Origin of the sequence: Geodermatophilus pulveris (assembly GCF_900188375.1) — a bacterium.
Classification (GTDB): Bacteria; Actinomycetota; Actinomycetes; order Mycobacteriales; family Geodermatophilaceae; genus Geodermatophilus; species Geodermatophilus pulveris.
Genome location: NZ_FZOO01000003.1, coordinates 57,153 through 506,744 on the forward strand (window position 1 = coordinate 57,153; position 449,592 = coordinate 506,744).

Here is a 449,592-nt window from a genome sequence, read left to right on the forward strand (position 1 = left end):
CGGTCGGCGCCGGCCGGCGCTGAGCCGCTGCCGGCCTCAGGCCGCGAGCGGGTGGTGGTGGCAGCGCCCGCCGGCGGTGGCCCGTGCCGCGCAGGGCGCGCCGGCGCGGGTGCGGCCCCCGCTGTCGCCGCACCGGGCCGGCGCGGCCGGCGGCGCGGCGACCGGCTGCGGGAAGGGCAGGACGACGGCGTCGTGCTCCTCGGCCGGGGAGGCGGTGAGGCGGGTGAGGACGCCGGGGGCGGCCGGCGCGGGACGGGTGGCGCGGCGGTGCAGGACCGTCGCGACGGTCGACCCGGCGAGGAAGGCGACGAGGGCGGTGGCGACGTGGCTGGCGCGCATGCCCGGCTCATCGGCAGCCGCCGCGCCCGGTCGGGACCGCGGACGTCCCGCGCGCCCCGTGCGCCCCAGCAGTGCAGGTGGCGCCGACGTGACGTGCATCGCACGCAGGCAACCGGGGTAGCGCGTCGTGGGGGACACCTGCGACGAGGGAGGACCAAGCGATGACCACCAAGGTGGAGAAGTCGATCCAGGTCGACGTACCGGTCAACCAGGCCTACAACCAGTGGACGCAGTTCGAGGACTTCCCGCACTTCATGGGTGGGGTCCAGGAGGTCCGCCAGCTGACCGACCAGCGGCTGCACTGGGTCGCCGAGATCGCGGGTGTCCGGCGGGAGTGGGAGGCCGCCGTCCTGGAGCAGGAGCCCGACCGCAAGGTCGCCTGGGCCGCGACCAGCGGCGCGACCAACGCCGGCGCCGTGCGCTTCGAGTCGGCCGGGCCGATGTCGACGATCGTGTACCTCTCCCTGGAGTACGAGCCCGAGGGTGTCGTGGAGCAGGTCGGCGACAAGCTGGGCATCGTGGAGCGGCAGGTCACCTCCGACCTCGAGCGCTTCAAGCGGCTGATCGAGGACGAGGGCTACGCCACCGGCGCGTGGCGCGGCTCGGTGAACGAGCACCTCGACGTCGGCACGCCCGGTGTCGGGGACGCGGTCGGCTCGCACGGGGACGACGGCAAGGCGGGGGTGTCCGGCAAGGCCGTCGCCGCCGGCGTGGCCGCCGTGGCCGGTGTCGTCGCGGCCGGCGCCGCCGTCGCCTCGTCGGGGGGCCAGCAGGAGGAGCGGCCCCGGCCGCCGCAGCCGCCGCAGCCGGAGGGCGTGCGCCAGCCCCAGACGGTCACCGTCGTCGAGCAGCCGCCGGCCGACGTCGTCCGCGACGACACGCTGACCGACGAGGCGAACCCCGCGGGCTACACCGCGCCGTCCTCCACCGAGGGTGTGGAGCGCGGCGTGCGCGAGGGCGGGGACGACCCGATGATCGGCGGCGGCAGCCGCTGAGACCGGCGGCCGGTGGTGGCCGGATGCCCCCACCGGCCGCTCACCCGCCGGGCAGCGCGACGTCGAGGAGCGTCGCGGTGGCCGGGTCCAGCGCCGGGAACGGCGCGCCGAGGCCGAACACGGCCACCTGGCCGGTGCGGAAGCCGGTCTGCACCTGCCGCCGCAGGCCCGGGTCGCCGCGGCCGTCGTCGAGGATCCCCGCCAGCTCCCCGACCGAGGGGCTGTGGCCGACCACGACCAGCGTCGCGACGTCCTGCGCGGTGTCGCGCACGACGGCGAGCAGGTCCTCGACGGTGTTGTCGTACACCCGTGGGTCGACGACCGGCTCGGCCGCGCCCGCCAGCGCCGCCCGCGCCCGCTCCCAGGTCTGCACCGTCCGTCGGGCGGGCGACAGGACGACGCGGTCGGGCACCAGTCCGGTCCCCGCGAGCCAGGAGCCGATCGCCGCGGCGTGCCGCTCCCCGCGCGCGGTCAGCGACCGCTCGGCGTCGACCGGGCCGCCCGCGGCCTCGGCGTGGCGGACCAGCAGGAGTCGGCGGGGCGGCATCGCAGGAGTGTGGCACCGGCCGCTCAGGGGACCAGCACGAGCTTGCCGACGACCTCCCGGTGGGCCAGGGGGGTGAGGGCCTCGGCGGCCCGCTCGGGCGGGAGGCCGGTGGGCTCCGGCGGCCGGAGCTCGCCGCGGGCGACCCGGCCGAGGACGCCGGTCAGCAGCGCGACCGCGTCCTCCGGCCGCGTCCGCGCCCAGTCGCCCCAGTCCACGCCGACGACGCCGCGGTTGCGCAGCAGCACGAGGTTCGCGGGCAGGCGGGGGATCTCCCCGGCGGCGAACCCGAGCACGCAGTAGCGCCCGTACGCGGTCAGGGAGCGCAGCGCCGGCTCGGCCGGTGGCCCGCCGACCGGGTCGACGACGACGTCCGCCCCGCCGCCGGTGACCTCCCGGACGCGGTCCTTGAGCGCGTCGTACCCGACGGCCACCTGGGCGCCCGCCGCACGCGCGGCAGTGCGTTCGGCCTCGGTGGAGGCGGCGGCGACCACGCGGGCGCCGGCGGCACGGCAGACGTCCACCGCCGCCAGGCCGATGCCCCCGCCGGCGCCCAGCACCAGGACCCACTCGCCCGGCCGCACCCGCACCCGGTGCTCGAGGGCGAACGCGAGCGTGCTGTAGCTCTCGACCGCGGCGGCGGCCACGGGCGCGGCCACGCCGTCCGGCAGCGGTGCCACCGCCGCCACCCGGCCGGCCACCGCGGACCCCGGCGTGTGCGGCAGCGGCGGGCGCACCTGGTAGCGCCCTCGCACGACCAGCCCGTCGACGAAGGAGACCGCGGCCGCCGCCACGGCGACGAGCACCTCGCCGGGACCGGGGGAGGGGTCGGGCTCCTCGACCACGGCCAGCCGGTCCACCGGCCCGAACTCCCGGCACACGATGCGGCGCACGCCCGCAGTAGACCAGCTCCGGTGGTGGCCGGCCGCCCCGTGCGGCACCGTGCGGGACGACACCGAGGACGGGAGCACGCCGTGGAGTACCGCACGCTCGGCCGCAGCGGCTGCTCGGTCTCCGCCCTCGCCCTGGGCACCATGACCTTCGGCGCGGAGACCGACGAGGCCGGCGCGCACGAGCAGCTCGACGTCTTCGCCGAGGCCGGCGGCACGCTGGTCGACCTCGCCGACGTCTACTCCGCCGGCGCCGCCGAGGAGATCACCGGGCGCTGGCTGGCCGCCCGCCCGGCCGACGTCCGCGACCGGATCGTCCTGGCCACCAAGGGCCGCTTCCCGATGGGCACCGACCCCAACGCCCTCGGCGCCTCCCGCCGCCACCTGCGCCGCGCCCTCGACGACTCGCTGCGCCGGCTGGGGGTCGACCACGTCGACCTCTACCAGCTGCACGCCTGGGACCCGCTCACCCCGCTCGAGGAGACGCTGCGCTTCCTCGACGACGCGGTCTCCGCCGGGAAGATCGGCTACCCGGGGCTGTCGAACTTCACCGCCTGGCAGCTGCAGGCCGCCGTCGACCTGGCCGAGCACCGGCACCTGGCCGTCCCGGTCACCCTGCAGCCCAGCTACAGCCTGCTGGTGCGGGACGTCGAGTTCGAGATCGTCCCGGCCTGCCTGCACAACGGGCTGGGCGTGCTGCCGTGGGGGCCGCTCGGCGGCGGCTGGCTGTCCGGCAAGTACACCCGCGACCAGCGGCCCGAGGGCGCCACCCGGCTCGGCGAGGACCCCGGCCGCGGCATCGAGGCCTACGACCGGGTCGGCGCCCGGCAGCGCACCTGGGACGTGCTCGAGGCCGTGCAGGACGTCGCCGAGCAGCGGGGCGCGTCGATGCCGCAGGTCGCCCTGGCCTGGCTGGCCGACCGGCCGGCCGTCACCTCGGTCATCCTCGGTGCCCGCACCACCGACCAGCTGCGGGACGACCTCGGCGCCGTCGACGTGACGCTGGCGCCGGAGGACCTCGCCCGGCTCGACGCGGTCAGCGACCCCGGCCGGGCCGACTACCCGTACGGGGACGTCGGCGCCGAGCAGCGCAGCCGCGGGCCGGCCGGACCCTGACCCACCCCGGGTGCGAGGACCAGGGACGGATCCGGGTCCTCCCCGGTACCCCGGGCACCGCGGCGGCGGCAGGCTCGTGCCATGACCAGCACACCCCCGCTCCCCGCCCCCACCCGTCCCGAACTGCGCCGCAGCGGCACCGACCGCATGCTCGGCGGCGTCTGCGGCGGCCTCGCCGAGTACAGCGGCATCGACGCCGTCCTCTGGCGGGTCGGTGCCGTCGCGCTGAGCCTCGCCGGCGGCGCCGGGGTCGTCGTCTACCTGCTGCTGTGGGTGCTGGTGCCCTCCGCGCCCCTGCCCGCGGGCCGCCGCCCCGGCGTGCTCGAACCGCTCGTCGACCGGGTGCACGCGGTGCTGACCGCCCGAGGGCCCGGCGGCGGGGCGTGACCCGATCCGGGACGCCGTCCCCGCCGGGGAGCGGCACGGCGCCCGCGTGGGCCACGATGGCGCCCGAGCACCCGCCCCCCGACCCGCACGGGAGACCCGACGTGACCGTCCCGCCCGCAGCGCAGCCCGCCCCCATGGTGGTGCCCGCCTTCTTCGTGAAGCAGCGGATCACCCTCATGGTCAACCGCTACGAGGTCGTCGGCGCCAACCCCGACGGCTCCGAGGGGCCGCTGCTGGCCTTCGCCGAGCAGAAGCGGATGAAGCTCAAGGAGGAGGTCGTCTTCTACGCCGACCCCTCCAGGAGCCGCCCGGTGTTCCGCTTCAAGGCCCGCCAGCGCCTCGACGTCGCCGCGCAGCACGACGTCTACGACGAGTACGGGACGGTCCTCGGCAGCTTCAGCAAGCAGTTCGGCGCGAGCCTGCTCCGGTCAACCTGGAACCTCTCGGTGCCCGGCCTCACCGCCGTCGGCCGGGAGCGCCGGCTGTCCGTCGCGCTGCTGCGCCGCGGCTGGGAGCTGCTGCCCTACGTCGGCGACGTGTGGGTGCCTTTCGTCTTCCACTTCGACTTCGTCGACACCGCGACCGGGGCGCCGGTCATGGTGAGCGAGCGGCAGAAGGCGATCCGCGACCGCTACGCCGTGACCGTGCCCGACCCGCGGCTGGACTTCCGCGTGGCGGCGTCCATGGCCGTCGCGCTGGACGCGCTGCAGAGCCGCTGACGCGGGCGGCACCCGTTCGGCGGGTGTTCACCCCCGTGCCGCCGGGACGTGCGGGGCCGTTCGCCCGCACGCGATCGGCTGCGTCGCGCACGACGCGACGGGAGGAGCCGGCGTGACCGACGAGCGACGCGTCCTGGTCCTGGCCAACCAGACCCTCTGCGGTGACCGGCTGGTCGAGGTCGTCACCGAGCGGGTCGCCGCCGGGCCGCACGCCTTCCACGTCGTCGTGCCGGCGACGCCGGTGCGCGAGCAGGAGGGGCCGCCGGGCACCGGGGACGACGACGTGCTCACCGCACCCGTCCGGGCCTACGCGCTGGCCCAGCAGCGCCTGGACCGGGCCGTCGAGCAGATCCGGGCCGCGGGCGCGTCGGCGTCCGGCGAGGTCGGGGACGCCGACCCGCTGGTCGCCGCGGAGCTGGCTCTCGAGCACTTCCCCGCCGACGAGGTCCTCGTGCTCACCCTGCCGCAGCGGTTCTCCCGCTGGCTGCGCGGCGGGCTGCCCTCGCGCGTCGGCAGGGCGTCGGGGCTGCCGGTCCAGCACGTCGTCGAGGAGGCCGTGATCGGCTGACCCAGCGTCACTATGCGACCCCGTTCGGTGAGAGGCGTCCGGCCCTCGGCTCCACCGGCTGAAGGCGCCCGGCCGGGTGGCCGATGCTGTCCCCGTGGCCCAGGTAGTCGCGCGCGCCGCCCGGCCGCGCCGCACCCCGCGACCGGCCGACCGGTCGCTGCGGGTCGTCCGCGCGCCCGCGGCCGTGCTCGTGGCGGTGTACCTCGCGTCGCTGCTGGCCGTCGGGGTGGGGGACGACGGCGTGCTCGCCACCCTGGGGGTCGGCGGGAAGTGGTCGTTCCTCGTCGGGCTCACCGGGCTGCTGGTTCTGCGAGCGGTCGTCGTCCGCGACGACCGGGCCGTCTGGTTGCTGTTCGCCGCGGCGGTCGGGTCCTACGGGATCGGCTCGCTCGGCTATGCGCTGGCCGATGCCGCGCCCGGGCCGATCTCGCGGCCCGCCTGGTTCGACCTCGCCTTCCTGGGCTTCCACCCGCTGGCCTGCGCCGCGCTGTTCCGCCTCCTCCGGACGCGGGTGCGGCGGCTGACGTCGAGCACCTGGCTGGACGCCGTCGTGACCGGGCTGACCGCGGCGGCCCTGGCGGCGGCGCTCGCCATCGGCGACTTCCTGGTCACCGCGCTCGACGGTGCCCTGCTGATCGCCGTCTACCCGGTCGCCGACCTGTTGCTGCTGGTGTCCATCGCCGGCGCGCTCGTCGTCATCGGCCGGGGCGCCGGCGCGGTCTGGTGGTGGCTCACCGCCGGCACGGCGCTGTTCGTGCTGACCGACACCCTGTACGCCTACCAGGTCGTGAACGGGACCTACGTCGTCGGCGGCCTGCTCGACGTCGGCTGGGGGATGGCCTTCCTGTGCTACGGCCTGGCCGCCTGTCAGGTCCCCGCGCCCCAGGGAGGTGACCAGGTGCCGCGCGTGGGTGTGCTGGTCGTCCCCGCCCTGTGCGCGATGACCGCGCTGGGCCTGCTGCTGCACGGCTACCTGCGCGTCGGGGACCCGCTGGCCGGCGTCCTGGCATCCGGCGCCGTGGTCACCGCTCTCGCCCGGACCGCGCTGACCTTCCGCGAGGTGCGGGCCCTGGCCGACAGCCGCCACCAGGCGCGGACCGACGAGCTCACCGGCCTGGCCAACCGCCGGCAGGTCTTCGAGACCCTCGGCGCGGCCGGCGCGCGGATGGCCGCCGGCGGCTCCGTCGCGGTCCTCGTGCTGGACCTCGACCGGTTCAAGGAGATCAACGACTCGCTCGGCCACGCTGTCGGCGACGCCCTGCTGCGCGAGGTGGGGCCGCGGCTGGCCGGCCAGCTCCGCGGCGGCGACCTGCTGGCCCGGCTCGGCGGTGACGAGTTCGTCGTCCTGGCCACCGGCCTCGGGGACGACGGCGCCCGCGCCCTCGCCGAGCGGCTGTGCGCCACGGTGGAGCAGCCGTTCCACCTCGGGGGGATGTCCCTGGCGGTGGACGCCAGCGTGGGCATCGCGGTCGGCCCACGGCACTCCCGGGACGCCGAGGAGCTGCTGCAGATGGCGGACCTGGCCATGTACGCGGCCAAGGCGGCCCGCACCGGCCCGGTGGTCTACGACGAGGCGCAGCACGGCTCCGGCCGGTACCGCCTGGACGCCGTCGCCCAGCTGCGCCGGGCCATCGACGGCGGCGAGCTGGTGCTGCACCACCAGCCCAAGCTCACCCTGGGCACCGGCCGGGTGGAGGGCGTGGAGGCGCTGGTGCGCTGGGCGCACCCGGAGCGCGGCCTGCTCATGCCCGACGCCTTCGTCGAGCTGGCCGAGTCCGCCGGCCTGATGGCCGACCTGACCAGCTCGGTCCTGGACCAGGCGCTGGCCCAGCGGCGGGCGTGGGCCGACCGGGGCCGGGAGCTGACCGTCGCGGTCAACGTGAGCCCGTCGAACCTGGTCGACGAGCGCTTCCCCGCCGAGGTGGCCGCGCTGCTGGTCCGCCACGGCGTCCCGGCGACCGCGCTGGTCCTCGAGGTGACCGAGAGCCTGCTGATGGCCGACCGCGATCGGGCGGTCCGCGTGCTGGCCGGGCTGCGCGAGGCCGGCGTGGGCGTCTCGATCGACGACTACGGCACCGGGTACTCCAGCCTGGCCTACCTCGCCACCCTCCCGGTGACCGAGCTGAAGCTCGACCGCTCGTTCGTCGGCGCGATGACCGGCAGCCCGCGGGCGGAGGCCATCGTGACCTCCACGCTGCAGCTGGCGCACGCCCTCGGCCTGGTCTTCGTCGCCGAGGGCGTGGAGGACCGGGCGACCGTCGAGGCGCTGGCGGCGCTGGGCTGCGACGTCGTCCAGGGCCACCACCTCAGCCGGGCAGTGCCGCCCGAGGAGGTGGAGCGGTGGCTGGCCGCCCGCGAGCCGGCCGCCCCGGCCCTCACCCGCTGAGGACCGGATGTCGGACGCCGGAGGCCCAGGACCGCGACGGTCCCGGGCCTCCGGCGTCCACCGCTCCGGTGCGGGCGCGCCTAGCTCTTCGGGCGGGCCCCGGCGCGCAGGGCGCCGAGCAGGTCGTGGTTGAGCCGGGAGATGGTCTCCATCGAGATGCCCTTGGGGCAGGCCGCGGAGCACTCGCCGATGTTGGTGCACCCGCCGAAGCCCTCGCGGTCCTGCTGGGCGATCATGTTGACCACCCGGTCGTCGCGCTCGGGCTGACCCTGCGGCAGCAGGTTCAGGTGGGTCACCTTGGCGGAGGTGAACAGCATCGACGAGGCGTTCGGGCAGGCCGCCACGCAGGCGCCGCAGCCGATGCAGGTGGCCGCGTCGAAGGCCGCGTCGGAGTCCTTCTTGGACACCAGGATCGAGTGCGCCTCGGGCGCGGTGCCGGTCGGCGCGCTGATGTAGCCGCCGGCCTGGATGATCCGGTCCAGCGCCTGCCGGTTGACCGACAGGTCCTTGATCACCGGGAACGCGGTCGCGCGCCACGGCTCGATGTCGATCGTGTCGCCGTCCTTGAACTTGCGCATGTGCAGCTGGCACGTGGTCGTCTGCTCCGGACCGTGCGCGATCCCGTTGATCATCAGGCCGCAGCTGCCGCAGATGCCCTCGCGGCAGTCGTGGTCGAAGACGACCGGGTCGTCGCCGGCGAGGATCAGCTTCTCGTTCAGGACGTCGAGCATCTCCAGGAAGGACATGTCCGGGGAGATGTCCTCGACCTGGTAGGTGACCATCTTGCCCTTGTGCTGCGGCCCCTTCTGCCGCCACACCCGCAGGGTGAGGGTCATCCCGTGCTTGGCCATGGCGGGGTCGTCGCCCGCCGTGCCGGAGGCGAAGGTGGGGTGCTCCTGGGTGGCTGTCACTTGTAGCTCCGCTGGGCGAGGTGGACGTACTCGTACTCGAGGGCTTCGCGGTGCAGCACCGGCGGGGCGCCCTCCGGGGTGTACTCCCAGGCGGCGACGTAGGCGTACTCCCCGTCGTCGCGCAGCGCCTCGCCCTCGGGGGTCTGGCTCTCCGCCCGGAAGTGCCCGCCGCAGCTCTCGTTGCGGTGCAGGGCGTCGACGCACATGAGCTCGGCGAGCTCCAGGAAGTCGGCGACCCGACCGGCGTGCTCCAGCGTCGGGTTGATGGTGTCCCACTCGCCGGACACCTTGACGTTGGTCCAGAACTCGTGCCGGATCTCGGGGATGCGGTCGAGCGCCTTGCGCAGGCCCTCCTCGGACCGCTCCATCCCGCACAGGTCCCACATCAGCCGGCCGAGCTCGCGGTGGAAGGAGGCGGGGGTGCGGGTGCCGTTGACGGACAGCAGCTTCTGCACCTGCGCCTGCACGCCGCCGAGCGCCTCCGCCACCTGCGGGTGGGTGTCGTCGAGGGGGCCGAACGGGCCGTCGGCGAGGTAGTCGCCGATCGTGTTGGGCAGCACGAAGTAGCCGTCGGCCAGGCCCTGCATGAGCGCGCTGGCGCCCAGCCGGTTGGCGCCGTGGTCGGAGAAGTTGGCCTCGCCGATCACGAACAGGCCGGGGATCGTCGACTGCAGGTCGTAGTCGACCCACAGCCCGCCCATCGTGTAGTGCACCGCCGGGTAGATCCGCATCGGCGTCTCGTACGGGTCCTCGCCGGTGATCTGGGCGTACATGTCGAAGAGGTTCCCGTACTTGGCCTCGATCGCCGGCCGGCCCAGCCGGCCGATGGCGTCGGCGAAGTCCAGGTAGACGCCCAGCCCGCCGGGGCCCACGCCGCGGCCCTCGTCGCAGACGTTCTTGGCCTGGCGCGAGGCGATGTCGCGGGGCACCAGGTTGCCGAACGAGGGGTAGATGCGCTCGAGGTAGTAGTCCCGCTCGTCCTCGGGGATCTCCCGCGGGTCGCGGGTGTCGCCGCGCTCCTTGGGCACCCACACGCGGCCGTCGTTGCGCAGCGACTCGCTCATCAGCGTGAGCTTGGACTGGTAGTCGCCCTTGACCGGGATGCAGGTCGGGTGGATCTGGGTGTAGCAGGGGTTGGCGAAGTACGCGCCCCGCTTGTGCGCCCGCCAGATCGCCGTGGTGTTCGAGCCCTTGGCGTTCGTGGACAGGTAGAAGACGTTGCTGTACCCGCCGGTGGCCAGCACGACGGCGTCGGCGAAGTGGGTGCTCACCTCGCCGGTGATGAGGTCGCGCGCCACGATACCGCGGGCCCGGCCGTCGACCACGATGAGGTCGAGCATCTCGGTGCGGGCGTGCTGCTCCACGGTGCCGACCGCCATCTGCCGCTCGAGGGCCTGGTAGGCGCCGTAGAGCAGCTGCTGGCCGGTCTGGCCGCGGGCGTAGAAGGTGCGCGACACCTGCGCGCCGCCGAAGGAGCGGTTGTCCAGCAGGCCGCCGTACTCGCGGGCGAACGGCACGCCCTGGGCGACGCACTGGTCGATGATGCTGACGCTGACCTCGGCCAGGCGGTGCACGTTGTCCTCGCGGGAGCGGAAGTCGCCGCCCTTGACCGTGTCGTAGAACAGCCGGTGCACGCTGTCGCCGTCGTTGCGGTAGTTCTTCGCGGCGTTGATGCCACCCTGCGCGGCGACGCTGTGCGCCCGCCGCGGGCTGTCGTGGAACCAGAAGGACTTCACCCGGTAGCCGGCCTCGCCCAGCGTCGCCGCCGCGGAGCCACCGGCCAGGCCGGTGCCGACGACGATGACCGTCCGCTTGCGGCGGTTGGCCGGGTTGACCAGCCGCGCCCGGAAGCGCCGGGTGCTCCAGCGCTCCGCGATCGGCACGTCCGTCGGCGCCTTGGTGTCGGCAATCGGGTCACCGACGGCGAACAGGTCGAGAGGCATGGCGATGAGCTCCTTTAGCCGACGAGGCCGAAGAGGACGCTGAACGGGACGACCAGGTAGCCGCCGATCAGCACCACGGAGAACACCAGGGCGAAGAGGTTGACCGTCTTCTCCCGGCGCTTGTTGCTCTGCCCGAGCGTCTGGGTGGCACTCCAGATGCCGTGCCGGAGGTGCATGCCGAGCAGGACCAGCGCGACCACGTACACCGCGGTGATGAACGGGTTGGAGAACCCGGCGATCAGGCGGTCGTACGGCGTCGTGCTGGGGCCCTCGGGGTTCACCACGCCCATCGTGAGGTCGAGGATGTGGTAGACGATGAACAGGCCGACTATCACGCCGCCCCAGCGCATGGTCCGCGAGGCGTAGCTCTGCGCCACGGCCTTCTTGGTGACGTAGCCCTGCGGCCGCGCCCGCTTGGCCTGCCGCCACAGCGACACGACCGCCCAGCCATGGGCGATGACCACGGTCAGCAGCGCGATGCGGATGATCGTCAGCGTGGTCTGCGCCGGGACGACGGGCTCACCGATCGTCCGGATCCACTCCGAGTACCCGTTGAAGGACTCCCGGCCCGCGAAGACCTTCAGGTTCCCGATCATGTGCGCGATCAGGTACAGGACCATGATGATGCCGGTGACCGCCACCACGGCCTTCTTGGCCACGGAGTTGGTCTTCGCGGCCTTGGGGGTCCTGCGCTGTCCCGGTTGCGTCACCGTCACCACGAGGGCAAAGGTAGGCCGATGACGTGGTGTCGGCCACGCCGACACCTGGTGAATCTGCTCTCGTAAGGTCCTCCTAACCCGGACGCGGTAACCTCCGGCCCCCGCGGGGTGGTTGCCCGGTGTCCCCGCAGGGGAGGAGCAGGCCATGGCTGGACCCACACGAGGCTTCCTCGGCCGCCGCCGGCGGGACCCGCGGCTGCCCCCGGGGCAGTACGACGCCGGCCGCGACTGGCCGGTGCTCACCGCCGAGCCGACGCCGCGGATCGCCCCGGAGACCTGGAGCATCACCGTCGACGGCCGGGTGGAGAGCCCGACGACGTGGACGTGGGACGAGGCGCACCGGCTGCCCCGCTCGGAGTACCGCGGCGACATCCACTGCGTCACCACGTGGTCGAAGTTCGACACCTGGTTCGCCGGGGTCAGCGTCGACACCCTGCTGGAGGCGGCCCGCCCGACGGCCGAGGCACACTTCGTCATGGCCACGTCGAAGACCGGCTACACCACCAACCTGCCGCTCGAGGACGTCACCGGCGGGAAGGCGTGGGTGGTCTGGGAGTACGACGGCGGCCCGCTGCCGATCGAGCACGGCGGCCCGGTGCGGCTGCTCGTCCCGCACCTCTACTTCTGGAAGAGCGCCAAGTGGGTCACCCGGCTGACCCTGCTGCAGCGCGACCAGCCCGGCTTCTGGGAGCAGAACGGCTACCACGACCGGGGCGACCCCTGGCGCGAGCAGCGCTACCAGGGTGATTGAGGACCCCCAGGAGGACCCCGCCCCCCACCGCTCGCGAGCTCACGGCGGGACCCTGCGCCGAGGCCACCGGGCCCCTCGCACGCTCGGGGTGAGCCTCTGGACGGGGCCATGACCGGGTGGGGCACCGCGACCGTCGCCGGGGTGCGGCGGCCGGTGCCGCAGGCGGTGGAGCTGCGGCTGGACGTCCACGACCGGGTGCAGCACCTGCCCGGGCAGCACTACGTCGTGCGGCTGACCGCCGAGGACGGCTACACCGCCCAGCGGTCGTACTCGGTGGCCTCCGCGCCGGGCGACCCGCTGGTCGAGCTGTTCGTCGAACGCCTGGACGACGGCGAGGTGTCCACCTTCCTCGCCGACGTCGTCGAGCCCGGCGACATCCTGGAGGTGCGCGGCCCGATCGGCGGCTGGTTCGTGTGGGACGGCGCGGACCCGGCGCTGCTGGTCGGCGGCGGCACGGGCGTCGTCCCGCTGGTGGCCATGCTGCGCACCGCCCGCGAGCTCGGCCGCACCGACCTGCTGCGGATCGCGGCCTCCACCCGCACCCTCGCCGGGCTGCCCTACGCCGACGAGCTGCTCGCCGCCGGGGCGCTGGTGGTGGCCACGCGGGAGGCGCACGGCATCCGCCCGCCCGGCCGGCTGACCGCCGCCGACCTGGTGCCGCTGTGGGAGCCGGGCCAGACCGCCTACGTCTGCGGGTCGTCGGGCTTCGCGGAGTCGGCCAGCAGGCTGCTCGTCGACCTCGGCTTCCCCGCGGCCGACGTGCGGGTCGAGCGGTTCGGCCCCAGCTGACCCGCGCGGGTCGACGGCGCCAGGCCGGCATCGCGTTCCAGGGCCGCCTCCTCGCCGGGTGGCAGCTCCCGCCGGTCCAGGTCGAGCAGGGCGCCGGCGAGGGCCCACAGGAACGTCCGGGTCACCCCCGGGGTGCCGGCGTCCACCAGCAGCCGGTAGGCGGCCGCGGCGCCGAGCGCGTCGAGCTGCTCGGGCGTCCGGACGCCGACCCGGGCGAGGGCCCGCTCGCTGGCCGGGCCGAGGCCGCGCAGGTCCCGGATCCGCCGCGCGGGCGCCTCCCCGGTGTCCACGGCGGCGAGCCTGGCGGCCGGCCCCGTCCGGTGTCCAGGCCCGGTCAGCCGAGCGGGTCGCGGCCGGCCACGGTCCCCTCGGCGGACAGCAGCGCCAGGCGGGCGAACAGCTCCTCGGCGTACCAGCCCTCCCGGGCGGTCCGGGTGACGACGGCGGCGTGCGGGGCGCGGTCGTAGGCGAAAAAGTTCAGCGCCGCCGCGGAGTCCCAGACGCTGAAGGTGCCCTGCAGGCCGAGCGGGGCCTCGCCGATGCCGATGGCCAGCCGCAGCCCGGGGCTCTCGTGCAGGTCGGCCGAGACGGGCGGGACGGCGCGCCAGAAGGTCACCGCCTTGCGGGTGGCCAGCCGGGCGCGGGTGACCGCGGCGACCGGCCCGTCCCAGCGCTGCGGCCGGGGCTGCCCGAACGGCTCCTGCCGCGACCACCGGCCGCGGGCCACCAGCGGGCGCATCCGCGCGCTCCACCGTTCCTCGGCGGCCCGCTCCCACCGGCGGACGACGGCCCCGTGCGCGAAGGCGTCGGCTGCCCGCTCGTCGTCCCAGACCGCCAGCAGCGCCCAGCGGCGGGGGTCGGCGTCGCGCACGGTGAAGGTCCGCCCGCTGCCGGTGCCCAGCAGCTTGGCGAACCGCAGCCCGGGGGACCGGCGCAGCGGGCGCCGGTCGGTGGCCATGCGCACCAGCGCGCCGGGCACCGACCGCCCGGGCACGCCCCACACGTGCAGGGTCACCAGCGGTCCTGTGCTCACCCGCCCGATCCTCCCCGGGCCGGGCGACGTGTGCCGGTCCGCCCGGGGGGTAGGCCCGCCGGGCCCGACGGGCCGGGACCCCGTGCCGGCGGGCGCCCGGAGAGGAGCGGCTCGTGGCCGACCGGACGAGGGAGGAGCTCGGGCACACCGACGCCCCCGAGGAGGACCAGGTCGTCGAGGCGTTCGACGCCATCGTCGACGAGGGCGCCCAGCGGCTGCACCGCTCCTGGCGGGAGGTGCTCACCACCGGCCTGGCCGGGGGCGTGGAGGTGGCCACCGGGGTGGTCGCGCTGCTGGCCGTCTACGCCGAGACCGGCAGCCACCTGCTGGCCGGGCTGGCCTTCAGCGTCGGCTTCATCGCCCTCATGCTCGCCCGCAGCGAGTTGTTCACCGAGGGCTTCCTGGTCCCGGTGACCGCGGTCGCCGCCGGGCGGGCGGGCCCGGCCCAGCTGGCCAAGCTGTGGGCCGGCACCCTCGTGGCCAACCTCGTCGGCGGGTGGGCGGTCATGTGGCTGGTCGTGCACGCCCTGCCGGAGCTCGGCGCGACCGCGGTGGAGTCCGGCCGGGACTTCGTGGAGGCCCCGCTGGACCTGCGCGCGGTGTGCCTGGCGCTGCTGGCCGGCATCGTCATCACGCTGATGACCCGCATGCAGCACGGCGCCGACTCCGAGGCCGGCAAGCTGGCGGCCTCGGTCGCCGGGGCCTTCGTGCTCGCCGGCCTGGTGCTGTTCCACTCCGTGCTCGACTCGTTGATCCTCTTCGGCGCGCTGCACGCCGGTGCGCCCTACGGCTACGGCGACTGGCTGGCCTTCTTCTGGTACACCGCGCTGCTCAACCTGGTCGGCGGGCTGGGGACCATCACCTTGCTGCGGCTGGTGCGCAGCAAGGACCTCATCGAGCGGGAGCGGGACGCCGCGGGCGCCGGGTCCTGACCAGGCGCCGGACGCTCAGCGCGGGGCGACCGGCCGCAGCGCGACGACGGCGCCGAGCGCGGCCAGCGCCACGAACCACACCGTGTGGACCGCCAAGGCCACCGCCGCGACGGCCTCCCCGGCCAGCGCCGGCACGTAGGGCTCGGGCACGACCAGCGGCACCCACGCCGCCGCGGAGGCCAGCCACCGACGGCCTGGTGCGGGTGCACCGGTTCTGTGGCCATGGAGGTGTCCGGCCAGCTGCGGCCGATCGTCCCGGACGCCGGCGCGCTGTTCGCCGAGACGCTGGACGACGTCCTGCGCCGCACCGGCGTCGGGCCGGCCGGCTCAGCGCGGGCCGAAGGCGGCGGCCCGGAGGTCGGCGAACAGCGCGGGCGGCTGCGGTGAGGCCCACATCTGGTTGGTGAGCAGCACCGCGGTGGTGCCGGTGACCGGGTCGGTCCACCAGGTGCCGCCCAGGCCGCCGTCCCAGCCGAAGGAGCCGGCGTGCCGGCCGCCCGGCTCGTCGGTGCGGCGGACGCCGAGGCCCAGCCCCCAGCCGCCGCCCTCGTCGTCCACCGGGCCGGCCTGCTCGGTGGTCATCTCCCGGACCGTCGCCGGCGACAGCACCGGGGTGCCCCCGCCGCGCAGCGCCCGCGCGAGGGCGGCGAGGTCGTCGACAGTGGACACCAGCCCGTCGCCGCCGTCGGGGAAGGCCGGCGGGCGGGCCCACTGGCCGTCGGCGGGGTCGTACACCCGGCGGTCGCCGTCCGCGCCGGGCGGGGTCCAGTGCGGGCCCAGCCGGGCGCGGGCGTGCGGCGGCACGCCGAAGCCGGTGTCGGCCATGCCCAGCGGGTCCAGCACCCGCTCGGCGAGCACCTCGGGCAGCGGGCGGCCGGCCGCCCGGGCGACGAGGACGCCGAGCACGCTGGCCCCCGTGTGGTACAGCCAGCGCTCGCCCGGCTGGTACGCCAGCGGGACCGAGGCCACCAGGCGCAGCCACTCGTCCGGCGGCGGTGCGGCCTGCGGCGCCGGCGGGCCCGCGGGCAGGCCGGCGGCGGCCAGCGCGGCGACCGTCGGCGTCGGCCACGGCGCGGTGAAGTCCAGGCCCAGGCCCAGCCGGCAGGTCAGCACGTCGCGCACGGTGACCGGCCGGCGGGCCGGCACCGTCCCGGCCGTGGCGTCGGCGGGGTCGACGAGCACCCGCCGGCCGGCCAGCTCGGGCAGGTGGTCGTCCACCGGGTCGTCGAGGCCGAGCGTGCCGTCCTCGACCAGCGTGAGCGCGGCGGCCGCGACCACCGGCTTGGTGACCGACGCGATCCGGAAGACGGTGTCCGGCCGCACCGCATCGTCCCCGCCCGGCGTGTGCGTGCCCGCCGCGCCGCGCGCCACCTCGTCGCCGCGGGTCACGTGCCAGGCGGCACCCGGCACCGCCCCGGCGGCCACGTGGCCGCGCACCACCGCCTCGACGTCCTCTGCCAGTCCCATGCCGCTCCGACCCCCGCGCGGGCCGGGACTCAGCGGTCCCGCGCGGCGCGGCGCACCGTGGCGAGGTACCGGGCGGTCGCCGCGCGCTGCAGCAGCCGGCTCAGCGGCCCACCGAGCCGGGCCGCGGGCGTGGCCATGCGGGAGAAGACCCGCAGCGTGAAGACGACGTCGCCGCCGGGGTCCAGCCGCACGGTGAACCCCTCCTCGCCGCTCTCCGGGTGGCCGGGCAGCGTGCCGTAGCCGAAGCCGCGCTCGTCGCCGTCGGTCTGCGCCCACACCACCCGGCAGGGGATGTCGTAGCCCAGCCGCGGCAGCCCGGCGGTGAGGACCACGACGGTGCCGGGCTCGCCGGCCGGGCCGGTGGCCCGCACCCGCAGGCCGAGCGAGCGCTGCATCCGCCAGCCGAACACCGCCGCGGCCGCGCGCTCGAAGGCCGCCCGGCCCGACCCGACGACCACCGAGCGCTCCAGGCGCCCGTAGCCGGCCGGCAGCACGGCCTGCCGGGTGCCGCCCACCTCGGGGTAGGTGAGCGGGACGGTGGTGAGGTCGGCGGGGTCGGTCGCACGGAAGAGGCCCACGGCGCGAGTGTGCCCGCCGGTAGGGTCGCGGCCACTGTGCTGCCCGCCGTCACCGCCACCCGCTACGTCACCCCGCTGCGCGAGGGCGGCTCGCTGCCCGGGCTCATGGAGGCCGACGACCTGGGCACCTACGTCGTGAAGTGGCGGGCGGCCGGGCAGGGCGTGCAGGTGCTCGTGGCCGAGGTGGTCTGCGGCGAGCTGGCCCGGGCGCTGTCCCTGCCGGTGCCGGCGCTGGTCACCGTCGACGTCGCCCCGGAGCTGGCGGTGGGGGAGCCCGACGTCGAGGTGCAGGAGCTGCTGCAGCGCTCCGCCGGGGTCAACCTGGGTCTGGACTACCTGCCCGGGGCGCTGGACTTCGAGGCCGGGGCGGACGGCGTCGACCCCGAGCTGGCCGGCCGGGTGCTGTGGTTCGACGCGCTCGTGGGCAACGTCGACCGGTCGTGGCGCAACCCCAACATGCTGTTCTGGCACGGCCGGCTGCAGCTGATCGACCACGGCGCCACGCTGACCTTCCACCACTCCTGGTCCGGGGCCGCCGCCGCGGTGGCCCGCCCCTACGACGCCGCCCAGCACGCGCTGGTCGACTGCGCCCCCGACGTCCGGGCCGCCGACGCCGCGCTCGCGCCCCGCGTCACCCGCCCGCTGCTGGAGGAGGTGCTGCGCCAGGTGCCCGACGACTGGCTCGCCGGCCCCTCGCCGGACGACGCGCCGGACGCCGTGCGCGCCCGCTACGCCGACCAGCTGCTGGCGCGGCTGGCCGCCCGCGACGCGTGGCTGCCGCCGCTGGTGGCCGCCGCGGCCGCGGGCGGGTCCCGCCGGCGCGCCCCGCGCGGGGAGAACCGGCCGGCGTGGCTGGGCCCGCCGCCGCCGGAGGGGGTGTCCCAGCGGTGAGGGACGAACCGCTGCAGAGGGCGGAGCGGTGAGCCGGGACACCTTCGAGTACGCCGTCCTGCGCGTGGTGCCGCGGGTCGACCGCGGTGAGTCGTTCAACGCCGGCGTCCTCGTCTACTGCCGGCAGCGGGACTACCTCGGGTCGCGGGTGCACCTGGACACCGGCCGGCTGCGCGCCCTGGACCCCACCGCCGACGCCGACGCCGTCCGCCGGGCCCTGCAGGCCGCCGCCGACGTCTGCGCCGCCGACCCGGCCTCCGGTGCGGCCGGCCGCGAGGCGCTGGGCTCCCGGTTCCGCTGGCTCACCGCGCCGCGCAGCACCGTCGTGCAGGCCGGGCCGGTGCACACCGGGCTGACCGACGACCCGGACGCCGAGGCCGACCGCCTCCTGCGGCTGCTCGTGCTCCCCGTCGCCGGGGCATGACCTGGATCACACCGGGCAGACAGGTCACAGTAGTTTCACCTCTCGTCCACCTGATCACGACGGGCGCCTGCCTAGCGTGCCGGAGGCCCTGTCACCCGTTCTGAGGACCCTGATGACGGACATCCGCCCGCCCCGGCGTCGCCTGCTGCCGCTGCTCACCGCCAGCCCGGTGCGCCACGGCACGACCAGCCACACCACGTGCTTCTACAAGTGCGGCAACGCCTGCGACAAGCCGGTGCCCAACCGGACCGACAACCCCACGTTCGCGTCCGTCGTGCAGTCCGCCGTCAGCCGGCGCAACGTGCTCAAGGCCGCCGGGGTCAGTGCCCTCGTCGTCGCGGCCGGCCCGGCCCTGCCCGCGGCCGCCCACGGCCGCCGCAGCGGCACCACGCCGGAGTCTGCCGCCGCGGACGCCCCGCTGACGTTCCAGCCGGTCGAGCAGAACTTCCTCGACGAGCTGGTCGTGCCCTCCGGCTACTCCTACTCGGTGGTCATGCGCTGGGGCGACCCGGTCGAGGAGGGCGCTCCCCGCTTCGACATCGACGCCCAGACGCCGGAGGCGCAGGCCAAGCAGTTCGGCTACAACTGCGACTTCATCGGCTGGCTGCCGCTGGACGACCGCAACGCCCTGCTGGTGGTCAACCACGAGTACACCGACGAGCAGCTCATGTTCGGCGGGGTGGCCGACGAGGAGGGCGCCGGCGACATCAGCGACGAGCAGAAGCGGGTCGCGATGATGGCGCACGGCATCTCGGTGGTGCAGGTGCGCCGGGTCGGGCAGACCGGGCAGTGGCGGCCCACCCGGGACCGCGGCCGCAACCGCCGCATCACCGCGACGACCCCCATGGAGGTGACGGGGCCGGCCGCCGGCTCGGAGTACCTGAAGACCGGCGCCGACCCCACGGGCCGGACCGTGCTCGGCACGCTGAACAACTGCGCCGGCGGCATCACCCCGTGGGGCACCACCCTGCACGGCGAGGAGAACTTCAACCAGTACTTCGGCAGTTCCGCGCCGATCACCGTGGACGCCCAGCTGGCCGCCCTGGAGCGCTACGGCATCAGCGCCGAGGACGTCCCGACCCGGCAGTGGCAGACGGCCGACCCGCGGTTCGACCTGGTGCAGGAGCCCAACGAGGTCAACCGGTTCGGCTGGGTGGTCGAGGTCGACCCGTTCGACCCGCACTCCACGCCGAGGAAGCACAGCTCCCTCGGCCGCTTCAAGCACGAGGGCGCCGACATCCGGATCGCCGAGGACGGCCGGGTGGTCGCCTACTCCGGTGACGACGAGCGCTTCGAGTACGTCTACAAGTTCGTCTCCAAGCGCAGGTATCGAGAGGGCGAGCGGCACAAGGCCCACAACATGACGCTGCTGGAGGAGGGGGACCTCTACGTCGCCCGCTTCACCGGCGACTCCCCGCCCGCCGAGATCGACGGCAGCGGCCGGCTGCCCAGCGACGGCGAGTTCGACGGCACCGGCACGTGGATCCCGCTGGTCCTGGACGGCGAGTCGATGATCCCGGGCAAGGACGTCGCCTGGGTGCTCACCTTCACCCGTCAGGCGGTCGACCGGCTCGGCAAGCGGCTGGACGCCGACGGCGACCCGGTGCTCGACGCCGCCGGTGCCGAGATCGTCGAGGACCCGTCGAAGGTGCCGACCAAGATGGACCGGCCCGAGGACATCCAGACCAACCCGGTCAACGGGCGGGTCTACGTGGCGCTGACCAACAACTCCCGGCGCACCGGGCTCGACGGCCGCCCCGGCGCCGACGAGGCCAACCCGCTGACCCGGTCCTGGGCCTTCGACGAGGGCAGCCCGGCGGTCGCCGCGACCGAGACCGAGGCGGCCGTGGAGGCGGTCGCGGCGTCCTTCAGCGAGCAGCCGGGCAACAACAACGGGCACGTCATCGAGTGGGAGGAGCGGGGCGAGGTCACTGCGACCGAGTTCTCCTGGCGGATCTTCCTGCTCGCCGGTGACCCGGAGCGCCCGGAGACCTACTTCGCCGGGTACGACAAGAGCCAGGTCAGCGCCATCTCCTGCCCGGACAACCTGGAGTTCGACGCGGCCGGGAACCTGTGGATCTCCACGGACGGCACCGCGCTGTCCACCCGCAACCAGGAGGCCGGGACCGTCGGTGGGACCAACGACGGCCTGTTCGCCGTCCCGACCGCCGGCCCGGAGCGCGGGCACCTCAAGGCGTTCCTCACCGTGCCCGTCGGTGCGGAGTGCAGCGGCCCGATGATCCCGGCCGACGGCCGGTCGGTGTTCGTCTCGGCGCAGCACCCGGGGGAGACCGACGGGTCGACGCTGGAGACCCCGTCGAGCACCTGGCCCGACCGGCTGCCCGTGCGCCCGTTCCCGCGGCCGAGCGTGGCCGTGGTCTTCCGCCACGACGGGCAGCGCGTCGGCGTCTAGGGAACGGCCCCACCGGGGCTGACGCGAACGACGGTGCCGGACCCCGCACGGGGTCCGGCACCGCCGTCTGCGGGACCCGCCGTTGCCAGGGATCTCCCAGGGACGGTGGTTAGCGTGGGCAACCGTGTACGACCGCGCGGGGACCCGCCGAACCGGTCCAGGACACCCCGCCGCGCGGTCGGCGGAGGGCGTCGAGGACCCGCTGCTCGCGCGGCCGGCCGGCCCCCGGCTGGCCGGGGTCGACGTGGCCCGCGCCGTCGCGCTGGTCATGATCGTCGGCGCGCACCTCCTGCTGTTCAGCACCGACGACGGCGAGCCGACCTCGGCCTACGTGCGGGGGTCCGAGGGTGCGGCGCTGTTCGCGATGCTGGCCGGGGTGGGCGTCGGGCTCGCCCACGGCCGCCGGCCCGCGGCCGGCGCGCGGGCGTGGGCCGCCGCGGCGGTGGCGCTCACCGTGCGGGCCGTGGCCCTGGTCGCCCTCGGGCTGGCCCTGGGCCACGTGGTCGACTACGAGGAGCACGCCGTCGTCGTCCTGATGACCTTCGGGCTGCTGTTCCTGCTGGCCGTCCCGCTGCTGCGCCTCGGGCCGCCGGCGCTGGCGGCGCTCGCCGTCGTGCTGGCAGTCGGCGTCCCCGTCCTCACGCACCTGCTGCGCCCGGTGCTGCCGACCCCCCAGCTGGTCAACCCCACCGTCGCGGACCTCGCCGCCGAGCCGTGGGCGTGGCTCGCCCAGCTCACGCTCACCGGGATCTACCCGGCCCTCGCCTGGGCCGCCTACCTGTGCGCCGGCATGGCGCTGGGCCGCCTGGACCTCTCCTCGACGCAGCGGAGCGCCCAGCTGCTCCTCGGCGGGATCGCCCTCGCGCTGCTCGCCTCGCTCGCCTCCTGGCTGCTGGTCACCGGCTTCGGCGGGGCCGACCGGCTGGCCGCCGCCGAGTCCCGCCTGGTGGGCACCGACGGCGTCCAGGACGCGCTGGCCTGGGGGCTGAGCCCGGCCGACCCGCGGGGCTCGCTGTGGTGGCTGGCGATCGACGCGCCGCACTCCGGCACGCCCCTGGACCTGCTCCGCACCACCGGCGTGGCCGTCGCGGTCACCGCCGGGTGCCTGCTGCTGGCCCGGGTCCTCCCGGCGGTCGTGGTCCGTCCGCTGGCGGCGGCCGGCAGCCTGACGCTGACGCTGTACACGCTGCACCTGCTGGCGCTGACCTGGTTCCCGGACGCCTGGGGGGAGCCGCTCACCTTCGTCGCGCACGTGGCGGCCGGGCTGGTGCTCGCGCCGCTGTGGCTGCGGGTCGCCCGGCGGGGACCGGTGGAGAGCGTCGTCCGCGGGCTGGAGACGGCCGCCGCCCGCGCCGTCCCCTCTCCTCCGCGATCATGAGGTCCGAGAGGCGACCCGCCGGTCGGCACCGGCGCGCCGCCTCCCAGGCCTCATGATCGTCGCGGGGAGTCGCCCGGGAACAGCGTGTCGACCCGGCGGGCGAGGTCGGCGTCCAGCGCGGTCACCCCGCCCGCGGAGTGGGTGACCAGCGTCAGGTGCAGGGTGCGCCAGCGCAGGTCGACGTCGGGGTGGTGGTCCAGCTGCTCGGCGACGAAGGCGATCCGCACGAGCGCGGCGACGGCGTCCGGGAAGCCCGGGAACCCGATGCTGCGGCGGATGCCGCCGCCGTCCCCGGACCACAGCGGCAGGCCGGACAGCGCGGCGGACAGCTCGTCGGGGGTCAGGGGCGCGGGGCGGGACACGGCGGCCATCCTGCCGCCCGGCCTCGTCCCAGGGGCCCGCGGCGCGCGGAGCGTGTCCTGGGGTGGGGCGAGGTCCTCTACAGGTGCAGGCCGCACTCCGTCTTGCCTCGCCCGGCCCACCGGCCGGCGCGCGGGTCCTCGCCGGGGGCCACCGGGCGGGTGCACGGCGCGCAGCCGATCGAGGCGTACCCGACCTCCTGCAGCGGGTTGACCGGCACCCGGTGCTCGGCGGTGTAGGCGTCGACGTGCTCCTGCGTCCAGGCGGCCAGCGGGTTGACCTTGACCATGCCGCGCTTGGCGTCCCAGTCGACGACCCGCGTGCCGGCGCGGGTGGGCGACTCGTCGCGGCGCACGCCGGAGCCCCACGCGACGTAGCCGGCCAGCGCCCGGGCCAGCGGCTGCACCTTGCGCAGCGAGCAGCACAGGTCGGGGTCGCGCCGGTGCAGCTCGGGTCCGTGCTCGGCGTCCTGCTGGGCCACCGTCCGCTCGGGGAGGACGTTGACCAGGGTGATCGGCATGACCCCGCTGACCCAGTCGCGGGTGCCGATCGTCTCGGCGAAGTGGTAGCCGGTGTCGAGGAAGACCACGTGCACGCCGGGGACGGCCCGGCTCGCCAGGTGGGCCAGCAGGCCATCGGCCATCGACGAGGTGACGGCGAAGCCGTCGCCGAAGGTCTCCCCGGCCCAGCGCAGCACGGCCAGCGCCTGCTCGACGGGGTCGGCGACGCCGGCGAAGCGGGCGTCGGCCTCGGCGGCCAGCTCCGGGGTCGCGGCGATCGCGGTCGTCATGGGTGCTGCACTCCTGTCCCGGTGAGCCGGACGGTGAAGGTCCGCAGGCACGCGGCGCAGTGCCACCCGCCTCCGTCCCCGTGCGGGGTGAGCTCCTCGTCCCCGCAGTACGGGCAGTGGAACACGGGCAGCTGGCGTGCTCTTCCGGGCGACTCCTCGGTCACAGCAGCCCCGTCACAGCAGCCACGACTCCTCCGCGCGCGCGACGTAGGCGGCGAAGCCCTCGCCGTCCTCGCGCCGCTCGACGTAGCCGCGCAGCACCCGCTCGCAGTAGTCCGCGGTCTCGGCCTTGGTCACCTTGTGGCCGCGGAACTTGCGGCCGAACGCCGCCTCGACGCCGAGGTGGCCGCCCAGGTGCACCTGGAAGCCCTCGACCATCTCCCCGGAGTCGTCGCGGACCATCGAGCCCTTGAACCCGATGTCGGCGGTCTGGAAGCGGGCGCAGGCGTTCGGGCAGCCGTTGACGTTGATCGACAGCGGGGTGTCGAAGTCCGGCAGCCGCTTCTCCAGCTCGGCGTAGAGGTCCTGCGCGTGCTGCTTGGTCTCCACGATCGCCAGCTTGCAGAACTCCAGGCCGGTGCAGGCCATGGTGCCGCGGCGGAACGCGCTGGGCCGGACCTGCAGGTCCAGCTCGGCGAGGGCGGTGACCAGCGGCTCGACCCGCTCGTCCGGGACGTCGAGGACGACGAGCTTCTGCTGGGCGGTGGTGCGGATGCGCCCCGCGCCGTGCTCGTCGGCGAGCTCGGCGACCCGCGCGAGCAGGGTGCCGCTGGTGCGGCCGGTGCGCAGCGCGAAGCCCAGGGCGTTGCGGCCGTCCTTCTGCCGCATGACGCCGACGTGGTCGCGCTGGTCGTGCTGCGGCGGCGCGGGCGGCGGGCCGTCGGGCAGCGCGCGGTGCAGGTACTCGTCCTGCAGCACCTGGCGGAACCGCTCGGGACCCCAGTCGGCGACGAGGAACTTCAACCGTGCCCGGTTGCGCTGCCGGCGGTAGCCGTAGTCGCGGAAGACCGAGGTGCAGGCGGCCCACACCTCGGTGACCTCCTCGGGGCGGACGAACACGCCGACCCGCTGGGCGAGCATCGGGTTGGTGGACAGCCCGCCGCCGACCCACAGGTCGTAGCCGACCTCGCCGTCCGCGGTGCGCACGCCGACGAAGGAGACGTCGTTGATCTCGTGCCCGGTGCAGTGGTCCACGCATCCGGACATCGAGGTCTTCCACTTGCGCGGCAGGTTGCTGAACTCCGGGTTGCCCAGGTATTTCTCCACCGTCTGCGCCAGCACGCCGGTGGCATCGACCACCTCGTCCTCGAGGACCCCGGCCAGCGGGCAGTTCAGCATGGTGCGCGGGGTGTCGCCGCAGGCCTCGGTCGTGGACAGGCCCACGGACTCCAGCCGCCGCCAGATCTCCGGGACGTCCTCGATGCGGATCCAGTGCAGCTGGACGTTCTGCCGGTCGGTGACGTCGGCGACGTCGCGGCCGAACTCGGTGCTGATGCCGCCGACCACCCGCAGCTGGTCGCTGCTCAGCTGCCCTCCGTCGATGCGGACGCGCAGCATGAAGTAGGAGTCCTCGAGCTCCTCGGGTTCCAGCACGGCCGTCTTCCCGCCGGGGATGCCCTGCGCACGCTGGGTGTAGAGACCCATCCACCGCATCCGGCCGCGCAGGTCGGAGGGGTCGATGCCGTCGAAGCCGGTGTGCTGGTAGGTGTCCAGGATCCGCTGGCGGACGGTCAGCCCGTCGGCGTCCTTCTTCATCCGCTCGTTGGGGTTGAGCGGCTCGCGGTAGCCGAGCGCCCACTGGCCCTGGCCGCGCTGGGCGGCCTCGCGGCGCGGGGGCCGGGGGCCCGTGCGAGTCGGCCGCGTCTCGGGGGAGCTCGTCACGGTGGTGTCCTCACTGCGCCGCCGCGCCCGCACGCCGGGCACGGGGAGGCGCTGTCGGTTCGGGGAGCGCAGCACGTGCTGCGGGGACCGGGGGTGTCAGCGCGCGGGGCGACAGACGGCGCTGCTGACGCGCGCCAGGTCGATGTGACGACGCGCGACGAGGAGCAGGGCGCGGACGGTCACCCGGCCATGGTCCCACACCGCCGGTGGCGGGCGGACGAGCTCAGCCGACCGGGGCGGGCCGCCCGTCGACCGCGGCGCGGATGCGGGCCACGGACTCCGCCAGCGGGGTGGTCGAGGTGTCGATCACCAGCTCGGCCCGGACCGGCGGCTCGTAGGGGTCGTCGACGCCGGTGAACCCGGTGAGCTGCCCGGCGCGGGCGCGGGCGTAGAGGCCCTTGACGTCGCGGCCCTCGCACACCTCCAGCGGCGTGGACAGGTGCACCAGCACGAACCGGCCGTGCCGCTCGACGAGGGCGCGGGCCTCCTCCCGGGCGGACTCGTACGGGGCGATCGCGGCGACGACGACCGTGCCGCCGTGCCGGACCACCTCGCCGGCGACGAAGCCGATCCGGCGGATGTTGAGGTCTCGGTCGGCGCGGGAGAAGGACAGCTCGCTGGACAGGTGGGTGCGCACGACGTCGCCGTCCAGGACCGTCACCGGCCGGCCCCCGGCCTCCAGCTCGGCGACCAGTGCGTCGGCGATGGTCGACTTGCCCGCCCCGGACAGGCCGGTGAGGAACACGGTGACGCCCTCGCGCCGCGCAGCTGGCATGCCGTCAGTCTCGCCCACCCGGCGTCGTCGCCGGCCGACCGAGGGGGCGCACCACGCGCGGCAGCGCCGGGTACCCCTCAGTCGGCCAGCCGGTGCAGCACGACGATGCCGCCGTGCGCGGGCCGGTCCAGGCGCTCCCGGTCGGTCTGCACGTACTCGTCGAGGACGGCGACGATGCGGCGGTCCAGCTCGTCGGCGTCCTCGGCCGACAGGTGCAGGATGAACCGGGCGAAGGTGCGCACCGACCCGGGGCCGGCCTCGCGCAGCTCCTCCTGGAAGGCCTCGATCGGTGCCAGCCGCTCGTCGGCCTCCGCGGCGTCCAGCGGTGTGCTCAGCCACCAGGACAGCCCGGTCGACCGGTAGGGCTTCTCGAGGGCTCCGCTGGTGCCGGTGCGCACCGGCACCGGCTCGAGGAACCCGGCGTCCACCAGCTGGCGGACGTGGTGGAGCACCGTCCCCGGGTCGCGGTCGAGCCGGTCGGCCAGCTGCTTGTTGGTCAGCTCCTCGTGCGCGCACAGGCGCAGGACCCGCAGCCGCAGCGGGTGGGCCAGGGCCCGGGCCTCCCGGGCGGTCGCCTGCCGGCGCTGCCGGGGGGCGCGGCCGCCGGCCGACGACGTCGCCTCCACGCCGGCAGGGTAGCCGGATGGACTCCGCTCACATCGATGGAGATCTCCCCATCGATGCGGCACGGTGGGTCCGTGACAGACGACGGGGCGGCACCGGCCGCGGCGCGGGTCGCCCCTCGGGCACCCCTGGGGGCGGCGTACTGGCGGCTGTGGACGTCCTCCGGGCTGTCCAACCTGGCCGACGGGGTGCTCAAGGTGGCCCTGCCGCTCGTGGCCCTCGGCTTCACCCGCTCACCGGCCCTCGTGGCGGGCGTGACCCTGGCCCTGACGCTGCCGTGGCTGCTGTTCGCCCTGCCGGTCGGCGCGCTGGCCGACCGGCTGGACCGCCGCCGCCTCATGCTCGGTGCCCACGTCGCCCGCGTGCTCCTGCTCGCCGGGCTCGTCGCCGTCCTGGCCCTGGACCTCGGCTCGGTCTGGGCGCTGTACGTGGTGGCGTTCTGCCTGGGCGCGGCCGAGACCGTCTACGACACCTCGGCCCAGTCGATCCTCCCGGCGCTCGCGCCGCGGGAGCAGCTGACCCGGGCCAACGGGCGGCTGTACGCGGTCGAGCTCACCGCCAACCAGTTCGTCGGCCCGCCGCTGGGCGGCGTCCTCGTGGCGTCGGGCGCGACGCTCGCCTTCGCCACCCCGGCGGGACTGTGGCTGGCCGCGCTCGGCGTCCTGCTGCTGGTGCGCGGCCGCTTCCGGGTGGCGCGGGAGGGCACCACGAGCGTGCGCGCCGACGTCGCCGAGGGACTGCGCTTCCTGGGCCGGCACCGGCTGCTGCGCACGCTGGCGGTGATGGTGGGGGTGTCCAACTTCGCCTCGAGCGCCGTCTTCGCCGTCTTCGTGCTGCACGCCGTCGGCCCCGGCTCGCCCATGGGGCTGTCCGAGCAGGCCTACGGGCTGCTGCTGACCACCCTGGCCGTCGGCAGCCTGCTCGGCTCGTTCGTCGCCGCGGGGCTGGTGCGCGTGCTGGGACGGGCCCGCTCGCTGGCGCTCACCCTGGTCGGCAACGCGGCGCTGCTGGGCACCCCCGCGGTCACCACCGACGCCCGGCTCGTCGGCGCGGCCTTCCTCCTCGGCGGCGCGCTCATCGTCGTGTGGAACGTGGTCACGGTGTCCCTGCGCCAGGGGATCACCCCCGACCGGCTGCTCGGCCGGGTCAACAGCGGCTACCGCCTGCTCGCCTGGGGCAGCATGCCCCTCGGTGCCGCGGCCGGCGGCCTGCTGGCCGACGTGTCCGGGCTGCCCACCGTGTTCGCCACCATGGCCGTGCTGAGTCTCGCGCTGCTGCTGGCCATGCCGGTGGTCACCGACGAGCGGATGGACGCCGCCGAGCGCGCCGCCGCGGCCGGGTGAGGGCGGTCAACCGTCGGCGGGCGCGTCGCCGAAGGACCGCCACGCCTGCTCGAGGGCGGCCAGCTCGGCCACCGGCCCCGGCAGCCGGCCGGCCACGACGTCGGCGAGGGTGACCTCCTCGAGCACCCGGCGGTAGGCCTCCCGGGCGGCCACCCACACCGAGGCGAGCGGGACGGCGGTGCCCGAGTACTCGACGTCCTCCGGGCGCTGACCGTGCACCTCGGCGAGGAAACCCTGCTCCACCCGCATGACCCGGGCGACGGACACCTCCGACGGCGGCAGGGCCAGCCGGTAGCCGCCCTCCCGGCCGCGCTGGCTGGTGACCAGCCGGGCGTGCTGCAGGTCGCCCAGGATCGACTGCAGGAAGCGCGAGGGGATGCCCTGCGCGGCGGCGATGCGGTCGCAGGTCAGGGCACCGGGTGCCGCCGCGGCCAGCTCGACGGCGGCCCGGACGGCGTAGTCGACCCGGGCGGTGATGCGCACGAGGGCCATGGTGCCCTGTCCGGCAGGCTGGCACGGTGCCCCGGCTGAGTTTCACCACCCTGGTGGCGGCGCCCCTGACCGTGGCGTTCGACGTCGCCCGCGCCCTCCGCCGCCCGTGGCCCGGTCCCCTGGAGGAGGTCGAGTCGGTCCGCCCGGTGCGGGACGTGTACGCCGGGCCCGGCCACGGCCGGCGCCGGGTCACCCACACCCGCCGCTACACCGCCACCCGCGCCGGCACGCTGGTCGAGGAGGAGGTCGCCTGGGTGACGGCCGGGCCGCTGGGCCGGCTGGCCGACGCGGTGCTGCGCCGGCGCCTGCGGCGGGAGATGGCCGCCCACCTGGACGGCTACGCCGCCGCGGCGGCCCGCCGGGCGCTCGACGTCGTCCAGGTGGTCGGCGTGGCGCTGGTGGACGGCGACCGCGTGCTCGTCGCCCGGCGGTCGGGCGGGCCCTACGACGGCCGCTGGGAGTTCCCCGGCGGCAAGGTGGAGCCGGGGGAGACGGAGCTCGCCGCGCTGGTCCGGGAGATCCGCGAGGAGCTCGGCGTGGTCGTCGTCCCGCGGGGGTTCGTCGGCGAGGTGGTGCTGGACGGCGTCGTCGCCGGCGGGGCCGCCGGGGAGTCCACGCTGCGGGTCTGGTGGGCCGAGGTGGACACCACCGCCGCGGTCACCGCGCACGAGCACAGCGAGCTGCGCTGGGTGGCCGCCGGCGAGCTGGACTCGCTGGACTGGATCCCGGCCGACCGGCCGCTGCTGCCGGCCGTCCGCGCGCTGCTGGCCGACCGCTGAGCCGGGGCCGGGACGACGGCGGGCGCCGTCCCGGGGGCGGCGCCCGCCGTGACGTGCTGGAACGGCTCCCTAGAGGGCCCCGCCCCGAGCGTGCGTGGGGTGGGGGGTGGCGGGGTCCGTCACTTGAAGACGTCCTTGACCTTCTCGCCGGCCTGCTTGAGGTTGCCCGACGCCTGGTCGGCCTGGCCCTCGGCCTGCAGGTCGCGGTCACCGGTCGCCTCGCCGACGGACTCCTTGCCCTTGCCGGACAGCTCCTGCGCCTTGTTCTTCGCCTTGTCGATGCCGCTCATGCCGACTCCTCTCGTTGGACCGGACGGGGTACCCCGGTCCGGCCCCGCCGACACCCCGGAACGGGTACCGGCCGGTCCGCGCCTGGCTAGGCTGCCGGCTGCGCGGCGACGCGCGGACCGGAGCGGGGGAGGCGATCGGGTGTCCGGCGGGCCGGCCCCGACGCGCGGGGAGGCCGCGGCGGCGGTGCGGGACGTGGTCAAGACCCACCGGACGGCGACCGGGGCGGTGACCGCCCTCGACCGGGTCACCCTCGCCGTCCCGCGGGCGCGGGTGACGGTGGTGACCGGGCCGTCCGGGTCCGGCAAGAGCACGCTGCTGCGGCTGCTGGCCTGCGTCGACCGGCCGGACACCGGGCAGGTGTGGGTGGCCGGGCAGCGGGTGGACGCGCTGCGGCCACGGGCCCGGCGGCGGGTGCGGCGGCGGCAGGTGGCCTACCTCTTCCAGCGGCCGGGGGAGAACCTGCTGCCCTACCTCGGGGCCGCCGAGCAGGTGCGGCTGGCCGCCCGGCTGCGCGGGGTCCCGGTGGCCGACGGCGAGGTGCACCGGCTGCTCGACCGGCTGGACCTCGCCGGCCGCGCCGAGCACCGGCCGGCCCAGCTGTCCGGCGGGGAGCAGCAGCGGCTGGCCGTGGCCTGCGGCGTCGTCGGGGGCCCGGAGTTCGTGGTGGCCGACGAGCCCACCGCGGAGCTGGACACCCGCGCGGCGGAGCGGGTGCTCGCCGCGGTGGCCGGGCTGGCCCGCTCCGGCGTCGCCTTCGTGCTGTCCTCGCACGACCCCCGGGTCCTGGCCGTCGCCGACGGCGTCGTGCGGCTCGACCACGGCCGGGTGCTGCCGTGACCGGCGCCGGCGTCGTCGCCGACTCCCTGGTCAAGACCTACGCCCGCGGAGCCCGGCCGGTGACGGCACTGGCCGGTGTCGACCTCGCCGTCGCCGGGGGCGAGGTCGTCGCCCTGGTCGGGCCGTCGGGGTCGGGCAAGAGCACCCTGCTCGCGCTGCTGTGCGGCTGGGAGAGCCCCGACTCCGGCGTGCTGTCCTACACCGGGCCGTTGGCCGGCCGGCGGCCGGAGACACTCGGCTGGTCCGAGCTGGCCCTGGTGCCCCAGGCGCTGGGCCTGGTCGCCGACCTGCCGCTGGCCGACAACGTGCTGCTGCCGGCCCGGCTGCGCGGGGACGCCGCGGCGGCCGGCCCGCGGGCAGGGGACCTGATGGCCGGGGTCGGCATCGGCCACCTGGCCGGCCGCTACCCGCACGAGACCTCGCTCGGCGAGCAGCAGCGGGCCGCCGTCGCCCGGGCGCTGCTGCTGCACCCGGCGGTGCTCCTGGCCGACGAGCCGACCGCCCACCAGGACCGCGGGCACGCCGACCGGCTGCTCGACGCGCTGGTCGCGGCGGCCCGGGCCGGGACGGCGGTGCTGCTGGCCACCCACGACGAGCAGGCGCTCGACCGCGCGGACCGGGTGCTGGCCATGCGCGACGGCCGGCTCGGCCCGCGGACGTCGCCGTGAGCCCGGGCCCGCTCTGGCGGCTGGCGCCGTGGTCGCGCGCGCCGCGGCTGGCCCTGTCCGCACCCGCCGCCGTCCTCGCGGGGGTGGTGACGGTGGCGGTCCTGGCCTGCGCGCTGGCCTCCGCGCCGCTGTTCCTCTCCTCCGCCCGCTCGGCCGCCCTGCAGGCCCAGCTCGCGCCGCAGTGCGCCGAGGCCGGCTGGCAGCGGACGGCCGTGACCGTCCGGCTCCCCGCGGGGACGGCGCCGGGGACCGTCGCCGCCGCCGTCGACGCCCAGCGCAGCACCTGGGAGCGGCTCGGCCGGGACAGCCGGCGGGCGCTGCTGATCACGTCCTCGGTCGGGTCCGGCGGCAACGCGCAGGCCGGCGTGCTGGTCCGGGACCCGGCCGGCGTGCCGCTGACCCAGCCGGCCACCCTGCTGTGGCAGGCCGGCGTCACCCGGCACGTGCAGGTCGTCGACGGCTCGACGGCGGCCGGGGTCTGGCTGCCCGCGTCCTACGCGGAGGCGGCCGGGGCGGCGGTGGGGGACCGGGTCACCGTGGCGGGGGTGCCGGTCGCGGTGGCCGGCGTCTACACCGACCTCTTCGACACCGACGCCGGCCCGTACTGGTGCGACCACCGCAGCCTCTACCTCAACCCGGGGTCGGCGAACACCCCTCCGCCGGCGCTGCTCCTGGCCTCCGACGAGCAGACCGCCCGCGTCCTGGCCCGGGGCGCCGGGTTCGTCACCGTGGCCGAGTCGGTGCCCGCCGCGGCGGCGGACCTGTCCGCCGGCGAGGCCCGCGAACTGGTGGACCAGCAGCGGGCGGCCGCGGCGGCGGTGCGGCTCCCGGACGGCGTCGGCCTGTCCTGGTCCGGGTGGAACGACCGGCTCGACGACGCCGTCGCGCGGGCCGGGACGATCGAGGCGGGCCTGCGCGGGCCGGTCGTCGCGGTCGCCGTCGCCGGCGGGCTGCTGGCGCTGGCGCTGGTGGCCGCCGCGGGGAGCTTCTGGGCCGACCGCCGGGCGGCCGAGGTGCGGCTGCTGGCCGCGCGCGGCGTCGGGCCGGGCCCGCTCGCCGGCAAGGCGGCCCTGGAGCTGGCCCTGCCCGCGCTGCTCGGCGCGGGCGCGGGCGGGGCGGCCGCGCGGCTGCTGGTCGCCGGGCTCGGCCCGGCCGACGACCTGGACCCCGCCGCCGTGCGGCTCGCCGGGGCCGCCGGCGTGGGGGCCCTCGCCGCCGGCCTGCTCACCGCCGCGCTGGTCGCCGGGCTGCGCGTCCGGGCCGGCGCCGAGCGGGGGACGGCCGGCGCGCGGCCGCGCCGGGCGGCCGCCGCCCCGTGGGAGCTGGCGCTGCTGCTCGCCGCCGCCGGCTGCTGGCTGCTGCTGCGGACCCGGGACCCCGTCGTGGTCGACGCCGGGGTCGCGCAGGTCAACGGCCTGCTGGTGGCCTTCCCGCTGCTCGCCGTCGCCGGTGCCGCCGTCCTCGCCGCCCGGCTGGCCACCCGGGCGCTGCCCGCGCTGCGCCGGTGGGCCGCTGGCCGCCGGCCCGCGGGGTACCTGGCGGTCCACCGGCTGGCCGCGGCACCGCTGGCCGCCGGCACCCTGCTGGTGGCCGTCGCCCTCCCGGTGGCCGTCCTGGGCTACACCGCCACGCTCACCGCCGGCTCGCAGGCCACGCTGGAGGCGAAGGTCGGTGTGCAGGTCGGTGCCGGCCGGGCGCTGGTCTCGATCCGCCAGGTCGTGCCGGACGCCGGCACCGACGCGGTCGGCACGGTGCTGGACCGGTACGACGGCAGCGTCGCGGCGCCCGCCGGGGCTCCGGGGGCCCGCACCGACGTCCAGGTCCTGGCCGTCGACACCGGCACCTTCGCCGGCACCGCGTTCTGGGACGACGGCTTCGCCGACGCGCCGCTCGGGGACCTCGTGTCCGCACTGGCCGGACCGGCGACCGACGGCCGGCTGCCGGTCGTCGCGACCGGGCTCCCGCCGGGGCCGGCCGACCTGCGCCTGGGCAGCCGGCCGGTGCCGGCGGAGGTGGTCGCCACCGCGCGGGTCCTCCCCGGCCGCCGCACGGTGGACCCGGTGGTGCTCGTCGCCGCCGACCGGCTGCCGGAGGTCCCGGCCGGCGCGGGCGCCGACCGGCAGTCCGAGCTGTGGACCGACGGTCCGGCCGGCCCGGCCGTCGAGGCGCTCACCGCCGCCGGCGGCCGGCTCAGCCGCACGGTGGAGCCGGCCGACGTCCTCACCACCGCCGACTTCCTGGGGGTCACCTGGACCTTCGGCTACCTGTCGGCCCTGGCCGTCCTCGTCGGGGTGGTCGCCGCGGGCGGGCTGCTGCTGCACGTCGAGGGGCGCACCCGCCTGGGCGTGGTCGGCCACGTCATGGCGCGGCGGATGGGGCTGTCCCGGGGCACCCACCTGCGCTCGCTGGTGGCCGAGCTGGTCGGTGTCGCCGCCGCCGGGACGGCGCTCGGCGCCCTGCTGGCCGCCGCCGCCGTCGCCGTCGTCTACCGGCGCCTGGACGTGGACCTGCTGCGCGCGCCCACCCCGCTGCTCGAGGTGCCCTGGGCGGCCGCCGCGGCGACCGCGGGGGCGGCGCTGCTCGTCGCCGGGCTGGCGGCGCTGTACGCCCGGGCGGCCGCGGACCGTGCGCACCCGGCCGCCGTCCTCCGCGAGGACGCGTGAGGGCGGGCACCGGACCCGGGCGTCAGTCGCGCGCGGGGTGCTCGGGGTCGGAGCCCAGCAGCTGGGCGAGCCAGAACAGCACCCCCGCCGAGAAGGCGGTGGCCAGCAGGAACCCGGCCACCCCGCTGCCGTCGGCGTAGGCCCACAGCAGCCCCAGGGCCGGCGCCGCGAACGCCAGGACGGCGTCCAGGCGGACCTGGCGGGCCAGCCCGATCGGCGCGGCGCCGGGGTCCGGGCGCGGGGTCCGCTGGTCGCCCCGCGGGGGCGCGGCCCGCACGCGTCCGGAGGCCCACACCTCGGCGCCGCCGACCACCGGCAGCACGGACCGGTCCCGGGCGGGGTCGCCGCGGACCCCGACAGTGCCGCCCGGGACGAGCCGGGCGACCTCGGGTGACCAGTGCACGGGGACCCAGCGCGGGCCCCGGGCGGTGTCCAGCTCCAGCCAGCTCCGCAGCAGCAGCCCCCGCCGCACCAGCAGCCGGGTCGCCGGGAGGGCGGTCTCCGGCCGGCGCCGGAGCCGGCGCACCGCGAGCACCCGCCCGGCCGTGAGGGCGACGCCGGTGACGAGCACGGCGGCCACGACGACGACGCCGAAGACGACGTCCTGCACGGCGTCGGCGGCGGCGTCGCCGTCGGCGTGGACGAGCACCCGGTCGCCCGGGTCGGCGCCGGGGTCGTAGCGGACGCCGACCCGGGTGCCGGCCGGGACGGCCACCGGGTCGGGCAGCACGAGCAGGCCCTCCCGCGGCCGGTCCCGCGCGTCGCGGAAGGCGACCTCGACCTCCCGTCCGCCGGGGCGGACGTCCCCGACCGTGGCCGTCGCCGGCTCGGTGGCCGCGACCAGCGGGGCGCGGGCCGCCGCCAGCTGGACGCCGAGCACCGCGAGCACCGCGACCCCGGTGGTGACCAGGACCGCCAGGCCGAGTGACAGCTGGGCCGCCGCACGACGGTGGGCCCGGACGGGTGCGGCGCACACCCCCGCGATGCTGCCAGCGCGGCCCCGGGAGGCGGGCGGTGAGGGCCGCCAGCACGCCGGGCGGCGGCTCCGACCGGGGCTCCCCGGGGGGCCGCGGCGGGGTGCCCGCGGGCCGGTCGGGGCGAGATCGTGAGCCGAGGTCACAAGTTGGTGACGGGCGTGGACGGTCCCTCCCCGCCTGCCTAGGGTCGCCTGTCGTACCGGTCGGGACCTGCCCGCCGGATCATCGAGGCTCGTACCAGGCAGTCACCGGGCGACACGAGCCGGGCTCTGACGCCCCTCGTCCATCTGGTAGCGCTGTGGGGGACTAGGGAGGCACTGCAGGTGAGATCCAGCAAGCGCGGGAGCGCACTCGTCGCGTCCGGCATGGTCGGCGCACTGGCGCTGTCCGCGTGCGGCGGCGGCGGCGGTGGCGGAGGGGGCGAGGGCGGCGAGGCCGCCCAGGGCGGCCGGGTCGTCTACGGCGAGTCCACCGACTTCCCGGAGAACCTGTTCCCGAACATCGCCGCGGGCAACGCCGTCTCGACGGCGAACATCCTGCGGGGGATCCTCCCGGGGACGCACGTCATCCTGCCGGACTTCAGCGTCGTGTACGACGAGAACCTGCTGGCCGAGGAGCCGACGCTGTCGACCGACGGCGGCACGCAGGTCAACACCTACGTGATCCGGGACGAGGCGGTCTGGAGCGACGGCACCCCCATCACCGCCGACGACTTCGAGTTCACCTGGCGCTCCAGCCGCAGCGGCGACCCCGCCGACGGCGGCTGCGCCTCGGTGCTGTCGACCAACGGCTACGAGCAGATCGCCTCGGTCGAGGGCAGCGGCGAGAACAACAAGACCGTCACCGTCACCTACGAGACGCCCTACTCCGACTGGCAGGGCCTCTTCAGCGGCAACTTCGGCGGCGGCCTCCTGCCGGCCCACCTGATGGACAACCCGGACCCGGTGGCGCTGTGCGACACGCTGACGGCCGGCTGGCCGATCGGCGAGGGCATCGTCGGCGACATCTCCGGCGGGCCATGGCAGCTGCTGGCCGACAACATCGACGCCGGGGCGCAGACCGTCGTCCTCACCCCCAACCCGGAGTGGTGGGGCGAGGGGCCGAACCTGGACCAGCTGATCGTCCAGAACATCGGCAACGACCCGACGACGGCGGTGCAGGGCCTGCAGAGCGGTGAGCTCGGGGTCATCTACCCGCAGCCGCAGCTGGACCTGGTCGACCAGGTCGAGGGCCTGGCGCCCACCGTCGAGAGCGACATCACCTTCGGGCTGTCGTTCGAGCACCTCGACTTCAACACCCTCGACCCGCACCTCGGCGACATCAACGTGCGGCGCGCGTTCACCATGGCGCTGGACCGCGAGGAGATCGTGGCGCAGACGGTCGGCCAGTTCTCCAGCGAGGCCGAGGTGCTGCAGAACCGCATCTACTTCAACAACCAGCCGCAGTACCAGGACACCGCGCCCGAGGAGTACAAGCAGCAGAACACCGACATGGCGCGGCAGCTGCTGGAGCAGTCGGGCTACACCGCCGGCCCCGACGGCATCTACACCCACCCGCAGCGCGGGCCGCTGAACATCCAGATCGACACCACGGCCAACAACCCGCTGCGGCAGCAGACGATCGAGGTCATGATCCCCCAGCTGCGTGAGGCGGGGATCAACGCCACGTTCAACGCCAACCCGGACATCTTCGCCGGCGCGGACAAGCCGACCTCGCTGGAGGCCGGTGGGTTCCAGGCGGCCCTGTTCGCCTGGGTGGGTGCGCCGCTGCGGTCGCCGACCCAGTCGATCTACTCCACGCCGCAGGGCGACAACGTCCAGCAGAACTACTCCCGGCAGGGCACCCCGGAGATCGACGCCCTGTTCCAGCAGTTCGTCTCGCAGCCGGACCCGGACGCGCAGACCGAGCTGGGCAACCAGATCGACGCCGCGCTGTGGGAGCAGGTCGCCACGGTGCCGCTGTACCAGAAGCCGACCTTCATCGCGTACCAGAGCGCGATCGAGGGCGTGGAGGACAACTCCACGCAGGCCGGTCCGCTGTGGAACTCGGAGACCTGGACGGCGGCCCAGTGAGCTGAGGCCGGGGCCCCTGGCGACAGGGGCCCCGGCGCCGGCCCTGCCCGGCACACCTGCGAGGACTGCGGCCCCCGGTGCCCCGCCCCGGGGGCCGCAGTCGTACCGTCCACCGTCGGCCGCGCACACCGGGGCCGAGGAGGCACACCGGCCCGTCCGCGGCACCACCGTGCCGTGGCCGGGCGAGGGCCGCTGACCGTCCGAGTGCCAGCTCTCCGACCGGAGTGGCTCCGCTCCCCGGCGTAAGGTGCACCATGCTGTACTTCACGATCAGACGGCTCGTCGGATCCGTCTTCGTGCTGCTGGCCAGCTCGTTCCTCGTCTTCGCGCTGTGCGCCGCGTCGTTCGACCCGCTGGCGCGGTACTACACGTTGCAGCCGCGGCCGCCGGAGACCTTCTTCGCCAACCTGCGCGAGGAGCTCGGCCTCAACGACAACTTCTTCGTCCGGTACTGGAACTGGCTGACCGGCGTGGTCACCGGCGACTTCGGGCAGACCATCAACGGCACCCCGGTCGCCGACCAGCTCTTCGGCCGCATGCTGGTGACCGGCCGGATGATCGTGCTGGCCATGGTGATCGCGATCCTGCTGGCCGTCGTGGTCGGCGTCATCGGCGCCGTCCGCCAGTACAAGGCGTCGGACTACGTGCTGACCTTCGTCGTCTACCTGCTCATCGCGCTGCCGACGTTCTGGTTCGCCGCGCTGCTCAAGGAGTTCGTGGCCGGCGGCGTCAACGACCTGTTCGGGCAGCAGGTGCTCTACACCATCGGCGAGCAGACCCCCGGCCTGGAGCTGTACGCGACCTCCAGCGAGATCTGGCTGGACCGGCTGGGCCACCTGGTGCTGCCCACGCTGAGCCTGGCGCTGCTGGCCTTCGCCTCCTGGAGCCGGTTCCAGCGGGCGGCGATGCTCGACGTGCTCGGGTCGGACTACATGCGCCTGGCCCGGGCCAAGGGGCTGACCCACCGCCGGGCGGTGCTCAAGCACGGCCTGCGCAACGCGCTCATCCCGCTGACCACCGTCGTCGCGCTGTACGTGGGCACCCTCTTCGGCGGCGCGATCATCACCGAGCAGGTCTTCGTCTGGAACGGCATGGGCCGCTACCTGCTCGAGGACGGCATCAGCAACAACGACATCAACGTCGTGCTCGGCTGGCTGCTGGTGAGCGCGTTCTTCGTGGTCCTGCTGAACCTGGTCGCCGACATCCTCTACGCGGTCCTCGACCCGCGGATCCGGCTCGGCTGACCGGCGCCGGTCCCGAGAGAGGAGAACCCGGACATGGCAACCACCAACCCCCAGCGCACCGACCCCACTCCGGTGGTGCCGGCGACGCCGGGCACCCCGGCCGGCGCGGAGGTCGACGAGTTCGGCGTGCAGGCCCGCAGCCAGCGCCAGCAGATCGCGCGGCGCTTCGTGCGGCACAAGCTGGGCATGACCGGGCTGGTCATCCTGCTGGCCATGCTGGCCTTCGGCTTCCTCGGCCCGCTGGTCTACGGCACCGGCTACGACGAGCTGAACGCCGCCGCCCAGTCGGTGCCGCCGGGCACCGCCGGCTACCCCCTGGGCAGTGACGCGATCGGCCGCGACCTGCTGGCCGGGATCATGCAGGGCGTCCAGCGCTCGCTGTTCATCGTGCTGCTGTTCGTGGTCATCGCCCTGCCGCTCGGCCTGCTGGTCGGCTCGCTGGCCGGCTACTTCGGCCGGTGGATCGACAGCACGCTGATGCGGGTCGTCGACCTCATCCTCACCGTGCCGCTGCTGGTCGTCCTCATCGTGGTCGCCAGCAACTTCCCCGAGGCCCGCACCCCGCTGGGGGTGGGCATCATCCTGGGCCTGTTCGGCTGGCTGGACCTCTCCCGCATCGTGCGCGGCCAGTTCCTCTCGCTGCGCGAGAAGGAGTACGTGGAGGCCGCGCACGCACTCGGCGCGTCCAACCAGCGGATCATCTTCAAGCACCTGATCCCGAACGCCCTGGGCTCGATCATCGTCTGGACGACGCTGGCCGCGGCGGTGGCGATCATCCTGGAGGCGTCCCTGACCTACCTCGGCTTCGGGGTGAACGGGGCCAACCAGACCTCGCTGGGCCGGCTGGTCTCCGACGGCGTGCAGGCCGCGGTCACCCGGCCCTGGCTGTTCTACTTCCCCGGCATCACGCTCCTGGTCATCGTGCTGTCGATCAACCTGATCGGCGACGGGATCCGGGACGCGTTCGACCCGAGCAACCGCCGCGTGCGGTCCTGACAGGAGCGTCATGTCCACCACCGGGACCCAGGGGTCCGGCGCGTCGGCCGCGGGGGCGGGCGGCCCGGTCGAGGTCCTCTCGTCGCGGGAGAGCGCCGCCGCCGGGCTCGCGGGGTTCGACCCGGCGGCCCCGCTGCTGACCGTGAGCGACCTCAACGTGCGGTTCCCGACCGAGGACGGCCTGGTGCACGCCGTCCGGGGCGTCGACTACTCGCTGGAGGCCGGCGAGGTCCTCGGCATCGTCGGTGAGTCCGGGTCGGGCAAGTCGGTGACCAGCCTGGCCATCATGGGCCTGCTGCCGGAGTCGGCGCGGATCACCGGGTCGGTGCGCTACCGCGGCCACGAGCTGCTCGACCAGCGGGACCGCGAGATGTCCCGCATCCGCGGCAAGGGCATCTCGATGGTCTTCCAGGACCCGATGACCTCCCTCGACCCGGTCTACCGCGTCGGGGAGCAGATCGAGGAGACGCTGCGCATCCACGACCGGGACCTGTCGTCCAAGGCCGCCTCCTCCCGGGCCGCCGAGCTGCTCGCCCTGGTCGGCATCCCGCAGGCCGAGGACCGGCTGCGGTCCTACCCGCACGAGTTCTCCGGCGGCATGCGCCAGCGCGTCGTCATCGCGATCGCGATGGCCAACCAGCCCGACGTGATCATCGCCGACGAGCCCACGACGGCCCTGGACGTCACCGTGCAGGCGCAGATCCTCGAGGTGCTGCAGACCGCGCTCCAGGAGACCGGGGCGGCCATGGTGCTGATCACCCACGACCTCGGCGTGGTGGCCGGCATGGCCGACCGGGTCCTGGTCATGTACGCCGGGCGGCCGGTCGAGGTGGGCGGCGTCGAGGACATCTACTACGAGCCGCGGATGCCCTACACGCTCGGGCTGCTGGGGTCCCTGCCGCGGCTGGACAGCTCCACCCGGGAGCGGCTGACGCCCATCCTCGGCTCGCCGCCGTCGCTGGTGAACCTGCCGCCCGGCTGCCCGTTCGGGCCGCGCTGCCCGCTGCACGTCGCCGAGTGCGACGCCGCCGAGCCGCCGCTGGTCGACGTCGGCCCGGCGCACACCGCCGCGTGCATCCGCACCGAGGTCGTCGCCCGCGCCCACGGGCGCGCCGCCGACGTCTTCACCGAGACGACCTCCGACGACCTCCTCACCGACCGCCCGTACCCGGCCGACCTCGCCGCCTCCACCGAGACGGGGGGCGACACCCGGGCCCGCGACACCCGCCGCCGTCGCAGACCGAGCCCGCGGCCGGCGCGGGCGGGGAGACCGGCACCGTCACCACCCCGCGAGGAGAGCGGCCATGAGCGCCCCCACCGCCGACCGCACCCCCACCGCGGGCGGCGAACCGATCCTGTCCGTCCGCGGCCTGAAGAAGCACTTCCCGATCAAGGGCGGCGGCCTCCTCAAGCGGACGGTGGGCGCCGTCCGCGCCGTCGACGGCGTCGACCTCGACCTGTACCCCGGCGAGGTGCTGGGCCTGGTCGGGGAGTCCGGGTGCGGGAAGTCGACGACCGGCCGGGCCATCCTCAACCTGCAGCCGGCCACCGAGGGCTCGGTGGTCTTCCGGGGCCAGGAGCTCGTCGGCCTCGACCGGCGGCGGATGCGGCCCCTGCGCCGCGACGTGCAGATCGTCTTCCAGGACCCGTACGCCTCGCTCAACCCCCGGCTGCCGGTGTTCGACATCGTCGCCGAGCCGCTCGTCGTGCACGGGCTGGCCAGCGGCCAGGACGACCTGCGGCGCCGCGTGCGGGAGCTGGTCCAGCTGGTCGGGCTCAACCCCGAGCACACCAACCGCTACCCGGCGGACTTCTCCGGCGGGCAGCGGCAGCGCATCGGCATCGCCCGGGCGCTCGCCCTGGAGCCGAAGGTGCTCGTGCTCGACGAGCCGGTGTCGGCGCTGGACGTGTCCATCCAGGCCGGCGTCATCAACCTGCTCGAGGACCTCAAGGACCGGCTGGGCCTGTCCTACCTGTTCATCGCGCACGACCTGTCCGTCGTCCGGCACATCTCCGACCGCATCGCCGTGATGTACCTGGGGCGGATCATCGAGGTCGCCGGGCGGGACGAGCTGTTCGACCGGCCGGCGCACCCGTACACCCAGGCGCTGCTGTCGGCGATCCCGCTGCCGGACCCCCGGCGGGAGCGCGCGCGGCGGCGCATCATCATCTCCGGTGACGTGCCCAGCCCGGCCAACCCGCCGTCGGGCTGCCACTTCCGCACCCGCTGCCAGAAGTTCGCCGGGGAGCTCTCCGACACCGAGCGCCAGCGGTGCATCGACGTGGAGCCGGCCCTGGAGGACCGCGGGGTCGGCCACCTCAACGCCTGCCACTACGCCGAGCCCACCCGCGTGCTGTGACATCGTCGTCCTTCCGGACGACACCGCCACCACGTGCCGTCCCCGGCGTGCGCTGAGCCCCACCGTCGCACCCTTCGCGGACCCCTGCGGGGCCCACTCGGGCACGACACCGCAGGTGCCCGTCCCCGGCTCGGGTGGCCGGGGAGAATGGCCTGCCGTGACCGCCTCCCGCCGCCTGCTGCTGGTGCACGCCCACCCCGACGACGAGACGATCAACAACGGCGCCACCATGGCCCGCTACGTCGCCGAGGGCGCCCAGGTCACCCTGCTCACCTGCACCCTCGGCGAGGAGGGCGAGGTGCTCGTCCCCGAGCTGGAGCTGCTGGGCCCCGAGCACGCCGACCAGCTCGGCGGCTACCGGATCGGCGAGCTGCGGGCGGCCATGGAGGCCCTCGGCGTCAGCGACTGGCGCTTCCTCGGCGGCCCGGGCCGCTACCGCGACTCCGGGATGATGGGCACCCCGGCCAACGCCGGGCCGCGGGCGTTCTGGAACGCCGACCTCGACGAGGCGGTGGCGCACGCCGTGGCCGTCGTCCGCGAGGTCCGGCCGCAGGTGCTGGTCACCTACGACGAGAACGGCGGCTACGGACACCCCGACCACATCCAGGCCCACCGGGTCGCCATGGGCGCGGTGGACGCCGCCGCCGACCCCGGCTACCGCCCGGACCTCGGCGAGCCGTGGGAGGTGGCCAAGGTCTACTGGTGCTGCGTGCCGCGCTCGGTGATGCGACGGGGCGTGGAGGCGATGGCCGCGCTGGGGGAGGACTCCCCGTTCGCGTCGCTCGGCGACGTGGACGACATCCCCTTCGCCGTCCCGGACGAGCTGGTCGCCGCCGCGGTCGACGCCCGCGCGCACGCCGGGCGCAAGGACACCGCGCTGCGGGCGCACGCCACCCAGATCACCGTCGACGGCCCGTTCTTCGCGCTGTCGAACAACCTGGGCCTGGAGGTGCTGGGCACCGAGTACTACCGGCTGGTGCGCGGGGACCGGGGTACCGCCGACGGGTGGGAGGACGACCTGTTCGCCGGCCTGGAGACGTGATCCGGCGGGTCGGGGCGGGACTGTTGGTCGTCGTCCTCGCGCTCTGGCTGGCGCTGGTGGAGGTCTTCTGGCTGCCGCTGCGGGTGTTCGGGGTCCTGGTGCCGCTGTCGGTGGCCGCGGCGGTCGGGGGCAACCTGCTGCTGGTCGGGCTGGCCGCGCGGCTGACCGGCTCCCGCGCCGCCGCGGTGTTGCCCGCGCTGGTGTGGCTGGTCGTCGCCGTGGGCGGCAGCATCCGGCGGCCCGAGGGCGACCTGCTGGTCACCGGCCGCGGCGGCCTCGGCGTCGTGAGCCTGGCCTTCCTGCTGGCCGGCGTCGTGGCCGCGTCCTTCGCCGTCGGCAGGGTGCTGGCCGCGCCCCGGGACGGCGTCAGCCCGGCGCGTGCCGGTAGTGGTAGCGGTGGTGCTCGATGAGGCCCGCCCGCCGGTAGAGCGCCCGCGCCGGCGCGTTGGACGCCGAGACCTGCAGGTACAGCCAGCGGGCCCCGCGGCCGGCTCCCCAGCGCTGCAGCGCGGCCATGACAGCGGTGGCCAGCCCCTGCCGGCGGTACCGCTCCTCGACGGTGACCGCCGCGACCCCCAGCCACCCGTCGGTGACCACCCCGCGGCCGACGGCGGCCGGCGGGGCGGGCGGGGGCTCGCGGCGCACCGCGGCGAAGACCACGTCCTCGGCGGTGGTGAGCACCGCGCGGGCCGTCGGCGGCAGCGGCCGGCCGCGGTGGCGGTAGGCGGCCAGCCAGGCGTCGTCCGGCTCGGGGAGCAGCTCCACCGGGACGCCGTCGGCCGCGGCCGGCCCCAGCGGCGCGGTCAGGACCAGCACGTCCTCGTCCCGCTCCCAGCCGGCCGCGGCGAGGGCGGCGCCGGCGGCGCGGGCCTGCCGGCCGGGCAGCATCGCGGCCGGGCGCAGGCCGCGGTCGCGGTACCAGCGGGCCACGGCCTCCACGGCGTCGGGCAGCGGCCGGCCGGGGTCCCCGACGACCAGCGCGGAGTTCGCCCGGCCGGTGAAGCCGCCGCCGGCGCGCAGCAGCCAGTCGCCGAGCCGCCCCTCCTCGGTGCCCCGCCAGCCACGGGCGGCCAGCCGCTCGAGGTCGGTGACGTCCAGGGGTGACCGGCGCTGTCCCACGGAGGGTGATCCTGCGTGGTCCGGTCGCGTCCCACCCGGCCGGGGTCCACCGGGGCCACCCGTTCGGTTTCAGGGCGGGGCCACGGGCCATACTGAGGACCGGAACGACCGGCCGTGCAGGCCGGCGGAGCGGCCCCGCACGTCCCCGGGAGGGAACCACCGTGACCTACGTCATCACCCAGGCCTGCGTCGACGTCCTCGACAAGGCGTGCATCGACGAGTGCCCGGTGGACTGCATCTACGAGGGCGACCGGATGCTCTACATCCACCCCGACGAGTGCGTGGACTGCGGCGCCTGCGAGCCGGTGTGCCCGGTGGAGGCCATCTACTACGAGGACGACGTCCCGGACAAGTGGAAGGACTTCTACAACGCCAACGTGGAGTTCTTCTCCGACCTGGGCAGCCCCGGTGGCGCGGCCAAGACCGGCCGGGTCGGCCACGACCACCCGCTGGTCGCCGCCCTGCCGCCGCAGGGCGACGGGCACTGACGGGCACGGCTCCGGGGACGGCGGCCGCCCGGCTGCCCGACTTCCCCTGGGACTCCCTCGCCGCGGCCCGCGCCACGGCGGCCCGGCACCCCGGCGGGGTCGTGGACCTGTCGATCGGGACACCGGTCGACGACACCCCCGGCCTGCTCGCCGCCGCGCTCGCCGGTGCCGGTAACGCCCCGGGCTACCCGACGGCCCTGGGCACCGCCGAGCTGCGCACCGCGGCCGCCGGCTGGCTGCGGCGCCGGCTCGGCGTCCGGCTGGCCGACCCGCTGGGCGCCGTCCCGTCGGTGGTGCCCACGGTGGGCTCCAAGGAGCTGGTCGCGCTGCTGCCGACCATGCTGGGGCTGCGCGGCGCCGGCAGGGTGCTGATCCCGGAGGTCGCCTACCCGACCTACGAGGTGGGCGCGGTGCTGGCCGGGCTGGCGGTGCGGCGCACCGACACCCCGCCGGACGACGCGGCCGACGTCGTCCTGGTGTGGCTGAACTCGCCGGGCAACCCGCACGGGCGGGTGCTGGCCGACGACGAGCTGCGCGCCTGGGTGGCCTGGGGCCGCGCCCACGGCGTCCCCGTCGTCGCCGACGAGTGCTACGCGACCCTGGGCTGGGACGTCGCGCCGCGGTCGCTGCTGCACCCCGCGGTCGCCGGGGAGGACCACACCGGCCTGCTGGCGGTGCACTCGCTGTCCAAGCAGTCGACGGCGGCGGGCTACCGCGCCGGGCTCCTGTCCGGCGACCCCGAGCTGGTCCGCCAGGTGTGGGAGGTGCGCCGGCACCTCGGGCTGCTGGTGCCCACCCCGGTGCAGGCCGCCATGGCCGCCGCGCTGGCCGACGACGCACACGTCGACGCGCAGCGCGAGCGCTACCGCGCCCGCCGCGACCGGCTGGCCCCCGCCGTCCGGGCCGCCGGTGCCCGCATCGACCACTCCGCGGCCGGGCTGTACCTGTGGGTGACCCGCGACGAGGACTGCTGGACGACGATCGACTGGCTGGCCGGCCGGGGCATCGTCGCCGCCCCCGGGTCCTTCTACGGCCCGGCCGGCGGGCGGCACGTGCGCCTGGCACTGACCGCCACCGACGAGCGCATCGACGCCGCCGTCCACCGCCTGGCGGGGTGACCACCGTCCCGGCCGCCCTGGCCGCGGCGGTGGCCGACCTGCACGGGCGGCTGGGACGGGCGCGGCGCGCTGCTGCTCCAGGCGGTGCGGCCGGGCACCGACCTGTGCGCCCTGCCCGACGAGGAGGCGCTGCCCGCCCTGGCCGCGGTGGCCCGGCGGCTGCGCACCAGCGGCGCGGCGCGGCCCGCGGGCGTCCCCGACAGCGGCCGCCGGTCCTGCGTTTGACAGCCCGCCCGGGCAGCACCTGTGATGGGCGTCACCGGAGGCAGAGCGCTGCCCGGGCCTGGGAGGCGCGATGAGCGACCGGACCGTGCAGCAGGGCGCGACCTGGACCCCCACGGACCGCCGCCGCACCCGCCGGGCCGCGCTCGCCGGCGGCGTCGGCACCCTCATCGAGTACTACGACTTCAGCCTCTACGGCTACCTGGCGGTCATCATCGCGCCGCTGTTCTTCCCCAGCCAGGACCCGGTCACCTCGCTGCTGTCCGCGCTCGCGGTGTTCGGCACCGCCTACCTGATCCGCCCGCTCGGCGGCATCGTGTTCGGGCACGTGGGGGACCGGTACGGCCGCAAGCGCGCGCTGGTGGCCACGCTGGTCTGCATGGGCGTGGGCAGCACGCTCATGGGGCTGCTGCCCACGTACGCCCAGGCCGGTGTCTGGGCGACCGTGCTGCTGGTCCTGGTGCGGCTGCTGCAGGGGTTCTCCGCCGGCGGCGAGGTCGGCGGGGCGGCCACGTTCATCTCCGAGTCCACGCCGCGGCACCTCAAGGCGACCTACGGGGCCTTCACCCCGCTGGGGTCGACCGGCGGGTTCGCGCTGGCCGCCGCCGTCGCCGGGATCACCACCGGGCTGACCACCGACGCGCAGATGGACTCCTGGGGCTGGCGGGTGCCGTTCCTGCTGGCCTTCCCCCTGACGCTGTTCTGCCTGTGGGCACGGGCGCGGGTCGAGGAGACCCACGACGCCACGGGGACCCACGAGGGCCACTCGCCGGTCGGCCACGTGTTCCGGCGGCAGCCGCGGGCCCTGGCCCAGGCCACGGCGATCAGCGCGGCCACCAACGGGACCGCCTACATCGGGCTGACCTACCTGAGCATCCACCTGATCCAGCGGCTGGGCTACGAGCAGACGCCGGTCTACTGGATCGCCACCGCGGCCATCGGCATCTCCGCGCTCTGCATGCCGCTCGGCGGGCTGCTGGGTGACCGGATCGGCCGGGTGCGGCTCGCCGAGATCGGGTTCGTCGGCTACGTGGTGCTCACCTACCCGATGATGGCGCTGATGGACGACGGCCTGGCCGTCGCCGCCCTGGCCTACCTGGTCATCATGCTCAACACGGTGGGCGCGCAGGTGGGCGCCTACACGCTGCTGCCGCTGCTGTTCGACCAGCGGTCGCGGTACACCGGTGTCGCGATGGGGTGGAACCTCGGCGTGATCGTCGCCGGCGGCACGGCCCCCTACCTGGCGGTGTGGCTCATCGAGCGCACGGGCAACGAGCTGGCGCCGTCGTTCTTCGTCGTCGTCGTGGCGCTCGTCGGGCTGGCGGCGCTGTTCTCCGTCCGGCGGGGGTCCCTGGACCGGGTGGAGCACGTCGCCGCACCGGCCGCGGCCCGGGCGGTCGAGCGCACCTGACCGCCGCGTCCCGGCCCCGACCCCCGGGTCAGCGGGACAGCTCCAGGCGCACCGTGTCCGGGCCGGCGTCCGCGGGCCCCCAGCCCTCGACGGGCGTCCACTGCGACCCGGCGAAGGACACCGAGCGCAGCCCGAGCCGCTCGGCGTGCGCGACCGCCCAGGTGGCGGTGGGCCAGCCGGCCGCCGGGTCGACCTCCACCGCGCCGAAGCGCTCGGTGGTCGTCGCACCGAGCTCCCGCTCCACGACCGCGGCGACGGAGGTGACCCGCTGGCTGAGCCGCCCACCGGGGACCGGCGGCTCGTAGCGGCAGTCCAGCCGGCCCGGCTCGTCGGCGGTGAGCGCCGCGGTGAGCTGCTCGGCCAGCGCGGCGTGCTTCTGGTACGCCTCCGGGAAGGCCGAGCGCTGCACCGCGTCGGCCGCCTCGGTGAGCCTCCGGGTCTCCCAGCCGCGCACCTCGACCAGGCCGTCGTAGAACTGCCCCGCCGCGTACACCGGGTCGGTCACCTGCTCGGGGCTGCCCCAGCCCTGCGAGGGACGCTGCTGGAACAGGCCCAGGGAGTCGCGGTCGCCGTAGTCGAGGTTGCGCATCGTCGACTCCTGCTGCGCGGTCGCCAGGGCGATGACGACGGCGCGCTGCGGCAGCCCCCGCACCCGGCCGACCGCCGCGATCGTGGCCGCCGAGGCGGCCTGCTCGGCGCTCAGCTCCAGGCCGGTGCCGGCCACCGTGCAGGAGCCGGTGAGCGCCACCGGCTCCGGTCCGGCCGTGTTCCGCACCAGTGCGACCACCCCCAGCACGACCAGCGCGACCAGGCCCAGCGGCAGCCACGAGCGCCACGTGCCACCCGGCGCGCCCCGGCCCCCGCCGCCGGCCGGCCGGCGACGCGACGATGGCCGGCGGGCGGGGGGACGGCGGGCAGCCGTCGTCCGCCGCACGGGCCGGGCCGTCGCGCCGCGTGTGCTCATCGCCCGCGACTGTAGGTGCGCGCGGCGGCGGAGCGGTGGCGCCGCGTGGGGGGTGTCCGTCGCTAGCGTGGGCCCCCCGCCTGCGAGGAGACCCCATGAGCGACGTCCTGCTGCCCGGCATCGCCGCCACCCGCGTGACCACCCCCCGGCTGGTCCAGAACGTGCTGCACCCCGAGGGGACGGACCCGGCCGGTCCCGGCGAGGCCGTGCTGTTCGTCCACGGCAACGTCAGCTCGTCGCTGTTCTGGCAGCCGACCCTGCTCGCGCTGCACGAGACCGGCCGGGCGCGGCCGCTGGCGGTGGACCTGCGCGGGTACGGCGACACCGACCCCCTGCCGGTCGACGCCCGACGCGGGATGCGGGACTGGGCCGACGACCTGGCCGCGCTGGTGGACGCCCTCGGCCCGGAGCGAGTGCACCTGGTCGGCTGGAGCATGGGCGGCGGCGTCGTGCTGCAGTACCTGCTGGACGCGCCGGCGCGGGTGGCCTCGGTGGCGCTGGTGGCGCCGGTCTCGCCGTACGGCTTCGGCGGGACGGCGGGCCCGGACGGGCGGCGGCTCGCCGAGGACGGCGCCGGGTCCGGCGCGGGTGCGGCCAACCCGGTGTTCGTCGCCGCCCTCGCCGCGGGGGACACCACCGCGGACAGCCCCGCCAGCCCCCGGTCGGTGCTGCGCGCCTTCTACGTGGCGCCCGGCTCGCTGCCGCTGGACCCCCGGCTGGAGGACGTCTACGTCGCGGCGATGCTGTCCACCCGCACCGGGGAGGACCACTACCCCGGGGAGGCGGCCACCTCGGCCACCTGGCCGGGCGTCGCGCCGGGGCGGCGGGGCGTGCTGAACACCATGGCGCCGACCGTCTTCGACGTGTCGGGGGTCGCCGACCTGCCCGCCGGGCCGCCCGTGCTGTGGGTCCGGGGGGACGCCGACGCGATCGTCTCCGACGCGTCGCTGTTCGACCTGGCCCACCTCGGGTCCCTCGGCGCGGTGCCGGGCTGGCCGGGTGCCGACGCCTTCCCGGTCCAGCCGATGGTGACCCAGACCCGCGCCGTCCTGGACCGCTACGCCGCCGGCGGCGGCCACTACCGCGAGGTCGTGCTGCCCGGCGTCGGCCACTCCCCGCACGTCGAGCGGCCGCAGGAGTTCGTCGTGGCACTCCTCGAGCACCTCGACGTCGCGGTCGGCCGGCCGGCCGGCCTCGGCTGAGGCAGGACGGGGTCCGCCGTCAGTTGGCGTGCAGCGCGGCGTTCAGCTCGCCCCAGGTGCCGGTGCGGGGCAGCGCCTCCAGCGCGCCGGACACCGAGTTGCGGCGGAACAGCAGCCCGTCGCGGCCGGAGAGCTCCGCGGCCTTGACCACCGAGCCGTCGGGCAGGGTCACGCGGGCGCCGGCGGTGACGTAGCAGCCGGCCTCGACCACGCAGTGGTCGCCGAGGGAGATGCCGATGCCGGCGTTGGCGCCCAGCAGGCAGCCCGAGCCGATCGACACGACCTCCCGGCCGCCGCCGGACAGCGTGCCCATGATCGAGGCGCCGCCGCCGATGTCGCTGTCGGCGCCGACCACCACGCCGGCGCTGATCCGGCCCTCGACCATCGACGGGCCCAGGGTGCCGGCGTTGTAGTTGACGAAGCCCTCGTGCATGACCGTCGTGCCCTCGGCGAGGTGCGCGCCCAGCCGCACCCGGTCGCCGTCGGCGACGCGGACGCCGGAGGGGATGACGTAGTCGACCATCCGCGGGAACTTGTCGACGCCGTGCACGGTGACCTGGCCGTGCGCGGCGCGCAGCCGGTGCGGGTTGTACGTCGCCGCCTCCACCGGGCCGATGCTGGTCCAGGCGACGTTGGCCAGCAGGCCGAAGACGCCGTCCATGCTGATGCTGCGCGGCGTGACCAGCCGGTGGGACAGCAGGTGCAGCCGCAGCCACACGTCGGGGGCGTCGGCCGGGGGGGCCGACAGGTCGGCGATCACCGTCCGGACGGCGACCACCTCGACGCCGCGGGACTCGTCGCTGCGCACCAGGCCGCCGTAGTCCGGGCCCAGCTCCCCGGACAGCTCCAGCGCGCCGAGCCTGGTCGTGCCGCTGCGGGCGCCCTCGGGCGCGCCGAGCCGGGGCTCGGGGTACCAGGTGTCGAGCACCGTGCCCGCGCGGGTCACGGTGGCCAGACCGGCGGCGACGGCGGAGCGCGGGGCGGGGGCGGTCACGCCGCCGACGCTACCCAGCGCCGCTCGCGCGCCCCCGCGGTGGTCCGGGACCGGACCGGGGAGCACCTGGCCGGGTGGACGGCGCGCGACGGGACGGGGCCGCTGGCGCGCTGCGTCGGCCCGGCGCGAGGCGCGCCCGTAGGCTCGGGCGTCGTGAGTGCCCCGACCGCGCTGGACCCCACCGCCGACGTCCTCTCGCTCACCCGCGCGCTGGTCGACGCGCCGTCGGTGTCGGGCAGCGAGGGCCCGCTGGCCGACGCGGTCGAGGCGGCGCTGCGGGCGCTCGGCGGCCTGGAGGTCGAGCGGGTCGGTGACGCCGTCCTCGCCCGGACCGGCCTGGGCCTGCCCACCCGCGTCGTCCTGGCCGGCCACCTGGACACCGTGCCGATCGCCGGCAACGTGCCCAGCCGGCTCGACGAGGACGCCGGCCTGCTCTACGGCTGCGGCACCAGCGACATGAAGGCCGGCGACGCGGTGATGCTGCGGCTGGCCGGGCGCTTCGGCGTCCCCGGCGCCCGGCCGGCCCACGACCTGACCTTCGTCTTCTACGACAACGAGGAGGTCGAGTCGGCCCGCAACGGCCTGGGCCGGGTGGCCCGGGAGCGCCGCGGCTGGCTCTACGGCGACCTGGCGGTGCTGCTCGAGCCCACGGACGGCGAGATCGAGGCCGGCTGCCAGGGCACGCTGCGCGCCCGGCTGGAGACGACCGGCCGGCGCGCCCACAGCGCGCGCAGCTGGCTGGGCGTCAACGCCGTCCACGCCCTCGCCGGGCCGCTGGCCACCCTGGCCGCCTACCGGGCGCGCGAGGTGGAAATCGACGGCTGCCGCTACCGCGAGGGCCTCAACGCCGTCGGCATCAGCGGGGGCGTGGCCGGCAACGTCATCCCCGACGAGGCCGCGCTCACGGTGAACTTCCGCTACGCGCCGGACCGCGACGAGGACGCCGCCGAGGCGCACGTCCGCGAGGTCTTCGCCGAGGCGATCGCCACCGGGGCCACCCTCACCGTCACCGACAACGCCGGCGGGGCGCTGCCCGGCCTGGCCGAGCCCGCGGCGGCGGCCTTCGTCGCCGCCGTCGGCCGCCCGGCCCGGGCCAAGCTCGGCTGGACCGACGTCGCCCGGTTCGCCGCCTTCGGCATCCCCGCGGTCAACTACGGCCCCGGCGACCCGCAGCTGGCCCACACCCGCGACGAGCACGTGCGCGTCGACCGGCTGCAGCCGGCCGAGGACGCCCTCGCCGCCTACCTCTCCGGCAGCACCGCATGAGGAGCACCGCATGACCACCACACCCCAGCCCGCCGACGCGCGCCGGCCGCGGCCCACCCGGCACCGCGGCCCGGTGATGCTGCGCGGCGGCGAGCCCGACCCCCGCCTGCAGGGGACGACGACCGACTCGCGGCTGCTCGACCGCCGCGGGCCCACCGACTGGGTGCACACCGACCCGTGGCGCGTCCTGCGCATCCAGAGCGAGTTCGTCGAGGGCTTCGGGCTGCTGGCCGAGCTGCCCCAGGCGGTCAGCGTCTTCGGCAGCGCCCGCACGCCGCGCGACCACCCGCACTACGCCTCCGGAGTGGCGATCGGGGCGGCGCTGGCGCGGGCCGGGTACGCGGTCATCACCGGCGGTGGGCCCGGCGCCATGGAGGCGGCCAACCGCGGGGCCTCGGAAGCCGGCGGGCTGTCGGTCGGGCTGGGCATCGAGCTGCCGTTCGAGCAGGAGCTCAACGAGTGGGTCGACGTCGGCATCGCGTTCCGCTACTTCTTCGTCCGCAAGACGATGTTCGTCAAGTACGCCCAGGCCTTCGTCATCCTGCCCGGCGGCTTCGGCACCCTCGACGAGCTGTTCGAGGCGCTCACCCTGGTGCAGACCCGGAAGGTGACCCGCTTCCCGGTGGTGCTGTTCGGCTCGGAGTACTGGTCGGGGCTGGTCGACTGGCTGCGGACGACGATGGTGCCCGCGGCCACGATCAAGGACACCGACCTGGACCTGTTCCGGGTCACCGACGACGTCGACGAGGTCGTGCGGATCGTGCAGGCGGCCGAGCAGGCGCGGAAGGCCGGGGACAACGGCGGCGGCATGCGGGCCGTGCCGGTCGACGACGGCCCGAGCGACGCGTGAGGACAGCCGAGGGAGCATCGCAGCGAGCGCCAGCGAGCGAGGAGCGGACCGCGGCGCGCAGTCACGCCGTGGGGAGGGCCTGAGGTGCTCGACGCGGTCGCCGCCGTCCTCACCGTGCTGGTCGTGGGGGCGCTGCTGTTCCTCGGCGGCTCGGTGCTGCTCGGCCGCGGCGAGGCCGCTCCGCCGGCCGACCCGGACCGCTCGCCGCTCGAGCTGCCGGTCGACCGGCCGGTCACCGCCGACGACGTCCGCGGGGTGCGCCTGTCGGTGACCGTCCGGGGCTACCGGATGACCGAGGTCGACTGGCTGCTGGAGGAGCTGGCCCGCGCGCTCGAGGAGCGCGACGGGGAGGTCGCGGCGCTGCGCGCCCGGCTGCAGGACACCGGGCGCGCGGCGCCCGGTGCGGAGGACGCGCCGTCCGTCCGGGCGGGCGGGAACGGGAGTCACGGGGATGCCTGAACTACGCGTGTCGGTCGACGTCGAGGCGCCGGTGCCACAGGTGTGGCGCGCGCTGGTCGACTGGGAGCGGCAGGGGGAGTGGATGCCGCTGACCGACGTCCGGGTCGTCGGCGGGGACCCGCACGGCGTCGGTGGCCGGATCGAGGCGCGCACCGGCATCCCGACCGGGGACGGCCGGCACGCCGGGCTGCTGGACACCCTGGAGATCACCGGCTGGCACCCGCCGCGCCGGGTCGACGTGCTGCACACCGGCCGGGTGGTGCGCGGCCCCGGCGTGTTCGAGGTGGTGCCCCGCAACGCGGGCGCCACGGTGGTGTGGACCGAGTACCTCGACCTGCCGCTGGGCGCCCTCGGCCGGGCGGCCTGGCCGCTGGTGCGCCCGTTGGCCGGCTACGCCCTGCACCTCGGGCTCGGCCGGTTCCGCGACTTCGCCCGCCGCTACCCGAACTGACCGGCCGTGGGCTCCTCGGCATGTCGACCGCGCCGGCCCCACAGCCCGCGCCGATGACCGCCGAGCAGCTGTTCGAGCTGCGCGACGACGGTCTGCGGCACGAGCTCGTCGAGGGAGTCCTGCACACGATGGCACTCGCCTTCGTCCGCGCCGACCGGGTACCCGACGCCGACACGTCCGGCTTCCCGGCCCTCGCGCCCGACCTGGTGGTCGAGGTGGTCAGCCCGAGCGACCGCGCCACCCAGGTGACCGCCGAGGCCCTGGAGTGGCTCCACGCCGGGGTGCGGCTGGTCTGGGTGGTCGACCCGGAGACCCGCACGGTCACCGCGTACCGGCCGGACGGCGTACGCGTGCTCCGTGGCGAGGACACCCTCGACGGCGGGGACGTGCTGCCCGGGTCCGGCCTGCCGCTGGCCGAGCTCCGGGGCTGAGCCGGTTCAGGGCCGCGCGGAGCGGGTGGAGGCCAGCGCCTCGCGGGCCAGCGGCAGGTCGGTGGCCGGCTCGCCGCCGGTCAGGGCCACCCACTCGCGGCAGGGGCGCCCCCGGCCGTGTCCGGCGGGTCACGCCCGGCTCCCCGGCCAGGGCGTCGACGAGGGCGGTCAGGCGGGCGGCGGCGTCCACGGGCTCATGCTGGCCGGGCCAGGGCCGCCGCGGGGGCCTGCGCGGCGCGGACCGCGGCCCGGCTGACGTACCAGCGCCGCCACAGCAGCGCCGCGGTCAGCAGGGTGACCACCGTGCCGCCGTCCCACATCAGCCGGGCGCCCTCCTCGGCGGCCCGCACCCCCTCCGGCGGGGCGGCGTACAGCACCTTGGCCAGCACGTCGTGCGCGGCCGCCCCAGCGGCGAGCGCGCCGGCGCGCACCCCGACGGAGCGGCGGTGCGGCGCCGGGTCGACGGCGAGCACCGCGGCGGTCGCCAGGTACCCGCTGACCAGCACGTGCAGCGCCACCGCCGCGGCGGGCCCCGGCCGGTGGGCGAGGGCGGCGTGCAGGCCGGTGCCGTAGAGCAGCCACAGCCCGGCGGCGTTGGCCGGGACGGCGACCAGCGGGTCGGCGGCCCAGCGCAGCGGCGGGGTGCGCAGCAGCCGGGCCAGCCGCCGGGCCGCGGGGACCGGCAGCGCGCGCAGCGCCAGGGTGACCGGGGCGGCCGGCACCAGCAGCAGCGGCGCCACCATGCCCAGCAGCAGGTGGCCGGCCATGTGCGTGCGCAGGTCGCCGTGGGCGGCGGACAGGACCGCGCCGGCACCGGCGGCGGCCAGCCCGGCCAGCCAGGACGCCGTCCGGAGCAGCGGCCAGGGCGTGCGCCCCGCAGCCGCGACGTACAGCGCCCCCGCGGCCAGCAGCGCGAGGACGACGGCGCTCATCGAGCCGGGCGCCGCCGGGCGCGCAGCAGCAGCGCCGCGCCGGCGGCCAGCAGCAGCACGGCGCTGCCGTTCCACGCGACGTCGTAGCCGGTGAGGTCCACCCCGTACCGGACCTGGTGCACCCGCAGCACCTTGTGGTCGACCACGCCGTCGAACAGCTGGAAGGCCCCGGCGCCGAGCAGCACCATCGCCCACCACCGGCCGGCGTCGAAGGCGCCGCGGCGGCGCAGGTCGGCCAGCAGCGCCAGCCCGGCCACCACCGCCGACAGCGTGGCCGCGTGCAGCAGGCCGTCGGAGACCAGCCCGACGGTGCCGCCGGCGCGGTCGTAGAACATGTGCCAGGCCAGCAGCTGGTGGAAGACGATCTCGTCGACCGAGCCCATCAGCCCGGCGCCGAGGAGCAGCCCCGAGGCCGCCAGCCGCCGTCCGGACGGGGGAGGGGCAGCGCGCACCGTCCCGCGGTGCCCGGTGCGGGGGGCGGGAAACGCCCGGGCAGGATGGCGCCGTGCGAGGGCAGCGGTGAGCCGGCGGGGCTGGGTGCTCTTCCTCGCGATGTCGCTCGTGTGGGGCGTCCCCTACCTGCTCATCAAGGTCGCCGTCACCGACCTCGCCCCGGTGGTCGTCGTCTTCGGCCGGTGCCTGCTCGGCGCGGCGCTGCTGCTGCCCTGGACCGTCGCCCGCGGCCGGCTGCGCCCCGCGCTGCGGCGCTGGCGGCCGCTGCTGGCCTTCACCGTGCTGGAGATGACCGGCCCCTGGCTGCTGATCGCCTACGCCGAGCAGACCCTGTCCAGCTCGCTCACCGGCCTGCTCATCGCCGCGGTGCCGTTCGCCGCGGCGCTGGCCGGCCGGCTGAGCGGCGACCGGGAGCGGCTGGGCCCGGTGCGGCTGCTCGGCATGGGCCTGGGCGTGGCCGGCATCGCCCTGCTGCTCGGCCTGGACGTCGAGGCGGTCGCGCCCCTGCCGCTGCTGGCGATCGCCCTGGTCGTCGTCGGGTACGCCACCGCGCCGCTGATCGTCACCCGGTCGCTGCCCGACGTGTCCGGCGTCGCCGCCAGCGCGGTGGCCCTCACGGTCACCACCGTGGTCTACGCGCCGTTCGCCGTCCCGCGGCTGGGGCAGGCGGCGCGGGCGCCGTCGGACGCGCTGCTGGCCGTGCTCGTCCTCGGCGTGGTGTGCACGGCGCTGGCGCTGGCGCTGTTCTTCGCGCTCATCCGGGAGGTCGGCCCGCAGCGGGCGCTGGTCATCACCTTCCTCAACCCCGCGGTCGCGGTGCTGCTCGGCGTGCTGCTGCTCGACGAGCCGCTCACCCTGGGCCTGGCCGTCGGCCTCCCGGTCGTCGTGCTCGGGTGCGTGCTGGCCACCCGGCGTACCGCGCTCCGCCGCGCACCCGCCCGGGCGGGGGACGTCGACGTCGTCGTGCCCTGAACCGTCGGCGGCCGCCGCTACCGTGCCCGCGTGGACGAGCGGACCCGCTGCGGGTGGGTGGGCGGCGCGCCGGAGTACGTGGCCTACCACGACGAGGAGTGGGGCACGCCGCTGCACGGCGACGACGCCCTGTTCGAGCGGCTCTGCCTCGAGGCGTTCCAGTCGGGGCTGTCCTGGCTGACCATCCTGCGCAAGCGCCCGGCCTTCCGCGCCGCCTTCGCCGGCTTCTCCATCGACGCGGTGGCGGCCTTCGGGCCCGAGGACGAGGCGCGGCTGCTCGCCGACGCCGGCATCGTCCGCAACCGGGCCAAGGTGGCGGCCGCGATCGGCAACGCCCGCGCCGCGCAGCGGGTGCCGGAGGGGCTGTCCGCGCTGCTGTGGTCCTTCGCGCCGGCCGGTCCGCGGCCCCGCCCGGCCACCCTCGCCGACGTCCCGGCCACCAGCCCGGAGTCGACGGCGATGGCCCGCGAGCTCAAGCGCCGCGGGTTCGTCTTCGTCGGCCCGACGACCGCCTACGCCCTCATGCAGGCCACCGGGATGGTCGACGACCACGTGGCCTCGTGCTTTCGCGCGACCGGGTGACGTCGCGCGGGTGGGCCCGGGTTGGACCTGCGCCGGGGATACGGGATCATTGGCCGGAGCTCACAGCTATCGACGACGCCGCGCGGCGGCCCACGGGCACGCGCGGCCGACGAAGGAGGCACGCATGGCGGCCATGAAGCCGCGCACTGGTGAAGGTCCCCTCGAGGTCACCAAGGAGGGGCGCGGCCTGGTCATGCGGGTGCCGCTCGAGGGCGGCGGTCGCCTGGTCGTCGAGCTGTCGCCCGACGAGGCGGCGGCGCTCTCGGAGGCACTGAAGGGCGCGACCAGCTGAACACCGCAGCGAGCCTGCCCTCGGGCAGCCCCGCCGAGCACGACACGGCCCCGGCCGCCGGCAGCCTGCCTGCGACCGGGGCCGCGCCGTTGCCGCGGGTCGAGGTCCGCACCGCCCTCCCGGCGCTCGGCGGGGACGACGTCCTGGCCGTGCCGGTCGGCTCCGGTGCGGCGCTGCCGGCCTGGCTGACCGGCCCCGCGGCGCCGGTGGACGCCGGGCTGCTGGCTGGCGTGCTGGCCGACACCGGAAACACCGGCCGGCCCGGGACCACCACCGACCTCCCCGTCCCCGGGCGCAGCCCGCGCGGCGTGGTCGCCGTCGGCGTGGGCGACGGCACGCTGCCGGACCTGCGCAGCTACGTGGCCGGCGCCGTCCGCCGCGCGCAGGCCCTGGCCGAGCACGGCGCGCGGCGGCTGGTGCTGCCGCTGGACGACGCCGCCGCCCCCGCGGGCGCCGAGGAGGTGCGCCTGGCCGTCGAGACCGCGCTGCTGGCCGGCTACCGGTTCCGGGACACCTCCACGCCGCACCCGCCGCGGCTGGAGACCGTGACCGTCGTCGCCGCCGACGGCGCGGACCCGTCGGTCACCGCCGGAGCGCGGGCCGGCGAGGTGACCGCCCGGGCGGTGGCCTGGGCCCGCGACCTGGTCAACACGCCCAGCAACACCAAGGACCCCGCCTGGCTGGCCGACCAGGCCGTCGCGCGGCTGGCCGGCCTGGAGCACGTGTCGGTGCGCGTGCTCGACCCCGAGGACCTGCGCGCCAGGGGCTTCGGCGGCGTGCTCGCCGTCGGCGGCGGCTCGGCCTCCCCGCCCCGGGTGATCGCCGCCTCCCACCGCCCGCCGGGTTCGGGACCGGCGCACGTCGTGCTGGTGGGCAAGGGCATCACGTTCGACACCGGCGGGATCTCCATCAAGCCCACCGCCGGGATGCGGGAGATGAAGACCGACATGGCCGGCGGCGCCGCCGTCCTCGCCGCGGTGGACGCCGCGGCCCGCCTCGGGCTGCCGATCGCGGTCACCGCCGTCGTCCCGGCCGCGGAGAACGCCGTCTCCGGCTCGGCCTACCGCCCGGCCGACGTGGTGCGGCACGTCGGCGGCCGGACGACGGAGGTGCTCAACACCGACGCCGAGGGCCGCATGGTGCTCGCCGACGGGCTGGCGTGGGCGCGGCTGGAGCTGGGCGCCACCGTGCTGGTCGACGTCGCCACGCTGACCGGGGCGATGAAGGTCGCGCTGGGCACCCGCACCGCCGGGCTGTACGCGACCACCGACGGGCTGGCCGACGCGCTGCGCACCGCCGCCGGGCACGCCGGCGAGGCGGTGTGGCGGATGCCGCTGGCCGAGGAGCACGCCGACCTGCTGGAGAGCACCGTCGCCGACGCCAACAACGCCCCGGGCAACCCCGGGAGCACGACCGCCGCGCTGTTCCTGCGGCCCTTCGCCGGCGACCTGCCGTGGGCGCACCTGGACGTCGCGGGCCCGGCACGGGCCGGCAGCGACGACGCCGAGGTGGTCAAGGGCGGCACCGGCTTCGGTGCCCGCACGCTGCTGCGCTGGCTGGAGGCCGGTGCCCCCGTGGACGCGCCGGTGGTGGTCGACCGGTGACCGACGCCGGCGTGGTGTTCCCGGCCGGCCCGGACGGGCGGCGCAGCACCGCGGCGCTCGGGCGGGCCGTGGTCGCCGACGCGCTGCGCCCGGTGGACCCGGCCGGTGCCGGCGCCGCCGAGCGGGAGACCACCTGGCGGGCCGGCTACCTGGTGCACTTCCGCCGCCTCGTCGAGGCCGGGCTGCCCTCCCGGCAGGCGGCCACCGGCATCGCCGACGCCGGCCTGGCCGCGCTGCACCGGCGGCTGCGGGTGGCCGGCCCGGACGGCACGGAGACCCCGCTCGGCGAGCTCGCCGGGGCCCCCGCCGGCCGGGTCCTCGCCACGGCGGAGGTCCGCGGCACCGCCGAGGCCGAGCGGGAGCTGTCGCTGCCCTTCCGCGGCGAGCGGCTGCGCGGCGACGCGCTGCGGCGCCGGCTGGACGACTGGGTGGAGCGCGGCATCGTGGAGCCCTCGGCGGCCGAGGCGGTGCGCACCGTCGCCGCGCACCCGGAGTGGCTGGCCCTGCCGGACACCACCGTCGTGGTGCTCGGCGCGGGCGCGGAGATGGGGCCGCTGACCGCGCTGCTGCGCTGGGGCGCCCGGGTCGCCGGCGTCGACCTGCCCTCCCCGCCGCTGTGGGAGCGGGTGCTGGGCACCGCCCGCCGCGGGGCGGGCACGCTCGTGCACCCCGGCGGCGGGGCGGACCTCGTCACCGAGGTGCCCGCCGTCGCGGAGTGGGTCGCCGGCCTGCCGGGGCGCCTGGTGCTCGGCGACTACGTCTACGCCGACGGCGCCACGAACGTGCGCGTGTCGGCCGCCGTCGACGCGCTCACCGTGCGGCTGGCCGCGGCCCGCCCGGACCTCGGCCTGGCCTTCCTCGCGACGCCCACCGACGTCTTCGCCGTGCCGGCCGACGCGGTGGCGCAGTCGGTGCGCGCCTACGCCGGCCGCTCGCGGGGGGCCAAGCTGCTGGGCCGGCCGCTGCGCACGCTGTCGGCGGGGCGGCTGCTGCAGCGCGCGTACCTGCCCGGCAGCGACCCCGGCATCGCCGACAGCCTGGTGCCCCAGCAGGGCCCGAACTACGCGCTGGCCAAGCGGCTGCAGCGGTGGCGGGCGACCGTCGCGCGGGCGGCCGGGACGACGGTGTCGATGAACGTCGCCCCGCCGACCCGCACCCGCTCGGTGGTGCGCAACCGCGCGCTGGCCGCGGCCTACGCCGGCGCCCACCGGTTCGGCGTCGAGGTGTTCGACCCGGCGACGTCCAACGTGCTCATGGCCGCGCTGCTGGTGCACGACCTGCACACCGGCGGCGGCCCGGCGCACGAGCACCCCTGGCAGGACGAGGCGCACGCCGCGGTGCACGGCGGGCTGTGGCGCACCGCCTACGCCCCGCGCAGCGCCCTCGGCCTGGCCGCGGTCCTCGGCTACGGCGCCGCCCGCAGCTGACCCCGACGGACCCCGTGAGGGAGGAGCACCCCGATGAGCCGCCACGTGCAGGTCACCTTCGATGCCCACGACCCCCGGGCGCTGTCGTCCTTCTGGCGCGACGTGCTGGGCTACGTCCACCCCGCCCCGCCCGGGGTCGACCTGCCCCGGGACGCCGACCCGCTGGCCGCGTGGGACGACTTCCTGGCCCGCCTCCGGGTCCCGGAGGACCAGCGCAACACCCAGTCGGCCATCGAGGACCCCGACGGCAGCGGCCCGCGGCTGTTCTTCCAGCAGGTGCCGGAGGGCAAGGTGGCGAAGAACCGCGTCCACCTCGACGTCCGCGCGGCCCCCGGGCTGCAGGGGGAGGACCGGATGGCGGCGCTGGAGGCCGAGTGCCACCGGCTCGTCGCGCTGGGGGCGACCCGGGTGCGCCGCGCCGAGCCGGCCCCGCCCATGAGCGCGGGCTTCATCGTGATGACCGACCCCGAGGGCAACGAGTTCTGCCTCGACTGAGGCACCTCGACCGGGCACCGGCCGCCGCGAGCGGTCCCTCAGCAGGCCGGGCCGACGAGGCCCGCGACGATCTCCGCCGACAGCGCCACCAGGGGCAGCCCGCCGCCGGGGTGCGCGGAGCCGCCGACGAGGAACAGGCCGGGCACCGGGGAGGCGTTGGCCGGGCGCAGGAAGGCCGCGCGGGCGCCGTTGCTCGACGTCCCGTAGATCGACCCGCCGACGCTGCGGGTGCCGCGCTCCAGGTCGGCCGGGGTGCGGGTCACGCACCAGCGCACCCGGTCGCGCACGTCCAGGCCGCGGCCGGCCATCACCTCCAGCACCCCGGCCGCGTACCGGTCGGCCAGCCCGGGGGCGTCCCAGTCCACGCCGCCCGCGGGGTCGTGCCGGGGCGCGTTGACCAGCACGAACCAGGACTCGCTGTCCGCGTCGGGCCGGGTGGCCGGGTCGTCCGGTGCGCTGACGTACACGGTGGGGTCGTCGACCGGCCGGGGTGCCCCGCGGTGCCGGCCGACGCCGAACACCGCGTCGAACTCCGCGTCGTAGTCCTCGGGGAACAGCACGGTGTGGTGCGCCAGCCCGGGGGTGCGCCCGCGCAGCGCGAGCAGCAGCACGAAGCCCGACAGCGACGGCGTGCCGCGGCCGAGGTCCCGGCGCACCCGCCGGGTGGGCCGCGACGGCGGCACCAGGTCGGCGTACAGGGCCGCGGCGTCCGCGCCGGACACCACGACGTCGGCGCGCAGCACCTCGCCACCGGCCAGCCGCACCCCGGCCGCGCGGCCGCCCTCCACCAGCACCCGCTCGACCGCGCACCCGGTGCGGACGACGGCGCCCCGCTCGACCGCCCGCGCCGCGACCGCCTCGCCCAGCCGGTGCAGCCCCCCGCGCACGTACCAGGAGCCGAACTCCTGCTCCACGTGCGGCACGGTCGCCAGCACCGCCGGGGCCCGCCGCGGGTCGGAGCCGGAGTAGGTGGCGTAGCGGTCCAGCAGGGTGCGCAGCCGCGGGTCGCGCAGGTACGCCGTCCCCAGGCCGCGCAGCGTGCGCCACGGCGCGACCGTGGCGACGTCGGCCCGGCTGCGGGCCAGCCGGGCCAGCGTCGCCGCCCCGGCCAGCGGGGAGCGCAGGAACGGCTGCTCGGTGACCCGCCACATCTCGGCGGCCCGGGCCATGAGCGCCGCCCACTGCGCACCGGCCCCGGGCCCCAGCGCGGCGTCCAGGGCGTCCGGGACCGCGTCGGCCCGCCCCGGGACCGACAGCGGGGTGCCGTCGGCGAAGCGGTAGGCGACGGCGGGGTCCAGCCGCACCAGGTCGACGGCGTCCTCCAGCGGGCCGCCGGTGGCCGCGAACAGGTCCCGGTACAGGTGGGGCAGGGTGACCAGGCTCGGGCCGGTGTCGAAGCCGTGCCCGTCGCGGGCGTACCAGCCGAGCTTGCCGCCGACCTCGGACGCCTGCTCCAGCACGGTCACCGCGTGGCCGAGGGCGGCCAGCCGGGCCGCGGCCGCGAGCCCGCCGAGGCCGGCGCCGACCACCGCCACCCGCGCCACGCCGCCACGGTAACCGCGCCCGGGCCGGGCGCCGCGCGACCCCCGCTCGCCCCGGAGGGGTGGGGGCGGTCCGCCCCCCGACCGACACGGGTACGGCGACCGGCGCGGGACCCTGCAGGAGGGCCGGCGACCTCCTCAGGCCGGGACGGCGAGGGCGAGGACGGCGAGGTCGTCGGCCTGGTACCGGGACCCGCGCAGCCTCTCCTCCACTGCCGCGGTGACCGCCTCGACGGTGGCCTCGGCACCGCGCGCGGCCGTGCCGAGCACCTGCAGCAGCCCGTCCTCGCCGAACTGCCGGCCGGCGTCGTCGCGGGCCTCGGTGACCCCGTCGGTGTAGAGGACCACCGTCGTCCCCGGCGGCAGGTCCACCTCCACGACCGGCACCTCCAGGTCCGGGGTGATGCCGAGCGGGCGGCCGGGCGCCCCGACCTCCCGCGGGCCCCCGGGGCCGGTGAGCACCGGCAGGGGGTGGCCGGCGACGCCGACGGTGGCGCGGACGCCGTCCGGTCCAGGGGTGAGCACCAGGCAGCAGGCGGTCACGAAGCGCAGCGGGCCGTCGTCCTGCGCCTGCAGCAGGGCGGCGTTCACCGCCTGCAGCACCTGCGCCGGGTCGGCCGTCGTCCCGCCCACCGGGCCGGCCGCCGCCCGCGCGGTGTGCCGGGTGAGCGCGGTGACGGCGGCGGCCTCGGCGCCGGTGCCGCACACGTCGGCGATGAGCACCATCCACCGCCCGTCGGGCAGGGGCGTGACGTCGTAGGTGTCCCCGCCGACCAGCGCGGTGCCGCCGCCGGGCCGGTAGCGGGCGGCCAGCTGCACGCCGGGGACGGCCGGCAGGTGCGAGGGCAGCAGGCTGCGCTGCAGGGTGTCGGCGAGCCGGCGGACCTCAGACTCCGCGCGCACCCGGCCGAGGAACTGGCCGATCTGGCGGCCGGCGGAGGCCAGCACCTCGACCAGCTCGGCCGGCACCGGCCGCTCCTCGTGGGAGAACAGCTCGCAGACGGCCAGCAGGTCGTCGCCGTGCAGCACGGGGAACGCCACGCCGGTGCGGATCCGGTCGACGCGGGCCGCCTCGCTCCGGAGGAACCGGGGGTCGTTCCACAGGTCCTCCGCGACCACCGGCGCCCGCTGCGCCCAGGCCAGCCCGGGCAGCCCCTGGCCGCGGGTGAAGCGGTGCCCGCAGGACGCGACGTGCAGGGCGCCGGGCCGGCCGCCGTGCGAGCTCCAGGTGGCCGCGTGCCGCAGCTGGCCGGTGTGCCCGTCGGGCTGCCAGAGCGTGGCGGTGTCCCAGTCCAGCTCGGTGCACAGCGTGGGCAGCAGGTCCTGGAAGGCGACGTCGGCGTCGGTGGCCTGGGTGAGCGCGGTGGTGACCCGCTGCGTGGCCGCCAGGTAGCGGCTGACCATCAGCTGCCGCTCCAGCAGGACGGTGGTGCTGGCGTCGCGGAGGACGGCGATCACCAGCGCGTCGTCCGCGGCCGCGTCGGCCCGGGTCAGCCGGGCCAGCGTCAGGTCGACGGTGACCTCGTGCCCGGCGGCGTGCAGCGCCGGCACCTGCGTGGTCGACCCGACCAGCCGGCCCTCACCGGTGGCGCGGAACCGGCTGAAGCCGTCGCTGTGCGCGCCGTGGAAGCGCCGCGGCATGAGCACGGTCAGCGGCCGCCCGGTCAGCTCGGCCGGATCGTGGCCCAGCAGGCCGGTCACGGCCGGGTTCACGTAGGCGATGCGGCCGTCGGCGTCGGCCACGACCACGGCGTCCGGGAGCGCGGCGAGCAGCGCCGGGGCGGCCAGGACCGCGTCGACCGTCTGCACCACCACCACTCCTCCTCCCGGGGACGTCTCCGGCCACGATCCCACACGGGCAGTCAGTAGACGGGCACCGTTCGTCGACGAGTCGCCATGTCGACATGCGGTCAGAACGCGTACCGGATCCGCAGCCACGGGGCGTGCGCGGCCACCAGCTCGTGCACCCGCGCCACGCCGGCCCGCTTGACGTCGTTGCGGTAGCGTACGTTCCAGCTGCCGTTCTGGCTGCGCTTGGGCTGCTGCAGGTCCGGGCGCCACAGCAGCTCCTCGGCCTTGGGGTGCCAGCCCAGGTTGACCTGGTGCAGGTCCCGGTTGTGGGTGAGCAGGATCACCTCGGCCGCCGCCTGCGCCTTGGCCGCGGGGGACAGCCCGTCGTCCAGCTGCTGCAGCAGCTGCGCCCAGTCGGCCTCCCACCCCTCCCGGAGGACGACGGGGGAGAGGTTGAGGTGCACCTCGTACCCGGCGGCGACGAAGTCGTCGACCGCGGCGATGCGCTCGGGCACCCGGCTGGTGCGCAGGTCCAGCACCCGGGCGTCGTCCTCGGGCATGACCGAGAAGCGGATGCGGGTGCGCCCGCGCGGGTCGAGGTCGAGCAGCCGGCGGTTGACGTACTTGGTGGCGAAGGACGCCTTGGCCGTCGGCAGCCCGGCGAAGGTGGCGACCAGGTCGGCGACGTTGTCGCTGACCAGCGCGTCGACCGAGCAGTCGCTGTTCTCGCCGATGTCGTAGACCCAGGCCGCCGGGTCGCACTGGTCGGGCTCGGTCTTGGCGCCCTGCCGGGCGACGTGCCGGCGCAGGTAGCCGGTGATCTGCTCGATGTTGGTGAACACGGTGATCGGGTTGGCGTAGCCCTTCTGCCGGGGCACGTAGCAGTAGGAGCAGGCCATCGCGCAGCCGTTGGCCGTCGACGGGGCGATCCAGTTGGCCGACCGGCCGTTGGGCCGGGCGGTCAGCGACTTCTTGACGCCGAGCACCAGGGTCTCGGACTTCACCCGCACCCAGCGCTCGACGTTGCCCTCGTTGCCGTGCAGCTCGGGGATCTGCCAGTGCGACGGCACCTCGACCACCTCCGCACCCGGGAAGCGGGCGAGCACCTGCTGCCCGCGGGGTGCGGCCAGCGCGGCGGGCTCCGCGTACACCCGGCGCACCGGCAGGAGCCGGCCGAGCTCACCGCCGGGGGAGCTCGCGGGCACGGGCGACGACGCAGCGACGGGGTTCCCCACGCCGGGTGCAGCAGCCGGGTGCCGCGCGGTGTTCCCCCAGGTCGGCGCGGCGCCGGGGTCAGTCGCGGGGAGCGGGCGGGAGCCCGCCGGCCGGCCGCAGGTCCGCGGGGTCGACCCGTCCGGCGACGACGTCCCCGGCGAGGTCGTCGACGGTGCGGCCGGTGGCGCGGGCCGCGGCGCGCAGCAGCTCGACGGCGGCCGGTGCCGACGCGTCCCGGGCCATCGCGACCCGGCCGGCCGCCGTCCACACGTCCCGCCGGCGGCGGGACGCGGGGCCGTGCAGCCACGCCGGCCCGCCCTCGCGGGCCCACTGCGCCCAGACCGCGGCGTCCCCGAGCGCCGAGCAGGCCAGGTCGCCGACGGCCATGGCCTCGAACACGTCGAGCTCGGGGACCGCCGACTCGTCGGTGAAGAAGAGGTCCAGCGCGCCCGGTCCGGCCAGCGTCTCGCCGATCGGCAGGGCGACCACCGCCCGGTAGGGCGTCTGCCCGAGGAGCAGCCCGGCGTAGCCCGGCCAGCGCCGCCGCAGGTCGGTGGTGGCCGCGAACACCGGTTCGCCGTGGCGCTGGGCGGCCGTGCACGGGCCGTCGCCGGCGGTGAACTGCAGCCGCTCGGCCAGGTCGCTGGTCACCGAGCTGGCCCCGAGGGGCAGCCGGGCCGCCCCGGCGGTGCCCACGCTGAGCCCCGCGCCGTCCACGCCCAGCGTCCGGGCGCAGGCGCGGGCCAGCCGGGCGGGCAGCAGCTCCGGGCCGGCGAGGTCGGGGTCGCGGACGTCCTCCAGTGCGTCCCGGAAGCGTGCGGCGATCGACGACACCCCCCGATCATCCGCCGCCCCGACGGGACCGGCCGGGTCGGATCCGGGTCCCACCGGTTGACGTGGTCGGCCGCCGGTCACCCCCGCGCGGCGAGGACGGCGGTGTAGACGTCGACGGTCTGCTGGGCGATGGCCGGCCAGCCGAACTCGGCGAGCACCCGCTCCCGGCCCGCGGCCCCCATCCGGGCGGCCCGCTCCGGGTCGTGCAGCAGCTCGGTCACCCGCGCGGCCAGCCCGGCCTCGAAGGCGGCGGCGTCGTCCGGGTCGTAGGGCACCAGCAGGCCGGTGCGCCCGTCGGCCACCACCTCCGGGATGCCGCCCACCGCGCTGGCCACGACGGCGGTGCCGCAGGCGGCGGCCTCCAGGTTCACGATGCCCAGCGGCTCGTACACCGAGGGGACGACGAACACCGTGGCCCCGGTGATCAGCGGCACCAGCTGCTCGCGCGGCAGCATCGCCTCGATCCACACGACGCCGTCCCGCCGCGCCTGCAGCTCGGCCACCGCGTCGGCGACCTGCTGCCGCTCCGCCGGGGTGTCCGCGGCGCCGGCGCACAGCACCAGGCCGGCGTCGGCGGGCAGCTGCTCGGCCGCGCGCAGCAGGTGGACGACGCCCTTCTGCCGGGTGATCCGGCCGACGAACAGCGCGTAGGGCCGGTCGGGGTCCACGCCCAGCGAGCGGACCACGTCCGGGTCGTGCACCGGCCGGTAGGCCTCGGCGTCCACCCCGTTGCCGACGACGTGCACCCGCGCCGGGTCCAGGTCGGGGTAGGCGTCCAGCACGTCGTCGCGCATCCCGTTGCTGACCGCGACCACCCCGTCGGCGGCGAGGTAGGCGGTGCGCTCCACCCAGGAGGACAGCCGGTAGCCGCCGCCGAGCTGATCGGCCTTCCACGGCCGGCGCGGCTCCAGCGAGTGCGCCGTCACCAGGTGCGGGGTGCCGTGCACCAGCGAGGCGAGCAGGCCGGCGCCGTTGGCGTACCAGGTGTGGCTGTGCACCAGGTCGGCGTCGGCCAGCGCCCCGGCGATCTCGACGTCCACGCCGAGGGCCTGCAGCGCCCCGTTGGCGCCCTGCAGCCCGGCCGGCACCTGGTGGCCGGTCGCGTCCGGGCGTGGTCCGCCGAAGCAGTGGACGTCGAGCTGCGGCCCGCCGGGCAGCGCGCGCAGCGCCGCCGCCAGGTGCTCCACGTGCACGCCCGCGCCGCCGTAGACGTCCGGCGGCCACTCCCTGGTCACCATGCCGATGCGCACCAGGTCACCTTAGGAGGACCACCCTCCCCCCACACCTCGCTCCGCTCGGCGCGGGCCCGGAGGATGGCCTGCCGCGCAGCGCGGTGGAGCGCCCGCGCCGGACAGCGGATACGTTGCGACCCATGCGTGGCGGTCCTCGTGTCCTCGGCATCGTCCTGGCCGGCGGTGAGGGCAAGCGGCTGGCCCCCCTGACCCAGGACCGGGCGAAGCCGGCGGTCCCCTTCGGGGGCAACTACCGGCTCGTCGACTTCGTGCTGTCCAACCTGGTGAACGCCGACATCCGGCAGATCGCCGTGCTCACCCAGTACAAGAGCCACAGCCTGGACCGGCACATCACCACCACCTGGCGGCTGTCGCAGATGCTCGGGAACTACATCACCCCGGTGCCCGCGCAGCAGCGCCTCGGCCCGCGCTGGTACACCGGCAGCGCCGACGCGATCTTCCAGAGCCTCAACCTGATCTACGACGCCCGGCCGGACATCGTCGTCGTCTTCGGCGCCGACCACGTCTACCGGATGGACCCGGCGCAGATGATCGACCAGCACCTGCAGACCAAGGCCGGCGTGACCATCGCCGGCCTGCGGGTGCCGCGGCACGAGGCCACCGGTTTCGGCGTCATCGACGCGGACGCCGAGGGCAGGGTGCGCGGCTTCCTGGAGAAGCCGGCCGACCCGCCCGGGCTGCCGGACGCCCCCGAGGAGAGCTTCGCCTCCATGGGCAACTACGTCTTCACCACCGACGCGCTGCTGGAGGCGCTGCGCGCCGACGCCCAGGACGCGGACTCGGCGCACGACATGGGCGGCTCGATCATGCCCATGCTCGCCGACCGGGGCGAGGCCTACGTCTACGACTTCTCCACCAACGTCGTGCCCGGGGCCACCGAGCGCGACCACGGCTACTGGCGCGACGTCGGGACGATCGACTCCTACTTCGACGCGCACATGGACCTGGTGTCGGTCACCCCGGTCTTCAACCTCTACAACGACCGCTGGCCGATCCTGACCCTGCCGCCGCAGCAGCCGCCGGCGAAGTTCGTGCTCGGCGGGCGGGCCGAGGAGTCGATGGTCAGCGCCGGCGCCATCATCGGCGGCGGCTCGGTGCACAACTCCGTCGTCTCGCCCGGGGTGCGCGTCGAGCGGGGCGCGCGGGTCGAGGACAGCGTGCTCATGGACGGCGTGTACGTCGGCGAGGGCGCCTACGTCCGCCGTGCCATCCTGGACAAGAACGTCGTCGTCCCGGACTGGGCGCGCATCGGCGTGGACCTCGCCGCGGACCGCGAGCGGTACCACGTCAGCGCCGGCGGCGTGGCCGTGCTCGGCAAGGGAGCCCGGGCCCATCGGTGAAGGACCCCGTCGCCCCCCACCGCTCGCAGGCTCGCGGCGGGCTCCTGCGACGGTGCCGTTCCAGCCACTGGTGGTGACGCTGCTGCTGGAGCCGGGGGCGCAGGAGCGGTTCGACCGGCTGCGGGCCGCGCACTTCCCGGCCGGGCGCAACCGCCTGGCCGCGCACGTCACGCTGTTCCACGCGCTGCCCGGTGAGCAGGAGGGGGCGGTGTCCGCCGACCTCGCCGACGCCGCGCGCCGGCCACCGTTCGACGTCGCCGTCACCGGGGTGCGGTCCCTCGGCCGCGGGGTCGCCTACACGCTCGACGCCCCGGAGCTGACCGCGCTGCGGGCCGGGCTGGCCGCGGCCTGGGACCACTGGCTGACCCCGCAGGACCGGCAGCGGCACGCGCCGCACGTCACCGTGCAGAACAAGGTGCAGCCGGCGGCCGCCCGCGCGCTGCACGACCGGCTGGCCGCGGAGTTCACGCCGTACCGGGCCGGGGCCCGCGGCCTGGGCCTGTGGCGCTACCTCGGCGGCCCGTGGGCGCCGGTGGCCGAGCACCCGTTCGGCTGACACCGGCTCCCCGGCACCTGTGAGTCGCCTGTGACGGGAACACCGCCCCGCCGCCGGCCCGTTGGTCCTGACGTGCGCCCCGAGAGAGCTGCCCCCACCCGACCCATCGGCGTCGGGCGGTCGTCGACGGCTCCGGTCTGCGATCCTGGGACCGTGCCCGACACCGCCGACCCCGCCGCCCCCACCGAGGCGTGGGTCGCGCCGACCTGGGAGCAGGTCGTGCGCGACCACTCCGCGCGCGTGTACCGGCTGGCCTACCGGCTCTCGGGCAACCCGCAGGACGCCGAGGACCTCACCCAGGAGACCTTCGTCCGGGTCTTCCGCTCGCTCGCGGACTTCTCGCCCGGCACCTTCGAGGGCTGGCTGCACCGCATCACCACCAACCTCTTCCTGGACATGGTGCGCCGCCGGCAGCGGATCCGGTTCGACGCCCTGCCCGAGGACACCGAGCGGCTGCCGGGGACCGCGCCCAGCCCGGAGCAGGTCTACTCCGACACCCACCTGGACCCCCAGGTGCAGGCCGCGCTGGACGCGCTGTCCCCGGAGTTCCGCGTCGCCGTCGTCCTGTGCGACATCGAGGGACTGACCTACGAGGAGATCGCGGCGACCCTCGGCATCAAGCTCGGCACGGTGCGCAGCCGCATCCACCGCGGCCGCGTGCAGCTGCGCGAGGCGCTCGCGCACCTGGCGCCGCGCCGGCCGGTGTCCGGGCGGGACGCCGTCCCGGAGGGGAGCGCGGGGTGAACATCCCGGAGAGCCACCTGGCCCAGGAGGCGATCGCCGCCCTGGTCGACGGGGAGCTGGCCTGCGGTCCCGCCGCCCGTGCGGCCCGCCACCTCGCCGGCTGCGCCCAGTGCCGGATGGCGGTGCAGGCCCAGCGGGAGGCCAAGGAGGCGCTGCACGCCTCGTCCGACGTCGCCGTCCCCGGCGACCTGCTGTCCCGGCTGCGCGCCATCCCGTTCACCGCCGACGTGCCCGGCCCCGGCTCGCTGGCCGCCGGCCCCGGACAGCTCACCGTCAGCGGGGCCACGGGCGCCTGGTCGGTGTCCCTGGACCCCGCCCCGGCCGCCGCCGACCGGCCCGGGCAGGCCCGCTGGCTGCGGCGCGGCTTCATCGGCGCCCTGGGCGTCCTCGGCGCCGGCGTCACGAGCCTGGCGCTGAACCTGCCCACCGACGGCCCCGACGACGTGCGCCCGTCGACCGTCGCCCGGGCCGGTCTCGAGGAGCGCACCGAGATCGTGCCGCCGGTGGTGCGCACCACGACCGTCGGCACGGGGGGCGTCCAGCGGTCCGCGGACCAGGGCGGGACGCCCTGACCCCCCGCCCCGACGGGACGCCGGTCCCCGAGGAGGCCTTCGCCCGCCCGCGCGACGGCGTCGGCGGCTTCGACCCGCCCGACCGGCAGCCGCCCCCGCCGCCGGGGCCGCCCGCGCCCACCCCCGCCCAGCAGGCCGCCTTCGGGCGGCCCGCCGCCGTCCGGGGCGGCTTCGCCGGCGACCGCCCGCCCGTCGCGGCCCGCCCGCTGCCGCCCCCGCCCCCCGAGGCGGTGCTGCGGGCCTTCGCGCCGTCCGCGGCCGGCCAGCGCGGCCTGCAGGAGCCGCCCGGCGGGCGGCCGGGCCGCCGGCGCACGGCGACCGGCCCGTGGTGGAAGCCCGACGCCCGCTCCGACCCCTGGCGCGACCCGCACGCTCCGGCCGGCCTCACCGGCCCGGCGGTGTTCGAGGAGCCCGAGCGGCAGCCCGGCCCGGTCGTCGTCGACGCGAGCGGACGGCGCCGGCTGCGGCTGGCCGACGTCTCCGTCCGGTTCTCGGTGCTGGTGCTGCTCGCCGTGCTGCTGACCGGTCTGGTCAGCGGCGCCACCGGCTACTGGCTGACCCGCACCGCCGACGAGTCACCGCTGCTGGCGCCCGGCACGCAGCTCAACACGACCGACGAGGGCATCGCCCGCGAGCCCGGCTCGGTGTCCGACATCGCCTCCCGGGTGACCCCGGCCGTCGTCTCCGTCGAGGTGCGCATCGGGCAGGCCGGCGCCACCGGGTCCGGGGTCGTCATCGACGGCGAGGACGGCTACATCGTCACCAACAACCACGTCATCTCCGGCGCCGACGGCGTCGAGGGCGCCGAGATCCGCGCGGTCTTCTCCGACGGCAGCGGCTCCGCGGCGCGCATCGTCGGCCGCGACCCGGCCAGCGACCTCGCCGTGATCAAGGTGGAGAGGCCCGGCCTGCTCACCGCCGCGCTCGGCAGCTCCGGGGCCGTCGTCGTCGGCGACCCGGTCGTGGCCATCGGCTCGCCGCTGGGCCTGGCCAGCACCGTCACCAGCGGCATCGTGAGCGCACTGGAGCGGCCGGTGCGGCTGGCCGGCGAGGGCAGCGACACCAACGCGGTGATCAGCGCGGTGCAGACCGACGCCCCCATCAACCCCGGCAACTCCGGCGGCGCGCTGGTCAACGGCGCCGGTGAGGTCATCGGCATCAACACCGCCATCGCCTCGCTGGGCGGCGGCAGCGTCGGCCTCGGGTTCGCCATCCCCGTGGACACCGTGCGGGAGGTCTCCGAGCAGCTCATCTCCGGCGGGCGCGCGGTGCACGCCTCGCTCGGCGTCAACGCCCGCTCGGTCACCGACGGCACCCGCGACGGCGCGCTGGTGGTCAACGTCGAGCCCGGCAGCGCGGCCGCCGAGGCCGGCATCCGCGAGCAGGACGTCGTCATCGCCGTCGACGGCGAGCCGGTCGGCAGCTCCGAGGAGCTGGTCGTGGCCGTGGACTCCCACGAGCCCGGCGAGACGATCAGCCTCGAGCTGATCCGCGACGGCTCCTCGACGACGGTGGAGGCCACCCTCGACGAGGCCTGAGGGCCGGCCGGCCCGGGCCCCCTACGCTGGGGGTGCCGGACCGGCTCGGGTGAGGACGGGAGCTGCGCGTGTTCGACTCGATCGGCTGGGGCGAGATCCTCGTCCTGGCAGTCCTCGCGCTCTTCATCTTCGGGCCCGAGCGGCTGCCCGACCTGGCCAAGGAGGCCGCCGCCGGCCTGAAGAAGGTGCGCAGCGCCCTCACCGGCGTGCGCGCCCAGGTCGACGAGTCGCTGGGTGACGACTTCGCCCGGCTGCGCGACCTGGACCTGCGGCAGTACCACCCGCGGACCTTCATCACGAACCAGCTGCTCGCCGACGACGAGGACGCGCCGCGGCGGCACAGCGGGGCCACGGCCGCGACCACGGTGGCGGCGGCCGCGGCCCGGGCGCGGGACGACTCCGCCCCGCCCCCGTTCGACCCTGACGCGACCTGAGTCGCCGCTCTCGCGGTCCTCCTCCCGCTCTTGCGGTGGTGGAGCACCGGGAGAGCCGGAGGAGCACCGCAGGAGCGGCCCCGGATCAACCTCAGTGACGGACCGGCGTGAGCCCCAGGGACAGGCCGGACAGCCCGCGCTGGCGAGTGGCCAGGCCGTCGGCGATGCGGGTCAGCGCCTGGGCCGCCGGTGACCCCGGCTCGGCCAGCACGACCGGCGCCCCGGCGTCCCCGGCCTCGCGGACGCGGGTGTCCAGCGGGATCTGCCCCAGCAGCGGCACCCGGGCACCGAGGGTGCGGGTCAGCGCGTCGGAGACCGCCTCGCCGCCGCCGGAGCCGAAGACCTCCATGCGGCCGCCGTCGGGCAGGTCCAGCCACGACATGTTCTCGATGACCCCGACCACCTGCTGGTGGGTCTGGGTGGCGATCGCGCCGGCCCGCTCGGCGACCTCCGCGGCGGCCAGCTGCGGCGTGGTCACCACCAGGATCTCGGCGTTGGGCAGCAGCTGGGCGATGGAGATGGCCACGTCGCCGGTGCCGGGCGGCAGGTCCAGCAGCAGGACGTCGAGGTCGCCCCACCACACGTCGGCGAGGAACTGCTGCAGCGCGCGGTGCAGCATCGGCCCGCGCCACACCACCGGGGTGTTGCCCGGGGTGAACATGCCGATCGAGATGACCCGCACGCCGTAGGCCTGCGGAGGCATGATCATGTTGTCGACCTGGGTGGGCTTGTCGTCGACCCCGAGCATCCGCGGCACCGAGTGGCCGTAGATGTCGGCGTCCACGACGCCCACCGACAGCCCGCGCTTGGCCAGCGCCGCGGCCAGGTTGACCGTGACCGACGACTTGCCCACGCCGCCCTTGCCGGAGGCGACCGCGTACACGCGGGTCAGCGAGCCGGGCTGGGCGAACGGGATGACCGGCTCGGCGGCGTCGGACCCGCGCACCGTGCGGCGCAGCTCCGCGCGCTGCTCGTCGTTCATGACGTCCAGGCCCACCTGCACCGAGGTCACACCGGGGACGGCGGACACGGCCTGCGTGACCCGGTTGGTGATCGTCTCGCGCATCGGGCAGCCGGAGACGGTCAGGTAGACCTCGACGCGGACGGCGCCGTCGGCCCCGATCTGCACGTCCTTGACCATGCCGAGCTCGGTGAGCGGGCGGTTGATCTCCGGGTCCTGGACGGTGGCCAGGGCGGCGGTGACGGCGTCGAGCGCCGGCGCGCCGGTCATCGGGGCGGACATCGCTGCAGCTGTCTCCTTCGACGGGGGACCCGGTCGGTGTCCGCCGAGGGCGGCGGTGACCTGCGTACACGGGCCTCCCGCCACTGTACGGCCGTCGTGGGGACCGGCCGCGGTCCGGAGGGTGATCTGCTACGCAACCCCGAGGGGGCCCGGCGTCCACGGCCCGGCGCGGACGGCGTTGCGGGTCGCCTCGGCGCGGTGGAGGTGCGCGCCGGCCTCGACGGTCAGCCGCTCCGGGACCGCGTCGTCGCCAGCGGCGACCGCCACGCCCGGCGACAGCGTGAGCGAGCCGGGTTCGGCGTCGCACAGGTCCAGGTCGAGGCCCGCGGCGCGCAGTTCCTCGGCCAGGGCCACGGCCCGGCCGAGGTCGGTGCCGGGGAGCAGGACGGCCGGGCGGCCGCTGGCTAGCCTCGCTGCCGTGTCCGCCCGCGCCGCCACCCTCCGGGACGCCGTCGGCCTGGGCCTGGCGGTGGGCCTCTACGGGGTGGCGTTCGGGGCGGCCGCCGACGCGGCCGGCCTGGACGTCTGGCAGGCCCTCGCGCTGTCCGCGCTGATGTTCACCGGCGCCTCGCAGTTCGCCCTGGTCGGTGTCCTGGGTGCCGGCGGCAGCGGTGCGGCCGCCGTCGGCAGCGCCCTGCTGCTGGGCACCCGCAACACCCTCTACGGCGTGCGGCTGGCCCCGCTGCTGGCCCCGCGGGGCCCGCTGCGCCGGGCCGCTGCAGCGCACTGGGTGATCGACGAGACCACCGCGATGGCCGTCGCCGCGCCCGACCGCGAGCTGGGCCGGCTGGCGTTCCGGGCCACCGGGGCGACCATCTACCTCGGCTGGAACGCGACCACGGTGCTCGGTGCGCTCGGCGCCTCCGGGCTCGGCGGGACGGCGCAGGCCGCTCTGGACGCCGTCGTCCCGGCGGCCTTCCTCGCGCTGCTGTGGCCGCGGCTGCGCCGTCCGCACCCCGAAGCGGCCCTGCAGCGGCGGGTCGCCGCGGGTGGGGCGGTCGTCGCGCTGCTGCTCACCCCGGTGGTGCCCCCCGGCGTGCAGGTGGTCGCGGCCGTCGTGGCGGTGGCGCTGGCCGGGCGGCCGCGGCCCGCGGGAGCGGCCGGGTGAGCGGCGGGGCGCTGTGGACGGTCGTGCTGGTGGCCGCCGCCGGCTGCTACGCGCTCAAGCTGGCCGGGCTGTCGGTGCCCGCCGCGTGGGTCGAGGCCCCGTGGGTCACCCGGGTCGTGGAGTTCGTCCCGGCGGCGCTGCTGGCCGCGCTGGTCGCCGTCCAGGCGGCCACCGCCGGCCCGGCGCTGGTCGTCGACGGGCGGCTGGCCGGGCTGGCGGTCGCGGCGCTGGCCCTGGCGCTGCGGGCGCCGTTCGTCGTCGTCCTGCTGATGGCCGGGGCGACCGGGGCACTGGCGCACGTCCTCGCCCCGTGACGGGGGTCCTCGCTCAGCCGGCCGCCTCGCGGGCGGCGGCCTCCCGCTTCTTGCGGGCCTTGCGCTCCCGCCGCTCGGCGTCGTCGGGGCTCTCCCCGGTCACCCGCGTGAGCTCGCTGCGGATGAAGTCCCGGGTCGCCAGCTCGCCGACCGCGATGCGCAGCGCGGCCAGCTCGCGGGCCAGGTACTCGGTGTCGGCGCGGGTGGTCGCCGCCCGGGCACGGTCCTCATCCAGCGCCACCCGGTCGCGGTCGGCCTGCCGGTTCTGCGCGAGCAGGATCAGCGGCGCGGCGTAGGCGGCCTGGGTGGAGAACGCCAGGTTGAGCAGGATGAACGGGTAGGGGTCCCACTGCAGCCGCAGGGCGAAGACGTTGAGCAGGATCCAGACGACCACGAGCACCGTCTGGACGGCGAGGAAGCGCCCGGTGCCCAGGAAGCGGGCGATGCCCTCGGCGAACCGGCCGACCGCGTCGGGGTCCGGCCGCAGCCGGGCGCCCAGACCGGAGGCCCCGCGCGGGACGTCGAGCCGGCGGCGCTCAGCCACGGCGCGCCCGCTCACGCCAGTCCTCGGGCAGCAGGTGGTCCAGGACGTCGTCCACGCTCACGGCGCCGACCAGCCGGCCCTGGTCGTCGACCACCGGCGCGGCGACCAGGTTGTAGGTGGCGAAGTAGCGGGTGACCTCGGCCAGCGGCGCCTCGGGCCGCAGCGGCTCCAGGTCGTCGAGCACCCCGCTGACCAGGCTGGACGGCGGTTCGCGCAGCAGCCGCTGGGTGTGCGCCAGGCCGAGGTAGCGCCCGGTCGGGGTGGCCGACGGCGGCCGGCACACGTACACCTGGCTGGCCAGTGCCGGGGTCAGCTCCGGTTCCCGGACGCGGGCCAGGGCCTCGGCAATCGTGCCGTCCGGGGCGAGCACCACCGGCTCGCTGGTCATGATCCCGCCGGCGGTGTCCTCGGTGTACTGCAGCAGCCGGCGCACCGGGTCGGCCTCGTCGGGCTCCATGAGCTCCAGCAGCCGGTCGCGGTCGACGTGGGACAGCTCGGCCAGCAGGTCCGCGGCGTCGTCGGGGTCCATGACCTCCAGCACGTCGGCGGCCCGGCTCTCCACCAGCGTGCCGAGGATGGCGATCTGGTCGGCCTCGGGCAGCTCGCCGAGCACGTCGGCCAGCCGCTCGTCGTCGAGGGCCTCGGCGACCTCCTGCCGCCGGGTGACCGGCAGGTCCTGCAGCGCGTGGGCCAGGTCGGCGGCGTTGAGCTCGCGGTAGGTGGCGATCAGCGTCTCGGCGCCCTGGCCGGTCTGGGGGAGCCCCAGGCCGCCGACCTCGTCCCAGGCCACCTGGTGCAGCTGCCCGCGGCGGCCCAGCCGCCCCGGCTCCTGGACGGCGAGCCGGGACAGCACCCAGTCGCCGGTGCGGGTCTGCTCGATGCCGGCGTCGACCACGGCCGCCGGCCGGTCGGACTCCAGCAGCTGCACCCGGCGGTCGAGCAGCTCGCCGAGCACCAGGGTCTCGCCGCGGCGCTGCTCGAAGCGCTTGAGGCTCAGCGTGCCGGAGGACAGCACCACCGACGCCGGGTCCAGCGTCGTCACCCGGCCCATCGGCACGAAGATGCGCCGGCGGGCGACCACCTCGACGACCAGCCCGAGCACGCGCGGCGCCGCCGTCCCCACGCGCAGCGCCACGACCACGTCGCGCACCTTGCCGACCCGGTCGCCGTTGGGGTCGAAGACGGGCAGGCCGGCGAGCCGGGAGACGTACGCCCTGCTCACCGTCGTCACGGGGGCCGAGGCTACCGTCGGACCGTGGCCGCTCCCGGGGCAGAGCTCGACTACGAGGTCGTCGACGTGTTCGCGCCGCGTGCCTTCGCCGGCAACCCGCTGGCCGTGGTCTTCGACGCCGACGGGCTGAGCACCGAGCAGTGCCAGGCGCTGGCCGACGAGTTCGCCCTGTCCGAGACGTCGTTCCTGTGCGCCCCCCGCGCCGAGGGCGCCGACTACCGGGTGCGCATCTTCACGCCGTCCGCCGAGCTGCCCTTCGCCGGGCACCCCAGCGTGGGCGCGGCGCACACCCTGGTGCGCACCGGCCGGCTGCCCGCCGGCACGCTGCGCCAGGAGTGCGGCGCCGGCGTCCTCGACGTGGTGGTGGACGAGGACGGCGCCACGCTGTCCGGTGGCCGGCCCACCCTGGAGGACGGCCCCGACCCGGCCGCCCTGGCGGTGGCGGTGGGGCTCTCGGCCGCCGACCCGGTCGGGCTGCCCGCGCCCGTCGCCGGCTGCGGGCTGCCGTTCGCGGTGCTGGCGGTGCGCCCGGAGGTGGTCGACGACGCCGTGCCGGTGCCCGCGCTGCTCGGCGGGCTCGGCGTGGGGGAGGGCGTCTCGGTGCTGTCCTGGGACGCCGCCACCTCGACCGCCCGCGCGCGGGTGTTCGCCGCCGACCTGTCCTGGGGCGAGGACCCGGCGACCGGCTCGGCCGCGCTGGGCACCGGGGTGTGGCTCGTCGCGGCCGGCCTGCTGGCACCGGAGGGGACGTCGTCCTACGTCGTGCGCCAGGGCGAGGCGATGGGGCGGCCGTCGGTGCTGGCGTGCACGGTCACCGCCGCGGCCGGTCGCGCGGTCGCCGCGACGGTGCGGGGCGCGGTGGTGCCGGTCGCCCGGGGCAGGATCCGGGTGCCGTGACCACGGCCGCCCCCGCCACGCCCGCCTGGGCGGTGCACCGGCCCGGCGGGCGGGACGTCGCCGTCATGGCCGTCGCGGTCCTCGGCATCTCGCTGTCCGCGCCGCTGACCACGCTGCTGGCCGCGCCGATGCTGGCGCTGGCCTTCTGGCGCAACCTGGGCGGGGCCGCCGTCCTGCTGCCGCTGCTGCTCCGCGAGCGCCCGGGCCTGGCCGGCCCGCGCCCGCGCGACCTGGCCACCTCCGCGGTCGCCGGGCTGTTCCTCGCCGCGCACTTCGCCGCCTGGCTGCCCAGCCTGTCCATGACGACGGTCGCCGCCTCCACCGCGCTGGTCACCACCACCCCGGTCTGGACGGCGCTGGCCGCCCGGGCGAGCGGCGTGCGGCTGCCCGCGGCGACCTGGTGGGGCCTGGTGCTCGCGGTGCTCGGCGTCGCGCTGATCGCCGGGGTGGACGTCACGGTCAGCGCCCGCGCGCTGGCCGGTGACGGGCTGGCGCTGCTGGGCGCGCTGTGCGCCGGCGGGTACGTGCTGGCCGGCGCCCGGGCCCGGCAGCGGATGTCGACGTCGGCGTACGCGGTCGTCTGCTACTCGGTGTGCGCGGCGGCGATCGCGGTGGCCGCGGTCGCCGTCGGCGACCCGCTCGTCGGCTTCACCGGCCGCGACTGGCTGCTCATCGCCGCCATCACCGTGTGCGCGCAGCTGCTCGGGCACACGCTGTTCAACCGGCTGCTGTCCTCGGTCGGGCCCACGATGGTCAGCCTGGTCATCCTGCTGGAGGTGCCCGGCGCGCTGCTGTTCGCGCTGGTGATCCTGGGGCAGGTGCCGCCGCTGCTGGCCCTGCCCGGCGTCGCGCTGGTCGTCGTCGGCGTGGGCCTGGTGGTGCGGGCCAGCCGCCCGGCGGGCCTGGCCGAACCCGGCACCTGAGGCCGTCCGGAGCCCCTCGCTACCCTCCCGGGGACCCGACCCACCCCCGGAGGACCCGTGGCCGAGCTCCGATCCCGCCGTTCCAACCTGGCCGTCCCGGGCAGCAACCCCCGCTTCCTGGACAAGGCCAGGGGCCTGGACGCCGACCAGGTGTTCCTCGACCTGGAGGACGCCTGCGCGCCGCTGGCCAAGCCCGCGGCCCGCAAGAACATCGTCGCGGCGCTCACCGAGGGCGGCTGGGGGGACAAGATCCGCACCGTCCGGGTCAACGACTGGACGACGCAGTGGACCTACCAGGACGTGATCGAGGTCGTCGGCGGCGCCGGTGCGGACCTGGACTGCATCATGCTGCCGAAGGTCCAGGACGCCGGTCAGGTGCAGGCGCTGGACATGCTGCTGGCCCAGGTCGAGCGGGCGCACGGGCTGCCGGTGGGCCGGATCGGCATCGAGGCGCAGATCGAGACCGCGCAGGGCCTGGTCAACGTCAACCAGATCGCCTTCGCCAGCCCGCGGATCGAGACGATCATCTTCGGCCCGGCGGACTTCATGGCCAGCATCAACATGAAGTCGCTGGTGGTCGGCGCCCTGCACCCGGACTACCCGGGCGACCCGTTCCACTACATCCTCATGCAGATCCTCATGGCCGCCCGCGCCCGCGGCGTGCAGGCCATCGACGGCCCGTTCCTGCAGGTGCGCGACGTGGACGCCTTCCGCGAGGTGGCCCGCCGCTCGGCGATGCTGGGCTTCGACGGCAAGTGGGTGCTGCACCCCGGGCAGATCGACGCGGCCAACGAGATCTACGCGCCGTCGCAGGCCGACTACGACCACGCCGAGCTGATCCTGGACGCCTACGACTGGGCCACCTCGGAGGCCGGCGGGGCGAAGGGCTCGGCGATGCTGGGCGACGAGATGATCGACGAGGCCAGCCGCAAGATGGCGCTGGTCATCGCCGGCAAGGGCCGCGCCGCGGGCCTGTCCCGCACGTCGTCGTTCACCCCGCCCGAGGGCTGACCTCCGGAGTCACGGCGCGAAGCCGCCGGAGCCGGCCGCGACGAGGGCGAGCACGAAGACCAGGAAGGCGAGCACGGCCAGCGCGGTGCCGATGCCGCCGACGATGACCCCGGCCAGCGCCAGGCCGTCGCCCTGCTCGCCGGTCTGCCGGATCTGCCGGCGGGCGACGACGCCCAGCACCAGCCCCACCGGGCTGACGACGAACGCCATCACCAGCGCCAGGACCGCGAGGGTGTTCGTCGGCCGCGGGTGGCCGTAGCCGGGCGGGTGGCCGTGGCCCGCGGGGTAGCCGTGGCCCGGCGGCGGGCCGTAGCCGGGAGGGGGCCAGCCGTACGGGGGCGGGGTCCCGGGCTCGCCGCGGCCGGGGTCGTCCTGCGTCATCGTCGTCCTCCGTCGGTCTCGCGCACCGGTCCTGCGGACGCCGGCCACGGACGTGACCAGGGGAACACGGGGGGTGCCCGGCGGTGCCGCATACTCGCCGGTGACCCGGACACCGGAGTCCCCGAGGAGCGTGCGATGACCCGCCTGGCGCAGACCGCCGACCTGACCGACGTCCAGCAGGAGATCCTCGCGACGGTCAAGACCTTCGTCGACAAGGAGATCATCCCGCACGCCCAGGAGCTCGAGCACGCCGACGCGTACCCGACCGACATCGTCGAGGGGCTCAAGGACCTGGGCATCTTCGGGCTGACCATCCCCGAGGAGCACGGCGGCCTGGGCGAGTCGCTGCTGACCTACGCGCTGGTGGTCGAGGAGATCGCGCGCGGCTGGATGAGCGTGTCCGGCGTCATCAACACCCACTTCATCGTCGCCTACATGGTCATGCAGCACGGCACGCCGGAGCAGAAGCAGCGGCTGCTGCCGCGCATGGCCGCCGGCGAGGTGCGCGGGGCGTTCTCCATGTCCGAGCCCGGGCTGGGCTCCGACGTCGCCGGCATCCGCACCCGGGCGGTGCCGCAGGACGACGGCGGCTACGTCATCGACGGGCAGAAGATGTGGCTGACCAACGGGGCGAGCTCCACGCTGGTCGCCGCGCTGGTGCGCACTGACCTGGGCGCGCCCAAGGCGCACCAGAACCTGACCACGTTCCTCGTGGAGAAGCCGGCCGGCTTCGGCGAGGTCGTCCCGGGCCTCACCATCCCCGGGAAGATCGACAAGATGGGCTACAAGGGCGTCGACACCACCGAGCTGGTGTTCGACGGCTACCGGGCCTCCGCCGACGACGTCCTCGGCGGGACGCCGGGGCGCGGCTTCGCCCAGATGATGGACGGCGTCGAGGTCGGGCGGGTGAACGTCGCGGCCCGCGCGTGCGGCATCTCCATCCGCGCGTTCGAGCTGGCCATCGCCTACGCCCAGCAGCGGGAGACCTTCGGCAAGCCGATCGCGCAGCACCAGGCCATCGCGTTCCAGCTCGCGGAGATGGCGACCAAGGTCGAGGCCGCGCACGCGATGATGGTCAAGGCCGCGCGGCTCAAGGACGCCGGCCAGCGCAACGACGTCGAGGCCGGCATGGCCAAGCTGCTGGCCAGCGAGTACTGCGCCGAGGTGACCACGCAGTCCTTCCGCATCCACGGGGGCTACGGCTACTCCAAGGAGTACGAGATCGAGCGGCTGATGCGCGAGGCGCCGTTCCTGCTCATCGGCGAGGGCACCAGCGAGATCCAGAAGACGATCATCAGCCGCGGGCTGCTCAAGGAGTACGCGCTCAAGCGCTGAGGGCCCGGGTCCGCGAGCACGAGCACCCGGGGAGCGGCCTCAGCCGACGCCGTCGGCGGGCGCGGCGAAGGTGACCTCGACCTGCGCCACGCCGAGGGACCGCGCCAGGCCGGTGAGCATCCCGCGGGTGTTGTCCTCGGCCCGCTGCCGCAGGTCGCTGGCCGCCGCGGCCGCGGCCAGCCGCTCCTCGGCCAGCACGTGGAGCTCGCTGTCGTCGACCGGGTTGTCCCCCAGGGCGTCACCGACCCGCTCGACCAGCCCGCGGTCGCGGTCCAGCACGCGGCTCTCGGCCGGGTCGATGCGCACCTCGCCCAGCCGCGGGGCGGGCAGCTCGATGGTCGCCGACGTCCCGTCGGGGGAGAGGGTGACCCCGCCGGCGTCCAGGCCGTCGAAGTCGACGTACGCGTCCGCGCTGCCGGTGGCCAGGAAGCTCACCCGCTCGCCGCTGATCAGCGACGGCACGTACCGGGTGTCGACCTCGCGGTCGACGACGACCTGGAAGGTGCCCGTGGCGGCGTGGTACTCCGCGAGGTCCTCCAGCGCCAGCAGCAGCGGCGGGGTGCTGGCGTCGACGACGTCCTGCCCCGGCGGCTCGGGTACCCACCCGGCCACCCGGTCGGCGACCTGGAACCCGGCCGGCACCAGCAGGGCCAGGCCGATCCCCGCCGCGACCAGCCGGCGGCGGGCGCGGCGGCGGCGGCGCGGGGCCGGCTCTCCGAGGACGGGGTGGGGCGTCAGCAGCGTGGGCATGCGCGGCCTCTCGGGGTCGGCAGTCGGCGTGCGGTGCTCCCGTCGTACAGCCATCCGCGCGCCCGCGCCATTCCCGCGACGCGCCGGGAGGCGGTCGCGGCGCCCGTCGGCGAGGCTCGGGGGGTGAGAGCCGTCGGGGTGACCGCGTTCGGCGGGCCGGAGGCCCTGCAGGTCGTCGACGTCCCGCCCGAGCCGCTGGGCCGGGGTCAGGTGCGCGTGCGGGTCACCGCGGCCGCGGTGAGCCCCACCGACACGCACCTGCGCGAGGGCGCCTACGCCGGCCGGGACCCGGTGCAGCAGTTCCCGTACGTGCCCGGGATGGACGCCGCCGGGGTGCTCGCCGAGGTCGGCCCGGACACCGACACCGACCTGCGGCCGGGCGACCGGGTCATGGCGGTCGTGGTGCCCTCCGGCGCGCACGGCGCCTACCGGGAGGACCTGGTGCTGCCCGCCGGTTCGGTGGTCCGGTCCCCGGAGGGCAGCACCGACGCCGAGGCCTCGACGCTGCCGATGAACGGGCTCACCGCGCGCCTGGCGCTGGACCTCATGGGCCTGCGGCCGGGCCAGGTGCTGGCGGTGACCGGCGCGGCCGGGGCGTTCGGCGGTTACGCCGTCCAGCTGGGGCGGGCCGACGGGCTCACCGTGGTCGCCGACGCCTCCGCGGACGACGAGCAGCTGGTGCGCGACCTGGGCGCCGACGTCGTCGTCCGGCGGGGGGACGACGTCGCCGCGCGGATCCGGGAGGCGTTCCCCGACGGCGTCGACGGGCTGGCCGACGGCGCCGTCCAGGACGCGCTGGTGCTCCCGGCCGTGCGGGACGGCGGGGCGGTGGCCACCGTGCGCGGCTACCGGGGCGACGGGTCCGGCCGGGTCACGGTGCACCCCACGCTGGTGCGGCGGGTCGCGCAGGACCGGGCCGCGCTGGACCGGCTGCGCGAGCAGGCCGAGCAGGGCGTGCTCACCCTCCGGGTGGCCCGCACGCTGCCCGCCGAGGACGCCGCCGAGGCGCACCGGCTGCTCGCCCGCGGCGGAGTCCGCGGGCGCCTGGTGCTCACCTTCTGAGGTCGCGGGGGCGGCCCCGCACCTGCCAGGGTGGGGGTGTGCCGGGCGGCAGGGCCCGGCGGAGCGCGCGGAGGTCGGAGCAGATGGTGCACAGGCTCGTCGTCAGCTACGGGCAGCCCGACGACCCGGCTGCGTTCGACGCGCACTACCGCGACACGCACGCCCCGCTGGCCACGCGGATGCCCGGCCTCGTCCGGTACACCGTCGGCGCCCCGCAGGCGCTGGACCCCGCCCAGCCCACGCCGTACCTGGTGGCCGAGCTCGACTTCGACTCGGAGCAGGCGATGGGCGCGGCGTTCGCCTCGGAGGAGGGCCGGGCCGCGGCCGGCGACGTCGCCACCTTCGCCACCGGCGGCGCGACCATGACGCACTACGAGGTGACCGAGGTCCCGGTCTCCCGGTGAACGGCGCCCAGGCACTCATCCGGACCCTCGTCGACGCGGGCGTCGACGTCTGCTTCGCCAACCCCGGCACGTCGGAGATGCACTTCGTCGCCGCGCTGGACGACGTCCCGGAGATGCGCGGCGTCCTCACCCTGTTCGAGGGCGTGGCCACCGGCGCCGCCGACGGGTACGCGCGGATGGCCGGGCGGCCGGCGGCCACCCTGCTGCACCTGGGCCCGGGGCTGGCCAACGGCCTGGCCAACCTGCACAACGCCCGGCGGGGCCGCGCGCCGGTGGTCAACGTCGTCGGCGACCACGCCCGCTCGCACAAGCGGCTGGACGCCCCGCTGGAGTCCGACCTCGACGCGCTGGCCGGGGCGGTGTCGGGCTGGCTGCGCCGCTCGCTGTCCCCGGCCGACGTCGCCGCCGACGCGGCCGAGGCGGTCGCGGAGTCCGCCCGGGTCGGCATCGCCACGCTGGTGCTGCCCGCCGACGTCTCCTGGGAGGACGGCGCTGAGCCGGCCGACCCGACGCCGGTGCGCCCCGCGCCCCGGGTGGCGCCGCCGGTGGTCGACGACGTGGCCGCGGTTCTGGGCTCCGGTGAGCCCGCGGTGCTGTTCCTCGGCGGCGACGTCGTCGGCAGCGAGGACGCGCTGCTGGCCGCCGGCCGGATCGCCGCGGCCACCGGCGCCCGGCTCATGGCCGAGACGTTCTCCGCCCGCACCGTGCGCGGCGCCGGCCTGCCCGACCTGCCGAAGCTGCCCTACCCGCCGGAGATGGCGATCGCCGCCCTGGCCGGCACCCGCCACCTGGTGCTGGCCGGGGCCACCTCGCCGGTGCACTTCTTCGGCTACCCGGGCGTGCCCGGCACCCCGGTGCCGGAGGACTGCACCGTGCACGTCTTGGCCGTGCCCGGCGAGGACGGCGCCGCCGCGGTGCGGGCGCTGGCCGAGGCCGTCGCCGCGGACGCCGAGCCGCAGCTGCTGGAGGCGTCCCGGCCCGAGCCGCCGGACGGCGCGCTCACCCCGCGCGCGGTGTCCGCGGTGGTCGGGGCGCTGCTGCCCGAGCGGGCGGTCGTCGTCGACGAGGCGCTCACCTCCGGCGTGGGCCTGGCCGAGCTGACCGCCGGCGCCCCGCGGCACGACTGGCTGTCGCTGACCGGCGGGGCGATCGGCGACGGCCTGCCCATGGCCGTCGGCGCCGCGGTGGCCTGCCCGGACCGGCCGGTGCTCGCGCTGCAGGCCGACGGCAGCGCGATGTACACCCTGCAGGCGCTGTGGACGATGGCCCGCGAGCAGCTCGACGTCACCGTGCTGCTGTACGACAACGGCTCCTACGCGATCCTGCAGCACGAGCTGTCGCGGGTCGGCGCGGCCGAGGACGGCAAGCGCGCCGGCGAGCTGCTGCACCTGGGCACCCCGTCGCTGGACTTCGTCGCGCTGGCCACCGGCATGGGCGTGCCCGCGACGCGGGCCACGACCGCCGGGGAGCTGGCCGACCAGCTGCGGGCGGCGCTGGCCGCGCCCGGCCCGCACCTGGTGCAGGCGGTCCTGCGCGGCTGACCCGCGGGGGTGCGGCCTCGTCGCCCGCGGGTCGCCGGGTGTCCACCGGGGCACCCGCCGCGCGTCGCCCCGACCCGTCACCGTCTCCGCCATGACGACTCCGCGCGAGGTGTCCCGCCGGTCCGTGCTCCAGGGCGCCGGGGCGGCCGCGGCCCTGCTGGCCGTCGGCGGCCTGTCCCCGGAGGCCGCCCGGGCGGCCGTCGCCGAGACCGCCCGCGCGGGGGTGTTCGGCTTCGGCGTGGCCAGCGGCGACCCGACCGGCACGTCGGTGCTGCTGTGGACCCGGGTCACCCCGGACCCCGCCGCCGTCCCCGGCAGCGGGCTCGGCGCGCCGACCAGGGTCCGGTGGGAGGTCGCCGCCGACGAGGGCTTCCGGCACGTGCTGCGCCGCGGGACGGTGCGCAGCGACCCGGCGCGCGACCACACCGTCGAGGTGGTCGTCGACCGGCTGGACCCCTACACCCGCTACCACCACCGCTTCTCGGCGCTGGGCCGGACCTCGCCGGTGGGCCGCACGCAGACCTCGCCCGACGAGCCGGGCACTCCGCACGCGCTGCGGCTGGCCTTCGTCTCCTGCAGCAACTACACCGGCGGCTGGTTCACCGCCTACCGCGGCCTGGCCGCCCGTGACGACCTCGACCTGGTGCTGCACCTGGGCGACTACGTCTACGAGTACGGCAACGGCGAGGACCGCTACGGCCCCGACGCGCTGGCCGGCACCCGGGACCACCAGCCGCCGGCGGAGATGGTCAGCCTGGCCGACTACCGGGTGCGGCACGCGCTGTACGAGGCCGATCCCGACCTGCAGGCCGCGCACGCCGGGCACCCGTGGGTCACGATCTTCGACGACCACGAGATCACCAACGACGCGTACGACACCGGCGCGGAGATCCACGAGCCCGCCGACGACCCGGACACCGCCTACACCGGCCCGATGGAGCCGCCCGGCGTGCTGCCCGAGGGTGACTTCCCGGCCCGCCGCGAGCGGGCCTCCCGGGCCTACCTGGAGTGGATGCCGATCCGCGAGCCCGGCGCACTCGGCGAGCACCCGCACCGCGGCACCCAGTTCTTCCGGCGGTTCCGGTTCGGCGACCCGGCCGCGCTGTCCGTCGTCGACACCCGGCAGAACCGCAGCCGGCAGGTGCCCGCGACCGCCGGCGGCACGCTGAACCCGGCGCTGGCCGACCCGGCGCGGGTGCTGCCCGAGCCCGAGCAGCTGGACTGGCTGGTCGACGGGGTCACCGGCGGCGGCACCGCGTGGCACCTGATCGGCAACCAGACGGTGTTCACCCGCGTCTACGCCGTCCCCCGCGCCGGGGTGCTGCCCGGCCAGGTGTCCAACACCGACCAGTGGGACGGCTGCCAGGACGACCAGGGCCGGCTGCTGGCCGCGATGGCCGCCTCCGGGGACACCGACCCGGTGGTGCTCACCGGCGACATCCACTCCTCCTGGGCCAACGACCTGCCCACCGACCCCGACGGCCACCGGGTCGACGGCCGCTCCTCGGTCGGCGTCGAGTCCCTCTGCCCGTCGGTCACCAGCGACGGCTTCACGGAGGTGCTGGGCAGCGCCGCGGCCGCGCAGACCGCGACGGCGGCGTTCCAGACCGCCAACCCGTGGGTGCGCTACCTCGAGGGGCATCGGCCACGGCTTCGCCGTCATCGACGTGGCGCCCGACCGGGTGCAGACCGACTTCTGGTTCATCCGCAGCGGCGGGGACGAGGGCCTGGTGGTCGACCCGCGGCTGGACCCGCAGGCCACGGTCGGCCACGAGAGCTCCTGGCAGTCGGTCAAGGGCAGCCGCCGGGTCAGCGGGCCGGTCGCCGAGCTCGGACCGCGCTCGGACGAGCCGCGCCGGGCCGGTGACCACCGCGGCCGGGGCCGCCGGGAGGGCCGCTGAGGCACCACCTGGCGGGTGCCGCCCGCACCGGCCAGCATGGGGGTCTCGACGACGCGGGGGAGGCCCGGGTGGACGCCACACAGCTGCGGGAACTGCAGGCACCGGTCAAGCAGCGCTACCGCGACGACCCGGCGTCGGCGTGCGCGACGATGCACGCCGAGGCCGCCTTCGCCGACCCGGGCATCACCGCCACCGTGCAGACCTGGGCCGGGCCGACCCGGGCCGGCCTGCACCCCTCCACCGGCGGGGACGGCGCCGACGCCTGCTCCGGCGACATGCTGCTGCAGGCGCTGCTCGGCTGCGCCGGGGTGACGATGCGCAGCGTGGCCACCGCCATGGGCGTGGAGATCCGCGCGGCCCGGCTGACCGCCCGCGGCGAGATGGACGCCCGCGGCACCCTCGGCGTCTCCAAGGAGACCCCGGTCGGCCTCGGCTCCATCGCCGTGGACGCCGAACTGGACACCGACGCCGACGACGCCACCCTCACCCGGCTGGGCCAGCTCACCGAGCGGTACTGCGTGGTCGCCCAGACCCTGGCGCACCCCCCGACGATCACCGTCCGCCGCGCCTGAGCCCGCCGGCGGTCAGGGACCGTCCACGCGGTCCCGCGCCGGCACCTGGCCGCTCAACACCGGGTCCGCCGGCGGGAACGGCACCACCGGCCCGGCCGTGAGGACCGGCGCCATGGCGTCGTGCCAGATGGTGGCGCCCCTGTCCCCGCCGCCGCCGGGGACCTCCCGGTTCCGCTTGGGGTCGAACACCATGACGCTGGCGGAGTAGGCGGGCGTGAAGCCGGCGAAGGCGACGGAGAACCCGCCCTGCGAGGTCCCGGTCTTGCCGGCGATCTGGTGGCCGGGGACGTGGGCCGCCGCGCCGGTCCGCGTGAGGTCCGGGCCCGGCTCGGCGGCGTCAACGCTGAACCAGCGCCGCGCCGCGGACTGGATGCCGTGGGCGCCGTTGCCGAAGTACACGGTGTTGAGGTAGCGGGTGAGGATCTCCTGCTTGGGGACGGTCCGTTCAGGGCGAGCGCCAGCCGGGCCTCCCGCAGCTTGCGGTCGACGCTGCGCTCGGTGGCCGACGTGCGCTGCCCGGTGGTCTCGGCGCCCTGCAGCAGGCTCTGCTTGACCAGCTGCTGGGTCAGCGTCGAGCCGCCCTGCTCGACCGAGCCCGCGGCGACGTTGATGACCAGCGCGCGCAGGGTGCCCTGCACGTCCAGGCCGTTGTGCTTGAAGAACCGCTCGTCCTCGACCGCGACCACGGCCTGCTCCACGACGTCGGCGACCCGGTCGGCGCCCACCGGCACCCGGTCGTCGGTGTGGAAGGTGGTGAGCAGCGAGCCGTCGGCGGCCAGCACCCGGGTGTTGCCCGGTGGGGCCGCGGTCAGCTCGGCGGGCAGCGCGTTGGCCGGCGGGACGGAGGCGTGCGCCAGCAGGCCCGCGCCGCCCACCCAGGGCAGCACGAAGCAGGCCACCAGGACCCCGGCGACGAGGACCGCCGGGACCAGCCGCCGGAGGGCCGCCGGCCGCGGCTGCGCATCTGACCACACCGGCCGGAAGCTAGGCGGGCGGTCCGGACGCGGGGTGGCCACCGGGTTGCGGACCCGGGAACGGCTGGAGCGACTCCACCCGGCGCGGCGGGGCGGCCCCGCAGGGTGCCCAGCCGGTCACCTCGCGGCGGCGTCGCCTTTTCGGGTGCAGTGCCGGACGGCGGTGCCGTCGTCCAGGCAGGGCCGGACCACGCCGCGCGGCCGCCACGGGAGGGAGGCGCCGGGATGGGCATGAGCGTCACGACCGACGTGGCCGCCCCTCGGCGTCCGGCGGGCGCTGTCCCGGGCCGACGGCTGCTGGGCCGACCCGACGCCGGGTGACACCTGACCGGGTGCCGCGACACCGACCCCTGACCGACCACGGACCCTGCGGCGCTGGTCACCGCCCGGTGAGGGCCTCCACCGGACTGAGCACCGGGCACCGCGGACCTGCGGCGCGGCGCAGTCGGTCATCCGTGGTGACCAGGGGTGCGTCGAGGGCCTCGGCCAGCGCGACGTACCAGGCGTCGTAGACGGTCACGTCGTCGCGGAGTTCCCACACCCGGTCCAGGAAGGGCTCGAACGGGTAGTGCCGGGCGCGCAGGCGCGACGCGTGGACGGCCGCCGCCCGGGCGTCGCCGACACTGAGCAGGCGGCGGGAGGTCATGGCCCTCAGCGCGGAGGTGATCTCCGCCCCCGCCACCGCGGGCAGGTGCAGCCACGACTCCTCGGCGACGAGCCGGCGGGCGCGGTCACCGACGGCTCCACCGACGGCCATCGCGTCGGTCACGACGGACGCGTCCAGGACCCTCACCGGTCGTCGCGATCGGCGCGGACGAACCCGGTCGAGGACTCGGCGCTGAAGCCCTGACCGCCGGTGCGACCGAACTGCCGCCGCACCTCCGCGACCACCTCGGCCGGGGTCCGCGCGCGGGCACCCTCGACCAGTTCGGCGAGGAGGAACTCCTGCAGGCTCATGCCGGCCTCGGCGGCCCGTCGCCGGTAGGTCCGGTGGACGTCCTCGGGGACGTCCCGGATCTGGATCGTCGGCATGCATGCACCGTAGCGCTGCCCGCGCGACTCTGCCTCCGCCAGCGTGCCGCTCCGTGTGTGCGGGATCGGGTTGGCGCCGCCCCGCGGGCGGCCGGGTCCGCCTACCGTCCGTCGTCGTCCTGACCGACCGTGACGAGTGGGGTGCCGTGCCGACTGCGACCAGTGCGCTGGAGGTCGTCGACGGCGAGGTGCGCGAGCTGATCCGCCGGCGCGGGCTGGACCCGTTCACCGACCCGGGTCCGGTGCGGCTGCTGGTGCGCGACGTGGTGGCCGACTACTCCGAGCGGTCGCTGACCTCCGCGCTGCCGGCGATCGCCGACCCGGAGTCGGTGGTCCGCGACGTGCTGGACCGGGTGGCCGGGTTCGGGCCGCTGCAGCGGTGGCTGGACGACCCGGAGGTCGAGGAGATCTGGGCCTACTACCGGCTGTGCCACGGGTGAGCCGTCTCGGTCGCGCGATCTAGCTAGGCCGGGAGAGTTGACAAGCTGCCGCATAGTCGGCGACCACGGACAGGAAAGATGGTGATGCGGACACGGGTGCCCTCCGGCGCTTGGGTGACTTCAGACATCTCCCAAGCACCACAGGACCCGTACCCGCCCACATCTTCTGAGCTCAACGCGCTGCAACACGACTTTGCAGCAGCTCCACACGGTGGAAGACCCTTCCTACGTACGAAGCGCTAACCGTCGCGAAGACACGCGTAGGCCCTGTTGAGCGTTTCGTGTGCTTCAGCTGGCCTCGAGCATGGCGTTCGTCTCAAACAATGTTGCCCAGTAGCTGCCAGTGTGCGCCGAGAGCGCCATCTCCAGCATGCTGTTGGTCACATCCATGTGGTCCATGCCCTCGTACTTGACGCAGTATCCCACCCCGAACTCCGGGTTCCCGAGATACTCTCCGGGAAGCGTCACCCACTCACCATGAAAGGCTTGCACCATTCCCTCGCCCAAGAACTGCTGATAGTCGCGCCGGATCGTCTCGGGGATGGAGGAGCCGTCGCCGAACCGTCGCAGGAAGTGCGACTCAACCGCCCGCAGTGATTGCTGCGACCACGGATCGTCGGCGTCAACGCCGGGGATCTTGTTGCCCAGCTCGGGAGAATCTACCAGCGTTCTTGCCTGCCTCCGCCATTCTGTCAAGTCCACAATCGACCCTCCGTCTGATGTACCAGTACTTCTACCACCCCATGCCCTTGGGGATGAGCACCCAGACCTTGCCAGCCTTGACACACTTGAGACTTCCGCTGTTCGGCATGATGCGCCGAATGTTTTCGCATCCAGCCTTAGTCAAGGCGATCCTGATGACCAGATGCCAGATCATAGGGCGCGCGACGTCTGCCGAGTCGCTCGTCTGCTGCGCCGACGGCGTAACGTCCGCCGACGCCACCCGCACGTCTCCGCTACTGGTTGCAGCCGACAAAGCCGGCACGGCGCCGAGCGCCAGTCCGAATGTCAAGAGGGTTGCGATGAGGCGCTTGCGCGGCTTCTGGTCGTTCATCTCTGGATTCGCCATGTTCTATCCTCAACGCTCGGGGATCTGTGGCGGTGTCTGCAGAGCCGCACGGGTGCGGGGTGAACCCTTGACCACGCCGTTTGACCGTTGCCTGACGGAATGTATCGGGGATCTTGGCTTCTCGCTAGCCCTGACGTGTTGCTTGTCGGTCGATGAGACATCGGGATGCGGCTCGGGGTGCTGCAGGGTCGCGACCAAGTCTGGAAGAGGCGGCTTGACCTGCCAGGATGAACGGTGATCATGTCGCTGTGATGCTGGCCTGGGCGCTGCCAGCGCGCTAGCCGGCCCGGCGTTGGGCGTCGACGATGTTGGCGTGTCCGTCCAACCGGTGCAGGTCGAGCGTGGTGTTGCGCAGCACGGCCATGACCGCCGGTGCCTGTGCCGGTGCCGGTGCGGATGCGCGTGGCTCTTCACCCTGTGTGACGTCGTAGACGCGGAGCACTCATTTCCCGATGTCCCAACGGCCTGGATCCAGGTGGCTAGGCGCTCCGGGTCGGCCTGGCGGGGTGCTGGCGTCGGCAGGCCTTCCCTGCTCCTCGGTCAGGTGGCGCAGGTAGGCCTGGGGTTCGGCGAGGAAGTGCTGCCAGTCGGCGACGAGTTCCAAGGCGTCCCAGGTCGTCTCGCGCATCCCCCACAGGCCCACCTCGAGAAGAGTGGCGCCGGGGAGGGCTGCGAGTAGTGGCGAGTGAGTCGCGAGGAGCACCTGAGCACCGCCGGCGACGAGATCGGACAACAGCGCGATCAGCGATAACGTGCCGGTGAACGACAGCGCCGCGTCCGGTTCGTCGAGCAGGTACAGCCCTCGAGGCGAGGCGCGGTGGCCGAGCAGGCTGAGGAAGGCCTCACCGTGGGACAGTTCGTGGAACCGCGGCTCCTGCCTGCGTGCGGAGGGGTTGCTGTTGGCCTCGAGGTAGCTATAGAGGCCGTGCAGCGTCTCGTCCCGCAGGAAGTAGGCCCAGCGACTGGCACCCGGACTGCGCTCGACGATCAGGTGCAGCGATCCGGGTTCACTGCAGCGGGTGGCGTGGCGAGCGCCGACCGAGCCGCCCTCCGCATTGAGCCCCAAGGCCGCCGCCAGTACTTCTAGCACCGTCGACTTCCCCGAGCCGTTCTCGCCGACCAGCACGGTCACCCCTGGTCCGAGCGTGAGACCTTCACGGGTCAGCTGGGCGACTGCAGGCACGGAGAGTGGCCAGCCGTCTCCCGGGGGCGGCGCGCCCGGATCCTGCCTAAAGCGACGCACTGGCCGACGGTCCACGACGGTCATCTTGCCTCGCGACCACCAACGGCCTCGCCGAGTACGCGGAGTTACGCATGGTGCCTGCCGGTGGCGCTGTTGTCCTTGCCGGCGATGACCTCCGTGACGGCCGGGTGACACCTGACCGGGTGCCGGTCGTCCACAGATCGGGTTGGCGCCGCCCCGCGGGCGGCCGGGTCCGCCTACCGTCCGTCGTCGTCCTGACCGACCGTGACGAGTGGGGTGCCGTGCCGACTGCGACCAGTGCGCTGGAGGTCGTCGACGGCGAGGTGCGCGAGCTGATCCGCCGGCGCGGGCTGGACCCGTTCACCGACCCGGGTCCGGTGCGGCTGCTGGTACGCGACGTGGTGGCCGACTACTCCGAGCGGTCGCTGACCTCCGCGCTGCCGGCGATCGCCGACCCGGAGTCGGTGGTCCGCGACGTGCTGGACCGGGTGGCCGGGTTCGGGCCGCTGCAGCGGTGGCTGGACGACCCGGAGGTAGAGGAGATCTGGGTCAACGAGCCCGGCCGGGTGTTCGTCGCCCGCCGAGGCCGCTCGGAGCTGACGACGACGATCCTGGCGCCCGGCGAGCTGGCCGACCTGGTGGAGCGGATGCTGCGCACGTCGGGTCGACGCATCGACATGTCGACGCCGTTCGTCGACGCGACCATGCCCGACGGGTCGCGGCTGCACGTGGTCATCCCGGACATCATTGACCGGTGAGCCGCTGACCTGCCCAGATCACCCGAACTAGCGCTCTGAGCTGCGTTTATGGGTGAGGAAGGCGATTGGCTCGTGATGGTGGCATACGGGCGTCTTGCGGACTATCTGCGGACTCTGTGCGGACTGCGAGGTGGGCGCCCGGCGGTACGTGCCGTTGCTAGGGACTGGCCGGCCCGCCGGACCCACGCGGGCCGTATATCTCTGGCGCCTCCGCCTTCTCCCGACGCCGGCTGCTGGCAAGGGCGCAGGAACAGCGGTGACGCTGGCGAGGTGGCGAGCCCTGTGGATAAGTGCAGCGGCCCAGGAGCTGGTCTGCTTGGCTGGACGGGCTGGTCGGGTGTGATCCACCCCTGCGGGCGGCCTCCTCATGGCGTAGGAGACCCGTGCCGTCAGGGGCTAAGGAGCCCGGCCAGCCTTTGGCGGTCTCCGCGGCGGCTTGCTGTGGACCCCGATACCGGCCGCCAGCGGCCACTCCGACCGGTGTGCGCAAGGTGGCGCCCGCTCCTCCCCGGCGGAGGATCTCCGGCTGCACCGGCCGCCGGAAGGGCGCTGCGCGTCCCTGCGGGATGGGCCTGCGGCCCACCCTTCCCCCGCCCGGTGCAGCCGGAGGAGAGCCGGTTATGGGGAAGCGAGGGAGGCCCTCGGCCGGCCACGCCAACCGGCCCGGCCGACATGCCACGGCCGCAGGCGGAGAGCCTTCCGGCGCGGCAGCAGCGGCGCTCTGGCTGCTGGCGCGCTGCCTTGGCTTGCCGCGCGACCCGTCGACCGACCCCCGTCCCCCGGTGTGGCTGTCGCCGGCGATCTCGGGCTGGGGCTGGTCTACAAGGCCCGGCCTCAGCCCTGGGTCACCGAGGATTGCTACTGCGTCTTGTCGACAATGGCGGCCGAACCGCCGTCGCGCTCAAGCAGCTCCGCGGCGTTGCGCTCCAAGGCGGTGCCCGGGACGCCGGCCAACGCCGCAGTGCCGCCCCAGGGGCAGGTCGTCAAGCATGGTGCTGGCCGACTGCACCGAGGCGTCGCACCGGTCAGGGACGGCGACCACTCCATGGCCCGCCGGGCCGTTGTCGGGTGTGCTGGTGGCGGTCACGGCTGCCCGTCCTCGGTGCCGGTCGACGCCGCCGGCTCGTGTCGCAGCTGGGGGACCAGCTCCTCTCGCTGGCGGCGCGCGTCGGCTCGCTGCCGGTCCCGCTCGGCGCCGTCGTACACGGCCACCTGCTGGACCCGGTCCGAGCGGGTAGCGGCCTTGAGGGTCCGGTCGATGGAATCGAGGGACGTGGCGGCGTTGTGCAGGGTCTTCTCGGTGATCCACACGCGCTGGCGAAAGACGTCCCAGTCCAAGACCGCCCGGGTGGTGTGGGTGGTGCCCAGCGAGTCGGTGTAGGTCACGGTGAGGTTGTAGCGGTCGGGCAGGCCGAGGAGCTCGCGCTGGGTGGCGAGGTCCCAGAAGGTGCGCCACTCCTGCCCGGGTGCCAAGAAGGGCATCGCGGTGGGCAGGGCGACCTCCTCGGCGTCGCCCTCCCAGTCAGCGCGCATCAGGGGCGGTGAGGAGCTGACGGTGACGTCGCTGGCGCCGGTGGTGCCGAAGTTCTTCACGACGATGTCGCTCGCCTGCGGGTCGACCGGGTTGGGCACGGCGTAGATGACGACGTAGGGCTGGGCCTGCTCGCGGCGCAGCGTGCGGGCCTCCTCGAGCTGGTCGCGCACGCCCTGCACCTGGCCTCTGGCGTAGCGGGCGGCGACGACGGCGATCATGACGGTGGCCACGGCCGCGACGGCGGCCACCGCCGCGCCGACGGCCGAGACCACATCGGCCCACGACGGGTCGCTGGCGGCCACGGCGGCGCTGACGGTGGCTTCCCCCATGCCGGCGACGCTAGGGCAGCGGTCCGACATCGACCCGCTGATGGCGTCCTCTATCCGCGGGTCGCCAGCGATGGTCGGCAGTCGGTCACGGGTCGCTTATAGCTGCGTGCCACGATGCATGCCGTGGTCGATCCGTTTGTCTTCGGTCCGTCGGCCACCAGCGCATCAGCGGCGATCGCTTCTCTGCTCTACAGCATCCGGCGCAACCGTCGAAGCGACGCCGCGGCGGAGTCGCTCGACGAGCATGGTCTCCTCGAGCCGCATGTGGCTTTCCAGCAAGCAGCAGTCTCCGTGCTGTACCGGCTCACATACCTGTCGGCGACGGGCCTGCCGCCGTCACGGCTGGGGATCTTGTGGACGTGGCCCGCATCGTATCGAATGACACGGAATTGCCCGTCAGCAATCGAGTCCTTGCAGCTCACCTTCTCCGCCGCGGCAATAACTGGTCGAGCGGATCTACTCGACCTTTCGGCCGCCGTTTTTGAAGACATCGGGAGAAGCCTCGGCAGCTTTACTAGGCGCGGCTCCGGCAAGGAGGTCTGCAGCGCCCACATGCGCGAGGCGTACCAAAAGCTCGGAGAGTACACCGCGACGTTGCGCGAGCGGATTGCACCGCAGACTGGCGCGGCGTTGGAGTGATACAACACAACGTCCCTTTATGTTGTATCTACCGGAAGCCGCGTGAAGCGGGTCTTCAGTGTTCTTGCCCGCGCCAACTGGTGCACGGGTTGCATGCCCCGGGTTCGAGACCTCGGGCCCCAGGCGACGGGGCCGCGCTACATACACGTCCCTACGTCATCCCGGCGCTGGCGCCTACCGTCCGAGTCAGGCCGCTTCGTCCCATCGCGGGTCGTCCGGCTCGTCCGTGGACGGTCCCGGTTCGTCGGTGTCATCGGTGTCGGATTCCGCGACGTGCGGCGGGTGCCGGCGGCACCAGGTAGCCCGGATGTGGATGGAGAGGGTCAGGACCGCAGCGGCCAGTCCCAGCGTTGTCGTGATTGCGACTAGCAGCGCCCGCCACAACGGTAGCTGCCCATCCGCGGTCTCCAGGGCATGCAGGGTGAAGGCGTAGACAATCCCGCCGAACAGAACCCCTGCCAAGCTGCCGACCGCGACCCAGCGCACGGCCCGAGCGATTCGACGTCCCCAACCGATCATGACGGGGCCCCCTTGGGGTGGAGCGCCGCCAGACGGAGGCGCGGAAGCCGACTATAGGCAGCAGTTGGTTCAGGCGGCAACCCTGGGACGTCGACCGGAGCGAGGCGTCAAAAATCGATCTATGCAACGGCTGCAAGGCGCAAGAAACTTGCTTGGGAGGTGGTCTTGTGCTTTGGGCAGCGGCTCGCTTACCGTCCAGGAGGCAGTGGCGATCACCTGAGGAGGAGCCATGGCTCAGTGGAACAACCCGTCCAGCGCGCAGCCCGGCGGAGAGCAGGAGCAGCCGCGCAACAGGTTGGACGCCGCGATCGGCGCGGACATGCAGGCCCGGAACGTGACTCTGGCGGGCCTGGCGCGGGAGGTCGGCGTCAGCCCGGCTACCCTGCGGAACTGGCGGCAGGGTGGTGGGTGGGACTTCCACGCTCTGAAGAGGATCGCCATCCTCCTGGGGCGCGCCCCGGAGGAGTACTACGTGCTGGCCGGCCTGATGGACTCGGTCTCGGACGTCAAGTTGCTGGACAGCCGAGAGCGGGTCGCGCTCCTGGAGCGTGACATCGAGGAACTCAGCGAACTGGTGGCCGAAGCGAGGATCGGCCTGCCCGAGAAGCAGTTCCGGGACAGCCCCGGGGCTGAGCTCATCGCCAGGCTGGTGTCCGCGGTCCGGGATGAGCCGGCGGACAACGGCAAGCCCCTCGCGCGGCGGGCGCAGGTCATCCAGCTGTTCCGTGGCGTCGAGCGTCCCCTACTGCACAGCGACCTGGTGGTCGTTCCCGGGCAGGACGACATGTCCGGCGTGGAGGACGAGGCGCGGCGGCTGGAGATCCGCGAGAAGAACAAGGCGCGGCTGCTGGCGATGAAGATCGATCCCGGAACGACCCTGCAGGGAACGACCTTCGGTGCGGCCCTCGACTTCGCAGGCGCCTTCATCGAGGACGGCACCGACTTCCTCGAGGACCTAACTGAGGAGTTCGGTCTGGCGCCCCACGACCTCCTCATCATCGTTCCCCGGCTCCTGGCCGGGAAGACCCCGGCAGCCGGCGAGCGCAGCAGCGCAGCGGGCCCCATCGTGGTCACCTCGCTGGCCTGGGGTGGCGCGGCGGACGTGGCCGCCCTGCAGGCCGAGGACAGCGGTCTCGGGTACATCGGGATCGGCCGCCACGTGCGCATGCACCGCACCGACTCGCACGGTGACACGCCCTACGGCGGGTTCACGGTCGACCCGACCAAGGCCGGCGCCATCGCGTACGAGGACCTGGCACGCAAGAAGTCCAGGCTGCTGGCCCTGAACCCGCGCACTGCCCGGAAGAACTACTGCATCGCCCTGGACGAGCCCACGGCCGCCCTCGCGGCCCTCCAGGAACACGCCAGTCTGCCGGAGACGGACAAGCCCGGCGGGGCCCTGGCCATGATCGTCATGAGCGACATCCGACTCAAGTGGACCGCCAAGCGCCGGCACCTCGGACGGTCCGACGCGACAGGCGAGCTCGACACCCAGGCCGTCGACGAGGACTTCCAGCAGCTGCGTCGACTCCAGGACGACCTCCGTGCGGCCGTCGAGCAACTGGGCGACCGCCCCACGCGGGTGTTCACGCTCAAGGACCGCGTCGACTACGACAACGTCCGCGAGGCGACCGTGGACCCCGACTTCGACTCGTTCGTCGAGGTCGCCGCGGAGATCGGTGCCTGGATCAAGCAGACGACGGGCAATGTGGGCCCCTCCGCGTGACGGGGCCCGAGGGGAGGTCTGGTTCCGTGCGCCAGGCCCCCCTCAGACACCGGTTTCCTGGCCACATGGGTTCACACCGAACACACCGGGGACTTGGGCCTCTCACTCCAACAGCTCCTCCAGTGCGGACAGCACGACGTCGGTGGCATCCGGCCCGGCCAACGAGGTCTCGGGAACCGACGGCCGCTTCGCGTAGCCCTTCTCCTCCAGGTCCGCGTACAAGCCGGCCACCTCGGGTAGCTGACGGAGGCGAGTGACCAGCCGCGCCAGCGACTCGGCCGGTAGGCCGGCGCCGCGGCGGTGCATCCAGTCGAAGTTGACCGCCAGCACTCCCTTACCGGCCGGCGCGGTGTAGATGGTCCACACCGGCACCTCAAGGCCACCGACGCGGAACCATGCCGTCACCGACGGGTGCTGCCCCTCGCCCCAGTACCAGTGCGAGTGGGCGCAGTGATCCCGGGCGTGCTCGTACACGGCGGTCAGGACGGCGGCCGCCTGCGCAGAACTGTGCTGCTCGATGGCCGCGAGCAGAGCTTGCTCGTCCCATCGCCGGCGTGGCGCCTCGGCCGCCTTCCGCCGGACCGCCTCCTGGCCGTAGACGGTCGGCACCAGGATCTCCACCTCGCCGTGCCTGACGTAACCCAGCTCGAGCGCAAGTACTTCTAGGTCGGGGCGGGTGCGGTCGTTGAGGAACTCGATGATCCGCTTCAACTCGTCGGTGATCTCGTCCACGGCGATGACCAGACGCATGGCCCCGGTCGACAGGTTGCGCGCCACCGCGCTGCGGAAGGCATCGGCGTCGAAGTCGCCGCCGAGCTCCGTCGCGCGAGCGGCGACGGCTTGCACCAGGGGTCCGCCGGCCCGCGCGGCGAAGGCCGTCTCCAGCTCCTCATACGACATTCGCCACAGGCCCGACGCGTAGGCCAGCGTCTGTCCGACCACGCTGCGGCGGATCTCCGGGTTGGCCCGCAGCTTCACCTCGACGACCGTGATCTCCCCGGCCAGGCTCACGGCGAACAGATCCATCGGCCCGGTATTGGGGACGTACAACTGGCTGGTCACGGTCAGCGGTGATCCGTCGGAGCCGGGCAACAGGTCCGGGGACTCGAGCAGCATGGTCTCAAGCGTCGCTTCGTCGGTGTAACTAGTGACGGACGGGCTCTCCCACCTGCCACCGCCGTGCCGGATCAACACAGGCTCCCCCCTCGCCTTGTTTCACCTTGCCCCGTCGAAGCCCGACACTTGCACAGCGGTCGGGCGCCAGCGCCCCCGGGAGGCCACGCCTAGGCCTCAGGGTCGGGAGATAACGCCCTGTATCAGCCGGTCCCGTGGCTGCGCCTGCGGCGCCACGGCGCCCGCGGATCGGCGAGGGTGTCGAGAATGAACTCGCACCAGAGCCGGGCGCCGGACACGGCGAGGTGCGCGTGCCGAGCGCCCAGGCCGATGCGCGGCGCGCCCTGCCCATAGCCCGTCCCCCCGGGTCGGGCGACAGCGGCAGCCGAGAAACTCGCAGGAGCGCCGTCAGATGATGGCGTGCTCGCGAAGCTGATCCTGCACGTACGGCGGCAGGTTCACGTCGACGAACAGGTCCGAGAGGTTGAGGTACGAGCCGCCTCCCACCGGCCGCGCGCTCACCACCGCCTCCGCGTGGGAGACGTCGACGTCGCACACCTACGCGACGACCGAGGCCGGCGCGGTGTTCAGGTCGACCAGGCCGCCGTCGTCGTAGTCCCGGCGCAGATCGGGGCGGCCGATGCCCAGCTGCCGGGCCAGCGCGGGATCACTCGCACGGAGCTCGCGCGCCTCGACACGTCGCTGCCGCGCTGCCAGTGCCTGTGCGACTGCCGGATGCGCCAGGGCCGAGGCCGCGACACGCTGTCCGTAGACCTCGCGGCGCAGGCCCCGTAGCTGCAGGCAACCGACGATCACCACGGCCAGGACCGTCATCCCGCCGATCGTGCCGATCGTCGAGTCGCCCGAGGTCCCGTCCGGGGTCGGTGGGGGCGTCAGCGCCATGAGGACCATGAGGAGCACGCCGAGCCCGGTGTACACGAGGGCGAGCCGGGTGACGGCTGGCCGGTTCAACCGGCGCGCCGCGTGCCAGAACGGAACGGCGGCGAAGATGCCGCCCGTGTACACGGTGACGGCGAAGTACCAGCCACCGTGGGACAACCGATCGCTGATCGACCGCTTCGTCGTCGCGGCCGGCTGGTCGTTGGCGGACTGCGCCACGTGTGCTCCCCGAGTTGGCTGTGTGCTCGTGCGTTCGTGAGGTGCAGGGGATCGGACGGCGTCAAGGCCGCCGGCCCGCCGCGATGTAGCGGTCACCGCACCTCGGTGCGGACCGGATCGAGGAGGAAGAGCCCCTGCTCGCTGATGTAGTCGCCAACCTCGGCGACGATGCGGAGGTTGTTCCCCGCGCCGATGGTGTCCGGGACGTTCGGGCCGGTGAGGTGCAGGTCGTTCGTGATGTTGACGTCGCGGAATTGGAAGTTCGGCCCGGAGATGGTCGTCGGGCTGTAGTCCCCGGCAAAGATCAGCAGGTCGTACCGCGTCGTGTAGCTGCCGTGGGGCTGCAGGTCAGCGATGTTCCCGTCGAACTCGATGGTCCGGCCCCGGTACCTCGCCGCGAACTCGCCGACCGCCGGCGCCTGATCGTCCGAGAGGGCCAGCAGCGCGGCGAGATCCGCGTTATTCTCCACCGTCAGCACCTCGTCGGCGGCGGGAGTCGGAGGGGCGGCCGAGCTGGTCGCGGCCGGTTCCTGCGCGGGCTCCGCGCCCACCTCGGCGTCGGTCGCTGACGCGGCCGGCTGGGGCGAGCTGGCGCCGCCCCGCGTCCCGACGACGACACCGACGACCACCACGACGGCGAGCAGGAGCACCCCGGCCGACACGGCCAGCAACTGCACCTTCGGCTCCAGGCCGCGGAAGGCCGCCAGCACGGTCCCGGCGAACGTCTTCGGCTTGACGCGGCGGAAGGTCAGCTCCGTCCGGAGCACTCCCTGGTCCCGGCGGTCGACCTGCCAGCCGTCCTTCTCCCACTTCGCGATCGCCTTGGCCTCGGTGCCGCGCAGTGCCTGCACGGACGTGTACTCGTACTGCGCGTCGTCGACCACGGCGGGACCGTAAGCACGTCGGACGGCGCACCGCGGGTGCCGCTCGGCCGGCGCGGCGCCACTTCTTCCTCGCCGGGCACAGCAGGAGCAGCGACCGCCTGACTCCCCAGGGGCGCCACGGCCGTCGCCAGGCGCACGGCAGGCCAGGCCACCGTCACACCCGAGCTTGAGCACCGCGGGGAGGTGCTGTTTCGCCGGGTGTCACGGACCGGCTGGAAGACCGTGCTCGCACCTCTCCCTGCTCCCGATAACTGCTGATCCCGCGGTGGAGCCGGTCGAGGGAAGGGTGGGCCGCAGGCCCATCACGCAGTGACGCGAAGCGCCCTTCCGGCGAGCGGCGGAGCCGCGACCATCCCAGGCAGGGAGCAGTCTCACCCGAAGCCGACAACCGGGAGCAACCGGGAGCAACCGGGAGCAAGCTAGACGGTTGGGTCCCCTGACCGTGGGACCCGGCTGTACAAGATCGCGCCGGGTGGACAGGCTGCGTCGGAGTTCCGCCGCCGGCGGATCGCTGCGCTGGCAGGACGAGCGGGAGGTGCTGTGACCGAGGCTGGCACGGCATTGCAGGCACGACTGCGCCGCTGCCGGGCGAACGCCACTGGCGAGCTGGAGCGTCCATTCCGTCGCGGGTGACCGCCGAGGAGGCCGCGCAGCTGCAGTCGTTGGCCGTTCAGGAGTGACGGTGGCCCGGCTGGTGTCACGGCTGGAGGCCGCGACCGCGCGGGGGTTGGAGCAGGCTGGTGATGCCGAACATCAGCGGGACGCCTCCGACGAGCCGATATCAGGGTGTGCCTGTTACCTGCGTGGGTTCGTATGGCCGACCGATGTCGTTGATCGGCGAGTTGCGGACGTCTTGAAGATTTAGAACGGTGCGGTTCCCTGGCGGCTCGCCAGCTCGGGGCGGCAGCGCAGTCAGTACAGGTAGCGGTCGATGCCGGAGCCGCGCGCCCACAGGTGGTTCATGCGGTCGGCGGTGCGGGCGTGGGCGGCTTCCTCGGCGTCGCTGAGTACGCAGTCGGTGCCGGGCGGGGTGGCCTGCAGCCGGGCGGTGAGCAGTCGGGTGTCGTCGGTGGGGGCGAGGTCGAGCAGCCCGGCCAGCCGTACCAGGAGCGAGACCAGGTCGGTGCGGCCGGCCCGGCGGTAGGTGCCCCCGAAATGCTCGGCGTGGTCGTCGACCAGCTCGGCGATGTCGGCGTCCAGGCCGGGGTGGCCGAGGGCGTCCGCGGTGGCGCACAGCAGGTCGATGTCGGCGGCGCCCACGGTGAGCACGGTCATCGGTGCGTGCTCGTAGCGGCCATCGGGGGCGAGCAGCCGCCCGCACCCTGGGCCCTGGGACTGGGTGGGCTCAAGGGCGATAAGCAGCCGTTGAGCGGCGGCAAGGGCGACCCGGTCAGCCAGCGGCGTTGGCAACCGCAGCGGCTCGGTGCCGGCGCTCAGATCCCGCCGGTCATCGTCCTCCCACGTGCCCAGGCGCAGCAGGATCTCCTCCAGGGCACGCAGCGGCGCCAGCGGCTCGCCGTCGAGGTCGACGACGAGCACGGTCCGTCCCCCTGGAAGGGTCACCTGGCTCGGACCGGGGTGGCCGGCCGGCTGCTCACTCACGGGCAGACCACCGTTCGGCGGCGGTCCGGCCGGTCAGGCCGGCGGCCCGGGCGATGTCGGCCCAGGAGGCCCCGGCGGCGACTGCGGTCTGCACCGCCTCGTCGAGTGCGCGGGTGGCGGCGGCCTGCCGGGCGGCGGCCGCCTCGACGTCTTCGAGGGCTTGCCATCCGGCGATGTGCCGGCGCCACTCGGCGATGACCCGTGTCTCGTCGGCGGCCTCCAGATCGGCCCACGGGCCGGCGACGGCCAGCCGCCGCGCCGCCGGGTCGGCCAGCTCCCATCCGGTCACGCGGGCCCAGGGGGTGCCGCGCCAGCCGCAGGTGCACCCGGCGACCCAGCCGGCCACCTCCGCGTCCGGACGCCACTCCTCGGCCTCTTCGGCCTGGTCGATCACCTCGCAGTGCACCGGGCCGCCGGCGTCGGCGGGCATGATCCCGTGACCGCCGAGAACCGTGCCGTCGGACCAGACGCCCTCGGCGGTGGCACCGTCGCGGTAGGTCAGCCGCACCCGGTCGCCGTCGCGCGGCCCGTCGTCGGGCCGGCGGGCGACCAGCACCCCGCGGGCGCTGGTGGTGCCGGCGCCCTGGGCGCCGTCGGCGAACAGCGGCACCACCCAGCCCTCGTGCTCCTGGCCGCCCACGACCGGGCCGATCCATCCCATCGCTGCTCCTCTCGGTGCTGGGAGCCTCGCCGTTGCGGCGCCGCCGGAGCCTGTCCCGGCCGGCTTCTGTGGACGGCCCGTCGTCGTCCACAGCCGGGGCTGGCCACACGGGCGCACCGTCTGCCGGAAGACCGACGCGGCCCCGTGTCCGGTCCGGCCGCTGTCCGCCGGGCGCGGGGCTATCGGCTCGGGGCCCGGTCTGCTTGGGCGTCGATCCAGGTACGCAGGTCGGCGCGGCGGTAGAGGACGCGCCGGCCGAGCCGGAAGCTGGTCGGGCCGGTGCCGAGGTGCCGCCAGTACCGCAGCGTGGCCACCGGCGCGCGGAGCACGTCGGCGGCCTCGGTGATGGTCAGCAACTCCGGCTCGTGGCCGGCGGTGGGGTCGGCGGTGGGGTCGGGCATGGCTGGCTCCCGGGGGTCGCGGTGGTGGGCGGTGCCTTCACCCCAGAAGGCGCCATTTCGGGCCCGGTGGTGACACCTCACGACCAGCTTTTTCTGGCGGTCTCCGGTTTTTCCCCTGTAGCGGCCACCGTGGCGGGTCACCTGCCAGCGACGGAGACCAGCCGGTGGACAGCCCTCCGGTCCTGCGGCCGGGTGCGGCCCCGTCCCGATCAGAAGGTCGCCCGGGACCGTCCTCCTGTGCGTCTCCGGCCGATCCCCGGTTGTCGCTCCGCGGCCCTGGTCCTGAGCGGCCTGCGCCGCCCGCGCACATGAACCACGTTCCCCGGCCGGGCTTCCTCCGGTTCTCCTCCTGTCGTCCTCCAGCCAGCCGGTGCAGGCCCGGACATCGGGGCGCTCCCGCGCGCACGGACCCTGTGGACGACGGCTCGTCGTCCACAACACCGGCGACGGACGCCCTCGAGCGGGCGCCGGCCTGGCCGCGCTTCACTCATGGCGCACGACTCCCCACCCGGGGCACGGCGAGACGACCGGGCCCGTGACCGGTCCGCCAGGGGCCTCCGCGACGTGTCGGGTGACCGGGGCTCGCTGACCGGTGCGCGCGCCGTCGCTGGTGTCGCGCCGCGGCCGGTGGGGCGGGCCAGAAGCACCCTTCGGGCCACGCTGCGCGTGGCGCCGGCTGCGCCGTCGTCACCGTCCGCCTGCGGGGGGCTGTCCTTGCTGGTCCCCCGACCCGTCCGGCAGCTCAGCGTAGGGACCTCCCGCGCCGTCTCCTCCCGACCGGACCAAGTCCTTCCGCCCTTCGGGCGCTGCGCTGCGGAAGCAATCTTTGTCCGGTCGTCCCCCGCCGGCGCTCCCGGCCCCTGAGCAGAGCTCTTCGCCGGACGGGCCGGGGGAATGGGTGGCAGGACACCTGTTCCGCAGTTCCTCCCGTACCGGTGTCGGCTCCAGTCCCGGGAGGGTCCAGATGACCACCACCAGCACCAAAGCCAGCAACACGGCCAGCGCCACAGCCAGCAGCACGAGCAGCAGTCGGACCAGCAGGGGAAGCCGGACTCGGCGGGCACAGCTGAGCCCGGCGCAGCGGGAGGCAGCCGACGCCGCCAGGGCGGCGAAGATCGCCGCCCTGCACGACCAGATCAGCGAGCGCATCGAGCAGCTGACCGCCGATCCGCAGTGGCGCGCGATGCTCGATGCCGCCGCGAAGTTCCACACCTACAGCCTTGGCAACCAGCTGCTGATCACTGCAGGCCGCGCGGCTGGGCATCAGCCCGACCCGGGTCGCCGGGTTCACCACTTGGAAGGCGCTGGGCCGCAGCGTGGTCAAGGGGTCCACCGGGCTCGCGGTCCTGGCCCCGTGCACCTACAAGCGCAAGAACGCCAGCAACTAGCACCGGGCAGGACACCGACCAAACCGCACCCGCCGCCACGACGGGGACAGGAACGGCAGGGGAGCCGGCCGGCGGGGACGCCGACCAGTCGGCCGGGGCGCGGGTGCTGCGCGGGTTCCGGGTCGCGCACGTCTTCGACATCTCCCAGACCGAGGGCGACCCGCCGCCCGACATCGCACCCGAACTGCTCACCGGTGACGCCCCCGCCGCCCTGTGGCAGGCGCTGGCCGCCCAAGTCGCCGGCCACGGCTACACGCTCGTCCGCGAGGCCTGCGGGCAGGCCAACGGCCTTACCGACCCGGCCGCCCGCACCGTGCGGGTCCGCCCGGACGTGGACAGCGAGGTGCCGATGCCTCGAACCCCTCCCGGCAGAACACGCCTCCGGTGAGCTGCGCGCGATCGGCGCTGAGCGCTTTCTCACCGGGGTTGCGGAACCTCCCGCCCGACAGCTCCAGCGGCCCGCCGATGCTCGCGCCCAGGAGTCGCACCTCCCCCTCGGCCTCGAACCCCTCAGTCGGCAGGACAGGTCGGAGGCGGACATGCCGCAGTCGTGGGGAGTCGTAGACGTCCTCGTGGCAAGACCCGGGCTGTAGCGCTGATCAGTCAACCGGTGACGGCGCTGGTGCTGGCGCGCTGGGGGGTGGTGATGGACGCGTTGCCGGGCGAGTGCAGGACATTTAGCTGGGCTGTTGGACCGCGTAGCGCTACCGGCTTCGTCGTACCGTGACTCAGTGATCACTCTCGAGGGCTCGCCCTACTGCTTCGACGAGGTCGAATCCCCCTTCCTTCAGAGCAGCAGCGCGCTCGCGGAGCGCGTTGCACTGTTGCGGGGCGAAGGGACACTGCGGGACGAGACGCTACGCGCGTACTTCGGCGACAAGCGTTTTGAAGAAGTTGCAGAATCGAACGCCATCGAAGGGAGCACCCTCGACGTTCGTGAGACGCAGCTAGCAGTGCTCTCGGGAATCGCGGTGACCGGGCACGACCCGGCCTACGTGCGCGATGCGATCAACCTCGCACGGGCGCTGGACCGCACCGTCGAATTGGCGTCGCAGCAGCGACCCACCGATATAGAGCAGGTGAAGGAAGTCCACGCGCTCATACTCGGCGAGCGACCGGGTGCCGGCGTGTTCCGTAGCGAAGCGATCAGGATCTCGGGATCTGAACATCGTCCTCCCAAGACTTGGAGGCAAGTGATGGATGCTATGGACGAGTGGGAGCGCTGGTCCCTAGCTAACGTGTCCGCGCCACCGGTACTGCGCGCCGTTGTGCTGCATACGTGGCTCACCCACATTCATCCCTTCCTCGATGGCAACGGAAGGACGGCGAGGGCGATTCTGAACCTAGAGTTCATCAGATCCGGCTACCCCAGCGTCATCCTCCGCAAGAAGGACCGCGTGCGTTACTACGAGGCATTGGCCGAGTCGGACCGAGGCGGCGACTTGGGCCCGATCGGGCAGCTCGTTGCGGACCGTTGCGCGGACGCTTTGGGAGCCCTCGAGCGGGCCGCTCGCGCCCAGCAGGGCTATAACGAGGTCCAGGTGCGCTTGAGGGAGGCTCAGAAGCGGCAGGTCGGGATCTGGAACGACGCCGTGCGCCTTCTCTTCTCGCTCACCGAGGACGCCTTACAGCAGGCCTTCGGCGCCGTCGGCCAGGTCAGGACCACCTGGTATGACGCGGAGCTGAGCTTGGAGGACTATCTGGCTCTACTGAGCAGCGACCCATCTGGCAACTCGTGGATTTTTCGCTTTGATGTTTCTGTGCCGGCCGTAGGCGAAACTTCTTACTTGGCTTGGGCGGGCTTCCGGTCCGATCGAGTAAGGGCCTGGAGCAACATTGGAGCAGGCCCGAGCATCTTCTGGTCGGTTAGAGACGCCACGGGATCGAAGCCTTGGGTTCGTCGAGACGAATTAGCGCCGGGTGGAGCGGAACTGACGCTGAAGGTTCCCGACGTCGATAGGTGGATCGTCCGGGAGGCGAGCGGCGAGATCGGACGGCGCCAACCCAGTGAACTGGCCCGCAGCATCGTCCGGGGTGTCGAGGGGGCACTTGGCGATGGATCGTAGATCGAGAGTCTTGAAGGGGATAGGTGCCGTTAGCCAACTTCTCGCGGGAGTAGCCGGATCGTGCGCTGCCGCGCTGCCGCGCTGCCGCGCTGCCGCGCTGTCCCGCTGGTCGTTCCCGCTGCGGAGCACCGCCGCAGCGGCCCTCAAGTCACGGCAGAGCAGTATGTCCAGCAAATACGGGGTGACAGTCGCCGACGCAGCTACGTTCCGTTGCGAAACTAGATCGGCGTTGGGCATGGACGCGAATCCGCTTCTACCTGGGTCCGCCCGCGTCACGCGCGGTTGGTTGCCGGCGCTGCTACACCGTGGTGCAATCTAATGCCGGGGCGTTGGGAGATTCTGAGGCCCCGTGGCGGGAGCACGCCTGCGTCTTGAGTGGGCAGATCGATAGACGGGCGTGAGAGCTGCAGGGTCCTCCACTTAGGCCTAGCGCCGCCGTCCGCCCTACCGTGCCGCGCGCCAATAGCCCACCAGGGGGTGCCAACGCCGTCGAATGCGGGGTGGGTAGGTGAAGACGCAGAACATGAAGTCGGCCAGTGCCAACTCGCCTGTTGCGCTGGCAACAAATCCCGTTGGTTCCACCAACACCCTGTCGGGAGTCTGCCAATCTCGAACATTGATAAGAGAGTACTTGCCCAATACGACAACCGCATCTGGCCTGTACTCGGGGTGGACGTCCTCCAGTGCTTCGTTCAACCGCGATACGGCAGTGCTGGCACTCAGGGCAGTGTCGAAGCAGAATACCAAGTACGGCACGTGGTCGAGGAAGGAGCGCGCCTCCGACGGAGACTGACTTCTATAGTCGTCATCTTCCGCTCGAAGTTTGTGTAGCATCTTCACAGACATGCAGTTGTCGCGGATGCGCTCGACTTCCGGCCCAGTCAGCCGAGCCTTCACCTGGACGGCTACATCTACGCCTTCGACGATAAGCAGATCCGAGACCTCCTCGTTGCCGAGCAACGGCTGATCTTCGTTACAAACGAGCACGTCTATTTCACCGGACTGCAATCCGGAGGAATCGATGACGCTAGACCTCGTCACCACCCTGCCTCGGAGGGTGGACCGTAGAAAGCCGGCAACGATGTCCTCGTTCTTCCTCCCGAGCACGGCACTGTCGCGGTGAAGGCGGCGCACCATATCGAACTTTGCCTGCAGGTCCGACGCCCTGCCCCTCCAGTAGTTGGCAAGAACGTCTGGCGCATCTGGATCGATAGGCCATCCGAGTGGGCGTTGCGGTAGCGGCCAGCCTTGCTGGCGGGCTTGCCCTTCGGATGGATTCACAACGCGGCCGAGGTGTGGCGCATCGGCAGCGTCCCCCTCACAATTGCGGAGTATAAGGGCCTACGATCCCACGTGGACTTCGATTCAGCGTCGGCCGATAGGACTACCTGCTCAAGGCGGCTCAAGCGTTGCCTCGAGCTGGCCCGTGCACTCTTGCGAGTCGAGGCTGGCAGGGAGGTTGAGCGGGTCCGCAGACCGGCACTGGCGTGGTATCGCCGGGATCGCGACGAAACGTTAGGCACCGCCCGTAGGGGCAGTGGTCGCATGTTCGAACTGCGAACTGAAGACAAGGGTAGTCGCGACCACCATCTCGACGACGCTGGGCTTTGCGGGTCTCCGGTGCGACTTCGCCACGCTCGACACCCTACCGAGCCGGCCACGGGCCGGTAGCGGCTGCGCGGTCTATCGGGAGAGGGACCGGCGCTTCAGCTGACCAAACGCAACCTGGGTGGCATCGCGCCTTGAGTCACCAGCTTGCCCTCGTCGCCCCCACGTAGGCGGTGGGTCGACAGCTCCGCCGCCAGGCGGACGGGCCAGGGCGGCGCGCTTAAGCCGGGGGCACGCTCTCTTGGGCTGATGTCCCGCAGAAGGAAACGCGCACCGGACGCTGGGGGTGTCCTCGATCGGGAAGCCGGGATCACCGCAAGGGGATCCCTATCCGGGCATGGTGAGGTGCTGGGTGATCCCGTCGGGTCCTGCGTCTTCTGTGAACGGCGCTGGGATGGCGTGGCGCCAGTGGGTGACCGCTCTGGGGTTGCCGGGAAGCTCTTGGGTGGATCACCGCCCTGGCCAGTGCGCGAGAAGTTTGCGGGCGGCGTGGGTGCCGAGACTGCCGCGACGGCACTTAGGCAGGACTCGGCAAGCTGATGGGGTGGACCCTCTCGGAGCAGAGCGAACCCGCCCAGGCGGTCGTCGACCAGAACAGCAACGCCGCCCGCCCCGGGGAGCCGTCCCAGTAGCGGTCGAGCAGACCGCCAGCCTCACCGAGGACCAACCGGCGGAACCGAGCCTCGCCTAAACCCGAAGCGGTTCGACTTGACTCCCGCGGCGTAGGAGCGCAAGGGTGTGCGGGCCCTTTGGGCCACGCTCTACCGGCCTTAAGCCGGACCAACTCCCCGGGGTACGTCATGACCACGCCGCCTCCGCGTCCGCCGCCTCCGCCGCCTCCGCCGCCTCCGCCGCCTCCGCCTGTCCGACCCAACACTCCGCCGGGTCACCCCACACCTGGTCGATAGGGGACCCGACTCACTCGTCAACAGTGGCCGCCGTGGTGTTCCGTCCTATGGCGCCGGCCGAGTCGGCGGCTTAGGCCGGTGATGTCGCGGTCGTCGCGTGGCTCGCAACGCAGATGCATTCGAGCCCGTGGCTTCCACGCACGGCAGCGCCCATCTCCTTCGCGCTTTGCACACTCGGCAAGAATGGGGACAGGTTGTTGCCTTCCAAAGCGTCTTCTGGAGAACCCCTGCGAAGTACTGCGGTCCCAACGTTGAAGTTCGGCCGACGAGGGAGCCCTTCAACAATGGACACCATTCGTTGCAACACCATGCATCACGCGCCCGGAACATGGCGCCTGGCACAGATCGTTCTTGAGTATGCGCAGCGCCTTGGTGCTCAGAGGCCGTCGATAGCGACGACTCCCGGCGTGTGCGTATTGCCACTGAGGCGCGACACATGAGTGGAATCGTGACCAACCTATTGTTGGGGACTTTGGCGTCAATCATCGCTGGCGTTGCCATGCTGATCCTCACAAACAAGGACGACATTCGCTACTACCTAGTCGCAAGGCGGCGCCACCGTGTCCTACAGGACACTTGGGTCCACTACCGCCTGACGAGGAGTAAAGGCTCAGCAGAGTCTTTGTGGGTCGGTTCGACGGTGGATCTCCACCTCAATCGCTTCGGGAGGCTCCGAGGTGCGGTTGTGCCCACCATCAAGAGCCCTTCGGAAGCGCCGACGCAAAGCCACGCGTCTGCGTCCGAGCAAGTCGAGCGCGCGACTGATCGCGAGGCGCTCCGCCAGCCGGCACCACTCGAAACTGCAATAGGATCGTTCAACTCGAACTCGGACAGGATGAGTAAGCCAGCATCGCTCGAGTCGCAAGGCGTTGAGCTCGAACTGTCGAGGTACTCGGTCGGTGGAGCAATACGGAATGGTGTGATGAGGCTGCGTCTCGAGAACGAGTGGACGCAGCAGGAACCGATCACGATGACTTATCCAAATCTGCAGTCCCGCCAACTGCTAGGCGTATGGCTGGGACAGGATATGGACCAGCGTTGGACCACCAGTCCGTCGATACTGAGCAGAGACGTTCTTACGCGGGAGGACTTGGACGAAATCGCACTAAGGCAGCGAGTGCTCAGCCGAGTCACCACCAGGCACTTTGTTCGCTTCTTTCCAGGGGAGGTGTCCGCACGATGGTGGACGGAGGTCGGCAGGAGGACCGTTGAGTACGTAGATTCCGAAGGGAGATGTCCTCGTTGCGTTATTGAAGGCGAGGCCCGCGAGGATGGTACGGACAAGTTGGTCTTCGGCCCTTACGAGCGCTTACCTCTCGTAGGCACCTATGAGGTGACGTGGCGACTAGCAGTGCACTGCCCAGACACTGTGGACAAGAAGGCTGAGGTCGTTCGCCTTGACGTCTATGGGCGTGACCGCGCTATGGGGGAGTGGCGGCTCAAGCGCGAGCAGGTGACGGAAGAGTACCGGTATTATTCGGTCAAATTCCCATACAGAAATCCACGTTTGGCGTTGGAGTATCGCGTCTCCTTACTCAAGAAGGGTGTCGTTGCGCGCCTATACGACGTTACCGTCGAGCGACCAGGGGTGAATGACGATTGATCGCACCAAGTCGCATGGGTGGCGCCTGGCCATCCGACCTTCCTGCGGAGTTTGCTGGACAATACGCTGCACTAACGGCCCGCGTTGCCGCTTCCGGGCTGTACGTTCATGAGGTAGAAGAGTTCCACATCGCCGCCCACGCCTATATGATCGTACGCGCACCCCTCGGAATTCAGCAAGATTACGGCACGCTAACGACCGCAGAATCACGCAATCTCGTCCGAAAGGTCAGATTAGACGACGGAACCATCGCCGTTCTAAAGGTCATCGGGAACGTCCGCGAGCCGGGCGAGGGGGAGACCCTGCAACTATGGCGTGACCGAGGGCTTCCCTGTGTAGAGCCTCTGGACTGGGGCTGTCTGCGGGTGCAAGGTCCAAATGGCCGGCGAGCAGCGGCTAGTTGGATTCTCACGCGCTTCGTGGCGGGTACGAGCTTGCAGATGCAGTCCTCAGCGCCCGGGACCGTCGTACGAAGTCTTGTCGCCTGGATCCGTCAGTTTCATATCTCGGACGCTGCAACAGTAAGCGGACGACCGTGGCATCATCGACTTGACGGGCACCTGCGCCAGATCCAGCCGCTTATCCGGTCTGCGGGTCTGTCCGAACCACCACATTGGCAGGAGAAGTTGTTACGGCTGAGTCAGGCCGGCAGCGCTGTCCTTCACGGCGACCCTGCAGGTAGCAATGTACTTGTCGCGGGCGACGACTTCGTCCTGCTGGACCCACCCGGAGCGCTTCGAGGCATGCCGGAAGCAGATGTAGCGCAGATGTGCTGGCATGTGGGGGGTGTGGCTGGCGTCTCATCTATGATCAATGTTGCCTGCGACGTGAACCGGAGGCTGAATCCGGACGCAGTAGCCGCCTTCGCGAGCTTCAATCTTCTTGTCTGGGCCGGCTACGAGCTTGCTGGGCACTACCATCCCGAGAAAGTTGATGCTACGGATGCTGCGAGCCTCGCCCGGGACCGGTCCCAAGCGCTTCTAGATGACGCGGCCGTGTTGCTGCAGGAGTATCGACTGCCATAAGTCGAGCGGAGAGGGGGTATCGCTGTGGGATCAACTGAGGCATGCGAAATCAGCCGCACTAAAGTAGAAACGGCGCTCGGAACGGTAAGCATCGCAAGTGACGAGAAGTTTGTCTCGATCGAGTCATCGCCGCTACTGCTGCCTGAGCGCCACGAGTCGCCGACTTCCGTGCTGCTTAGGCTCGCGGGGGTGGAGGACGTTCGTTGCCTCGGTGACGCCGGGCCGGTACTCGCTTCCGCAGTGAACATGGAGAACGTCGGCAACCCAGAACTGCGAAGGTACGAAGCGGTGTTCGGCAGGGACGCTCTATATACGGCGGAGTTCCTCTCGCAACAATATCCTCAGCTTGAGGCGGGCACCGTGCGTCATCTCGCTGCCTATCAGTCCGAGGGCGCTGACTCTCGCAGCATGTCCTCGCGCGGTAAGGTCCCCAACCACATTCGCCCCCCGGATGACCCCCTGGCGGTCCGGTTGACTGCTGAGACAGGAAGGCGTTGGCCGTGGTACGGCGCAAGCGACACTACGGTCCAGTTCCTGCTTGCACTATGTCGTGTCCTGACCCGCGGTCCAGAGCTCTTCCACGAACTCGTGGTTTATCCGCCTGGTCACGAAAAGGCGGGAGTAAACGTCCGCTGGGATGACGCGCCGCGCAAGCTCGGAGGCGTTGCCCTAGACGCTGGCAGGTGGCTGCTTGGGGAGCTGGGAAGGGGTCCCCATGAGGACCTCTTGTGGGTTCCACTCAATCGTAAGGACTCATTTACGGTGTGGACTGATTCGCCGAATGCCTTCCACCACCGCAGCGGGCGGCTCGCTTCGGTACCAGTTGCACCCGTGCAACTGCAGGGACAGGTGTACGACGCCTTGGTGGCCTTAGCCCAGGTCTGTTACGCGCACGACATTCACGGACAGCTCCCTGAGGCCCTTTCAGCACACGCAGAGCGATTGCGCGTGGCCCTGCCGGAGCTCTTCGCGGTTTCCGACGAGCGTGGGACTTTCATGGCTAGCGCTCTGGATTCCCGACCTCCTAAACCCTCGCCGATGGCCGTCCGGACGGTGAATATGGGGTTCCTGCTTGACTCGGAAGTCCTGGCAGGTTCGGAGCTGCAGGCGCTTCGCGAGGTCATCGTGGAGCAGTTGTTCACGGCCACAATGCTCTCGCCCTTCGGGATTGTCGGGCGGGCTCGAGACGAAGTTCGATTCGAGAAGTTTGATTACCATGCTCAAGTATGGGGTTTCGCGGTCCATAAGGTTGCGAACGGACTCAGGCGCTCCGGCTATCCGGCGCTAGCCCGCGAGCTGGACCGGCGCGTCCTGCTCCAAGCGCGCGACGGGCTGTTGCCGGAGAACGTGGGGGCTGGCCCTGAAGATGAGCTGCAGTACTGCCAGCACGTGCTGACTGTACGTCGCCAGGCAGCTGACGGGTCCGACACGACAACGGTGAAGGAACGCCCTCCTGCGCCATATGCGGCCTGGACTGCGGGTGCCATACTCGAGATTGAAGCGCAGCTCGCCGCCCCTCAGGCTGACGAAGGGCCAGTTCTGGCAAGGCCCGAGCATTCGCACGCCAGCACCTTCGAGCGGCGCATCCTGGACGGCCTGACGAGCTGACTTTCTCGGCTGATGCTGGCCTGCGCCGCAACTCACGCCCCAACGCGACACTTCGGGGTCAAGGCATGTGGCGGGGTGTGTGACGGCGTGCCCCGTCAGACGGTTCGGCGCCTACCAACGTGTCCCATGGTGGGCGCTAGGGGCGACCTCGCGACACGGCTGGACCACCGACGACCTGCAGCCCTGTCCCGCAAGCGGAACCCCAACCGGGAACACCGCAGGACAGAGCACGTGCCCCTCGACCACCGTCCCATAAGACCCGCCCGATAAAGCTTCCCACACGGGGAGGACAACCGGGACGCCCTGCGAGCCGGTCGCAGCCTCGTCGTCTGGCTGCCGCTCGACATCCGCGCCACCGAGTCGCAGGAGGCCGGTGACTCGAGCCAGGGACTCCGGCGCTGTTCGTCATCCGCCCCTGCAACTCGCAGCAAAGCGATCAGTTCGCAGTCGGCAATCGCCGTGAACAATCAACGACGTGACGTCCGCTGCCTCTTCGCGCCCGCCACTCCAGCCTTTCTCGGACAAGCTCAGGTCTTCACCAGCAAACGGCACGCATGCTACCTTCGGAGGTAGGTCGGGCCCCGCTTCGCGGGGCCCGTCGCCGTTTCTAGGGGTGACTTGTTGGTCATTGTCGGGTGGCGTTGAGAATGCATGGCGGGATGAAAATCTACGCCGGCTCGCCGGCGGCTGCCCGCCACTACTTGGAGGCCGACCGGGGCCGGGCGGATGACTACTACCTCACCGAGAGCGCCGGGGTTGCCCGCCGGTTCGCCGTCATCGGAGGGCGGGTGAGCGAGCTGGCGCCGCTGACCGGTGACGCCTACGAGACGTGGGTGGCCGGCTGCGACCCGGGCACTGGGGAGCCGCGGGGGCAGCTGCGCGGCGACGGGCGTGCGGTGCGGTTCGTCGAGGTGGTGGTCAACGGCCCGAAGACGTGGTCGCTGGCCGCGGCGCTGCACCCAGACATCGCGGCGGCGTACGACGCGGCCCAGGCGCGGGCGGCCGAGCAGATCATCGGCTGGGTGGGGCAGCACGCCACCACCCGCGTCGGTCCGCGCGGCGGGCAGGTGCAGGTGCCGGTCGAGGTGGCCGAGGCGGTGACGGTGGCGCACTACACGTCGCGGGCCGGGGATCCGCACCGCCATCTGCACCTGCAAGTCAACGCCCGGGTGTTCGCGGCCGGCAAATGGCGCGGCCTGCACACCGTCGGCGTCCGCGACTCCCTCGCCGCAATCAACGGTATCGGGCACGCCGCGATCGCCTGCGACCCACAATTCCGGGCCGCGCTCGCCGCCCACGGGTACGTGTTGAATGTCGACGGGGAGATCCGGCAGCTGGCGGATCTCGTGGGCGCCTTCAGCGCAAGAGCCGCGCAGATCGCCCGGAACATCGACACCTATGAACGGGAATGGACCGCGGCGCATCCCGGCGAACACCCCGGCCCGGCGTTGCGCCGCGCCTGGGACGCCAGAGCGTGGGCAGCCGGCCGCCCCGACAAGGTCACCCCCCAATCCGGCGAGGACCTCACCGCCCGTTGGCTGGCCGAGCTGACCGACCTTGGGTATCGGGACCGCGACCGGCCGGTGGACCTGGCACCCACGCTGGTCGGTGCACTGGACCGCGACGGGGCGGTCGACCGGGTGCTGACACGGCTGGCCGCCGGCCGCTCGGCGTGGAACGCCGCCGACGTCCGGGGCGAAGTCGAGCAGCTGATCGCCGCCGCCGGCGTCGTGGCGGAGCCAGCGGTGCGCATTGAGCTGGCCGAAGACCTCACTGCCCGCACCCTGGTCCGGTGCGTGCCGCTGCTAGACCGCAACGGCGTGCCCGAGCACATCCGGGCGTTGACATGCCAGCAGGTGCTCGATGTCGAGGCCGACCTCACCGCCCGCCTCGCCGCTCGCGCCACCGAGCGCCCCGCCCGCGTCACGGACACTGCCCCGGCACCGCCGGTCGACGCCGCAGCCGGTGCCACCCGGCTGGACCCCGGACAGGCCGCGGCGGCCGCCGCGCTCGCCGGCCAGCGGCGCCTGGTGGTGATCGAGGGCGTGGCCGGCGCCGGGAAGACCACCACGCTGGCCGCGGCCAGGACTCTGCTCGCCGAGCAGGGCCGCCGGCTGGTGGTCGTCACCCCGACGCTGAAGGCGGCCAAGGTCGCCGCCGCCGAGGTCGGCGCGGTCGCCGGGTCAGCGGCCCGGCTGGCCTTCGAGTACGGCTGGCGCTGGAACGACGACGGCGCCTGGACCCGCCTCGCCGTCGGCCACCCCGACCCGATCACCGGCCGCGCCTACGCCGGACCGGCCGACGGCGCGCGGCTGCGGGCCGGTGACCTGCTCGTCGTGGACGAGGCGGGCATGCTCGATCAGGACACCGCCCGAGCCCTGCTGACGATTGCCGACGAGCGCCAGGTACATGTGGCCCTGCTCGGTGACCGGCATCAGCTCGCCGCGGTCGGCCGCGGCGGCGTCCTCGACCTCGCTGCGGCGCAGGTCGACCCGACCGGGCACCTGACCCTCAAGGCGGTGCACCGCTTCACCCGCATCGATACCACCGGCCGCAGCACTCCGGACACCGACTACGCCGACCTGACCCTCGCGATGCGGACCGGTGAGAACTCCGGCACGGTGTTCGACGCGCTGCTGGCCCGCGGGCAGATCCGGCTGCACCCCGACGACGAGGTGCTGCAGAAGGCGCTCGCGGCCGCCGCGGCCGACGGCCTGCTCACGGGCGAGCGCGTGGCCGTGGTAGTCGCTACCCGTGGGCAGGCCGCCGCCCTCAGCACCGCCATCCGGGACCGGCTCGTCACCGACGGCCGGGTCGATGACCGGCGCGTGGTGGTCACCGGGGCCGGGCAGCGGATCGGCGTCGGCGACCGGATCGCCACCCGTCGCAACGATCGCGACCTCCGGGTTGCCAACCGGGACACGTGGGTCGTCACCGCGGTCGGCCGCAACGGCGGGCTGCTCGTCACCCCCGACGGCACACCGCATGTCACCCCCGACGGCGGCGTGTCACCCGCTGTCACTCCCGCCGTCCCCCCGGCCCACACAGCGGCGCGGGTGCTGCCGGCGAACTACGTCACCGCGCACGTGGAACTGGCCTACGCCACCACCGCGCACGGCACCCAAGGCGACACCGTGACCGCCGCCCACCTGGTCGTCGGCGAGGACACCGGCGCGGCCGCGGCCTACGTCGGGATGACCCGCGGCAGGGAAGCCAACACCGCCCACCTCGTCGCGACCGACCCCGCTGAGGCGCGCGAGCAGTGGATCGCCGTCTTCGCCCGCGACCGCGCCGACCTCGGCCCCGCGCACGCCGCCGAACTCGCGGCCGCCGAGGCCGCCCGCTACGCCCAACCGCCCCCGCTGGAGCAGGCGCTCGCCGACCTGCACTCCGCCTGGACGGCCGAGCAGCGCTGCCTGGATCGGCTCGCCCACCACGTGGCGCGCCGGGACGCGCTGCACCAGATCGTCGCGCTCGAGTCCGCCCACGCCGACCGGGCCGCCGCGCTGGAAGCCCGGTACGAGCAAACGGGCATAGACGCCCGCCATGCCACCGCGCGGGCCGACGCCAGCGGCGCGGCCGTCACCGCCGAGACCGACCGGATCCGCGACACCCTCCTCGACGCCTGGGACACCGGACGGGACGCCGCCCGCCAGGCCGCGCAGGTCGTGCTCGACGGTCCCGGCCGCCTCCGACTCCGGCGAGCGGCGGTGAACCGGGCCGGCGAGCAGCTGGTCGACTGGGCGGACACCTGGCGGCCCTACCTGCCGGCCATGCCCACCGACCCACAGCAGATCGCCCGCCTGGCCGACCGCTCCCACGACCGACCGCGGCTGTGGACCGCCTTCGACTCTCACGCCCGCCACCACGCCCAACACGCGCACCCCGAGCACGCCCAGCTGCGCGCGACCGCGGCCACCACCCAGGAGGCCCACCGGCACGCCGGGGCCGCGCTGACCCACGCCCGCCGTCAGCACGAGGAGCGGCTCGCCCGCTTCGGACGCCTCGCCTGGACCCCCGACCCGGCGGAGCGGCTGGCCGACACCGACCGGGACATCGCCGCCTCCCACACCGAACTGGCCGCCGTCCGCGCCCGCATCGCGCGCCTGACGGCCGAGCCGGCTCTCCTCGCCCAACCGGCCGATCAGCTAGCCAGAGAGCGTGACCGCTGGCGTGCCCGCCACGACCCCGCGCCCGCCGCCACCCGGCCACCCGCCCCCCGGTCGGCGCCATCTCAGCCGGGCGTCCGGTCGCCGCGCCCCGAGGACATCCGACGCCTCGTACGACATCCCGGCCCGGGCCTGGGGATGCCCCGGTGAATCCCCAAGAAGACGGGAGCCGGGAGACAAGGGCCATGCGCGGTGTCAGCGTTCGGGTCACAGACGAGCCGAGACTGCGCTGGCCAGAGCCAGATACACGACCAGGGAGGCGATGAGCGGTGGCGTCGATCGCGAGGCGGCCCGATGGCACGTACCGGCCGCGGTACCGGGATGACAACGGCAAGGAGCACGCCCGCCACTTCAAGCGAAAGGTCGACGCCCAGCGGTGGCTCGACGAGCAGACGGCGGCGTTGGTGCGCGGTGACTGGGTTGACCCGAAGAGGGGCCGGAGCACCTTCCGTGCCTATGTCGAGACGTGGCTGCCGGCGCAGCCGCTGCGGGACTCGTCCCGCCGGGCCTACGACTCCTATCTGCGGAATCACTTGCTGCCCGCGTTCGGGGACAAGCGGCTGTCGGCAGTCACGCGAACTCAGGTGCTCGCATTCCGTCGCGGGCTCGAGGCGAAGCTGTCGCCGACGACCAGTCGGCAGATGATGGCCTTGCTCGCTGGCATCTTCGCCGACGCCGTCGAGGACGGGTTCCTCGCCAAGTCACCGTGCCGGGACACCGTTCCTCCTCGGCCGCACCGGGAGAAGGTCGTCCCCTTGACGGTCGAGCAGGTCGCGGCCTTGGTCGACGCGGCGCCCGACCGGTACCGCGCCCTCGTCGTCCTGGGCGCCGGCTGTGGCCTGCGGCTCGGCGAGGCGCTGGGCCTCAAGGTGAGCAGGGTCCGGTTCCTGGAACGCGAGCTGGACGTCGTCGAGCAGTTGACGCTCATACCGGGGGCGCCGCCGAAGCTTGCACCGCCGAAGACCCGCGGCAGTATCCGCACGGTCCCGCTGGCCGACGTGGTCGCCTCGGCGCTGGCCGAGCACCTGGCGGGCTTCCCGGCCGGACCGGACGACCTCGTCTTCCGGTCACGCACCGGCGGCCCGATCTGGTCCAACACCTTCAACAACTCGGTGTGGCAGCCGCTCCGCAAGCGCGCTGGCCTCCCGACCGCGCGGTTCCACGACCTGCGGCACTTCACCGCCTCGGCGTTGATCCGCTTTGGGGAGTCGGTGAAGACCGTGGCGCACGTCCTGGGCCACGCGGACGAGACGGAGACCCTGCGGACCTACTCGCACCTGTGGCCCGACGCTGACACCCGAACTCGTGCTGCTGTCGACGCGGCATTCGCGCCATCTGCGGACTCCGTGCGGACTGAGGGGGTCGTACACCGCCGCTGACCTGCGCAGAGAGGCCGGGAGCGTGTCATCCCGGACGTCACCCGGCGGCACATGGCGGTCAACATCCGCAAGTTCGTGCTGCAGGCGCACTCCCTCGACGAATTGGTCGCGCTGGGCACGCTGACGTCGCACGCGGCGCGGTTTCTGGAGGCCGCCGTCGTGTCCGGGCTCAACGTGCTGGTCGCCGGCGGTACCCAGGCCGGCAAGACGACGCTGCTCAACTGCCTGTGCGCGGCGATCCCGGCGCGGGAGCGGGTGATCACCTGCGAGGAGGTCTTCGAGCTGCGGGTGCCGCTGCCCGACGTGGTGGCGATGCAGACCCGCCAGCCCAACCTCGAGGGCGCCGGGGAGATCCCCCTGCGCCGGCTGGTCAAGGAGGCGCTGCGGATGCGGCCCTCGCGCATCGTCGTCGGCGAGGTGCGCCAGGAGGAGTGCCTCGACTTGCTCATCGCGCTCAACTCCGGCCTGCCGGGGATGTGCACCCTGCACGCCAACAGCGCCCGCGAGGCGGTCACCAAGATGTGCACCCTGCCGCTGCTGGCCGGGGAGAACATCGGGCACGCCTTCGTCGTCCCCACCGTGGCCGCCAGCGTCGACCTGGTCGTCCACGTGGGCAGCGACCCGGACGGGCGGCGCCGCGTGCGCGAGGTCGTCGCCGTCCCCGGTCGCGCCGAGGACGGCGTCATCGAGCTCGCCGACGTCTTCACCACCTCAGGGGGCCGCCTGGTACGCGCCGGCGGCTACCCGCCGCACCCCGAGCGCTTCGCCGCCCACGGCTTCGACCTGCCCGCGCTGCTCGACGACTCCCGGTGGAGGACATGACCGGCGCGCTCCTCGGCCTGCTGCTGGGGGTCGGGCTGCTGCTCGTGTGGCGCAGCGGACCGCGCGCCCCGGAGCGCCGGCGCCGCCAGCGGGGGCCGTCCCGGCGGCAGCGGCAGCTGGCCGCGGCGGGCCTGACCGGCATCAACCCGGCGCAGCTGGCCGCCATCCAGGTCGCCCTCGGGCTGCTCGCCGCGGTCGTCGTCCTGCTCACCACGGGCACCGTCACGGTGAGCCTGCTGTTCGGCGTCTTCGCTGCGGCGCTCCCGGTCGTGCAGGTGCGCCGGCTCGCCGCCCGGCGCCGCGCGGACCTGCGCGAGGTGTGGCCCGAGGTCGTCGACAACCTCGCCTCCGCCGTCCGGGCCGGGCTGTCGCTGCCCGAGGCGCTGTCGGCGCTGTCGACCCGCGGCCCGGAGGTGCTGCGGCCGCCGTTCGCCCGCTTCGCCGCCGAGTACCGCTCCAGCGGCCGGTTCGGCGACTGCCTCGACCGGCTCAAGGACGACCTGGCCGACCCGGTCGGCGACCGCATCGTCGAGACGCTGCGGGTCGCCCGCGAGGTCGGTGGCAGCGACCTCGGGCGCGTGCTGCGGACGCTGTCGTCCTTCCTGCGCGAGGACGCCCGCGCCCGCGCCGAGCTGGAGACCCGCCAGGGCTGGGTGGTGCAGGCCGCCCGGCTGGCCGTCGCCGCGCCGTGGGTGGTGCTGCTCCTGCTGGCCACCCAGTCGGCGACGCTGGAGGCCTACGACTCCCCGCTGGGCACGGCGATCCTGCTCGGCGGCGCGGCGGTCTGCCTGGCCTCCTACCGGCTCATGCTGCGCCTCGGCCGGCTGCCGCAGGACGTGCGGGTACTGCAGTGACCGCCGCGCTGGCCGGGATGCTCCTGGGCCTGGCCGCGGCCACCGGCGTCCTGCTCGTGGTCACGTTCGTGCCGCCGTTCCGCTCGGTCCGCCTGGTCGACCGGCTGGCGCCCTACGTGCACGACACCCCGCCGCCGTCCAGGCTCTTGGGGACGGTCACCGAGGCCGGCCTGCTCACCGCCGCCCGGCGGCTGTTCGGCCCGGTGGTCGCCGACGGCGCCCGCCTGGTCGACCGGGTGCTCGGCGGCCGGACGGCGGTGCGCCGCCGGCTGGAGGCCCTCGGCAGCGACGCCACCGTCGAGGACCTCCGCGTCGAGCAGGTGGTCTGGGGCGGCCTGGGGCTGCTCGGCGCCGCGCTGGTGGCCGCGGTCGGCTCGTTGCTGTCCGGCAGCGTCAACGTGCTGTCGGTGGCGCTGCTGTGCGTGGCGGGCCTGGTGGGCGGGGTGCTCGGCCGTGACTGGTGGCTCACCCAGCAGGTGCGCCGGCGCGAGGAGCTGCTGCTCGCGGAGTTCCCCGTGGTGGCCGAGCTGCTCGCGCTCGCGGTGACCGCGGGGGAGGGCCCGGCCGCGGCGATCGCCCGGGTCACCCGGCTGTCCGGCGGGGAGCTCGCCCGTGAGCTCGGCGCGGCGCTGGGCAGGGCGCGCGCCGGGGTGCCGCTGGCCGAGGCGCTCCAGCAGCTCGCCGACCGCACCTCGCTGGGCGCGCTGGCCCGCTTCGTCGACGGGCTGCTCGTCGCGCTGGAGCGCGGCACCCCGCTCGCCGAGGTGCTGCGCGCCCAGGCCGCCGACGTACGCGAAGCCGGCAAGCGCCGGCTGCTCGAGGCCGGCGGCCGCAAGGAGATCGCGATGATGGTGCCGGTCGTCTTCCTGGTGCTGCCGGTGACCGTCCTCTTCGCGCTCTACCCCGGCTTGATCAGCATCGTCTCGCTGGCCCGATGAGCCCGCGGACACGACAGGAAGGACGCAGCATGCCTCTGCTCACGGGGGTCCTCGCGGCGCTGGCCGCACTGGCCGACCGCCTGCGCGGCGACGACGCCGAGCGGGGCGACGTCCCCGGCTGGGTCATGATCACGGTGATGACGGCGGCCCTGGTGCTGGCCATCCTGGTCCCGTTCCGCGAGGCCATCGTCGCCGCCGTCACCAACGCCCTGGCCTCCGTCACGGCCGGTGGTTGACCCAGCTCTGCCGGGCGAGGACGCCGGGGAGCGGGGCGGGGCGGTCGTCGAGTTCGTCCTCGTGTCGGTGCTCGTCGTCGTGCTGCTGCTCGCGGTGCTGCAGGTGGCCGTCTACGTGCACGTGCGCAACGTGCTGACCGCCAGCGCGCAGGAGGGTGCCCGGTTCGCCGCCAACGCCGACGTCCCGTCGTCGGCCGCCGCCGACCGCGCGGTGGCGGTCGTGACCCGCGCCACCTCGCAGCAGACCGCCGACGGGCTGGTGTGCACGTCGGCGGAGGAGACCGACCCCAGCGGGCTGACCCTGGTGGTGGTGCGCTGCTCCGGGGCGGTGCCGCCGCTGCTGGCCGGGCTGGGCTCGCTGCTGCCGGTGCAGGTCACCGGCCGGGCGGTCGAGGAGGCCCGGTGATGTGGCTGCGGGCGCGGCTCGGCTCGCTCGCCGGCGAGCGCGGCTCGGCGCTGGTGGAGTTCGCCTTCATCGCCGTCGTCGTCTTCGTGCCGCTCGTCTACGTCGTCGCGGGCTTCTCCGCGGTGCAGCGCGGGGTGTTCGCCTCCACCGCCGCGGCACGGGAGGCCGGGCGGGCGATGGGCACCGCCCCGGACCCGGCCACCGGCGCGGCCCGCGCGCAGGCCGCGGCCCGGCTGGCGGTGCAGGACCAGTCGGTCGACGCCGGGGACGTCCTCGTGGCCTACGCGCCGCCCGGCGCCGGCTGCGACGCCGCGGGCGGGTACGCGCCGACGCTGACCCCGGGGGAGGAGTTCAGCGTCTGCGTGACCGTCACGGTGCGCATCCCGCTGCTGCCGGAGTTCGTCGACGCCAACACCGCCACGGGCCAGTTCGTCGTCGAGCGCGACCGCTACGTCGACGCCTGACCCGCGCCGGCCGGACCCTCACCCGTGGCGGCGACGATGACGGCGGCCCGGCTGCCCGAGCGCGGCCGGCGGCGCGTTGCCCGCGGTCGCGCCCTGCGCGTACTGCGGCGTCGTCACGTAGACGAACTCGAACACGCCGTCCTCGGCGAGCCCGTCGGTGATGACGCCCTCGCCGATCCGGATGCCGTTCTTGACGAGCAGCTCCTGGTGCACCGGGAACACGGCCTCCACCACCGGGTTGCCCAGCACCTCCAGCCCCCAGGTGTCCGAGCCGATGATGGCCGGGCGCCGGTCGGCCAGGTACCGCGACTCGGCCAGGTAGATGCCCGGCTCCTGCGTCAGGTACCGCTCCGGGTCGCTGCGGGCGATCCTGTTCCAGCCGGTGCGGAGGAGCACGACGTCGCCGGGCCGGATGTCCCCGGTGCCGCCCCGCTCCGCCGCGGCCTCCAGGTCGGCGATGGTGATCCGGTAGTTGTCCAGCAGCACCGGGTCGCCGTCGGCGCTCTCCGACAGCGCGTCGCCGGCCCCCTCCTCGAGCTTCAGGCCCAGCACGTCGAGCAGCACGCCGCGGGTGACGACCGGCCCCATGTGCTCGTTGCCGAGCTTGCTCGTCCCGGTGGGCGTGGCGATGTCCGGGCCCTGGAAGCCGTTGTAGAACGTCGCGCCGACGCCGAGGTGGTTGAGCCCGTCGAGCTGGGTGACGATCTGGTACGTGTAGCCCTGCGGGAAGCGCTCCTCGTGGATGCTCACCTTGTTGGCGCCCAGCGGCGTGGTGGTCTGCAGGATGCCGCCGCCCTCGACGAACCCGGCGGGCGGCTGGTAGCCGGTGACGGTGAGCCGCTGCTCGTACACCCGCGGCGGCTCGGTCTGGAAGGCCGGGAAGCCGTTGGTCATCAGCTCGCCCAGGTTGTACGTGCGCACCGGGCCGCCGTCGGCCAGCAGCTGCAGGGCGGCGGCGGTCGTGGCGGCCGTCACCTCGTTGAACGTGCCGCGCTGGTCGCCCGCGCCGTAGCGGGACGGCGCCCAGCCGCCGCCCTCGGCGGAGGCCACGTCGAACATCTCGTCGTCGTAGCCGCCGGCGTCCCCGCCCCCGCCCCCGCGGGGCCCGGTCGCGGCGGCCGGCGATGCGCCGGCCAGGCCGGCGACGCCGAGGGCGGCCGCACCGGCGAGCCCGAGCGCGGATCGGCGGGACAGGGCGGCGTGGGCGGCGAACAGGTCGGCACGCATGGGTCTCCTCAGGGCGGGGGGGGGTGGCCGACGCTAGGGGGCCGGTGTGACGCAGGCAACACGTACCCCGTGCGTCACCGCCCCGTCCGCGGCGCCCGCCCGGCCGGGGGTCACCGTGGGCGGCTCGGGAGCACCCCGCCGTAGTGGCGCGCCAGGGATGGTGACGTTCCGCACACGGCGCCCGGGCGCCCGGACGGCGGCCGGCGATCGGCACACCGTCCCGCTGTAGGCACGCAGCGTGGGAGGCACGCGTCCACGGGGGTCACTCGTCCGCGTGATCAACCCCCTCTGTTCGGCGAGCGGCGATCACTCCCGGTTAACGTCCTCGCCGGCGCCCGACGAGGGCGTCCGAGACAGACGTGGAGAACCGATCGGTCCCACCGACGCCACGCGCAGGTGCACGGGGGAGAAGGCGGTCGCCTGATCATGGGGGGAACAGTGGCGCCACCGTCCACCGGTGCGGTCCACCACACCGCAGCAGGACCGCCGTGACCCGCCCGCCCCGTCCCCTCTCCTCCCGGTCCCCTCGGAGCTGACCGGCCCGACCCCCGAGGACTCCCCAGCCGCCACCGCAGCTGGGCGTGCGCCCGCTCCCGCGCGTCTCGAGCACGCCGACGTGCCCTTCCCGAGACCGGGAGCGCCCTGGTCGCCCCCCGCTGCCCACCTGAAGACAGGTCCCCCGTGCCCCTGAACCTCCCCGCGCTGCAGCGGGCCGCGCCGTCCCCGGCGTCTGGCCCGCCGGCGCCCTCCCAGGAAGGAGGCAGCCCCCTGGTCACGTCCCGGTGTGAGTGAGTGCCCGTCCCGCCTCGCCGCCTATCCCTACGACGACTTCAGCGAGCTCGCCGGCCCGCTCCAGGAGCCGGCCGCCGACGGCCGGGTCCGGTTCCGGCAGGTGACCCGCGGTGCGGCACGTCTGCGGGCGTGGGTGCTGGTCACCGCGGCGCTGGTGTTCGAGGTGCTCTTCCTGCTCTTCCTGCTGCGGCCGGCCAACCACCCCGAGTTCTCCGACGACTGGCCGTCCTACCTGGCCATGGGGCTGATCGGCAGCATCGCGGTCATCGAGGGCCTCCGGCTGGTCAACGTCTTCACGCTGGCCGTCGCGACGCTCAACGCGCGCGACCCGGTGCCCACCGCGCCCCTGACCGGCCAGCGGGTCGCGTTCATCACCACGATCGTGCCCAGCAAGGAGCCGATCGAGATGGTGCGCCGCACGCTGGAGGCGGCCGTCCGCGTCCGGTACGAGGGCACGTTCGACGTCTGGCTGCTCGACGAGGGCGACGACCCCGCCGTGCGGGCCATGTGCGCCGAGGTCGGCGTCCGGCACTTCACCCGGCACGGCGTGCCGGAGTGGAACCGGGAGACCGGCCCGCACAAGGCGCGGACCAAGCACGGCAACTACAACGCCTGGCTGGACGCGCACGGCGACGACTACGACTTCTGGCTGTCCGTCGACTCCGACCACGTGCCGCTGCCCAACTTCGCCGAGCGGTTGATGGGCTACTTCCACGACCCGGACGTCGCCTTCGTCGTCGGCCCGCAGGTGTACGGCAACTACGACAACTTCGTCACCCGCGCCGCGGAGTCCCAGCAGTACCTGTTCCACAGCGTCCTGCAGCGGGCCGCCAACCGGTTCGGCGCCGCGATGTTCGTCGGCACCAACAACGCCGTCCGGCTGTCGGCGCTGCGGGCCATCGGCGGGCTGCAGGACTCCATCACCGAGGACGCCGCGACCAGCATCGTGTGGCACTCCCGCCGCAACCCGGAGACCGGCACGAAGTGGCGGTCGGTCTACACCCCCGACGTCCTGGCCGTCGGCGAGGGCCCCAGCACCTGGCAGGACTACTTCGTCCAGCAGGGCCGCTGGGCCCGCGGGACCGACGAGGTCGTGCTGCGCCGGTTCTGGCGGATGGCCTGGCGGCTGTCGTTCTGGCGGCGGGCGCACTACGGGCTGCTGATGTCCTACTACCCGGCGGCGGCGATCAGCTGGGTCCTCGGCGTCACGAACGTGGTCGCCTACCTGCTGACCGGTGTCGCCGGCCTGCTGGTGCCCGCGCAGCTGTGGCTGATGCTCTACGTCAACGCGGCCGTGCTGCAGGTGGGCGTCTACTTCTGGAACCGCCGGCACAACGTCAGCCCGCACGAGGAGGAGGGCTCCTCGGGCGTCAGCGGGATGGCCATCTCGGTCATGTCGACGCCGATGTACGTCAGCGCGCTGTGGGCCGCCGTCCGCGGCCGCAACATCTCCTTCGCCGTCACCCGCAAGGGCGCCGTCAGCGGCGACCGGATCGGGTCCTTCGCCAAGAACCTGTGGTGGGCCGGCCTGCTGGTGCTCGCACTGGGCGCCTCCGAGCTGCTCGGCAACGACCACCCGGCGATCCGCGCCTGGGCCCTGCTGACCCTGTCCATGTCCCTGCTGCCCGTGGCCATCTGGGTCTCCGGGCTGCTCGGCACCCGGCTGCGCCCGGCGCCCCGGCCCGTCCCGCAGCCCGTCCCGCAGCCCGTCCCCGTCGTCGGCCCCCCCGCGCCGGCCGTCACCTTCGTCGGCAACCACGTCGTCGACGTCCCCGTCCCCCAGGAGAGCACCCGATGACCCGCCGCAAGCCCCGGCCGCTGCGCCGGCTGCGCAACGCCGCCCTCGTCTCGGTGACGGTCGCCGGGCTGGTCGCGGCCAACGGGCCGGTGGTCGCCTCCGTCGTCGACTCCGCCTACACCGACTACCAGCGCAGCCGGCCGGAGTACCAGGCCCGGTACGGCGACTGGCAGACCGTCGAGCTGCCCGAGCGGTACCGCGGCCAGGCCGTGCACGCCGCGCTGCTGCACACCGGCAAGGTGCTGCTCATCGCCGGGTCGGGCAACGAGGCCGAGGACTTCGACGCCGGCACCTTCCGCACCATCGTCTGGGACCCGGTGACCGGGGCGGCCGAGGAGGTCCCGACCCCGGAGGACCTGTTCTGCTCCGGGCACGCCTACCTGCCCAACGGCAACCTGCTCGTCGCCGGCGGGACTCGCAAGTACGAGGTGCTGGCCGACGACGTCAGCCGCGCCGCCGGCATCCTCACCGTGAAGAACGAGCGCCTCGACGGCCCGGTCACCCTGCCCGCCGGCACCCGCTTCACCGCGCGCGGCCTGGTCTACCTGACGACGGCGGAGGTCACCGTGCCGCCGGCGCACACCATGGCCGACGGCACCCACATGGCCGGCCAGCAGGACGTGTGGATCGAGGCCGAGGACGCGGGTGACGGGTACGTCGTCACCGAGGGCCAGCAGTTCCAGGTCGAGGAGTTCGACGCCCGCCAGCGCTCCACCCTGTACGGCCAGGGGGACACCATCACCCTGGACAAGCAGAACTACCGGGGGCTGGACGCCTCCTACGAGTTCGACGTGGCCACCGAGACCTACCGGCGCACCGGGCGGCTCACCGAGTCCCGCTGGTACCCGACCCTCGTCGGGCTGGACGGCGGCCGGGTGCTGGCCGTCTCCGGCCTGGACGAGCACGGCAAGGTGCTCGACGGGGAGAACGAGGTCTACGACCCGGCCACCCGCACCTGGCAGGCCGCCCCGGAGCTGGAGCGGTACTTCCCGACCTACCCCGGCCTGCACCGGCTCGCCGACGGCTCGCGGATCTTCTACAGCGGCGCCAACACCGGCTACGGCCCGGCCGAGGAGGGCCGCCAGCCGGGCATCTGGGACCTCGACGACAACTCCTGGACCGACGTCGACGGCCTGCGCGACCCGGACTTCAACGAGACGGCCACCTCGTTCCTGCTGGCGCCGGCGCAGGACCAGCGGGTCGGCATCGTCGGCGGCGGCGGGGTCGGCGACAGTGAGGAGTCGACGGCGCGGTTCGACGTCGTCGACCTCGACGAGCCCGAGCCGCGCTACCGGCCGGCCGGGGAGTACCCGAGCCCGGCGCGGTACGTCAACGCGGTGACGCTGCCCGACGACTCCACCCTGCTCACCGGGGGGTCGGTCGGCTACCGCGGCAACTCGCAGAGCGACCTGTTCCTGGCCACGGTGTACGACCCGCAGACCGGCCACCTGCACGAGGCGGCGCCCAACGAGGTGGGCCGCAACTACCACGCGACCGCGCTGCTGCTGCCCGACGGGCGGGTCATGACGATGGGGTCGGACCCGCTGTTCTCCGACGAGGAGAACACCCTGCCCGGGACGTTCGACACCCGCATCGAGCTGTACTCCCCGCCGTACCTGTTCGCCGGCGACCGGCCGCGGATCGAGGACGCGCCGCAGGAGGTCACCCGGGGCAGCAGCTTCGCCGTCGCCACCAGCGGGGCCGACGTCACCGCGGCCCGGCTGCTGCGGCCCAGCGCGGTCACCCACCAGACCGACCCGGAGCAGCGGTCCGTGGCCCTCGACGTGCGGCGCACGGGGGCGGGCGGCTACGAGCTGGCCGTCCCCGCCGAGGAGGGCCTCACCCCGTCCGGCTGGTACATGTTGGTCGTGCTCGACGACGAGGGTGTGCCGTCCCCGGCCCGCTGGGTGCACGTCGGATGACGGCCCGACCGGTCCGCCGGCGGTCGGTCCGCACCGCGGTGCTGGCCGCCGCCGCCGGCGCCCTGGTGGCCTGCGGCGGCGGTGGGGGGACCGCGCCGGACGCCGGGACGACGTCCAGCCGGCTCGCGGGGGAGGAGCTGTGGCTCAACCCCGAGGGCCACGCCCCCGTCGCGGTCGAGCAGGCGCTCGCCGAGGGTCGCGCCGACGACGCGGAGACCCTCGCCGCGCTGGCCGAGCAGCCGACGGCCACCTGGATCGCCACCCCGGACAACCCCTACCCGGCGGTGCTGGAGGTCTCCGAGGCCGCGGCCGCCGCGGGGGAGCTGCCGGTGCTCGTGGCCTACAACGTGCCCGGCCGCGACTGCGGCCTCTACTCGGCCGGCGGCGCCGCCGACGTGGACGCCTACCTGGCGTGGGTGGGCGCCTTCGCCGCCGCGCTGGGGGACCGGCCGGCGGTCGTCGTCCTGGAGCCGGACGCCGTCCCGCAGGCCGTCGTCGGCTGCGAGGGGCTCGACCCCGCCGCGCGCTACGGGCTGCTGGCGCAGGCCGTGGACATCCTCGACCGGCAGCCGGGCACGCGGGTCTACCTGGACGCGGGCAACGCCAGCTGGGTGACCGACCTGCCGGTGCTCGCCGACGCCCTGCGGCGCAGCGGCATCGACCGGACCGACGGGTTCTCCGTCAACGTCAGCAACTACGAGACCACCGAGGTCAGTGCCGAGTACGGGCTGGCGCTGTCCGAGGAGCTGGCGCCCGGCGCGCCGGAGGGGACGCCACCCGCGCACTTCGTCATCGACACCAGCCGCAACGGCGCCGGCCCGCCGGAGGACGCCGCCGGCTCCGAGGGCCGCTGGTGCAACCCGCCGGGACGGGAGCTCGGTCAGCCGCCGACGACCTCGCCGGTCCTGCCGCGGGTCGACGCGCTGCTGTGGGTCAAGCAGCCCGGCGACTCCGACGGCACCTGCGCCGGGGGGCCGCCGGCCGGCCAGTGGTGGCCGGAGATGGCCGAGGACCTGGTGCCGGCCGCCGGCTGACCCCTGCTCACCCGGCCGCAGCCCCCCGGCAGGCCCGCAGGTACTCCTCCCAGTCCCAGCCGGCCAGGAAGACCCGGGCCGCGGCGGTGCCCGCGGCGACCAGCCGGGCGCGCTCGGCCTCCCCGACGTCGAACTCGGTGAGGCCGGTGCCGGTGGTGTCGACGGAGAACGCCCGCCGGCGCACGCAGGGCCGGGCCAGGTAGTCGCGGTCGCGGGCGCTGACCGTCGTCGCGACCAGCGAGTCCAGCAGCCGCAGCGGGCCCGGCAGCCGCCGCAGGGCGGGCAGCACCGACACGTCCTCGTCGGACAGGGCGTCCCCGACGCCGACACCGAACGTGGGCCACCGGGGTGCGGCGGCGTCGGTGCGGTCGAAGGTCTCCACCGGGAAGTTGGACAGCACCCCGCCGTCCACCAGGGTGGAGCGGCGCCCGGTGCGGGGGTCGCGCAGCACCCGCGGGGAGAAGAAGTACGGGATGGCCAGGGAGGCGCGGACGGCGTCGGCGACCGGCTGGGCGTCGGGGTCCAGGCCGTACTCGCGGTAGTCCCACGGCAGCCGCAGCAGCCGGCCGCGGGTGACGTCGGTCGCGGTGACCACCAGCCGGTAGCGCTGCCACGGCGCGAGGGCCGGGTCGTCGCCCGGGTCGTCGCGGCGCAGGTCGCCGAAGGTGCGCACCCCCAGGTCGGCCAGCTCGCGGCGGACCCACTCGGTGACCCAGCGCCCCGGGTGCAGCCCCGAGCGGGTCAGCAGCCCGACCGCGGGCGCCAGCACCGGCACCGGCGCCCACCGGTCGGGCACCCGGTCGTACTCCAGCCGCGCGGTGCGCTCGAGCACGCCGCCGGCGTCCAGCCCGGCCGCGAGGAAGGCGGCGAGCAGGGCGCCGGCCGAGGAGCCGGCCACCCGCTCGAACCGGTACCGGCCGAGCAGCTCCGCGGCGGCACCGGCCAGCGCGACGCCCTTGACCCCGCCGCCCTCGAGGACCAGGTCGGCCGGCAGCCGGTCCGCCGGCGTCACCGGCGCCCCGCCCGGGCGCCCGTCCGGCTCACCCGCCGCGCTGCCCCTCCGCGGCCACCACGCCGCGCAGCGCGGTCAGCAGCGACCCGTCGGAGGCGTCCCCGCGCTCCAGGGCGCCGCGGGCCGCCTCGGGCAGGGTGGCGGCGTCGACGTCCTCCAGCCAGGTGGTCTCGCCCCCGACCCGGCGGCCCACGCGCATGCTGCCACCCTCGGGGCGGACCAGGTACTCCTCGCCGTCGACCGTGACGGTCATCTCCTCGCTCATCCTCCGGCCCTACCCCGCAGCCGTGTCGGTGCACCCCGGCAGGATGGACACGTGGGAGAGGACGTCTGCGAGATCGTCGTCACGGGGGGTGACGCCGAGTGGTTGAGCGGGTACACACGGACACTGGTAGAGGAGAGGCTGGTGGCCTGCGGCCACCAGTTCGCCGCGATCCGGTCGGTGTACCGCTGGGAGGGTGCCGTGCACGACGAGCCCGAGGCGCGCGTGGCGCTGCACACCCGCCGGTCCCTGGTGCCGGAGGTCGTGGCACGCACCGCCGAGCTGCACCCGTACGACGTCCCCTGCGTGATCGCGCTGCCGGTCGTCGGCGGCTCCCCCGAGTACCTGCGGTGGGTGGTCCGGGAGACCAAGGAGCCGGAGGGGGGTGATGGGGCATGAGCGCCATCGACCTGGGCACCGTATCCCCGGGGACCGACGGGGGCTACCACCGGGCAGGAGGGCACGTGGGACGACCGGGCGAGCCCGAGCTGCCGCTCGACGTCCGCCGCCGGCCCGGTGCGTCCGACCGCTCCGCCGTCGTGGTCGAGGCCGTCCTCGACGCGCTGCCGTCACCGACCCTGCTGATCGACGCCGACGGCACCGTGCTGCTGTCCAACACCGCCTGGGACAAGGCCGCCGACGCCCTCGGGGACGACCGGGTGCGCGTCGGGGTGGACGGCGACTACTTCGCCATGGTCCGCCGGCTGAGCGGCGGCGCCGGCACGTCGGCCCTCATCGACCAGCTCCGGGCGCTGTCCCGCGGCGAGCAGGCCTCGGTGCAGGCCGACTACGCCGTCGAGCTGCCCGGCGGCACCCACTGGATCCACCTGCAGGCCTCCCGCGTCGACCAGGCCGGCCAGGTCGTGGTCACCCACACCGACGTCACCTCCCGCGTCGCCGCCGAGCGCGCCTCGGACTGGCGGGCCCGGCACGACACGCTCACCGAGCTGCCCAACCGCGCCCACCTGCACGAGCTCATCGACGCCGAGCTGCAGCAGCCCGAGCGCGGCCCGGTCTCGGTCCTCTTCCTCGACGTCGACGGCTTCAAGGACGTCAACGACTCCCTCGGCCACGACGCCGGCGACGCCCTGCTGCGCCAGATCGCCGCCCGGCTGACCGGCTCCACCCGCGCCGGTGACACCGTGGGGCGGCTGGGCGGCGACGAGTTCGTCGTGCTGTGCCGCGACTGCGACACCGCCGGCGCGGAGACGCTCGCCGACCGCTGCCGGGCCAGCATCGACCGCCCGTTCGACCTCGGCGGCCGGCTGGTGCGCCTGGGGGTGAGCATCGGCATCGCCACGGCGGCCGAGTCCGGGTCCGGGGTCGCCCGGCTGCGTTCGACCGACCTCGTCCGCGACGCCGACCTCGCCATGTACGCGGCCAAGGCGGCCGGCCGCAACCGGGTGCGGCTGTTCACCGCCGACCTGCGCGCCGCCGCGCAGCACAAGGCCACGGTCGCCACCGAGCTGCGCGCGGCTGTCGCCGACGGGCAGCTGGTGCTGCACTACCACCCGGTGCTGCACCTGCCCTCGGGCCGGTGGACCGGCGTGGAGGCACTGGTCCGCTGGCAGCACCCGCGCCGCGGCCTGCTCGCGCCGGGGGAGTTCCTGCCCACCGCCGCCCAGCACGACCTCATGACGCCGATCGCCCGCTGGGTGCTGCGCGCGGCCACCCGGCAGGCCGCGGCCTGGGCGGCGGCCGGGCTGCGCCTGGTGACCTCGGTCAACATCAGCGCCCGCGACGTCGCCGCGGGCACCCTGGTCGCCGACGTGCACGAGGCGCTGACCGAGTCAGGGCTGCCGCCGGAGCTGCTGGTCGTCGAGCTCGCCGAGCGCTCGGTGGCCGAGGACGTCGAACGCACCGCCGCGCAGTTCGCCGAGCTCCGGCGCACCGGCGTGGAGGTGTCCATCGACGACTTCGGCAGCGGCTTCTCCTCGCTGGGCCAGCTGGTCGCCATGCCCGCGGGCCTGCTCAAGATCGACCGCAGCCTGATCGCCTACCCCGAGGGGCGGCGCAGCCAGGCGGCCGCGGCGATCGCCGCCGTGGTGGCCCTGGCCCAGGCGTGCGGCGTGCGCACCCTGGCCGAGGGCGTGGAGACCCCTGAGCAGCTGGCGATGGCCGCCGAGCTCGGCTGCACCTTCGCGCAGGGCTTCCACCTCGCCCGCCCGATGCCGGCCGGGGAGCTGGCCGGCTGGCTGGCCGAGCGGGCGCCGTCCGCCGTCCGCTAGCCCGGCTCGCCGCGCGCCTTGCGGCGGGCCACCACCACCAGGTCGACGGCCGCCACCGCGGCCAGCGCCAGCAGCACGACACCCGGCCAGGCCGGCAGGTCGGAGGCCAGCCACAGCAGGCCCGCGCCCAGGCAGAAGACCAGCCCGAACGAGGCCAGCCACAGGCGCAGGGTCAACGCCGACCGGGCCGGCGCGGCACCGCCGATGCCGGCCGTGGGGTCGTGGTGGTCGGGCAGGCCCTGGGAGTAGTCCACCGGGCCACGGTCTGCGCGGGGACGGCGTCGGCGTGGTTCGCTCACCCGCTCCTGCCTACCCCCGGCCGGACGGCACTACCCTGGCCAGACGTGGCCGCTGACTTCTCCGTCGTGCTCGACGAGCTGAACACCACCCTGGCCTCCATCGAGGCGGTGCTGGACGTGGACCGGCTGCGCCGGGAGGTCGCCGAGCTCGAGCAGCAGGCCGCCGCGCCCGACCTGTGGAACGACGTCGAGGCCGCGCAGGCGCTCACCTCCAAGCTGTCCTACCTGCAGGGCGACCTGCGGCGGGTGGAGGAGCTGCGCAGCCGCCTGGACGACGTCGGGCTGCTGCACGAGATGGCCGCCGAGGAGGGCGACGAGGCCACCACGGCCGAGGCGGAGCGGGAGCTCTGGGCGCTGCGCAAGGTCATCGACGAGCTCGAGGTGCGCACCCTGCTCTCCGGCGACTACGACTCCCGCGAGGCGCTGGTGACCATCCGGTCGGAGGCCGGCGGCGTCGACGCCGCCGACTTCGCCGAGATGCTCATGCGGATGTACCTGCGCTGGGCCGAGCGGCACAAGTACCCCGTCGAGCTCTACGACGTCAGCTACGCCGAGGAGGCCGGCATCAAGTCGGCGACCTTCGCGGTCAAGCACCCCTACGCCTACGGCACGCTGTCGGTCGAGCAGGGCACCCACCGGCTGGTGCGCATCTCGCCGTTCGACAACCAGGGCCGCCGGCAGACCTCCTTCGCCGGCGTCGAGGTGCTGCCGGTGGTCGAGCAGACCGACCACGTCGACATCCCGGAGAACGAGATCCGGATCGACGTCTTCCGGTCCTCGGGGCCCGGCGGGCAGAGCGTGAACACCACCGACTCCGCCGTCCGGATCACCCACCTGCCCACGGGCATCGTGGTGTCCTGCCAGAACGAGAAGAGCCAGATCCAGAACCGGGCGGCCGCGATGCGGGTGCTGCAGGCCCGGCTGCTGGCCCGGCGGCAGGAGGAGCAGCGCGCGGAGATGGACGCGCTGAAGGGCGAGGGCGGCAGCAGCTGGGGCAACCAGATGCGCTCCTACGTGCTGCACCCCTACCAGATGGTCAAGGACCTGCGCACCGAGCAGGAGACCGGCAACACCAGTGCCGTCCTCGACGGCGACATCGACGGCTTCATCGAGGCCGGCATCCGCTGGCGGCGTCAGCAGGAGGCCGCCTAGGCACCGGCCGGCGGCCCTGACCAGGCGTCCCGTTCGTCACACCCGTCGCACGCCGGGACGGCGGATGCGTCACGCTGGGCCACGGGCGTCCTGGGCCTGCGGCGGCGCCGTCACGCTCCGTCGCGGCCGGACGGCGGACGACCGCGCGTGACACTCCAGTCTCCCGGGTTCGAGAGGTACCGTGGCCCCCCGTGATCGAACTGCAACACGTCACCAAGCTGTACCCGGCCAGCTCCCGGCCGGCCCTCGACGACGTGTCCACGGAGATCGACAAGGGTGAGTTCGTCTTCCTCATCGGCTCCTCGGGCTCGGGCAAGTCGACCCTCCTGCGGCTGCTGCTGAAGGAGGACGACCCCACGCGGGGCACAGTCGTCGTCAACGGCAAGACGCTGAACACGATGAGCAAGTGGCAGGTGCCCAAGCTGCGCCGCACCATCGGCTGCGTCTTCCAGGACTTCCGGCTGCTGCGCAACCGCACCGTCGCGCAGAACGTCGCCTTCGCCCTCGAGGTCATCAACAAGCCGCAGCGGACGATCAAGCGCGTCGTCCCCGAGGTGCTGGAGATGGTCGGCCTGGAGGGCAAGGGCAACCGGCTGCCCGGCGAGCTGTCCGGCGGCGAGCAGCAGCGCGTGGCCATCGCCCGCGCCTTCGTCAACCGCCCGCTCGTGCTGCTCGCCGACGAGCCCACCGGCAACCTCGACCCGGAGACCAGCGAGGGCATCATGCTGCTGCTGGAGCGGATCAACCGCACCGGCACCACCGTGGTGATGGCGACGCACGACTACCACATCGTCGACTCGATGCGCCGCCGCGTGATCGAGCTCAACGGGGGCGCGCTGACCCGCGACCAGTCGCGCGGCGTCTACGGCGTGGGCCGATGACGCGGCCGCGCCGCGGCGGCCGCTGACCCGGCGTCCCGCCCCTCCTGCCTGACCTCACGACAGGGAACCCATGCGCGTCAACTTCGTGCTCTCCGAGGTGGCCACCGGGCTGCGTCGCAACCTGACCATGACGGTCGCGATGGTCCTCACCACCGCCATCTCGCTCGGCCTCATGGGCACCGGCCTGCTGATCGCCGGGATGATCTCCGACATGAAGGAGATCTACTACGACAAGGTGCAGGTCTCCGTCTTCCTCGCCGACGACGTCACCGACCAGCAGCGGTCGGCCATCGAGCAGGAGCTGGCCGGCTCGCCGGAGGTGGCCGGCTACATCTACGAGTCCAAGGACGAGGCCTACGCCCGCTTCCAGCAGCAGTTCAGCCAGCAGCCGGAGCTGGTGCAGAACACCCCGGCCGACGCGCTGCCGGAGAGCTTCCGCGTCGAGCTGGTCAACCCCGAGCGCTACGAGGTCATCGCCGCGGCCTTCCCGAACGGGCAGGACGGCGTGGACCAGGTGCGCGACGAGGGCGACTTCCTCGACCGGCTGTTCAGCCTGCTCAACGGCGCCCGCAACGCCACGATCGCCGTCGCCGTCGTCCAGGCGCTCGCCGCCCTGCTGCTGATCTCCAACACCATCCAGCTGGCCGCCTTCAACCGGCGCAACGAGACCAGCATCATGCGGCTGGTCGGCGCCTCGCGCTGGTACACCCAGCTGCCGTTCATCCTCGAGGCGGCGCTGGCCGGGCTGATCGGCGCGCTGCTGGCCATCGGCGGGCTGGTGGTCACCAAGCTGCTGTTCGTGGACAAGACGCTGGCCGGGCCGATCCGCGCCGGCATCATCCCGCCGGTCGACTGGGGGGCGATCGCCTTCATCAGCCCGGTCATCGCCGCCGCCGGCGTCGGCCTGGCCGGCATCGCCGCCTACGTCACCCTGCGGCTGTACGTAAGGTTGTGAGCACAGAGCTGAGGTGAGCCGCCCTGCGAGGCGGTCGGAGGAGTGGGGGCCGGAGGCCTCCGCGACGAGGACCGGGACGGGCTCAGCGCAACCGGGGACGGCACCTGATCGCGGTGTCGTCCGGTAGGACGACGGAGGAGCTGTGCCGCGGGAGCAGGGGCGCAAGTTCATCGCCCAGAACAAGAAGGCGCGGCACGACTACTCGATCCTCGACACCTACGAGGTGGGCCTGGTCCTCACCGGCACCGAGGTGAAGAGCCTGCGGGCCGGCCGCGCCTCCCTCGTCGACGGGTTCGCCACGGTGGACGACGGCGAGATCTGGCTGCAGCACGTGCACATCCCGGAGTACACCGAGGGCACGTGGACCAACCACGCGCCCCGGCGCAAGCGCAAGGTGCTCATGCACCGCGCCGAGATCGACAAGCTCATCGGCAAGACCAAGGAGGGCGGCCTGACCCTCGTGCCGCTCGACCTGTACTTCAAGGACGGCAAGGTCAAGGCCACCCTGGCGCTGGCCAAGGGCAAGAAGTCCTACGACAAGCGGCACGACCTCGCCGAGCGTGACGCGCGGCGGGAGATCCAGAAGGTGTTCGGGCGGTACGTGAAGGGACGGCGGTAGTGCGGGGCGTGGCCCACGACCGGTTCGGGGGCCCGGAGGTCCTGACCCTGCGCGAGGACCTACCCGACCCGCCGGTCGGCCCGGACACCGTGCTGGTGCGGGTGCACGCCGCCGGGGTCAACCCGGTGGACGTGGCGATCCGCGAGGGCGCGCTCGCCGGCGCCTATCCGCACCACTTCCCCATCGTGCCCGGCTGGGACGTCGCCGGGGTCGTCGAGGCGGCCGGCCCCGCGGTCACCGCCTTCGCCGCCGGCGACGAGGTGCTCGGCTACGTGCGCCGGGACGACGTCCAGTGGGGGACGACGGCCGAGCTCGTGCCGGCGCCGCAGCGGTGCCTGGCGCACAAGCCGGCGTCGCTGTCCTTCGCCGAGGCGGCCGGGCTGCCGCTGGCCGGGCTGACCGCCTACCAGGCGCTGACCGAGGCCCTGGACGTCGGCGAGGGCGACCGGGTGCTGGTGCACCGCGCCGCGGGCGGGGTCGGCTTCTGCGCCGTGCAGATCGCCGTCGCGCTCGGCGCGCACGTCATCGGCACCGCCAGCCCGCGCAACCACGGCTTCCTGCGCGACGCCGGCGTGGCCGAGGTGTTCGACTACTCCGCCGGGCCGCTCAGCGGGCAGCTGTCCGAGCCGGTGGACGCCGTCCTCGACCTGGTCGGCGGGGACACGCTGGCCGACGCCCCTGAGCAGGTCCGCGACCCGGCCCGCATCGTCTCGGTCGTCGACCCGGCGGTGAACGGGATGGGCGGGCGCTACGTGTTCGTCCGCCCCGAGCACGAGCACCTCGAGGAGCTGGGCCGGATGGCCGACGCCGGGCAGCTGCGGGTGCCGGTCGCCCGGGCGTTCCCGCTGGAGCAGGTGCGCGAGGCCCAGGAGCTCGTGGCCGGCGGCCACGTGCGCGGCAAGGTCGTCCTCACGCTGACGTGAGCGCCCTGCAGCCGCCGGCCGACGACGCCGACGTCCCCCGGTACTGGCAGGAGCTGGGCCTGCCCGGGCTGGTCGACGTGCACGTGCACTTCCTGCCCCCGCGGGTGCAGGAGAAGGTGTGGGCCTACTTCGCCGCGGGCGAGCGGAACTACGGCGCGGCCTGGCCGGTGCAGTACCCGCTGCCGGAGGAGGAGCGGCTGGCGGTGCTCGACCGGCTCGGCGTCCGGGCGTTCCCGACGCTGCCCTACCCGCACAGGCCGGGCATGGCCGCCTGGCTCAACGACTGGTCGCGGCAGTTCGCCGCCGCGCACCCGCAGGTGCTCCAGTCGGCCACCTTCTACCCCGAGCCGGGCGCGCCGGCCTACGTCGGGACCGCTCTGGACGCGGGGGTGCGGGTGTTCAAGGTGCACGTCCAGGTCGGCCGGTTCGACCCGCGCGACGCGCTGCTCGCCCCGGTGTGGGCGCGGCTGGAGGAGGCCGGCACCCCGGTGGTCATCCACTGCGGCTCCGGCCCGCTGCGCGGGGAGCACACCGGCCCGGTGCCGATGGGCGGGCTGCTGGAGCGCCACCCCCGGCTGCAGCTGGTCATCGCCCACCTCGGCATGCCGGAGTACGCGGACTTCCTCGACCTGGCCGAGCGGTACGAGCGGGTGCACCTGGACACCACCATGTTCGCCACCGACTTCGTCGAGCGGCTGATGCCCTTCGACCCCGCGCTGCGGCCCCGGCTCGGCGCGCTGCGCGACAAGGTGGTGCTCGGCAGCGACTTCCCGTCCATCCCGTACCCCTACGCCCACCAGCTGGCCGCGCTGCACCGGCTGGACCTCGGGGAGGACTGGCTGCGCGCGGTGCTGTGGCACAACGGCGCCCGGCTGTTCGCCGTGGCCGGCTGAGCCCAGGGTCCTCCGCCACTGGTCACGAGCCCCTCGCCGGGGTGCCCTCCAGGCGGACCCGCTGTCTGGCCGGGGAGGGCCGGGGATGACCGACGCACCTGCCGTGGGGGCAGCCAGGACCGGTCACGCGGTCGTGGTCGGCGCCGGCATGGCCGGCCTGCTGGCCGCCGGCGTGCTGGCGGGCCACGTCGACCGTGTGACGGTCGTCGAGCGCGACCGGCTGCCGGACGGCGCGCAGCCCCGGCGGGGGGTGCCGCAGGGGTGGCAGGTGCACGCCCTGCTCGCCCGGGGACTGGTCGGCCTGGAGCGGCTCTTCCCCGGGTTTGGACGGGACCTGCAGGGCGCCGGCGCCGTCCCGGTCCGCCTCCCGGGGGACGTGCTCGTCCTCGGCCGGGCCGGGTGGATCGACCGGCGGGCACCCGGGTGGCTGTCGCTGTCGGCCAGCCGGCCGCTCATCGAGGCGACGGTGCGCCGGCGGCTGCTGGAGCTGCCCGGCGTGACCGTCGTGGACGGCTGCGAGGTCACCGCGCTCCGGGCCTCGGACGACGGCCGGGGTGTGCGCGGGGTGGTGGTGCGCGGGGACGACGGCCCGGTCCCCATCGAGGCCGACCTGGTCGTCGACGCCTCCGGCCGGGGGACGCGGACCCCGACCTGGCTGGCCGGACTCGGCGGTCCGGTCCCGGACCGGACGACGGTCGACGCCCGCATCACCTACGCCAGCCGCTTCTACCGGGTCCCCGACGGCTTCGCCGCCGACTGGCGGGGGTTGATCCTCTTCGGTGACCAGGTGGACAACCCGCGGACGGGCTACCTCTACCCGGTGGAGGGCGGCCGGTGGGTCGTCGGGCTCATCGGCGCCCGCGGGGTGCACGCGGCGACCGACGACGCGGGCTTCACGGCCTACGCGCGCCGGCTGCGTTCCCCCGTCCTCGCCGAGGCCATCGCGGCCGCGGAACCGCTCAGCGACGTGCACCTGCACCGCGGCACGAGCAACCAGCGGTGGCACTACGAGCGCCTGCGTCGCTGGCCCGAGCGCCTGGTCGTGCTCGGCGACGCGGCCTGCGCGTTCGACCCGGTCTACGGGCAGGGCATGAGCAGCGCCGTCGTCGCGGCCGAGCTCCTGGACGCGTCCCTGCGCGCCCGGCGGCCCCGGGGCGACCTGAGGGGTCTGGGGAGTCGCTTCCAGCGACGCCTGGCCCGCCGGCTGGCGGAGCCGTGGCTGTTCGCCGTCGGCGAGGACCTGCGGTTCCCGGGCACCACCGGCGGCACCGCAGGCCCGCTGCGGCGCACCCTGCAGTGGTACCAGGACCGCCTGGAGGTGGCCGCCACGTACGACCCGGTGGTGACCGACGTCTACGTCCGGGCGCTGGGCATGCTCGAGCGGCCCACGGCCCTCCTCCGCCCGCACCTCGTCCGGGCCGCCGCGCGGAGCCGGCCGAGCCGCGGGGACGTCGTCCCCGGCCCGGTCCCGCGCGGCTGACGGTCCGGTGGCGGGACCTCGGGCGGCCGCGCACGCTGGCGCCGTGCGGCTCGCGGCGACGGTCCTGGACACCCCCGACCCGCCCGGTCTGGCGCGCTTCTACCAGCGGCTGCTCGGGTGGCCGCTGGTGGAGGACACCCCGCAGTGGGCGAGGGTGCGGCCGGACGGCGGTGGCCCGGGCCTGTCCTTCCAGCTGGCGGCCGACCACGTCCCGCCGGTGTGGCCGGCCGGTCCCGGCGACCCGCGGATGCAGCTGCACCTCGACATCGAGGTCGACGATCTCGACGCCGCCGTCGCGCTGGCCGTGGACGCCGGCGCCACGGTGGCCCGGTTCCAGCCGCAGGAGGGCGTGCGGGTCTGCCAGGACCCCGCCGGTCACCCGTTCTGCCTGTTCCTCCCGGGCTGGTGACCCCGGCCCGTGGGCAGGTGAGGGCGCGGCCGAGGTCCCCCTGACGGCGGTCTCGCCCGGCGGTGGCCCGCCCGCCCGCGGAACCCGGTCGACCGCGCCGGTCGCCGTCCCTACGCTGCCGACCCGTGCACGGACTGCCCGCGGGTCTCACCGCCCGGCCGCTGACCGAGGACGACGTCCACGCGGGCGCCGAGCTGATGGCCGCCGCCGAGCCGGCCGACGACACCGGCGAGCACGTGGACGTCGGCGACCTCACCGAGTGGTGGGTCAACGACCTGGTCGACCTGCCGCGCGACGGCCGTGCCGTGTGCGCAGACGACGGCACCCTCGTGGCGTGGGCGATGGTGTTCTCCCTCGGCGGGGCGCGCGAGGACCACCGCATCGCGCTCGACGGCCGCGTGCACCCCGGCTGGCGGGGGCGCGGCATCGGGCGGGCCCTGCTGGACTGGCAGCTGGGGCGCGCCGCCGAGCTGCACCGGCGCGACCACCCCGACCTGCCCGCGCGGATGACGGTCTCGGTGCCCCCGGGGATGGCGTCGCTGGGGTCCCTGGCGCGCCGGGCCGGGTTCGCCCCCGAGCGCTGGTACGCCGACATGGAGCGGCCGCTGACCGGGCTGCCGGAGGTCCCGGCCGTGCCCGGCGTGCAGCTGGTGCCCTACACCCGGGACCGGGACGACGAGGTGCGGCGGGCGCACAACGCGGCCTTCGCCGACCACCACGGCTCCGCCGAGCGCGACCCGACGGCCTGGGCGAGCTGGTACACCGGCCAGCGGGCCTTCCGCCCGGAGCTCTCCGTGCTCGCCCTGGCCGACGGGGCGGTGGCCGGCTACGTGCTCGCCTACGTCTACGACGCGGACACCCGCGCCACCGGCCTGCAGCAGAGCCACCTCGGGCAGCTCGGCGTGCTGCGCGGCGCCCGCGGGCGGGGGATCGCCTCGGCGGCGATCCTCGCCGCCCTGCACGCCGCCGCGGCCGCCGGTTGCGACACCGCCGGGCTGCAGGTCGACACCGAGAACCCGACCGGGGCGTTCGGTCTCTACCGGCGGCTCGGGTTCACCGGGATCCGCACCCGCGTCCAGTGGGCGTGCAGCCGCCCGCCCGCGCGGTGAGCTGGACCGGTCCGGGCGTCGTCGCGCTGCCCTCCGGCGTCCGGGTCCGCGGCCGCCGGCTGGGTGCCCCGGCCTCCCCGGCCGACCGGGCGGTGGTCCTCGGGCGCGGCCCGCTGCCGCCGTGGCCCGCGCGCCGGGTGCGCTGGCCGGACTTCTGGGTGCCGCTGGACCGCGACGACGCCCTGGCCGCGCTGACCGAGGCGCTCGGCCGGGCCCGGGCGGGGGAGCGGGTGGAGGTGGCCTGCCGCGGCGGGGTGGGCCGCACCGGCACCGCGCTGGCCGCGCTCGCGGTCCTGGACGGGGTCCCGCCCGCCGACGCCGTCCGGTGGGTGCGCGAGCGCCACGCGCCTCGCGCGGTGGAGACGCCCTGGCAGCGCCGGTGGCTGCGCACGCTGCACCGGTAGGTTGCGGCGCATGGTCAGCGCCGATCAGCCGGCACCCGACGTCGCCCGCGCGCACCGCGCCGTCGAGCCGCTGCACAACCAGGTCTACTTCTCCCCCGAGCAGGACGAGTACCTCGGCGCGGTCGGGCTGCGGCCGGGCCGGATGTGCTACTTCGCCGGGCGGGCCGCCGCGATGGGCGCGGTCGGGCCCGGCACGGTGGTCGCCACCTTCGCCAACTTCTCGCCCTCGCTGGTGGCCCGCCACGTGCCGCGGGCGTGGGCCCTCGCCACCCCCGAGCAGGTGCTGGCCGCCCGGCTCGACGGCGCCCGCGCGTCGCTGACCCGGCTGCTCGGCGGGCCGGAGGCCGCTGCCGCCCCGGAGGTGGCCGAGCTGGCCGGGCTGCTGCGCGAGGCGTGCGGCGTGCTCACCGCCGAGGGCCGCCCGCTCTACGCCGGGCACGCCGACCAGCCCTGGCCCGAGGAGCCGGTGCTGTCGCTGTGGCACGGCGCCACGCTGCTGCGCGAGCACCGCGGCGACGGGCACGTGGCCGGGCTGGTGCGGGCCGGGCTGACCGGCCTGGAGTCGCTGGTCACGCACACCCTCACCGGCCGCGGGTTCACCGCCGCGGCCGCGCGGGCCACCCGCGGCTGGAGCGAGGAGGAGTGGGACGCGGCCTGCGCCGGCCTCACCCGGCGCGGCCTGGTCGCCGACGGCGCGCTGACCGAGGAGGGCCGCCGGCTGCGCGCCGAGGTGGAGGCCGGCACCGACGCGCTGTCCGCGGCGCCGTGGGAACACCTGGGGCCCGAGCGCACCGCCCGCGCGGTGGAGCTCGGCAGGGCGCTGTCGGCCCGGCTGGTCGCCAACGGGGCCTACCCGGCCGGCTTCTTCCCCGCGCGGTGAGCGCGCCCCGGGTCCCCGAGACCGACGGCGAGGGCCCCACGGCCGAACTGCTGCGCGCCCGCCGCGGCGGGCAGCTGTCCGCGCTGGACCGGCTGCTGCTGCACAGCCCGCCGGTCGCCGAGGGGTGGAACGCACTCCTCGGCGCGCTGCGCGGCGGCACGACGCTGGCCGCGGACCTGCGCGAGCTCGTCGTCCTGCGGGTCGCCGTCCTCAACGACGCCGCGTTCGAGTGGGCCGCGCACGAGCCGATCGCCCGCCGCGCCGGGCTGGCCGGCCCGCAGCTGCAGGCGCTGCGCCGGCCCGACGCCGGCCGGGAGCCGGTGTGGACGCCGGTGCAGGCCGCCGTCCTCGCCTACACCGACGCCTCCACGCGCGCGGTCACCGTGCCGGAGGAGGTGTTCGCCGGCGTCCGCGCGCACCTGGACGACCGGCAGGTCGTCGAGCTGACCGCGCTGGTGGGCGGGTACGCGATGGTGTCCCGCTTCCTCGTCGCGCTGCAGGTGCCCCCGCCGCCCGGGGAGGTCGCCGGATAGGTCCGGGGTCCCTATGGTCTGGGTCACACCCGAGTGGGGAGGGGCGCCATGACCGCGACCGAACGAGGGCGGGGGCCCGGCCCGCGGACCGACGTGGACGCCGCGTTCCGCGGCTCGGCCACCTACCGGAGCCTGGGCGAGCAGCAGCTCAGCCCGGCGGAGGAGAGGTTCGAGAAGGGCCGCCGCACCGTCGGGCTGTTCCTGGCCCCGGCGGTGACGGTCGTCTTCGCGCTGCTGCCCCTGGACCTGCCGCGTGACCAGCACCTGCTGGCCGCGGTGCTGCTCGGCGTCATCGTGCTGTGGATCACCGAGCCGGTGCCGATCCCGATCGGTGGCCTGATCGGGGTCGGCGCGATCGCCGTCCTCGGGGTGGTGACCGGCGACGAGGTCGTCGCCCCGCTGGGGTCGACGACGGTGTTCACCTTCATCGGCGCGTTCATCCTCGCCCAGGCGATGCTCAAGCACGGCGTGGCCCGGCGGTTCGCCATGACGATCCTGTCGCTGCGTTGGGTCGGCGGCTCGACCGCTCGGCTGATCATCGCCTTCGGGCTGATCACCTGCCTGCTCTCGGCGTTCGTGTCGAACACCGCCACCGTCGCGATGCTGCTGCCCACCGCGATCGGCATCCTGTCGGTGATCGCCAAGCTGCTGCAGCAGAAGGAGATGGTGGCGCCGGACTTCGACCCGCTGCGGTTGCGGGTCGGCGTCGCGCTGATGCTCATGCTGGCCTACGGCGCGAGCGTCGGCGGGCTGCTCACCCCCGTCGGCAGCCCGCCCAACCTGATCGGCCGCGGGCTGATCGAGGAGGCCACCGGCGAACGCATCGGCTTCCTGTCCTGGATGCTCATGGCCCTGCCCATCTGCGCGCTGATGTTCGTCGCACTGGCCCTCGTCCTGCTGCTGCTCAACCGCCCGGAGATCAAGCGGATCGAGGGCGTGCACGAGTACGTCGAGCGCGAGCGCGCGGCGCTCGGGCCGATGTCCCGGGCCGAGAAGAACACGCTCATCGCCTTCGGCGTCACCGTGGCCTTCTGGGTCTTCCCCGGCGTCGTCGCGCTCACCGCCGGCACCGACTCCGACCTCTACACGGCCGTCGGCGACCGGCTCGACGAGGGCATCGTCGCCGTCCTCGGCGCGTCGCTGCTGTTCCTGCTGCCCACCGACTGGGGGAGCCGGGAGTTCACCCTCAACTGGTCGGACGCCGCGCAGATCGACTGGGGCACCATCCTGCTGTTCGGCACCGGCATCATCTTCGGCTCGCTGCTCGCCGACACCGGCCTGGCCGAGACCATCGGCAACGGCTCGGCCGACGCGCTCGGCCTGACCAGCCTCTTCCTGATCACCGTCTTCGCGGTGATCCTGGCGATCATCATCTCCGAGACGACGTCGAACACCGCCTCGGCCGCGGTCGTCGTGCCGATCATCATCCCGGTGGCGGTGGCCGCGGGGGTCAACCCGTTCGTGCCCGCGCTGGCGGCGACGTTCGCCGCGTCCTTCGGGTTCATGCTGCCGGTGTCCACGCCGCAGAACGCCATCGTGTACGGCTCCGGCGTGGTGCCGATCACCAAGATGATCCGCTCCGGCATCTCCTTCGACGTCCTCGGCGCCATCCTCATCGTGCTGCTGCTGCCGCTGCTGATCGGCCTGGTGCTCGACGTGGGCTGACCGCGCAGCGGTCGCCTCCTCGCCCCGGGACGGCGGGGCGCGGACGTGTCATCATGGACGACGGCCCGCGGACGGGCCGGCCTGCGGACGACGGGAGGTGCTGAGCGATGCGCAGCGAACCGCCCAGTACCGGCACCGGGGTCCACCCCGCCTGACGGAGGACCCCGTCCTCCCCACCCTCGCATGCTCGGGGTGGGACCCGGGACGGGGCCGAGGGCGGGCCCCGACGAGGTCCCCCGTCCCCACGCCTGCCCAGGAGACCGCCGTGGTCGACCGCCGTCGTGCGCCCCTCACCGCCCTGACCACCCTGACCCGCCGCCCCCGGCCGGCGGTCACCCTCGCCCCCGTGCCGCCGCCGGCCCCGGAGCCGGCCCCGGTGCGGCCCGCGGTGATCGTCGACAACGCCGTCTACTCCGCCGGCCGCCGGGTGGCCACGCCCGAGTCGCCGCTCGAGAGTCACGAGTGCCTCGTCGAGGACGACGAGCGGCTGGCGTGGCTGGGCCTCTACCGGCCCGAGCCGCGCGAGCTCGGCGAGCTGGCCGAGCTGTTCGACCTGCCCGAGCTGGCCGTCGAGGACGCGATCACCGCCCACCAGCGGCCCAAGTTCGAGCGCTACGGCAGCACGCTGTTCGTCGTCCTCAAGGCCGCGCGGTACCTGGACGCGGCCGAGGAGGTCGAGTTCGGCGAGCTGCACCTGTTCCTCGGCCCCAACTTCGCCATCACCGTGCGGCACAGCGAGTCCCCGGACCTCTCCCGGGTGCGCCGGCGGCTGGAGAGCGAGCCGGACCTGCTGGCCAAGGGCAGCGAGGCGGTGCTCTACGCCATCCTGGACGCCGTCGTCGACGGGTACTCGCCGGTCGTCGCGGGCCTGGCCAACGACATCGACGAGATCGAGACCCAGGTGTTCGGCGGGGACCCGCGGGTGTCGCGGCGCATCTACGAGCTGTCGCAGGAGGTGCTGGAGTTCCAGCGCGCCGCCCGGCCGCTGGGCGGCATCCTGGCGGCCATCACCGCCGGCTTCGACAAGTACGGCGTCGACGAGGAGCTGCGCAGCTACCTGCGCGACGTCGAGGACCACGTCGTGCAGGTCAACGAGCGGGTGGAGGCCTTCCGGCTGCAGCTGCGCGACATCCTCACCGTGAACGCCACGCTCGTCGCCCAGCGGCAGAACGAGGAGATCCGCGAGCTCACCGAGGCCTCGATCGGGCAGGGCGAGGAGGTCAAGAAGATCTCCGCCTGGGCGGCCATCCTGTTCGCCCCGACGCTGGTGGGCACCGTGTACGGGATGAACTTCGAGGTGATGCCCGAGCTGGGCTGGACCCTCGGCTACCCGATGGCGCTGGTGCTGATGCTGGGGGTCAGCCTCGTGCTCTACGCCGTCTTCAAGCGGCGCGACTGGATCTAGCGGGAGGACCGCGGCGCGCCCTGCAGCGGGGCCGGAACAACGCGGCCTGCCGACCCGTTACGCTCACCAGCACAACTACACAGGGGGTGAATGGTCTCGACTGCGGTCGTGTGACCAGGGGAAGCGAGCCGAGGAAGCCGACGATGAGCTCGTTAACCACGCGTCGGAAACCACACAAGCGCCGACCTCAGTCAGCGCGACGTGGCCCTCGCTGCCTGACGCAGCGTAGGTCCGTCTGTCAGCCCGGGTTCGTCATCGGCCCGGATCCTGGCATCAGCTAGATGACTCACCGTGCGCGCCGGTCGCGGGCGCGCGCGGGACACCCAACAGTGACTGGGCCCGTCATCCCGTCTCGTCCGTGAGATCGGGAGGGCCGAGCAGAGACGCAGCGGACTGCGCTCGGAGAAGCCCTGGTGATGCGTCGTAGGACGCGGGTTCGATTCCCGCCACCTCCACCCCTGCGAGAGCCCCGTGCGGACGTCGTCCGCACGGGGCTCTCGCGCGTCCGGGGTCGGACGAGACCCGTGCGTCCCGCTCCGGCCCGCGGGGTAGCCCCGCCGGAGCGCGCCCGCCAGCAGGCGCAGCGGAGGGGTGGGCGTCGTGCGTGCTGTCCGGCTGCAGGGCTCCGGGGACGACACCGTGCCGGTGGTGGTGGACGTCGCCGAGCCGGGTGCTCCGGCCGGTGACCACCTGCTGGTGCGGGTCGAGGCCTCGAGCATCAACGGCACCGACCTCGGCATGTTCGGCACGGGCCTGACCGCCGCCGTCGTCCGCCGCGTCGGCCGGCCCGGCTTCGACGTCGCGGGCGAGGTCCTCGCCTGCGGCCCGGAGGTGACCGCCTTCTCACCCGGCGACCGGGTGATGGCCCTGCTCGGGCACGCGGGCGGGGGACAGGCCGAGCGGGTGGTGTTCCGGCAGGAGCAGGCCGCCCGCGTCCCGGTCTCGTGCTCGGTGGCGGAGGCCGCCTCGCTGCCCCTGGCCGGGCTCACCGCGCTGCAGGCGCTGTACGGGCGGGCGGCGCTGCGCGCCCGCCGATCCCCCCGGGTGCTGGTGATCGGCGCCTCGGGCGGCATCGGTGCCGCCGCCGTGCAGCTGGCCCGCCTGGCCGGCGCGCACGTCACCGGCGTGGCCAGCGGCCCGAAGCTGGCGTTCGTCGCCGGGCTCGGCGCCGACGACCTCGTCGACCGGCACGAGGAGGACGTCACCGCCCTGGGACGCCGCTTCGACGTCGTCCTCGACACCCCGGGGCGGCTGCCGGCCGCCGCCGCCCGCCCGCTGCTGGCGGACGACGGAGTGTTCGTCACCACCCGCGGCCTGGGCCCGGACAGCGCCCGCGAGCTGGTCCCCGGCCGGCTGCGGCGCGGGCCCGGCTTCGCCGCGGTGCGCACCACCCCCCGGTCGGCCGACCTCGCCCACCTGGCCGCCCTGGTCGACGGCGGGCTGCTGCGGCCGGTGGTGGACCGCGTGTTCGCCCTCGACCGGATCGAGGAGGCCTACCGGCACGCCCGCGGACCGGTCACCGGCAAGGTCGTCGTCGCGACGGCGGCCGCACCGGCCGGCCGGACGGCGGCGGCCCGTGCCGGTGTGTCGTCCACCCCCTCCGGGTGACGTCCGTGTGTCACGGCTGGATCCCCCGCCCATCGGTGCCGACCGTCCAGGTACCCGATGGAAGGAGCCCGTCATGCGGAACACGGCGTGCAGGGCCGTGGCACAGGCCTCGCTGGTCGCGACGACGGCCTCGCTGGACGACGAGCAGCCCTGGCCGCTGCTGCTGGTGGCCGGCTGGCTGACCACCGCGGCCGACCTGGTTCAGCAGGCCGACGCGATGGAGGCCGCCCTCGTCTAGCGGGGCCGGCTGCCCTGCTCGGCGGGAGCGGCAGAGCGGCCGCCCGGCCGGTTGGAGCGGACGACGACGAGCACGTCCTCGGCCTCCAGCGTGCCGATGAGCGGGTCGTCGAAGCGCAGCGTGCGGCCGCCGCGGGTCACCGACAGGACGACGTCGCGCAGCTGCCGCGGGCTCAGGCCGACCTCGCCCGCGGTGACCCGCCGCTGGTGCAGGTCGAGGCCCTGCCCGCCGGTGACCAGGTCCTCGACGGTGGCCACGACCCGGGGCGCGTCGGTGGACAGGCCCAGCAGCCGGCCGGCCGTGGCCGACGTGGTGATCACGGTGTCGGCGCCGGACTGGCGCAGCAGCTGCGCGTTCTCCTCCTCGCGCACCGACGTCGTGATCGGCACGCCGGGGTTGAGCTGGCGGACGGTCAGCGTGATGAGCACCGACGCGTCGTCCCGGTTGGCCGCCACGATGACCGCCCGGGCCCGCTCGATCGACGCCCGGCGCAGCACGTCGGTGCGGCTCGCGTCGCCGACGATGCCGGTGAGCCCGATCGAGTTGGCCTCCTCGACCGCCCGCGGGTCGGGGTCGACCACGACGATCTGGTCCAGCGGCGTCCCGCTGGCCTGCAGCGAGCGGATGGCGCTGCGGCCCTTGGTGCCGTAGCCGCACACGATGACGTGCTGGCGCACGGTGGACCTCCAGCGTCGGATGCGGAACTCCTCGCGGGTGCGCGTGGTCAGCGCCTCGAGGGTGGTCCCGATGAGGACGATCAGGAACATCACGCGCAGCGGCGTGATGATCAGGATGTTGACCAGCCGCGAGCCGGGCGTGATCGGCGTGATGTCGCCGTAGCCGGTCGTGGAGAGGCTGACCGTGGCGTAGTAGAAGGCGTCCAGCAGGGTGATGCCGACCTCGTCGCCGTCCCGGTAGGCGTCCCGGTCCAGCCAGACGATGAGGACCGTGGCCAGCAGCACGGCCGCGGCGATGACCACCCGGCGCCACACCTGGCGGAACGGGGAGAGCTCGACGTGCGCCAGGCGCACCCCGGTGTGCTCGGTCACCGCGTCCCTGTTGCCGTCCACCGTCGGGACGATAGTGAGACCCTCCCGGACCCGCGTGGCGCCGCACCCCTCTCGGGTGAGGGCCCCGGCCGGCAGCCCCCGGGGAGGTCACGCGACGCGCCTGCGGCGTGACGCAGCGCGTCGGCGGGCGGTCGGGGCCGGTCACTTCACCTCCTGTTCGCCTGCGGGTCTCGACACCGCCCCCCGCGTCGGAGTGGATCGGCCGGGGCCGACGGCGACGGACGCCGCCCGAGCCCCGGGAGATCCCATGCGACGAGCCCACCGCCGTCCCGCCGTCCTCACCGCCGCCGTGCTCGCGGTGCCGGTGCTGCTCGCCGGTCCCGCCGTGGCCACCGGCCCGGAGGACCGCGCCGGTCGCGACCACGGGCACGACCGGGGCGACGAGGCCGCCGCCGAGCTGCTGGTCATCGGCCACCGCGGCGCGTCGGGCTACCGGCCCGAGCACACGCTGGCGTCCTACGAGCTGGCCGCCCGCATGGGCGCGGACTACATCGAGCCCGACGTGGTGAGCACGTCGGACGGCGTGCTGGTCGCCCGGCACGAGAACGAGATCTCCGGGACGACCGACGTCGCCGACCGGCCCGAGTTCGCCGACCGGCAGACCACCAAGGTCATCGACGGCGTGGAGCTGACCGGCTGGTTCACCGAGGACTTCACCTTCGAGGAGCTGCGCACGCTGCGCGCGGTGGAGCGGCTGCCCGAGCTGCGCGAGGAGAACACCCTCTACGACGGGCTCTACCAGGTGCCCACCCTCGACGAGGTGTTCGCGCTGCGCGCGGAGCTGTCGGAGGAGCTGGGCCGCGAGATCGGCGTCTACCCCGAGACCAAGCACCCGACCTACTTCGACTCCATCGGGCTGTCGCTGGAGGAGCCGCTGGTCGAGGACCTGACCGAGGCCGGGCTGACCGGCGAGGACGCGCCGGTGTTCGTCCAGTCCTTCGAGACGGCGAACCTGCAGGAGCTGGACGGCGTCGTCGACGTGCCGCTGGTGCAGCTGCTGTCGGCGAGCGGCGCCCCGGCCGACCTGGTGGCCGCCGGCGACGAGCGCACCTACGCCGACCTGTCCACCGCCGAGGGGCTGGCGGGGATCGGGGAGTACGCCGACGGCGTCGGGCCGGAGAAGAGCCAGGTCATCCCGCGGGAGGACGACGGCACGCTGGGCGAGCCGACGTCCTTCGTCGACGACGCGCACGCCGCCGACCTGCTGGTGCACCCGTACACCTTCCGCAACGAGAACGAGTTCCTGCCCACCGACCTGCGCGACGCGGGCGAGGAGCCGGGCGACTACGGCCAGGCGCTCGAGGAGCACCTGGCGTTCTGGGCGACCGGCATCGACGGCATGTTCACCGACAACCCCGACACCGGCCTGGTCTCCCGGGAGCTGTTCGAGGACGAGGAGGACTGACCCCCTCTCCGGCGGGTGATCACGGCGCCGTGACCGGTTCCCGCCCCCGCGGGGCGGTCACGGCGCCATGATCGCGGGGGAGGACCCGCAGGCGGGGACGCCCCGGCCGGGATGGGGATGGCCGGCCGGGGCGTTCACCGGGGCGTGAAGGTGGAGATCTGGTCCGACGTCGTCTGTCCCTGGTGCCACATCGGCAAGCGCCGGTTCGAGGCCGCCCTGGCGCGGTTCCCGCACCGCGACGCCGTCGACGTGCGGTGGCGGGCCTTCGAGCTCGACCCCGGCGCGCGCTCCGCGCCCGCGGGCGAGCCGGTGCGGCCCACGGACTACGCCGAGCGGCTGGCCCGCAAGTACGGGACCTCGGTGCCCGGCGCGCAGCAGATGATCGACACGATGACGCAGCAGGCCGCGGCCGAGGGCCTGGACTTCCGGTTCGACCGGGCGGTGCGGGCCAACACGTTCGACGCCCACCAGGTGATCCACCTGGCCGGCGAGCGCGGGCTGCAGGACGCGGTGGAGGAGCGGCTGCTGACCGCGTACTTCAGCGAGGGCGAGGCCGTCGGCGACCGGGAGGTGCTCGTCCGGCTGGCCGCGGAGGCCGGGCTGGACGCCGACGAGGTGCGCGCGGCCCTGGCCGACCAGCGGCACGCCGGGGCGGTGCGGGCCGACGAGGCCGAGGCGTCGGCGCTGGGCATCAGCGGGGTGCCGTTCTTCGTGGTCGACCGGCGGTACGGCGTCAACGGCGCCCAGCCCGCCGAGGCGCTGCTGCAGGTGCTCGAGCGCGCCTGGGCGGACCGGGCGCCGCTCATCCCGGTGGCCGGCGGTGGGGACGGCGCCGCCTGCGGCCCGGACGGCTGCACCGTGTGACGGGGGGCCCTCAGCGGGGGCCGAGGTGGCGCAGCAGGGTCTCGCCGAGGTCGCGCATCGCCTCGACCTGCCGAGGGGTGAGCTGGTCGAACAGGTGCCGCCGCACGCTCTCCACGTGCACCGGGGCGGCGGCCTCCAGCGCGGCGAACCCCTCGTCGGTGAGCACGGCGAGCTGGCCGCGGCCGTCCTCGGCGCACACCTGCCGGCGCACCCAGCCGCGCTCCTCCAGCCGCGAGACGGCGTGCGACAGCCGGCTGCGGGAGGACAGGCAGCGGTCGGCCAGCTCGCTCATCCGCATCATCCGGCCCTCGGTCTCCGACAGGGCGACGAGGATCTCGTAGTAGGCGTGCGAGATGCCGGTCCCGTGGGTGAGCTCGCGGTCGAGCCGGTCGGCCAGCAGCTGGTTGCTGTACAGCCAGGCGCGCCACGCCCGCTGCTCCTCGGCGTCGAGCCAGCGTGGCCCGCCGCCACCCGCGCCGGCGTCCCGGGCGGACTGCGACACGTCGGAGGTCATCCGGTGAGGATACGTCCGGAATGGATGAGTGCTCAACCAGTGTTGGCGACAGCACTTGGTACAACGCTCAACCACCTGGAGGACACCATGACCGCCACGACACTCGTCCCCGGCTACCTCGTCGGCACCTGGGACGTCGACGCGACGCACTCCACCGTCGGCTTCTCCGTCCGACACATGATGGTCAGCAAGGTCCGCGGGTACTTCACCCGCTTCACCGGCGAGCTGCACACCGCCGAGGACCCGGCGCAGTCCGCCGTGACCGCCACGATCGACATGGACTCGATCGACACCCGGCAGGAGCAGCGCGACGCGCACATCCGCTCCGCGGACTTCTTCGACGTCGCCACCCACCCGGTCATGACCTTCCGCTCGACCGGCGTCCGCGCCGACGGCGCCGACTGGGTCGTCACCGGTGACCTCACCGTCAAGGGCACCACCCGGCCGGTCGAGCTGGCCCTGGAGGTCAACGGCTTCGGCCCGGACGCCTACGGCGGCACCCGCGCCGGCTTCTCCGCGCGCACCGAGATCTCCCGCAAGGAGTTCGGCGTCGACATCGACCTGCCGATGGACGGCGGCGTCGTGGTCGGGGACAGGATCACCGTGGAGCTCGAGATCGAGGCCGTCCTGCGCACCGCCTGAAGCACGGCGGTCGGGGGCCGGCCGGGCGGGGGAGACTGGGGCCCATGACGAGCTCCACCCTCGCCCGCGCCGGCACCCGCACCCCCTCCGCCGTCCTGGTCGCCCTGGGCCTCGCGGCCGGCTTCGGCGTCGCGCAGGGCACCGGCGTCCGGGCGCTCGGCGGCGTGCTGTTCGCCGGTGCCGGGCTGGCCGCCGGGTGGCTGTGGCAGCGGCGCCGCGGCTGGGCGGTCGCCCTGGGTCTGGGTGCGCTGTACGTCGGCGCCTTCGTGCTGGCCCACGTGCTGGCCATCGGCGTCGGGATGGCCTCCTGGCTGGCGGTCGGCCTGGTGACCGTCGCCGCCGCCGGGGTCACCTACGTGGTGGCCGACCGCCCCTGAGGTGCCTCCCGCGCCCGAGAGGCACGGTGCGCCCGGAGGGGCCGGGCGGGGCGGCGTGGGCGTGCGCGGCTGTCGGCCGAGCTCGCCGAGCGCCTGGCCCGCCCGAGGGGGTGAGCCTGCTCACGGATCGCCGTTCGGGCGCCGGCCGGCGGCCCGCGACGGCCGGAGGGCGCCCTCCGGGCGCCTATCATGGGAAGGTCGCCGGGCCGGCGGCCGTTGACCGTGGTGTCGAGGCGCTCCGCAACACAGGCGGAGGTGCCCACCCCCGAACCCCTCTGAGGTGCCGTCCCGCATGCCCACCCGCGACGACCTGCGCAACGTGGCGATCATCGCCCACGTCGACCACGGCAAGACCACCCTGGTCGACGCCCTCCTCCGCCAGGCGGGCGCCCTCGGGCGCGCCAAGGGCGAGGGGACGGACAACGACTCCACGCAGGACCGCGTCATGGACTCGATGGACCTCGAGCGCGAGCGCGGCATCACCATCCTCGCCAAGAACACCGCGATCCACCTGGCCGACGAGAACGGCAACCCCGTCGTCGTCAACATCGTCGACACCCCCGGCCACGCGGACTTCGGCGGCGAGGTCGAGCGCGGCCTGTCCATGGTGGACGGCGTCGTGCTGCTCGTGGACGCCTCCGAGGGCCCGCTGCCGCAGACCCGCTTCGTGCTGCGCAAGGCGCTGGGCAGGGGGATGCCGGTGATCCTGGTGGTCAACAAGACCGACCGGTCCGACGCCCGCATCGGCGAGGTCGTCGACGAGACCTACGAGCTGTTCATGGAGCTGCTCGAGGACTCCGGCATGGACGTCGACAACCTCGACTTCCCGATCGTCTACAGCAACGGCAAGACCGGGCAGGCCTCGCTCACCCGGCCGGCCGACGGCACCTCCCCGGACAGCCCGGACCTCGCGCCGCTGGTGAAGACGCTGCTGGACACCATCCCGGCGCCGGTCTACGACGCCGAGGAGCCGCTGCGCGCGCAGGTCACCAACCTCGACGCCTCGCCCTACCTCGGCCGGCTGGCGCTGCTGCGCATCCACTCCGGCACCATGAAGAGCGGCCAGACGGTCGCCTGGTGCCGGACCGACGGCACCATCAGGAACGTCAAGATCACCGAGCTGCTGGTCACCGAGGGCCTCACCCGGACGCCGGCCGAGAGCGCCGGCCCCGGCGAGCTGGTCGCCATCGCCGGCATCGAGGACATCATGATCGGCGACACCCTCGCCGACCCGAACGACCCGCGCCCGCTGCCGCCGCTGACCGTCGACGAGCCGTCGATCTCGATCACCATCGGGATCAACACCTCGCCGCTGTCGGGCAAGTCGGGCAAGAAGCTGACGGCCCGCCTCATCAAGAACCGCCTCGACCAGGAGCTGGTCGGCAACGTCAGCGTGCGCATGCTGCCCACCGACCGCCCCGACACCTGGGAGATGCAGGGCCGCGGCGAGCTGGCGCTGGCGATCCTCGTCGAGCAGCTGCGCCGGGAGGAGTTCGAGCTCACCGTCGGCCGCCCGACCGTCGTCACCAAGACCATCGACGGCAAGCTGCACGAGCCCGTCGAGCGGGTCACCATCGACACCCCCGGCGAGTACGTCGGCACGCTCACCCAGGCGCTGGCCGTCCGCCGGGGGCGGCTGGAGAACCTGGTGCACCACGACACCGGCTGGGCCCGGATGGAGTACATCGTCCCGTCCCGCGGTCTGATCGGGTTCCGCACCGAGTTCCTCACCGAGACCCGCGGCACCGGCGTCCTCAACCACAACCTCGAGGGCTACGAGCCGTGGCTGGGCGACATGCGCGCCCGGCCGACCGGCTCGCTGGTCGCCGACCGGCAGGGCCTGGCGACGACGTACTCGATGTTCTCCCTGCAGGAGCGCGGCCAGCTCATGGTCCAGCCCGGCACCGAGGTGTACGAGGGCATGATCGTCGGTGAGAACTCCCGTCCGGACGACATGGACGTGAACATCACCAAGGAGAAGAAGCTCACCAACATGCGCAAGTCCACCTCCGAGGAGCTGGAGCGGCTGATCCCGCCGCGGGTGCTCAACCTGGAGCAGGCGCTGGAGTTCTGCGCCGAGGACGAGTGCGTGGAGGTCACCCCGGCCACCGTGCGCATCCGCAAGGTGGTCCTCGACCAGACCGAGCGCGGCAAGGCCAAGAACCGCAAGCCGAAGCTGTAGCCACGGCCCAGGGGCCCCGTCCGGCGTGTCGGACGGGGCCTCCGGCATGTCGCCGTCGGGGGGCACCCGCCGCGTTGACACCACCGGAGGGGTCTCCCTAGCGTCGGGCGGCGTTCCGGGGCCGCACCACGGGGGCCGGGCGCACGTCGTCCAGGGCGCGCCCGGCCGTGGCCCCGCCACCGCGCGACGACGCCGGTGGACCGCCACCGACCCCGGAGGCACCGTGCCCGGACAGCTGCCCCTCCCCTTCCGCACCGCGCGCCGCCGCACGCTGGCCGCCGTCCTCGGAGCCGGCCTGCTGGCCGCCGCCCTCGCCGCACCGGCGGGCGCAACCGGCGGCGACGGGCGGCGCGGTGGCGGCGGTGGGGGTCCGACCACGAGCGTCGAGCCGTTCGGTGCCACCCCCGACGGCACGGCGGTCGAGCGCTGGACCCTGAGCCACGGCGACACCACGATGCGGGTGCTCACCTACGGCGGCGTCATCCAGACCCTCGAGGTGCCGGACGGCGCCGGCGAGGTGGGCAACGTCGTCCTGGGCTTCGCCGACCTCGCCGGCTACCTCTCCGAGGACGACCCCTACTTCGGGTCGCTCATCGGCCGCTACGGCAACCGCATCGCCGAGGGCCGCTTCACCCTCGACGGCACGACCCACCAGCTGCCGGTCAACGACGGCCCCAACACCCTGCACGGCGGGCCCGGCGGCTTCTCCGAGCGGGTCTGGACCGCCACCGACGTCAGTGACGACGAGGCGGCCGCCCTGCAGCTGGTGCTGGTCAGCGCGGACGGCGACCAGGGCTTCCCCGGCACGCTGACCACGACGGTGACCTACCGGCTGGAGGCACCGTCGCGGCTGACCGTGCACTACCAGGCCACCACCGACGCGCCGACGGTCGTCAACCTGACCCAGCACACCTACTGGAACCTGGCCGGCGAGGGCTCCGGCGACGTCTACGACCACGAGCTGCGGCTCGACGCCAGCGGCTACACGCCGGTCGACGAGACGCTGATCCCGACCGGCGAGGTCGCCCCGGTGGACGGCACCCCGTTCGACTTCCGCGAGCCCACGCCGATCGGCGAGCGCATCCGCCAGGCCGACCAGCAGATCCTGTTCGGGCAGGGCTACGACCACAACTGGGCGCTGGACCGCGCCGACGACGGCGCCCGGGAGGGCTCCGACAGCGAGGACGCCCTCGAGCAGGCCGCGGTCCTGCACGACCCGGCCAGCGGCCGGACCCTCACCATCTCCACCACCGAGCCGGGCATCCAGTTCTACTCGGGCAACTTCCTCGACGGCACGCTCGTGGGCACCGGCGGCGGGGTCTACCGGCAGGGCGACGGGCTGGCGCTGGAGACCCAGCACTTCCCGGACTCGCCGAACCAGCCCGACTTCCCGTCGACGGAGCTGCGCCCGGGCGAGGTGTACGACAGCACCACGGTCTTCGAGATCACGTCCTGAGCCGGAGGTGCCGTGACCGGTCCATGACCAGCGGTGACGGCGAGCCGGGGGACGCCGACCCGCCCGCGACGCGCGCAGCGGGCCCGGCCCGCCCGGCTGCCTACGTTGTCCTCGGGGCCGTGTGGGCCGGCCCCGGGACCGAGGGAGAGGCACGACGCCGATGAGGACCACCCTGCAGACGCTGGCCGCCGAGGGACACCGGGGCGGGATCGACGTCAGGGTCAGCCTGCGCAGCGACGCGGGGTCCGGTGACGCGGCCTTCGACGGCGCCTGGTTCCCGCGCAGCCGCGACCTCGCCGTCGAGTTGCCCGAGCTGGTGGCCGCGCTGGACAGGCGGGGCCTGCACATCGAGCGCTTCACCTACTCCCTCGACGCCTGGTCCCCGGCGCCGCGCAAGGTCGTCGTCGGCGGGCGGGTGGTGCGCACCGGCGGCTTCCGCAGCATGGACGCCGGCGTGGTGTGCCTGACCTGGGCCGGCGGCACCCGCCGCGCCGACCTGCTCGTCGTCCCCCCGGAGACCGACGTCATCACCGGCGCGCGGGCCCTGCGGCTGTGCACCCGCCGCGGCCTGCCGCGCTCGCCGCAGATGGTGCTGGCCGCCGCCCGGTCGGTCCCGCTGCCGCAGGTGCCGGGCCTGCCCTACACCCGGGCGGTCTGACAGCGGGTCGGACACCGGTCGCCGCGTTCTTCGACCGTCGCGGCGGGCGAGATCGGCGATCTGGTCGCCATACGGCCCGCATGACGGCCAGATTGCCGATCTCGCCCGCTGGCATCGACCCGCCGACCGACTCGGCAACCGCCGTGGAACAGCGCGCGCTGCGCTGACAGTGAACCGGCGGACGGCGGGGGAGCCGACCGGCTGGGCTGAGCGCGTGCGACTGCTCGCCTACGCGACCTGGCCGCCGGGCCCGGTCGGCCCCGAGGACGGCGAGCGGACCTGGTAGACCGACGACGAGGAGTACGGGCCGGTCAAGGCGTACGCCGAGCGGGTGCTCGCCGCGGCGGTGCCCGGCCGGTTCCTCACCGCGCGGGCCGGGCTGATCGTCGGCCCGCACGACCCGCTGCACCGGCTCGGCTGTACGAGGACCCGGCTGCCCCCCACGCCTCGCAGGCTCGGCGTGGGTCCCTGCAGCCGGGCCGGCGCTGGTCGACGCGCGCGACCTCGCCGGCTGGCTGGTGGACGCGGCCGGTCGCGGTGTCACCGGGGCCGTCGACGCCACCGGCCCAGCGGGCATGAGCACCCTGGGCGGCCTGCTCGACGCCTGCCGCGAGGTGACCGGCGGCGACGCGGAGTGGGTGCCGGTGCCGGAGGCCGAGCTGCTCGCGGCCGGCGTCCAGCCGTGGCAGCACCTGCCCCCGTGGCTGCCGGCCGACGTGGCGCGGACGGCGTGGGACGTCGACACCGCCCGCGCCCGCGAGCTGGGCCTGCCCAGCCGACCGCTGCGCGAGTCGGTCGCCGACACCTGGGCGTGGCTGCGCTCCGCGCCGCGGCCCCCGGTGCCGGCGGGCCGTCCCGCCCCCGGGCTGCCGCCGGAGCTGGAGGCCACTCTGCTGGCCGGCCCGGGCGCGCCCTGATGACCAGGTGAGCTGGTCATCGGGGGTCCTGGCTCACCGCCAGCAGTGAGCCAGGGCCCGCAACGGTGAGCCCGGACGGCGCGGGGCACGGGGGCAGACTGCCCGGGTGACCCGCCGCGCCGACGACCTGCTGTCCGGGCCACGCGGCCGGAGGGTGTGCCTGGAGGTCGTGCTCGACGCCGTGGGGGGCGACTGGCGCCGGCTGGTGTGGACGAGGGGGTCGGGCGGCCGGTACGACCCCGAGCAGACCCGGCGGTCGCTGGCCGCCTCCATCGCCGCGCTGGACCTGGCGGCGGTGCGCGCCACCGCTCGGCCGGACGACTGGATGCCCGCCCTGCTGGCAGCCGTCGACGCCGCGAGGTACTGGCAGGAACCCGGCGACGAGGACCGGGCGCTGGCCGGACCGGCGATGGCCGCGGTGCTCGCTCCGCTCGCGGCGGCCGTCGCCCGGGCGCCCGCGTCCCAGTGGTGGGCCGAGCCGATGGCCGCGGACGACCAGCACGCCGTCGCCTTCCGGGACGACGACGAGGCGACACCGGGTGCCCCGCTCCTCACGGGGGCCGGCCCGGCGCTGCGGGAGTGGCGGGAGCAGGCCGCCGCCGAGGAGGACCGGGCCCGCCGGGAGCGGCCGGCGGACCCCCGGGCGGACTGGAGCGGTGAGTGGTGGTCCACGCCCGCGCTGACCGGGCGGGTCGTCACCACCCGGTCCCTGCCCGGCACCACGCCGGCGGAGCCCCGCGCTCCGGTGCGGCTGCCACTCGTCGAGGACGGGATGGGGTGGACCACGGCGCGCAGCTGGCCGGTGCACGTCCCCGGTGACGCCTGCGTGCTGGAGCTGACCGGTCCGGCGGACTGGGTGGCGCTGATCGAGCGGTACCCGCGGGAGGTCACCGCGTCCCGCCGGCACGACTGGTGGCGGGTCGCCGGGTGGGACGGCACCTGGGTCGTCCCGGACTGGGCGGCCGTCGCCGAGGACGTGGACGGCGTGCACCTCACCGTCGACGGCTACCTGTCCACCGCCGGCCGGGCACTGCCGGTCGACGTCCCCGCGCTCGCCGGCCCGGCCCGCACCCTGCTGGCCGGCTGGGACCCGGACGCGACGTGGTGGCTCACGGACGCACCGGCCGGGCTGGGCGCGGCGACCGACTGGCGACGCCGGGACGAGGCCCCGTACTCGACCTGGGTGGCCGCCGGTGCCTGACCCGTCCCCTGGCCGGTGCCCCCGGCCAGCCGGTGGACCCGGACGGCGTGGGGGTCAGTCGCGGGGGTCGGCGGGGCGGCCGGCGGCCACGGTGCGGTCGCGCCCGTCCGCAGGCTCCCCGCGCAGCCGGGCGGCCTGCGCGGCGAGGGCGTCGGCCGACTCGCGGACCCGGTCGCGCCGGTACTCGCGGAGGGAGTGGACGACGGCCGCGGCCCAGACGGCGACGAGGAGCACGTAGACCGCGGAGCGCACCGCGTCGGAGGCGTCGACCCAGTCGCTGCGGAGCAGCGTGCGGGTGTTGGTCAGGACGATGACGCCGCCGACCAGCGAGCCGAGCATCCGCGGTGGGACGTGCCGCACCAGCCACGCCGCGATGGGGGCGGCGACCAGGCCGCCGGCGAGGAGGCCCAGCACCCACAGGACGTCGATGCCCTGCGAGCCGAGGGCGAGCACGAAGCCGAGGCTGGCGGCCACGGCGACGAGGAACTCCGAGGTGTCGATCGAGCCGATGACCGTGCGTGGCTCCATCCGGCCACTGGCCAGCAGCGCCGGCGTGCCGACCGGGCCCCAGCCACCGCCACCGGTCGCGTCGACGAAACCGGCCACCATGCCCAGCGGGCCGAGGAAGCGCTTGCGGACCGGCTTGCCGAGGTGCCGGCGGTCGACACCGCGGAGGGTGAAGCGCACCAGCAGGTAGACACCCAGCGAGAGCAGGACCAGCGACATGACCGGGGCGGCGACCTCGGTCGAGAGATGGGACAGCACGGTGGCCCCGAGGAAGGCGCCGACCGCGCCGGGGATGCCGACCTTGGCGACGACCCTCCAGTCGACGTTGCCGAACTTCCAGTGCGCGAGGCCGGACGCGAGTGTCGTGCCGATCTCGGCGAGGTGGATGGTGGCCGACGCGGCAGCCGGGTTGGTGCCGATGGCGAGCAGCAAGGTGGTCGACGTCACGCCGTAGGCCATGCCGAGGCTGCCGTCCACGAGCTGCGCACCGAGGCCCACGAGGGCGAGCAGGACCAGTGTCTTCACGGGCTGGTTCTCCGGATCCGGGGAGTCCGCGGGCCCGCAGAGAGGCGTGGCGCAGCGCGGGACGTGCGAGGGGAGCGCGGGACGCGAGGGTCAGCAGCCCGGACAGCGCGCGGTGCACACGCGCAGCAGGTCGACGTGGATCCGCCCCACGAGGAGCACCGCCGTCGCCGCCACGGGAAATGTCTACCAGGTCGGTCGGGATAGGCGCCCGGTGCGTCCCGCTGACTGGGACGCCGGCCGCTCAGCCGCGCGCGGCCGCCGCGTCGTCCCCGCCGAGGGCGGCCACCAGGTCCGCCCGCGCCCGCGCCACCCGCGACCGGACGGTGCCCACCGGGCAGCCGGTGACCTCCGCGGCCTCGGCGTAGGACAGCCCGAGCAGCTGGGTGAGCGCGAAGGCCTCGCGCCGGTCGGGGGACAGCCGGGCCAGCAGGTCGGCGACCGCGGCGCCCTCGCCCACCCGGTCGGCGCGGTCGTCCGGGCGGAGGGCCTCGAGGTCGGCGTCCTCCCGGACCAGGGTGAGCCGGCGGCGCCGGCGGGAGCGGACGGCGTCGGCACAGACCCGCCGGGCGATCGACAGCAGCCAGGTGCGCAGGGAGGAGCGGCCCTCGAAGCGGTGCAGCGACCCGAAGGCGCGCAGGTAGGTCTCCTGGGTCAGGTCGTCGGCGGCCTGCCGGTCGCCGAGGGCCGCGCACAGCCGCCAGACCTCGGACTGGGTGGCGCGCACCAGCGCCGCCGCGGCGAGCGGGTCCCCGTCGACGGCGGCGGCCGCCAACCGCTCCAGCTCGTCCACGCCGTCCATCCTCCCCGGTGGCCCGCCGTCCGGGCTGTTGCGCAGCTCACGGGAACCAACCGGGGCGCGGCGACGACCACTCCCTCGTGCAGTGCACCCCGTACCGCGAGGCGGTCTCCGCCCGGCTCGACGGCGAGGCGCCCGGCCTGCCCCCCGGCGAGCTGGACGCCCACCTGGACGCCTGCCCCGGCTGCGCGGCCTGGGCCCGGCAGGCCGAGCTGGTCACCCGCCGCGCCCGGCTGGCCGCCGCCCCGGCCGTGCCCGACCTCACCGCCGCCGTGCTGACCGCGCTGCCCCGCGAGCTGCCCGGTACCGCGGCCGCCGCCCGGGCCCGGCTGGTCACGGCAGCGCTCCGCCTGGCCCTGCTGGCCGTCGGCGTGGCCCAGGCGGCGGCCGCCTGGCCCGCCCTCGTCGCGGGCACCGGGGCGATGAGCGCGCCGGTGCACATGGCCCACGAGACCGGTGCCTGGGGGCTGGCCACGGCCGCGGCGCTGCTCGCCGTCGCCGCCGCCCCGCGGCTGGCCACCGGCGCGCTGCCCTTCCTCGGCACCCTCGTGGCGACGCTCGCCGTCCTCACCGTCGCCGACCTGCGCGCCGGGCACGTGGACGCCGGCCGCGCGGCCGCGCACCTGCTGCTGCTCGCCGGCGCGGCGCTGGTCGCCGCGCTCGCCTGGCGGGGCCGCCGCCGCCGGGCGCTGCCCGCGCTCGGCCGCGAGCGGGTGCCGGCGTGAGGCGCTGGGCAGCGGCGACGCTGGCCCTGCTCGGGCTGTGGCTCGCGGCCGGGGTGGCGACCGCGCCGCCGGCCGCCGCGCACGCCGAGCTGGTGTCGACCGACCCGGCCGAGGGCGCCCGCCTGGAGCAGGCCCCGGCGCAGGTGACCCTCACCTTCACCGAAGGCGTCTCCCTGGGCGCCGGGTACGCCCGCGTCCTGGACGCGGCGGGGGAGCGGGTGGACACCGGCTCGGCCTCGGTCGAGGGCGACGCCGTGGTCGTCCCGCTGCGCGGCGACCTGGCCGACGACGGCTACCTCGTCACCTACCGGGTCGTCTCGGCCGACTCCCACCCCGTCTCGGGCGCCTTCTCCTTCGTCGTGGGTGACGGCGAGCTGGTGCCCGCCGGCGCCGCCTCGGGTGCCGGGGACACCGACCCCGTGGTGGGCGCGGCGCTCCCGGCCGCCCGGTGGCTGGGCTTCGCCGGGTTGTCACTCGCCGTCGGCGTCCCGGTGCTGCTGCTGACCGCCTGGCCGGCCGGGTGGGCCTCCTCCCGGCTGCGCCGCATGGTCACCGGCGGGCTGGCCGCCGTGGTCGCGGGCGCGGTGCTGTCCCTCCTGCTGCAGGGGCCCTACGCGGCCGGCAGCGGGCCCACCTCGATCGCCGACCCGGCCCTGCTGCAGGCGACGGCGGGCTCGGCCACCGGCGCGGCGCACCTGCTGCGCGCCGTCCTGGTCGCCGCGCTGGCCGTCGTGCTGGCCCGGGTGTGGCGGCGGGGGAGCCCGGCACGGCCGGACGTCGTCGCGGGCGGCGTCCTCGCCGCCGCGCTCGTCGGCACCTTCGCCGCGGTCGGTCACCCGGTCGCCGGCCCGCTGCCGGGCCTGGCCGTCGCCGCCGCGGCCGTGCACGTCGCGGCGATGGCCGTCTGGCTGGGGGGCCTGGCCGGGCTGCTCGGCGGCGTGCTGCGCGAGGAGGCCCCCGCCGCGGACCTCGCGCAGGCGCTGCCGCCGTTCTCCCGGCTGGCCGCCGGGTCGGTGACCGCGCTGGTGGTCACCGGGGTGGTGCAGTCCGTGCGCGAGGTCGGCTCGCCCACCGCGCTGGTGACGACCAGCTACGGCTGGCTGCTGCTGGCCAAGCTGGTGCTCGTCCTGCTGCTGCTGGCCGCCGCCGGCGTCTCCCGGGTCTGGGTGCAGCAGCACCTGGGCGTGCGGCGGTCCCGGCCCGCGCCGCGCCGGCGGGTCACCGCGCACGCGTTCTCCGCGGCCTCCGGCGCCGCGGCCGCCGACGAGCCCGGGCCGCACCCGGCGGTGACCTCGGCCGCCGGTGCCCGCGCCGGGGTGCTGGCCGCCGCGGCCGCCGCGGAGCGTCCCGCGCTGCGCCGGGCGGTGCTCGTCGAGCTCGCCGTCGGCCTCGTCGTCCTCGCCGTCTCGGCGGTGCTCGTCGGCACGCCCCCGGCGCGGGCGGACGTGGCCCGGCCGGTCGACGTCACCCTGCCCGTGCAGACCGCCGCGGGGGAGGCCGGCAGCGTGCAGATCTCGGTCGACCCGGCGGCGACCGGCCCGAACACCCTGCACGTGTACCTGCTCGACCCGCAGGGGCAGTTCACCCAGCCCGCCGACATCCGGGTGACGCTGACCGAGCCCGCCCAGGAGCTCGGCCCGATCGACGTCGCCCTGCAGCCGGCCGGGCCCGGCCACTACGTCGGCGACGGCATGGCGATCCCCGGCGCCGGCACCTGGACCCTCGCGGTGAGCGTCCGGCTCGACGAGTTCACCGCCGGCACCGCCAGCACCACCTTCCCCGTGCGCTGAGGTCCCCGGCGCCCCCGACCGACAGGAGAACCGTGCCCACCCCCCCGCCCCGACCGCTCGCCCGGCTCGGCGTCGTCGTCCTGGCCCTGCTCACCGCGCTGGCCGCCGCCGTCGCCGCAGCCGGTGCCGCCGCCGCGCACGTCACCGTCTCCTCCTCCGACGCGACCGCGGGCGGCTACGGCAAGCTCACCTTCCGGGTGCCCAACGAGAGCGACACCGCCAGCACCGTGGCACTGCGCATCTCCATCCCGGAGGAGTCCGCGCTGGCCTCGCTGCGGGCCCAGCCGGTACCCGGCTGGACGGTCACGATGACCACCGCCGACCTGGCCACGCCGTTGCAGGCCCACGGCGAGCAGGTCACCAGCCACGTCTCGGTCGTGGAGTTCCGGGCGGTGGACGGCGGGGGCATCCGGCCCGGCGAGTTCCAGGAGTTCGCGCTGTCCGGCGGCCCGTTCCCGGACGCCGACCGGCTGACCTTCCCCGCGGTGCAGACCTACAGCGACGGCACCGAGGCGGCGTGGATCGAGCCGACCGTCGCGGGCCAGGCCGAGCCGCAGCGCCCCGCCCCGCTGCTCACGCTCACCGCGGCCGCCGACGCCGGGCACGGCACGGCGGGGACGGCGACGACCGACACCGACACCGCCGCCGCGGCGGGGACCGCCCACGGCGACGCCGGCCCGGGCGCGCTGGCCCTGTTCGTGGCCGTCCTCGCGCTGCTCACCGGCCTGGCCGGCGTCGTCCTCGGCTGGCGGGCCGGCCGTCGTACCGTGTCCTCGTGAGCCCGTTCCCCCGCGGCCGGCTGGCCGCCGCCATGCTCTGTGCCTGGCTCGTGCTGGCCGGCTGCGGAGGCGGCGCGGCCGACGAGGCCCACGAGGGCCACGGTGCCGTCGCGCAGGTCGAGGGCCCCGAGGACCGCTACGCCGGGCTGGACCTGCCCGACCCCTACCAGCGGCCGTCGTTCACCCTCACCGGCCCCGGCGGGCAGCCCTACGACTTCGCCGCGGAGACCGACGGGGAGCCCACGCTGCTGTTCTTCGGCTTCACCAACTGCCCGGACATCTGCCCGACGACGATGGCCGACGTCGCCCTCGCGCTGCGCGGCGTCGACCCGGCGCTGGCCGAGCAGGTGCAGGTGGTGTTCGTCACCACCGACCCGGCGTTCGACACCCCGGACGTGCTCGCCGAGTACCTGTCCCGCTTCGACGCCGACCTGCCCACCCGCTTCGTCGGGCTGACCGGCACCCAGGAGCAGATCGACCAGGCCCAGCTGGCCGCCGGGGTGCCGCAGGCGGAGGACAACGGCCGGCTGCACTCCTCGCTGCTGCTGCTGTACGGCACCGACGACCTGGCCGACGTCGCCTTCGACGCGGGCAACACCAGCCGCGACATCGCCGAGGACCTCGCGCTGGTGACCCGGGCGTGACCCGGCGGGCCGCCCGCCCGCTCGTCGTCGTCCTCGGGGTCCTGGCCCTCGTGCTGCCGGCCGTCGTGCTGCTCGCCGCCCCGGCGCGGGCGCACGTCGGCGGCGGGGCCGCCGGCAGCGACTTCGACGCGCGGGTGCTGGCCGTGGAGCCGGCGCTGCCCGGCGTCGCGGTGCGGGTGCTCTCCTTCGGCGACGAGCTCGAGCTGCTCAACGCGACGGCGACCGACGTCGAGGTGCCCGGCTACTCCGGCGAGCCCTACCTGCGCATCGGGCCGGACGGCGTCTGGCGCAACGCCAACAGCCCGGCCACCTACGTCAACCTCGACCGCTTCGGCCGCACCGCGCTGCCCGCGCACGCCGACCCGGCTGCCGAGCCGGACTGGGTGCAGGTGTCCACCGAGCCCGGCTACGTCTGGCACGACCACCGGACGCACTGGATGAGCGAGGGGCTGCTGCCGCCCGCGGTGGCCGCCGACCCGACCCGGGCGCACCGGGTGTCGGCGTGGGCGGTGCCGGTGGTGCACGGCGGCGTGGCGGCGCAGGTGCGCGGCGAGCTCACCTGGAGCCCGCCGCCCCGGGCCCGGGCGGTGTGGCCGGTGTCCGTGCTCCTGGCGCTCGCGCCGGTCGCCGCCGCGCTGCTGGCCCGCGGGCCGCGGCCGCTGGGTGCCCTCATGGCGGTGGGCGGGGTCGCCGCGCTGTACCACGCGGCCACCACGCCGGAGCCCGCGACCACCGTCTCCTCGCACGCCGGCGCGCTGGTGTCCGCCCTGCTGCCGGGGCTGCTCGCGGCCGCCGTCGCGGCCGGTGGCCTGCTGGCCGCCCGCCGGGGTCGCGGCGGGCCGACCGCCCTGCTGGCCGTCGTGCTCGGCTGGCTGCTGCTGGTGCAGGGGCTGCCCGACGTCGACGTGCTCTGGACGGCGAACGTGCTGGCCACCGGGCCGGTGCTGCTCACCCGCGCGACGGTGGCCGTGCTGGTCGCCCTGGGCGCCGGGAGCGTCGTCGGCGGCCTGGTGGCCACCCGGCGCTCCCGGCAGCCCGCGGGCTCCCTCGCCGGTCAGGCCGGGTCGCCGGTGACCGGCTGCAGGTGACCCCGGCCGGCGAACAGCGCGTTGGCGCGCTCCAGGTCGGCCTCGAAGTCCACCTCGACGGCGGCGTGCCGGGAGATGTCCAGCGGCCGGACGTGCAGCCCGGCGGCGGCGATCGCGGTCTCGATGCCGCGCTCGAAGTAGTCCTGCTCCGCGCACGCGGCCAGGTGCTCGACCAGCACCGGCTTGTCCGCAGACGACACGTGGTTGATGCCCACGGCCTCGCCGAGGCCACCGACCACGGTCTTGGACAACTCGGCGATCCAGCCCTCGGCGTCGACGGTGTACTTGACCTCCTCGTCGGCGACGGCGGAGGTGTCGACGCAGACGAAGCTCTCGTCGGCCCGCAGCGCCGGCAGGGCGGTCTCCAGCACCGCCGGGTCGAAGACGACGTCGCCGTTGAGCCACAGCACGCCGCCCGCCGGGGTGACGCGCAGCGCCCGCAGCAGGCTCTGCGAGGTGTTGGTGACCCGGTAGTCGGGGTTGTAGGCGAACCGCACGTCGGGTACCGCCCGCATGACCCGCTCGGCCTCGAACCCGACGACCACGGTGACGTCGACGGCGGGCCCGAGCACCGAGCGCAGCGCGTCGAGCTGGCGCTGCAGGATGGTGCGCCCGTCGTGCAGCGGGGTCAGCGGCTTGGGCCAGGGCCGGCCCAGCCGGGTGCCCATCCCGGCGGCCAGGATGACCACCTGCACCGGGAGGTCGCCCAGGCGCGGGCCCGGGGCGGCGTCCGCCGGCCCGGTCAGATCAGCGGCGGTGGTGGCGCGGTCAGCGAGCACGGTCGTCCCCTCCTCGGGTGGTGGTTCCGGCGGCTGCTGCCGACGGGGTGAGCAGGTCGAGGACGCGCCCGGTGGCGTGCCCGTCCTCGAGGTGGCAGAAGGTCTCCCGGAAGCGGGCGTACCGCGCCGCGTGCGGCGCCGTCGTTGCGTCCAGGTCGGCGAGTGCGTCGACGAGCTCGGCGCTGGTGGCCAGCACCGGCCCCGGTGCGACCTCCTCCAGGTCGACGTAGAAGCCGCGCAGGTCGTTCCGGTAGTGGTCGAGGTCGTAGGCGAACAGCAGCACCGGCTTGCCCGTGACGGCGAAGTCGAACATCACCGAGGAGTAGTCGGTGACCAGCACGTCGGCGGCCAGGTACAGCCCCGCCGGGTCCGGCTCGGCGGAGACGTCGAGCACCGGGATGCCGGCGGGCAGGTCGAGCCGGTCGACCACGATGTTGTGCAGCCGGACCAGCAGGACGTGGTCGGCGCCCAGCCGCGCAGCGAAGGCGTCGAGGTCGATCCGCAGGTCGGCGCCGGAGCCGCCGGTGCCGTCGAGCACCTGGTCGTCGCGCCAGGTGGGGGCGTAGAGCACCGCCGTCGTCCCCTCGGCGAGGCCCAGCCGCGCGCGCACCCGGGCCCGGACGGCGTCGCGGTCCGGGCTGCTCAGGACGTCGTTGCGCGGGTAGCCGGTCTCGTGCACCGGCCCCCGGAAGCCGAAGGCGCCGCGCAGCCGCTCGGTGCTCCAGGCGTTGGGGGACAGCAGGTGGTCCCACCGGGCGACGTCACGGTCGGCGGCGTCCAGCCAGCCCGGCCGGAACGGGGCGTCGTGGTGGATGCGCTTGAGCGGGGTGCCGTGCCAGGTCTGCAGGTAGGTGGTGCCGGGGGACTTGTCCCACGGCAGGGACAGGCAGTCGTTGGCGACGACGACGTCGGCGGCCTCCAGCGCCGCTCGGGCGTCCGGGGTGCCGTGCTGGACGGTGTGGACGCCGGCCGGGAAGGCGTCGTGGGTGGCGGGGGTGCACAGCCAGGTGTGCGTGTCGGTGCCGGCGCCCCGCGCGAGGACACCCTCGTAGAGGGCGCGGGGGTTGTCGGCGTAGAGGCCGCGGAAGCAGGACCAGACGAACCTCACCGCCGGCGGCCCTGGCGGGGGCCGCCCAGCAGGCGTCCACGTGTGGTCATGCAGCATCCGGTCCTTCTCGTGGCGAGCGGTCTGCCCCCTTCGGCGGTCCTGGCCGGGCCGGCGGTCTCTGCCGCAGGTGAACAGGAGCCCTCGACCGGGTGGTGCAGCAGCGACAACAACTACACGCACAGGGGGCCGGCCGTCGAGTCCGCAGCTCGGGACCGATACCCGATCGAGGCCCGCCCGGCCGGCGACCGGCGTCCGGCGCGGGTGTGCCCGACGTCACGCCCGGCGAGTCCCGAGCCGACACGCCGTACGCATGGTCACGGACTCATCACGGGGTGTTTGGATGCCTCCCTACCCACTCGGGCCCGGCGACGGGCGTTCTCCCCCCACGAACGGGCAGGTGCATGGCTGGTCGGCGTTCCGCGGCGCGCCCCCGGGACCTCCGGGTCCCCCGGACCCCCCGGTCCTCCCGGGCGGTCCCGGCCCCGCGCCGCGGCCCGATGCTGCTGGCGGCGCTGGTGCTCGGCGGCCTGGTGGCCGGCGTCACGGGTGTGTCCAACGCCTCGGACGCGCCGGCCGGCCCGACGTCGGTGCTCGCCGCGCAGATGGAGCTGGTCACCGCGGGCGACGACGTCGAGACGATGCCCATGGCCTCGATCACCGTCGCGGAGGCCGAGGCCCGGCTGGCGGAGGTCGCCGCCTCCCGCGCCGAGCGGGCCGCCGCCGAGGCGGCCGCGGCCGAGGCGGCCCGGGAGGCCGCGCGGCCCAAGGCGGTGCTGCCAGTGGCGGGCGCCCGCTTCACCAGCGGCTACGGCGCCCGGTGGGGCACCTTCCACCACGGGATCGACCTGGCCGCGCCGATGCGCACGCCGGAGTACGCGGCCATGGACGGCGTCGTGCTGCGGGCCGGCTCGGCCAGCGGCTTCGGACTGGCCGTCTACGTGCTCCACGAGAACGGCGACGTCACCGTCTACGGCCACATGGACTCCATCCTGGTGGAGCCCGGCCAGTACGTGGAGGCCGGCGAGACGATCGCCCTGCTCGGCAACCGCGGGCAGTCGACCGGACCGCACCTGCACTTCGAGGTGCACCAGGGCGGGATGGACGGCAAGCGCATCGACCCGGTGCCGTGGCTGGCCGCGCGCGGCGTCGACATCTGAGCCGACCCCTGCACGGGCCACCGGGCCGGGGCCTGTACAGTCGTCCCCGGTCCGGACGCACCGGAACGGGCCGCGCGGGGCTGTGGCGCAGCTGGTAGCGCACCACACTGGCAGTGTGGGGGTCAGGGGTTCGAGTCCCCTCAGCTCCACCCCGATGACCAGGCCGTTCTCCTTCGGGGGAGCGGCCTGAGTCGTCTCTGGTTGCAGTTGTGGTTGCAGTTTGCCCACCCTTACCTGGCAGCAGCAGGGCGCTCATCCGATCGGCCGCTTCGCGGGCCAGGGCCGGCATGACGTGGCTGTAGATGTCCATCGTGGTGCGCATCTGGCTGTGGCCGAGCAGCTCCATGACGACCCGCGGGTGCACGTTCTCGCTGAGCAGGAGAGTGGCGGCGGTGTGCCGGCCGTCGTGCAGGCGGACGTGGCGGACGCCGGCTTTGTGGAGCAGGCGGGTCCAGTCGTCGTAGTCGGTCTTCTTGTCGATCGGCCGGCCGTTGGGCTGGGCGAAGACCAGGTCCTCGTCGTGCCACTCGGAGCCGGCCAGCATCCGCTCGCCGAGCTGGCGGGCCCTGTGCTCGTGCAGGGCACCGACGAGCGGCAGCGGGAGAGCAAGGGTGCGCTGGCTGCGGCGGGTCTTGGGCTCCTCGTAGATCAGCCCGCCGCGGACCCGGTGGATGCTCCGCCGGACCGTCAGCGTGCCGGTGAGCAGGTCGATGTCCTTCCACTGCAGCGCGAGGGCCTCGGACTGCCGCAGACCGAGTGCGAGGGCCACCGTCCAGCGCGCGGAGTTGCGCACGTGAGCCGCGGCGCCCAGGACGGCCCGGGCCTCGCCGAGGTCGAGGGCGGTGGCGAGGTCGCTCTGCTTCTGAGCGGGTGGATCGACGAGCCCGGCCACGTTGCGGGCGACGTGGCCACGTTGCATGGCGACGGTGAGCGCTCTGGACAGGAGGCGGTGATGGCGCAGCACGGTGGCGGGGGAGTAGCCGGCATCGAGGAGCGCTGTGTAGAGCTGGTCGAGGTGCTCGGGGCGCAGCCGGTCGAGGCGGTGCCGTCCGACTCCGGGGATCAGGTGCTTGCGGACGGCGGACTCGTAGCTCTCCAGCGTCCGCTGCCGCACCCGGCGCGGGGCGATGGTGGTGAGCCAGTGCTCGAGCCACCACGCGACCGTCGGGGTGGACGTCTCGCTGACCGTCCCGGTGTCGCGCTGGCGTTCGAGCTCTCGGACCTTCGTGACCACGACGCCGCGGCTCTTGCTGCTGACGTGCCGGCGGTCGAGCTTGCCGGCGAGCGTGAACCCGACGGAGACGTAGCCGTGCCAGCGCCCGTCGGCGCCCTTGTAGATCGTCGACTCGCCGTTCGACGCGCGTGTCGCCATCGGTCACCTCTGGGTCGTGGGCTGGAGGTTCAGTCTCGTCGAGCGCTCGGCTGCGGGCGGGAGCCCTGGGGAGTCACGCCGCGTCTGGGGACTCCGGGCCGAGCTCGAAGAGTCCCCGCTGGTCCGTGCTGGCCCGGGTCCGTCGCCGCGCGCGAGGGGCTTCCAGGCCGCGGACGTAGCGCTCGAGCTCGGCCCGGGACAGCCGGCAGCTGCGGCCGATGTGCACCGGGCGCAGGTCGCCTGCCTTCATGAGGGCGTAGATCGTGGTGCGGCCGACGCGGAGCACCTCGGCGGCCTCCTCGGGCGTGAGCAGCAGCGAGTCGCTGGACACCGGCTCCCGATGTCGCTGCACGTCGCCCATGTCGCCCTCCTCGTCGGCCGACCTCGTGCGCCGGCGTTCGTCGCGGCAGCCCGCCTGGAGAAGGCGCCACCTTCGGCCGATTGGTGACACTGCACGGCGAAGTTCCTGTCTTTCTCCGGTTCTCCTGCAGTTCGGGCCTTCGATCACCGGGGGCGGCGTCCTTCGAGTCCCTCGTCCTCCCGGCTTGCTCCGGTGTGTCTCCGGTATTCCTCCGGTACGTCGAGGGGCGCGGGCGGTGTCATGCGATCGCTGGCGTTCGGGCGGTCACCGGTCGCAGCGCAAGCATCGAGGGTCCGGCTCGACGAGGCCCGCACGGTCCGGGGCTCGGCGTGCTGAGCTTGGTTGGCGGGCACGGGCACACTGGGCGCATGAGTTCCGACCGGCTGGGGTTGATCAGCACCGATCCGGCCGTGCTGAGCGGCCAGGCGGTGATCGCCGGCACCCGCGTGCCGGTCAGCGTGGTGCTCGACTGCCTTGCCGCCGGGATGAGCACCGAACAGATCGTCGAGGAGTACCCGACCCTGACCTCCGAAGGCGTGCAGGCCGCCGCCGCTTACGGGGCGCTGCTGGCCCGCGAGGAATTGGTCCCGCTGGGCCCCGAGTGAAGGTCAAGCTCGACGAGAACATCCCTCGTTCAGCCCGCCAGGTTCTCATCGCCGCCGGACACGATGTCGACACCGTCGTCGACGAGGACCTCGCAGGTGCAACTGATCCGCAGGTCGTGGCCGCTGCGGCGGCTGTCGGACGCCTGTTGATCACGTTGGATCGGGGACTGGGCGACATCCGGGCGTACCCGCCGGGTAGCCATGCCGGCATCCTGGTGCTTCGCCCGTCTGACCAGTCGGTGCAAACCGTGGCCGCTGCGCTCGCGGAGGTGGTCGCGGGTCACGACCTGACCACGCTGGCCGGCACGGTCACCGTCGCGCAACGCGGCCTGCTGCGTATCCGCCGTCTCCAATAGCGGCCGAACCGCGCTTGGTCCGGCCACACGCATCGTGTCCGGCGTCCACGGGCCTGTTGGTGTCGTCGATCGGCTGGGAATCTCGGACACGTCCTGGTCCACGGTTGCTGACACGTCCTCGGCGAGTCGCCTCCGCGGCAGCGCAATCTGAAACCGGCCACGGGCCTCCGCAGCGCCGCACGCCTCGGCCAGCGTGTTCGATCCTTGCCTGGAACCCCTTCTTCCGCTCCCCTCTCGGCTGCCCAACCGGACAAGATCACGAGCCGACACACCTCATGCACCCAGGACTGCGCAATCCGTTGTGACGAGTGGCTGACGACGGGGGTGGTGACAGAGGTGCCGTCAGCTGCCGGACGGCATGCCGCGCGGGCGTAAGCGGGGCGCGTTACCGCTCGCGCCGGGATCGGTGCGCTTCCTGGCGGGGCGTGTGCTCGGCCAGAGGGCCGGCCGTCCAGCAGGGCCGGGAGGCACGTCGCCAGCGACGGCCAGTGGCGCCGATCGGGGTACGTCGAACCGGTCGGGTCGTACCGCCCCCCTCATCTACGTCACCCCGTTGGCTTCCCGCTCAACGACTCCTGTCCCGACGTCACCGTCGACGCCTGTGCCCTACAGGAGCAGTACGGCAGCTCCGGCTCCGGGCACTCACGGGAGGTCGGGCGCGCCGCTCCAGCGGGCCCGCCGCCGGTAGGACTGCAGGACCGGGTTCAGTGCCCGGCCGAGGGCGGGCAGGTCTCGGTCGTAGACGCGGCCGTCGTCCAGTTGACCGGCGAGCTCACCGAGCAACCTCGGCCAGTCCCGGCGGGTCGGATCGAGGGGGACGCGGACTTCGACCCACCGCTCGACCACCCGTACCGCCGTACGGCCCGAGGTCGTCGCGCGGCTCTGTTCCCAGGCTCTATGCCGGCATGTGGCCGAGCACCACTTCGGGATCGGGCCCCGGCTGCGCGGAGTGATCGGTCCGCCGCACCATCCGCACGTCGTCGCGGCGGTGCGTCGTTCCGGCCCGTCCGCCGCTGGGGCGGCCCGGTCCGAACGGGGGCGGTCCACCGGGGCGTGCTGGCGTTGCTGGCGGTGTTGTTGCTCGCGCGCCCGCCGTCGGGCCCGGTACTCGGAGTGCCGCTGGTTCCCATGTCCCTGAGGGTGCAGGCGTTTCCCCGGTAACCCGTCACCACGAGTTCCCGAGCCCGAGATGCAAGACGTGTGTGGCACATGATCTTGGTTCATCTCCAGAAGCGACCAGGAGAGGATGGCCCGGTGGAGCAGCGCACGAGGATCGACGTGGAGGCCCGGGTCGAGCGGGTCTGGGAGGTGCTGCGCGAGGTCGAGCGGCGCCGACGGTGACCTCGGTGCGACGTCTGGATGACGGGCCGCTGGCCGTCAGGTCGCGGGTCTGGGTGAAGCAGCCGCGGATCTCCCGACCGAGTACGTGGTGGCCGAGCTTGAGCCGAGCCGCTCGTCCATCTGCGCGGCCGCCGGCCCAAGCGTCCGCACGACCGCTCGACACCTGCTCGAGGAACTCAACACCGGTGGCATGCGCGTGACGCTGCGGTGGAGCAGGCCGGGCCCGTGGGCGTGGTGAGGGGTCGGTGCTACCGCCGGCTCACCTATCGCTCGCTCACCACCGAGGCCGAGGGGATTAAGGCGGGGAGCGAGGGACGGGGGTGACGTCCGGCCGTGCGTGGGTCGCGGGGGCGGGTGATTACCTGCGAGGAGTCCTTCGACCTCCCGGAGGCAAGGTCTATGCACAGGTTGTGTCTGCAGCTTGACGAGTGTGCTGTAGGTGACCAGCGCATTGAGCTAGCTAGGGCTGTCGGTCCTCCGTCCGAGGTCGTCGCTCGATGGCAGCTCCAGCGATTCCAAGAGCGACCTGGAACACCGTCGCCAGCAGGAGCAGGATCCGCATGAGGCTCGCGTCTTCGGCAAAGCCCCCGAGCGCCATGAGAGCGAGGGTGATTGAGGTAAGAGCTAAGACGGATGCCGAGATGAGTCCGCCCCTCGTGGCCATACGGTCAAGCCGCCGCATCCGCTCGGTGCCTGCTCGAATTTCCAGGCGCAGCACCAAGAACTGCCCGGCGAGAACGATCGGCACGATGGTCAGGACCGCGACGTAGAAGTCCGGGTATTCCGGCGGCGGGTGCACGCTCGTCAGCGTCCCCGACGCTCGCCCCGCCCCCAGACGACAGGCCGACCGGTGGGGTCAGCGCCCATGGAGCACCGTCCCCATCAGGGCGGCCAGGTCAAGCGAGTCCGTAAAGATGGCAGTCACGGTCACTGCCGTCGCGGTGATGGCCAGCTTCACCACCGGCTGCCAGCCACCCCCCTCCGGTGACTTGCTCGGGTTCCGGTCCCGGTGTTTCATCGACCGCGTCTCCTCGTGTCTAGTCCTGATCGGTGGGAGACAAGGACGGGTCTCCTGTTGCAGCAGGAGGCCCGTTCGCGTGTGCGAGCGGACCCGTCGACCCGTCCTCACCCTCTGTCGATCGGTAAATGCGGGGGCACGTACCGCTGAGGACGTTAGGAAGAGCGGACGGACCCGTCCAACGCTGGTGTGGGCCCGCTTCTGCACAACTTATGGACAAGTTGGTGGACACAGACGTGTCGACATGTGGAGACGGCGGGGGGCCCGCCCCGCGTCATTCGCATCGGGCCGCTGAACTGCGCGGAGGCCGCGCACCGGGTGTGGACGAGAAAAATCCCGAAAAGTCCGGTGTCTTCGCCTCGGCGTGTCGCTGGGGACAGCGGATCTGGGGACAACTAACCGGCGGGACAGTGCCCCAGGGGCAAGGCCTGGCGCAGTGAGACAGGGAAGACCATGGGCGACTCTGACCGCAGATCAAGGTCGCGCCCTGCTACGTCAGGCCCGGCGTGAAGTCGCCGTCACCTTGCCGGGGCGTCATCCCTTGACGACGCTCAGGCCCGGAGCGGAGCGTCCCGGACCATGCCTGAGCCGTCCCCGGACCTCACCTCAGCACCCACGTACTTCGAGCTGGTTGAACCGTCCCTGACCGCTGCCGACGGCCGCCGCATGTGGCGGCTGACCGAGGACGTCCGGCTGAAGATCCACCCGAACGGCCGCATCGAGATCACCGACAGCACCCGGCGGAGTTCGACGTCCGGAACCGGTCCACCCGCTGGGGGACGGCGGTCCACCTGGTACCCCGGCCGGACGCGGCCTGACGACTGATGACCACCCCAGAACAGCCTGAGCGGCCGTGGTGGCGCAGCTGGCGCACCTGGTGGGGCTTCACCATCGGGCTGGGCGTGTCCTGGCTCGTCTCGCTGACGCCGGACTCGTGGTGGGGCGGCTGACCTCCGAGCCCCATCTACACCGGGCCCGCTGTCGTACTGACGGCGGGGCCCGGTGCTGTCCCGCACCCTGGCGGGCATGGCCGCCGACCCGCTGCCGGACGCGGCACTAGTCGATGCTGCCGTCCTCCCTGCGAACGGGCATCGAGGGGAGCGGGAACTCGCTGTATCGCCCATCCTCGCCGACTCGCCTCGGCAGCAGCGACCCTCCGAGCCACTTGAAGCCAGCTTGCTGACCCGCAGCCACCAGCCCTGCCGCCAGCGCCTGACTCACCGCCGCATGCATCTGCTCATTCTGGTTCGAGTAGGGCATCATCCCGGGCTCGCCAGCCTCGTCACGGCCCCAGTCCATGGTGTAAGCGGCTGCCTGGGTCGGGTCAGTGACCTCGACCTCGAAGTCGTAGACAAGGCGCAGGAACCGCCGGGGTTCGGCTCCGTGGATTTCTTCAACAGGGTCCATGGGTTGAGCTTGCACGCTCCGTCGGGCAGTCGCCGGAGGCCGACTCTGGCGTGTCCAGAGCCCGGCGGGGGCGCTATACCTGTCCTCCAGCTCGCGGAGGACCCGGCGCTCCTCGGCCGCGACGCGCATGTCCAGCCGGTCGGCATCGGTGTACCAGCGGATGGTCACGCCGGGAGGCTCCTCGGGTCGGATGTCTGGACTCAAGCTCGATGAGGCCGCATCCGTGTTTCTGAATGGCCCGCTTAGCGACGCGACGGGCGACGGACCGCCGGACATTGCTGGCTCATCATTGATGTGGGACCGCGGTCCCTCTGGGGCAGGGAGATTGGACCGGGGGCCGACCCTCACCTGCCCTGGAACACAACGCCGCTACTCTGGCGTCCTCGCCGTAGGGTCCTCCGATGGCGAGAAAGCTACTCAGGTGCATTCTGGGCACCCCTTCCCACGTGCGGCAGCACCCGGCCGGTGAGCGGCTGCAGGGACCTCGCCCTGAAGTCTGTAGCCGATGTAGCAAGCGCCGCGGCAGCCCCCTGAGCGTGCGGGTTGCACAACCCACGCTCCTACCTAGATTGTGACCGGGCAACTACGCGCCAGGCGACCCCAACGGGTGCCGCACAACTTGAGCCGCGAGGTGAGGATGAGCCGTCCCGAGAGCTACGCCGACCATGTCATGGCGACCCCTCGAAGAGATAGCTCGTATATGGCCAGTGCTACGAACAAGGGCCAGTCCAGGCTGGGGTTGCATGGTCGGGATCTTGTGATCGCCCTCTTAGTCGCGCTACTAGGCGTCGGCCTGACGTTTCTACTAGACAATTTGATAGCACGTCGACAGGCGGACTTGGACAACCGCATCGCCGAGCGGCAAGAGAAGTTGGACAGTGAGATCGCCAATAGACAAGAGGTGCTTGAGAATCTGCGCTTTGTCAGAGAAAGGGCTGGGGATCCGAACAGCTTCAAGCCATTCTCTGGCCTTAATTTGGCTGGAGCCAATCTCAGAGGGCTCAGACTTGACTGCCCCACACCTGAAGGACCCACATGCGCCGACTTCTCAGGGGCGATTCTGACAGATGTTGACTTCGAGGGTGCTAATGTATCGAACGCCACTTTCGAGGGCGCCAGGCTTCAACGTGCTCGCTTCTTCGCAGCCACCGCCATCGGGGTTGAGTTCTGGAGGGCCGACCTGCGAGAAGCGAGTTTGGATAGAACCTCATTCAGCGACGCAAGCTTCGCTAACGCCAACCTCACCGGCGCGGCCATCGTCGCAGCCTCTATGAATTCAGTTAGCTTTGAAGAGGCGAACCTGACGGGTGTGTTTCAGAGTCGCAGCTCCTTTGCTGGGGCCAACATGAGAAACGCGACGCTAGTCGGAGTGGACTTCGCTCGCCGCTCCGTGCTCAATGGCGTGGACCTGAGTGGAGCAAATCTCAACGGCGCAATTCTTACCGGCGATTACCTGCCTCCGGATCTCACCAACATCTGCTACTCGCCGGACACTCTTTGGCCCGAGGGTTTCACACCTCCAGCCCCTGTTTGTCACGACTGAGACCTACCGGGCTTTAGGGCCACCGCCCGACCTAGTTCGGTCCGTCAGCTTGCGACCAGCCGGATGCGGACCAGAGCGGCCGTGTGTGGGAAGCCGCAGCCGACCCGGCAAGTGGCCCGGACGGCGACCCCGGTCGGAGGTGAAGGACACCAACCGGTCGGCCCTCACCTCGGCGTCGCGCCGGACGGCGGTGACCACCCGCTCGGCGGGCAGCCCCACACCATGCCGACCCGGCCCTCCGAGGGGGGCAGCGGCACCCCGAAGACCGCCCGGCGGATCGGCTGGGTCGGGTCGGGCTGGAGCAGTGGCCTACCCGACCCGGTGGCCTCCATCTGAGCCAACACCAGGGCGGTGGCCGGGTTGGTGACGAAGGCGGTGATCTGCGCGCCCACGTTGGCGGCGAGCATCTGCGCCTCAGCGAAGGCATCCAGGTCGGTCGGGGCGGTCCCGGTGGCGATGTCTTGGACATTGCCCGCGCCGATGGTGAGGCTGGCCAGCCCGTCGGGCTGCTCCCGGCCGTTGGCGGTTCCGTCACCGAAGAAGGCGGCGTCGACCTTGCGAGCGATGTCGCGGGCCAGGCCCCGCCCGACCTCGGCGGTGGCCTCGGGCGAGCTGTCCTCGGCCAGCTTGCTGTGGGTGAGTTGGTCTCACTCCGGGCGGATCCGATCCGAAGCAGCGTTCGCCGCTCTTGACCAGCAGGACCTCACGACCTCGACTCCGACGACAGCCGGGCAGGGTTCGTGACCGTGCTCGTCTTCGACCCGGATCAGGTCGGATCGGTGCCGAGGCCCCTGCATTGATGGTGCCGTGACATCTCGGTGACGTCGGCACGGCATCGTTTCCTATCACGGTGAAGGGAGCAGCGATGGAGCGCGAGTACTTCGTCCGTGGACAACGCAGGACCGTGGAGGCGCTCGACGACATCGTCGCGGTGAAACTGACTCCGACCGACCGCGCCGATGCCGGTGCTGCGGTCGAAGCTCTGGGCACCGAGGCAAGGGTGGAAGACGAGGGCATGCCCTCGGACGAGGTCGATGCCTTCCGCAATGCTCAGTGGGTCTTTGTGGCGCGCTCGCCGGAAGCCGAGCGCGCGCTGGAGGATCCTTCGGCCGTCGACTACGCGGAAATGGCCGGCAAACTCGTCAAGCGGCCGAACGGACGGTTCGGCGTCGTCACGAAACGGCTTACCGTGCAGCTCCGGGAGGACATGTCTGAGGAGGACGCCGATCAGGCGCTCGCTGAGCGCGGTCTGCAGCAGCTGAAGCGGCTGCGCTTCGCTCCCAATCTGTTCGAGGTGGACACGACCGTTCACGAGGACGCGCTCTCGGCTTCGGTGGACCTGACCGGGGACCCCCGGTTCACACTGGCCGAACCGAGCCTCATCGAGCATGTGCCAGGGCGCGTGACCCCGACCGATCCCAGGTACGGGGAACAGTGGCAATGGTCCAACACGGGGCAGGACGGGGGGACACCCGGCGCGGACGTGCACGCCGAAGGTGCTTGGGACCGCACTCTCGGCGCAGGTATCCGCGTGGCGGTGATCGACAACGGCTTCAACGCGGCTCACGAGGACCTCCAGGCTGGTGTCGTCGCTGAGTCCGGGTTCTTCCAAGAGGCGGGCCCGGGCCCGGCCGTCTTCGTGCAGGGCACCGCTGGCATGCCCGGCAGCAACCACGGAACCTTCTGTGCGGGTATGGCCGGCGCCCGCCACAACAACGGCCGCGGCGGGTGTGGCGCGGCTCCTGAGTGCGGATTGATGGTCATCGCTTGCCTGAACGACCAGGTGGGGACCCAAACCACACTGGCCGAGGCGGTCGCCTACGCGGCCAATCCCGCGACCGAGATTCCCGGAGCCGATCCCGCCACGGGGGCAGACATCCTCGTGTCGAGTCTTGGGCCGAACGGCGCGGCATGGGACTTGACCGTCGCCCTCCAACTCGCCGTGGAGGGAGCTGCCGCCCAGGGCCGTAATGGGCGTGGCCTGGCCATCTTCTGGGCCGCCAGCAACGGCAACAACGTGGACATCCTCCAGGACGAGGTCGTCTCGCATCCGGACGTCATCGCCGTCGTTCGATCGACCAGGCAGGACCTGGAAGACAACGCGGCACGCGGCCCGGAGGTCGAACTCATCGCGCCGGGTGTCCAGGTCGTGAGCACGACCGGCAATGGCGGCTACGGACCCGGGACGGGGACGAGTTATGCCGCGCCGGCCGCGGCTGGGTGCGCTGCGCTCGCGCTCGCGGTGAACCCCGACCTCACCCGCGATGAGCTGCGCCAGATCATGCACGACTCTGCCGACAAGATCGGAGGCGTCGTCTACGACGGGAACGGCCACAATGACGACTACGGCTTCGGTAGGGTGAACGCCCAACGGGCCGTGGCGCTGGCCGAGAGCTCGCTGCCCGCTGCGCAGGCCAATGCGGTCGCCCTGGTGCGGCAGACGCCGGGGTGGGGCACGATCCCGGTGGCGTTCGCCACCGGCGACGGCGGCTGGACGATCACCAACGGCGCGGCGCCGAACTTCATCCCCGACTGGGCGCACCAGCCCGGGGTGCGGCTGGTGGCCGGGGACTTCAACGGCAACGGGCTGACCGACATCGCGCTGGTGCGGCAGACGCCGGGGTGGGGCACGATCCCGGTGGCGTTCGCCACCGGCGACGGCGGCTGGACGATCACCAACGGCGCGGCGCCGAACTTCATCCCCGACTGGGCGCACCAGCCCGGCGTCCGGCTCGCGCCGGGGGCCTACAAGTGACGGGCGTCGGCCGGCGGGGTCAGGGGTGCCAGCTCGCCACCGCGCTCGACGCCGGAGGGGAACCCGGTGACCGATGACATGACCGGCGACGAGTGGACGGCCGAGCCGGTGTTCCGAGTGCGGCTGGAGGCCGAGAGCCCGTCCGCCCTACGCGCCTTCCTCGACGAGGTCCAACCCGACGTGGGCTGTCGGCCCGTGGCCAGCCGATCGGCCTCCGGATTCGTCATGGACGTCTACTTGCCGGAGTCGCGGCTGGAGAGCGCGCGATCCAGCCGTGCGGCTCCGCGGGTGTCGATGACCGTCCTGGAGAACGCGACCGAGGTGGGACGCGAACGCCAGGCCGACGTCGGTGAGGGCAATCGATTCGCCGCCAGGAGCGAGGTCCCTCGAGGACTGGGCCGGAAGGAGTGAGTGACTCGTGGCCTACCTGAACGCCGTGGAGATCGAGTCCGCGCTGCAGAACCTCGCCGCCGCGTACCCCGATGCAGCAGAGCTGGTTCCGTGTCCTCACCTCACTCATGAGGGGCGGCGGACCCACGTCCTGCGGGTGGGGACGTCGGATGCCACGGACGTGGACGCCGTCCTCCTCCTCGGTGGCGTCCACGCCCGTGAGTGGGTGCCGCCGGACGCGTTGGTCTCCTTGGCCGCGGACCTGCTCGAGGCGTTCAGCCTGGGCACGGGGCTGGGCTACGGCGGCCAGAAATTCTCCTCCGCCGAGATCCAGCAGATCATGGGGACCATCAACCTCCTCATCTACCCGTGCGTGAACCCGGACGGGCGCCAGCACAGCCAAACCGTGGATGCGCTCTGGCGCAAGAACCGTCGCCCGCATCTGGGCGGAGGCAACTGCATCGGCGTGGACCTGAATCGCAATTTCGACTTCCTGTGGGACCATCTCGCCAAGTTTGCGGGGGACTCCGGGGTCAACACCTCCGCGAACCCCTGTGACCGGTTCGTCTTCCGCGGTCCACACCCCGCCTCGGAGCCGGAAACGCGCAACGTCGTCTGGGTCTTGGACAATCATCCCCGTATCCGCTGGTTGGTCGACGTGCACAGCGCCGTCCCGGTGATCTTGCACTCCTGGGGCAGCGATGAGAACCAGACGGCGCGACCGGAGCAGACCTTCCTGGCCGCCGCATTCGACAGCGTGCGAGGCCGTCGGGGCGACACCGCGTATGGGGAGTACATCACCCAGGCCGACCTGGACGTGATCACCGCTCTCTCGGCTGGGGTGAACGACGCAATTCTAATGGTGCGCGGCGATGACTACGGCTTTGAACAGGCCTACGGGCTCTACCCGACGTCCGGCGCCAGCGACGACTACGCGTTCAGTCGTCATTTCGTCGACCCCGCCAAGGGGAAGGTCTACGGCTTCACCATCGAATGCGGCCGCGTCTTCCAGCCAGACCTGACTGAGGCCGAGGGTGTCATTCGTGAGGTCAGTGCGGGACTGTTGGCGTTGGGCCTTGCCGTGGCGGCCAATGCTCCCAGCTCCCTGTCTTCAGCGGAGAAGGCCACCGACATCGCGCTGGTGCGGCAGACGCCGGGGTGGGCGACGATTCCGGTGGCGTTCGCCACCGGCGACGGCGGGTGGCGCGTGACCAATGGTGCGGCGCCGGCGTTCATCCCCGACTGGGCGCACCAGCCCGGGGTGCGGCTGGTGGCCGGGGACTTCAACGGTGACGGGCTGACCGACATCGCGCTGGTGCGGCAGACGCCGGGGTGGGCGACGATTCCGGTGGCGTTCGCCACCGGCGACGGCGGGTGGCGCGTGACCAATGGTGCGGCGCCGGCGTTCATCACCGACTGGGCGCACCAGCCCGGGGTGCGGCTGGTGGCCGGGGACTTCAACGGTGACGGGCTGACCGACATCGCGCTGGTGCGGCAGACGCCGGGGTGGGCGACGATTCCGGTGGCGTTCGCCACCGGCGACGGCGGGTGGCGCGTGACCAATGGTGCCGCGCCGGCGTTCATCACCGACTGGGCGCACCAGCCCGACGTCAGGCTCGCGCCTGGGGCCTACACGTGATCCGGCAGGCGACCCAATGCGGGTGAGACGGGCGGCGCGGCGCTCACCGGGTCGATGGCGCCTCCCGCAGGGGTGAGGTTGGCGCACCGACATCGCTGCGGCTTGGTCGCGCTGGCGAGGATGTTGCGCACGGCCAAGAACAAGTGAATGTAGGCAACAGCAAGGTGCCTATAAGCAAGGAGGGGTGAGCCATGCCTTACGACCCGCCAGGACAGGCCCTAGTTGTACCCGGCCATCAGGTTGGTGCCAGGCGGCTGATCGGAGGACGACCGCCGAGTGCACTGTGGCGGCGCTGAGTGTTGTAGTGCTCGATCCAGGGGGCAAGGGCTGCGGCGCGCTCGTCGTTGCTGGTGAAGACCTGGCGGTAGGCCCACTCGCTGACCAGGGTGCGGTTGAGGCGTTCGACCTTGCCGTTCTGCCAGGGGCAGTGCGGCTTGATGAACTTCTGCCGGGCTCCCAGCGCGGTGATGACCTCGCGCAGCGACCACCGGTAGGCCCAGGCGTTGTCGGTCATCACCCGCTCGATCCGGTCGATGCCGTGGGTGGCGAAGTAGGCCGCGGCGCGGGTCAGGAAGCCGGCGCAGGACACGCCCTTCTCGTCGGGCAAGATCTCGGAGTAGGCCAGCCGGGAGTGGTCATCGACCAGCGAGTGGACGTAGTCGTAGCCGACGGTGGTGGCCCGGTCGCGGCTGGTACTGCCGGCGGCGCGGCCGTGCGCGCGCCAGCCGCCGCCGTCGGGGATGCGGGCCAGCTTCTTGACGTCCATGTGCACCAGCTCGCCGGGCCGGGACCGCTCGTAGCGGACCGCGGTCGTCTTCGAGGACCGGATCACGTGTCCGGTCATCGGGTCCAGGGCGGCCAGCCGGGGCTGTCCGCGGCGGACCAGGACGCGGGAGACCGTGCGGGCCGGCACCCCGAGCTCGGCGCCGATCCAGGCCGGCCCGCGACGCTCACGGCGGCGTAGCTCGACGATGCGGTCCTCCACCTCCGCGGCGGTGCGCCGTGGGCTGGTGTGCGGGCGGCTGGACCGGTCGGCCAGCCCGGCCTCGCCCTCGGCCTCGTATCGGCCGATCCAGGTCCGCACGCACTTGCGGGAGATCCCCATCGCCGCGGCGATGTGCGCCTGCTGCCACCCGGCCCGGTGATGGGCGACGATCAGCTTCCGGCCGTGCACGGTCAGCCGGGCATTACCGTGGGACACGAGAACCTCCGAGCGGATGTGGGCCTTCGACAAGCCACACCCCACTCGGAGGTTCTCCTTCATTCAAGCCAGCCCGCCGTCACCAACGTCCTGGCTCGGTACACCTAGTACTGCTTCGTTAGGTCGGCGCTCTCGGTCGGTGTCCGACGGGTTGGCCGCAGACGGTGCAGCGAGCAGTGCCTTCAGATGGCGCAGGACCGCATACAGGCTCAGGCCGGCGCAGCCGCTCTTGGGTCGGTGCGCAGCCGGGTGAGGAACAGCTGGGCGGCGGTGACCAGGGTGACGTGCCGATGCCACCCGGCGAAGGTGCGGCTCTCAAAGTGGTTCAGCCCGAGGGCGGTCTTCAGTTCGCGGTAGTCGTGTTCGATCAGCCAGCGGATCTTGGCCAGCCGGACCAGCTCGGCCAGGGGAATGTCCTTCGGCAGGGACGAGAGCCAGTAGTCGGTGGGCTCGGCGGCCGCGGGTGGCCATTCGGCCAGCAACCACACCGCCGGCAGCGAGCCGTCCTCGGCCAGCCGCCCGGTCGGTCGGCGGCCGGCCGGCCGCACCCGTAAGGCAAGAAAATGCGAGCTCATCGGCCCGCGTGAACCCTCCCGCCAGGTCAGCTCGACGGCCGAGTCGCGGCCGGCGGCCAGCACGTGGGCGCGCAGGCCGACCGGTTTGGTGCGGTAGCGCGGCAGGAGGTGTCGGCCCCGCCCGGAATAGGGATTGACCTCCGGCACCGCCTCGGCCGGAAAGGCGGTCAGGTCACCGTTGACCCCCATGATGTAGGCCCAGCCGCGGGCGTCGATCCCGGCGCGGAAGTCGGCGTTGTTGCCGTACCCGGCGTCGGCGACCGCCACCGGCGGGGCCAGCCCCCAGCCGGCCAGCTCATCGAGCATGTCCAGCGCCAGCCGCCACTTGGCCCGGTGCCGCTGCTCATCAGCAATGACCGCGCGGGCCCGCCGGGACCGGATTGCCGCTGCGTCCTGCGGGGTGGCCGCCTCTCGGTCATCCCAGCTGGGCGGCAGGAACAACCGCCAGTTCAGCGGGCAGGAGGCGAAGTCGGTCACCGCGGAGATCGACACCCCGATCTGGCAGTTGCCGACCTTGCCCAGCGTGCCGGAGTACTGCCGGGCCACCCCGGCGAGGCGGTGCCGTCCTTGACGAACCCGGTGTCATCGACCACCCACGCCTCCGGCGCGATCACCGCCACCGCCCGGCCGGCCAGCCGCTCCCGCACCGGCTCCACCGCCCAGGTCGACGACGTGACGAACTGCTGCAACCCCTGCTCGTCCACGCCGAGCCGCGCGGCCATCGGCTGCATCGACTTGCGCCGCCCGTCCAGCAGCAACCCGCGCACATACGTCGCACCCTTGTCCCGCTGATCACGGCGGGCCAGCGGCGCGAACATCTCCGCCGCGAACTCCTCCAACCGCCCCCGAACGGCGGGCCAGCTCCCCCGGAGTCATGCCTCTATCGCAGCGCCCGAGCCCGGTCAGACAAGACCTAACGAAGCACTACTAGGCCGTGTTTGAGAAGTCGCTCGGCGCGCTGATCGGGCGTGTTGGTGCCGGGACGTAGGCGAGGTCTCCGGTAGAGGGATCAACGACCAAGAAGACCCTCACCACGGAGACCTCGTGGACGGCACCCTACCGGCCGGTGCCCGCCACGACCTGACCGACGAGCAGTGGCTGATCCTGGCGGCACTGCTCCCGAGCAGGCCACGGACGGGCCGACCTCGCCGCTGGACGCTGCGGCAGTTGATCAATGGCATCCGCTTCCGCACCCGCACCGGGTGCCCGTGGCGGGATGTGCCCGAGCGCTACGGCACCTGGCAGTGCGTCTACGGGCTGTTCCGGGCCTGGCAGCTGGCCGGGCGCTGGGCAGGCATCGAGACCGCGCTGCAGGCTCTGGCCGACGAGCTCGGGTTGATCGACTGGACGGTGTCGGTGGACTCCACCGTCAACCGAGCTCACCAGCACGCCGCTGGTGCCCGCCGCCGTCCCGAGGTGCAGGTCCAGCCGCCGGTCGGCGAACCGGCCGACCATGCGCTGGGCCGCTCCCGCGGCGGCCTGACGACCAAGGTGCACCTGGCCGTCGAGGCCGGCCGCAAACCGTTGGCCACGGCGCTCACCGCCGGGCAGGCCGCCGACAGTCCGCAGTTCATGGTGGTGCTGGGCCGCATCCGGGTGCCGCGACGATCCAGGCCCGGACGGCCTCGGTCCCGGCCGGATCGGGTGCTGGCCGACCGGGCCTACTCCAGCCGCGGCAACCGCGCCTACCTACGTCGACGCGGTATCCCGGCGACCATCCCGAACAAGCTCGACCAGCTGGCCCACCGCCGCGCGAAGGGCTCGGCCGGTGGCCGGCCACCGGCCTTCGACCGGGACCGCTACCGGCAGCGGCACGCCGTGGAGTGCGGCATCAACCGGCACAAGCAGAACCGCGCCTTCGCCACGCGGTACGACAAGCTCGCCGTCCGCTACGACGCCACCGTCGAGATCACCAACATCAACATCTATCTCCGCGACTTATCAAACAGGGCCTAGTCGCCCAACCCGAACGCCTCGGCCACACCGTAGTCCTCGACCCGGTCGCCTGACCGAAGCTGCAGGCCGGGCTCCGCCTGGCCCGCGCCGACGCGCCTGGAACATTCCTGTTCACGGAACTGTAATAGCTCGCGATCTTGGCGCCTCCGGTGGGGAGAGCCGCCCCGCGCAGGATCAGCATACCTTTGCTCGTTACGCCTGTGTACGGCATCGCGGCGTAGAGCGCGGCCTTGCGGGGAGACCGGCGGGGATTCATGTCCATGACGTGCGCCGCGGGGCCGTCAAGCACCGATGACATCGCCGTAGGCCCGGGCGTCACATCAGGGGCGCAACCGGCTGCGTGTTCGAGCCCGCGGCACCCCGTACATAATTTGCAAGCTCTCGATTATACGGACAGCCCTGCGCGTGGTCGTTAACACGCCCCTGGCACTACCGTGCAGTTGTTCCCAAATGCAGGTGTTTGCGCGATACATTTTGTCCACGCCCAGGCGAACCAGGTTTTGTAGGTTACACTCCTGCGCAGAGTCCCATCTTGGTATATGCGACAGCAATAGTAGCCATCAGCTTGGTCTTCACCGCTTCCCTCGGCAGCTTCAAGTGGTCCTCGCTCGCTTCCCTCCAGTTCTTCTGTCTCAAGAAAGCTCTTCAATTCATTCCATGGACGCTGCCATTCTGTTCCGAGCGAGTGAGTTGCCTCCAGCTCTTGAAAGCGCTCCGTTAGCTTCTCGAATTGCTGGAGGTGTCGCATAACCATCTGCATTTCCTCCGCACTTAAGACTGCCGTGTTATTCTCTTTGTCTATCTTCATGTCAACCTCTCATTCATGCCGTTAAGGCAAGCCTCATCGGCATCGGTGTCATCTTCGGTCGTTATGCATGCGAGCCTCACCCGGCGTGCTTCAGCAGTCATCGCAACTCCCGGTCTGCGCCGCTGATGGACGCAATAGGACTCGAAGGCAGTCCGGAGGGATTAGAATGCTCCTCCATGAGCCACTTCCAGTGCTACATCGGGCCCGCTCCCCGGACGCTACGGCACCAGGAGTCACTGAATCATCACCGCCGCATCACCAGCGCCTGTCCCACCATGGCCCCAGTTTGAGTCAAGGAATCCCGCCGGCAAGTAGCGCGCAGACAGGGCCGAGGAAACAAGCGCTGGCCCGCTGCACGGTCGAGCAGGCTACGTAGCGGCGGCGTGGGGTGCGGGCTAGGCGCGCGACCGAATCAGCTTCGCCGCTCCTTCCGGATGGCCTCTAGGCCAGCCAACCCCAGATCACCAAGTCGGTGACAGATCGGTGACAATATCTTTGACATCGCGGTGACGCGACCTTGGGACCCTGGTTGCGGCGGACCGGCCGGTCCGCCGCAACCAGGCGACAAGGGAAGTGACGACCCATGCCCAAGCACGCAACATTCGACGACGACGCCATCCGCAAGGCTGTGGAGTCCCGGCGTGCATTGTTCGCCGGGGACTATGGCCGCCGCTCCCTCACGCAGACTGTCAGGAGAGGCACTGCGGAGACCCGCGCCGCCGTCTGCGCGGAGGTGGAGGTGGAGGGTGGGTCGATCGTCGTGGACCTACCGTGGCCACTGCCAGACGTCGCCATCCCGCTGCCGATTCCCCTCCCCGACGCCACCCTCGTGCGTGTCTGCTTCGACATCATCTGGGATGGGTGGTGGCCCGATGGTGCGTGCATCCGCGTGTACTTCGGGGGCGAGCAAATCGTCAGCGAGTGCTTCTACTTCTAGCTGATCCACCGGTGCTGGCACCCCCTAGCGAGGGGTGCCAGCACCGTCCTCCTTGCCCGTGCACTGAGAGCAGCAGCCTTGCCAATCCGCACGGCCGTGTGGCGTGTCGTCCCAAGTGACGAGTGACGAGTGACGATGATCAGGACCCCGTGCTGCGGCCGGTCAGGCTCCACCGTCGCCACATCGTCAAATGTGGTCGGATTGGTGCCGAGGCCCTGCAGGCACCCGCACCATCGGCGGTGTCGACGCGCTGCTCGGCGAGGTCGCCGATGATCTCGGCGTGGAGCATCCGGTGTCGCTTTACCTCAGGGCGGCGCGGACTGTGCCGCTCGCCCAGCCCTTCAAGGTGCTGACCGCCGACTCGGCGGCGGTTGAGGTGCTCGACCCCGAACCCGACATGGTCGAACGGGGGCTGGGCCCGGTCGTGCGGTGGTTCGAGGCGGCGGCCGACGCTCTGGGCCACATCCAGTATGCAGGCCCGGAGCGTCGGTTTCAGGCGCCCTCGACAGGGCGTGACCGACCGGTGACGCCAATGTCACGATACTGAGTCTTCCGTCCCGCATCAGCCGAAGTGAAGGCCCCGACGGGCGGTGCAGCTGCCCCGTTCCGCCTGGGAGGAACAAGATGACTCTGTGGTCATCGCAGCCACGCGCGTCGCCCATCCCCCTTCGCGGTAGTCGACCCCTGGTGACGAAGGACGTCACCACTGCTCGGCTCCTGCATCACACCCTCCACTGTGCCCACGTGGCCATCGTGATGATCAACTCAGGCGTCACCACAGGCTGGTTCATAACGTGGCAGAGGGAGGCCTGGGAGGTCAACGACCGGATCTCTGGCTACTCATCGCTTGACACCGCACTTGCCCGGCGACAACCGTCGAAGCCGGGCACAGCATTTCTGTGGTCGAGCTCGCCGGGGGAGACGCTAAGAGCTGTTTCCCCTCCCGACCTCGTCATACCCATCCTTCAGGAGCGGGATCGATCGATTGCTTGGGTGCTCGGACGCTTGAAAGGTCACTTCTCAAACGAGGAGGTGGGACTGGCGACGCTGCTCATCCCCGGCCTCCTGACGCGGGTCCGCTGCGTCAGCACCGAGGCGCCAACAGCGACGCGCAGCGAGTTGACCGCCCGTGAGAACGCGGTGCTAGACCTCATGGCCGCGGGGCTCACCAACCGTGTAATCGCTCGGCAGTTAGGCATCAGCGAGCGGACAGTGCATAAGCACGTCCAGCACATATACCAGAAATTGGGGTGCCACGACCGACTTTCGGCCGTCCTCTTGTCCACGCGTACATCGGTTCCCTGAGGTGAACCGCACACGACGAAGCTGCGACCGTACTGGCGCTCGTCAGGCAACAGGTGTGGAGAAGTCTCGGAACACGTTACTTCCAGGGCGCAGGACCTCCTTCAACGCCCACAGGACCCCCACGGTCGTCGGCAGCGACAACTGGTGAGCCGGACAGAGCGCCTCACCGCGCTGAGCAATCTTGGCTGCCTCGATACCGAAAAAGCCGATACTCCCGTCCTCGCACTGCTGATCGGCAAGGAATTGGGCGATCACGCCCATTCGCGTGGGATCCCCTGCCCCGAGGTATGTGACCGTCCTCAACACGGTGGCTCCAAACTCCAGGTCGTACGCGGACAGAGACTGCATGCTGACGGCAAGGAGGAGATCGGACAGCCGCGGGTAGGTTCGCGCGCACGGGACAGCACCCCAGGCGGTCGCGGAAGCGATCTGCGAGCACATCCGACGTATGCGTTCCCGGGACGCGGAGAGAATCTCCATCGGTCGCAGGCCGGCAGCGTCCACCGGAGCGGGGGCTACGAGCCAGGAGCCGGTCCCGTACCCCAGTCGATCGAGCAGCACAGCATAGGCCACGAAGTTGTGCGGCACCCGCTCCCCGGCCGGTATCGCTGCGGCAACCTGTCGCGCCAGCAGCACCATGGCCGGATCCGCCTCATGACCGTGCGCCGTGAGGATGCCGTGTGTGAGAAGGGCAAGTTCGACGTTCAGCCCGCCCCGCTCCACCAGGTCACCCATGTGTCGCTGTGACTGGCTGGCGACCCGATGGAGAGTTCGACGCAACGCCTGCCCACTGTCCGCGGTAGGGGCAGTTGAGTGGCATATCCACGTACCCAGGGATGCCTGCATCAAGAAGAGCAGGTCGTCGGGACCGTCGCACTTGTCGGCCGTACCCGCCAACCAACTCGTCGCGGATTCCCACGAGGGTACGGCCACAGCGCTCCTCACGACGCATCACTGCTTGGATCGGACCCGCGAGGCGGTGGGCATAAAGCTCCCACGAGTGCCGCAACGAGAGTGGTGTGGTAACAATTTCCAAAGACGTAGGAATCGCCCTCTTCTTCACCCGACTTGAGCGCAGTACGGTGTGCCTCCTCGCGGTAATTCGGCCCCGGAACAACACCCTCGCGCCATTGTACCGCCTGCAGAGTCTCCCAGCCGGCAACGTAGAAGTCGGAGTCGACGCCGTCGAGACAGTACGCGGACAGCAGCAATTCACCCACCATGTCGTAATTGCCCCGGTGAATCTGCATGCCCAGGAGTTGATGGACGGTCGCGCAGGCGAGCCGCCTCCTGGCGCTTGTCAGACCCCGTGGCACGAGGCGCCCGAAGTCGGTCAGAAAAAACAGTGTGTGTGTGATGCTGTAAATGTCATAGTTGGTGAGCCGTATCGGATCCACGTCTCGCCCCAGATTGCTCATCCTCGCCAGTGTTGTGTACGAAGGAAGTCGATGCCGAAGACCGACGCTATCCAGCATGCGTCTCAGTTCCAAGAGGCGATGAGGTGGTCGCTCCGCGAACAATGCATTGCTGCGATCGCACATACTCTGGAGCACCTCAATGTCGACGCGGGACGACAGTCCGGCCTCTTGTAGCGCACTGACCACGAGGACGTGCGGAAGTAGGGCGTCGTTGACCCTCCTCAAACGGTGGGTGAAGAGCTGGTGGCTCTCGACAGACTGCAGGACCGCGAGGAGTGGCTCGACGTCAACCTGGTCACAGGCTCGTCGGAGTACCAGCTGCCGGCACAAGAGGGCCAGCTCGCCGAGCGCCTGATCCTCTTCCGGCGGCGGATCCGGATCGATACGGAATATGTCGAACCGGTCACGGTTGACGTCCAGCCACTCCAATGCCCCGCACAGCAACTGGTTCACGCGTCGGCGCAGTCAGGGCTGTCTGTGCACCTACTGCTCCTTTACTACGACGCAGTAGTTGTTGGTGCAGACAAAGATCCGCTGCTCAGCTGCCCGCGGCTGGACTTCCGACACGAGCCTCTGTACCAGGCTGTCGATGTCCGTGATCCCGTTCTCGGTGAGCTGTCGCTTCAGACCCTCGGTGTCGGAGGCAGCTGCCTGTCCTCCTGAATACTCGGTCATCGTGCGTCCTCTCTGCCTGTGGGAGTGACACGTTCAGCTCCGTAGGTCGGAATGGTCAGTCCTGTCCCGATCTACTTCTGTCACTGGAGCACCCGTGGCAAATTAAGCGTGGCAGGCAGAGTACGGATGTCAAGGCACTGGGCGCCGGGTACGCAAAAATGCGTACTGGGCAAGCGCAGGCCCCAAATGTCGGAGGCCCAGCAGACAAACCGGCAGCCCTCGGGCGGGGTAGAATAAGTGGGTCTTTCCCGAGGGTCGATGTTGTCGCTTGCATTTGATCATGGAACTCACCTGGCGCTGGCGGCCACGGTCTGGCGGCCGACGTGCGGTTCCGGCGGAGTCGGTCGGCCAGGTGGTACTGCTCGGCGAGCTCGGGCTCAAGGGCTCCGTGGGCATCGTCCGGGGTGTGCTGCCGCCCGTGCTGGCCACGGCCACGGGTACGGGCACAGGCGGGACACCGGACGGTGGTAGTTGTGCCCGCGGCTAACGCGGGGGAGGCAGCCCTGGAGGGGAGCGTCGAGGTGCTCGCCGCCGGCCCCCTGGCCGAGCAGATCGCTCACCTCAGGGGCCGGGCGGCGTTGCCCCGCCACGCCCGGCGGCCGCTACGGCCGGTGCTGCGCGAGTCCGACCTGGAGACCGTCGGCCATCTCATCGCAGGCATGAACGGAAAACGGCTTGGGCACGATGCTGATCCTTCCAGCGAGGCCGCAGCCTCACAGGCAAGGAGTCAACCGAATCGGGGGCAGTCCCGTCCGGCCTGGGCTCACTGTGACGTGCGCCGGACAGCGCTCAACGCTCATGCGGGTGCACAGGTTCGCCCGCCTGAACGGTGGCGGACCACTCGAACCAGGCCCGGCCGCGCAGGTCGGGAACCTCAACGGGGCCCTCCACGATCAGGGTGGACCAATCGGGGTAGGCCCCGTCGGCCAGGGCCATGATGCGCAGCCGTCCACGAAGCCCGGCTGTCGCTCGTGCAGTGTCGGAGGACGGCAGCGCGGCGGCCGCTCGGTATCTCATGGTTGGCAGGGTCTTGGAGGCCGACGATGTGTTGGTCACGGTGTGTCACTCGGCCGAGTCGCTGACCGTGTCGGATCACTCCACCGGGCGACACCAACGACGTGATGCCCCGCGTGCGCCTGCGCAAGGAGCGCCGCTACGACTCGCCGCGAGAGGTCGAAGTTGAGCAAGACGGTCGATGGTGCCGCCGGCTTCCCGTTCCGGTGGCTCCTGTGCGACGGCGGCCGGGGATGGAGGCCCAGGTCGGGTACACGCGGCAGCACGACTGGGGCTTCGGTAAGCACCCGGAATCCGTGCCGCCGGAGCGGCTACGAGTGCACTCGCCATGATTCTCCCGCCCGCCAGGAACCCGGCCTAGCCTGGTTCCGCCACGGCTTCTTCCCCATGAGGCGGACGCAGGTTCGGCTCCATGCCCGAGGCCACCAGCCCCCATGGGGAGGGAGGACCGAGAGCCGTGAGCCTCGAGAACCGGCTCACCGCCGCCCAGCTTGCCGCTCTGACGCCTGGCGACACCGTGACGATCGAGTCGGCCCCGGACGTTCGTGGCACCCGCTGGGCCGTCGGGACCGTCATCCGCGTCGGCGCCGCTGAGATTGTGGTCAAGAGTCGGGGCCGGCGCGGCACTTTCGTCGAGCGCTACGGGCGCCGGGACGGCATCCGGCGCAGCGGGAGCCCCGCCGAGCTGGTGAATGCCGAGCCGACCGAACCGGCCACAGCGGAGCAGCGCCGGGAGGCGCAACGGATTCACAGCCTCTACCGGGCCTGGAGCCGCAACCGCGCCGACGTCGACACCCTCCGGCAGTTGCACGCCGCCATCGGCGATTACCTGCTCACCCGGACGGGCTGACCGCGTGATCTTGCCCGGCGCCTCTACCGACTGTGCACAGGCCTGTGACGACCCGCCGCCGAGCACTCCTCACACGACACATGGCTCATGGTCCAAGGAGCTGGACTCGGACACATGCATCTGCGACAACATGTCGCTCGCGATCTTCCTCGCGCGGCTGGCGGTCCGGCCTACTCAATAGATGCGCGGCCCTTCGAATGAGGGGCACGTGCTGCGTGCCGCCCTCCGACCTCGCCAAAGCCGGCGGGGAGGACGGCCCCCGAGGTGGCCCAGTCACGCGCCGAGATCAGCCGCCTGCGGGCCCACACCGCCTGATTACCCGACCGGGTCGCCCGCCGACGACCGCACGCGGGGCCCGCGTCGTCCACCCGCCAGCCACTTCCGCGGCCAGCGGTGGTTGCAGTTCTGGTTGCAGTTGCGGTGAATCCGTGGCTGTTCGCCTCCGTCCGCTGCTGTCTCGAAAGGTGTCGAACCCGCTGGTCAAAGGGCCATCATGGACGCTGACGGACCACCATGAACGCGATCATGACGGCCTGGCAGTGTGGGGGTCAGGGGTTCGAGTCCCCTCAGCTCCACCCCGACGACCAGGCCGTTCTCCTTCTGGAGGGCGGCCTGAGTCGTCCCTGGGAGCGGGCCGGGACATGGGGCCCAGTTGGATCAGGGTCGCCCGCGACGCGATCGTCGCCGACGAGCAGCTGTCCTCCTGGATCGACGCGGCCATGGACGACGACGCCAGGGCCGGCGCGAGCGGTCGGTGACCGATCCGGGGAAGGGGCGGCCGGCCGGTCAGCCGTTGCTCGTGTCGGCGACGCCGCGGCGGGCGTCGTCCACCGTCAGCGCGATGCGCCTGGCACGGGTGGGCGGGGTCCGTGCGGAGGCGATCCAGCGGAGGGTGTTGCGGCGGGTCGAGGTGGGGGACGCCGCGAAGTGGTCGCCGGCCGGGGGACCGGCGGCGAGGGCGTCGGCGAGGTCGGCCGGGACGACGAGGGCGTCGACGTCGTCCATCGCGTCCCACATGCCGGTGGCGCTGGCCTGCTGGACGGACGCCGCGCCCGCGGGCTGCATGCGCCCGGTGGCGGGGAGCCGCTCGGCGCGGTCCTCGTAGGTCCTGGGCCACGGCTGGGTGCGCCGCGGGCTGATGAGCTGCGTGGTCCGCTCGTCGTCGAGGCGGCGGCGGATGCCGTCGATCCAGCCGAAGGCGACCAGATGGTCGAGGACCCGCTCGTGCGGGACGTACCTCGTGGGCACCGACTTCTTCCAGGTGACCAGCCGGACGGCCTCATCCCGGCCGGGGCGGCCATCACGCCGTCCCCCGGCCGGGTCCGCGGGAGCGGAGGGAGGCGCGCGTGCTCACCGGGACCGCTGCTGGCCCCGCGCGACGAGGACGAGACCGCCCACGACCACCACGACCGGCACCCACGACGGCAGACCGAGCGGTCCGAGCAGCAGGCCGACCACGGAGACCACGACCTGGAAGCCGACGATGAGGCCGACCGCGACCAGCACCCAGAACAGGACGGGCTGCTCGGCCTGCAGCCGGCGCAGGTAGCTCATGGCGTCTCCTCGGTCGGATCGGTCGGCGCGGGTCCAGGACCCGATCACCGGCCACGTCGGCAGTGCGCGGTCCGGACCGGAGCTGCCCGTGCCCCGGGGAACGTCCCCCGGTGACACCGGCGTTCCCGCCACCGGCAGCCGTGTCCCGCACGAGGACAGCCGGACGCGCCATCCTGAGGGTGCGCTCGCGGGCGTCGCGCAGGACGACCCGGTCGCCGGCAGAGGGGGTTCGCGGTGGATCCGTTCCTGTACGGCTCCGACGGCACCGATCCCGAGGAGGACTCCGGCGTGCTGGAAGCGCAGGACACCCTCGAGGACCTCGACGGTGTGGGAGACACCCTCGACACGGGCTGGTCGCCCGCGGAGCGCCCGTGGGCGGTCGCGGACTGGGGCACCACGGAGCGGGAGGAGCTGGCCGGGGAGAGCCTGACCGGCCGCCTGGCCCGCGAGGTGCCCGAACCGCAGGAGGTGGACGGCGACGGTCTCGGGGACACCACGGACACCGACGGTGAGCTGGTGGACGACGAGGTCGGCGGCTCGCGCGCGGGCAGGCTGGTCGAGGCCGCCGACGAGGGGTGGAGCGACGTCGAGTCCGAGCTGCACGCCGTCGACGTCGGCATCGACGCCGGCGCCGCCTCCGCCGAGGAGGCGGCGGTGCACGTCGTCCCGGACGGGGAGGACCGGTGACCGCGTGCCGTGACGCGACCGTGCCGGCCGCCGGCGTCAGCGGCGCCGCGGTTGCGGGTCCACCCCGGTCTCGACCAGCCGCCGGGCGACCTCGGCCAGCTTGACGTTGCCGTCCTGGGAGACCGTGGCGAGCAGCTCGAAGGCCCGCGCGGCGGTGACCTTGTGCCGCTCCATCAGGATGCCCTGGGCCTGGCCGATCACCGTCCGGTTGGCCAGCGCGCTCTCGAGGTTCTCCCGGTCCAGCGTGCGGGTGTAGGCCACCGTGGCGTGGGCGGCGAGGCCGCCGGCGAGGGCGACGGTCTCGTCGTCGAAGGCGTCCGGCTCCCGGCCGTAGACGTTGAGGGAGCCCAGCCCGACCTCGGCGGTGGCCAGCCGGAGCGACAGGATGCTGCGCACCCCGAGCCGCCCGGCCACCTGCGCGCCCCAGCCGCTCCAGCGGCCGTCGGTCAGCAGGTCACGGGAGTGGACGACGTCCTGGTCCCGGGCCGCGTCGATGCACGGGCCCTCGCCCCGGTCGTACTGCAACGCGTCCCCCGCGCCGGCCACGTCACCGGAGACCGCGACCGTGGTCAGCCGGCGCCGTCGGTCCAGCAGGGTGATGCTGGCGGCCGCCCCGGGGACGAACCTCCGGGCCAGGAGGACCGCACGGTCGAGCACCTGCCGGGAGACCGGTTGCGCGTGCAGCTCGCGGGCCAGCAGGTCGAGGACGTCCCCTGTGGACACGAGGGGTCCACGGGAGGGACCGGTCATGGTCGGCTACCACCTGTGCTCGGCGGCGGCGACCTCCTGGGCTTGAAGTCCGTGCCGCGCGACTGGATCGATTGTCCCCGGACGCCGACGGGGCGTCCACTGCACCCCGGCCGGAACGCCCACGTCACCGGCGGGTGGGGGCGCCGGAGAGAACCGGGCCCGGGTGCTCACCCGCCGGGGGAGCGGTGCCTCTCGGCACGGTGCATCCGGTGGTGGACCCACAGCACCAGGCAGCGCAGGGCGGCGAAGCCCTCGGGGGAGGCGTACCCCTGCTCGAACCGGGCGGCCTCGATCAGTCGGTCGCCGTCGACGGACCCGCCGGCGGCGAACCGGGCGAGCACCTCCCCGGTCAGCGACCGGCTGCTGTGGAGCCGGCCGATGCCGAGCGCCACGGCGTCCGACACGGTCAGGCTGTACGGCGGGTGCTGCAGGGCGGCCCGGCGGTCGAGCACGTGAGTGACCTCGCTGCGGACCTGCGCCTCCGTGGCGGGCACCCCGCGGGCGGTGACGTCCACCGGCCGGTCAGGACGGCCGGAGCGACACCACGGGCGCCGGGGCCGGGGTGTCGTGCCGGCCGGGGCCCAGCGGGTCGGCGTCCTCGCCGCGGTCGAGCAGGTAGCAGGCCGCGATGTCCCCGGCGCGGTCCTCGACGATGCGCCGGATGACCTGGTCGACCGTCTCGCGGACGCAGTACGTGCTGCCGTCGGTCGTGACGACGACGGTGTCCGGACCGGCCTCGACCCGCTCGATGTGGTCGGGGTCCAGGCGACAGTGCTCGCCGGTGCGGCGGGTGACACCGATCATCGCGGTCCTCCTGCTGGGCGGGGCATCGGGCCCCGGCGGCTCCCTCGGGGGTGAGGTGCCGGTCGCTTCGGCGTCGCCGGCGCCGGTCTTGAGCCCGCACGGCGGCCCCGCCCCGTCCGGGTGAGGCCGGCGCGCCTCGCTCAAGGCGCCCGGGAGCGCCGCCGATCACCCGGTCAGGTGACGCCGCCCGGCGTCACGCCGCACGCATGGGGAGACGTCGTGTCCGAGCATTCCGTGCTGGTCGTCGAGGACACCGAGGAGATCAGGGAACTGGTCTGCACGGTCCTGCGCCGGGCCGGGATGCACGTCCGCGCGGTCGCGTCCGGGGCGCAGGCCCTCACCGAGGTGCGCCGCGCCGTCCCCGACGTCGTCGTCCTCGACCTCGGCCTGCCGGACGCCGACGGCACCGAGGTGTGCCGGCAGATCCGCGCCGAGAGCGAGTGCTACGTGCTGATGCTCACCGCGCGCGCCGAGGAGGTCGACCTGCTGATCGGGCTGGCCGTCGGCGCCGACGGGTACATGGCCAAGCCGTTCTCGCCGCGGGAGCTGGTCGCCCGCGTGCAGGCCATGCTGCGCCGCCCCCGCGTCCCGGCCCCGGTGCCCGCCCCGGCCGAGTCGGTGGTGCGGCTGGCCGAGCTCGAGGTGGACGAGGACAGCCGCGAGGTCCGGGTCGACGGCGCGGTCGTCGACCTCACCCGCACCGAGTTCGACCTGCTGGCGGCGCTGGCCTCCCGGCCGGGCCGGGTGCTGCAGCGTGAGACGCTGCTGCGCGAGGTCTGGCGGACCGACTGGGAGGGCAGCGTCCGCCTGGTCGAGGCGCACATGTCCAACCTGCGCCGCAAGCTGCAGGCCGCGGGGCTGTCCTCGCCGGAGATCCGCACCGTGCGCGGGGTGGGCTACCGGTTGGTGTCCTGACGCCCACGGGCATCGTCGCCCGACCCACTCCCGATCTGCGACACGACAACGGCCCCGGAGCCCCCGAACCGGCCGCAGCGCACCCGCCCCGTCCCCGCGAGGCATCCGCGAGAAGAGCGGACCCCTCAGTGGGCGGCCACGGCGGCGAGCTCGACGACCAGCTCGTGGGCGAGGACGCCGCGCCGGGCGTCCTGGGCGATCGCCCGGCACACCGCGGCGACCTCCGGGTGGCCCAGCTGCGCGCTGGTGCCGGCCAGCGTCGCGGAGGCCTGCGCGAGGGCGGTGACGTCGCCGGCCCGCGCACCGTCGGCGATGGCGGTCAGCCGGCCGGGCAACGCGGCCGCGTAGAGCCGCTGCAGGCGGTCCGTCAGCTCGGCGTCGTCGTCACCGGGCAGGTCGGCGGCGCCGGGGCCCTGCGGGGCGCCGGCCCGGCGGTCGAGCAGGGTCAGCAGCAGGCCGGCGTCCACCGGCTTGGGCAGGCAGGCCAGGGCGCCGGCCTGCAGGGCGGCGGCCCGGTCCCGGGCCCCGGCGTCGGCGGTGACGGCGAGCAGGTGGGCGCGGCAGCCCACCAGTCGCAGCCGCCGCAGCAGCGCCGGCGCCTCGCCGGCGGGCACGTCGAGGTCGGCGACGACGAGGTCCAGGTCGCCGCGGCGGGCCAGCGCGAGGGCCTGCCGGCTGCCGGCGGCCTCCCGGACGTCCCAGCCGGTGACCCGCAGCAGCCCGGCGACCAGCGTGCGGCCGGTGACGTCCGGGCCGACGACCAGGGCGGTCGGGACGGCGCTCACGGCGCGTCCGGCCGGCTCGGCCGCCAGGTGCCCGACAACGCGGGGGTGGCCGGCTGGGTGGGGTCGATCTGCACGGTGCCGGTGGTGAGGTCGGCGGCCACCGGGGTGGTGGTGCCGGCGCGGGTGCTGCTCATCGGGGTCTCCTGCCTCGGACCGGGGTCGGGGTGGTCCGGCGACGGGGACGAGCGTGCGGGGCCGCCCGCAGGGCACCCGCCCCGTTCCCGCAAGGGATCCGCAAGGACGGCCGCCCCCTCAGTGGGCGGCCACGGGGGAGTCAGCGGGGCAGGGTGATGGTGACGGTGGTGCCCTCGCCCTCGGTGCTGGTGACCTCGAGGGTGCCGTCGTGCGCGGTGGCGATGGCGCGGGTGATGGCCAGGCCCAGCCCGACGCCGGGCACCGCGTGCCGCCGGGCGGTCGAGGCGCGGAAGAAGCGGGCGAACAGCTGCGCCTGCTCCCCGGCGGGGATCCCGATGCCGGTGTCGCTGACCGCCAGGCGGGCCACCGGCACCGCGCCGTCCTGCGGCGCGTCGACGACGGTCCCGTCCGGCGTGCGCCACGCCGCCTGCAGCGCGAGGGTGACCCGGCCGCCGGCCGGGGTGAACTTCACCGCGTTGGAGAGCAGGTTGTCGCAGGCCTGCCCGAGCCGGCCGGCGTCGCCAGGCACCACGAGGCCGCCGGCCGGCACGTCGAGCACGACCTCGACGCCGGTGCACTGCGCGGTCACCCGCGCGCACTCCTCGGCGGCGCGGACGACGGCGACCAGGTCGACGTCCCCGGGTTGCAGGGTGAACCGGCCGGCGTCGACCTGGGCGGTGAACAGCAGGTCGCCGACCAGCCGCAGCAGCCGCTGGGCGTTGAGCTCGACGGTGCCGAGGTACCCGCGGGCCTGCTCGCCGAGGTCCGGCTCGTCGAGGACCAGCTCGAGGTAGCCCAGGATCGAGGTCAGCGGGGTCCGCAGCTCGTGGCTGATCAGGCTCACGAACTGGTCCTTCCTCCGTTCGGTGGCCCGCGCCTCGGTCATGTCGGTGCCGACGAAGTTCCAGCCGGCGTGCACGCCGCGGTCGTCGGTGCGCGGGGTCACCGCGACGGAGACGGTGAGCTCCTGGCCGTCGCCGGCCACGTAGGTCCAGTCCCGGACGTCGCTGCCCTGCTCCTGCGCCACCCGCACCAGGGCGGCCAGCCCGCCGCCGGCCTCGGCCAGCTCCTCGGGAAGGTGGAACTCGGTGATCGACCGCCGGCGGACGACGTCGGCGCGGGGCAGGCCGAGCATCCGCTCCGCCCCGGGGTTCCAGACCCGCACGACCCCGTCGACGTCGGTGCCGATGATCGACTGCTCGGTGACCGCGTCGATCACGCTGGTCATCGTCTGCGCCCGGGCCACCAGCATGCGGGTGGCGACCTCGAGCTCCGCGTCGCGGTGCCGCATCTGGGCCAGCAGCGCGGCGTTCTCCGCGCGCAGCCGGGCGAGCTCGTCGCCCACCGCGGAGCCGAGGACGGTCACGCCGTCCCCTGGCCGGTCAGCTCGCGCACGCGGGTGACCAGCCCGGCGACGGAGAACGGCTCGGCCAGGTGCGCGTCCGCGCCGGCGGCCAGGCCGCGGGCCACGTCGTCGGCGGAGGCGCCGGCCGACGGCAGCAGCACCGGCACGCCCAGGGTGGCCGGGTCGCCGCGGAGGGCGACGCAGACCTCCAGCCCGGTCGCACCCGGCATGGAGACGTCCAGGACGGCCAGGTCGGGCGGGTCGGTGCGCGTGACGGCGAGCGCCCGCGTCCCGTCGGCCACCTCGGCGGCGACCAGGACGCGCGCGGGTGCGGTCGGCACGGTGGGCTCCCTCGTCCGGACGGTCTCGTCCCGGACGACGTCGGCCTCCCCGCGCCCGCGCTGCAGCCCGCCCGCCGCGGCGTCACCCGACCGGGGGAAGACAGCAGCGCGCCCCGCCGGGGACCCGGCGGGGCGCGCTGCGAGTGGTGCCACGGCCTCCCCGAGGGAGGCCTCCGGTCAGCTGCCGGACTGGCTCTGCACGCTCTGGCGGGACTGCTGGGCCTGGCCCTGCACGTCCTGGGCCGCGGACTGGCCCTCCTCCTTGACCGTCTGTACAGCGCCCTGCGCGGTGGACCTGACCTCCTCCACGGCCTGCTGGGCGGCCGGCCTGAGCTCCTCGCCGACCTCCTGCGCGGCCTGCTTGGCCGGGGCGAGGAGCTCGTCCTTGTGCTCGCGGACGGCGGTCTCGGCCTGCTGGGCCAGCTGCCGCTCCCGCTCCGAGGCCGGCAGCAGGCTGGAGACCAGCCAGCCGACACCGAAGGCGATCAGGCCCGCGGCCAGCGGGTTGCCCTGCGCCTGCCGCACGAGGGTGTCCGGCGCCTGCTGCACCGCGTGCGCCGCCTGCTGCGCGGCACCCTGCACGCTCTCCGCGGCACCCTGCGCCGTGTCCTGCACGCTGCCCGCGGCGCTGTGCGCCCGGTCCTGCACGGTCCCGGCCGCGCTCTGCGCCCGGTACTGCGCGCTGGAGCGGGTACCTTGCGCGCTGCCCATCACGCGGTCCTTGACCGAGGAGAACCGGCCCTTGGCCGCGGTCACCCGCCGGTCCATCACGCGGGACGGGTTCACCTTCTCGTTGAGCGCGTCGACGTCGTAGCTCAGCTCGCGCTGGGTCTGCTCGATCTGCCGCCGGATGACTTCCGGGTCGTTGCTGGTGGTCATGATCCGTCCTCCGATGTCTGTGGGGGCCGCGAGGCCGTGGTCAGTGGGGCTTGAGGGCGCCGGGGACCTCGGACAACGTGTCCACGGTCCGCTCGGGCTTCGGGTTCACCTGCTTGAGCGCCTTGCGGCCCATGCTCAGGCCGACGGCGGCGGCGATGCCCCACAGGACGGCCACGATGAGCCCGGCCAGCCCGGTGTCCATGAGGTTGTCCAGGAACCACATCAGGGAGTGGGACAGGAACAGCAGCGTGAGGAAGCCGGCCAGGCCCGCGTAGACCATCAGGCCGACGCCCTTGCCGGCCTTCTTGGCCTCGGCCTGGACCTCGGCCTTGGCCAGGGCGACCTCCTGGCGCATCAGCGTGGAGAGGTCCTTCGCCAGCTCGCCGAACAGCTGCCCGACCGAGGTGCCCTCGATGTCGGGACGGCCCTCGGCAGTCGTCGGCGTGCCCACGGTGCCGCTGTGCTCGCCGTAGGCCTCGTCGGGGGGGACGGTGTAGTTGGCCTGCCCGTACGGGTCCTGGCCGCCCTGGGGCGCGCCGACCGGCGTCGCGCCGGAGTAGGGGGAACTCATGGTCAGACCCCCTGCGCCGGACGGCGGGTCGACTCGTCCCAGCCGGCCGGGGTGGTGGGGGGCACCGCGGCACCGGCGGGCGCCGTCGTGCCGTACGGCGGCGGCGGGACGGGGGTGCCGGTGGCAGCGGTACCGCTGTAGCCGGTGGTCGCCGTCTCGTAGCCGGTCGTCGTCTCCTGGCCGGAGTAGGCCGGCGCCTGGTCGACGTAGTTCGTCTGCGCGTAGCTGGCCCGGTACTGCTGCCCGCCGCTGCTGGACGCCCCGTCGCTGTGCGCGGCCTTGACCCCGCTGGTGAGCCGGCCGGCGAGCACGCCGGCGAGCGCGGCGCCGAGCAGGAAGGCACCGGGGCGGCGGCGGGCGAAGGACCGGACGTCGTCGAGCAGGTCGGCCGGCTCGCGGTGCTGCAGCCGGTCGGCGAACTGCTCCACGTAGCCGGTCGCCTGGTCCAGCAGGTCCTTGACCGGACCCGGGGCCGGCGCCTCGCCGTTGGCCATGCCGCGCAGCTGGGAGACCACGCCCTGCAGGCCCTCCGCCGCCTTGTGCTGCTGCCCCACGACCTGGTGGCGCAGCTGCTGGCGGCCCTGCTGCACCAGGTCCTGAGCCTGCTGCTTGGTCTCCTGCGCGACCTCCCGAGCCTGGTCGGCAGCAGTCGAGGCGACCTGGTTGCCGGCCTGCGCGGCGGTCTGGCCCACGTTGCGGGCCTCGTCCTTGGCCACGTCGCTGGTCGACGGGGAGCCCGTCGACGTCGTGGTCGCCGTGGTGGTCGTCACTGTCGAGCTCCCGCTGGTCGCACCGGAGCCAGGGGAGGGCGGCGGCGGGAACGGGCTGTCGATGGAGTGGGTCATCGTTCCTCCTCGGCGGATGTCGTGGTCGGACCGGCGGTACCCGCGAAACGATCACCCACACATGGCGGGGAGACGGCCGTCGTGGCCTCGTGTGCAGGTACGGGGCCCCCGGGGCGGCCGAGCGCCCGGGGTCGGTGTGCCGGTCCCACCGCCGTCCGGCGGACGGCGGGTGGAGTCCTGCCGGTACCCCCGGTCCTGGGGCGTAACCCCCGTACCACTTCCCCGAGGGGGCACCCATGGCCGTCTGGGCCCCGCGCCGCCCGCGCACGCCCCGCCTGGCCACCGTGCTGCGGACCTCGCGGCCGACCCCGCGCTGGTCCGCGTGGTGCTCGGCGGCGAGGGCCCGGCCGGCTCCGCGCCGGAGTGCACCGACGCCCACGTCGAGCTCGTCCTCGACGTCGTCGCCCACGGCGACGAGGGGCTGGCCGGCCCGTGGGCGGCCACCGCCCGGCCGGGGGACCGGGTGCAGCTGCTCGGTCCCGGCGGTGCCCACGCGCCCGCCGGGGACGTCGACCGGCACCTGCCGGCCGGCGACGGGACGGCGCTGCCGGCCATCGCGGTCACCCTCGGGCGGCTGCCCGCGGGCGCCCCGGCGCGGGTGGTCGTCGAGGTCGCCGACGCCGCCGAGGCGGTCACGCGCGCTCGGCGGCCTCCCCGCCGGTCGGGGCCCGGCTGGGCTGCGCCGCCGGCTCGTCGCGCAGGAACAGGTACCAGTAGGACGTGCCGACGAAGACCACGGCGCCGACCAGGTTGCCGACGCCGGCCAGCAGCCAGTTGACACCGATGTCGCCCCAGCCGATGCCCGGGACGCCGGCGAACACCGCGGCCGGCAGGAAGAACATGTTGGCCACCACGTGGTCGAAGCCCATCGCGACGAAGGCCATCACCGGCAGGAAGATCGCCAGCACCTTGCCCGAGACGGTGGTCGCGGCCAGCGACATCCAGACCGCGAGGCAGACCAGCCAGTTGCACCCCACTCCGCGCAGGAAGACCTGCCAGGCGGACTCGCTGAGCGCCTTGGCCTCGGCGATCTGGGCCAGCCGGTCGTGGGTCAACCCCGCGCTGCCGGTGGCGCCGGGACCGCCGATCACCCCGGTCTGCACCGCCAGGAAGTAGGCGACGACCAGGGCGCCGATCAGGTTGCCCAGCAGCACCAGCGTGAGGTTCTTCGCGACCTCGCTCATGCCCAGCCGGCCCTGCATCGCGCCGAGCGGGACCAGCAGCATGTTGCCGGTGGCGAGGTCGGAGCCCGCGACCAGCACGAGGACCAGCCCCAGGGTGAAGGCCGCGCCCATGAACAGCGTCGGCAGGGTGCCCCACGTGGCGGGGTCCAGGCCCGAGGAGACGGTGATCGCCACCAGCGCCCCGAAGGCGATGTAGGCACCCCCGAGGAAGGCCGACACCAGGACGCGGTCCCAGCTGCGGTGGACCTTCTTGGCGCCGGTCTCACCGGCCACCTGGGCCATCTCGGGGGGCTGCCGGTCGGACATGGGCACCTCCGGGTTGCGTCGGGTCCCGCGGTGCGAACCGTACGACCCGGGGCCGGATCCGGCACACCGGCGGCCGCAGCCGGACACCGGGTGGCGCGGGCGATCTAGGGTCGGCCGGACACCCCTCGACCCGGGAGAGCACATGGCCGTCTCCAACCGCGTCCGCAGCGCCCTGACGACGACGGTGCTGGCCACCGCGGCGACCGGGTTCCTCGCTGCCTGCGGCACGGAGGAGCAGGACCAGGAGCAGGTCGCCTACTGCACCGACGAGAACGGCGAGATCGTCGACGACGACTTCTGCGACGACGACTACCGCGGCCCGGGCGCGGGGTTCTTCTTCCTCTACCTGGGCGGCTTCCGCTCCGGCCTGCCGGTCGGCACCGTGCTGCCCGGTGGCGGCACCCGGATCAACCCCACCGACACCGCGGCCCGCCAGCGCGCCGGCCTGCCCGCCACCGGCCGGGTCTCCGGGGGCACGCGGGTGACCGGCGGCATCGGCTCCGGCGTGGGCGGCGACTCCGGTACCCGGTCCGGCGTCGGCGCCGGCAGCTGACCCCCCGGGCAGGGCGGGGAGCCGGGCGTGCGTCGGGTGGAGGCGGGCGTGGTGCGGCCCGGCTGGGAGGCCGAGGTCGAGGCCCAGGGGCTGGTCTACAACCGGACGACGACCCCCGGCGGTGAGCTGCGCAGCTACTGGCGCGAGGGCCCGTTCTACGACTTCACGATGGCCGAGGTCCGGCAGCTGGAGGGCTGGGTGGCCCAGCTGTTCGAGATGTGCGTGGCCGCCGGCGACCACGTCGTCGAGCACGACCTGTTCGACCGGATGGGCATCCCGCCGATCGCCCGCCCGGAGATCCGGCGCACCTGGGAGACCGAGCCGCCGAGCGTCTACGGCCGCTTCGACCTGCGCTACGACGGGCAGGGCCCCCCGAAGCTGCTGGAGTTCAACGCCGACACCCCCACCGGGCTGGTGGAGTCCGCCGTCACCCAGTGGAACTGGCACCTGTTCACCGGCCAGGGCGCCGACCAGTGGAACGCCCTGCACGACCGGCTGGTCGCCGCCTGGCGGCGCAACCTGCTGCGCTGGGAGCGACGCACCGGCGTCCACCCGCGGGTGCACCTGGCCTGGACGTCGGAGGAGCGCTCCGGCGAGGACCGGATGACCGTGGCCTACCTGATGGACACCGTCGTCCAGGCCGGCTACGAGGCGATCGAGCTGGTGGTCGAGGACATCGCGCTGGACCCCGGCGACGGCCGCTTCTACGACCAGCAGGGCCGCCACCTCGACGTCGTCTTCAAGCTCTACCCCTGGGAGTGGCTGCTCGAGGACGAGTTCGGGCCCGCCGTCCTGGCCGACGCCGCCCGGCCCGGGGGGACGACGTGGGTGGAGCCGGCCTACAAGATGCTGTGGAGCACCAAGGCGCTGCTGCCGGTGCTGTGGCGGCTGTTCGGCGGCGACCCGGCGCTGTCCCCGCTGCTGCTGCCGGCCTACTTCGCCGACGAGCTGCCGTCGTCCTGGCGGACCTACGTGCGCAAGCCGCTGTGGGGCCGGGAGGGGGCCAACGTGCAGATCGTCCGCGAGGGGCAGGTCGCCGAGCAGCAGCCCGGCCGGTACGGCACCGAGGGCTGGGTCGTGCAGGAGTTCGCCCCGCTGCCGGACTTCGCCGGCGTCGACGGGCCGCACCACCCGGTGCTGGGCGCGTGGGTGGTGGACGGCGAGCCGGCCGGGCTGGGCATCCGGGAGAGCGACGGTCTGATCACCGACAACCTGAGCTTCTTCGTGCCGCACACCATCGACGCGGCGACCCCGGGGGCCGGCCGCCGGTAGACGGCTACGGTCGCACCATGCCGTTGGAGGGCGAGTACGCACCCAGCACGCAGCAGTGGGTCCGCGACCAGGTCGAGCGCTACGAGGCCACCGGCGGCCGGGAGGCCGCCACGCTGGGCGACACCGGGCTGCCGGTCGTCATCTTCAGCACCCGCGGTGCGCGCTCGGGGAGGCTGCGCAAGCAGCCGCTCATGCGGGTCGAGCACGAGGGCGCCTACGCCATGGTCGGCTCGCAGGGCGGTGCGCCCACGGACCCCGCCTGGGTGGGCAACCTGCGCACGCACCCCGACCAGTAGAAGGACCCCCCTGCCCCCCGCGACTCGCACGCTCGCCGCGGGGCCCTGCAGGGGGGCCAGGGGGCGGGCCGTGGCGGCCTACCCGCCCTGCGCGGACTACCAGCGCCGGACCGACCGCGCCATCCCGGTGTTCGTGGTCGCGCGCGCGGAGCCGGCCAACCCGGCGTAGCCGGTCAGGGCAGCGCGGCCGCCGCCGCGGGGATGGCGGCGGCGACGTCGTCGGGGAAGGCGGTGAACGGGGTCGCGGCCACCGAGCGCGGCGCGCCCTGCCCCCTCGACCGTGGGCCCTGCCAGGCCCAGGTGCCCAGCACCCGCCCCGCGTGCACGACGGTCGGCCGGAACACCCCGTTGCCGCCGGGCACGATCCGGTCGGCGAACTCGGGCGGGACGGCGCAGCTGCGGTCGGCGTAGCCGAGGACGTACTCGTCGAACCCCGGCAGCAGGTGCAGCCCGGCCGCCTCGCCCCGGTGCTGGGCCAGCAGGTCCGCGGTCTCCGGCGCCATGAGCAGCTCGCGGCCGTCGACCTGGACGGCGGCCAGCTCCCCGCGGACCGCGGCCACCCCCGCGCGGACGTCGGTCACCGTCAGCCCCGACCAGCGGGCGAGGTCGGCGACGGTGGCCGGCCCGTGGCCGCGCAGGTAGCGCAGCGCCAGCTCGGCCAGCGCGGCGTCCCGGTCCAGCCGGCGCGGCGCGGGCACCCACTCGTCGAGCAGCACGAACTGCTGCTCGCCGCCGGCCATCGGGCCGAGGCAGAGGGTGCCGGTCTGCGCCAGGTACCACAGCAGGTGGTAGCCGCGCTGCCCGGTGGTGGCGACCCCGCCGTCGGCCACGGCGGCGAGCAGCTCCCTGCGGCCGCACCGCCGTCCCCCGCTCAGCGCGGCTGTGACCAGGTCGCGGGCCCGCTCGGTGTCGGCCTCGGTGATGCCGAGCACCGCCCGCCGCCGGGCGGCGCCAGCCAGCACCCGCGGCCCGCACAGCTCCAGCAGCCAGTGCAGGTCCTCGGCGGGCACCAGGTGCAGCGTGCTGCGCATCGGCCAGGAGCGGACCACCTCGCCGGCCCCCAGCGCCGCCTCCACCCCGGCCCGGGAGCGCTGCGCCGTCCGCAGCGCCACCGAGGTCAGCGCCCCGGGCAGGTCCTGGCCCTGCACGCAGGTGAGCAGGCGGACCGCCGCGGCGGCGTCGGCGGCCGGCGGCCCGGCGACCCGCAGCGCCACCAGCCGCAGCAGGGCCTGCTCGGTCGCCGTCGTCATGCGGGGAGCGTGCCAGCGGGCTACGACGCCGCCCGGTCGCGGCGCGGCCACGAGCGATCGAGCTGCTCGACCGGCGGCGTCGCCGCGTGCCAGGCGCGGGCGCGCTCGCCGGCCGCCTCGCCCTCGTCCCCGTGCAGCCGCTCGGCGACGTCGCCCAGCATCTCCTCGCGGCCGTAGAGGACGACGACGTCCCCCGGCTGCACGTGCAGGTCGTCCCCCGGGGCCCCGATCCACGTCGTGCCCCGTTCGACGCCGAGCACCGTGATGCCCTCCTCGGGCAGGCGCAGTCGCCCGAGCGGACGGGAGGTGATCCAGTCGTCCTCCTCGACCGGCAGTTGCACCACCCGCCAGATGCCGCGCAGGTGCAGCAGGGCCGCGTAGTCGCGCACCTCCAGGTCGGCGTACCGGCGCAGGAACCGCTCGATGACCCGCTGCAGCGCCCGGTCGACGACCCGGTTCCGGGCCAGCCACAGCAGCGCGGCGAGGAGGAGGACGATCACCGCGGCGCGGGCGAACCCCCGCCCCGTGGTGTCCACCCCGGTGAAGCTCAGGATCAGCGTGCCCAGCACCGAGACGGCTCCCGCGCCGCTGACCAACATCAGCACCATGGCGACCCGCCGGCGGGCCGGGTGGTTGACCACGGCCTCGGCCTCGGAGGTCGTGAAGCCGGTCCCGGTGAAGGCCGACCGGGCCTGGAACCGCGCGTGGTCCAGGCTCATCCCGGTCATGGTCAGGGCGACGGTGGCGACCCGGGTGACCAGCAGCCCGAGCGCGATGACGACGATCAGCGAGACGACGGCGAACACGACAGACGGTCTACCGAGCCGGGCGGCCCCGCACACCCGGGCGGCAGGCCTCGGCGGGCACCCGGTGACGTCGCCGGCGTCGGTCACGGCCGCGGACAGGGGAGCGGGCGGGACGAGCTCGTCGGCCGCCGCGGCGGTGGCCCCGGCCGGCCAGAGGGCGGCCCCCGGGCCGGTCAGCAGCCCGGCGAAGAGGGGGACGGCACCGCGCGCCGAGGCGGGTCGCCCGATGGGTGGAGCACCCGCGGGCACCGTCACGCTGTGTCGTCCGCCCGCCCGCCCGCCCGCGCTGGGAGACTGTCCCCGTGCGGGCAGCGGACTGGGACGCGCGGTACGCCGCACAGCAGCAGTGGTCGGCCGAGCCGAACGCGCTGGTGGCCGACCTGCTCGCCGACCTGCCGCCCGGGGTGGCGGTCGACCTGGCGGCGGGGGAGGGGCGGCACGCGCTGTGGCTGGCCGGGCGTGGGTGGCGGGTGACCGCCGTCGACTTCTCCGCGGCCGGCCTGGCGCGCGGCCGCGCCCGGCCGGGAGCCCACCGGGTGACCTGGGTGACGGCCGACGTCCTGCACTGGGAGGCCGCACCGGGGTCGCCCGACCTGGTGCTGGTGGCCTACCTGCACCTGCCGGAGGCTGACACCGCGGCGCTGCTGCACCGCGCGGTCGGCTGGCTGCGGCCGGGCGGCCGGCTGCTCGTCCTGGGCCACGACGCCGACAACGTCGCGCACGGGGTCGGCGGCCCGCAGGACCCGGCCATCCTGTACAGCACCGGTCGGCTGGCCCCGGTGGCCGCGCTGCTCGACGTCGACCGGCTGGAGCAGGTGCGCCGCGAGACTCCCGCCGGCACCGCGCTGGACACCCTGCTGTGGGGTCGGCGGCCCGGGGAGTCCGTCGTCCCCCGGCGGTAGCCTGCGCGCCGTGATGGGGATGGGCGGGGCCGGGGGGCGGGACGCGCGACGGCGCCGGCGGCTGGTCGCCACGGTGGTCGTCGTGGCGCTGCTGGTGACCGCCGCGGCGACGGTGCTGTCGATCGCGCTGGGCTGAGGAGGCGGGCGTGGACGCCGAGGTCGAGGAGTGGCTCACCGCCGCCGGCCCGCGCGAGGCCGAGCTGCGGCGGGTCGACGAGCTGGTGCGGGCGGCCGCGCCGGGCATCGACCGGCAGCTGGTGACCCTCGGCTCCCGCCGGGCGCTGGGTTACGGCCTGATGCCCTACCGGCCGCGCTCGGCGAGGGAGACGACCACCTGGCCGCTGGTCCTGCTCGCCGCCCAGCAGCGGCACCTGTCGCTGTACGTCTCCGCCGTCGTCGACGGGGAGTACCTCGCCGAGGCGCGTGCCGGGCGGCTGGGGCGGGTCTCCTGCGGGAAGAGCTGCATCCGGTTCACCGCGCTGGACCGCGTGGACCGGGCCGAGCTCACCACCCTGCTCCGGGACGCGGTCGCCGCCACCCGGGACGGCGCGAACGGCGTCGCGGCCGGCTGACCGGCCGGCCCTGCGCAACCTGGGGTTGCTCCAGTGACCTAGGTCCCTGGTGCGGCCGTTCGGAGGGGGACACCGTGGGGGCCGACGCCGACGCGCGTCCGACCGACGCTCTTCCCCCGCGCACGGAGGCGCCCACCGCATGACGCTGACCGAGGAACCCGCCGTCGACCCCGCCGTCGACCCCGCCGTCGACCAGGCCGTCGCCCGGCTCGCCGACGAGTTCGGTCCGCGGCTGCGCCCGCAGGTCATCGGCACCGTGGTCCGCACCTGCCGCCAGGACCTCAGCGGGGTGCCGGCCACGGCGCTGCCCGAGCTCGTCGAGCGCCTCGCCCGGGAGCGGCTGCAGTCCGTCGCCTGACCGGCGCGGGAATGCGCTTGCCGCCACCCGGACGATGGCGCCGTGGGATCGGTCGACGTCACCGGGGTGCGGCACACCCTCCCCGACGGCCGGGTGCTGCTCGACGGGGTCTCCTTCCGGGTCGGTGAGGGCGCCCGCGCCGCGCTGGTCGGCGAGAACGGGGCCGGCAAGACGACGCTGCTGCGGATCATCGCCGGCGACCTGGTGCCCGAGGCCGGCGCCGTCGCCCGCACCGGTGGCCTCGGGGTGATGCGCCAGACCATCGGCTCCGTCCGCGACGGCACCACCGTGCAGCGCTTCCTCGTCGACCTCTCCCCGCCGGCGGTGCGGGCCGCCTGGCACGCCGTCGACGCCGCCGAGCTCACCCTCATGGAGACCGACGACGACGACGCGCAGCTGGCCTACGCCGACGCGCTCGCGCAGTGGGGCGACGCGGGCGGCTACGAGGCCGAGGTCACCTGGGACACGGTCACGGTGGCCGCGCTCGGCGTGCCCTTCGACCGGTGCAAGTACCGCGAGCTGGCCGGCCTGTCCGGCGGCGAGCAGAAGCGGCTGGCGCTGGAGGCCCTGCTGCGCGGCCCGGACGAGGTGCTGCTGCTCGACGAGCCGGACAACCACCTGGACGTCCCGGGCAAGCGGTGGCTGGAGGAGCGGCTGCTGGCGACCCGCAAGACGGTGCTGTTCGTCAGCCACGACCGGGAGCTGCTGGCCCGCGTCGCCGACCGGGTGGTCACCGTCGAGGGCGGGACGGCGTGGGTGCACGGCGGCGGCTTCACCGGCTACGCCGGGGCCCGCGCGGCCCGGCACGACCGGATGGCCGAGCTGCGCCGCCGCTGGGACGAGGAGCACGCCCGGCTGGTCGAGCTGGTGCGCACCCTGCAGCAGCAGGCGGCCAACTCCCCGGACATGGCCTCCCGGTACCGGGCCGCGCAGACCCGGCTGGCACGGTTCGAGGCGGCCGGCCCGCCGCCGGACCGCCCGCCGGAGCAGGAGGTGGCCATGCGGCTGCGCGGCGGGCGCACCGGGGTGCGGGCGGTCACCGCCGAGCGGCTCGAGCTCACCGGGCTGATGCGGCCGTTCGACCTCGAGCTCTGGTTCGGCGACCGGGTCGGCGTCCTGGGGTCCAACGGCGCGGGCAAGTCGCACTTCCTGCGGCTGCTGGCCGGCCAGGACGTCGCGCACACCGGCTCGTGGCGGCTGGGCGCCCGCGTCGTCCCCGGCTTCTTCGCCCAGACCCACGCCCACCCGGGCTGGCCGGACCGCACCCCGGTGGACCTGCTGTGGCACGGCGAGCCCGGCCGGCCGGGCGTCGACCGCGGCCGGGCCATGGCCGCGCTGCGCCGCTACGGGCTGGCCGCCCAGGGCGACCAGCCGTTCGGCACGCTGTCGGGCGGGCAGCAGGCGCGCTTCCAGGTGCTCGTGCTGGAGCTGTCCGGCGCCACGCTGCTGCTGCTCGACGAGCCCACCGACAACCTCGACGTGCTGTCGGCGGAGTCGCTGGAGGAGGCGCTGGCCGCCTTCGAGGGCACGGTGCTCGCCGTCACCCACGACCGCTGGTTCGCCCGCTCCTTCGACCGCTTCCTGGTCTTCGGCGCCGACGGGCGGGTGTACGAGTCGGCCGAGCCGGTGTTCGAGGAGGCCCGGGTGCAGCGCGCCCGCTGACCGTGTCGGGTCACGCCGGGCATCCCACCCTCTCCCCGTCGTCGATCACGGGGTTGTCGCAGGCCCGGTCGGCGTGTCCCCCCGTGTCGCTGGCAACGACCCCATGGTCGACCCGGGATGGGCCCCCGGGATGGGCAGCACGTCGGGCGGGCCCGCAGCCGGGCGAGCGCGACCCGCACGGGGAGGTCTCCAGCCGCCGGGGCCCGGTCGGTCAGGCGGCGGTGCGCTGCCCGGCCGGGACGGCTGCCGCCCCCGCCGGGGCCTGCAGCCGGTCCCGGCGGTCGGCCGCGCGGACGACGACGGCGAGCCCGGCGCCGGCCAGCGCGAGCGCGGCGCCCACCCAGATCGGCGCGGTCCAGCCCAGGCCGGCGGACAGCACGCCGGCCCCGAGCGCGGCGCCCACGGCGTTGGCCACGTTGAACGCCCCCTGGTTGGCCGCCGAGACCAGGCTGCCGCCGGGCACCCGCGCCGCCTCGATGACGCCGTTCTGCACCACCGGGCCGAGCCCGAACGCCAGCGCGCCGAACAGCACGAGCAGCACGACCGCGGCGGCCGGGGTGCGGGCCAGGACGGCGAACGCGGCCAGGACGGCGGCGGTGGCCAGCAGGCCGGCCACGACGAAGGAGGACCCGTAGCGGTCGCCGAGTCGCCCGCCGACCAGCGTGCCCACCGTCGTGCCGATGCCGAACAGCGCCAGCACCGGGGTCACCCACTCCACCGGCAGGCCGGCCAGCTCGGTGAGGATCGGGCTGACGTAGCTGTACACGGCGAACAGCGCGGAGAAGCCGACCATGGTCAGGCACAGCACCAGCCACACCCGGCCGCGGCGGAAGGCGGCCAGCTCGGTGCGCAGGTCGCCGGGCTCGCCCAGTGCCCGCGGCATCCAGGCCAGCAGGCCGGCGATGGTGACCAGCCCGATGACCGCGATGGCGCCGAGCACCAGCCGCCAGCTGGTCTGCTGGGCGGCGAAGGTGCCCAGCGGGACGCCGACGACGTTGGCCAGCGTGAGCCCGACCAGCATCAGCGAGATCGCGCTGGTCGACCGGTCGGCGGGGACCAGCCGTCGGGCGGCGACCGCCCCCACACCGAAGAACGAGCCGTGCGCCAGCGCGGTGAGCACCCGGGCGGCGGCGAGCGTCTCGTAGCTCGGCGCCACCGCCGACAGCACGTTGCCGACGACGAACAGCGCCATGAGGGCGACCAGGGTCTGCCGCGGCGGGAAGCGCACGCCGAGCGCGGTGAGCGTCGGGGCGCCGACGACCACGCCGACGGCGTAGGCGGAGATGAGCAGCCCCACCGAGGGCACCGAGACGCCGAGGCCCTCGGCGACCTCCGGGAGCATGCCCATGACGACGAACTCGGTGGTGCCGATGCCGAAGGCGCCGATGGACAGGGCGAGCAGGGCGCGGGGCACGGGGCGACTCCAGGACGGTGCGGTTCCGGGCGGGGCTCGGACTGCGTCGTCCGTGGGGTCGGGCTCTCCCGTGCCCAAGGCGGCGTCCCGGGCGGGCATGCCCGGGACACCGCGTGGGTCTGCTCACACGGTGCGGGTCAGGGCTGGAGCAGCACCTTCACCGCGCCGTCCTTCTTCTCCCGGAAGTCGGCGTAGGCCTGGGGGGCCTGCTCGAGGGGCACGCGGTGGGTGGCGAAGTCGTCGACGCCCAGCGGGTCGCCCTCGGTGAGGATCGGCAGGATGTCGGGCACCCAGCGCCAGACGTTGGCCTGGCCCATGCGCAGCTGGATCTGCTTGTCGAACATCTTGTTCAGCGGCATCGGGTCGCTGGCGCCGCCGTAGACGCCGGACAGCGAGATGGTGCCGCCGCGGCGGACGGCCTCGATCGCGGTGTTCAGCGCGGCCAGTCGGTCGACGCCGGCCACCTGCATGACCTTCTCCATGATCGCGTCCGGGACGATCGCGGAGGCCTTCTGGGCGATCGCCGCGACAGGGGAGCCGTGCGCCTCCATGCCGACCGCGTCGATGACGGCGTCCGGGCCGCGACCGGCGGTGGCCTCGCGGATCTCGCCGACCACCTGGGCCTGGTCGGTCGAGCGGATCACGTCCGTGCCGCGGCCGACCGCCCGGGCGATGCGCTCGGGGACGACGTCGGAGGCCCACACGTGCTCGATGCCCAGGTGGTGGGCGATGCGGGTGCACATGTCGCCGATCGGCCCCAGGCCCAGCACCAGCAGCGTGCCGCCGGGCGGCGTCGCGGCGTACTGGACCGCCTGCCAGGCAGTGGGCAGCACGTCGGAGAGGTAGACGAAGCGGTCGTCGGGCAGCCCGTCGGGCACCGTGACCGGCAGCGTGTTGCCGAAGGGCACCCGCAGGTACTCCGCCTGCCCGCCGGGCACCTGCCCGTAGAGCTTGGTGTAGCCGAACAGCGAGGCGCCGTAGCCCTGCTCGCGGTTCTGCGTCGTCTCGCACTGCGACTGCAGGCCCTGGGAGCACATCCAGCAGGTGCCGCAGGAGATGTTGAACGGGACGACGACCCGGTCGCCGGGCCTGACGGCGGTGACGTCCCGGCCCACCTCGCGGACGACGCCCATCGGCTCGTGACCCATCACGTCCCCGACCGACATGAAGGGCGCCATGACCTCGATGAGGTGCAGGTCGGAGCCGCAGATGCCGCTGGAGGTCACCTCGACGACCACGTCGGTCGGGTCCTGGATCGCCGGGTCGGGGACGGTGTCCACCCGGACGTCGGCTCGGCCGTGCCAGGTCACTGCGCGCATGGGGGATGGGCTCCTCGGGTGGGGTCGTCGGGCTCGACGGGGGACTCCTGCCCCGTCGTGACGACGATCGCTCCAGTCCGGCGCCCGGCGCGGCGTGTCACCCACGCTGCGTGAGGGGCGGTCGACATCCCGTGGATCGACACCGGTGGCGTTCGGTGACCGCCGTCTCCGGGACGGCCGCGGATACCCCCGTCCGGAGGTCACCAAACGGTCACCTCGTGTTTCCATGGCTCCCGTCCGCTCCCCCGGGCACCGCGCGCGACCCCCGTCCCCTACGGAAGCCAGGTGCATGACCCAGCTCCACCACGACCGCCCCCTCGACCTGGAGCGGACGTCCCGGCCCACCCTCCCGACCCGGCGCCCCGAGGAGGCGCGACGGTCGGACACCCCTCCCGCCGCACGGGCCCGGCTCGCCGGGGTCGCCGACCCCGCCGACCTCACCGGCCGGGCCGAGGCCGCGGCGCGATCCGGCATCACGGGGGGCCCGGCAGCGGCCGTGACGCCGCTGCTCCGCCGCCTGCGCGGCCGCCGCGCCGTACACGTCGCCGCCGCCCTCGTCGGGGCCAGCGCGCTGGGCCTGGTCACCGCCGGCGAACCGGTCGCCCGCGCCAGGGAGACCCGTGCCGGGACGGCCGGCCCGGTCAGCGTCGCCCAGGAGCTGGGCCTGCACGCCGGCGCGCCGGCCGCCGTCCCGGACGCCGAGGCCGCCGCGCGGCTCGGGGAGCTGGCCGCCGACCGCACCGTCCGCGAGGCCGGACGCACCGCCGCGGCGGCGGCGCAGGCCGAGGCCGACCGGGTCGCCGCCGAGGCCGACCGGCTCGCCGCCGAGGCCGCCCGGCCCGAGGCCGTCCTGCCCGTCGAGGGCGGCCGGCTCACCAGCGGCTTCGGGTCGCGCTGGGGCACCCTGCACGCCGGCATCGACCTCGCCGCCCCGATGCGCACCCCGGAGTACGCCGCGATGGACGGCATCGTCCTGGAGGCGGGCCCGGCCAGCGGCTACGGGCTGGCGGTGTACGTCCGGCACGCCAACGGCGACGTCACCGTCTACGGGCACATGGACGAGGTCCTGGTGACCCCCGGCCAGGTGGTGCGGGCCGGCGACACCATCGCGCTGCTCGGCAACCGCGGCCAGTCCACCGGCCCGCACCTGCACTTCGAGGTGCGCCGCGGCGGGCCGGGCGGCGAGCCGGTCGACCCGGTGGCCTACCTCCGGGAACGCGGCGTCGGGATCTGACGGAGGACCCCCCTGGCCCCAGCCACTCGCGAGCTCGCGGCGGGTCCCTGCAGGGGAGCCGTTCCAGCACGTCACCAGGCCGGGGCGGGGCACACTCGGGGTCCGCAGCGGACAGCAGAGGGGGGTCGATGGGGCACGGGCACGACCACGGGCACCCCGCCGCGACCGCGTCGGGCGCCCACCGCCGCCGGCTGGCCGTCGTCCTCGTCCTGACCCTGGTCGTGGCGGCCGCCGAGGTGGCCGGCGCGCTGGTCTCCGGGTCGCTGGCCCTGCTGGCCGACGCCGGGCACATGGCCACCGACGCGCTGGGCATCGGCCTGGCGCTCGGCGCGGTGTCCCTGGCCCAGCGCCCCGCCCGCGGACGGCGGACCTTCGGCTGGCAGCGCGCGGAGGTCCTCGCCGCCGTCGCCAACGGCCTGCTGCTGGTCGCGGTGGCCGGCTACGTCGTGGTCGAGGCGGTCCGCCGGATCGGGGACCCGCCGCGGATCGACGCCGGCCTGGTGCTCGCCGTGGCCGCGCTCGGCCTGGCGGTCAACCTCGGCGGGCTGGCGCTGCTGCACCGCGGCCGGCGGGACTCGCTGGCCGTCCGCGGCGCCCACCTGGAGGTGCTCGGCGACGCGCTGGGCTCGGTCGCCGTCCTGGCCTCCGCCGTCGTGGTGGCCACCACCGGCTGGACGCCGGCGGACACCGTCGCCTCCCTGCTCATCGCCGCGCTGGTGGTGCCCCGGGCCTGGTCCCTGTTGCGCGAGGCGGTCGACGTGCTGCTGGAGGCGGCGCCGCGCGGGGTGGACCTGGAGCGGGTGCGCGCCCACCTCCTCGGGGTGGACGGCGTCGTCGGGGTCCACGACCTGCACGCCTGGACGATCACCTCCGGCCTGCCGGTGCTCTCCGCGCACGTCGTCGTCAGCGACGAGGCGCTCGCCGACGGCCACGGCGGGCGGGTGCTCGACGCGCTCGGCGACTGCCTGGGCGAGCACTTCGACGTCGCGCACTGCACCTTCCAGCTGGAGGCGGAGGCGCACGCCGGGCACGAGGCACCCGTCCACGAGTGACGGACCCCCTCGCAGGGCGCCGTCCCATCCCGTCGCCGAGTGGGACAGTGGGTGCATCGGCACGGCGGGGCGGGAGGCAGCAGCGGTGGACCACGGTCACCACTCGGGCATGTGGGTGCCCGCGGAGCCGCCGACGTGGGGGCGGCTGTTCCTGCCGCACCTCGACGGCTGGTCGTGGCTGGCCGTGCTCGGCCTGCTCGGCCTGGTCGGCTACCCGGTCGCGGTCGCGGTGCTGCGCCGCTCGGGCGTGGCCTGGCCGTGGTGGCGGACGGCGTCCTGGACGGCCGGCTGCCTCGCGCTGTTCGCCGTGACCGGCACCTGGCTGAGCGGCTACGGCATGGTGCTGTTCAGCGTGCACATGGCCCAGCACATGGTGCTGTCCATGGTCGCCCCGGTGCTCCTGCTGCTCGGCGCCCCGGTCACCCTGGCGCTGCGGACCCTCCCGCGCGGCCGGACGCTGGCCGGCGTCCCGCGGGCGCTGCTGCTGGACGCGCTGCACAGCCGGGTCGCCCGCGTGGTGTCCCACCCGGCGTTCACCCTGCCGCTGTTCCTGGCCAGCCTCTACGCCGTCTACTTCACGCCCGTCTTCGACGCCCTGATGGCCAACCCGGTGGGCCACCAGTTCATGCTCGCCCACTTCACCGTCACCGGGCTGCTGTTCTTCGGCCCGATCCTCGCCCAGGACCCCTGGCCGCGGACCACCGGCCACGGCGGCCGGATGCTCGAGCTGCTCATCCCCATGCCGTTCCACGCCTTCTTCGGCGTCGCGATCCTCATGGCCAGCTCGCTGGTCGTGGACACCTTCGCCAGCCCGCCGGCCGGCTGGGGCGTCGACCCGCTGGCCGACCAGAAGGCCGCCGGGAGCATCGCCTGGTCCTTCGGCGAGATCCCGACGGTGTTCGTCATGGGCCTGGTGCTGTTCGGCTGGATGGGCTCCGAGCAGCGCAAGGCCCGCCGGCTGGACCGCGCCGCCGACCGCGACCAGGACGCCGAGCTGACCGCCTACAACGAGCGACTCCGGGCCCTGGCCGCACGCGGCGGCTGACCCGCCCTGCCCCCGTCGCCACGGCGCGGGACGCCCCGCGGGGCTCCTGCGACCATGGCGGGGTGCCGGTCTCCCTGGTCCTCACGGCGGACACGCACGTCCCCCGGCGGGCGCGCGACCTGCCGGCGGCGCTGTGGGCGGCGATCGACGCCGCGGACGTCGTCGTGCACGCCGGCGACTGGGTCGACGTCGCGCTGCTGGACCGCTTCGAGGAGCGCGCCCGCCGGCTGGTCGCCGTCCACGGCAACAACGACCACGGCGCGCTCCGCGAGCGGCTGCCGGAGGTGGCCCGCGCGGAGATCGAGGGGATCCGGCTGGCCGTCGTCCACGAGACCGGGGACCGCACGGGGCGCGAGGCACGCTGCGCCGCGCGCTTCCCCGACACCGACCTGCTGGTGTTCGGCCACAGCCACATCCCCTGGGACACCACCGCCGCCACCGGTCTGCGGTTGCTGAACCCCGGCTCGCCCACCGACCGGCGCCGGCAGCCGTCCTGCACCTACCTCACCGCCGTGGCCGACGGCGGGGTGCTGCGCGACGTCACCCTCCACCCGGTCGCGAGGTGACGGCAGGCACCGCCCGCTGGCGCCACCTCGGGGTGAGCCTGCTCGGCCTGGTCGCCGCCTGCGCCGTGCAGAACGGGCTGCCCTTCCTCACCGTCGCGCTGCGCGCCGAGGGCCTGTCGCTGAGCGCGATCGGCCTGCTGGTCAGCGCACCCACCGCCGGCCTGGTCCTCACCCTGCTGGCCTGGGGAGCGGCGGCCGACCGGTACGGCGAGCGGCGGGTGCTCGGCGCCGGGCTCGGCGTCGCCGCGGCCGCCCTGGCCGGGGCCGCGCTGGCGGCCACGCCGGTCGCCACCGGGCTGTGGCTGCTGCTCGCCGGCGCCGGCAGCGCGTCGGTGCACGCCGCCAGCGGGCGGCTGGTGCTCGGCTGGTTCCCGGCCTCCCAGCGCGGCCTGGCCATGGGCATCCGGCAGGCCGGGCAGCCGATCGGCGTCGGGGTGGCGGCGTTCGCCCTGCCGCGGCTGGCCGACGGCGGCCCGGGGACGGCGTTCGCCGCGCTGGCCGCCGGGTGCGCCACCACCGCCGTCCTCATCGGGGTCCTGGTGCGCGACCCGGCCCGACCGCCGGCGCCGGCGGGGGCACCGCCGGCCGCGTCGCCCTACCGCTCCCCGGTGCTGTGGCGGGTGCACGCGGCCAGCACGCTGCTCGTCGTCCCGCAGTTCGTCGTCGCAGCCCTCGGCTTCGACTTCCTGGTGCGCGCGGCCGGCTGGTCGGCCGCGGCGGCCGGCACCCTGCTGGCGGTCACCTCCCTGGGCGGCGCGGCCGCCCGGCTCGGCGCGGGCGCCTGGTCCGACCGCGCGGGCAGCCGGGTGGGCCCGCTGCGGCTGGTCGCCGCCGCAGTCGCCGCCGTCGTCGGCGGGCTCGCGGTCGTCGCCGCCCTCACCCCGCACGTCCTCGCCCCGTCCGCGGTCGCCGCCGCGGTGGTCGTCGCGACCGTCGCCACGGTGAGTCCCAACGGGATCGCCTTCACCTCGGTCGCCGAGCAGGCCGGCAGCGCCTGGGCCGGGCGGGCGCTGGGCGCGCACAACACCGTGCAGAACGTCGGCGCCACCCTCACGGTGCCGCTGGCCGCGCTGCTCGTGGAGGACGGGCCGGGGTACCCGGCCGCCTTCGCGGCGGCGGCGGTCGCGGCGGCGCTGGCGGTCGGCGTGGTGCCGGGGCGGGCGGTGGAGGCGGGCGGGGTGCCGCAGGCGGCCACGTCGGCGGCCCGGTGAGCCCCCGCCGTCCGTGGCCGGCCGGCGCGGTCGACCTGCTGGCCTGCCCGGTGTGCGCGGCGCCGCTGGCCACCCGGCCGGACGACGCCGGCCTGCGCTGCCCGGCCGGGCACTCCTTCGACCGGGCGCGGCAGGGGCACGTCACGCTGCTGCCGCCCGGGCACGTCCCGCCGTCCGGCGACTCCGCGGCCATGGTCGGCGACCGGGTCGCCTTCCTCGCCGCCGGCCACTACGCCGGCGTGACCCGCGCCCTGGCCGATGCCGTCACCGCGGGGGACGACGGCCCGCCGCGCGCGCTGCTCGACCTCGGCGGCGGCACCGGGCACCACCTGGCCGGCGTCCTCGACCGGCTGCCCGACGCGGTCGGCGTGGTCCTGGACTCCTCCCGCCATGCCGCCCGCCGCGCCGCCGGCGCGCACCCGCGCGCGCTGGCCGTGGTGGCCGACGCCTGGGCCCGGCTGCCGGTGCGCCCGGCCGCCGTCGACCGGGTGCTGGTCGTGTTCGCCCCGCGCAACGGCCGGGAGACCGCCCGGGTGCTGCGGCCGGGCGGGCGCCTGGTCGTCGTCACCCCCGCCGCCGACCACCTGGGGGAGCTGGTCGGCCCCCTCGGGCTGTTGCAGGTCGACCCGGACAAGGCGCGCCGGCTGTCCGCGGCGCTGGACCCGCACCTGCGCCCGGTGGCCGCCACGGCCCACCGGGACCGGCTCGAGCTGGACCGGGCGACGGTCACGACCCTGGTCGGCATGGGCCCGCACGCCCGCCACCTCGACCCGGAGCGGCTGGCCGCGGCGGTGGCCGCCCTGCCCGAGCGGACGCCGGTCACGCTGTCCCTCGACGTCACCACCTGGGTCCGCGAGCCGGCCGGTCCCGGCGTGTCAGGTCACGATCCGGGCACGACCTGAGGCCCGACGCGGGGGGCCGGAGCGTGCGGACGGGCGCGCCCGCGACGTCGGCAGGAACCCCGCGCCGGGAAGCGTCTAAGCTGCGGCCGTGACGATCGCACCGGCGCCGATCGTGAGCCGGCCGAGCCCGGTTCACGAGGCGGAGAAGGGCTCGCGGCTCTCGAACCTGCTGCGGACCACCGACCACAAGACCATCGGCCTGATGTACCTGGCCACCTCCTTCGCCTGGTTCGTCGTCGGCGGCCTCCTGGCGATGCTGATGCGCGGGGAACTCGGCCGGCCGGGTCTGCAGTTCCTGTCGCCGGAGCAGTACAACCAGCTGGTCACCATGCACGGCACGATCATGCTGCTGTTCTTCGCGACGCCGCTGTTCTTCGCCTTCGCCAACCTGATCATGCCGCTGCAGATCGGCGCGCCCGACGTGGCGTTCCCGCGGTTGAACTCGTTCTCCTTCTGGCTGTTCCTGTTCGGCTCCTCGCTGGCCGTGTCGGGCTTCTTCACCCCGGGTGGTGCCGCCGACTTCGGCTGGTACGCCTACACGCCGCTGTCCACCGCCGCGCACAGCCCCGGCGCCGGTGCCGACCTGTGGATCGCCGGTCTGGCGGTCAGCGGCCTGGGCACCATCCTCGGCGCGGTCAACTTCCTGACCACGCTGGCCTGCCTGCGGGCGCCGGGCATGACGCTGTTCCGGATGCCGATCTTCTGCTGGAACACCCTGGTGACCAGCCTGCTGGTCCTCTTCGCCTTCCCGATCCTCACCGCCGCGCTGTTCGCCCTGCTGGCCGACCGCCAGCTCGGCGCCCTCGTCTTCGTCGAGGAGAACGGCGGGCCGATGCTGTGGCAGCACCTGTTCTGGTTCTTCGGGCACCCCGAGGTCTACATCATCGCGCTGCCGTTCTTCGGCATCATCACCGAGATCATCCCGGTGTTCAGCCGCAAGCCGTTGTTCGGCTACAAGGGCATGGTCTTCGCCACCATCGCCATCGGCGGCCTGTCGCTGACGGTGTGGGCGCACCACATGTACGCCACCGGAGCGGTGCTGCTGCCCTTCTTCTCCTTCCTCACCTACCTCATCGCCGTGCCGACCGGGATCAAGTTCTTCAACTGGATCGGCACGATGTGGCGCGGCCAGCTCACCTTCGAGACGCCGATGCTGTTCGCCATCGGCTTCCTGGTGACCTTCCTGCTGGGCGGCCTGACCGGCGTCCTGCTGGGCAGCCCGGCGCTGGACTGGCACCTCAACGACAGCTACTTCGTCGTCGCGCACTTCCACTACGTCGTCTTCGGGACCGTCGTGTTCGCCGCCTACGCGGGCATGTACTTCTGGTTCCCGAAGATGATCGGCCGGATGATGGACGAGCGGATCGGCAAGCTGCACTTCTGGTTGACCTTCATCGGCTTCCACGGCACCTTCCTCGTGCAGCACTGGCTCGGCGCCGAGGGCATGCCCCGCCGGTACGTCAACTACCTGGGCACCGACGGGTTCACCACGCTGAACACCGTCTCGACGGTCTTCTCCTTCGTGCTCGGCGCCTCCACCATCCCGTTCCTCTACAACGTGGCCCGGTCGTGGCGGTACGGCCGGCTGGCCCTGCGTGACGACCCCTGGGGCCACGGCAACTCGCTGGAGTGGGCGACCGGCTCCCCGCCCCCGCGGCACAACTTCACCGAGATCCCGAAGATCCGCTCCGAGCGGCCGGCGTTCGAGGCGCACTACCCGCACCTGGTGGAGCGGCTGCAGCGCGAGGCGCACGCCGGCAAGCGGCACGACCCCTACGCCGCCGAGCTGGGCGCCACCGGGGGCTCCCGGCAGGGTCCGAACGACCCCGACCCCACCTGAGAGAGGACCCCGTCCTCCCCACCCTTCGCAGGCTCAGGGCGGGACCCGGGACGGGGCCGGTTCCAGCACGTCACCACGCTCGGCGCGGGACCCTGCGAGGGGGCCGTTCACCACATCACGCGACGCCCCGTCGGCTCCGGCCGGCGGGGCGTCGGCGTGCGCGGTCCGCGCCCCGGGCCGGTCGCCGGACGCCGGCCGGGGGTGCGGCACGATGACGGCCGTGCCGCCCGCCCCCGCCCCCCGCACGCAGCCGGACACCGCCCGGGCGCCCTCCACCGCCCCGCGGGCGCTGCTCACGGTCTCCGGCAGCGACCGGCCCGGAGTCACCGCGCGGCTGTTCGCGGCGCTGGCCGTACCCGGCGACGGGCTGCCGCCGGTCGAGGTGGTCGACGTCGAGCAGGTCGTCGTCCACGGTCAGCTGGTGCTCGGCGTCGTCGTGGGAGCGCTGCCGGTGGAGGGCGGGCCGGTGGTGGACGAGGCGGGCTTCCTCGCCGCGCTCGGCCGGCTGGCCGGCGACGTGGCCGCGGCCACCGGCGTCCGGGTGCAGGTCGAGTCGGCCGCCGACGCCGGGCTGGACGCCGCCCCGCCCGGCCGGCCGCACCACGTCATCCTGCTCGGCCGGCCCGTCCCGCCCGGGGCCGTGGCCGGGGCCGCGTCGGCCATCGCGGGCACCGGCGGGAACATCGAGGCGATCCGCCGCCTGTCGGACTACCCGGTCACCAGCTTCGAGCTCACCGTCTCCGGCGGCGAGGCCACCGCGCTGCGCACCGCGCTGGCCTCGGTGGCGTCCGCCACGGGCGCCGACATCGCCGTCGAGCAGGTCGGGCTGGCCCGCCGCAGCAAGCGGCTGATCGTCCTCGACGTCGACTCCACCCTGGTGCGCGGGGAGGTCATCGACGAGCTCGCCGCCCGCGCCGGCCGGGCCGCGGAGGTCGCCCGGATCACCGCCGCGGCCATGAACGGCGAGCTGGACTTCGCCGAGTCGCTGCGGGCCCGGGTCGCCGCGCTCGCCGGGCTGCCGGTCGAGGTGCTCGACGAGGTGCGCGCGGCGCTCGTGCTCACCCCCGGCGCGCGCACGCTGATCCGCACGCTCAAGCGGCACGGCTTCCGCTGCGGCATCGTCAGCGGTGGCTTCACCCAGGTCACCGACCCGCTGGCCGAGCAGCTGGGCCTGGACTTCGCCGCCGCCAACACCCTCGAGGTCGCCGACGGCCGGCTCACCGGCCGGCTGGTGGGCGAGATCGTCGACCGCGCCGGCAAGGCCCGCGCGCTGGCCCGCTTCGCCGACGACTACGGCATCCCGCTGGAGCAGACCGTGGCCGTGGGCGACGGCGCCAACGACCTGGACATGCTGGGCGTCGCCGGGCTGGGCATCGCCTTCAACGCCAAGCCGTGGGTGCGCGAGCAGGCGCACACCGCGCTCAACCAGCCCTACCTCGACGCGGTGCTGCAGGTGCTCGGCTTCACCCGCGACGAGGTCCTCGACGCGGAGTGATCGGTCCGACGAGTGGGGCCCGGAGGCTCCCGCGAGGAGGACCGGGATGGGCTCAGCGCGGCAACTGGCCTCGGTGTAGGGGCCCGCGCCGAGCGTGCGAGGCGTGGGGGGCACCGAGGTCCTTCCGGGCACGTGGCCGCGGTGTCGGCCGGTAGGCCGACGATGTCGCCGTCCGAACCGTCCAAGACACCGGCGCGGCCGCTGCCTAGCGTCACCGGCATGGAGCTGCGCCCCGCCGTCATCGGACTCGTGGTCTCGGACATGGCCGCGACCCTCGCCTTCTACCGCCGCTGCGGCCTGGCCGTCCCGGAGGGCGCCGACGACCAGCCGCACGTCGAGGTGGCGCTGGCCGGCGGGCTGCGGCTGGCCTTCGACACCGAGGCCACCATCCGGTCGTTCGACGCGCACTGGACGCCGCCGACCGGCGGCCACCGGGTCGCTCTCGCCCTGGACTGCGGCAGCCCGGGCGGGGTCGACGCGGCGTGGGCGGAGCTGACCGCCGCGGGTCACCACGGGCACCTGCCGCCGTGGGACGCCGTGTGGGGTCAGCGCTACGCCGTCGTCCACGACCCGGACGGCACGCCCGTGGACCTCTTCGCGCCGCTACCCGGCTGACCCGCGCAGCAGCGCGGTCACGGTGGTCCCGGTCAGGCCGCGCACGTCCCGGGCCAGGTGCGCCTGGTCGGCGTACCCGCTGTCGGCGGCCACCCGGGCCAGCGGCGCCCCCTGGCGGACCTGCTCCAGCGCACGGCCCAGCCGCAGCACCCGGGTCAGGTGCCGCGGTCCGTAGCCGAAGAGGTCCAGCGACCGCCGGTGCAGCTGCCGGACGCCGAGGCCCAGCCGCGCGGCCATGCCCGCGACCGGCACCCCTGCCCGTGCCAGCGCCAGCACCCGGCCGCCCAGCGGGTCCGCGGGGGAGTCGACCACCCGCTCGCCGGCCCACCGTTCCAGGGCGCCGACCGGGTCCTCGGCCACCCGGTCGGCCAGTCGCCGCGCCGCTGCCGCCGGCCACAGGTCCTCCAGCAGCGGCGTCCGGTCCCGCAGCTCGTGCGCGGGCACGCCCAGCAGCGCCGGGCCGGTCCCGCCGGAGAAGCGCAGCGCGACGTAGCGGGCGGGTGCCGGGTCCTCGTGCCACCGCGCCCGGGTGTCGGGCCCGGCCACCGACAGCCGCCGGCCGTCCCAGAGCAGGTCCAGGCAGCCGTCGGGCAGGATCCGCGACGCCCCTGCGGGTACGGCCCGCTCCCACAGCACCGCGTCCGGCACGGCGGTCGCGCGCTCCCGGTAGGTCACTGCCCGGCCGGCGGCCGGTGCACCTCGCCGGAGAGCTCCACGCCGGCGGTGCGCAACTGGTCCAGGGCGGCGTCGGTGGTCGCCTCGCTGACGCCCGCGGTGAGCGGCAGCAGCACACGGGTGGCGAAGCCGGCCCCGGCGGCATCCAGTGCGGTGGCCCGCACGCAGTGGTCGGTGGCGATCCCGGCGACGTCCACGGCGTCCACCCCGCGGGCGCGCAGCCAGTCGGCCAGCGGGACGCCGCCGGAGACGCCCTCGAACCCGGAGTAGGCCGCGGCGTACTCGCCCTTGTCGAACACCGCCTCGAGGGGACCGCGGTCCAGGTCCGGGTGCAGGTCCACGCCGGCCGTGCCCACGACGCAGTGCGGCGGCCAGGTCTCCAGGAAGTCCGGCTGCGCGGCGAAGTGGCCGCCGGGGTCGACGTGGTGGTCGCGGGTGGCGACCACGTGCGCGTAGTCGGCGGCGTGCGCGCGCAGGTGCCCGCTGATCGCCGCGGCCACGCCGGCACCGCCGGCCACGGCCAGGCTGCCGCCCTCGCAGAAGTCGTTCTGCACGTCCACCACCAGCAGCGCGCGGGTCACGTCGTCCTCCTCAGGCCGTCAGGGTCTCGATGGCGCAGTCCCCGCGGGACAGCGCGAACGCCTCCGCGGGCAGCGCGGCGACCGCCCGCTCGTGGTGCGCCCGGGCGGCGGCCAGCGCCTCCCGGGGCGTGGCCGGCGCGCAGACCTCGCCGCCGCGGACCAGCTGCACGACCAGCGTCCGGTCGCCGTCCCGGGGGAGCACCGCGGCGGCGGTGACCACCTCGGCGGTCGCCGTCCCGGAGGCGTCGTGCCGGCGGACGGCGGACTTCCGCCCGCCCACCGAGTTCTTGCCCTCCGAGCGCTTGGCCACCGGGACGCCGTCCCGCTCGACCAGCTTGTAGACCATCCCCGCCGTCGGGGCGCCGGACCCGGTGACCAGCGAGGTGCCCACGCCGTACCCGTCGACCGGGGCGGCCATCAGCCCGGCGATCGCGTACTCGTCCAGGTCGCTGGTGACGATGATCCGGGTGCCGGTCGCGCCGAGGGAGTCCAGCAGCTCGCGGGCGTGCCGGGCCAGCGTCGGCAGGTCCCCGGAGTCCAGCCGGACCGCGCCCAGCTCCGGCCCGGCCACCTCCACCGCCGTCCGGATGCCCTGGTCCACGTCGTAGGTGTCCACCAGCAGCGTGGTGCCCACCCCGAGGGCGGCGACCTGCGCGCGGAAGGCGGCGGCCTCGTCGTCGTGCAGCAGCGTGAAGGCGTGCGCGCTGGTGCCGGTGGTCGGGATGCCGTAGCGCCGGCCGGCCTCCAGGTTGGAGGTGGCGGCGAACCCGGCCAGGTGCGCGGCCCGGGCGGCGGCGACCGCAGCGTCCTCGTGGGTGCGCCGCGAGCCCATCTCGATGCACGGCCGCTCACAGGCCGCGGACACCATCCGGGCCGCGGCGGAGGCGATGGCGCTGTCGTGGTTGAGCACCGAGAGCACCAGCGTCTCCAGCAGCACCCCCTCGGCGAAGGGGGCGCGCACGGTGAGCACGGGGGAGCCGGGGAAGAACGGCTCGCCCTCGGCGTAGCCGTCGACGTCCCCGGTGAAGCGGAACCCGGCCAGCCAGTCCAGCAGCCGGGCGTCGGTGAGGCCCTGCTCGCGCAGCGCGGCGAGGTCGGCGTCGGTGAACCGGAAGTCCGGCAGCGCCTCCAGCAGCCGGCCGGTGCCGGCGAGCACACCGTAGCGGCGGCCGTGCGGCAGCCGCCGGGCGAAGACCTCGAACACGCAGTCGCGGTCGGCGGTGCCGTCGGCCAGGGCCGCGGCGACCATGGTCAGCTCGTACCGGTCGGTGAGCAGGGCGGGGCCGGTCGCCGGGGGCATGACCTCGCAGCGTAGGCGCGACCGGCGACACCCGGCGTTCTAAGGTGGGTGCGTGGCCGGACCACTCGCGCCGACACGGACGCCGGAGGAGACCGTCGAGGAGCACGGCGACCTCGACCGCCCGTGGGTCACCATCGTCTGGAACGACCCGGTCAACCTCATGACCTACGTCACCTACGTGCTGCAGGAGCTGTTCGGCTACGACGAGCCGACGGCGACCACGCTCATGCTGCAGGTGCACGAGGAGGGCCGGGCGATCGTCAGCTCGGGGCCGCGCGAGAAGATGGAGCACGACACCAGCCGGCTGCACGCCTACGGGCTGTGGGCCAGCTACCAGCGCGACTCGTGAGGGCACCCGCGTGAAGCCGTTCCGCCGCCGGGGCGGTGAGCTGGTCGCCCGGCTCGAGCCGGCCGAGGTGCACGTCGTGGCCCTGCTGCTCGACCAGCTCGAGCAGCTGCTCACCGCCGAGGCCGAGGACGTCGCGGGCGACCCGGTCGTCGCCCGGCTGCTGCCCGCCGGGCACCGCAGCGACCCCGAGATCGCCGCCGACTACCGCGAGATGACCGAGTCCGCGCTGCGCTCCGGCAAGGCCGACGACCTGGCCACGGTCCGCGCCGGCCTGCCGCCCGACGGCGGGACGGTCCGCCTGGACCCCGACCAGGCGGCCGCCTGGCTGCGCACCACCAACGACCTGCGCCTGGCCCTGGGCACCCGGCTGGACATCCGCGAGGACACCGAGCCGCCGGAGGACCTCGCCGGCGAGGAGGGCCACCAGCTGGCCGTCTACTACTGGCTCACCGGCCTGCAGGGGTCGCTCGTCGACGCGCTCGCCGCGGGTCGCGCCGGCCGAAGGTGAGCACGACCAGCGCCGCGAGGAGCAGGTCGAGCACGAAGAACACCGACACCAGGCCCGGCATCTCCAGGTCCCGCACCAGCGCGCCGACGGCGGAGACCAGCACGACCAGCGACAGGACGGCGACCAGCAGCAGGGTGAGCACCTGGAGCGAGACGACCAGCACCAGCGACACCCGGTCGCCGCCGACGGCGCGGCGGTACCAGCGGGCGCGCCTGCGGGTCCCCCCCATGCCCAGCAGCAGCGCCGGCAGCGCCACGGCGAGCACCCCGGCGACCATGAGCAGCTCCACCACCACGACACGTCACCGTAACCTCCGGGCCATTGCCGGGAGCCTGCGAGGTGGGCGGTGCGGGATCTCCTAGACTCGGCTGCGTGCTGCGCATCGACCGCGCGACCTACGACGCCATCGTGGCCCACGCCCGGGAGGACCACCCGGACGAGGCCTGTGGCGTCGTCGCCGGCCCCGAGGGCAGCGACCGCCCCGAGCGGTTCATCCCGATGCTGAACGCCGCGCGGTCGCCCACGTTCTACGAGTTCGACTCCGCGGACCTGCTCCGGCTGTACCGGGAGATGGACGACCGGGACGAGGAGCCGGTGGTGGTGTACCACTCGCACACCGCGACCGAGGCCTACCCGTCGCGCACCGACATCGGCCTGGCCGCCGAGCCGAACGCGCACTACGTGCTTGTCTCCACCCGGCACCACGGGGAGCAGACCGGCCTGGCCGGTGACGAGGTCGAGTTCCGCAGCTTCCGGATCGTCGACGGCGTCGTCACCGAGGAGGACGTCGAGGTCGTCGAGTCCTACCTGTTCGGCCACTCGCCGACCACCGTCGTCTACGACTGAAGAAGGACCCCGCTGCCCCCCACCGCTCGCACGCTCGCGGCGGGTCCCTGCAGCGGGGCCGTTCCAGCACGTCACCATCGGAATGAGCCGGCGGCCTGCGGGCGTTGGCCCGACCAGACGCACGTCCGCTGCGCCGTCGCGCGGCACACCCCACCGACCCCCTGAGGAGAACGCACACGCCATGGCCATCGAGGTCCGGATCCCGACCATCCTGCGCACCCACACCGGCGGCAGCAAGACCGTCCAGGGCAGCGGGGACACCCTGGCCGCGCTCGTCGACGACCTCGACGCCAAGCACCCGGGCCTGAAGAACCGCCTGGTCACCGAGGAGGGCAAGCTGCACCGCTTCGTCAACGTGTACGTCAACGACGAGGACGTGCGCTTCACCGGGGCGCTGGACACCCAGGTCAAGGACGGCGACTCGGTCACCATCCTCCCGGCGGTCGCGGGCGGCTGACCGCCGCCCCGCCCGCCCCTCGACCGGAGGTCCGCTGATGGCCCGCTTCGCCTCGCTCGTCGACTCGCTCGGCAACACCCCGCTGGTGGGGCTGCCGAGCCTGTCGCCGTCCCCCGACGTCCGGCTGTGGGCCAAGCTCGAGGACCACAACCCCACCGGGTCGATCAAGGACCGGGCCGCCATCGCGATGATCGAGGCGGCGGAGAAGGAGGGGCGGCTCACCCCGGGCGACACCATCCTGGAGCCCACCAGCGGCAACACCGGCATCTCGCTGGCGATGGTCGCCCGGCAGCGCGGCTACCGGCTGATCTGCGTGATGCCGGAGAACACCTCGATCGAGCGGCGCCAGCTGTTGGAGATGTACGGCGCGCAGATCATCAGCTCCCCGGCGGCCGGCGGCTCCAACCAGGCCGTCGCCGTCGCCAAGGGGCTGGCCGCCGAGCACACCGACTGGGTGATGCTCTACCAGTACGGCAACCCGGCCAACGCCGAGGCGCACTACACCGGCACCGGCCCGGAGATCCTGGCCGACCTGCCCTCGATCACCCACTTCGTCGCCGGGCTGGGCACCACCGGCACGCTCATGGGCGTCTCCCGCTTCCTGCGCGAGCGCAAGCCCGACGTGAGGGTGATCGCCGCCGAGCCGCGCTACGGCGAGCTGGTCTACGGGCTGCGCAACATCGACGAGGGCTTCGTCCCCGAGCTCTACGACCCCACCCTGCTGGACTCCCGGTTCAGCGTCGGCCCGCTGGACGCCCTGCGCCGCACCCGGCAGCTGGTGGAGCAGGAGGGCATCTTCGCCGGCATCTCCACCGGCGCCATCCTGCACGCGTCCCTCGGCATCGCCGACAAGGAGGTCACCGCCGGCCGGCGGGCCGACATCGTCTTCATCGTCTGCGACGGCGGCTGGAAGTACCTGTCCACCGGCGCCTACGCCGGCACGCTGGAGGAGGCGACCTCCGCGCTGGAGGGCCAGCTCTGGGCGTGAGCCCGGGGGCGCGACGCCGGTCTCCCCGGCCCCCCGGTTAGCCTGACCGGCGCCGGAGGGACGACACAGGGGAGCGGCAGGTGGAGCTGACGGTGGTCGGCTGCTCGGGCAGCGGCCCGGGCCCGGCGTCCCCGGCGTCCTGCTACCTGGTCGAGCACGACGGCTTCCGCGTGCTCCTCGACCTGGGCAACGGCGCGTTCGGGACGCTGCAGGCCCTCGCCGACCCGGTCACCGTCGACGCGCTGTACCTCACCCACCTGCACGCGGACCACTGCCTCGACGTGGCCCCGTTCGTCGTCTGGCACCGCTACTCGGGGCGCTCCCGCGGGCGGCCGGTGCCGCTGTACGCGCCGGCCGGCGCCGACCGGCGGCTGGCCTCGGCCTACTACGGGGACGGCGCGCCGCTGGAGGACGTCTTCGACTTCACCGTCCTCACCGGGGAGCCGTTCGACCTGGGGCCCTTCGCCGTGCGGACGGCGCGCACCGCGCACCCGGTCGAGTGCCACGCCGTGCGGCTGACCGCCGGCGGCCGGTCGCTGGTCTACACCGGTGACACCGGCGCCAGCGCCGCCGTGGTCGACCTCGCCCGCGGTGCCGACGTGCTGCTCGCCGAGGCCGCGCACCCCGACGTCCCCGGCCTGCCCGGCGGCCTGCACCTCACCGGGCGGCAGGCCGGCGAGCACGCCGCCGCGGCCGGGGTCGGCCGGCTGCTGCTCACCCACGTGCCGCCGTGGGTCGACGCCGAGGGGCAGCTGGCGTCCGCGCGGGAGGTGTTCCCCGGCGCGGAGCTGGTCGAGCCCTGCGCCACGTACGCCGTCTGACGGAGGACCCTCCTGCCCCCGTCACTCGCAGGCTCGGGACGGGACGCTGGAGGAGGGCCGGTCCGGCACGTCACCGCACCCCTCTTGCCCGGCGCGGCTCGGCCGGGCACCGTGGCCCGGTGGTCGACGACGAACGGGACGGCGTCCGGCTGACCAGCCTCGACGCGCCGCTGGGCGACGGGCTCGGGGTGACCAAGGGCGACCTGGTCGACCACCTCGACGCCAACGCCTCCCGGCTGGTGCCGCAGCTGGCCGGCCGGCCGCTGTCGGTCAAGCGGGTCCGGCCGGGCCAGGAGCCGTTCATGCAGCGCAACGTCGCCAGGGGCGCGCCGGAGTGGGTGCGCACGGTGCCGGTCTGGTCCCACGGCGCGCACCGCGAGGTGCACCAGGTGCTCTGCGACGACCGCCGCACGCTGCTGTGGCTGGCCAACCAGCGGGCTGTCGAGTTCCACGTGCCCTTCTCCCTCGCCGGCGCCGAGACCGAGCCGACCGGCATCGTGCTCGACCTCGACCCGCCGGAGGGCGCCGACTTCGACGTGGTCGTGCGGGCGGCGGACCTGGTCCGGCGGGCGCTGGCCGACGCCGGGCTCGCCGGGGCGGTGAAGACCAGCGGGTCCAAGGGGGTGCACGTCGTCGTCCCGGTGCGCGGAGTCGGGCCCGAGGACGCCGCCGCCGCGACCCGCGCGCTGGCCGCCCGCGCCGCCGCCCTCGACCCGGACCTGGCCACCACCGCCTACATCCGGGAGGACCGGCACGGCCGGGTGTTCCTCGACTCCACCCGCTCGGGCTCCGCCACCATCGTGGCCGCCTACAGCCCGCGGATCCGCCCCGGCCTGCCCGTCTCCGCGCCGGTCGCCTGGGCTGACCTGCCCTCGGTGCGGCCCGGGGACGTGACCGTCCGGACGGCGCCGGAGCGGCTGGGGGACGGCGACCCGTGGACGGCGCTGCTGCCCGCCCGGCAGGAGCTGCCGGCCGACCTGGTCGCCGAGGGCCACACCATCCCGGTGGCCCGCGTGCAGGCGATGCACGAGGGCCGCCGCCGGGCCCGGGCCCGCCGTGCGGAGGCCGGGGACTGAGAGAGGACCACCCTTCCCCCCACGCCTCGCACGCTCCCTGGTGCCCGGTGAGCTGCTCGACCGCGACGACGGGCCGGCCGGCTGTGCGCCGAGGTCTCGCCGGACCCCGGCGAGGTGGTGCTCGGTCCCTGGGAGGAGGGCCGGTCCTGCGGGCCGGGGTGCCAGCCGCGGCCGGGCACCTGGCGGGCCCGAGCCGCTAGGAGTCCAGGCCGAGCTCGCGGCGCAGCTTGGCGACGTGGCCGCTGGCCTTGACGTTGTAGGCCGCCTTCTCGATGCGGCCCTCGGCGTCGATGACGAACGTCGACCGGATGACCCCGACGACCTCCTTGCCGTACAGCTTCTTGGTCCCGTACGCGCCGTAGGCGGCGAGCACCCGGGTGTCCGGGTCGGAGAGCAGGGTGATGCGCAGGCCCTCGGCCTCGCGGAAGCGCGCCAGCTTCTCGACCGGGTCGGGGGAGATGCCGATGACGTCCAGCCCGGCCTCGGCCAGGTCGCCGGCGGAGGCGGTGAAGTCCACGGCCTGGGTGGTGCAGCCCGGGGTCATGGCCGCCGGGTAGCAGTAGACGACCACCCGGCGTCCGCGGTGGTCGGCGAGCGAGACCGGGGTGCCGTCGGCATCGGGCAGCGTGAACTCCGGTGCGGGGTCCCCCGGCGCCAGGCGGACGGGAGCCGTGTCGAGGCCGCGGTCGGTGTCGGTCATGACCGGCATCCTGCCGTGCCCGGCCGACCGCAGGGCAGGGGAGTCCTCCCTCAGCCGGCGAGGAAGGACAGCCGGACCTGGCGCTCGGGGTTGTCGGTGTTGGTGTCCACCAGGCAGACCCGCTGCCAGGTGCCCAGCTGCAGGCGCCCGCCCAGCACCGGGATGCTCGTCGACGGCGGGACGAACGCCGGGAGCACGTGGTCGCGGCCGTGGCCCGGGCTGCCGTGCCGGTGCCGCCACCGCCCGTCACGGGGGAGCAGCACGTCCAGCTGGGCGAGCAGGTCGTCGTCGCTGCCGGCGCCGGTCTCGATGACCGCGACGCCGGCCGTCGCGTGCGGTACGAACACGTGCAGCAGCCCGTCGGCCTCCTCGCGCACGAACGCCGCGCACTCGTCGGTGAGGTCGACCACCGTGGGCGCGCCTCCGGTCCGGACCGTCATCAGCTCCGATCGCACGGGACATTGTCGTCACACCGCCGTCCCAGCGGACGACACCGCGGGCCCGGCCCGGCCACGGCACTACTGTCGGCCCCCGTGACCGCAGCAGCCGCGCCCCCGCGCCCCGACGGCCGGGCGGCCGACCAGCTCCGCCCCGTGACGATCACCCGCAACTGGCTGGACCACGCCGAGGGCTCGGTGCTGGTGGAGTTCGGCCGCACCCGGGTGCTCTGCGCCGCCAGCGTCACCGAGGGCGTCCCCCGCTGGCGCCGGGGCTCCGGCCAGGGCTGGATCACTGCCGAGTACGCGATGCTGCCCCGGGCGACGCACACCCGCAGCGACCGCGAGTCGGTCAAGGGCCGGCTCGGCGGGCGCACGCACGAGATCAGCCGGCTGGTGGGCCGCTCGCTGCGGGCCGCGGTCGACCTCGCCGCGCTCGGCGAGAACAGCATCGCCGTCGACTGCGACGTGCTGCAGGCCGACGGCGGCACCCGGACGGCGGCCATCACCGGCGCCTACGTCGCCCTCGCCGACGCCGTGTCCTGGCTCGGCCAGCGCGGCAAGCTGGCCCGCAGGACCCCGGTCCTGCAGTCGGTGGCCGCGGTCAGCGTCGGGGTCGTCGACGGGCAGCCGCGGCTGGACCTCGCCTACGAGGAGGACGTGCGCGCCGGCACCGACATGAACGTCGTCTGCACCGGCGACGGCCGGTTCGTCGAGGTCCAGGGCACCGCGGAGGACGGCGTCTTCGACCGCGGCACCCTCGACGCGCTGCTGGACCTCGCCGTCGGCGGCTGCGCCACCCTCACCGCGCTGCAGCAGCAGGCGCTCACCCGATGAGCGCGCGGCTGCTGCTGGCCACCCGCAACCCCGGCAAGCTGGCCGAGCTGCGCCGGCTGCTGGACAGCGCCGTCCCCGGGGTGGCGGTGCTGGGACTGCGCGACGTCCCCGGGTACCCCGAGGCCCCCGAGACCGGGGCCACCTTCGCGGAGAACGCGCTGCTCAAGGCGCGCGAGGCGGTGCGGCACACCCGGCTGGCTGCGGTCGCCGACGACTCCGGGCTGACCGTCGACGCGCTCAACGGGATGCCCGGCGTCCTGTCGGCGCGCTGGTCTGGCCGGCACGGGGACGACGCGGCGAACACCGCTCTGCTGCTCGGCCAGCTCGCCGACGTGCCCGACGGGCGCCGTGGCGCGGCGTTCGTGTGCGCCGCCGCGGTGGTGACCCCGGGCGGTGCCGAGCGGGTGGTCGAGCGGTCCTGGCGCGGCGAGGTGGTCCGGGAGCCGCGGGGCGCCAACGGCTTCGGCTACGACCCGGTCTTCCTGCCCGACGGGCTGGAGCGGACCGCCGCCGAGCTGACCGCGGCGGAGAAGGACGCGCGCAGCCACCGCGGCCAGGCCCTCGCCGCGCTGGTGCCGCTGGTCGCGGAGCTGCTCGGCCGCCGCTGACCGGTGCCCCTCGGCAGGGAGCAACGGCGGCGGGGAGGTGCGCCCGCTCGCCGAGCGCACCCCGCTCATCCGGCCGCTGACCCGCCACGTCGTCGACGCGGCGCTCGAGCAGTGCACGTGGTGGCGCGACACCGGCCGGCACCTCGGGGGGTCCGAGTCACGGGCGCGCCCCGCCGGTCCCGGTCTGCCGGGGCCGGCGGGTGGCACGTCAGGGGGTCGGCCCGGCCCCGGCGGTGGGTGACGCGTCGTCCTCCCCGGCGTCCGGTGCCGCGTCCTCCGACGACCCGCCCGAGGACCCGCCCGGCTCGCTGCCGGTGGTGGGCTCGGCCGCCGGGGTCCGCGACGGGGTGGCCGACCCGGACGGCTCGTCCCCGGGCTCCTCGTTCCCGGGCTCCTCGTCCCCGGTCTCCTCGTCCCCGGTCTCCCGGCTGCCGGCGTCGTCGGACGCCCCGTCGGTCCCGGTGGCCGGCGAGCTGCTCCCGGTCGCCGGTGCGGCCGGGTCGGGCGACGACGGCGCCGGGTCCCCGGACCCCTCCCCGCCGGAGGACGACGAGGCCTCGGTGATCGCGCCGATGGTCGTGGCCGCGGAGGTCTCGGTGTCCCCGACGAGGGCGGACACCGGCCGCTGGCCGACCAGCTCGATGGCGCTCACGATGCCCATGGCCAGCACGAAGACCGCGCCGGCGTAGGCGGCGACCCGTGTCCAGCGCAGCCGGGGACGACCGGCCCTCGTGCGGCGGGGGTCCAGGTGGGCGGGCAGCACCGCGGTGGCCGGGGCCGCCCCGGCCGCCGTCCGGCCGGCGGTGAGCTGCCCGCGGGCGCGCCGCAGCGTCCGGCTGGTCCGCTGCAGGGAGGTGCCGTAGACGGCGGCGCCGACGGTGCTGACGACGCTGGCCAGGCCGGCACCGATGAGGGTGCCGGCCAGGCCGGAGAAGGAGGCCACCACGGCGGCCGACACCGCGGCCAGGGCGCCTGCGGCCACCTGGGTGGCGCTGAGCTGGACGCCCGTCCGCGGCTCGTCGTCGTCGGGGCGGGCGGGCCGGTCGGTCGGGGCGGGGCGTGGCGCGGTCATGGGCTCCGGCGGGGTCGGTGCGTGCAGGGGGAGGCGGCCGGGACGGGCGGCGCTGCGCGACGGCCTGCCCTCCCAGCGTAGGGGCCGGGCCCGGGCCGTCCCGCCGCCTCCCGGCGCCGCGGGCCGCTGACCTGCGCCGACGTCGCCGTGTGATCCCGCTCTCGCGCGCCCGGGCCGCCCGCCCGGCGGGCCCGCGGGTGCGCGGGCACAGTGGGCGGGTGCTGATCTCGGTGGCGGGTGTGCGGGCGCTGCGCTTCGACGACGGGACGCCGGTGACCGCGGCCTCGGCGGTCGCGCCGCTCGGCGACGGCTGGCTGGTGGCCCAGGACGACTCCACGGTGGCCGCCTGGCTGCGGGGCGGCTCGGTCGCCGCGCTGCGCCTGCTGCCGCCCGTCGAGGGCCTGGACCGGTTCAGCGAGCAGGCCGGCACCAAGCGGCTCAAGCCCGACCTGGAGGTGGCCTGCCCCGCGGAGGTCGACGGGGAGCCGGCCGTCCTGCTGCTCGGCTCGGGCGCCACCGACCGGCGCACCCGCGGGGTCCTGGTGCGCCTGGACGGCGGGGTGCCCGTCGTCCGGGCGGGGGAGCTGGCGCCGCTGTACGCGCAGGTCGCCGGGGTGCTGGAGGTGGCCGCCGACCAGCTCAACCTGGAGGGCGCCAGCCGGCACGGCGGCACGGTCCGCTGGTTCAACCGCGGCAACCTCGCCGCCGGGGTGCGCCCGGGCAGCGTCGACGTCCCGCTGGCCGCGCTCGTCGACGCCGTCCTCGGCCGGGCGGACGCCGCCGCCGTCCCGGTGGCGCGGCCGAGGGTCTACGACCTGGGCGAGGTGGCCGGGGTGGGCCTCGCGGTGACCGACGCCATCGCGCTGCCCGACGGGCGGCTGCTGCTCAGCGCAGCAGCCGAGGACACCCCGAACGCCGTCGACGACGGGCCGGTGGTGGCCTCCGCGCTGGCGCTGGTCGACGGGGACGAGGTGCTGGCGGTCGGCCGGGTGCCGGAGGTGGAGGGGCGGGTGGCCAAGGTGGAGGGGCTGGCCCTGCGCGGCGTCGCGGACGGGGTGGTGCACCTGCTCGCCGTCGTGGACGACGACGACGCCACCCGCCCGGCGACGGCGCTGGAGCTGCACGTCGAGCTGGGCTGAGTGCGGGAGGCGGGAGTCGAACCCGCACGCCCGAGGGCACCAGATCCTAAGTCTGGCGTGGCTGCCGTTACACCACTCCCGCGTCGGGTCGAGCATAGGGAAGGGCAGCCCGTGCGGGTGGCCACCGGCCGACTGGCGAGCCCGGGCCCGTGCCGTCTGGCAGGCTGTCGCCCGTGCCTCGCGACCCTCGACAGATCCAGCTGGAGATCGACGCCGCCCGGGAGGCGCTCGCCGCGACCCTGGACCAGCTGGCCGCCCGGACCAGCCCGCAGCGGCTGAGGGCCCAGGGGCAGGCCGCCGTCCAGCAGTTCCTGCAGACGCCGGCGGGGATGGCGGCGGTCGGCGCGGTCGGCCTGCTGATGACCCTCGTGCTCGTGCAGCGGGTGCGGCACCGGAACGACTGACGGGAGACCGCCGTGGCCCACCCCCGCCCCGATCCCGTCGGCCCCGGCCAGGAGTCCGTCTGGGACTACCCCCGCCCCCCGTCGGCCGAGGTGACCGGCCGGCGCGTCGTGGTCGAGCTCGGCGGCCGGGTCGTCGCCGCCACCGACCGGGCCGTGCGGGTCTGCGAGACCAGCCACCCGCCGGTGTACTACGTGCCCCGCGAGGACGTCGCCGACGGCGTCCTGCAGCGCGCCTCCGGCAGCTCGTGGTGCGAGTGGAAGGGTGCGGCGACCTACTGGGACGCCGTCGTCGACGGACGGCGGTACCCGTCGGTGGGCTGGTCCTACGAGGCGCCGGTGCCGCGCTACGCCCACCTGCGCGGCGCGGTGGCGTTCTACCCGAGCCGGGTCGACCGGGCGCTCGTCGACGGGGAGACCGTGCGGGCGCAGCCGGGCGACTTCTACGGCGGCTGGATCACCGACGAGGTCGTCGGCCCCTTCAAGGGTTCGCCGGGCACGCTCGGCTGGTGATCCCTCAGGCGGACGGTCCCCAGTTGGCCCGGAGCAGCGGCAGGGCGACGTCACCCAGCACCTCGTCGGCGTAGTCCCGGGTGACGAGGTGGCCGGTCATCAGCCACCGCTGGACCAGCGGAGCCATGAGGGCCTCGGCGACCACGGTGCCGGCCAGGCCCGGGCGCAGCTCGCCGCGCGCCTCGGCGCGGGCGAAGACCTGCCCGAACGCGCGACGCCACACCCCGACCGGGCCGTCGCCGAACGCCTCCCCCAGCGCGGGATGGTGTGTGACGGTAGACAGCAGCGCCCGTGTCGCCGCACCCATGGGTCCGTTGATCACGTCGACGATGCTGTACAGGACCTCGCGCAGGTCGGTCTGCAGCGACCCGGTGTCCGCAGGGGTGACCGTGGTGGCGTTCAGCTCGGTGATGGTGTCGGCCACGAGATCCTGCTTGGTGCGCCACCGGCGGTAGATGGTCGCCTTGCCCACACCGGCCTCGGCGGCCACGGCGTCCATGGTCAGCGCGCCGTACCCGACCTCCGCCAGCAGCCGCAGGATGGCCGCCCGGATGACGCCGTCCCGGCTGGGGTCGCGGGGGCGGCCGCCCCGCGGGGAGCGCACCGGCGGGGCTTCCTGGGTGACGATCATGGGCTGACCTTAGACACTCAGGTGAGAGACGACGACACGATCCGGAACCGCCGGTCGTCGGATCGGCGCGTCCGGCGCGTCGGGACCGACCGCGCGCCCGTCGGAGCCCGCCGTCCACGTGCCGTGCATCCTGGTGCCGTGGCGCCCCCCGACCGACGACTGCGGCGCCGGGAGTACTGGCACCTGCCGGCCCGCGCGACCCGCGTCCTGCTCGCGACCTCCGACGCGCACCTGCTCACCGAGGTGGCCCGCACGGCGCGGACGCTGGGGCTGCAGGTGTCGGCGTCCCCGGACCTGCTGGACCTCGACGACGAGGACGGCGGCCGCGGCGTCGAGCGGCTGTTCCGGCGGCTGGCCCGCGGGCTCACCACCGCGGAGGCCGAGGACCTGCGGGTGGCCACCGACCCCCCGGACGGCGGCTCGGCGCTGACCGCCCGGCTGCTCACCGCGCCGACGCTCGCCGTGGAGCTGGCCCGCCGCGGCGTCACCGCCGACATCGGCCTGCTCACCGAGGCCGAGCTGTGGTCGGTGTACCAGCCGATCGTCCGGCTCGACGACCGCGCCGTCGTCGCGCAGGAGGCGCTGCTGCGGGGGTCGGTCGGCGGGCGGGAGATCGGCGCGGAGGACCTGTTCTTCGTCGCGGAGTCCGCCGGGTGGCTGCCCCGGCTGGACCGCATCGGCCGCGAGTCGGCGGTCACCGGCGCGGCGTCCTGGCTCGGCGACGCCGACCTGTTCGTCAACTCCGACCCCGCCTCGGTGCACCGGCCGGAGGTCAGCCTCGCCGGCACCGCCCGGGCCCTGGAGGACGCCGGCATCCACCCCTCGCGGATGGTCGTCGAGGTGGGGGAGGTCTCCGCCGTCCGGGACCGCGGGCACCTGCTGTCGGTGCTCGAGCACCACCGCGCCCGTGGCTGGCGGGTGGCGCTGGACGACGTCGCGGCGGGCTGGTCGAGCCGCTCGCTGCTGACCGCGGTCCGCCCGGACGTGGTCAAGCTGGGCCGGCCGCTGGTGCAGGCGCTGCCCGACGACGGCGCGCGCACCATGGTGCGGTCGGTCGTCGAGCTGGCCCACGCGCTGGGCGCGCAGGTCGTGGCCGAGGGGGTGGAGACCGAGCGGACCGCCGACGAGGTCACCCGCCTGGGCGCCGACCTGGGTCAGGGCTGGCTGTTCGGCCGCCCGGTCGCCCCGCCTGCCACCGGGGTCAGTGCAGGCCCCAGCCGGTGAGCACCGGGCGGTCGTGCTCGTGGCCGAGCACGCCGTAGGAGCCGGCCGGCAGCGCGAGCAGCGCCCCGGCCCGCGGGTCCAGACCGAGCCAGCGGGCGCTCAGCACGCGCAGCACGTGGCCGTGCGCGACCAGCACGACGTCGCCGTCGGCCAGCAGCGGCCGGGCCCGGTCGAGCACCCGGTCCACCCGCACGCCGACGTCGGCCAGCGTCTCGCCCGGCGTGCGGCCGGGGACGGTGCCGTCCTCCCAGAGGGACCAGGCCCGGCCCAGCTCCTCGCTGATCTCCGCCGTCGTGCGCCCCTCGTAGCCGCCGTAGTCCAGCTCGACGAGGTCCTCGTCGGTCGCGGTCACCGCCAGCCCGGCGAGCTCGGCGGTCCGCCGGGCCCGCAGCCGGGGGCTGGTCCACACCGCGGCCAGCGTCCGGCCGTCGAGGTCGCCGCGCAGCCGGCGGGCCTGCTCCTCGCCCTCGGGCAGCAGCGGCAGGTCGGTGACGCTGGTGTGCTGGCCGCTGAGGCTCCACTCGGTCTGCCCGTGCCGCACCACGACGACCTCGCCCATGCCGGCCAGTGTCGGCGGTCACATCCCGGAAGAGCAACGCCCCCTGCGTGTGCTGCGCGGCACAGGAACCCGTGGCGCCCGGCCGCGGGCCGATCCCTGGAGGGACCATGACCACCGTCGCGCCCACCGACACCTTCGCCCTCGGCGGGGACCTCACCGTCCACCGCCTCGGCTACGGCGCCATGCAGCTCACCGGCCCCGGCGTCTGGGACGAGCCCGCCGACCCGGGGAACGCCCGCCGCGTGCTGCGTGCCGCCGTCGAGCAGGGCGTGGACTTCATCGACACCGCCGACTCCTACGGCCCGGTGGTCAGCGAGCGGCTCATCGCCGAGGCGCTGCACCCGTACCCGGAGGGGCTGGTCGTCGCGACCAAGGCCGGCCTGACCCGGCAGGGACCGGGCATCTGGACGCCGGTCGGCCGCCCGGCCTACCTCCGCCAGCAGGTGGAGCTGTCGCTGCGCACCCTGCGCCTGGAGCGCATCGACCTCATCCAGCTGCACCGCATCGACGCCGAGGTGCCCCTGGCCGACCAGCTGGGCGTCTTCCGCGAGCTGCAGGAGGAGGGGAAGGTCCGCCACATCGGCCTGTCCGAGGTGTCGGTGGCCGAGCTGCAGCAGGCCCAGGAGATCGTCGACGTGGTCAGCGTGCAGAACCTCTACAACCTGACCAACCGGCAGTCCCAGGAGGTCCTGGACCACTGCACCGAGCACGGCATCGCCTTCATCCCGTGGTTCCCGATCGCCACCGGCGACCTCGCCGCCCCGGACAGCCCGGTGGCCGACATCGCCCGCGAGCTGGACGCCACGCCGGCCCAGGTGGCGCTGGCCTGGCTGCTGCACACCTCGCCGGTGGTGCTGCCCATCCCGGGCACCAAGTCGCTGGACCACCTCGCCGAGAACCTGGGCGCCGCCCGGCTCCGACTGTCCGCCGAGGACGTCGCCCGCCTGGACGCCCTCGCCTGAGGGTCGACCGGGTCCTCGCTCAGCGCCAGCGGCGCAGCGGTCCGGTGCGCACGCGGCGGCGGACCGGACGGTCCTCGCCCTGCCGCGCCGGCCGCTGCCGGTGCGGCAGGGCGGCATGGCCCGCCGGCGCGCCCGGCCGCGGCGGCGGGGCGTCGGCGTCGAGCGGGCCGTCGAGCTCCAGCCGCCCGCCGAGCCCGGAGGAGCGGACCAGCCGCCGGGTGGCCGCCGGGGCGCCGACGATCGGGCAGCGGCGGCCCACCGGGACGAGGGCGTCGGTGAACAGCGCGAGCACCTGCAGACCGGAGCTGTCCCGGAAGCGGGCACCGGCGACGTCGACGACGACCGCGCCGCAGGTGCCGACCGCGGACTCCTGCAGGGCGCGGGTGAGCTGGGGGGCGGTGGAGGAGTCGACGTCGCCGGTGAGCCGGACGACGACCCGTCCGGGAGCGGGGACGACAGCGGTCCTCAGGAACGGCACCGGTACCTCGGCAGGGATCGTGCTGCACCGCCGGCGGTTTCGGGCGGCCGTCCCCGACGGTAGTGCCACTCCACCGTCGATGACAAACGGTACGCGATCGGTCGCACAGCGCGGCGACCCGGGGCGCGCGCACCCGGCTGCGGCGGGCGGGTCCGGCGCGCGGCACGATGTCGGCGTGGACGCCGAGGACTTCCGCCAGGTCAGGGACGCCGTCCGGCAGCTCGTCAGGGGGTTCGCCGTCCCGCTGGAGGAGCGCATCGACGACGAGGACCGCATCCCCGACGAGCTGCGCGCACGGATCGCCGACATGGGGCTGTTCGGCTACGCGCTGCCCGAGGAGTACGGCGGCCTGGGCGTCACCATGGCCGAGGACGTCGAGCTGGCCTTCGAGTTCGGCTACACGACCCCCGCGTTCCGCTCGCTGTTCGGCACCAACAACGGCATCGCCGGGCAGGTCATCGCCCGGTTCGGCAGCGAGGAGCAGAAGAAGGCGTACCTGCCCGGGCTGGTGTCCGGGGAGCTGATCGGCTCCTTCGCCCTCACCGAGGCCGAGGCCGGCTCGGACCCCGCCGGGCTGCGCACCACCGCCCGCCGCGACGACGGCGGCTGGGTGCTCGACGGCGTCAAGCGCTACATCACCAACGCGCCGATCGCCGACCTGTTCGTCGTGTTCGCGCGCAGCGACCCGGAGCAGCGCGGCGGTCGCGGCGTCTCGAGCTTCGTCGTGGACGCGCGCACGCCCGGGGTCGTCGTCGGGCCGAAGGACCGCAAGATGGGCCAGGCCGGCGCCTGGACGGCGGAGGTCGTGCTCGACGACGTGCACGTGCCCGCCGACGCGCTCATCGGCGAGGAGGGGCGCGGCTACGCCAAGGCGCTCACCGTGCTCTCCCGCGGCCGGCTGCACATCGCCGCGCTGTGCGTCGGGATGGCGCAGCGGGTGCTCGACGAGTCCGTCGCCTACGCCGCGACGGCCAAGCAGGGCGGCGCCCCGATCGGCCGCTTCCAGCTGGTCCAGGCGCTGATCGCCGACACGCACGCGGAGCTGCTGGCCGGACGCGCGATGGTCCGGGAGGTCGCCGCCCGCTACGACACCGGCGAGGACACCTCGGTCGGGCCGTCGTCGGCGAAGCTGTTCTGCACCGAGATGGTCGGCCGGGCCGTCGACCGGGCGGTGCAGGTGCACGGCGGGCTGGGCTACCTGCGGACGACACCGGTCGAGCGCTTCTACCGCGACGCCCGCCTCTACCGGCTCTACGAGGGCACCAGCGAGGTGCAGCGGGTCATCATCGGCGGCGGGCTGCTGCGCGAGGCCGGCATGCCCCGTGGCTGAGGCGGACCGGGCGGCCCGACGGGAGGCCGTGGGCGAGCTCGGGACGGTGCTGCGCGACCTCGCCGACGCCGCCGTCCGCACCGAGGTACCGGCCGGGGAGCTGACCGCGGTCGCGGCGGCTGCCCGCGAGCTCACCGCCCGGCTGCGCGCGGCGGGCCGGGGCCTGCACGAGGTCGCCTCCGTGGACGACCCGGAGGCCGGGGAGCGCTGGTACAGCCCGGTGCACGGGCGGGGCAACCCGGTCGCGCCGGCGCTGGAGGCCGGCGAGACCCCCGGCGGCCGGGCGACCGGCCGGGTCACCGTGGGCAAGGCGCACGAGGGCCCGCCCGGGCTGGTGCACGGCGGGGTGGTGGCCACCCTGCTCGACCACCTGCTGGCCCGTGCCGTGCGGGCCGCCGGCCGGGGCGGGCTGACCGCCACGCTGACCGTGCGCTACCGCCGGCCGGTGCCGCTGGGCGTCCCGCTGCTGCTCACCGCCGAGGCGGGGGAGTCCTCCGGCCGGCGCACCACCGCCACCGCGCGGGTCGTCGCCGAGGACGCCCCAGGCACGGTGCTGGCCGAGGCGGAGGGGCTGTTCGTCGCGCTGCGCCCGGAGCGGTCGGCCGAGGTGTTCCGGTCCCTGGCCGACCCGGCCGGCACCTGGACCGCACGCACGGGGGACGCCGGAGCCTGACCCGCGTCCGGCGTCCCGGGCGGCCCCCCGTCGAGGACCTCCCTCAGTCCGCCCGCGGGCCGGGGACGTTGGCCGGGTCGTTGCCGGTGTCCCGCGCGGGCCCGCCGGCCGGCTCCATCAGCGGGCCGGGCGCGCCCTCGCCGCGGGCCAGGGCGGCGACGAACTGGCGCAGCACGTCGTCCCCGGCGTGGGCCGGCGTCCAGTCCAGCAGCCGGCGGGCCCGGCCGGTGTCGAGGGCGGGGGCCTGCAGGCCGATGTCGAGCCAGCCGGGCTCGGTGGGCACCAGGCGGGCGTGGAAGGCGGCCGACAGCGCCGCACGGACCGCGACCGCCGGGACCGGCACCCGCACGGTGCCCAGGGAGCGAGCCAGGCTCCCGGCGTCGAAGGTCGGCTCGGCGGCGATGTTGAACGGGCCGGGGGCGCGGCGGTCGAGCACGGCGACCATCGCGGCGGCGACGTCGTCGGCGTGCACCACCTGCACCCGCAGCGACGGCAGGGGCAGCGGGAGCACCCGGGCCACCGGCGCGGGCACCAGGCGCGCGGCGCCGAACAGCAGCGGGCCGAGGAAGTAGCGGCCGATCTCGCTGCTGGCCTCCGGTTGCAGCACCAGCGTCGGGCGCACGACGGTCAGCGTCGTCCCCTCCCGGGAGCCGAGCAGCTCGCGCACGACCAGCTCGGCCTGCGACTTGTCCCGGCTGTACTGGGCGCTGGGGATGCCGGTGACCGGCCAGTCCTCGGCCACCTGCCGGTCACCGGCGCCCGCCGCGTAGGCGCCGACCGAGGAGGCGAACACGAAGTGCCGCACCCCCGCCCCCGCGGCGGCGCGGGCCAGCCGGCGGGTCCCCTCGACGTTGACCCGGTGCAGCCGCTCGGGCTGCCGGCCGGGCTGCAGCGCCCAGGCCAGGTGGACGACGGCGTCCGCGCCGTCGAGGAAGCGGGTCAGCTCGTGCTCGCTGCGCGTCTCGCCGAGGTCGGCGAGGTGCCAGGTCACGCCGTCGTAGGGGGCGGTGGACGGCGGCTGCCTCCGGGCCATCCCGCGGACCTCGGCCACCCCGCTGCCCGGCGCGGTGAGCCGGCGCAGCAGCGCCGTCCCCAGGTTGCCGCTGGCGCCGGTGACGGCGACCCTCAGGCCCTTCAGGTGGTCACGGGTCAGTTCAGCCATGTCCGGCCCGCTACCCGCAGCGCCCACCGGCAACCGGCCGGCCGCGCTCCCGCATGCGAGCCGGTCACCCCAGGCGCCAGAAGGATCCGGTGAGGCCGAGCCGGTCGAGGATCGCCTGGTTCTGCTCGCGGGTGTGCGGGCGCCACGCGGGATCGAGCCGGTCGCCCCACCACGCGTACGCCAGCGCGGACAGCTGCCGCACGGGCAGGGTGGCCCCCGGTCCGCGGTCGCCGAGCCAGCGGGTGAGGTGCTCCTCCGACCGGAAGAGGTTCATCGCGCCCTAAGTGGCGACGATGTCGTCCCACCAGTGCTGCGCCGGCACCGGGCAGAGGAAGAGGAGGTCGTCGCGGTCGGGTTCCCGGTCCCGGACGGCGACGGCCAACGGCTCTCCGCAGTCGGGGCACGAGGACTCGATGCGGCCGTCGGTGCCCAGCGCGGCGCAGATGCCGAAGGCGTCCCACGCGCAGTTGGCGTACCACCACCGGCCCTCGGCCTGCACGCGGTGGGCGGTGGGGACGCCGGAGAAGGGGTTGGCCATGCGGATCGCCGTGCCGCCGGCCTCGAGGACGAGGGCGTGCGCGTCGTGCAGCCGCAGCCAGCCGGCGAGGACGTCCTCCGCCGTCCGGCCGGTGACCGCGGCGACCTGGGGCGCCGTCGGCACGCGGCCGAGGTCGACCACCAGGCGGTAGGTGTCGTTGCGCAGCGCGACGTCGGCGTCGTCCACGTGCGACAGTGTGGCGCTGCCGGGCCGGTGGTGTCAGCAGGTCGCGTCCCGGTCGCTCACGCCGGGCGGAGTCGCCCGTCGGGGAGGGCGACCGCCCGTCCTGGAGCTGCACGAAGACCGCCCGGGTCGGGGTCGTCGCCGATGTTCCCGCCGCGGTGCCGCTGGGCCGGCACCCAGCCGGCGCCGATCGCGACATCGCGCTGCTGGCCGCCGGGGTGCAGCCGCTGGCCGAAGGACCCCGGCGCGCACATGACGCTGTCCGGGTGCTCGTGGTCGTGCCGTGGCGTCGCCGGGGGCGTCGGTGTCCTCGAGGACCCGCACGGGGCCGCTCGCGGAGAGCACCCGGTAGTGGTCCGGATCGGCGACGGTCGGGTCCGGCGAGGTCGTGGGGACGGTCATGGACGCGCAGGGCCCTCCCGACGGCGCCGCGCGAAGGGCTCCCCGCGCGGCCCCGGCGCCTCATCCGCGGGCGGCGGCCACCGGCGCGGGCTCCTCCTCCAGCGTCTCCCCGCGGCGCTCGGGGAGGGCCAGCGCGGCGCCCGCCGCCAGCACGAAGGCGGCCGCGAAGGTGGCGAAGACCAGCCCGTTGCCGCCGGCGGCCAGCAGCGGCGGCACGCACAGCGGCGCGGCGATCGAGGCGATCCGGCCGAACCCGGCGGCCGCGCCGGCCCCCGTGGCGCGCAGCGCGGTCGGGTAGACCTCCGGCGTCACGGCGTACACCGCGCCCCAGGCGCCCAGGTTGAAGAACGACAGCACCATGCCGGTGACCAGCACGGCGGTGTCGCCGGTGGCCAGCGCGAACGCCGCCGCACCCGCGGCGGAGCCGAGCAGGAAGACCACCAGCGTCGGCCGGCGCCCCCAGCGCTCCACGAGCACCGCGGCGGCGGCGTAGCCGGGCAGCTGGGCCAGCGTGATCAGCAGCGTGTAGCCGGAGGCGCGCACCAGGTCGAAGCCCGCGGTGTAGAGCAGCGTGGGCAGCCAGATGAACGCGCCGTAGTAGCCGAAGTTGATGCCGAACCACACGCCCCACAGGGCCGCCGTCCGCCGGCGGGACCCCGCGGCCCACAGCGCCCGGGGGCGCGGCGCCGGGGACGGCGGCGGGGTGACCGAGGGCACCGGGGCGACACCGGCCGCCGACTCGAAGCGGCGCACCGCGGCCTCGGCCTCCTCGGTGCGCCCGCGCAGCTCCAGGAAGCGCACCGACTCCGGCAGGCCGCGGCGCACCACGACCGCGTACAGCGCGGGGAGGGCGCCCAGGGCCAGCGCCCACCGCCAGCCGTCGTCGCTGCGGGGGACGACGAGGTAGCCGATCAGCGCCGCCAGCAGCCAGCCGACCGCCCAGAACGCCTCCAGCGCCACCACCACCCGGCCGCGCACCCGGGCCGGTGCGTACTCGCTGACCAGGGTGGAGGCGACCGGCAGCTCGGCGCCCAGGCCCAGCCCGATGAGGAAGCGGAACACCAGCAGCGAGGCCACCGACCAGGCCAGCGCGGCCGCGCCGGTGGCCGCGCCGAAGACCAGCAGGGTGAGCGCGAAGACCTGCCGCCGGCCGACCCGGTCGGCCAGCAGCCCGCCCAGCGTGGCGCCCAGCGCCATGCCGACGAAGCCGATCGAGCCGATCCAGGACAGCTCGGTCGGGGTCAGCGCCCACTGCACGGCGAGCGCGGCCATCACGAAGGAGATGAGCCCGACGTCCATCGCGTCCAGCGCCCAGCCCAGGCCCGATCCCACCACCAGCCGGCCGTGCTGGCGGGTGAACGGCAGCCGGTCCAGCCGCTGGGCGCGGGTCGCCGAGGTGGTCGTCGCGTCGGTGCTCACCGAGGCCGCCCTACCCAGCGGCACCGGCGGTCACGCGGGCTGCCGCCCCGGGCACCCGTCCGGTCGGGCAGTGCGCACGGCGGTGCCGCGGTCCTAGGTTCACCGCAGGCAGCGGCGGCAACGGTGCCGCCGGCCCGAGGGAGGATCCCCATGAGCGAGATGCAGCAGGCACTCGACGACGTCCTGCACCGGGTGACCGAGGGCAGTCCCCGGGTCCCCGGCGTGGCCGCCGTCGTCACCGACCGCGACGGCGACGTCTACGCGGGCGCCGCGGGCGAGCGGGTGCTGGGCGGGGGCGAGCCGATGACCCCTGACACGGTCTGCACCGTGTTCTCGACGACGAAGGCGGTCACCGGCACCACCTGCCTGCAGCTGGTCGAGGAGGGCCGGCTGGACCTCGACGCGCCGGCCCGGCAGTACGTGCCCGAGATCGGCGAGCTCCAGGTGCTCGACGGCTTCGCCGACGACGGCAGCCCGCGGCTGCGCCCGCCGAAGCGGGACGTCACCACCCGGATGCTGCTGCTGCACACCGCCGGCTTCGGCTACGACTTCTTCAACGAGCACTACCTCCGGCTGGCCACCGAGCACGGCCAGCCCAGCGTCACCACCTGCAGCCGGGCCTCCCTGCGCACCCCGCTGCTCTTCGACCCCGGCGAGCAGTGGGAGTACGGCTCGAACATCGACTGGGCCGGCCTGGTGGTCGAGGCGGTCACCGGCCGCCGGCTCGGGGAGGTGATGGCCGAGCGGGTCTTCGAGCCGCTCGGCATGGCCGACACCTCCTTCACCCTCACCCCGCAGATGCGCACGCGGCTGGCGAAGATCCACACCCGGGGGGACGACGGCTCGCTGACGCCGATCGACTTCGAGTGGCCGGCCGAGCCCGAGCTGCACATGGGCGGCCACGGGCTCTACTCGACCGCCCTCGACTACGCCCGGTTCCTGCGCATGTGGCTCAACGACGGCGCCGGCCCCGGGGGGCGGGTGCTGCAGGAGGCGACGGTGGCGACGGCCGAGCGCAACGGGCTCGGGGAGCTCAAGGTCAAGGGCCTGCCCGGGGTGATCCCGTCGCTGTCCAACGACGCCGAGTTCTTCCCCGGGCTGTCGAAGTCCTGGGCGCTGACCTTCATGGTCAACGACGAGGAGGCGCCGACCGGGCGGCCGGCGGGCGCGCTGGCCTGGGCGGGGCTGGGCAACCTCTTCTACTGGATCGACCGGCGCACCGGCATCGCCGGGTTCTGGGCGACGCAGATCCTGCCGTTCGCCGACCCGGTGTCGGTCCAGGGCTACTACGACCTGGAGACGGCGGTCTACCGGACCCTGGGGTCCCGGCTGCCGGCCGCGGTCTGAGCGGTGCCGGCCCCTCCGTGCACGTGGCGCGGACGGGCCGGCACCGGGTCAGTCGTCCTCGTCGTCGCCCTCGTCCTCCATCTCCTGCTCGACGCCGCCCTCCTCCCCGCCGGTGTCCGAGCCGCAGGCGGCGGCGGTGAACGAGGTGGCGGCGATGGCCAGGCCGGCGGCGGCCAGCCGCCAGCGGCGGGTGCGGGTGCGCGTCACGGCGTCCTCCCGGGGTGCGTGTGCGGACGCTCCCGGTGTGCCCACCGGAGCCGCCCGGCATGCCGGTGCCGGGCCTCACCGCCCGGCCGGGTCGTGCTCGCCGAGCCAGCCGAGGACGGCTCGGCGGGGACGGCGAAGCCGCCGGGCGCGGTACACGGCCACCGGCGCCGGCATGCTGCAGCGGGTCATCGGCCGCCACCTCCGGTGGGCGGAGGCCAGCCTGCGCCGCTACGGCCGTCGGGCCGGGGACGGGGACGGGTGAGCGCGGCGGGTCACCGCGCGGCGCGCACGTGCCCGGCGACCAGCGTGGCGGTGCGCTCCGGTGCCCGCTCGGGGATCCAGTGCGGCAGGCCCTCGAGTACCTCCAGCGTGTAGGGCGCCCGCACGAAGGAGCCCGACGCCTCGATGCCCGACCGGTGCAGGGCGACGTCGCGGGTGCTCCACACGTGCAGCGTGGGCACGCGCACCCGGCCCACCGGGTCGCCGGCGTCCCAGGGCAGTGCCCGGTACCAGGCCAGGGCCGCCGTCAGCGCGCCCGGCTCGAGCAGCCGGGCGACGTAGCGGTCGGCGTGCTCGGCGGGCAGCCCGCTGCGCACCAGGGTGCCGTGCAGCAGCAGGCCGCCGCGGGCCAGCAGCAGCCGCTCGGGCAGCAGGGGCAGCTGGAAGGCCGCCATGTACCACGACTGCAGCGCCTGGGGGCTGGTGAGCAGGGCGCGGGCGAAGGCGCCGGGGTGCGGCACGGAGAGCACGGTCAGCGTGCGCACCCGGTCGGGGTGCCAGGCGGCCAGCGCCCAGGCCACCAGGCCGCCCCAGTCGTGCCCGACGACGTGCGCGCCGGCCAGCCCCGCGGAGTCGAGGAGCGCCCGGACGTCGTCCACCGCCTCCCGGACCCGGTAGGCCGACCGGCCCGGCGGGCGGGCGCCGGGGGAGTAGCCGCGCTGGTCGGGGGCCAGGGTGCGCAGGCCCGCGGCGTGCAGGCCGGGGGTGACGCCCGACCAGGCGGTGGAGTCCTGCGGGAAGCCGTGCAGCAGCACCACCGGCTCCCCGTCGGGCGGGCCGCCGTCCCGGACGTCGAACACCAGGCCCTCGCGCGCGAAGCGGTCCACCCCGGGTCGGTGCCCGGGCGGGGCGCCGCTCACGCGTCATCGTCGCGGGGACGCCGGGGGACGGCGGCGGAGCGGACCGGGTGGACCACAATGTCCCCCGTGACGGCCACCTCCGAGGAGCTCATCGTCCTCGTCGACGACGACGGGACGGCGATCGGCACCATGCCCAAGCCGCTGGTGCACCACGGCGAGACGCCGCTGCACCGGGCCTTCTCCGCGTACCTGTTCGACGACGACGGCCGCCTGCTGGTCACCCGCCGCGCCGCGGTCAAGCAGACCTTCCCCGGCATGTGGACCAACACCGTCTGCGGCCACCCCGGCCCCGGTGAGGACGACGCCGCCGCCATCGCCCGCCGCGCCGCCTACGAACTGGGCCTGCGGGTGGGCGAGCTGCGGCCGGCGCTGCCGGGTTACCGGTACCGCGCGGAGTTCCGCGGGGTCGTGGAGAACGAGGTGTGCCCGGTGTACCTGGGCCGCTTCTCCGGCACCCCGGCCCCGGACCCGGGCGAGGTGGGCGAGTGGGAGCTGCTGGACTGGTCGACCTTCCGGGCGCGGCAGGAGACCCAGGACGCCGAGGCGTGGTCGCCGTGGTGCCGCGAGCAGGCCCGGCTCATCGAGGAGGCCGGGCTGGTCCCCGCCGGCTGACGTAGCCACGGCCGGTGATGGCCGGATCACGGTCGGTACCGGCCGCTCGGGCCGCCCGTGTCGCTCGCCGGGCCGGGCGGGGCGGCTGCCTAGCGTCCGCGGCATGGAACGCCGCCGGTTCCTCGTGCTGCTCGCCGCGGGCCTCGCCGGCGCGGCCGTCGGTCGCGGCACGGCCGGCCTGGTCGACCCGGCGCGGGCGCCGGTCGGCACGGCGGCGGCCGCCGAGCCCGGGCCCGCGCCGCGCCCCGCGGTGCCGCCCGCGCCGGCCGGCGTCGTCGACCGGCTGCCCGGTGAGAACAGCTCCCTGGCGCTGACGATCGACGACGGCACCAGCTCCGCCGTCGTCGGCTCGCTGTGCCGGTTCGCCGAGGACACCGGCGTCCGGCTCACCTTCTTCCCCAACGGCCGCTACTCCTCCTGGGAGGACAACGCCGACCGGCTGCAACCGCTGGTCGACTCCGGGCAGGTGGCCATGGGCAACCACACCTGGTCGCACCTGGACCTCACCACGCTGTCCGACGGCGAGGTCGCCGACGAGGTCGGCCGCAACCGCGACTGGATCGAACGGACCTTCGGCGTGACGACGCCGTTCCTGCGGCCGCCGTTCGGCGCGCACGACGAGCGGGTCGACCGGATCAGCGCCGAGCTCGGGCACCCGACGATCGTCATGTGGAACGGCACGCTCGAGGACAACCGGCTGCTCACCCCCGACGAGCTCGTCGCCGCCGCCCGCCGCTGGTTCACCCCGCAGGCCGTCGTCGTCGGGCACGCCAACCGGCCGACGGTCACCACCGTCTACGACCGGCTGGTCGAGCTCATCGCCGAGCGGGGCCTGCGGACGGTGACGCTCGCCGACGCGTGGGGCCCCGGGCTGGCCGGCGTGCGGACGGCATCGGGGACTGCCTCCGCCGGGTGATCGTCCCGACCTGCGCCGAGCGGGCGGATCGGTGAGGCTGGGCGGCGACACGCAGTCGACGGATCGAGGAGCGGATGGCCGACAGCAGGGCGTTGCAGGGGCGGGTGGCGCTGGTCACGGGCGCGGCGAGCGGGCTGGGCCGGGCGACCGCCGTGGCGCTGGCCGAGGCCGGCGCGCACGTGGCGATCGCCGACATCGACGAGGGCGGCGCCAAGGGCACGGCCGACCTGGTGGCCGAGGCCGGCGGGTCGGCGGAGGTCGTCGCGCTCGACGTGACCGACGACGCCAGCCGCCGCTCGGCCGTGCAGCAGCTCTCCGACGCCCACGGTGACGCCTTCGACCTGCTGGCCAACGTGGCCGGCATCGACCGGCCCGGCTACGTCACCGACATCGACCTCGCGGACTACCAGCGGGTGCAGGCGGTCAACTGCGAGGGCCCCGTCTTCCTGACCAGCGAGTTCATCAAGCGGGTGCAGCACCTGCCGGCGGGTCGCACCGCCGACGTGGTCCACATCGTGTCGCTCTCCGCGATCACCTCGGGCAGCGGCGCGATCGCCTACAACGGCTCCAAGGCCGGCTTCCTCAACGCCACGCGCTGCATCCAGCGGGAGCTGCGGGAGAAGGCCGTGACGGGCGAGGACGGCGTCGAGCGGCCGTTCCCGTGCCGCGTGCAGGCGGTCATCCCGGCGGCCATGGACACGCCGATGATGGAGCAGTGGGGCATCCCGGCCCACCTGATGATGCCGCCGTCGGCGGTCGCGGAGATGGTGCGCCACCTCGTCACGCTGCACCCGGCGGCGTTCGTGCCCGAGATGCAGATCGTTCCGCGCCTGGAACCGAACTTCCCGCGCTGAGAGGAGCCGACGATGACCGGCCCGGACGACGGCGCCCCCGACAGCGGCATGGCCAGCGGGTCCGACGCCGGTGAGCCCGGCGAGCGTCTCGGCTCCGGCGAGCTGACCGCCGACGAGCGGCGGGTGCTCGAGGAGTTCGCCCACGGCGTCCCGGTCGGCGACGCGGGCCGGGTCGCCGACGACGCCGTGGTGCGCGCCGCGGAGGACGAGCGGCCGCTGCCGGCCGAGGGCGGCGACCAGGGGGACGGGCTCAGCGCCCGGTTCAGCCAGCCGCCGGGCGGGGGCTGACCCTCACGGGGCGTCGTCCGCGGCCGGGGACCGGGTGAGGGCGACCAGCCGCCACAGGCAGTGGTCGAGCAGCGGCTCGGGGAAGTCCGGGGCCAGCCGGTAGTAGACGACCCGGCCCTCGCGGCGGTTGGCGACCAGCCCGGCGGTGCGCAGCACCCGCAGCGCGTAGCCCACGGCGTCCTCGTTCACCTCCAGGGCCAGCGCGAGGTCGCCGACGCACAGCTCCTCGGCGACGTCGAGGGCGTAGAGCACCCGCGACCTCGTCGGGTCGGAGATCAGCGTCAGGACGCCGGCCACCGCGGCGGCGTCGTCCCGGCTGGGGAGTCGCTCGCGGGCGCGGGCGACCCGCTCGGCGTCGACCGGGTGCTGGTGCGGTTGCGGTCGGTCATTCCTCATCGCGTGTCGCCGTGACCCTCGTTGTCCGTACGGGTGTCCGGGTATTCCTCCGGCCGGCGGCCGGGTGACCGCCGCGCAGAGCCTCCCGCACGACGACGCGGGACCGACCGAAGGACACCACCGTGACCGTTGCCAGCCAGATGCTCGACGCCTACCCCGCCGACCTCGGCGGGATCGACAAGCAGCAGCTCGCCGAGTGCATCGACGCCTGCTTCGAGTGCGCCCAGGCGTGCACCGCCTGTGCCGACGCGTGCCTGAGCGAGGAGATGGTCGCCGAGCTCGGGAAGTGCATCCGCACCGACCTGGACTGCGCCGACGTCTGCGAGGCCACCGGGCGGGTGCTGTCCCGGCACACCGGCTACGACGCCACCCTCACCCGCAGCGTGCTGGAGGCCTGCGCCGCGGCCTGCAAGGCGTGCGGTGACGAGTGCGAGCGGCACGCCGGCATGCACGAGCACTGCCGGATCTGCGCCGAGGCCTGCCGGCGCTGCGAGACCGCCTGCCGGGAGCTCATCGCCTCCCTCGGCTGAGCCGGCGCACGGGCCCGGCCGCCGCGCCGGCCGGGCCGTGCCGGCTCCCGGCGGGCGGCGCACGCCCGCCGCTCGTAGGGTCGCCGGGTGACCGGGCTCGCGCTGGGGCAGCCGCTCGACGCGTACGGGACGAGCCGGGTGTCCCGGCTGCGATCCGCGACCCACCTGCTGGCGCACGCGGACCTGCACAACCACACCTGGCTGTCCGACGGCGTCGGCGACCCCGCGCTGGCCTTCGACTCGATGCGCCGCGCCGGCCTGGACGTGGCCGCCCTCACCGACCACGCGGTCTTCGCCGCCGGCGTGGACGACGTCTGGGACCTGCCGTGGGTGACCCGGCTCAGCGGCATCGACCGTGAGGCGTGGGCCCGGCTGGGGCGGCTGGCCGACGCCGCCGACGACCCCGGCCGGTTCGTCGCGATCCGCGGCTTCGAGTGGTCCCACCCGCTGCTCGGCCACGTCAACGTCTGGGGCACCGAGACCTTCGTCGACCCGTTCCGGACCTTCGACACCGACCTCTCCCGGTTCTACGACTGGCTGGCCCGGACCGGGGACGGCGCGGCGGCGCCGGGGTCACCCGGCCGCGGCCTGGCGAGCTTCAACCACCCCGGGGGACGCGGGAACCTGCTGGTCTTCGCCGGCTTCGAGCTGCACCCGGCCGTGGTGGGCCAGATGGCCGGTCTCGAGGTGTTCAACAAGCGCCTGGACTACCTCTACGAGGGCGTCGAGGGCGGTGACCCCTCCCCGCTGGTGCGCTGCCTGGACCAGGGCTGGCGCCCGGGGCTGATCGGGGTCAGCGACGAGCACGGGACGGACTGGGGACTGCCCGACGGCAAGGGCCGCACCGGCGTGTACGTGACCGGGCTCAGCCGGGCGGCGGTCCGGACGGCGCTGGCCGACCGGCAGGTCTTCGCCACCCGGCTCAAGGGCCTGCGGCTCGACGCGACCCTCGACGGGCACCCGATGGGCAGCGCGGTGCGGCTCCCCGGGCCCGCGCGGGTCCGCGTCGAGGTCGACGTCGACCGCGGCGGGTCCTGGCGGGGCCGCCCGCTGAGCCTGCAGCTGCTGACGTCGGGGGAGCGGATGCCCGGCGTGGTCGCGGCCGCGGAGTTCGCCGTCCCGGGCCCGGAGGACCCGCTGCCGGCCGTCGAGGTGGACGTCGACCCGGCGCGCACCCCCTGGCTGGTCCTGCGGGTCAGCGACCCCGCCGAGCCCGCGGACCCCCGGGCCACCGGCCCGTGGCTGCGGTGGGGCTCGGCCGTCGCCTACGCCAGCCCCTGGTGGCTGGAGGCCGGCTGACCCCCACGGCGCGGGGAGCGTCCGGCCCGGGTCAGTCCTGCAGGCGGACGGCAACCAGGGCGACGTCGTCCTCCGCGCCCTCGGGCAGCATCCGGCCGATCAGCTCGTCGCAGGCCTCCCCGAGCGGCCGGTCGCCGACGGCGACCAGCTCGCCGCGCAGCCGCTGCACCCCGTCGTCGAAGACCTGGTCGCGGCGCTCGACGAGCCCGTCGGTGTAGAGCAGCAGCGTCGCGCCCGGTTCGAGCAGCGTCTCGGACTCCGTCCGCGGCGCTGCCGGGTCGACGCCCAGCAGCAGCTCGGCCCGGGGGGTGGCCAGGGTGAGCACCCCGTCGCCGGGGCCGGTGACCAGCGGGGGCAGGTGCCCGGCGCTGGACCAGCGCAGCCGGGCGCCGCCGGACGCCGGGTCCCGGGTCAGCCGGCCGACGAGCACGGTCGCCATGGTGGCCAGCCCGAGGCCGGCCACGGCGGAGTCCAGCCGGCGCAGGACGGCGGCCGGGCCGTCGGCGCTGTCGTAGGCGATGCCGCGCAGCAGCCCGCGCAGCTGGGCCATGTCGGCCGCGGCCGCGGTGTCGTGGCCGACCACGTCGCCGATGACGACCACGGTGGCGCCGTCGGGCTGCTCGAACACGTCGTACCAGTCGCCGCCGACCTGGGCCTCGCGCGCGGCGGGCACGTAGCGGACGGCGACCTGCAGGCGGGCCGAGTGCGGGGGAGCGGTGAGCATGGAGCGCTGCAGCGTCTCCGCGGCCCGCACGATGCTGCGGCTGCGGGCGTACAGCGCCTCCAGCAGCTGGGTGCGCAGCTCGCCGATCTCGGCCAGCTCCTGCGCCGTCCAGGGCTGCGACCGGTCGCGGACGGTCTCCCGCCACCGGTCGAAGCTCTTGCGCGGGCTCAGCCGGACCGAGTCGCCCTCGGCCTCGGCGATCGCCTTGTTGTGCGGGTCGCCGCCCCAGTCGACCGAGCGCAGCGACTCGGTGCGGTGCCAGAGCACGAACTGCCCGTCCGGCAGGGGCAGCACGAGCACCCCGCGCACCGGGCCGAGGACCGCCGCCAGCTCCGGGGCGTCGCGGAGCACGGAGTCCGTGGCCACGACGTCCTCGTACCGGGCGGCCGCCCACGCGACGACCGCCTCGGCGGCGCCCTCGGGCAGGGCCTCGCCGCGGGCCGCGCGGTGGCCCTGCAGGTGGACGACGACGCCGTCGGCGGGCAGCAGGTCCAGCAGGTCGGGGGAGCCGAGCAGGGTGTCGGCCAGCGGGCGGTCCTCGTCGAGGGTGGCGGTGGCCAGCCAGGCCAGGGTGGAGCGCACCTGCAGCGCGCGGTGCACCTCATCCTCCTCGGCGCGGTCGACCAGCCGCAGCGACAGCGTCGAGCCCAGGAACTCCGCGGCGGCCCGGGTGGCGTAGGGCGGGGCGTGCGGCCCGGAGTAGTGGTGGCAGGCGATCAGTCCCCACAGCCTGTCGTCGCGCAGCAGCGAGATGGACATCGAGGCGCGCACGCCCATGTTCTGCAGGTACTCGACGTGCACCGGGGAGACGCTGCGCAGCGTGGAGAAGGTGAGGTCCAGCGGCTCCCCGGTCGAGGGCACCAGCACCGGGTGCAGCGGCACCGGGCGGTAGTCGACGTCGGAGATCAGCCGCAGCCAGTTCTTCTCGTACAGCGCGCGCGCCTGGGCGGGGATGTCGCTGGCCGGGAAGTGCAGGCCGAGCCAGGTGTTCAGCCCCGGCGCCCGGGCCTCGGCCACCACCTGGCCGTGGTGGTCCGCGTCGTAGCGGTAGACCATCACCCGGTCGAAGCCGGTCAGCTCCCGCACCGCCTGCGCGGTGGTGTCGTAGAGCTCCTGCAGCGACGTCGCGCGGTTGAGCTCGGCGACGGTCCGGCGCACCGCCTGGTAGGTGTTCGGGAAGGAGAACGGCCGCGGCCCGTGGGCCGGCTCGAGCTCGACGACCAGCGTCGTCGCCGGCGCTGTCACGCCGTCCTGCCCGTCGACCACGGTGCGGTGCAGCAGCGCGTCCACCGGCACCGGGCTGCCCTGGACGTCGAGGGTGACCTCCACCGGGTTGCGCTCCCGCAGGTCGCCGAACGCGCTGGCCGAGCGGGCGACGGCACCGGCCGCGGCCACCCCGAGCACCTCGGGCAGCCGCCGTCCCAGCGCGTCGCCGGGGGCCACGCCGACCAGGCCGGCCAGGTTCTCCGACACCTGCTCGACGACGAGGTCGGGCTCGGTGACGGCGAGCAGCACACCCCGCGGCTGGATGCTGCCCGGCACGTGGATCGGCTCGCGGTCGCAGGCGGTCAGGTCGCCCGGCGTCCCCGCGCCCAGCAGCTCCACGCCCCGGCCGGCGTCGGTCACGGGGCCCTCACGCCGGCGCCCCGACCGGGGCGCACCAGGCGGCCAGCGTGCCGAACGTCGCGCGGGCGGCGCCGACCAGCCGGGCGGCGTCCCCGCCACCGGCGGCGACCCGCTCGCGGGTGACCCGGCGGTAGGCGTGCCACATGGCGCCGGTCTCGGCGCCGTAGGGGGAGAAGGCGCCCAGCCGGACGCCGGGACCCAGGGCGGGCAGCGTGTCCAGGTGCCGGGCGATGAACGTGCCACCCAGCGTGGCGCCCTCCAGCACGTAGAGCCGGCCCAGGGCCTGGTCGGTGTCCTCGACGGCGGGCAGCTCGGGGCGCGCGGCGACGTCGGCCCCGGCGCCGAGGGCCCGCAGGTCGGCGGCGAACAGGTGCGCCCGGCGCCGCCGCGACCAGGACACCGCCGCGGCGTCCGCGGGGTGCCGGCGGGCCCAGGCGTCCAGGCCGGCCTCGGCGGCGGCCCAGAAGGCGTGCAGCCGGGCGAGGACGGCGACCAGCCGGTCGCGGCCCAGCTGCGGGTCCATCAGGCCGAGGGCCGACTCCACCTGCTCGTGCTCGGCGGCCGTGGCCGACCGGAGCACCGTGAGGACGTCCGCGTCGCCCCCCGTGTCTCGAGGCAACGCCTCTCCTCCCACCACTTCGTGTCCCGAGGGTAGGTCACCGGCTGCGGTGCGGCGATCCCGGACGGGCACCCCGCAGGCCCCCCGACCAGGGCGCTCACCGGCCCCGGCCGCCGGTCCGGGGGACCGGTGCGTCCCCGCCGAGGCGGGCGGCCTCGAGCGAGGCGTGCAGCAGCAGCCGGTGCTCGCCGTCGGCCGGGTCCGGACCGGTGAGGGCCGCGATGCGGGCCAGCCGGGAGTACAGCGTCTGGCGGTGCACGCCCAGCGCGGCGGCCGCCCGCGAGGCGCTGCCGGCGCAGTCGAGCCAGACCTCGGCGGTCCCGGCGAGCAGCGGCTCGGCCAGCAGTGGGACGACGGCGGGGTCCGGTCCGGGCAGCAGCGCCGCCGTCCGCCAGGCGCCGAGCTCCCCCCAGTGCGCCACCGGGGACAGCCGCGGCACGGCGGCCGCCACCCGCGCCGACGCGCGCGCCTGCTGCCACTGCTGGGCCAGTGCCCCGGTGCCGTGGCCGGCCGCCGACACCCCGGCGGTGCTGCCCGCGGGCAGCGCGGCCAGGGCCGCCGCGGTCAGCGCGCCGGCCGGGCGCAGGTCCCCGGCGTGCGCCAGCGGCACCAGCACCGCGACGGCGGCCGGACCCGCCGCACCGCCGGGCAGCACCGCCGCCACCGCGCCGGCGCCGGGCGGTCGCCAGTCCGCGCCCGGCTGCCCGGCCGGGGCCAGCGCCACCAGCACCTGCGCCGCTGCCCACCCAGCGCGGCCGCCAGGGTGCGCGCCGCCTCGGCCCGCTCCGACGGGCCGCCGGCCAGGGCCGACCCCAGCACGCGGCCGAGGTCGGCGCCGGCGGCCGCCCGCTCGGCCAGCAGCCGGCCGGCCTCGACGGCCAGCCCCACGGCGGCGGCCAGGGCAGGATCGGTGGCGTCGTCCGGGTCGGTGCGGCCCTCGTCGAGCAGCCACAGGTAGCCGTGCGTGCGGCCCGCGTGCCGCACGGGCAGCACCAGCCGGGTGCGGATCCCGGCGGCCGGGTCGGCCGGGGTGCGCAGCGGCGCCCGCGCCGCGGCGATGCCGACGTCCTCGAACCGGCGGCGGGTGGCCGCCGGGGAGCCGCGGGTGAGGATCGACAGGGTGCGGACGGCGTCCATGACGGCGTCGGCGTCCCCGTCGTGGGCGCAGAAGGCCAGCAGCGTGAAGTCGGCGTCCTCCAGGGTCGCCGGCGCGCCGAGCAGCCCGGCGACCCGGTCGACCAGGTCCTGCAGCTCGTCGTGCAGTCCCGCGTCCCCTCATACAGCTGTACGAGGGAGACCGTACGTCTGTCGCTGGTGGCGCAGCTCCGGGCTGCCTAGCGTCGGGAGGGTCCGGTCCCCGGCGCGGAGGTGGCGCGTGTTGTCGCAGAAGGCCCTGCTGCTCGGCGCCTCCCGGCGTCCGGAGCTGCGCCGGCTGGTCACCGGCACCCCGGCCACCCGCCGGGTGGTCGACCGCTTCGTGGCCGGCGAGACCCTCGACGAGGCGCTGGCCGTCGTCCGCTCGCTCGCCGGCGAGGGCATCGCGGTCACCCTGGACCACCTCGGCGAGGGCGTCACCGACCGCGGCCGGGCCGAGCGCTCCCGCGACGCCTACCTGGCGCTGCTCGAGGGGCTGGCCCCGCTGCGCCTGGGCCGCACCGCCGAGGTGTCGGTGAAGCTGTCGGCGTTCGGCCAGGCGCTGCCCGGCGGCGGCACCGACCTGGCCCTGGAGCTGGTCCGCCCGGTGGTCGAGGCGGCGTCGGCGATCGGCACCACGGTGACCCTCGACATGGAGGAGTCGGCGACGGTCGACTCCACCCTCGCCGTCCTGGCCGAGCTGCGCCGCGACCACCCCGGCACCGGCGCGGTGCTGCAGGCGATGCTGCACCGCACCGAGGACGACGCCGCCGCGCTCGCCGTCCCCGGCTCGCGGGTGCGGCTGGTCAAGGGTGCCTACGACGAGCCCCCGTCGGTCGCGTTCCGGTCCCGCGACGACGTGGACGCCGCCTACGCCCGCTGCCTCGGCGTCCTGATGCGCGGCCCCGGGCACCCGATGGTCGGCACCCACGACCCGCGGCTGCTCTCGGTCGCCCGCCGGCTGGCCGCCGAGCAGGGTCGGGCGCCGGACTCCTGGGAGGTGCAGATGCTGCACGGCATCCGCGTCGACGAGCAGCGCCGGCTGGCCGCCGAGGGCCTGTGCGTGCGCGCCTACGTCCCCTACGGCGCCGACTGGTACGGCTACTTCATGCGCCGCCTCGCCGAGCGCCCCGCCAACCTGCGCTTCTTCCTGCGCTCCCTCGTCAGCACCACCTGAGCTGCCACCCGCCCCACCACCCCGAGCAAGGGAATACCGATGGACGCCGTCACCCAGGTCCCCCCGCCGCGCAACGAGCCGGTGCTCACCTACGCCCCCGGCACCCCGGAGCGGGCGGTGCTGCAGCAGCGGCTCACCGAGCTGGCCGCCGACCGGCTCGAACTGACCATGACTCTCGGCGAGCAGCGGCGGATGGGCGGCGGCGAGCGCTTCGACGTCGTCCAGCCGCACCGGCACGCCGCCGTCCTCGGCACCGCCGCGCACGCCACGCACGCCGACGCGGAGCAGGCGGTGGCCTGCGCCAAGTCCGCCGCGCCCGCGTGGCGGGACCTGTCCTTCGACGACCGCGCCGCGGTGTTCCTGCGCGCCGCGGAGCTGTTGGCCGGCCCGTGGCGGCAGACGCTCAACGCGGCCACGATGCTCGGGCAGTCCAAGACCGCCCACCAGGCCGAGATCGACAGCGCCTGCGAGCTGGCCGACTTCTGGCGCTGGAACGTGCACTTCGCCCGGCAGGTGCTCGCCGAGCAGCCGGTGTCCAGCCCCGGCGTGTGGAACCGCACCGACCACCGGCCGCTGGAGGGCTTCGTCTACGCGGTCACCCCGTTCAACTTCACCGCCATCGCCGGCAACCTGCCCACCGCGCCGGCGCTGATGGGCAACACGGTGGTCTGGAAGCCCGCGCCCACCCAGCAGTTCGCGGCGCACTTCCTCATGCGGCTGCTGGAGGAGGCCGGGCTGCCGCCGGGGGTGGTCACGATGGTCACCGGCGACGGGGCCGCGGTCTCCGACGTCGCCCTCGCCGACCCCGACCTCGCCGGCATCCACTTCACCGGGTCGACGGCGGTCTTCCAGATGCTGTGGCGGCGGGTGGGGGAGAACATCGCCTCCTACCGCGGCTACCCGCGCATCGTGGGCGAGACCGGCGGCAAGGACTTCGTCATCGCCCACCCCTCGGCCGACGTCGACGTGCTGCGCACCGCGCTGGTCCGCGGCGCGTTCGAGTACCAGGGGCAGAAGTGCTCGGCGGCGTCACGGGCGTACGTGCCGCGGTCGGTGTGGGCGCGGCTGCGCGACGACCTGGTCGGGGTCACCGAGTCGCTGCCGATGGGCGACGTCACCGACCTCTCGACCTTCATGGGCGCGGTGATCGACCGGAAGTCGTTCTCGAAGCTGTCCGGCGTCCTCGACCGGGTGGACGACGACCCGGCGCTGTCGATCGTGGCGGGCGGCCAGAAGGACGACTCCGAGGGCTTCTTCGTCCGGCCGACGGTCATCGAGGGCACCGACCCCGGGCACGAGGTGTTCACCACCGAGTACTTCGGGCCGATCCTCGCGGTGCACGTCTACGACGACGCCGACTACGACACGGTGCTCACCCAGATGGAGGCGGTGGCGCCCTACGCGCTCACCGGGGCGGTCATCGCGCAGGACCGCGAGGCCATCGCGCACGCCCAGCGGTTCCTGCGGTTCGCCGCCGGCAACTTCTACGTGAACGACAAGCCCACCGGCGCCGTCGTCGGCCAGCAGCCCTTCGGCGGCGGGCGGGCCTCGGGCACCAACGACAAGGCCGGCGCGGCGCAGAACCTGCTGCGCTGGACGTCGACCCGGTCGATCAAGGAGACGCTGGTCCCGCCGACCGACCACACCTACCCGCACCAGTCGTGACGCCCCGGAACGGCCCTCCTGCAGGTCCCGCCGCGAGCGTGCGAGCGGTGGGGGGCAGGAGGGTCCTTCATGAGCGGGGGCGGTCGATCAGCCGGGAGAGCACGATGACGCTCTCCGTGTGGTCGACGTTGGGCTCCTCGCGGATGCGCTCCATGGCCTGCTCCAGGTGCCGGACGTCGGAGGCCAGGACGTGCACCAGGGCGTCGGCCGAGCCGGAGACGGTGCAGGCACCCACCACCTCCGGGACGTCGGCCAGGGTGCGCCGCAGCTCGGCCGGCGAGACCGTGCCCTTGCAGTAGATCTCCACGTAGGCCTCGGTCTGCCAGCCCAGCACGGCCGGGTCGACCAGCGCGGTGAACCCGCGGATGGCGCCGGAGGCCACCAGCCGGTCCACCCGCCGCTTGACCGCCGGGGCCGACAGGCTCACCTCGGCACCGACCTCGGCGAAGGTCGCGCGGGCGTCCCGCTGCAGGCAGGTCAGGATGCTCCGGTCCAGGTCGTCCACACTGCGCTCCTCTGCAACGGATGCCCTGTCCCGGCCATGATGACGCAACGGATGACGGCTCACTGAGCAACGGACGTCGCTTGTCGCCGGTCCGGGGGGTGCCTACGTTCGGAGGTGCCGCCGGTGCGCACCCCCGGCGACCGCGTCGATCCTGGAGAGCTGCGTCCATGACCACCCCGTCCGTCCCCTCGCCGGCCACCCGCGAGGCCACCTCGCGCCGCTACCTCATGTGCCCGCCGGTGCACTTCGAGGTCAGCTACGCGATCAACGTGTGGATGGACCCCGGCGCCCCGGTGGACGCCGCGCTGGCGATGCGGCAGTGGGAGGACCTGCGCGCCACCTACGAGCGGCTCGGCCACGACGTGCACCTCATCGACCCCGAGCCCGGCCTGCCCGACATGGTGTTCGCCGCCAACGGCGGGCTGGTCGTCGAGGGCCGGGCGCTGGGCGCCCGGTTCACCCACCCCGAGCGGGGCCCGGAGGGGCCGGCCTACCAGCGCTGGTTCCAGGCCGCCGTCGACGGCGGCCGGCTCAAGGAGGCAGTGGTGCCGCGGGCCACCAACGAGGGCGAGGGCGACTTCCTCGTCGTCGGCGAGCGCATCCTCGCCGGCCACGGCTTCCGCACCGACCCGGCCGCGCACCGCGAGGTGCAGGAGCTGTTCGGGATGCCGGTGATCGGCCTGTCGCTGGTCGACCCGCGCTTCTACCACCTGGACACCGCCCTGGCGGTGCTCGGCGACGACGACGTCGCCTACTACCCGGGGGCCTTCAGCGAGGGCAGCCGTGAGGTGCTGCGCCGGCTGTTCCCCGACGCGGTCCTCGCCTCGGCCCTGGACGCCGCCGTCCTGGGCCTCAACGCGGTCTCCGACGGTGAGACCGTGGTCCTCTCGGCACAGGCGACCGGGCTGGCCGGGCAGCTGCGGGAACGCGGCTACCGGCCGGTCGGGGTCGACCTGTCCGAGCTCCGCAAGGCAGGGGGGAGTGTCAAGTGCTGCACGTTGGAGCTCCGCGGCTGAGCCCGGAGAACGAGCCCCGGGCGGCCTCGCCGGTCGACCACCAGAGGCTGGTCGACCGCAGGGCGGCCCACAACTACGCGCCGCTGCCCGTGGTGGCCGCCTCGGCGGAGGGCGCCTGGGTGACCGACGTCGAGGGACGCCGCCACCTGGACTGCCTGGCCGCCTACTCGGCGGTGAACTTCGGGCACGGCAACCCGACCGTCCTGGCCGCCGCCCGCGCCCAGCTGGAACGGCTCACCCTGATCAGCCGGGCCTTCGGCCACGACCAGCTGGGCCCCTTCGCCGCCGAGCTGGGTGACCTCGTCGGCAAGGAAATGGTGCTGCCGATGAACACCGGCGCCGAGGCGGTGGAGTCCGGCATCAAGGTGGCCCGCAAGTGGGGCTACGAGGTCAAGGGCGTCGCGCCGGACCGGGCCAACGTCGTGGTCATGGCCGGCAACTTCCACGGCCGCACCACCACGGTCATCAGCTTCTCCGACGACCCGGAGGCGCGCGGTGGCTACGGGCCCTTCACGCCCGGCTTCCGCACCGTGCCCTACGGGGACGCCGCCGCCGTGGCGGCCGCGATCGACGGGGACACCGTCGCGGTGCTGGTGGAGCCGGTGCAGGGCGAGGCCGGGGTGATCGTGCCGCCCGCCGACTTCCTGCCCGCGGTCCGCGAGACCTGCACCCGAGAGGGCGTGCTGATGATCGCCGACGAGGTGCAGTCCGGGCTGGCCCGCACCGGCCGCACGCTGGCGGTGCAGCACAGCGACGTGGTCGCCGACGTCTACCTGCTGGGCAAGGCGCTCGGCGGCGGCGTGGTGCCGGTCTCCGCCGTCGTCGCGGACGCCGACGTCCTCGGCGTGCTGCGGCCGGGCCAGCACGGGTCCACCTTCGGCGGCAACCCGCTGGCCTGTGCGGTGGGCCGGGCGGTCGTCGGGATGCTCGCCGGTGGGGAGTGGCAGGAGCGGGCCCGGCTGCTGGGTGAGCACCTCGGGGGCCGGCTGCGCCCGCTCGTCGGCTCCGGGGTCACCGCCGTCCGCTGCATCGGCCTGTGGGCCGGCGTCGACGTCGACCCGGCGATCGCGACCGGCCGGGAGGTGTGCGTGGCGCTCGCCGAGCGCGGCGTGCTGGTCAAGGACACCCACGGGTCCACCGTCCGGCTGGCGCCGCCGCTCGTGGTCGAGCCGGCCGAGCTGGACTGGGCGGTCGACCAGCTGGCCGACGCGCTGGCGCAGCTGGCCGCGCGCCCCTGACGTCCCGTCCCTGACGGCCGCGGCGGCCCCGGTCCGGACCCGGACCGGGGCGCAGCGTGACGGCGTGCAGGGACGCCGCCGGGCCGGCCGGCCACCCGCGCCCCGGCGGCCGGACACCGGTTGACGGCGCCGGGGCCTGCGTGCAGCCTCACCGGGCACCGCGGCGCGGTGAGCACTCCACCGGGCTCTACCGAGCGGGAGGTTCTGTCGTGGAACGTCGGTGCGGCACCCTCCCTCGGCCGTCCCCCGCCCGGCGCGCGGGGGCGACGGCGCTGCTCGCCCTGGCGCTGCTGGCGCCGGTCGCCCCCGGGACGGCGCACGGCGCGGAGGAGCCGCCGGCGGCCGCGGAGGGCGTGCGCAGCGGCGTCGAGGGCTCGAAGGCGGCACTCGTCCGGATCGAGGTGTGGGCCAACGCGGAGATCGCCCACATCGACCACACCACCGGCGAGGTCAACGTGGTGCGGGGCCGGTACGAGGTGCCGATCCGCACCGCGACGGGGGTGTTCACCTCCTCCGAGGGGGTCATCGCGACCACCGGGCAGGCCCTCGCCGTCACCGAGGACGACGTGGTCGTGCACGCGGCGAACCGGCTCTTCCAGGAGGAGATGGGCACCGCGCTGCTCGGCAACGACGGGGACCTCTCCCGGCGCGCCGAGGCGGCGGACGCCTACTGGGACCCGCACCTGAACCACTGCTACGACCAGGTCGAGCACTGCGTGCTGTTCTTCGTCCCGCGCTTCACGGTGTTCCCCTACACCCAGGACGCCGCCGGCACCCCCGCCGACCCGCTGCCGCTGCCCGGCGGCCCCGCCGACGTCGGCCTGCTGCGCATCGGCGGGGGCGGGGGCACCCCGACCGCCGAGCTGGCACCGCCCGGGCAGCCGGTGCCGGCCGAGGCGCTGCTCGCCGGGTTCACCGGGACCCCGGCGCCGGACCGGCCGCCGGCGGAGGTGCCCGTCGCCGTCGACGCGGCGGCCGGCGTCCTCACGTCGTCCGACGAGCTCTCCCCCGCCCTGACCGCCGGCATGGCCGGCGCCCCGGTGCTGGACCCGGCGACCGGCCAGGTCACCGGGCTGGCGACCACCGCCGCCGGGGTGGCGGCGCTGGTCCCGGCCCAGGCGCTGCACGAGGCGCTGCAGGTCGCCGGGACCCCGCCGGCCGGGTCGGAGTTCGACGCGGTCTTCCGCCGCGGCATCGACCACCTCGGAGCCGGCCGGTCCAGCGGCGCGGCGGTCAGCTCGCTCCGCGAGGCCCTGACCTACTACGACTCCGCGCTGGCCGCCCGGTACCTGCAGCAGGCCGAGCAGGGCGGCGGCGGGGGGACGCCGGCCGCCGCCACCGACGGGGACGACGGCGGCGGCCTGCCCGGCGGGCTCGGTGTCTGGGTCACCGCGGCCGTGCTGGCGCTCCTCGCGGTGGGCCTCGCCGTCCTCGCCCGCCGGCGGCGCGCCGGACCCGGCGGGGACGACGGTCCGCCGGCGGCGCCGGCAACCGGGCCGGGCCCCGGGCGGGACGCGACGACCGTGGCCCCGCGGGGCGGCCCGGCCGCGGGTCCGCCCGCGGAGGCGCCGGCGCCGCAGCCGCGCCCGGTCCCCGGCCGGGCGGCGCCGGACGCCTCGGCCGAGCGCACCCGGCTGCGGGAGCCTCTCCCGGAGGACCCCCGGGCCGAGCGCACCCGGCTGCGGCAGCCGCCGGCGCTCGTGGAGGACGTCCCGCGGCGGGCCGCGGCCTTCTGTGCGGACTGCGGCACGCCGCTGCGCGAGCGGGCCCGCTTCTGCGGGGCGTGCGGCTCCGCAGTGGGCTGAGATGCCGCCCCAGTCGCCGTTCCTGGACCCCGGGACGTCGTTCGCCACCTACGAGGTGCAGTCCGTCGTCGGGCGCGGCGGCATGGGCGTCGTCTACCGGGCGCGGGACGTCCGGCTGGAGCGCACCGTCGCGCTCAAGCTGCTGGCGCCGGAGTTCACCGCCCACCCCAACTTCCGCGCCCGCTTCCTGCGGGAGTCCCGGCTGGCCGCGGCCGTGGACCACCCGAACATCATCCCGATCTACGAGGCCGGCGACGCCGACGGGCAGCTGTTCATCGCCATGCGCTACGTGCCGGGCGCCGACCTGCGCACCGAGCTGGACCTGCGGACCCGGCTGGACCTGTCCGAGGCGCTGGACCTGCTGCAGCAGGTGGCCGACGCCCTGGACGCCGCGCACGCCGCCGGTCTCGTGCACCGCGACGTCAAGCCCGGCAACGTCCTGGTCGCCGACAGCTCCCGCAGCGGCCACCGGCACGCCTACCTGACCGACTTCGGCCTGACCCGCCGGTCGTCGTCCCTGTCCGGGCTGACCACGTCGGGCCACTTCCTCGGCACCCTGGACTACGTCGCGCCGGAGCAGATCCGCGGCGACCCCGTGGACGGGCGCACGGACGTGTACTCCTTCGCCTGCGTCGCGCACACGGTGCTGGTCGGGCACCCGCCGTTCGCCGGTGAGGACGACGTCGCGCTGATGTGGGCGCACCTGACCCGCGTCCCGCCCCCGGTCACGGCGCTGCGGCCGGAGCTCGGCGCCGACGTCGACGCGGCCCTGGCCGCCGGTCTGGCCAAGTCCCCCGACGAGCGCCCGGCCAGCTGCGGGGCGCTGGTCGCGTGGCTGGCGGGGCGGGGCCCGGCGGGGACGGCGCTGCTGACCCCGCCCGGGCGCGCACCGGCACCGGTCGAGCCGCCGGTGGTGCCCCCGGAGCGGCCGGTGCCGCCGTCGGAGGTGTCGCTGCCGCCGGGTGTGCCCGCCACGTTCGCGCCGGAGGGCAGCGCGCCGGAGACCAGCGCGCCGGAGAGCGGGGCGTGGCTGCTCCCGGTGGAGCCGTCCACGGCCGGGCCGCCCGCGGGGGCGACCCGGGCGGCGCCGGCCCGGCGCGACCGGCCGCCGCGGGGCCGGCACCGGCGGGCCACGGTGCTCGCCGCCGCCGCGCTGGCCGTCGTGGCGGTCGTCACCGGCCTCGTCCTGAACCTCGGCCGCGGCGGGGAGTACGCGCCGGTCGCGGTGCAGGGGCTGCCCTACACGCTCGAGGCCCCCGCGGACTGGCGGGTGCAGACGTACGAGGTGGGGGACAGCTCGGTGACGGTGCTCTCGCCGACGGCGCTGACCGGCCTGTTCGCCGACGACCCCGCGGGCATGCAGGCGGCCGCCGCCGCGGTCACCGAGGACCCGGGGGCGGCCGTCGGCCTGGCCGTCTACCACCGGCCGCGGCTGGGTGGCGACGACCCGGCCGGCCAGCTGCTGGCGGCCCAGGCGGTGCTGCCCGGTCAGGACGCCGACCTCCGCCCCGGCGACCGGGCGCGGGCCGGCGACCTCGGGGCGACCGCCATGTCCGGCACCCTGGGCCTGGGCGACGAGGCGTCCCTGCAGCTGCGGGTGCTGGCCGTGGACTCCGAGCCCCGCCAGCTGCTGGTCTTCTTCGCCCCGCCGTCGGTGTTCGCCGCGCACGCGGCCACGTTCGACCGGGTGCAGGCCTCGCTGGACGCGGCCGGCTGACCGGCCGCTACAGGTCGCGGTCGCGCACGATCCCGCTCTGCAGCGCGCGCTCCACGAGCCGCAGCCGCTTCTGGTTGTGCGGCAGGTCCTCGATGCCGAACTTGGCGAACAGCGCCCGCAGGTGGGTCTTCACCGCGTCCTCGCTGAGGAACAGCTCCGCGCCGATCCGCTGGTTGGTCGTCGGCGTCGCGTAGGCGCCGCCGTGCTTGAACGGGCGGCACAGCGCGACGAGGACCGCCCGCTGCGACGCGGTCAGCGACTGCAGCGTCGGCACGTCGGCGGCGATCCTCGTCGACTCGTCCCGCCGCACCGGGTACTCGCGGAAGGCCAGCAGCGTCGCGCCCACCCGGATGCCGTCGCCGGCGCGCAGCCGCCGCCGGCCGGTGAGCCGCTCGCCGTTGACGTACGTCCCGTTCCGGCTGAGCCCGTCGTCGGCGATGGTCCAGGCGCCGCCGATCCACTCGAGCGTGGCGTGCAGCCGCGAGACCTCCGCGTCCCACGTCAGGGCCAGGTCGTTCTCCGGGGCCCGGCCCACGGTCAGCCGGGGTGCCGCACCGGTCAGCGGCAGCTCTGCCGGGCGGCCGTCGGCGTCGTCGTACCGCAGCAGCGGGCAGCCCTGCCCCTCGTCCGGCACCCGCCCATGATCCGGGCGCGCCCCGCCGTCGGCAACGCCCGCGACCACCGCGGGGTGCCGGACCGTCACCGCAGGGTGGGTCGATCCCCACCCCGGGGGTCCTGGAGGGCGGGCGCGGTGCGCCCGACGCTCGTCGTGTCGGACCCGCCGACCCCCGTCCCGAGAGGACCCCGCCATGACCACCAGCTCCCGCCGGTCCGCCGCCCGGCGCACGCTCACCACCGCCGCCGCCCTCGGGGTGGCCGCCGGCACGCTGATCGTCGCCGCGCCGGGCACCGCCCTCGCCGCCGAGGGCCCCGCCTCCGCCTCCGTGGGGGCCGCCGAGCGGTCGATCGTCTCCCTCACCGTGGAGTGGGAGGGCTTCGTCCGGTACCCGACGTCGAGCGGCCAGTGGCGGTGGTCGGCCCCCATCGCGCTCACCGGCTCCTGCACGGGCTGGTTCGCCAGCGGGCAGGGACACGTCGTCACCGCCGGGCACTGCCTGGACCCCGCCGAGGTCGAGGACGACGTCCGCGCGGCGTTCCTGGCCGAGCGGGGGCTGGACCTGGACCCGTCCCGGCTGGACTGGCCGGTCGAGGGCAGGGGGGAGAGCACCGTCCCCGACCTGACCCGGGTGTGGGTCTCCCAGCCCCCCGTGCTCGAGGGCGCCGTCCTCGAGGACGCGCTGGTCGCACAGGTCGTCGACTGGCAGCCGGAGGCGGACGGCGACCTCGCGCTGCTGAAGGTCAACAACCTCCCCGAGCCGACACCGGCCCTGACGGTGGCCGCCGACCCGCCGTCGGTGGGCGACGAGGTCACGGCGATCGGGTACCCGGGCCACGTCGGCGGCGTCTCCGACCCCGCCCGCCTGCGGGCGTCGTTCAAGACCGGCACGGTCAGCTCGACGCAGGTGACCCACGAGGGCGTGGCGCGCACCGAGGTCAACGCCGACATGGCCCAGGGGATGTCGGGCGGCCCGACGGTCGACGCCCGGGGCGCCGTCGTCGGCGTGGTCAGCGCCGGCTTCGCCGACCAGGCGTTCAACTTCATGACCGACCACGCCGCTCTGGTGGCCTTCCTGGACCACCACGACGTCGAGGCGTCCGGCACCGGGGCGTCCGGCGCCCTGACCGCGGACCCCGGCCTGGCCGTCCAGGGCCGGACGGCGCCGGCCGGCGAGTTCCCCGTGACGTCGCTGGTGGCCGCCGGCGGGGTGGCGCTGGCCCTCGCGGGCGGGGGCACCTTCCTGGCCGGCCGCCGCCGCCCGGCGACCGCGCCGGCGTCCGCCGCCGCCGCACCGGCCGACCCGACCCGGTTCGTCGGCCGGCCGGCGTGGATGACCCCCGGCGGCGCGCGCGGACCGGCCTGCGCGCACTCCGGCAGCGCGCCGGGCAGCGGGTACTGCGGGGACTGCGGGACCCGGCTGACCCGCGGGGACTGACCCCGCCGACCGCCCGCCGTGCGGCCGTCCACCCCTCCGGGTGGGCGGCCGCACGGCCGTGTGTCACCGGGGCCGGGGTGCGGTCACAGGGCCACGCACTGCCCCTGCTCCTGCTCGGCGGCGTTGCCGCCGCCGACGGGCGCGGGCAGGTCGGCCTGGCACTGCAGCCCGTTGCCGATCACGTTGCCGGTGATCTCGATGCCGCCGGTGTTCTTCTCGGCCTGCACGCTGCCCACCAGGTCGTTGGCCTCGATGCGGATCGGGTTGCGGTCCCCGGCCAGCTGGATGTCGCCGGTCGCGGAATTGCCGGTGAGCCCTCGGCCAGCGCGGACGAGGCCAGGGCGATGCTGCCGGCGAGGGCGGCGGTGAGGGCGATGCGGCCGGTGGTGCGGGTCGTCGTCACGGGGGTTGCTCCCGGTCGGCTGCGCGCGGCGGCGGGTGCGGCCGCGCGGACACCCCACCCGTGCCGGCCGGGGCCGGTCCTGAGACGCCGGGCTCCCCGGACGCCGTGCCGGGTCAGGCGGGGCTGACGGCGGTGCCCAGGACGTGCGGCGTGGCCGGGAGCGTCACCCGGGTGTCCGGGAAGCGCAGCCGGCGCAGCGCGGTGATCCGGAAGCCGGCCTCCTGCAGCAGGCCGACCGCGTCGGTGGTGGTGTGGCAGCCGCCGGCCAGCAGCGGCCACAGCGTCGCGTCGGCGACCCGCTGCACCGCGCGCAGCCGCCGGGTCCTGCCCAGGGTGTGCTCCAGGAACACCAGCGTGCCCCCGGGCCGCAGCACCCGGCGCAGCTCGGCCAGCGCGGCCGGCCGGTCGGGCAGCGAGCACAGCACCAGGCACAGCACCGCGGCGTCGACGCCGCCGTCCGGCAGGGGCAGCGCCTCGGCGGTGCCGGGGACGACCGTCACCGGCACCGGTGCCCCTGCGGCGGCCCGGGTCGCCAGCCGGCGCAGGTGGGGCTCGGGCTCCACCGCGGTCACCCCGGTGACCACGGGCGGGTAGCGCGCGAGGTTGCGGCCGTTGCCGCAGCCGACCTCCACGACCCGGCCGGACAGTGGCGACAGCAGCTCGGTGCGCAGGGCGCCCAGGCCCTCGGCGTCCATCCCCTCGCTGATCCGCGCGTAGCAGCGGGCGAACACCGGGCGGGGGCGGTCCGTGCCCGGCGCGGTCACCGCGCGCGGTGCCGGGCCGGCCGCCGCCCGGGCCGGGCGCGCACCCCCACCACCGCGGCGGCCACGAGCACCACGCCGGCGCCCAGCACCGCCGCGCCCGCCGGGCCGCCGGCGAGGCCGCCGGCGCCGGTCTCGACGCCGCCGACGGGCACCGTCGTCGAGCCGGCGGCGTCCAGGGCCCGCCGCACGGTCAGCCCGCCCGCGCCGTCGTCGAGGACGAGCAGCGTGTACACCGAGCCCGCGGCCAGGTCGACCGGCAGCTGCGCGGCGGGCCCGCCGTCCGGGGTGACCGTGAGCGTGGCCGGGCCGCCGGGCACCTCGACGTGCTCCGTCGCGGAGGCGAAGGCCAGGTCGGAGGCGACCACGGCGCCGTCGTCGGTCGCCACGTCGAGCGACCCGGCCCCGGCGGCAGCCGCGACCACCCGCACCCGCGCCCGGTCGGCCGGCGGCAGCGTGAGGTCGTCCTCGAGCACCTCCAGCCCCAGGTCGGCGGCCGGGCCCAGCCCGGCGACGGTGCGCGCGCTGCCGGGTGCGACGTCGACCGTGGCCGACAGGATCGGCGGGGCGCCGGGCGGGGCGCCGACCGGCAGCATGCTGACGGTGTAGGCGCCGGCCGGGACCTCCCGGTAGTCCGACAGCGTCCCGTAGCCGACCCCGGGGAAGGTCAGCCGGACGTCCGGGTCGGCCACCGAGTCGACGTAGACGTCGCCGGCCGGGGTGTCGGGGGAGAGGTGGGCCAGCCGGAACAGACCCTCCTCCGTGGCGGCTGCCGCCGGCGGGGCGAGGGCGGCCGACGCCGCGACCAGCAGGCCCGCGGCCAGGGCGCGGACCGGGCGGACAGGGGTGGGCATGAGGGCTCCTCGGCGGGGTGGCGGGGGACACCGAGTGTCACCCCGGTACGGCGGCCTGTCACGGGCCCGGCCCGGTCGCGGCCCCGGTGGACACGGCCGGCGCGAGGCGGTGGGCGGTGCGGACACACCTCACTGCGCCGCGTCACCGGCGGCCGGTCATGCTGGGCGGCCGGGCGGCGCGGACGGGCGCCGGGCCCGGACGAGGGGAGCACCGTGGCGCAGGGGACGGCCGGGGCGCACACCTCGCTGTGGCGGCTGCCGGCGGTGCGGGCGCTCGTGGCCGCGACCACGCTCGGGTTCAGCAGCTACTGCCTGACGCTGGCCTCGCTGCCCGCGTACGCGGTCGCCGGGGGCGCGGACGAGGCGACGGCCGGGGCGGTGACCGCGGTCTTCCTGCTGGTGACCGTGGCCGTCCAGGCGGCGGTGCCGGCGCTGACCGCCCGGTACGGCACCGGGCCGGTGCTGGCCGCCGGGCTGGTGGCCCTCGGCGCGCCCTCCCCGCTCTACGCGCTCGGCGACGGGCTGCCGTGGCTCTCCGCGGTCTCCGCGGCGCGCGGGGCGGGGTTCGCGGTGCTGACCGTGCTCGGGGCGACGCTGGCCGCCCGAGTGGCCCCGGCCGAGCGGCGGGGCGAGGCGATCGGCGTCTACGGGCTGGCGATCGCCGTCCCCAACCTGGTCGCCGTCCCCGCGGGGGTGGCCCTGGTGCTCGGCGGGCACGCCGGCTGGCTGGCCTGGCTGGCCGCCACCCCGGTGCTCGCCCTGCCGCTCGTCCCCGCGGTGGTCCGCCGGGCGGGCGCGCGGCCGCCGGTGCCGGCGACGTCCTCCCGGGCCGCGGTGCGCGCCGCGCTGGCCCCCTCGGCGGTGCTGCTCGTGGTCACCCTCGCCGGCGGCGGGCTGGTCACGCTGCTGCCCATCGAGCGGCCGGACGGCGTGCTGGCGACGGCGGCGCTGCTGGTCTTCGGCGTCACCGGCGCGCTCACCCGCTGGCGGGCCGGCCTGCTCGCGGACCGGGCGGGCACCCGGCTGCTGCTGCCGCTGAGCCTGGTGGTGGCCGCGGCCGGGCTGGCCGGCGTCGCGCTCGGGCTGGGCTCCGGTGCCGGCTGGGTGCTCGCCGGCGCCGCCGTCTTCGGCGCCGGCTACGGGGCGGTGCAGAACCTGACGCTGCTGACCGCCTTCAGCCGCGCCGGCGAGGGCGGCGCCACCACCGCCAGCGCCGTGTGGAACGCCTCCTTCGACGCCGGCACCGCGGTCGGCGCGCTGGCCCTCGGGCTGCTCGCCGCGGGGGTCGGCCCGTCGTGGACCTTCCTGCTGGTGGCCGGAGGGCTACTGGTGGCGCTGCCCACGGCGGTGGCGGCCACGCGCCCGGCCTGAGGGGCGCCGGCCCCCTGTCGTCGCCGGGCCGGCCGGGTGTACACGTCGAGGATGAGCGAGTCCGAGGTCCTCGACCTGATCCGGCGCGCGGTGGCCCACGACGACCCGGACGCCATGCGCGCGGGCCTGGACCGGGTGCTCGGCCTCACCTCGGGCACCGGGCTCTCGGCCGAGGAGGAGTACCGGGTCCGGCACCCCGACCACGTGATGGAGATGCCGCAGTCCGGGGAGCGGGTCCGCGGCCGCGAGGCGATGCGGTCGATGCAGGAGGCCTTCCCGCTCCACCGCGACCCACGGTGCGGCGCGTGGTCGGCTCCGGCCGGGTGTGGGTGCTGGAGGGGGTCAACGACTACGGGGACGACGTCTGGCACGTCGCGCTCATCCTGGAGTTCGACGACGAGGGGCGCGTCGTCCGCGACACCCGGTACTACGCGCGCCCCATCGAGCCGCCCGAGTGGCGGGCCGCCTGGGTCGAGCAGCTGGACTGAGCATCAGCCGACGACGCGGGCGGCGGCCGCGCGCAGCGAGCGGAGCAGCACGACCTCCTCGGCGGCCCGCCGCAGCCACCGGCGCAGCCCCTCGGGGTCCTCGCGGGAGGCGTCCCGCAGCCGGCCCAGCTGCACCTGGCGGGTGCTGGCCTGCGCGCGCTGCGCGGGTGGCAGCTGCCGGCCGTCGGCGCGGGCCAGCGCGGTCAGCCCGGCGCCGACGAAGACCAGGTCGCGGACGGCGTCGATGCCCGCGAGCAGCTCGTCGGCGCCGGCGCCGTCGTCCCGGGACAGCCGGCGGACCAGCTCGTCGGCGGTGCGCCGTCCGGTCGCGGAGGGGTCGGAGGAGGTCACGGGAGGCCATTGTCGTCCGGCCGCCTGATGGGGAGCCGGAACGGCCCCCTTGCAGGGTCCCGCGCCGAGCTCACGGGGCGTGGGGGCAAGGGGGTCCTCCTTCAGGCGTCGCGGCGGGTGAAGGCGACGGCGCCGAGCGCCAGGACGACCGCGACCTCGGCGAGGAACACCGCGAACCCGGTCCACGGGTCCAGCAGCAGCGGGTTGAACGACTCGACGGCCGCGATGCCCGACCCGGCGTTGCCCGGCATGAGCTTGGCCGCCCACTCGCCCCACGCGCCCGGGAGCAGGCCCACCATGGTCCCGACGACGAACACCAGCCCGAGCACGATGGACACCACCGCGGCGGTGTGCCGGACCAGCAGGCCGACCCCGGCGGCGAACAGGCCGAGCCCGGCCAGGTAGAGACCGCTGCCCACCAGCGCGCGCAGCACCCCGTCGTCGGTCAGGGCCATGCCCACGCCCTCGCGCTCGAGGAACCAGTTGCCGCCGAGGTAGCCGGCGACCGCGGTGAGCGTGCCGGCCACGAACAGCGTCGAGGCGAGCACCACCGCCTTGGCCACCAGCACCGCCCCGCGCCGCGGGGTGGCGGTCAGGGTCGCCCGGATCATCCCGGTGCCGTACTCGCTGGTGACCGTGAGCGCGCCGAGCACGACCGCGGCGACCTGGGCCAGCAGCAGGCCCCAGGTGAGGAACGCGCCGGCCGGCTCGCCGACCTCCCCGCGGGCCAGGTCCTCGGCGACCAGCGCACAGATCAGGGTGGTGAGCCCGGCGCCGAGCACGAAGACGGCGGCGAACGACCAGGGGGTCGACCGCACGGTCCAGAACTTGACCCACTCGGCCCGCAGGGTGGCGGTGCGGGCCGGGCGGGCGGGGAGGTCGGTGCGGGTCCAGGCGTGCGTGCCCATGGTCATCGGGAGGCTCCTGCGTACTCGACGCTGTCGGCGGTGAGGGTCATGAAGGCGTCCTCGAGCGAGGAGCGCACCAGGGTCAGCTCGTGCAGCAGCAGGCCGGCGGAGCCGACCAGCTCGCCCACCGTGGCGGCGTCGGGCCCCTGCACCCGGAGCTCGCCGCCGTGCGCGGCGACGTCCAGGCCGGCGTCACGCAGCAGGGTGACGACCCGGTCCTGCTGCGGGCTGCGGACCCGCACGTGGGAGGCGGCGTGCTCGGCGACGAACTCCGCCGTGGAGCAGTCGGCCAGCACCCGGCCGCGCCCGATGACCACCAGGTGGTCGGCGGTCAGCGCCATCTCGCTCATCAGGTGGCTGGAGACGAACACCGTGCGGCCCTCGGCGGCGAGGTCGCGGGCCAGGGTGCGCACCCAGCGGATGCCCTCCGGGTCCAGACCGTTGACCGGCTCGTCGAGGACGACGACCGGCGGGTCGCCGAGCAGCGCGGCCGCGATGCCCAGCCGCTGGCCCATGCCGAGGGAGAACCGGCCCACCCGCTGCCCGGCGACGGAGGTCAGCCCGACGAGCTCGAGCACCTCGCCGACCCGGCGGGACGGGATGCCGTTGCTGACCGCGAGCCAGCGCAGGTGGTCGCGGGCCGAGCGTCCCGGGTGCAGCGCCCGTGCCTCGAGCAGCGCGCCGACCTCGCGCAGGGGGGCGGGGGAGTCCACGTAGCGGCGGCCGTTGACGGTGACGGTGCCCGACGTCGGCCGGTCCAGGCCGAGCACCATCCGCATCGTCGTGGACTTGCCGGCGCCGTTGGGGCCGAGGAAGCCGGTCACCCGGCCGGGCTCGACGGTGAAGTCGATCGCGTCGACGGCGGTGCGCGCGCCGTAGGTCTTGGTCAGCCGGTGCGCGCTGATCACGGCGTCACCGCGTGCGGGGAGGTCATGGCGTCGAGGCTCGCGGGCCGCGACGGCGGCGGGTATCCGGGAAGGCCCTGGACCGACCCTGATCCGCCCCGGAGGCGTCCCCGGCACCTTGCGGATCTCTTGCGGTTGCCGGGCGGGACGCCTGCGGATGGGTCGGCAGGGTCCTCCCCGTAGCCGGATCGACCAGCACCGAGGGGAGCACCGTGAGCGCTCGGACCGCAGCACGCGCCCGCCGGACGGGGGCACGGGTGGCCGCGTCGGCCGTCGTCCTGGGAGCCCCTGCCGCCGTGGCCGGCCCGGGCACGTCCGGGACCTCCACCAGCAGCACGTCGCCGGAGGTCACCCGGCTGGACCTGCGGCGGGACGACCACCCCGCACGACGCGGGGCCGGTCCTCACCGACGTCACGCTGCCCGCGGCGGCGGCCCTGGCGCACGGCGCCGCGCGGTGAGCCGGCCCGGACGGGCCTGAGGACAGCCGGCGTCTCCATCGCACGGGGGGACGGAGCCGCCGGCGGCGGGGGACCGGCGGCGTCGTGGGGGACGACGCCGCCGGGACCGGCCGGACACCGGGGGACGGTGCACGGCCGGGCCGGGGACGCCGTGGGGGACGGCGGCACCGGCCGCGACGACCGGCGGGGCGGAGGGGACGCCGCCGCCGGTCGGCGGGCGGGGCACGGGGCCGGTCGCGGGGGACCGCGGCCGGCCCCGCGGCGTCCGGCTCAGGCCGTCCGGCCGCCGGGGTCGAGGCCCGCGACGAGGTGCTCGACCAGATCGTCGAGGTCGACCGGGCAGCGCGGGTTGGCCGCCCGCAGCCGGTCCAGGGCCAGGCCGCGCAGCAGCCAGTTCAGCGTGTGCACGCGGGCGGCGGCCACCCGGCCGTCGGCCACGGCGCCGGCCAGCAGGGCCCCGACGACCTGGGCGAGGGGCCGGTCGAAGGCCCGCACGACGGCGCGGCCCAGCCGCGGCTCCCACTCGGCGGCGCTGAGCACCGCGGCGACGGCCAGCTCGTCGCGGCCCCGACGGGCCAGCCACGGCCGCAGCAGCGCGGCGAGGTCCCCGCGCAGGTCACCGGTCGGCTCCGGTGGCGCGAACACCCGGACCCGCTCGAGGGCGGTGGCCACCACCTCCAGCAGGTCGGAGTCCTCGACCAGCTCGCCGGCGGCCCCGGCGCGGGTGCGCACCTCGGGCAGGGTCTGCCTCCCGTACCCCACCTCGCTGAGCGCGTCGAGCGCGGCGGACAGCACGATCCGCGAGCTCGGGGAGGCCCAGTCGAAGTGCCGCTGCATGGTCCCCCCCGGGTGGGCCGTCACCCGCCGTTGTGCGGGCCCTCCCGCACCGTAAGCCGGGGACTGCGCAACGTGCACGTTCAGCAGCACAGCGTCCGGGCAGCGGGCGGGCGGCCGCCCGGGACGGCGGCGGGGGTCGCGCCGCGTGTGGCGCGACCGGCCGGGTCCGTGGATGCTCACACCCTCGTCGCAGTCGGCCGCAGGGGGGAGGTCGGGGTGAACCTGGAGAAGGTCGTCTTCGGGTTCTTCGTGCTGCTCGCCGCCACGCTGAACTTCGGCTTCTTCATCGGCGACATCGACCGCCCCGAGCTGCACAACCCCTACGAGCTGTTCGCCGCCGTCGTCGTCAACCTCATCGCGACCGTGCTGAAGTTCGGCGACCGCACGCAGATCGGCGCCGTGCACCTGGCCACCAGCCTGGTCGCCTCGCTGCAGCTGGTCGCTGCCGCCCTGCTGTACGGCTACGCCGAGTACGTCTCGACCGCCGGGATGACCGCGTCGTGGACGGCCAGCGTGGTGTCGCTGTCCGGCGGGGCGCTGATGGCCAACGTCGTCTCCGTCGTGCTGCTGGTGATCGAGACCGTCTCCTTCCACCGCGGGTGACCCGGAGGGCGCCGTGGGCAACCCCCTGCTGACGTTCTGGGCGCGGCACGGCCGGGCCGAGGAGGAGGAGCGGCGGGCGCGGCGCGCCCGGCTGCTGGCCGCCGCGGCGTCGGCCAACCGCGCCTCGGAGACGGTCTTCCTCGTGCTGCGCCGGATGCGGGCGCCGCTGATCGTGCTGATCGGCATCTTCTCGGTCAGCGTGGTCGGCCTCACCCTGATCCCCGGCCAGGACGACGAGGGACGCCCCTACGACATGGGCTTCTTCGACGCCATCTACGTCATGAGCTACACGGCCACGACCATCGGCTTCGGGGAGCTGCCCTACCCGTGGACCTACAACCAGCGGATGTGGGTGACCGTCTCCGTCTACCTGACGGTGATCGGCTGGGCGTACGCGATCGGCTCGCTGCTCGGCCTGCTGCAGGACCGGGCCTTCCGCTCGGCGCTGGCCCTGCAGCGCTTCACCCGCAAGGTGGCCCGGCTGTCCGAGCCGTTCGTCCTGGTCGCCGGCTACGGCCGCGCCGGCGAGCTGCTCGGGCACTCGATGGACGCGCTCGGCCGCCGGGTCGTCGTGCTGGACGTGGACCCCGAGCGGATCGACGGCCTGGAACTCGAGTCCTACCACGGCGACGTCCCGGGGCTGGCCGCCGACGCCCGGGACCCCGGGCACCTGGGCGTCGCGGGCCTGGACCACCCCTGCTGCGAGGCGGTCGTGGCGCTCACCGACGACGACGAGGCCAACCTGGCCGTGGTCATGACCACCGCGCTGCTGCGCCCCGACGTCCTGGTCGTCGCCCGGGCGACGACGAAGGTGATCGCCGAGCGCATGCAGGTGTTCGGCTCGCCCCGGGTGGTCAACCCGTTCGACCTGTTCGGCGACCACGTGCAGCTGGCGCTGCGTGCGCCGGCCTCCTACCAGCTGCTCACCTGGCTGGAGAGCGGCCCCGGCGCACCGCTGCCCCCGCGCGGCTCGCCCCCGCGCAGCGGCCGCTGGGTGGTGTGCGGCTACGGCCGGCTGGGCCGGGAGCTGACCGCGGACCTGCGCGCGGAGGGCATCGACGTGACGGTGATCGACCCCAGCCCGCACGAGGACGCCGCCGACGTCGTCGTGGCCGGCGGCTTCGAGCCCGGCGTGCTGGAGGCGGTGGGGCTGCACGACGCCGTGGGCTTCGTCGCCGGCACCGACAACGACATCACCAACCTCTCCCTGGTGGAGACCGCCCGCCGGGCCAACCCGGACCTGTTCCTCGCGGCGCGGCAGAACCGCCCCTCCAACGCGCCGCTGTTCGCCGCCATGGAGCTCGACGCGCTGCTGGTGCCGACCGAGGAGGTCGCGCACGAGGTGTACGCGCAGCTGTCCACGCCGCTGCTGTGGCGCTTCCTGCGGGCCATGCCGGCGCTCGGCGACGACTGGGCCGCGGAGGTCGTCGACCGGCTCACCGAGCTGTGCGGGCACCAGCTGCAGGCGCTGTGGAAGGTGCGGCTCACCGAGCGGGAGGCCCCGGCCCTGACCTCCTGGCTGGCCTCCGGCCAGGCGCGCCTGGGCGCCCTGCTGCGCAACCCGGAGGACCGCGACGAGCCGCTGCACGCCGTGCCGCTGCTGCTGCTCCGCGGCGAGGACGCCACGCTGGCGCCGGACCCCGGGCACGTCCTGGCGCCCGGGGACGAGTTGCTGCTCGCCGGCTGGCCGGCCGCCCGGCGGGCGCTGGAGACCACCCTGCTGGTCGACGCCGTCCGCGAGTACGTGGTGACCGGCCGCCGGGTGCCGTCGGGCTGGCTGTGGCGGCGGCTGGCGCCCCCGGTGGACACGCCCACGGAGGAGGAGGTCCGGCCGACGGCGCCGACGCCGTCCTGACGCCGGCCCGGGGGCTTCCCCGGCGGCACCCGCGGTGCTCCACTGGTGGTGTCGACCGCCCGGCGAGGAGCCGCACATGGACACGTTGACCGCCCCGCCTGCCCGCCGCCCCGGCCCGTGCGTCGCCGGGGACATCGGGCCGGAGCGCCGCGAGATCGAGTGCGAGCCGCTGCCCGCGCCGGCCCCGGCCGAGCCGGCACCGGCGGCGCCCGTGCCGGCCACGCCCGTCCCGGCGTGAGCGCGCCGCCCGGCCTCCCGGACGACCCGCCCGCGCTGGTCGCCGGGGAGCTGCGCGGCTTCCGGCGCTTCCGGCTGGCCGAGGACGGGCTGCGGCCGCCGGTGCACGTCCGCGCCGGCCCCTGGGCTTGGCCGGTGGAACACGCCCGGTGCGCGGTCGACCCCGCGCACGCCCCGCCCGCGCGGGCGTGCGCGTGCGGCCTCTACGGCTGGTACCACCCCAGCCACACCGGCCTGGGCACCGGCTGGGGCGACGTGACCGCGGTGGTCGCCGCGCGCGGGCGCATCGTCCTGGGGGACGCCGGCTTCCGGGCCGCGGCGGCCCGCGTCGAGGCCGTCAGTCTCCCGCTGCGCACCGCGCTGTCCCCGCGGCAGCGCCGCCGGTGGGAGCAGGTGCTGGCCGAGCGCTACCCGGGGGCGGCGGTGCACCGGTCGCGCCGGCGGATGCTGCGGGCGCACCCGCCCGGGGACCTGTCCGCCCTGGGCATCGTCGTGCGTCCCAGCCGGGCCCCGCGGTACCGGTGGACCGCCCTGGCGGTGTGGCTCGCCGGGGCCCTGGCGGTGTGCTCGGTGGCCGTGGTGCCGCATCGGGTGCTCGTCGGGGTCCCGCCCGCCGGGTGGCTCGCCGCGCTGGCCGGCTTCGTGCTGTGGCAGGCCCTCCTGGTCTGGCTGGTGTGCCGGGCCTCGCCGCTGCCGGCCGGCGCCGAGGGCGGTCCGGCCGGTCAGGCGCCGCGGTAGGTGCCGACGGTCCAGAGGTTGCCGTCGGCGTCGCGGACGTCGAACTGGTGGGAGCCGTAGTCGGTGTCGTGCAGCTCCCGCAGCACCCGGACGCCGGCCATCTCCCGGACCCGCGCCCAGGCGGCGTCCACCGTGGCCGGCTCGGCCGCCACGACGTAGACGCCCTGCGGGCCGAGGGCGCCCCAGTCGCCGGGCTTGCCGCGGCTGCCGAACATGACGCCGCCGCCGTCGGGCCAGCGGGCCTCGGCGTGCTCGACGGTGCCGTCGCCGGCCCGGTACAGGGCGGTGACGGTGAAGCCGAGGCCCTCGGTGAGGAACCGGACGCCGGCGTCGACGTCGGTGAAGCCGATGCTGGGCCAGACGGTGGGCGCGGGGGTGGTCTGCGTGGTCATGCCCGGGAGGGTGCCGTGCCGTCGGCCTCGCCGTCGTGGACGAACGGGAGCTCCTCGCGCAACCAGGTGCCCACGCTGCACCCGGCCAGGGCCTTCCACTCGCGGGCCAGGTGCGGCTGGTCGGCGTACCCGCACCGGGCGGCGACCTCGGCCAGCGGCGGGCGCCCCGGCCCGGTCAGCAGCCGGCGCGCGGCCTCGAACCGGGCGACCCGGGCGGCCTGCTTGGGGGTGAGCCCGGTGGCCAGCCGGAACCGCTCGGCCAGGTGCCGGCGGCTCCACCCGACGTGCGCGGCGACGTCCTCGACCCGGCAGCGGCCGGCGCTGCGGTGCACCAGCCGCCAGGCCTCCCGCACCTCCGGCGGCACGGGCACGGGGCGGGCCGGGAGCCGGTCGAGCAGCGCGGCGTCCAGCCGGGCGAAGCGCTGCGGCCAGCCGGCCGCCGCCGTGAGGTCCTCGACGAGCCGGTCGGCGTCCCGGCCGAGGAGGTCGGCGAGGTCGACGGTGCGCCCCGCGAGCTCCGCGGCGGGCACCCCGAGCAGGGCCCCGGCGGCCGACGGGGTGAGGGCGTACTGCAGGCCGTCCTGCGGACGGGTCGCGTCGATCAGCGCCGGGCGGGTGTGCAGGCCGCCGACGACCGCGTGCGCGGCCACCGCGGGCCCGGGGCCGTCCACCCGCAGCGGCCCGGCCAGCTCCACGACCAGCGTCAGGTGCCGCGACGGCAGCCCCCGGTGCACGCCGGCCGGGTTGGCCGGCACGCGGTAGCCGTACGCCGCCGCGACGAACGGTCGCAGCGGCGCCGGGACGACGTGGCGCGTCGTGGGCACGGTCGGGCACCTCCCGGCGGTCGGTGCGGCCATCCTGCCGCCGGCACGGGCCGGCCGGGTCGATCCCGGTGCGCCGGGCCGGCGGTCACGGGGCCGGGGGGGCCTGCGCGCCGATCCGGCCGCGGAGCGCCGTCAGCAGGGCCGGCCAGCCCAGTGCCAGGCCCGCCCCGAGCAGGGCTCCGGCGACGGTGTCGCTGAGCCAGTGGGCGCGCAGGTGGACGCGCGAGAGCGCCATGAGGCCGGCGAACGCCACCGCCCGCACCTCCCAGCGCCACCGGCTCGGCCCCGGTGGGGCGAGGACCAGCACCAGACCGACCGCGGTCACGGCGCCGGCGACCGCGTGTCCCGACGGGAACGCCGCGGACGAGGTCTCGATCAGGCCGCCGGGCGGGCCCGGCCGTAGGCCGGCTTGACCGGCTCGATCAGCAGCTCGCTGGTGAGCACGGCCGGCGCGAAGGCGGCCAGCCGCAGCCAGTGCCGCCGCCAGGCCAGCAGCGCCTTGGCGGCCACGCGCAGCGGCCAGTTGACGGCGCCGCTGCCGAGCCAGGACAGCGCGACCGCGACCGCCGTCGTGGGCTCGTTCCGGACGTCGCCGGCGACGTCCCGCACCGCGTCGTCCACCGCCTGCACGACCGGTCGCGTCGCCTGGTCGAGACGACCGATGCACGGCTGTCGGTCGCGCGGGTGGTGCTGCTGGCCGACGACCGGGCACTCCAGCCGCGCGGGGACGTCGTGCCCCTGGTGCGCACCGGCGTCCTCGAGCGCTGGGACGATCTCGGGACGGCGTTCGACGCGGTCAGCGCGCGGCTGACCACCGACGTGCTCGTGCAGCTCAACGGGTTCGTCGAGCTGGACGGGCTGACCCCGACCGAGGCCGCCGCACGGTGGTGGGCCGGCGGCTGAGCGGTCCGGTCGCGCCCGGCAGACCGGTGGCCGGACCACCGGGGTCGGCCGGCCGGGACCGGCCGTCGCCCGGGGCGGGTGCCGGTCACCGCCAGGGCAGGTCGCCGCGCTGTGCCCAGTAGTCCGCGGCCGGCTGCGGGGTGACGAGGTCGGCGACGTCGGTGCCGGCGAGGTCGGCGGCCACCGCCATCGCCGTCGCGCCGGCCCGCAGCTGGCCGACGGTCACCGCGCCGCTCAGGACGACGTCGGCCCACGGCTGCGCCAGCGCCACCGCCAGGGCGAGCACGTCGACGCCGACCCCGCGCGCCCGCGCCGCCTCGCCGAGCCCGGCGGTCCCGGGAGAGTCGGCAGCGGCGAGGCGGCCGTTGGCCAGGGCCTCCTTGACCACGACCCGCGCCCCGGCGGCGTGCGCCTCGGCCAGCGCCTCCCCGGCCGACGGCTCAAGCGGGTTCCAGGTCGACTGGACGCTGGTGAACAGCGGCCGGCCGTCCACCGTGAGGGCCAGCCCCCGGCGGACGGCGTCGGCCTGCGCGGGGCCGGAGGTGGAGAAGCCCAGCTCGGTGCCCTCCGCCCGGACGCCGGCGAGAGCGCGCAGCAGGTCGCGGTCGGCCCACAGCGGGCTGTCGACGGTGAGGGAGTGCACCTGGTAGAGCCGCAGCCACGGGCCCAGCAGCGCGCCGCTCTCCGCCCACTGCCGCTCGAAGGCCGCGAGGGTGTGCTCCTTGACCTCGTGCGGCTCGGCGTCCAGCCGCCAGCCACCGGTGTAGCGGTAGCCCCACTTGCTGGCCACGAACGGGGCGGCGCCGGAGCGGCGCAGCCAGCCGGCGAGGAACTCCTCGGCCCGGCCGTAGGAGCGGGCCGCGTCGAGGTAGCCGACGCCCGCGGCCGCCGCCGCGTCGAGCAGCTCGTGCGCCCGGGCCTCGAGGGCCTCCGGCGAGCGGTCGGCGGGCAGGTCGGCGTCCCGGCCGGAGGTGATGTAGGCGGGCCGCCCGATCGCGGCCATCCCGAACCCGAGCTGCGCGGTCACCGGCGCTGGCTGTGGCATGGAACCTCCTGGCGCTGACGGCGGACGACCGCAGGCCAACCTACGCAGCCGGTGGGGCGCTCGGAGACGGCGAGGGCCCCTCGACCACGCGGGTCCGAGCCGATCAGCGCGGGGCCCGGATGCTCCCCGAGCCGCCACAGCGGCGTCGCCTGCCCGGCATCCGCGCTCGTCCTGCCTCTGCCGCCGCCGCACTGCTGCCCGGCACCGGCCCCGGCTCAGTCGCGGGAGCGTCGGCGGAACGCCGAGACGGCGAGCGGCGCGAAGACCGCGGTCAGGATCAGTGACCAGCCGATGGACACCCCGACCGGGTTCTGCAGCGGCCACGCGGCATCCGCCCCCGCGGGCGGGCCGTTGCCCCACAGCTCCCGGCACGCCTGGGTGATCGCCGAGACCGGGTTCCACTCGGAGATCGTCCGCAGCCAGGCCGGCATGCTCTCGGTCGGCACGAACGTGTTGGCCACGAAGGTCAGCGGGAACATGACGGTGAACATGAAGCCCTGCACGGCCTCGACGGTGCGCATCAGCGAGCCCACCCAGATGCCGAGCCAGATGAGGGCGAACCCGAACAGCAGCAGCAGCGCGAAGGCGAGCACGCCGTCGACGAACCCGTTGCGCACCCGCCAGCCGATGAGCAGACCGGTCAGCGCCATCACGGCGATGCCGATGCTGGAGTGGATCAGGCTCGAGATGCTCCGGCCGACCAGGACCGCCGACCGGGGGACCGGCAGGGACTTGAACCGGTCGACGAACCCCTTCTGCAGGTCGTTGGTGAGGCCCATGGCCACGATGGCGGAGGAGAACACCATGGTCTGCACCATGATCCCGGGGAGCAGGAACTCCTTGTAGTCGGCGCCCGGCGCAGCGATCGCCCCGCCGAAGACGTAGGCGAACAGCAGCACGAACATCACCGACTGCACCGTGACGTCGAGCAGCATCTCGGGCATCCGCCGGATGTGCAGCAGGTTGCGCCAGACGATGGTCGTCGACGCCCGCAGCAGCGACGGCGGGGAGATGGGCGGCCGGGCGACCGGTGCCCGGGTGACCTGGACGGTGGTCATGACGCAACCCCCTGGTTCGTCGGGTCCGAGGCGTCCTCGGCTTCTGCGCGGTGCCCGGTGAGGTGCAGGAACACGTCGTCCAGGCTGGGCCGGGCCAGGCCCAGGTCGTCCAGCTCGATGCCGCTGGTCTCGAAGACCGCGGCGATCCGGGTCATGTCGCCGAGCCCGCCGGCCTGTGCGGTCAGCCGCCGGCTGCCCCGCTCGACGTGCACCTCCGGGCAGCAGGACCCCATGAGCTCCGCCGCCCGGTCGAGGTCCGCGGCGTGGGTCAGGGTGACGACGACGCTGGCCCGGCCGGCCTGGTCCTTCAGCTGTGTCGGCGTGCCGGCGGCGATGACCCTGCCCTTGTCGACCACGACGATCTCGTCGGCCAGGTGGTCGGCCTCCTCCAGGTACTGCGTCGTCAGGACGAGGGTGGTGCCCTCGCTCACCAGCTCCCGGAGGACCGCCCACAGCCCCGACCGGCTCTGCGGGTCCAGGCCCGTCGTGGGCTCGTCCAGGAAGAGGATCGGCGGGGCCGCCAGCAGGCTGACTGCCAGGTCGAGGCGGCGACGCATCCCGCCGGAGTACGTCTTCGCCATCCGGTCGGCGGCTCCGACGAGGTCGAACCGGGCGAACAGCCGCTCGGTCGCCTCCCGGACGTACTTCTTGGGCAGGCCGTAGAGGCTGCCGATCAGCTTGAGGTTCTCCCGCCCGGTGAGGATCTCGTCGACCGTCGCCGCCTGACCGGTGAGGCCCAGGCTGCGGCGGACCTCGGTCGGCTGCCTCAGGATGTCGAAGCCGGCCACCCGACCCGTCCCGCTGGTGGGGACGCTCAGCGTGGTCAGCATCCGCACCAGGGTGGTCTTGCCCGCCCCGTTGGGCCCGAGCAGGCCGAGGACCGAGCCCTCCGGGACGACGAAGCTCACGCCGTCGACGGCCCGGGTCTCGCCGAAGTGCTTGACCAGGTCGATCGCCTCGACCGCAGGTGCGCCGTTCATGCCGCGATCCTGTCCCTGCGTACCGACGGTTCGGCGGCGGTGGTCCTCCGCGGGGTCATGCGATCAGCATGCGACCTCGAGCAGGCTCGACGGCAAGGCATTTCTGCGTCGTCCGGTGGGCGGAGGCGCGCGGAACGGGAGTACTCGACAGCAACTCCCCCAGGACGGATGGGACCGGGACCCGACACCCGTGCCGCCTCCCTCGGCAGCTGACAGGGGGGAGTCCAGTCCCCATCGACGACGTGGACGAGGTCCACGCGTGAGTCCGTCGACGAGGGGTCGACGCGAGGGCTCGCTGCTCCAGTTGGCCCTCGACCTCGCGCGCACGCCGCACGGCCCGCAGGAGATCTCCGGTCCTCCTCCCGTGCCTCGGCACAGTGGCACCCGTGACGGAACTCCCTCTGGTCACCCGCGACCGGCACCTGATCGAGCTCGACTCCGTCCGGACGACCTGGTGACTCCGTCGGGTCAGCCTGGGCCGACCCCTCGGGGCACGCCTCTGGTGGCACGGGCGCGGGCACCCGGGCCGGTGGACGCCCCGGTCGCCTGGCCGGCGGCGTCCTCGTCGGATGGACGTCACGCTCACGGGGCGTCGAGATCCCGGAGGTCGTGTACCGGCCCCAGCGTCTCGGGGTGTGGAGAGGGTGCGCCATCAGGGACTCGAACCCCGAACCCGCTGATTGAGGGTCGTGTGAGTTGATCACTGCTGGCTGTTGATGACAGCCACCGAGAACCTGCAGCTCAGAGGCCATACTAGCCGGTTCTTGGGGTTGGGGCTCGTTGGTCGGAGCTGGCCGATCCTGGCGAGTAGACGATGAGTAGAGCATGGCTCCGGCGACTGAGGTGTGGCCTCGCCGGACGGTGCCGCCCCGGCGCGATCACGACTCCGAGCGGGGGCTTCGTGGCCAGACCCCATCTGGAGCTCGGCACCCACGGCCGGGTTCGCGTCTACCCGGACCCGGCCGGATATCGCGCGGTGTGCCTGTACCGAGGGCGTCCGGGAACGGGTCACGAGATCACCCCGGACACCAAGGTCGCCGTCCTCGCGGAGAAGTGGTACAGCGAGCTCGAGGGCAAGAATCCGTTGCCCCGACCTCGGGCTCCTGGCTGAACCTGGTCGAGGCGTCTTCTCGATCATCAGCCGCCAGGCGCTGCGCCGCGGCAGCTCTCCCACCGTCGCTGGCCCTCATCGCTGCCATCCAGCGGTTCATCGACGCCTGGAATGACCGCTGCACCCCGTCCACCTGGACCAAGGACCCTGACACCGTCTCTTCTCGACCGCGAACCTCGGCTGCGGCTCCGGGACGACGATGGCAGCGACACCTCCAAGAACGTGCACCGCGGCGCTTGGACGTTGACGGAGGGCTTGGCGCCCGGAACTGACGGCCGTGCCCGCAGCGTGCCCGTAGTACGGGCACGCTGCGGCTAGTGGGGGTGGTCAGCGGTCCGAACGATTCCGGTATTGAGCTGCGAGAGCGATTGATCGGTGTTGGTCCGAGAGCTCCCGCATCACGCTTGAAGACCGCTGTCAGACGTTCTCCCACCATCCGGTGCGGCACTGATCCCGTTCATCCTCGAGGTCTCCTCATGGCGCCGGTACTGACGAATGCCCAGGTGATGGTTCACATGGGCCTCCGTAGCGGGCACGGGCACGGGCACCGGCCGGCCCACCATGAGGACAGGCAGCCCCCACCGGCTGCTGGACCATGTTGATCAGTAGAGGTTCCCCCGGATCTCCCCGGCATACCCGCCCGGACCGACGTAGCGGAAGACCTGCCGCGGGCCGGTGTGGACAACAACGTCGCCGCGCCGCTTCTCCAAGGCGAACCGAACCTCCTGGTTCGGCTGCAGGTGGTCGAGCAGCAGAGTCCACACCGGCCCGCTCGGGTGATCGGCCGGGGCAGGGTATAGGTACGCGTGAGTGACCGAGGGTTCGAGCTGCACCTCGGTGAGCGACCCGTGCGCAGTCTGCACCGGGGTCACGAAGCGGGCGTGGACGTCCTCTCCCCACGTGGTGTACGCGGAGTCGCAGACGAGGAGCACCGACGACGTCGCGGGGAGCGTCCCCGCGGTGGCGAACCGGAACGTATACGCCGCTGCGACGCCGGCATCGGGGACGCACGCATGGACGGTTCGACTGTCCGGGTCGGCGGCCCACCCGGGCTGCGTGCGGCTTGGAGACGGCAGCGGCGGCAGCGGGGCACCGTTCAATGTCACACCGGACACGACGAGAGAGGAGACGACTTCAATCCGCAGCGGGCGGACGTCCGCCGAGTCCGGCACCAGCCCTTTGGCGGCCGCGACCTCGACGACGATGTCCTCACCCTCGTGACGCTGGACGATGTCGGTTGTCCTGGGTGCGGACGAGCGGGTCTCGCCGTCGTCTTCGTAGACGGTGAACCGCCCGCCGACCTCGCCCCCGTCGTAGACGCGCAGGATGAGATCCTCGTCGCGGCTCCCGTCGGCCTGGTGCCCGGCGGAGTCCTGCGTGCCGTCATCCACGTGCATTCTCGGGATCACCGCGCCCCCGCGCGCGAAGACCGGCAGCCGGAAGACGCCGTCCCGGTACTCAGGAACGAACGTGACCCACTGCCCCGCGCTCTCCACGGCGGCTCCGGACCAGAAGTCGTACCACCGACCGGCCGGCAGGTAGACACTGCGGGCGTACTCGCCGTGGCCGGCCACCACGGCGACCATCAGGTCGGTGCCGATCAGCTTCTGATGCCCGATGCCGAGCAACGCGGCGTCGGGGTAGACGAGGCCCGGCGGCGGCATCATCGGAGTTCCGTCGAGCGATGCCTGGTGGGCTAGCGAGTAGTAGTAGGGAATGAGCTCGTACCGGGTCCGCAGGTTGGCCAGGTTGCTCGGCCGGTGGCCCACCTCGTAGGGCGCCACGGGGTGGCGGCGTGGGCCGTCCGGCTTGTCGTCGGAGCGCTGAGTGTAGAAGTCGTAGTTGTTGACGTGCGGCCGCAACGGGACGTCGAGCCACGCGCTGTTCGCGAACCACTGGGTGTAGAGCTCGTCGAGCCGCTGAGAGTCGGCGTCCTGGCGGTGGAAACCGCCAACGTCGGAGCCGTAGTAGTCGATCCCGGAGCAGGACATGTGGGCCTGGTTGTGCAGCTGGGAAACCAGAACCGGCATCCGGCTGCTCGTGTCACCCGACCACACGGCGGCGCCGTACCGCTGGATGCCGGCGGTGCCAGCCCGTGTCAGCAACAGCCGCCGCTGATCGGGATCGTTCCGGGAATATCCGTCGTCGATGGACCGGTGCCAGAACGAGTTGTAGACGTTGGCGACGTCGGCATGCCCGGTACGGCGCGAGCCGTCGCCGTCCAGGTCGTGACCTGCGTAGCGAGCACGATCGTCGAAGAACTCGGGCTCGCCCAAGTCCGTCCAATGCACTCGCACCCCATAGTCGACCATGAAGGGCTTGCGCCGGTGATCGTGGATCCACGCACCGGCGCCCGGAACGCTCCAGTCGATCATCGTGGCTTCCTGCCCGAACCAGACGTTCGTGAACTGAAGGTCGCTGGGGCCGAGGCGGACGAAGGGATCCTGGACTGCGCCGCCGAGCTCGATGTAGGTGCTGGTGGAAGTGTTGACGTACGACTCTTCGATGAGGGCGAAGCCGATGTGTTGGTTGCGGTAGCTCGCCAATCTCCCTTGCGGGTCTGGGAAGTAGGGGTCGTCCACACCCGGGGTGTCGGTGATGTCCCACCCCAAGCGCCCGACTTCGCTGTGGTCCACGCCCTGCTGCGCGATCCCGCCGAACCAGAACAGGTCGAGGACGATGCCGTCGAAGGGGTAGGCGCCGCCACGGAGCGCGCCGATCACGTGATCGACGTCCTGCCAGGTCTCGAACCCGTACTCCGACATCCACAACCCAAACGCCTTCCGCGGCGGCACCGGGGGTCGGCCCAGCAGGTCCATCACCCGGCGCCGCACGTCGAGCGATGTGGCGCCACCCACGAGGTAGACGCGCACGGGGAAAGTCGGGTTGCCGGGGACGTCGGAGCCGAGCTGGAAGGACCACGGGTTCGTGCCGAAGTCGGCCTCGATGCGGAAGACGTAGTCGAGGACGATCGCGAACGGTTGCGGGTCACCGGCGACCATCAGCACTGGAATCTGGAGGTAGCCCTCGACCCCCTTCTCATAATCTTGTGTGCCGTGGCCGTAGGGGCGGAACCTGTCCTGCACACTTGCGTCGACGACACTGCGGCGGCGTCCGACCCAGTCCACCCGGGCCGACGAGGGCCCGAAGCACTGACCCAACCCCCACGCCTGCACGCCGGAGGCCACCTGGACGTCGAGCACGCAGGGGCCGCCGCCGGTCAACCGGAGGGCCACCAGCGGGCGGTCGTCGAGCGTGCGAACGGTGACTGGGCGATTCCCGCGTTCGTCCGGATCGCCTACCGACACCTTCCACAGCGTCGTCTCCGCCGTCGCATCGACGGCAGTGCCGACCGGCAGGCGCCTCGCCAGCAGTACCGGGTGATCGGGCCGGCAGTCCCCGTCGTTCGAGGCCACGACCCGGACGATGTCCGGCAGTACGTCGTCCCCCGCGCCGTCCTTCGGTAGATCCACCGAGAACATGCGCTCTCCCCTCGTGAAGCATCCGCTCGCTTCCGCGGTTGTCCGCCGGGCAGCCACCGCCGATCCTCCTCCTCGACGGTCAACGCGACCGCGGCCGGCGCAGTCGGGGACAACTCCCATGGAGGGGGAGCGGGTGCCGCATGTGGGCACGCCGTCCGAAGTGACTGCTGACGGCCTGGGACCAGGGCCACGACCAGCTGTTGAGTACCGCTGGAGGCTGGTCGGGCTCCTACGCCATGAGCAGCCGGGCCCGAAGGGGTGGATCACACCCGACCAGCCCTCACGCAGCCAACCAGGCCAGCCGCGGCCGCCGCTCCGAGTGGCCACAGGCTTGGGCGCCCCGGCGGTGCTGCCACTGTGCCTCCGCCTTCGCCCCTGCCGGCTTCAGGGCGAGGCTGGGCCGCGGACGCGCGGCCCGTGCAGGACCGACGGGGTGGCCAGTTCTCGGGCAACGGCCCAGGGGCGACGGTCCACGCTCGCGTAGTCCGCAGGTAGTCCGCAGGACGTTCACAACGAGCCGTCACCGGCCAGTCAGGACGGTGATCTGTATAGTCCGGGCAGGTCAGCGGCTCACGCCAGATCATGTCCGGGATGACGACGAGCGACCGCGAACCGTTCGACATCGCGTCGACGAAGAGCAGTCTCTCCCGGGGTAGCGGGCCGCTGGCGGCGTGATCCTCGTGGTCGCCGCCAGAGATCCGGCGGGACCCACGCTCTGGTCGGCCCTGCGGGATCTGCTGGTTCAGCGGCTCCCTCCATGGGTCGTCGCAGCCTGACGCACAACGGGCCGGCACCGAAGTCCTACGGATTTCGGGACGACCTCATGCCTGAGTCAGCGCCGATCGCTGTCAGAGTTCCCAACGGGTCTGTGCGCGCGGGTCGGGGAGGTAGGCGCAATAGGTCCCGGTGCGGATGGTGCGGCCGAGATGCTCGCCGAGTCGGGGCTGGTGTTCAGCGATCCGGGCGATCGCCTGGCGGACCGCGCGGGTCACCGCGGCCCGGGCGCGCTCGGACGCGGAGGCGGCCCGTCGCTCGCGACCGCTCAGGCCGAACGCGCGGGCGAGCTCCTGGAGGAGGAAGTCGCGTTCGGCCTCAGATTGTGCGGCCCGCTCGGCGTCCCCGGTCTCGTGGGCTTCGGCGAGGTCGTCATCGATCTCCGCGAGGCGCCGCCGGTAGGCCTCCTTCGCCCGTGCGTCCAGCATCTCCCCGGCGTCCCCCAGCGTCGACTGCGCCAGCTCGGCCGCGCGGTGGCCGTCGTCGTCGGCGCCGTGCCCGGCCTCCGCTGCGACGAGGTCCAGCACATGGAACTCCCGCCCGGGATCCGCCAGCAGCCGGGCGAGGTGGCGCATGCCCTTGAGATCGCGCACGCGGACCGTGTCCCCGTCGAAGGTGACCGACCAGTAGTCGCCCTCGCGACGGAACACGTTGGCGCTCGCCATCGGCTGCTCGTCGTCGTGGGGGTCGAGCCGCGCGGGGGCCGGTGACGGGGCGGCCTCGATCCCGTCGAGGATCGCGCGCGCGGCCCGGCGCTCGAGCGCGGCCCGGTGTTCGCTGCCGCGGGCGGCATGCGCCGCCGCCAGGGTCAGGCGCGCGTGCGCCGCCTCGTACGGTGCGCCGACCTCGTTCCAGAGTCGCGCCGCGTCGGAGGAGGACTCCTCCGCGCCCGCCGCGTCGCCGTCGGCGAGCCGCACCCGTCCGCGAGCTAGGGCGGCAGCTGCCGCCAACGGCTTGTTCTCGAACCGGGCGGCCACGAGTGTCAGCTCGTCGGCGGCCGACCGAGCGCGGCCGATGTCGCCGGCGGCGATCTCGATCTGGACCTGTGCCTCGAGCAGCGGCGCGCGCTGCAGGTCGGTGTTCGGTGGTCGCTCCTTCGACGGCACGCGGAGAGGGCGCTCGAGCGCGTCACGGATGGAGGCCACGGCGGCGGCCGCATCACCTCGCGCCAGGCGCACCAGTGCGAGACCCGGTTGGGGATCCCATCCGGCGCGATGACTGGCCAGCAGGGCCTCCTCGGCGCCGGCGACGTCCCCCCTGTGCAGGCGGATGCGTCCGAGCTCGTTCAGTGGCCAGCCGAGCTCGCGCCTCAGGTAGGGCCGCAGCTCCTCGCAGGCCATGAGCGCCTGGCGCTCCGCCTCGTCGCACGACCCGCGCAGTCGGAGCACCTCGGCGCGGTGAACCCGGCATCGCCCGTGCAGGCTGCCCATCGCGCTCGCCTGGCACCACCGCTCCATCGCCTCGGTCCACTGCTCGGCGACGTCGTACTGGGCCAGGCCCTGGAGGGCGCAGACGAGTTCGCAGTAGACGACCCCCGTCGACAGCGGATCCAGGTCGCCGGAGACAGCCGCCACCCCGGCCTGGTCGAGCAGCGCCAGGCCCTGCTGGACGTCGCCGTCCAGGATGAGCAGCCGGGCCTCCGCGACCCGACCGATGGCGGCGGCCGCGGGATCGCAAGCCGAGCCCACCTCGACGGCTTGCCGGACCCAGTGCCGGGCTGCGGACAGATCGCCGGTCAGCATCCGCTCGTAGGCGCGGACGACCCCCAGCCACGCGTGCACCGGCGTCCGGCCTGGCCCGTCGAGGAGCCGATCGGCCCGTGCCAGCCAGCCCCGCACCGGTGCCATGAGGGCGGTGTCGAAGAGCAGGTGCATGGCGACGCGGACGGCCGCTCCCGCGGCCGCGACGTGGTCGTCGGCTCGCATCGACGCCGCGTGCGCCCGCTCCCACGCCTCGATGGTCACGTCCAGGTGGCCGGCGGTGTAGGCGACCTCGCCCAACAGCGGCAAATCGGAAGCGGGCAGGAGCCCATCCGCGTCCGCGGCTACGAGGAGGTCGAATGCCTGCGGCCAGTCGCCCTGCGCCACTGCGGAACGGGCGCGCCCGACCAGGCCGAGACCTGGACCAGCGTCCTCGCTCATTGCATGCCTTCCCAGCCGTTGCCGGTGGGAGCCGGGGCTCTCAGGGCCGACCGTAACCGTGCCGGTTACCGCCGTAACAGTCCTTCTTCCGCATCCCAGGTGGGGGCTCCGAGTCCCCGGCTAGGCAGACCAAGGAGGAGTCATGGAGCGAGCCCAGGTCAACGGTGTCGAGCTGGAGTACCAGGTGGTCGGTTCGGGCGAGCCCGTGCTGCTCATCAGCCCCGTCATCGCCGACGGGTTCCTGCCGCTGCTGTCCGAACCGGCGCTGGCTGATCACTACCAGCTGATCCGGTACCACAAGCGGGGCTGGGTCGGCAGCACCCACACGCCGCCGCCGGTGACCATCGCGACGCATGCGGCCGACGCCGCCGCGCTCCTCGAGCGCCTGGGCGTGCCGCGCGCCCACATCGCCGGTCACTCCAGTGGGGCGGCGGTCGGAGCCCAGCTGGCACTCGACCGTCCCGACACCGTGCAGACGCTGGCGCTGCTGGAGCTGTCCCTGCTCTCGGTGCCGAGCGGCGAAGCCTTCTTCGAGCAGGCCGGACCCGCCTTCGCGGCGTACGGGAGCGGCGATCACGAGGGTGCGATCGCCGCGTTCATGAGTGTCGTGGGCGGCGCCGACTGGGCGACGTGCCGGGCCCTGCTCGACGAGCGTCTGCCGGGGGCAGTGGCGCAGGCCGTCAAGGACGCCGACACCTTCTTCGGTATCGAGCTTCCGGCCCTCGCCGAGTGGGCATTCGGCCCGGCAGATGCAGCCGGAATCCAGTGCCCCGTGCTGTCGGTGCTCGGCGCGGAGACCCAACCGCTGTGGGTGGAAGTCGCCGCGTTCCTCCGCTCGTCCGTCCCGCACGTCGAGGAGCGCGTGGTGGACGGCGTCGGCCATCTCCTGCACGTCCAGCGGCCCGAGCCTGTCGCCCGCGCGATGGCCGGATTCCTGGCGGGACACCCCATGGCCGGCGGTTGAGCGGCGAGGAGAGCGAGAGCATCACCAGACTGGGCCGGCCGTGGGCGGTTGGGTGGTCCCTCAGGACGGCTCGGGTGGGCTCGCGGATCACGCCGTTCCGGTCCGCACACGGTCCGCAGAGTCCGCAGGGAGTCCGGAACTCAGCCAGCATCGGTCGTCGCCGACCAACAGCGCCCAACGATGAAGCCGCAGGTCAAGCCCGGATTCCATCGATCACCGCACGCAGCCGTGCATCCCGGGTCAGTTCTGGGTCTTCGACTCCGCCGGATCTCCCCAGTGAGCTGAGGACGGCGACCACGACGGTCGGCACGCTGCGTCCGCTCGGGCGGCAGGCCAGGTCGGCATGGACTCCACGGTCTGCTCGCCGCCGTCTGAGGACGCGGGTCGACGGGGCTGCTCTCCGATCATGTCTTCCGCCGAGCGGCAGTCCGAGGTCTTGGACCTCGTCGTCGGCGCTGACGGCTCCGGCAGCGTCGACGCCGCGCAACTCGCTCGCTTGGGCGTCGAGCCCGGCACTCACCTGAGCGTCGTGCCCATCAGTCCGGTCCGGGCGGCGGAGCGCCGCCGCTCCGTGCGAGGAGCTCTGGCCGGTCCAGGGCCGGCGCCGAGTCCGGAGGACTTCGACGCCGCCAGCTCCGCCGCGGCGCGGGACGCGGCCGACCGCTACCGCCACGGCGGCGTCTGGGACCCGACGACCCGGTGAGGGTCGTCGCCGACACCCACGCGCTGGTCTGGTACCTGCTCGACGACCCGGATCGCCGGCTCTCGCCGGCTGCGATCACTGCGCTGGAGCAGGCGGAGTCGACCGACGGCGTTGCTGTGTCCGTCGCCTCGGTCGTCGACCTCTGGTACGTGATCCGCACGCGGGGGGACGTTCACCGACGAGCAGCTGCACCAGGTCGTCGGGCTGCTCCGCGACCCGGAGACCTCGCTCGAGGCCGAGCCGATCACCCTGGCCGTCACGGCGGCGTTCCGGCAGATCCCCCGTGACGTTCTCGGTGACCCGTGGGACCGCTTCATCACCGCCACGGCCATGGCCCTCGGCCTGCCGGTGGTCACCCGCGACTGACGCATCCGCGAGTCAGGAGTGGTCGACACGATCTGGTAGCGGCGCCGCCCTCGTCACGAGGCGCCACGTCGCATCAGTGCCTCGTGGACGGGTGCAACCAGCATCGCGGCGTCCGGGCCGGCGTCCATGGCCTCGGGAGGCCGTCGATCCCGTCCCGGTCGGCAGTCCGGTGGTGCTGTCCTGAGGTCCGGGTGCCCTCGCCGGCTCGTCGGAGCGCCGCCCGCGCGTGGGGGTTTCCAGGGGTTTTCCATGGCCCCGCCCGGGCGGCGACCATCTCGGCAGGGAGCCTTCTCGCAAACCCGCAGGCCGGAGGGGTATGAGAGGTGAGAAGGTGCGCCATCAGGGACTCGAACCCCGAACCCGCTGATTAAGAGTCAGCTGCTCTGCCAATTGAGCTAATGGCGCGGTGTCTTCCGGTTGCGCCGGGCGACAGCCGAGAACGATACCAGCGCCGTGCCGCGGCCTCCCGGGTGGTCCCCGGTCGGCGGTGGCCGATCCCGTCCCGCGGTCCCGTGGAAACTGGATGGCCGGTGCAACCAGTCGTCCGCAGTCGGCGGCCGGCCACGAGACGGAGGGATCACCATGCGAGGCGCGTCCGCGCTGGTCACGGCGGTGGCACTGGTCCTGCTGACCGGCTGCCAGGGCGGCGGGGCGACGGCTGCGGCCCCGGCCGGGACGCCCACGTCCCCGCCGGCCACCGAGGCGCCGGTGCCCGCGGCGGTCCGGGTGTCGCCGGCCGACGGTGCGACCGACCTCTCCCCCCGGGTCCCGCTGGAGGTGGCCGTCAGCGACGGCGAGCTGACCGGCGTGCGCGTCGTCGACGGCGCGGGCGCGGAGGTCCCCGGCTCGGTGGCCGACTCGCCCGCGGACCCGGCCGTCGACCTCTGGACGCCGCACGCCCCGCTGGCCTACGGCGCCCGCTACACGCTGACCGCCACCGCCGCGGGGGAGGTCGGCGGGCCCGCCTCGGCCGCCACCACGTTCACCACGGCGACCCCCCGGGCGCAGCGCACGCCGTCCATCGGCCCCCTGGACGGCCAGACGGTCGGCGTCGGCATGCCCATCCGGGTGTTCTTCGAGCAGCCGGTCACCGAGAAGGCCGCCGTCGAGCGCGCCCTGCGGGTCACCAGCTCCACCCCGACCGACGGGGTCTGGCACTGGACGAGCGACACCGAGGTGCACTTCCGCCCCTCGCAGTACTGGCCGGAGAACACCGACGTCACCCTGGACGCCGCGCTGTACGGCGTCCCGCTGGGCGACGGCGTGTGGGGCCGGACCGACCGCACGGTCTCCTTCCGGGTCGGCGAGCGGCACGTGTCGGTCGCCGACGCCGCCACCCACCGGCTGGCGGTCCACGACGGCGACCGGCTGGTGCAGGACTTCCCGATGAGCGCCGGCAGCCCGGACGACCCCAGCGCCAACGGCCCGCACGTCGTCACCGAGATGAACCGCGACCGGGTGATGGACTCCAGCACCTACGGCGTCCCGGTCGACAGCCCCGACGGCTACCGCACCCCGGTCCGGTACGCCGTCCGCATCTCCGACAGCGGCGAGTTCGTGCACGCCGCGCCGTGGTCGGTGGCCCAGCAGGGCCGGGCCAACGTCTCCCACGGCTGCATCAACCTCTCCACGGCCGACGCCCGGTGGTTCTTCGAGTTCTCCCAGCCCGGCGACGTCGTGGAGATCCGCGGCTCCGACGGGGGCACGCTGCGCTCGGACATCGACGACTGGACGATCCCGTGGGAGCAGTGGCGCGCCGGCAGCGCGCTGGCCTGACGGTTTTCCCGCGCCCCGGCGGGGGAAGTGCTCACCACCGTCCCTGAGCGCGAGGAGAGTGCCGTGGACACCTGGGTGGTCGTGCTGGTCGTCGCCGTCGCGGTGGCGCTGTTGGTGGTGCTGGCCCTGGCGCTGGCCAAGCGCAACCGGATCAACGGGGCGCGCAAGCGGGAGCAGGCCCGTGAGGCCCTGCGCGAGGCCGAGGAGCGCCGTACGCAGGCCGAGGAGGAGCAGGCGGCTGCGGAGGCGCAGGCCGCCCGCGCCCGGCGGGAGCGCGCCGAGATGGAGGAGCGGATCCGGCTGGCCGAGGAGGAGGCCCGGCGGCGCGCGGAGCAGGCCGGCCAGCACGCCGCGGAGGCCGACCAGCTGCGCGCCCGGGCCGAGAAGCTGGCCCCCGGGCTGGCCGACGAGCGCACCCGGCCGGCCGCCGGCCCCGACCAGCCGACCGGTGGCGCCACCCGCCGCTGAGTTCGTCACCCCCCGGGAGTCTCATCCTCCGAGGGGCGCGCCCGCGCCCGCCCGACCCACCGGAGGGGCGCCATGACCGACCTGCTCGCCATCGGCACGCGCAAGGGCCTGTGGCTGGCCCGCAGCGACGACGACCGCCGCACCTGGACCCTGGGCGGGCCGCACCTGCTCGCCCAGGAGGTCGCGGCGGTGGCCGTCGACACCCGCGGCCCCACCCCGCGGGTGCTGGCCGGCATCCAGTACGGGCACTGGGGCCCCACCGTCATGTGGTCCGACGACCTCGGGGCGAGCTGGCAGGAGACCGAGACCGGCGCCATCCGCTTCCCCGAGGACACCGGCGCCGCGCTGGCCCGTGTCTGGCAGCTGCGCCCCGACGGCGCCGACCGGCCCGGAGTGGTCTGGGCCGGCTGCGAGCCGCACTCGCTGTGGCGCAGCACCGACGGCGGCGGCAGCTTCGAGCTGGTCCGCGGGTTGTGGGACCACCCGCACCGGCCTACCTGGGAGCCCGGCGGCGGGGGAGGGGCGGTGCACACCGTGCTGCCCGACCCCGCCACCGACCGGGTGACCGTCGCGATGAGCACCGGCGGGGTGTACGTCAGCGAGGACGGCGGCAGCGGCTGGACGCCCCGCAACACCGGCATCACCGCGCCGTTCCTGCCCGAGCCGCCGCCCGAGTACGGGCAGTGCGTGCACAAGGTCGCCGTCGACGCGGCCGGGCCGGACCGGATGTACGCGCAGAACCACTTCGGCGTCTTCCGCACCGACGACGCCGGACGCTCGTGGACGTCGATCGCCGGCGGGCTGCCGGCCGACTTCGGCTTCCCCGTCGTCGCCTCCCCGGTCACGCCGGGCACCGCGTGGGTGGTACCCCTGGTGGCCGACATGGAGCGGGTGCCGCCCGGCGGCCGGCTGCGCGTGCACCGCACCCGGGACGCCGGGGCGACCTGGACCGAGCTCGGCGCGGGGCTGCCCGACGGGTGCTGGGCCGCGGTCGTGCGCGACGGCGCCTGCGCGGACGGCGCCGACCCGACCGGGCTCTACCTGGGCACCCGCGACGGCTGCGTCTACGCCAGCCGCGACGAAGGGGACACCTTCACCCAGGTGGCCGCGCACCTGCCCGACGTGCTCGTCGTCCGCGCCGCCCGGATCTGACGGTGGGCGTCGAGGTGGTGCTGCCCGGCGTCCTGGCCGACCTGGCCGGCGGGAGCCGGCACCTGCAGGTGGAGGCCGGCGGCGGCACGCTGGGCGAGCTCCTCGACGCGGTCGCCGCCGCCCACCCGGCGCTGGGCCGCCGGATCCGGGACGAGGCGGGCGCGCTGCGCCGGTTCGTCAACGTCTACGTCGACGGCGACGACGTCCGCTTCGGCGGCGGCACGGCCGCCCGGGTGCCCGACGGAGCCGTCGTCCAGGTGCTGCCGTCGGTCGCGGGGGGCTGAGCGGACAGGGGCGTGAGTGGCGCAGCGAGCGCCGGCGAGCGAGGAGCGGAGGGCCCCGCCGGAGCGAACGGGCGGCACCGGGTCAGAGGACGGCCAGGGCGCTGCACTCGGCGCACAGCTGGGCGTCGTCGTGCCCGTCCGGCGGCCACAGGGTCTGCTCGTCCACGGCGACGTAGGCGCCGCACAGGGCCTTGCGGCTGCGGCCGGTCACCCGGCCGATGGTGGCGTGCGCGGGTCCGATCTGCCGCGGGACCAGGCCCTCCGCGCTGCCCACCGAGCCGACCATCACGACGGCGTGCGCGGTCCCGTAGGAGTAGGCGAGAGTCATGGCCCCAGGGTCGTCACCGGCGGCTGCGCCCGGCCAGCACCCGGGGCAGCGTGTCCGGCGCACCCGCCCCGGCGACCCCTGCCGCCCCCCGCGGCCCGCCCGCCCCGGTCCGGGAGGCGTCGCGCCCCGGCGGCGCGGTCAACCGAGCTGGGCGGCCACCAGCGGTTCCAGGGTCAGGTGCGGCTTGCCCTCGCGGACGACGCGGGCCACCCACTTGGTGGTGAACAGCGCGAGGAGCTCGCCGTCGGACCGCCGCAGCACCTCGGTGCCGCTGCTGGCGGTGATGCCGGCCACGGAGGCCTCGTCGGTGCGCATGGCGAGGCCGTAGGGGAGCGGCTCCAGGTGCACCGGTGCGCCGAACTCGTGGGCCATGCGGTGGGCGGCGACCTCGAACTGCATCGGGCCGACCACGGCGAACACCGGCGCGGCGTCACCGCGCCGGTCGGAGCGCAGCACCTGGACGACGCCCTCGGACTCCAGCTGGGCGATCCCGCGGCGGAACTGCTTGTGCTTGGCCGTCTCCACGCTGCGGGCGACGGCGAAGTGCTCGGGGGCGAAGGTGGTCAGCGGGGGGAAGGCGACGGGCGGCCCGGCGTAGAGGGTGTCGCCGACGTGCAGCGCCGAGGCGTTGACCAGGCCGACGACGTCCCCGGGGTAGGCGACGTCGATGCTCTCCCGCTCCCGGCCGAAGACGTGCTGGGCGTACTTGGTGGTGAACGGCCGGCCGCTGGCGGCGTGGGTGACCACCATGCCGCGCTCGAACACACCGGAGCAGATGCGGACGTAGGCCAGCCGGTCGCGGTGGGCGGCGTCCATGCCCGACTGCACCTTGAACACGAACCCGCTGAACGGCGCGTCGACCGGGCGCACCGCCCCGTCGGCGTCCGGCCGGCCGGCCGGGGCGGGCGCGAGGTCGACCAGCACGTCCAGCAGCGCGCCGACGCCGAAGTTGGAGACCGCGGAGGCGAAGAGCACCGGGGTGGTGACCCCGGAGAGGAACAGCTCCTGGTCGTGCTCGCCGGCGGTGGCGGTCAGCAGGTCGACCTCCTCCAGCGCCCGGGCCCACGCCTCGGGCTCCCGGGCGGCGGCCTCGGCCGCCGACACGTGCTCCTCGGGGGCGACCGTGGCGCCGCCGGCGGTGCGGGTGTAGCGCCGGTAGCCGCCGTCGCGCCGGTCGAGCACCCCGCGGAAGTCCCCGGCGATGCCCACCGGCCAGGTCAGCGGCGTCGGGGTCAGCCCGGTGCGCTCGGCGACCTCGTCCATCAGCGCCAGGGCGTCCCGGCCGGGGCGGTCCCACTTGTTCACCACGGTGACCACCGGGATGCCGCGGTGCCGGCAGACCGCGAACAGCTTCATGGTCTGCGCCTCGAGGCCCTTGGCGGCGTCGACGAGCATGACCGCGGCGTCGACCGCGGTGAGCACCCGGTAGGTGTCCTCGGAGAAGTCGGCGTGCCCGGGGGTGTCGAGCAGGTTGACCACGGTGTCGCGGTGGGCGAACTGCAGCGCCGCGGAGGTGATGGAGATGCCGCGGGTGCGCTCCATGTCCATCCAGTCCGACACGGTGCCCCGGCGGCCGGCCTTGCCGTGCACCGCGCCGGCCTGGCCGATCACCCGGGCGTGCAGGGCCAGCGCCTCGGTGAGCGTGGACTTGCCGGCGTCGGGGTGGCTGATGACGGCGAACGTGCGCCGGCGGGCGGCCTCGCCCACCACGTCGGACGACGCCGCCGCGGGGTCGGGCCGGGCCGCGGTGGTCGTGGACATGAGCGTGTCTCCCTGGGGTCGCGTGGTCGTCCCTCCTGTCGGCGGAGGCGGACCCGGCGCCGGGACCGCGTCCCAGGCCGGGTGACCCGGCGAGTGCGCACGGTACGTGTGTCCTCGGACCCGGCGGCCGAGAGCTCCGGGGCCGCCCGCGACCGGAGGAGCAGGCGACGTCCCGCGAGCCCGCCTCGGGACCGGCGGTGGCGGGGGCCGACCTCCGTCCCGGTGGTGCCGCCGGTCCTCGACACCGCGGCCGGGTACCGGAGGATCGCGGGCCTCGATCAGGAGGTGCTCCGGGGCCGACGGGGGCGGTCCCGTCCTCCCCGTCGTCCGGCCACGGTGACCACGTCCCGGGAACCAGGGTGGGCGCCGCGACGACGGTCCCGGGGCCGCGGCCGTCCCGCCCACCGTCCGGCGGTGGCGCGTCCGCCGCCGACCGGCCGTTCCCGCCGACCGTCCACCGGCGGGAGCTGTCCTGGCCGACCGTCGCGTGGTGCGACCCGTGTCGGCACCGCTCGTCGCCACCACGGCCCGTGCCGGCCCTCGGCGTCGGCGCCGCCTCGCGCACGTGAGCACCGACTCCGGCGGCGCGGTCCCCGGCGGACCCACCGAGACCCCCGCGGGCCCGACGAGCGTGAGGACGCCTCGACGGTGCGGCGCCCGGACCCGACCGGCCTCCCGTGCCCGGACCCCTCCACGCCGGCGGGCCGCTGCTCTAGCTTCTCGTGCCGAGGGAGGCGCGCCGTGGAGGGCACCGGGCAGCTGCGGATAAGCCTGCTGGGGCCGTGCGCGGCCTCCTCCGCCGGGACGCCGCTGGACCTCGGCGGCCCCCGCCAGCGGGCCGTCCTGGCCGTCCTGGTGTTGGGCCGCGGCGAGATCGTGCCGGTCGAACGGCTCACCGAGTCCGTCTGGGGCGACCGGACGCCCGCCGACCCCGCCGGCGCCGTGCAGGCCTACGTCTCCCACCTGCGCCGGCGGCTCCAGCCCGGCAGCGCGGCCCGCCGCCGCTCGGCCGTGATCGTCAGCGGCGGCCGGGGCTACGCCGTCCGGTTGCCGCCGGACGCCGTGGACGTCTGGCAGTTCGAGCAGCTGCTCGACCGCGCGGCGACCACGGACGACGCGGTGACCGCCGCCGAGCTGCTCGCCGAGGCGTTGGCGCTGTGGCGCGGGCCCCCGCTGGCCGAGTGGGCCGACGAGCCGTGGGCGGAACCGGAGATCGCGCGGCTGGCCGAACTGCGCGCCGTGGCCCGCGAGCGCCTGGTGGCCGCCAAGCTCGCGCTGGGGGAGTCGGCGCTGCTGGTGGCCGACCTGGAGGCGATGGTCGCCGAGGAGCCGCTCCGCGAGGAGCGGTGGCGGCTGCTCGTGCTCGCCCTGTACCGGGCGCACCGGCAGGCCGACGCCCTCGGCGCGCTGCGCCGGGCGCGCGCCACGCTCGCCGACGAACTCGGCGTCGACCCCGGTCCGGCCCTCCGCTCGCTCGAGCAGCAGGTGCTGGAGCAGTCCCCGGCGCTGGCCGCGCCGGTGCGCCCCACGCCCGCCCTGGCCGGGCCCGGGCAGGACGGGCCCGCACCGGCGGTACCGGAGGACCTGCTCGACCGGGACCGGGAGCTCGCGGCCCTCCGCGGCGCGTTCGACGACCTGGCCGCCGGCGAGCCCCGGCTGCTGCTCATCGAAGGGCCCGCGGGCATCGGCAAGACGCGGCTGCTCACCGAGGCACGGCGGCTGGCCGCCGAGCGGTCGTTCCGGGTGCTCACCGCCCGCGGGAGCCAGCTGGAGAAGGCCTTCGCGTTCGGAGCCGTCCGCCAGCTGTTCGACGCCTGCCTGAGCACGCCGGACCGCCGCGGCGAGCTGCTGGCCGGAGCCGCGCACAGCGCGCGGACGGTGTTCGGCCCGGTCCCCGGTGAGTCCCCGGACGGCTCGTTCGCGGTGCTGCACGGGCTCTACTGGCTGGCGGTGAACCTGACCGCGTCCGGGCCCGTGCTGCTGGCCGTCGACGACCTGCAGTGGTGCGACAGCGCCTCGCTGCGGTGGCTGGCCTACCTGGCCCGCCGGCTGGACGCGGTGCCCGTGCTGGTCGTCGGCACGGTGCGCACCGGCGAGCAGCACGCCGACGAGGAGCTGCTGACGGAGCTGTCGCTGGAACCGGCCGCCGTCACCGTCCGGCCCGAGGCCCTCTCCCCGGAGGCCACCGCCGAGCTGGTCGGTCGGCGGCTCGGCGAGCCCGTGTCCCCGCTGTTCGCGCTGGCCTGCCAGCGGACCACGTCGGGGAACCCGCTGCTGCTGCGCCAGCTGCTGCGGGCGATGGAGGCCGACGGGGTGCGGCCGGACGCCGCCCACGCGGACACGGTGGTCGCCATCGGTTCGCGGGCGGTGTCGAGCATGGTGCTGATGCGGGTCCGGCGGCTGGCGGGTGCCGCGCCTGCGGCGGCCCGGGCCGCCGCGGTCCTGGGGGACGGCGCGGCCCTGCCGGTGGTCGCCGCCCTGGCCGAGCTGCCCGAGACCGACACCGCGGCCGCGCTGGCCGGACTGGCGCGGGCCGAGATCGTCCGGGACCAGCAGCCACTGGCCTTCACCCACCCGCTGGTGCGGGAGGCGGTCTACCGCTCGCTACCGGCCGCCGAGCGGGCGCTGATGCACGAGCGCGCCGCCCGACTGCTCCGGGCGGCCGGCGCCAGCGACGAGCAGGTCGCCGCGCACCTGCTGCTGGCCCCCGTCCGCGGCGACGAGGCGACCGTCGAGGTGCTCCGCGGCGCGGCCCGCACCGCCGCGGACCGGGGAGCTCCCGACAGCGCCGTCACCTACCTGCGCCGCGCGCTCGACGAGCTGCCGGCCGGGCCGCTGCGCTGCGCGCTGCTCACCGAGCTCGGGTTGCTGGAGTCGCTGATCGACGGCGCCGCCGGCACCGAGCACCTGCTGCAGGCCTACGAGCTGCACTGCGACGACCCGGAGCGCGACCCCAGGGGCCGGGCGGACATCGCGGTGGCCATCGCCCGGACGCAGGTGTTCGCCAGCCCGCCCGGTGTCGCCACCGCCTTCGCGCGGCAGGCCGCCGAGGCGCTGCCCGCCGACCTCGACGACCACCGGCAGGCGCTGCTGGCCATCGAGCTGACCAGTGGCTACATGCACGCCCTCGACCCGGCCCGCTGGCGCCGTCCGATGCCCGAGCCGCACGGCGAGGGCCACGGCGCGCAGATGCTGGCCGCGGCGCTGGCCTACGACGTGACCATCGAGGGCGCCGACCGGGAACGGGCCGTGCGGCTGGCCCGCTGCGCCCTCGCCGGCGACCGGCTGTGGGCCGTGGACCACGGGCTGTTCTGGGTGATCGCCGCGATCATCCGGATGCTCGCCGACGACGACCTGGGCGACTTCTGGGCCCGCGCCCGCGCCGAGGCGCACGCGCGCGGCTCGCTGTTCGCCGTCCTGTCGACGAACCTGTGGCAGGGTTTCTGGCACTGGCGCCGGGGTGAGCTGGCCGAGGCCGGCTCTTGTCTGGACAACGCGTTGGACGAGAGCCGGATGTGGGGCGGTGCGGGCATCGTGCCGCCCTTCGCGCACGCCTTCCTCATCGGCGTCCACCTGGACCGCGGCGACCTCGCCGCGGCCCGGGCCGCCGCCGACGCGGCCGGCACGGGCCCGGGACCGGGTGACGGGGGCCGGCTGCTGCAGCACGCGGTCGCGCGGGTGCTGACCGCGGAGGGGCACCACGAGCGTGCCCTGGCCGTGCTGGACGCCGTTCCGACGCCGGTACCGGTGCCCAACCCGGTGTGGAACCCGTGGCGCAGCACCGCGGCGCTCGCCCTGCGCGGGCTCGACCGGACCGGTGAGGCGATCGCGCTGGCCGAGGAGGAGGCCGGGCTGCTGCGGCGCTGGGGGGCACCGAGTCACCTGGGTGCGACACTGCGGCTGCTCGGCGAGCTGCGCGGCGCCGAGGGGCTGCCCGAGCTGCGGGAGGCGGTCGCCCTGCTGGCGTCGACGTCGGCGGTGGTCGACCTGGCCCGCGCCCGCTGCGCGCTCGGCGCCCGGCCCGAGGTCCCCGGCCGGGAGGCCGTGCCACTGCTGCGGTCGGCGGTGGAGGACGCGCACGCCGCGGGAGCGCTGGGGATCCGTGACCGGGCCCGCGCCGCGCTGCAGGCACGGGGATGCCCGGACGCCGTGCACCGCGAGGACGTCCGGTCTCCCACGGCTACCGACCGCCGGATCACCGAGCTCGCCGCCGCCGGCCGGGGCGTCCGGGAGATCGCCCAGCAGCTGTTCCTCACGCCGGGCACGGTGCAGGCGGTGCTGGAGCGGGTCTCCGCCGACGGCCTCAAGTCCTCCTCAAGTCCGTCGGGGGACCGTCGGTCACTGACACTCGGGAGGACCCCGTGACGCAGCAGCAGATCGCGACGGCACCGCCGTCCCGGGCGATGGGCCTGCGGGGGCTGTGCGGTGGCTCGGTGCAGCTGCCGGGCGACCCGGCCTACGACATGGCCCGCTCGCCGTGGAACCTGCAACTGCGCGACCACCCGGCCGCCGTCGCCTATCCGGCCTTCCCGGACGAGGTGGCCGAGGTGCTCCGGGCCGCCGCGGACGCCGGTCTGCAGGTGGCCGCCCAGGGCACCGGGCACGGCGCCCCGCCGCTGGCCGGACGGCTGGCCGACGCCGTGCTGGTGCGCACCTCGGCGATGGCCGAGCTGGCCGTCGACGCCGACCGTCGCATCGTCCGCGCCGGCGCGGGGGTGCTGTGGGGTGACCTGGCCGACGCCATCGGCCGGCACGGCCTGGCCGCGCGGCACCCCTCCTCCCCGGACGTCGGGGTGGTGGGCTACAGCCTGGGCGGCGGCATCGGCTGGTACGCCCGCGCACTGGGCCTGCAGTGCAACGCGGTCACCGCCGTCGAGCTGGTGCTGGCCGACGGCACGTTCGTGCGGGCCACGGCCGACGCGGACGCCGACCTGTTCTGGGCGCTGCGCGGCGGCGCGGTGCCGGTGGGCGTGGTGACCGCCCTGGAGTTCGAGGTGTTCCCGCTCGACACCGTCGTGGCCGGCGCGCTCGCCTGGGACTGGACGGCGGTGGAGACGGTGCTGCCCGCCTGGGTGCGCTGGTGCGCCGACGCGCCGGACGAGGTGACGACGGCGTTCCGGCTGCTCGAGGTGCCCGCCGTCGACCCCGTGCCCGCCCAGCTGCGGGGCCGGCGGATCGCGATGATCGACGGTGCCGTGCTGGGTGAGGAGGCCGGCGCCGCCGAGTTGCTGGCGCCGCTGCGCGCGCTCCGCCCCGAACTGGACACCGTGGCGCCGGTTCCGGCCGCGTCCCTCGTGCGGCTGCACCTGGAACCGGAGGGGCCCACCCCGGCCTATGCCAGCAGCGCGCTGATCGGTGGGCTGCCGGACGCCGCCATCGCCGCCGTCGTCGCCGCGGTGGGCCCCGGCTCGGGCTCCCGGCTGACCGCGGCCGAGCTGCGCCAGCTCGGTGGCGCACTGGCCCGACGCGATCCCGCCGGTGGTGCGCTGGCCGCCCTCGACGGGCAGTTCCTGGCGCTCGGCCTGGGCCTGGGTGGCGCGGACGACGAGTGGGCCCGGCAGCGGGAGGAGGCCGCCCGGTTCCTGTCCGCGGTGCAGCCGTGGGCCACCGGGCGGCAGTACCTGCCGATGCTCGACGAGCGCACCGACACCCGGAAGGTCTTCCCGCCCGGCGTGCACGCCCGGCTCTCGGCCATCCGGGACGCCGCCGACCCCGGCCACCTCTTCGTCGCCACCCACCACGCCGGGACGACCGGCACGGCGACCTGAGACCACGCCTCAAGGCCGCCCCAGGTTCCCCGCAGGCACCGGCGCGCAGGGTTCCTCCATCAGTCGGACCCGACCTGGAGGACCCCGTGACCATCACCCTCGACGCCCCCGCCGGCACCACGTTCGACGTCCTGCGCGCCGAGCTGACCGGCTCCCTGTTCACCCCCGACGAGCCGGAGTACGACGCCCTCGTCTCGCCGTGGAACCTCGCCGTCCCGATGAGGCCGGCCGCGGTCGTCGCCGTGGAGACTGCCGCGGACGTGGCCGCCACGGTCCACTTCGCCGGCGCGCACGGGTTCACTGCCGGTGTGCAGGCCACCGGCCACGGCGCGGAGCGGTCGCTCGCCGGTCACCTGCTGGTGGTCACCCGCGGCCTCGACGAGTGCACCGTCCACCCGGAGGGCTGGGCGCGGATCGGCGCCGGGGTGAAGTGGGCGACCCTGGTCGCTGCCGCAGCGCCGCACGGCCTGGCCGGGGTCAACGGCTCCACCACCGACGTCGGCATCGTCGGGTACACCACCGGCGGGGGCGTCGGCCCGCTGGCCCGGACCTACGGCATCAACGCCGACCGGGTGCGTGCCTTCGAGGTCGTCACCGGCGACGGTGTGTTCCGGCGGGTGACCCCGGAGCTGTACCCGGACCTCTTCTTCGCCCTGCGCGGCGGCAAGGGGGCCGCCGGCATCGTGACCGCGATCGAGATGGACCTGATCCACCTGCGGACCTTCTACGGCGGGGCGGTCTACTTCGACGCCGTCGACGCCGCCCGGGTCATCGACCGCTGGCGCACGTGGGCCGACGAGCTGCCGGAGCTGGGGACGACGTCCCTCGTGCTCTTCCAGTTGCCGCCGCTGCCCGAGATCCCGCCGCCGCTGGCCGGCCGGATGACCCTCGGCGTCCGCTTCGTGTGGACCGGCGACCCGGCCGAGGGTGCCCGGCTGCTCGACCAGCTGCGCGCCGTCGCCCCGGTGGTGCTGGACGACGCGGCGGTCAAGCCCTACACCGCGATCGACTCCGTGCACGCCGACCCGGTCGACCCGATGCCCGTCGTCGACCCGGCGATCCTGCTCGACGCCTTCCCGGCCGAGGCCGCCGACCGGCTGCTCGCGGTGGCCGGCCACGGCTCGGGCTCACCGCAGGTGATGGTGGAGGTCCGGCACCTGGGAGGCGCGTACGCCCGGGAGGGCGCACACCCCTGCGCGTTCGACCACCGGGCGGCCCGGTTCTCCGTGCTGACCGTCGGGATGGCGGTGGACGAGGACTCGGCGGCGGTCGCGCTGGCCCACGCCGACCGGCTGTTCGCCGCGCTGGCCGACTGGGACACCGGCGGGGTGTGGCCGAACTTCGGCGTCCCGCACGACGCCGTCTCCGCCCGGCGGTGCTACACCGAGCCGACCCTCGCCCGGCTGCGCGAGGTCGTGGACACCTACGACCCGCACGGCGTGCTGCAGGCCGGTGCCTACACCCGGGCCTGACCGGTCCCGGTGCTCGCGGACGGGGAGAGGCCCTGGTCGGCGGACCGACCAGGGCCTCTCCCGTGGGGTGAGTGACGGGGCTCGAACCCGCGACACCCAGGATCACAACCTGGTGCTCTACCAGCTGAGCTACACCCACCGTGCGCCCCGGGCACACCGCTGCGCGGCGGTCGGCCAGGGACGGCGCCCACGATACCGGAGACGCTCAGACCCCCGACGCGGCCGGTCCCGGGGCCGCGGCGTCCTCGGCGGCGAACAGGCCGGCGAAGGAGTCGGCGACCCGGGTGGCGGCCGCCTGCGCCTGCGCGGTGGAGGGCCCGGGGGTGTCGACGAACAGGGTGCGGCGGTAGTAGGCCAGCTCGCGCACCGACTCGATGATGTCGGCCAGCGCGCGGTGTGCCAGCCCCTTCTGCGGCTGGGCGAAGTACACCCGCGGGAACCAGCGGCGGGCCAGCTCCTTGACCGAGGAGACGTCGATCATCCGGTAGTGCAGGTGGTCGTCGAGCTCGGGCATGTCGCGGGCGAGGAACCCGCGGTCGGTGCCGATCGAGTTGCCGCACAGCGGCGCCGTCCGCCGCTCGGGCACGAACCGCCGCACGTAGGCGAGCACCTGCTGCTCGGCCTCGGCGAGGGTCAGGGTGGAGGCGCGCACCGCCTCGGTGAGGCCGGACTTCGCGTGCATCTCGGTGACCACGTCGACCATGCCCGTGAGGTCGGCCTCGTCGACGGAGATGACCAGGTCCAGGCCGGGGTCCAGGACGTTCAGCTCGGAGTCGGTGACCAGCACCGCGACCTCGATCAGCTTGTCCCGGGTGAGGTCCAGCCCGGTCATCTCGCAGTCGATCCAGACCAGGTGTCCCGCACTCTCCGCCACGACCGAGGACCCTACGTCCCGGCCGTCCGGGGTGCCCGCAGGACGCGGGCCGCCGCACCCGCCACTCCGGTGCCCGCGGGAGGCCGGGGACGGCGCCGTCCCGCGGCTACGCTGCGCCGGCCGTCCCGAGCCGAGGAGCCGCCCCCGTGCCGCACGCCATGCCCGCCGTGGCCGGCCGAGCGCTGCCGCCGGCCCCCGGGTCGGCGGCCGCCGCGCTGCGCGCCCCGGTGGCGACCCTCCGGTGGCTGTGGCCGGCCTACGTCACCCCGGGCCGCCCCGGGCGCCCCACCACCCAGCAGGAACTGCGCTGGGTCTACGGGGCCTGGCTGGGCGCCCTCGCGCTGAAGGTGCTCGGCTCGTCGTGGGACGTCTCCTGGCACTTCCGGTGGCTGCGCGACGACCTCGCGCCGCCGCACCTGCTCAACACCGCCGGCACCGCCGTCGTCGTCGCCCTGGTCCTGTTCCACTCCCACACCGGGTACGGCGTCGACCGGTGGGCGCTGAGGCTGGTGCAGGCGGGCACCGCGACGTTCCTCGTCGCCGTCCCCGTCGACCTCGTCAACCACCGGGTCAACGGCCTGGACATCACCAGCTGGAGCCCCAGCCACGCGCTGCTCTACGCCGGGACGGCGGTCATGCTGGCCGGGGTGCTGCGCGGCTGGTGGCGGTACGCCGCGCCGGGGCGGGTCCGCGACGCCGTCGCCCTGGGCCTGTGGCTGCTCACCGTCGAGAACGTGCTGTTCCCCAACCAGCACCAGGAGTACGGCGTGCTGTCGCTGCGCGCCTACGAGGCCGGGGCGACGACGGCCGAGCCGCAGCTGCTGGACTTCGCCGTCGCCCAGGGCCAGAGCCCGACCTCCTTCATGCTGCCGGTGCCGTCGTGGGTGCACCCGGCCTGGCTGCTGTGCGCCGGGCTGCTCTGCCTCGTGGTCGCCCGGCGGGTCACCGGCCTGCGGTGGGCCGCGACCGGCCTGGCCGCCGCCTACCTGGCCTACCGCGCGACGGTGGGGCTGGGCCTGGAGGTGACCGGCTTCCCGCCGTCGGTGCTGCCGCTGGCGCTGCTGGCCGGGGCGGTCGCCGTCGACGTCGCCGTCGGCCGCGGGCTGCCGGGGTGGCTGGCCGGCCCGCTGGTCGCCGGCGCCACGTACCTGGCCGGCGCGGTGCTCGCGGCGGCCGGCGCGCTGCCGCCGTGGGACTGGCGGGCGGCGGTGGTGCTGCTCACCGGGACGGCGTTCACCCTGCTGTGGGTGACGCTGGACGCGGTCGCGCGCAGCCGGTGGCCGGTGGCCTGGCGGGGCGGCGCGCCGACCGGCTGAACGTCCGGGACCGGCCCGTCACGTGACGTAGCGTCGGCCGCGCCACCCCCTGACCCGCCCCGGAGGACGACGTGCTGGCCCTCACCCCCAGGCCGCTGCAGTGGGCGGGGGAACGCGCGCTCTTCGCCGAGCTGGCCCGCTGGGACACCGGGGGTGCGGTCCGCGGCGCGGTGGTCGCCTCGCTCCCCGTCGTCGACGGGCCGGTCGGCCGCCGGCTCGCCGACGCGGTGCTGTTCGTGCCGGAGGGGCTGGCGCTGGTCCGCGTCGCCGAGGTCCCCCGCCAGCACGGCGTGGTCACCGCGCTGCCCGAGGGCTCGTGGACCATCGGCCCCGAGGCCGGCCGGCCCGGTGAGGTGCTGCAGCTGGCCGGTGGCGGGTCCACGCCGCTGGACGGGCTGATGCGCGCCGGCATGGACACCGCGGTGCGGCTGCGCCGCGCCGGCCTGGAACCCGGCCGGATCGCCCGGCTCACCGTGCTCGTCGGCGACCTCGCGGGGCTGGTGCCGGCGGACGGCGACCTGGGCGAGGGCGACCAGGTCGCGCTGCTCGAGCCCCGCTCGCTGCTGCTGGGCATCGCCCGCGCGTCCCGGTACGCCGGCGTCGCCAACCCCCGGCTGTGGACGACGGCCGACGTGCGGGCCGCGCTGGAGGCCCTGGAGCTCGACGGCCGCACGCCGACGACGCAGGAGCTCAACGGCGAGGGCTTCCCCTACTCGCCCTACGTGCTGCGCACCCCCGAGCTGCTCGCCCCCGCCGCGATGGCGGCCGCCGTCCAGACCGCCGTCCCGCAGGCCCCGCCGCCGAGCCCCCCGGCCCCGCGCGCCGTCCCGCCGCAGCCGGCGGCGCCCGCCGCCGGCCCGCACCCCACCCTGGTCGGCCCCACGCCCGGCGTGCGCGAGGAGGGGACCGGCGGTCTCGGCGGGCTGTTCCCCGACGACGACCCCGCGCCGACCCCGACCCCGACCCCGACCCCGGCGCCGGCACCGGCGCCCGCGCCGCGCGGCCCGGAGCAGGCCGCCGTCGCGCCCTCACCGGCCCCGCGCCCGGCCCGGCCCGCGGGCGTCCCGCTGGTGGGCCCGCGCCGCCGGGAGCGCCCGGCCGCGCGGACCGCGCTGCTGGTGGCCGCGGTCCTGCTGCTCGTCGTCGTCCTCGGCGTCGGGCTCACCACGGTGCTCGGCGGGGTCGACGACGCCCCCGCCCCCGCCGCCGCGCCCTCGGCCGCCGGGCAGGCCGCCGCTCCCGCCGCCGGGCCGGAGCCGGGCGACCGCGAGACCGTCGACGGGCGCACCTTCGTCCTGCAGCGGGTGCAGACCGACCCCACCTGCACCGGCAACGCCTACGGCGCGGTGGCCGAGTTCTTCGCCCGCACCGACTGCGCCGGCCTGGCCCGGGCGCTGTACTCCACCGACGTCGACGGGCGCCCGGTCGTCGTGTCCGTGTCGGTGGCCGACATGGGCGGCGCCGAGGGCGCGCGGGCGCTGCGCGAGCTGGCCGACCGGGACGGCAGCGGCAACGTCAGCGACCTGCTGCGCGAGGGCGTCCGCTACCCGGCGGGACCGGAGGAGCTCTCCGACGCCCAGTACGCCAGCGCGGTCGCCGGCGGCGCGGTGACCATCGTGGAGTCCGCCTGGGCCGGGCGGGGCCCCGGCGGGTCGGCCGCCGACCTCGACGTCGTCGCCTCGACCGCGCTGGTGCTGCCCATGCCGCAGCCCACCCCCACCACCTGAAGCCCAGGCATTGGAGGCAATGCACACCTCCGGTGCCCGCAGAACGCATGCATCGGTTCCTATGCCTCAGGCGGTGGCGGCGGCCTCGGCCATCGCGGCCAGCAGCGCGGCCGTCGTCCGGCGGGGCAGCCGGCCGGCGGAGTGCGGCGTGGAGTTGACCAGCCCGAAGACGGCGTGCGCGCGGGCCCGGTTGGTGGCGGCGTCGGCCTCCGGGTGCAGCCGGCCCAGCACCTCGACCCACACCTCGACGTAGCGGCGCTGCAGCCGGCGGACCTGGGCGGCGTCGTCGGCGGCCAGCGAGCCGAGGTCGCGGTCGTGCACGGTGATCAGCGCGGGGTTGTCCAGCGCGAAGTCGACCTGGAAGGCGACCAGCGTGCGCAGCTGCGCCAGCGGGTCGTCGCCGGCGGCCGCCACGCGGGCGGTGCCGCCCTCCAGCAGCCGCTCGCTGATCCGCAGCAGCATCTCGGCGAGCATCGCGTCCTTGCTGGCGAAGTGCCGGTAGATCGCCGGCCCGGTCACCCCCACGGCCGCGCCCACGTCGTCCACGCCGACGGCCCGCGCCCCGCGCTCGGCGAACAGCTGCGCGGCCGCCCGGAGGATCTGCTCCCTGCGCGACGGCCGCGCCGCGTCCGCGTGCAGCGCGGTGTTGGCGTCCGTCACGCGCTGATGTTAACGCCCGTTGACCCGCCCTGTGAACCACCGTTAACATCGCGGCCGTGGACGCTCCCGTGCTGGCCGGCAGGCCGGCCACCGACGCCGGCGCCGGCGCCCGCCACGCCGGGGCGCACGCCGCCCTCGTCGCCGACCTGGCCGCCCAGCTGCGCCGGGTGGCCGACGGCGGCGGCGCGCGGGCCCGCGAGCGGCACGTGGCCCGCGGCAAGCTGCTGCCGCGCGAGCGGGTCGACGCGCTGCTCGACCCCGGCAGCCCCTTCCTCGAGCTCTCCCCGCTGGCCGCGCACGGGATGTACGACGACGAGGCGCCGGCGGCCGGGATCATCACCGGCATCGGCCGCGTGGCCGGCCGCGAGTGCGTCGTCGTCGCCAACGACGCCACCGTCAAGGGCGGCACCTACTACCCGATGACGGTGAAGAAGCACCTGCGCGCCCAGGAGGTCGCGCTGCACAACCAGCTGCCTTGTGTCTACCTGGTCGACTCCGGCGGCGCGTTCCTGCCCATGCAGGACGAGGTGTTCCCCGACCGCGAGCACTTCGGCCGGATCTTCTTCAACCAGGCCACCATGTCCCGGGCCGGCATCGCGCAGATCGCCGCCGTCCTCGGCTCGTGCACCGCCGGCGGCGCCTACGTGCCGGCGATGAGCGACGAGGCGGTCATCGTCCGCGAGCAGGGCACGATCTTCCTCGGCGGCCCTCCGCTGGTGAAGGCGGCGACCGGCGAGGTGGTCACCGCCGAGGAGCTCGGCGGCGGGGACCTGCACAGCCGGGTCAGCGGGGTCACCGACCACCTGGCCGAGGACGACGCGCACGCCCTGCAGCTGGTCCGCCAGATCGTCGGCACCCTCGGCCCGCGCAGCCCGCGGCCGTGGGACGTCGAGCCGGTCGAGGAGCCGCGGCACGACCCGGCCTCGGTCTACGAGGTCGTCCCCCCGGACCCGCGCACGCCCTACGACGTCCGCGAGGTGGTCGCCCGGCTGGTCGACGGCAGCCGGTTCGCCGAGTTCAAGCCGCTGTACGGGCAGACCCTGGTCACCGGCTTCGCCCGGCTGCACGGCCACCCGGTCGGCATCGTCGCCAACAACGGCGTGCTGTTCGCCGAGTCCGCGCTCAAGGGCGCGCACTTCATCGAGCTGTGCGACCGGCGCGGCATCCCGCTGCTGTTCCTGCAGAACATCTCCGGCTTCATGGTCGGCCGCGACTACGAGGCCGGCGGCATCGCCAAGCACGGCGCCAAGATGGTCACCGCCGTCGCCTGCGCCCGGGTGCCCAAGCTGACCGTCGTGATCGGCGGCTCCTTCGGCGCCGGCAACTACTCGATGTGCGGCCGGGCGTACTCGCCCCGCTTCCTGTTCACCTGGCCCAACGCGCGCATCTCGGTGATGGGCGGCGAGCAGGCGGCCTCGGTGCTCGCCCAGGTGCGCCGCGACGGGCTGGAGGCCCGCGGCGAGGAGTGGCCGGCCGAGGAGGAGGAGGCGTTCAAGGCGCCGATCCGCGACCGGTACGAGCACCAGGGCCACCCCTACTACGCCACCGCCCGGCTGTGGGACGACGGCGTCATCGACCCCGCGCAGACCCGCACCGTGCTCGGCCTGGCCCTGTCCGCCTGCGCCAACGCGCCCCTGGAGGAGGTCGGCTATGGCGTCTTCCGGATGTGAGGGCTCAGGCCCCGGCGACCGGCGGGGCGGTCGGGTCGGCGGCCTCCGCGGTGACCTCGCGGAGCACGTAGTCCTCGATCGTCTCCAGGTCGTGGGTGGAGCGCTTCACGATGGTGAGCAGGTCGCTCATCTTGCTGACCTCCTCGATCTGCTCCTTGATGAACCACTGCATGAACTGGTCGGAGGCGAAGTCGTTCTCCCGCCGGGCGACGCCGATGAGCGCGTTGATCTGCTCGGTGACCCGCTTCTCCTGCTCCAGGGCGAGGGCGACCGGGGCCACGACGTCGGCGAACTCGTTGACCGGGGCGGGGATGCCGGGGATGCGCACCGGCGCGTCGGAGTCCAGCAGGTAGCGGACCATCATCATGGCGTGCTCGCGCTCCTCCATCGCCTGGTCGAAGAAGAGCTGCGCCGTCCGGGGCATGGTCAGCTCGTCGAAGTAGACGGCGCACGCCACGTACTGCTGGTGGGCGGCGAACTCGTGACCGACCTGCGTGTTCAGCAGCTCGACGAAGGCGGGGGCGGCCATGGGGTCTCCCGGGGTGAGGTGGCGTGGATGGCACGGTATCCGCTGACCGGCCGGTGCCTGTCGACCGGCGGAACAGGCGAGGCTAACCTCACCCGGTGGGGAAGCGCGGGCGGATGCCCAAGTCGGAGTGCTGCCAGGACAAGCCGCGCTGCAAACGCTGCCCCCTGCGGGCCCTCGCCGAGGGGACGCTCCCGCCGGGCTACACGGTCAAGAAGCGCCGCCTGGTCAAGGTCGGCAAGGCCTGACCCATCCGGCTCCCGGCGCGTCCCGGCCGGGGGGTGCTGAGCGGTGTTCGACACCGTCCTGGTCGCCAACCGCGGCGAGATCGCCGTCCGGGTCGTGCGCACGCTGCGCGCGATGGGCATCCGCTCGGTCGCCGTGTACAGCGAGCCGGACGCCGGCGCGCTGCACACCCGCGTCGCCGACGTCGCCGTCTCCATCGGCCCGGCGCCGGCCGTCGACAGCTACCTGTCCGTCGAGCGGGTGCTCGACGCCGCCGCCCGCACCGGCGCGCAGGCGGTGCACCCCGGCTACGGGTTTCTGTCCGAGAACGTCGAGTTCGCCCGCGCCTGCGAGAAGGCCGGCATCGTCTTCATCGGCCCCCCGGTCGCCGCGATCGAGGCGATGGGCGACAAGATCCGCGCCAAGCAGACCGTCACGGCCGCCGGCGTCCCCGTCGTCCCGGGGCGGACCGAGCCGGGCATGGACGACGCCGCCGTGGCCGCCGCCGCGGTCGAGGCCGGCTTCCCGGTGCTGCTCAAGCCCAGCGCCGGCGGCGGCGGCAAGGGCATGCGCGTGGTGCGCGCCGAGGCCGAGCTCCCGGGCGCGATCGCGGCCGCCCGCCGGGAGGCGCGCGGCTCCTTCGGCGACGACACCCTGCTCGTCGAGCGCTACATCGGCTCGGCGCGGCACGTCGAGGTGCAGGTCCTCGGCGACGCCCACGGCACCGTCGTGCACCTCGGCGAGCGCGAGTGCAGCCTGCAGCGCCGCCACCAGAAGGTCGTCGAGGAGGCGCCCTCCCCGCTGCTGTCCCCGGCGCAGCGGGCGCGCATGGGCACCGCCGCCGTCGAGGCCGCCCGCGCCGTCGGCTACACCGGCGCCGGCACGGTGGAGTTCATCGTCGACGCGGAGCGTCCGGCCGACTTCTTCTTCCTGGAGATGAACACCCGGCTGCAGGTCGAGCACCCGGTCACCGAGCTGGTCACCGGCCTGGACCTGGTCGAGCTGCAGGTGCGGGTCGCCGCCGGGGAGCCGCTGCCGTTCGGCCAGGACGACGTCGCGCTCACCGGGCACGCCATCGAGGCGCGGGTCTACGCCGAGGACCCGGCCCGCGGCTTCCTCCCGCAGTCGGGCACCGTGCTCGGCCTGCTCGAGCCGGTGGGCACCGGCGTGCGGGTGGACAGCTCGCTGGCCGTCGGCTCCGTCGTCGGCACCGACTACGACCCGATGCTGGCCAAGGTGGTCGCGCACGGCCCGGACCGGGAGACCGCACGCGCCCGGCTGGTCGCCGCGCTCGGGCACACCGCCGTCCTCGGGGTGCCGACCAACACCGCCTTCCTGCGCGCCCTGCTCGCCGACCCCGACGTGGTCGCCGGGCGGCTGGACACCGGCCTCATCGAGCGGCGCGGCGAGGCGCTGACCGCCGCCGGGCCGGTGCCGCCGACGGTGTACGCCGCCGCCGCGCTGGCCGAGCTGCTGGAGGCCGAGCCGGCCGGGCCGGTGGTCGACCGCTGGGACGTCCCCGACGGCTGGCGGCTGGGCGAACCCGCCTGGACGGTGCGCCGGCTGCAGGCGCCCGGCGGGGAGCCGGTGACCGTGCGGGTGCGCGGCCGGTCGTCGGCCGCGGAGGTGCAGGTGGGCGACGGCGACCCGCTGCCTGCCACGGCGCGCCGGGACGGCGGGGAGCTCGTGGTCACCCTCCGCGGCCTGACCTCCCGGTACGCCGTCGTCCACTCCGGCGGGCAGCTGTGGCTGGCCGGCGACGGGCGGGTGACCGCGCTGCGCGAGCACGAGCGGCTGCACGCGGCCGAGGAGGGCGCGGCCGGCGACGGCGCGGTCACCGCACCCATGCCCGGCACCGTGACGCTGGTGCAGGTCGCCGTCGGCGACCGCGTGGAGGCCGGCGCGCCGCTGCTGGTCGTCGAGGCGATGAAGATGGAGCACGTGCTGACCGCACCCCTGACCGGGACGGTCACCGAGCTCGGCGTGACGGCCGGCCACCAGGTCCGGCTGGACGAGAGGGTGGCCGTGGTGACCCCACCGGCCGCCGACGAGGAGGGGTGACCCGAGTGCTGGACTACCGGCTCGACGAGGAGACCGAGGCGCTGCGCAAGGTCGTGCGCGAGTTCTCCCAGGACGTGATCGCGCCGCAGATCGGCGCGTTCTACGAGGCCGACGAGTTCCCCACCGCGATCGTGCGGCAGATGGGCGAGCTCGGGCTGTTCGGCCTGCCGTTCCCGGAGGAGTACGGCGGCTCCGGCGGCACCTACTTCACGCTGTGCGTCGCGCTGGAGGAGCTGGCCCGCGTCGACTCCTCGGTCGCCATCACCCTGGAGGCCGGCGTCTCCCTCGGCGCCATGCCGATCTACCGCTTCGGCACCGAGGAGCAGAAGCAGCAGTGGCTGCCCCGGCTGTGCGCCGGGGAGGCGCTGGGCGCGTTCGGCCTCACCGAGCCCGGCGGCGGCTCCGACGCCGGGTCGACGCGGACCACCGCCCGGCTCGAGGACGGCCACTGGGTGGTCAACGGCTCCAAGGCGTTCATCACCAACTCCGGCACCGACATCACCGGGCTGGTCACCGTCACCGCCGTCACCGGGGAGCGGCCGGACGGCAAGAAGGAGATCTCGGCGATCATGGTGCCCGCGGGCACGCCGGGGTTCACCGTCGGCAAGAAGTACTCCAAGGTCGGCTGGAACGCCTCCGACACCCGCGAGCTGTTCTTCGACGACTGCCGGGTGCCGGCCGGGAACCTGCTGGGCGAGCGGGGCCGCGGCTTCTCGCAGTTCCTGTCCATCCTCGGCGAGGGCCGCATCGCCATCTCCGCGCTGGCCGTCGGGCTGGCGCAGGGCTGCGTGGACGAGTCGGTGAAGTACGCCGCGCTGCGCGAGGCGTTCGGCCAGCCGATCGGCCGCAACCAGGCCATCCAGTTCATGATCGCCGACATGGAGGTGCGCGCCTCCACCGCCCGGCTGGCCTACTACCGGGCCGCCGAGCGGATGCTGCGCGGCGAGCCGTACGGCCGCGAGGCGTCCATCGCCAAGCTGTACAGCTCGGAGGTGGCGGTGGACAACGCGCGCTACGCCACCCAGGTGCACGGCGGCTACGGGTACATGAACGAGTCGGCGGTCGGCCGCTTCTACCGCGACGCGAAGATCCTGGAGATCGGGGAGGGCACCAGCGAGGTGCAGCGGATGCTCATCGCCCGCGACCTCGGCGTGGGCTGAGCGCAGTTCCCGACGAGATCGGCGATCCCGCACGCCTGCGCCCCCATGGCCGTGCGAGATCGCCGATCTCGCCGGGTCGGGGCGCCGGCAGCCGACGAGGTCAGGTGCCCGCTGTCCCGTCGACGAGTCGGTCGACGGCGATCTGCTCCGCCAGCCGCTCGAGCAGCGAGGCGGCCTCGGCCATGCAGCGCTCGGGGTCCGGCTCGAGGTCGGTGAGCGCGTGCGCGGCGTCGATGCCGGCCGCCCGCAGCGGCTCGTCGGCCAGGTCGCGGCGCCCGCAGACGGCGACCACCGCGGGGACGCCGGCCGCCCGGGCCCGCCGCGCGACGCCGACCGGCGCCTTGCCGCGCAGGCTCTGCCCGTCCAGCGACCCCTCACCGACGACCACCAGGTCGGCGCCGGCCACCAGCCGGTCGAAGCCGAGCAGGTCCAGCAGCAGGTCGATGCCCGGCCGCAGCTGCGCCCCGAGGACGGCGAGCGCGGCGAACCCCACCCCGCCCGCGGCGCCGGCACCCGGCTCGTCGCGCAGGTCGCGACCGGTGGCCGCCGCCACCGCGTCGGCCAGCCGGGTCAGGCAGCCGTCGAGGTAGGTGACGTCGTCGGGGTCGGCGCCCTTCTGCGGGCCGTAGACCGCGGCGGCGCCCGCGGGGCCGGTCAGCGGGTTGTCCACGTCGCAGGCGACGACCACCTCCGCCCCGTCCAGCGCCGCGGCGACCCCGCCGACGTCCACCCGGGCCAGCCTCTCCAACCCGGCGCCACCCGGGCCGATGGGGGCGCCGTCGGCGTCGAGCAGCCGCCCGCCGAGGGCCTCCAGCAGCCCGGCGCCCCCGTCGGTGGTGGCGCTGCCGCCGATGCCGAGGACCACCCGGCGGGCGCCGGCGGCCAGCGCGGCGGCGACCAGCTCACCGGTGCCGCGGCTGGTGGCGGTGCGCGGCTGGGGCCGGCCGCCGGGCAGCCGGCCCAGTCCGGAGACGTCGGCCATCTCGACGACGGCGACGTCCCCGAGCCGCGCGTAGGCCGTCGCCACCGGCTCGCCGGTGGGCCCGGTCGCGGTGACCGGCACCTCGTCGTACCCGGCGGCCAGGGCGGCGGCCAGGGTGCCGTCCCCGCCGTCGGCGACGGGCAGCCGGACCACCTCGACGTCCGGGCGCGCGGCGGTCAGGCCGCGGGCGACGGCCTCGGCCACCTCCGTCGCGGTCAGCGATCCCTTGAACTTGTCCGGGGCGACGAGGACGTGGGGCACCGGGCGATCCTGTCAGCTCGGTCCGCTCTCAGCTCGTGACGTCGACCAGCACCTTGCCGACGGCACCCTCCTCGACCGCGCGGTGCGCCCGCGCGGTCTCGGCCAGCGGGAAGACGTGCAGCGGCAGGCCGGCGTCCTCGCCGACGCGCACCGCGCCGTCGAGCACCGCGGCGTTGACGTCCTCCACGCCGATCGCCTTGGCCCGCTCCGGCTCGGTGTAGACGAGCACGAACTGCCAGCGCGCGTTCTGCACCATCTGCGCGCGCACCGGCAGGGTGACCTCCGCGCCGCCGTCGTCGGCGTACATCGCGACCGCGCCGTGCCGGGCCACGAGCTGGGCGTCGACGGCGGCGTTGGTCGCGGCGGAGACCTCGACGATCGCGTCGACGCCGTCCGGGGCGATCTTGCGCACCTCGGCGACGACGTCCTGGCGGCGGTAGTCGACGACGTGCGACGCCCCGGCCGCGGCCGCCAGCTGCGCCTTGCGCGGGCTGCTCACCGTGGCGACGACGGTGGCGTCGGCCCAGCGGGCCAGCTGGACGGCCGCGTTGCCCACCGCGCCGGCCCCGCCTTGCACCAGCACGGTGTGCCCGGTCAGCGCGCCCGGGCCGAGCCGGTCGGGCAGCGACTCGGCGACGGTCAGGCAGCGGTGCGCGGTGAGGAACGGGATGCCCAGCGCCGCGCCGAGCTCGAACGACGGCCCGGCCCCGAGCAGGACGACCTGCCGCGCGGGGACGACGGCGTACTCCGCCGCCGTCCCGTGCGGGCGCTGCCAGGCGGCCTCCCAGATCCACACCCGCTCGCCGACCAGCACCGGGTCGACGCCCTCGCCGACGGCGTCGACGGTGCCCGAGCCGTCCTGGTCGGGCACCTGGCCACCGGCGGGCGGCTCGGCGGTGCGCCGGCTCTTCCAGTCGGTCGGGTTCACGCCGGAGTACGCCAGCCGCACCCGCACCTCGCCCGGGCCGGGCTCGGGGGTCGGGCGGTCGACCAGCTGCAGGACGTCGGGGTCGCCGTTCTCGGTGTAGACGATGGCTCGCACGGTCCCCTCCTACCCGGGCCGGGCGGTCGGACGCGCGGTGACCACGGTCAGCCCAGCGGCGGGGTGCTCACGGGTGCCCGCGGCTCAGGTCAGGGTGAGCTGCCAGGAGACGCCGAAGCGGTCCTGCACCCAGCCGAAGCGGCGGCTGAAGTCGTAGGCGTCCAGCGGCATCAGCACCGTGCCGCCGTCGGCCAGGCCCGCGAAGGCCCGGTCGAGCTCCTCCTCCGAGGCCGTCTCGACCCAGATGGAGAACGACGGCGTGAAGCCGAAGTCGTGCACCGGGGGGCTGTCGAAGCAGCGGAACACCTGCCCGGCGATCGAGAAGGTGGCCTGCTGCACCGTCCCCTCCGCGCCCGCGGCGTCCGGCCCGAACCGATCGAGGGTGAGGAGGCGCGCGTCGTCGAACAGCGACGTGTACAGCTCCACCGCCGGCTCCGCGTCGCCCGTGAACATGAGGAAGGGGGTCACCTGCTGCGGCATGGCCGTCACCGTAGGGCCGGCCACCGACGCGATCCGGGCACGATGGTGCGGTGGCTGCCCCCGTCGACGACCTGGTGCTGCCGGCCCGGGCAGGTGGTCACCTGCGGCTCGACGGGCGCGCCGTCTCGGTCCGGTGGGGGCCGGACGGCGACCGCGGCCGGGTGGCCGACCGCTGCCCCCGCGAGCTCGTGGCGGCGGACCTGCCGTACGTGTCCGACCTGGACGTCCTCCGGCCGCGGTGGACGGCGGGCGAGCTGCGGGTCCTGCGCGCGGTGCTCGACCGGGCGGTGCACGTCCTGCGGGCCGCGCTGACCTGACCGCCGGCGCTCAGCCGAGCCGCTGGCCGACCGCGGCCAGCAGGTCGTCGACCACGGACGGCTCGCTCCCCGTCGCGACGACGAGCACGACCACCTCCCCGGCGTGCACCAGGCGGGTCTCGCCGGCCGACCCGCTGCGGATCGTGACGCCGGTCCACCCCGACCCCGACCAGTCCGCCACCGACCGGGCGGGCGGGCCGGGCGCCGCCGACGCGCAGTCCGGCGCCTCCGCCCGTGCCTGCCCCAGCACCGCCTCGGCGACCATCGGGACCGACGTCGCCCAGGCGTAGACGTGCACGGTCGCGTCCTCGGCGGCGTGTCCCGCGGCGACCGGCTCGCCGAGGGCGGGGTCCACCCGCGGCGCCGGCGTGCCCGGCGCCGTGGTGCACAGCAGCGCGGGCGGCGGCGGTGGCCGGACCGGCCGGGCCCCGGGCACCGGCACGGACAGCGCCGCCGCGAGGTCGGGCGGCCCGCCCGGGGAGGCGGTGCCCTCGACGGCCGCGGTGCAGGAGGTCAGCCCGAGGGCCGCCACCAGGACCCAGGCTCCCGCCGTCCGCACGACCGCCACCTCCCGCAGAGGGGCTACCCCCGTCCGCCGCCGGCGCACGCGGTGGACCCGCGCTTGCCGGGCGCCGTCCCGGCTGGTGGGGTCGGGCGGTGCCCGCCCCGCTGACCGGCGTCCTGCCGCCCCCGCTGCTCCGCACCGTGCGCTACCGGCAGGCCACCGGGCACCTCCCGCCGCTGCGGCGGCCGCGCACCTTCTCCGAGAAGCTCAACTGGCGGATCACCCTCGACCGGCGCGAGCTGCTGGCGCCCACCTGCGACAAGCTGGCGATGAAGGAGCACGCCCGCGCGCTGGCGCCCGGCCTGGTCCGCGTCCCGGAGACGCTGTGGTCGGGCACCGACGTCGGCGAGCTGGCCGACGTCGGCCTGCCCGGCGCGTGGGTGCTCAAGCCCAACCACTCGTGCATCCGACGGCTGTTCGGCCGCGGACCCGCCGACGTGGCCGAGCTGCGCCGGCGCACCGCCGGCTGGGTCGGCGAGCAGTACTGGCGCCGCAGCGGGGAGTGGGCCTACCGGCGGGCGCGTCCGTGCCTGCTGGTGGAGGAGCACGTCGGCGACCCGGGCACGGTGCCGGCCGACCTCAAGGTGCTGGTCGTCGGCGGGGCGCCCCGGCTGGTCGAGCGGCACACCGGCCGGGACGGCGACCACGGCGTTCGGCTCTGGTCGCCGCAGTGGGCGCCGCTGCCCTGGACGCTGGGCCGCCGGCCCGGCCCGGACGCCGCCCCGCCCGAGCGCCTGGACGACCTGATCGCGGCCGCCACCGCGCTGGCCGGGCCCTTCGACATGATGCGCGTCGACTTCTACGACGTCGGCGGCGAGCTGTGGTTCGGCGAGCTCACCCCCTACCCCGGCGCCGGGCTGTCCCCGCTGGAGCCCGACCTCGACGCCTGGCTGGGCGGGGCCTGGACGCTCCCGCCGCTGCGGCGCACCCGCCGCTGACCGGCTCCGCGGTGGGGGTGGTGCGCACGGTGGCGGCGGTCGCCGGGGTCGTCGTCGTCCTGTACGCGGGCCTGGTCGGGGCGGCGTGGGCCCTGCAGCGCCACCTGGTGTACCTGCCCGACGCCGGCCCGGTGCCGCCCGCGGCGTCCGTCCTCCCGGGGGCGCGCGACGTCGTGCTGCGCACCGGGGACGGCCTCCGGCTGGGCGCCTGGTTCGTCCCGGGGGCCGGTCCCGAGGCGCCCGCCGTCCTGGTGGCGAACGGCAACGGGGGGCACCGCGGCCTGCGGGCGCCCCTCGCCGCGGCCCTGCACGACGAGGGCCTGGCGGTGCTGCTGTTCGACTACCGCGGGTACGGCGGCAACCCCGGGACGCCGGGCGAGGCCGGCCTGGCGCTGGACGTCCGGGCCGCCCGCGGGTACCTCCTGGAGGAGGCGGGCGTGCCGGCCGGCCGGCTGCTGTACCTCGGCGAGAGCCTGGGCGCCGGGGTGGTCGCCGAGCTCGCGACCGAGCACCCCCCGGCCGGGCTGGTGCTGCGCTCGCCGTTCGTCGACCTGGCCGCGGTCGGCCGCGAGCACTACCCGTTCCTGCCGGTCGGGGCGCTGCTGCGCGACCGCTACCCGGTCGCGGAGCGGGTCGCCTCGGTCGAGGCCCCGACGACGGTGGTGTACGGCGGCGCCGACTCGATCGTGCCCCCCGGGCAGAGCCGCGCCGTGGCCGACGCGGCTGCCGGGCTGCACCGGGTGGTGGAGGTGCCCGGTGCCGACCACAACGACCCGGTGCTGCTCGACGGCCCGGAGCTGGTCGGCGCGGTCGTGGAGCTGGCGCGCCGGGCCGGCTGACCGGACGGGCGCCGGCGAGCGGTCAGGACCGCACCGGCGGGACGGGCTCCTCCTCGGTGCTGCCGACCTCCCGGGCCACCTCCGGCCGGCGCACGCGGACGGCCAGGTACCAGGCCATGCCCAGGGCGAGGGTGGCGAGGTAGATCCAGGGCAGCAGGTTCAGCGGCCACGCCGGGCTCGGGACGACGTTCTTGTAGAACACGTACAGCAGGGCGGCCACGACGACCACGGCGAGGACGGTCGAGAGGGGGTTGGCCTCGCCCCGCCGGCGGAGGAAGAACGGCAGGGCCGCCGCCATCAGCAGGTAGGCCACCATGTAGCCGAACGTCCCGACGGTGCCGACGTAGGCGTAGACCTCCAGCGGCCCCCGGCCGGGCACCATCAGAACGATCGGCACCAGGCCGATGACCGGCGCGATGACGCCGATCGCCACGTGCGGTGTCTTGTACCGGGGGTGGGCGCGGCCCAGCGGCCGGGGCAGGACGTCCTCCTCGCCCATCGTGTAGAGCACCCGCGAGGCGGCGTTGATGCTCGCGATCGCGACCGCGAAGAACGACGCGGTGACGCCGAGGTCGACCAGCCAGGTGACCCCGCCCAGGCCGTTCTGCGCGGCCAGTTCGCTGACCGGGGCTGCGCTGCCGCTCAGGCCCTCCGTCCCGCCGAAGCCCAGCACGGAGGCGTAGGTCGCGAAGACGTACAGCAGCCCGACCAGCACGGCGCTGCCGACGACCGCCCGGGGGATGGTGCGGTGCGGGTCGCGCGCCTCGGCGCCCAGGCTGGCGGCGCTCTCGAAGCCGACGAAGCCGAGGACGGCCAGCACGATCCCGTACGTCACACCGTCGAAGCTGGTCCCGGACAGGTCGAACTGAGACGGGGCCGCGCCGTCGCCGCCGCGGACCACCACGACGACGAGCACCAGGAGGACGGCGGCCACCGAGACGACCTCCAGGACCAGCCCGACGCGGGTGGAGATCCTGATGCCCGCGATGGCGAAGGCCGCGGCGGCCACCGTGGTGAGGGCGGTGATGACGATGTACGCGGTGTTGGAGGTCGCCGGCAGGCCGATCGAGTCGAGGAAGCTGCCCAGGTACGGGCCGATGAGGGTCACGCCCAGCATCGCGATGCAGAGGTAGCCGATGACCAGGCTCCAGCCGGCCGCGAAGGCGCCCGTCGGGCCCAGCCCGCGGGCGACGTAGCTGTACAGCGAGCCGGAGGAGGCGAACCGCCGCCCGAACTGCGCCACGCACAACCCGACCAGGACGACGACGACCGTGGCGGCCACGTAGGACAGCCACGCGCCCTGGCCGGCGAACAGCACGATGAGCGCCGGGCCGGTGGCCATGACCGCGCTGGGGGCGATGCCGGCCACCGACTGGGACAGCACCTCCACCTGTGTCATCGAGCCGTGCGCCAGCCCGCGGTCGGGGTGGGCCGGAGCGGCCGCCTCCTCGCCCGTGCTCACCGTCCGGCCGGCCCGTGCCCGTTGCCGTCCCCGTGCCCGTTGCCGGTGTGGCACGCCGGCGCGGACCGGGGCATGTCGAGGGCGGGGTTGCCGTCGAAGAACCCGACCGGCTTGAGCGAGAAGCCGGCGTAGCTGACCGGCATGACCGGCCAGTCCTCCGGGCGGACGACGTGGTGGGCGCCGAAGGAGTACCAGACGACGACGTCCTCATCCTCCAGCGGCCGGTCGGCCTCCTGGTACTGCAGCAGCCCGCCGGGCGAGCCGTGCTGGTTGGGGTAGTCGCCGGCCGCGTACCGCTCGGCCGGGTCGTACCGGGTCACCCACAGGTGCTTGTAGGCGAACTGGGCGCGGGCGTACGCCTGGGAGCCCTCCTGCTGCAGCGGCAGCACGTTCTCCCCGGGCATGATCTTGTAGCCCACCGGCTGGCCCAGCTCGTTGACCTGGCCGGGGTTGACGACGTACCAGGTGCGGGCCACGAACGGGTCGATCAGCCGCCGCGCCTCCGACTCCCGGGTGAGCGGGGTCTTCTGCGTGACCCAGGCGTTGCCGTACGGGTTGTCGGGGCCGGGTGGGAGTGCGGCGGCGTCGACCTCGTAGACGGTGTTCCGCTCGCCGTCGACCTGCATGTCCAGCCGCACGTTGAAGAAGTGCTGGTGGTGCGGGCCGTACAGGCCGGGCGCCACGAGGGTGCCGAAGCGCGGCTCCACGCCCTCCGGGACGGCGCCGGTGGAGATGACGCCGGTGAGCTTGACCTCGTACTGGATCGAGCCGTCGGTGTAGAGGTACCAGAAGAACCCGTACTCGTAGTTGCCCACGGTGGCGAAGCAGGAGACCACCAGCCGGCGGGAGCGGCGGACCTCGACCTTCTCGGTCCGGAAGTCGGTGTGCTTCCAGCCGACGCCGTAGTCCTCCTCGTGCATGCAGATGGCGTTGGGGATGGTCACCGGCTGGCCGTCCTGGTCGTTGGCCACGACGTCGAAGTAGTGGATCTCGCCGAGGCAGTCGCAGCCGAGGGTCAGCGGGTTGAGCAGCAGCCCCACCCCGTACTCGCCCTCGTCGAAGACGTTCTTGATCCGGTGGGTCGGGGCCGGGTCGGCGTAGGGGATGTACATCTCCGACAGCGAGGCCCGGTAGACCACCGGCCGCAGCCGGCCGCGGTCCTCGTAGCCGACCTGATGCAGCACCAGGCCCTCGCGGGGGGAGTAGCCGACCCGCAGCCGCCACTTCTGCCAGCTGACCGCGTGGCCGTCGACGGTGAAGCTCGGCCCCTCGGGCTGGGTGATCTCGATCGGCCGGACGTCGTCGCGCAGCCCGGTGTGCGCCGGGCGGTTGTCGTCGTCGAACATCAGCTCCGGCGCGTAGTTGCCGGCCTTCGGGGGCAGCGGGACGACGCCGTGGTCGCGGACGTCGATGACCTCCATGCGGTCGAGGTCGACCAGCACGACGAGGCCCTCGACCGGCCGGGCGTAGCCGTTGTCGTCCTCGCGGGAGCGCACGAAGGTCAGCGGGCGGATCAGCCGGCGGCCGGTGGGGTCCTCGAGGTCGTGGCCGGCGGCCCAGGGGTCGATCATCGCCAGCGAGAAGTCGGTGACCCCGCGCCTGCGCATGGCCTCCTGCCACCGCGGGTCGGCCCGGGTGATCTCCTCGGTGCTGAAGAACTCCTCCAGCATCACGCTGGGCTGCACGCCCTCGACGACCCGCCAGGACGTCACGGTGGCACTCGTCAGCGAGACGACGGCCTCGACGGTCTGCTGGTGGCCGCGGTCGTAGAGGACGGCGAAGGCGGCGCGCTCCGGTGCCGGGCCGCCGTCGCGGTCGTGGGCGAGGACCTCGTCCTTGGGGGGTTCGTGCAGGGCGACGGAGACGAACCGGACCCGGCTGTCGAGCCCGCGCTGCTCGCGCAGGATCTCCGACGCCCGCCGGACCTCCTCCGCGCTCAGCGGCTCCAGCGGGTTGCCGGTGCGGGTGGTGATGTCGGAGAGCTGGACTGCCACGGGGTCTCCTCGAGGAGTGTCGACCGGGGCTGGAGGCGCGGTGGCGCGGCCAGCGATGGGCGGACGCTAGCCTGGGTGTCCCCCGGCGACAAGGCGTCTTCGCTGGTCCGGTGCGGTGCGGGAGAGTTGCTCAGCCCGGGGTGATCGACAGGTCCAGCGCGCGGCGGCCCTCCGCGGACCGCGCCGTGGCGATCCGCTCGGCCGGGGGCGTGCCGTACCCCGTCGTCCGCTGCCGGGCCGGGCGGCCGATCGCGGCGGCCATGGACTCCAGCTGCGCGATGGTCTTCAGCGACCCGTGGCCGCTGCCGGCCATCCGGCTGATCGTCTCCTCCATCAGCGTGCCGCCGAGGTCGTCGGCCCCGCCGCGCAGCACCACCTGCGTGCCGACGTCCCCGAGCTTCACCCACGAGGTCTGCACGTGGTCGATGCGCCCGTGCAGCAGCAGCCGGGCGACGGCGTGCACGGCGCGGTTCTCCCGCACCGTCGGCCCGGGGCGGGCGACGCCGGCCAGGTAGATCGGCGAGCTGTGGTGCACGAACGGCAGGAGCACGAACTCGGTGAACCCGCCGGTCTCGTCCTGCACCCGGGCCAGCGTGCGCAGGTGGGCCACCCAGTGGGCGGGGGTGTCGACGTGGCCGTACATCATCGTCGACGTCGTCGGCAGGCCCACCCGGTGCGCCGTGGTGACGATCTCCAGCCAGGTGGCGGTCGGCAGCTTGCCCTTGGTCAGCACCCAGCGGACGTCGTCGTCGAGGATCTCCGCCGCCGTCCCGGGCACCGAGTCCAGCCCGGCCTCCCTGGCCGCGGTGAGGAAGTCGGCGAACGACAGCCCGGTGCGGGCCGCACCGTTGACGACCTCCATGGGGGAGAAGGCGTGCAGGTGGATGTCCGGCGCGCGGCGCTTCACCTCGCGGGCGAGGTCGAGGTAGGCGGTGCCGGGCAGGTCGGGGTGGATGCCGCCCTGCATGCAGATCTCGGTCGCCCCGGCGGCCCAGGCGCGGTCCACCCGCGCGCCGACCTCCTCCAGCGACAGCGTGTACGCGTCGGCGTCGGTGCGCCGCTGGGCGAACGCGCAGAACCGGCAGCCGGTGTAGCAGACGTTGGTGAAGTTGACGTTCCGGTTGACCACGTAGGTGACGTCGTCGCCGACGGTGTCCCGGCGGACGGCGTCGGCCAGCGCGCACAGCGCCTCGAGGTCCGGACCGTCCGCGCCCAGCAGCGCCAGGTACCCGCCGTCGGACAGCCCCGCGGGGTCGGCCTCGGCCTGCCGGAGGGCGGCGTGCACCGCCGGGTCGCCGGCGGTCAGCGCGGTCGACCGCCCGTCGCGGGCGGACTCGGTGCGCGACCGCAGCTCGGCCCAGTCGCCGTAGACCGCGTCGAAGTCGCCGCGCCGGTCACCGGTGCGCCCGGTGGTGTCCACCTCGACGTGCAGGTCGACCCGCCCGGAGGAGGTCCACGTCCCGGATCCGAAGGCGGCGTCCGGCTCCTGCCAGGGCAGCCCGGCCGGCACCCGGCCCTCCACGGCCAGCCCGTCCGGGCCGGCCAGCGCCGCGACGTGCGGGCGCACCCGCGGGTCCAGCCACGGCTCGGGGGCCAGCACGTACGGCGGCTGGGCGGCCAGCCGCTCGCGCAGCTCGTAGCCGGCCTCGGCCGACAGCGCGGCCAGCTCGTCGGTGTTCGGCCAGGGCCGCTCCGGGTTGACGTGGTCCGGGGTCAGCGGGGAGACGCCGCCCCAGTCGTCGACGCCGGCGCGCAGCAGCAGGGCGAGCTCGGTGGCGTCGGACAGGTTCGGCGGCGCCTGCACCCGCGCGGCGGGGCCCAGCAGCAGCCGGGTGACGGCGACCGCGGCCACGTACTCCTGCAGCGCCAGGTCGTCGTGGGCGGCCATCGCGGTGCGCGGCTTGGCCCGGAAGTTCTGGACGATGACCTCCTGCACGTGCCCGTGCCGCCGGTGCGCGGCGCGGATCGCGCCGACGGCGTCCACCCGCTCGGCCGGCGTCTCGCCGATGCCCAGCAGCACGCCGGTGGTGAACGGGACGGCGGAGCGGCCGGCGTCCTCCAGGACCCGCAGCCGGACGGCGGGCTCCTTGTCCGGGCTGCCGTGGTGCGGGCCGCCGGGCTCGGACCACAGCCGGGTGGCCGTCGTCTCCAGCATCATGCCCATCGACGCCGCGACCGGCTTGAGCCGCTGGATCTCCTCCCAGCTCAGCACCCCGGGGTTGAGGTGCGGGAGCAGGCCGGTCTCCTCCAGCACGCGGATCGCCATGGCCCGCAGGTAGGCCGGGGTGGAGTCGAAGCCGTGCGCGGCCAGCCACTCGCCGGCCACCGGCCAGCGGTCCTCCGGGCGGTCGCCGAGGGTGAACAGCGCCTCCTTGCAGCCCAGCGCGGCCCCGGCACGGGCCACGTCGAGCACCTCGTCGGGGGAGAGGAACGGCACCCGCCCCTCCCGGCGCAGCTGCCCGGGGGTGGTGACGAACGTGCAGTAGTGGCAGCGGTCGCGGCACAGCCGGGTCAGCGGGATGAACACCTTGCGGCTGTAGGTGACCACCCCGGGCCGGCCGGCCGAGGCCAGCCCCGCGTCCCGGACCCGGCCGGCCGCGGTCAGCAGCCGGTCCAGCGGCTCGCCGGGGGCCAGGCCGCGGGCGTGCAGCAGCGTCTCGGCCTCGACCGGGTCCAGGGAGACGCCGCGCTCGGCGCGGGTGACGGCGCGGCGCAGGGCGGACTCGGTGGGCGGGTTCAGCGGCTCGCTCATCGCCCCCGACGCTAACCCCCGGCCGTCCGGGACACCTCCCCCGAAGCGCCGTGGCTGCGGCCACCGCGCGCCCAGCGTGTGCGCCGGCGCCCTGTTCCACCGTGCGGACCAGGGCCTGCGCGCCCACGCTCACCCCGCCGGCGGCCTCCCGCGCGCCAATGGCCGCTGCCGGCGCCTACACGTCGCGGCGGGAGAAGGACAGCGCGGTCAGTCCCCACACCATGGCCACCCACGCCGCGGCCCACGCCAGGTAGGCCGGGGTCAGGGCGCCGTCGCTGAGGAAGGGGAAGCCGCCCTCGCCCGGGCCCATCTGCAGCAGCGCGATCGGGTCCTGGAAGGCGTTCATGGCCCCGCGCCACAGGCCGTCGGTGGGCAGCAGCACCCGCGACACGGTGCCCACCCGCTCGACGCCCTCGTTGCCCAGCGCCCCGCCGATGCCGCCCACCACGCCGGCGACCCAGGTGGCGCCGAACAGCCCGACCGCGACGATGCCCGAAGCCATGGGGGAGACCGCGCTGGACAGCAGCAGCGCCAGTGTCAGCAGCACCACGGTCTGCGCGGCGAGCAGGGCCACCCCGGTCACCGGCGCCGGCGGCCAGTAGCCGACCGTGGCGCCGACCACCAGGACCTGCGCGAGGCCGGCCAGGACGACGTAGCCGCCGCCGAAGGCGGCCAACCCCAGCCACTTGCCCAGCAGGACCGCGGACCGGCGGACCGGGCGGGCGAGGACGACCAGCGCCTGCCCCGACTCCAGCTCGCCGGACAGCGTCGGCCCGGCCAGGAACGCGGTGCCGACCGCCGCGATCAGGCTCAGCCCGAACATGATCAGGTTGAGCAGCAGCGAGGCCACCAGCCGGGCCTCCCCGCTGGTCAGCGTGCCCAGCTCGGAGTCCAGCCCGACCAGCCGGGAGAAACCCCATGCGCTCAGCGCGAGCAGCACCACCGTCAGGGCCAGCAGCGCCCACACCACCCGGCGCCGGGCGGCCTCGCGCAGGGTCAGCCCCGCGATGGCGAGCACGGTGCGGGCGGTCACGGCCGGGCCTGCCCGGAGCCGGCCCGCAGGATGCCCAGCAGGCGCTCCTCCAGGCTGATCCGCGCCGGCTCCACCGCGTGCACCCGCACGCCGAGCGCGACCAGGTCGCGCACCAGGTCCGGCACCGTCGTCCCGTCGTCCTCCGCCGGCAGGGCGACGGTGTACCAGCCGCCCTCGCGGTCGACCGGCCCGGCGACGGCCAGCCGGGCCTCCGCGGCCGGGACCAGGCCGGTCAGGTGCAGCCGGACCTCGCGCTGGCCCAGCAGCTCCGCGAGCGTGCCGGAGGCGGCGACCCGGCCGCGGTCCAGGACGACCACCCGGTCGCACACCCGCTCGACCTCGCCGATCAGGTGGGAGTTGAGCAGCACGGCCACGCCGCGCTCGCGCAGGGACAGCACCACGTCCCGGACGTCGGCCCGGCCCAACGGGTCCAGCGCGCTGGTCGGCTCGTCCAGCACCACCAGCTCGGGGCGGGCGACCAGCGCCACGGCCAGGCCCAGCCGCTGCTGCATGCCCTTGGAGAAGCCGCCGACCCGGTCGCCGGTGCGGGCGCCCAGCCCGACCAGCTCCAGGCAGCCGCGCTGCTCCTCGGCCGGGACGTCGGCGCCGGCCAGCCGCACGTGCAGCCGCAGCACCTCCGCGGGGGTCAGCCACGGCTGGTAGCGGAACAGCTCGGGCAGGTAGCCCACCCGGGCGCGGGCGGCCGGGTCGCTGCCCGGGCGGCCCAGCACCATCACCTCGCCGGCGTCCGGCCGGACCAGGCCGAGCAGCATCTTGATCACCGTGGTCTTGCCGGCGCCGTTCGGCCCGAGCAGGCCCACCACCTCGCCGCGGCCGACCGACAGCGCGACGCCGTCGACCGCGGTGCGCCGCCCGTACCGCTTGCGCAGGCCGTCGCACCACAGCGCCGGGGCCGGCGGCAGGTCCTCGACCAGCCGGGCCGCGGCCTCGACCGCGGTCACCGCAGCTCCGCGGCCACGTCCAGCACCTCGTCGGGACCGAGCGAGCCGCCGACCAGGGTGACCACGCCGTCCTCCACCCACACGACGGCGGCCAGGGCCTGGTCGCGCGACTCGAGCACGGTGGCGGGCAGGCCGCCGACCTCGGCCGCGGAGGTCTCCACCAGGTCCGCCGGCACCGGGATCGGCAGCGTGGACCCGTCGGCGGTGAAGCCGCGCAGCTGCGCGGCCAGGTCCTCGGGCAGGCCGGGCAGGGACAGCAGGTAGTCCTGGACGGTCTCGAACGGGACGCCGGAGGAGAACGCCTGCGGGGCGACCGCCCGGCCGACGACCAGCGAGGGCAGTCCCGAGGGCTGGGTCCAGACCGCGGCGACGCCGGGGCCGGCGGTCAGCCGCACCTGGGCGCCGTCGAGCCCCGCGGGCAGCGGCGGCAGGGGCTCCCCGGACGCGGACGCGGCCGCCGCGGCCTTCTCCGCGGAGAAGGTGAAGACGCCGCTGAGCTCGCCGACCACCGCGTACGCCGGCTCGCCCTCCACGCCGGTGGGCAGGTCGCCCACCCCGGGGACGTCCAGGCCGGTCTCCGCCTCGGCGGCCGCGGCGTCGGCGACCTGGCGCGGGCCGTCGTCACCGGTCACCGCGACGTCGCCGTAGGCGGTGAGGTCGGGCAGCGCGACAAGGTCGTCGGTGCTGACCTCCAGCGGGGCGACCTGCTCGGTGCGGAAGATCGGCAGCCAGTCCGTGGCGGCGGCCACCCCGGCGCCGGACAGGACGACGACCGCGGCGAGCACGGCCGCGGCCGGCCGGTGCAGCCACCCGGCGCGCCGGCGGGCCGGTGCGGCGGCGGGCGTCGTGGCGGCGGGCGTCGCGGGCCGGGCGGGCAGCGCGACGGACAGCCGCTGCCAGGCGGCCGCCGGGTCGGCGTCCGCGGCGCGGTCGGTGCGCAGCGCCGCGCCGGCCAGCGCGGCGTCCTCGCGCGCGGCGGCCAGTCCGGCCAGGCACGCGGCGCAGCCGGCGACGTGCCGCCGGTCGGCGTCGGAGACCCCGGCCGGCTCGTCGAGCAGACGGCGCAGCACGCCCTCACTCGGATGACGCATGACGGACCCACTCCTCTCGCAGGGCGGACTCGGCCCGCCGGATGGTCGTGCCGACGCTGCCGGGCGCCATGTCCAGGGCCTCGGCGATCTCGGCGTAGCTCAGGCCGCTGTGCCGCAGCACCAGGGCCGCGGACTGCTTGTGCGGCAGCCGGACGAGCAGTGCCCGCAGCCGGCTGTGCTCGTCGCGGCCGACGACGGTGTCGGCCACGTCGGCGGCCGGCTCGTCGACCGCGGTGGCCGCCTCCCGGGTGGCGCGGCGCCGCCCGGAGCGCAGCACGTTCAGGGCGGTGTGCACCGCGGCGACCGACAGCCAGCCGCGGGCCTCGCCCGCCGGCACGGTCGTGCGGCTGAAGGCGAGGAACACCTCCTGGGCGACGTCCTCGGCCTCGTCCCGCGACCCCAGCACGCGGGCGGCCGTGGCGACCACCCACCGGTAGTCGGCGCGGAACACCTGCTCCAGGTCGGGCCGCACGGCCACCGCCCGGCCGGCGGCGCCGTCGGCCCGCCTGGTCCGGCCGGCCAGCACGCCGCCCCCGCCCCGCGGCAGCGCGGCCGCCAGGGCGGCGGCGGGCCCGCCGGGGCCGGATCGTCCGAGGTCCACACCGGTAGAGCACCACCGGGGCCCGGGATGTGACAACGCCCCGCTCCCCGGCCTCGTCCCGGTGTCCCCGGCGGTCGACGGGGTCCGGACACCGCTGGCAGGACGGTCTCTTGCGGTCGTCCTCCCGCTGTTGCGGTCCTGCAGCACCGCTCCAGCGGGGGGAGGACCGCAGGAGTGGGAGGGGTGCGGCTGGAGTGGCCGGCCTCACCCGCGCCCGGCCGGCCCCCCGCCCGCGTCGGCGTACCGGCCGCGCAGCCGCAGCAGCGGGGCGCCGCCGCCGGCCAGCACCGGGACGTCGGTGACCTCCAGGAGGGCGAGCACGTGGTCGCCGGCCTCGACCGCCCGGTGCAGGCGGCAGTCCAGCGCGGCCAGCCCCCGCTCCAGGACGATCGCCCCGCTGTCCCCGGCCCGCCGCCAGGGCACCGACTCCAGCAGGTGGCGGGCGCCGGGCCGGCCGGCGGAGGAGAACCGGCTGGCCACGATGGCGTGCTCGGCGGCGAGGACGGTCAGGCCGCAGGCGCCGACCTCCCCGAGCACCTCGGCCGGGTAGCCGTCGGCGGACAGGCCCACCGCGACCAGCGGCGGGTGCGCGGAGACGCTCATGACCGAGGACACCGTGGTGCCGACGTCGTCCATGTCGTCGCGGACGGTCAGCAGGCACACCCCGGCGGCGTACTGGCGCAGCGCCGCGGCGAACGTGGCGGGGTCGACCGGCATGGCGGCCAGTCGACCACAGGAGGGCCTCCGGCCCCGCCGCCGGCTCGGGTGGGCGCCGGGACCGGGCCGGGCGCTGTGCGCGCCGCCTCGCTGCTGGTGAGATGGGGGTGTGGACACCCGCGAGTTCGACGTGGTCGTCATCGGTGGCGGGTCGACCGGCGAGAACCTGGCCGACGTCGTCGTCCGGGGCGGGCTGACCGCCGCCCTGGTCGAGGCCGAGCTGGTCGGCGGGGAGTGCTCCTACTGGGCGTGCATGCCCAGCAAGGCGCTGCTCCGCGGCACCGAGGCGCTGGCCGCCGCGCGCGCGGTCGACGGCGCCCGCCAGGCGGTGACCGGCGAGCAGGACGTCGCGGCGACGCTGGCCCGCCGGGACACCTTCACCCACGGCTGGGACGACGCCTCCCAGGCCGGCTGGGTGGCCGGCGCCGGCATCGAGCTGCTCCGCGGCACCGGCCGGCTGGACGGCGAGCGGACCGTCGTCGTCACCGACACCGACGGGCAGGGGACCCGGCTCACCGCGCGGCACGCGGTCGCCGTGTGCACCGGCTCGGAGGCCGCCGTGCCGCCCGCGGACGGGCTGCGCGAGGTCGGCCCGTGGACCCCGCGGGAGGCCACCAGCGCCAAGGAGGCACCCGGCCGGCTGCTGGTGGTCGGCGGCGGCTACGTCGGCTGCGAGATGGCCACCGCCTGGGCCGCGCTCGGCTCGCAGGTCACCCTGCTGCAGCGCGGCCCCCGGCTCCTGCCGGACCTGGAGCCCGAGGCGGGCGAGGCCGTGGCCGAGGCGCTGCGGGCGGCCGGCGTCGACGTCCGGCCGGGCACCGAGGTCACCGCCGCCCGGCGCGAGGGCACCGAGGTCGTCCTCACCACCGCCGGCGGGGAGCTGCGCGGCGACGAGGTGCTGGTCGCCGTCGGGCGCCGGCCGCGCACCGGCGACCTCGGGCTGGACACCGTCGGCCTGCCGCCGGGGGAGTACCTCGACGTCGACGACTCGCTGCAGGTGCGCGGCCTGCCCTGGGCCTACGGCGTCGGCGACGTCAACAACCGCCGGCAGCTCACGCACATGGGCAAGTACCAGGCCCGCCAGGCCGGCGCGGCGATCGTCGCCCGCGCCCGCGGGGAGCAGGTGTCGCTGGCCGACTGGTCGCCGTTCGTGGCCACCGCCGACCGGCTGGCCACCCCCTCGGTGGTGTTCACCGCCCCGCAGGTGGCCAGCGTCGGGCTGACCCGCGCCGCCGCCGAGCGGGCGGGGGTGGCCCACCGGGTCGTGCAGTACGACATGGGCGGCGTCGCCGGGGCGTCGCTGCACGCCGACGGCTACACCGGGACGGCGATCGCGCTGGTCGACACCGACCGCGAGGTGCTGCTCGGGGTCACCTTCGTCGGGCCGGCCGTCGCCGAGCTGGTGCACGCCGCCACGGTCGCCGTCGCCGGCGAGGTGCCGATCGCCCGGCTGTGGCACGCCGTGCCGGCCTACCCGACGATGAGCGAGATCTGGCTGCGGCTGCTGGAGGGCTACCGGGACGCCGCCGACCGCTCCAGCAGCAGCAGCGCGTAGGCGGCCAGGCTCGGGCCGTCGGTGAACCGGCCGCCGGTCACCATCGCCCGCAGCTCGTCCTCGGTCACGAACGCCTGCCGCATGTCGGCCTCGGTGGCCTCGCGCGCGGTCGGCCCCGGGGTCAAGTCGGTGGCCAGCCAGACGTCGAACGCCTGCGTCGACAGGCCGGGCGCGAGGTCCAGGTGGCCGAGGTGGCGCAGCGACCCGGCGCGCAGGCCGGTCTCCTCGGCGAGCTCCGCGCGGGCCAGGTCCTCCGCGGACCCGGTCGAGCCGGCCGTCCAGGTGCCCTGCGGGAACTCCCACGCGCGCCGGCCCAGCGGGTACCGGTACTGCTCGACCAGCCAGAAGCCGCCGCGCTCGGCGGGCAGCACCAGCGCGAAGTCCGCCTTCTCCACCACGCCGTAGACCCCGGCGCTGCCGTCGGCCCGCTCGACGGCGTCCTCCCGCACCCGGATCCACGGGTTGCGGTAGACCTCCCGGCTGCCCGTCGTCCGCACCCGGCCACTGTGCCGGGTCGCGCGCCCGGGCGCCCGGGCGGCGTGCTGGAGTGGGGCCGTGCAGCTCGGACCCACCCACCTCTCCTGGCGCCGCTTCGTCGCCCTCGGCGACTCGTTCACCGAGGGGCTGGCCGACCCCGACCCGCAGCGCCCGGGGGAGTACCGCGGCTGGGCCGACCGGCTGGCCGGGCACCTGGCGGCCGCCACCGAGGGGGAGGTCGAGTACGCCAACCTGGCCGTCCGCGGCCGGCTGCTGACCCAGGTGCTCGACGAGCAGGTGCCGGTCGCGCTGGCCGCCGGGCCGGACCTGGTCAGCCTGGTCGCCGGCGGCAACGACCTGCTGCGCCCCGGCGCCGACCCCGACCGGCTGGCCGCCGACCTGGAGGGCGCCGTCGCCCGCTTCCGGGCCGCCGGCGCGGACGTGCTGCTGGCCACTGGCGTGGACCCGCGGCAGACGCCGATCATCCGCCGCACCCGCGGGCGGGTGGCGGTGTTCAACGCCTCGCTGTGGTCGATCGCGGGCCGGCACGGCGCCGTCGTCCTCGACCAGTGGGGCGCCGGGTGGATCCAGGACTGGCGGATGTGGGACGGCGACCGCATCCACCTCACGCCCGAGGGGCACCGGCGGACGGCGCTGGCCGCGGCCACCGCCCTGGGGCTGCGGGTGGACGACGACTGGCGCACCCCGCTGCCGCCTCAGCCGCCGCGCGCACTGCGGGCGGCCCTGGCCGAGGAGGCCGCGTGGGTGCGCGGCTTCGTCGCCCCGTGGGTGGCCCGCCGGCTGCGCGGCCGCTCGTCGGGGGACGGCCGGGCGGCCAAGCGCCCGGTGCCGCTCGCGCTGCCGCGCCGCTGAGCCTCAGGGGTCCGTGCGCAGGTCCTCGGTGACCGGGCCGGCCGGCGGGCGGCCCTCGTCGGCCCGCCCCTGCCCGTCGGGCCGGCGGTCCGGCCGCGGGGCCGGCACCGGGGGGAGCCCGCGGGTGGCCAGCGCCTCGCCGTCCAGCACGTCCTGCACGGTGACCTCGCCCGGGGGCAGGGTGCCGGTCAGGTCGACGTCCCCGGTGCTCGGCACGGTCGCCGGCAGCGGCGCCGGGCGGCCGAAGGCGTAGCCCTGGGCCATCTCGCAGCCGTGCTCGCGCAGCCAGTCGGCCTGGTCGAGGTCCTCGATGCCCTCGGCGATGACCTGCAGGCCCATGCCCAGGCCCAGCTGCACCAGGCCCTGCACCAGCGCCGCGGTGGAGGGCTCGGTGACCACGTCGGCGACGAACGAGCGGTCGATCTTGACGGTGTGGATGGGCAGCCGGTGCAGCGCGGTGATCGCCGAGTAGCCGGTGCCGAAGTCGTCCAGCGCCAGGGTGACGCCGGCGTCGGTCACCTCCGACACCGCGTGCAGGGTGGCGTCGGCGGCGAACAGCGCGGTGGACTCGGTGATCTCCAGCTCCAGGCGCTCCGGTGCCAGCCCGGACTCCGCCAGCGCGTCGACGACCAGCTCGGCGAAGCCGGGCTCGGCCAGGTGCCGGGCGGAGACGTTGACGTGCACCCGCAGGCCGGCCGGCCAGCCGGCGGCGTCGAAGCAGGCCTGGCGGAGCACCCAGGCGCCGAGCCGGGAGGTCAGCCGGTTGTCCTCGGCGGCGGCGAGGAAGGCCCCGGGCGGGAGCAGCCCGCGGGTGGGGTGCTCCCAGCGGATGAGCGCCTCGTAGCCCAGCAGCGTCTCGTCGGCCAGCGACACGATCGGTTGGTAGAACAGCCGCAGCTCGTCGGACTCCAGCGCGTGCCGCAGGTCGGCCTCGAGTTGCAGCTGGTCCACCTCGCTGTCGGACAGGCCGCCGTCGTGCACCTCGACGCGGGCGCGGCTGCCGTCGACCTGGGCGCGGGTGAGCGCGGTCTGCGCCTGCCGCAGCAGCTCGTCGGGGGCGACGTCCGAACCGAGGGTCAGCCCCACGCTGGCCGACAGCACGATCTCGCGCTCGCTGACGAGGAACGGGTCGTCGAGCACCGACAGCAGCCGGTCGGCCATCGTCCGCAGCCCGTCGAGGTCCTCGACGTCCTCGGCCAGGATGAGGAACTCGTCCCCGCCCAGCCGGACGGCGGTGTCCTCGGCCCGGGTGCTCCGGCGCAGCCGGTCGGCGACCTGGATGAGCAGGTCGTCGCCGGCCTCGTTGCCCAGCACGTCGTTGACCGCCCGGAACCGGTCGAGGTCCAGGTGTACCAGGCCCACCTGCAGCCCGCGGCGGCGGGACAGCGCGAGGGCGTGCTCCAGCCGGTCGCCCAGGGCCCGCCGGTTGGGCAGGCCGGTGAGCGGGTCGGTGAAGGCCCGGCGGACCAGGTCCTCCTCGGCGCGGCGGCGGTCGGTCCCGTCGACCAGCGACAGGACGACGAACTGCGGCTCCCCGGTGCTGGTGTGGATGACCTCGTGCGACTGGGTGGCCCACAGCTCCGTGCCGTCGGCGCGGCGCAGCCGCCGCTCGCCGTCGACGCCCAGCCACGGGTCCACCGGGCCGTCGGTGCGGTCGGGCACCGGGGCCTCGTCGGGGTGGGCGAGCAGGTCGACGTGCCGCCCCACCAGGTCCTCGGGGGTGCGGCCGGTCAGGCTGCACAGGGCGTCGTTGACGACGAGCAGGTGGCCGTCGAGGCCGACCAGCGCCTTGGGGATCGGCGCGGCGAGGAACAGGGCGCGGAAGAGCTGCCCGCGGTCGGCCAGCAGGGTGTCGATCGCGCGGGGCCGCGAGCCGGGGGCGGCGGTCCCCTCCCGGGGGCGCGACACGTCGGGGGCGCTCGGGTTCACCCGCACAGGGTGATGGACCCGGGCCGCCCAGCCCGGGAACCGGCCGACGGAGAGTCGTGGTCGGTCGCTCACGCAACGTCACTTGACGTGCACGGTGGGGCAGGAGTCGATCCGTGGGGCGAGGGAGGCGCCGTCGTCCCCGGGTGGCACCGGTCGTCGTCGGGAATCCGCGCGGGGCCCCTGGTGCTCGACCGCAGCAGACGGACCAGAGGTGAGGGTGATGGAGAAGCGGATCGGGTTCCTGTCGTTCGGGCACTGGCAGCCCATCCCCGGCTCGCAGGTGCGGACCGGGCGGGACGCGCTCGTGCAGAGCGTCGAGCTGGCCGTGGCCGCAGAGGAGATCGGGCTGGACGGCGCCTACGTGCGGGTGCACCACTTCGCCCGGCAGCTGGCCTCGCCCTTCCCGCTGCTCGCCGCCACGGCCGCGCGGACCCGGCGGATCGAGGTCGGCACCGGCGTCGTCGACATGCGCTACGAGAACCCGCTGTACATGGCCGAGGAGGCCGCGGCGACCGACCTGCTCAGCGACGGCCGGCTGCAGCTCGGCGTCAGCCGCGGGTCACCCGAGACGGCGCTGCGCGGCTCGGAGGCCTTCGGCTACGTGCCGCCGGAGGGCTCGACCGACGCCGACCTCGCCCGGCAGAAGACCGCGCTGTTCCTGGCCGCCGTCCAGGGGGAGCGACTGGTGGACGCCGACCCGCGGATGACCGGCGGCATGCCCGGCAGGCTGGCGGTGCAGCCGCAGTCACCCGGCCTGGCCGAGCGGATCTGGTGGGGTGCGGGTACCCGGGCGACCGGCGAGTGGGCCGCGCGCCTGGGGATGAACCTGATGAGCTCCACGCTGCTGAGCGAGGACACTGGCGTGCCCTTCGACGAGCTGCAGGCCGACCAGATCGCCCGCTACCGTGCCGCCTGGGCCGAGGCCGGCTGGGCGCGGTCGCCGCGGGTGTCGGTGAGCCGCAGCGTCCTGCCGATCACCAGCGACCTCGACCGGCAGTACTTCGGCGAGCGCTCGGGTGAGGACCAGGTCGGGCTGCTCGAGGGCGTGCGCGCCCGCTTCGGCAAGGGCTACGTCGGCGAGCCCGACCAGCTGGCGGAGGAGCTGGCCAAGGACGCCGCCGTCCGCGAGGCCGACACCCTGCTGCTCACCGTGCCCACCATGCTCGGCGTCGAGTACAACGCCCGGCTGCTGGAGACGGTCACCCGCCACGTCGCCCCGGCGATCGGCTGGGTGCCCCTGGACCAGCGCGGCCGCTGACGCGCGGGCGCGGTGGCGCCGGTCGGCACCGCCGCGCCCGCGGGGTCGTGTGCTGTGGCGGTCAGGCGACCTCGTAGGTGACGTCGCCGGCCTCGTCGACCGTGGCCAGGACGTCGAGGTTGTCCGTGGCGTCGGTCGCGTTGGTCACCGTGCACGGGATCGGGGTCCCGAAGCCGTCGACCAGCACGCTGCGACTCCCGGCGTCACAGGTCGTGGTGACCTTCACGCCGGCCTCGGCGCCCACCTGCTGGCTCAGCGCCGCCTCGACCTCGGCGATGACGACGAAGTCCTCGACGCTGGCGATCCACACGTCCCCCTCGTCTTCGGTCTGCTCGACGGTGTAGGAGACCGGCTGGCCGTCGAGGGTGCCGGTGCAGGTGGTCGTCGTACCGGCTTCGAGCGGCACGTCGTCCGGGCACGAGACGTCCGACGGGGCCAGCCCGAACTGCTCCTCGGTGATCCGGGCGATCTCGGTCTCGGCCTCGGTGGTGTCGAGGAGCTTGCTGCCGAACAGGAACAGCGCGCCGGCGATCAGGCCGGCGATCACGATGACGGCGGCGGCGGTGCCGGCGACGATCGCGCCGGTGCGGCGGCGCAGGGCCGGCGGCTGCGGGGCGCCGGACCGGGCCGGCGGGGGAGGGCCGTACGGCGCGGCCGGCTGGCCGTGGGGACCGGACGACGGGGGCGGCGGCTGCTGGGTGTACCCGGGGTGGCCGATCTGCTGGGTCATGGTCTCGTTCCTCTCGAGCGGGGGTCTCGAGGGGAACGGTGGCGGGTGGGTCTGGTGGCGGACCTGCCGTGGCCTTGAGGCGAGCTTGAGCGCGTGCTCGGGTGCCCGCCGGGCCGCCGCGCCGTGGCGCACGACCGCGACGGCGGCCCGGTGGGTGCGCCCGGCAGGGATCGAACCTGCGACCAAGTGCTTAGAAGGCACCTGCTCTATCCGCTGAGCTACGGGCGCTCGGGCACAGATCATCGCACCCCGGCGGTGCCGGCCCGGGCGGCGTGCGGCAGTGGTCGTCACGCGCGCCGGCCCAGCGCGGGGCCGTGACGGTCCCGCCCGCCGTGTCCACAGGGGCCGGCGCCGTCCACAGATCGCCGTCCCGGCGTCGGTGCCCGGCCGCGGCGGCCCAGGGTCTCGGTGCACCGGCACAGCGCCGGTCGCCGCCGGTCCGGCGGTCAGCCCCTGAGGAGCACCGTGAACGACACCCACGTCACCGTCGTCGGCAACGTCGCCGACTCCCCCCGCCGCGTCAGCCTGGAGAACGGCGCGGTCACCAACTTCCGCCTCGCCTCGACCGCGCGCCGCTTCGACAGCCAGACCCGGGAGTTCGTCGACTCCGGCACGTTCTGGGTCGACGTCGAGTGCTGGAACGACCTGTCCGGCAACGTGTCCGGCAGCGTCAGCAAGGGCGACCCGGTCATCGTCTCGGGCACCTTGACCACGCACAGCTGGGAGGGGGAGAACGGCCGCCGCAGCACGCCGCGGATCCGTGCCCTCGCCGTCGGCCACAACCTGGCGCGCGGCACCGGGGTGTTCCGGCGCAGCCGGTCGGGGCGGCCGGTCGCCGCCGAGGACGCGGTGCCCGCGCCGGCCCGGGCCGGGGACGACGCCGACGAGGGCCTGGTCCCCGGCCGGGACTACGAGACCGCCCCGGAGGCGTTGCACCCGGCGGACACCCACGACCTCGCCACGGAACCCGTGCACGCCTAGCCGCGCGGGCTGGGAGGATCGGAGGGGAGAACGCACACGGGGGCGGGCCGGCACCCCGGCCGGCCCGCCCACCACTCGCGAACCGACGGAAGGCCCCGAAGCCCAGTGGCTCAGTACATCTACTCGATGGTGCGTGCGCGCAAGGCGCACGGCGACAAGGTGATCCTGGACGACGTCACCCTGGCGTTCCTGCCCGGCGCCAAGATCGGCGTCGTCGGCCCGAACGGCGCCGGCAAGTCCACCGTCCTCCAGATCATGGCCGGCCTGCAGCAGCCCTCCAACGGCGACGTGGTGCTGGCGCCGGACGCCACGGTCGGCATCCTGCTGCAGGAGCCGCCGCTCAACGAGGGGCTCGACGTCCGCGGCAACGTCGAGGAGGCCGTCAAGCCGCTGCGCGACGCGCTGACCCGCTTCGAGGAGGTCAGCGCGGCGATGGGCGAGCCGGACGCCGACTTCGACTCGCTGCTGGCCGAGCAGGGCGAGCTCATGGAGGTCATCGAGAACGCCGACGGCTGGGAGCTCGACGCCCGCATCGAGCAGGCCATGGACGCCCTGCGCTGCCCGCCCGGCGACGCCGACGTCACCGTCCTGTCCGGTGGCGAGCGCCGCCGGGTGGCGCTGTGCCGGCTGCTCCTGGAGGCACCGGACCTGCTGCTGCTCGACGAGCCCACCAACCACCTGGACGCCGAGAGCGTCGCGTGGCTGGAGCAGCACCTGGAGAAGTACGCCGGCACCGTCGTCGCCGTCACCCACGACCGGTACTTCCTCGACAACGTCGCCGAGTGGATCCTCGAGCTCGACCGCGGCCGCGCCTACCCCTACGAGGGCAACTACTCCACCTACCTGGAGACCAAGGCCACCCGGCTCAAGGTCGAGGGCGCCAAGGACGTCAAGCGGCAGAAGCGCCTCAAGGACGAGCTGGAGTGGGTCCGTTCCGGCGCCAAGGCGCGGCAGGCCAAGAGCAAGGCCCGGCTGGCCCGCTACGAGGAGATGGCGGCCGAGGCGGACAAGTTCCGCAAGCTGGACTTCGAGGAGATCCAGATCCCGCCGGGCCCGCGCCTGGGCAGCGTCGTGGTCGAGACCAACGACCTGACCAAGGGCTTCGGCGACCGGGTGCTCATCGACGACCTCTCCTTCACGCTGCCGCGCAACGGCATCGTCGGGGTCGTCGGCCCCAACGGTGCCGGCAAGACCACGCTGTTCAAGATGCTGGTCGGCGAGGAGAAGCCGGACGACGGCGAGATCAAGGTCGGCGAGACCGTCAAGGTGGCCTACGTCGAGCAGAACCGGGCCGGCATCGACCCCCAGAAGACGCTGTGGGACGTCGTGTCCGACGGCCTGGACCACATCAAGGTCGGCAACGTCGAGATGCCCTCGCGGGCCTACGTCGCCGCGTTCGGGTTCAAGGGCCCCGACCAGCAGAAGAAGGCCGGGGTGCTGTCCGGCGGTGAGCGCAACCGCCTCAACCTCGCGCTCACCCTGAAGCAGGGCGGCAACCTGCTGCTCCTCGACGAGCCGACGAACGACCTGGACGTCGAGACGCTGTCCAGCCTGGAGAACGCGCTGCTGGACTTCCCCGGCTGCGCCGTCGTGGTCAGCCACGACCGCTGGTTCCTCGACCGGGTGGCCACCCACATCCTCGCCTACGAGGGTGAGTCGCGGTGGTTCTGGTTCGAGGGCAACTTCGCCGACTACGAGAAGAACAAGGCCGAGCGGCTCGGCCCGGAGGCGCTCCGTCCCCACCGCGCGACCTACCGCAAGCTCACCCGCGACTGAGGGAGGACCCCGCTGCCCCCCACGCCTCGCCCGCTCGGCGCGGGACCCTGCAGCGGGGCCGCTCCAGCACGTCACCAAGGGGCCGTTCCGGCCCGTCACCCGGCCGGCCGGAGCACCCGCTCCGGCCGGCCGTCGGCATCCGGGGCCGACCGGTGGACGGCGGTGCGGCAGGGTGTCCGGCGTGCGGCACACGGTGGCAGTCCCCATGCGCTGGTCGGACATGGACGCCTACGGCCACGTGAACAACGTGGTCTTCCTCGGCTACTTCGAGACCGCCCGCGTCGACCTGTTCTTCGACCGGGCCTCGCTGGAGGAGCAGACCGGCCTGCGCCGGGGGACCGTCGTCGCGGCCCACGACGTCCGCTACCGGCTGCCGGTCGTGTACTCCCGCGACCCGCTGGAGGTGCAGATGTGGGTGTCGGAGGTCCGCGCCGCCGCCTTCACCTGCCACTACGAGCTGTTCGACCACGGGCGCCTGGCGGTGACCGGCAGCACCCTGCTGGTGCCCTTCGACTTCGCCATCGACCGGCCGCGCCGGCTCACCCCGGACGAGCGGGCCTTCCTCGCCCGCTACGCCGACGAGCCGCCCCCCGGCTGACCCGGGACCGCGCTCAGCGCACCGCCGCCGCGCGCACCACGCCGCTGCCGGCGTGCCGCCAGTCCCGCGGCGGGGCCGTCTCCACGACCCGCTTGCCCAGCGGGAACAGGCCGACCGCGGCCAGCTTGAACGAGGCGATGCCGAACGGGATGCCGATGACCGTCAGGCAGAAGCCGATGCCGGCGACCACGTGGACCAGCGCCAGCCACCACCCGGCCACCAGGAACCACAGCACGTTGCCCAGGGCCGAGGCCACCCCGGCACCGGGTGCGGGCACCGTCGTCCGGCCGAAGGGCCACACCACGAAGCCGGCCAGCCGGAAGGCCGCGATCCCGAAGGGGATGGTGACCACCAGCAGGCAGGCGATCAGCCCGGCGAGGGCGTAGGCGAGGGCCAGCAGCCAGCCCTGCAGGACCAGCCACACCAGGTTGAGCACCGTCCGGAGTCCGTCCACACCTGTTCCACGGACCTGGGAACGGCTCGGTTCCCCGGCCCTCGCACGCTGCCCACCACGGTGGGCAGCGGGCCGGAGCGCCGGTGGGGACGGGGAGCGGTCAGGCGGGGACGATGCGCGGCACCGGGCGGTCGGCGCCGGTGGGCGCACCCCGCCGCGCGGCCTCCTCCTCGGGGACCGCCCGCACCGCCGCGCCCTCGGTGACGACCGCGCCGGCGAAGACCGCCGCGTTGATCCCGCCCCGGTGCACCATCGCCTTGACCAGCCGGGCGCCGGTCAGCCGCTCGAGGTGGGTGCACGGCGGGCAGCGCTTCACGCCGAACAGCAGCGCGTCCCCGACGGCGAACCAGCGGCCCACCAGCGACGGCAGGCCCACGCCCGTGGTCACCAGGTTCCGCCGGGTGTCGCCCGGGCCCAGCGGCACGCCCACCTCCGCCGCGACGGCGGCCACGTCGGCCCGGTCGATGAGGGTGACCTGCTTCTCCAGATCCGGGTAGGCCGCCCAGGTGCCGCCGCCCAGCGCGTAGCGGTCACCCTCCAGCCCCACCCCGGCGACCAGCCGCGCCGAGGGCACCCGCCGCATCGGCGCCGCCGCGGCCGACGTCAGCCAGATCCCGGTCAGCACGCCGTCGTCCATCACGCCCTCCTCGGCCGGCGCACCGGCACGTCGTCCGCACCCCGGGCGTCCAGCGCCTCGCCGAGCGTGTGCGCCAGCTGCAGCACCTGCACCAGCAGCGGGACCAGCAGGCCCAGCCGCACCCCGGACGCCCCGCGGGCGGCCTGCGCCTCGCGGATCCGCGCGGCCCGCTCGGCGACGACGGGGATGAACCGCAGCGTCATCGCCACCAGTAAGCCCACCCGCGCGGGGCGCACGCCGACCACCTCCAGCGGCCGCAGCAGCCACTCCACCACGGCCACCAGCTCGGTCACCCGGGTGGTCGCCGTGACCACCGCCGCGGCCAGCACCAGGGCGAGCAGCCGCAGCACCGCCACCGTCCCGGTCAGCGCGTCGGTCACCAGCAGGTGGAAGCCGAACAGGCCGGCCAGCAGCAGCCACACCGGCCGCACCTGCGCCCACAGGGCCCCGGCCGGCAGCCGGCCCAGGAGCAGGCCGGTCGCCAGCACCGCGGCCAGCGCGGCGAGGACCACCTCGATCCGGGGGACGGCGAACAGCCCCGTGCCGAGGGCGGCGAGCCCGGCGAGCTTCAGCCCGGCCCGCGCGCGGTGCACCGGGCTGGTGCCCGGCCGGTACAGCGACAGCATCAGCCGCACCGGGCCACGTACCAGGGCACCGTCTCGGCCGGCGTCCCGTCGGCGGCCACCCGACCGTCCTCGAAGACCAGCACCCGGTCGAAGCCGGCCAGCAGCTCCAGGTGGTGGGTGACCACGACGACGTCCTGCTCCAGGCCGTCGACGACCCGCGCGACCCGGCGGGTGTTGCGCAGGTCCAGCAGCGTGGTCGGCTCGTCGAAGACCACCCGCTGCGGCGCCATGACCAGCACGCCGGCGATCGCCAGCAGCTGCTTCTGCCCGCCGGACAGCAGGTGGGCGGGGTGGTCGCGGTGCCCGTCGAGGCCGTAGGCGACCAGCACCTCGTCGACCCGCCGGGCGATCTCGCCGGCCGGCACGCCCTGGTTGGTCAGCCCGAACGCGACGTCCTCGGCGACCGTGGGGTGCACGATCTGCGCGTCGGGGTCCTGGAAGACGAAACCGACCCGCCGGCGCACCTCGCGGGCCTGCGTGCGGGTGTCCAGCCCGTCGACCAGCACGGTGCCCGCGGTGGGCACCACCAGCCCGTTGAGCAACCGGGCGAACGTGCTCTTGCCCGACCCGTTGGCCCCGATGACCCCGATCCGCGACTCGGTCAGCGTCAGCGAGACCCCTGTCAGCACGGTCCGGTCGCCGTAGGCGTGAGTGACCTCGCGCAGCTCGACGTCGGTCCGGGGGAGGGGCGGCGCCGTCCCCGCCGCACCGGCGCCGGGCCGTCCCCACCGCATGCCCGCGACCGCCCGGTCTCAGCCGGCGGTCGCGCGCCGCGTCGGCAGCTCGATCACCGGGTAGGCGCGGCGCACCGCCACGGCGACCACCGAGGCGGCCACGGCCTTGACGACGTCCCCGGGGACGAACGCCAGCGCACCGACGGCCGACGCCGACAGCGGGATGTCGGCGTAGAGGCTGGTGAACGGGATGCCGATCGCGTAGATCACCGCGATGCCGCCGATCAGGTTGGCGACCAGGGCCCAGGCGAGGTTGTACCGCCGCCAGAACCGCTCGGTCAGCCAACCGATGACGAACGCGGCGACCGGCCAGCTATAGAGGTAGCCGGCCGTCGGCCCGACGAAGACACCCAGGCCCCCGGCGCCGCTGGCCAGCAGCGGGACCCCCAGCGCCACGACGGTCAGGAAGAGCAGCAGCGCCAGCGCGCCGCGCCGGGCGCCGAGCACCGAGCCGGCCAGCATCACGCCGAGCGTCTGCGCGGTGATCGGCACGGGGATGCCCGGCACGGGGACCGGCGGGAACTGGCCCAGGACGGCCACGATGGCCGCGAAGAGCGCCACGTAGGCGAGGTCCCTGGTCTTCACGACGATCTCCTCCCGGGCCGCCCGCGCGGCCCCCGGCGGAAGGTACCCGAGCGCCGCGGCCGAGCCGCCCGGCGGGCGATCGCGGCAGGCGGCCGGGCGCCGCCGGATCCGATCGCCGAGGGTGCCTGCCCGCTCACCTGCAGAGACGCCCGCCGGTTTGCCGGGCCCTGGTGGGCCGTGTTGTCTGGGGTGGCAAGCCCCTCGGCGAAGGCGGACGAAGGCATGGCATCCGGGTGGTGGGCGTCGCTGTGGCAGTGGGGTCGACCCGCACCGCGCGCCGTCCCCCCGGAGCGGTCGCACGGCGCGGGCCGCTCACCCCGGGGCGGGTCCCGGCCCTCGGGGCCGGAGCCGGCCGACGTGCCGGCCGCCGTCGACGAGGGGGTCGCGCACCGCGCTCCGGCCGGTGGAACGCGCGCCGGGGCGGCAGCGACGCCGCCCGGGGACACCGCGCACCTGCAGGCGTCCGGCCCGTCCGGCCGACCCGGGTCGCCCCCCGACCCGGACCGCAGCACCCCGCTGCGTCTTCCCCTCGAGACGACAGGAGCCCCACCCGTGGCACAGCTCGACAACGTCATCGCCGACCTGCTCGCGATCGAGGGCGCCAACGGCGCCGCGATCGTCGACATCGACAGCGGCATGGCCCTCGCGGCCGGCGGCACCCCGGGCTTCGACCTCAACGTCGCGGCCGCCGGGAACTCGAACGTGGTGCGCGCCAAGCTGCGCACCATCACCGACCTGGAGCTCAAGGACGAGATCGAGGACGTCCTCATCACGCTGCAGAGCCAGTACCACCTGATCAACGTGCTCAAGGGCCAGGGCAACTCCGGCCTGTTCATCTACCTCGTGCTCAACCGGGTGACCGCCAACCTGGCGCTGGCCCGGCACAAGCTGCGCGCCGTGGCGGCCACCGTCAGCGTGTGAGACCGCGGCGGTGCCGTCCGGCCGCGCGCCGGACGGCACCGCTCAGGCGACGGTGGCGGCCTCGACGATCCGGTCCCGGACGGCGTCCACGGCGAGTTCCCGGGTGTCGATCCACCGGGCGACCCGGCCGCCGGACACGATGCCCACGCGGTCGCAGCACTCGGCCAGCTCGTCGGGGTCCACCGACACCACGACGACCGACGTCCCGTGGGCGGTCGCCTCGTCGAGCAGCTGGCGGACCTGCTGGCGGGACCGCACGTCCAGGCCGCGGGTGGGCTCGTGCAGCACGACGACGTCCTGCGCCGAGGCCATCCAGCGGGCCAGCGCCAGCTTGTGCTGGTCGCCCCCGGACAGCGCGCCGAAGACGGTGCGGATGCTCAGCGTCTTGACGTCCAGCCGGTGCACCGTGCGGATCACCCCGCGCAGCGAGGCGATCTCGCGGCGCAGGTCGCTCAGCGCTCCCCACGGCTCCTGGGTGAGCGTGCGGGCGATCGTCTCCCCGGGGTCGACCCCGTCCGCGTCGTCGTCGGGGTGGTAGGCGGGCAGCCGCAGGGCCTCCCCGGCCGCCGGGCCGAGCGTGCGGTGCTCGCCGTGCAGCACGACCTCGCCGGTGACCGCCGGCAGCTCCCCGGACAGCGCCCCGGCGATCTCGCGGACGCCGGAGGAGCGGTGCCCGGTCAGCCCGACCACCTCGCCGTGGCGCAGCAGCAGGTCGACCCCCTCGACCCGGCCGGGCACCCGCAGGTTGCGGACCCGCAGGGCCACGTCGTCGGCGGGGGCCGGCCAGGTCGAGGCGCGCACCGGGACGTCGTCGGGCGCGGACCGCGCCAGGGTGGCCGCCACCCGGGGGGCCGGCAGCGACACCGGCTCGCCCATCGTCTCCGCGGCCAGCCGGACCGGGTCCAGGCAGTCCGCGGGGCTGTCCAGGGCGATGACGCCGTCGCGCAGCACCAGCACCCGGTCGACCACCTCGAGCATCTCGGGCAGCCGGTGGCTGATGTAGAGCACGCCGCGGCCCTGCCGGCTCAGCCGGCCGGCGACGGCGTGCAACCGGGTGACCTCCAGGGGCAGCAGCGCCGCCGACACCTCGTCGAGCACCACGAACCGGGTGTCCTCGGCGAGCACCCGCGCGGTCTCCACCAGGCCGTGCACGAAGTACGGCAGGTCCCCGACCCGGGTGTCCGGGTCCACGTCGAGGCCGACCTCGGCGAGCAGCACCCCCGCCTGCCGGCGCAGCTCCGGCTGGGGCCGCCCGGACTGCGAGGTGCCGCGGACCACGGCCTGGGCGACGGTGAGCCCGGGGTCGATGCGGACCTGCTGCTGGACGACGTCGACGCCCAGCAGGCGCGCGTCGGCGGCGGACAGCGGCGCGTAGGGGTGGCCGGAGAGCGTCATCTGGCCGGAGTCGGCCGCGGTGACGCCGGCGAGGATGTCGCCGAGGGTGGACTTGCCGGCCCCGTTGCTGCCGACGAGCCCGACGATCTCGCCCCCGTCGATCCCGAAGGAGACGTCGCGGAGGACGCGCCGTCCCCCGAAGGACTTCGTCAGCCGCTCGACCTGCAGCAACGCCATGGGTGGGCGGGCCTCCCCAGAGAGGGCCCCGACCACAGAAGGGAGGGCCGCGGTGTCACTGTCCTCGCAACGCTGCGTTACGGGTCCGATGCTACTAGCCCGCGGGGCCGGCGCCTCCCGGAGCCGCCGGGCGGCGGCCCCGTCCAGAGGCTCGCCGTGAGCTCACGAGCGGTGAGGAGGGCGGGGTCCTCCGTCAGGCGATGGACAGGCCGCCGGGCGCGTCGTCCGGCCAGCGGTTCTGCATGCTGCGCGCGGCCATCTCCATGTACCCCCAGAGCGTGGCGTCCTGCTCGGGGGTCAGCTCCAGGGAGTCGACGGCCGCGCGCATGTTCCGCAGCCACGCGTCGCGCTCGGCCGGGCCGATGGCGAACGGCGCGTGCCGCATGCGCAGCCGGGGGTGCCCGCGGGCGTCGGAGTAGGTGGTCGGGCCGCCCCAGTACTGCTCCAGGAAGGTGCGCAGCCGGGCCTCCGCACCCGCCCAGTCGTCCTGCGGGTACAGCGGCGCGAGCACCGGGTCGCGGCGGACCCCCGCGTAGAAGTGGGCCACGAGCCGGGCGAACGTCGGTGCGCCGCCGACCTCCTGGTAGAAGGTCCGCGCCGACGGCAGGGATCGGCTCATGCCCCCGATCGTCCCGCAGGAGGCGGGGCTGCTGCCACGTGACCCTGGGTACGGACGTAGCCGAGCAGCGGCGAGGCGACGGCGAGCAGCCCCAGGGCGCCCGCGGCGGCGACCACGACGCCGGTGGGGACGCCCTCCGCCGCGGCCCCGGCGGCGAGCACGCCGATGCCCTGGACGCCGTAGAGCCCGCTGACCGCCACCCCGAAGGCGCGCCCGCGGTAGGCCGACGGCACCGCCTGCACGAAGGCCACGTTGAGCGGGATGGTCCACGCCGCGCCGAGGCCGGCGACGAACAGCAGCGCCACCACCGCGGCGTAGGCGCCCTGGCCCGGCGCGCCCCAGACGGTGACCAGCCCGGCGAGCACGACCGGGACCAGCGAGAGCACCACCAGGGCCGGTACCAGCTGCTCGCGGCGCTGCTGGGTGAGGGCCCGCGCGATCAGCAGCCCGCCCACGGTCACCCCCGCCGGGTTGGCCGCCAGCAGGACGCCGATCTGCGCCGGGCCCTGGCCGAGCTGGGCGACCAGCGGCGCGGCGACCCCCTCGGGTGCGGTGCCGAACAGGGTGCCCACCCAGGTGACGGCGATGATCGCCCGCAGCCGCGGGGTCCGGCCGATCAGCCGCAGGCCCTCGGTGGCGTCCCGCCGCATCGACCGCGGCCCCGTGGCGTCACCGCCGTCGTCCGGGGCCGGGCGGCGGGCCAGCCGGGCCCACAGCCACACCGCCGAGACCGCGAAGGTGGCCGCGTCGACCAGCAGCGCCGCGGACGGGTCGAACACCGCGACCAGCGCGCCGCCCAGCACGAAGCCGAGGACCTGCGCCACCTGCGAGCTCACGTTGGTCAGGGACGTGGCCAGGGCGTACCGGTCGCCGTCGAGCACGTCGGCCATGAGTGCGGAGCGGGCGGACTCGAACGGCGGCCCGCACAGGGCCACGACGAGCAGCAGCCCCAGCAGCACCGGCAGCGGGGTGCCCGGCAGTGCCATGCCCGCGACCAGCACCGCCCGGGCCACGTCGGTGGCGATGAGCACCCGGTGCCGGGGGAACCGGTCGGCCAGGGTGGACAGCAGCGGCCCGCCGAGCAGCCACGGCAGGTAGCTGATCGCGAAGGTGATCGCCGACAGCAGCGGGGAGTCGGTGCGCTGGAAGACCAGCACGGTCAGCGCGACGCGAGCCAGCTCGTCGCCGATGGTCGACAGCAGGTAGGTGCCGAACAGCGGGCGGAACTCGGCGGCGGCGAACAGCCCGCGGAAGGTCGCCGGCCGGGGGGCCGCGCCGGTCGGGCGTCCCCCGGCCGGCGCGCTGCCGTTCAGCGGGCCCCTGCCGCGGCGCCCGCCGTGGTGCGCAGCGGCAGCGGCCGCCCCGTCCGCGACCGTGCGGGCACCGGCCCGCACGGCCGGTGGTCCGCGCGGCCGGATGGCGGGCCGGTCCCGTCGTGGGCGGCTCTCATCACGGAGCGTGAGGCGTTCATCACCTCGATACTGTCAGGTGCAGGAAGGCCGCGACAGGGTCGGTCTCCGCCGTGCCGCCCACAGCACCTCAGCCCAGGCCGGTGTGCGCGGCGAGGAAGGCCAGCTGGTCGGCGGCCAGGGCCACGGTGCGGCTGACCGCCCGGGCGCCGTGGCCGACCGAGGTCTCCCGCCGCAGCAGCACCGGGGCGCCGGAGGACGTGGCGTGCTGCAGCGCCGCGGCCAGCTTGCGGGCGTGCAGCGGGTCGACCCGCGTGTCGGACTCGAAGGTCGTGAACAGCACCGCGGGGTAGGCGGTGCCCTCGACGACCCGGTGGTAGGGCGAGTAGCCCAGCAGCCAGCCCAGCTCGACCGGGTCGTCAGCGGTGCCGTACTCGTCGTTCCAGGTACGGCCCAGGCCGAAGCGCTCGTAGCGGACCATGTCCAGCAGCGGCGCGCTGCACACGACGGCGGCGGCGAGGTCCGGGCGCTGGGTGAGCGTCGCCCCGACCAGCAGCCCGCCGTTGGACCCGCCCATCACCGCCAGCTGCGCGGGCGTCGTCCAGCCCTCGGCGACGAGGTGCTCGCCGGCGGCGGCGAAGTCGTCGAAGACGTTCTGCTTGCGCTCGCGCATCCCGGCGCGGTGCCACTCCTCGCCGTGCTCGGAGCCGCCGCGCAGGTTGGCCACCGCCCACACCCCGCCGGCGGCCACCCAGGCCAGCGCCTGGGCCGAGTAGCCGGGGGTGAGCGCGACGTTGAACCCGCCGTAGCCGTAGAGGACGGTGGGGCGGGGCCGGCCGGGGACGCCGTCGGAGGACAGCACGAACAGGTGCACCGGCGTCCCGTCGGCCGAGGTCGCGTGCGTCTCCACCACGCGCAGCGCCGGCACCTCGCCGGCCACCGGGGCCTGCTCCCAGGTGGTCAGGGCGGCCGGGTCGGCGGCGTCCCAGCGCAGCACCGACGGCGGGGTGGCGTGGTCGGTGAAGCCGACCCACGCGGTGCCGCCGCCCTCCGGCGGGGCGCTGACGCCGGAGACGCTGCCCGGCGGGAGGGCGCTCACCTCGGCCACCCGGCCCGAGCCGTCCGCGGCCCACACCGACAGCCGGTCGGTGGCGTCGACCGAGTGCACGGCGAGCACCAGCAGCCCGCCGTCCGGGCCGTCGACGAGGGCCACGTCGGTCAGCACGCCGCCGGCCTGCTCCGGGACGACGTCCCGCCAGGCCCCCGGCGCCCAGGTGGCCGGGTCGGCCGGGTCGGCCACGGCCAGCCGCCAGCGGGGCGTGCCGCGGTCGCTCATCAGCCACAGCCGGCCGTCGCGGGCCACCCAGGCCGCGGTCTGCGCGTCGACGCCGACCTGCAGCTCGCGCAGCGTGCCGTCCCCGCCCAGGTCGGCCAGCCAGACGTCGTCGCGCGGCGCGGTGCCGGCCGAGGCCGAGACGCTCAGCCAGCGGCCGTCCCGGCTGGTGCGCACCCCGTAGTAGTTGGTGAGGTCCAGCCCCTCCCCGTGCACCAGGACGTCGCCGTCGGGGTCGGAACCGACCCGGTGGCGCCACACCCGGCGGTGGAACTGCTCCTCGCCGACGGGGACGGCGTCCGGGGCCAGCCGGCGCACGTAGAACAGCTCCTCGCCGCCGGGCAGCCAGGCGACGGGGGAGTAGCGGCAGCGGTCCACCGGGCCGTCGAGCTGCTCGCCGGTGGCGACGTCCAGGACGTACAGCCGCGACTCCTCGTCCCCGCCGGTGGACACCTGGTAGGCTAGTCGGTCGCCCTCCCAGGACGGCGACCACGCGTCGAGGGTCGTGGTGCCGGCGGGGTCCACGGCCATCGGGTCGACCAGCACGCGGGTGCTGCCGTCGGGCTCCCGGACCCGCAGGACGGCGTGCTCCTGGCCGGGGTCGCGGCGGGTGGAGAAGGCCCGCCCGCCCCGCCAGACCGGGACGCCGACGGCGCCGGCGTGCACCAGCTCGGCCAGCCGCGCGGCGAGGCGGTCGCGCAGCGGCAGGGCGGCCAGCGCCCCGGCGGTCAGCTCGTCCTGGGCGGCGGTCCAGGACGCCGTCCGCGGGTCGGCGGGGTCCTCCAGCCAGCGGTAGGGGTCGGCGACGGCGTGTCCGTGCAGGTGCTCGACCAGGTCGAGCCGCTCGGCGGAGGGGTGGCGCACGCGGCCCACGGTAGTGACGCCGCGGGGGTCTCCCGGACACCCGTGACGGATCCCGGGAGCGCCCGGGCGCGATCGCAGGTCAGAATGGGGGCGCCCACGGGTCGCACTGCACCCGGCGCGCGGCCCCGGGCGCCGGAGGTGCCCCGTGCCGCGACCCGCCCACGGGTCGCCCGCAGGCCAGCCAGGTCCGCGGCGCGACCCCCGTCCGAGCCCTGCCGTCACGGCGCGCACCACCGCCGCCGCGACCCTGCTGCTCAACGCCACCTACGAGCCATTGTGCGTCGTCTCCAGCCGGCGCGCGATCGTCCTCGTGCTCGCCGACAAGGCGGTCTCGGTGCACAGCGCGGCCGAGGAGGTGCACGCCGAGACGCTGTCCCTGCCGGTGCCGGTGGTGGTGCGCCTGACCCGCTACGTGCGCGTGCCGTACCCGGCCCAGGTCCCGCTGTCGCGGCGCGCGGTGTTCCATCGCGACGCCTCCACCTGCGTCTACTGCGGCGGCTCGGCCACCAGCATCGACCACGTCGTCCCGCGCAGCCGCGGGGGCACGCACACCTGGGACAACGTGGTCGCCGCCTGCCGCCGGTGCAACCACACCAAGGCCGACCGGTCGCTCGCCGAGCTCGGCTGGAAGCTGCCGCACCCGCCGCGGACGCCGAGCGGCGCGGCCTGGCGGCTGCTGGGCGCCCGGGCCGTCGACCCGCGCTGGCGGGAGTGGCTGGGGATGCCGGAGAGCGTGTCGGCCTGACGACCCGCCCGCCTGCCCCGGCAGACGGTGACGAGGCGGCTGCTCGTCTCTCGTGCACACCCGACAACCGAGCGGCCTCGGACCGGTCGGCGTCTGACAGGTCCTGACGAGCGGGATCGCCCCACCCGGCGCGCCGGTCGCTCCGCGTCCCGTCCGTCCCAGCCGGCGCTCCGGCTACCCAGCAGAACGATGTCGTCACGTTACGTTCCGTCTGCAGCCAGCGCCGCTGGGGCGCTGCGGTCGCCGGAAGGTGTCCCCCATGTCCCGCACCACCACGTCCCGCCGGCCGCGGGTGCAGCGTCTCGCACTCGCCGGCATCGGCGGCGCGGTCCTGCTCGTCGGCATCGCGTCCCCCGCCGCCGCGGCCGACGTCGTCATCTCCCTGGAGCCCGCCGAGGTCGGGCTGATCGCCGTCCCGGTCGAGAACTTCCCCGACATGGACCCCATGGCCGACCCCATGAGCGACCCCATGGCGGTCGACCCCGTCCCCGTCGACGCGGAGTTCGGTGACACCCTCACCGTCGAGCTGCCGGACGTCCTCGACGCCTCCGGGGCCGTGGTGGAGCTGATCGTCGACGTCGACGGCGACGGCGCGCCGGACGGCACGTACTCCTCGGCGCCGTCGGGGACCGAGCTCCCGCTGACCGTGGACCCGGTGGACGGCGACACCGTCGAGGTCGTCCTGCCCGCGGGCACCGGCACGGCGACCGCGGCTCTCTCGCTCGAGCCGGTCGTGACCACCCTCGGGGCCGGGTTCACCTTCATCGACCCGGTCGAGTACGTGCTCACCCTCGGCGACACCGCGCTCGACGAGGTGACCCTGGAGCCCGTCCTGCTCGCGGCCTCCGCGGTGCTCTGCGCCGACCCCGCCGCCTGCACCGTGACCGCCGGGTCGACCGTCACCGTCGACCTGACCGACGGGTCGCTGCTGCGCGAGCTCGGCATCACCGACCTGTCCGGCGTGCAGGTCGCCGCGCAGGCGGTCGACGCCGACGGTCTCCCGGTCGGCGAGCCCGTCCTCCTGACCGCCGAGGTCGCCGGCTCGACGGCGACCGTCGCCATCCCGGCCGACCAGCCGGCCGGCACCTACGCGCTCGCGGTCGTGCAGGAGACCCCCACGGGCTACGTCTCGGTCGTCGCCGCCGAGCTGACCGTGACCGAGCCCGTGGCCGCGCCGGCCCCGGCCCCGGCCGAGCCCACCGAGGAGGTCGAGGAGACCACGGTCAACGCCGGGCTGCGCTCCAACACCGGCGTCGAGGCCGTGCCGACCGGGTCCACCGGCACCGTCGCCGCCGTCGCCGGCGCCGGGCTGCTGGCCGCCGCCGGCGTGGGCGGCGTCGCCGTCGCCCGCTCCCGTCGCCGCCCGGCGGCCGAGAGCGGCACGTGCGCCGACTGACCGGCGCGAGCCCGCTGGCCGGCGCCGTCACCGGTGTCGCCGCCGTCGGGCTCGCCGGGGCCGCGCTGCTCGCCATCGGCCTGTCCGGTGGCGAGCAGCCGGCCGCGGCCACCGGGTCCCCGGACCCGGTGGCCGCGGTCACCGCGGCCCCGCCGCCGGCCGAGGAGGCCCAGCCCACGCTGCCGCCCGAGGGGGTCGCCCTGCCGACGCCGTCCTCGGACGTGCACGTGCTGATCCCCGCCCTCGACCTGGACCTGCCGCTGCTTCCGCACGAGCCGCGCAACGGGGCGATCAACCCGCCGACGCTGACCGCCGCCTACTGGCTCGACCCGTACGGCGACCCGGTCGGCACCGCCGCGCAGGCGGACAACACGCTCTACCTGGCCGCCCACTCCACGGGCACGGGGGAGTACGGGTTCGACCCGCTGATGGAGGCCGACGGCGGCGGCAGCACCCTGGCCGCCGGCGACGTCATCGAGGTCAGCACCCCGGAGGGGACCGTCGACTACACCGTCGAGCGCACGGAGCGGTACGCCAAGGGGGAGCTGGCCGGGGCCACCGAGGTGTGGGAGAAGGCGCCGGGGCGGCTGGTGCTCATCACCTGCTTCCAGCGCGGCGGCGGCCGGGCCTCCACCGAGAACCTCGTGGTCTTCGCCGAGGCCTGAGCGGCCCGCGGCGACGATCATGGACTCCGGGAGGCGGCGCACCGGTCGGCCTCGGCGGGTCACCTCCCGAACGCCGTGCTCGTCGCGTCGGCCCGCCCTCCGTCGGGATCAGGTCACCCGGGCGCGCACGTCGGGGTAGCCCTCGTGCGCCCCGGTGGCGAGCACCTCGCGGAGGCGGTCCATCGCGTCCCAGACGTCGGTGAAGCGGGTGTACAGCGGCGGGAGACCCAGCCGCACGCGGTCCGGGGTGCGGAAGTCCGGCACCACGCCGCGGTCGACCAGCGCCTGGGTGAGCTGCCAGGCCCGCGGGTGGGTCAGCGTGACGTGCGACCCGCGGCGGGCCGGGTCGCGCGGGGAGGCCAGCGCCACCCCGTGCGGCGCCAGCCACGCGTCGGCGAGGGCGACGACGAGCCCGCCGAGCGCCCGGCCCTTCGCCGCCAGCCGGTCCACCCCGGCCTCGGCCACCAGCCCGGCGCCCACCTCGACGGCCACCGTGGCCAGCACCGGCGGCGTCCCGACGGCGAACCGCTCGATGCCGGGCACCGGGTCGTAGGCGCGCCCCATGGCGAACTGGTCGCGCTGGCCGAACCAGCCCCAGATCGGCTGCCGCAGCTGCTCCTGCAGCTCGCGGCGCACGTAGAGGAACGCCGGCGCGCCCGGCCCGCCGTTGAGGTACTTGTAGGTGCACCCGACCGCGAGGTCCACGCCGTTCGCGGCCAGGTCGACCGGCACCGCGCCGGCGGCGTGGGAGAGGTCCCAGACGACCAGCGCGCCCACCTCCCGCGCCGCCCGGGTGGTCGCCGCGACGTCGGCCAGCGCCCCGGACCGGTAGGCGACCGCCGACAGCACGACGACGGCGACCCGCTCGTCCAGCGCGCCGGCCAGCACCGCGGGGTCCAGCCCCTCGTCCAGGTCGGCCGGGACCTCGCGCACCGTCATCCCGCGGGCCTGCGCCACCCCGGCGACCACGTAGCGGTCGGTGGGGAAGTCGTCGGCGCAGCAGACCAGCACGTCGCGGCCGGGCCGGGCGTCCGCGGCGGCGACCAGCAGCTTGTACAGGTCCACCGTGGTGGAGTCGCAGACCAGCACCTCGCCCGGGCGGGCGCCGAGGACGCCGGTGGCCAGCAGGTCGCCGACCCGGCCAGCCTGGCCGATCCACTCCCGCCACGAGCCGACCAGCCCGCGCCCCCACTCCTCCTCGACCGCCCGCGCCAGCGCCGCCGGTGTCGCCGCCGGCATCCGGCCCAGCGAGTTGCCGTCCAGGTAGAGCAGGCCGTCGGTCCCGGCACCGGCGAACCGCCCGCGGAACCCGGCCAGCGGGTCGGTGGCGTCGCAGGCCTCGGCGGCCGCGCGGGAGAGGTCCACGCCGTCCTGTCTACCCGCCGCCGCTAGCGTCGCCGACCGTGACCGCGTTGCACGACCTCACCGCGCTCGAGCAGGCCGCCGCCGTCCGCGCGGGAGAGGTGAGCCCGGTCGAGCTGGTCGAGCACGCGCTGCGCCGCATCGAGGCGCTCGACGCCGGGCTCGGCGCCTTCCTCACCCCGACCCCCGAGCGCGCCCTGGCCCGGGCCCGCCGCGCGCAGGCACGGGTGCGCGGCGGCGGCGACCTGCCCCCGCTGCTCGGCGTCCCGACCGCGATCAAGGACCTCAACAACACCGCCGGCGTCCGGACGACGTTCGGCTGCACCGTCTTCACCGACAACGTGCCCACCGTGACGGACGCCGTGGTGACCCGGCTGGCCGACGCCGGGACCATCAGCCTCGGCAAGACCAACACCCCGGAGTTCGGCTTCCCCTGCTACACCGACAACGACCTCGCCGGCCCGGCCCGCTGCCCGTGGGACCGCACCCGGTCGGCCGGCGGCTCCAGCGGGGGAGCGGCGGTCGCGGTGGCCGCCGGGATGCTGCCGTTCGCGCAGGGCAGCGACGGCGGCGGGTCCATCCGCATCCCGGCCAGCGTCAACGGGCTGGTCGGCATCAAGCCCGGCCGCGGCCGGGTGAGCAACGCGCCGCTGGGCGGCGACGTGACCGGGCTGGGCACCAACGGGCCGCTCGCGCGCACCGTGCGGGACGCCGCGGCGATGCTGGACGCCATGGCCGGGCCGGTGACCGGCGACGCGCAGTGGGCGCCGCCGCTGCCGCCGGGGGAGACGTTCCTGGCCGCGGCCGGCCGCCCGCCCGGCCGGCTGCGGATCGGCCGCTACACCGAGTCGCCCATGCCCGACGCCGGGCTGGAGCCGGCGGTGCAGGACGCCTACGAGGACGCCGCCCGGCTGCTCGCCGACCTCGGGCACGAGGTCGAGGACGTGCCCCCGGGGCTGCTCGACGGCGACGTCCTGCCCGCCTTCGAGCGGGTGTGGAGCCTGTCGGGGACGCTGCTGCCGGTGCCGCAGGCGCGCATCGGCGCGCTGCGGCCGCTGACCCGGGAGCTGCGCGCCCGCGGCCTGGCGCTGTCGGCGCAGGCGGCCATGGAGGCGCTCACCGCGCTGCGGCTGTTCGCGCGCCGCTTCCTCACCGCCACGGCCGGCTTCGACGTGCTGCTCGCGCCGGTCACCACGATGACGCCGCGCCCGCTGGGCTGGTTCGACGCCGACGGGGACGGCGCGGCGGACTTCGCGCGGCAGGAGCGGTACGCCGCGTTCACCGCGGTGTTCAACGTGACCGGCCAGCCGGCGGTGAGCGTGCCGCTGTCCTGGACGCCGGACGGGCTGCCGGTCGGCACGATGCTGGTCGGCCGTCCCGCCGACGAGGTCACGCTGGTCGCCCTGGCCGCCCAGCTGGAGGCCGCCCGCCCCTGGGCGCACCGCCATCCGCCGGGCTGGGACTGATCACGGCCGGTAGATTGAGGGGGTGACCGTCGCCGAGACCCTCCTGGTCTACGCCGGGGCTCCGCTGGCCCTGGTGCTCGTCCTGGCCCTGCTCACGCTGGTCCCCGGCCGGCGGCGCAGGACGCGCTACAAGCCCGGCCAGTCGTGGGAGCACGAGCCGGTCTGGTACGAGCCGCACCCCGCCGGCGGGGGCGGCGGCGGCCACGCGGCCACCCCGGGGACCGGCGCCGCGGCGCTGGGCTCCTCGCTGTTCCCCGAGCAGGGCGGCGAGGGCACCACCGGCCGGTCGGGCGCGGCGCAGCTCGGCGGCGACGGCCACCACGGCGCGACGCGCGCCCTGACCGCCGGGCCCTCGGCGGCGTCCGCCGCCCGCCCCCTCGGCGGCGCCCGCGGGACGTGGTGACCGCCGTGCCCGCCCCCCTCACCCCTGCGAGCCCCTCCGGAGGCCGGAAGTGACCCGCGTTCTCGATGCGACGTCGCACGACACGGCGACGACGGCCGGCACCATGCCGACCCGCGCCGACGAGTCCCAGGCCCCGGACTCGATCTTCAGCTACCAGGAGCTGCTGCGCCTGGACGAGGCGCTGACCATGTCCTCCCGGGAGACCGGGCTGCGCTTCACGCTCTACATCGGCGACCTGGGCCCGCAGACCCGCTCCCGCGCCGAGGAGCTCTTCGAGCGCTCCGCGCACTCCGCCCACGAGCTGGCCGACGCGGTGCTGCTCGCCGTCTCGCCCGGCCAGCGGGTCGTCGAGGTGGTCACCGGTTCCGGTGCGGCCCGCCGGCTGCCCGACCGGGCGTGCGCGCTGGCCGTGCTGTCGATGACCAACGCCTTCGCCTCCGGCGACCTGGTCGGCGGCATCGTCAACGGGCTGCGCCAGCTGTCCGACCAGGCCGGCCACCCGCGGGGCCTGCGCACCCACTAGGAGCCCCCCGGGCCCGTCCGGGCCCACCGTCGCGGGTCCTGGCTCACTGCCGGCAGTGAGCCAGGACCCGCGACCGTCAGACGCGCTCGGCGCGCATCCGCAGCAGGTCCTCGCGGTCGATCGCGACGAGCGAGGCGCCCTTGGTCTCCCGCATGGCGAGCGCGGCCACCAGGCTCACGGCTGCTGCCAGCGTGACGTAGATCGCGATCGGCACCCAGCTGTTGTACTCGTTCAACAGCCAGGTGGCGATCAGCGGCGCCCAGGAGCCGGCCACGATGGCGGTGGCCTGGTAGCCGATCGAGACGCCCGAGTAGCGCATCCGGGTCGGGAACATCTCCGCCATGATCGCGGGCTGGCCGGCGTACATCAGGCCGTGCGCGATGAGGCCGAGCACGATCGCGCCGAGGATCGCGACGGAGGTCTGGGTGTCGAACATCGGGAAGGCGATGAACGGCCAGACCGCGGTGGCGAGCACGCCCGAGATGTACACCGGGCGCCGCCCGATCCGGTCACCCGCCGCTCCGATGAACGGGATGATCACCGCGTGCAGCGCGTGGCCGATCAGCAGCAGGAACAGGATCCGGTCGGTGTTGACCCCGATGAACGCCAGGTAGGTGATCGAGAAGGTCACCACGATGTAGTAGACGATGTTCTCGGCGAAGCGCACGCCCATGGCGGTGAAGACGCCGCGGGGGTAGTGCTTGAACACCTCGACCAGGCCGTAGCCGGCCTCCGCCTCCTTCTCGGCCTGCTCGCGGGCGGCCTTGAAGGTCGGCGAGTCCGAGACCTGGGTGCGGATGTAGTAGCCGATGACCACGATCACCACCGACAGCCAGAAGCCGATCCGCCAGCCCCAGGCCAGGAACTGCTCGTCGCTGAGGGTGAAGCTGAGCACCAGCAGGACGATGGTGGCGAGCAGGTTGCCCAGGGGGACGCCGGCCTGAGGCCAGGAGCCCCAGAAGCCGCGGCTCTTGTTCGGGCTGTGCTCGGCCACGAGCAGGACCGCGCCACCCCACTCGCCGCCGAGGGCGAAGCCCTGGATGAAGCGCAGGGTGACCAGCAGGATGGGAGCCCAGTACCCGATGGTGGCGAACCCGGGCAGGCAGCCCATCAGGAAGGTGGCGCTGCCGATGAGGATCAGCGAGAACTGCAGCAGCGACTTCCGGCCGATGCGGTCACCGATGTGGCCGAACACGATGCCGCCCAGCGGGCGGGCGACGAATCCGACGGCATACGTGGCGAACGCGGCGATGACGCCGTCCAGCTCGTTGCCCGTGTCGGGGAAGAACAGCTGCCCGAAGACCAGGGTGGCGGCGGTGCCGTAGAGGAAGAACTCGTACCACTCGACCACGGTGCCGGCCATGGAGGCACCGACGACCTTGCGCAGGTAGGGCAGGTCGGCCTCGTGCTCGTGCTCGACCCGGAGGCTGGGGTCCAGCGCCCCCTCGTCGGTGGGCGGGCGGTCGGACATCAGGGGCGCTCCTCGCTGTCGATGCGGCCGTCGGTGACCCGGGGTCAGCCCGCCGGGGCGTCCAGGGACCCGTCGACCTGCCGCACCAGCACGGTGCAGTCCCGGTCCGCCTGGCCGGCGTCGACCAGGGCGGCCATGGCGTCGCGGGCCCGGGTGACGAAGGGCAGCGACGTGCCGGTGGACTCTCCGGCGTTGACGGCCAGGCCCAGGTCCTTGTGCAGCAGGGCGACCGAGAAGCCGCCCTCGAAGTCGCGGTTGACCGCTGCGCTCTCCACGACGCCCTTCTCGGGGTACCAGGTGCGCAGCACCCAGGAGTCGCCGGAGGAGCTCGCGGCGATCGAGTGGAAGGTGGCCGGGTCCAGGCCCAGGCGCTTGGACAGGACGGCGGCCTCGCAGGTCACGCCGAGGATGACGCCGCACATCATGTTGTTGACGATCTTCGCGGCCTGCCCGTTGCCGGCGTCGCCCGCGTGCACCACTCGGCCGCCGAGCACCTCCAGGTGCGGGCGGGCCTCCTCCAGGTCCTCCGCGCGGCCGCCGACCATGATCGTCAGGGTGCCGGCCGCGGCGCCGGAGACGCCGCCGGAGACCGGTGCGTCCAGGAACCGGGCGCCCGCGTCGGTGGTGGTCCGGTGCAGCTCGCGGGCCAGGTCGATGTCGATCGTCGACTCGTCGACGACCAGGGTGCCCGGGCGGACGTTGGCCAGCACGCCGTCGGGAGCGGTGAGGACCTCCCGGACGTGCTCGCCGCGCGGCAGCATGGTGAAGACGATGTCGGCGTCGCGCACCGCGTCCGCGACGCTGCCGACCACCTCGACGCCCTGCCCGGCCGCCGCGCGCCCGGCCGCCTCGCTGATGTCGTGGCCACGCACCGCGGTCCCCGCCGCGACCAGGTTCGCGGCCATCGGGCCGCCCATGTTCCCCAAGCCGATCCAGGCCACGCTCATCGGGACTCCTCCGCTCCGTCGCCGGCCACCCCGGCGTCGCCGCACGGTCGCGCCACCGGCCGAGTGGCCGGCCGACCCGGTGGCGCATCATCGTGGGCACGAACCGATTGATGTGACCATGCTCACTTGCACACGGGGGTCGTGCAGAATCGCACAACGACGGTCGCCGTCCCCCGGGGACGACGCCGTCGCGCCGCTCACGGACAGGAGGAGGAGCCGGGTGCTGCGCGCTGATGACACGGTGGTGCTGCTCGAGGTGGCCCGGTGCGGGACGCTGCTGGGCGCGGCCACGGCCCTGGGGGTCGACCACTCCACGGTCTCCCGGCGCCTGACCGGGCTGGAGCGGGAGCTCGGCGGCACCGTCGTCGTCCGCTCCGCCCAGGGCTGCCGGCTCACCGAGCTCGGCCGCGAGGTGGTGGCGGCGGCCGAACGCATCGAGCAGGCCCTGGCCGACGTGCGCTGCCGGGCGCAGGACCCGGCGGGCACCTCGCCGCTGAGCGGTCTGGTGCAGGTCAGCTCCACCGAGGCGTTCGGCGTCCACTTCGTCGCCCCGGTGCTGGCCCGGCTGCAGCACCGGCACCCCGAGCTGCACGTCGAGCTGGTGACCGCGACCCGCCCGCTGCTGCAGACGGTGGGCGCCGACATCGAGGTCGTCGTCGGCCAGCCGGGAACCGGCCGGGGCAACACCGCCCGGCTGACCGAGTACCGGATCGGCATGTACGCCGCCCCCGACTACCTGCGGCGCCGGGGGGTGCCGCGCTCGCCGCACGACCTCGGCGACCACACGCTGGTCTTCTACATCGAGCCGCTGATGCGGATCACCGACCTGCACATCATCCAGCGGTACTTCCCGGACTCCACGATCGGCTTCGCCTCGACCAACGTGTTCGCCCACGTCGAGGCCACCAAGGCCGGCAGCGGCATCGGCCTGCTGCCGGCCTTCCTCGGGGACCGCGAACCCGGCCTGACCCGGCTGTTCCCCGACGAGGTGTCCATCCCGCTGGACTACCTGGTCTCCCTCGCGCCGCGCGTGCTGCGCCGCCCCGCGGCCCACCTGGTCGTGGAGGAGCTGGGCCGGGAGGTCGCCCGGCGCCGGTGCGAGCTGGTGGGCCGCACCGGCGCCTGAGCGGCTCAGGGGGTGGCGGTGCGCTTCTGGGTCGCCGTCCCCGGGTTGACCTTCACGTTGATCTGCTTGATCTGGGTGAAGGACTCCAGCATGCCCTCGAGGGAGAACTCCCGGCCGATGCCGGACTCCTTGACCCCGCCGTAGGACTGCCCGACCATCTGCCCGCCGCCCTGGTTCACCTGGACCCACCCGGACTCGATCCGGTGCGCGGCGGTCAGTGCCCGGCCCAGGTCGTTGCACCACACGAAGGCGGCCAGGCCGTAGTGGCTGTCGTTCGCCATGGCCAGCACCTCCTCGTCGTCGCGCCACGGGATGACCACCATGACCGGGCCGAAGATCTCCTCCCGGGCCAGGCGCCAGGAGTTGTCGGCCCGGGAGAAGACGGTCGGCCCGAGGTAGAACCCGTCGAGGCCGCTGGGCACCTGCCCGGAGCCGTCCAGGGCGACCGACACGTCGTCGCGCGCCCGGCCCTCGGCCACGTAGCCGGTGACCCGGTCGAACTGGTCCTGGTTGATCAGCGCGCCCATGTCGGTGGCCTCGTCCAGCGGGTCGCCGACCACCATCTGCTGCAGCCGGGCGACCGCCCGGTCGAGGAACTCGTCGTAGACGTCCTCGTGCAGGAACAGCCGGGAGCCGGCGGTGCAGCTCTGCCCCTGCCGGGTGAACCGCATCGCGGTCAGCACGCCCTCGACGGTGGCGTCGTCGCAGGAGTCCGGCCACACGATGCTCGGGCTCTTGCCGCCGAGCTCCAGGGAGACCGGCGCGAGCCGCTGCCCGGCCACGCCGCCGACGATCCGGCCGACCTCCGTGGAGCCGGTGAAGGACACCTTGTCCACGCCCGGGTGGGCGGTGATCGCCGCGCCGCAGTCCTCGCCGAAGCCGGTGAGCACGTTGAGCACGCCCGGGGGCAGGTGCGCCGCGCACAGCTCGGCCAGCCGCAGGATGGTCAGCGGCGCGTCCTCGGCGGCCTTGACCACCATCGTGTTCCCCGCGGCGAGCGCGGCGGGGATCTTCATCCCGGCGATCATCAGCGGGGAGTTCCACGGCAGGATCGCGCCGACCACGCCGACGGGCTGGCGGACGCTGTACTGCAGCTGCCCCTCGCCGGCCGGCAGCACGACGCCCTTGACCTCCGTGGCGACGCCGCCGAAGTAGCGGAACAGGTGCGCGAGGGTCTGGCTCTCCGGGCGGGCCTGGGTGCGCAGCGCGTTGCCGGTGTCCTGGGCGGTGAGCCGGGCCAGCTCCTCGGCGTGCGCGTACAGGTCGTCGGCGATGGCCAGCAGCGCCTTCTGCCGGGCGGTCGCCGGCAGGGCGGCCCAGCCGGGGAGGGCCGCGCGGGCGGCCCGGACGGCGCGGTCGACGTCGGGGGCGTCGGCGCGCGGGACCCGGCCGAGCACCGTGCCGCGGCGGGACGGCGAGGTGACGTCCGTCCAGCGGCCGTCGAGGGCCTCGACCCACTCACCGCCGATGTACATGCCCCAGTCGCGACCGGTCCGGTCGCCCGGGGTCGCCTGCGAGGTGGGGGGTGCGTCGACCGACATGGGGTCCCTCTCCGTTGGGGGTTGGTGCTCCGGATGGTCGACGGCTGCCCGGGCGGCGGCTAGGCCCATTCGTGCCCATCCCCTGTGCGCTGGTGCACACGCGGGGTCCCGGGGCCGCGCCGTCGCGCCGGGTCAGCCGCTCTCGGCGGCGTCCCGCTCCCGGGCGCGCAGCGACCGGGCGATGCCGTCGCGGCCCTCGGCGACCAGGCGGCGCAGCGGCGCGGGGTGGTCGCCGTCGGCCAGCCAGGCGTCGGCGGCCTGCACGGTGCGCAGCTCGACCACCGGCGGGAAGAGGTACTGCACCGCGTTCTTGGCCACCTCGCCGGGGCGGCGGTCCCACAGCGGGCGGATGTCGGCGAAGTAGCGGTCCACGTAGCCGGCGGTGAGCGCCCGCTGGGCCGGGTGCCAGAAGCCCTGCAGCATCGCCTCGTGGATCGCGTTCGGGAGGGAGTCGTCGGTGAAGGCCCGCGTCCAGGCCTCCTCCTTGGCCTCCGGCGTCGGCCGCAGCGCCTGGGCGGTCGCGGCCCGCCGGGCGCCGGTCGCGGTGGGGTCGCGCTGCTCCTCCGCGGTGATCTCGGCGTCCCCGGCGGCGCCGATCGCGACCAGCCCGTTGAGGAACGCCCAGCGGGCGTCGGCGTCCACCGGCAGCCCCTCGACCACCCGCGAGCCGTCGAGCAGCCCGCGCAGCACGGCGGCGTGCTCCTCGATGCGGGCCGCGGCGGCGAAGGTGCGCGACCACTGCAGCTGCACGTCGCTGCCGGGCTCGGCGCCCTCCAGCGCGGCCAGCGCCCTGTCCGCCAGCGCCCGCCAGCCGGTGTCGGCCCAGCGCGGGTCGGCGTAGCTGGCCAGCGCGGACTGCACCCGGGACAGCAGCGACTGCACCACGCTGATCTCGGTCTCGGCGTCCACCCCGGCCAGCACGAGGGCCACCCAGTCGCGGGCCGGCAGCTCGGCGTCCCGGGTCATGTCCCAGGCCGCCGACCAGCACAGCGCGCGCGGCAGGGAGTCCGGCATCGTGGCGATCGCCCGCTGCAGGGTGGCCAGCGACCGGTCGTCGAGCCGCAGCTTGGCGTAGGTCAGGTCGTCGTCGTTGACCAGGACCAGGTCCGCGGCCGGTGTGCCGACCAGCTCGGGCACCTCGGTCCGCTCGCCGTCGACGTCCAGCTCGACGCGGTGCGTGCGGGTCAGCCCGTCCGGCCCGGCGGTGTAGAGGCCCACGGCCAGCCGGTGCCGGCGCAGCACCGGGTGCTCGGGGACGGCGGTCTGCGTGATCGCGAACGCGGTGTACCGGCCGTCGTCGGAGAGCTCCAGGACCGGCCGCAGCGTGTTCACCTGGCTGGTCTGCAGCCACTGCCGCGTCCACTCCGACAGGTCGCGGCCGGTGGCCTCCGACAGCGGGTCGAGCAGGTCGGCCAGCGTGGTGTTGCCCCAGGCGTGCTCGCGGAAGTAGCGGCGGATGCCGGCCAGGAACTGCTCGCGGCCGACGTAGGCGACCAGCTGCTTGAGCACCGAGGCGCCCTTGGCGTAGGTGATGCCGTCGAAGTTCACCTCCACCGCGGCGACGTCGACCATGTCGGCGGCGATCGGGTGGGTGGAGGGCAGCTGGTCCTGCGCGTAGGCCCACGCCTTCTCGGTGTTGGCGAACGTCGTCCAGGCGGTCGTGTACTCGGTGGCCTCGGCCTGGCAGAGCGTGGAGATGTAGGTGGCGAAGGACTCGTTGAGCCACAGGTCGTCCCACCAGCGCATCGTCACCAGGTCGCCGAACCACATGTGCGCCAGCTCGTGCAGCACCGTCTCCGCGCGCCGCTCGTACCTGGCCCGCGTGGCCCGGGACCGGAAGACGTAGTCCTCCAGGAAGGTCACCGCGCCGGCGTTCTCCATCGCCCCGGCGTTGAACTCCGGCACGAACAGCTGGTCGTACTTGTCGAACGGGTACGGGACGTCGAAGACGCGGTGGTAGAAGTCGAAGCCCTGCTTGGTGACCCGGAACAGCTCGTCGGGGTCCAGGTGCTGCGCCAGCGACGCGCGGCAGTACAGCCCCAGCGGGATGCCCTCGTGGCAGTCGGTGACCCGGGCGTAGGGGCCGGCGACCAGCGCCAGCAGGTAGGTCGACAGCCGCTCGGTGGGCGCGAAGTGCACCAGCTGGGCGCCGCCCGGGCCGGCCTCGACGGTGCGCCCGCCGGTGTTGGACACCACCTGCCAGTCGAACGGCGCGGTGACGTGCACGGTGTAGGTGGCCTTGAGGTCGGGCTGGTCGAAGCAGGTGAACACCCGCTTGGCGTCGGCCGGCTCGAAGTGGGTGTAGAGGTAGACCTGCCCGTCCTCGGGGTCGACGAAGCGGTGCAGCCCCTCGCCGGAGTTGGAGTACCGGCAGTCGGCCTCCACCACCAGGGTGTTCTCCGCGGCCAGCCCGGGCAGCGGCAGGCCCCCCGCCTCGCTGTACGTGGACACGTCGAGCGGGACCCCGTTGAGCGTCGCGGAGCGGACGGTCTCGGCGACCAGGTCGATGGAGGTGTCCGCACCCGGCTCCCGGCAGGTGAACCGCACCGTCGTCGTCGACCCGAAGGTGTGCTCGCCCGGGCGGCCCGCACCGTCGGTGAGGTCGAACCGGAGGTCGTAGGTGTCGACCGCCAGCAGCCGGGCTCGGGCGGCGGCGTTCTCGCGGGTCAGGTTGGGGGCGGCCACGCAGGGCAGCTTCCCACGGGGGCTCCGGCCCCACCCGGACCCGGTTGAGGGAACAACCACCGTGCCGCCCGACTTGAGGCTGCACACCGACCGACAGCGAGGAGACACCGTGACCGAGGCAGTGCAGAGTGCGCCGGCGAAGGCCCGCGTGGACTTCTGGTTCGACCCGCTGTGCCCGTGGGCGTGGCTGACCAGCCGCTGGGTGCTGGAGGCGGCCAAGGTCCGCGACATCGACCTGCGCTGGCACGTCATGTCCCTGGCGGTGCTCAACCGCGGCCGGGACCTGCCGGAGGACTACCAGGAGATGATGCGCAAGGCGATCGGCCCGGTGCGGGTGGCCGTCGCCGCGGCCCAGCAGCACGGCGAGGAGGTCCTCGGCGACCTCTACACCGCCATGGGCACGCTGCGCCACCACGAGGGCCGCGAGATCGACGAGATCGTCGCCCCGGCGCTCGAGCGCGTAGGCCTGCCCGCCGAGCTGGCGCAGGCCGCCGGCTCCACCGAGTACGACGAGGCCCTGGAGAAGAGCCACCACGCGGGCATGGACCCGGTCGGGGACGACGTCGGCACCCCGGTCATGCACATCGACGGCGTGGCGTTCTTCGGCCCGGTGATCAGCCGGGTGCCCACCGGCGAGGCGGCCGGCACGGCCTTCGACGGCGCCGTCCTGCTGGCCAACCTGCCGGACTTCTGGGAGCTCAAGCGGACCCGCACCTCGGGCCCCGACCTGGACTCCGTCCCGGCCGACGCCCTGGAGCTCACCCGCCGCTGAGGGGCGGCATGCTGGCGGGGTGCCCCGCCCCGTCCGCCGTGGCTCCGGGCACCTCGTCGTCGTCTCCCCGGTCGCCTCGGTGCGCGGGATGAGCGGCTCACGGGCGGCGTACGGGGCCAGCAAGGCGGCGCTCAACTCCTTCGCCGAGGCGGTCCGGGCCGACGTCCTCGGCACCGGGATCCGGGTGACCACCGTGCTGCCGGGTCACATCGCCACCGACCTGGACGCCGGCCGGCGCGGGCCGTCCACCGTCGACCTGGACACCGGCGTCGACGCGCTCACCGCCGCCGTCGAGCGTGAGCCGGCGCACGCCTACGTGCCGGGGTGGCCGTCGCGGCCGGTCGCGGCCGCGCTGCGGGTGCTGCCGCTGCCCGTCCTGCGCCGCATCACCTGAGGCGGCCGGCGGCCTGGCGCATGGTCGCCGGGTCGTAGGGGCCGGCGTCGAGCCGCCCGGCGCGGACGGCGGCCAGCACCGCGAGCAGCTCCTCCCGCTGGGCGCCCACGAACGCCGCATCGACCACCGCGCCGTGCCCGGGGACGACCGGCCCGCGGGCGAGGGCGTGCAGGCGGCCCAGGGTCGCCGGCCACTCGGCGGGGAAGGCGTCCTCGAAGGACGGCGGCGCGCCCTCCTCCACCAGGTCGCCGGCGAAGACCACCGTCGCGTCGCCGTCCGCCTCGACCTCGACGACCAGGTCGTGGGCGGTGTGCCCGCGGCCGAGCTGCAGCAGCACCACCTCGCGGCCGCCGACGTCGAGCACCGCCGTGCCGTCGACCACGGCGTCGGGCGGGTCCAGCGGGGCCCGCCGCACCCGCTCCGCGGCGTCCTCGTCACCGTCGGCGAGCAACTCGGCCACCCGGGCGGCGCGCTGGCCCTCGCCGCTGGCGAGCAGCTCGGCGGCGCACCCGCGCGCGCCCCACACCGCCGCCGGCCGGAACGCGGCGTTGCCGAAGCAGTGGTCGAAGTGGGCGTGCGTGTTGACCACCGTCCACGGGTGCGGCGTGACCCGGCGGACGGCGGCCACCAGGTCGGCGGCCTCGCCGAGGTCGGAGCGGGTGTCCACGACCAGGCAGGCGCCGTCGCCGACGACGAGGCCGCAGTTGAGGTCCAGGGCGGCGTGCCGGCGGACGAACACCCCGTCGGCCACCTCGGCGAAGGTCACCAGCAGATCCGCATCGGCCGGCCGCGGGCGTCCGTCGCGCCGTCCCCGACGCACTCCGCCGTCCCGTCGGCGATCCGCCGCGCCGACCAGGCGGCGGCGCAGGCGTCCAGCGCGTCGACGGCCGGGACGCGCGGAGGAGCGTCCAGCAGCGCACCGTCGACGTCCATGGCGAGGCGGAGGGCGGCCAGCCGTTGCGCCGTGCCGCGCGCGCTGACCTTCGGGTCGTCCACCCGATCGTCCAGCGCCCGGAAGGACAGTTCCGGGTGCACCTCGGCGACGTGCCCAGGCGGTGGGTCGCCGAGCGCGTCATCGAGGGCCTCGATGGAACGCACCAGCTGCCAGGCCTGGGCGGACAGCGACGTCCCACCGGTGGCGCGGACGGACAGGATGCGCGCCTGCGCGTAGTCGGGAGCCGCGAGCACCGCACGCACGGGGGCGGGGAACACCGAGCTGCCGGCTCTCCCCAGGCGGGCCTTGGCCTCCCTGTCGCAGGTGCGGGCGCCGTCGTCCGACAGGCCGATCGGCATGTCGATGCCGACCACCTCGACGTCCGGCACGGCGAGCACGGCGGCGACGTCCGGGAGCGCGAGCAGCCGCACCGACCGGCCGTCGAGCAGCGCTCCCACCCAGGCCCCGCGCCAGCCGTCGACACCGAGCACCGCCACCCCGGCAGCCTGACAGACTCCCCGCCATGCGCGTCTTCGTCGGCACGGACCACGCGGGCCTGGAGTTCAAGGACCACCTCAAGCAGGCGCTGGCCGACGCCGGTCACGAGCCGGTCGACTGCGGGGCGTTCGGGTACGACGCCGAGGACGACTACCCGCCGTTCTGCTTCGAGGTGGGCGAGCGGACGGTGGTCGAGCCCGGCAGCCTCGGCGTGGTCATCGGCGGCTCGGGCAACGGGGAGCAGATCGCGGCCAACAAGGTGCCCGGGGTGCGCGCGGCGCTGGTGTGGAACCGGTCGACCGCGGAGCTCGCCCGCCAGCACAACGACGCCAACGTGGTCGCGATCGGCGCCCGCCAGCACGGCGTCGAGGAGGCCACCGAGCTGGTGCTGCACTTCCTCGCGACGCCGTTCAGCGGCGAGGAGCGGCACGCCCGCCGGATCGGGCTGGTCACCGACTACGAGCAGAACCGGCACCGCCCCGCCGGCGGGCTGCCCACCCGCGCGGAGACGTGACCGGCGACGACGTCCGGGCCGCGGTCGCCGCCGCGCGGGGGCTGCTCGGCCGGGTGGGCGACGGTGCGGCCGAGGTGCCCGCGCTCGGGACCTCGGTGGCCGGCGTGGTCGCGCACGTCGCCGGGTCGCTGGCCTGGTACGCGCACGACCTGGTGGCCGGTCCGGCCGAGGTGAGCGCCGCCGACCAGGTCCGCCGCCCCGGGGCCGACCTGCCCACCCTCGTGGCCGACCTGGGTGCCTGGGGCGAGGTGCTGGCCCGGGTGGTCGACGCGTCCCCGCCGGACGAGCGCGGCTGGCACCCGGACGGCCGGCCGGACGCCTCCGGCTTCGCCGCGATGGGGTGCGCGGAGGCGCTGCTGCACGCCCACGACGTCGCCGTCGCCCTGGCGCTGCACTGGTCCCCGCCGACCGGGCCGGCCGCCGCCACGCTCGCCCGGCTGTTCCCCAGGTCGAGGAGGCCCGCCGGTACGGCACCGACTGGATGGTGATCACCGACCACGGCACCGACGCGCACGCCCGCATCGGCGTGGAGCTCACCAACCCCGACATCCGGGCCGCCCGCGCCGCGCTGCCGGACGTGCTGGTGTTCCAGGGCCTGGAGTGGAACATCCCGGCCGCCGAGCACGGCACCGTGTTCGTCGCCCCGAACGACGACGAGCTGGCCGTGCTGCAGGAGTTCGAGCAGCAGTTCGACGGCACCGTCACCGGCACCAGCGCCGGCACGCCGGCCAACGAGGCGCACGCGGTGGCCGGCATCCGGTGGCTGGGCCGGCAGATGCTGTCCGGGCGCACCCCGAGCGCGCTGTTCCTCGCCAACCACCCCGCCCGGCGGGGCATCGACAGCCCGCACGAGATCCGGGCCTGGCAGTCGGCCGACCCGCGGGTGGCCATCGGCATGGAGGGCGCGCCCGGCCACCAGGCGGCGTCCATCCCGCTGCCCGGCGGGCCGGGGGAGGCCCGCGGCTACTACGCCGGCGAGCCCGGTCCGGAGAGCTTCCCGGGCTACCCGCTGGAGTCCTACCGGACCTTCGGCGGGTTCGACTGGATGACCGCCACCGTCGGCGGGCTGTGGGACTCGCTGCTGGCCGAGGGCCGCACCTGGTTCATCACCGCCAACTCCGACTCGCACACCGTGTGGGGCGACGACCGCATCCGCCCGCCGGGCCAGGACACCCGCGAGTACTTCGACACCACCGGCCGCTACGGCGACCCGGTCTCCGGCGGCACCCCGCTCCACGACCGCGGCGACTTCTGGCCCGGTCACTACTCGCGCACCTGGGTCGGCGCCCGCCACCGCTCGTTCCGCGCGGTGATGGACGCGATGCGCGCCGGCCGGGTGTGGGTCGGGCACGGCGACCTCACCGACGGCCTGGAGGTCACCGTCGCCGGGGCCGAGCGCCGGCACCACGCGGGCCTCCCTCGGCGAGCAGGTGCGGGTGCGCCGCGGCGAGGACGTGCGGCTGACGGTGCGCATCCGCCCGCGCCGCACGCCCAACGCCAACGGCGACCTCCCGCGGCTGCGCCGGGTCGACGTCATCGCCGGGCCGATGACCGGGCCCGCGGCCGACCCCGACACCCTCACCGCGCCGGGCACCGAGGTGGTCGGGTCCTACGAGGTCGGCGGGACCGACGACATCGTCGTCGAGCACCTGTTCCGCCGGGTCGAGGAGCCGTTCTACCTGCGGCTGCGCGGCACCGACGGCAACGTCAGCGCCCCCGGCAGCATCGAGCCCCGCCAGGATCCCGTGGGCAACAGCGACCCGTGGCTGGACCTGTGGTCCTACAGCAACCCGGTCTTCGTCCGGGTGTCCTGAGCCGGGACGCGTCGGTGGGCTGCTGGGTCGCCGTCTGCGGCCCGGACGGCTCCTCGCTGCGGGCCCGCGCCGAGGTCGAGCACCGGGTGCTCGGTCTCGGCGCGGCCCTCGGCGGGGCTCCGTGGGTGGCCACCCACGTCGTCCGCGCGCCCACCGGCGGGCACCACGCCGGGTCGCTCGCCGCCACCGCCGACGCGGCGGCCGCCGCCGGGCTGGTGGCCGCCGCAGTGGGGGAGGAGCACGGCTGGGCGGTGGTCGGGGACGGCGGCGTGGAGCACGCCGGCGGCCCGGCCGAGCACCGCGGGCACGCGGCGGCGTCGGCCGCCGCGCACCGCGACCGCACGGAGGGCCGGGTGCTGCGCTTCCCCGGGCAGGACGAGCTGCCCGCGCTGCTGCCGCTGGCCGACGTCGTGCCGACGACGGTGGTCGAGGAGGTGCTGCGGGTGGACATGCCCGACGACCCCGCCCTGGTGCTGCGGACCAACGGCTACGTGCGGCTGCGGCTGGCCGGCGGGCGGGTGCAGCTGCCGGTCACGCCGTGGGACGACGGCGAGGTCTGCCCCTTCGAGCAGGCCGACTCCCACCCCTGCTGCGGAGGAGAGCACTGAGGCGGCCTCGCTGCAGGGCCCGCGCCGCGGCCCCCTCGCAGGGTCCCGCCGCGAGCGTGCGAGCGGTGGGGCGAGGGGGTCGTCTCAGAAGTGGTCGGGGCACCAGGGGGTCACCGGCCAGCGGAACGCGGTCGCGGCCTGGGTCACCGCCCCCGGGCTCACCTCGGTGACCCGCCCGGCCGCCTGCAGCGTCGCCAGCGACACCCCGCCCAGCCAGGCCGCCGCCAGCGCCTCGACGTCGAGCACCAGGTCGGGGTCGGCGTCGGTCGGCGCGCAGAAGGCGCCGGCCGGGTGGCCGACGAGCGACCATCGGCCGTCGTTCCACGGGCAGAACCGGTCGCGCACCTCGAGCACCAGGTTGAGCCGGGCCGGGTAGCGGCGGGCAGCCAGGGCCCGGCCGACGTCGACCAGGCGCACCCACAGCGCGTCGAACGGCCGGGAGTGCAGCGCCCGCGGCTCGGCCAGCAGGTGCCGCAGCGCGTCGTCCGGCGGGGCGGACCCGGCCCGCACCGTGCGCACCAGGTCCACCGACAGCAGGAACCGCCACAGCGCGGCGTACGCGGGCGGGGTCAGGCCGCGCACCTCCTCGACGTCCAGGGTGCCGTCGGGCTCCCCGTCGTCGGTCCACGCCGCGCGCACCCGGAAGGAGGCGTAGCCGGTGACCGCGCCGTCCGGCTCGGTGTGCAGCAGGAACCGCCGCTCCGAGGCGCCGCGCCGCTGGTCTGCCTCGTCACGCAGGCCGCGGTCCCACCACGGCGCGGTCCGCGTCAGGTTGCCCGGCACGGTCCGGCGCAGCCGGTCGTGCAGGCCCACCGCCGCCGCCCGGAACTCCTCGACGCCCACCTGGTCGACCCGCCCGGTGCCGAGGTCGACGTCCGGCCGCAGGGCCAGCCGGGCCGCGTCGCCGGAGAGGCCGCCGCGCCAGGTGGCGGGCGCGTAGCCGAACCGGCCGTAGATCGAGGACTCCGAGGCCCACAGCGCCGCCACCGGCTCCCGCTCCTGCTCGTGCAGCTCGGTGAGCTGGCGGCGCATCAGCGCGGTCAGCACGCCCCGGCGGCGGTGGGTGGGCGCGACGCTCACCCAGGTCACGCCGGCACACGGGACGACGGCGCCCGGCGTGGTCAGCTCCCGGCTGTAGATGCCCGCCGTCGCCACGACCCGGTCGCCGTCCCACAGCCCGAGCGAGCGGTCCAGCTCGGCGTGGGCGGGGACGGAGTCGACGAAGGACGCCGGCGGGTCCTCGCCGAACACGGTGAAGAACGCGCGGCTGAAGGCGGGCCACTCCTCGGCCGTGGCGGGGCGCAGCCGGTCGGCGATGTCGGTCACCGGAGCTGTCTACCCGGCGGGCGGGGACGGCGGCGACCGGGTTCCGGGACGCGGGTCCGGTGCGGGACCTGGTTAGGGTCGCGGGGAGCCGGGCGCCTCCACGCCGTCGTGTCCCACGACCGTGTGCCCGGCGGGGGGAGGGAGCTGTGCGCTCTCCGACGGTGCCGATCGCCCTGGCCGTGGTCCTGCTGGCCGGCGGCTGCGGCGGGGCCTCCGGCGAGGAGGCCGAGGCGGAGGCCGCCGGGGTGAGCACCTCCGCGCCCGACGCCCGGCTCACCCTGGTCGCCGACGACGACCCGGTCGCCTCGGCGGCCTCGACCAGCCGGGCGCTGTTCGACACCGCGGACGTCGCCGTGGTCGCCCGCGACGGCGACGCGGCCGGCACCCTGCTGGGCGCCTCGGCCGCCACCGGCCTCGGCGTCCCGCTGCTGCTCGAGCCGGGCGGCAACGGGTCCGCCGACGCGCTGACCGCCGAGCTGGAGCGGCTGGGGACGGCGACGGTGCTGGCCGTCGGAGAGGCGGAGGTCCCCGGTGACGGTGGGCCCGAGGTGGTCGCCGTCCCCGCCGACCCGGACGCCGTCGCCGCGGCCACCGGCCTGGAGCTCGGCGAGGCGCAGCAGGTGGACGGCGGGGCGGAGGCCGCCGCCGTCGCGGAGCTGGACCCGGAGCAGCCGGCCGCCCTGGTGGCCGGGGACGCCGCCGAGCCGCCCGCGGGCGAGGACCCGGGGGAGCTGCCCGCCGTGGAGCGGGCCGAGCCGCTGGACGGCACGGTCGTGGTGAGCACCGGCGGGCCGGAGGCCGTCGCCGGCCTGGCGACCGCCCGGGCGGCCGGGGCGCGGGTGCAGCTCACCGACGCCACCGACCCCCGCGGCTCCACCGAGCTGGTGGAGCTGCTCGGCGAGCAGCAGCCGGAGACGGTCGTGGCGCTGGGCGCCGGGTTCGGCGCCGAGGAGGGCCTGGAGTGGAAGCTGGACGCCGCGGCCAGCGGCGCGCAGCTGCCCGGCGGCGGCCAGCTGCTGTTCCCCGGGCGGATGATGATCGCGCTCTACGGCAGCACGGAGGGCCCGGCGCTCGGCGTCCTCGGCGAGCAGGGCCTGGAGGAGTCGATCGAGCGGGCGCGGAGCACGGCGGCCCCGTACGAGGAGCTGGTCGACGTCCCCGTCGTCCCGGCCTTCGAGATCATCGTGACGGTGGCGTCGTCGGCCGCGGGGCCGGACGGCAACTACTCCACCGAGCAGTCCGTCGAGGACGTGCGCCCGTGGGTCGAGGCGGCGGGGGAGGCCGGGCTGTACGTCGTCCTGGACCTGCAGCCGGGCCGCACCGACTTCCGCACCCAGGCCGAGCAGTACCGCCCGCTGCTGGAGCTGCCCCACGTCGGGCTGGCGCTGGACCCGGAGTGGCGGCTCAAGCCCGACCAGGTGCACCTGCGGCAGATCGGCCAGGTGTCGATCGACGAGGTCAACGAGGTGGTCACCTGGCTGGCCGACCTGACCCGGGAGAACGCGCTGCCGCAGAAGCTGCTGGTCCTGCACCAGTTCCAGGTGCGGATGATCCCGGAGCGGGAGCGGCTGGACACCTCCCGCGACGAGCTGGAGATCATGGTGCACGTCGACGGGCAGGGCTCCCAGCCGGCCAAGCAGGACACCTGGCGGGTGCTGCGGCAGACCGAGCCGGACGAGGTCGCCTGGGGGTGGAAGAACTTCTACGACGAGGACCTGCCGGTGCTCACCCCCGAGCAGACGGTCGAGGTCGAGCCGCGCCCGGACCTGGTCAGCTACCAGTAGCCCGATCGAGGCCCCGCGTCTCCCGTCGTGTCGGTGTCCTGTGGTCTGCTGGCGCGGCCGCACGCCGAGGAGGACCCGTGACGACCCTGCTGACCGACGAGCTGGACCCCCGGTTGCTGGAGCACCGGCGGGAGCTGACCGGCTACTGCTACCGGATGCTCGGGTCGTCCTTCGACGCCGACGACGCGGTGCAGGAGACGATGGTGCGGGCCTGGCGCGGCCTGGGGGACTTCGAGGGCCGCTCGGCGCTGCGCTCGTGGCTGTACCGGATCGCCACCAACGTCTGCCTCGACCAGCTCTCCGGCCGGCAGCGCCGCGCGCTGCCGATGGACCTGTCCGGCCAGCCGTGGCGGCCGGTGGAGGCCTCGCTGGCGGCCCGCCGGCCGGGGGCGGCGTGGGTGGAGCCGGTGCTGGACCGGATGGTCGTCGCCGAGGACGCCGACCCGGCCGAGCAGGCCGTGCAGCGGGAGTCGATCCGGCTGGCGTTCGTCGCCGCGCTGCAGCACCTGCCGCCGCGGCAGCGGGCCGTGCTGCTGCTGCGCGAGGTGCTGCGCTGGAGGGCCGACGAGGTCGCCTCGCTGCTGGACAGCACCGTGGCGTCGGTGAACAGCGCGCTGCAGCGGGCGCGGGCCACGATGGCCGCCGTCGGCGCGGACGCCGACAGCGAGCCGCTGGACGACGACCACCGGGCGCTGCTGTCCCGCTACGTCGACGCCTTCGAGCGCTACGACGTCGACGGGCTGGTGGCGCTGCTGCACGAGGACGCCACCCAGCACATGCCGCCGTTCGAGATGTGGCTGCGCGGCCGCGACGACATCGGCACCTGGATGCTCGGTCCGGGTGCGGGGTGCCGGGGCTCCCGCGTGCTCGCGACCACCGCCAACGGCGCCCCGGCGCTGGCCCAGTGGCGGCCCGTGCCCGGCGGCGGGTTCGCGCCGTGGGCGCTGCACGTGCTGGAGGTGCGTGACGGGCGGGTCGCGCACATCTCCAGCTTCCTCGACCTGGACGACGACCTGTTCCGGCGGCTCGGCCTGCCCGTCGAGCCGGAGTGAGCCCGTGACGCCGTAGTGGGCCCGTGACGCCGTAGTGGGCCGCCCCCGGCGCTCCGTGGCGGCCACCAGCGAGCCGAACAGCACCATCCCGCCACCCGTGAGGCGTCCGGTGAGCCGGGGCGCGAACCGGTGCGCCGGGTCCAGCACTGCCCGGCAGTTCGCCTCCAGCAACTCCAGATGCTCGGCCAGGTCGGCGTTCAGGAAGTGCCCCGCCAAGCCGGACTCCGCCGCCTGTACCAGCAGGCCCACGTCGGGGTCCGCGGTCTGCTCGGCCACCTGCCTCGGGCCGGACGGTGCGGCCAGGTCGACGGGCAGTTCCCGGGTCTGCACGCCGTGCTCGGCGTGCAGCCGCTTGGCGAGCGCGGCCAGCAGGTCGGCCCGGCGTGTCACGAGCACCACGTCGAGGCCGGCGGTAGCCAGGCGTTGGGCGCAGGATTGCCCGGCACGACGGCCAGGGACAGTGCCCTCACGGCCGCGGCCGGCAGTGCGGCGCCGAGCAGGTCGGGACGGGGCCGCCGTCGGGCTGCCGAGGACGGGCGGCCTAACAGTCGGAGTGGACCTCGGTCCACCAGGTGTGGGAGCCGTCTCGAGTGGTGATCGATCCCCGGATGCTGCTGCAGATCCCGGGACCGTCCGACGTCATCCGCGTGTACAGGAAGTCGTCGACTCCCTCGTTTCGGAGTTCCTCGCCGGCACCGGGGTCCAGGGTGACGGTCATGCGCCGGTCGGCGTGATCGGCGGTCGCGATCTTCGCCCACCTGGTGCCACAGCGGGCGGAGCCGACGAGTTGCAGGCTCCCGATCAGGTCACCGTTGGATGCCCGGATCTCCACCGGGTCGATCAGGTTCTCGTGCCCCTCGTGGCACCGGGCCGGACCATAGGGGCTCTGCCCCTCGCAGCCCGGGCCCGGGCACACCGGTGAGGCGGGTGCGGTCGCCGGCGGGGGATCCGGCGCCCGGGCCGTGCTGCCCGGCGCGCTGCTGCCGGCAGCTCCGCCGGCTCCCCCACCTCCCGGTCCCGTCGGGGCCGTCGTGCCGGACGAGATCAGAGGCGGCGGCGAGCTCTCGCGGACTACGCCGCCCGGACCGTCCTCTGACGGGCCGGCGTCCTCGTCTCCGCCGGGTCGGACGGGTGGGCCCTCCTCGGGAGTGGTCGGGGTACCGCCGGGCCGGTCGGTCTCCGGTGACGAGGGACTTGGCACGGCCAGGCCGCCGTCGGGTGCAGCTGACACGGGTTCAGCCGTCTCCGGCGCCTCCTCGGTGCCCGGGGCCAGACCAGGCCGCGCCTGCTTGCCGACGTCCTGGGCGGACCGGTCGAGCAGTGTGGGGGCCGCCAGGCTGGCGGCGAGCAGCACGAAGGCCAGGGCCGCGACACCGACCCACGTGCCGTACATGCGCAGGCGCGTCCAGCCGGCCCCGGAGACCACCGCCGACCGCCCTCGCCGCCGAGCACCGGCGGTCCGGCCACTGGTGCTTTCCGCCAGGATCGCCGCGATGTCGGGGCTCGCTGCGGGCGGCAGCGCGGGGAGGCCGTCGAGTTCCTCAGCGGCGTGCGCAAGGCGGGCCGCGAGCTGAGCCGCCGACGGGCGCTGCTGGGGAGCACTCGCGAGGCAGTCCAGGAGCAGTCGGCCGGCCGGCTCGGGGACGGCCGCGTACGGTCCGACCAGCCGACCCCGGCGGGCGCCCAGGAGCGTTCGCTCGTCAGGCGTCGGCCGGCGTCCGACGAGGACCTCGGCGAGCAGGACCCCCAAGGCGTAGACGTCCGCTGCGGTACCGGCGGGCCGGCCGGCGAGCAGTTCGGGAGCCAGGTAGGCGGGGGTCCCCGGCACCTGGGAGGCGCGCGTGAGGGCGGGGCCGGTCAGGGCGCGGGACACTCCGAAGTCGACGATTCGGGCGTTCGTACCGCGCCCATCGCGTTCGAGCAGCACGTTCTCCGGTTTCAGGTCCCGGTGCACGATGCCCGCGGCATGCGCCGCGGCGGCCGCCGCGGCGACCTGCCCGACGATGCGGCAGGCCGTTCCAGGCGACAGCGTCCGCTGCTCGGCTAGGTGTGCCCGGAGGTCGGGACCGTCCACCCTGTCCATCACCAGCGCCAGCACCGCTCCTTCTCGCACCACGTCCCGGACGCGCACGATGCCCGGGTGATCGAGCGTGGCCTGTCGGGACGCCTCGTGCTCGAAGCGCATCCGGACCTCTGGATCGGTGGCGAACTCGGGTCGCAGGAGCTTGGCCGCGAGGGGCCGGTCGGTGTCACGGCTGGTCGCCGACCACACCTCCCCGGCCGCTCCCCGGCCGATGCAGGTGTGCAGCAGGTAGCGACTACCGAGTGCCCGTCCACCATCAGTCATGGATTGCCCCGCTCGTAGTGGTGCCCGCACCGCGGTGCACACGCAAACTGCTGGTCAGGACTGTCGATGAGCTGCCGGCGAGCCCTACCAGGGCAGGGCTATCCGACGCGAACGCCACGCGGGTCCTCTGACCGTCGGGACACGACCGGCGTTCACATCAGGCCGAGGTCGCGAGCGCGGGTGGCGAGGCGCTGCCGTTTCTCGTTCGGGCGGGCGTCATCGAGTCGGAACCGGCGGAACAGCTCCTTGAGGTGCTCCTTGACCGTGTCCTCCGCCAACTGCAGGCGTTGGGCGATCTCCCGATTCGTCGCCGGGACGACGGCACCCTCGAGCAGCGGCCCGCACAGCGCCCGCAGGACCAGCCGCTGCGCCTCGCTGATCTTGACGGTGCCGCCACCGACCGCGGTCGCTTCCGTCTCGGCCGGCGACGCACGCCGGTAGGTGAGCACCGTGCCACCCAGGCGCAGGCGGTCCTCGTGTCGCAGCCGTCGTCCCCCGCTGAGTCGCTCTCCGTTGACATGGGTCCCGTTGCGTGACAACCCGTCATCCGCCAGCAGCCAGTCCTCGCCGACGCGTTCGAGCACGGCGTGGGCGCGTGACACCTCGTCGTCCCACGTGAGGGCGAGGTCACAACGGGAGCTGCGTCCGAGGAGGAGACGTCCGGCTGACCCCCTGAGCACGAAGCGGCGAGCCGCGCCGTCCCCGTCCCGGAAACAGAGAACGTCGTCGTCCACCGGCGGTCCGGCTGGGACCGTGGGTCCCGCCGCAGCCGCCGGAGCTGTGCCGACGCTGCGCGGTCCTTCGACGTCCATCGGACCTCCCCCGCCGCCAGGGTAGGCGGCTGCACGCGAGCCGGGGACCCCCCGCCAGGGAGGGGTGTGGCCACCCGGTGGGCGGTCCCGTCCACACCCGTGGGCGGATGCCGCGGGCAGTCCACGGCGGACAGCATCGATGCAGCCCAGAGCGGCGCCGACCGGCGGACCGATGGGTCGAACGAGGAGCGACCATGGACCGCACCAAGCTCACAGCGCTCGGAGGCGCCGTCGCCGTCCTGAGCACGGCCGGCGCCGTCGTCCTCGGCGTCGGGGGCAGCGGCGCCGCCAACGCCACCGCCCAGCCGACCGTGCAGACCCACGGCGCGTCTCTGATCGTCCGCGACCGGCCGGGGAGGGGTGGGGAGGAGGTAGGGCGGCTCCAGGACGGCCAGCCGGTGCGGATCGAGTGCCAGACCGAGGGGGACATGGTTTCCGACGGGTACTTCGCGCCAACCTCGCTCTGGGACCGGATCGGTCCAAACCGGTACGTCAGTGACGCCTACGTCCACACGGGGCGGAACGGCCGGGTGGCTCCGGAATGCGACGGGCCGCGGACCGGGGCCGCAACGCCGGAGGCGCCGCCATCGCCGGCGGGTCCGGGCCCTGACCGGTGGCTGCTGCACGACGCGACCAACGACTATCGCGGGACGCCCTACGAGGAGGCGTTGCGCGACTCCCGGCAGGCGAATTGGCTCGGTGCGCCGACGAACATCCGCCGGAACACGGCGAGTCTCCCGATCCCTGATGTCTCCGTCGGCGTGGGGCCAATCAGCGCGCCCGTGCCCAGGGGCACCGTCAGCATCAACGCCTACGGCACCGGTCTGCACGTCACTGGCGTCCAGGCCGGTTTCGAGGGCGTCACCGTGAGTTGCAACTGGCGGATCGACTTCAGGTTCACGCCCCTCGACCCGGCGCAGGGCGTGGAGGAGACCGACGTCGGTTCGTCCCGCGGCTGCAGCAGGACCGGGGACCGAGTCATGAAATACGAGCGGGACCTCCCCGCCGGCCGGCTCTGCGCCGACCTCGTGGTCGAGAACGACTTCGTCGAGGCGGCCTGCGTGTCGTTGGCGTTGTGAGCCGTCGCCCATAGGGCGCCGGGCCCCGGTGGGGGAACTTCTCCCCACCGGGGCCCTGGCGTCCGGCTCGCCCCGGCAGCCGGGTAGAAGAGCCGCCCTGACCGCTCTGGCGGGTTCACCCCTCGCGGACGCCCACCAGCGGCAGGGTGAAGGCGCCGGACTGGATGCCGGCGAGGTCCACGGCGAGGAACCGGAAGCCGGCCGCCCGCACCACCTGCAGCGCCTGCTCCCGGAGGGGGTCCGAGACCAGCGCGGGGAGGTCCTCGACGGCGACCTCCAGCCGGGCGACGGCCCCGTGGTGGCGCACTCGCAGGTCGGCCAGCCCGAGCCGCCGCAGCCCCGCCTCGGCGCGCTCCACCTGCGCCAGCTTCTCGGGGGACACCTCGCTGTGGTGCGGGATGCGGGAGGCCAGGCAGGGGGCCGCGGGCTTGTCCGCGCACGGCAGGGCGTAGGCGCGGGCGACCCGCCGCACCGCCGCCTTGTCCAGGCCGGCGTCGGCCAGCGGGCGCAGCACGGCGTGCGCGGTGGCCGCGCGGGCGCCGGGGCGGTCCGGGCGCCGGGCGTCGTCCGCGTTCTCCCCGTAGGCCACCGCGGTCAGGCCGTACCGGGACACGACGTCGGAGGAGATGCGGGCGAACAGCTCGTCCTTGCAGTGGAAGCACCGGTCGGGCCCGTTGCGCCGGTACTCGGGCCGGTCGCCCTCGGCGGTCTCGACCTCCACCACGGGCACCCCGACGTGCGCGGCGACCCGGTGCGCCGCCTCCCGCTCGTCGGCGGCCAGGCTGGGGGAGACCCCGAGCAGCGCGAGGACCCGGCCGGGGCCCAGCGCGTCGGCGGCGAGCGCCAGCAGCACCGAGGAGTCCACCCCGCCGGAGAAGGCGACCCCCAGCCGCGCCGTGCCGGCCAGCGACTGCTGCAGCGCGTCCACCGCCCGGCGGTCGTCCGGCTGCAGCGCCGTCACGGACACGTGCGGCACCTCAGCCGACGTCGGCGAGGAGCTCGGAGGCCACGTACGGGATGGTCTGCGGCCCCTCGGGCAGCACGCACACCCGGGCGTCCGGCCCCGCCGCGTCGAGCAGCTCGCGCACCGTGGCCCCGATGTCGCGGGTCTGCTCCAGGTGCGCGGCCGCGAGCGCCTCGTCGGAGAGGTGGGCGGTGTGCATGATCACCCGGGCCCGGCTCTGCACCTTGGCCTGCACCTGGACCTGCCACTGGTCGGGCACGGTCTTCGGCCGGTTCTCGATCATGTCGAGCAGCGCCTGCGGGGAGTCCGCGGACTGGAGCACCTCCCGGTAGGAGCCGTGGTCGGGGAAGCCGTCCCGGCACTCGGCGGCGCAGATGATCGCGCCGCCGTCCCGGACCACCGTCGCCGCCGCGGAGATGCCCTTCACGGCCTGGTAGAGGTTCTGGTCCAGCGGGAAGCCGGAGTTGGTCGTGACCACGACGTCGAAGCGCTCGGGCACCGGCGCCATCGCCAGCTCCCGGGCCGCCTCGCGGGCCGCGGCGTGCATGGCGAACAGCTCCCCGCCGAACGCGCCCACCACCTGCTGGTCCCGGTTGAGCGTGACGTCGAAGCCGAAGTGGACGCCCCCGACCGCCGCCACCACCGCGCGGATGTCGTCGTGCACGGGGTTGCCCTCGCAGATCCCCCAGACGGCCTGCGGGGAGCCGATCCGCTCGGCGTCGTGCAGGGTGAGCACGGTCTCCAGGCCGGCCAGGCCGGGGACCGCGAGCTTCGGGCCGCCGCTGAACCCGGCGAAGAAGTGCGGCTCGACGAAGCCGGTGGTGATCCGGACGTCGGCGTCGACCCAGTGGCGGTCGAGCCACACGGGGACGCCGTTGCCGTGGGTGCCCATCCAGACCAGGGACGCGTCGTCGCGGGCGTCGTGGTTGACCACCCGGACCCGGTCGACGACGTCGCCGAGCATGGCCCGGATCTCGGCGTCGGTGTTGCCGCGGTGCGTGCCGGTGGCGATCAGGATCAGCACGTCGTCCGGGTCGACGATGCCGGCGATCTCGTCGAGCACGGCCGGGACCATGAGGTCGCGCGGCTGGGCGCGGGTGCCGTCGCAGACGGAGATGGCCACCTTCTGGCCCGGCCGGACGATGTCGCGCAGCGGCGGCCCGGCCACGGGCTCGCGCAGGGCGGACCGGAGGACCGCCATGGGGTCCGGGGCGCCGGGCACGTAGCGGGGCTCGACGACGGTCGTCCGGTCGTCCGGCAGGTCGACGGGGAGGCCGTGCTCGCCGTAGGCCAGGTGCACCCTCATGTGCGGACCCTAACCGCGCCCGCCGGTCCCGGCCGGGCAGGATACGGCTGTGGACCGCGAGGGGGGCGACCCCGGCTACGTCGACCTGGGCTTCGCGCGGGTGGACACCGACCGGCTGCCCCGCACCGGCGACCCGGAGGTCGTGTACGCCGCCGGGAAGACGCCGGACGAGGTGGTCGCCATCCTCGGGACCCTCCGCGACGCGGCCCCGGACCGGCCTTCGCTGGTCACCCGGGCCGACCCGGCGACGGTGGCGGCGGTGCGGCTGCGCTGGCCCGAGGCGCAGGTCGAGGGGACGACGGTCGTCGTCGGGGACCTGCCGCAGGCCCGCGGGCTGGTCGGGGTCGTGACGGCGGGGACGTCGGACTCGCCGGTGGCGGCGGAGGCCGCGACGACCGTGCGGGCCTTCGGGGCGGGCGTCGTCCGGGTGACCGACGTGGGGGTCGCCGGGCTGCACCGCGTGCTCGACGCCCGCCCGGTGCTCCAGGACGCCGACATCCTGATCGTGGTGGCCGGCATGGAGGGGGCGCTGCCCAGCGTGGTCGGCGGGCTGGTGGGGACACCGGTGGTGGCCGTGCCGACCAGCGTGGGCTACGGCGCGAGCTTCGGCGGGCTGGCCGCGCTGCTGGGGATGCTCAACTCCTGCGCGGCGGGCGTGGTGGTCTGCAACATCGACAACGGGTTCGGGGCCGGGGTCTTCGCCGCGCGGATCGCGCGGGGCATGCAGCGGTGACCGACCGGGTCGGGTGGCTGGACTGCAGCAACGGCGTGGCCGGCGACATGCTGCTGGGCGCCGTCGTGGGGGCGGGCGTGCCGCTGGACGTGGTCGCCGCCGCACTGGAGCCGCTGGAGCTGCCGGTCACGCTGCGCGCGGAGGAGGTGCGGCGGGCCGGGCTGCGGGCGGTGCGGGTGGTGGTGGAGGCGCCGGAGGCGGGCCAGCCGACACGCCGGTGGTCCGACGTCCGGGAGCTGCTCGGCCGGCTGCCGGACCCGCTGCGCGCGTCGGCGACCGGGGTGTTCGGCGCGCTGGCGCGGGCGGAGGCGGCGGTGCACGGCGTGCCGGAGGACGACGTGCACTTCCACGAGGTGGGCGCGCTGGACGCGATCGCCGACGTCGTCGGGGTCTGCGCCGGCCTGGGGGCGCTGCGCCTGGACCGGCTGGTGGCCTCGCCGATCGCGCTCGGGGGAGGGCACGCGCGCACGGCGCACGGGACGATCCCGGTGCCCGGACCGGCGGTGCTGGCCCTCCTGGCGGCGGCGGGTGCCCCGGGGCGGGGCGGCCTGGACGAGGTGGAGCTGGCCACGCCGACCGGGGTCGCGCTGGCCACCACGCTGGCGGACGGGTTCGGCCCGATGCCGCTGCTGCGCCCGACGGCGACCGGGACCGGCGCGGGCACCCGGGACCCCGCCGGCCGACCGAACGTGGTGCGGCTGGTGGTGGGGGAGTCCTCGACCGCCCCCGGAGTGGACACGACGACGGCGGTGGTGCTGGAGGCGAACGTCGACGACCTGGACCCGCGGGCCTGGCCGCTGGTGCTGGGCGCGCTGCTGGACGCGGGCGCGCTGGACGCCTGGCTGACCCCGACGCTGATGAAGAAGGGCCGACCGGCGCACGTGGTCGCGGCGCTGGCCGTGCCGGACCGGGTGCCGGGGGTGCGGGACGTGCTGCTCCGGGAGACCACGACGCTCGGCGTCCGGGAGACAGTCGTGGTGCGGCACGCCGTCCGCCGGACGTTCGCCACCGTCGACGTCGACGGGCAGCCGGTCGCGGTCAAGCTGGGGTGGGGGCCGGACGGCGCGGTGGTCAACGCGATGCCCGAGTGGGAGGACGTCGCGCGCGCGGCCGCCGCCCTCGACCGGCCGGTCAAGCGGGTGCTGGCCCAGGCGGTCGGGCTCGCCGAGGCCCTGGCTGCCGGCTCCGGGCACGACGAGGGCTGACCCGGCGTCCCGGCCGGGGTGGCACCCTCGAACGCAGCTCCCGCCGTCCAGCGGGGCGCTGCGCCGGGTCGGGGAGCGGAGGTGCGGGGCGTGTCCGTGCTCGTGCCGTCGTGGCCGGCGTCCCCGGTGCGGCTGACGGCTGCCGGCGGGGGCGCTCGCTGATGTGGGGCCGGGTGACCGCGTCGGTGGCGGCGGCGTTCGTGGTGGTGGCGGCCATGACGCCCGCCCCGGACGGGCCCGCCGTGCGGGCCGCGCCGGTGGACGTGCACTGGATCGTGGAGTGCGACCAGGTGGGCACGGCGCACATCGACCCGATCCTGAACCCGGGCGGGTCGTGGCCGCACCTGCACACGTTCGGGGGGAACCCGGCGGTGCACGCGTCGTCGACGGCCGGCCAGTTGTTCGAGGCGGGCTCGGGGTGCAAGGACTCGGCGGACCGGTCGGCGTACTGGCAACCGACGCTGGTGGACGAGGCCGGCCGGCCGGTGGTGCCGGAGTCGTTCCGCGCCTACTACCGGGCGGGTGAGGTGGACCCGCAGCTGGTCGAGCCGGCGCCGTTCGGCCTGCGTCTGGTGGCGGGGGATCCGATGGCGACGTCGCGGCAACCGCTCGACATCGACCACCTGTGCGTGGGGACGTCGTACGGGCTGGTGGAGTCCGTCCACGACACCGCGGTGGACTGCGGGCCGGGAGAGCTCCTGCGGTCGGACGTCGAGTTCCCACAGTGCTGGGACGGGGTGGACCTGTGGCGGGAGGGGGCGGCGCACATGGCGTACCCGCGGGGCGGTGAGTGCCCGGCGGCGCACCCGGTGGCGATCCCACAGCTGTCGCTGGAGGCCTCGTACGCGGAGGGGTCGACGTACGAGGGGATGGGGTTCGAGGGCGGGCTGTCGCCGTACGGGCTGCACGCGGACGCGATCCTGGCGTGGGACCCGGGGGAGATGGAGACGCTGGTGGAGGGGTGTCTGAACGCGTTCCGGGTGTGCGGGGACGTGACCGACGAGGTCCGGCCGTTCTCGGGTGCGGACCGTCGGGGGACGTTGCCGCTGCCGACGGTGCCCGACGTGCCGGCGGCCGGGTCGGCACCGACCGGGCACGGGTAGCACGGGACCACCCCGAGTGGGATGGCGCCGGTGGCGAGCCTCGGGGCGTGAGGACCTGATCGCCGCGCGTCGAGGCCCTGACGGCACCGGCCGCCGATCTGCACGGGTCCTGGTCCGCCCGCACGACGACCGGCAGCTGCAGGGCCGGCACGAGGACCCGGTTCCGCAGAGGGGGCGTGACGGGGCGGGGGGAGAAGAAGGCGCTGTGGCCGAGGTCGCTGCTCGTCAGGACCGCGCGGGCGACCGGCCTCCGCTCCTCGTACGCGTCCTGGATGCCGGTGGTCATGCCCTGGCCGCCCGCGGGGCTGTGCACGTGGGCGGCGTCGCCGACCCAGGAGCACCCGTACCGCCCGGTATCGGTCGACGATGGCGACCCGGGGGTTGGAGTCGGACAGCCACGTGACGTGGCTCCGGCTGTGGCGACTGGACCCGACGCGTCTCCCTGGTACAGGGGACTGGACCGCTCCGGCCGGGCCGCACGTGACGACGTCACCGTGCTGCGGCGCGTCTGGCGTTGTCCGTGATCGCGCGGATGAGCCGGGGCCGAGCTCCGGGCGGCAGGTCGTGACCCATCCCGGTGATCAGCTCGAGTCGTGCGCCAGGGATGGCGTCCGCGGTCGCGTGTCCACCGGACGGGTGGCACATCGGGTCCTCGGTTCCGTGGATGACGACGGTGGGGACCGTGAGCAGGTGCAGCGCCTCGGTCCGGTCCGGGGCGGCGCGCACGGCGCGGTGCTGGCGTCGACGGCCGTCCCGCGCGTCAGGGTCGCGCTCGGACGCAAGCGCGCTGACCCGCCGCAACTCGTCGAGGTCTTGGTCGAAGCCCGTCGACCCGACCACGGAGAAGATCCGGACGCGGCGTTCGATCGCCTCCTCCTCGTCACGGGGCGGTCGGGCCAAGGCGTGGCGGAGGACGCGCAGGGAGGTCCGGCCCTTGCCGCGGCGACCCGTGGTCGACATGAGCGAGGCCAGCGAGCGCACGCGACGGGGATGCCTGATGGCCATCGCCTGGGCGATCATGCCGCCGAGGGAGGCACCCACGATGTGCGCGGAGTCGACACCGAGGGCGTCGAGGAGGCCGACGGCGTCGTCGGCCATGTCGTCGAGGGTGTAGCGGCGTCCGGGCAGGTGTGTGGAGCGGCCGGCGTCTCGGTTGTCGAACCGGACCACCTGGAAGCCCTCGGCGGCCAGCTGGCGGCAGAAGTCCTCCGGCCAGTGGACGAGCTGGCAGCCCAGGCCCATGATCAGCAGCATCGCCGGGGCATCCGGGCTCCCGAACGCGTCGTGGCAGAGGTCCACCTGGCCAACGGTCGCCAGGCGCGGTGGGTGGTACGGCACCGCATCGGCGGCGCTCATGCCACGGCCTCCTGCACCTGGGCGCGGTCGCGGAGGTCGGCATGAGGGAGGCTGCCGCTCATGGACGTCTCCTCGTCCTGTGCCACGGGAACGCGGGAGGTCGGGGCGACGCAGGTGGCGTGTCGCCCCGACCAGTCGACGATCACTCCTCCGGTTCGGGGGCCCGCCCTGGACCCGTCACGGCGCGGGACCGATCCGACGGGGGCTCCGAGTCCGTCCGGATCGGCCTGGTGAGCGCGCGCACCTCGGCCCAGGTCGTAGGGACTCCGACCTGTGCAGGGTCGAGGATGTGGAACGCCGAGCTCCGCATGCGGGTGCGGTAGGAACGCATGACGCCGACGTGCAGACGCGACCGGGTGTACTCCTGCAGCGCCGGCTCGTCGGCCCACGACGACCAGGTCCAGAACGTCCCGGCCAGCGGGCTGGCGGCCAGCCGCAGCGTGATGGCGCCAGCCGAGGTCCGGAAGGCGCGCCGCAGGCGCAGCGCGGCGCGGAGGAACCCCGGGACGTCCCGCAGCGATCGCAGCTCCAACCGGGAGACCATCACCACCCCGGGGGATGACGGGTACGCGGACCCGTGGGCCGGCGGCAGCGTCGCGATCTGGCTCGTACGGTCGCCCCGCTCCGCTGGTGCGCTGCGCCCGTCGTGGCGCAGGCCGGCCCAGACGGTGACCGCGGCGGCGATGAACACCACCTGCATGACCGTCCGGACACCGAGCGGGGTCGGCGCCTCACCGTTCAGCCCGCTGCCGGACATGGCGGCGTACACGTTGGCCGGGAACATCGCGACCATCAGGGAGGTCAGGCCCACGGCCGACCGGCGCGCGGTGGGCCGCCACAGCAGCCCAGCCGCTCCGGCCAGCTCCAGGACCCCCGTCACGGTGACCAGCAACCCGGGTGCCGGCAGCGCCGGCGGCACCATCGCGATCAGGTCGTCGCGCAGGACGACGAAGTGGGTGGTGCCGGTCACGGCGAACATCGCGGCCAGTCCACCTCGGAGTGCGGTGGTCCAGTGCCCGTGCAGCGCCCGCGACGTCGCAGCACAGACGAGGAACACGACGCCGGTCGTGCTGATGAGGACGAGCAACGGGGCCATGGTGACCCTCCGTTCCAGCGTTGGCGGCGGCTGGATCCGCCCGGACAGGGTTCGGGTGACGTGTGACGGCCGTAGCTGCGTCGCTGGGTGCATGCCGGTAGGCGGCTGTGGCCAGGCCGCCGCGGCCGGCCACGTCGCGAACCCTCGGCGAGCACTCCGTCCATGCGGCAGAGCGTCGAGGCGCCGGACCCGGTGCGCCACGAACAGGTCCCACTCACCGGCCCACTCACTAGACTCAGCGGGCGCCAGCCGGCGCTGGGAGGAGACGGGGACGGCGGGCATGTCGCTCAGCGGTGTCGAGGCCTTCAGTGCCCGGCTGCGGCGTCTCCGCCACACCGCAGGGCTGACCCAGGAGGAGTTGGCGCACTCGGCCGGACTGAGCACCAATGCTGTCAGTCAGCTGGAACGCGGCCTGCGGCGGCATCCCTATCCGCACACCCTGGGCGCGTTGGCCGATGCGCTGGACCTGGACGGGGCCGAGCGGGCGGCGTTCGTGGCGCGGCCCGCGTCGCTGGACCGCAGCCCAGGATCGGGGGCCCCGTCGACCTCTCCTGAGGTCTTGCCCGGTGGGGACACTCCGCTCATTGGGCGTGACGACGAGGTGACGTCGCTCGTGTCTCGCCTGACCGGCGGCAGTGCCGGCCGCCTCCTGACCCTCACCGGTCCCGGAGGGGTGGGCAAGAGCCGTCTCGCCCGTGATCTCGCCGCCTGCGCGCGCGGCGCGTTCGCCGACGGGGTCGTGTTCGTACCACTGGCTTCCCTCACCGACCCCTCCCTGGTCGTCCCGACGATCGTGCGGGCTGTGGGACTGCGTGAAGAAGCGCAGACGCCACCGGGCGAGTTGCTCAGCGAGTACCTGCGGGACAAGAGCCTGCTGCTCGTGCTGGACAACTGCGAGCACCTGCTGGCCGCCGCTCCCCGGATCGCCGAACTCCTGTCGGTGTGCCCGACCCTGCGGATCCTGGCAACCAGCCGCAGCCGGCTCGGTGTCCGCGGCGAACGGGCGTGTCCGGTGGAGCCGCTGGCCGTGCCGGAGGCCGGCGCGCCCCACCATCTCGCGCGGATCTCGAACGCCCCAGCGGTGCGGTTGTTCATGGCCCGGGTCCAGGATGCCGACCCGGAGTTCGCCTTGACGCCGGACAACGCCGAGGAGATAGCCGAGATCAGCCGGCGCCTGAGCGGGCTGCCGCTCGCTCTCGAGGTCGCGGCTGCCCGGGTGAGCTTCCTCGGCTCGACGCAGCTGCTCACCCGCCTGGACGGAGTGCTGGGCCTGTGCGGCGCGCGCGACCTGCCGGAGCGACAGCGGACGCTGCGGGCGACCCTGGACTGGAGCCACGACCTGCTCTCCCGGGCCGAACAGGTGTTGTTCCACCGCCTGGCGGTCTTCGCCGGGGGCTTCGACCTGGAGGCGGCCGAGGCAGTCAGCGCGGGGGGCGAGCTCACATCAGACGTCGTCCTCGCCTCGCTCGAGAATCTGTGGGAGCAGGCGCTCGTGCGCACCGCCGCGGCCCCCGGTCCCGCTGGGATGCGGTACGGCATGCTGGAACCAGTCCGGCAGTACGCGCTCGAGAGACTCGCCGACAGTGGCGAGGAGGACCAGGTCCGCGCGCGCCATGCCGACTGGTGCCTGACCCTGGCCCAACGGGTCGAACCCGAGCTGAGCGGGTCGGACCAGAGTCGGTGGCTGGACGTCCTCGACGCCGAGCACGGCAACCTCCGAGCCGCCCTCGCCGAGACACTCCGACGCACGGACGACGACGCCGGGCTGCGGCTGGCCGTGGCGCTGCGGCGGTTCTGGTACGTGCGCGGCCACCTGCAGGAAGGACGCCGGTGGCTGCAGGAGGCGTTGACCGCCTGCTCGTCCGCTGCGCCGCCGCTTCGCGGGGCGGCGCTGAGCGCCCTGGGCCACCTCGCGGTGAAACAGGGGGACTTCACCGCCGCACAGAGCTCCTACACGCAGGCTCTGGAACTCGCCACGGCGCCCCCCAGTACCCGTGCGACCGCCGCGGCGACGGGCGGACTGGCGGTCGTCGCGCTGTGGACCGGCGCGCACGAGCGCGCGACCCGGCTGTCCCGGCAGAGCATCGCGCTGTGTCGGGAGACCGGCGACCCCTCCGGCCTCGCCACCGCGCTCAACGTCGCCGGTCTCGTGGAGATCCAGCGTGGGCGCCACCGGGACGCAGCCGTCCTGCTGGAGGAGGGGCTGGCGGTCTCCAGGGCGGCGGGGGACGAGGGCCTGACGGCTGCCCACCTGAACAAGCTCGGCTGGTGCCACCTGGAGGGAGAGCACCTGGACCAGGCCGCCCGGTCCTTCGGCGACGCCCTGACCCGGTTCGCCCGACTGGGGGAGCAGTGGCTGGCCGCCGACTGCCTCGACGGTCTGGCACGCGTCATGCTCGCCCGGGGCAGGCCGACGAGGGCGGCACGGCTGTGGGGAGCCGCCGACGCGCAGTGCACCGTCATCGGCGCCACCACGCTGCCGTTGGACCCGTCCGTGTACGAACGCCTCACGAGCCGGGCCCGCGCCGAGATCGGCGAGGACGCGTTCGCCGCGGCCTGGGCACAGGGAGCCGCCCTGAGCCCCGACCGGGTCCTCGGCGAGGCGCTCGAGGAGATCGCCATCGAAGGCGCCGCCGAGAACACACCCGCAGCACATGGCGCCGACAGGTCGCCTGGAGCCCGCAGTCGCCTTCCCCGGGACCCCGGCGACGCCCTCCCAGCGCCGCGTGGTGGTCAGATCGGGCAGTAGCAGCAGTTCGATCGGCCCGCGCGTCACCCAGGCGGCGGACCGACCGATCGAGCACACGGACCGCTGACACGGCATTCGAGCAGGCCCGACGCGAGGGGCACCTGGAACGCCGCGACTCAGACGGTCGAGTCCTGCTACCCATCCGCAGGCAGGCAGGCAGTGAGTGGTGTGCAGGCCGATGCTCGTGATGGAGCTGCGTCTTCAGCTGGATCGTCCTCGGCACGGAGCCCGGTCGCTCGGTACGTCGCTCCTGGTAGTTCGTCCGGCGGCCAGCACAGCCGAGGTCAGCGGCCGGTGACCGATGACGGGGCGACGTGTCGCGGCAGCACTGCCGGATGGCCCGCACGTGGATGACCTCGCGCTCACGTCCAGTGCAACAGCGCGGGTTGACAGGCACCGGATCTCCGCCGAACCCGTTGGTGAACTGTGGATGTGCGCAGCACGACGCAGTCATTTCGCCGCCCCGGGATCACCCGGGCGCGGCTCGCTGTGCGCTGAACCGACCACTACTCGCAGCGCGGTGACACGCCTTGGGCGACCCCGGGGTGTTCGTCCCCTTCACCTCCCTCCTGCGCTGTGAGGTCCTCGTGTCGATCGTCGCCCACCCCGCTCCTGCTCTCCGTGACCTGACCGACGCGGCCTCCGGGCCGCACGCCATCCAGCTCGTGGTCGATCGCCTGGAGAACGCGCTGGTCACTCCGTGGAGTCTGCCGGTGCGCCGAGATCCCGGCCCCCGGGTCGTGCCCATCGCCGACGACTACGACCGGCTGCGCTACACCCCGGGCGCTGTCACCCGCGATCGGCGCTACACCCGACACGTCGACAACGAGCACGTGCTCCGCTCGCACACGTCCGCCCGGATCCCCGCGCTGTTGCGGCACCTCGCCGGCGCCCGACCTCGGCCATCTCGCACCACCAGACCTCGCCACGCGCGGGCAGCGTGGTCACGATCGTGCGGCGGCTTCGCGGAACGACGCCAGGTCACCCCACTCGTCCGGTTCGTCGAGGGGGTGTTCGTCGTAGGCGGTGTAGCTCTCCACCTGTCCGCCGCACCCGTCAGCACCGTCGGTCGTGAGTGCCGCGACCCATCCCGGTAGCCGTTCCTCACCGGGACGGCACCGTGACCGCGGACGAAGCTGCTGAGTAGCGCCATGCGATCGACGCCTCGCCCCTGCGGGCCACGGCGATCACATCACGCCGGAACTCCGGCGGGAACGGCTCGGGCACGATGCCGGTCCTCCCAGCGAGGCCGAAGCCCCACAGGCAAGGAGTCAACTGGACCAGGGGCAGTTCCAGGCACCTGATGCTGCCGTGAGGGCAGCGGACGCATCAACCACGGGCTGGGAGTCGGACCGCCAGCTCGGCCCGCGAGGACACCCCGAGCTTCAGATAGACGTGCCGCAGGTGGTACTCGACGGTCTTCGGGCTCAGGAAGAGCGCCGCGGCGGCCTCCCTCGTCGTCCGGCCCCCGGCCAGCATCGTGGCGATCTGCAGCTCCTGGGGCGTCAGGTCGCTCACCGAGCTGACCTGCCGGCGCTGTGCGCTCCCGCCGGTCGCCCGCAGCTCGACGGCCGCCCGGTCCCCCCACGGACCGGCGCCCAAGGCGTCGAACGCGGTGAGCGCGGCGCGCAGCTGGACGCGGGCATCGACCCGGCGACGGGCACGCCGCAGCCGGGCGCCGTAGGCCAGCTGGGTCCGCGCCAGCTCGAAGGGGTCCAGCGTCCGCCCGTGGTGCTCGAGCGCCTGTTCGAACTCCCGGTCGATGTCCGTGTCCTCGCAGGTGAGCGCCACCGTCCGGGCGGCGCGGGCCAGCGCCCACGGCTGGCCCTTCTCGGCGGCGCGGGCGGCGTACCGCGCGACCTGCGCGCGGGCGTCCTCCGCGCGGCCGAGGTGGACCAGGGCCTCCGCCAGCTCAGGAGCGGGCGAGAGGTCGACGTCCACAAGTCGGAGGTCGGCCAGCAGGGCGTCCAGTCGCCGGAGGTGGGCCAGCGCCGCCTCCGGTCGACCGAGGCCGAGCTCGAGGCTCCCGAGCGCCGAGAGCGACCACACCTGGAACAGCGCGAGGTGCCGGGGCCCGCTGATGTCCAGCGCCTCGGTGGCGTGCGCCCGGCAGGCGTCCTCACGCCCCTGGCGCGCCTGCAGCCAGGCGAGCCCGGCCAGGCAGGCGGCCAGGTCGGAGGTCGAGCCCGTCTCCCGGGCGAGCTGGGCGCCCTCGGTGTAGTTCACCTCGGCGACGTCCCAGCGGTCGCCGGTGGCCTGGTCCCGTGCGACCAGGAAGAGCAGGTACGGCAGCCCACCGAGGTCGCTGCGCCGCCGGAGGTCGTCCACCACGGCAGCGACGATCTCCCGTCCGGTGCCCCGCTCGCGGAGGAAGAGCACCCCGAGCACCAGCCACGGCGCAAGGCGTGGATCCCGCAGGAGCGGTGCACCGGGCTCCAGCAACCGGACGGCGCGGCGGATCCGATCCGGACCGCCGTGTCCGGTCAGGACGCCGGCCACGCCACCAGCCACGGCACCGACCCAGCGCGCGGGCTCGCCGACGGCGCGGTCGACGAGCCGGTCGATGCGCTTCGCGGCCTGGGCGACGGTGGCGGTGTCGGCGAGGAAGAAGCAGGCGAGGATCGCATCGGCCAGGAGCAGGATCGCGGTGTCGGGATCGGCACCCGCGCCCTCGGCTGCGGCGGCCATCAGCTCGTCGCGCGCCCGCTCGACCGAACCGGTGCGGGAGGCGATGGTGCCGCCGAGCCCGGTGGCCCGTACACACAGTGCCGGCGGCTGGGGGAGCTCCGACGCGCGGGCCAGCAGGGCGGCCGCCTGGTCGGCCAGGCCCGCCCGCCAGGCCGACTCTGCGGCCGAGACGAGCCGGTGCACGGCGTCGCCGGGGTCGGGGCTGAGCCGGGCCGCCCGCTCGAAGGCGGTGGCCGCGACCGCGTGGGCGCTCCGGTCCCGCGCCCGGCCGGCCGCGGCGTCCAGGACCCGCGCGGTGTCCTCGTCGGGTCCGAGTGCCGCCTCACCGAGGTGCCAGGCACGATGGTCGACGTCGTCCTCGGGCAGGGCCGCCGCCAGCGCGCGGTGCACCGCCCGGCGAACCCCTGGCGGAGCCTCGGACCACACCGCCGAGCGGACGAGGTTGTGGCGGAAGCCCACGCGTCCGGCGGTCACCGTGAGCAGCTGCGCCGTCTCGGCCTCGTCCAGGGTCGCCGCGTCGACGTCGAGCAGCCTGCAGGCCCGCGCGATCAGCGCCAGGTCGTCGCCGGCGGCCGCCGCCACGAGCAGCGCGGTCCGGGCCGGCGCCGACAGGCGGTCGGCCCGGCGGGCGAAGGCGCGGGCCACCCTGGCCGGGACGGGCACCGGCGCACCGGGTGGCAGGGCGTCCACGACGGCGGCGTCGTCGGCGAGCTCCAGCAGCGCCAGGGGATTGCCGCCGGTCGCCTCGTACAGCCGCGCGGCGACCGGGCTGCCGAGCCGGCGGCCGCTGGCGGAGACGAGATCCTCGGAGGCCGCGGGGGACAGGCCGCCCACGGCGAGCACGGGCAGGCCGGCATCCAGCAGGGGCGAGGGTTCGCCGTCGCGCACCGCCGCGAGCAGCACCACGGGGTCGGCGGTCAGGCGCCGGGCCGCGAAGACGAGGGCCTGCGCGGACGGCTGGTCCAGCAGGTGCGCGTCGTCCACCAGCACCGCGAGCGGCTGGTCCTCGGCGAACCGGCTGAGCAGGCTGAGGGTGCCCGCTCCCACCGCGAACCGGTCGCTGCCGGTGCCGGGCCGCAGCGCCAGGGCCGTGGCCAGCGCCTCGGCCTGCGGAGCGGGGATCCGGTCGAGCTGCACGAGCGCCGGACGGAGCAGCTGGAGCAGCGCCCCGAACGGCACCTCCGCCTCCGACTCGGTGCCGGTCGCCCGGAGCAGCCGCATGCCGGTGGCCGACGCCGCGGCGTCCTCGAGCAGCGTGCTCTTGCCGATGCCCACCTCGCCGGTGAGCACCAGGACGGCGCTCTGCCCGACCCGTGCGCCGGACATCAGGCCCTCGAGAAGGGACCGCTCGCGCTCGCGACCGAGCAGCATCCGCCGAGTCTAGGGAGCCGCTAGGTGGGTCTCCTGATGCGACGACGCCACGGCCGCGACGAGGGTCGGGAGTGACCGGATCACCCCACACCTGAGGAGTCGTCATGACCGCCACCGAGCTGCCCGCCCCCGTCCAGCGGCCGATCGACCCGGAGAAGCTGATGGGCTTCGTCTTCCGCGCCGTGGACGAGGTGGGCGCGACGCTCAACACCGCGCTCGTCGTCATGGGCGACGCCCTGGGCTACTACCGCGCGATGGCCGACGGCACCGCCGTCACGCCGTCCGAGCTGGCGGAGCGGACGGGCACCGACGAGCACTACGCGCGGGAGTGGCTGGCCGCCCAGGCTGCCGGCAGCTACGTCGACTACGACCCGGAGATCCGCCGGTACACGCTGCCGGCCGAGCAGGCCGCGGCGCTGACGGACGAGAGCAGCCCGGCCTATCTGCCCGGCTTCTTCCAGCTCGCGCACGGCACCGTGCGCGATGCCGCCGCGGTCCTCGAGGCAGCCCGCACCGGCGACGGCATCGGCTGGCACGCCCACAGCGGCGACGTCCACGTCGGCTGCGAGCGGTTCTTCCGCACGATGTACAACGCGCACCTGATCGGCGAGTGGCTGCCGGCCCTGGACGGCGTCGTCCAGAAGCTGGCGCGGGGCGCGACGGTCGCCGACGTCGGCTGCGGCCACGGCGCCTCGACGATCCTCATGGCGCAGCACTTCCCGCGGTCGACGTTCGTCGGCTCCGACTACCACGAGGGGTCGATCGCCGTCGCCCGCGAACGGGCGGAGCGGGCCGGTGTGGCCGACCGCGTGCGGTTCGAGGTGGCGCCGGCCACCGGCTTCTCCGGCACGGGCTTCGACCTGGTGACGATGTTCGACTGCCTGCACGACATGGGCGACCCGGTCGGGGCGGCGCGCCACGTGAAGGAGACCCTCGCCGCGGACGGCACCTGGATGATCGTCGAGCCGATGGCCGGCGACCGGGTGGAGGACAACCTCAACCCGGTCGGCCGGACCTACTACGGGTTCTCGACCCTGCTCTGCACGCCGGCGTCGCTCTCCCAGGACGTCGGCCTCGCGCTGGGCACGCAGGCCGGGCCGGCCCGCATCCGCGACGTCGCCACGGCGGCGGGCTTCCGCCGGTTCCGTCCGGCCGCGAACACACCGTTCAACAACGTCCTCGAGGTCCGCCCGTGACCGTGTCGCCGGAGGTCCGACGACGGACCGGGCAGGAGCAGACTGCGCACGTGCGGCAGGCTCCGAGCCGAGCGCGGGATCCCGACGTCCAGGGCGTGGTGCAGCGGGACGGCGTCCGGCTGGCGTACGAGGTCTTCGGACCGGACCACGGCCCGACCGTCCTGCTCATGCCGACCTGGGCGATCATCCCGTCGCGGCACTGGAAAGCCCAGATCGGCTATCTGGCCCGGTACTTCCGGGTCGTGAGCTTCGACGGCCGGGGCAGCGGGGGCTCCGACCGGCCGGCGGGGGCGGCGGCCTACACCGACGTGGAGTACGCGCAGGACACGGTCGCGGTGATGGACGCCACCGGCACCGACGCGGCGGTCCTGGTCTCGCTCTCCTGCGGCGCGACCTGGTCGGTGCACGTCGCGGCCGGTCATCCGGACCGGGTGCTCGGTCTGTTCGCCATCTCCCCGTCCTGCGGCTTCCCCGTCTCACAACCCGACCGGGAGCGCTACGCCTGGGACGCCTGGCACGACGTCCGCGACGGCTGGGCCCGCTACAACCGGTACTTCTGGCTCGAGGACGACTACGACGCCTTCCTGTCGTTCTTCTTCGGCCAGATGTTCAGCGAGCCGCACTCCACCAGGCAGATCGAGGACTGCATCGGCTGGGGACGTGAGGTGGCGCCGGAGACGCTCGTCGACGCGACGGCAGGCCGGCTGGGTTGCGACGGCGCGGTCTGCCTGCCGATCGAGCCGCTGTGCGCAGAGGTCCGGTGCCCGGTCACCGTGGTGGCCGGCACGGACGACCGGGTCCGGTCGTACGTGATCGGCGAGCGGCTGGCCGAGTCCACCGGCGGTTCGTTGGTGCTGCTGGAGGGCAGCGGGCACGGACCCCACACCCGCGACCCCGTGCGGGTCAACCACCTGGTCAGGGGATTCGTCGACCGGGTGTGCCCCCGGGTCGGGCGGACGACGTGGACGCGGGCGGCGCGGCGGCCGGAGCGGGCGCTGTACCTCTCGTCGCCGATCGGGCTCGGGCACGCCCGGCGCGACGTCGCGATCGCTGCCGAACTGCGCCGGCTGCGCCCTGACCTCCGGATCGACTGGCTCGCCCAGCACCCGGTGACCCGGGTGCTCGAGGGGCGAGGAGAGCGGATCCACCCGGCCTCGGCCTGGCTGGCCAACGAGTCCGGGCACGTCGAGCACGAGTCGGGGGAGCACGACCTGAACGCGTTCCAGGCGATCCGGCGGATGGACGAGATCCTGGTGAACAACTTCCTGGTGTTCGCCGACGTCGTCGCCGAGGAGCACTACGACCTGGTGGTGGGCGACGAGGCCTGGGAGGTGGACCACTTCCTGCACGAGAACCCGGAGCTCAAGCGGTTCGACTTCGCGTGGATGACCGACTTCGTCGGCTGGCTGCCGATGCCGGAGGGCGGCGCGGCCGAGGCGGCGCTGACCGCCGACTACAACGCCGAGATGCTCGAGCAGCGGGCGCGGTTCCCGCGCCTGCGGGACCGCTCGATCTTCGTGGGCAGCCCCGACGACATCGTGGACGGCGACTTCGGCCCGGGTCTGCCGCCGATCCGGACGTGGACGGAGCAGAACTTCGATTTCGCCGGTTACGTCACCGGCTTCGACCCGGCGGCGCTGCGGGGCACCGAGGAGGTGCGGCGGGACCTCGGCGTGCGCGCCGACGAGAAGCTCTGCCTCGTCACCGTCGGCGGATCGGGGGTGGGTGGCTCGCTGCTGCGGCGCGTGCTGGACGCCGTCCCGGTGGTCCGGCAGCTGGTGCCCGAGTTGACGTTCCTGTTCGTCACCGGACCCCGGATCGATCCCGCGTCGCTGCCCGAGGTGCCCGGCGTCCGGGTGACGGGCTACCTCCCCGACCTGTACCGGCACCTGGCGGCGTGCGACCTGGCGGTGGTGCAGGGCGGCCTCACCACCTGTATGGAGCTGACCGCCCTGCGCAAGCCGTTCGTCCATGTCCCGCTGCGCCGGCACTTCGAGCAGAACTTCCACGTGCGCCGGCGGCTCGACCGCTACGGGGCCGGCCGTTGCGTGCCGTACGAAGACGCCGCGGAGCCCGACGCCCTCGCACAGATCATCGCCGAGGAGGTGACCCGGGAGGTCGCCTACCGGCCGGTGGAGACCGACGGAGCTGCTCGGGCGGCCGCGCTGCTGGCGGAGCTCCTCTGACAGCCCGCTGGGCTGGATCGACAGGCATGTGACGGGGTCGGCAGGTGGAGCAGGTCGCCGGCCAGATGCCAGTCCTCGCCGACCGACTCACCACGGCGATCGACCGCTGGTCCCGCACCGGCCGGCTGTCCGCCAACGCCCGCGACCTGCCACCCATGCTGCCCCTCTCGACCTGGTTGGTCGCGCCGACGTCCACCTCGGCCCGAGCGGCCACGTTCCGTCCCGAGGTGTCCATCGACGGCCGCCCAACCCGGGTGCTGGCCGAACAGACGACTGCGGTGGACCCGCAGCGCTTGGGTGAGTCGGCCGGGCACCTCACCTTCGATGAACTGCGCCAGGTCGACGCAGCGCTGCGCCTGGTCCTCGGCCTGTGAGAAACCTCTGGCGCGTCGCCTCGCTGGACGAGCGTCGCCTGGAAGTCCGCTGGGCACGCCACGACGCGCTGCTTCGTGCGGCTGGCCGCGGCGGTCCAGTCGCGGCATCTGGGATGCCGTCCCGTTGGCGGAACTCCTGGCGCGGGTGGGTCCGACAGCGCCTACCACCCCGCCGATCGCCTGCTGGGTGCCCCCGGTCACCTCGCCGCCGGCTCATCGTGCGGCGCCTGTGACCGGCTCGTGGTCACGGCCAGCGGTGCGCCGCGGCTGGGGCCGATCGGACCACGGCGGCTCAGCGGAACACGGCGTCGGTGATCTGAGCTCGGAAGAACTCCCCTTCGGCCTGGCGGTCGGTGCCCCACCACCAGCCGGCACGGAGCGACGAGCCGATGGTCACGCCGGCGAAGGTCCGCTCGGCGTCGATGGCCACGCCGAACGGATAGCGGCCGAAGGGGGCTCCGTCCGGGTTGCCCCAGCGCTGCATGAGGGCGCCCGGCAATTGCCCGTCCTGGCCGACGTGCAGCTCAGCGCTCTCGTCCTCTCCGTCGATCCGCCAGGTGACGACGACCCGGTCGTCGTCGGGACCGGGCGTCCACGTCGCGGCGCGGAACGCCGTCGGCACCAGCACCATCTCACCGGCCAGACGGCCTGCGGCGCTCCGGGTGACGTCCGGCCCCGTGGCGGACATGACGGGGACCAGCCCTCCCAACCGCCATCGCATCTGGCCTGACCCGGAGCTGAGCCGGTCGAAGCCGACCACCGGAACGCCGAGGATCCGGGCCGTCGCAGCCCAGACGAAGCCTCGGGGCGGGGCGAGGACCTGCCGCGCGGTGAAGGGCCGCCAGGCGCCGATGCGGATGTGACCGCGCATCGACAGCTCCACCGACTGCCACAGCGGCGTGCCCGGGGCGACCGCACGGGTCAGCCAGCGGCGCGCCGGTTCGGGCACATCAGCGAGCATCGAACGGTCGAAGGCCTCCGGCGCCTCGGTGGCGCGGCCCAGCACGTCCCACTCCCGGCGCACGCTCCGCGCCGCCCTGGGCACCGCGGAACGGGTCACCGCGTCCCTCCGGCGGACGGAGGCGTCGGCGTGCGGTGTGCCGCGGCGACGGCGACCGCCACGGCGATGAGCGCGGCGGCGTCCACAACGAGACCGGCCAGCGCGATCGAGGCCGACGGCACGAGCACCGCGATCGACAGCAGCGCAGCCAGGAGACCGATCGGCCGCCAGGTGGGACGGCTCGTGAGAACGAGGACGGCGGTCAACTGGAGGAGGAGCGCAGCTGCCAACCAGACGCCGCCGATGATGATCCCGGGACGGGATCCCGCGGCCGGGGACACGTCGTCGGACGGTAGCGGCCGACGGTCCGTCGGCGGCGCCGGACGACGGTCGGACGCGGCGAGCCGACTGCGACGACAGGCGTCCAGGTCGTCGCCGCCTGCGCTCTCGTACCGCACACCGCGGCTCCGGTGGTGCTCCGCCGGCGCGACGCCTGACCGCCACGTCGTCCACGAGGCCGGTCAGCTCGGCGCTCAGGCGGCGGGCCGGCTCGGACTGGTGGTAGGCGCGTGCGCCGGAGTAGGACCGCCGGCCCTGCAGGTCGTCGGAGTCGATCCGTCCGCCGGTGTGCGCGTGGGACGAGACGGTGACCACGCGGGCCGGGGCGCTCCGCTGCAGCCGGTCGAGGAGCAGGTCGGTGAGCAGGAACGGTGCGAGGTGGTTGAGGGCGAAGGTGTGCTCGAGCCCGTCGGCGGTGACGGGCCGGGTGTTCCAGTAGCCGCCGACGGTGTTGATCAGCACGCACCTCCGCCCGGGTGGGCAGGTTCGTCCCGGGTCACGGCGTGGCTCTCCTCCGGCGGGCGGCTATGCGCTGCCAGGCGCGACGTGGATGACGATCTTGCCGATCGCGCGCCCGTCCAGCAGGTGGCGGATGGCCGCGGCGGTCTCGGCGAGCGGGTAGACCCGGTCGACCGCGGACGTGACCGCGCCGGCGTCGATCAGCTCGCGCAGTGCCACCAGGTCCCCGGCGTTCTCCGAGGCCACGAAGGTGCCCAGGTGCTGGCCGACGAACCTGGACAGCACGGCCGCCCGGACCTGGCGGTCGCTGCCGCCGAGCCACCTCCCGTCGGTCTCGCCGCCCACGATCACGAGGCGTCCTCTGGCGACGAGGGCTCGGCGGAGGACGGACAACGGGCGGTTGCCGCCGACGTCGAGGATGACGTCGTAGCGCTCCTGCTGATCGGTGATGTCCTCGCGGGTGTAGTCGACGACGTGGTCGGCGCCCAGCGCCCGGACCGCGTCGACCTTCGCCGTCCTGGCCACGCCGGTCACGACGGCCCCCGCCGCCTTGGCGATCTGGACGGCGAAGGTGCCCACGCCGCCGGAGGCGCCGATGACCAGGACCCGCTGCCCGGCCTGCACCCGACCGTGGTCCCGGACGGCCTGGAGGGCGGTGGACCCGGAGATGGGCACGGCCGCCGCCTGGTCGAAGGAGAGACCCGGAGGCTTCAGGGCGAGCTTGTCCGGCCGCACGACCGCGTAGCCGGCGAACGTGCTCGTGGACATGCCGAACACCTCGTCGCCCGGCGCGAAGCCGCGCACGTCGGCGCCCACCGCGGCGACCGTTCCGGCGAGGCTGCGGCCGGGGCTCGCGTACTTCGGTCGGCGGAGCCCGAAGCCGGCGAGGCGGATGGGGTAGGGGAGTCCGGCCATGATGTGCCACGTGCCCCGGTCCACGCTGGCGGCGTGCACGCGCACGAGTACGTCGTCGTCCCCGACCGTGGGCCGGTCGGTGTTGCGGAGCCGCAGGACGTCCTCCGGTGCGGGCCCGTACCGGTCCTGGACGATCGCCTGCATCGAGGGTCTGCCGGTGCCGACCGGTGGCGCACTCAGGGAGCCGGGCTCGGTAGCTCTCATCGGGACCTTCCGTTCTCACGTGGTGGTGGACGGGTGGTTGCTGCAGCACGGGGATCCATCGCCTCGACCTCGCGGTCGGTCAGGGCACCGCCGCTCGCATCGCTGGCGCTGGGGTGCGGCGGCGTGGCCGGCTACGGATGGCTCCCTCGGCGACGGCCAGGTTGATGCCCCAGGCGGCCGCGAGCAGGAGTGCGGTGGTCAGGTCGCCGGTGCCGAGGAGCGCCCCGCCGATGCCCAGGGTGAAGACCTGGGTGCCGGCGACGAGGCCGATGGCGTAGCTGCGGATCATCCAGGCCCGGTGGCGTGTGGTGTCGCGACGTCGGGCGGCGCGGAGGCCGAGGACGAGGGTGACCACCATCGCCACGCCGAACGCCAGCCGCAGCGGGTACAGCACCTCGCGGGTGGCGCCCTCCCGTGGGACGTACTGGTTCAGCCACAGGGCCGACAGCGCCACGCCCAGTCCGGCGACGACCAGCACCCGCCCGGCCCGGCGGTGCCAGCTGTGCCGGCGCAGCCGTGGCGCGAACTGGAAGGCGCCCACGACCGCGAACGCGGCGGCGCAGGTGATGTGCAGCACCACCGGCAGCGGCGTCGCGTGGTAGCGGGCGTCGGAGGGGATCGCCTGCGTGCCGCCGGACAGCTCGACGAGGCGCAGCGCGCCGGCGACCACCGGGACGGTGCCGAGCGCCACCAGGGCGATCGTCACCCGCCACGTCCGCCAGCGCGTCATCGGACCGCGGTGCGACCGGGGCGATCCTCGACGGCGACCGGCCGGGCGTCGGCTTGGCGCGAGGTGCGCCACAGGGAGTACCCGAGGCCGATCAGCGCGATGCCGTTGGGGAAGGCGATCAGCCGGTAGAGGGCATCGGGCATCAGGGCCAGGACGGCGCTGACCAGGCCACCCACGGCGAGCAGGACGGCCGCCCAGCGGGCGAGGACGTGGGCCCGGTACAGCGCGATCCCGAACACGAGGCCACCGGACAGGTAGCAGGCGCTCTGCAGCTGGAACAGCGTCCCCAGCACGCCGACGTCGCCCGCGGCGGCGTCCCCGGTGAAGGTCGCGAGGACGTTGCCGACGAAGGCCGGCTCGGTCTCCGCGAGGGGAGGCAGGACGTACCCCAGGGCGAAGGTGGAACTGGTGATGAGCAGGTAGCCCGCTGCCAGGACCAGGTAGCCCACGAGGCCGACGACCCCGTTGCGGCGGACCTGGCTCAGGTACATGCCGGTGATCCCGACCAGCGCCAGCACGGCCATCAGGACCTTCAGGGAGTTGCGGACCGCCATCTCGGTCGTGGTGATCGAGGTGGTGTCCAGCGGGGGGTGGCCGAGCTGGACCCCGACGAAGAGCGTGCCCGCGGCGATCGCGGCGGCCCCGCTGGCTCGGACGAGGGACGAGGGGCTGACCGTCATGTGGCGCTCCTGGTGGTGGCGGTGAGCGGAGGTCGCGGGCGGCGCCGCGCGTCCCGTCGTGCGGGGGTGTCAGCGCGGGGAGGCGGCCGGGGTCGGCGGCGGCGCGGTCGGCATCGCCGGTGGTGTCGGCCCGGGTGGCACCGAGGCCGGGTCGGTGCCGCCGGTGTCCAGCCGGAACGGCGGGTAGCGGTCGGTCATCAGCGCGGCGTAGGCCGTGACCCGGAGCGCCCAGCGGTCCATGCCGAGGACGAAGTCGTAGAGCGGCTTCGGGTAGCGGCCGGTGAAGAGCAGCGTGATCGCGGCGATCAGCACGAGCAGCCCGACGAGGCTCCACCCGGCGGTCGAGCCGTCGTCCCAGGTGTCGTTCGTCTCACCGGCCCGCGTGCCGAGCCAGACGCCTCCGCCGACGAAGACGGCGAGGACGAGGAAGTGCGGGATGGCCAGCAGCCACTTCACGAAGATCAGTCCTCGGGACAACCGTTCGGGGTAGGTCACTGCGAGGTGCGCGGGGTGGTCCGGCACGTCGGCCAGGGTGAACGGCGGGTAGCGGTCCGTCCCGAGCGCCCAGTAGCCGTAGTGGTGCACGCGCCAGGACCAGCGCAGGACCCCGACGTTGAAGTCGAACAGCGATCGTGGGTAGCGGCCGGTGAAGAGGATCGCGAAGAAGGCGATCACCGTGATGACGACGAACGCCACCCACAGGAGGAACAGCACGACGACGTGGGGGATCAGGAGCAGCCACTTCACCAGCCACAGCCAGCGGGAGAGCGCCGGGTCCAGGGAAGCGTCGACACGTACGGGATAGGGGGTGCGGTTCTCGGTCATTCCGGCCTCCGCGGAGGAGGGCGTGAGCACGCCCTGAGATGAGGCATGCAGTCTGGCGCCGGCTCGTGCCGGGGCACATCGGCGTGATGACCGGTCCGGACGGGCGCTTTGTCGTAGGCCCGCTGCAGTACGCGTCCTGCGGTCAGCGCGGGGGTGCCGGCAGCGGCGGTGGGGTCACCGAGCGGACTGCCTCGGCGAGTCGGTCCGGGAACTCGACGTCCTCGTCCAGGCAGGCCCTGGCGCCGGCGCGGAGGACGGCGGTCATCGAGATGCGCCCGCTGCACACGGCGATCACGGCTCGTCCGCGACGGGCGAGTTCGGCGACGACGAGCAGGTCCTGCGCGTGCTCGCGCCGGCTCAGCTCCAGGACCACGAGATCCGGAGCGAGGTCGGTGGCCAGCTGCGCGAGCAGCCGCGGCGTACCCGTCGTACCGACGACCCGGTCCCCGTGGAGCTCCAGCAGGCTGGACAGGGACCTGCGGACGCGGACGTCGCGAGCGGCAACCAGCACCCTCATCGCTGCACCGCCTGGATCCGGAGTGCTCCTCAGCTCAGCACGCGACCGGCTCCGCGTCACCGGCGCAATGACCTGTCGTGGCAGGGAGGAACGGCCGAGGCTCGTCTACCGGGGGGTCACCGGTACCAGGCCCTGGTGGACGGCGTACAGCGCCGCCTGGGTGCGCGACCGCAGCCCCAGCTTGTCGAGGATGCTGCTGACGTGGGTGCGGGCGGTGCGCTCGCTGATCACCAGCCGGGAGGCGACCTCCCGGTTCGACAGCCCGGCCGCGAGCAGGACGAGGACCTCGTGCTCCCGGGCGGTGAGGGGCTCGGCCACGGCCCGGCCGGGTGCGCTGAAGGCCCGGGCCAGCTGCCGGGAGACGGCCGCTCCCAGCGGCATCTCACCGCGGCGGGCCTTGCGGATGCCGTCGACGACCTGGTCGGCCTCGGCGTCCTTCAGCAGGTAGCCGGAGGCGCCTGCCTCGAGCGCACCGCGGATCCGGTCGACCTCGCTGTAGCTGGTCATGGCCATGACGGCGATGCCGTCGTACCGCTGGGTCAGCAGCCGCGTCGCGGTGACCCCGTCCGTGCCGGGCATGAGCAGATCCATGAGGACCACGTGCGGAGGCTCCCCCTCGGCGACCAACGCGGCGACCAGGTCGAGTGCTGCCCGTCCGTCGGCGGCCTCGCCGACGACCTCCACGTCGTCGACGAGTTCGAGGTAGCTGCGCAGCCCGCGGCGCACCACCGCGTGGTCGTCGACGAGGCAGACGCGGATCCGCTCGTCGGCAGGCTCAGGGGCGGTCATCGCGCGTCCGACACGGGTGACGTGGCCGGCACCGCCAGCGTGCTCCCGGGTGTGGTCAGCGGGATCACGGCCGACACCCGGGTGCCCCGCCCCGGTCCGGTGTCCACCACGAGGGAGCCGCCGAGCTGTTCCATCCGCTGCGCCATCGTGCGCAGGCCCAGGTGTCCGGGCTGGGGCGTGGACGCGTCGAAGCCCACGCCGTCGTCCGTCACGTCGACCAGCAACTCCTGGCCGCTGTTCCGGCGACGCAGCTGCACGACCGCGCTCCGGGCCCCGGAGTGCTTCGCGACGTTGGCGAGGGCCTCCTGCACCAGCCGGTAGACCTGCTCTTCCACATCGCCCGGCAGCGGGATCGGCCGCTTCGGCGCTCGGACCTCGACGCGGATCTCGGTACGCGCGCTGACCCCCTCGGCCTGCTTGCGGATCGCGGCGGCCAGACCCTCTTCCCGCAGTGCCTCCGGTCGCAGTTCGAAGATGAGCGCCCGCATCTCGGCGAGCGCACCCTGCGTCAATGCGCGCAGGTTGCCCAGCCGCTCACCCAGCGGTCCTTCGGGTGGTAGGCCTGCTCGTTCGAGGAGCAGTTGCGCGCCGCGGGTCTCCAGCGTCATCGAGAACAGGGCCTGGGAGACCGAGTCATGGAGTTCGCGCGCCAGGCGGTGCCGGGCCTGTAGCGCCAGGCGCTGCTGCGCCTCGGCGAAGAGCCGGGCGTTCTCGATCGCGACGCCGGCCTGCGCGGCGAGGGTGACCACGGCGCGCTCGTCGCCGTCGGTGAACCCCGACGGGCCGCGCTTCTCGGTGAGGTAGAGGTTGCCGTAGATCCGTCCGCGGACCGTGATCGGCACCCCCAGGAACGAGGTCATCGGTGGGTGGTGCGGCGGGAAACCGACCGACCGCGGGTCGTTCTGGATGCTGCCCAGACGCAGCGGACGGGCATCGGAGGTCAGGGCGCCCAGGATCCCTCGGCCGATGGGCAGGGCTCCGATCGCGGCGCGCTGGTCCTCCGTGAGGCCGTGGGTGATGAAGTCCTCCAGCCGACCGTCCCGGCCGAGCACCCCCACCGCGCCGTACCGGGCGTCCGCGACGTCGCACGCCAGTTCCACGATCTTGGTCAGCACTGCCGGGAGGGACAGCTCGGAGGCCAGTGCCAGCCCGGCCGCGATGAGCCCCTCGTCCCGGCGGGAGGACGCGGCGGCGTCGGCGTACAGCCGGGCGTTGTCGACGGCCGTGGCGGCCTGGTCGGCGACGGCGGCGAGGAACCGCAATTCGTCGCCGTCCGGCGGCGGACCTGGCCAGAAGGTCTTGACGGCGCCGACCGGGTGGTTGCGGGCGACCATCGGGAAGGACGCGATGCTCCGCCAGTCCAGATCACCGTCGAGGTCCTCCAACCAACGCAGCACCGGGTCCTCACGGGCCCGGTCGACCACGACCGTCTGCTGGTTCCGGAATGCGGCCACCGACGGCAGGGCCTCCTTGCCGTCGGCCAGTGCCCGCCGGAAGCGGTCGGCATAGTCCGCCGGGAGACCGGCTGTCCCCGCGACGCGCAACCGGGCGGGCTCGCCGTCGAAGACGATGGCGGCGCAGCCGGTCATCTCCGTTGCCTCCAACAGGCACGCGGCGACGGTGTCGAGGGTCGCCTCCAGCGACTCCGCCAGCGCCACCTGTGCCGCCAGATGGGTCAGCGTGGCCTGCCAGCGCACCGCGCGACGCTCCTCGGTGACGTCCCGGAACGCCCGCACGACCAGGCGCTGGCCCTGGACGTCCAGTGGGACGTCGGAGTACTCGACTTCCCGTCGCCCACTGCCCCTGGCGGAGTGCACCCCCCGCGCAGGCACGGTGATTACCGCGGTCCGGTGCGGTGCCGCCGGACCCGGGAGCGCCTCGTGTCCGGCATCTCCGAGCGCCCACCCCGCGGGATTGACGTGCAGGACGTGCAGATCCGGCGTGAGCAGGGCGACGCCCTGGGACAGGCCGTCCACCATCCGGACGAGGTCGTCGAACCCGCCTACCGCCGGCCAGTCGTCATGCCACGCGGACGTGGTGGCATGGATGTCCGCAGCGCTCCCCACCGGCACCACCGCCCAACGGTCCGCTGCCGCGAAGCTACTCCCGTCGACTGGTCCTGTGATCGTTCTCGACCGCGTCAGGACGGCGTGGTGACCGAGGATCGGCCCGCACGACTGGACCGCCGCAGCTCTGGAGGAGCCGACCGGTGGAGGATCGCGACCTGCCGGCCGACTGGTCCAGCTCCACGCGCGGCCGGTCACCGTCGTGATCGACCACGAGGCATGCGCCCGGCCCACCCCCGCACGGACCTGCCGGTCGTCGCCAGGTGCCGGGTGTGCTGTGCCAGCGCGCGCGGTGAGGCCTGCGGTGTGACGGACCACGGGCGACTCGCAGATCTCGCGCTGCGCGTCGCGAGGGACCGGTGCACGGAGCGAGGACATCGCCAAGCCCCTCACCCACCGGGACCAGGCCATCCAGGAGTGGTACCGCCGGCAGTTGATCAGGCGCGTGCTCGCGCACGGCACCGGACAGGACGAGCCTCGACCGGACGCCAACCGGGGCGCGTCTGCTCGACCGGTCAGCCGGGCGAGGATCGCGGCGAGCACGGCGACTCCGCGGAAGACCACGGCGGATGCGTCGTCGCGGGTGGCCGGTCGGCGCCGGACCTGCCTGGGGACGCCGCTCGACGATGCCCGCGACAACGCGGTGGAGCGGGTGACCGGGATCGAACCGGCATGGCCAGCTTGGAAGGCGGGGCGATGTAGACCTATAGGCGCTGGTCAGCGGCTCGTTGAGCTCCCCGAGAGGGTCCACGTGACCACTATGTGACCAATCGCCTCTCGGTCGGCATCACTCCGGCCGCTGGTCGCCGTTGCTCTCCGGTGCCTTGGTGATAGCACCGAGCATGGCGTCAAGGGCCCGGGCGATGTCGGCATCGCGGTCGTCGGCGGCGTGCTGGTAGAGGAGCGCGGCGGCGGGGGAGGAGTGACCGAGCCGACGCATGAGCTCTCTCGTGGTCGCTCCGGTAGCAGCGGCCAGGGTGGCGCCGGTATGACGGAGTTCGTGTGGCCGGACCGGCGGCAACCCGATGGCGTCCGCGGCGCGGCGGAAGGTGGAGTTCCAGTTGCTGCGGGCAAGGTAGCCGCCGGTACTGGTGCCAAACAGGAGGGCGTCCGGAGGAGTCGGGACGTGCTTCTCCAGGTGCTCCTCCAGTACCGCCGCGACCGCGGCGGGGAGGGTCACCGTCCGGTGTCCGGCGTCGGTCTTCGGTTCGCCGAGCACCCACCGGCCGCCAACGCGTCGCACCGAACGCTCGACGCGCAGCCGGCCGCCAGACAGGACGTCGGATCGGCGCAGGGCCGTGGCTTCACCGAACCGGAGCCCGCCGAAGGCGAGGACGAGCAGCAGGGCGCGGTAGCGAGCGGTCCTCCGGTCCCGCCCCAGTTGGTCGGCAAGCTGCAGTGCTTCTGCGGCGGTGAGTGCGCGAGACGGCCGGGTGGCCTTGGGAGTGCCGGCGCCCCGCAACCGGCATGGATTGGACGCGATGGCTTCGTCGGCCACCGCGACGTTGAGGATGGCGCGCAGGAGCCGATACGACTGCGCCAGTGCTGTCGGGCCCGTCGTCCGGCCGGCCTTGGCGTGCCAGGAGCGGACGGCGGCGGGGGTGACCTCGCCGACGGGAACGTCCGCCCATGGCTCGGCGAGGTGGTGACGCCACAGGCCGGCGTAGAGGACGCGGGTGCCCTCGCGGAGGTCATTGCGGGCAAGGTAGTCCTCGGCGTACTCGCCGACGGCGCGGCTGCTGGCGTTCGGCGCTCGCCAGCTCTTCCGCAGGAGGTCGGTCTGCTGACTTGCCAGCCACGCCCAGGCGTCGGCCTTGGTGCCGAAGATTTTGGTGTGGCGCCGACCATCAGGGCCGAGGTACCGGGCGCGGTAGCGGCCACTCGGAAGCCGGTCGACCGACCCGAACGTCCGCTTGGCCACGTCGAGACCTTGACGGGTACCTCAGCTCGCGTCGTCGACGATCACCGCTGGCTGTGGACGCGGCCGGAATCCACAAAGGCGTCTAGCGTCGAGCGCTCCAGGCGCACATACTTGCCGACTTTGACGTAGTCGATCCGGCGCTCGGTGATGAGCCGGCGAATGAACCGCTCGCCGGTACCGAGGTACTCGCCGGCCTGCGCGACGGTCAGGAGCGGGTCGCGGTCGGAATGCCGATCCTGTGCCGCTCGCGTCGTCATGGGATCTAGCGTCGCCGGTGATCCTCCGGTGATCCTCCTGTGGACCTCCGGTGATCCTCCGGTCGTCCTTCCTTCGGCGTCTGACCGTGTGACCCTTCGACGCGATGAGTGCGGACGCGGGCTTCGAGGTCGTGGTGGGTACTGACGGCGGCATCGCACCCGAGGAGCTTGCGCGCGATGGTGTAGCCGGGGCGCGCACCTGCGCATCGTGGCCCAGGTCGAACGTCCGCAGATCCGCCGGGTCTATGGCGTGCTCCGGGGGAGGTCCGTCAGGTGCTATGGAAGGACTTCGAAGCTGCCAGCCGCCTCGCAGTGGAGGACGTCGAGTCGGGCCCGACCTCTGCCGATCGGTGAGGTTCGTCGCTGACACGACATGCACTCGTCTAATTCCTCGGGGCCGACGAGCGCCTGAGTACGCGGCCCGGGAACGCTCGAGCGGGCCCAGTTCCACCCCGACGGCGGCATCGCCGTCTCCCTGGCGAGCCGACTTGACCTGCACTACCTCCATCGAGCCGGCCGGTTCAGCCCAGACGACGTCCGACGCATCTGGGCGGTCACGGAGGACCCGAGCTCGATCACCAGCGCGGTCCCGATCACGGCCCCAGCGGTGGCCCACTTCGACTCCGCGGAGTTGGCCGCACTCCGCGACCCGTGAGAACGGCTAATCAACTAATCAACTCTGCGGCTATCGATCACGGGGCTCCGCTGGGCACGAAGGATCGCGCCATCGCCGCGGTCGCTGAGACCGGCGCCGTGGAAGTCATCTGGTGACCGGACTGCCCTGGTTCGAAAGGCAGGAGCACACACCCCGGCGAGGCGGCCTAGCTCCGCCTGTCGGCGTCGGCGAACTCGTCACAACGAGTCAGCTGCGCCGGAGTGCATGAGGTGTGACGGCCCGCGATCTTGATTCCACCAGTACCGATCGAAGGGCTCGAGCGGCGGCGTCGGAGACGCAGGTGCGCTTGGGCGATCAGCCGGACGATGGACGGGCCGAGGACTGCTCAAGGCCTAGCTGTACTGACCGGACAGGTTGGTGCACCGCGTTGTGAGCGGTCGATCTTGATGTGAGGAGGGACCTCCGGGTCAGGTGTGGAGCTGTCTGACGGCATCCATCCCGACCGCGGAGGTCGCTCGTGTCCCACGCTAGTGCCCGGCTGACTCCTGCCGGGCCCATTGGTCCTGGTCCAACGGATCGCCTCCGGTCGCCCACCGGCGCACGTGGCCGCGGAGATGGGTGTCTCCCGGGCGTGTGCTTACAAGTGGTGGGGCAGGTGGCGGGCCGAGGGCAAGGCCGGTCTCGTCGACCCGGTCCAGCCATGCCCGCCGCCATCCCAGGCGCACCCCGGCGTGCACCGAGACCCGGATCCGAATTTCCCGGCTCCTGTCCCGCTCCGGACCGGTCGCGATCGGGGCGCACGTGAATATGCCGGCTTCGATGGTCGGGCGAGTGCTGCGCCGACACCAGGCCCCGCCGCTGGCTGCCTGTGACCCGGTGACCGGGCAGGTCATCCGCGCCTGCCGGCGCAGCGCCAACCGCTACAAACACGACCGGCCCGGCTCGCTGGTCCACATCGATGTGAAGAAGCTCGGACGCATCCCTGACGGCGGCGCCTGGCGCGCCCACGGCCGTGGCACCCGTCCCAGCTCAGCCCGCGGGTTGGGTTACGACTACGTCCACGCCGCCGTCGACGATCACTTTCGGCTGGCCTACGCCGAGATCCTGGGCGATGAGAAGGGCGCCACCTGCGCCGGCTTCTTCATCCGCCCGCCGCCCTTCTACGCCGGGCATGGCATCACCATCGAGCGAGTCATCACCGACAACGCCTTCAACTACCGCAGGTCCCGGGACTTCGCCGCCGCAGCAACGGCGATCGGCGCCGGCAGAAGTTGATCCGACCGCACTGCCCTTGGACCAACGGCAAGGCCGAAGGGCAGTCCCGAATGGCTATCTGAAAAGCGCTTCAGCCATGAGGACGGCCGCCGCGGGCCGGACCGGGGGAGAGAGTAGTTGACTAGCTAGGGGGACGGGAGTGTCCAGAGTGCCTCAGGAGGCGTCAGAGCCTTACGATCGCTAGGTGGACTGGCTGCTTGTGGGGCTGACGGCTGCCGTCGTCGGCGCTGTCGCGCTGGTGTTCGCAGCCTCTGAAGCCTTCACCTTGAGCGTCAAGGCCGGGCCGTTGCAGGTCGAGCTCCGGCACTCAAGCCGCCGGACGGATAGGGCGTCCGTGTCAGCGCGGGTCGACGAGGCGGTCAACGAGGCGCTCGCCGCAGGGCGGGACGTCGGGCGAGTCGGTGAAAGCGTGGTGGTTAACCTGCTGCCGGCCTACGACGTCGAGGCCTTAACTCGACTCCTCGGCGTGAGACCGGTCATTGGGGCCGAAGTGCCCCTCCCTGTCCCTGGCCCAGGCCAGCTGGAGCTACCCGAGCCGGCGCCGCCGAGGGTCGACAAGGAAGCCATCCTGCTTGCGTACCAGCAGGCGCGGTCCAGCCGGCACAGGGTCCGAGTCACCGTCTGGGTCTACGCCTGCTTCTGCAGCCTTATGGCCGGGCTCTTCCTTACCATGGTGCAGCTAGCCATCGTGGCCGACCTTGGGACTGTATGGGTTGGTGCGTTTCTGGCGCTCGCTGTCGTCCTATTTGGCGTCATGGTCATAGTTGGCAGGCTTGCGGTCCGCAAAACGCCGTACCAGGAGCATGCAGCGTTCTACTGGCAGTTGTTGGCTGAAGCAGGTGTGACTGGCGAGCAGGCCAATGAGGCCATGCGCCAGGCCGAGACCTTGAGCCTCAGGTGACGGGGGGACACCCTCCCCGCACCCTGCAGCTTCGCCTCCGAATCAACACCGGGCAGCTCAAGTCCAAGTTCTCAGCAACGGGCGAAACTGCGCTGTCGAATCGAGTGACTGCCTACGGCATCCGCCTTGCCGACCTCTCCGTCACGATCGCTCGCCAGCAGAGTTCGCCCCAGGTTGGCCCCGACCAGGTGACAGCTGGGGTTATCGCCGCCATGAACGAGTCGAAGAAGGGCTTCGACTTGCCCCTGCTGTTCACTGGCGCCGCTCTGGGAGTCCTTGGCAACACCATCCCGGAGTTCCATCCGGTTGACCAGGTCACCGGAGAGACGTTCGTCATCGCCACTGGCAGCATCCTCGCCGCTTGCGGATTCGGCATGCGGGCGATGTGGAACTACGTGCGAGGCAAGGGCTAGATGAGATTGCACCAGCTCGTTGCGGCAGCCACGCCCAAAGCGATGCGCTCGAACTGAGGGGCATTAGGGGCGCCTGGGGCTTGCGTCAACTGGATCACCGGCAGTGAGTAGTCAGCGCCAGAACGTGAGAGTACCGTCGCCCAGTGGAGGAACTGCTGTTACAGCTCGTCATCCCTGTGGTGACGCTCTTCGGGGGATGGTCCGGCAAGAGTTTCCAGTTCCGCAGCGAACGCAAGCAAAGGAGAGCTAAGTGCTCGTCGGACCCGCACCGAGCATCGTGGCGCCTCGTCTCTCCACTGAGCCGCTCCCGCCTGGCCATGAATCGACCAGGCCCTGGTGGCGGAGGCGGGTCTCGATCCCGCGGCCTCCAGGATATGAACCTGGCGAGCTACCAACTGCTCCACTCCACTATGTGGCCAGGAATCAATGACCCCGACCTCGAGGGGTGGCAGTGGTTACCCGCTCTGCCTTACCTGACCGGTCGCAAGCTAACAAAAGTGGGCGGCCACCCTTCGGTTCTGACTCACGGCGCTTTTCACCGTTTGACGCCACAAAACTCAGACACCTCGGCGCAGGGCGCCCTTCTCCGAGGGAAGGAGGAACTCAGCTAGCCCCACGATGGCCAGGCTACCCGTCATCCCATCCTCTCGTCGATCGTAACGATTCGCTCGAGTGACGAAATCTCGGGGGCGACCGGGAAGACGAATGTTCCTTCTTGAACAGCGTCCACGCCGGTGGACGTGAGCCTGTAGTTGAACTTAATGGCGTCTCCTGCGTCCCGCTTGGCGAACAGGTAGAAGCTGACTGACTTCTCTTCCCCGTGTGGACGGACGTCGCCAAGGAGCAGTCTGACGATAGGCGGCTTTTCGAAGAAGTTCTCGATGGTTATGTGTGTGGGTTCGATCTCGACTTCGGTCTCCCCCGTCGGCAACTCGAGTCCGGATGTCAGACCCAGCACACCGCCCCCCTGAGGGGGGAGCGGGAGCCTGTCCGGCAGGGCTTCGTTTCCGTGCATGGCCTTCAGGAAGCCGGGATCGGATGACCACAAGACGATCTGAACCTGGGGCAGGTTCCGTGTCGTTGGGTTGCGGACGATGACTTGTAGGTCCTGACCGAATATCGCCAGGCGGCGCAGGTAGAGACCGCGAATTCTTCTTTTGCACTCGGCTAGGTGCAGGCCGACGATGCGTTCATCACGTTCGTTGAGCGTCCACGCGCGCAGAAGATCGCCACGTGCCTGTATCCACCTAGCGACTGCTTCCGCGCCTGAGTCCAACCGCACGAGGGGCGGTCCTTCGTAGGACACGTCCAGGTCGAGACGTGGTGTCTCCGTTGCTCGACGAAGCAAGCGCTCCTGCAACTTGTCAAGGTCGCCGTCGTCCGCTGGTGCCGTGTTGGCTAGCCCCCGAACGAAGATGGTGGCCACTGACATCACGCGCTTGCCGTCACTCCACTCCTTTCGGAGTTGCCAGATTTCGTCGCCCCACTTCGGCGGTTCCACCAAGACGACGAGTACTTGCTTGCCATCGATGCTGATGTACTGCGAGGACCACGACGGGTGCCGCGTGCTCAAGTACGGGCTGAGCTTGTTGTCGAGGTCTACCGGATCGATCGGGGTGATGCCGACCAGGTTGTTGGGCTCCGCGCCGACGATCATGTAACCGACGCCGCCGAACTCGTGCTCAGCGTGTGGGGGGTGCCGGTTGGCCAGGCCGAGGATGCAACGAGCGATGTGGAAGGCGCCGTTCCTGTGGCTCAGGTCCAGCGTGCTCTTCCACTCGACGCTGCGGCTCTCGTCGTTGGGGTTGGCGTTGACGACGGCCTCGACCAGCCTTCGCACCTCCGCAGGGCTCCGGAGAGCTTGGTCCCTGGGTATGTCGAGCACCAGCACCGTCCCGTTCGTTGCGGAACGCCATCGTATGGCTACCGAGGTCGGCGCCTGCGGGTGTCCTTGGTCTTGCGCTGCGTCACCTCGTGCGCCGGCTCCGACTCGGTCATGGCAAGCAGCGCACTCGATGCGTTGTCGGGGGAGCGGCCGAGGCGCTTGCGGATGTCCTCGGTCGGCTCGATGAGGATCTTGCAGTTCTGCAGCTTCCACTTCGGGAAGGTCAGCTCGTTGAGGGTGACGTCGTCGAGCTGGCTCAGCTCGTACTCGCGCTCCCGGAAGGCGTTGCGGGCCTCCCACCAGTGCTGAGCACGCAGGTTGGTGTACTTCTTCGGCTGGTCACCCTTCGACCGGTCCTCGTCCGGCTCCTCCTCGGACGCCTCAGACACGGAGATGGGGTTAATCTGGACCTCGTGCCCGGGTCATACGCAGTCTTCGAGGTCAGCATCTTGATGCTCACTCGGAAAGCTCCCGCTTGAGCACCGTGTCTGTCCGGTAGGCGGCGTCGGATCGGTTGTGAGCCGGGTGCTCGGACAGGATGAACTCCAGTTCCGCTCTGAGCGCATCTGCGCGGGAGGCCATGGGTTCAATGTGAACTTCGGCGACGTCGGTCCACCAGGACGCCCGTCGATGAGCCTTAAGACGTTTCTTGATGTCCTCGGTCACGCCGACGTAGAGCAACGAGCCGTCTTCGGCCAGATGTCTGTAGAGCACGTGGCCCTTGACGTCGGCTGGACCCACGATCTTGGGATCGTGGGTTAGAGTAACCGGCGGCGCACCCGTCGCCGCATCGATCGGCTGAAGAACCTCTTCCGGCTCAACAAGCAGGCCGTCGTCATACAGCGACACGGCGATCATGACGACACTGCGGGACAATTGCTGTTGATTTGAAATCGCTCTGACTTCGTCTTTGAGTAACGGTCGCCCGTGGCGGACCTCCTCTCGCTTCACCCAAACCCACGCACCCACTTGGGCGGGGTCTAGAGCGTCGACAAGGTCCACGGGGACTTCGACGGGTGGCTCAGTGAGATCAGCGGTCGCTTCCCATTGTGACTCATCCATGTCGTATGCTCCCATTCAGTTGATTCGACCCTACTGAAGCTAGTCATTGCACAAATGGCGTGCACGGGAACCTCGGCCCTGATCGGCCGGGGGTTCCGTCATTCCCGGCCATTTCCGGCTCTTCTGGACGGTGGCTCCGTGCCGTGGTGCTTCTGCCAGTACCTGCGCCGGGCAGCGTCACGACGCCTCAGGTCTTTCTCTGCAGTTCGGCGTCTTGGAGGGCTTCGGTCTGTCCCCACTCTCCTTGGCCGTACTGCTCCATGACGAGCTGGCCGTCTTGGACGAAGCCGGCGTCGAAGACTCGGTGGTGCGCATGGACGTAGCTTGGCGCCTCGCCGATGGCGGCCAGGAACCTCAGTCGACCAAGGGCCGGCAGGATCTGGCCGTCCCAGACAGCCCTCAGAGCTGACTTGAGTGTGGAGGTAGCTGACCGTCCACCAGGCCGAGATGAGGTCGACGATGCGCTGGCGCTGGCTGGTGACCTTGTGCGGGTAGTTCTTGGACCGCCAGACCTCGTAGGCGACCGGAAAGCATGCTGCGTCGATCAGGTACTTGCCCACCTTGAGCCGGGGGACGACAGGCGGGACTGCTTGCTCCCGCAGCGCTTGGATAACCACCCACTCGCCGGCGCCCTCCCGAGCGAGGCGAGGGAGGTTCCAGGGACGAACGAGGTCGGGACGGCCCTCGATGAATGGCACGCAGTCAGGATCGCGTACTGCTAGGCGTCCCACCAATGGCGGATCAGTCCAAGCTCTAGCGACTCGGGTGGGTGCTCATGGCGAAGGGGACTGCCCCCACTCCAGTTGACTCGTCGGGTGGGCGGTCAGGCCGCGGTAGCGGCGGTGGGGAGTGTCTCGTACTCGATCGGGGTGAGCCGGCCGAGTCGGGGTTGCCTGCGGACGTTGGTGATACGTGCGCACGATCCAGGTGATGATCGCCAGCCGTAGTGCTCACGAGTCGCCCAGCGCCGGCGGTCGCGCACGCTCTTGCCAGACTTACGCAGCCCTCAAGGGACTGCGCGACGGCGCAGCCAAGTTCGGCAAGGACGGCGCGGAGTAGAGAGGGCACTCGCCCGGCGAAGCGTTCTAGTCCACCTGAATGACGGCGCTGGGGATCGCTCGCAGCGACACCAGGTACTGGTCGCCGGCCGGAGTGAGCCTCCAGTAGACGGACTTGTCGCTCACGGTCCGCTTCTTTGTCCCGGTCGTGATGATGCCCAGTGCTCGGAGTTGGACGATGATCGCTCCCCACGCCCTGTCGGAGATCTCTGCGGACTCACGGTGCCAACCCCTACCCCAGTTGCCGTCGGCGTCGCTTTGAATCTCGCGCAGCATGTGGTTGTTGAACGTCGCCCGCAGAGTGGGCTCGGGCGCTTCATCGATCATGAAAGGGCCCAACACCTCAACGATCTCGTCCCAGGTGTAGGTAAGGTCGCCGTCTTCGGACTGACTTCCGCCGTAATAGCCGCTGTGGACGAGGTCCAGCTCGATCTTGTCGTCACCGTAGGCGAAGCGCTCATCGATCTGCGTCGGCTCTGTCGTTGAGTTCTCGGCTTCCTTCTTCTCGAACTGCGCGATCTTTGCCTGCAGCTCTGCGATCTCAGCGCGTGTCTCTGCCGTCATGGCCCGGTCGCCGCGCACCCATCCCGGTCGCGGGTTGGTCTTGATCAGGTGCATCAGACCGCGCGTGATCTTGGATCCGAGGTCCTCGGCGTTCTTCCAGTCCTTCGTCATCTTGAGTTGGACCTTCTTGCGGAACTCGGCGAGCTTCTCCGCGGCCGCGTCGTTCCGATCGGTCTTGCCCACCGGAATCTTGTCAGGCTCAGCCGGGACGAATCCCATTACCGGAACGCCGAGCTCAACTGCGTAGTCATACTCCTTCTCGGTGTAGCTAATCCCTTCCGCGGTCATCGACCCATATCGGCCGCCGACGATGACCAGGTAGTAGTCGCTCTGCTCGATGACGCCCTTGATGAGCGTCCACTGGTCCGTGTCGCCGGCGGGGAACAGCTCCATGCCAGCAGGCAGACAGTCCATCTCGAGCAACGCCTGCATGACCTCGCGGCGCTCGTCGACAAGGTCCGAGAACGTGGAGCTGATGAACACCTGATAGCGCCGATCCATGCTCGCAACGCTATCGAGGCGGCCGGCCACAGAGTCCTGGAGCAGCACCGGCGTGCACCGGCTCGGAGGACTTGGAGCAAGGCGGCGGCCACACTATGGGCACGCCGGCGGCTGGTTTCGGTGACGTTCCGCGGCCGCGTCGAGCACCGCGACAGCCGGTCCGCACTACTCGCAGCCGCCTGCATCCGCGGCGGCCGGCAGCCCGATCTCCTGAGCGACGCCGGCTGGTGGCAGACCCCGGTGGGGCAGTACGCCGTCGTCGCCCTCGTCATCTACAGCCGGGCAGCAGCCGAGCGGGTTGCAGTGCCAGTGGAGGACATCGCGCGATGGATCGCCGCTCGGCGCGGCCTCGAGCTCACCGCGTGACCACAGTGTGGTCACGCGGCGCCAGGGGGCTGACGTGAGGCTGCGACCTCGCCGTATGAGCCGCCCGGCGTGACCAGAACATGACCAATGGAGCGGAAAACAGGGGTCAAGAAGGGGTCGCATCGGGCCTTGCGGAGGGTCCTCCAGACCTTCTCCAGGAGCCCTAACAGGCGCACTGACCTGCGGCTTTGCGTGGAGCGGGTGACCGGGATCGAACCGGCATGGCCAGCTTGGAAGGCTTGGACCTCTGAGGCATGTCTTCGCTGGTCAGTGGCTTGGCTGGCAGCGTTCGTGCCTTCCGTGTGCCTCAGCATCGGCTCGCCTCCGCGGTGCCTCCAGAAGCTCGGCCCTACGTCTTACGATTTGTGAGACGCTGTAGGGATGGCTGAAACGATCACCTTCCGTCCCGATGAGGACGCCCGCCGGGCGTTGGCCGTTCTGACGCAAGATGGCACCTCCGTCTCCACGGCCGTTCGAGCAGCTCTGATCGAAGCCGCCAAGACGGCAGCGCAGGACAGGCTGCGCGCAGAGGCTGTTGCGCTGGTCGCCGATGACACGGATCGTGCCGAGGCGGCTCAGGTCCTTCGGGACATGGCCACGCTGCGTGCGTGGTGAGGTGCACCGGCTGCGCTCACCCCGGGGCGCCCGGGGACATGAGCAGGCCGGCGTCCGCTACGCGGTCGTCGTCCAGTCCGCCCTGCTGCCGCTGTCGACCTGGCTGGTCGCTCCGACGTCCACCTCGGCACGCGCGGCCACGTTCCGTCCTGAGGTGTCCATCGAGGGGCGTCCGACCCGGGTGCTGGCTGAGCAGACGAGTGCCGTGGATCCGCAGCGGTTGGGGGAGAAGGTCGGGCACCTCAGCTTCGATGAACTGCGCCAGGTTGACGCTGCGCTGCGCCTGGTCCTCGGCCTGTGACAAGCGCCCGCACCTCCCGCCAGCGGCTCACCGGCGAGCACGAGCCGCCGCTCTGCTGCCGGGATCCCCGATCTACAAGAGAAGGGGCTCTTCATACCTGCGGCGGGTGTGAGGACTCGCGCGCGTTAGTGAGGCCGGAAAGGGGTCGAGACCTTCCAGGATCAGGAGTGTCAACGGCGGGCGAAAGCTGACCCCCTGCCGCCAGGGGGTCAGTTTCAGGTGCCGTCGACAAGGAGCGCCAGGCGACCTGACCGGAAGGCCTCGATGGTGTCCGAGCCTACGGCGTGTGCTCGCCCGCGCTCATGTCCTGATCCCTGCTACTGCGGCCGCTGGGATCGGCTCGTCGGCCTGGACGGGTCCCACGTCATCGCGGTCGTCGACAGATCGCGGCCGGGTGCGGGGAGCACCGACCCTCCGCGAGACGGTCACCGGCTCGACCACAGGAACCCCAGTCGCTGCTCACCAGAGCTGCTGTCACCGACCACGGGCACCGGGCCTGCCTCGAGCGTCACACCCGGGCCTGGGCGAGGTCGCGGCCGGCGGTGGCTCGAGTGCTCCGGGGCCACGTCCATGCGGCGCGCAGGATGAAGGCCAGGAGCAGCACCTCGAGTCCGATGGAGAGGCCGTAGAAGTAGGAGTACGACCAGGACTCCTCGCCGGCCACGTTGTACATCGAGACGGGGATGTAGAGCGTTGCCACGACGAGGTTGGTGGCGCGGTTGACACTGGCGGGCAGTGTCGTGGAGAGAAAGATCATGAGGATCGGGATGGCCATGAGCGTGAGCGCAAGGCCGACGAAGGTCGGGCCGGTCTCGAACTCATGGACGACGCCGACCAGGATCTCGTCGATGCTCCCGGGCTTGTACAGGTGGAGGTAGTCGACGTAGATGTAGAGGAACATGAAGCTGGTCCAGGCCGCTGCGAGCTTCGCTTGGACCGGGAGCTGCGCTTGCTGGAATGCCCCGGCGGTTGTGCTGCTTCTGGTCATCACTTCTCCTGTGTGCTGGCGAGCTGGCCAGGTCGGCTCAGTCGATGTCCTCACCATGGCCAGCGTTGACAGGCGACACATCCGCCTGCGGGCTCCAGCTGTCCTGGCCGCAGGGACGGGGCATCCGCAGTACTTTCGGCTGATCCGCCCGGGCGGCGGCCCCTCTACGTTGGCCGGGAGGGGGAAGCATGCTGGCTGCGTTGTGGGCCGAGTCGCGCCCCGCGGACCCGCCGGCGCGAGTCTGGCGGGACTGGGCTCTGGTGGCGGTTCTCGTCGCGAGCTCGTTCGTCGAGATGCTGCTGCGCGAGGACAAGGCATGGGCGCCCTTGGTCGTCAGCGTCAGCCTCGTCGTGGCAGCGTGCCTGCTGTGGCGGCGCACGAGCCCGCTGGCCGCGGTCGCCGTCGCCTTCGGAGCCCTCCTTGCCTTCGACATCGCGAGGATCGTGGCCGTCGATGCCACCGGCCTGCAGAGCATCGCCGGGGTGCTCGTACTGCCCTACGCCCTCCTGCGCTGGGGGGCAGGTCGCGAGGCTGCCCTCGGACTCGGCATCATCCTCGTCTGGCTACCCGTCACCTTCATCGCGACCCCGGCTTCACCTGCGGAGTGGGTCGCCGGCTACGGCTTCTTCCTGTTCTCGGCCGCGCTCGGCGCGGCAGTGCGCTACAGCACCAGCAGCCGCGTCCGCGAGATCGAGCAGGTGCGGTTGCGCCAGCGCAACGAACTGGCCCGCGAGCTGCATGACACGGTCGGGCACCGCGTCTCGGCGATCGCGGTCCAGGCGCAGGCAGGTCGCGCGCTGTCGGCTGCAGATCCTGAGCGCGCGCTGGCCACCCTGATCACCATCGAGGAAGAGGCGTCCCGGACGCTCAAGGAATTGCGGGCGCTGGTGGGTGTGCTGCGCGACGGAACGGACGCCGATGTCGCCCCCCGCCGGGGCGTGGCGGACATCGAGCGGCTCGCTCGCCCCGGAGGCGAGGTGCTGGGCGTCCGCGTGCAGGTCTCCAATGACGTCGAGGCCGTCGACTCAGCAGTCAGCACCGCCCTCTACCTGATCGCCGCCGAGGCGGTCACCAACGCGACCCGGCACGCATCCGGGGCTACCCACGTCACCATCGACGTCACCGCATCCCGCGGCCAGGTGCGCCTGCGAGTGCACGACGACGGCGAGGCCAGGAGGGCCAGCCCCACGCCCGCCGGCTACGGGCTGCGCGGCATGGCGGAACGGGCGAGCCTCCTCGGAGGCACCTTCCAGGCGGGACCTGAACCCGACGGCGGCTGGAGCGTCGACGCCTCGCTGCCTCTGACGGTGCGTGCGTCATGACTATCCGCGTGCTCGTCGCTGACGATCAGGACATCGTCAGGGCGGGGCTGTGCATGATCTTGGACGCCCAGCCAGGCATCACCGTCGTCGGCGAGGCCGCTGACGGCCGACGGGCGATCGCCATGGCGCATTCGCTCCGTCCCGATGTGTGCCTGCTGGACATCCGCATGCCGGACGTCGACGGGATCGAGGCCACCCGGCAGCTCGCCGGAGCCGACATCGCCGATCCCCTGGCCGTCGTCGTCATCACCACCTTCGACCTCGACGAGTACGTCTACGGCGCGCTGAAGGCAGGCGCCCGCGGGTTCCTGCTCAAGGACGCCGGCGCCGAACTGCTCACCCAGGCCGTGCATGCCGCCGCCCGCGGCGACGCCCTGATCGCACCCAACATCACCGCCAGGCTCCTGTCCTCCTTCGTCGACAAGCGCTCGCGCCCCATGCCACCCGAGCCCGTCGAGCCGCTGACCTCTCGGGAGGAACAGGTCCTGCTCGCTGCCGCCCGAGGCAGGACCAACAGCGAGATCGGCGACGAGCTGTCGATCAGCCTCAGCACCGTCAAGACCCACATCGCCGCCCTGATGCGCAAGCTCAATGCCCGCAACCGCGTCGAGATCGTCATGTGGGCCTACGAGACGCGCCGCGTCGACACCTGATTCGTTCGCAAGCCCCGAGGCCACAGCCGGGTCGACGGGACGCTGGAGCCGTGGGCTGTCCACGGCGACGTCCCACCGCGAGCGCGGGCGGGCGCCGGGGCTCGCGGCCCGGCCCACACGATTCGCAGCGCCGCCCTGGTGATCACCATGTGAGCCCACGGTGCAGCGTCGGCCGCGCCATGGGCCACATCGCCACCGTGGTCCGCCTTTCGGCCAGTACAGGTCCGGCCTCGAGGCCGATGTGCCGGCCGCGCCTCCGGCGGGACGGTGGTCACCATGACGACAACAACCTCAACCCCTTCACCCACCGCATCCCGGACCTCGTCCGGGCTCCAGCGCGCAGGCGGCACCGCGAGCCTCGTGAAGGCGGCGACGTACGTCGTCGGTTTCGGCGTCCTGGGCGCCTACCTGGCGCCGGCAGGGTTCCTCGAAGCACAGGGCGATCCCGCGCGCTCCCTGGCGTTCCTGCTCGACCACCAGGCGGCGATGTACACCTGGCACTTGGTGCTCTACCTCGTCGGCGGAGCAGCCTTGGTCAGTCTCGTGATCGGGGTGCATGACCGGCTCCGCCGAGCAGCCCACGGCCTGTCACAGACGGCGGCCGCCGTGGGCCTCCTCTGGGCCGGCCTCTTGTCCGCCAGTGGCCTCATCGCGCTCGCGGGGCAGGGCGCCGTCATCGAGCTCGCGGCGGCTGACCCTGTCACCGCCGTGTCGACATGGTCGTCGGTCAGCGTGGTGCAAGACGCGCTGGGCGGCGGCATCGAGATCGTCGGCGCTGCCTGGGTATTCCTGGTCAGTCTCGCCGGTATGCGGACAGGGGCACTGAGCCGCTACCTCGGCGCGCTGGGCATCGCAGTGGGGCTGGCCGGCGCGTGGACCCTCGTGCCGCAGGCAGCTGACTATGCCGGAGCCATCTTCGGGCTGGGATTCATCGCCTGGTTCGTGTGGGCCGGGATCAGCTTGCTGCACGGACACCGACACGCCAACTGAGTTCGTACGCCAAGCGCCAGTGAGGCCGTTGCCAGGCTTAGCTGAGTTGGGCAGAAGCCGGTCAGGAGCTGTTCAGGATGTGGAGCGGGTGACCGGGATCGAACCGGCATGGCCAGCTTGGAAGGCGGGAGCCTCCTGTAGTAAATGTGCTGCTCAGCTGGCCCTTCTGTCCTCCGGCTGAGGGCTCGTGACCCACTCATGACCCAGGGTCTCGGCGTGACCCACGCGTGACCCACCCCGACATGTCATTGCTATTCGTCCTGCTTCGGGTCGTCATCCGGTGGGTTTCGTACTACGCGCAGCATGGCGTCGAGGGCACGGGCGATCTCGGCGTCGCGGTCGTCGGCGGCGTGCTGGTCGAGCAGGGTCCCGGCGGGGGAGGAGTGGCCGAGCCGGGGCATCAGCCTATTGGTGGTCGCGCCGGTGGCAGCGGGACAGCGTCGTTCCGGTGTGGCGGAGCTCGTGCGGCGGACCGCCGGGAGGCTGATGGCGTTGGCGGCGCGGCGGAAGGTCGACCGCCAGTTGCTGCGGGTGAGGTAGCCGCCGGAACTGGTGGCGAAGAGGGATTGCAGCGAAGCGGCGAACGGGCTTCTCTAGGTGCTGCTCCGGTACGGCCGCCACTGCGGCCGGCAGAGTCACGGTCCGCTGCCATGCGTCGGTCCTGGGATTGCCAACTACTCACTCACTGCCGCCGCGGCGAACGGAGCGCTCGACGCGGAACGGCCGCCGGGCGGGACGTCGGAACGGCGCAGGCTCACGGCTACGTGAAACCGCAGACCGCCGAAGGCGAGGACGGGCAGACGGGCGCGGTATCGAGCGGTTCTCCGAACCTGCCCAAGTTGCTCGGCCAGCCGCAGTGCCTCTTCCGCCGTGAGTTCGCGGGAGGGACGGGAGGCCTTGGGCGTGCCGACGCGGCACAGCCGGCATGGGTCGGACGCGATGGCCTCGTCCGCGACCGCCACGTTCAGGGATGGCCTTGGAGTCTTGGGTCGCGCGTGGCCATCTTGTCCGCGGCCGCGTCATGTGGACCCCGTCACACACGGGTAGGTCGCCCTCCCCGACTCACCGAATTCGGCGGCACGCAGACATCTGACTCGTCATACAGGCGAACCAAGGCGATACCAGAAGCACGCCTCCCGTACTTGCAGTCGGGGAGCCCGTGGGACGGTCTTCGTCATGCTCCGTCAGCGTTGGCCGGGGGCCGCTTAACTCGAGGCGGAGAGCAGCTTCGTAGCCGCCGGCCAGAGCCGGATCGCGGCGGCGGCAAGCACGCGAGCGCGGTCAGCGATTTTGCCTTCGTTCCACGCGTCGCTCCTGGCCACCTCGTAGTTGATGACCAGAGACTTCTGCTTCTCGAACTCTGGTTTCTTGACCGCCCAGCCGAGGTTCGACACGTCACGATTGAATGTGGCCGTTACTAAGGTCAGATTGCCAATTCGATCGACCGTGCGACGGCGCTCGGCGCTGAGGGTCTGCCACTTCAGGTCCACCTCATCCTTGGGCACGATCGTCCCTAGTGCATCGGCGATCGGCCAATGTGTCTCCCATGACTGAGGCATGATGTGCTCGATCTGAAGGTCGTCGTAGGTCACAGTGGCAGTGGGCTCGTTCAGATCCTCGCGGCGAAGCCGATCGTCGATCGCCCCAAGCAGAAGGCGTATCCGCATCTGTGCCATGCCGTCGTAGAACCTGCGGGTCAGAAATGCTTCCTCAATTTCGTCGTCACTTGGCCAGTCCAGCACACCGCCCTGAAGCCCCACGACGACGGCGTCCGCAACGTTCGCCTCCTTGTCGGCGGCTAGCTTCGCTTCTCGGAGGACGCGAGCGAGGTGCGTGCCGTATCCGCGGGTCTGCCATCCGATATACGCTCGCCGCAGCGCCCAGGATTCGACGGCCCGCACAGCTCGAACGTGGTCCTCATGCGGCAAGGCGACGCTGGGTAGGGTCCGCAGCCAAGCTAGGAGCGGAATCGCGGTGGTGATGTCGAGAGCGCGGATGCGTCGATATGCCGTGACGAGGCGTTGGTCTTCGACTGGAGCCGCATCGTAGATCGATTGGTAAGCCTTGGCAAAGGTGCTAAGTTGCTCAAGCACCTCTTCGGTCTTTGGGCCGTCGTTGAGATATGTCCGGGCCTCTCGATATAGGTGACCAACGTTCGCCTCGCTGCCAGTGGCTGCAGTAAGCCAGACCGAAAGGAGGACATCGCGCCGCCCTCGCTGAGCATGACCTCGACCGACCTCCTGCTTCCACCACCGGTCGTCGAACTGCGCCCAGTGCTCGTCGTACAGCTTTTCAACATCTTCGTCGGCCAGTTCTCCGCGCAGGAACAGAAGATTCTTGACCAGGTCGATGGCGGATAAAGGCGTTTGGCGACCGTTTAATACCTCGAAGATTACCTGGGCGTCGTCGTTATCGTCGAGGTCGATCACCACGAGCTTGAAGAGGCTTGACATGGCGTCGGCGAGCGCAACAAGTCGGGCTGGATCCACAATACCGTTCGCGTTCGTGGCAAAATCCCGGCTTGCCTGAGAAAAGTACTTCCGCGCTTGCAGGTAGAGGTGATCTGCCTTTCCGTCGTAGGACGGCAGAGCATCGCCGAGCGCCACGGGCCACAGCTCCCGATCCTTACGACGAGGCCATAGCTTGTAGATCTCTTCGGGTGACTCGATGACGTCGTCAGGGTTGAAGAGCATCCGTCGCACGGACTTAATACGATCCGAATTAGTCTCGACAAGCACGTCGAGCAATCCACGGACGAGTAGCTGAACCGTGGTGAGACGTTGCTGGCCGTCGATGACGGACCGGAGCGCCACACCTCCGGTCGCGAACGGCAAGCTCGCACAGACGATCGCACCGAGGAAGTGTGGCGAGACCGTTTGCTCCTTTGCCTTGAGCTTCGAACCCTCCTCCCCGCCGGTGCGAACGTCTAGGAGGCGCTCGGCCGTGGTCTCGAGATCCTCAAAGAGCAGCCGCCACTGGCCGTCCAGAGTCCACTCGTAGTCCCGTTGGAAGGTCGGGATGATGTACCGGCGCTCCGGCTTGAGGATGTCCTGCAGTGGATAAGTCTTGGCGTCCAAGGGGCTCCCCCGATTGCGGCGCCTCTAGAGCGACCGGCTCGTCGCCGGGAGCCTATGTGACGAACGAGACGGATTGGTGTGGGACGAGCCGTTTGGCGAGCCGCCCGTCACAACTGTCACTCTGGGTGCAACAGGCTCCACGCTCGGCCATTGGTCGCTGCTCGCCCTAGCCAGGCATACAGCTGAAGTGACGCCCCGTGGGCCGGACACCTCCCGACTGGACAGCAGCTGGGGAGGAGGCGCTGGTTGGGGACGGTCGGCAAGTACTCGGAGGAGTTTCGCCGGCAGGCGGCGATGCTCGCCGTCGACGGCGGCCGTGGTGTCCGGGACTTCGCCCGAAACTCGCGTCAACCACGAGACGCTGCGGAACGGGGGTGGGTGCGCTCAAGTGGGAGCGGGCCCCGCTTCGTGGCTCAATCAGCGGCGATGAGCGGGCCGAGCTGGCCCGGTTGCGCCGCGTGGCCGAGCTGGAACTCCAAGAGGTGACCCTGAGAACAGCCGCGGTCTTCGTGGGCAGTGGAGGCATTGGCTTTACCGAGCGCGAATGGTGCGCAGGGCGGTGGTGTCGTGCTCGTGGCCGGGCCGGACGACCCAGGTCCACAACGGCCAGCCGTCGGGGTCGGCGAGCCCCCCTGTCGATGTCACTTCGGCCGCTCGTCGACGTTGTCATCAGGAGTCTCGGTGAGCCCGCCAAGCATGGCATCGAGGGCCCTAGCAATGTCGGCGTCGCGATCGTCGGCGGCGTGTTGGTAAAGGAGAGCTGCGGCGGGGGAGGAGTGGCCGAGTCGGCGCATGAGCTCCTTGGTGGTCGCGCCGGTGGCAGCGGCCAAGGTGGCGCCGGTGTGGCGGAGTTCGTGTGGCCGGACCGCTGGCAAGCCGACGGCGTTGGCGGCGCGGCGGAAGGTCGCGTTCCAGTTGCTGCGGGCGAGGTAGCCGCCGGAACTGGTGGCGAACAGGAGGGATTCTGGAGAAGCGGGAACGTGGCTTTTCAGGTGCTCCTCCAGTAGGGCCGCGATCGCGGCAGGGAGCGTCACGGTGCGATGCCCGGCGTCGGTCTTGGGTTCGCCGATCACCCACCGTCCGCCGACGCGTCGCACCGAGCGCTCGACGCGCAACCGGCCACCGAGCAGGACATCGGACCGACGCAGTGCAGTGGCCTCACCGAACCGGAGCCCGCCGAAGGCGAGGACGAGCAGCAGGGCGTAGTAGCGCTCGGTTCTCCGGTCCTTCCTCAGTTGCTCCGCCAGTTGCAGAGCCTCGGCCGCGGTGAGTGCACGGGACGGCCGGGAGGCCTTTGGCGTGCCGGCGCCACGCAACCGGCAGGGGTTGGAGGCGATGGCCTCGTCGGCGACCGCGACGTTAAGCATGGCGCGCAGAAGTCGGTAGGCCTGTGCCAGTGCTGTTGGACCAGTCGTCCGGCCGGCCTTGGCGTGCCAGGAGCGGACGGCGGCGGGAGTGACCTCGTCGACGGGGACGTCGCCCCAGGCATGAGCGAGGTGGTGACGCCATAGGCCCGCGTAGAGGACGCGGGTGCTCTCGCGGAGGTCGTTGCGCGCGAAATAGTCCTCGGCGTAGTCGCCCACCGTCCTTCGGCTGGCGGTCGGAGCCCGCCAGGTCTTCCGGAGGAGGTCCGTCTGCTGGGTGGCGAGCCAGGCCCAGGCGTCTGCCTTGGTGCTGAAGACCTTGGCGTGGCGCCGACCGTCGGGGCCGCGGTACCGGGCGCGGAAGCGACCGCTGGGAAGCTCGTCGACGGTGCCGAACGTCCGCTTGGTCACGTTGCGACCCTGGCGGGCGATCCAGCGGGCATTTTCGCCGATCAGCGCTGGCTGTGGACTCGGCCGGCGTCCACAAGGGCGTCTAGCGCCGAGCGCTCGAGGCGCACATACTTGCCGACTTTGACGTAGGCGATGCGGCGCTCGGTGATGAGCCGGCGGATGAACCGCTCGCCGATGCCGAGGTACTCGCCGGCCTGCGCGACGGTCAGCAGTGGGCTGCGGTCGAGAGCTTCATCCTGCGCCGCTCGCCTCGTCATGTCCTCGAGCCTCGCCGACGTCCTCCGGTGCGCCTCCGGTCGTCCTTCCTGTCCGCCGTCCCGTCGCGTGATCCTCTGATCCGACGATTGCGGGTCCTGCTGTGGACCGGGCTCAGTACACGTGGGGAGCGCCGGTCAGGCGGGCGCGCCGCCGGTAGGCCTGCAGCACCATCTCCAGTTGCTGCGCGAGCGCGGACAGGTCGCGGTCGTAGACGCGCCCGTCGTTGAGTTGGTGGGCGAGCTCCTCGAGAAGCCTTGGCCAGTCCCGCCGCGTCGGGGCTAGGGGGGTACGGACCTGCACCAGCCTCTCGACCACCTGGACCGGTGTTCGGTCCGACGTCATGGCCCGCGTCTGTTCCCAGGCTCGATGCCGGCAGGTAGCCGAACACCACTTGGGGATCGGTCCACGGCTCTTCGGGCTGATCGGCCCTCCGCACCACCCACAGGTCTGCGCTGCGGCCCGTCGCTCCCGGCCGGCCACCTCACCGTCGGGTGCCCCTGCTGCCTTGGCGGCCGGCGTCTGCTCCGCCCGCTGGCGCCGCCGGGACTCCTGCTTCCGCCGTTGCCGCTCACGCTCCTGCTGTCGCGCTCGGTATCCGGGACTGCCGCTGCTCTCCATGCCAATGACGCTGCAGATGAGCCTCCGGTAACTCGTCACCACGAATTCCGGGACCGCAGGTGCAAGAGGTGTAATCCTTTGCGATCTTGAATCGCAGCCTCTGGCGATGAGAATGCTCCTGTCGTCCGGCGACGTCGTGCGTCACTGGTGCGGGAGAGCCCGCAGAGGTGTTTGGCGCGGGGTCCTCGGGTGCCCCTGATTGCTGCCGTGAGCGCGCGGGTCTGTGTCCTTGACTTGAGGGCCCTCCGGGCGACGCCTTGCAGTCCTCGACGTGAGGAGGGGTCGGCGGTGGAGGTTCTGTACGAGCGGGTTGCCGGGCTGGACATCGGCAAGAAGACGCTGACGGTCTGCGTGCGCACGCCCGGGGCTCGGGGTGGTCGGCGGGCGGAGACGCGGACGTTTTCGACGATGACCCGGTCGCTTCAGGTGATGCGGGACTGGCTGCTCGACCGCGGCGTGACGATCGCGGCGATGGAGTCGACCTCGACCTATTGGAAGGGCGCGTTCTACTGCCTCGAGGAAGTGATGGAGGTCTGGCTGGTCAACGCTGCGCACATCAAGTCGATCTCGCGGCGCAAGACCGACGTCAAGGACGCGGAGTGGATCGCCCAGCCGCTGGAGTGCGGGCTGCTGCGGCCGTCGTTCGTGCCGCCGCCGGACATTCGCCGGTTGCGGATGCTGACCCGCTACCGGGTGCAGCTGATGGCCGACCGGACGCGGGAGATCACCCGGCTGGAGCTGATGCTGGAGGACGCCTCAGTGAAGCTCTCCTCGGTGGCGGCGAGCCTGACCAGCGTCTCCGCACGGGCCATGCTCGGCGCGCTGATCGCCGGGGAGAGCGATCCGCGGGTGCTGGCGGAGCTGGCCAAGGGCAAGATGCGCCGGAAGATCCCGGCGCTGACCGAGGCTTTGACCGGGCACTTCGACGCCCAACACGCGCAGCTCGCGCGCAGCATGCTGGCCCGCATCGAGGCGATTGAGACCGCCTTGGCCGAGCTGAACACGGTGATCGCCGCTGCCTTCGAGCCCTGGGCGCATCAGCTGGAGCTGCTGCAGACGATCCCGGGAGTGGGGGAGAAGGTCGCCCAGGTGATCATCGCCGAGACCGGCGCGGACATGTCTCGGTTTCCGACGCCGGAGCACCTGGCGTCCTGGGCCGGGGTTGCCCCGGGGACGCGGGAGTCGGCGGGTAAGCGGTATCCGGTTCGGCCGCCGCACGGCAACAAGTGGCTGACCGCGATGCTGGTCGAGGCCGCCGGGTCGGTCGGGCGGATGAAGGGCGCCAACTACCTGGCCGCTCAGCACGCCCGGCTCACCAGCCGCCGCGGCATGGCTCGGGCCCAGCTGGCGGTCGGCCATTCGATCCTGGTCTCGGCCTACTGGATGTTGACTCGGGACGAGCCCTATCAGGACCTCGGGCCCGAGTGGCTGGCCCGCCGCAACGACGAGGCACACGCTCGCCGGCTGGTGGCGCAGCTCGAACGCCTTGGCCACACCGTGGTCCTCGACCCGGCCGCCTGAAGCGCAACTGCAGAACTACTGCGGACGGGCTTCGCCCGCCCCGCGCTGACGCGCGCCTGCAACACCGGTATTCACGGGTCTATGGCACTTACGACCTCGTGCATGGCTAGCCGCGGGCCGTCGTTGACCTGTCCAGGGTCAGTTCGATCACGCGGCAGTGCCGGCCGGGAGCGCTCCCGGCGGGCGGTGAAGCTGGTCAGGCCGTGGGGCTTGTTCCTGGCTGGAGACAAGGCTGGCGACCGCGGGCAGGATGGTGTCGAGGTGTTCGCGCCGGCCGAGGTGTCGGCATAGGGTCCGCCAGTTCTTCAGGTGGCTGATGCCGTGCTCGACGCCGATCCGCTGCGCCGCGTGAGCCCGGCGTTCGGCCTCGTGCGCCGCGGCAAGCGCGGGCGGGACCGGAGCTGGTTCTTCCGCCGGGCCGGCCGCGGAGTGAGCACCGCGCCGGCGGTCTGCGTGCTCAGATATTGGTAGCCGGCGTCGACCCACAGGGTGACGCCCGGAGCGAGGGCGAGCAGCTCGACCAGGCCGGCCTGGCGCACCTGGGTCAGATCGTGCGTAGATCCCGGGCGGGTGCGCCCGCACAACAGCAGCCGCCCGGCGGGTCGGTGATCACGAGTGCCTTGACGGTGTTGGCGCGGGCCTTGCCCGAGACGAACCGCTGCCGAAGGGCCTTGTGAGCCGCCGGACGGCGCACCCGCACCTCGTTGGCATCGAGCAGGCCGAGTGGTGTGCCCCTTGTTTCGTGGAGTCCGATTGTTGGATCTTCGTGCCACCTGACCCCTTGAGGAGGGGCTGTGGGACGACGTGGGTATCCGCCGGAGTTTCGGCGCAAGGTGCTGGATCTGGTGGCTTCGGGACGCAAGGTGTCGAGGTGGCCTTCGACCTGGAGATCAGCGACCAGACGATCTACTCCTGGCTGCGGCAGGACCGGATCGACCGAGGCCTTGAGCCGGGGCTGACGACGCCCGAGCGGGCGGAGCTTCGTGCCGCCCAGCGCAGGATCGCCGAGCTGGAGGCCGAGCTGGCCATCCACCGGCGGGCCAGCGAGCTGCTGGGCGCGAGCGGTGCTTCTCCAGGAAGCCTTCCAATCTAAGTTCATCAAACTCCCGGATGGCGGCGAGTACGTCTTCGCTCGTCGCGTCAGGCTGTGGCGCGGCAGGGACCGTAACGGGCGCACGAGGATATGCAGAGATTGCACACCTCTCGGCGAGACCTCCTACGGGTACGTTCGGGCCGAAGTCAGAGCGAGGCCAGCCACGGACCTGCTCGCCGTCCCCCGGCGGCATCGTGCCAGGCCCGCCGACCGGCAGTCGGGCCACGGTCCTCAGCATTGGGGGACCCTTCGGGTCGCACTTGATCTCGCGGGGTTCTCGGGGCCGCCGCTGCGCGAAGAGAGCCCCGGACTAGCGCCAGCCGGGGCCCTCTTCGGCACACGTGCCCAGTGATCAGGAGGCACGCGTTAAAAGAGACCTTGCTGCTCGTTCTCCAACGGCCCGGGTGAGTTGGTGCCCGCCTCAGCAGCGGCCTCGGCAGCTTCCTGCCACGAGGCAACCGTTTTGTCACTCGATTCAACCTCAACCAAGCGCTGTAGGCCTGCCGAGGCGAACTCGGTCAACGCTTGATGGATTGGTTGCGCGCCCCAGGCGAGGGCATCGACAAGAAGGTCAGAGATTGATTCGAAGATGTTGAGGGAGACGCTATGGCTCAGAGCCGCCCAGTTTCGGAGCGCCGCCATATCAAGCATCGAGTGCTGAGGCGCGTCGACAACCACGAATGCTCGTTCAATGCCCGAAGTGGCGCAAGCCTGAACGAATGTCTTCACATCGGACTCGGTCACGGCCTTAGCGCGCGCCTCAACCGCTAGGACGACCTTCTCGTCGAGGTAAACCTCAACGTCTCCGGGGACGTCACGAGAGGGATCGTTCAAGCGGCGTGAGCGGACGTCATCGTGGACCAGGTCGATGCAAGCAGCTGCCAGCGCTTGCGTCTTCCATGGACGCTCGGTTTTGTCGGCCATGAAGCCTGCGACAGCGTGGAGCATAGCTCGCAGCTCGAGCTGTCCAGAGAAGGACATTGTGAGGTTTGCGCTAGGCGTGGCAGATAGCCGAAAGCGTATGAAGGACGCGAGGGCCTTCAAGGCCTGGTTTTCACCGAATGTCTCCAGCAAAACGAGACTCCCCTTGAGGGCGTCCAGTGTAGCCGGATTTCGCACCCGATCGATCGTGGACATGTGGTCGTATCGGAAGAATGGCTGATTGTTCATGGGCTCTCGCCCTGTGTTGCGTATGGAGAAGCCGTACTCTCTAGCCGCGGGCACTAGCACGTTGTGGCATAGCGTTCGCAGGCTGTAAGCTCGCTCGCTGTACGCCTCTTTGATAGACAGCGGATCCACTCGTCTGTCAGTGGCGCGAGCCAGGAGGGCTGTGCCGAGCGCAGGGGTATAGGTCTTGTAAGGCGCCGACTCCATCTTGGCAGCCAGCATCGACCAGTACTCAGGCAGTGGCTCCTCGGACACGGCGAGGGCCACGGCTTCTGCCAACCTGACCGTGGCCCTCGCGTAGTCGAGTGTGATTCCCAAAGTTCCTCCCTCACCGAGTTGCTGGTTCGGCGAGAGTAGGAAGCTCAGGGCATCAGAGAGAGTTGCTCGGGGCCCGCATCATCGCGTGTTGCATCAGGACCAGCCAGGTGCCCCAACTGCAACATGAGGGCACGGACGACGACCTTCCCAAGCTCAACTGGTACGGCGTTGCCCAGCTGACGCTGAATGTCCGAGCGGCTCCCCTCGAGCTTGTAGTCCTCCGGAAAGGTCATTAGCCGAAGCATCTCCGGAACGCGAAGGCGCCTCGCCCGCGGGTTTCCGTCCGAATCCTCCACGTTCTCCCAATGAAAGGGGCCAACGTATGGTCCCGGTTGCGCCTGAAGCGTCGTAGAAGGGCGGTCCGGATCCAATTTTAGAAGAAATGTCCAATAACGACTTCTCCACTTGAAGACGTTTCGTCCACCGTACCTGTCGGTGTGCCACAAGTAGTTCTGCCCGGGAGGAACTTCTGCTGCTAGCTCCGCGAATTCTCCAGTCAGCATCTCCCCGGGTTCCAAGACACCCGGCAGAAGGTCGCCGATCGCTTCTTTGGCTGTCACATAGGGAATCTTCGTCGGGTCCACGACGGAGTGCCGCTCGCTCCAACCAGAGTGAGTCCCCTCCGGAAAGCGGAACTTCTTCCCGTCCCGACGACCGACAATAAACACGCGCCGACGGAGCTGAGGAACACCGTAGTCCGCCGCGATCAGGACCTTCCACTGGGGGTTGTAGTTCAAATCACGCATTGCTGAAATGAGTCTATCGAACTGGGCTGCGTGGGTTCGGTAGGTGAGCCCCTGGACGTTCTCAAGGATGAACGCCTCGGGTTGGGCCTCCGTCACGACGCGTACGTATTCATCGAGAAGTGACGCGTTTGGGTCCCGACTTTCGCGCTTCTCCTCGATCCAAAATCCAGACTTGCTGAAAGGGGTACACGGCGGGCCGCCAATCACCAGGGCCGGCTCTCCCTTCGACAGGCCGCCTGCCTCGAGTAGCTCCTCGGTCGGTGTCAGCCGAATATCGCGGGTGATGGTCGGGACGTTGAAGTTTGCCCGCAAGCTTGATAAGGCCAGTTCGTCGTAGTCGGTTGCGACCGCAACCGAGAGTGGGCCTTTCCTGCCATCTTGGTCAAGTGGCGGCTCGGCGCACCGCTCTACAGCAATGTCAAGCCCTCCGGCACCTGAGAATAGGCTGATTACAGGCAGGCGGACATCCATGCATTTGCTCCTCAACCAAGATCGCGCCGTGTGCACCGCTGTGAGTGCTCGGGATCCGTGCGACGGCACGGTACCGGGGGCGCCTGCTCCGGCTGGAGAACCCGCGCTCGTCTCGAGGGTCGCGTCGGAGCGCTAGGTGCTGAGACCAGCCGATACGGGTCATGAGGGGCAGGCTAGCGACGGGCAGTGACAACCTTCGGGACTCAACCTGATGTCGCGCTGCCGGAGACGTCCGTGCGGTTCCTATGCTGGTGACGTGGACGCGCAGGCGCCCCGCCCAGCGACGGCCGCCAACCCCAGTCGAGACACGAAGCCTGAGCTGGCGGTTCGGTCGCAGGTACATCGCAAGGGCTTGCGCTTCTACGTGGGGCGTCAGCCGCTCCCCGGTCTACGTCGAACCGCTGATTTGGTATTCCCGCGCCGACGGGTGGCAGTCTTCGTGGATGGGTGCTTCTGGCACGGCTGCCCACTGCACCTTCGGATGCCGAGGGCCAACCCGGACTACTGGCCCGCCAAGATTGCCCGCAATATGGAGCGGGACCGGGAGACCAACGAGAAGCTGACCGAGGCTGGGTGGCGAGTCCTGCGCTTCTGGGAGCACGAGGACCCGGACGACGTCGCCCGTCGGATCGAGCAGGCGGTCCGTCAGGCGTGAGCGTGAGCCGCGACGGCTTCCAAGGCACGGTCCTTGAGTTCATTGAGCGGGCAGTCGCCAAGGACCTCCTCGGCCGAGTCGCAGCACCGCTCGCCCCACTGGTCCTCACGCCAGGCGACCCAGCCGAGGTCGGAGTCCAGGTCTAGGGAGAGCACGACATTTGCGCCGTCGGCAGGGAGCTGGACGCCGAAGTAGCCACCGGCGAGGGAGACCACCGTGCCGCCGGTCGCATCGGCGGCCTTGTCGATCTCCTGCAAGTACGCAGGGTACTCCACGGGGGCGTCTCCTCATAGTCGGCCGTTGACGGCATCCTCCCTCAAGACTCCGGCAACACTGCTAATCCCACCGCGAGTGCCGAGACTGCCGATGGCCCCACCTGCGGAGGTGCCCTCGGAGATAAGCTGAGGGCCGGAACGCAAGGAGGCCCCGCCCTCCGAAGTAGAGGACGGGACGTTCCGTCGAGTGAACGAGTAGGGCGGTCCGTCAGGCCCGGCGGGAGGCCCTTTGGCGGGTCTCTTCGCGGCCAGCGGCGGCACCTGAGGCGGCGGCTTCGTAGGCGGCCTCGGCTTGGGCGGCGTCCGGAGGGGTGCCGGTGCCCTTGCCCTTCGGGTAGCAGGCACGGGCGTCGGCAACACCGTCGGCCCAGCCGAGGCGGCGGGGCTTGCCTTCCTGCCCGGCGGCGAGACGGCAGTCCGCGGCGGGCCTGTCAGGTGCCGAGTCGCCGCAGCTGGCCTGCAGCAACAGCTCGGAACGCACGGGGATGCCGTCGGCGCAGTCCGACGCCGAACGCGTCCGGCGCAAACAGCGCCTGGCCGAACTACTCCAGATCAGCCGGCGGTCGCGGCAATCGGGACCTACGTCATTGCGCTCCGGAACCGCATCGCGGCGGCTGTTCGAGAACGGGCGCGGCGGCTGATGTCGTCGCATGCCGCGCAGCGTCGCCGCTGGCCCCGAGTCCCCCCAGACACGCCAGATTGGGTGATGCGGTGCCTGGTGCCCCAGCGAGGCATATGTTTGCGCCGACTTGGGGGGAAATGACAAGTGCCGGACGACAGGCAGTGGAGCGACGCGCTCTGCGATTGGTTCTACCGACCTGAGCTGGCTGGGCAGCCGGCCTACCTGTTCTGCGATCCGTCCGTGCCCAGCATGATCGCTGAGGCCAATGGCTGGGCGCTGCCAGACCCCTTGGCGGACTTGCTTTCGGCCGTTAGGTCGCGCGTCGCCGCCAGCGAGCCTCTGGGACCTTGGCTCCGGCAGGCGCATCGCTGGCGCCGTGAAGGCAGAGTCGGCAACCCTCCGTGGGTAGCCGTGCTCGCCGTCACGGTCCTCGCCGCCTCAGGCGGAGGCCGCGACGACGGGCTCCTGATACACGAGAGGGCGTACTACAAGCCTCTGCGGCGGCTCTTTGGCCTGCCGCAGGGAGCGCAACCTCCGGACTTCGACAATGACGTCCGCATGCTGTGGACGTTCCTGCGGGAATGGCTCGACGACGATCTAGGCGGCTCGCGAGGGCTAAGCACAGCAAGCGCTCCCAAGCACTTGTGCAACGTGGGATGGGCGCTGTCGCAGACGGTTCTGACACCTGCTGAGCGGTCCCGCCTCCCCGAGTTCTTCCGACTCATCGGCGCCCTCCCGGGCGAGGACATCGCTCCGGCAGTACTGCTCGCCAGCTATCAGCGTTGGGCGTCGCGTCGGGGAGGCTTAGGGGCTTCTCCTCCGGAGCTGGACCGGAGTTCTGCCATCCGCGAGGTGTTGGCCGCTGTCCTGCATCAGTCGCTGCTCGCCTGGGATGGCCGCCCGCGAGACGAGCGCGGACGGGTCACGCTGCCCCTCCTGCTCGGCTACTACAGCGCCCGCGGCGAGATGAGGCTGGCGTCCCGAGCGGTGCCCGGCCTCGGTCACCGGCGTCTCGCCATCGGGGACCAGGAAATCACGCTCGGAGCTCCGGATGAGCAGATCGTCGTCCCCGGGGACCCGGCCAGTGCACTCGAAGGTCAGCCGATACGGGGAATGCTTGCTGCTTCGGAACAGGACCCAGCCGCAGGCGCTCGAGAGATCGAGATGCGGCTTCCCAGCACCGACCTGCATGTGCTTGCATCCAGCGCCGAGCTAGCCATGTGGGTTGAGGTCGGTGCCGCGTCATTTGATCACGAGCATGTCGTCATCGTCCGAGAACGTGTCGCGCGCGAAGCGGAGCGGGCCATGGCCGCCCTTGGCGGCAGCGCCACGCCTCTGACCCGGATCCGGCTGCCCGCGGGCTGGTACGCCTATCACCGCTTCGAGCCAACTCGGCTGGCCAACGTCGACCCCAAGCTCGGAGGGCTGGTGCCGAGCCGGGCGGAACTCGCGCAGCTCAGCGGGGGGCTCCCCATCGAGCTGCGGAACCGGATCTGGCTGACCGCCGGGCCCCCCGATGTAGCTCTGCCGGACCTGGTTGAACGGCAGGAAAGCCAGGTTCTGCGGCTGGACGGCAACGAGCTGCCGTGGCCAGCGGACAGCAGGTTGCGGCTGCGAGAACACGGTCTGCGTGCCGGCCTCCACGAACTGATCGTGGCTGGCCGAACGATGCGCTTCACCCTGGTCGATGAGGCAGTGGACCAGAGTGGACACGGCGACCTCGAACTCACCGTGGACCGGCGGGCTATGGGGCACAGATTTCCCGGCCGCTCTCGGATGTCCGACGATGGCAACCGGCTCGGAGACAGGTCGACGGCGGCTGTCCCTGTCGAAGTCACCCTTTGCGGCGCGGAACTGACTACCGCGGACGGCGGCAAGGATGTTGCACCCCTGCCGAGGCACTGGCACCTGCGCATCGGCGGGCTGTATTTTGTGCTCGGCGGTCCCGGTCAGGCTGCCCGATTGCAACCGAGTGCACCGAGCTGGCTCATGGACACAGAGCCACGGCTCTATCCGCGTGATGCTGACCTGGACACTGCGTTGTCCGGACTCCCATTCAGCCCGCGCTGGCTGTTGCACGTGCCGCCGCGGCAACCTCCGACCGTGCTGGACATCGCGGGGGTCTCGCCGGCCCCCAGCCAAGCGCCGGGGAGGCCCACGCTGGAAACCGGGCCCTCGGTGTGGCAGCTGGCTCTCAAGCATCTCGATTCTGTCGCCGCCCCGGGGCTCCGCGCCCAGTCGGCATGGCGAGCGTGGATCCACGAGGCCGCTGCGTTGTGCGGGACCCAGCCGCCGCCTGGCGTCATGGTTGGTCGGTGCCAGTGACCGTCGACCATGACCTCCTGCTGCGCTGGTGCTCAGAACGGTCGTCGGGCTCGCTGACGGCCTTTCGCGAGGCCCATGACTGGCTGCGTGAAGAGCGCGGCGCAGGAGAGCCGGCTGGTCCGGATCCCCGATCCGAGCAGGATCGATGGATGTGGTCGTTGCAGTCACTGCAGGCCCTCGGACATCTCGAAGTCGACTGGCGGAAGCGGCGTTGGCACGTAGCGCCACCGGTTGTCACGACGCTGACGGACGGCGGAGGCTTCGCACTCCTCTGTGGGGCCAGGCCGGCGGCACTAGTTCGGCGACTCGACAATCTCGTCGACGACCCGGATCCCCGGCTGCAGGCCATTGCCGCGGAGGTCGTCTTCGACGTGCCGGTCTCCCAGCGCGGAGGGCCCGCCCTGCGGCTGCTCCAGGCCCCGGCCGCGGAAGATGCGCGAGAACTGTGCGCGCTACTGGGCATCTCCTTCGTGGACCGCACTGCCGACCAGCTCGTGCAGGTGCTCCCGGATCTCAATGGACTCCTGCAGCCCGGTCAGTGTGTGGACCTCCCGGGTGGAGTGGCGCCAGCGAAGATGAGCGACGGCGTCCAGAAGCCGCTCTTCTTCGGGATCGACCAGGACTTCGGGGAAGCGGGGGCGTACGAGGTGCGTCTCTACGATGCCCCCCGATACTTCTACCGCCACAGTCCGGGGCGAGTGTTCGAAGCTGAGCGAGGTGCGATCGTCTGGGCCGAGCTGCGGCGTACTGAACGGCATGCACTCCGGTATGACGCTGAGCGCAGGACCCTTCTGGTGCCGCCGCGGCTACGGCTGCCCTCGCTGTACGACCGCGCCGCCACCCTCCGCAGTGGCCTGCTGCCGCAGCTCGAGAAGGTGACCGTCCCCACGCGCCCTGGCTCGACGCACGTTCAGACGCTGCTACTCCTGCGCTACGTCAACATCGACCTACTGTTCGCCGAGCGGCTCGCGTCTTTGCTAAATCAACCCCTGCAGCGACTCAACGTGGCCTCTCGGCAGGCCGCAGACCACCCGCCACCGACTCGAGGTGCGATGTTCTTGGCACCCGCTGACCGGCCAACCTTGGAGCGCAATTGACGTCCGCCCACGCACTCAGCGTCGATACGCTCAGCCGCGACCTCACCGACACGTTCCTGCGCTACTACGACACCGCGTACGGGCTCCGCGACCAGGCGATCATGAGTGAGCGCCGTGACCTGCTCAGCCATCAGAGCGCGCTGTTCCAGGAGCCGTTCCTCGAATTGCTTCCGGATTACGTGCTCGCCGACACGGACCTCTCCGGCAGCTGCCAGCAAGCCGGAGTGCCCGATCTGGCTGGACTGGCGCAAGCTGGCCTGCTGGCCGGGCGCGACCGACTCTTCGCCCACCAGGACCGGGCACTGCGCGACGCCGTGGCCGGCCGACACACCGTCATAACCTCAGGAACCGGCTCAGGTAAGACAGAGGCGTTCCTCCTTCCCGTACTGGCGCGCCTCGTCCGCGAGTCCGCGTCTTGGGATGCGCCGACGCCGGACGGTGCTCCATGGTGGACCGGCACCGGCCCCTGGCAGGCCCAGCGTGGGCACAGTCCGGGACGCGCGGCTGCGGTCCGCGCCCTGATCTTGTATCCCATGAATGCCCTGGTCGAAGACCAGCTAGTCCGTCTCCGGCGGGCCCTCGACGGCCCGCAGGCCCGCAAGTGGCTTCATGACGCACGACGGGGGAACCGTTTCTATTTCGGCCGATACACGGGGCGCACGCCGGTGTCGTCGACGCAGAGCAGTTCCAGCACCGCGGAGCTGAGGACCGTGCTCCGCAAGCTCGACGAGCGCGGCCGACGGCTGCGTCAGCGCCTGGCACAACAAGAGCAGGCCGGCCAAGACGTCCGAGCTGACGACGCCTTCTTCCTCCCGCGCCTGGACGGTGCCGAGATGCGGTCTCGGTGGGACATGCAGGAAGCCCCCCCGGACGTGCTCATCACCAACTACAGCATGCTCAACGTCGTCCTCATGCGGGATCGGGAGGAGGACATGCTCGCGGCTACTCGCGCCTGGCTCGACGCGAGCCCCGAGCACGTGTTCACCCTCGTCGTGGACGAGCTGCACACGTACCGCGGCACCTCGGGTACTGAAGTCGCCTATCTCCTGCGCAAGCTGCTGGACCGGCTGGGGCTACATGACAGGCCAGGCCAGCTCTCAGTGCTCGCCGCGTCGGCCTCGCTCGAAGCCGGTCGCAAGAAGGACATGGCGTTCCTCGAGCAGTTCTTCGGCCAGCCCCAAGACCGCTTCAGCGTGGTTTCCGGCGCGCTCGCCCGTCCGGACGGGCCCGGGTCGCTGCAGGGAGCCGCGACAGCACTAGCGGAGGCGCGGGCGGACCTCGAGAACGGCCACCGGCGCACCGGCCTCACCGAACGACTCGGCGTCCACTCGGCATTATTCGAGGCCGGCCAGGACGATGAGGGGAGGTTGCGGGCACGCAGCCTCACCGACTGGTCCGAGCGGCTGTTCCCTGACGCCGCACCCGACACCCGACTCGGCGCGTTGAACGATCTACTGGCCTGCCTGGATGCGGACTCAGACACCACCCGGCTGCGCATGCACCTGTTCTTCCGCAACCTCAACGGGCTCTGGGCATGCGCGGACCCTTCGTGCGAAGTCGCACCGAAGGCCCGGGGAGACGAGGAGCCGTCGGCGACGCGCCCGGTAGGCCGGATCTATGCCCAGCCCCGATACCGGTGCGATTGCGGAGCCCGGGTCCTAGAGCTGCTGTACTGCCAGACCTGTGGCGAGCTCTTCCTCGGCGGTTACCGCTCCCCTGGCGGTGACGAGCACACGCAATACCTAGTCTCCAGCGTCACTGACCTTGAGGAACTCCCGGAGCGCGCGACTCTCGCGCGCAATGCGGCCAGCTACACCATGTTCTGGCCGACTGCGGACACCAGCCAGAAGCCTCTGAGCACGAAGTGGAACCGCGGCCCCTATGAGATGGGGATGGCGCGACGCCAGTTGAACGTCCGCACCGGCGAACTCGCTGCTCCGGAACCTGGCAGCAGCGGTCATAACGGCTGGGCCTACTACATCAAGGCCGGCAGGACCGGCGAGCCGGCCAGGCTGCCCGCGTTTCCGAGCAAGTGCCCTCACTGTGGCGACGACCGTGAGCTGAAGCTGAACTGGCTCAAGCCAGAGGACCCGAAGCGAAACCGCTCTCCAATCCGCACGATGGGCACGGGTTTCGAAAAGGTCAACCAGCTGCTGTCCGACGTCCTCATGCGTGATCTCGGCGACGATCGAAAGCTAGTGGTCTTCTCCGACAGCCGCCAGGACGCGGCTCGCATCGCTGCAGGACTCGAGAAGTCGCACTACCAGGACCTCGTCCGTCAGCTCGTCGTCACCGTGCTCGACCGCCCGATCGACCTCAGCCCGCAGAAGGCGGCCGAGTACTGGTCGGACCCGGACGCCGGTGACGACGCCGTCGCAGCGTGGGAAGCGGTCGCTGCCGCCGACAAGGCGCTGGCCGAGGCGGTGCGACGGATGGGGATGGGCCGTCCCCGACCGGACGATCAACAGACCGTCGAGGATCGCCTTGCCGTACTCGGGAACCAAGGGCACACATTGGCTGAGCTGGCGAATCTCGTCGAACCGCTCCTGCTGTCGCTCGGAGTTCACCCAGGAGGGCCAGCCCCCAGCTTGCAGGCTGGCGGTAGGTGGACCGACCTCTACGACTGGACGACGGCACCGCCGACCGCCCGCCCCGTCAACCTGCTCGCCCCTGCGCAGCAAAACCTCTCGGAGCGGGTCCGGGGGTCACTACTCGAGGAGGTGCAACGGAGCGTCTTCTCTGGGACCGGCAGAGACGTCGAGGCCCTCGGTCTTGCCAAGGCTACGAGCCCTGTTGAGAGCGGTCCTCCGACGGGCTTGTCCGTGACGATCTTCCAGGAGGTCTGTGACAGCGTCGTGCGGCTCATGGGCCTGCGCCGTCTTTTCCCCGAACAGGAGCGGAACGGCCGCGATCAGCTCCCTCGCAATGCGCGGGCTTTCCTGCAGGCCATCGCTGAGGGCGACCGAAGCAGGACGGACGAGCTGACGCAGGCGGTCGCCCGCGCACTAGGGCTGGGTGACAAGCATCTGCTGGACAGCACCCGCGTGCGGCTTCGGCCACCCGGCGCTCTGCAATGGCGGTGCACCCGCTGCCGTCGTCGTCACCTACAGCCTTCCGCCGGGCGGTGCACGCAATGCCGCGCGGCTCTCGGCCCCGCTGAGGAGCGCCGCGCAGCGGGAGACGACACCAGCCTGGAAGCGAGCGACTACTACGCCTGGCTGGCCCGGGACGCGGGCGAGCCGTTTCCCCTCCGCGTCGAGGAACTGACCGGCCAGACCGACATGAATGACGGGCAGACGCGGCAGGCCAGATTCCAGGACGTGTTCCTCGACGAGGAGGTCCCGCAGACCAGCGGTATCGACGTCCTGAGCGTCACCACCACAATGGAAGCCGGAGTGGACATCGGCGGCCTTCGGGCAGTCGTGCTGGCGAACATGCCGCCGATGCGCTTCAACTATCAGCAGCGCGTCGGTCGGGCGGGGCGACGCAACGACAGGCTGTCCGTGGCGCTGACTGTCTGCCGGGGGACTCGCAGCCACGACGAGCACTACTTCGCCCATCCGGAGCAGATCACCGGTGATCTGCCGCCTGCACCGTATGTGGACGTTGCCCGAGAGGACATCCTGAAGCGGGCGCTGGCCGCTGAGTTCCTCCGGCTTGCCTTCGTCGCCGCCAAGGGCAACGTTCAAGGCTACGTCGGGGGCAGCAACGCACACGGCCAGTTCGGTGACGCCATCAGCTGGCCAACGGTGCAGCCGCACGTCTTGACCTGGCTGCGAGCCAGCAAGAACGAAGCGGAGCACATCGTCGATGTCCTGCTGCAGCGCGCCGCACCCAGCCTGCGAGAGCGCCGATCTGCTCTCCTGTCCTGGGCCCTGAACGACCTGCCCGCTGCGGTGGACCGCGTCGCTAGCCAGAGCACCGGCCACGCATCTCTTGCCCAGCGCCTGGCCGAGTCTGGCGAGCTGCCGATGTTCGGCTTCCCCACCCGCGAACGCACCCTGTACCAGGAGCGCCCACACGGGCGCGAGCCCGGAGGGACTGTCAGCCGCCAGCTCGACATCGCGATCAGCGAGTTCGCGCCGGGTAGCGAGATCGTCAAGGACAAGGCGGTCTACACGCCTGTCGGGCTCGTCGAGTACTCCCGCCGGGGGCAGCAATGGGCTCCCATCGCCGATCCGCGGGGCCCCATGACGAGAGTTGGGCTCTGCCGCGCTTGCGGTGCCGTCGACTCATCCGGGACGCCGACGGCCTGCCCAACCTGCAAGACGGTGGCCGCAGACGACGGGATCTACCGCGTCGCCGAGGTGTGCCAGCCCGCAGGCTTCAGGACCAGCTACCGGCCACCCGCGGACTACGACGGGACGTATGAGTTCACGCCGCGGGCTGGCCACGCACGGCTATCCCTGGAGAATGACGGCGTCCTCCAGCACGGCCAGCACCAGCGACTCGATCTGCGCTATGGCAAGGCTGACGTCTTGGTCGTAAATGACTCAGCCGGTGCTGACTTCCGGTTCGGCCGGGTCGGCGGAGAAGACGGTCTCCTCTCATTGGACCTCCTCGCCGACGACGACCGCCGCCGTGACCTGGACCTGCCAAAGCCGGGCGGAGACCACAGCTCCGTTGTACCGCTCGCGCTCGGCGCGTGGACCCGCACCGACGCGCTTCTGGTGGAGCTTCAGTCCCTGCCTCAGGGGCTCGATCTGAACCCGATGCGGACCTCGGCTCGCGCAGCCTGGCTGTCCTTCGGCTTCCTGCTACGCAATGCAGCCAGCAAGCAACTCGACGTCGGAGTCGGGGAGTTCAAGGTCGGCGTGTTCCCGCGGCCGGGTCGCCTTGGAGAGGGCGGCGTAAGCGGTGCCGCATTCCTCGCCGACAGCCTGGACAACGGCGCCGGCTATGCGACTCACCTAGGACAAGAACCGCTGGCACTGCTCGCCGCAGCACGTGAACTTGCGGACGAGTATCGCGATCATGCGGAGAGCGGCGATGGATGTGACAGCAGCTGCTACCGCTGCCTGCGCGATCACACCAACTCTGCTTATCACCCGCTGCTCGACTGGCGGCTGGCTTTGGACTTGCTAGATGCGGCCGAGGGACGACCCGTTGCCTTGGACCGTCAGGACACGCTCGCGGCGAGCCTCGCCCGGACGTTCGCCGCGAACTTCGGCGGCAGCGTTCACTATGCCGCTGATCTCCCGCTGATCGAAGACGGCTTCGGCGGCACACTGCTCGTCGTACACCCGCTAGAGAGCGTCAACGACAGCGCCCCCAGCCCGCGCGTGCAGGCGGCGCGCGACCGCCTCACCGGGATGGGCAAGCGGGTCTCCATGCCGACAACCACCTACGACCTTGTCCGTCGTCCCGGTGTTGTGTGGACACGTCTGGCTGCCATGTAGCCATCACTCACACGGCCGACTGCGGAGCCGTAGGGGGACGCCGAGCTGGTAATCAGTCCCGCGGACACCGCCTGCCCAGCCATCGGTCAGGCTGCCAACGCCACCCAGCCCGGCGTCCTTGAGGATCCGAACAACCGCTGGTCCGGCCAAGATGACGACCGGGTAGCCGTCCTCCCTGATCCCCTTGTCCGTCTGGCGCATGCCGTGTGGTCACGTGTCATGGCTGAATTACTCGAGCGTCAAAACTAGCCCGAGATTGACGAAGCGACCGAGTATGCGGCAAGTCGACCGGCTTCACTTGTGCCGCCATGACACCATGCCCGCGTGGCGCAACCAGATCCCACGGGTCAGCTTTGGTCGCTCGATGAGTACATCGTCGTGGCCGACCTCTATTTGAGGCGGGGGCACAGTTCGGGTGCTCGAGATCGTGCTGTGGAGGAGCTCGCCAGGCTAACGCGACGTACGACGGGCTCAATTAGCCGCCGGCTTGGTAATTACCAAGGGACATTGCATCCAGGAAGGGGGCTCAAGCCCGTCACCGGCGAGGCGCTCGCCGTCTTCAAGGCCATGGCGGCCGAGCCTCAGGTGCGCGAGCAGTTGACCGCTCAGGCCCGTGAGCGCCTGGAGGCTGGCCTGCCGTCTGGCGCCATGCAGATCCCCGCTACCGCGGCGACCCGGCTCGTAGACACGGAGCAGATGCGCATCACGGAGACGGAAGTGACCTATTCCGAGACCACGCGGACGGTTGTCCGGGCCGAGGCGCAGCTCGTAGACCGCTATTTGGCCTGGTTGACGAAAAAGGGGCGCGCCATGAGCAGCGTGCTTCTTCCCTCGGAGTCGGGCACTCTTCGAGTCGATCTCTTCGACCGCGCCCAGAATCTCCTCATCGAGGCGAAGGCTGGCAGTTCTCGCGAGTACATTCGATATGCGATCGGTCAGTTGATGGACTATCGCCGGCGAATCTCACCGCGTCCAAACCTCGCAGTCCTCCTGCCGGAGGCGCCCGCGCCGGACATGCTGGCGTTGCTCCGAGAGCTGCACATCTCCGTGATCTTTGAGGCCGATAGTCGATTTATGGATCCTACGTTCAAGCCCACCGGGTGATGCTGCGGCTCGCCCTCAGCAAGGACAGGCGGACCCGTCGTGTCGTCGGGCGTCACGTCAAGCCAGCGGCCCAGGAGCGGCACCTCGCCGCGGGTTGCGCCATTGCGCAGGCGGTTGACCCCGAGGTTGTCCAGGTCATCGTCATCGAGGTCGGGGGCTGTGTACTCGGCGCTCGGCGCGGTGGCGCTCCTCGGCGGATCGTCGTGGACGGTGCGTCGGGAATCCCGGCAACCGGTTCCCGCGGATGCACCGCACGGCGGCGATGTCGGAGAGCACGGTCGGCTCCCTGCCGAGGTGCTTGACGCCTACCGGCCTGCGCACCACCCGCTCGGCCAGCACAGACGGCTATGCGCGGACGTCACTCTGCCGGACGCGCCTGGCCCGAAGGCGCCCGGATCTGTCCGTCAGCGCCGCACGCTGGGAGCGCCCCGGTGTCCGACGGCGGGGCAAACAAGTCGCGCTGCGCGGCCCAGCCAATCATGGGTCAAGCGCAGGCCGCTCGGAGGGCGGCCAGGGCATCCGGACCGTAAAGGTCGGAAAGGTCTTCGGCTGCCCGGACGCCGGTCCCCACAGGAACGTGACCACGCGCTCTTTCACTCAGGGTGCGTGAGTGTGCGCCGGGGCAAGTCCGCTGACCCGGCTCTCCGGACACCACGTCCAGGAAGTGGGTCAGGCTGCCTCGTTCGCCGTGCGGCCTGACCGTCGATGTTGGAGAGCTCGAGTGGCTCGAGGAGCCTGAGCCGGGTGGACTGATTCGGGCCATCGACATGGCGACATGTCAGGTCAAAGGAGGTCCGTCACGCGGTGTCCGAGTGCCGACCTACGCCGTGCGTCAGGGCGCGCACCTCTTCGATCAGGCTTCGGTCGAACAACACGTGCCCACGGTCGAAGGTCTTCAGCGACACGCCTTGCCGCTCGTCGAGCCGGTCGGCGTACGAGACCTCGCGTTGGTGACAGGTCGGGCACTGGCGCATGACCACTAGCGGCGTCATGTCGATGAAGTCGTCGCCCACGTGCAGGTAGAACACGTCGTCCGCGAGCGGAGTGGCGCTGATGAACGTCGTCTGCTCGAAGTCGGGGTGATCACCCATCGTCCGCGACGCGTGTACCTGGAAGTCACCCTCGCTTCGCCGATATCGTGAGTTACTAGTGAGGATCCACGGGCACTCAGCCAAGAACCGTGCCTTCTCCATGGCACGCTCGTACACCGGCAGCACCATCTGCAGCCGGTCGGACGCCTCCAGTTCGTTCCGCGGCGCGGCCCCATGCGCCCACCGATTGCGCTCCTGCACCAGCTCGTTGAGGTCA

General features: G+C 74.2%; 448 protein-coding genes, 6 tRNA genes, 1 other RNA gene and 8 pseudogenes (2 of these 463 running past the window's edge). 253 read left to right on the forward strand and 210 right to left on the reverse strand.

The window, feature by feature from the left end; translation table 11 throughout:
* Positions 1 to 23, forward strand: the 3' portion of a protein-coding gene (locus tag CHB98_RS06885) for an MFS transporter (protein ID WP_089304889.1). 1,312 nt of this gene lie to the left of the window's left edge; only the last 23 of its 1,335 coding nucleotides appear in the window; its start codon lies off the left edge, out of view; its stop codon occupies positions 21 to 23.
* A 13-nt stretch (positions 24 to 36) separates the two neighbouring features.
* Here the strand turns inward: CHB98_RS06885 and CHB98_RS06890 are convergent, their stop codons facing one another.
* Positions 37 to 339 carry a hypothetical protein gene (locus CHB98_RS06890; RefSeq protein ID WP_089304890.1) on the reverse strand — a complete coding sequence of 101 codons (303 nt, stop codon included), beginning with the start codon at positions 337 to 339 and terminating at the stop codon, positions 37 to 39.
* 161 nt (positions 340 to 500) lie between these two features.
* Between CHB98_RS06890 and CHB98_RS06895 the strand changes: the two genes are divergently transcribed.
* On the forward strand, positions 501 to 1,334 hold the full coding sequence (locus CHB98_RS06895; RefSeq protein WP_089304891.1) for an SRPBCC family protein: 834 nt from the start codon (positions 501 to 503) through the stop codon (positions 1,332 to 1,334).
* 40 nt (positions 1,335 to 1,374) lie between these two features.
* Here CHB98_RS06895 and CHB98_RS06900 read toward each other — a convergent pair whose 3' ends face one another.
* Positions 1,375 to 1,881 (reverse strand): SixA phosphatase family protein, encoded by a 507-nt coding sequence (locus CHB98_RS06900; protein WP_089304892.1) that lies wholly within the window; start codon positions 1,879 to 1,881, stop codon positions 1,375 to 1,377.
* Between the two features lie 23 nt (positions 1,882 to 1,904).
* A complete protein-coding gene (locus tag CHB98_RS06905) occupies positions 1,905 to 2,771 on the reverse strand; it encodes a zinc-binding dehydrogenase (RefSeq protein WP_089304893.1) in 867 nt (288 codons plus the stop codon).
* Between the two features lie 81 nt (positions 2,772 to 2,852).
* On the opposite strand from CHB98_RS06905, the gene CHB98_RS06910 reads away from it, so the two are divergent.
* The 5 genes from CHB98_RS06910 to CHB98_RS06930 all read left to right on the forward strand — a co-directional run bounded on the left by CHB98_RS06910 (position 2,853) and on the right by CHB98_RS06930 (position 7,944).
* A complete protein-coding gene (locus tag CHB98_RS06910; RefSeq protein ID WP_089304894.1) occupies positions 2,853 to 3,884 on the forward strand; it encodes an aldo/keto reductase in 1,032 nt (343 codons plus the stop codon).
* Positions 3,885 to 3,965: 81 nt separating this feature from the next.
* Positions 3,966 to 4,271, forward strand: coding sequence for a PspC domain-containing protein (locus CHB98_RS06915; RefSeq protein WP_089304895.1), 306 nt, complete (start codon positions 3,966 to 3,968; stop codon positions 4,269 to 4,271).
* A 101-nt stretch (positions 4,272 to 4,372) separates the two neighbouring features.
* A complete protein-coding gene (locus CHB98_RS06920) occupies positions 4,373 to 4,990 on the forward strand; it encodes an LURP-one-related family protein (protein WP_218822281.1) in 618 nt (205 codons plus the stop codon).
* 112 nt (positions 4,991 to 5,102) lie between these two features.
* Positions 5,103 to 5,558 carry a hypothetical protein gene (locus tag CHB98_RS06925; RefSeq protein WP_089304897.1) on the forward strand — a complete coding sequence of 152 codons (456 nt, stop codon included), beginning with the start codon at positions 5,103 to 5,105 and terminating at the stop codon, positions 5,556 to 5,558.
* Between the two features lie 94 nt (positions 5,559 to 5,652).
* A complete protein-coding gene (locus CHB98_RS06930; protein ID WP_089304898.1) occupies positions 5,653 to 7,944 on the forward strand; it encodes a putative bifunctional diguanylate cyclase/phosphodiesterase in 2,292 nt (763 codons plus the stop codon).
* An 80-nt stretch (positions 7,945 to 8,024) separates the two neighbouring features.
* Here CHB98_RS06930 and CHB98_RS06935 read toward each other — a convergent pair whose 3' ends face one another.
* Genes CHB98_RS06935 through CHB98_RS06945 form a run of 3 tightly spaced genes read right to left on the reverse strand, consistent with a single transcriptional unit; the run spans position 8,025 to position 11,517 of the window.
* Positions 8,025 to 8,855, reverse strand: coding sequence for a succinate dehydrogenase/fumarate reductase iron-sulfur subunit (locus CHB98_RS06935; RefSeq protein ID WP_245820977.1), 831 nt, complete (start codon positions 8,853 to 8,855; stop codon positions 8,025 to 8,027).
* Positions 8,852 to 10,798 carry a fumarate reductase/succinate dehydrogenase flavoprotein subunit gene (locus CHB98_RS06940; protein ID WP_089304899.1) on the reverse strand — a complete coding sequence of 649 codons (1,947 nt, stop codon included), beginning with the start codon at positions 10,796 to 10,798 and terminating at the stop codon, positions 8,852 to 8,854. The genes CHB98_RS06935 and CHB98_RS06940 overlap by 4 nt, the downstream gene beginning before the upstream one ends.
* A 14-nt stretch (positions 10,799 to 10,812) precedes the next feature.
* On the reverse strand, positions 10,813 to 11,517 hold the full coding sequence (locus CHB98_RS06945) for a succinate dehydrogenase cytochrome b subunit (protein ID WP_245820978.1): 705 nt from the start codon (positions 11,515 to 11,517) through the stop codon (positions 10,813 to 10,815).
* A 145-nt stretch (positions 11,518 to 11,662) separates the two neighbouring features.
* Here CHB98_RS06945 and CHB98_RS06950 point away from each other — a divergent pair, with 145 nt between their 5' ends.
* Together CHB98_RS06950 and CHB98_RS06955 are read left to right on the forward strand one after the other, a co-directional pair.
* Positions 11,663 to 12,268, forward strand: a complete 606-nt coding sequence (locus CHB98_RS06950; RefSeq protein ID WP_089304900.1) for a sulfite oxidase-like oxidoreductase — start codon at positions 11,663 to 11,665, stop codon at positions 12,266 to 12,268.
* Positions 12,269 to 12,376: 108 nt separating this feature from the next.
* A complete protein-coding gene (locus CHB98_RS06955; protein ID WP_089304901.1) occupies positions 12,377 to 13,057 on the forward strand; it encodes an FAD-binding oxidoreductase in 681 nt (226 codons plus the stop codon).
* On the opposite strand, the gene CHB98_RS06960 is transcribed toward CHB98_RS06955, so the two are convergent.
* Together CHB98_RS06960 and CHB98_RS06965 are read right to left on the reverse strand one after the other, a co-directional pair.
* On the reverse strand, positions 12,952 to 13,347 hold the full coding sequence (locus CHB98_RS06960; protein ID WP_179224273.1) for a TfoX/Sxy family DNA transformation protein: 396 nt from the start codon (positions 13,345 to 13,347) through the stop codon (positions 12,952 to 12,954). The two genes, CHB98_RS06955 and CHB98_RS06960, sit on opposite strands and share 106 nt — an antisense overlap.
* A gap of 44 nt (positions 13,348 to 13,391) precedes the next feature.
* On the reverse strand, positions 13,392 to 14,090 hold the full coding sequence (locus CHB98_RS06965; protein ID WP_089304902.1) for a monooxygenase: 699 nt from the start codon (positions 14,088 to 14,090) through the stop codon (positions 13,392 to 13,394).
* Positions 14,091 to 14,203: 113 nt separating this feature from the next.
* Here CHB98_RS06965 and CHB98_RS06970 point away from each other — a divergent pair, with 113 nt between their 5' ends.
* Positions 14,204 to 15,022, forward strand: coding sequence for a formate/nitrite transporter family protein (locus tag CHB98_RS06970; protein WP_089304903.1), 819 nt, complete (start codon positions 14,204 to 14,206; stop codon positions 15,020 to 15,022).
* A 15-nt stretch (positions 15,023 to 15,037) separates the two neighbouring features.
* Here CHB98_RS06970 and CHB98_RS21460 read toward each other — a convergent pair whose 3' ends face one another.
* Entirely contained in the window at positions 15,038 to 15,184 is a 147-nt protein-coding gene (locus CHB98_RS21460; protein ID WP_179224275.1) for a hypothetical protein, read from the reverse strand.
* Between the two features lie 60 nt (positions 15,185 to 15,244).
* On the opposite strand from CHB98_RS21460, the gene CHB98_RS21465 reads away from it, so the two are divergent.
* On the forward strand, positions 15,245 to 15,409 hold the full coding sequence (locus CHB98_RS21465) for a hypothetical protein (protein WP_179224277.1): 165 nt from the start codon (positions 15,245 to 15,247) through the stop codon (positions 15,407 to 15,409).
* On the opposite strand, the gene CHB98_RS06975 is transcribed toward CHB98_RS21465, so the two are convergent.
* Together CHB98_RS06975 and CHB98_RS06980 are read right to left on the reverse strand one after the other, a co-directional pair.
* Entirely contained in the window at positions 15,350 to 16,489 is a 1,140-nt protein-coding gene (locus tag CHB98_RS06975) for a serine hydrolase domain-containing protein (RefSeq protein ID WP_089304904.1), read from the reverse strand. The genes CHB98_RS21465 and CHB98_RS06975 overlap by 60 nt on opposite strands.
* A 29-nt stretch (positions 16,490 to 16,518) precedes the next feature.
* Positions 16,519 to 17,067 carry a DUF1990 domain-containing protein gene (locus CHB98_RS06980; RefSeq protein WP_089304905.1) on the reverse strand — a complete coding sequence of 183 codons (549 nt, stop codon included), beginning with the start codon at positions 17,065 to 17,067 and terminating at the stop codon, positions 16,519 to 16,521.
* Positions 17,068 to 17,103: 36 nt separating this feature from the next.
* Here CHB98_RS06980 and CHB98_RS06985 point away from each other — a divergent pair, with 36 nt between their 5' ends.
* The 4 genes from CHB98_RS06985 (at position 17,104) to CHB98_RS07000 (ending at position 22,173) form a co-directional block, all read left to right on the forward strand.
* Positions 17,104 to 17,958 carry a HipA family kinase gene (locus CHB98_RS06985; RefSeq protein ID WP_089304906.1) on the forward strand — a complete coding sequence of 285 codons (855 nt, stop codon included), beginning with the start codon at positions 17,104 to 17,106 and terminating at the stop codon, positions 17,956 to 17,958.
* A gap of 28 nt (positions 17,959 to 17,986) precedes the next feature.
* Positions 17,987 to 18,382 carry a DUF3037 domain-containing protein gene (locus CHB98_RS06990; protein ID WP_089304907.1) on the forward strand — a complete coding sequence of 132 codons (396 nt, stop codon included), beginning with the start codon at positions 17,987 to 17,989 and terminating at the stop codon, positions 18,380 to 18,382.
* 112 nt (positions 18,383 to 18,494) lie between these two features.
* Positions 18,495 to 20,795 (forward strand): PhoX family protein, encoded by a 2,301-nt coding sequence (locus CHB98_RS06995; protein WP_089304908.1) that lies wholly within the window; start codon positions 18,495 to 18,497, stop codon positions 20,793 to 20,795.
* Between the two features lie 124 nt (positions 20,796 to 20,919).
* The gene (locus tag CHB98_RS07000) at positions 20,920 to 22,173 is read left to right on the forward strand and encodes a heparan-alpha-glucosaminide N-acetyltransferase domain-containing protein (RefSeq protein ID WP_089304909.1); all 1,254 of its coding nucleotides are present in this window, start codon (positions 20,920 to 20,922) and stop codon (positions 22,171 to 22,173) included.
* Between the two features lie 50 nt (positions 22,174 to 22,223).
* On the opposite strand, the gene CHB98_RS07005 is transcribed toward CHB98_RS07000, so the two are convergent.
* From CHB98_RS07005 to CHB98_RS07025, 6 genes are all read right to left on the reverse strand, one after another.
* Positions 22,224 to 22,544: a 4a-hydroxytetrahydrobiopterin dehydratase gene (locus CHB98_RS07005; RefSeq protein ID WP_089304910.1), complete on the reverse strand. Its 321-nt coding sequence runs from the start codon at positions 22,542 to 22,544 to the stop codon at positions 22,224 to 22,226.
* Between the two features lie 68 nt (positions 22,545 to 22,612).
* Positions 22,613 to 23,323, reverse strand: a complete 711-nt coding sequence (locus CHB98_RS07010) for a phosphoadenylyl-sulfate reductase (protein ID WP_089304911.1) — start codon at positions 23,321 to 23,323, stop codon at positions 22,613 to 22,615.
* Positions 23,324 to 23,497: 174 nt separating this feature from the next.
* Positions 23,498 to 25,204, reverse strand: coding sequence for a nitrite/sulfite reductase (locus CHB98_RS07015; protein ID WP_089304912.1), 1,707 nt, complete (start codon positions 25,202 to 25,204; stop codon positions 23,498 to 23,500).
* A 96-nt stretch (positions 25,205 to 25,300) separates the two neighbouring features.
* Positions 25,301 to 25,405: a putative leader peptide gene (locus tag CHB98_RS22985; protein ID WP_425432511.1), complete on the reverse strand. Its 105-nt coding sequence runs from the start codon at positions 25,403 to 25,405 to the stop codon at positions 25,301 to 25,303.
* A gap of 22 nt (positions 25,406 to 25,427) precedes the next feature.
* The gene (gene cysC, locus CHB98_RS07020) at positions 25,428 to 25,979 is read right to left on the reverse strand and encodes an adenylyl-sulfate kinase (RefSeq protein WP_089305257.1); all 552 of its coding nucleotides are present in this window, start codon (positions 25,977 to 25,979) and stop codon (positions 25,428 to 25,430) included.
* Between the two features lie 77 nt (positions 25,980 to 26,056).
* A complete protein-coding gene (locus tag CHB98_RS07025; RefSeq protein ID WP_089304913.1) occupies positions 26,057 to 26,605 on the reverse strand; it encodes an ArsR/SmtB family transcription factor in 549 nt (182 codons plus the stop codon).
* Between the two features lie 72 nt (positions 26,606 to 26,677).
* Here CHB98_RS07025 and CHB98_RS07030 point away from each other — a divergent pair, with 72 nt between their 5' ends.
* Positions 26,678 to 27,946: an MFS transporter gene (locus CHB98_RS07030; protein ID WP_218822282.1), complete on the forward strand. Its 1,269-nt coding sequence runs from the start codon at positions 26,678 to 26,680 to the stop codon at positions 27,944 to 27,946.
* 6 nt (positions 27,947 to 27,952) lie between these two features.
* Here the strand turns inward: CHB98_RS07030 and CHB98_RS07035 are convergent, their stop codons facing one another.
* Positions 27,953 to 28,438, reverse strand: a complete 486-nt coding sequence (locus CHB98_RS07035) for an RrF2 family transcriptional regulator (RefSeq protein ID WP_425432512.1) — start codon at positions 28,436 to 28,438, stop codon at positions 27,953 to 27,955.
* 26 nt (positions 28,439 to 28,464) lie between these two features.
* Between CHB98_RS07035 and CHB98_RS21470 the strand changes: the two genes are divergently transcribed.
* Positions 28,465 to 29,217, forward strand: coding sequence for a (deoxy)nucleoside triphosphate pyrophosphohydrolase (locus tag CHB98_RS21470; RefSeq protein ID WP_179224279.1), 753 nt, complete (start codon positions 28,465 to 28,467; stop codon positions 29,215 to 29,217).
* Between the two features lie 119 nt (positions 29,218 to 29,336).
* Here the strand turns inward: CHB98_RS21470 and CHB98_RS07045 are convergent, their stop codons facing one another.
* Positions 29,337 to 29,507, reverse strand: a complete 171-nt coding sequence (locus CHB98_RS07045; RefSeq protein WP_089304915.1) for a CsbD family protein — start codon at positions 29,505 to 29,507, stop codon at positions 29,337 to 29,339.
* 139 nt (positions 29,508 to 29,646) lie between these two features.
* On the opposite strand from CHB98_RS07045, the gene CHB98_RS07050 reads away from it, so the two are divergent.
* Genes CHB98_RS07050 through CHB98_RS07060 form a run of 3 tightly spaced genes read left to right on the forward strand, consistent with a single transcriptional unit; the run spans position 29,647 to position 33,676 of the window.
* Positions 29,647 to 30,345 (forward strand): ABC transporter ATP-binding protein, encoded by a 699-nt coding sequence (locus CHB98_RS07050; protein ID WP_245820979.1) that lies wholly within the window; start codon positions 29,647 to 29,649, stop codon positions 30,343 to 30,345.
* On the forward strand, positions 30,342 to 31,013 hold the full coding sequence (locus CHB98_RS07055) for an ABC transporter ATP-binding protein (RefSeq protein WP_218822283.1): 672 nt from the start codon (positions 30,342 to 30,344) through the stop codon (positions 31,011 to 31,013). The genes CHB98_RS07050 and CHB98_RS07055 overlap by 4 nt, the downstream gene beginning before the upstream one ends.
* Entirely contained in the window at positions 31,010 to 33,676 is a 2,667-nt protein-coding gene (locus tag CHB98_RS07060) for a hypothetical protein (protein ID WP_089304917.1), read from the forward strand. The genes CHB98_RS07055 and CHB98_RS07060 overlap by 4 nt, the downstream gene beginning before the upstream one ends.
* Positions 33,677 to 33,698: 22 nt before the next feature.
* Here the strand turns inward: CHB98_RS07060 and CHB98_RS07065 are convergent, their stop codons facing one another.
* The gene (locus CHB98_RS07065) at positions 33,699 to 34,652 is read right to left on the reverse strand and encodes a hypothetical protein (protein WP_089304918.1); all 954 of its coding nucleotides are present in this window, start codon (positions 34,650 to 34,652) and stop codon (positions 33,699 to 33,701) included.
* 324 nt (positions 34,653 to 34,976) lie between these two features.
* Here CHB98_RS07065 and CHB98_RS07070 point away from each other — a divergent pair, with 324 nt between their 5' ends.
* The 7 genes and pseudogenes from CHB98_RS07070 (at position 34,977) to CHB98_RS07105 (ending at position 42,777) form a co-directional block, all read left to right on the forward strand.
* Positions 34,977 to 36,725, forward strand: a complete 1,749-nt coding sequence (locus CHB98_RS07070) for an ABC transporter family substrate-binding protein (protein ID WP_143424981.1) — start codon at positions 34,977 to 34,979, stop codon at positions 36,723 to 36,725.
* Positions 36,726 to 36,979: 254 nt separating this feature from the next.
* Entirely contained in the window at positions 36,980 to 37,969 is a 990-nt protein-coding gene (locus CHB98_RS07075; RefSeq protein WP_089304920.1) for an ABC transporter permease, read from the forward strand.
* Positions 37,970 to 38,002: 33 nt separating this feature from the next.
* The gene (locus CHB98_RS07080) at positions 38,003 to 38,965 is read left to right on the forward strand and encodes an ABC transporter permease (protein ID WP_089304921.1); all 963 of its coding nucleotides are present in this window, start codon (positions 38,003 to 38,005) and stop codon (positions 38,963 to 38,965) included.
* 10 nt (positions 38,966 to 38,975) lie between these two features.
* Positions 38,976 to 39,983 (forward strand): annotated as a pseudogene (locus CHB98_RS21020) (ABC transporter ATP-binding protein); the annotation flags it as partial.
* Positions 39,984 to 40,269: 286 nt separating this feature from the next.
* Entirely contained in the window at positions 40,270 to 41,325 is a 1,056-nt protein-coding gene (locus CHB98_RS07095) for an ABC transporter ATP-binding protein (protein ID WP_089304924.1), read from the forward strand.
* A 157-nt stretch (positions 41,326 to 41,482) separates the two neighbouring features.
* The gene (gene mshB / locus CHB98_RS07100; RefSeq protein WP_089304925.1) at positions 41,483 to 42,367 is read left to right on the forward strand and encodes an N-acetyl-1-D-myo-inositol-2-amino-2-deoxy-alpha-D-glucopyranoside deacetylase; all 885 of its coding nucleotides are present in this window, start codon (positions 41,483 to 41,485) and stop codon (positions 42,365 to 42,367) included.
* On the forward strand, positions 42,364 to 42,777 hold the full coding sequence (locus tag CHB98_RS07105) for a hypothetical protein (protein WP_089304926.1): 414 nt from the start codon (positions 42,364 to 42,366) through the stop codon (positions 42,775 to 42,777). The genes mshB and CHB98_RS07105 overlap by 4 nt, the downstream gene beginning before the upstream one ends.
* Here CHB98_RS07105 and CHB98_RS07110 read toward each other — a convergent pair.
* Entirely contained in the window at positions 42,734 to 43,486 is a 753-nt protein-coding gene (locus CHB98_RS07110; RefSeq protein WP_089304927.1) for a GNAT family N-acetyltransferase, read from the reverse strand. The two genes, CHB98_RS07105 and CHB98_RS07110, sit on opposite strands and share 44 nt — an antisense overlap.
* Before the next feature lie 161 nt (positions 43,487 to 43,647).
* On the opposite strand from CHB98_RS07110, the gene fdxA reads away from it, so the two are divergent.
* The 4 genes from fdxA to CHB98_RS07125 all read left to right on the forward strand — a co-directional run bounded on the left by fdxA (position 43,648) and on the right by CHB98_RS07125 (position 46,725).
* The gene (gene fdxA, locus CHB98_RS07115) at positions 43,648 to 43,974 is read left to right on the forward strand and encodes a ferredoxin (protein ID WP_089304928.1); all 327 of its coding nucleotides are present in this window, start codon (positions 43,648 to 43,650) and stop codon (positions 43,972 to 43,974) included.
* 32 nt (positions 43,975 to 44,006) lie between these two features.
* Positions 44,007 to 45,092: a succinyldiaminopimelate transaminase gene (gene dapC, locus CHB98_RS07120; protein WP_281251847.1), complete on the forward strand. Its 1,086-nt coding sequence runs from the start codon at positions 44,007 to 44,009 to the stop codon at positions 45,090 to 45,092.
* Between the two features lie 84 nt (positions 45,093 to 45,176).
* A complete protein-coding gene (locus CHB98_RS21475; RefSeq protein WP_179224281.1) occupies positions 45,177 to 45,317 on the forward strand; it encodes a hypothetical protein in 141 nt (46 codons plus the stop codon).
* A 70-nt stretch (positions 45,318 to 45,387) separates the two neighbouring features.
* Positions 45,388 to 46,725: an MFS transporter gene (locus CHB98_RS07125; RefSeq protein ID WP_089304930.1), complete on the forward strand. Its 1,338-nt coding sequence runs from the start codon at positions 45,388 to 45,390 to the stop codon at positions 46,723 to 46,725.
* 28 nt (positions 46,726 to 46,753) lie between these two features.
* Here CHB98_RS07125 and CHB98_RS07130 read toward each other — a convergent pair whose 3' ends face one another.
* Positions 46,754 to 47,689 (reverse strand): hypothetical protein, encoded by a 936-nt coding sequence (locus CHB98_RS07130; protein ID WP_143424983.1) that lies wholly within the window; start codon positions 47,687 to 47,689, stop codon positions 46,754 to 46,756.
* A 95-nt stretch (positions 47,690 to 47,784) separates the two neighbouring features.
* Here CHB98_RS07130 and CHB98_RS07135 point away from each other — a divergent pair, with 95 nt between their 5' ends.
* Positions 47,785 to 48,891 carry an alpha/beta fold hydrolase gene (locus CHB98_RS07135; RefSeq protein ID WP_089304932.1) on the forward strand — a complete coding sequence of 369 codons (1,107 nt, stop codon included), beginning with the start codon at positions 47,785 to 47,787 and terminating at the stop codon, positions 48,889 to 48,891.
* 19 nt (positions 48,892 to 48,910) lie between these two features.
* Here CHB98_RS07135 and dapD read toward each other — a convergent pair whose 3' ends face one another.
* A complete protein-coding gene (dapD, locus tag CHB98_RS07140; protein ID WP_089304933.1) occupies positions 48,911 to 49,885 on the reverse strand; it encodes a 2,3,4,5-tetrahydropyridine-2,6-dicarboxylate N-succinyltransferase in 975 nt (324 codons plus the stop codon).
* Between the two features lie 153 nt (positions 49,886 to 50,038).
* Between dapD and dapE the strand changes: the two genes are divergently transcribed.
* The 5 genes from dapE to CHB98_RS07165 all read left to right on the forward strand — a co-directional run bounded on the left by dapE (position 50,039) and on the right by CHB98_RS07165 (position 53,342).
* The gene (gene dapE, locus CHB98_RS07145; protein WP_089305261.1) at positions 50,039 to 51,151 is read left to right on the forward strand and encodes a succinyl-diaminopimelate desuccinylase; all 1,113 of its coding nucleotides are present in this window, start codon (positions 50,039 to 50,041) and stop codon (positions 51,149 to 51,151) included.
* Positions 51,152 to 51,161: 10 nt separating this feature from the next.
* Positions 51,162 to 52,001, forward strand: coding sequence for an LOG family protein (locus CHB98_RS07150; RefSeq protein ID WP_089304934.1), 840 nt, complete (start codon positions 51,162 to 51,164; stop codon positions 51,999 to 52,001).
* An 84-nt stretch (positions 52,002 to 52,085) separates the two neighbouring features.
* Positions 52,086 to 52,460: a DivIVA domain-containing protein gene (locus CHB98_RS07155; protein ID WP_089304935.1), complete on the forward strand. Its 375-nt coding sequence runs from the start codon at positions 52,086 to 52,088 to the stop codon at positions 52,458 to 52,460.
* Positions 52,453 to 52,911: an SRPBCC family protein gene (locus CHB98_RS07160; protein ID WP_089304936.1), complete on the forward strand. Its 459-nt coding sequence runs from the start codon at positions 52,453 to 52,455 to the stop codon at positions 52,909 to 52,911. Before CHB98_RS07155 ends, CHB98_RS07160 begins: the two co-directional genes overlap by 8 nt.
* A gap of 53 nt (positions 52,912 to 52,964) precedes the next feature.
* Positions 52,965 to 53,342, forward strand: a complete 378-nt coding sequence (locus CHB98_RS07165; protein WP_218822284.1) for a Uma2 family endonuclease — start codon at positions 52,965 to 52,967, stop codon at positions 53,340 to 53,342.
* Positions 53,343 to 53,536: 194 nt separating this feature from the next.
* Here CHB98_RS07165 and CHB98_RS07170 read toward each other — a convergent pair whose 3' ends face one another.
* Complete coding sequence (locus tag CHB98_RS07170) at positions 53,537 to 54,274, reverse strand: cytochrome c oxidase assembly protein (protein WP_089304938.1); 738 nt, start codon at positions 54,272 to 54,274, stop codon at positions 53,537 to 53,539.
* Complete coding sequence (locus CHB98_RS07175) at positions 54,271 to 54,726, reverse strand: DUF2243 domain-containing protein (RefSeq protein WP_089304939.1); 456 nt, start codon at positions 54,724 to 54,726, stop codon at positions 54,271 to 54,273. The genes CHB98_RS07170 and CHB98_RS07175 overlap by 4 nt, the downstream gene beginning before the upstream one ends.
* Before the next feature lie 67 nt (positions 54,727 to 54,793).
* Here CHB98_RS07175 and CHB98_RS07180 point away from each other — a divergent pair, with 67 nt between their 5' ends.
* The 6 genes from CHB98_RS07180 to CHB98_RS07205 all read left to right on the forward strand — a co-directional run bounded on the left by CHB98_RS07180 (position 54,794) and on the right by CHB98_RS07205 (position 60,099).
* Complete coding sequence (locus CHB98_RS07180) at positions 54,794 to 55,699, forward strand: DMT family transporter (RefSeq protein ID WP_089304940.1); 906 nt, start codon at positions 54,794 to 54,796, stop codon at positions 55,697 to 55,699.
* A 30-nt stretch (positions 55,700 to 55,729) separates the two neighbouring features.
* On the forward strand, positions 55,730 to 56,281 hold the full coding sequence (locus CHB98_RS07185) for a DNA-3-methyladenine glycosylase I (RefSeq protein WP_089304941.1): 552 nt from the start codon (positions 55,730 to 55,732) through the stop codon (positions 56,279 to 56,281).
* A gap of 124 nt (positions 56,282 to 56,405) precedes the next feature.
* A complete protein-coding gene (locus tag CHB98_RS07190) occupies positions 56,406 to 56,573 on the forward strand; it encodes a DUF3117 domain-containing protein (RefSeq protein ID WP_012947303.1) in 168 nt (55 codons plus the stop codon).
* 89 nt (positions 56,574 to 56,662) lie between these two features.
* Entirely contained in the window at positions 56,663 to 58,177 is a 1,515-nt protein-coding gene (locus tag CHB98_RS07195) for a leucyl aminopeptidase family protein (RefSeq protein ID WP_089304942.1), read from the forward strand.
* The gene (locus CHB98_RS07200) at positions 58,174 to 59,604 is read left to right on the forward strand and encodes a hypothetical protein (protein ID WP_089304943.1); all 1,431 of its coding nucleotides are present in this window, start codon (positions 58,174 to 58,176) and stop codon (positions 59,602 to 59,604) included. Before CHB98_RS07195 ends, CHB98_RS07200 begins: the two co-directional genes overlap by 4 nt.
* A 33-nt stretch (positions 59,605 to 59,637) precedes the next feature.
* Complete coding sequence (locus CHB98_RS07205) at positions 59,638 to 60,099, forward strand: VOC family protein (protein ID WP_089304944.1); 462 nt, start codon at positions 59,638 to 59,640, stop codon at positions 60,097 to 60,099.
* Between the two features lie 38 nt (positions 60,100 to 60,137).
* Here the strand turns inward: CHB98_RS07205 and CHB98_RS07210 are convergent, their stop codons facing one another.
* From CHB98_RS07210 to glgA, 5 genes are all read right to left on the reverse strand, one after another.
* Positions 60,138 to 61,643, reverse strand: a complete 1,506-nt coding sequence (locus tag CHB98_RS07210) for a phytoene desaturase family protein (RefSeq protein WP_089304945.1) — start codon at positions 61,641 to 61,643, stop codon at positions 60,138 to 60,140.
* 135 nt (positions 61,644 to 61,778) lie between these two features.
* Entirely contained in the window at positions 61,779 to 63,455 is a 1,677-nt protein-coding gene (locus tag CHB98_RS07215) for a SpoIIE family protein phosphatase (protein WP_245820980.1), read from the reverse strand.
* A gap of 95 nt (positions 63,456 to 63,550) precedes the next feature.
* Positions 63,551 to 64,636, reverse strand: a complete 1,086-nt coding sequence (locus CHB98_RS07220) for a spore photoproduct lyase family protein (protein ID WP_089304946.1) — start codon at positions 64,634 to 64,636, stop codon at positions 63,551 to 63,553.
* Between the two features lie 88 nt (positions 64,637 to 64,724).
* Positions 64,725 to 65,480: a GAF domain-containing protein gene (locus CHB98_RS07225; RefSeq protein WP_089304947.1), complete on the reverse strand. Its 756-nt coding sequence runs from the start codon at positions 65,478 to 65,480 to the stop codon at positions 64,725 to 64,727.
* A gap of 77 nt (positions 65,481 to 65,557) precedes the next feature.
* Complete coding sequence (glgA, locus tag CHB98_RS07230; protein WP_089304948.1) at positions 65,558 to 66,730, reverse strand: glycogen synthase; 1,173 nt, start codon at positions 66,728 to 66,730, stop codon at positions 65,558 to 65,560.
* 122 nt (positions 66,731 to 66,852) lie between these two features.
* Here glgA and glgC point away from each other — a divergent pair, with 122 nt between their 5' ends.
* The 6 genes from glgC (at position 66,853) to CHB98_RS07260 (ending at position 71,917) form a co-directional block, all read left to right on the forward strand.
* Positions 66,853 to 68,073: a glucose-1-phosphate adenylyltransferase gene (glgC, locus tag CHB98_RS07235; protein WP_089304949.1), complete on the forward strand. Its 1,221-nt coding sequence runs from the start codon at positions 66,853 to 66,855 to the stop codon at positions 68,071 to 68,073.
* 52 nt (positions 68,074 to 68,125) lie between these two features.
* The gene (locus CHB98_RS07240; RefSeq protein WP_179224283.1) at positions 68,126 to 68,629 is read left to right on the forward strand and encodes a 2'-5' RNA ligase family protein; all 504 of its coding nucleotides are present in this window, start codon (positions 68,126 to 68,128) and stop codon (positions 68,627 to 68,629) included.
* Between the two features lie 153 nt (positions 68,630 to 68,782).
* Positions 68,783 to 69,373, forward strand: a complete 591-nt coding sequence (gene sigE, locus CHB98_RS07245; protein ID WP_089304950.1) for an RNA polymerase sigma factor SigE — start codon at positions 68,783 to 68,785, stop codon at positions 69,371 to 69,373.
* On the forward strand, positions 69,370 to 69,945 hold the full coding sequence (locus CHB98_RS22670; RefSeq protein ID WP_089305264.1) for an anti-sigma factor family protein: 576 nt from the start codon (positions 69,370 to 69,372) through the stop codon (positions 69,943 to 69,945). The genes sigE and CHB98_RS22670 overlap by 4 nt, the downstream gene beginning before the upstream one ends.
* A 230-nt stretch (positions 69,946 to 70,175) precedes the next feature.
* Positions 70,176 to 71,483, forward strand: a complete 1,308-nt coding sequence (locus CHB98_RS07255; RefSeq protein ID WP_245820981.1) for a S1C family serine protease — start codon at positions 70,176 to 70,178, stop codon at positions 71,481 to 71,483.
* 68 nt (positions 71,484 to 71,551) lie between these two features.
* Positions 71,552 to 71,917 (forward strand): twin-arginine translocase TatA/TatE family subunit, encoded by a 366-nt coding sequence (locus CHB98_RS07260; RefSeq protein WP_089304951.1) that lies wholly within the window; start codon positions 71,552 to 71,554, stop codon positions 71,915 to 71,917.
* A gap of 91 nt (positions 71,918 to 72,008) precedes the next feature.
* Here CHB98_RS07260 and CHB98_RS07265 read toward each other — a convergent pair whose 3' ends face one another.
* On the reverse strand, positions 72,009 to 73,160 hold the full coding sequence (locus tag CHB98_RS07265; protein WP_179224285.1) for an Mrp/NBP35 family ATP-binding protein: 1,152 nt from the start codon (positions 73,158 to 73,160) through the stop codon (positions 72,009 to 72,011).
* A gap of 129 nt (positions 73,161 to 73,289) precedes the next feature.
* Positions 73,290 to 73,598: a nucleotidyl cyclase domain-containing protein gene (locus CHB98_RS07270; protein WP_179224267.1), complete on the reverse strand. Its 309-nt coding sequence runs from the start codon at positions 73,596 to 73,598 to the stop codon at positions 73,290 to 73,292.
* Here CHB98_RS07270 and CHB98_RS07275 point away from each other — a divergent pair.
* Both CHB98_RS07275 and CHB98_RS07280 read left to right on the forward strand, forming a co-directional pair.
* Positions 73,579 to 74,268, forward strand: a complete 690-nt coding sequence (locus CHB98_RS07275) for an AzlC family ABC transporter permease (RefSeq protein ID WP_245820982.1) — start codon at positions 73,579 to 73,581, stop codon at positions 74,266 to 74,268. The genes CHB98_RS07270 and CHB98_RS07275 overlap by 20 nt on opposite strands.
* A complete protein-coding gene (locus tag CHB98_RS07280; RefSeq protein ID WP_089304953.1) occupies positions 74,265 to 74,582 on the forward strand; it encodes an AzlD domain-containing protein in 318 nt (105 codons plus the stop codon). Before CHB98_RS07275 ends, CHB98_RS07280 begins: the two co-directional genes overlap by 4 nt.
* A gap of 13 nt (positions 74,583 to 74,595) precedes the next feature.
* On the opposite strand, the gene CHB98_RS07285 is transcribed toward CHB98_RS07280, so the two are convergent.
* Both CHB98_RS07285 and CHB98_RS07290 read right to left on the reverse strand, forming a co-directional pair.
* The gene (locus CHB98_RS07285) at positions 74,596 to 75,141 is read right to left on the reverse strand and encodes a DUF1003 domain-containing protein (protein WP_245820983.1); all 546 of its coding nucleotides are present in this window, start codon (positions 75,139 to 75,141) and stop codon (positions 74,596 to 74,598) included.
* Positions 75,119 to 76,357 carry a magnesium transporter MgtE N-terminal domain-containing protein gene (locus CHB98_RS07290; protein WP_089304954.1) on the reverse strand — a complete coding sequence of 413 codons (1,239 nt, stop codon included), beginning with the start codon at positions 76,355 to 76,357 and terminating at the stop codon, positions 75,119 to 75,121. Before CHB98_RS07290 ends, CHB98_RS07285 begins: the two co-directional genes overlap by 23 nt.
* Positions 76,358 to 76,381: 24 nt before the next feature.
* Between CHB98_RS07290 and CHB98_RS07295 the strand changes: the two genes are divergently transcribed.
* The 3 genes from CHB98_RS07295 to CHB98_RS07305 are packed head-to-tail and all read left to right on the forward strand — an operon-like array spanning position 76,382 to position 79,188.
* Complete coding sequence (locus tag CHB98_RS07295; RefSeq protein ID WP_089304955.1) at positions 76,382 to 77,254, forward strand: PhzF family phenazine biosynthesis protein; 873 nt, start codon at positions 76,382 to 76,384, stop codon at positions 77,252 to 77,254.
* The gene (locus CHB98_RS07300; RefSeq protein WP_245820984.1) at positions 77,251 to 78,177 is read left to right on the forward strand and encodes a DMT family transporter; all 927 of its coding nucleotides are present in this window, start codon (positions 77,251 to 77,253) and stop codon (positions 78,175 to 78,177) included. The genes CHB98_RS07295 and CHB98_RS07300 overlap by 4 nt, the downstream gene beginning before the upstream one ends.
* A gap of 57 nt (positions 78,178 to 78,234) precedes the next feature.
* Complete coding sequence (locus CHB98_RS07305) at positions 78,235 to 79,188, forward strand: HpcH/HpaI aldolase/citrate lyase family protein (RefSeq protein ID WP_089304956.1); 954 nt, start codon at positions 78,235 to 78,237, stop codon at positions 79,186 to 79,188.
* Positions 79,189 to 79,197: 9 nt separating this feature from the next.
* Here CHB98_RS07305 and CHB98_RS07310 read toward each other — a convergent pair whose 3' ends face one another.
* Entirely contained in the window at positions 79,198 to 79,569 is a 372-nt protein-coding gene (locus tag CHB98_RS07310) for a DUF4190 domain-containing protein (protein WP_089304957.1), read from the reverse strand.
* A gap of 135 nt (positions 79,570 to 79,704) precedes the next feature.
* Between CHB98_RS07310 and CHB98_RS07315 the strand changes: the two genes are divergently transcribed.
* Positions 79,705 to 80,904, forward strand: a complete 1,200-nt coding sequence (locus CHB98_RS07315; protein ID WP_089304958.1) for an acyl-CoA dehydrogenase family protein — start codon at positions 79,705 to 79,707, stop codon at positions 80,902 to 80,904.
* A gap of 39 nt (positions 80,905 to 80,943) precedes the next feature.
* Here CHB98_RS07315 and CHB98_RS07320 read toward each other — a convergent pair whose 3' ends face one another.
* Positions 80,944 to 81,654, reverse strand: a complete 711-nt coding sequence (locus CHB98_RS07320; RefSeq protein WP_089304959.1) for a DUF4230 domain-containing protein — start codon at positions 81,652 to 81,654, stop codon at positions 80,944 to 80,946.
* Between the two features lie 123 nt (positions 81,655 to 81,777).
* On the opposite strand from CHB98_RS07320, the gene CHB98_RS07325 reads away from it, so the two are divergent.
* The 5 genes from CHB98_RS07325 to CHB98_RS07345 all read left to right on the forward strand — a co-directional run bounded on the left by CHB98_RS07325 (position 81,778) and on the right by CHB98_RS07345 (position 87,134).
* On the forward strand, positions 81,778 to 82,716 hold the full coding sequence (locus tag CHB98_RS07325; RefSeq protein ID WP_089304960.1) for a quinone oxidoreductase family protein: 939 nt from the start codon (positions 81,778 to 81,780) through the stop codon (positions 82,714 to 82,716).
* An 83-nt stretch (positions 82,717 to 82,799) separates the two neighbouring features.
* The gene (locus CHB98_RS07330; RefSeq protein ID WP_089304961.1) at positions 82,800 to 83,120 is read left to right on the forward strand and encodes an EthD family reductase; all 321 of its coding nucleotides are present in this window, start codon (positions 82,800 to 82,802) and stop codon (positions 83,118 to 83,120) included.
* Positions 83,117 to 84,661, forward strand: a complete 1,545-nt coding sequence (locus CHB98_RS07335; protein WP_089304962.1) for an acetolactate synthase large subunit — start codon at positions 83,117 to 83,119, stop codon at positions 84,659 to 84,661. Before CHB98_RS07330 ends, CHB98_RS07335 begins: the two co-directional genes overlap by 4 nt.
* Before the next feature lie 91 nt (positions 84,662 to 84,752).
* A complete protein-coding gene (locus CHB98_RS07340; protein WP_218822285.1) occupies positions 84,753 to 86,528 on the forward strand; it encodes an alkaline phosphatase D family protein in 1,776 nt (591 codons plus the stop codon).
* Between the two features lie 102 nt (positions 86,529 to 86,630).
* Positions 86,631 to 87,134, forward strand: a complete 504-nt coding sequence (locus tag CHB98_RS07345) for an OsmC family protein (protein WP_089304963.1) — start codon at positions 86,631 to 86,633, stop codon at positions 87,132 to 87,134.
* Between the two features lie 12 nt (positions 87,135 to 87,146).
* Here CHB98_RS07345 and CHB98_RS22990 read toward each other — a convergent pair.
* The 3 genes and pseudogenes from CHB98_RS22990 to CHB98_RS07360 form a co-directional block, all read right to left on the reverse strand.
* A pseudogene (locus CHB98_RS22990) lies at positions 87,147 to 88,033 on the reverse strand (transglycosylase domain-containing protein).
* A gap of 454 nt (positions 88,034 to 88,487) precedes the next feature.
* Complete coding sequence (locus tag CHB98_RS07355; protein ID WP_281251841.1) at positions 88,488 to 88,901, reverse strand: type II toxin-antitoxin system VapC family toxin; 414 nt, start codon at positions 88,899 to 88,901, stop codon at positions 88,488 to 88,490.
* Positions 88,898 to 89,140, reverse strand: coding sequence for a FitA-like ribbon-helix-helix domain-containing protein (locus CHB98_RS07360; protein WP_089304964.1), 243 nt, complete (start codon positions 89,138 to 89,140; stop codon positions 88,898 to 88,900). The genes CHB98_RS07355 and CHB98_RS07360 overlap by 4 nt, the downstream gene beginning before the upstream one ends.
* 146 nt (positions 89,141 to 89,286) lie before the next feature.
* Between CHB98_RS07360 and CHB98_RS07365 the strand changes: the two genes are divergently transcribed.
* Entirely contained in the window at positions 89,287 to 89,580 is a 294-nt protein-coding gene (locus tag CHB98_RS07365; RefSeq protein WP_245820986.1) for a hypothetical protein, read from the forward strand.
* A 288-nt stretch (positions 89,581 to 89,868) separates the two neighbouring features.
* Here the strand turns inward: CHB98_RS07365 and CHB98_RS07370 are convergent, their stop codons facing one another.
* The 4 genes from CHB98_RS07370 to CHB98_RS07380 form a co-directional block, all read right to left on the reverse strand.
* Positions 89,869 to 90,282: a hypothetical protein gene (locus tag CHB98_RS07370; RefSeq protein ID WP_089304965.1), complete on the reverse strand. Its 414-nt coding sequence runs from the start codon at positions 90,280 to 90,282 to the stop codon at positions 89,869 to 89,871.
* Positions 90,283 to 90,313: 31 nt separating this feature from the next.
* Positions 90,314 to 90,649: a hypothetical protein gene (locus CHB98_RS07375; protein WP_089304966.1), complete on the reverse strand. Its 336-nt coding sequence runs from the start codon at positions 90,647 to 90,649 to the stop codon at positions 90,314 to 90,316.
* Positions 90,650 to 90,926: 277 nt separating this feature from the next.
* Positions 90,927 to 91,091 carry a hypothetical protein gene (locus tag CHB98_RS21480; protein ID WP_179224287.1) on the reverse strand — a complete coding sequence of 55 codons (165 nt, stop codon included), beginning with the start codon at positions 91,089 to 91,091 and terminating at the stop codon, positions 90,927 to 90,929.
* Positions 91,092 to 91,916 carry an AAA family ATPase gene (locus CHB98_RS07380; RefSeq protein WP_089304967.1) on the reverse strand — a complete coding sequence of 275 codons (825 nt, stop codon included), beginning with the start codon at positions 91,914 to 91,916 and terminating at the stop codon, positions 91,092 to 91,094.
* A gap of 218 nt (positions 91,917 to 92,134) precedes the next feature.
* Here CHB98_RS07380 and CHB98_RS07385 point away from each other — a divergent pair, with 218 nt between their 5' ends.
* Positions 92,135 to 92,611 (forward strand): ATPase, T2SS/T4P/T4SS family, encoded by a 477-nt coding sequence (locus tag CHB98_RS07385; protein WP_245820987.1) that lies wholly within the window; start codon positions 92,135 to 92,137, stop codon positions 92,609 to 92,611.
* A 1,083-nt stretch (positions 92,612 to 93,694) separates the two neighbouring features.
* Here the strand turns inward: CHB98_RS07385 and CHB98_RS07390 are convergent.
* Positions 93,695 to 94,474, reverse strand: coding sequence for a hypothetical protein (locus CHB98_RS07390; RefSeq protein WP_089304968.1), 780 nt, complete (start codon positions 94,472 to 94,474; stop codon positions 93,695 to 93,697).
* A 123-nt stretch (positions 94,475 to 94,597) separates the two neighbouring features.
* Between CHB98_RS07390 and CHB98_RS07395 the strand changes: the two genes are divergently transcribed.
* On the forward strand, positions 94,598 to 95,113 hold the full coding sequence (locus CHB98_RS07395) for a hypothetical protein (RefSeq protein ID WP_089304969.1): 516 nt from the start codon (positions 94,598 to 94,600) through the stop codon (positions 95,111 to 95,113).
* Between the two features lie 186 nt (positions 95,114 to 95,299).
* On the opposite strand, the gene CHB98_RS07400 is transcribed toward CHB98_RS07395, so the two are convergent.
* On the reverse strand, positions 95,300 to 95,599 hold the full coding sequence (locus CHB98_RS07400; RefSeq protein WP_089304970.1) for a hypothetical protein: 300 nt from the start codon (positions 95,597 to 95,599) through the stop codon (positions 95,300 to 95,302).
* A gap of 262 nt (positions 95,600 to 95,861) precedes the next feature.
* Between CHB98_RS07400 and CHB98_RS07405 the strand changes: the two genes are divergently transcribed.
* The gene (locus CHB98_RS07405) at positions 95,862 to 97,358 is read left to right on the forward strand and encodes a helix-turn-helix domain-containing protein (protein ID WP_089304971.1); all 1,497 of its coding nucleotides are present in this window, start codon (positions 95,862 to 95,864) and stop codon (positions 97,356 to 97,358) included.
* A 102-nt stretch (positions 97,359 to 97,460) separates the two neighbouring features.
* Here the strand turns inward: CHB98_RS07405 and CHB98_RS07410 are convergent, their stop codons facing one another.
* The 7 genes from CHB98_RS07410 to CHB98_RS07435 form a co-directional block, all read right to left on the reverse strand.
* Complete coding sequence (locus CHB98_RS07410) at positions 97,461 to 98,474, reverse strand: PDDEXK family nuclease (RefSeq protein WP_143424985.1); 1,014 nt, start codon at positions 98,472 to 98,474, stop codon at positions 97,461 to 97,463.
* Positions 98,475 to 98,879: 405 nt separating this feature from the next.
* A complete protein-coding gene (locus tag CHB98_RS21485; RefSeq protein WP_179224289.1) occupies positions 98,880 to 99,029 on the reverse strand; it encodes a hypothetical protein in 150 nt (49 codons plus the stop codon).
* Positions 99,030 to 99,590, reverse strand: a complete 561-nt coding sequence (locus tag CHB98_RS07415; protein WP_089304973.1) for a hypothetical protein — start codon at positions 99,588 to 99,590, stop codon at positions 99,030 to 99,032.
* A 92-nt stretch (positions 99,591 to 99,682) separates the two neighbouring features.
* Entirely contained in the window at positions 99,683 to 100,474 is a 792-nt protein-coding gene (locus tag CHB98_RS07420) for a DUF4839 domain-containing protein (RefSeq protein ID WP_143424987.1), read from the reverse strand.
* 912 nt (positions 100,475 to 101,386) lie between these two features.
* The gene (locus tag CHB98_RS07425; RefSeq protein ID WP_245820988.1) at positions 101,387 to 102,013 is read right to left on the reverse strand and encodes a LuxR family transcriptional regulator; all 627 of its coding nucleotides are present in this window, start codon (positions 102,011 to 102,013) and stop codon (positions 101,387 to 101,389) included.
* 55 nt (positions 102,014 to 102,068) lie between these two features.
* The gene (locus CHB98_RS07430; RefSeq protein ID WP_089304976.1) at positions 102,069 to 102,737 is read right to left on the reverse strand and encodes a hypothetical protein; all 669 of its coding nucleotides are present in this window, start codon (positions 102,735 to 102,737) and stop codon (positions 102,069 to 102,071) included.
* A 179-nt stretch (positions 102,738 to 102,916) separates the two neighbouring features.
* Entirely contained in the window at positions 102,917 to 103,138 is a 222-nt protein-coding gene (locus tag CHB98_RS07435) for a helix-turn-helix transcriptional regulator (RefSeq protein ID WP_089304977.1), read from the reverse strand.
* A 1,304-nt stretch (positions 103,139 to 104,442) separates the two neighbouring features.
* On the opposite strand from CHB98_RS07435, the gene CHB98_RS22995 reads away from it, so the two are divergent.
* The 4 genes from CHB98_RS22995 to CHB98_RS23110 all read left to right on the forward strand — a co-directional run bounded on the left by CHB98_RS22995 (position 104,443) and on the right by CHB98_RS23110 (position 106,967).
* Entirely contained in the window at positions 104,443 to 104,526 is an 84-nt protein-coding gene (locus CHB98_RS22995) for a hypothetical protein (RefSeq protein WP_425432514.1), read from the forward strand.
* 103 nt (positions 104,527 to 104,629) lie between these two features.
* On the forward strand, positions 104,630 to 104,914 hold the full coding sequence (locus CHB98_RS22255) for a hypothetical protein (RefSeq protein ID WP_245820989.1): 285 nt from the start codon (positions 104,630 to 104,632) through the stop codon (positions 104,912 to 104,914).
* A gap of 343 nt (positions 104,915 to 105,257) precedes the next feature.
* On the forward strand, positions 105,258 to 106,592 hold the full coding sequence (locus tag CHB98_RS07445) for a Fic family protein (RefSeq protein ID WP_179224291.1): 1,335 nt from the start codon (positions 105,258 to 105,260) through the stop codon (positions 106,590 to 106,592).
* 222 nt (positions 106,593 to 106,814) lie between these two features.
* Positions 106,815 to 106,967 carry an abortive infection family protein gene (locus tag CHB98_RS23110; protein WP_483866704.1) on the forward strand — a complete coding sequence of 51 codons (153 nt, stop codon included), beginning with the start codon at positions 106,815 to 106,817 and terminating at the stop codon, positions 106,965 to 106,967.
* 69 nt (positions 106,968 to 107,036) lie between these two features.
* Here CHB98_RS23110 and CHB98_RS07450 read toward each other — a convergent pair whose 3' ends face one another.
* Positions 107,037 to 107,726: a DUF6602 domain-containing protein gene (locus CHB98_RS07450; protein WP_143424989.1), complete on the reverse strand. Its 690-nt coding sequence runs from the start codon at positions 107,724 to 107,726 to the stop codon at positions 107,037 to 107,039.
* A gap of 1,830 nt (positions 107,727 to 109,556) precedes the next feature.
* Here CHB98_RS07450 and CHB98_RS21030 point away from each other — a divergent pair.
* The 10 genes from CHB98_RS21030 (at position 109,557) to CHB98_RS07495 (ending at position 122,612) form a co-directional block, all read left to right on the forward strand.
* Positions 109,557 to 110,711, forward strand: a complete 1,155-nt coding sequence (locus CHB98_RS21030) for a hypothetical protein (RefSeq protein ID WP_143424991.1) — start codon at positions 109,557 to 109,559, stop codon at positions 110,709 to 110,711.
* A 1,787-nt stretch (positions 110,712 to 112,498) separates the two neighbouring features.
* Positions 112,499 to 113,344: a glucosidase family protein gene (locus CHB98_RS07455; protein ID WP_143424995.1), complete on the forward strand. Its 846-nt coding sequence runs from the start codon at positions 112,499 to 112,501 to the stop codon at positions 113,342 to 113,344.
* A gap of 659 nt (positions 113,345 to 114,003) precedes the next feature.
* The gene (gene mobF, locus CHB98_RS07460) at positions 114,004 to 117,663 is read left to right on the forward strand and encodes a MobF family relaxase (RefSeq protein ID WP_089304981.1); all 3,660 of its coding nucleotides are present in this window, start codon (positions 114,004 to 114,006) and stop codon (positions 117,661 to 117,663) included.
* A gap of 119 nt (positions 117,664 to 117,782) precedes the next feature.
* Positions 117,783 to 118,892, forward strand: a complete 1,110-nt coding sequence (locus CHB98_RS07465) for a tyrosine-type recombinase/integrase (RefSeq protein WP_089304982.1) — start codon at positions 117,783 to 117,785, stop codon at positions 118,890 to 118,892.
* A gap of 51 nt (positions 118,893 to 118,943) precedes the next feature.
* The gene (locus tag CHB98_RS07470) at positions 118,944 to 119,714 is read left to right on the forward strand and encodes a TadA family conjugal transfer-associated ATPase (protein WP_245820990.1); all 771 of its coding nucleotides are present in this window, start codon (positions 118,944 to 118,946) and stop codon (positions 119,712 to 119,714) included.
* On the forward strand, positions 119,711 to 120,568 hold the full coding sequence (locus CHB98_RS07475) for a type II secretion system F family protein (protein ID WP_089305271.1): 858 nt from the start codon (positions 119,711 to 119,713) through the stop codon (positions 120,566 to 120,568). Before CHB98_RS07470 ends, CHB98_RS07475 begins: the two co-directional genes overlap by 4 nt.
* On the forward strand, positions 120,565 to 121,506 hold the full coding sequence (locus CHB98_RS07480; RefSeq protein ID WP_089304983.1) for a type II secretion system F family protein: 942 nt from the start codon (positions 120,565 to 120,567) through the stop codon (positions 121,504 to 121,506). Before CHB98_RS07475 ends, CHB98_RS07480 begins: the two co-directional genes overlap by 4 nt.
* Positions 121,507 to 121,535: 29 nt before the next feature.
* On the forward strand, positions 121,536 to 121,742 hold the full coding sequence (locus tag CHB98_RS07485) for a hypothetical protein (RefSeq protein ID WP_089304984.1): 207 nt from the start codon (positions 121,536 to 121,538) through the stop codon (positions 121,740 to 121,742).
* Positions 121,735 to 122,148 carry a TadE/TadG family type IV pilus assembly protein gene (locus tag CHB98_RS07490; protein ID WP_089304985.1) on the forward strand — a complete coding sequence of 138 codons (414 nt, stop codon included), beginning with the start codon at positions 121,735 to 121,737 and terminating at the stop codon, positions 122,146 to 122,148. Before CHB98_RS07485 ends, CHB98_RS07490 begins: the two co-directional genes overlap by 8 nt.
* A complete protein-coding gene (locus CHB98_RS07495) occupies positions 122,148 to 122,612 on the forward strand; it encodes a hypothetical protein (RefSeq protein ID WP_245821031.1) in 465 nt (154 codons plus the stop codon). The genes CHB98_RS07490 and CHB98_RS07495 overlap by 1 nt, the downstream gene beginning before the upstream one ends.
* 18 nt (positions 122,613 to 122,630) lie before the next feature.
* Here CHB98_RS07495 and CHB98_RS07500 read toward each other — a convergent pair whose 3' ends face one another.
* Positions 122,631 to 123,839 (reverse strand): cyclase family protein, encoded by a 1,209-nt coding sequence (locus CHB98_RS07500; RefSeq protein ID WP_089304987.1) that lies wholly within the window; start codon positions 123,837 to 123,839, stop codon positions 122,631 to 122,633.
* 784 nt (positions 123,840 to 124,623) lie between these two features.
* Between CHB98_RS07500 and CHB98_RS07505 the strand changes: the two genes are divergently transcribed.
* Genes CHB98_RS07505 through CHB98_RS07515 form a run of 3 tightly spaced genes read left to right on the forward strand, consistent with a single transcriptional unit; the run spans position 124,624 to position 129,385 of the window.
* Positions 124,624 to 126,429 carry a glycosyltransferase family 2 protein gene (locus CHB98_RS07505; RefSeq protein ID WP_218822287.1) on the forward strand — a complete coding sequence of 602 codons (1,806 nt, stop codon included), beginning with the start codon at positions 124,624 to 124,626 and terminating at the stop codon, positions 126,427 to 126,429.
* Complete coding sequence (glxA, locus tag CHB98_RS21990; RefSeq protein WP_089304988.1) at positions 126,426 to 128,351, forward strand: radical copper oxidase GlxA; 1,926 nt, start codon at positions 126,426 to 126,428, stop codon at positions 128,349 to 128,351. The genes CHB98_RS07505 and glxA overlap by 4 nt, the downstream gene beginning before the upstream one ends.
* Complete coding sequence (locus CHB98_RS07515; RefSeq protein ID WP_089304989.1) at positions 128,348 to 129,385, forward strand: glycoside hydrolase family 6 protein; 1,038 nt, start codon at positions 128,348 to 128,350, stop codon at positions 129,383 to 129,385. The genes glxA and CHB98_RS07515 overlap by 4 nt, the downstream gene beginning before the upstream one ends.
* A gap of 7 nt (positions 129,386 to 129,392) precedes the next feature.
* Here the strand turns inward: CHB98_RS07515 and CHB98_RS07520 are convergent, their stop codons facing one another.
* Together CHB98_RS07520 and CHB98_RS07525 are read right to left on the reverse strand one after the other, a co-directional pair.
* A complete protein-coding gene (locus tag CHB98_RS07520; RefSeq protein WP_089304990.1) occupies positions 129,393 to 130,397 on the reverse strand; it encodes a patatin-like phospholipase family protein in 1,005 nt (334 codons plus the stop codon).
* A 28-nt stretch (positions 130,398 to 130,425) separates the two neighbouring features.
* Positions 130,426 to 130,662 (reverse strand): hypothetical protein, encoded by a 237-nt coding sequence (locus CHB98_RS07525; protein WP_143424999.1) that lies wholly within the window; start codon positions 130,660 to 130,662, stop codon positions 130,426 to 130,428.
* 51 nt (positions 130,663 to 130,713) lie between these two features.
* On the opposite strand from CHB98_RS07525, the gene cutA reads away from it, so the two are divergent.
* Together cutA and CHB98_RS07535 are read left to right on the forward strand one after the other, a co-directional pair.
* Complete coding sequence (cutA, locus tag CHB98_RS07530) at positions 130,714 to 131,058, forward strand: divalent-cation tolerance protein CutA (protein ID WP_089304992.1); 345 nt, start codon at positions 130,714 to 130,716, stop codon at positions 131,056 to 131,058.
* Between the two features lie 65 nt (positions 131,059 to 131,123).
* A complete protein-coding gene (locus tag CHB98_RS07535) occupies positions 131,124 to 132,887 on the forward strand; it encodes a putative bifunctional diguanylate cyclase/phosphodiesterase (protein WP_245820991.1) in 1,764 nt (587 codons plus the stop codon).
* On the opposite strand, the gene CHB98_RS07540 is transcribed toward CHB98_RS07535, so the two are convergent.
* Positions 132,884 to 133,141: a DUF6343 family protein gene (locus CHB98_RS07540; RefSeq protein ID WP_245820992.1), complete on the reverse strand. Its 258-nt coding sequence runs from the start codon at positions 133,139 to 133,141 to the stop codon at positions 132,884 to 132,886. The genes CHB98_RS07535 and CHB98_RS07540 overlap by 4 nt on opposite strands.
* 90 nt (positions 133,142 to 133,231) lie before the next feature.
* On the opposite strand from CHB98_RS07540, the gene prfB reads away from it, so the two are divergent.
* The 17 genes from prfB (at position 133,232) to CHB98_RS21490 (ending at position 148,340) form a co-directional block, all read left to right on the forward strand.
* A complete protein-coding gene (gene prfB, locus CHB98_RS07545; RefSeq protein ID WP_089304995.1) occupies positions 133,232 to 134,338 on the forward strand; it encodes a peptide chain release factor 2 in 1,107 nt (368 codons plus the stop codon).
* Positions 134,339 to 134,529: 191 nt separating this feature from the next.
* The gene (ftsE, locus tag CHB98_RS07550) at positions 134,530 to 135,219 is read left to right on the forward strand and encodes a cell division ATP-binding protein FtsE (RefSeq protein WP_089304996.1); all 690 of its coding nucleotides are present in this window, start codon (positions 134,530 to 134,532) and stop codon (positions 135,217 to 135,219) included.
* Positions 135,220 to 135,289: 70 nt separating this feature from the next.
* Complete coding sequence (gene ftsX, locus CHB98_RS07555) at positions 135,290 to 136,174, forward strand: permease-like cell division protein FtsX (protein WP_089304997.1); 885 nt, start codon at positions 135,290 to 135,292, stop codon at positions 136,172 to 136,174.
* Between the two features lie 142 nt (positions 136,175 to 136,316).
* Positions 136,317 to 136,793 carry an SsrA-binding protein SmpB gene (gene smpB, locus CHB98_RS07560; RefSeq protein ID WP_089304998.1) on the forward strand — a complete coding sequence of 159 codons (477 nt, stop codon included), beginning with the start codon at positions 136,317 to 136,319 and terminating at the stop codon, positions 136,791 to 136,793.
* Between the two features lie 8 nt (positions 136,794 to 136,801).
* Positions 136,802 to 137,716 carry an NADP-dependent oxidoreductase gene (locus CHB98_RS07565; RefSeq protein WP_245820993.1) on the forward strand — a complete coding sequence of 305 codons (915 nt, stop codon included), beginning with the start codon at positions 136,802 to 136,804 and terminating at the stop codon, positions 137,714 to 137,716.
* Positions 137,713 to 138,609 carry an amidohydrolase family protein gene (locus CHB98_RS07570; protein WP_089305000.1) on the forward strand — a complete coding sequence of 299 codons (897 nt, stop codon included), beginning with the start codon at positions 137,713 to 137,715 and terminating at the stop codon, positions 138,607 to 138,609. The genes CHB98_RS07565 and CHB98_RS07570 overlap by 4 nt, the downstream gene beginning before the upstream one ends.
* Positions 138,610 to 138,694: 85 nt before the next feature.
* Positions 138,695 to 140,089: an NAD(P)/FAD-dependent oxidoreductase gene (locus CHB98_RS07575; protein WP_143425001.1), complete on the forward strand. Its 1,395-nt coding sequence runs from the start codon at positions 138,695 to 138,697 to the stop codon at positions 140,087 to 140,089.
* A gap of 43 nt (positions 140,090 to 140,132) precedes the next feature.
* On the forward strand, positions 140,133 to 140,498 hold the full coding sequence (locus CHB98_RS07580) for a VOC family protein (RefSeq protein ID WP_089305002.1): 366 nt from the start codon (positions 140,133 to 140,135) through the stop codon (positions 140,496 to 140,498).
* Between the two features lie 125 nt (positions 140,499 to 140,623).
* The gene (locus CHB98_RS07585; RefSeq protein ID WP_245820994.1) at positions 140,624 to 141,607 is read left to right on the forward strand and encodes a GNAT family N-acetyltransferase; all 984 of its coding nucleotides are present in this window, start codon (positions 140,624 to 140,626) and stop codon (positions 141,605 to 141,607) included.
* Entirely contained in the window at positions 141,604 to 142,011 is a 408-nt protein-coding gene (locus CHB98_RS07590; protein WP_089305273.1) for a protein-tyrosine phosphatase family protein, read from the forward strand. Before CHB98_RS07585 ends, CHB98_RS07590 begins: the two co-directional genes overlap by 4 nt.
* Before the next feature lie 10 nt (positions 142,012 to 142,021).
* A complete protein-coding gene (locus tag CHB98_RS07595; RefSeq protein ID WP_089305003.1) occupies positions 142,022 to 142,891 on the forward strand; it encodes an SCO6745 family protein in 870 nt (289 codons plus the stop codon).
* A complete protein-coding gene (locus CHB98_RS07600) occupies positions 142,888 to 143,424 on the forward strand; it encodes a carboxymuconolactone decarboxylase family protein (protein ID WP_089305004.1) in 537 nt (178 codons plus the stop codon). Before CHB98_RS07595 ends, CHB98_RS07600 begins: the two co-directional genes overlap by 4 nt.
* Before the next feature lie 48 nt (positions 143,425 to 143,472).
* A complete protein-coding gene (locus tag CHB98_RS07605) occupies positions 143,473 to 145,089 on the forward strand; it encodes an SLC13 family permease (protein WP_089305005.1) in 1,617 nt (538 codons plus the stop codon).
* 265 nt (positions 145,090 to 145,354) lie between these two features.
* Positions 145,355 to 146,494: a magnesium and cobalt transport protein CorA gene (locus CHB98_RS07610; protein WP_089305006.1), complete on the forward strand. Its 1,140-nt coding sequence runs from the start codon at positions 145,355 to 145,357 to the stop codon at positions 146,492 to 146,494.
* 82 nt (positions 146,495 to 146,576) lie between these two features.
* Positions 146,577 to 146,952, forward strand: a transfer-messenger RNA (tmRNA) gene (gene ssrA, locus CHB98_RS07615).
* 142 nt (positions 146,953 to 147,094) lie between these two features.
* Positions 147,095 to 148,102, forward strand: coding sequence for an NAD(P)-dependent alcohol dehydrogenase (locus tag CHB98_RS07620; RefSeq protein ID WP_179224293.1), 1,008 nt, complete (start codon positions 147,095 to 147,097; stop codon positions 148,100 to 148,102).
* A gap of 73 nt (positions 148,103 to 148,175) precedes the next feature.
* Positions 148,176 to 148,340, forward strand: a complete 165-nt coding sequence (locus tag CHB98_RS21490; protein WP_179224295.1) for a hypothetical protein — start codon at positions 148,176 to 148,178, stop codon at positions 148,338 to 148,340.
* On the opposite strand, the gene CHB98_RS07625 is transcribed toward CHB98_RS21490, so the two are convergent.
* Positions 148,337 to 149,410 carry a potassium channel family protein gene (locus CHB98_RS07625; protein WP_089305008.1) on the reverse strand — a complete coding sequence of 358 codons (1,074 nt, stop codon included), beginning with the start codon at positions 149,408 to 149,410 and terminating at the stop codon, positions 148,337 to 148,339. The genes CHB98_RS21490 and CHB98_RS07625 overlap by 4 nt on opposite strands.
* Positions 149,411 to 149,657: 247 nt before the next feature.
* On the opposite strand from CHB98_RS07625, the gene CHB98_RS07630 reads away from it, so the two are divergent.
* Positions 149,658 to 150,815: a glycerophosphodiester phosphodiesterase gene (locus tag CHB98_RS07630; RefSeq protein WP_089305009.1), complete on the forward strand. Its 1,158-nt coding sequence runs from the start codon at positions 149,658 to 149,660 to the stop codon at positions 150,813 to 150,815.
* Positions 150,816 to 150,965: 150 nt separating this feature from the next.
* Positions 150,966 to 151,679, forward strand: coding sequence for a DsbA family oxidoreductase (locus CHB98_RS07635; RefSeq protein ID WP_245820995.1), 714 nt, complete (start codon positions 150,966 to 150,968; stop codon positions 151,677 to 151,679).
* Positions 151,680 to 151,689: 10 nt separating this feature from the next.
* Here the strand turns inward: CHB98_RS07635 and CHB98_RS07640 are convergent, their stop codons facing one another.
* Positions 151,690 to 152,193 (reverse strand): MarR family winged helix-turn-helix transcriptional regulator, encoded by a 504-nt coding sequence (locus CHB98_RS07640; RefSeq protein ID WP_089305011.1) that lies wholly within the window; start codon positions 152,191 to 152,193, stop codon positions 151,690 to 151,692.
* Between the two features lie 87 nt (positions 152,194 to 152,280).
* Here CHB98_RS07640 and CHB98_RS07645 point away from each other — a divergent pair, with 87 nt between their 5' ends.
* The 7 genes from CHB98_RS07645 (at position 152,281) to CHB98_RS07675 (ending at position 159,626) form a co-directional block, all read left to right on the forward strand.
* Entirely contained in the window at positions 152,281 to 152,835 is a 555-nt protein-coding gene (locus tag CHB98_RS07645) for a YceI family protein (protein WP_089305012.1), read from the forward strand.
* 44 nt (positions 152,836 to 152,879) lie between these two features.
* A complete protein-coding gene (locus tag CHB98_RS07650) occupies positions 152,880 to 153,212 on the forward strand; it encodes a hypothetical protein (RefSeq protein ID WP_089305013.1) in 333 nt (110 codons plus the stop codon).
* A 292-nt stretch (positions 153,213 to 153,504) separates the two neighbouring features.
* Positions 153,505 to 155,394, forward strand: a complete 1,890-nt coding sequence (gene typA / locus CHB98_RS07655; protein ID WP_089305014.1) for a translational GTPase TypA — start codon at positions 153,505 to 153,507, stop codon at positions 155,392 to 155,394.
* A 223-nt stretch (positions 155,395 to 155,617) separates the two neighbouring features.
* On the forward strand, positions 155,618 to 156,850 hold the full coding sequence (locus CHB98_RS07660; RefSeq protein ID WP_218822289.1) for an aldose epimerase family protein: 1,233 nt from the start codon (positions 155,618 to 155,620) through the stop codon (positions 156,848 to 156,850).
* 160 nt (positions 156,851 to 157,010) lie between these two features.
* Entirely contained in the window at positions 157,011 to 157,508 is a 498-nt protein-coding gene (locus CHB98_RS07665) for a DUF5994 family protein (protein WP_089305015.1), read from the forward strand.
* Positions 157,509 to 158,083: 575 nt separating this feature from the next.
* The gene (locus CHB98_RS21495) at positions 158,084 to 158,425 is read left to right on the forward strand and encodes a Rossmann-fold NAD(P)-binding domain-containing protein (protein ID WP_179224297.1); all 342 of its coding nucleotides are present in this window, start codon (positions 158,084 to 158,086) and stop codon (positions 158,423 to 158,425) included.
* 106 nt (positions 158,426 to 158,531) lie between these two features.
* Positions 158,532 to 159,626, forward strand: a complete 1,095-nt coding sequence (locus CHB98_RS07675) for a hypothetical protein (protein WP_089305016.1) — start codon at positions 158,532 to 158,534, stop codon at positions 159,624 to 159,626.
* A gap of 54 nt (positions 159,627 to 159,680) precedes the next feature.
* Here the strand turns inward: CHB98_RS07675 and CHB98_RS07680 are convergent, their stop codons facing one another.
* Both CHB98_RS07680 and CHB98_RS07685 read right to left on the reverse strand, forming a co-directional pair.
* Positions 159,681 to 160,658, reverse strand: coding sequence for a sulfite exporter TauE/SafE family protein (locus tag CHB98_RS07680; protein WP_089305017.1), 978 nt, complete (start codon positions 160,656 to 160,658; stop codon positions 159,681 to 159,683).
* 241 nt (positions 160,659 to 160,899) lie between these two features.
* Positions 160,900 to 161,448: a sigma-70 family RNA polymerase sigma factor gene (locus CHB98_RS07685; protein WP_089305275.1), complete on the reverse strand. Its 549-nt coding sequence runs from the start codon at positions 161,446 to 161,448 to the stop codon at positions 160,900 to 160,902.
* 86 nt (positions 161,449 to 161,534) lie between these two features.
* Here CHB98_RS07685 and CHB98_RS07690 point away from each other — a divergent pair, with 86 nt between their 5' ends.
* The 5 genes from CHB98_RS07690 to CHB98_RS07710 are packed head-to-tail and all read left to right on the forward strand — an operon-like array spanning position 161,535 to position 166,480.
* Positions 161,535 to 162,179, forward strand: coding sequence for a zf-HC2 domain-containing protein (locus tag CHB98_RS07690; RefSeq protein ID WP_089305018.1), 645 nt, complete (start codon positions 161,535 to 161,537; stop codon positions 162,177 to 162,179).
* Complete coding sequence (locus CHB98_RS07695) at positions 162,176 to 163,969, forward strand: copper resistance CopC/CopD family protein (RefSeq protein ID WP_089305019.1); 1,794 nt, start codon at positions 162,176 to 162,178, stop codon at positions 163,967 to 163,969. The genes CHB98_RS07690 and CHB98_RS07695 overlap by 4 nt, the downstream gene beginning before the upstream one ends.
* A gap of 32 nt (positions 163,970 to 164,001) precedes the next feature.
* Positions 164,002 to 164,748, forward strand: coding sequence for a YcnI family protein (locus CHB98_RS07700; protein ID WP_089305020.1), 747 nt, complete (start codon positions 164,002 to 164,004; stop codon positions 164,746 to 164,748).
* Complete coding sequence (locus CHB98_RS07705) at positions 164,745 to 165,392, forward strand: SCO family protein (protein WP_089305021.1); 648 nt, start codon at positions 164,745 to 164,747, stop codon at positions 165,390 to 165,392. The genes CHB98_RS07700 and CHB98_RS07705 overlap by 4 nt, the downstream gene beginning before the upstream one ends.
* Positions 165,389 to 166,480, forward strand: coding sequence for a hypothetical protein (locus CHB98_RS07710; RefSeq protein ID WP_089305022.1), 1,092 nt, complete (start codon positions 165,389 to 165,391; stop codon positions 166,478 to 166,480). The genes CHB98_RS07705 and CHB98_RS07710 overlap by 4 nt, the downstream gene beginning before the upstream one ends.
* Here CHB98_RS07710 and CHB98_RS07715 read toward each other — a convergent pair.
* Both CHB98_RS07715 and CHB98_RS07720 read right to left on the reverse strand, forming a co-directional pair.
* Positions 166,447 to 167,259, reverse strand: a complete 813-nt coding sequence (locus CHB98_RS07715) for a phosphocholine cytidylyltransferase family protein (protein WP_089305023.1) — start codon at positions 167,257 to 167,259, stop codon at positions 166,447 to 166,449. The genes CHB98_RS07710 and CHB98_RS07715 overlap by 34 nt on opposite strands.
* A complete protein-coding gene (locus tag CHB98_RS07720; RefSeq protein ID WP_089305024.1) occupies positions 167,249 to 168,367 on the reverse strand; it encodes a CDP-glycerol glycerophosphotransferase family protein in 1,119 nt (372 codons plus the stop codon). The genes CHB98_RS07715 and CHB98_RS07720 overlap by 11 nt, the downstream gene beginning before the upstream one ends.
* A gap of 497 nt (positions 168,368 to 168,864) precedes the next feature.
* On the opposite strand from CHB98_RS07720, the gene CHB98_RS07725 reads away from it, so the two are divergent.
* Both CHB98_RS07725 and CHB98_RS07730 read left to right on the forward strand, forming a co-directional pair.
* Complete coding sequence (locus tag CHB98_RS07725) at positions 168,865 to 169,524, forward strand: M23 family metallopeptidase (RefSeq protein WP_245820996.1); 660 nt, start codon at positions 168,865 to 168,867, stop codon at positions 169,522 to 169,524.
* Between the two features lie 76 nt (positions 169,525 to 169,600).
* Positions 169,601 to 169,673: transfer RNA gene (locus CHB98_RS07730), tRNA-Ala, on the forward strand.
* Positions 169,674 to 169,825: 152 nt separating this feature from the next.
* Here the strand turns inward: CHB98_RS07730 and CHB98_RS23005 are convergent.
* Both CHB98_RS23005 and CHB98_RS07745 read right to left on the reverse strand, forming a co-directional pair.
* A pseudogene (locus CHB98_RS23005) lies at positions 169,826 to 170,896 on the reverse strand (tyrosine-type recombinase/integrase); the annotation flags it as partial.
* Positions 170,897 to 170,969: 73 nt separating this feature from the next.
* On the reverse strand, positions 170,970 to 171,257 hold the full coding sequence (locus CHB98_RS07745) for a helix-turn-helix domain-containing protein (RefSeq protein WP_089305026.1): 288 nt from the start codon (positions 171,255 to 171,257) through the stop codon (positions 170,970 to 170,972).
* 368 nt (positions 171,258 to 171,625) lie between these two features.
* Here CHB98_RS07745 and CHB98_RS07750 point away from each other — a divergent pair, with 368 nt between their 5' ends.
* Together CHB98_RS07750 and CHB98_RS07755 are read left to right on the forward strand one after the other, a co-directional pair.
* Positions 171,626 to 171,862: a DUF433 domain-containing protein gene (locus CHB98_RS07750; protein ID WP_089305276.1), complete on the forward strand. Its 237-nt coding sequence runs from the start codon at positions 171,626 to 171,628 to the stop codon at positions 171,860 to 171,862.
* Positions 171,859 to 172,218 (forward strand): DUF5615 family PIN-like protein, encoded by a 360-nt coding sequence (locus tag CHB98_RS07755; RefSeq protein ID WP_089305027.1) that lies wholly within the window; start codon positions 171,859 to 171,861, stop codon positions 172,216 to 172,218. The genes CHB98_RS07750 and CHB98_RS07755 overlap by 4 nt, the downstream gene beginning before the upstream one ends.
* Positions 172,219 to 172,860: 642 nt before the next feature.
* Here CHB98_RS07755 and CHB98_RS07760 read toward each other — a convergent pair.
* Entirely contained in the window at positions 172,861 to 173,064 is a 204-nt protein-coding gene (locus tag CHB98_RS07760; RefSeq protein WP_089305028.1) for a hypothetical protein, read from the reverse strand.
* Between the two features lie 363 nt (positions 173,065 to 173,427).
* Here CHB98_RS07760 and CHB98_RS22675 point away from each other — a divergent pair, with 363 nt between their 5' ends.
* Positions 173,428 to 173,559, forward strand: coding sequence for a hypothetical protein (locus tag CHB98_RS22675; RefSeq protein WP_281251842.1), 132 nt, complete (start codon positions 173,428 to 173,430; stop codon positions 173,557 to 173,559).
* Between the two features lie 460 nt (positions 173,560 to 174,019).
* On the opposite strand, the gene CHB98_RS07770 is transcribed toward CHB98_RS22675, so the two are convergent.
* Both CHB98_RS07770 and CHB98_RS21500 read right to left on the reverse strand, forming a co-directional pair.
* On the reverse strand, positions 174,020 to 174,358 hold the full coding sequence (locus tag CHB98_RS07770) for a hypothetical protein (protein ID WP_089305029.1): 339 nt from the start codon (positions 174,356 to 174,358) through the stop codon (positions 174,020 to 174,022).
* A 57-nt stretch (positions 174,359 to 174,415) separates the two neighbouring features.
* On the reverse strand, positions 174,416 to 174,577 hold the full coding sequence (locus tag CHB98_RS21500) for a hypothetical protein (RefSeq protein WP_179224299.1): 162 nt from the start codon (positions 174,575 to 174,577) through the stop codon (positions 174,416 to 174,418).
* A gap of 579 nt (positions 174,578 to 175,156) precedes the next feature.
* On the opposite strand from CHB98_RS21500, the gene CHB98_RS21040 reads away from it, so the two are divergent.
* Both CHB98_RS21040 and CHB98_RS22680 read left to right on the forward strand, forming a co-directional pair.
* On the forward strand, positions 175,157 to 175,402 hold the full coding sequence (locus CHB98_RS21040; protein WP_143425003.1) for a hypothetical protein: 246 nt from the start codon (positions 175,157 to 175,159) through the stop codon (positions 175,400 to 175,402).
* A complete protein-coding gene (locus tag CHB98_RS22680) occupies positions 175,402 to 175,527 on the forward strand; it encodes a hypothetical protein (RefSeq protein ID WP_281251843.1) in 126 nt (41 codons plus the stop codon). The genes CHB98_RS21040 and CHB98_RS22680 overlap by 1 nt, the downstream gene beginning before the upstream one ends.
* 106 nt (positions 175,528 to 175,633) lie before the next feature.
* Here CHB98_RS22680 and CHB98_RS07780 read toward each other — a convergent pair whose 3' ends face one another.
* Positions 175,634 to 176,152, reverse strand: a complete 519-nt coding sequence (locus CHB98_RS07780; RefSeq protein WP_089305031.1) for a hypothetical protein — start codon at positions 176,150 to 176,152, stop codon at positions 175,634 to 175,636.
* Between the two features lie 469 nt (positions 176,153 to 176,621).
* Here CHB98_RS07780 and CHB98_RS07785 point away from each other — a divergent pair, with 469 nt between their 5' ends.
* A complete protein-coding gene (locus CHB98_RS07785; protein ID WP_143425005.1) occupies positions 176,622 to 177,527 on the forward strand; it encodes a pentapeptide repeat-containing protein in 906 nt (301 codons plus the stop codon).
* A gap of 164 nt (positions 177,528 to 177,691) precedes the next feature.
* Here the strand turns inward: CHB98_RS07785 and CHB98_RS07790 are convergent, their stop codons facing one another.
* Complete coding sequence (locus tag CHB98_RS07790) at positions 177,692 to 178,153, reverse strand: phage major capsid protein (protein ID WP_089305033.1); 462 nt, start codon at positions 178,151 to 178,153, stop codon at positions 177,692 to 177,694.
* Between the two features lie 239 nt (positions 178,154 to 178,392).
* Between CHB98_RS07790 and CHB98_RS07795 the strand changes: the two genes are divergently transcribed.
* The 3 genes from CHB98_RS07795 (at position 178,393) to CHB98_RS21505 (ending at position 182,311) form a co-directional block, all read left to right on the forward strand.
* Positions 178,393 to 180,282, forward strand: a complete 1,890-nt coding sequence (locus tag CHB98_RS07795; protein ID WP_089305034.1) for a S8 family serine peptidase — start codon at positions 178,393 to 178,395, stop codon at positions 180,280 to 180,282.
* A 66-nt stretch (positions 180,283 to 180,348) separates the two neighbouring features.
* A complete protein-coding gene (locus CHB98_RS07800; RefSeq protein ID WP_089305035.1) occupies positions 180,349 to 180,693 on the forward strand; it encodes a hypothetical protein in 345 nt (114 codons plus the stop codon).
* A 7-nt stretch (positions 180,694 to 180,700) separates the two neighbouring features.
* Positions 180,701 to 182,311: a M14 family zinc carboxypeptidase gene (locus tag CHB98_RS21505; protein ID WP_179224301.1), complete on the forward strand. Its 1,611-nt coding sequence runs from the start codon at positions 180,701 to 180,703 to the stop codon at positions 182,309 to 182,311.
* A gap of 235 nt (positions 182,312 to 182,546) precedes the next feature.
* On the opposite strand, the gene CHB98_RS07810 is transcribed toward CHB98_RS21505, so the two are convergent.
* Together CHB98_RS07810 and CHB98_RS07815 are read right to left on the reverse strand one after the other, a co-directional pair.
* Positions 182,547 to 183,512, reverse strand: a complete 966-nt coding sequence (locus CHB98_RS07810; protein WP_143425007.1) for an IS481 family transposase — start codon at positions 183,510 to 183,512, stop codon at positions 182,547 to 182,549.
* Between the two features lie 209 nt (positions 183,513 to 183,721).
* Positions 183,722 to 184,905 (reverse strand): annotated as a pseudogene (locus tag CHB98_RS07815) (IS701 family transposase).
* A gap of 226 nt (positions 184,906 to 185,131) precedes the next feature.
* Between CHB98_RS07815 and CHB98_RS07820 the strand changes: the two are divergent.
* From CHB98_RS07820 to CHB98_RS07835, 4 genes are all read left to right on the forward strand, one after another.
* Positions 185,132 to 186,043 carry an IS5 family transposase gene (locus CHB98_RS07820; protein ID WP_089305037.1) on the forward strand — a complete coding sequence of 304 codons (912 nt, stop codon included), beginning with the start codon at positions 185,132 to 185,134 and terminating at the stop codon, positions 186,041 to 186,043.
* A 1,391-nt stretch (positions 186,044 to 187,434) separates the two neighbouring features.
* Positions 187,435 to 187,788 (forward strand): hypothetical protein, encoded by a 354-nt coding sequence (locus CHB98_RS07825; RefSeq protein ID WP_089305038.1) that lies wholly within the window; start codon positions 187,435 to 187,437, stop codon positions 187,786 to 187,788.
* A 190-nt stretch (positions 187,789 to 187,978) separates the two neighbouring features.
* Complete coding sequence (locus CHB98_RS07830; protein ID WP_143425009.1) at positions 187,979 to 188,335, forward strand: hypothetical protein; 357 nt, start codon at positions 187,979 to 187,981, stop codon at positions 188,333 to 188,335.
* A 197-nt stretch (positions 188,336 to 188,532) separates the two neighbouring features.
* Positions 188,533 to 189,093 (forward strand): response regulator transcription factor, encoded by a 561-nt coding sequence (locus tag CHB98_RS07835; RefSeq protein WP_245820997.1) that lies wholly within the window; start codon positions 188,533 to 188,535, stop codon positions 189,091 to 189,093.
* 42 nt (positions 189,094 to 189,135) lie between these two features.
* Here CHB98_RS07835 and CHB98_RS07840 read toward each other — a convergent pair whose 3' ends face one another.
* The 3 genes from CHB98_RS07840 to CHB98_RS07850 form a co-directional block, all read right to left on the reverse strand.
* On the reverse strand, positions 189,136 to 189,828 hold the full coding sequence (locus CHB98_RS07840; RefSeq protein ID WP_143425011.1) for a hypothetical protein: 693 nt from the start codon (positions 189,826 to 189,828) through the stop codon (positions 189,136 to 189,138).
* A 206-nt stretch (positions 189,829 to 190,034) separates the two neighbouring features.
* A complete protein-coding gene (locus CHB98_RS07845; RefSeq protein WP_089305042.1) occupies positions 190,035 to 190,964 on the reverse strand; it encodes a DUF6895 family protein in 930 nt (309 codons plus the stop codon).
* 30 nt (positions 190,965 to 190,994) lie between these two features.
* Complete coding sequence (locus CHB98_RS07850; RefSeq protein WP_089305043.1) at positions 190,995 to 191,186, reverse strand: hypothetical protein; 192 nt, start codon at positions 191,184 to 191,186, stop codon at positions 190,995 to 190,997.
* 1,471 nt (positions 191,187 to 192,657) lie between these two features.
* Here CHB98_RS07850 and CHB98_RS07860 point away from each other — a divergent pair.
* On the forward strand, positions 192,658 to 193,050 hold the full coding sequence (locus tag CHB98_RS07860) for a hypothetical protein (RefSeq protein ID WP_089305044.1): 393 nt from the start codon (positions 192,658 to 192,660) through the stop codon (positions 193,048 to 193,050).
* Positions 193,051 to 193,836: 786 nt separating this feature from the next.
* Here CHB98_RS07860 and CHB98_RS07865 read toward each other — a convergent pair.
* Positions 193,837 to 194,298, reverse strand: a complete 462-nt coding sequence (locus CHB98_RS07865; protein ID WP_089305045.1) for a YdeI/OmpD-associated family protein — start codon at positions 194,296 to 194,298, stop codon at positions 193,837 to 193,839.
* A gap of 102 nt (positions 194,299 to 194,400) precedes the next feature.
* Positions 194,401 to 194,604: a hypothetical protein gene (locus CHB98_RS07870; protein ID WP_089305046.1), complete on the reverse strand. Its 204-nt coding sequence runs from the start codon at positions 194,602 to 194,604 to the stop codon at positions 194,401 to 194,403.
* 234 nt (positions 194,605 to 194,838) lie between these two features.
* Here CHB98_RS07870 and CHB98_RS07875 point away from each other — a divergent pair, with 234 nt between their 5' ends.
* The gene (locus tag CHB98_RS07875; protein WP_089305047.1) at positions 194,839 to 195,291 is read left to right on the forward strand and encodes a DUF5709 domain-containing protein; all 453 of its coding nucleotides are present in this window, start codon (positions 194,839 to 194,841) and stop codon (positions 195,289 to 195,291) included.
* A gap of 36 nt (positions 195,292 to 195,327) precedes the next feature.
* Here the strand turns inward: CHB98_RS07875 and CHB98_RS07880 are convergent, their stop codons facing one another.
* The 3 genes from CHB98_RS07880 to CHB98_RS07890 all read right to left on the reverse strand — a co-directional run bounded on the left by CHB98_RS07880 (position 195,328) and on the right by CHB98_RS07890 (position 196,845).
* On the reverse strand, positions 195,328 to 196,014 hold the full coding sequence (locus tag CHB98_RS07880; protein WP_179224304.1) for a GAF and ANTAR domain-containing protein: 687 nt from the start codon (positions 196,012 to 196,014) through the stop codon (positions 195,328 to 195,330).
* 194 nt (positions 196,015 to 196,208) lie between these two features.
* Positions 196,209 to 196,535, reverse strand: a complete 327-nt coding sequence (locus tag CHB98_RS07885) for a hypothetical protein (protein WP_245820998.1) — start codon at positions 196,533 to 196,535, stop codon at positions 196,209 to 196,211.
* A gap of 28 nt (positions 196,536 to 196,563) precedes the next feature.
* Positions 196,564 to 196,845, reverse strand: a complete 282-nt coding sequence (locus CHB98_RS07890) for a flagellar FlbD family protein (protein WP_089305050.1) — start codon at positions 196,843 to 196,845, stop codon at positions 196,564 to 196,566.
* A 219-nt stretch (positions 196,846 to 197,064) separates the two neighbouring features.
* On the opposite strand from CHB98_RS07890, the gene CHB98_RS07895 reads away from it, so the two are divergent.
* On the forward strand, positions 197,065 to 197,760 hold the full coding sequence (locus CHB98_RS07895) for a response regulator transcription factor (protein WP_089305051.1): 696 nt from the start codon (positions 197,065 to 197,067) through the stop codon (positions 197,758 to 197,760).
* 125 nt (positions 197,761 to 197,885) lie between these two features.
* Here CHB98_RS07895 and CHB98_RS07905 read toward each other — a convergent pair whose 3' ends face one another.
* The 7 genes from CHB98_RS07905 to CHB98_RS21515 form a co-directional block, all read right to left on the reverse strand.
* Entirely contained in the window at positions 197,886 to 198,545 is a 660-nt protein-coding gene (locus tag CHB98_RS07905; RefSeq protein WP_179224306.1) for a response regulator, read from the reverse strand.
* Complete coding sequence (locus CHB98_RS21510; protein ID WP_179224308.1) at positions 198,542 to 198,679, reverse strand: hypothetical protein; 138 nt, start codon at positions 198,677 to 198,679, stop codon at positions 198,542 to 198,544. The genes CHB98_RS07905 and CHB98_RS21510 overlap by 4 nt, the downstream gene beginning before the upstream one ends.
* Before the next feature lie 140 nt (positions 198,680 to 198,819).
* On the reverse strand, positions 198,820 to 200,046 hold the full coding sequence (locus CHB98_RS07910) for a sensor histidine kinase (RefSeq protein ID WP_089305053.1): 1,227 nt from the start codon (positions 200,044 to 200,046) through the stop codon (positions 198,820 to 198,822).
* Positions 200,043 to 200,366, reverse strand: a complete 324-nt coding sequence (locus CHB98_RS07915) for a response regulator transcription factor (protein WP_245820999.1) — start codon at positions 200,364 to 200,366, stop codon at positions 200,043 to 200,045. The genes CHB98_RS07910 and CHB98_RS07915 overlap by 4 nt, the downstream gene beginning before the upstream one ends.
* Before the next feature lie 177 nt (positions 200,367 to 200,543).
* Complete coding sequence (locus CHB98_RS07920) at positions 200,544 to 201,245, reverse strand: DUF3618 domain-containing protein (protein ID WP_089305054.1); 702 nt, start codon at positions 201,243 to 201,245, stop codon at positions 200,544 to 200,546.
* Positions 201,246 to 201,285: 40 nt separating this feature from the next.
* On the reverse strand, positions 201,286 to 201,816 hold the full coding sequence (locus tag CHB98_RS07925) for a phage holin family protein (RefSeq protein WP_089305055.1): 531 nt from the start codon (positions 201,814 to 201,816) through the stop codon (positions 201,286 to 201,288).
* 2 nt (positions 201,817 to 201,818) lie between these two features.
* Positions 201,819 to 202,586 carry an ATP synthase subunit B family protein gene (locus tag CHB98_RS21515; protein ID WP_245821000.1) on the reverse strand — a complete coding sequence of 256 codons (768 nt, stop codon included), beginning with the start codon at positions 202,584 to 202,586 and terminating at the stop codon, positions 201,819 to 201,821.
* A gap of 136 nt (positions 202,587 to 202,722) precedes the next feature.
* Here CHB98_RS21515 and CHB98_RS07935 point away from each other — a divergent pair.
* Positions 202,723 to 203,238, forward strand: a pseudogene (locus CHB98_RS07935) (siderophore-interacting protein); the annotation flags it as partial.
* Positions 203,239 to 203,293: 55 nt separating this feature from the next.
* Here the strand turns inward: CHB98_RS07935 and CHB98_RS07940 are convergent.
* Positions 203,294 to 204,151, reverse strand: coding sequence for a formate/nitrite transporter family protein (locus tag CHB98_RS07940; RefSeq protein WP_089305057.1), 858 nt, complete (start codon positions 204,149 to 204,151; stop codon positions 203,294 to 203,296).
* Positions 204,152 to 204,293: 142 nt separating this feature from the next.
* Here CHB98_RS07940 and CHB98_RS07945 point away from each other — a divergent pair, with 142 nt between their 5' ends.
* From CHB98_RS07945 to CHB98_RS22270, 4 genes are all read left to right on the forward strand, one after another.
* Positions 204,294 to 204,704, forward strand: a complete 411-nt coding sequence (locus tag CHB98_RS07945; protein ID WP_089305058.1) for a hypothetical protein — start codon at positions 204,294 to 204,296, stop codon at positions 204,702 to 204,704.
* Between the two features lie 27 nt (positions 204,705 to 204,731).
* A complete protein-coding gene (locus tag CHB98_RS07950) occupies positions 204,732 to 205,976 on the forward strand; it encodes a glutathionylspermidine synthase family protein (protein WP_245821001.1) in 1,245 nt (414 codons plus the stop codon).
* A 17-nt stretch (positions 205,977 to 205,993) separates the two neighbouring features.
* Complete coding sequence (locus CHB98_RS22265; protein ID WP_245821002.1) at positions 205,994 to 206,272, forward strand: nitroreductase/quinone reductase family protein; 279 nt, start codon at positions 205,994 to 205,996, stop codon at positions 206,270 to 206,272.
* Between the two features lie 70 nt (positions 206,273 to 206,342).
* Positions 206,343 to 206,441 carry a nitroreductase family deazaflavin-dependent oxidoreductase gene (locus CHB98_RS22270; protein WP_245821003.1) on the forward strand — a complete coding sequence of 33 codons (99 nt, stop codon included), beginning with the start codon at positions 206,343 to 206,345 and terminating at the stop codon, positions 206,439 to 206,441.
* A gap of 4 nt (positions 206,442 to 206,445) precedes the next feature.
* Here the strand turns inward: CHB98_RS22270 and CHB98_RS07960 are convergent, their stop codons facing one another.
* The gene (locus CHB98_RS07960) at positions 206,446 to 207,522 is read right to left on the reverse strand and encodes a winged helix DNA-binding domain-containing protein (RefSeq protein ID WP_089305279.1); all 1,077 of its coding nucleotides are present in this window, start codon (positions 207,520 to 207,522) and stop codon (positions 206,446 to 206,448) included.
* Positions 207,523 to 207,542: 20 nt separating this feature from the next.
* Positions 207,543 to 208,583 (reverse strand): cation:proton antiporter regulatory subunit, encoded by a 1,041-nt coding sequence (locus tag CHB98_RS07965; protein WP_089305059.1) that lies wholly within the window; start codon positions 208,581 to 208,583, stop codon positions 207,543 to 207,545.
* Between the two features lie 47 nt (positions 208,584 to 208,630).
* On the opposite strand from CHB98_RS07965, the gene CHB98_RS07970 reads away from it, so the two are divergent.
* The 5 genes from CHB98_RS07970 (at position 208,631) to CHB98_RS07985 (ending at position 211,822) form a co-directional block, all read left to right on the forward strand.
* Positions 208,631 to 209,230 (forward strand): class I SAM-dependent methyltransferase, encoded by a 600-nt coding sequence (locus CHB98_RS07970; protein WP_089305060.1) that lies wholly within the window; start codon positions 208,631 to 208,633, stop codon positions 209,228 to 209,230.
* Positions 209,231 to 209,240: 10 nt separating this feature from the next.
* Positions 209,241 to 209,366: a hypothetical protein gene (locus CHB98_RS22685; RefSeq protein WP_281251844.1), complete on the forward strand. Its 126-nt coding sequence runs from the start codon at positions 209,241 to 209,243 to the stop codon at positions 209,364 to 209,366.
* 10 nt (positions 209,367 to 209,376) lie between these two features.
* On the forward strand, positions 209,377 to 209,802 hold the full coding sequence (locus tag CHB98_RS07975) for a DUF1801 domain-containing protein (protein ID WP_089305061.1): 426 nt from the start codon (positions 209,377 to 209,379) through the stop codon (positions 209,800 to 209,802).
* 139 nt (positions 209,803 to 209,941) lie between these two features.
* The gene (locus CHB98_RS07980) at positions 209,942 to 210,160 is read left to right on the forward strand and encodes a three-helix bundle dimerization domain-containing protein (protein WP_089305062.1); all 219 of its coding nucleotides are present in this window, start codon (positions 209,942 to 209,944) and stop codon (positions 210,158 to 210,160) included.
* Positions 210,161 to 210,202: 42 nt separating this feature from the next.
* On the forward strand, positions 210,203 to 211,822 hold the full coding sequence (locus tag CHB98_RS07985) for an ABC-F family ATP-binding cassette domain-containing protein (protein ID WP_089305063.1): 1,620 nt from the start codon (positions 210,203 to 210,205) through the stop codon (positions 211,820 to 211,822).
* Between the two features lie 211 nt (positions 211,823 to 212,033).
* Here CHB98_RS07985 and CHB98_RS07990 read toward each other — a convergent pair whose 3' ends face one another.
* Complete coding sequence (locus CHB98_RS07990; protein WP_089305064.1) at positions 212,034 to 213,236, reverse strand: MFS transporter; 1,203 nt, start codon at positions 213,234 to 213,236, stop codon at positions 212,034 to 212,036.
* Positions 213,237 to 213,373: 137 nt separating this feature from the next.
* Positions 213,374 to 214,555, reverse strand: a complete 1,182-nt coding sequence (locus tag CHB98_RS07995) for an alcohol dehydrogenase catalytic domain-containing protein (protein ID WP_089305065.1) — start codon at positions 214,553 to 214,555, stop codon at positions 213,374 to 213,376.
* 289 nt (positions 214,556 to 214,844) lie between these two features.
* Between CHB98_RS07995 and CHB98_RS08000 the strand changes: the two genes are divergently transcribed.
* The 9 genes from CHB98_RS08000 (at position 214,845) to CHB98_RS08045 (ending at position 224,515) form a co-directional block, all read left to right on the forward strand.
* Positions 214,845 to 215,789: a M23 family metallopeptidase gene (locus tag CHB98_RS08000; protein ID WP_089305066.1), complete on the forward strand. Its 945-nt coding sequence runs from the start codon at positions 214,845 to 214,847 to the stop codon at positions 215,787 to 215,789.
* Between the two features lie 128 nt (positions 215,790 to 215,917).
* Positions 215,918 to 216,841 (forward strand): cation diffusion facilitator family transporter, encoded by a 924-nt coding sequence (locus CHB98_RS08005; protein ID WP_089305067.1) that lies wholly within the window; start codon positions 215,918 to 215,920, stop codon positions 216,839 to 216,841.
* Between the two features lie 109 nt (positions 216,842 to 216,950).
* Positions 216,951 to 217,886: a cytochrome c oxidase assembly protein gene (locus CHB98_RS08010; protein ID WP_245821004.1), complete on the forward strand. Its 936-nt coding sequence runs from the start codon at positions 216,951 to 216,953 to the stop codon at positions 217,884 to 217,886.
* 62 nt (positions 217,887 to 217,948) lie between these two features.
* Positions 217,949 to 218,452 (forward strand): metallophosphoesterase family protein, encoded by a 504-nt coding sequence (locus CHB98_RS08015; protein ID WP_089305069.1) that lies wholly within the window; start codon positions 217,949 to 217,951, stop codon positions 218,450 to 218,452.
* Complete coding sequence (locus tag CHB98_RS08020) at positions 218,449 to 219,663, forward strand: MFS transporter (RefSeq protein ID WP_089305070.1); 1,215 nt, start codon at positions 218,449 to 218,451, stop codon at positions 219,661 to 219,663. Before CHB98_RS08015 ends, CHB98_RS08020 begins: the two co-directional genes overlap by 4 nt.
* Complete coding sequence (locus CHB98_RS08025; RefSeq protein WP_245821005.1) at positions 219,660 to 220,565, forward strand: putative RNA methyltransferase; 906 nt, start codon at positions 219,660 to 219,662, stop codon at positions 220,563 to 220,565. The genes CHB98_RS08020 and CHB98_RS08025 overlap by 4 nt, the downstream gene beginning before the upstream one ends.
* A gap of 88 nt (positions 220,566 to 220,653) precedes the next feature.
* Complete coding sequence (gene ctaD / locus CHB98_RS08030) at positions 220,654 to 222,405, forward strand: aa3-type cytochrome oxidase subunit I (protein ID WP_089305071.1); 1,752 nt, start codon at positions 220,654 to 220,656, stop codon at positions 222,403 to 222,405.
* Between the two features lie 220 nt (positions 222,406 to 222,625).
* Complete coding sequence (serB, locus tag CHB98_RS08040) at positions 222,626 to 223,900, forward strand: phosphoserine phosphatase SerB (protein ID WP_245821006.1); 1,275 nt, start codon at positions 222,626 to 222,628, stop codon at positions 223,898 to 223,900.
* 219 nt (positions 223,901 to 224,119) lie between these two features.
* Positions 224,120 to 224,515, forward strand: coding sequence for a VOC family protein (locus CHB98_RS08045; RefSeq protein ID WP_089305074.1), 396 nt, complete (start codon positions 224,120 to 224,122; stop codon positions 224,513 to 224,515).
* Here CHB98_RS08045 and CHB98_RS08050 read toward each other — a convergent pair.
* The 3 genes from CHB98_RS08050 to CHB98_RS08060 are packed head-to-tail and all read right to left on the reverse strand — an operon-like array spanning position 224,504 to position 227,071.
* Positions 224,504 to 225,190 carry an AraC family transcriptional regulator gene (locus CHB98_RS08050; protein ID WP_089305075.1) on the reverse strand — a complete coding sequence of 229 codons (687 nt, stop codon included), beginning with the start codon at positions 225,188 to 225,190 and terminating at the stop codon, positions 224,504 to 224,506. The genes CHB98_RS08045 and CHB98_RS08050 overlap by 12 nt on opposite strands.
* Positions 225,187 to 225,771 (reverse strand): isochorismatase family protein, encoded by a 585-nt coding sequence (locus tag CHB98_RS08055; protein ID WP_089305076.1) that lies wholly within the window; start codon positions 225,769 to 225,771, stop codon positions 225,187 to 225,189. Before CHB98_RS08055 ends, CHB98_RS08050 begins: the two co-directional genes overlap by 4 nt.
* A 10-nt stretch (positions 225,772 to 225,781) precedes the next feature.
* A complete protein-coding gene (locus CHB98_RS08060; protein ID WP_089305077.1) occupies positions 225,782 to 227,071 on the reverse strand; it encodes a nicotinate phosphoribosyltransferase in 1,290 nt (429 codons plus the stop codon).
* Between the two features lie 52 nt (positions 227,072 to 227,123).
* Here CHB98_RS08060 and clpS point away from each other — a divergent pair, with 52 nt between their 5' ends.
* Both clpS and CHB98_RS08070 read left to right on the forward strand, forming a co-directional pair.
* Entirely contained in the window at positions 227,124 to 227,420 is a 297-nt protein-coding gene (gene clpS / locus CHB98_RS08065) for an ATP-dependent Clp protease adapter ClpS (RefSeq protein ID WP_089305078.1), read from the forward strand.
* 10 nt (positions 227,421 to 227,430) lie between these two features.
* Positions 227,431 to 227,928: a DUF2017 family protein gene (locus CHB98_RS08070; RefSeq protein ID WP_089305079.1), complete on the forward strand. Its 498-nt coding sequence runs from the start codon at positions 227,431 to 227,433 to the stop codon at positions 227,926 to 227,928.
* On the opposite strand, the gene CHB98_RS08075 is transcribed toward CHB98_RS08070, so the two are convergent.
* Entirely contained in the window at positions 227,867 to 228,223 is a 357-nt protein-coding gene (locus CHB98_RS08075; RefSeq protein ID WP_089305080.1) for a hypothetical protein, read from the reverse strand. The genes CHB98_RS08070 and CHB98_RS08075 overlap by 62 nt on opposite strands.
* 77 nt (positions 228,224 to 228,300) lie before the next feature.
* Here CHB98_RS08075 and CHB98_RS08080 point away from each other — a divergent pair, with 77 nt between their 5' ends.
* From CHB98_RS08080 to CHB98_RS08100, 5 genes are all read left to right on the forward strand, one after another.
* Positions 228,301 to 228,774, forward strand: coding sequence for a M67 family metallopeptidase (locus CHB98_RS08080; protein WP_089305081.1), 474 nt, complete (start codon positions 228,301 to 228,303; stop codon positions 228,772 to 228,774).
* 181 nt (positions 228,775 to 228,955) lie between these two features.
* Positions 228,956 to 229,231, forward strand: coding sequence for a ubiquitin-like small modifier protein 1 (locus CHB98_RS08085; protein ID WP_089305082.1), 276 nt, complete (start codon positions 228,956 to 228,958; stop codon positions 229,229 to 229,231).
* 37 nt (positions 229,232 to 229,268) lie between these two features.
* Complete coding sequence (locus tag CHB98_RS08090; protein ID WP_089305083.1) at positions 229,269 to 230,219, forward strand: PLP-dependent cysteine synthase family protein; 951 nt, start codon at positions 229,269 to 229,271, stop codon at positions 230,217 to 230,219.
* A gap of 80 nt (positions 230,220 to 230,299) precedes the next feature.
* Complete coding sequence (locus CHB98_RS08095; protein WP_089305084.1) at positions 230,300 to 231,040, forward strand: MBL fold metallo-hydrolase; 741 nt, start codon at positions 230,300 to 230,302, stop codon at positions 231,038 to 231,040.
* Between the two features lie 119 nt (positions 231,041 to 231,159).
* Positions 231,160 to 232,116 carry a DNA polymerase domain-containing protein gene (locus tag CHB98_RS08100; RefSeq protein ID WP_089305085.1) on the forward strand — a complete coding sequence of 319 codons (957 nt, stop codon included), beginning with the start codon at positions 231,160 to 231,162 and terminating at the stop codon, positions 232,114 to 232,116.
* Positions 232,117 to 232,312: 196 nt separating this feature from the next.
* Here CHB98_RS08100 and bcp read toward each other — a convergent pair whose 3' ends face one another.
* Both bcp and CHB98_RS08110 read right to left on the reverse strand, forming a co-directional pair.
* Positions 232,313 to 232,816 (reverse strand): thioredoxin-dependent thiol peroxidase, encoded by a 504-nt coding sequence (gene bcp, locus CHB98_RS08105; RefSeq protein WP_089305281.1) that lies wholly within the window; start codon positions 232,814 to 232,816, stop codon positions 232,313 to 232,315.
* 50 nt (positions 232,817 to 232,866) lie between these two features.
* Positions 232,867 to 233,256, reverse strand: a complete 390-nt coding sequence (locus tag CHB98_RS08110; RefSeq protein ID WP_089305282.1) for a YjbQ family protein — start codon at positions 233,254 to 233,256, stop codon at positions 232,867 to 232,869.
* 93 nt (positions 233,257 to 233,349) lie between these two features.
* Here CHB98_RS08110 and rph point away from each other — a divergent pair, with 93 nt between their 5' ends.
* Together rph and rdgB are read left to right on the forward strand one after the other, a co-directional pair.
* A complete protein-coding gene (gene rph / locus CHB98_RS08115) occupies positions 233,350 to 234,090 on the forward strand; it encodes a ribonuclease PH (RefSeq protein WP_089305086.1) in 741 nt (246 codons plus the stop codon).
* Positions 234,087 to 234,698 carry an RdgB/HAM1 family non-canonical purine NTP pyrophosphatase gene (gene rdgB / locus CHB98_RS08120; protein WP_089305087.1) on the forward strand — a complete coding sequence of 204 codons (612 nt, stop codon included), beginning with the start codon at positions 234,087 to 234,089 and terminating at the stop codon, positions 234,696 to 234,698. The genes rph and rdgB overlap by 4 nt, the downstream gene beginning before the upstream one ends.
* Positions 234,699 to 234,906: 208 nt before the next feature.
* Here the strand turns inward: rdgB and CHB98_RS08125 are convergent, their stop codons facing one another.
* A complete protein-coding gene (locus tag CHB98_RS08125; RefSeq protein WP_089305088.1) occupies positions 234,907 to 235,770 on the reverse strand; it encodes a hypothetical protein in 864 nt (287 codons plus the stop codon).
* Positions 235,771 to 235,988: 218 nt separating this feature from the next.
* Between CHB98_RS08125 and CHB98_RS08130 the strand changes: the two genes are divergently transcribed.
* A complete protein-coding gene (locus CHB98_RS08130; protein WP_089305283.1) occupies positions 235,989 to 236,909 on the forward strand; it encodes a DUF6910 family protein in 921 nt (306 codons plus the stop codon).
* A 1-nt stretch (position 236,910) separates the two neighbouring features.
* On the opposite strand, the gene CHB98_RS08135 is transcribed toward CHB98_RS08130, so the two are convergent.
* Positions 236,911 to 236,991, reverse strand: a tRNA-Leu gene (locus tag CHB98_RS08135).
* 91 nt (positions 236,992 to 237,082) lie between these two features.
* Here CHB98_RS08135 and CHB98_RS08140 point away from each other — a divergent pair.
* Together CHB98_RS08140 and CHB98_RS08145 are read left to right on the forward strand one after the other, a co-directional pair.
* Positions 237,083 to 237,313, forward strand: coding sequence for a DUF3618 domain-containing protein (locus tag CHB98_RS08140; RefSeq protein WP_089305089.1), 231 nt, complete (start codon positions 237,083 to 237,085; stop codon positions 237,311 to 237,313).
* A 12-nt stretch (positions 237,314 to 237,325) separates the two neighbouring features.
* Positions 237,326 to 237,823 carry a DUF427 domain-containing protein gene (locus CHB98_RS08145; protein ID WP_089305090.1) on the forward strand — a complete coding sequence of 166 codons (498 nt, stop codon included), beginning with the start codon at positions 237,326 to 237,328 and terminating at the stop codon, positions 237,821 to 237,823.
* 4 nt (positions 237,824 to 237,827) lie between these two features.
* Here the strand turns inward: CHB98_RS08145 and CHB98_RS08150 are convergent, their stop codons facing one another.
* Positions 237,828 to 238,454, reverse strand: a complete 627-nt coding sequence (locus CHB98_RS08150) for a TetR/AcrR family transcriptional regulator (RefSeq protein WP_245821007.1) — start codon at positions 238,452 to 238,454, stop codon at positions 237,828 to 237,830.
* A gap of 138 nt (positions 238,455 to 238,592) precedes the next feature.
* Between CHB98_RS08150 and CHB98_RS08155 the strand changes: the two genes are divergently transcribed.
* Positions 238,593 to 239,678 carry an EAL domain-containing protein gene (locus CHB98_RS08155; RefSeq protein ID WP_089305091.1) on the forward strand — a complete coding sequence of 362 codons (1,086 nt, stop codon included), beginning with the start codon at positions 238,593 to 238,595 and terminating at the stop codon, positions 239,676 to 239,678.
* Here the strand turns inward: CHB98_RS08155 and CHB98_RS08160 are convergent.
* Positions 239,656 to 240,237, reverse strand: a complete 582-nt coding sequence (locus tag CHB98_RS08160; RefSeq protein WP_089305092.1) for a histidine phosphatase family protein — start codon at positions 240,235 to 240,237, stop codon at positions 239,656 to 239,658. The genes CHB98_RS08155 and CHB98_RS08160 overlap by 23 nt on opposite strands.
* A 107-nt stretch (positions 240,238 to 240,344) precedes the next feature.
* Here CHB98_RS08160 and CHB98_RS08165 point away from each other — a divergent pair, with 107 nt between their 5' ends.
* Positions 240,345 to 241,199, forward strand: coding sequence for an aldo/keto reductase (locus CHB98_RS08165; protein ID WP_089305093.1), 855 nt, complete (start codon positions 240,345 to 240,347; stop codon positions 241,197 to 241,199).
* 19 nt (positions 241,200 to 241,218) lie between these two features.
* Here CHB98_RS08165 and CHB98_RS21520 read toward each other — a convergent pair whose 3' ends face one another.
* Entirely contained in the window at positions 241,219 to 241,677 is a 459-nt protein-coding gene (locus CHB98_RS21520; protein ID WP_179224312.1) for an STAS domain-containing protein, read from the reverse strand.
* A 175-nt stretch (positions 241,678 to 241,852) separates the two neighbouring features.
* Here CHB98_RS21520 and CHB98_RS08175 point away from each other — a divergent pair, with 175 nt between their 5' ends.
* Both CHB98_RS08175 and CHB98_RS08180 read left to right on the forward strand, forming a co-directional pair.
* Entirely contained in the window at positions 241,853 to 243,007 is a 1,155-nt protein-coding gene (locus CHB98_RS08175) for an acyl-CoA dehydrogenase family protein (protein WP_089305094.1), read from the forward strand.
* 28 nt (positions 243,008 to 243,035) lie between these two features.
* Entirely contained in the window at positions 243,036 to 243,680 is a 645-nt protein-coding gene (locus CHB98_RS08180; protein ID WP_218822290.1) for a PaaI family thioesterase, read from the forward strand.
* 43 nt (positions 243,681 to 243,723) lie between these two features.
* Here CHB98_RS08180 and CHB98_RS08185 read toward each other — a convergent pair whose 3' ends face one another.
* The 5 genes from CHB98_RS08185 to CHB98_RS08205 all read right to left on the reverse strand — a co-directional run bounded on the left by CHB98_RS08185 (position 243,724) and on the right by CHB98_RS08205 (position 247,384).
* Entirely contained in the window at positions 243,724 to 244,842 is a 1,119-nt protein-coding gene (locus CHB98_RS08185; RefSeq protein ID WP_089305096.1) for an NAD-dependent epimerase/dehydratase family protein, read from the reverse strand.
* Positions 244,843 to 244,906: 64 nt separating this feature from the next.
* Complete coding sequence (locus CHB98_RS08190; protein WP_089305097.1) at positions 244,907 to 245,116, reverse strand: hypothetical protein; 210 nt, start codon at positions 245,114 to 245,116, stop codon at positions 244,907 to 244,909.
* Positions 245,117 to 245,122: 6 nt separating this feature from the next.
* Positions 245,123 to 245,566 (reverse strand): organomercurial lyase, encoded by a 444-nt coding sequence (merB, locus tag CHB98_RS08195; RefSeq protein ID WP_089305098.1) that lies wholly within the window; start codon positions 245,564 to 245,566, stop codon positions 245,123 to 245,125.
* A gap of 56 nt (positions 245,567 to 245,622) precedes the next feature.
* Positions 245,623 to 245,817: a hypothetical protein gene (locus CHB98_RS21525; protein WP_179224314.1), complete on the reverse strand. Its 195-nt coding sequence runs from the start codon at positions 245,815 to 245,817 to the stop codon at positions 245,623 to 245,625.
* A gap of 208 nt (positions 245,818 to 246,025) precedes the next feature.
* Positions 246,026 to 247,384 carry an MFS transporter gene (locus CHB98_RS08205; RefSeq protein ID WP_089305099.1) on the reverse strand — a complete coding sequence of 453 codons (1,359 nt, stop codon included), beginning with the start codon at positions 247,382 to 247,384 and terminating at the stop codon, positions 246,026 to 246,028.
* 150 nt (positions 247,385 to 247,534) lie between these two features.
* Here CHB98_RS08205 and acmB point away from each other — a divergent pair, with 150 nt between their 5' ends.
* On the forward strand, positions 247,535 to 248,731 hold the full coding sequence (gene acmB, locus CHB98_RS08210; protein ID WP_089305100.1) for a methyl acetate hydrolase AcmB: 1,197 nt from the start codon (positions 247,535 to 247,537) through the stop codon (positions 248,729 to 248,731).
* 48 nt (positions 248,732 to 248,779) lie between these two features.
* On the opposite strand, the gene CHB98_RS21530 is transcribed toward acmB, so the two are convergent.
* Entirely contained in the window at positions 248,780 to 248,938 is a 159-nt protein-coding gene (locus CHB98_RS21530) for a hypothetical protein (protein WP_179224316.1), read from the reverse strand.
* A 272-nt stretch (positions 248,939 to 249,210) separates the two neighbouring features.
* Positions 249,211 to 250,077 carry an alpha/beta fold hydrolase gene (locus CHB98_RS08215; protein WP_245821008.1) on the reverse strand — a complete coding sequence of 289 codons (867 nt, stop codon included), beginning with the start codon at positions 250,075 to 250,077 and terminating at the stop codon, positions 249,211 to 249,213.
* 57 nt (positions 250,078 to 250,134) lie between these two features.
* Here CHB98_RS08215 and idi point away from each other — a divergent pair, with 57 nt between their 5' ends.
* The 4 genes from idi (at position 250,135) to CHB98_RS08235 (ending at position 252,747) form a co-directional block, all read left to right on the forward strand.
* Positions 250,135 to 250,689, forward strand: a complete 555-nt coding sequence (gene idi / locus CHB98_RS08220; protein WP_089305101.1) for an isopentenyl-diphosphate Delta-isomerase — start codon at positions 250,135 to 250,137, stop codon at positions 250,687 to 250,689.
* A gap of 103 nt (positions 250,690 to 250,792) precedes the next feature.
* Entirely contained in the window at positions 250,793 to 251,605 is an 813-nt protein-coding gene (locus CHB98_RS08225) for a polysaccharide deacetylase family protein (protein ID WP_089305102.1), read from the forward strand.
* A gap of 74 nt (positions 251,606 to 251,679) precedes the next feature.
* A complete protein-coding gene (locus CHB98_RS08230; RefSeq protein WP_089305103.1) occupies positions 251,680 to 252,459 on the forward strand; it encodes an SDR family NAD(P)-dependent oxidoreductase in 780 nt (259 codons plus the stop codon).
* Between the two features lie 12 nt (positions 252,460 to 252,471).
* The gene (locus tag CHB98_RS08235; RefSeq protein ID WP_089305104.1) at positions 252,472 to 252,747 is read left to right on the forward strand and encodes a hypothetical protein; all 276 of its coding nucleotides are present in this window, start codon (positions 252,472 to 252,474) and stop codon (positions 252,745 to 252,747) included.
* Positions 252,748 to 252,750: 3 nt separating this feature from the next.
* Here the strand turns inward: CHB98_RS08235 and CHB98_RS08240 are convergent, their stop codons facing one another.
* Complete coding sequence (locus CHB98_RS08240) at positions 252,751 to 253,143, reverse strand: ArsR/SmtB family transcription factor (RefSeq protein WP_089305105.1); 393 nt, start codon at positions 253,141 to 253,143, stop codon at positions 252,751 to 252,753.
* A 122-nt stretch (positions 253,144 to 253,265) separates the two neighbouring features.
* Between CHB98_RS08240 and CHB98_RS08245 the strand changes: the two genes are divergently transcribed.
* Together CHB98_RS08245 and CHB98_RS08250 are read left to right on the forward strand one after the other, a co-directional pair.
* Positions 253,266 to 253,673, forward strand: a complete 408-nt coding sequence (locus CHB98_RS08245; protein ID WP_089305106.1) for a four-helix bundle copper-binding protein — start codon at positions 253,266 to 253,268, stop codon at positions 253,671 to 253,673.
* An 87-nt stretch (positions 253,674 to 253,760) separates the two neighbouring features.
* Positions 253,761 to 254,972 carry a CehA/McbA family metallohydrolase gene (locus CHB98_RS08250; protein ID WP_089305107.1) on the forward strand — a complete coding sequence of 404 codons (1,212 nt, stop codon included), beginning with the start codon at positions 253,761 to 253,763 and terminating at the stop codon, positions 254,970 to 254,972.
* Positions 254,973 to 255,003: 31 nt separating this feature from the next.
* Here the strand turns inward: CHB98_RS08250 and CHB98_RS08255 are convergent, their stop codons facing one another.
* The 4 genes from CHB98_RS08255 to CHB98_RS22280 form a co-directional block, all read right to left on the reverse strand.
* Entirely contained in the window at positions 255,004 to 257,322 is a 2,319-nt protein-coding gene (locus CHB98_RS08255) for a SpoIIE family protein phosphatase (protein ID WP_245821010.1), read from the reverse strand.
* A 7-nt stretch (positions 257,323 to 257,329) separates the two neighbouring features.
* The gene (locus CHB98_RS08260) at positions 257,330 to 257,941 is read right to left on the reverse strand and encodes a biliverdin-producing heme oxygenase (protein ID WP_245821011.1); all 612 of its coding nucleotides are present in this window, start codon (positions 257,939 to 257,941) and stop codon (positions 257,330 to 257,332) included.
* Between the two features lie 97 nt (positions 257,942 to 258,038).
* On the reverse strand, positions 258,039 to 258,605 hold the full coding sequence (locus tag CHB98_RS22275; RefSeq protein ID WP_245821033.1) for a helix-turn-helix domain-containing protein: 567 nt from the start codon (positions 258,603 to 258,605) through the stop codon (positions 258,039 to 258,041).
* Complete coding sequence (locus CHB98_RS22280; protein ID WP_245821012.1) at positions 258,506 to 259,078, reverse strand: hypothetical protein; 573 nt, start codon at positions 259,076 to 259,078, stop codon at positions 258,506 to 258,508. Before CHB98_RS22280 ends, CHB98_RS22275 begins: the two co-directional genes overlap by 100 nt.
* A 238-nt stretch (positions 259,079 to 259,316) precedes the next feature.
* On the opposite strand from CHB98_RS22280, the gene CHB98_RS08270 reads away from it, so the two are divergent.
* Positions 259,317 to 260,252 (forward strand): proline dehydrogenase family protein, encoded by a 936-nt coding sequence (locus CHB98_RS08270; protein ID WP_089305109.1) that lies wholly within the window; start codon positions 259,317 to 259,319, stop codon positions 260,250 to 260,252.
* 39 nt (positions 260,253 to 260,291) lie between these two features.
* On the forward strand, positions 260,292 to 261,917 hold the full coding sequence (pruA, locus tag CHB98_RS08275; RefSeq protein WP_089305110.1) for an L-glutamate gamma-semialdehyde dehydrogenase: 1,626 nt from the start codon (positions 260,292 to 260,294) through the stop codon (positions 261,915 to 261,917).
* 67 nt (positions 261,918 to 261,984) lie between these two features.
* Here pruA and CHB98_RS08280 read toward each other — a convergent pair whose 3' ends face one another.
* On the reverse strand, positions 261,985 to 262,422 hold the full coding sequence (locus tag CHB98_RS08280) for an Lrp/AsnC family transcriptional regulator (protein WP_089305111.1): 438 nt from the start codon (positions 262,420 to 262,422) through the stop codon (positions 261,985 to 261,987).
* Positions 262,423 to 262,589: 167 nt separating this feature from the next.
* Here CHB98_RS08280 and ddaH point away from each other — a divergent pair, with 167 nt between their 5' ends.
* From ddaH to CHB98_RS21995, 4 genes are all read left to right on the forward strand, one after another.
* Positions 262,590 to 263,438: a dimethylargininase gene (gene ddaH, locus CHB98_RS08285; RefSeq protein WP_089305112.1), complete on the forward strand. Its 849-nt coding sequence runs from the start codon at positions 262,590 to 262,592 to the stop codon at positions 263,436 to 263,438.
* Entirely contained in the window at positions 263,411 to 264,676 is a 1,266-nt protein-coding gene (gene rocD / locus CHB98_RS08290; protein WP_245821013.1) for an ornithine--oxo-acid transaminase, read from the forward strand. Before ddaH ends, rocD begins: the two co-directional genes overlap by 28 nt.
* Positions 264,677 to 264,885: 209 nt before the next feature.
* Positions 264,886 to 266,481, forward strand: coding sequence for a zinc-ribbon domain-containing protein (locus tag CHB98_RS22690; RefSeq protein ID WP_089305113.1), 1,596 nt, complete (start codon positions 264,886 to 264,888; stop codon positions 266,479 to 266,481).
* A gap of 1 nt (position 266,482) precedes the next feature.
* The gene (locus CHB98_RS21995; protein ID WP_089305114.1) at positions 266,483 to 268,198 is read left to right on the forward strand and encodes a serine/threonine-protein kinase; all 1,716 of its coding nucleotides are present in this window, start codon (positions 266,483 to 266,485) and stop codon (positions 268,196 to 268,198) included.
* 7 nt (positions 268,199 to 268,205) lie between these two features.
* On the opposite strand, the gene CHB98_RS08305 is transcribed toward CHB98_RS21995, so the two are convergent.
* Entirely contained in the window at positions 268,206 to 268,832 is a 627-nt protein-coding gene (locus CHB98_RS08305; protein ID WP_218822291.1) for an FHA domain-containing protein, read from the reverse strand.
* A gap of 175 nt (positions 268,833 to 269,007) precedes the next feature.
* On the opposite strand from CHB98_RS08305, the gene CHB98_RS08310 reads away from it, so the two are divergent.
* Complete coding sequence (locus CHB98_RS08310; RefSeq protein ID WP_089305115.1) at positions 269,008 to 270,252, forward strand: S1 family peptidase; 1,245 nt, start codon at positions 269,008 to 269,010, stop codon at positions 270,250 to 270,252.
* Positions 270,253 to 270,335: 83 nt separating this feature from the next.
* Here the strand turns inward: CHB98_RS08310 and CHB98_RS21535 are convergent, their stop codons facing one another.
* From CHB98_RS21535 to CHB98_RS08320, 3 genes are all read right to left on the reverse strand, one after another.
* The gene (locus CHB98_RS21535) at positions 270,336 to 270,488 is read right to left on the reverse strand and encodes a hypothetical protein (RefSeq protein WP_179224318.1); all 153 of its coding nucleotides are present in this window, start codon (positions 270,486 to 270,488) and stop codon (positions 270,336 to 270,338) included.
* A gap of 280 nt (positions 270,489 to 270,768) precedes the next feature.
* A complete protein-coding gene (locus CHB98_RS08315; RefSeq protein ID WP_218822292.1) occupies positions 270,769 to 271,419 on the reverse strand; it encodes a class I SAM-dependent methyltransferase in 651 nt (216 codons plus the stop codon).
* Positions 271,416 to 272,270 carry a DUF4397 domain-containing protein gene (locus CHB98_RS08320; RefSeq protein ID WP_089305116.1) on the reverse strand — a complete coding sequence of 285 codons (855 nt, stop codon included), beginning with the start codon at positions 272,268 to 272,270 and terminating at the stop codon, positions 271,416 to 271,418. Before CHB98_RS08320 ends, CHB98_RS08315 begins: the two co-directional genes overlap by 4 nt.
* Before the next feature lie 213 nt (positions 272,271 to 272,483).
* Between CHB98_RS08320 and CHB98_RS08325 the strand changes: the two genes are divergently transcribed.
* The gene (locus tag CHB98_RS08325) at positions 272,484 to 273,641 is read left to right on the forward strand and encodes an MFS transporter (protein ID WP_089305117.1); all 1,158 of its coding nucleotides are present in this window, start codon (positions 272,484 to 272,486) and stop codon (positions 273,639 to 273,641) included.
* Positions 273,642 to 273,946: 305 nt separating this feature from the next.
* Positions 273,947 to 274,129, forward strand: a complete 183-nt coding sequence (locus CHB98_RS22000) for a hypothetical protein (protein WP_218822293.1) — start codon at positions 273,947 to 273,949, stop codon at positions 274,127 to 274,129.
* A gap of 3 nt (positions 274,130 to 274,132) precedes the next feature.
* Here the strand turns inward: CHB98_RS22000 and CHB98_RS21540 are convergent, their stop codons facing one another.
* From CHB98_RS21540 to CHB98_RS08350, 4 genes are all read right to left on the reverse strand, one after another.
* Positions 274,133 to 274,480: a hypothetical protein gene (locus CHB98_RS21540; RefSeq protein WP_089305118.1), complete on the reverse strand. Its 348-nt coding sequence runs from the start codon at positions 274,478 to 274,480 to the stop codon at positions 274,133 to 274,135.
* A 101-nt stretch (positions 274,481 to 274,581) separates the two neighbouring features.
* Entirely contained in the window at positions 274,582 to 275,394 is an 813-nt protein-coding gene (locus tag CHB98_RS08340; protein ID WP_089305119.1) for an ABC-2 transporter permease, read from the reverse strand.
* A complete protein-coding gene (locus CHB98_RS08345) occupies positions 275,391 to 276,296 on the reverse strand; it encodes an ABC transporter ATP-binding protein (protein ID WP_089305120.1) in 906 nt (301 codons plus the stop codon). Before CHB98_RS08345 ends, CHB98_RS08340 begins: the two co-directional genes overlap by 4 nt.
* Positions 276,297 to 277,022: 726 nt before the next feature.
* Positions 277,023 to 277,589, reverse strand: coding sequence for a hypothetical protein (locus CHB98_RS08350; protein WP_089305121.1), 567 nt, complete (start codon positions 277,587 to 277,589; stop codon positions 277,023 to 277,025).
* Positions 277,590 to 277,805: 216 nt separating this feature from the next.
* Between CHB98_RS08350 and CHB98_RS08355 the strand changes: the two genes are divergently transcribed.
* The 4 genes from CHB98_RS08355 (at position 277,806) to CHB98_RS08365 (ending at position 281,022) form a co-directional block, all read left to right on the forward strand.
* Positions 277,806 to 278,192 (forward strand): DUF6394 family protein, encoded by a 387-nt coding sequence (locus CHB98_RS08355; RefSeq protein WP_089305122.1) that lies wholly within the window; start codon positions 277,806 to 277,808, stop codon positions 278,190 to 278,192.
* 13 nt (positions 278,193 to 278,205) lie between these two features.
* Positions 278,206 to 280,047: a potassium channel family protein gene (locus tag CHB98_RS08360; protein WP_218822294.1), complete on the forward strand. Its 1,842-nt coding sequence runs from the start codon at positions 278,206 to 278,208 to the stop codon at positions 280,045 to 280,047.
* A gap of 76 nt (positions 280,048 to 280,123) precedes the next feature.
* Positions 280,124 to 280,285 carry a hypothetical protein gene (locus CHB98_RS21545; protein ID WP_179224320.1) on the forward strand — a complete coding sequence of 54 codons (162 nt, stop codon included), beginning with the start codon at positions 280,124 to 280,126 and terminating at the stop codon, positions 280,283 to 280,285.
* Positions 280,282 to 281,022, forward strand: a complete 741-nt coding sequence (locus CHB98_RS08365) for a hypothetical protein (protein ID WP_089305123.1) — start codon at positions 280,282 to 280,284, stop codon at positions 281,020 to 281,022. The genes CHB98_RS21545 and CHB98_RS08365 overlap by 4 nt, the downstream gene beginning before the upstream one ends.
* Here CHB98_RS08365 and CHB98_RS08370 read toward each other — a convergent pair.
* From CHB98_RS08370 to CHB98_RS22295, 4 genes are all read right to left on the reverse strand, one after another.
* Complete coding sequence (locus CHB98_RS08370) at positions 281,007 to 281,414, reverse strand: VOC family protein (RefSeq protein WP_089305124.1); 408 nt, start codon at positions 281,412 to 281,414, stop codon at positions 281,007 to 281,009. The genes CHB98_RS08365 and CHB98_RS08370 overlap by 16 nt on opposite strands.
* Positions 281,411 to 282,238, reverse strand: coding sequence for a helix-turn-helix transcriptional regulator (locus CHB98_RS08375; protein WP_218822295.1), 828 nt, complete (start codon positions 282,236 to 282,238; stop codon positions 281,411 to 281,413). Before CHB98_RS08375 ends, CHB98_RS08370 begins: the two co-directional genes overlap by 4 nt.
* Positions 282,239 to 282,323: 85 nt before the next feature.
* Positions 282,324 to 282,563: a phosphatase PAP2 family protein gene (locus CHB98_RS23010; protein ID WP_425432513.1), complete on the reverse strand. Its 240-nt coding sequence runs from the start codon at positions 282,561 to 282,563 to the stop codon at positions 282,324 to 282,326.
* Positions 282,564 to 282,613: 50 nt separating this feature from the next.
* Positions 282,614 to 282,859, reverse strand: a complete 246-nt coding sequence (locus CHB98_RS22295) for a phosphatase PAP2 family protein (RefSeq protein ID WP_245821035.1) — start codon at positions 282,857 to 282,859, stop codon at positions 282,614 to 282,616.
* 24 nt (positions 282,860 to 282,883) lie between these two features.
* On the opposite strand from CHB98_RS22295, the gene CHB98_RS08385 reads away from it, so the two are divergent.
* Entirely contained in the window at positions 282,884 to 283,141 is a 258-nt protein-coding gene (locus CHB98_RS08385) for a glycine betaine ABC transporter substrate-binding protein (protein ID WP_425432516.1), read from the forward strand.
* An 85-nt stretch (positions 283,142 to 283,226) separates the two neighbouring features.
* Here the strand turns inward: CHB98_RS08385 and CHB98_RS08390 are convergent, their stop codons facing one another.
* The 5 genes from CHB98_RS08390 to CHB98_RS22300 all read right to left on the reverse strand — a co-directional run bounded on the left by CHB98_RS08390 (position 283,227) and on the right by CHB98_RS22300 (position 293,678).
* Complete coding sequence (locus CHB98_RS08390; protein ID WP_089305126.1) at positions 283,227 to 284,186, reverse strand: aldo/keto reductase; 960 nt, start codon at positions 284,184 to 284,186, stop codon at positions 283,227 to 283,229.
* Positions 284,187 to 284,401: 215 nt separating this feature from the next.
* Positions 284,402 to 285,244: an ABC transporter permease gene (locus CHB98_RS08395; RefSeq protein WP_089305127.1), complete on the reverse strand. Its 843-nt coding sequence runs from the start codon at positions 285,242 to 285,244 to the stop codon at positions 284,402 to 284,404.
* Positions 285,241 to 286,224 carry an ATP-binding cassette domain-containing protein gene (locus CHB98_RS08400; RefSeq protein WP_089305128.1) on the reverse strand — a complete coding sequence of 328 codons (984 nt, stop codon included), beginning with the start codon at positions 286,222 to 286,224 and terminating at the stop codon, positions 285,241 to 285,243. The genes CHB98_RS08395 and CHB98_RS08400 overlap by 4 nt, the downstream gene beginning before the upstream one ends.
* Before the next feature lie 1,713 nt (positions 286,225 to 287,937).
* Complete coding sequence (locus CHB98_RS08415; RefSeq protein ID WP_179224322.1) at positions 287,938 to 290,817, reverse strand: glycoside hydrolase family 31 protein; 2,880 nt, start codon at positions 290,815 to 290,817, stop codon at positions 287,938 to 287,940.
* Positions 290,818 to 291,665: 848 nt separating this feature from the next.
* A complete protein-coding gene (locus tag CHB98_RS22300; RefSeq protein WP_245821015.1) occupies positions 291,666 to 293,678 on the reverse strand; it encodes a tetratricopeptide repeat protein in 2,013 nt (670 codons plus the stop codon).
* Positions 293,679 to 293,874: 196 nt separating this feature from the next.
* On the opposite strand from CHB98_RS22300, the gene CHB98_RS08425 reads away from it, so the two are divergent.
* Positions 293,875 to 294,696 (forward strand): alpha/beta fold hydrolase, encoded by an 822-nt coding sequence (locus CHB98_RS08425; protein WP_089305131.1) that lies wholly within the window; start codon positions 293,875 to 293,877, stop codon positions 294,694 to 294,696.
* Between the two features lie 1,401 nt (positions 294,697 to 296,097).
* Here CHB98_RS08425 and CHB98_RS08435 read toward each other — a convergent pair.
* A tRNA-Lys gene (locus CHB98_RS08435) sits at positions 296,098 to 296,170 on the reverse strand.
* 177 nt (positions 296,171 to 296,347) lie between these two features.
* Here CHB98_RS08435 and CHB98_RS08440 point away from each other — a divergent pair.
* From CHB98_RS08440 to CHB98_RS08455, 4 genes are all read left to right on the forward strand, one after another.
* On the forward strand, positions 296,348 to 297,541 hold the full coding sequence (locus CHB98_RS08440; protein WP_089305133.1) for a L,D-transpeptidase: 1,194 nt from the start codon (positions 296,348 to 296,350) through the stop codon (positions 297,539 to 297,541).
* Positions 297,542 to 297,604: 63 nt separating this feature from the next.
* The gene (locus CHB98_RS08445; protein ID WP_089305134.1) at positions 297,605 to 298,009 is read left to right on the forward strand and encodes a hypothetical protein; all 405 of its coding nucleotides are present in this window, start codon (positions 297,605 to 297,607) and stop codon (positions 298,007 to 298,009) included.
* Between the two features lie 72 nt (positions 298,010 to 298,081).
* Complete coding sequence (locus CHB98_RS08450) at positions 298,082 to 299,161, forward strand: sialidase family protein (RefSeq protein ID WP_089305135.1); 1,080 nt, start codon at positions 298,082 to 298,084, stop codon at positions 299,159 to 299,161.
* Positions 299,162 to 299,163: 2 nt separating this feature from the next.
* The gene (locus CHB98_RS08455; RefSeq protein ID WP_089305136.1) at positions 299,164 to 299,445 is read left to right on the forward strand and encodes a MoaD/ThiS family protein; all 282 of its coding nucleotides are present in this window, start codon (positions 299,164 to 299,166) and stop codon (positions 299,443 to 299,445) included.
* A gap of 82 nt (positions 299,446 to 299,527) precedes the next feature.
* On the opposite strand, the gene CHB98_RS08460 is transcribed toward CHB98_RS08455, so the two are convergent.
* Both CHB98_RS08460 and CHB98_RS08465 read right to left on the reverse strand, forming a co-directional pair.
* The gene (locus CHB98_RS08460) at positions 299,528 to 299,773 is read right to left on the reverse strand and encodes a hypothetical protein (RefSeq protein WP_089305137.1); all 246 of its coding nucleotides are present in this window, start codon (positions 299,771 to 299,773) and stop codon (positions 299,528 to 299,530) included.
* 138 nt (positions 299,774 to 299,911) lie between these two features.
* Entirely contained in the window at positions 299,912 to 301,534 is a 1,623-nt protein-coding gene (locus CHB98_RS08465; RefSeq protein WP_089305138.1) for a peptide chain release factor 3, read from the reverse strand.
* Between the two features lie 741 nt (positions 301,535 to 302,275).
* Here CHB98_RS08465 and CHB98_RS08470 point away from each other — a divergent pair.
* The 3 genes from CHB98_RS08470 to CHB98_RS08480 all read left to right on the forward strand — a co-directional run bounded on the left by CHB98_RS08470 (position 302,276) and on the right by CHB98_RS08480 (position 308,774).
* On the forward strand, positions 302,276 to 305,899 hold the full coding sequence (locus CHB98_RS08470) for an ATP-binding protein (RefSeq protein WP_179224324.1): 3,624 nt from the start codon (positions 302,276 to 302,278) through the stop codon (positions 305,897 to 305,899).
* Positions 305,896 to 307,302, forward strand: a complete 1,407-nt coding sequence (locus CHB98_RS08475; protein WP_089305140.1) for an FAD-binding oxidoreductase — start codon at positions 305,896 to 305,898, stop codon at positions 307,300 to 307,302. Before CHB98_RS08470 ends, CHB98_RS08475 begins: the two co-directional genes overlap by 4 nt.
* Before the next feature lie 86 nt (positions 307,303 to 307,388).
* Positions 307,389 to 308,774, forward strand: coding sequence for an FAD-binding oxidoreductase (locus CHB98_RS08480; protein WP_245821016.1), 1,386 nt, complete (start codon positions 307,389 to 307,391; stop codon positions 308,772 to 308,774).
* A 63-nt stretch (positions 308,775 to 308,837) separates the two neighbouring features.
* Here the strand turns inward: CHB98_RS08480 and CHB98_RS08485 are convergent.
* Both CHB98_RS08485 and orn read right to left on the reverse strand, forming a co-directional pair.
* Positions 308,838 to 308,913 (reverse strand) — tRNA-His (locus tag CHB98_RS08485).
* Positions 308,914 to 308,979: 66 nt separating this feature from the next.
* Positions 308,980 to 309,648, reverse strand: a complete 669-nt coding sequence (gene orn, locus CHB98_RS08490) for an oligoribonuclease (protein WP_089305141.1) — start codon at positions 309,646 to 309,648, stop codon at positions 308,980 to 308,982.
* 146 nt (positions 309,649 to 309,794) lie between these two features.
* On the opposite strand from orn, the gene CHB98_RS08495 reads away from it, so the two are divergent.
* Positions 309,795 to 310,964 (forward strand): hypothetical protein, encoded by a 1,170-nt coding sequence (locus CHB98_RS08495; protein WP_089305142.1) that lies wholly within the window; start codon positions 309,795 to 309,797, stop codon positions 310,962 to 310,964.
* Positions 310,965 to 311,035: 71 nt separating this feature from the next.
* Positions 311,036 to 312,691, forward strand: a complete 1,656-nt coding sequence (locus tag CHB98_RS22695) for a hypothetical protein (RefSeq protein WP_089305143.1) — start codon at positions 311,036 to 311,038, stop codon at positions 312,689 to 312,691.
* 66 nt (positions 312,692 to 312,757) lie between these two features.
* On the opposite strand, the gene CHB98_RS08505 is transcribed toward CHB98_RS22695, so the two are convergent.
* Positions 312,758 to 313,351, reverse strand: coding sequence for an SACE_7040 family transcriptional regulator (locus tag CHB98_RS08505; protein ID WP_089305144.1), 594 nt, complete (start codon positions 313,349 to 313,351; stop codon positions 312,758 to 312,760).
* A 56-nt stretch (positions 313,352 to 313,407) separates the two neighbouring features.
* Here CHB98_RS08505 and CHB98_RS08510 point away from each other — a divergent pair, with 56 nt between their 5' ends.
* The gene (locus tag CHB98_RS08510; protein ID WP_089305145.1) at positions 313,408 to 315,021 is read left to right on the forward strand and encodes a carboxyl transferase domain-containing protein; all 1,614 of its coding nucleotides are present in this window, start codon (positions 313,408 to 313,410) and stop codon (positions 315,019 to 315,021) included.
* A 4-nt stretch (positions 315,022 to 315,025) separates the two neighbouring features.
* Here the strand turns inward: CHB98_RS08510 and CHB98_RS08515 are convergent, their stop codons facing one another.
* The gene (locus tag CHB98_RS08515) at positions 315,026 to 315,550 is read right to left on the reverse strand and encodes a ferritin (RefSeq protein WP_089305146.1); all 525 of its coding nucleotides are present in this window, start codon (positions 315,548 to 315,550) and stop codon (positions 315,026 to 315,028) included.
* A 95-nt stretch (positions 315,551 to 315,645) separates the two neighbouring features.
* Here CHB98_RS08515 and CHB98_RS21550 point away from each other — a divergent pair, with 95 nt between their 5' ends.
* Genes CHB98_RS21550 through CHB98_RS08525 form a run of 3 tightly spaced genes read left to right on the forward strand, consistent with a single transcriptional unit; the run spans position 315,646 to position 318,993 of the window.
* On the forward strand, positions 315,646 to 315,795 hold the full coding sequence (locus tag CHB98_RS21550; protein ID WP_179224269.1) for a hypothetical protein: 150 nt from the start codon (positions 315,646 to 315,648) through the stop codon (positions 315,793 to 315,795).
* Between the two features lie 43 nt (positions 315,796 to 315,838).
* On the forward strand, positions 315,839 to 317,833 hold the full coding sequence (locus CHB98_RS08520) for an ATP-binding protein (RefSeq protein ID WP_089305147.1): 1,995 nt from the start codon (positions 315,839 to 315,841) through the stop codon (positions 317,831 to 317,833).
* Entirely contained in the window at positions 317,830 to 318,993 is a 1,164-nt protein-coding gene (locus CHB98_RS08525) for an acyl-CoA dehydrogenase family protein (RefSeq protein ID WP_245821017.1), read from the forward strand. Before CHB98_RS08520 ends, CHB98_RS08525 begins: the two co-directional genes overlap by 4 nt.
* Before the next feature lie 100 nt (positions 318,994 to 319,093).
* On the opposite strand, the gene CHB98_RS08530 is transcribed toward CHB98_RS08525, so the two are convergent.
* The 3 genes from CHB98_RS08530 to CHB98_RS08540 all read right to left on the reverse strand — a co-directional run bounded on the left by CHB98_RS08530 (position 319,094) and on the right by CHB98_RS08540 (position 321,758).
* Positions 319,094 to 320,236, reverse strand: a complete 1,143-nt coding sequence (locus CHB98_RS08530; protein WP_089305149.1) for a glycerate kinase — start codon at positions 320,234 to 320,236, stop codon at positions 319,094 to 319,096.
* A gap of 28 nt (positions 320,237 to 320,264) precedes the next feature.
* Positions 320,265 to 321,278: an NADPH:quinone reductase gene (locus tag CHB98_RS08535; RefSeq protein ID WP_089305150.1), complete on the reverse strand. Its 1,014-nt coding sequence runs from the start codon at positions 321,276 to 321,278 to the stop codon at positions 320,265 to 320,267.
* A gap of 84 nt (positions 321,279 to 321,362) precedes the next feature.
* Positions 321,363 to 321,758, reverse strand: coding sequence for a VOC family protein (locus CHB98_RS08540; RefSeq protein ID WP_089305294.1), 396 nt, complete (start codon positions 321,756 to 321,758; stop codon positions 321,363 to 321,365).
* 50 nt (positions 321,759 to 321,808) lie between these two features.
* On the opposite strand from CHB98_RS08540, the gene CHB98_RS08545 reads away from it, so the two are divergent.
* Positions 321,809 to 322,075: a hypothetical protein gene (locus CHB98_RS08545; RefSeq protein WP_089305151.1), complete on the forward strand. Its 267-nt coding sequence runs from the start codon at positions 321,809 to 321,811 to the stop codon at positions 322,073 to 322,075.
* 10 nt (positions 322,076 to 322,085) lie between these two features.
* Here the strand turns inward: CHB98_RS08545 and CHB98_RS21555 are convergent, their stop codons facing one another.
* Positions 322,086 to 322,634: a hypothetical protein gene (locus CHB98_RS21555; protein WP_179224326.1), complete on the reverse strand. Its 549-nt coding sequence runs from the start codon at positions 322,632 to 322,634 to the stop codon at positions 322,086 to 322,088.
* Between the two features lie 98 nt (positions 322,635 to 322,732).
* On the opposite strand from CHB98_RS21555, the gene CHB98_RS08555 reads away from it, so the two are divergent.
* Positions 322,733 to 323,578 carry an ATP-grasp fold amidoligase family protein gene (locus CHB98_RS08555; RefSeq protein ID WP_179224328.1) on the forward strand — a complete coding sequence of 282 codons (846 nt, stop codon included), beginning with the start codon at positions 322,733 to 322,735 and terminating at the stop codon, positions 323,576 to 323,578.
* A gap of 20 nt (positions 323,579 to 323,598) precedes the next feature.
* Entirely contained in the window at positions 323,599 to 324,417 is an 819-nt protein-coding gene (locus CHB98_RS08560) for an alpha/beta hydrolase (protein WP_089305295.1), read from the forward strand.
* 22 nt (positions 324,418 to 324,439) lie between these two features.
* On the opposite strand, the gene CHB98_RS08565 is transcribed toward CHB98_RS08560, so the two are convergent.
* The 8 genes from CHB98_RS08565 to CHB98_RS08600 all read right to left on the reverse strand — a co-directional run bounded on the left by CHB98_RS08565 (position 324,440) and on the right by CHB98_RS08600 (position 335,029).
* Positions 324,440 to 325,879: an APC family permease gene (locus CHB98_RS08565; RefSeq protein ID WP_245821018.1), complete on the reverse strand. Its 1,440-nt coding sequence runs from the start codon at positions 325,877 to 325,879 to the stop codon at positions 324,440 to 324,442.
* A complete protein-coding gene (locus tag CHB98_RS08570) occupies positions 325,876 to 327,873 on the reverse strand; it encodes a primary-amine oxidase (protein WP_089305154.1) in 1,998 nt (665 codons plus the stop codon). The genes CHB98_RS08565 and CHB98_RS08570 overlap by 4 nt, the downstream gene beginning before the upstream one ends.
* 130 nt (positions 327,874 to 328,003) lie before the next feature.
* Positions 328,004 to 330,625, reverse strand: coding sequence for a bifunctional FO biosynthesis protein CofGH (locus CHB98_RS08575; protein WP_089305155.1), 2,622 nt, complete (start codon positions 330,623 to 330,625; stop codon positions 328,004 to 328,006).
* Positions 330,626 to 330,800: 175 nt separating this feature from the next.
* A complete protein-coding gene (locus CHB98_RS08580; protein ID WP_089305156.1) occupies positions 330,801 to 331,658 on the reverse strand; it encodes an ABC transporter permease subunit in 858 nt (285 codons plus the stop codon).
* A complete protein-coding gene (locus tag CHB98_RS08585; RefSeq protein ID WP_089305157.1) occupies positions 331,655 to 332,620 on the reverse strand; it encodes an ABC transporter ATP-binding protein in 966 nt (321 codons plus the stop codon). Before CHB98_RS08585 ends, CHB98_RS08580 begins: the two co-directional genes overlap by 4 nt.
* Entirely contained in the window at positions 332,617 to 333,711 is a 1,095-nt protein-coding gene (locus CHB98_RS08590; protein ID WP_089305158.1) for a hypothetical protein, read from the reverse strand. The genes CHB98_RS08585 and CHB98_RS08590 overlap by 4 nt, the downstream gene beginning before the upstream one ends.
* Positions 333,695 to 334,312, reverse strand: a complete 618-nt coding sequence (locus CHB98_RS08595; protein WP_245821019.1) for a sigma-70 family RNA polymerase sigma factor — start codon at positions 334,310 to 334,312, stop codon at positions 333,695 to 333,697. The genes CHB98_RS08590 and CHB98_RS08595 overlap by 17 nt, the downstream gene beginning before the upstream one ends.
* A 204-nt stretch (positions 334,313 to 334,516) precedes the next feature.
* Complete coding sequence (locus CHB98_RS08600) at positions 334,517 to 335,029, reverse strand: flavin reductase family protein (RefSeq protein WP_089305159.1); 513 nt, start codon at positions 335,027 to 335,029, stop codon at positions 334,517 to 334,519.
* Between the two features lie 109 nt (positions 335,030 to 335,138).
* On the opposite strand from CHB98_RS08600, the gene CHB98_RS08605 reads away from it, so the two are divergent.
* The gene (locus CHB98_RS08605; RefSeq protein WP_218822296.1) at positions 335,139 to 336,584 is read left to right on the forward strand and encodes a dihydrolipoyl dehydrogenase family protein; all 1,446 of its coding nucleotides are present in this window, start codon (positions 335,139 to 335,141) and stop codon (positions 336,582 to 336,584) included.
* Here CHB98_RS08605 and CHB98_RS08610 read toward each other — a convergent pair.
* A complete protein-coding gene (locus CHB98_RS08610) occupies positions 336,542 to 337,081 on the reverse strand; it encodes an NUDIX domain-containing protein (protein ID WP_089305160.1) in 540 nt (179 codons plus the stop codon). The genes CHB98_RS08605 and CHB98_RS08610 overlap by 43 nt on opposite strands.
* Before the next feature lie 58 nt (positions 337,082 to 337,139).
* Between CHB98_RS08610 and CHB98_RS08615 the strand changes: the two genes are divergently transcribed.
* Positions 337,140 to 337,934 (forward strand): SGNH/GDSL hydrolase family protein, encoded by a 795-nt coding sequence (locus tag CHB98_RS08615; RefSeq protein ID WP_089305161.1) that lies wholly within the window; start codon positions 337,140 to 337,142, stop codon positions 337,932 to 337,934.
* Positions 337,935 to 337,937: 3 nt separating this feature from the next.
* Here CHB98_RS08615 and CHB98_RS08620 read toward each other — a convergent pair whose 3' ends face one another.
* Positions 337,938 to 339,863, reverse strand: coding sequence for a putative bifunctional diguanylate cyclase/phosphodiesterase (locus CHB98_RS08620; RefSeq protein WP_245821020.1), 1,926 nt, complete (start codon positions 339,861 to 339,863; stop codon positions 337,938 to 337,940).
* 220 nt (positions 339,864 to 340,083) lie between these two features.
* Between CHB98_RS08620 and CHB98_RS08625 the strand changes: the two genes are divergently transcribed.
* A complete protein-coding gene (locus CHB98_RS08625; protein ID WP_179224330.1) occupies positions 340,084 to 341,121 on the forward strand; it encodes an LLM class flavin-dependent oxidoreductase in 1,038 nt (345 codons plus the stop codon).
* Between the two features lie 61 nt (positions 341,122 to 341,182).
* Here the strand turns inward: CHB98_RS08625 and CHB98_RS08630 are convergent, their stop codons facing one another.
* Together CHB98_RS08630 and CHB98_RS08635 are read right to left on the reverse strand one after the other, a co-directional pair.
* A complete protein-coding gene (locus CHB98_RS08630; protein WP_089305163.1) occupies positions 341,183 to 341,851 on the reverse strand; it encodes a DUF4333 domain-containing protein in 669 nt (222 codons plus the stop codon).
* A gap of 155 nt (positions 341,852 to 342,006) precedes the next feature.
* Positions 342,007 to 342,079, reverse strand: a tRNA-Arg gene (locus CHB98_RS08635).
* Positions 342,080 to 342,316: 237 nt separating this feature from the next.
* Between CHB98_RS08635 and CHB98_RS08640 the strand changes: the two genes are divergently transcribed.
* The 3 genes from CHB98_RS08640 (at position 342,317) to CHB98_RS08650 (ending at position 345,206) form a co-directional block, all read left to right on the forward strand.
* Complete coding sequence (locus CHB98_RS08640; protein WP_089305164.1) at positions 342,317 to 342,832, forward strand: single-stranded DNA-binding protein; 516 nt, start codon at positions 342,317 to 342,319, stop codon at positions 342,830 to 342,832.
* Between the two features lie 105 nt (positions 342,833 to 342,937).
* A complete protein-coding gene (gene ettA / locus CHB98_RS08645; RefSeq protein WP_089305165.1) occupies positions 342,938 to 344,608 on the forward strand; it encodes an energy-dependent translational throttle protein EttA in 1,671 nt (556 codons plus the stop codon).
* Positions 344,609 to 344,789: 181 nt separating this feature from the next.
* Positions 344,790 to 345,206, forward strand: coding sequence for an acyl-CoA thioesterase (locus CHB98_RS08650; RefSeq protein ID WP_218822297.1), 417 nt, complete (start codon positions 344,790 to 344,792; stop codon positions 345,204 to 345,206).
* Between the two features lie 13 nt (positions 345,207 to 345,219).
* On the opposite strand, the gene CHB98_RS08655 is transcribed toward CHB98_RS08650, so the two are convergent.
* The 5 genes from CHB98_RS08655 to CHB98_RS08675 all read right to left on the reverse strand — a co-directional run bounded on the left by CHB98_RS08655 (position 345,220) and on the right by CHB98_RS08675 (position 348,242).
* Positions 345,220 to 345,660, reverse strand: a complete 441-nt coding sequence (locus CHB98_RS08655; RefSeq protein WP_089305166.1) for a YccF domain-containing protein — start codon at positions 345,658 to 345,660, stop codon at positions 345,220 to 345,222.
* A 100-nt stretch (positions 345,661 to 345,760) separates the two neighbouring features.
* Positions 345,761 to 346,297, reverse strand: coding sequence for an MOSC domain-containing protein (locus CHB98_RS08660; RefSeq protein WP_089305167.1), 537 nt, complete (start codon positions 346,295 to 346,297; stop codon positions 345,761 to 345,763).
* Complete coding sequence (locus tag CHB98_RS08665) at positions 346,297 to 346,923, reverse strand: CbiQ family ECF transporter T component (RefSeq protein WP_089305300.1); 627 nt, start codon at positions 346,921 to 346,923, stop codon at positions 346,297 to 346,299. The genes CHB98_RS08660 and CHB98_RS08665 overlap by 1 nt, the downstream gene beginning before the upstream one ends.
* Positions 346,923 to 347,657: an energy-coupling factor ABC transporter ATP-binding protein gene (locus CHB98_RS08670; protein ID WP_089305168.1), complete on the reverse strand. Its 735-nt coding sequence runs from the start codon at positions 347,655 to 347,657 to the stop codon at positions 346,923 to 346,925. The genes CHB98_RS08665 and CHB98_RS08670 overlap by 1 nt, the downstream gene beginning before the upstream one ends.
* Positions 347,658 to 347,675: 18 nt before the next feature.
* Positions 347,676 to 348,242 (reverse strand): biotin transporter BioY, encoded by a 567-nt coding sequence (locus CHB98_RS08675; RefSeq protein WP_089305169.1) that lies wholly within the window; start codon positions 348,240 to 348,242, stop codon positions 347,676 to 347,678.
* 552 nt (positions 348,243 to 348,794) lie between these two features.
* On the opposite strand from CHB98_RS08675, the gene CHB98_RS08680 reads away from it, so the two are divergent.
* Positions 348,795 to 349,163, forward strand: a complete 369-nt coding sequence (locus CHB98_RS08680) for a hypothetical protein (RefSeq protein WP_089305170.1) — start codon at positions 348,795 to 348,797, stop codon at positions 349,161 to 349,163.
* Between the two features lie 42 nt (positions 349,164 to 349,205).
* On the opposite strand, the gene CHB98_RS08685 is transcribed toward CHB98_RS08680, so the two are convergent.
* The 4 genes from CHB98_RS08685 to CHB98_RS08700 all read right to left on the reverse strand — a co-directional run bounded on the left by CHB98_RS08685 (position 349,206) and on the right by CHB98_RS08700 (position 354,960).
* Positions 349,206 to 350,735 carry an ATP-binding cassette domain-containing protein gene (locus CHB98_RS08685; RefSeq protein WP_089305171.1) on the reverse strand — a complete coding sequence of 510 codons (1,530 nt, stop codon included), beginning with the start codon at positions 350,733 to 350,735 and terminating at the stop codon, positions 349,206 to 349,208.
* Between the two features lie 193 nt (positions 350,736 to 350,928).
* Complete coding sequence (locus tag CHB98_RS08690) at positions 350,929 to 351,354, reverse strand: globin (protein WP_089305172.1); 426 nt, start codon at positions 351,352 to 351,354, stop codon at positions 350,929 to 350,931.
* Entirely contained in the window at positions 351,351 to 352,748 is a 1,398-nt protein-coding gene (locus tag CHB98_RS08695) for an MFS transporter (RefSeq protein ID WP_245821021.1), read from the reverse strand. Before CHB98_RS08695 ends, CHB98_RS08690 begins: the two co-directional genes overlap by 4 nt.
* A 145-nt stretch (positions 352,749 to 352,893) precedes the next feature.
* A complete protein-coding gene (locus CHB98_RS08700) occupies positions 352,894 to 354,960 on the reverse strand; it encodes a prolyl oligopeptidase family serine peptidase (RefSeq protein WP_089305302.1) in 2,067 nt (688 codons plus the stop codon).
* Positions 354,961 to 355,105: 145 nt separating this feature from the next.
* Here CHB98_RS08700 and CHB98_RS08705 point away from each other — a divergent pair, with 145 nt between their 5' ends.
* The 3 genes from CHB98_RS08705 to CHB98_RS08715 all read left to right on the forward strand — a co-directional run bounded on the left by CHB98_RS08705 (position 355,106) and on the right by CHB98_RS08715 (position 357,766).
* On the forward strand, positions 355,106 to 355,705 hold the full coding sequence (locus CHB98_RS08705) for an HNH endonuclease (protein WP_245821022.1): 600 nt from the start codon (positions 355,106 to 355,108) through the stop codon (positions 355,703 to 355,705).
* Positions 355,706 to 355,964: 259 nt separating this feature from the next.
* Positions 355,965 to 357,101 (forward strand): hypothetical protein, encoded by a 1,137-nt coding sequence (locus CHB98_RS08710; protein WP_089305173.1) that lies wholly within the window; start codon positions 355,965 to 355,967, stop codon positions 357,099 to 357,101.
* Complete coding sequence (locus CHB98_RS08715) at positions 357,089 to 357,766, forward strand: class F sortase (RefSeq protein WP_089305174.1); 678 nt, start codon at positions 357,089 to 357,091, stop codon at positions 357,764 to 357,766. The genes CHB98_RS08710 and CHB98_RS08715 overlap by 13 nt, the downstream gene beginning before the upstream one ends.
* Positions 357,767 to 357,874: 108 nt before the next feature.
* Here the strand turns inward: CHB98_RS08715 and kynU are convergent, their stop codons facing one another.
* Positions 357,875 to 359,131 (reverse strand): kynureninase, encoded by a 1,257-nt coding sequence (gene kynU, locus CHB98_RS08720; RefSeq protein ID WP_089305175.1) that lies wholly within the window; start codon positions 359,129 to 359,131, stop codon positions 357,875 to 357,877.
* 38 nt (positions 359,132 to 359,169) lie between these two features.
* On the opposite strand from kynU, the gene CHB98_RS08725 reads away from it, so the two are divergent.
* The 3 genes from CHB98_RS08725 (at position 359,170) to CHB98_RS08735 (ending at position 361,520) form a co-directional block, all read left to right on the forward strand.
* Positions 359,170 to 360,594: an amidase gene (locus tag CHB98_RS08725; protein WP_089305176.1), complete on the forward strand. Its 1,425-nt coding sequence runs from the start codon at positions 359,170 to 359,172 to the stop codon at positions 360,592 to 360,594.
* A gap of 22 nt (positions 360,595 to 360,616) precedes the next feature.
* Positions 360,617 to 360,997, forward strand: coding sequence for an aa3-type cytochrome oxidase subunit CtaJ (gene ctaJ, locus CHB98_RS08730; RefSeq protein WP_089305177.1), 381 nt, complete (start codon positions 360,617 to 360,619; stop codon positions 360,995 to 360,997).
* A 103-nt stretch (positions 360,998 to 361,100) separates the two neighbouring features.
* A complete protein-coding gene (locus tag CHB98_RS08735) occupies positions 361,101 to 361,520 on the forward strand; it encodes a DUF5130 family protein (protein ID WP_089305178.1) in 420 nt (139 codons plus the stop codon).
* Positions 361,521 to 361,596: 76 nt separating this feature from the next.
* Here the strand turns inward: CHB98_RS08735 and CHB98_RS08740 are convergent, their stop codons facing one another.
* Together CHB98_RS08740 and mmsB are read right to left on the reverse strand one after the other, a co-directional pair.
* Positions 361,597 to 362,991 (reverse strand): MFS transporter, encoded by a 1,395-nt coding sequence (locus CHB98_RS08740; protein WP_089305179.1) that lies wholly within the window; start codon positions 362,989 to 362,991, stop codon positions 361,597 to 361,599.
* A 44-nt stretch (positions 362,992 to 363,035) separates the two neighbouring features.
* Positions 363,036 to 363,938, reverse strand: a complete 903-nt coding sequence (gene mmsB, locus CHB98_RS08745) for a 3-hydroxyisobutyrate dehydrogenase (RefSeq protein WP_089305180.1) — start codon at positions 363,936 to 363,938, stop codon at positions 363,036 to 363,038.
* A 220-nt stretch (positions 363,939 to 364,158) separates the two neighbouring features.
* On the opposite strand from mmsB, the gene CHB98_RS08750 reads away from it, so the two are divergent.
* Positions 364,159 to 365,064 (forward strand): LysR family transcriptional regulator, encoded by a 906-nt coding sequence (locus CHB98_RS08750; protein ID WP_218822299.1) that lies wholly within the window; start codon positions 364,159 to 364,161, stop codon positions 365,062 to 365,064.
* Positions 365,065 to 365,069: 5 nt separating this feature from the next.
* Here CHB98_RS08750 and CHB98_RS08755 read toward each other — a convergent pair whose 3' ends face one another.
* Both CHB98_RS08755 and pepN read right to left on the reverse strand, forming a co-directional pair.
* The gene (locus CHB98_RS08755) at positions 365,070 to 366,605 is read right to left on the reverse strand and encodes an aldehyde dehydrogenase family protein (protein ID WP_089305181.1); all 1,536 of its coding nucleotides are present in this window, start codon (positions 366,603 to 366,605) and stop codon (positions 365,070 to 365,072) included.
* Between the two features lie 132 nt (positions 366,606 to 366,737).
* Positions 366,738 to 369,290 (reverse strand): aminopeptidase N, encoded by a 2,553-nt coding sequence (pepN, locus tag CHB98_RS08760; RefSeq protein WP_089305182.1) that lies wholly within the window; start codon positions 369,288 to 369,290, stop codon positions 366,738 to 366,740.
* Positions 369,291 to 369,399: 109 nt separating this feature from the next.
* On the opposite strand from pepN, the gene CHB98_RS08765 reads away from it, so the two are divergent.
* Both CHB98_RS08765 and CHB98_RS08770 read left to right on the forward strand, forming a co-directional pair.
* Positions 369,400 to 370,062, forward strand: coding sequence for a mycothiol-dependent nitroreductase Rv2466c family protein (locus CHB98_RS08765; protein ID WP_089305183.1), 663 nt, complete (start codon positions 369,400 to 369,402; stop codon positions 370,060 to 370,062).
* Between the two features lie 19 nt (positions 370,063 to 370,081).
* Positions 370,082 to 370,456: an SDR family NAD(P)-dependent oxidoreductase gene (locus CHB98_RS08770; protein ID WP_089305184.1), complete on the forward strand. Its 375-nt coding sequence runs from the start codon at positions 370,082 to 370,084 to the stop codon at positions 370,454 to 370,456.
* Here CHB98_RS08770 and CHB98_RS08775 read toward each other — a convergent pair.
* Both CHB98_RS08775 and CHB98_RS08780 read right to left on the reverse strand, forming a co-directional pair.
* The gene (locus CHB98_RS08775) at positions 370,449 to 371,222 is read right to left on the reverse strand and encodes an MBL fold metallo-hydrolase (RefSeq protein ID WP_245821023.1); all 774 of its coding nucleotides are present in this window, start codon (positions 371,220 to 371,222) and stop codon (positions 370,449 to 370,451) included. The two genes, CHB98_RS08770 and CHB98_RS08775, sit on opposite strands and share 8 nt — an antisense overlap.
* Positions 371,219 to 371,887 (reverse strand): DUF429 domain-containing protein, encoded by a 669-nt coding sequence (locus CHB98_RS08780; protein WP_089305185.1) that lies wholly within the window; start codon positions 371,885 to 371,887, stop codon positions 371,219 to 371,221. Before CHB98_RS08780 ends, CHB98_RS08775 begins: the two co-directional genes overlap by 4 nt.
* A gap of 26 nt (positions 371,888 to 371,913) precedes the next feature.
* Here CHB98_RS08780 and CHB98_RS08785 point away from each other — a divergent pair, with 26 nt between their 5' ends.
* From CHB98_RS08785 to CHB98_RS21565, 3 genes are read left to right on the forward strand one after another with little or no spacing between them, the layout of a single operon-like run.
* Positions 371,914 to 372,402 (forward strand): ribose-5-phosphate isomerase, encoded by a 489-nt coding sequence (locus CHB98_RS08785; RefSeq protein ID WP_089305186.1) that lies wholly within the window; start codon positions 371,914 to 371,916, stop codon positions 372,400 to 372,402.
* On the forward strand, positions 372,399 to 372,890 hold the full coding sequence (locus CHB98_RS21560; RefSeq protein WP_089305187.1) for a maleylpyruvate isomerase N-terminal domain-containing protein: 492 nt from the start codon (positions 372,399 to 372,401) through the stop codon (positions 372,888 to 372,890). Before CHB98_RS08785 ends, CHB98_RS21560 begins: the two co-directional genes overlap by 4 nt.
* Positions 372,884 to 374,824, forward strand: a complete 1,941-nt coding sequence (locus CHB98_RS21565) for a hypothetical protein (protein ID WP_179224332.1) — start codon at positions 372,884 to 372,886, stop codon at positions 374,822 to 374,824. The genes CHB98_RS21560 and CHB98_RS21565 overlap by 7 nt, the downstream gene beginning before the upstream one ends.
* An 84-nt stretch (positions 374,825 to 374,908) precedes the next feature.
* Here the strand turns inward: CHB98_RS21565 and CHB98_RS08805 are convergent, their stop codons facing one another.
* Positions 374,909 to 376,150 (reverse strand): GNAT family N-acetyltransferase, encoded by a 1,242-nt coding sequence (locus CHB98_RS08805; protein ID WP_089305190.1) that lies wholly within the window; start codon positions 376,148 to 376,150, stop codon positions 374,909 to 374,911.
* 146 nt (positions 376,151 to 376,296) lie between these two features.
* Between CHB98_RS08805 and CHB98_RS08810 the strand changes: the two genes are divergently transcribed.
* Together CHB98_RS08810 and CHB98_RS08815 are read left to right on the forward strand one after the other, a co-directional pair.
* On the forward strand, positions 376,297 to 377,934 hold the full coding sequence (locus CHB98_RS08810; protein ID WP_089305191.1) for an MDR/zinc-dependent alcohol dehydrogenase-like family protein: 1,638 nt from the start codon (positions 376,297 to 376,299) through the stop codon (positions 377,932 to 377,934).
* A gap of 77 nt (positions 377,935 to 378,011) precedes the next feature.
* The gene (locus CHB98_RS08815; protein WP_089305192.1) at positions 378,012 to 378,986 is read left to right on the forward strand and encodes a sigma-70 family RNA polymerase sigma factor; all 975 of its coding nucleotides are present in this window, start codon (positions 378,012 to 378,014) and stop codon (positions 378,984 to 378,986) included.
* Between the two features lie 69 nt (positions 378,987 to 379,055).
* Here the strand turns inward: CHB98_RS08815 and CHB98_RS23015 are convergent.
* The 3 genes and pseudogenes from CHB98_RS23015 to CHB98_RS08825 form a co-directional block, all read right to left on the reverse strand.
* Positions 379,056 to 379,415, reverse strand: a pseudogene (locus tag CHB98_RS23015) (SDR family NAD(P)-dependent oxidoreductase); the annotation flags it as partial.
* Positions 379,416 to 379,527: 112 nt separating this feature from the next.
* On the reverse strand, positions 379,528 to 381,333 hold the full coding sequence (locus CHB98_RS08820) for a serine/threonine-protein kinase (RefSeq protein ID WP_089305193.1): 1,806 nt from the start codon (positions 381,331 to 381,333) through the stop codon (positions 379,528 to 379,530).
* Between the two features lie 152 nt (positions 381,334 to 381,485).
* Positions 381,486 to 382,067: an FHA domain-containing protein gene (locus tag CHB98_RS08825; protein ID WP_179224336.1), complete on the reverse strand. Its 582-nt coding sequence runs from the start codon at positions 382,065 to 382,067 to the stop codon at positions 381,486 to 381,488.
* A 272-nt stretch (positions 382,068 to 382,339) separates the two neighbouring features.
* Between CHB98_RS08825 and CHB98_RS08830 the strand changes: the two genes are divergently transcribed.
* The gene (locus tag CHB98_RS08830) at positions 382,340 to 383,224 is read left to right on the forward strand and encodes a hypothetical protein (RefSeq protein ID WP_089305195.1); all 885 of its coding nucleotides are present in this window, start codon (positions 382,340 to 382,342) and stop codon (positions 383,222 to 383,224) included.
* A 115-nt stretch (positions 383,225 to 383,339) separates the two neighbouring features.
* Here CHB98_RS08830 and larE read toward each other — a convergent pair whose 3' ends face one another.
* Together larE and larA are read right to left on the reverse strand one after the other, a co-directional pair.
* Complete coding sequence (gene larE, locus CHB98_RS08835) at positions 383,340 to 384,191, reverse strand: ATP-dependent sacrificial sulfur transferase LarE (RefSeq protein ID WP_089305306.1); 852 nt, start codon at positions 384,189 to 384,191, stop codon at positions 383,340 to 383,342.
* A gap of 10 nt (positions 384,192 to 384,201) precedes the next feature.
* On the reverse strand, positions 384,202 to 385,494 hold the full coding sequence (gene larA / locus CHB98_RS08840) for a nickel-dependent lactate racemase (RefSeq protein ID WP_089305196.1): 1,293 nt from the start codon (positions 385,492 to 385,494) through the stop codon (positions 384,202 to 384,204).
* Positions 385,495 to 385,543: 49 nt separating this feature from the next.
* On the opposite strand from larA, the gene larB reads away from it, so the two are divergent.
* The 3 genes from larB to CHB98_RS08855 all read left to right on the forward strand — a co-directional run bounded on the left by larB (position 385,544) and on the right by CHB98_RS08855 (position 388,535).
* Positions 385,544 to 386,227 (forward strand): nickel pincer cofactor biosynthesis protein LarB, encoded by a 684-nt coding sequence (gene larB, locus CHB98_RS08845; RefSeq protein ID WP_089305197.1) that lies wholly within the window; start codon positions 385,544 to 385,546, stop codon positions 386,225 to 386,227.
* Positions 386,224 to 387,432: a nickel pincer cofactor biosynthesis protein LarC gene (larC, locus tag CHB98_RS08850; protein WP_218822300.1), complete on the forward strand. Its 1,209-nt coding sequence runs from the start codon at positions 386,224 to 386,226 to the stop codon at positions 387,430 to 387,432. Before larB ends, larC begins: the two co-directional genes overlap by 4 nt.
* A gap of 173 nt (positions 387,433 to 387,605) precedes the next feature.
* Positions 387,606 to 388,535, forward strand: coding sequence for a DUF1996 domain-containing protein (locus CHB98_RS08855; protein ID WP_179224338.1), 930 nt, complete (start codon positions 387,606 to 387,608; stop codon positions 388,533 to 388,535).
* Positions 388,536 to 388,800: 265 nt separating this feature from the next.
* Here CHB98_RS08855 and CHB98_RS23020 read toward each other — a convergent pair.
* The 3 genes and pseudogenes from CHB98_RS23020 to CHB98_RS22015 form a co-directional block, all read right to left on the reverse strand.
* Positions 388,801 to 389,028, reverse strand: a pseudogene (locus CHB98_RS23020) (FAD-dependent monooxygenase); the annotation flags it as partial.
* Entirely contained in the window at positions 389,025 to 389,891 is an 867-nt protein-coding gene (locus CHB98_RS08865; protein WP_089305200.1) for an alpha/beta fold hydrolase, read from the reverse strand. The gene CHB98_RS08865 and the pseudogene CHB98_RS23020, both read right to left, overlap by 4 nt.
* A gap of 142 nt (positions 389,892 to 390,033) precedes the next feature.
* Positions 390,034 to 390,987: a DoxX family protein gene (locus CHB98_RS22015; protein ID WP_218822301.1), complete on the reverse strand. Its 954-nt coding sequence runs from the start codon at positions 390,985 to 390,987 to the stop codon at positions 390,034 to 390,036.
* A gap of 280 nt (positions 390,988 to 391,267) precedes the next feature.
* Between CHB98_RS22015 and CHB98_RS08875 the strand changes: the two genes are divergently transcribed.
* Together CHB98_RS08875 and CHB98_RS22700 are read left to right on the forward strand one after the other, a co-directional pair.
* Positions 391,268 to 393,736 (forward strand): ATP-binding protein, encoded by a 2,469-nt coding sequence (locus tag CHB98_RS08875; protein WP_179224340.1) that lies wholly within the window; start codon positions 391,268 to 391,270, stop codon positions 393,734 to 393,736.
* A gap of 545 nt (positions 393,737 to 394,281) precedes the next feature.
* Complete coding sequence (locus tag CHB98_RS22700; RefSeq protein WP_281251845.1) at positions 394,282 to 394,833, forward strand: hypothetical protein; 552 nt, start codon at positions 394,282 to 394,284, stop codon at positions 394,831 to 394,833.
* A gap of 232 nt (positions 394,834 to 395,065) precedes the next feature.
* Here the strand turns inward: CHB98_RS22700 and CHB98_RS08890 are convergent, their stop codons facing one another.
* Positions 395,066 to 397,795, reverse strand: a complete 2,730-nt coding sequence (locus tag CHB98_RS08890; RefSeq protein WP_089305203.1) for a helix-turn-helix transcriptional regulator — start codon at positions 397,793 to 397,795, stop codon at positions 395,066 to 395,068.
* Positions 397,796 to 397,899: 104 nt separating this feature from the next.
* On the opposite strand from CHB98_RS08890, the gene CHB98_RS08895 reads away from it, so the two are divergent.
* The 3 genes from CHB98_RS08895 (at position 397,900) to CHB98_RS08905 (ending at position 401,551) form a co-directional block, all read left to right on the forward strand.
* On the forward strand, positions 397,900 to 398,991 hold the full coding sequence (locus CHB98_RS08895; protein ID WP_089305204.1) for a class I SAM-dependent methyltransferase: 1,092 nt from the start codon (positions 397,900 to 397,902) through the stop codon (positions 398,989 to 398,991).
* 95 nt (positions 398,992 to 399,086) lie between these two features.
* Positions 399,087 to 401,177, forward strand: a complete 2,091-nt coding sequence (locus CHB98_RS08900) for an alpha/beta hydrolase (RefSeq protein WP_218822302.1) — start codon at positions 399,087 to 399,089, stop codon at positions 401,175 to 401,177.
* 44 nt (positions 401,178 to 401,221) lie between these two features.
* Positions 401,222 to 401,551: a type II toxin-antitoxin system PemK/MazF family toxin gene (locus CHB98_RS08905; RefSeq protein WP_245821024.1), complete on the forward strand. Its 330-nt coding sequence runs from the start codon at positions 401,222 to 401,224 to the stop codon at positions 401,549 to 401,551.
* A gap of 292 nt (positions 401,552 to 401,843) precedes the next feature.
* Here CHB98_RS08905 and CHB98_RS08910 read toward each other — a convergent pair whose 3' ends face one another.
* The 11 genes from CHB98_RS08910 to CHB98_RS08960 form a co-directional block, all read right to left on the reverse strand.
* Positions 401,844 to 402,611, reverse strand: a complete 768-nt coding sequence (locus CHB98_RS08910) for a DUF6544 family protein (RefSeq protein WP_218822303.1) — start codon at positions 402,609 to 402,611, stop codon at positions 401,844 to 401,846.
* On the reverse strand, positions 402,608 to 402,892 hold the full coding sequence (locus CHB98_RS21570; protein WP_179224342.1) for a hypothetical protein: 285 nt from the start codon (positions 402,890 to 402,892) through the stop codon (positions 402,608 to 402,610). Before CHB98_RS21570 ends, CHB98_RS08910 begins: the two co-directional genes overlap by 4 nt.
* Positions 402,893 to 403,415: 523 nt before the next feature.
* On the reverse strand, positions 403,416 to 404,408 hold the full coding sequence (locus tag CHB98_RS08920) for an NAD(P)-dependent alcohol dehydrogenase (protein ID WP_089305205.1): 993 nt from the start codon (positions 404,406 to 404,408) through the stop codon (positions 403,416 to 403,418).
* Between the two features lie 139 nt (positions 404,409 to 404,547).
* Positions 404,548 to 405,198 (reverse strand): DUF2306 domain-containing protein, encoded by a 651-nt coding sequence (locus CHB98_RS08925; RefSeq protein ID WP_089305206.1) that lies wholly within the window; start codon positions 405,196 to 405,198, stop codon positions 404,548 to 404,550.
* The gene (locus CHB98_RS08930; protein WP_089305207.1) at positions 405,195 to 405,878 is read right to left on the reverse strand and encodes a hypothetical protein; all 684 of its coding nucleotides are present in this window, start codon (positions 405,876 to 405,878) and stop codon (positions 405,195 to 405,197) included. The genes CHB98_RS08925 and CHB98_RS08930 overlap by 4 nt, the downstream gene beginning before the upstream one ends.
* Before the next feature lie 69 nt (positions 405,879 to 405,947).
* Complete coding sequence (locus CHB98_RS08935; protein WP_089305208.1) at positions 405,948 to 406,703, reverse strand: DUF4389 domain-containing protein; 756 nt, start codon at positions 406,701 to 406,703, stop codon at positions 405,948 to 405,950.
* Positions 406,704 to 406,845: 142 nt separating this feature from the next.
* On the reverse strand, positions 406,846 to 407,220 hold the full coding sequence (locus CHB98_RS08940) for an ANTAR domain-containing protein (protein WP_089305209.1): 375 nt from the start codon (positions 407,218 to 407,220) through the stop codon (positions 406,846 to 406,848).
* A 105-nt stretch (positions 407,221 to 407,325) separates the two neighbouring features.
* Entirely contained in the window at positions 407,326 to 408,009 is a 684-nt protein-coding gene (locus CHB98_RS08945; RefSeq protein ID WP_089305210.1) for a response regulator, read from the reverse strand.
* Entirely contained in the window at positions 408,006 to 410,084 is a 2,079-nt protein-coding gene (locus tag CHB98_RS08950; protein ID WP_089305211.1) for a GAF domain-containing sensor histidine kinase, read from the reverse strand. The genes CHB98_RS08945 and CHB98_RS08950 overlap by 4 nt, the downstream gene beginning before the upstream one ends.
* Before the next feature lie 778 nt (positions 410,085 to 410,862).
* Entirely contained in the window at positions 410,863 to 411,996 is a 1,134-nt protein-coding gene (locus CHB98_RS08955) for a site-specific integrase (protein WP_089305212.1), read from the reverse strand.
* 41 nt (positions 411,997 to 412,037) lie between these two features.
* Positions 412,038 to 412,253 carry an excisionase family DNA-binding protein gene (locus tag CHB98_RS08960; RefSeq protein WP_089305213.1) on the reverse strand — a complete coding sequence of 72 codons (216 nt, stop codon included), beginning with the start codon at positions 412,251 to 412,253 and terminating at the stop codon, positions 412,038 to 412,040.
* A gap of 1,173 nt (positions 412,254 to 413,426) precedes the next feature.
* On the opposite strand from CHB98_RS08960, the gene CHB98_RS23025 reads away from it, so the two are divergent.
* From CHB98_RS23025 to CHB98_RS08980, 4 genes are all read left to right on the forward strand, one after another.
* Entirely contained in the window at positions 413,427 to 413,741 is a 315-nt protein-coding gene (locus tag CHB98_RS23025; protein WP_179224344.1) for a helix-turn-helix domain-containing protein, read from the forward strand.
* Between the two features lie 4 nt (positions 413,742 to 413,745).
* A complete protein-coding gene (locus CHB98_RS08970; RefSeq protein ID WP_179224346.1) occupies positions 413,746 to 414,144 on the forward strand; it encodes a DDE-type integrase/transposase/recombinase in 399 nt (132 codons plus the stop codon).
* 184 nt (positions 414,145 to 414,328) lie between these two features.
* Positions 414,329 to 415,045 carry a hypothetical protein gene (locus CHB98_RS08975; RefSeq protein ID WP_089305216.1) on the forward strand — a complete coding sequence of 239 codons (717 nt, stop codon included), beginning with the start codon at positions 414,329 to 414,331 and terminating at the stop codon, positions 415,043 to 415,045.
* Positions 415,046 to 415,149: 104 nt separating this feature from the next.
* Positions 415,150 to 415,458, forward strand: coding sequence for a hypothetical protein (locus CHB98_RS08980; protein WP_089305217.1), 309 nt, complete (start codon positions 415,150 to 415,152; stop codon positions 415,456 to 415,458).
* Between the two features lie 334 nt (positions 415,459 to 415,792).
* Here the strand turns inward: CHB98_RS08980 and CHB98_RS08985 are convergent.
* The 6 genes and pseudogenes from CHB98_RS08985 to CHB98_RS09010 form a co-directional block, all read right to left on the reverse strand.
* Positions 415,793 to 415,868, reverse strand: a tRNA-Met gene (locus CHB98_RS08985).
* Between the two features lie 224 nt (positions 415,869 to 416,092).
* Positions 416,093 to 417,349: a hypothetical protein gene (locus CHB98_RS08990; RefSeq protein ID WP_089305218.1), complete on the reverse strand. Its 1,257-nt coding sequence runs from the start codon at positions 417,347 to 417,349 to the stop codon at positions 416,093 to 416,095.
* Positions 417,350 to 417,381: 32 nt separating this feature from the next.
* Entirely contained in the window at positions 417,382 to 417,732 is a 351-nt protein-coding gene (locus tag CHB98_RS08995; RefSeq protein ID WP_089305219.1) for a hypothetical protein, read from the reverse strand.
* Between the two features lie 67 nt (positions 417,733 to 417,799).
* Entirely contained in the window at positions 417,800 to 418,201 is a 402-nt protein-coding gene (locus CHB98_RS09000) for a GIY-YIG nuclease family protein (protein ID WP_089305220.1), read from the reverse strand.
* Positions 418,202 to 419,228: 1,027 nt separating this feature from the next.
* Positions 419,229 to 419,393: pseudogene (locus CHB98_RS22310) on the reverse strand (IS3 family transposase); the annotation flags it as partial.
* Between the two features lie 97 nt (positions 419,394 to 419,490).
* Positions 419,491 to 420,576 (reverse strand): DUF4062 domain-containing protein, encoded by a 1,086-nt coding sequence (locus CHB98_RS09010; protein ID WP_089305222.1) that lies wholly within the window; start codon positions 420,574 to 420,576, stop codon positions 419,491 to 419,493.
* A gap of 72 nt (positions 420,577 to 420,648) precedes the next feature.
* Here CHB98_RS09010 and CHB98_RS09015 point away from each other — a divergent pair, with 72 nt between their 5' ends.
* The 3 genes from CHB98_RS09015 (at position 420,649) to CHB98_RS09025 (ending at position 421,810) form a co-directional block, all read left to right on the forward strand.
* Positions 420,649 to 420,894 carry a hypothetical protein gene (locus CHB98_RS09015; protein ID WP_089305223.1) on the forward strand — a complete coding sequence of 82 codons (246 nt, stop codon included), beginning with the start codon at positions 420,649 to 420,651 and terminating at the stop codon, positions 420,892 to 420,894.
* Positions 420,895 to 421,275: 381 nt separating this feature from the next.
* Positions 421,276 to 421,509 carry a hypothetical protein gene (locus tag CHB98_RS09020; protein ID WP_089305224.1) on the forward strand — a complete coding sequence of 78 codons (234 nt, stop codon included), beginning with the start codon at positions 421,276 to 421,278 and terminating at the stop codon, positions 421,507 to 421,509.
* Position 421,510: 1 nt separating this feature from the next.
* Positions 421,511 to 421,810, forward strand: a complete 300-nt coding sequence (locus CHB98_RS09025) for a type II toxin-antitoxin system PemK/MazF family toxin (protein WP_245821025.1) — start codon at positions 421,511 to 421,513, stop codon at positions 421,808 to 421,810.
* A 508-nt stretch (positions 421,811 to 422,318) separates the two neighbouring features.
* Here the strand turns inward: CHB98_RS09025 and CHB98_RS09030 are convergent.
* A complete protein-coding gene (locus CHB98_RS09030) occupies positions 422,319 to 422,798 on the reverse strand; it encodes a DUF6326 family protein (RefSeq protein WP_089305310.1) in 480 nt (159 codons plus the stop codon).
* Between the two features lie 260 nt (positions 422,799 to 423,058).
* Here CHB98_RS09030 and CHB98_RS09035 point away from each other — a divergent pair, with 260 nt between their 5' ends.
* The 3 genes from CHB98_RS09035 (at position 423,059) to CHB98_RS09045 (ending at position 425,763) form a co-directional block, all read left to right on the forward strand.
* Positions 423,059 to 424,120: a sensor histidine kinase gene (locus CHB98_RS09035; RefSeq protein ID WP_245821026.1), complete on the forward strand. Its 1,062-nt coding sequence runs from the start codon at positions 423,059 to 423,061 to the stop codon at positions 424,118 to 424,120.
* A complete protein-coding gene (locus CHB98_RS09040) occupies positions 424,117 to 424,773 on the forward strand; it encodes a response regulator (protein ID WP_089305227.1) in 657 nt (218 codons plus the stop codon). The genes CHB98_RS09035 and CHB98_RS09040 overlap by 4 nt, the downstream gene beginning before the upstream one ends.
* A gap of 360 nt (positions 424,774 to 425,133) precedes the next feature.
* Positions 425,134 to 425,763, forward strand: a complete 630-nt coding sequence (locus CHB98_RS09045; RefSeq protein WP_179224348.1) for a DUF4386 family protein — start codon at positions 425,134 to 425,136, stop codon at positions 425,761 to 425,763.
* Between the two features lie 251 nt (positions 425,764 to 426,014).
* On the opposite strand, the gene CHB98_RS21085 is transcribed toward CHB98_RS09045, so the two are convergent.
* The 5 genes from CHB98_RS21085 to CHB98_RS09065 all read right to left on the reverse strand — a co-directional run bounded on the left by CHB98_RS21085 (position 426,015) and on the right by CHB98_RS09065 (position 431,188).
* On the reverse strand, positions 426,015 to 426,164 hold the full coding sequence (locus tag CHB98_RS21085; RefSeq protein ID WP_143425032.1) for an integrase: 150 nt from the start codon (positions 426,162 to 426,164) through the stop codon (positions 426,015 to 426,017).
* 804 nt (positions 426,165 to 426,968) lie between these two features.
* The gene (locus tag CHB98_RS09050) at positions 426,969 to 428,840 is read right to left on the reverse strand and encodes a DUF262 domain-containing protein (protein WP_089305229.1); all 1,872 of its coding nucleotides are present in this window, start codon (positions 428,838 to 428,840) and stop codon (positions 426,969 to 426,971) included.
* Positions 428,841 to 429,481: 641 nt separating this feature from the next.
* The gene (locus CHB98_RS22705) at positions 429,482 to 430,615 is read right to left on the reverse strand and encodes a site-specific integrase (RefSeq protein WP_089305230.1); all 1,134 of its coding nucleotides are present in this window, start codon (positions 430,613 to 430,615) and stop codon (positions 429,482 to 429,484) included.
* Positions 430,616 to 430,656: 41 nt separating this feature from the next.
* Positions 430,657 to 430,872, reverse strand: coding sequence for a helix-turn-helix domain-containing protein (locus tag CHB98_RS09060; protein ID WP_089305231.1), 216 nt, complete (start codon positions 430,870 to 430,872; stop codon positions 430,657 to 430,659).
* A 112-nt stretch (positions 430,873 to 430,984) separates the two neighbouring features.
* Positions 430,985 to 431,188 (reverse strand): hypothetical protein, encoded by a 204-nt coding sequence (locus tag CHB98_RS09065; RefSeq protein ID WP_245821027.1) that lies wholly within the window; start codon positions 431,186 to 431,188, stop codon positions 430,985 to 430,987.
* 591 nt (positions 431,189 to 431,779) lie between these two features.
* Here CHB98_RS09065 and CHB98_RS09070 point away from each other — a divergent pair.
* The 3 genes from CHB98_RS09070 (at position 431,780) to CHB98_RS09080 (ending at position 434,105) form a co-directional block, all read left to right on the forward strand.
* The gene (locus CHB98_RS09070) at positions 431,780 to 433,012 is read left to right on the forward strand and encodes an IS110 family RNA-guided transposase (RefSeq protein WP_089305232.1); all 1,233 of its coding nucleotides are present in this window, start codon (positions 431,780 to 431,782) and stop codon (positions 433,010 to 433,012) included.
* A gap of 321 nt (positions 433,013 to 433,333) precedes the next feature.
* Positions 433,334 to 433,483, forward strand: coding sequence for a hypothetical protein (locus tag CHB98_RS21575; RefSeq protein WP_179224350.1), 150 nt, complete (start codon positions 433,334 to 433,336; stop codon positions 433,481 to 433,483).
* A 400-nt stretch (positions 433,484 to 433,883) separates the two neighbouring features.
* Positions 433,884 to 434,105 (forward strand): hypothetical protein, encoded by a 222-nt coding sequence (locus tag CHB98_RS09080; protein WP_089305233.1) that lies wholly within the window; start codon positions 433,884 to 433,886, stop codon positions 434,103 to 434,105.
* 366 nt (positions 434,106 to 434,471) lie between these two features.
* Here the strand turns inward: CHB98_RS09080 and CHB98_RS09085 are convergent, their stop codons facing one another.
* Both CHB98_RS09085 and CHB98_RS09090 read right to left on the reverse strand, forming a co-directional pair.
* On the reverse strand, positions 434,472 to 435,539 hold the full coding sequence (locus CHB98_RS09085; protein ID WP_179224352.1) for a restriction endonuclease, SacI family: 1,068 nt from the start codon (positions 435,537 to 435,539) through the stop codon (positions 434,472 to 434,474).
* A gap of 95 nt (positions 435,540 to 435,634) precedes the next feature.
* Positions 435,635 to 436,807 carry a DNA cytosine methyltransferase gene (locus tag CHB98_RS09090; protein WP_089305235.1) on the reverse strand — a complete coding sequence of 391 codons (1,173 nt, stop codon included), beginning with the start codon at positions 436,805 to 436,807 and terminating at the stop codon, positions 435,635 to 435,637.
* Between the two features lie 211 nt (positions 436,808 to 437,018).
* On the opposite strand from CHB98_RS09090, the gene CHB98_RS09095 reads away from it, so the two are divergent.
* Complete coding sequence (locus tag CHB98_RS09095; RefSeq protein ID WP_089305236.1) at positions 437,019 to 437,462, forward strand: very short patch repair endonuclease; 444 nt, start codon at positions 437,019 to 437,021, stop codon at positions 437,460 to 437,462.
* Here the strand turns inward: CHB98_RS09095 and CHB98_RS09100 are convergent.
* The gene (locus CHB98_RS09100; protein ID WP_143425034.1) at positions 437,453 to 437,719 is read right to left on the reverse strand and encodes a hypothetical protein; all 267 of its coding nucleotides are present in this window, start codon (positions 437,717 to 437,719) and stop codon (positions 437,453 to 437,455) included. The two genes, CHB98_RS09095 and CHB98_RS09100, sit on opposite strands and share 10 nt — an antisense overlap.
* 226 nt (positions 437,720 to 437,945) lie before the next feature.
* Entirely contained in the window at positions 437,946 to 438,389 is a 444-nt protein-coding gene (locus CHB98_RS21580; protein ID WP_179224355.1) for a hypothetical protein, read from the reverse strand.
* Positions 438,390 to 438,503: 114 nt separating this feature from the next.
* On the opposite strand from CHB98_RS21580, the gene CHB98_RS09105 reads away from it, so the two are divergent.
* From CHB98_RS09105 to CHB98_RS09125, 4 genes are all read left to right on the forward strand, one after another.
* The gene (locus CHB98_RS09105; RefSeq protein WP_089305238.1) at positions 438,504 to 440,684 is read left to right on the forward strand and encodes a hypothetical protein; all 2,181 of its coding nucleotides are present in this window, start codon (positions 438,504 to 438,506) and stop codon (positions 440,682 to 440,684) included.
* Positions 440,675 to 441,781, forward strand: coding sequence for a hypothetical protein (locus tag CHB98_RS22320; protein ID WP_245821028.1), 1,107 nt, complete (start codon positions 440,675 to 440,677; stop codon positions 441,779 to 441,781). Before CHB98_RS09105 ends, CHB98_RS22320 begins: the two co-directional genes overlap by 10 nt.
* On the forward strand, positions 441,778 to 447,180 hold the full coding sequence (locus tag CHB98_RS09115) for a DEAD/DEAH box helicase (RefSeq protein WP_089305240.1): 5,403 nt from the start codon (positions 441,778 to 441,780) through the stop codon (positions 447,178 to 447,180). The genes CHB98_RS22320 and CHB98_RS09115 overlap by 4 nt, the downstream gene beginning before the upstream one ends.
* Before the next feature lie 324 nt (positions 447,181 to 447,504).
* Positions 447,505 to 448,284 (forward strand): hypothetical protein, encoded by a 780-nt coding sequence (locus tag CHB98_RS09125; RefSeq protein ID WP_143425038.1) that lies wholly within the window; start codon positions 447,505 to 447,507, stop codon positions 448,282 to 448,284.
* Between the two features lie 797 nt (positions 448,285 to 449,081).
* On the opposite strand, the gene CHB98_RS21100 is transcribed toward CHB98_RS09125, so the two are convergent.
* Positions 449,082 to 449,592, reverse strand: partial view of a hypothetical protein gene (locus CHB98_RS21100; protein ID WP_143425040.1) — the final stretch only. 995 nt of this gene lie beyond the right edge of the window; the window shows 511 of its 1,506 coding nt (coding positions 996-1,506); its start codon lies beyond the right edge, outside the window; the stop codon is at positions 449,082 to 449,084.

Excerpts from the sequence above, each read along its gene's own strand:
- CHB98_RS08740 (WP_089305179.1), bottom strand. The coding sequence starts at position 362,991 with ATGTCCGACCGCCCGCCCACCGACGAGGGGGCGCTGGACCCCAGCCTC.
- CHB98_RS09040 (WP_089305227.1), top strand. The coding sequence starts at position 424,117 with ATGACTATCCGCGTGCTCGTCGCTGACGATCAGGACATCGTCAGGGCG.
- CHB98_RS08190 (WP_089305097.1), bottom strand. The coding sequence starts at position 245,116 with ATGAACCTCTTCCGGTCGGAGGAGCACCTCACCCGCTGGCTCGGCGAC.
- CHB98_RS09090 (WP_089305235.1), bottom strand. The coding sequence starts at position 436,807 with ATGGATGTCCGCCTGCCTGTAATCAGCCTATTCTCAGGTGCCGGAGGG.
- CHB98_RS08540 (WP_089305294.1), bottom strand. The coding sequence starts at position 321,758 with ATGCCGCAGCAGGTGACCCCCTTCCTCATGTTCACGGGCGACGCGGAG.
- CHB98_RS07785 (WP_143425005.1), top strand. The coding sequence starts at position 176,622 with ATGAGCCGTCCCGAGAGCTACGCCGACCATGTCATGGCGACCCCTCGA.
- bcp (WP_089305281.1), bottom strand. The coding sequence starts at position 232,816 with ATGACCGACACCGACCGCGGCCTCGACACGGCTCCCGTCCGCCTGGCG.
- CHB98_RS06955 (WP_089304901.1), top strand. The coding sequence starts at position 12,377 with ATGACCGGGTGGGGCACCGCGACCGTCGCCGGGGTGCGGCGGCCGGTG.
- CHB98_RS08460 (WP_089305137.1), bottom strand. The coding sequence starts at position 299,773 with ATGACTCTCGCCTACTCCTACGGGACCGCGCACGCCGTCGTGATGGTC.
- CHB98_RS07920 (WP_089305054.1), bottom strand. The coding sequence starts at position 201,245 with ATGACCACCAGCAACGACCCGGAAGTCATCCGGCGGCAGATCGAGCAG.
- CHB98_RS08350 (WP_089305121.1), bottom strand. The coding sequence starts at position 277,589 with ATGCAGCGGCACTTCGACTGGGCCTCCCCGAGCTCGCGGATCGTGCTG.
- CHB98_RS07870 (WP_089305046.1), bottom strand. The coding sequence starts at position 194,604 with ATGAGCTACCTGCGCCGGCTGCAGGCCGAGCAGCCCGTCCTGTTCTGG.
- CHB98_RS07630 (WP_089305009.1), top strand. The coding sequence starts at position 149,658 with ATGCGACGAGCCCACCGCCGTCCCGCCGTCCTCACCGCCGCCGTGCTC.
- CHB98_RS07925 (WP_089305055.1), bottom strand. The coding sequence starts at position 201,816 with ATGAGTTCCCCCTACTCCGGCGCGACGCCGGTCGGCGCGCCCCAGGGC.
- CHB98_RS06940 (WP_089304899.1), bottom strand. The coding sequence starts at position 10,798 with ATGCCTCTCGACCTGTTCGCCGTCGGTGACCCGATTGCCGACACCAAG.
- CHB98_RS08465 (WP_089305138.1), bottom strand. The coding sequence starts at position 301,534 with ATGTCCACGACCACCGCGGCCCGGCCCGACCCCGCGGCGGCGTCGTCC.
- CHB98_RS21510 (WP_179224308.1), bottom strand. The coding sequence starts at position 198,679 with ATGAGCAGCACCCGCGCCGGCACCACCACCCCGGTGGCCGCCGACCTC.
- CHB98_RS07405 (WP_089304971.1), top strand. The coding sequence starts at position 95,862 with ATGGCTCAGTGGAACAACCCGTCCAGCGCGCAGCCCGGCGGAGAGCAG.
- CHB98_RS07725 (WP_245820996.1), top strand. The coding sequence starts at position 168,865 with ATGCTGCTGGCGGCGCTGGTGCTCGGCGGCCTGGTGGCCGGCGTCACG.
- CHB98_RS08960 (WP_089305213.1), bottom strand. The coding sequence starts at position 412,253 with ATGACGACGCGAGCGGCACAGGATCGGCATTCCGACCGCGACCCGCTC.
- CHB98_RS07320 (WP_089304959.1), bottom strand. The coding sequence starts at position 81,654 with ATGCCCACGCTGCTGACGCCCCACCCCGTCCTCGGAGAGCCGGCCCCG.
- larA (WP_089305196.1), bottom strand. The coding sequence starts at position 385,494 with ATGAGGGTGCACCTGGCCTACGGCGAGCACGGCCTCCCCGTCGACCTG.
- CHB98_RS08060 (WP_089305077.1), bottom strand. The coding sequence starts at position 227,071 with ATGCCCCCGGCGACCGGCCCCGCCCTGCTCACCGACCGGTACGAGCTG.
- CHB98_RS08600 (WP_089305159.1), bottom strand. The coding sequence starts at position 335,029 with ATGCCGGTCGACCCCGCCACGTTCGCCGCGGCGCTGCGCCAGTACGCC.
- CHB98_RS08590 (WP_089305158.1), bottom strand. The coding sequence starts at position 333,711 with ATGCGTCATCCGAGTGAGGGCGTGCTGCGCCGTCTGCTCGACGAGCCG.
- idi (WP_089305101.1), top strand. The coding sequence starts at position 250,135 with ATGTCCCCCGTGACGGCCACCTCCGAGGAGCTCATCGTCCTCGTCGAC.
- CHB98_RS08230 (WP_089305103.1), top strand. The coding sequence starts at position 251,680 with ATGGCCGACAGCAGGGCGTTGCAGGGGCGGGTGGCGCTGGTCACGGGC.
- mobF (WP_089304981.1), top strand. The coding sequence starts at position 114,004 with ATGAAAATCTACGCCGGCTCGCCGGCGGCTGCCCGCCACTACTTGGAG.
- mmsB (WP_089305180.1), bottom strand. The coding sequence starts at position 363,938 with ATGAGCGTGGCCTGGATCGGCTTGGGGAACATGGGCGGCCCGATGGCC.
- CHB98_RS09060 (WP_089305231.1), bottom strand. The coding sequence starts at position 430,872 with ATGACGAGGCGAGCGGCGCAGGATGAAGCTCTCGACCGCAGCCCACTG.
- CHB98_RS08090 (WP_089305083.1), top strand. The coding sequence starts at position 229,269 with ATGGCCCGCTTCGCCTCGCTCGTCGACTCGCTCGGCAACACCCCGCTG.
- CHB98_RS07045 (WP_089304915.1), bottom strand. The coding sequence starts at position 29,507 with ATGAGCGGCATCGACAAGGCGAAGAACAAGGCGCAGGAGCTGTCCGGC.
- CHB98_RS08110 (WP_089305282.1), bottom strand. The coding sequence starts at position 233,256 with ATGACGGTCCGGACCGGAGGCGCGCCCACGGTGGTCGACCTCACCGAC.
- CHB98_RS21565 (WP_179224332.1), top strand. The coding sequence starts at position 372,884 with ATGGTGATCACCGACCACGGCACCGACGCGCACGCCCGCATCGGCGTG.
- CHB98_RS22280 (WP_245821012.1), bottom strand. The coding sequence starts at position 259,078 with ATGGACGCCGTCCGCACCCTGTCGATCCTCACCCGCGGCTCCCCGGCG.
- CHB98_RS08630 (WP_089305163.1), bottom strand. The coding sequence starts at position 341,851 with ATGACCCAGCAGATCGGCCACCCCGGGTACACCCAGCAGCCGCCGCCC.
- CHB98_RS07125 (WP_089304930.1), top strand. The coding sequence starts at position 45,388 with ATGAGCGACCGGACCGTGCAGCAGGGCGCGACCTGGACCCCCACGGAC.
- CHB98_RS09030 (WP_089305310.1), bottom strand. The coding sequence starts at position 422,798 with ATGACCAGAAGCAGCACAACCGCCGGGGCATTCCAGCAAGCGCAGCTC.
- rdgB (WP_089305087.1), top strand. The coding sequence starts at position 234,087 with ATGAGCGCGCGGCTGCTGCTGGCCACCCGCAACCCCGGCAAGCTGGCC.
- CHB98_RS08515 (WP_089305146.1), bottom strand. The coding sequence starts at position 315,550 with ATGGCCGCCCCCGCCTTCGTCGAGCTGCTGAACACGCAGGTCGGTCAC.
- CHB98_RS22680 (WP_281251843.1), top strand. The coding sequence starts at position 175,402 with ATGACCACCCCAGAACAGCCTGAGCGGCCGTGGTGGCGCAGCTGGCGC.
- CHB98_RS08370 (WP_089305124.1), bottom strand. The coding sequence starts at position 281,414 with ATGACCACGCAGACCACCCCCGCGCCCACCGTCTGGCCCAGCATCGGC.
- CHB98_RS07035 (WP_425432512.1), bottom strand. The coding sequence starts at position 28,438 with ATGGCCCTCGTGCGCATCACCGCCCGGGTCGACTACGCCGTCCGGGCC.
- CHB98_RS21545 (WP_179224320.1), top strand. The coding sequence starts at position 280,124 with ATGGACACGTTGACCGCCCCGCCTGCCCGCCGCCCCGGCCCGTGCGTC.
- CHB98_RS22265 (WP_245821002.1), top strand. The coding sequence starts at position 205,994 with ATGCCGTTGGAGGGCGAGTACGCACCCAGCACGCAGCAGTGGGTCCGC.
- CHB98_RS21085 (WP_143425032.1), bottom strand. The coding sequence starts at position 426,164 with ATGCCCCGGCTCGGCCACTCCTCCCCCGCCGGGACCCTGCTCGACCAG.
- CHB98_RS07960 (WP_089305279.1), bottom strand. The coding sequence starts at position 207,522 with ATGACGACGGCGACCGAGCAGGCCCTGCTGCGGCTGGTGGCGCTGCGG.
- CHB98_RS08150 (WP_245821007.1), bottom strand. The coding sequence starts at position 238,454 with ATGATCGTCACCCAGGAAGCCCCGCCGGTGCGCTCCCCGCGGGGCGGC.
- CHB98_RS21580 (WP_179224355.1), bottom strand. The coding sequence starts at position 438,389 with ATGCGACGACATCAGCCGCCGCGCCCGTTCTCGAACAGCCGCCGCGAT.
- CHB98_RS07830 (WP_143425009.1), top strand. The coding sequence starts at position 187,979 with ATGTGGTCGGATTGGTGCCGAGGCCCTGCAGGCACCCGCACCATCGGC.
- CHB98_RS08240 (WP_089305105.1), bottom strand. The coding sequence starts at position 253,143 with ATGAGGAATGACCGACCGCAACCGCACCAGCACCCGGTCGACGCCGAG.
- CHB98_RS07595 (WP_089305003.1), top strand. The coding sequence starts at position 142,022 with ATGGTCAGCGCCGATCAGCCGGCACCCGACGTCGCCCGCGCGCACCGC.
- CHB98_RS21995 (WP_089305114.1), top strand. The coding sequence starts at position 266,483 with ATGCCGCCCCAGTCGCCGTTCCTGGACCCCGGGACGTCGTTCGCCACC.
- CHB98_RS08450 (WP_089305135.1), top strand. The coding sequence starts at position 298,082 with ATGACCGACCTGCTCGCCATCGGCACGCGCAAGGGCCTGTGGCTGGCC.
- CHB98_RS07135 (WP_089304932.1), top strand. The coding sequence starts at position 47,785 with ATGAGCGACGTCCTGCTGCCCGGCATCGCCGCCACCCGCGTGACCACC.
- CHB98_RS07850 (WP_089305043.1), bottom strand. The coding sequence starts at position 191,186 with ATGACCGAGTATTCAGGAGGACAGGCAGCTGCCTCCGACACCGAGGGT.
- CHB98_RS08085 (WP_089305082.1), top strand. The coding sequence starts at position 228,956 with ATGGCCATCGAGGTCCGGATCCCGACCATCCTGCGCACCCACACCGGC.
- CHB98_RS07160 (WP_089304936.1), top strand. The coding sequence starts at position 52,453 with ATGCCTGAACTACGCGTGTCGGTCGACGTCGAGGCGCCGGTGCCACAG.
- CHB98_RS08005 (WP_089305067.1), top strand. The coding sequence starts at position 215,918 with ATGGGGCACGGGCACGACCACGGGCACCCCGCCGCGACCGCGTCGGGC.
- CHB98_RS08440 (WP_089305133.1), top strand. The coding sequence starts at position 296,348 with ATGCGAGGCGCGTCCGCGCTGGTCACGGCGGTGGCACTGGTCCTGCTG.
- CHB98_RS07495 (WP_245821031.1), top strand. The coding sequence starts at position 122,148 with ATGTGGCTGCGGGCGCGGCTCGGCTCGCTCGCCGGCGAGCGCGGCTCG.
- acmB (WP_089305100.1), top strand. The coding sequence starts at position 247,535 with ATGAGCGAGATGCAGCAGGCACTCGACGACGTCCTGCACCGGGTGACC.
- CHB98_RS08820 (WP_089305193.1), bottom strand. The coding sequence starts at position 381,333 with ATGACTGATGGTGGACGGGCACTCGGTAGTCGCTACCTGCTGCACACC.
- CHB98_RS22675 (WP_281251842.1), top strand. The coding sequence starts at position 173,428 with ATGATCTTGGTTCATCTCCAGAAGCGACCAGGAGAGGATGGCCCGGTG.
- CHB98_RS09000 (WP_089305220.1), bottom strand. The coding sequence starts at position 418,201 with ATGATCGCCGTGTCGCTGTATGACGACGGCCTGCTTGTTGAGCCGGAA.
- CHB98_RS07190 (WP_012947303.1), top strand. The coding sequence starts at position 56,406 with ATGGCGGCCATGAAGCCGCGCACTGGTGAAGGTCCCCTCGAGGTCACC.
- CHB98_RS07575 (WP_143425001.1), top strand. The coding sequence starts at position 138,695 with ATGACCGACGCACCTGCCGTGGGGGCAGCCAGGACCGGTCACGCGGTC.
- CHB98_RS08940 (WP_089305209.1), bottom strand. The coding sequence starts at position 407,220 with ATGAGGGTGCTGGTTGCCGCTCGCGACGTCCGCGTCCGCAGGTCCCTG.
- CHB98_RS08425 (WP_089305131.1), top strand. The coding sequence starts at position 293,875 with ATGGAGCGAGCCCAGGTCAACGGTGTCGAGCTGGAGTACCAGGTGGTC.
- CHB98_RS08875 (WP_179224340.1), top strand. The coding sequence starts at position 391,268 with ATGTCGCTCAGCGGTGTCGAGGCCTTCAGTGCCCGGCTGCGGCGTCTC.
- CHB98_RS08710 (WP_089305173.1), top strand. The coding sequence starts at position 355,965 with ATGTCCCGCACCACCACGTCCCGCCGGCCGCGGGTGCAGCGTCTCGCA.
- CHB98_RS08660 (WP_089305167.1), bottom strand. The coding sequence starts at position 346,297 with ATGGACGACGGCGTGCTGACCGGGATCTGGCTGACGTCGGCCGCGGCG.
- CHB98_RS07080 (WP_089304921.1), top strand. The coding sequence starts at position 38,003 with ATGGCAACCACCAACCCCCAGCGCACCGACCCCACTCCGGTGGTGCCG.
- cysC (WP_089305257.1), bottom strand. The coding sequence starts at position 25,979 with ATGCCAGCTGCGCGGCGCGAGGGCGTCACCGTGTTCCTCACCGGCCTG.
- CHB98_RS08925 (WP_089305206.1), bottom strand. The coding sequence starts at position 405,198 with ATGACGCGCTGGCGGACGTGGCGGGTGACGATCGCCCTGGTGGCGCTC.
- CHB98_RS07330 (WP_089304961.1), top strand. The coding sequence starts at position 82,800 with ATGGTGCACAGGCTCGTCGTCAGCTACGGGCAGCCCGACGACCCGGCT.
- ddaH (WP_089305112.1), top strand. The coding sequence starts at position 262,590 with ATGACCACCCCGTCCGTCCCCTCGCCGGCCACCCGCGAGGCCACCTCG.
- CHB98_RS07485 (WP_089304984.1), top strand. The coding sequence starts at position 121,536 with ATGCCTCTGCTCACGGGGGTCCTCGCGGCGCTGGCCGCACTGGCCGAC.
- CHB98_RS08235 (WP_089305104.1), top strand. The coding sequence starts at position 252,472 with ATGACCGGCCCGGACGACGGCGCCCCCGACAGCGGCATGGCCAGCGGG.
- CHB98_RS07515 (WP_089304989.1), top strand. The coding sequence starts at position 128,348 with ATGACGGCCCGACCGGTCCGCCGGCGGTCGGTCCGCACCGCGGTGCTG.
- CHB98_RS08415 (WP_179224322.1), bottom strand. The coding sequence starts at position 290,817 with ATGTTCTCGGTGGATCTACCGAAGGACGGCGCGGGGGACGACGTACTG.
- CHB98_RS07840 (WP_143425011.1), bottom strand. The coding sequence starts at position 189,828 with ATGGGTGACCTGGTGGAGCGGGGCGGGCTGAACGTCGAACTTGCCCTT.
- CHB98_RS07095 (WP_089304924.1), top strand. The coding sequence starts at position 40,270 with ATGAGCGCCCCCACCGCCGACCGCACCCCCACCGCGGGCGGCGAACCG.
- CHB98_RS21500 (WP_179224299.1), bottom strand. The coding sequence starts at position 174,577 with ATGAAACACCGGGACCGGAACCCGAGCAAGTCACCGGAGGGGGGTGGC.
- CHB98_RS07650 (WP_089305013.1), top strand. The coding sequence starts at position 152,880 with ATGACGAGCTCCACCCTCGCCCGCGCCGGCACCCGCACCCCCTCCGCC.
- CHB98_RS06900 (WP_089304892.1), bottom strand. The coding sequence starts at position 1,881 with ATGCCGCCCCGCCGACTCCTGCTGGTCCGCCACGCCGAGGCCGCGGGC.
- typA (WP_089305014.1), top strand. The coding sequence starts at position 153,505 with ATGCCCACCCGCGACGACCTGCGCAACGTGGCGATCATCGCCCACGTC.
- CHB98_RS07795 (WP_089305034.1), top strand. The coding sequence starts at position 178,393 with ATGGAGCGCGAGTACTTCGTCCGTGGACAACGCAGGACCGTGGAGGCG.
- pruA (WP_089305110.1), top strand. The coding sequence starts at position 260,292 with ATGGACGCCGTCACCCAGGTCCCCCCGCCGCGCAACGAGCCGGTGCTC.
- CHB98_RS21490 (WP_179224295.1), top strand. The coding sequence starts at position 148,176 with ATGCGGAACACGGCGTGCAGGGCCGTGGCACAGGCCTCGCTGGTCGCG.
- CHB98_RS07980 (WP_089305062.1), top strand. The coding sequence starts at position 209,942 with ATGACGCTGACCGAGGAACCCGCCGTCGACCCCGCCGTCGACCCCGCC.
- CHB98_RS08735 (WP_089305178.1), top strand. The coding sequence starts at position 361,101 with ATGCCGACCCGCGCCGACGAGTCCCAGGCCCCGGACTCGATCTTCAGC.
- CHB98_RS07475 (WP_089305271.1), top strand. The coding sequence starts at position 119,711 with ATGACCGGCGCGCTCCTCGGCCTGCTGCTGGGGGTCGGGCTGCTGCTC.
- CHB98_RS07165 (WP_218822284.1), top strand. The coding sequence starts at position 52,965 with ATGACCGCCGAGCAGCTGTTCGAGCTGCGCGACGACGGTCTGCGGCAC.
- CHB98_RS08665 (WP_089305300.1), bottom strand. The coding sequence starts at position 346,923 with ATGCTGTCGCTGTACCGGCCGGGCACCAGCCCGGTGCACCGCGCGCGG.
- CHB98_RS08320 (WP_089305116.1), bottom strand. The coding sequence starts at position 272,270 with ATGCCCACCCCTGTCCGCCCGGTCCGCGCCCTGGCCGCGGGCCTGCTG.
- CHB98_RS07410 (WP_143424985.1), bottom strand. The coding sequence starts at position 98,474 with ATGCTGCTCGAGTCCCCGGACCTGTTGCCCGGCTCCGACGGATCACCG.
- CHB98_RS08575 (WP_089305155.1), bottom strand. The coding sequence starts at position 330,625 with ATGAGCGAGCCGCTGAACCCGCCCACCGAGTCCGCCCTGCGCCGCGCC.
- CHB98_RS06890 (WP_089304890.1), bottom strand. The coding sequence starts at position 339 with ATGCGCGCCAGCCACGTCGCCACCGCCCTCGTCGCCTTCCTCGCCGGG.
- CHB98_RS07310 (WP_089304957.1), bottom strand. The coding sequence starts at position 79,569 with ATGACGCAGGACGACCCCGGCCGCGGCGAGCCCGGGACCCCGCCCCCG.
- CHB98_RS07075 (WP_089304920.1), top strand. The coding sequence starts at position 36,980 with ATGCTGTACTTCACGATCAGACGGCTCGTCGGATCCGTCTTCGTGCTG.
- CHB98_RS07205 (WP_089304944.1), top strand. The coding sequence starts at position 59,638 with ATGAGCCGCCACGTGCAGGTCACCTTCGATGCCCACGACCCCCGGGCG.
- CHB98_RS08625 (WP_179224330.1), top strand. The coding sequence starts at position 340,084 with ATGGAGAAGCGGATCGGGTTCCTGTCGTTCGGGCACTGGCAGCCCATC.
- CHB98_RS07645 (WP_089305012.1), top strand. The coding sequence starts at position 152,281 with ATGACCGCCACGACACTCGTCCCCGGCTACCTCGTCGGCACCTGGGAC.
- CHB98_RS07435 (WP_089304977.1), bottom strand. The coding sequence starts at position 103,138 with ATGCCCGACCCCACCGCCGACCCCACCGCCGGCCACGAGCCGGAGTTG.
- CHB98_RS07890 (WP_089305050.1), bottom strand. The coding sequence starts at position 196,845 with ATGATCGGTGTCACCCGCCGCACCGGCGAGCACTGTCGCCTGGACCCC.
- CHB98_RS08045 (WP_089305074.1), top strand. The coding sequence starts at position 224,120 with ATGGAGCTGCGCCCCGCCGTCATCGGACTCGTGGTCTCGGACATGGCC.
- CHB98_RS09095 (WP_089305236.1), top strand. The coding sequence starts at position 437,019 with ATGTCGCGCTGCCGGAGACGTCCGTGCGGTTCCTATGCTGGTGACGTG.
- CHB98_RS08010 (WP_245821004.1), top strand. The coding sequence starts at position 216,951 with ATGTGGGTGCCCGCGGAGCCGCCGACGTGGGGGCGGCTGTTCCTGCCG.
- CHB98_RS07430 (WP_089304976.1), bottom strand. The coding sequence starts at position 102,737 with ATGGGATGGATCGGCCCGGTCGTGGGCGGCCAGGAGCACGAGGGCTGG.
- CHB98_RS07010 (WP_089304911.1), bottom strand. The coding sequence starts at position 23,323 with ATGACGACCGCGATCGCCGCGACCCCGGAGCTGGCCGCCGAGGCCGAC.
- CHB98_RS08670 (WP_089305168.1), bottom strand. The coding sequence starts at position 347,657 with ATGCGGTGGGGACGGCCCGGCGCCGGTGCGGCGGGGACGGCGCCGCCC.
- CHB98_RS07940 (WP_089305057.1), bottom strand. The coding sequence starts at position 204,151 with ATGTCCGACCGGCAGCCCCCCGAGATGGCCCAGGTGGCCGGTGAGACC.
- CHB98_RS07995 (WP_089305065.1), bottom strand. The coding sequence starts at position 214,555 with ATGCGCGCAGTGACCTGGCACGGCCGAGCCGACGTCCGGGTGGACACC.
- CHB98_RS21525 (WP_179224314.1), bottom strand. The coding sequence starts at position 245,817 with ATGTGCGCGCCGGGGTCCTTCGGCCAGCGGCTGCACCCCGGCGGCCAG.
- CHB98_RS07665 (WP_089305015.1), top strand. The coding sequence starts at position 157,011 with ATGAGGACCACCCTGCAGACGCTGGCCGCCGAGGGACACCGGGGCGGG.
- CHB98_RS07170 (WP_089304938.1), bottom strand. The coding sequence starts at position 54,274 with ATGAGCGCCGTCGTCCTCGCGCTGCTGGCCGCGGGGGCGCTGTACGTC.
- glxA (WP_089304988.1), top strand. The coding sequence starts at position 126,426 with ATGACCCGCCGCAAGCCCCGGCCGCTGCGCCGGCTGCGCAACGCCGCC.
- ftsX (WP_089304997.1), top strand. The coding sequence starts at position 135,290 with ATGCGCGTCAACTTCGTGCTCTCCGAGGTGGCCACCGGGCTGCGTCGC.
- CHB98_RS07340 (WP_218822285.1), top strand. The coding sequence starts at position 84,753 with ATGACGACTCCGCGCGAGGTGTCCCGCCGGTCCGTGCTCCAGGGCGCC.
- CHB98_RS08920 (WP_089305205.1), bottom strand. The coding sequence starts at position 404,408 with ATGCAGGCGATCGTCCAGGACCGGTACGGGCCCGCACCGGAGGACGTC.
- CHB98_RS08935 (WP_089305208.1), bottom strand. The coding sequence starts at position 406,703 with ATGACCGAGAACCGCACCCCCTATCCCGTACGTGTCGACGCTTCCCTG.
- CHB98_RS08000 (WP_089305066.1), top strand. The coding sequence starts at position 214,845 with ATGACCCAGCTCCACCACGACCGCCCCCTCGACCTGGAGCGGACGTCC.
- CHB98_RS08160 (WP_089305092.1), bottom strand. The coding sequence starts at position 240,237 with ATGGGCGAGGTCGTCGTGGTGCGGCACGGGCAGACCGAGTGGAGCCTC.
- CHB98_RS09020 (WP_089305224.1), top strand. The coding sequence starts at position 421,276 with ATGGCTGAAACGATCACCTTCCGTCCCGATGAGGACGCCCGCCGGGCG.
- CHB98_RS21495 (WP_179224297.1), top strand. The coding sequence starts at position 158,084 with ATGAGCACCCTGGGCGGCCTGCTCGACGCCTGCCGCGAGGTGACCGGC.
- CHB98_RS07005 (WP_089304910.1), bottom strand. The coding sequence starts at position 22,544 with ATGGCCGCCGTGTCCCGCCCCGCGCCCCTGACCCCCGACGAGCTGTCC.
- CHB98_RS06975 (WP_089304904.1), bottom strand. The coding sequence starts at position 16,489 with ATGGGACTGGCAGAGGACGTCGAGGCGGTGGTGCGCGGCCACGTGGCC.
- CHB98_RS08890 (WP_089305203.1), bottom strand. The coding sequence starts at position 397,795 with ATGCTGCTCGGTCGCGAGCGCGAGCGGTCCCTTCTCGAGGGCCTGATG.
- CHB98_RS08395 (WP_089305127.1), bottom strand. The coding sequence starts at position 285,244 with ATGACCACCGTCCAGGTCACCCGGGCACCGGTCGCCCGGCCGCCCATC.
- CHB98_RS06915 (WP_089304895.1), top strand. The coding sequence starts at position 3,966 with ATGACCAGCACACCCCCGCTCCCCGCCCCCACCCGTCCCGAACTGCGC.
- CHB98_RS07525 (WP_143424999.1), bottom strand. The coding sequence starts at position 130,662 with ATGAGCGAGGAGATGACCGTCACGGTCGACGGCGAGGAGTACCTGGTC.
- CHB98_RS08945 (WP_089305210.1), bottom strand. The coding sequence starts at position 408,009 with ATGACCGCCCCTGAGCCTGCCGACGAGCGGATCCGCGTCTGCCTCGTC.
- CHB98_RS08340 (WP_089305119.1), bottom strand. The coding sequence starts at position 275,394 with ATGACCATGGGCACGCACGCCTGGACCCGCACCGACCTCCCCGCCCGC.
- CHB98_RS08400 (WP_089305128.1), bottom strand. The coding sequence starts at position 286,224 with ATGAACGGCGCACCTGCGGTCGAGGCGATCGACCTGGTCAAGCACTTC.
- CHB98_RS07750 (WP_089305276.1), top strand. The coding sequence starts at position 171,626 with ATGAGTTCCGACCGGCTGGGGTTGATCAGCACCGATCCGGCCGTGCTG.
- CHB98_RS08865 (WP_089305200.1), bottom strand. The coding sequence starts at position 389,891 with ATGAGCGCCGCCGATGCGGTGCCGTACCACCCACCGCGCCTGGCGACC.
- CHB98_RS07945 (WP_089305058.1), top strand. The coding sequence starts at position 204,294 with ATGGCCGTCTCCAACCGCGTCCGCAGCGCCCTGACGACGACGGTGCTG.
- CHB98_RS07375 (WP_089304966.1), bottom strand. The coding sequence starts at position 90,649 with ATGGCGAATCCAGAGATGAACGACCAGAAGCCGCGCAAGCGCCTCATC.
- CHB98_RS07315 (WP_089304958.1), top strand. The coding sequence starts at position 79,705 with ATGACCCGCCTGGCGCAGACCGCCGACCTGACCGACGTCCAGCAGGAG.
- CHB98_RS08755 (WP_089305181.1), bottom strand. The coding sequence starts at position 366,605 with ATGTCGGTCGACGCACCCCCCACCTCGCAGGCGACCCCGGGCGACCGG.
- CHB98_RS08125 (WP_089305088.1), bottom strand. The coding sequence starts at position 235,770 with ATGACCGCGCCACGCCCCGCCCCGACCGACCGGCCCGCCCGCCCCGAC.
- CHB98_RS07130 (WP_143424983.1), bottom strand. The coding sequence starts at position 47,689 with ATGAGCACACGCGGCGCGACGGCCCGGCCCGTGCGGCGGACGACGGCT.
- CHB98_RS07825 (WP_089305038.1), top strand. The coding sequence starts at position 187,435 with ATGCCCAAGCACGCAACATTCGACGACGACGCCATCCGCAAGGCTGTG.
- CHB98_RS08390 (WP_089305126.1), bottom strand. The coding sequence starts at position 284,186 with ATGCCACAGCCAGCGCCGGTGACCGCGCAGCTCGGGTTCGGGATGGCC.
- CHB98_RS21465 (WP_179224277.1), top strand. The coding sequence starts at position 15,245 with ATGGAGGTGTCCGGCCAGCTGCGGCCGATCGTCCCGGACGCCGGCGCG.
- CHB98_RS07745 (WP_089305026.1), bottom strand. The coding sequence starts at position 171,257 with ATGGGCGACGTGCAGCGACATCGGGAGCCGGTGTCCAGCGACTCGCTG.
- CHB98_RS07390 (WP_089304968.1), bottom strand. The coding sequence starts at position 94,474 with ATGGGGGAAGCCACCGTCAGCGCCGCCGTGGCCGCCAGCGACCCGTCG.
- CHB98_RS08165 (WP_089305093.1), top strand. The coding sequence starts at position 240,345 with ATGACCACCGTCGCGCCCACCGACACCTTCGCCCTCGGCGGGGACCTC.
- CHB98_RS07360 (WP_089304964.1), bottom strand. The coding sequence starts at position 89,140 with ATGCCGACGATCCAGATCCGGGACGTCCCCGAGGACGTCCACCGGACC.
- CHB98_RS06950 (WP_089304900.1), top strand. The coding sequence starts at position 11,663 with ATGGCTGGACCCACACGAGGCTTCCTCGGCCGCCGCCGGCGGGACCCG.
- glgC (WP_089304949.1), top strand. The coding sequence starts at position 66,853 with ATGCGTGGCGGTCCTCGTGTCCTCGGCATCGTCCTGGCCGGCGGTGAG.
- CHB98_RS21040 (WP_143425003.1), top strand. The coding sequence starts at position 175,157 with ATGCCTGAGCCGTCCCCGGACCTCACCTCAGCACCCACGTACTTCGAG.
- CHB98_RS07500 (WP_089304987.1), bottom strand. The coding sequence starts at position 123,839 with ATGCGTGCCGACCTGTTCGCCGCCCACGCCGCCCTGTCCCGCCGATCC.
- CHB98_RS06895 (WP_089304891.1), top strand. The coding sequence starts at position 501 with ATGACCACCAAGGTGGAGAAGTCGATCCAGGTCGACGTACCGGTCAAC.
- CHB98_RS22015 (WP_218822301.1), bottom strand. The coding sequence starts at position 390,987 with ATGGCCCCGTTGCTCGTCCTCATCAGCACGACCGGCGTCGTGTTCCTC.
- CHB98_RS08930 (WP_089305207.1), bottom strand. The coding sequence starts at position 405,878 with ATGACGGTCAGCCCCTCGTCCCTCGTCCGAGCCAGCGGGGCCGCCGCG.
- CHB98_RS08185 (WP_089305096.1), bottom strand. The coding sequence starts at position 244,842 with ATGGCTGAACTGACCCGTGACCACCTGAAGGGCCTGAGGGTCGCCGTC.
- CHB98_RS07265 (WP_179224285.1), bottom strand. The coding sequence starts at position 73,160 with ATGTCCGCCCCGATGACCGGCGCGCCGGCGCTCGACGCCGTCACCGCC.
- CHB98_RS08225 (WP_089305102.1), top strand. The coding sequence starts at position 250,793 with ATGGAACGCCGCCGGTTCCTCGTGCTGCTCGCCGCGGGCCTCGCCGGC.
- CHB98_RS07605 (WP_089305005.1), top strand. The coding sequence starts at position 143,473 with ATGACCGCGACCGAACGAGGGCGGGGGCCCGGCCCGCGGACCGACGTG.
- CHB98_RS08830 (WP_089305195.1), top strand. The coding sequence starts at position 382,340 with ATGGACCGCACCAAGCTCACAGCGCTCGGAGGCGCCGTCGCCGTCCTG.
- CHB98_RS07150 (WP_089304934.1), top strand. The coding sequence starts at position 51,162 with ATGACCACCACACCCCAGCCCGCCGACGCGCGCCGGCCGCGGCCCACC.
- CHB98_RS07470 (WP_245820990.1), top strand. The coding sequence starts at position 118,944 with ATGGCGGTCAACATCCGCAAGTTCGTGCTGCAGGCGCACTCCCTCGAC.
- CHB98_RS08895 (WP_089305204.1), top strand. The coding sequence starts at position 397,900 with ATGACCGCCACCGAGCTGCCCGCCCCCGTCCAGCGGCCGATCGACCCG.
- CHB98_RS08685 (WP_089305171.1), bottom strand. The coding sequence starts at position 350,735 with ATGGCGTTGCTGCAGGTCGAGCGGCTGACGAAGTCCTTCGGGGGACGG.
- CHB98_RS07380 (WP_089304967.1), bottom strand. The coding sequence starts at position 91,916 with ATGACCGTCGTGGACCGTCGGCCAGTGCGTCGCTTTAGGCAGGATCCG.
- CHB98_RS06995 (WP_089304908.1), top strand. The coding sequence starts at position 18,495 with ATGACGGACATCCGCCCGCCCCGGCGTCGCCTGCTGCCGCTGCTCACC.
- CHB98_RS08785 (WP_089305186.1), top strand. The coding sequence starts at position 371,914 with ATGCGCGTCTTCGTCGGCACGGACCACGCGGGCCTGGAGTTCAAGGAC.
- CHB98_RS07640 (WP_089305011.1), bottom strand. The coding sequence starts at position 152,193 with ATGACCTCCGACGTGTCGCAGTCCGCCCGGGACGCCGGCGCGGGTGGC.
- CHB98_RS08690 (WP_089305172.1), bottom strand. The coding sequence starts at position 351,354 with ATGAGCCGATCCCTGCCGTCGGCGCGGACCTTCTACCAGGAGGTCGGC.
- CHB98_RS08310 (WP_089305115.1), top strand. The coding sequence starts at position 269,008 with ATGACCACCAGCTCCCGCCGGTCCGCCGCCCGGCGCACGCTCACCACC.